Origin of the sequence: Ulvibacter litoralis (assembly GCF_900102055.1) — a bacterium.
Classification (GTDB): Bacteria; Bacteroidota; Bacteroidia; order Flavobacteriales; family Flavobacteriaceae; genus Ulvibacter; species Ulvibacter litoralis.
In genome coordinates, this window is record NZ_FNBA01000003.1 from 57,672 (window position 1) to 519,044 (window position 461,373).

A 461,373-nucleotide genomic window follows, 5' to 3' on the forward strand; every position below is an offset into this window, starting at 1 on the left:
ACTGAAAATGGACAGATTAGAAAACAGATTATTAAAGACTAAATAGGTTTTTAATTAAATGGTAACAATCCCTCTTTCGATGACTTCGGAAGGGGGATTTTTCTTTGGAACGTGTTTCGTTAATTGAAGCGTATTTCTTTCCGAAGAAAATTCTGTTACTATCAATACAAAAGGATGCACTTTAGGAATGTGTTTTATGACAATTGCTACAAATGAAGGCGTGCAGAGAGGGTGTAGGTAGGTGAATCAGTAAGGCTTAGATTGTTATAATAACAAAGGCTCGTTCAAATCAAATTGAACGAGCCTTTGTGTTTTACATTTATTAAAAAATGTAATGCTTTTACTTTTTCATAGTTCCCGGAGGATACTGCGTTAAAATCTCTTGAACAATCTCACGAATACGTTCTTCTTTCTTTTCAATATTGCTGCTTGTAATTAAACTAGCGGTGCCAACACCTTGCCAAACCAATTCGTTCGTTTTAGCGTCAATTAAATCTACATACAATGAACCTTCAGTAGAGCGAGATACATTGCTGTAACTACCTCCGTAATACCAAGGATTCCATCCCCAGCCATAGCCAAAGTTATTGTTGTACACATCAACACGTTCTTTTTCTTTCGTGAAAATACTTACCAATAAGGTCGGATTATCAGACTTTATCATTCCTTTAGAAGTAAGTCCAGATTCGATGGCGCGTAAAATTCGTTTTTTGTCTAAATCTGAAATTTTCGCTTTGTCAATTCCGGGCTTGTAAAAAGCAAACGAATTGTAATTATTGAAATTAGCTTCTTTGTCATAATCTGAAGCTACTCGAACGGTAGCACACGATGTAAATACAAAAAGCAGTAGTAAGGGTAAAAACTTGATAGCTTTCATAGCGTTGTTTTTTTTAATTGAATAACTCTTCATCAACAAAATTAGGAAGTGTTACTTGCAAATTAGGATTCATTTCCATGGCTCTTTTAATTGCAAAAACAGCTTCTTCATTACGTGCCCAACTTCGCCTTGCAATTCCGTTATTCACATCCCAGAAAAGCATTGATTCTAAGCGCCTTTGTGCGTTTTTACTACCATCAAGAACCATACCAAAGCCCCCGTTTATAACTTCTCCCCAGCCTACGCCACCACCATTATGGATGCTTACCCAGGTAGCGCCTCTAAAGCTATCGCCTATCACATTATGAATGGCCATATCTGCTGTAAAGCGGCTTCCGTCGTAGATATTCGACGTTTCTCGGTACGGTGAATCGGTTCCAGAAACATCGTGATGATCGCGTCCTAGAATTACCATTTCAATCTCACCTGCTTCAATCGCTTTATTAAATGCGGAAGCTATTTTCATACGTCCTTCAGCATCTGCATATAAAATACGTGCTTGCGACCCTACCACCAGTTTGTTCTCTTGCGCGCCTTGAATCCATTTAATATTATCGGCCATTTGTTGCTGAATTTCTTTCGGAGAGTTTTTCATAATCTCTTCCAAAACAGCACAGGCAATTGCATCTGTTTTCGCTAAGTCTTCTGGTTTTCCTGAAGCACATACCCATCGAAAAGGTCCGAAGCCATAATCGAAGCACATAGGTCCCATAATATCTTGTACATAAGAAGGATATTTGAAATCTATTCCATTTTCAGCCATAATATCGGCGCCAGCACGTGAAGCTTCTAGTAAGAACGCATTTCCGTAGTCGAAAAAGTAGGTCCCTTTTGCCGTGTGTGCATTAATGGCATCGGCATGTTTCCGAAGTGTTTTTTGAATTTCTTTTTTAAAATTGTCAGGATCATTTGCCATCATTTCATTGGCTTCCTCGTAGGTCATTCCAACCGGATAATAACCACCTGCCCACGGGTTGTGGAGTGACGTCTGATCACTTCCAAGGTCAATATGAATGTTCTCTTTGTCAAAATGTTCCCAGACATCTACAATATTACCGTCATAGGCAATCGATACGGTTTCTTTGTTGGCTACAGCTTCAGAAACACGTTTCGACAATAAGCGCAAGTCTGAAATAACTTCATCTACCCAGCCTTGACTGTGACGTGTTTGCGTCGCTTTTAGATTTACTTCGGCACAGACAGTAACACAGCCTGCAATATTTCCTGCTTTGGGCTGTGCGCCGCTCATACCCCCTAATCCAGAGGTTACAAATAAACCTCCTTTGGGCGATTTTTTAATTTTACGGAAACCATTTAGAACGGTGATTGTAGTTCCGTGTACAATTCCTTGCGGACCGATATACATATAACTTCCAGCGGTCATTTGTCCGTATTGCGTAACGCCTAAAGCATTAAATTTTTCCCAATCGTCGGGTTGCGAATAATTCGGAATCATCATTCCGTTAGTAACAACCACGCGGGGTGCATCTTGATGCGATGGAAATAACCCTAACGGATGTCCTGAATACATTACCAATGTTTGCTCGTCGGTCATTTGTGATAAATACTGCATCACCAAGCGATATTGGGCCCAGTTTTGAAATACAGCACCATTTCCGCCATACGTAATGAGCTCGTGCGGGTGTTGTGCAACGGCATGATCTAGATTGTTCTGAATCATTAACATTAACGCCTTTGCTTGTTCACAAGCTCCAGGATATTCGTTAATAGGACGTGCGTAAATTTTATAATCTGGACGGAAACGATACATATAAATACGTCCGTACGTGTCTAATTCTTCTTTAAATTCTGGAAGCAATGTTGCGTGGTGTTTGGGTTTAAAATACCGCAACGCATTTTGCAAGGCAAGTTTTGTTTCTACGTCCGAAAGTATTTTTTTTCGTTTTGGAGCGTGGTTAATGCTGGGGTCGTATTGTTTTAATTCGGGTAGTTGTGCCGGAATTCCTTGTTTTATTTCTTCTTTAAAAGTCATACTACATGTTATGATTAGTTAAGAGTGCTTGTTTTAATTGTTCTGACTGTTGGTTTTTTTGTTAAAACCATACGGACAATGGCGGCAGCCGCTTTCACAACAGTAGCCACGTTTTAAATGGTATTGTTCTGTAAAGCACTTGTAGCCTTCAGGAGTAAGGTAAAAGTCACCTTCTTCGAGTTCAATTTTTTTCTTAAAAAACGTCATAACACAAAAATACCAAATTGATTTTAGGGAAGATACAATTTTAGTAAAATACCTTGCTTCTTTATTTCTGAAAGTGAGCGTGTCGATTGTTGTTTCGTTTTTAGTATATTCCGAAGATGTTTGTAATTGTAAATCGTTTTTTGCTTCGGAAAGGTTTTTGGGGAATTGCACTTTGGCCTTTCATTATTGTGAAGGAGAAGCACCTGAAAGAAAACCCCGTGTTTCTGAATCACGAAAGAATTCATTTGCGGCAGCAAGCAGAACTATTCGTGTTGTTTTTTTATCTCTGGTATGTAACAGAATTTGTAGTACGGTACTTTCAGCATAAAAATAAAAATGCTGCCTATCGAAGCATTAGCTTTGAAATTGAAGCCTATACGCATGAGAAAGACCTTGATTATTTAAAAAACAGGTCCTTTTGGAGCTTTTTGAAGTATTTGTAAAATATCAACTTCATCTTATTAACAAAAAAAAGACCCTTGGAACAATCCAAAGGTCTTCTTCAAAAATTGGTTAGTTGGGTTATTCTTTAATTACTTGTTTTGTAAGCAATCCGTTAGAGGTTTGAAGTTGAATAAAATAAACAGCCGCATTTAAACCTGTAAGGTCTAATGTTCTAAATTCATTTCCTTTTTTACCTTCAACATCTTCTTCAGTATCATAGCTCTTTTCGAACAAGATTCTTCCTTGTATGTCAATCACTGTTGCTTTCTGAATGGTACTTTCTGGTGACTGAATTGTTATGGTTCCTTGTGTTGGATTAGGGAAGATACGTAAGCTATCTTCTAACGATTCAGAGTTTCCTGCAACAGCACCTTCAAAACGCAATGTGAAACGGTTGTGGTATGTTTCTCTGTCTGAAGTAAATTCGTAATTACCTTCACTTAGGTTTGTGACAGTATTTTCTAAATGATCTTCAAGGTAAACGGTTACATTTTCTATGTTCTCACCTTCAATATTGCTTATTGAAATAACATAGGGTAACTCACCTCCATCTTGTTCAACAAGTGTTGAGAATCCCATAGGAATGCTCATAGTAGGATCAAAACTGCTCGTTGTTTGAATTCCTAATTCTTCAGAACCATCTTGTAAGTGAGAGTACAATGAAACAATGGTCGCTAATCTTTTACTGTCGTATCCTGGATCTAGTGTTTCCGAAGCGCTTTCAGTAAAACCAATGAGAGCGGTACTTCCTTTGTGGTAAGTTCCTTCTCGAACCGTTAACCAAATACGGTCAATTGCTACAGGTCTATGAAATGTTGTGTTTCCTGTTTTTGAACGTAATGAATTATCGAATGTTACAGTTCCTAAGGCATTGGCTTTAATTCCAAATCCTTGTCCGCTAGCAATTACTCCAGTAGGAGTAGTCGATACTCCATTGTCATTTGCAGCAGGAACTCCTCCGCCAAGATTAAACATGGAGATGTCTTCCATGCTATAATTATTATAGTATGGACCAGGAATGGTGTTGTTAGGAGTCGTTAAATGTTCCCAAAAGTACACTTCATCAATAATTGAGTTGCTATTAATTAGTTCTGTAGCGTCAATTGCTGAAGCGTATGGATTAGCGATGATGTTTGGACTTGCATTTTTGGTTCCGTTATATCCAGCAGCATAGGTAATAATACCATTGTTTAGGGTTCCGTTAGAGTATGTGTAGTTGTAAGTTCCTCCTTGTGTGTATGATGGGCGAATTAAATAACCTTCTCCAGGGTTGATTGCTCCTGTGTAATTTCTCCAGTCGTAATCGCTATCGCCATTATCTGAGAAGTTTTCAGCGCCTGGCATAGCAGCTGCCACGGCAGGGTTTGGCGTGAAATTATCGGTATTGTGCCAAAGTACTTGATACGAAGGAACACCTGTATTTACATCTGTGAAAATTGTGTTGGTATCTCCAGACATTGGGCTTCCCATCATCATGAAATCTCTTTCGTTTAGTGTAGGCGTTGTAATATTTACATTAATAGATCCATTGTTAGTCACTAGTGCAGCATTGTCTTCTTGAACTACACTACCTGTGTGTGCAACTACTAGGTCTCCATTAACAGTAATATCTCGAGTTACATTTAAGTAGTCGTTTGCTTCAATAGTTAGTGTTTTTCCAGCTTCTACTTCACACATACATGCATCTATACTTGACGCTCCAACAGATGAAGTGTTATAGTTTTCAGCTATTTTCGCGAATGATCCTTTTCCTGGCGCTCCATTGGTCCAAGCGATTCCAGTATACGAAGTTTCTTCAGCAGCAACGGTTACCACTGTAACACAGCTAGCTTTATTTCCGTAGTCATCTTCCACTGTAAGAGTAATATTATGAGTTGTTCCCACATCGGCACAAGTAAAAGTTGTTTGACCTTCGATGGTTTTCTTTACAATTCCGAAGTTATCGGTAGAGTTTCCGCCGTCAATATCTTCCGCAGTAATTGTTACAGAACCTGTGTTTTTATCAAGTGTTGCTGTGTAAGGTTGGCAAACAGCTACAGGATCTTCGTTGTCAAATAGGGGATCTTTTACGATTACAAGACCTTCGTCTAAATCGCTAATAATAATGTTTCCACTTTTAAAGAAAGGATATACGTTCCAAGCTCCGTGAAAGTCAGCACTATTGGAAGCTGGGTGTGTGTCGAAAGAATCAAGTTCTTCTAAAAAAGGAGTGCTTTCGTAAAGACCGTCTACTTTTAAAATACGCATTCCTGCATTGTAGTTGGCCACATAAAAACGGTTTCCAACAACATATCCGTTGTGGTCTATTGCTAAGGTTGGTCCAGAGTGTTCTAAGTGAACTATTGGGTTGTCAAGGTCGTTTAAGTCCAATACAATTGTTCGTGTGTTGTCAACTGCAGGCGACATAGCTTCGTCTTCTTCGTCTCCTAAAATGAAAAAGCGTTGGTCTTCTGTAAACCATCCTTGGTGGGTGTATTTTTGATAGTCGTACGTAATATTAGAAATAAGAACAGGATTGTTTTTGTCTGTAACATCAATAACATGAACTTTGTTACTTCCGCTAAAGGCACCAATTAATAGTTCTTTTCCTTGATAATCTGGGTCTGGACCGTTGTATATTACGACTTGTGCGTCATGGCAATACCCTAATGAAGAAGGGAGATTTCCAGCAACTGTAGGGTTTGTTGGGTTTGTGTTAAGATCAAGAATACGAGGGGCTCCACTATTTCTATTTGAGCCAAGAATGTAAAGATAACCTGTGTCTTCGTTTATTATTATATTATGTGCATATGAAATACCCGAATAGCGGCCGTCTCTTGTAAATGTAACAGGTGGATTGGTTACATTTCTTAACTTTGTTAAGTCGAATATTTGTACTCCGTGGCTTCCATTGTCGTCACTAACGATATAGGCATAATTGTTATACACTTTTACATCACGCCACCAACTAGTATTCGTATGTGACATTAAGTGTCCTAGGAAAAGAGGGTTGTTTGGGTCTGAAATGTCTACAAAAGCCGTACGGTCGTTCATACCAATAATAGCATATTCCTTTTGGGTAGAAGGGTCGGTCCATCCCCAAGAATCTTGGGCTTCGGCAGGATCGTTACTTCCGTAAGACTGTCCGCCCATATTCGCAATAGTAAGTTGTGATTGAAGCGTTAGGCCATTGCAAGGAAAACCACCAGCAGTTCCTCCCGAACACGGCGTTTGAGCGTGTAGTAAGAATGCAGGGATTAATAATAATGTGAGTAGTACTTTGTTCATAGTTACGGGGTTTAATGGATTCGTTTTTTAATTCGTTTTTTATTCTTGAAAAGTGAATTCGACAGAACAGGGAATGTCGTGACCTACGTGTCCCATTCCTTCACCAGAATCTCCATTGTTTAAAAAGCCTTCGCCAGTAATAATACTAAGGCTAAGTGTAAAGTTGTAAGGGGTTCCGGCAGTTAAATATTTATGATATGTCACGGTAGAATAGTGCATGTCTTTAGTGTCTTTAATGTCTGGGTTTTCTAATTCATTATAAGTTGAGTAGGAGTGGGTGTAAATCCATCCTTCTGTGTAATCATAGGCGTATCCACCTGGGTTAGGGTCAATATTGACACCTAGTCCAGAAAGTGAAAAGTAAAAACTTCCTTCTGCGGTAGATAGAGAGATTTCATTTCCAGAATAGAAATTAGTCATTTCACCAGCACCATAATTTGTGTTCACTTTAATACTATATATTCCAGAATATTTAGGAATAAACGTTTTATTTACAAGACCATCGATGAAATCTTCTTCAGATTCATCATTATTTGTGTCAACTCTTAGGCATCCAGAGTCTTGTTCAAATTTAGCATAATCTTTCATTAAAAACTGAGGGTTCCATTGAGAACCATCCCAAGCATAAATTCCTGGAACGACATCATTAGCTCCGTTATGAGAGAGGTTTGTATTGTATACGACTGTTCCTTTTACGATTGGTCCTCCGCTAGGATTTACAACGGGGGCTTGTACATTTTTTGCTGTTAGTGGCACTCTAGGAAAGATTAGGCCAAAATCATTGGTTCTCAAATCTAATGCTCCTTCTGGTGTTACCGTTCCAATTCCTATTTGAGCATAATACACTTGTATTGAAAACAAGCTTACTATACAAGCGATTCCTATGTGCTTTTTATTGAATAATTTCATTGCTTTTGTTTAATACAGTTAGTATTTATTCTCCAACGTAGGTGATTTCAACACTACATTTTACATCTTGGTTTTGAGTGACATACCCTCTTCCGTCTCCAGAAGGTAAAAGACTATAATCTCCATTGCCTTCAAAACCAGGAGCGTTTTCCTGATTAAAAGTTAGGCTAAAATTGTATGTTGAAGTAAGACTTAAGTCCTCTTCAAAAGAATATGTTGCTTGTCTGTAGGCATTGGTGTAAACTCGTTGAGGTCTACTGTTACCGCCCTTAAATAATTTATCATCATTATTTCCTGAATACGAACTAAGGTTGAATGAATGTGTCGTTCCGTTAAAAGTAAAGTCAAATTCACCTCTTTCGAGCCCATAATTTACCTTTTGATCTGATGGAGAATTCGGAGTGTCTATTTTTCCACCACCATAGTGTACAACGATTTCAATTTTATACCGACCATTAAATGAAGGTCTAAAAGGATAATTAGTACTTGTGTCAAAACCTATCGTTTGATTCCCTGCGACAGGATTTAATAAGTTACTTGACCCAGTACGAACATTTGAATCTTGAATGTAAATTTTCGCATCATTTTTGTCAAATTGAGGTACCCATTTAGCTCCAGTCCAAACATAAATTCCAGGATACACACTATTTGTGCCTAAGCTTGTTGTAGCAGTATTGTATACGGTTGTTCCTGCTACAATAGCAGGGGCACTAGGGTTAGTGACAATTTGAGCGGTTAAGCTTGTAAGGGAAACTGTTGGGTAAACAACCCCGTAGGTAGTACTTGTAATATCTAACACTCCGTTAGGTGCAGAAGTCCCAATTCCTATTTGGCTATATGTTGTTATTGAAACAAACGATAAAAGCAAAAAAGAAATAATATTGTTGTAAGTGTATTTCATTTTAGTAGGTTTTATTATTCGTTTAAATATGTTATTTCTATAGAGCAAGGTATGTCAAATCCTACGTGACCATCTCCACCATCAAATTGACCATCGTAATTATTATCGTTTCCTTCATTAATAAATTCTGGAGCGTCATCTTGGTCAAATGCCAAGCTTAAATTTGGAGAAGAGCCTGCTCTTAGATAGACGTACGTAACAAGTTTAAATTGTTTCCAAATACCGAAGTAATTTGTAGCGTCTTTATAAGCGGTAGAATAAGAATTTGCTGGGATATAGTAGTTGGTCCCATTAAAAGTAAGTCTAAATGTTCCTGTTTGTAAAGCGATATTGAGCTCTCCATTAGAACGACTCCCAGAAGAACCTCCGCTAGTTTTTGGGTTCTTTGCGTCACCGCCTCCGTAATTAACTAGGGTTTCAATTTTATAATATCCAGAGTATTTAGCATTAAAAGTGGATGATGTTAAAGGGATGTTTCTGTAGCCTTCATTAGACTCCATTCGCATGTTCATAATCGTTTGCTCGAAATGACTTGATTGTTTTTTAACAAATTGGGGTGTCCATTTAGTGCCATCCCATACGTAGATTCCTTCTGAAACATCGTTGGTGCCAGTCGAAGTTGTGTTAGTATTGTAAATTACGGTTCCGGTAGGAATGGTTCCTCCTTGTGGGTTAGCCACAGGGGCCATTGTATTTGAGGCTGTAAGAGGTATTCTCGGTAGTACAACTCCTTGCGTGGTACTAGTTATGTCTAGTATCCCATTGGGGGTCGTTGTGTTAATGCCTATCTGAGCATTTGCAGGGGTGCAATAAGCTAAAATAGTGCAAATGAGAAAGTACTTTACATAAGTAAAATAAGTAAGCATAAGCAGGGGTTATTATGATTTGGAATTTCAATAGTACCACTAAATTCGACTAAACACTAATAAATTCGATTAAAAGCATAAAAATTTAACAGTTTTCATAACAATAGATTGCTAAAATTATTTTGTTATTTTGACTTTTTTACTTAAAAAATGGATTTACAGCTAAGTAATTGCAATATTATTGTCGATAATTTAATTATTTTGTAATATTATTAAGAATAATGTAAAATTAACGTATTGTGTTTTTTGAGTTCATTATTTTTAAATAATTGACACATAGTATTCTATCTCAATACTCTTTTGTGTGTTATGTAGTTGTTATGCTAAAGTTCTATTATTTTTGAAAACCTAATTAGCACTATTTCTCTAAAAAAATGATTTATAAAATTCCCTTTTTTCAACATCAAGTTGATTCTGAATGTCAGCAAGTTGCTGTTTTAAATAGTAATAATGTTTCAGTTTCGATACTGCGGGAAGATAAAATTCATCCTTTTGTTTCCGGGAATAAATACCGTAAGCTTTTTTATAATATTAAAAAGGCTGAAAAAAAGGAAGTTAAAACGCTACTTACTTTTGGAGGCGCCTATTCAAATCACATCGCTGCTGTTGCTGCGGCAGGAAAGGTTTGTGGTTTCCATACTATTGGTGTTATTCGGGGAGAAGAGCTTGCAAATTTGCCAAAGAATGAAACATTAGCTTTTGCTGAAGCGAATGGGATGCAGTTACACTATGTGTCAAGAGAGGAATATCGGTTGAAGGAAGGTGAGTTGTATTTAGAGAAATTGAAAAATCGCTTCGGAAACCTATACATAATACCTGAAGGTGGAACAAATACACTGGCTGTTAAAGGGTGTGAGACCATACTGTCTGAAGCAACCAAAATGTATGACTATATCTGTGTTTCAGTGGGAACCGGAGGTACTATTTCTGGACTTATCAATGCCTCTGAAGCGCATCAAACGGTGTTAGGGTTTTCAGCATTAAAAGGAACCTTTCAGAAGGAAATAATACAAAAATACACGTCGAAAAATAACTATAACCTTATAGATGACTATTGTTTTGGAGGCTATGCTAAAATAGATTCAGAATTAATTCGTTTTATTAATACGTTTAAAGAAGATACCCAAATTCCATTAGATCCTATCTATACAGGAAAAATGATGTTTGGCGTTTTCGATCTCTTAAAAAAAGGATATTTCAAAGAAAATAGCCGTATTTTAGCAGTCCATACAGGAGGACTGCAAGGGATTGCGGGAATGAATCAATTGTTAAAGAAAAAGAACTTACCACAAATTAGTGTATCGTATGCAGATTAAAATTATTGGATGTCTTGTTATTTTAGTATTGGCATTTACAGGTTGTAAAGCCAAAAAAAATGTTTCTACGACTAAGAAAAGGACAAAAACAGAACGTGTAGTAAAAACTAAAAAACCAAAAACAACGACACCCACAACAACAGATGCGCCAACTGTGATTGTGAAACCGAGTAAAACAGCTTCATACGCCGAAGTAGTCACAGCTTACATTGATAGTTATAGTACCATTGCCAAAGAAGAAATGCTTCAGTATGGAATTCCGGCGAGTATTACATTAGCGCAAGGTATTTTGGAAAGTGGTGCAGGAAGAGGTGAACTTACTGGAAAAGCAAACAATCACTTCGGAATTAAATGCCACAAAGGATGGGAAGGTGAGCGTGTGTATCACGATGATGATGAAAGTCAAGAATGTTTCAGAAAATATAAAGACCCAAAATATTCTTTCAGAGATCACTCTTTATTCTTAACCCAACGAAGTCGTTATCAAGATTTATTCAAATTAAGAAAAGACGATTACAAAGGATGGGCAAGAGGCTTACGAAAAGCAGGATATGCTACAGATCCTAAGTATCCTGAAAAATTAATAAGTATTGTGGAACGCTACGATTTAACAAAATACGATAGCGATGTATTAGGAACTACCGTAAATCCAGTTCGCCCAGACGACACCAAAATAGCAACCTATAAGGTGCGAAAAGGAGATACGCTTTATAATATTTCTAGACGGTATAACATGTCTGTTGAAACTTTAAAAGAATATAACGGATTACAATCTAACGAAATTTCTATCGGACAAGAATTGTACCTACATCCCGTTAAAAATTAAGAATACACTATGATTTATAAAAGAAGTAGCGCTTTGTTTGCCGAAGCGCAAAAAGTGATTCCAGGCGGAGTAAACTCTCCTGTAAGAGCCTTTAAAGCCGTTGGAGGGGATCCTATTTTTGTTGAAAAAGCAAAGGGAGCTTACCTCTACGATGTTGATGGAAACAAATTAATTGATTATATCAATTCTTGGGGGCCTATGATTTTAGGGCATGCACACAAACCAGTGGTGGATGCTGTTATTGAAAAAGCACAGAAAGGAACTTCCTTCGGAATGCCTACACAAATTGAAACGGAAATTGCTGCTTTGGCGGTTTCAATGGTTCCAAATATAGATAAAATACGTTTTGTAAATAGCGGAACGGAAGCCTGTATGAGTGCCGTGCGATTGGCGCGAGGATATACAGGGAAAGATAAAATTATCAAATTTGCAGGCTGCTATCACGGCCATAGTGATTCCTTTTTAATTCAGGCAGGAAGTGGCGCTGTTACGTTCGGAACACCAAACAGTCCTGGAGTTACCAAAGGAACAGCAAAAGATACGTTGCTTGCACGTTACAATGACATTGAAAATGTAGCTGCGCTTATTGCTGAAAATAAAAATGAAATTGCCTGTATTATTATAGAGCCTGTAGCGGGAAATATGGGATGTATTCCTCCTGCGGAAGGGTTTTTAGAAGCACTTCGGAAACTTTGCGATGCCCACAACATACTTCTTATTTTTGATGAGGTCATGACGGGTTTCAGACTCGCAAAAGGAGGCGCTCAAGAATTGTTTAATGTCGCGGCAGATATTGTAACCTTCGGAAAAGTTATTGGAGGTGGTTTGCCTGTAGGTGCTTTTGCAGCACGTTCAGAAATTATGAATCACCTAGCACCATTAGGTCCTGTATACCAGGCAGGAACCTTAAGTGGGAATCCATTGGCAATGGCGGCTGGATTAGCAATGCTTAAAGAATTGAATGAGAATCCAGGGATTTTTGAATCATTAGCAGCGAAAACGGAATACCTTCATAAAGGTATGGATGCTGTCTTTTCTGAAACGGAGATACCTTATACGATCAATCGTGTAGGATCAATGATTTCAATTCATTTTTCTGAAACCTCAGTAACAGATTTTGATACTGCTGCACTAGCAAATAATGATTCTTTTAAAACATTTTTCCACGGATTATTAGAAGAGGGCGTTTACATTGCGCCAAGTGCTTTTGAAACCTGGTTTTTATGTGAGTCTCTCACCTATGACGATTTGGACGCGACAATTGAAGCGTGTCGGAAAGTGTCTAAAAATATGTAATAAAAAAAACCTCCTTTGTGAAAACAAAGGAGGTTTTTAAGTTTAAAAAGACTTTATAGGTCTTTAGTTTTGCAAAGTGACAAGCCACTTTTTATACTGCTCTGCAGTTAATGTTTTTTTCATTACCGAATCAAGAGAAGCATCTACTTTTTTCTTATTAGCAACAACTGCAGGGTCTGAAATGTCTTGACCTACCACTAATTTTTTGTAGTTTATTTCCTTAGAAACAAGCGCTCTAAATACTGTACGCTGTTGGTCACCATCCAAACCTAGTTTATCTACTAGTAATTCAGTGTGCTTTTTAGCGATAACTTCTGGTCTATCTTCATTTTGCGATAAGCTTTGTGCAACAGCAGAATTTGCTCCTAATACCATAACAAAAGCGAAAGCAATAACTTTTATAAAATTTTTCATTTTTTCTAATTTTAATTATAAGGTTACTAAAGTAACTATTTTAGTATCAAATAACCAAAAACTAAGCCAAAAACAAATGAAACATTTTTAATTACAGTAGATTATCTTTTTTTACGATCGCTATTTCGTTTTCTATTCTTCTGTTTATGGGCTTTTTCCCACTTTTCGTATTGTGCTTCCGTTAAGATAGATTTCATTTCTCTTTTATTTGCGATTTGTTCATCCAATCTTTTCGTTTTCATTTCAAAGCGTTCTGTATCTGAAAGTTCTTTGCGCTCTTTTCTATCTTTTCTGTTTTCAGCGTGTTCTTTTCGCTTTGTTGCTTTTGCAAGTTCAAGTTTGTGAACTGCGGCTTGTTGTTGTGCAGTAAGGTCAAGATGTAAAGTTAATTTCTTTGTAGAGAGTTCGGCCATTTGTTCTGGAGTTAGATCAGACATTTTAGTTCTCATTTCTTTACGATCTCCATCGCTATCTTTACGATCTTTCTTGTGTGACTGTGCAAACGCTGATACGCTGCAAACCAATAATAGGGCAATTACTAAATTTTTCATGTTCATTATTTTTAAATGTTATACATCTTTGACGAACAAAACGCAGTTTGGTTTAATGGAAAGTTGTCTTTTCTGAAAACTTTAAGAAAAAAAAGAGCGACCATCGGTCGCTCTTTTTAAAAGATTGTAGTTCGTGAAGAACTTATTTCTTTACAATTTTGAAAGTTTTTGAAGCTCCTTCAATTGTTATGTTTGCAATGTAAACACCAGCGTTTAATGAAGAAATATTTACAACTTCATTAGTGTTGCTTAATTTTTGAGAAACAACTTGTTGTCCAAGTACATTGTATAAGTTTACTTGATCCATAGCTCTGTTAGCTGAAAGAGTTAATTGATCGCTTGTAGTAAAATGTTTGAAACCATCAAAGTTTACATCATTTACACCTAAAACAGAAGTGATTTTAAAATCATCTACTTGAAAGCCAAATTGGTCAGCTCCAGTGTGGTTGATAGCGATGTAAACATCTTGTCCTGAATAAGCATCAAGATTCACTGTAAATTCTTCCCAAGTAATTGGTTGAGGAACTAAATCAGATTCTAAGAAAGTAAAACTACCTGTAGCTGTGTCGGTTGTTGAGATAGCAATGCTAAAAGTTTCTTGATTGTAAGTATTGTCTGCTGCTTTAGCCCAAAAAGATAAAGTATTATCCGAAGAACCAAGAGTGATTTGAGGAGAAATTAACCAATCGTTATTTGCATTAGTTGTTCCATCTGGTACTGCAGCAAAAGAAGTCATAGCTCTTGTTCCACTATAAGCAGCCCAATCAGAATCAGCAGAAGGATCTAATGGTGGATCAGTTGCTAAAGAATTAAATACAATAAAAGAACCAGTGTATCCAGAGTTGTCAAAAGTAACACCAGTAAATCCGTATGTAGGTAATCCATCAAGATCGGTTAAAGTCCAATCTCCAACGTTTTCAATGATGAAATCATCATAAGATTCAAAATCGTCTTCAAAAATTGTTGTTTGTGCATTTACTGCAACTGCTGCAAATAAGGCAGCAAATAAAGTAATTTTTTTCATAGCTTTTTTTTAAATTATGATGCTAAAGTATCTAAACTAATACGTACACTCCAATGAAATTTTAAGTTTTAACAGTTGCTAAACTGTTAAAAAAATGTTATTATTTATGGGAGGTTTTCTTATTAAAAGTAGGTCTTTAGGCTATGTGCTTAACACTGTATTGGTTACTGCTAAGGTTGAAGCAAAAGGTATTTTATAAGATAATTAGATAAATATTGGTGCTAAAGTATAATAACCAAGGGAAGAAGCATTATTTTGAAATAATTAGCAGATAAAAAAACAAAAGAGACTGTCTTAATAGGCAGCCTCTTTTTAAATTATAATAAAATAAGGGTTTCTTATTTCTTTACAATTTTAAACGTTTTTGAAGCACCTTCAATAGAAACGTTTGCAATGTAAACACCAGGGTTTAATGAAGAGATAGATACAACTTCATTCGTGTTGTTTAATTTTTGAGAAACCACTTGTTGTCCCAATACATTATATAAGCTTACTTGGCTCATAGTTGTGTTAGCTGTAAGGTTTAACTCGTTGTTAGTAACATAGTAGTCAAAGTTGTTAAAAGATGGGTCAGCAACAGCTAAAATACCATCTACTAATACATCATCAATAAGTACTGAGTTTTCATCTTCAGAATCGTAATGTCTAAATGTTAAGTAAACTAGCTGTCCTTCATAAGCAGAAATGTCAATTGTTACTGTAGCAGCAGAAGCAGAACCGTCAGCTTGATTACAAGGTGCATCGTCACTAACCAACTTAGTGATAACAGGGGTTTCAAGTGCAATATCTGCTGGGTTGTTAGACGTTGTTAAATAAATAGAATATTTATCTGCAATGTCTATTCCGTTTATTTGGTACGAGCCAACAGTATAGGTTAAAGATGTTCCTGTAGCATGTGTTAAATCAAGGGGGTTTTTAGTGGTTAAATAGTTATCTGGGGTAAGTGAATTACCCTCCCAAGAGTCAGAGTCAACAGCGTTGGTTTGAATTGGATGGTTGGGAACACCGCCTGGAGATGTCGAAAAAGCAAGCATGTCCATAATTTCCCAATAGGCACCATCTCCATCAATGTCATTAGAAATCCATTGGTCAAGTGTTGTTGCATTCGGGGTTTCTGTGTTAAAGTCGTCACTAAAAATGATTTGGGCATTCACTGTAACGATTGAAAATAAGGCAATAAATAAGGTAGTTTTTTTCACAATGTTTTTTTTAAATTATTATTAAGCTAAGGTATTTAAACATTGTGCGTAATCTTTAATTTAATCCACATATTTAACTATTTTTGAACAGCTATATGAAGATTGTTTCTAAAATAAAACTACCGATTGAAAAAGAAATGGAGCTTTTCGAAAAAAAGTTCACACATTCTATGTCTTCAAAAGTCTCGTTGCTAAACCGCATTACTCATTATGTAGTAAATAGAAAAGGGAAGCAAATGCGTCCTATGTTTGTGTTTCTTATCGCAAAAATGAGTCATAACGGAGAAGTAAACGAACGAACCTATCGCGGTGCTTCTGTTATCGAATTGATTCATACGGCAACCTTAGTACACGACGATGTGGTAGATGATAGCAATCGCCGTCGCGGTTTTTTCTCAATAAACGCCCTTTGGAAAAACAAAATTGCGGTATTAGTTGGAGATTATTTATTGTCGAAGGGACTATTGCTTTCTATCGATAACGACGATTTTGATTTGCTGAAAATTATTTCAGTAGCCGTTCGTGAGATGAGTGAAGGGGAATTGCTGCAAATTGAAAAAGCCAGAAAGCTCGATATCACCGAAGAGGTGTATTTCGAAATTATTCGTCAGAAAACAGCGACCTTAATTGCTGCTTGTTGTGCTATGGGTGCCAAATCTGTAAATGCTTCCGAAGAAAAAGTAGAAAATATGCGGAAGTTTGGAGAGCTCATCGGTATTGCTTTTCAAATAAAAGACGACCTCTTCGATTATGGTGACGAACAAATAGGAAAACCTACAGGAATAGATATTAAGGAGCAAAAAATGACACTTCCTCTTATTTATGCACTTAATAATGCTTCAGCAAAAGATAAAAAATGGCTCATCAATTCGGTGAAAAACCATAATAAAGACACCAAAAGAGTCAAAGAAGTCATTCAGTTTGTAAAAAATAACGGCGGACTCGAATATGCTACCGCTAAAATGAAATCCTATCAACAAAATGCGCTACAGCTTCTAGAAGACTACCCTTCTTCAGAATATAAAGACTCCTTAGAGTTAATGGTGAGTTACGTAATAGACCGAAAAAAGTAGCTAAATTACCTACAATTAAAATTATTTTGTTGCGTCAGGCAACCTTTTTTAAACAATCTCCGTCTTTATATATAGAACGGTAAACGCGAAGCATATTTTGAAGCTAATTTCATTACATAAAAACTATACGTCTCTTATTGCGAAAGCAGGAAAGGGGAATAGAAAAGCGCAACAAGAATTGTTCGAGCTGTTTTCGCCAAAAATGTTAAGCGTTTGTAGGCAATACGTTAAAAATAATGATGTTGCCGAAGAAGTGATGCTTACAGGATTCTTGAAGGTGTTTACCTATTTAAAAAGTTACAAAGGAGAAGGGAGTTTTGAAGGTTGGATTCGACGTATTATGGTAAATGAATCGATTACCCAACTTCGGAAAGACAAGAAATTGTTTTTTAAAGACGAAACTGAAATTGAAAATTCGATTGCACACGTTACCTACATTGAGAGCAAATTTGAAGTGGAAGAAATTCAGAAAATGATAGATACTTTGCCTGATGGTTATAAAACAGTTTTTGTGCTCTATGCGGTTGAAGGGTATAAACACAGTGAAATCGCAGAATTGCTTCAAATAAGTGAAAGCACTTCAAAATCGCAACTATTTAAAGCTCGAAAAGTATTACAGGCGATGGTTACAAAACAAAATAATAGGAATTATGGGACACATTAAACTTGAAGAGGAGATTCGGGAGAAGCTAGAGGGACGTGAAATACAACCTTCGGAAGGGGCTTGGGGGAAATTAAGTGCCCAATTAGAGGCTCCTGCAAAAACCTCGAGTACTAGAAAATATTGGCTCGCTATTGCGGCGACCTTCGTAGGGATTTTGGTTATAGTTTCGGCAGTGAGAACTATTTCTACTTCGGCTTCGGAAGAAATTACTACTGAGATAGTAACCGTAGATACTTCAGAAGAAACTCCAATAAAAACACCGTTGAAAACTCAAAAAGAAACACAAATTTTACAACAAGACTTACAAAAAGAAGTTGCTTCTGAAGCAGTTTCCGAAGAGAAGAAAACAACGAATACAGTAGAAGTTTCTCCAAAAGTTTTTCAGAAGAAAGAAAGCATCGCAGTTGAAAAAGTAGTAAAGCAGAATCCTTCTGAAGCGCCTATTAAAGCAAAACCGTCTAAAGTAAATAATCCGATGGAAGCAGTGGCTGTAAATCAGTTGAATTCAGAAACGAAAATTATAAACGATAACATACAAAAAGTAGTTGCTCAAGTTACGCAACTGCAAAACGAAAATACGGTTGTTACTGCCGAGGAAATCGACGCGCTCCTGATCAACGCGCAACGTGAAATCCGAACGCAGCAAATTCTAAGTTCCAGTAAAATTGATGCAGCCTCTTTGCTGGATGATGTAGAATTGGAGCTGGAACATAGCTTTAGAGATAAAGTTTATGATGCGCTGGGCGAAGGGTTTCATAAAATTCGAACGGCAGTAATTGAACGTAATAATTAAAGAGTCATCAATCAATCCGCCACGAGTGGATAAAACACGAACATTATGAGAATTTTTACGTATTGCATCGCATTTACAATGTGGGTGCTCGCATTTGCCAGTGGCTATGCTCAGGAAACACAAGAAGAAAATTATGAAATTTCTATTCTGAAAAGCAAGAAAGAGGATGTTATCAACGCAGAAAAAGAAGCGTTAAAAAAAGAAGTCTTAGTGATTAACGAAGCGCTTGACAAAGGGGCGCTTACCGCTTCAGAAGCTGAAGAAAAGAAAAAACTAGCGGCTGAAAAACACGCTTTAAATATTGAAAATAAAATTGCTATTATCGACAATCATATTGCGTTGTTAGAGCGTAATGGAGAGTTAGATCTCAATACTGAAAATGGTAAGATTTCTATCGGAATCGGAGATTTGGACAACGATGGAGATTTTATCTTAGGCGTAAAAATCAATGATGGTAAGCAAAAAGAAAGAACCTATGATAAGCGTACTTTTTCAGATATTGTCGTTGCTTTCGGATTAAACAATGCCATTGGCGATGGGCAATCTCTTGACGATTCGCCTTATAAAATTGGAGGGAGTCGATTTGCAGAATTAGGTATTTCGTGGAATACCCGCGTATTTAAAGAAAGTAATTGGCTGCGATTAAAATACGGAGTTTCATTTCAGTTTAATGGGCTAAAACCTGAAGACAATCGGTATTTTGTAGATGAAGGCGCGGTTACAGGGCTTCAAGAGTATGCGTTAGATCTTGATAAGTCTAAGTTTAGAATGGACAATCTTGTAGTACCTGTGTTTTTTGAGTTTGGACCTTCAAAAAAGAGAGAGTACGATGATTATTTCAGATACGATACGAGTGCTAGTTTCAAAATAGGTGTGGGTGGATATGCTGGAGTTAATTTAGGGACACGACAAAAACTTAAATTTTCTGAAGATGGAGAAAAAATCAAACAGAAACTGAAAGCTAGTTACAATACCAATAATTTTATTTATGGATTGGGCGCGTATATTGGGTATGGAGATACATCTCTGTATGTGAAATACGATCTTAATACCATTTTTAAAGACAATCCTGTTGATGAGCATAATGTTTCGCTCGGATTGCGATTTGATATGGATTAATTTTTTCTAAAAGCGCGTGTTTTCTTGAATGCTAGTATTCGAGAAAGCACGCGCTTCAGTTTTACTTTTTTCTTGATTTTAACCCTATATTTGTGTTTCATTTCAATGTAAAGAAACACCTTGATTCACAGAACCACCATAGACAATGTATTTGAAGCTGCTCGCGTAGAGGAGGTAATCGGTGATTTTGTACAACTTAAAAAATCGGGAAGTAATTTTAAGGGGTTGAGTCCCTTTACTGATGAGCGTTCGCCAAGTTTTATGGTGTCGCCCGTAAAACAAATTTGGAAAGATTTCTCGAGTGGAAAAGGTGGAAATGTCGTAGCCTTTTTAATGGAACACGAACACTTTACGTATCCGGAAGCGATAAAATACCTCGCTAGAAAGTACGGAATTGAAATTGAAGAAACCGAACAAACTAGTGAGCAAAAGGAGCAAGCCGACGAGCGAGAGAGTTTGTATTTGGTGAGTGAATTTGCGAAAACATATTTCCACAATACTTTACTTAAAACCGAGCCTGGAAAAGCCATCGGTCTTTCCTACTTTAAAGAGCGAGGCTTTACCGATGAGACCATTCAGAAATTTGAGCTTGGGTATTCTCCAGATCAATGGGATGCCTTTACAAGTCATGCTATACAAAAAGGATACAAACTAGAGTTTCTAGAAAAAACAGGGCTTAGTATTGTAAAAGAAGAGAAACAATTTGACCGTTTTAAAGGGCGTGTCATGTTTCCTATTTTAAGTATGAGTGGCCGTACCTTAGGGTTTGGAGGTCGAATCTTGACCAGTGATAAGAAAGCTGCGAAGTATTTAAACTCGCCCGAAAGTGATATTTACCATAAAAGTAAAGTGCTGTATGGTATTTATTTGGCGAAACAAAGCATTGCCAAAGAGGATAATTGTTATTTAGTTGAAGGATATACCGATGTGATTCAGTTTCACCAGCGTGGAATTCACAATGTGGTGTCTTCATCTGGAACGGCTTTAACGGCAGATCAAATACGCCTTGTAAATAGATTAACGAAGAACATTACCGTTCTTTTCGATGGAGATGCGGCAGGATTACGTGCATCGCTTCGTGGCGTAGATCTTATTCTGGAGCAAGGAATGAACGTAAAGATTTGTACGTTCCCAGAAGGCGAAGATCCCGATAGTTTTGCGAGAAGCAACTCGCTAGAAGAACTGACTAGCTACTTAGAAGAGAAATCGCAAGATTTTATAAGTTTTAAAGCTTCTTTATTGGCTTCGGAAGCTAAAAACGATCCGATTAAAAAGGCAGATACCATACGAGATATGGTAGTGAGCATTAGTAAAATTCCAGATGTAATTAAACGAGAAGTTTACATCAAGGAATGTTCGCGTATCATGGATATTTCTGAAGAAGTGTTATTCAACACACTTGCGCAATTACTTCAGAAAGACGCTAAGAATACCAAAAAGAATGATGGTCAGCAGCCACAACAAAAAGCATTTGATATTGTTCCTTCGGAAAAGAAAGAAACAAAGAAGGTTGATGCGTTGTATGAATTAGAACGGAAAATTATCGAATTGTTGTTGTTGTATGGAAATGTAGAAGAAGAATTTGAAGACCTTATTCTTGAAACCAATGAAAAAGGAGAGATTGCTTTTAAACCTGAAATTGTAAAAGCAAAAGTGTTTGAAAAAGTATTTCTCGATTTGCAAGAGGACGAGATTGAATTTGCCAATGAAGGATTTAAGGTGTTGTATTTTGAAATTATCAATAAATTGAATCAAGAACAAGAATTTCAGATAGATACTTTTGTAAATGAGTTAGAAAGTGATAAAGCTTCAGCAATCACCGACATATTAATGGACGAAGAACGCTATGTGCTTCATAAATGGGTGGAGCAAGAAATATACGTAAAACAAAAAGAGCACACGATTGCGCAGGTGGTAAGTGAAACTATTTTAAATTTAAGACGTTTCTTAGTGTCTCAAAAAATTAATGAGCTTTCCGAAGAAATGAAAACACAAGAATCGGACAAGCGAGAAAATGGCCTACAAGATATTATGGACTATATAACGCTTAAAAAAGTACTTTCAGAAAAATTAAATAGGGTTTTATAGCCTATCCAAATTGGAACATTCTAGATTGGTGAATTAAATCTGCTAAGTTGTCAACTTTAAGTTTTTTAAGCAATCTAGTTTTGTAGGTGCTTACGGTCTTCTCGTTGATATTTAAAGCATTTGCAATGTCTTTATTTCTCTTCCCGCTAGAAAGTAAGTTTAAAACTTCAACCTCTCTAGATGATAGTTTTTTATAACGGCTAATTGCACTCGTTTCTCCCACATTTCTACTTGTGAACGTAGATGTAAGTTCTTCGTTTAAGAAAATACCTCCTTTAGCAATTTGTTTTAATGCTTTTAAAAATAACTTCGTTGAAGCTGTTTTAGGAACATATCCTGCAGCTCCAGATTTAATAGAACGAAGCGCGTAAATCTCTTCTGGATGTGTAGAATAGATTAGGACACGCATTTCAGGAAACTCAGTTTTGATACTTCTTAAGGCATTGATACCATTTATGTCTGGCATGTCAATTTCCATAATCAAGATATCTGGCGTAGTTTCTCGTAAATTTTTATATAATTCACTTCCATTGTTTGCCTTACCTATAATAGAAAAATTCTTACTCTTTTTCAGTAAGCAAGCAATTCCTTTTCGGGTAATTGGATGGTGATCTGCAATAAAAATAGACTTCATTCTTTCGGGTTTTTTCTTATAGAAAATCACTTAAATCAACATTTGACCTAAGTGCTGGATATTTGTAATATTTATACTACAAATCAAAACTAAAAAAAAGATTATAGTAATGAATTTCTTTTCGTTTAACTTCAAGAAAACTCGTTGAAAACCCTTTAATCCCTTAAATGGTTGGGGATTTCGCACACAGGTATTGGAATCATCTTATGTTGGTTGGCTTTATTAAGTCTAGTGAAGATTTCAAAGACCACCTTTTCTCGTCCTACAAAATCTGACAAAACCTTTTTGTTTTCTTGCATTTTCATGGCCCATTCAAGTTCATCGTAGCTTGCGCCAATTTGATCTTCATCGGTACGACTGTCGCCAAAAAGTCCGTCGGTAGGTGCCGCTTTTTGAATAGAATTTGGAACATTAAGCGTTTTTGCAAGCGCGTAAACCTCACTTTTCATTAAATCGGCAATCGGACTTACATCCACACCGCCATCCCCGTATTTTGTATAAAAACCAACACCAAAGTCTTCCACTTTGTTTCCTGTTCCTGCCACAAGGTATTTGTGTAATCCAGCAAAATAGTATAAAGTCGTCATCCTTAAACGAGCTCTTGTGTTGGCAAGTGAAAGGTCTAGAAAAGTAGAGTCGTCTACCTTTGGAGTTTGTGTTTTAAATGATTCAAAAACGGGAGTTAAGTCTGTACGAAGTGAACTTACATTTGGAAATTGTTCTTTAAGCTTGGCTATATGCTCTTCGGCACGCGTTACTTGACTTTGCGCTTGATGTATGGGCATTTCTACACAAAGTGTAGGGAAGCCTGTCTTTGCGCAAAGCGTTGAGGTGACAGCAGAGTCAATTCCGCCACTAATTCCTACAATGAAACCATTCATTTTTGCATTTGTAGCGTATTCCTTTAGCCAAGTTACGATATGATCTATTACTTTTTCGGTGTGCATTTTATGAGCTTTTATAGGATTATAATAATACCTTTGCCAAACAAAAGTAAGAAAAGTAAAATTTAAAAAAGCATCAAACGTTAAACTCTCATACGACTACTTCTATGAAATATCTTTTAATTATATGTGTTGGTTTTTTGATGGTGAATTGTAATTCAAAAAGCAAGGTAGAAAAAGAAATTGAAGCGATTCCTATGACGGTCAATATTTTACGATTTGACAAAGAATTTGCTGTTGCCAAACCTTCAGATTTACCAAAACTGAAAGCGAAGTATCCTCTTTTTTTTCCGAAGCAATTCAACGATAGCATTTGGGAGCAAAAATTGAATGATACACTTCAGCATCAACTTGAAGAAGCGGTTGCTTTGCAGTTTCCTTCCGAAGAAAAACTGGAAGATGTGTTGCATCCTCTTTTTCAGCATATTTCGTATTATTTTCCTAAATTTAAATCGCCTACAGTTGTTACTTCAACTTCTGATGTGGACTATAATAATAAAGTAATTCTAGCAGATACCTTATTGGTTGTGGCATTGGATACTTATTTAGGGAGTGAACATGAGTTTTATGGAGGAATAAAAAAATATATTGCTCAAAATTTGAAAGAATCACAATTGGGTCCCGACATAGCTACTCAGTACGCACAGCAATTAATTGCAAAACCTAGACAGCGATCGCTTATAGCAAATATGGTGTATTTTGGAAAAGAATTATACTTAAAAGACCTTTGGTTGCCTGAAACTAGCGATGCTGATAAAATTGGTTATACGGAAGCGCAGTTAGAATGGGCTCAAGCAAATGAAACCGATATGTGGCGATACTTTGTTGAACGAGAGTTGTTGTATAGTACGAGTGCAAAATTGCCAATACAGTTTATAAATCCTGCGCCTTTTTCTAAATTTTATTTAGAAATAGACAATGAATCTCCAGGGATGATTGGGCGTTATTTAGGTTGGCAAATTGTGCGATCATATATGAAAAACAACGATGTTTCTTTAGAGCAATTGTTAACAATGCGAGCTGAAGAATTATTTGAAAAATCAAAATACAAACCTGCAAAATAATGGCAAAACAACATACTTCTGAAATTAAAATAAATGTCACTTTAGACGAGAATAAAATACCTGAAAAACTAAATTGGTCTGCTGAGGATGGTGGTATAAAAAATCAAGATTCTAAGGCAGTTATGTTATCTGTTTGGGATCATAAAACCCAAGAAGCATTGCGAATTGATTTGTGGACAAAAGAAATGCCTCTTGACGAAATGAAGGTGTTTTTTCATCAAACTTTAAGTGCAATGGCAGATACCTTTCAGCGAGCTACTAATGATGAGAAAATGGCGGCTACCATGCGTGATTTTTGTGATTATTTTTCTGAAAAATTAGAATTAAAAGGAAAATAGATTTTGAAATTACTGTTTGTGTATAATGCCAATGCTGGCAAGCTAAATGGAATGTTAGATAGTCTGCATAAAATTGTGAGTCCGAGCACCTATGCTTGCAATTTATGTGCAATAACCTACGGTGTTTTTTCTGAAGATGAAGTTTGGAAAAAATTTAGAGAGGATTCAGAGATGCCGATGGAGTTTTTACACAAAGATGAATTTTTGAAGCAATATCATTTGAAGAACCCTTCTCAGTATCAACTTCCATTAATTCTTACAGAAGAAAACGGAGATTTAGAGGTTCTCGTTTCTTCTGAAGCAATGAATAAATTAAAAATGGCTTCAGAATTAATTCAGAAACTAAAAGAAGTAACTGTTTAAGACGATAAGTTCATCTGTTCGTTAATACTTCCAATATACCCTAACAATTCGTCACGTCCAACGCTACTGCTCGAAGAGGTGATAAAGTACTGAGGGGTTTCTACCCAAGTTTCAAGCATTTTTTGAAGGTATGCATCCACATTTTTTTGTAGTGCGTTGGGTTTTAGTTTGTCTGCCTTTGTAAATACCATGCAAAACGGAACTTCATGTTCGCCCATCCATTCCATAAATTCTAAATCGATAGGTTGTGGTTCTAAGCGACAATCTATCAAAACAAAGGCTAAAACCATTTGTTCTCTTTTTTCAAAATACTTGGTGATGAACTTTTGAAATACCTTTTTAGCACTTTTTGAAACGCGAGCATATCCATACCCAGGTAAATCGACTAAATACCAGTTTTTGTTAATTAAAAAGTGGTTTATAAGCTGGGTTTTTCCCGGTCTTCCACTGGTTTTTGCTAAGCTTTTTCGTTGCATTAGCATATTGATAAGAGACGATTTTCCTACATTAGAACGTCCAATAAAGGCGTATTCTGGCAGTCTATCTTTAGGGCATTTTGCAACATCACTGTTGCTCATTACAAATTCTGCCGATTTAATTAACATAGGTTTTGTTTAAAAATTACGCTCTTGTAGCCAAGCGAATAAGAGTTCATTAAACTCATCTGGGTGTTCCATCATTGCTGCGTGCCCACACTTATCAATCCAATATAAATCTGAATCTGGGAGAAGCTTATTAAAATCTACAGCTACGTCTGGCGGAGTTACATTATCGTTTTTACCCCAAATTATACACGTAGGAGTATTCATAGAAGGCAAGTCTTTTGCCATATTGTGTCGAATGGCACTTTTGGCAATGGCAAGCGTTCGAATCAATTTGTTTCGATCGTTAACGGTGTCGTATACGTCGTCTACAATTTCCTTAGTTGCAATTTTTGGGTCGTAAAAAACATTTTCGGCTTTTTTACGAATGTAATCGCGATCTCCTCTTTTTGGGTAGCTTTCACCCATGGCGCTTTCGTAAAGTCCAGAACTTCCTGTAATTACAAGTGCTTTTATTTTTTCAGGATACATTTTCGTGCAAAGCAATCCGATGTGTCCTCCTAATGAATTTCCTAAAAGAATAACCTCTTTGAAGCCCATATGGTCAATAAAATCTGACGCATATTTAGCAAAATTCTTGACGTTAGTTTTCAGTAAAGACATCTTGTAAATAGGCAATTCTGGGATAATAACTTTATAGCCTTTTTCTGGGAAATATTGAGTAACGCCGTCAAAGTTGCTTAAGCCACCCATAAGCCCATGAAGGATAATTATTGGGGTTCCTTCTCCTATTTCAAGATATGAAAATTCACCCTCCTGCTTTAGTTTGTTTGTCATTCTGGTTGCTACAATTAACAAAAGCAAAAGTAATCAATTTTTAATGAAACAAACTTTTTATAATGTGATTCGATGGTAAGAGTGTGATTTCTATTTTTTTAGAGCGAAAATCATAGGGTGGTAAAACTTATCAACAAAGTGGTAAAATGTGGTAAAATGTGGTAAAAGTTATATATATTTGAAGTTGTTATTTGCAAATAGTGAACTGCTTAATGCTCAATTTAATAGGTACATACGAATGTAAAGCTGACGTCAAAGGAAGGGTTATGGTACCTTCTCCTTTGAAGAAACAGCTTACGCCAGTTATGACTGAAGGCTTCGTGATAAAACGCGCAGTTTTCCAGCCATGTTTGGAAATGTATCCAATGGAGGAGTGGAATGCATTAATGCAAAAAATGGGGAAACTCAATCGTTTTAACCGCAAGAATAATGATTTTATTCGTCGTTTTACGGCAGGAGTTAAAACAGTTGAGTTGGATGCTACAGGGCGATTGTTGATACCAAAAGACTTGCTGTCTTTTGCGGGAATTACAAAAGAAATTGTAATCTCTTCGGCAATTAACATTGTAGAAATTTGGGATAAAGAAAAGTATGAACAGGCTATTAACGATTCGGCTAATGATTTTGCAGATTTAGCGGAAGAAGTGATGGGAGATGTAAGTGATGATGCAAATGGAATATCATAATCCAGTTTTATTACATGAAACGGTAGACGGCTTAAACATTACTCCAGATGGAGTTTATGTGGATGTTACGTTTGGCGGTGGTGGTCACTCAAGAGAAATTTTGAGTAGGCTTGGGCCTAATGGAAAGTTGATTGCCTTCGACCAGGATACAGATGCGCTGGAAAATGCAATTGATGATCCGCGCTTTTTGTTGATTAATGAAAATTTTAGATTTCTAAAGCGTTTTTTGCGCTTTCATAATGTTACTGAAGTTGACGGAATTCTAGGTGATTTTGGTGTTTCTTCTCATCAGTTTGATGTGGCAGAACGTGGTTTTTCAACTCGTTTTGAAGCAGATTTAGACATGCGAATGAATCAAAACACAAGTTTTTCGGCTTACGAAGTGGTGAATAACTATTCGGAAGGAGAATTGAAACGAGTGTTTTCAGAATATGGTGAATTGAGAGGTTCTGCTGGAATGGCGCGATTGTTAGTGGAGTCCCGAAAAGACGGGCCTATTAAGTCTAGCGAGCAACTAAAAACAGCGTTGCGACGGTTTTTGCCACAGCACAAAGAAAATAAATTACTGGCTCAAATATACCAAGCAATCCGAATTGAAGTCAATCAAGAGTTGGATGCGTTAAAGGAGTTTTTAACTCAAACGCTTGAGGTGTTGAAACCCGATGGGCGCCTGAGTTTGATTTCTTACCATTCGCTAGAAGATCGATTGGTGAAGCGTTTCATGCGAAATGGGATGTTTGAGGGAGAGCCAGAGAAGGATGTCTTCGGAAGGGTGGAAGTTCCATTAAAGCCCGTGGGGAAGTTTATCATTCCTTCAGAAAAAGAAATTAAAGAAAATAACAGAGCGCGAAGTGCAAAACTTCGAATTGCAAGAAAATTATAGCAAGCAGTTGCTGTTTGTTGGAAACTGAGAATTCAATGATGCAGAATTTTTACGATATCGTTAAAGGAAAGTTTTTGGTGAATGATGACGCTTTAAAAAATTGGCGGTTTATCATTTTCCTATCCTTGTTGGCTTTGGTCATGATTGCAAGTTCGCATGCGGCCGATAAAAAAGTACATCAAATTTCAAAATTGAGCAATGATGTAAAGGAGTTGAAAAGTGAATATGTAGATGTTCGAATGCGATTGATGCAATCTCGAATGGAAAGTAAAGTAATAAAAGCGATGGCGAGTAGGGGAATTGTTCCTTCCGAAACGCCTCCGCAGAAAATAAAAATTATAACAAAAGAGTAACGGGTGGCCATAGAAGAAAAAAACATATCGCACCGCTTGTATATTATCGCTGGAGGTATGTTTCTCTTTGCGCTTCTAATTGCTATTAAATTGATTGATATTCAATTTATAGATGGCGATAAGTATCGTGAGTTGGCGCATAAAAACACTACCAAAAATTTTGTTATCAATGCAAATCGAGGTAACGTCTATGCAGACGATGGAAGCTTATTGGCTACGTCGGTTCCTAAATATGACATTCGATTTGATGCCGTTACGGTTTCTTCAGAACGATTTAAAGAAAATTTAGTGCCGCTCTCAAAGGCGATGAGTAAGATGTTTGGAAAGCCAGCTTCTTATTATCAAAATGTTTTCAGAAAAGCAAGGGCGAATAAAAACAGGTATTTACTAGTGGCTAAAAATTTAGGCTACTCAGATTATATTAAGGTAAAGAGTATGCCTCTTTTTAAATTGGGACCTTATAAAGGTGGGATTATTGTAGAGCAAAGAACTGTTAGAGAGCATCCTATTGGAAAAATTGCAGAACGTATGGTAGGGAGTGAAAGTACTCAGAAGCCTGGGTATTATGCAGTAGGATTGGAGGGCGCCTTTAATGAATATTTACATGGAAAAGATGGTAAAAGACTGAAACAGAAAATTGCGAAAGGACAGTGGAAGCCTGTATATGACGATAATGAAGTGGAGCCACAAGATGGGTATGATGTAATTTCAACCATCAATATAAACATTCAGGATATTGCACATCACGCTTTGCTAAAACAGTTAGAGTATTACGAAGCTGAACACGGTTCTGTGATAGTAATGGATGTGAAAACGGGCGAAATCAAAGCGGTTTCAAATTTAGGACGTACCAAAGATGGTTCGTATTATGAGAAATTAAATTACGCAATTGGCGAGTCGCATGAACCGGGATCTACCTTTAAGGTGATGGCGATGTTGGCAGCCATGGAAGATAAAGTGATAGATACTTCAACCGTAGTAGACACTAGAACGGGGTCTAAGTCTTTCTACGGAAAAACAATCAATGATTCGCATCGTGGTGGCTACGGAAAAATTTCCGCAGCGAGAGCAATGGAGGTTTCTTCAAATATTGGACTGGCTACAATTATTGATGAAGCCTATTCAAAAAATCCTGAAAAATTTATCAATCGTTTAAAAGAATGGAAGTTAGACCAACCTATCGGAATTCCTATTAAGGGAGAAGGAAAACCTATGATTCCAGAACCGGGGCATAGTAAATGGAGTCGAAATGCGCTTCCGTCTTTGGCGTATGGGTATAATTTACGTTTAACCCCTTTGCAAACCTTGACTTTTTACAATGCGATTGCGAATGATGGAGTCATGGTGAAGCCACAGTTTGTTAGAGAGATTCGTGCGTGGAACCGTAAAATTGATGTGTTTGAAACGGAAGTAACTAATAAAAGAATTGCTTCGGAAAAGTCTATAAAAGAAATGCAGGAAATACTGAAAAACGTTGTGAAACGCGGAACAGGAAGGTCGTTGTATTCTGAAAACTTTTCAATGGCAGGAAAAACGGGAACAGCACAAACCGAATATTGGATGAAGGATTGGAAAAACAACCGACGTTATGTGTCTTCATTTGCGGGGTATTTTCCAGCTGAAAATGCAAAATATTCATGCATTGTGATTATTCACAAGCCAAGCATTCGAAAAGGGTTTTATGGTGCCGATGTTTCAGGACCTGTTTTTAAACGAATTGCACAAAAGATATTTACAGACTCACCATTAATCGCTGAAATCGCAGATGTAGATTCTGAAGATGCAGCGATAAAAAAAGACTTTGAGGGGTATTATAAAAAAGCTCAGAAAAAATACCAACAACTTCCAAATGTTATCGGAATGGCAGGAATGGACGCTGTTTCTTTATTGGAGAATTTAGGATTAAAAGTAAAGATTGTAGGAAGTGGCACCGTTTCTAGTCAGTCTATTAAATCGGGTGCCAAAATAGAAGAAGGAAAACAAATTGTATTAAGCTTATCGTGATTTTAGTTAGAGACATATTATATAAAGTAACCCTCGAAAAAGTCGTGGGGAATACTGCTGTTGCAATTCGTGACCTTCATTTCGATTCTCGACAAGTTGGATTAGACGATGTGTTTATTGCAATACGCGGTACACAATCTGACGGCCATGAGTATATCAAAACAGCTTGTGATAAAGGCGCAATTGCAATTATATGTGAGGAGATTCCGAAGGATGTAATAAACGGAATTACCTATGTTCAGGTTTCAGATTCGCAACAAGCATTGGCTATCATGGCTGCTAATTACTACGGAAACCCTTCCGAAGATATAAAATTAGTAGGGGTTACTGGAACCAACGGGAAAACGACAATTTCTTCTTTGTTGTACAATCTATTTACGGAAGCTGGTTATGAAGTAGGATTGCTTTCTACGGTTAAAATTATGGTGGGAGCTAAGCAATACAAAGCGACGCATACCACACCAGATTCATTGACCATTAATAAATATTTGAGCGAAATGGTTGCGGCGGGAGTCGAATTTTGCTTCATGGAAGTGAGTTCGCACGGAATTCATCAAAAACGCACTGAAGGACTTCATTTTACGGGAGGAATATTTACCAATCTATCGCACGATCATTTAGATTATCACAAAGATTTTAAAGAGTATCGCGATGTAAAAAAGACCTTTTTTGATCAGTTGCCAAAAACGGCTTTCGCTATTGTAAATAGTGATGATAAGAATGGTGAAGTAATGCTTCAGAATACAAAGGCAAAAACATATACCTACGCACTTAAATCGCATGCCGATTATAAAGCACAGATTTTAGAAAATCAATTTACAGGGTTGCTTCTGAAAATTAACAACCATGAACTTTGGGTGCGACTCATTGGGAATTTTAATGCTTATAATTTACTTGCAATTTATGCGACAGCAGATTTGCTAGGATTGGATACTATCGAGGTGCTTCAGTTAATGAGCACGCTGGAAAGTGTAGATGGTCGTTTTCAGTACCTTATTTCAAAAGAAAAAATTACGGCGATTGTAGATTATGCGCACACGCCAGATGCCTTGAAAAACGTCTTGGAAACCATAAACAGCATACGCACAGGAAACGAAAGCTTAATCACCGTAGTAGGTTGTGGTGGCGATAGAGACAAAACGAAGCGTCCAAAAATGGCGAGCATTGCAGCTTCGTTAAGTACCAAAGTGATTTTTACGAGTGACAATCCACGAAGTGAAGATCCTGATACAATTATTGAAGAAATGGAAGCGGGAGTTCCTGCCGAACATTATAAAAAAACACTTTCAATCACAGATCGAAAACAAGCGATTAAAACTGCCTGCCAAATGGCAAATGCGGAAGATATAATTCTCATTGCGGGTAAAGGCCATGAAACCTACCAAGAAATTAAAGGAGAGCGTTTCGATTTTGATGATTTTAAAACTGTAAGTGAATTATTAACAGCCCTAAATAAGTAACTATGTTGTACTATTTGTTTAACTATTTAGAGAGAGAATATCAATTCCCAGGGGCGAGCCTCTTCGAATTTATAACCTTCCGAGCTTCCTTGGCGGTGATACTTTCATTGTTTATTGCGACGGTATATGGTAAAAAAATAATCAGCTACTTACAGCGAAAACAAGTAGGTGAAACTGTTCGTGATTTAGGATTGCAAGGGCAAAGCGAAAAAGCAGGAACACCAACAATGGGTGGGATTATCATAATTCTAGCCACGATTATTCCTGTATTGTTATTTGCTAAGTTGGAAAATATTTATGTCATTTTATTGCTAGTAACCACTGTTTGGATGGGGATTATTGGTTTTATAGACGATTACATTAAAAAGTTTAGAAAGAACAAAGAAGGATTAGCGGGCCGCTATAAAGTAGTTGGTCAAGTAGGATTAGGAATTATCGTAGGAGCTACCATGTTTCTTCATCCAGATATTACTGTAAAACGTGAAAAAGTAAATCCTGTAAATGGAACCGAGCTCGTCACTAAGAACTCAGCAAGAGAGTTTTATCCAGCTGAAAAGACATTGCTTACAACCATTCCTTTCGTTAAAGAAAATGAGTTTAACTACGAAAAACTAGTTACGTGGATTGGGGAAGATTATAAAAGCTACGCGTGGTTGGTTTTTATTCCTATCGTGATTTTTATTATTACTGCCGTTTCAAACGGAGCGAACCTCACCGATGGTATAGATGGTTTGGCAGCAGGTACTTCAGCAATTATAGCGATTACACTTGCCATTTTTGCATGGGTTTCTGGAAACGTTGTTTTTTCAGATTACTTAAATATTATGTACATCCCAAATACGGGAGAGATGACCATTTTTATCATGGCGTTTGTAGGAGCGCTGATTGGTTTTCTGTGGTACAATACCTATCCAGCCCAAGTTTTTATGGGGGATACCGGAAGTTTAACCATTGGCGGAATCATAGCTGTAATTGCTATTGCGATTCGGAAAGAATGGCTGATTCCTATTCTCTGCGGAATTTTCTTAATGGAGAATCTTTCTGTAGTGTTACAAGTGGGGTGGTTTAAATACACGAAGAAGAAATTTGGTGAAGGACGACGAATTTTCAGAATGTCACCCTTACATCACCACTATCAAATAAAAGGGTTTCACGAAAGTAAAATTGTAACACGCTTTTGGATTGTCGGAATATTTCTAGCAATCATCACCATCGTTACACTGAAAATTAGATAGTAAAATTGGATGCTATGAAAAATCGTTTGGTGGTTTTAGGAGGAGGAGAAAGTGGCGTCGGAACTGCCATTTTAGGGAAGAATAAAGGGTTTGAAGTTTTTGTGTCCGACTTCGGAAAAATAAAAGACACGTATAAACAAGTTCTTATACATCATGAGATTGAATGGGAAGAAGGCGGTCATACAGAGGCTAAAATTCTTTCAGCAACCACAGTAATGAAGAGTCCAGGGATTCCTGAAACGGCTCCCATAGTGAAAAAGCTAAAGGAGGCAGGTGTTCGTGTTATTTCTGAAATAGAATTCGCTTCAGCGTATACCGAAGCTACTATTGTTGGAATTACTGGAAGTAATGGTAAAACAACCACTGCAACGTTAACCTACGAATTGCTAAAACAAGGCGGTTTGTCTGTTGCTTTAGGGGGTAACATCGGAAAAAGCTTCGCAGAACAGGTTTCTGAAAGTACCCTAGAAGCGCAAGAAACAGGTGAAGAGAAATACAAAAACTTCGTATTGGAGTTGAGTAGTTTTCAGTTAGATGGTATTGAGACTTTTGCGCCACACATTGCTTTGTTGCTAAACCTGAGTCCAGATCATTTAGATAGATACGATTATAAGTACGAAAATTATATCGCATCAAAATTTAGAATTGCAATGAATCAGACTGAAGATGATTATTTCATCTACGATGCAGACGATGTAGAAATTGCAAAATGGCTTGAAAAGAATCCCGTGAAATCTCACAAATTGCCTTTTTCAGTAACAAAAGAATTGAAAGAGGGTGCTTATATAAAAAACAACGAAATAATAATAACAATACAAAATACAAATCTCGCTATGCCAATCGCATCACTAGGAATTAAAGGACAACACAATCAGAAAAACGCAATGGCAGCTTCAACAGTTGCACATTTATTAAAAATACGTAAAGCTACTATTCGCGAATGTTTAGAAAGCTTTCAAGGAGTGGAGCACCGCTTAGAGAAAGTGCTTAAAATTAACAATGTTGTGTATATAAACGATTCAAAAGCAACCAATGTAAATGCTACTTTTTATGCATTAGACAGTATGGAAACTCCTACTGTTTGGATTGTAGGAGGTGTAGATAAAGGCAATAATTATAGTGAGTTATTGGCTTTGGTAAACGAAAAGGTGAAGGCAATCGTCTGTTTGGGTGTTGACAATCAGAAAATTTTGAATGCCTTTGGAAATATTGTCGATAAAATGGTTGAAACACAATCTATGGAGCAGGCAATAAAAGCAGCGTATCGATTGGCAGAACGCGGCGATACTGTATTGTTGTCTCCAGCGTGTGCAAGTTTCGATTTGTTTGAAAACTACGAGGATAGAGGAAGACAATTTAAAGAAGCGGTACGTCATTTATAAAAAATAGAATACTAGCAAAACGTGAAAAACATATTTCAATACATACAAGGAGATAAAGCTATTTGGGCCGTGGTTGCCCTTTTGGCGTTGTTTTCTTTTTTACCTGTATATAGTGCAAGTAGCAATCTTGCATACTTATATGGGGATGGAAGTACGTTAAAATTTTTGCTGAAACATTTAGCACATCTATTGTTGGGGTTTGCTATTTTGTATGGAGTTCATAAAATACCGTACCATTATTTTAGAGGGCTCTCAATCATTGCCTTGCCTGTAATCATTGTATTGTTGTTAATTACGATTACAGAAGGAACCACTATTGATGGTGCCAATGCAAGTCGCTGGATTCGTGTGCCTTTCGTGGGTGTGACCTTTCAAACATCAACGTTGGCAGCTGTAGTGCTTATGACGTATGTAGCGCGGTATCTTTCACGAATAAAAGACAAAGAAATCACTTTTAAAGAGACTTTGGTTCCCTTATGGTTACCTGTTTTTGTCATACTCGCGTTAATTCTACCTGCTAACTTTTCAACAACAGCAATCATTTTTGCAATGGTGATTGTGCTTGTTTTTGTGGGAGGATATCCTTTGAAGTATTTAGGAATCATTTTAGGAGCAGGATTGTTGTGTTTAACGCTCTTTGTTTTGACAGCAAAAGCATTTCCAGGAGTTTTTCCGAATAGAGTAGATACATGGATAAGCAGAATTGAAAGCTTTGCAGATAATGAAGATACGGAAGCAGATTATCAAATTGAAAAAGCAAAAATAGCCATCGCATCAGGTGGTGTAACAGGATTAGGGCCAGGAAAGAGTATTCAGAAAAACTTTTTACCACAATCATCTTCCGATTTTATATACGCCATTATTGTGGAAGAATTCGGATTGGTAGGCGCGTTCTTTTTACTGTTTATGTATTTGTTATTGCTGTTTAGATTGGTGGTTGTAGCGCATAAATCAACCTCCATGTTTGGTAAACTATTAGTCATTGGAGTAGGATTGCCTATCGTATTTCAGGCATTGATAAATATGGCGGTTGCGGTGGAATTGTTTCCAGTTACGGGGCAAACATTGCCATTAATAAGTAGTGGAGGTACGTCTATTTGGATGACCTGCCTTGCTATTGGAATGATTTTAAGTGTCAGTGCTAAAAGAGAAGTTGTAATACAAGAAGAGGAAGAACAAAACCCATTAGATATTTTAAGTGAAGCCCTATAAATTCATCATATCAGGAGGAGGAACCGGAGGTCATATATACCCGGCGGTTGCGATTGCAAACGAATTAAAATCGCGGTATCCAAATGCCGAATTTTTATTTGTGGGTGCAAAAGACCGTATGGAAATGGAAAAAGTGCCTCAAGCGGGATACGCTATCGAAGGACTTTGGATTTCAGGATTGCAACGTAGTTTGAGTTTTAAAAATATGCTGTTTCCGTTGAAACTTATTTCTAGCTTGTTGCGTTCTCGTAGCATCATTAAAAAGTTTAAACCCAACGCTGCTGTGGGTACAGGAGGGTATGCAAGTGCCCCTTTGTTACGTGTTGCTTCTAATAAGGGGATTCCGTGTGTGATTCAAGAGCAAAATAGTCACGCCGGAATTACTAACAAATGGCTGGCGAATAAAGCACAGAAAATTTGTGTAGCCTACGAGGGAATGGAAAAATTCTTCCCTTCGGAAAAAATTAAACTAACGGGAAATCCCGTTCGACAAGATTTATTGGAGGTAGCTTCAAAAAGAGAAGAAGCACTTTCCTTTTTTAATTTGAAGGCATCAAAAAAAACAATCGTAGTGCTTGGCGGAAGCTTAGGTGCTCGAAAAATAAATGAATTGGTACATCGTTCGCTTCCTTTTTTTGCTGAAAATAACGTACAGGTTATATGGCAATGCGGAAGCTTTTATGAGAACGACTATAAAGACAAGGGCAACGAGTCTGTTCAAGTGCATACGTTTTTAAACAGAATGGATTTGGTATATGCGGCAGCAGATGTAATCATTTCTCGAGCAGGAGCTTTATCGGTGTCAGAATTATGTTTGGTAGGGAAACCCGTTATTTTTATTCCGTCGCCAAATGTTTCTGAAGACCATCAAACTAAAAATGCTTTGGCAATTTCTGAAAAGAATGCTGCGGTATTGGTAAAAGAAAGTGAACTAGAAACTCGTTTTGAAGAAGCTTTGTCTGAAATTTTACGTTCAGAACAAGTGCAACGTGAACTTTCAGAAAATATAAAAAAATTAGCAAAACCTAACGCAACGAAGGAGATTGTAAACGAAATTGAAAAGTTGCTTGTAAATCATAAGAAATCAGAATAGTGAAGGATGTAAATAACATACAAACTTTTTACTTTGTCGGTATTGGTGGCATCGGGATGAGTGCATTGGCACGCTATTTTAAGCGTATGGGGAAAACGGTCTTTGGATATGATAAAACACCAAGTACCTTGACAACAACGCTTATTTCTGAAGGAATTTCGATAGGATTTATCGATGCGGTTTCTGAAATACCGACAATACTCAATCCTGAAAATTCGTTAATAGTGTATACGCCTGCTATTCCGAAGCAAAACAAGATATTACAACATTTCCAATCTGTAGGGTTCGAATTGATAAAACGAGCCGCTTTATTGGGAGAAATTACAAAAAACACTTTGTGTCTAGCAGTCGCAGGAACACACGGAAAAACAACGACTTCGGCAATTTTAGGACATTTATTAGCTGAATGTGATATGCCAGTGACGGCATTTTTAGGAGGTATTGTAGAAAATTATAATTCAAATTTTATTTACAAAGGACACGAAATTACAGTAGTTGAAGCCGATGAGTTTGATCGTTCTTTTATGCAATTACGTCCAGATATTGCGTGCGTAACCTCTATGGATGCCGACCATTTAGATATTTATGGTGATGCTTCTGCTATTGAAGATGCCTTTCAGGATTTTACGGCATTACTTCCGAAGAAGGATAACTTATTATTCAAAAAAGGGCTTCCATTACAGGGAAATACAGTGGGGATATTGGAGTCTGCCGACTTTGAAGCTCAACATATTCGTATTGAAAACGGAAGTTATATTTTCGACTTAAAAACACCTACGGTAACTCTAAAAGAGTTGCAGTTTAATTTGCCCGGACACCATAACCTATTCAATGCTATAACGGCTTTGGGTATGGCAATTTTAGCAGGTTCCCCAACCGATTGCTTGCCCAAAGCTTTATTGAGTTTTAAAGGTGTTCAGCGCAGATTTTCATATAAGATAAAACGAGATGATTTGGTGCTTATCGACGATTATGCACATCATCCAACCGAAATAAATGCGTTGTATCAAGCGGTTTCTGAAATGTATCCAAACGATGAGAAGTTAATTGTTTTTCAGCCGCATTTGTTTAGTAGAACACGGGATTTTGCAGAAGATTTTGCAAAAAGTTTGGCGCAATTTGATCAAGTAGTGTTGCTAGATATTTATCCAGCAAGAGAAGAACCTATAGCAGGAATCACGGCAGAATGGCTATTAGAAATGATTGCTTCGGAAAATAAACAAATAGTAACAAAAGAAGCGTTATCAACACTAATGAAAGCGTCGTCTTGTAAAATTCAACTTTTAGTAGGTGCTGGAGATATTGGAGCCGAAGTACAAACAATAACAAATACATTGACAAATGAAGCGTAGTTTAGGAGTCATAAAATATATAGCCCTAGCTGTCTTGATGGTGTTTCTTTTTAGTTTCACTAACAAACGGAATGCGCAACGAAATATCACCAAATTAGATGTTTCTTTTATCGATGAAAACAATCCTTTTATCACCTTAGAAACGGTTAATAAATTGTTGATACAAAGTCAAGAGAAGGTTACGAGTATCAATAAAGAAACTTTAGTTTTGAATGAAATAGAGCAACGCCTTCTAGATAACCCTATGATTCGTGATGCTCAAGTGTTTATGTCGATAGATGGTGTGTTGGGAGCGAAGATTGAGCAGCGTACTCCTATTGCAAGAGTGGTAGGGTCGCCAGATTTTTATTTGGATACCGATGGAAAAAAGATGCCTTTGTCGTCTGTGTATACAACAAGGGTGCCTCTTATTATGGGAAATTCAAAAATGGATGTTGATAAAGTAACAGAATTGCTTTTAAAAATTAACGATGATCCATTTATGAAAAGTAGTGTTGTAGGCCTTCGTGCGCAAAACAATGGGGAGATCGTATTAGAATTACGAAAAGATAGTTTTAAAGTGCTTTTTGGAAAAGTTGAAGCCATAGAAAAAAAGTTTCAAAATTTTAAAGCATTTTATAAAAAGGCAAAACAAGACAATACGTTACAAACATATGGTCTTGTTAATTTGAAGTTTAATAGTCAGGTAGTGGCCACAAAACGTTAAGGGCAATGGAAAACGAAAACATAGCTGTAGGATTAGATATTGGAACCACCAAGATTGTCGCAATGATTGGTAAAACAAACGAGTACGGCAAAATGGAGGTTTTGGGTATTGGAAAATCTAAAAGTTTAGGGGTTCATAGAGGTGTGGTAAATAATATTACGCAAACGATACAATCTATTCAGCAAGCAGTTCAAGATGCGGAAACTTCTTCAGGAATGAAGATCCACGATGTGGTTGTTGGTATAGCAGGGCAACATATTAGAAGCCTTCAGCACAGCGATTACATTACTAGAGCCAATAGTGATGAAGTTATTGATGAAAGTGATATCGATCGTTTGTGTAATCAAGTACATAAATTAGTAATGTTACCGGGAGAGGAAATTCTTCATGTGTTGCCGCAAGATTTTAAAGTTGACGGTCAAGCAGAGGTTAAAGAGCCTATCGGAATGTACGGTGCACGATTAGAAGCTAATTTTCACGTTGTAGTTGGACAAGTGTCATCTATTCGGAATGTAGGTAGGTGTATTAAAAGTGCTGGGTTAGAACTTTCTGGAATCACATTAGAACCGTTGGCTTCTGCCCAAGCGGTTTTGAGTCAGGAAGAAAAAGAAGCTGGTGTAGCTTTGATTGATATAGGTGGAGGAACTTCTGACCTTGCCATTTTTAAAGATGGGATTATACGACATACTGCTGTCATTCCATTTGGAGGAAATGTAATTACAGAAGATATTAAAGAAGGATGTTCTATCATCGAGAAGCAAGCAGAATTATTGAAAATCAAATTTGGTTCTGCATGGCCTGGTGAAAATAAAGACAATGAAATAGTTTCGATTCCTGGATTACGAGGGAGAGAGCCTAAGGAAATTACGTTAAAAAATCTTTCAAAAATAATTCACGCGAGAGTGGTAGAAATTATTGAACAGATTTATTTAGAGATAAAAAATTACGGTCACGAAGAGCAAAAAAAGAAATTAATTGCTGGGATTGTTTTAACTGGAGGTGGCGCACAATTGCAACATTTAAAGCAATTGGTAGAGTACATTACTGGAATGGATACACGTATAGGGTATCCTAACGAACATTTAGCAGGCGATAGTGATAGCGAGACGACAAGTCCGTTGTATGCCACCGCTGTTGGTTTGGTGTTGAATAGCCTTCAGAATAAAGAAAAAGAGAAAACATCGGCACGTAAGTCGGTATTGCACGAAGAAGAAATTAATGCAGAGACTGTTTCTGAAGTAGCAGAAGAGGAAGAGGATCTAGTGGAAGAGAAACCAAAAGAAACAAGACGGTTTTTCGATAAATGGGCAGAAAAGTTTAAAGAGTTTTTAGACAACGCCGAATAATAAAAAAAAGGAAATTCGGTTGTTTGGTTTGCAAAGCTTCCGAAGTATAAAATATTATATTAAACATTGTTCCTGTAAAAAAGAACAACAGTAATCTCACAAAAAAAGTAGTATATGAGCAGCAACAAAGAATTTGATAACATCTCGTTTGATCTGCCAAAGAACCAATCTAACGTAATTAAGGTCATTGGTGTAGGTGGTGGTGGTAGTAATGCTATTAACCACATGTTTAGCCAAGGAATTAAAGGTGTAGATTTCGTTATTTGCAACACCGATGCACAAGCTTTAGAAAATAGTCCGGTGCCTATTAAAATTCAGTTAGGAGTTTCTCTTACTGAAGGGTTGGGAGCTGGAGCAAATCCTAAAGTAGGAGAAGAATCTGCCGTGGAAAGTTATGAAGAGCTTAAGTCTATGCTTACCTCTAATACCAAGATGATTTTTATCACTGCTGGTATGGGTGGTGGTACAGGTACTGGTGCGGCTCCAATTATTGCACAAATGGCGAAAGAGATGGACATCCTTACCGTAGGTATTGTTACCATTCCTTTTCAGTTTGAAGGTAAAATGCGGAACGAACAAGCGCATATTGGAGTTGATAATCTTCGTAGAAACGTTGATTCATTAATCGTTATCAATAATAATAAGTTACGTGAAGTGTACGGAAATCTTGGTTTTAAAGCTGGATTTTCTAAAGCCGATGAAGTATTAGCCACGGCTGCTCGTGGTATTGCAGAGGTAATTACACATCACTATACACAGAATATTGACTTGCGCGATGCTAAAACGGTATTGGCAAATAGTGGGACTGCTATTATGGGAAGTTCTAGTGCTAGTGGAGCAAACAGAGCACAAGAAGCCATTTCGAAATCGTTAGATTCACCTTTATTGAATGACAATAAAATTAAAGGCGCTAAAAATGTATTGCTTTTAATTGTATCTGGAAATGAAGAAATTACCATTGATGAGATTGGTGCTATTAGTGATTACATTCAAAATGAAGCAGGTCATAGTGCGAACATTATTATGGGGGTTGGTGAAGACGAATCTCTAGAAGGAGCTATTGCTATTACAGTAATTGCAACAGGTTTTAATGTAGAGCAACAAGACGAGATTGTAAATACAGAAACAAAAAAGATTATTCACACACTCGAAGAAGAGCAACGTGCTGAGCAAAATTTAATGCCTAAGTTTGAGGCAGCTCCAACTACTTCGGAAAAAATTGTAGAAACGGCTCCAGAGCCTCCAGTAATTAAGCATACTCTTTTTGAAGATGAAGAAGAGAATCCTACTATGGAACTTCCTTTTGAAGGCTTTGTTGAAACATCTGCATTGATAAAGAATATGGACATTCAATACGAAGAGATTGATGTGCATAGATTGGCTGAATTTGAACAGTTATTAATTAATGAGATTGATGTTCATGATTATGAGGTTGTTTCTCCTAAAAAAGAAGTTTCAGAAGAGGTTAACGAACAAGATTTTGTGATTTCTGAAGTAAATAAAAGTTTTGAAAGTAAGTCTACTTCAAATGAAACAAAGGCTTCTGATGATCAAATGTTAATGTTCGATCTTCCTGTGCATGCTTCTACTGAAAAGGTTACAGAACAACATTTTGAAGAAGAACCAACGGTTTCACGTGTTGAAGATATTGAGGTAAATGACCATATTGAAGTAGTTCCTGTTACTGAATTAAGCCCAGAAGGAGTGAAACGATATAGTTTAGATGATTACCAACAAGTAGAAGATTCGTTAACCAGTGCTAAGCCTTCTAAAATAGAGAAAGCAGCAGAAGAGGAAATTGTATTTGAAACAAAAACAGTTGCTCCTGTTGAAACTCAAGAAGAGGTTGATGAAGAGGAAGACCCTTTCAATACGCCTATTTCTAAAATCCTTAGTGATCGTACAGAAGAGCGTAAAAAGAAAATGAAAGAGTTTAATTATAAGTTTAGAAACAGTGCTTCTAAAATAGATGATATTGAAAAGCAGCCTGCTTATAAACGAATGGGAATTGAACTTGATGCTCCTAAGAGTAGTGATAGTAGTATTTCTCGTACTTCTGTTCATACAGATGATGACGATATAGATTTACGTACTAATAATTCTTTTTTACATGATAATGTAGACTAGTTTTATACGTACAGTATAATTAAGCCTCGAATGTTTCTTATAAGCATTCGAGGCTTTTGTTTAGAAGAGTTTGCTGTTCAAGAATCTCCTTTTAATACGTATCTTTACGTTTCATTAAATAAGTAATTATGAGTTTACAAAAGCAAGTTATGGATGCAATGAAAGTTGCAATGAAAGCAAAAGACACACAGTCGCTAGAAGCACTAAGAGCTGTTAAATCTGCTCTTTTATTGGCGCAGACTGAAACAGGCTCAAAAGAAGAGATTAGTGAAGCAGAAGAGCTTAAAATATTGCAAAAGCAAGTTAAACAACGAAAAGATAGTGCAGCTATTTATGTAGAGCAAGGTAGAGAAGATTTAGCGGCTCCAGAATTAGTTCAGGCAGAAGTTATCGCTCAATTTTTACCAAAACAGCTTACTGAAGAGGAAGTTGCCAAGGTCGTTGATTCGGTTATTGCAAAAACAGGTGCTGCCTCGATGAAAGATATGGGAAAAGTGATGGGAATGGTTAATAGTCAATTGGCTGGTAAGGCAGATGGAAAAACAATTTCAACTGTTGTAAAAGCACGCCTTTCATAGTTATAATTAAATTTATTCAGTTATTTTTGCTGAATAAATGGCCGCGTGGCGCAACTGAATAGCGCATCAGATTTCGGCTCTGAGGGTTGGGGGTTTGAATCCCTTCGCGGTCACAAAAACCTGTAACAATAGTTACGGGTTTTTTTGTATTCCTATTTCAGTGTTTAGTTTTACTATAAAAGAAAAACCCTTTCAATAAAATTGAAAGGGTTTTTTTAAGTTCACAAGGAACTTTGATATTCATTAAAATTTATTCTTAGAAAAGATCATAGAATAATTTAGTTTCAGCAGTGTCACCACCAATAGCGGCAGCAGCAGCGTTGTAACTAGTTTCGTTGATTGTTTGCTCAACAGTAGGGTAAGTGTAACGAGCTGGGTACCCAGATAATGGGTCAGCTGGTACATTCATTACTGGGTAGTCAAGTCTTCTAATAGAAGTCCAAGATTCCATTCCTCTGTTAAATAAAGCAATCCATCTTTGAGTACCGATAACTTCTTTCCAAGCTGGAGAAGAAGAACTAGCAGCAATTGCACTGTCATAATCAACAGAAGCTTGCGCTAAGTAATCAGTTGCTTCAGTAGTAGAACCACCCCAGTAAGTGATAGACTCAGTGATACCAGCAGTATAGTAATCTTTAGCAGTTCCACCTACAGAGTATCCTCTTGCAGCAGCTTCAGCTAATAAAAACTGAACTTCAGCATAATCCATTAACATACCTGGTAATGTTGGGTCTTTAAATTGATCAGAATGTTGAGAGTGATTTGCAAAAGCAGAAATCGCTCCAACTTGTCCTCCAACATAGTCACCAGCAACATCAGTTAAGAAAAGTGGTCTTCTTGGGTCTTCAAGTTCATTAAGAATGTCTGTAAATGTTACAGCAGCAACGAAATCATTTCTTCCGCTTAATACTAAATCAACATGTAATGGGTTAGCGTTTGGATCAGTAGAAGAGTAAGCATATCCTGCATTGTCTGCATTGCTAGTCATAACTCCGCTTAAGAAAGCATTTTCAACTGTACTTTGAGCTAATCCTGGATCTACATCAGATAATGTAATACCCATTCTTAATTTCAAAGAGTTTGCAAATTTTTTCCATTTTGCAGTATCACCATTATAAATGTTTTCAACACTAGAATCAAAACTACCTAAACCAGTGTTTAATTGGTCGATAGCAGCGCTCAAACGAACGATAAGATCCTTGTAAATAGTAGCAGCATCATCGTAAGCAGGTGCTAAATTCTCTGGGTCAAGAGCTTCAGTGTAAGGCACATCTCCAAAAGTTTCTACTAAGTTACTGTAAGTGTATACAGTTAAGATTTCAATGATCGCTTGCTTATTAGGCTTTTGAGCATTAAGTTCTGGTGTAGAATACGTAGTAGCTTCAATTACTTTAGAAGCTTCGTCAAGATCCTTTAACACATCTTTGTACATAGCACTCCAATGGTTTTGAGGAATCGGACGTGTAACTTGATCGTAGTTACTTTCATCCGTATAAGTAGTCTCTTGTAAATATTGAGCCCACAGTTTCGTGTTGTTTTGGTTCACGTTAAGTGATACCATTTGGTCCACTAGATTCTTTTCAGCTGAAATAAAAAGACTTTCACCGCTAACAGCAGAAGGATCTTTTATGTTTGCATTCAGGCTATCCAAGGTATCTGAACATGATACGGCGATAAAAACCGTAAGGACTATTAAAATTATTTTTTTCATATCTTATTTTTTAAAATTGGGCTTTAATGTTAAAACCATAATCTTGAGTTGTTGGAAGTGATCCAGTTGAATAACCTTGTAGGTTACCAGAAGATAATCCAGACTCAGGATCTGCGTGTGGCAATTCTTTGCTGATGATCCAAAGGTTGTTTCCTGTAACTGTAAAAGTAAGTCCAGTCATAAAAGTGTTAGAAAGGAATTTACTTGGTAAGTTGTATTGTAAAGAAACTTCTCTCAATTTCACATAACTAGCATCGTAAACAAATGCTGCGTTTGGATTACTTGCGTATCCAAATGGGCTAAATCCACTTGCACTAAGTCTTGTAGTGTTTGTAGATCCATCAGGATTTACACCTTCATTGATGAAACCACCACCGTCAGCAAGAGTATTTCTTACAGGGTTACCAAGGTCGTTAATGAATGACGTTTCAGCATATACACCGGTAGCTTGACCGTAGTATTGGTCTAAAGAGAAAATGCTTCCTCCTTGTTGAATGTCAATTAAGAACCCAAGAGATAAGTTTTTGTAAGTAAAGTTATTTGAAATACCCATTAACCAATCAGGGTTTGTATCTCCAATGATGTTGTTCGATGTTCCTGTAGCGATGTATTTACCACTATCTGGATCAACAACTTTTTGTCCATTAAGGTATGTGTAATCTGTACCGTAAATTACTCCGTAAGGTTGACCAACTTGAGCGTTGATTGTAACCCCACCTTGGAATGAACCTAATTGTAATGTTTCAATACCCTCTTCTAAAGAAAGAACTTCGTTTTTGTTTTGTGTCCAGTTAGCATTTAACCTCCAAGTGAAGTTATCATTTTTCACAGGAATCACGAAAGCAGAAAGTTCAATACCAGTGTTTTCAATTTCACCAGCGTTAAGAATTTTACTAGAAGAACCAGTTGCAGTAGTAACAGGTACTCTTACAATTTGGTCAATAGAGTTAGTTTTGTAGTAAGCTGCATCAAAACCTGCACGGCTATTAGCAAACTTCATTTCCAAACCTAATTCAAAACTCTTAGTTCTCTCTGATCTTAAGTTAGGATTCTTTGCAGAGTTTGCTACAGAAGTTCCTTGATCAGCGTTAATAACGTATGTGTCGTATAAGTAATCAAATGGTGCGTCGTTACCAACTTCTGCATAGTTTGCTCTCAATTTACCGAAAGAAATAGCATCAACATTTAATAATTTACTAAACACAAAACTAGAAGATACAGAAGGATAGAAGTAATCGTTATCATCTGCTGGTAAAGTAGACGATTGATCTTGTCTAGCAGTTACATCAACGAATAAAGTACTAGCGTATCCAAAAGAAGCACTTGCGTAAATACCATCTACACCAATTTTTTCAGCTCTTTCAGTTGGATTAGGAACTGGACCTGCTGAGTTTTGGATAGAATATAAACCAGGAACTACTAATCCACCAGCTGTAGATACAGCAATAGATTGGTACTCTTGTCTTCTAATGTTTGTACCTAAAATACCAGAAAGATTGATTTTATCTGAAAGATCTTTGTTGAAATTCAACATAAAATCGTAGTTAGTTTCTGTATTAGTAATGTTTCTTCTTAAGTAACCAGAACCAACATTTCCACGAGTTACACCAAACGGAGTAGCTACAGAACCTACAGCTCTTCTTTCTTCTTGAAGTTCACTATATGTATCAGTTGCAACTCTAGCAGTAGCGTTTACCCAATCAGCAAATTCATAGTTTAAAGAGAAATGACCAATGAAACGATTTCTTGAATCATTTTGGTAGTTTTCATAACGTGTCCAGTAAGGGTTATCCCAGTAAATAGGAGCAGAACCTGCTGCACTAGTTGCTGGATTCCAAGTTACGTTTCTTCTTGTGTTGAAATAAGCACTTTTTTGGTCTTCGATGTCTGTAGCGACATTCCACCATTGCTTAAAGTTACTAATAACGTTATCACCGTATCCTGTTGAGTTACGACCTAAACCATCAGTTTTAATGTAGTTAGCTAAACCTGTAGCAGTTAATTTGTCTGTTACATTGATAACTCCACTTAAGCTAAAGTTGTGCTTGTTGATTTCACTATTAGGCATTAAACCTGATTGGTCTAATTTAGTATAAGATAATCTGAAAGATCCTTCTTCAAAACCTTTATCAAAAGAGATAGAGTTTGTGATAGTTACAGGAGTTTCAAAGAAACTTAAAGGACCATTTTCTGCAGCAACATATGGTGTTCTTGTTCTGTAGTTAGCAAGATCTGGATCGAATGAGTCCCATTGGTATACCATAAGACTTGGGTCGAAAGCAGGACCGTAAGAAGCATCATCACCATAGTTTGCAACTTGGTCAATAATACCGTCTCCGTTAATATCTTCTTCAGTCCAGTAGTTACCGTAACCACCACCGTAGTCACTTTGGTAATCAGCGAAAGTGCTTTTGTCTACAAAACCAACATTAACTCCAGTACTAAGAGTTATTCCCATTCCTGAAGATCTTTTACCTTTTTTAGTTGTAATCATAATAACTCCATTGGCAGCTCTAGAACCGTATAGTGCAGATGCAGCAGCACCTTTCAATACGTTAATAGACTCAATGTCGTCAGGATTAATATCTGATGCAGCATTACCGTAGTCATAATACCCACCTGATGCTTGGCTTTGACCAGCACTGTTAGTGTTTGTATTATTAATTGGCACACCATCAATAACAAAAAGAGCTTGGTTACTACCTGTTAGGGAAGTATTACCTCTAATTACAGCATTAGTAGAACCACCAAAGTTGTTGTTTCTTCTAATCTGTAATCCCGCTACTTTACCAGATAAGGCGTTGGTAACGTTACCACTCTTGTTTGTCGTGATTTCTTCACTTTTCAATTCTTGTGTAGAATACCCTAAAGATTGTTTCTCTCTAGAAATACCTAGTGCTGTTACTACAACTTCATTTAATGACTCTCCTTCTTGAAGAGTAACATTAATGTTGCTGTTTGTTCCAACAATTGTTTCATTTTCAGTATAGCCAACGTAGCTAAATACTAAAGTTTGTCCTTCCGATGCTTGTAAGGCATAATTACCATCAAAATCGGTTTGAGTTCCTTGTGAGGTTCCTTTGATAATAATGTTAACCCCAAGTAATGGTACTCCAGATCCATCTGTTACAGTACCTGTTATCTGCTTTTCTTGGGCAAAACTTGCTTGCGCCAAAAACACAGAAAACAAAACTAGCATTAGTTTAAATTTTTGTCTCATATATTGTTTTTTTGTTAAGATTCACAAAGATATTGATTTCTTTGATGTTTTTGTGGTAATTTTTAATTTATATTAACTTAACATTAAGAGCTAAATATTATTGCATACTTTTTTTAAATTAAAAAATTTTCCCCTTTTTTTTTATTTGGTTAAAAATGAAGGGTATGCAAGTTTATTTTAGTGTGTCTGTTCATCTAAATTATTTCATAAAAGTAAAAAATAGTACTTTTGAATACTTAAATTTTAACATTATATGAAACAAATTCTAGGGATTGGATCCCGTATAAACCATTCAGAATTCGGAAAAGGAGTCGTTACAAATGTTACATCTACGATGTATTGGGTCACTTTTATAGATAGCGGACTTGAAACGATTGCCATAGATGCTGATTTTGAGGTTATTGAGGCTTCAGATGATGATGTGGATACAATCAGTTTTTACGAAGTAGAGAAAAGTCTTAAGAGTATCTTGAAGAAATGGAGTGATGTAACAGAAATAGTTCCGTTAGCCGATAAATGGAGGGGAGGCTCAATGATTCTGAAGCCTAAAGATGTTAATCTATCGGACAAAGAGATACCTATTGATACCTTTTTTCATAAAATTGTTATGCTTCGAGACCGATTGCGTGTTATGGAGCAAAAAATTAATGCAAGTAAAGTCTTAGAAGAACAAGATAAAATTGATTTACAGCAATATATTACCAGATGCTACGGAAGTCTAACGACTTTCAATATATTATTTAAAAACAACTCGCATAATTTCAAAGGGGAGGGATCTAAATAAATTAAAAACGTATAGGTAGTTTTCAAATAAAGCGTATCTTAATTTCTTGAAATTTAAACTCAATTCTTATGGAAGAAATCCAGCAACCACAACATAATCTGTTTATTAGCGATCTTGAATCAGACAGAAAAGTAGCTTTTTATAAAAAAACATACACGCATTTAGCGTTGGCAGTACTACTTTTTGTTTTGGTAGAAACCATATTTTTTCAAATTCCACCGCTTTTAGAGTTTGCACTTTCCTTAACTCAAGGATGGACATGGCTTCTTATGTTAGGTGGTTTTATGTTGGTGACAAGTTACGCTGAGAAAATGGCACTCACGAGCCATGATAAAAACAAGCAGTATTTAGCGCTTTTACTATATGTTATAGCGGAAGCATTTATATTTATTCCGCTAATTTTTATGGCCATGATGGTTGCCGATGAAGGTGGCTTTAATATTCTAAATCAAGCTGCTATACTAACACTTTCTTTGTTCTCTGGACTTTCAGCAATTGTATTGCTCACGAAAAGAGATTTCTCTTTTATGAAATCAATCCTTGCTATCGGTTTTTTTGTAGCGCTCGGACTTATAATCGCGGGAACTTTATTTGGATTTAACTTAGGACTTTGGTTTAGCGTAGGAATGATTTTATTAGCTTCTGGATCTATATTATACCAAACATCTAACATGGTTCATAAGTACAGTGAAGACCAATATGTAGCGGCTTCTTTAGGATTGTTTGCTTCCTTGATGCTTCTTTTTTGGTACATATTGAGTATCTTAAATAGAAATTAATATCAAATAACGTACATACTAAAACAGCTTGTAAATCGTTTGTTTGCAGTAGTGTAGCGGTTGTGTAAAATAATCGCTATCTTTCTAATCCCAAATCGATATGATGCTACTGTTACCTCCCGATGAAGACATTGCTTGGATGGCTCCTTATGCCTATGCAGTAGTTCTTTTAGGCTTCTTTTTTATTCTCTTTAGGCTTTTTGAAAGCTGGTATGCTAGTACTTACAATAAACCTTTGTTTCGTCATTATTTGGTGTACCGTAAACTTTCAGAAACGCAACGAACTATTTTAGAACAAGATTTCTCCTTTTATAAAAAACTTTCAGAAAAACACAAGAAACAATTTTGTCACAGAGTGGCTCGATTCATTGCCGATAAAGAGTTTGTGGGCAGAGAAGGAGTTGTGGTAACCGAAAAGATGAAGGTGCTCATTGCAGCTACAGGTTGTATGCTTAGCTTCGGAAGAAAAAATTACGAGTATTCTTTAATCGAGTTTATTTTAATTTATCCAAAAGAGTTCTATAGTGCCGTAAATGCTGCTTATCATAAAGGGGAGTTTAACCCTCGCGAACGCGCTTTGGTATTATCATGGGCAGATTTTGAAACTGGATACAAAATTTCGGACGATAATTTAAATCTTGGTATTCATGAGTTCATGCATGCAATGCAGCTTGAAGCTAGACAGAGTAAGGATATTGATGCGGTACGTTTTGGAAAACAATTCCAGAATATATTGACGCAATTAACCAATCAAGACTTAAAAGATAAGTTAGACGAAACGCGGTATTTTAGAGCGTATGCATTTACGAATCAATACGAATTTATGGCGGTATTAGCCGAATATTTTATAGAGTCTCCATCCGATTTTAAAACCCATTTTCCTAAGCTTTATAACTATACTCAGAAATTGCTCAATTTTACCTTTGCGGGATATTAAAATTGAAAAAGGGGAAGTCTTTCACTATTTTATTGCTTCTAATTTTTAATAAATTTAATCCAACGTTGTCCGTTGTTGTGAAGGATTTGTAGAAAATAAATGCCGTTGTCTAAAGATGAAACATCCAATTTATTCAAGTCTTTGTCAGTAACAAACATCTTTTTGCCTTCCATGCTGTACACTGAAACCGAATTGATTTCATTGTTTTGAGATACAATTTGAATACTTTCTGAAGCTGGGTTAGGGGAGATAGTTACCCGTGTTAATTCATTGTTTTGAACAGATAATAGATAAGGTCTGCTCCAATACACAGCTCTATTTCCAAACGCATCGTATATTGTAAGGTTTAGACTGTCGTCACTGTTATAGCTAATATCATAGCTAAATTCTCTTGCCTGTCCGTTGCCTAAATAAAATGAACCTAAATAGACATTTTCTAAGTCACAAAGGCTTTCACAACTTCCCAAGGTAACATGTGGATCTAAAGCCGTAAATGTCGTGTTTGGGATATCGTAGGTTACGTCGCTAAAGAAATAATTCAATGTTAAAATCGCAGAAACTTCATTTTCTTCGAATTGTAAATGTGGCGAGAAGAAGGGTACTCCACCTGGAGGGGAACCAACCATTTCATAGGTTACATCGTCAAATACTACGTATTGAAGATACCAATTATTGTTTAAAAGTTCTGGGTCTTGGGCATTACCTTGTAAGGAGTATAGCCCAAAAACCATCAAGAGGAAGATGATATTTTTCATGATACTGCTTTTTCATAGGTTGGAACTACAAGATACTAATAAATTCGCAAATAGCATTTAATCTACTGAAAACCTGTAAGTTGATTGGTTTAATTTTGTAGTTTCGACAGGATGTTATTCGCAATCATTTCTGCGTGAATTCTAGAGTTTTCTATAAACCATTTATGTGTTTCTGTTCCGCCGCAAATGACACCCGCAAGATATAGCGAAGGGATGTTAGTTTCCATTGTTTCTGGATTGTAAGTCGGAATCTTTTTCTCTTCTGAAAGGGTAACGCCCATCGACTTTAAAAAAGTAAAATCTGGACGATATCCGGTTAGGGCTACCACAAAATCATTTTCTAACATCTGAGTCCCTTCTGAAGTTTCAATCGTTACATTTTCTTCAGTAATTTTAGAAATAGAAGCATTAAAAATGGCTTTAATACTGCCTTCTTCAATTCTGTTTTCAATGTCAGGTTTTACCCAGTATTTTACACGATCGCCAATAGTAGCGCCGCGAACCACCATCGTTACATCGCCTCCCTTTCGGTAAATTTCTAAGGCTGCATCTACTGCCGAATTACTAGCGCCTACAACAATTACTTTCTGAAGTATAAACGGGTGCGCTTCTTTGTAATAATGAAATACCTTCGGAAGGTTTTCACCAGGGACATCTAAAAGCGCAGGGATATCATAAAATCCGGTACTCACAATGACGTGGGCAGCGGTATAGTTGTTTTTTTCTGAAACTATCGTGAATTGATCACCTTCTTTAGTTACTGAAACTACTTTTTCGTAGGTGTTGATCTGAAGCTTGTTCGAAGTAGCAACACGTCTGTAGTATTCCAACGCTTCATTACGAGTTGGCTTCGGATTGTTGCTTATAAAAGGAATGTTGTCAAGTTCTAATTTTTCCGAAGTAGAAAAAAAAGTCATGTTCAAAGGATAGTTAAAAAGGGAATTGGTTAAGGTGCCTTTTTCTAACACGACATAATCAAGTCCCTTTTTTTTACATTCTAAAGCACAGGCAATACCAATAGGTCCTGCGCCAATAATGATAACATCTTTGGTTTTTTGCATTCGTTTATTTCACTAGTTCCTTAAGTCCTTTAACGGTTTCTGTCGGATTTTCAGAACCAAAAACATAACTTCCAGCAACCAGTACATCGGCACCAGCGTCCACCAATTGTTTTGCATTTTTATTCGTTACACCACCATCTATTTCAATACGTGTTGAAGCACCTTTAGCTTTAATCATTGCTTTTAGTTGTGCGACTTTGTTGTATGTGTTTTCTATATAACTCTGACCGCCAAAACCTGGGTTTACGCTCATAAGGCATACCAAATCGATGTCTTGAATTGTGTCTTCCAACAAGGATACGTTAGTGTGTGGATTAAGCGCAACACCTGCTTGCATTCCTTCTGCTTTAATGGCTTGAAGTGTTCGATGTAGGTGTGGACAAGCCTCATAATGAACTGTAAGTACATTGCTCCCTAATTCGGCAAATGTTTTGATATAGCGGTCCGGATCTACAATCATTAAATGTACATCTAAGGGTTTTTTAGCGTGTTTCGCAATGGCTTTTATGACAGGCATTCCGAAGGAAATATTAGGGACAAAAACGCCGTCCATCACGTCAATGTGAAACCAGTCGGCATCACTATTATTTATCATTTCGATGTCGCGTTGAAGGTTTGCGAAATCGGCGGCTAAGACGGAAGGGGCAATTAAAGTGTTACTCATGGAGCGTATACAAAAGGGTTAATTAATCTTGTTATTTTATTAGAAAATGATGTTTTCTCTTTAAAAAAATCGAGGTACTTCTTAATGGAAATTAAATCTTCTTTAGATTTTACGACATTAAAAGTGGAACTATAATTTGCAAAAATAGGGAATTCTATGTCGTGATGAATCAAAGTTTCGATATTATCATGTCTAGTGTCTTCACTAATAATATCGAATAAGCTCTCTACATGTTTTTTTTCGCCTTCAAGAACTTGAAAGAAATTTCCAAACCCAAATAGAAGGATGCCTGTAACATTCTCTCTGCGGTTGTTTATTTGAGTAGCTTCAAATATTTGATTTACATCTTCGTCGGTATATCCTTCGACTAACTTACTAACATAGCATATGGTGTGGTTCATAGTACCGAAAATTTAATTCAAGATACAAAAAATGTTAAAAAATCGGGCCGAGTTCTTAGCGGTTTATTCATTTAGATAAAAAATAGAGAACCGCTCGGTAGCATTAGTCCGAAACACTATAAAATGATAAACCTCCGGTAATCAGCCGGAGGTCATTCATCAATCAAAAAACGAACAGTATGAGAATCTTGCCGAAGCAAGAGAATACTGTTTGTTGCTGTTATTGGGATTATCCCAAATATGTCATTAGTATTTTACTTCTAGAGGTGTGTTTTAATCTACGAATCGCTTTTTCTTTGATTTGACGCACACGCTCTCTGGTTAAATCAAAAGTTTCGCCAATTTCTTCAAGTGTCATCGGGTGTTGGTCGCCCAATCCAAAGTACAAACGAACAACGTCTGCTTCACGAGGAGTTAGCGTTTCTAACGCTCGTTCAATTTCAGTTCGTAATGATTCGTGCAATAAGGAACGGTCTGGATTTGGAGACTCTCCACTGCGCAATACATCGTATAGGTTTGAATCTTCTCCTTCAACCAAAGGAGCATCCATCGAGACGTGACGTCCAGAGTTTTTCATAGACTCTTTTACATCACTAATCGTCATGTCTAATTCTTTCGCAATCTCTTCAGCAGAAGGTGGACGTTCATTTGCTTGCTCTAAAAAGGCATACATCTTGTTAATTTTGTTGATGCTACCAATTTTATTTAAGGGCAAACGTACAATACGCGATTGTTCTGCCAATGCTTGTAAAATGGACTGACGAATCCACCAAACAGCATACGATATAAATTTAAAACCACGCGTTTCATCAAAACGTTGTGCAGCTTTAATAAGTCCTAGATTTCCTTCGTTAATTAAATCGGGTAATGTTAATCCTTGATTTTGGTATTGTTTAGATACCGAAACCACGAAACGTAAGTTCGCTTTGGTTAATTTTTCCAAAGCAACATGGTCACCCGCTTTTATACGTTGCGCCAATTCTACCTCTTCGTCTGCGGTAATTAAGTCAACTTTTCCAATTTCTTGAAGGTACTTGTCTAAGGAAGCAGTTTCTCTATTTGTAACCTGCTTGGTGATTTTAAGTTGTCTCATGTAAAATTTGAGTGTTAAGTTGTGTTGCGTATGTAGTTATACGGATTGAGACACGTAAATGTTACAAAAAGGATTACTTTTTTTTATAAATTTTAAATTGAATCGGTTTTTTTTATGGGAGGTGAATTGGGTTTTGGAATTGTTTGTATTGTATCTATCTGATTTACAGTATTTAATATGCTGTCTATCGTTTTTTTGTTGTTTGTGGTTATGGTTTCGTTTGTTTCACTGTTGTAGTAGTGGTAATTTTTAGTAATGGTGTAATTCTCATCGAACGTGCTTTCCTTTTTCTTAGAAGCTCCTTTTTTAGATGTTTTTTTATCTGAAACTGATTCTTCAGTAATTTTAGGAGGCGTATTATTTTGTGTTGCTTTTTCTTCGGAAGAAGCTGCGACAGTGTTTTCTGTTTCTTCTGAAGGTTCTCTGGTGTTAGCTACAGAAATTTTCAATTGTTTTTCTGAAGTTTTTTCTGAAACCCTATTCGCTTCAGAAATAGGAAGCGTTTCTTTAAAAGTTTCATTCTTTTTTAGAGTATTGTTTTCAGTTGTAGTCGTTTCCGAAGTGCTATCATTCCGAAGAGGAGAAGAACTTTCCATAGTATTGATTCCAAGTAGCACAACGAGTAAAAGCGCAATGCCTCCGCCTGTGAGCCAAAAAAGAAAAAAGCGTCTTTTCTTTTTTTCTTCGGCTTCTAGGGTTGCATTAATTTTATCCCAAAGTCCTTCATTAGGTGCAATGTCTATACTTTTTAACTTCTTCTCAAAAAGCGATCCTATGTCTTCTCTATCTTTCATTGTTTGGCTCTTTTAAATTCATAGTTTGCGTAATCGCTGTGATTTTCTCTCGCAAGATGTGCTTTGCTCGATGGTAATTCGATTTTGAAGTATTTTCTGAAATATTCAATAAATCAGCAACTTCTTTGTGTGAGTATCCATCTAGTTGATACAAATTGAACACCAACCGATATTGGTCTGGCAGTTCTTGAATACAGGTTAAAAGGGTGTCTAACGGAATTTCTAATAAATCACTTGTTATCGTAGTGTCTTCCAATATGTCGTCTTTTAGCTCGGTAGGCACATGTTTGTTTGCTTTGTATGCATCAATAGCTTTGTAAATGGTAATTCGCTTCATCCAGCCTTCAAAAGAACCTTTGCCTTTGTAGGTTTTTATTTTTTGAAAAATTGTGACAAACGCGTCGTGTAAATTGTCTTCCGCATCGGCTTCGTTTCGACAATACTTTAAAGAAGTAAAATACAAGACGTCTTTGTACTTCCGAAACAGCTCATTTTGGGCTGTTCGGTTGTTTTTAATGCATTGTTTTATGAGTTCTTCTGTCTTCAAATAATAAGGTGTCGATTCTTAGAATGATCTAATGGGTCTTACTCTATTACCACTTACTTTAGAAGAAGTGATTTTTCGAGTGTCTTCAAAAACGGGAGTAATGCTAAAATCCCAAACGTAGCTATTTAAATAGCAGGGAGGTCCACCCATTGCAGAGCATCCATTAAATCCTTCGGTAGAACTTGAATATACCCAATATTCTTCATTTGCAAAACCGCCTATTGCATCTTTATGCTCATACACAAGCCCAAGTTCATCTATAGAAGGTAGAAACCAATCGTCATAGCCATTCTGAACTAAATCAGCACATAATTTTGCGGCATATACGTCTTCATCACAATAGTTTACAATGGCTTGAGTGTTTGCTTCGCCTGTTCCAATTGTATGGTCTTGGGCTATGGGTGCTTGGTTTGCGGTACAGCCCCATTCTGCTACTTCTAAATCATTTTGAAGGGCGATTAATCCGTGTTCTCCAGAGTCGTCCAGATAGAATATGATTCCCCCTTGGTATGCTTGGCCAATTTCTAATGCTACGGTTTCTTCTGAAGTATCATCATTGCTACTACAGGCAGCAACGACTAGGAACAGTATTGCTAATTGGCTGAAAAATGTGTATTGATATTTTTTCATAATTTGTTTTGATTAGTGGTCGTTAAAAGTTCGCTTAATGAGTTGAATATAATTTTTAGTTTGGAATGTTCAATGGGTTTTATGGTTGTTTTAGTGGTACTTAATTACAAGAAATAGCTTCTATGGTTATTTCTGAAACAAATAAAGTTTCTTCATTTTCTAAATATACGATTCGTGAGTACAGTAGTTGTGGATTTTCGGCATTAGTGTACGCTGTCCCTGAAACTTCATTTACCCCTAACAGCGCGTCACTTTCAGTTTCATAGAAGGTTACTTGCAAGGGAGAAACTAAATCGTGCGTATTGGGAATATAGCTACAAACTGTATAGTTGTTTAAATTAAATATCGCTTGGCCTGGGGTAGCTTCTTCTTCGCATACTTCGTAAATTCCTAATTCACAATTGATAGTGCAATCTTTCCGAAGAAGCGCCTCTTGATTTGTATTGTAAGTAAGTTGAATGTTGGTTGGTGTAACGTAGCTTAGTTCCCAGTCAAAATTCCAAGCATCACTAATTGCTTCGTTCTCTAAAAAGTGAATATTTAAATGAAGCGCATTGCCAATGTAAAAAGTTGTCCAGGTTCCGAAGTAAATTTCATTCTCTAAATGAAGCTGTGCAATGGCATTGTCATTTATTTGAAATGTTGCTCCTTGAAACACTTCAGAAATGCCTGTAACGCTTTCTACATTCCATAGGCAACTTTTTAGAAGGAAGTTACAGTTTCCTTGGTATTGATCTTTTACGCAAGCCTCAATAGCTTCTGCAAGCTCTTCATTGTTGTTGATTTCAAGAAGCTCTCCAGAAAATAAGGTGCCAGATATGGGATAACTTAAGCTGATGAAATGGTCTTCTGGAAGGTTTCTTAAAAAGGTACTGAATTGTACATTGTCTCTCATTGTTAGCACGTCGACATATTCTTCATTTTCATCAAAAACAAATAGCGGAAAAGGATAGTTAAACTCTATACAATCTATGGGTTCTGGTGCGTCAGGATCTGTAGCTCGACTCATAAGTTTGAAAAGGTCTTCGTTTACAATGTCGTAATTTACTACCATTGGATTTATTGGTTCATTTACACATGAAGTTAGTGTCACGAGGCATAGTAGAAACAGATAAATACTTTTTTTGAACATACCTTTTTTGTTTTGTGGTCTATTCTATAGTCTTTGAAAACAAAAAAAGTTGCGTGATGTTTCAGAAAAAAAAGAAAGTCTAAAATAAGTGATGAAACTATTTGTGTTTCAGTTCAATTAAAATAAGGTTGACTTCTAGAAGTGCTTTTGTGTAAAGGCTATTGAAGGTGTTAAAGTGTTTTTTTGCTTCTGCCAAACCTTCTCTTTTTATAATGTTGGTTTCAATTTGTTGCAGATGGTGCCCGTGTAAGGTCATTCCCAAATTCATGAAGCTAGCCTTCATTTTGTGAGCTAATGAACTCGCACGTGAGTAAAATTCACGATCAATACAGTTTCTAAGACTTTTATAGTCTTCAGGAGTTATTTTAATGAAAACCTCAAGAAGAGAGATAATGAATTCTTCATCATTATCGAAGGTGGTCATTAACTGATTTATATCGACGCTATCTCCTTTCTCGTTTGTTGCAACAGGAACAGTATTGTTTATATTAGGTTCTTGCTCTTCATCAGAAACAAGCCAATAAAGTACTTCTTTTATAGCATCTTCGTTCAGCGGTTTGGTGAGGTAGAAGTCGATTCCAGCTTTAATGGCTTCTTTTCTAGCTTCTGGGAACACATCGGCAGAGCAGGCAACAATAGGTACTTTTTTAATGGCGTCTTTATTTGATTTACGGATGCTTTTAATGGCATCAATACCATTCATAATTGGCATGTGCATGTCCATAAGAATAAGATCGTAATCGCTAGTAGGATCTTCAAATTTATCAATTGCTTCTTTTCCGTTTTCAGCAATTTCAACAACCACTTTCATATTACCCAGTAGCTGTTTGATGTAAAATTGATTCATTTTACTGTCTTCAGCAACCAATAACTTAAGCCCTTCTAGTTTTTTGTCTTTACGAACATAGTTTGAAACAGAATCGGTTATTTTTTCTAGTTTACTTTTCTTAAAAGGTAATGTAAAACCAAAAACGGATCCTTCATTTAAAACACTAGTGGCCTTGAAGCTCCCATTTTGCAGGTGAATTAACTCTTTAGTAATAGCCAATCCCAAGCCTGTTCCAGTCATTTTTGAGTTTTCCTCATTTTCTACTTGGTAAAAACTATCAAATATTTTTTCGAGATTAGCACTGTCAATTCCGACCCCGGTATCTTCAACTTTAAAATTGAGTACTATTTCTTCCTCCGTATTTGCGGTAATTGCTACAGAGATTGTTATTTTTCCTTTCTGTGTAAATTTTACAGCATTCCCAATAAGGTTACTAAGTATTTGGTTTAATCTGTATTGATCTCCTATAACAACATTGGGTATTTGAGCATCTAAATTCGCTTCTAAATCTATTCCTTTTTCTTGTGCTTTTATTTTAAAACCATCGGCAAGACTTCTTACCACTTTTCGAACATTAAAATCGATGGCTTGTATGGTGAGTTTTCCAGCTTCAATTTTTGAGAAATCTAAAATATCATTCACAATGGATAATAGATTTTTGGCTGAAAAATCGATTCCTTCAATGTTTTTGCGTAAGACTTCCTCATCGTTGAAATCTGCCTTTTTTATGATTTCTGAAAGGCCTAAGATTACATTAAGAGGCGTTCTAATTTCATGACTCATGTTAGACAAGAAGGTAGATTTTGCATTGGCTGTTCGTTCTGCATTAATCTTTGCTTCGCGTATGGTTTTTAGGGTGTCTTTTTTATGAGTAATGTTTTTAAGAAAGATACTGTACGTGTCTATTTCAGTATAGTTATTTGTAATGGCGATACCAAAATCATCTGTGGTTCCATCTTTTTTTAGGTATTCTATTTCGGTTCTTGTACCTATTAATTTACATGGAATGGAAACATTTGTTTTTTTGATATCAGCTTTTAATAAGGATGATATATCTTCGGGAAGGTATTCGTATACTGTTTTATTTTTTACCTCTTTAGCTGTTGTTTCTAAAAGATTAAGCGCATTTCGATTAAAGTCTAAAATCTCACCTTCAGAATTAAACAGAAGATAACCATCTAAGATATTTTCTAATATATCACTTTTCTGAATTTTTGGAGGCTCCTCTTTAGTCTCACAGTTATTAGAAATTAAGTCCTGCGTTGTTTGGTTTGTAGTAAGCGTTTCTGTTTCTGTTGGGGCAGCAGGTAGCATGTCTTTAAGAATAGAGACAGCTTTGATATTTTCGTAAAAAGTACAGTATTCTGTATATGAAGCATTAAAAATAGCAGTGACGCAGCTTACATCTTCAATGGCTAATAGCTCAGTGTGAAACTCTTTAAGGTTGTCTTTAATTTTACGTAAACTATTAATTCGTTCCACAAGAGATAAATCAGAAATAGGAAAATGATTGTATTCTAAAGCGTCAAGCCATCGAGTAGCAAGTCTTTTTGTAGTTTCCTTTTGCGTAAATCTTTTGGCTACGTATTTTAAAAAATAACGCGAAATAGCAACTTCTTGATTTTTGTCAAAAATGTAAAGCGGGATAAAACCATCTGTTTTTGTAAGCTCTGAAAATTCTGATTGCACAAGTGTTCTCAGTTTGACTTCAGTTGTAATGTATTGAGGGTCTTTTCGAATTAAATATCGTTCTATCTCTAAGTATAGCTGTGCTAGTTGTAACTCTGCGATAAAACCTTCGTCTGAAAAAGTGTAATTTGAAAGTTTCTCGTCAAGCTGTCTAAGTTGATTGTTAGACGTGCCAAGCCCTATGACAAAGTTTAATAAAGCATGTTTCCTTTTTGGAGTAGGAGCTTCTTCTAGGCCATTCTCATCTTTCGTAAAAAAACGATTAATAAGTGTTTTCATTTATTGAGGGCTAATCTTATCATGAAGGAAATTTCCTTCAATGAGCCAAAATACAATTTTTTTTGTAATTAATAAAAAAACCTCCTGTTAAAGGAGGTTTTTTTGCATTATTTAAAGGGAGAGAATATTAGTCTCTCTTTCTATCACGATTGCGATTGTCTCTACCTCGGTTATCTCTACCTCGGTCTTTGTTATCGTCTCTTGGTGGTCTTGCTACATAACCTTCTGGTTTTGGTAAAATAGCCTTTCTAGATACTTTCTCTTTGCGAGTTCTAGGGTCTACACCAAAGTACTTCACATCAAAAACGTCACCCATATTAACAACGTCTGAGACATTTTCAGTACGTTCCCAAGCTAGTTCTGAAACGTGTAATAATACTTCGTTTCCTGGCGCATCCATATACTCAACAACAGCACCAAAATCTAACATCTTGATTACTTTTACTTCGTAAACGCTACCAACTTCAGGCTTAAATAATAAAGAGTCTATTTTTGCCATAACAGCATCAATACCTTTTTTACCTACTCCTAAAATTTCTACAATACCTTCTTCAGTCACTGGATCTTCGTTAATAACGATAGTAGTCTCAGTTTCTTTTTGCATTTCTTGGATTACTTTTCCTCCAGGTCCAATTAAAGCACCAATGAATTCGTTAGGAATACGTCTCGTCACCATAGTAGGTGCGTGTTCTTTCACATCTGCATTTGGAGTAGCAATAGTGTCAGTTAATTTACCTAAGATGTGTAAACGACCGTTACGAGCTTGTTTTAGTGCATTTACTAAAATTTCGTAAGACAATCCTTTTACTTTGATGTCCATTTGGCAAGCGGTAATCCCTTCAGAAGTACCTGTTACTTTAAAGTCCATATCACCTAAGTGGTCTTCATCTCCTAAGATATCAGATAATACAGCGTACTTTCCAGATTCAGCATCAGAAATTAATCCCATTGCAATACCAGAAACTGGACGTATCATTTGTACACCTGCATCCATTAAGGCCATAGTACCAGCACAAACAGTTGCCATAGAAGATGAACCATTCGATTCTAATACTTCAGATACAACACGTACTGTATAAGGGCAATCTGCTGGGATCATTCCTTTTAAACCACGTTGTGCTAAGTTTCCGTGACCAACCTCTCTACGAGAAGTTCCTCTTAACGGTCTTGCTTCACCTGTACAAAAAGGAGGGAAGTTATAGTGTAAATAGAAATTCTCCTCACCTTCGTAAGATGGCATATCTATTTTGTTTGCGTCTCTAGAAGTTCCTAAAGTAACGGTTGCTAACGCTTGCGTTTCTCCACGTGTAAATACAGATGAACCGTGTGTTGATGGTAAGTAGTCAACCTCACACCAAATTGGTCTAATTTCGTCTGTCTTACGACCATCTAAACGTAAACCTTCATCTAATGTTAGGTTTCTAATGGCAGCTTTTTCAGCTTTGCTATAATATTTAGAGATTAGGTCACCAAAATCTGCTAATTCTTCTTCAGAGAAAGTTGCTTTGATGTCTTCTTTAATTTCTGCGAATGCAGCACTTCTTTCATGTTTAGCAGAACCTGCTTTAGCGATAGCATATACTTTATCGTATGCCATGTCATGAATTTTTTGAGCTAAATCTGCATCTTCTCTTTCTGGAGTGTACTCACGTGTTTCTTTTTTACCAAAAGCTTCTGCTAATTTTACTTGAGCAGCACATTGTACTTTAATAGCTTCGTGTGCAAATTTAATTGCATCTGCCATTTCTTCTTCAGAAATTTCATCCATTTCACCTTCAACCATCATTACGGAATCAGCTGAAGCTCCAATCATCATATCGATGTCAGATTCTGCTAATTGTGCTCTAGTTGGGTTAATTACAAATTCACCATTTACACGTGCTACTCTTGCTTCAGAGATAGGACATTCAAAAGGGAAATCTGATAATTGGATTGCTGCCGATGCAGCTAAACCTGCCATTGCATCTGGCATTACATTTTCGTCATGAGACATTAACTGAATCATTACTTGTGTTTCGGCATGGTAGTCTTTAGGGAATAAAGGACGTAAAACACGGTCTACAAGACGCATTGTTAATACTTCACCATCACTTGGTCTTGCTTCTCTTTTGAAGAAACCACCTGGATAACGACCTGCTGAAGCAAATTTTTCACGGTAGTCAACGGTTAATGGAAGGAAATCTACATCGCTTTGTTTGTAGTTTGAAACTACCGTACATAACAACATACATTTTCCTGATTGTACAACAACAGACCCGTGGGCTTGTTTTGCTAATTTTCCAGTTTCAATAGAGATTTCTCTACCGTCACCAAGGTCAATGACCTCTTTAAATACTTTAGGTATCATTTGTTTTTCATTTGTGTCCGCAAGATATTGCTCAGACAATTAATAATGGTCATCGTTCAATCATTTTGGTCGAACGCGGTTGTGTTGTTGTGTGTTGTAGTTGACCAATGAAAAACTTGGGTAGCTTTTCTATGTGTTTCAGAATAATAACAATTCTGAAAAAAAATATACTAAAAAAAAAGGGGCACAAAAGCGCCCCATCTATATAATTACTTACGTAATCCTAATTCTTTTACAATCGCTCTGTATCTTAAAACGTCTTTCTTCATTAGGTAATCTAATAAAGATCTACGCTTTCCTACTAGCTTTACTAAAGAACGCTCTGTGTTGTAGTCCTTGTGATTTGCCTTAAGGTGTTTTGTTAAGTGCTCGATACGATACGTAAATAAAGCAATTTGTCCTTCTGCAGTACCGGTGTCAGTTGCTGATTTCCCGTGTTTTGCAAAAATTTTTGCTTTTTCTTCTGGTGCTAAATACATTCCAATATTATTTAAATGATTTTTATGTATTGACTACCTCTTTGGTAATCAAGCTGCAAAATTACAAAATCAAATCTATATAAGATGTATTAGTATTAAATAATTTTCAATAAAATATACGGTATCTTAAATCGTGTCGTTTATGTAACTATATAAACCTAAACAATTTAAAGAGTTATGAAACGTATTCTGAGAAATTTTTTAATGCTTTTTTTCGCAACTGCCTTGCTGCTTTTTATCAGTTGTGATACTAAAGATGACGAATCTACTACAGCTAATTTTTCTTCGGAAAATTCTGAAAGAGCTGTTCAAGTAGACGGTATTGCTGAAGGTTCTTATGCTATTCTCGAAAGGGGATATGTAGAAAATGAACAAGGACCAACTCCTAAAACAATGTCTTCCTTGTTTCCCGATTGTACCACTGTTGAAATTGTACTTACTGGTGATGGCGGAACTATTGTAATTGATTTTGGGGATGAGTGTGAGCTTAATAATGGGGCTGTGGTTTCAGGGAAAATTTCAATGATTTTTGGAGCTTTTGTGAATGGAACGAGAACGATATCGTACACATTCGATAATTATACCTATAATGGAAATGGTGTAGAAGGGGGAGGAGAAATTTTGCGGGAAATAGCGAATCAAAATGGAAACCCACAATCTACCGTAAATGAGTCTATCGTAGTTTCTTTCCCTTCTGTAAATATAACAGCCTCTAGAACTGGAATGCGTGTTGTTGAATGGACTGAGGGCTTCTTTAACGGGAATTGGTTCGACAATGTTTTCGAAATTACAGGAAACTGGCAAACTACTTTTAGCAATGGTTTTAGCCGAAGCGGAGAAGTTACGCAAGCATTGATTCGAGAGTTATCCTGCCAATATATAGTAAGTGGTCGGTTAGTGGTTACTCAAAATAATGAGTCTGGTGAATTTGATTGGGGTGATGGTACTTGCGACAATCAAGCAACATTTACATATAATGGTGAAGTGTATCCTATTACACTTTAATAATAGAAGCTATGAAAAAAAAAGTCCGCTTAGTAGCGGACTTTTTTAATTATGCAGTTTTTTCAACTACTGGTCTTGGTCTATTTAGAATTAAATCAATGTATAGACTGATGTTCTTTTTTAAATCTCTACGATGCGTGATGAAATCTAGGAAACCGTGTTCTAATAAAAACTCTGCTGTTTGAAATCCTTCAGGCAGTTCTTTTCCTGTCGTGTCTCTTACAACACGAGGACCAGCAAATCCTATTAAAGCTCCAGGTTCACTAATATTAATGTCTCCTAGCATAGCAAACGATGCTGTAGTACCTCCTGTTGTTGGGTCTGTACAAAGAGAAATATACGGAATACCAGCATCTGCTAATTGTGCAAGTTTTGCACTTGTTTTAGCAAGTTGCATAAGTGAAAGAGCTGCTTCTTGCATTCTTGCACCCCCACTTTTTGAGATGATTAATAACGGTATTTTCTTTTTTAACGAATAATCTGCAGCGCGTGCTATTTTTTCTCCAACAACACTTCCCATAGAACCGCCAATAAAGGCAAAATCCATACAAGCTATTACTAAATCTTTTCCCATCGATTTTCCAACACCTGTACGAACAGCATCTTTCAATCCGGTTTTTTCCATTGCGGCTTTTAAACGATCTGGGTATTTTTTAGTGTCCTCAAATTTTAGAGGATCTTTGGAGGTTAGATTTTTATCTAATTCTTTAAATTTATTGTCGTCAAAAAGTATTTTGAAGTATTCTTTACTTCCAATACGAACGTGATATCCATCTTCTGGACTCACATAGAAGTTTTTTTCAAGTTGTTCCGAATCTACTACTTTTCCGGTAGGAGATTTGTACCAAAGACCTTTAGGGACATCTTTTTTATCTTCTGTAGGTGTTTGAATTCCTTTTTTTGTTCTTTTAAACCAAGCCATATCTTCCGAGGTTAAGGGATTTTTAATTTGCATAAATATAAAATCCGATTATAATGTGTGTACGTTGTTTAAGTCTGAAAAAGCCTTTTCTAAACGTGTTTTAAATGTTAATTCGCCTTCGCGTAACCATTTTCTTGGGTCGTAATATTTTTTGTTAGGAAGATCGCTTCCGTCAGGATTTCCTATTTGTGTTTTTACGTATTCTAGGTTTTGTACCATATAATCGCGAACACCTTCAGTGTACGCAAATTGTAGGTCGGTGTCAATGTTCATTTTAATAACACCATATCCAATCGCTTCTCTAATTTCTTCTAGTGTAGATCCGCTTCCGCCGTGAAACACAAAATCGATAGGATTGTTACCTGTATTGTATTTTTTCTGAACATACTCTTGCGAATTTTTCAGAATAACGGGTGTTAATTTTACATTCCCAGGTTTGTACACTCCGTGAACGTTTCCGAAGGCAGCAGCAATGGTAAACTGATCACTAACTTTCGATAGTTCTTCGTAGGCATACGCTACCTCTTCAGGTTGTGTGTATAGTTTAGACGAATCTACGTCGGTATTATCTACACCGTCTTCTTCACCACCAGTAATCCCTAATTCAATCTCAAGTGTCATCCCGATTTTGCTCATACGTTCTAGGTATTTTTTGCAAATTTCGATGTTTTCTTCAATAGGCTCTTCGGAAAGATCTATCATATGAGAACTGTATAGTGGTTTTCCAGTTTCTTTGTAGTGTAATTCACCAGCGTCTAATAATCCGTCTATCCAAGGAAGTAATTTTTTCGCACAATGATCTGTGTGTAATATTACTGTAGCGCCATATACTTCGGCCAATTGGTGCACGTGTTTAGCGCCTGCAATTCCGCCAGCAATGGCAGCTTTTTCATTTTCATTTGAAAGTCCTTTCCCAGCATTAAAAAGGCATCCTCCATTTGAAAATTGAATAACTACGGGAGCATTTAAAGCAGCAGCAGTTTCCATCACTGTATTTACTGTGCTAGATCCAGTTACATTAACAGCAGGCATTGCAAAGCCTTTGTCTTTTGCGTATTGATGTATTTCTTGAATTTCTTTGCCTGAGGCTACGCCGGGCTTAATGGAATGACTCATATTGTATAAAATTAAGCGAACCGTTTTAAAGCGGTGTCACATAGGTTTTTAGTGTGTCTCTTTTTTTTGGTACATAAAACTAGTGCAAAAATAGCAAATTTATACGGTTTAAAACGGATAGTTAATCCCTATGTTATAGACAGCATTGCCAAAATTGTACTCTTTAAACCAACGTTCTCCTTCTGTAAGTGCTGGATTGTAGGTTTTAAAACCAACATCAAATCTAAATACAAAAAAACCAAAGTCATATCTAATCCCAAGTCCTGATGCAATTGCAATTTCAGAAAGGTCACTGAAGCTTGTAAAACGAGAGCTTTCATCGGTAATGTTATCGGCTACATTCCAAATGTTACCAGCGTCCACAAAAAAGGCACCTTTAAAATCGCCTAAAATTGTATAGCGGTATTCGGCATTTAATGCAATTTTAAGATTCGCTTCGTTAAAATCCTGGATGCTTCCGCTGCTTCCTGGTCCTAAATCGTAGGCACGCCACCCTCTATTGTCATTGGCTCCTCCTGCGAAATAACTTCGCGTAAAAGGAATACTAGTACTGTTTCCGTAGGGAATAGCAACACCCGCAAAGGTTCGAACAGCAAAAACACTATTGCTGTTTATTTCCCAGTGCTTAATATAGTTTCCTTCAAGTTTTATGTATTGTGAGAAAACAATACCAAGGGTTTCGTAATTTCCGTTGTCATTTTTAGTAAGTCCAGCCAAATTTGCTATGCCAGATAAAATATTACCTGCACCTTCAATTTTCCATTGAAGTCTTGAAAAACTATTGTCTAAAATGCCTTCACGAGTGTCTCTTGTCCACGTAAAATTGGTAGCGAAAATTAGGTTGTCTTCAGTAAGTCTTTCCTCACGTTCTTTAATACTACTAACATCATCAATTTCATCGGTATCTAAGCTTAGCGGGTTGCTGTCGTCTAAAGCTTCAGTAATAAAAAGGGATGTTTCGTCAGGAATTTCAAGGACTTGTGTGTCTTCATTTTGAAATGTATAGTCGTTTGCAACTGCAATTTCGTTCAAGCGATCAAACGAGCTTACATACACATTAAAGTAGTTTGCCGTGTTTAAATTTCGAACATACTGAATGTTTAATAAGTCTAATTTATTGGTTCTTATTTTTGAAGGTTTCCATTGGTAACTAAAGATGGCGTTAAAATTTTGCCGGTCTAATCCAATATTATTTTGGGCATTTATTCCTAAGCTAATACTAGTAGAAGGCGACATGTATTTAGGAATGATCTTATTTGTGTTTACGGGAAACACAATTCTAGGAAACGACAGTTTGATGTCTCCTCCAACATCCGAAATATTGAAAAAACGTTCACTGTCATTGGCATCTTTTGAAGAACCAATGCTTCCTCGTCCTGAAATTTCTAATATTTCAGCCCTTCGGAATACATTTCGTAAAATTACAGAAGCACTAAAACCGACACCAATTTGTTGAATAATCGAAGTGTACGTGTCAAAGTCGGTTTCTAAGGTTGCTTTTTTTCTTGGACTCAACAACACGGTAGAAATTAATCCTGTTCCGGTACTGTCTCTGGGGTCTTCCTGATAATTAATGTTTGGGTATTTAAAAATACGTAAATCACTTATCTGATTATAAGTAAGTGTTCTATCGATGTCTCTAAAAATTTGTCCTGGTGTGATAGAAACAGCATCTGTAATTGCTTTAGGCTTAAAGCGCAATTTATCGTAACTGAATAAGGTGTATCCGTTATAAGTCGCCGAATCGGAAAACTTCCGGTCTTTATTGGCAAAGGAATAATCGGTAATAATTCGAACTTCGTTTATTTTGTGAATTTTGAAAGGTTCCGTTCGAGTAGAATCTCCTACCGTAATTTTCCTGTCCGGAATTAAATAGGTAATGTTTGCTTTATGCCCCGTATTGATGGTGTCTGCTTCAAAACCGATATAATCTTGGTCAAAATGATACAGTCCAGAGTTTCGAAATTGAATGGTTAAGCGATCACGTTCGTTGTTAAAGTCTGCTGCCGCATATTGCTTTCCTTCAATAACAAATGATTTGTCTTTGGTGTCTTGAAACAATGAATCGACAACTTTTGAGCTTATTTTTTCCTGAATAGAATCTAAATAATATGGTTTGAAACGTTGTATGTTGTAGGTGATGGTGGCTCTTTTCTTTTTGGTGGAATCAATTTTAACTCCATAGCTTCCTTTGGTGTTAAACCAACCTCGTTTCGAGTACCATTGCTTTATTCGCTCTAACGATTTTTTTGCTTTACTGTCGTCAATAACAACAGGTGCATCCCCAGATTTTTCAAGCCATTTATTTAAACCTACGTAACTGTTTCCTATTTGATCTACCTGCTTTTTAGATAAAAAACGAACCAAACGTTCTTCTCTTTTTGGTTTTTTGTACAACCATTTGGTGAATGTAGAATCGGGTTGTGGATCGGCAAGATTATAAATGTGAAGCCCCATTGGAACATTAACCAAAGGGATTTTAGGATTCGGTTTTTGGATTAACTGACTAAAAACGCCAGCATCGTTAATTTCTTCTTCGTCAACAACAATGGTGTTATCGGTAAGTAGAAATTTGTCGTCAGGAACGCGCTTTACTGCATTACAAGAGATGAGCAAGGCGATTAATCCTAAAATTAATGATATTTTTGTGAAGGTTTGGGTCAAGCGTCTCTATTTATTCAAGGTGATCTAGTTTAGTCAGACCGAAGTCCAAAGCAATCCTTTTAAAAAATGGTTGTATTAACTCAATTCAAAAATACTATAATTTGGTTAGCAAAAGTCAAATAAAACTAATAACAAGTTTACAACAAAAAAAGTATCGGGATAAAGAAGAACTTTTTATTGCTGAAGGACCTAAAATTATTTCAGAATTACGTGCTTCAGGGTTAAAAATACACAGTTTGTTTTCTACGGAACGTTACGAGGATTTGTCAGATCGTTTTTATGAGGTAACTGCAAATGAACTTCAAAAAATAAGTGCTTTAAAAAGGGCGAATACTGCTCTTGCGCTTTTTGAAATTCCGAGGCATAAAACCATTCCTTCCGAAGGAATTATTGTGGCCTTAGATGCTATTCGAGATCCAGGAAACTTAGGAACCATTATCCGTCTTTGCGATTGGTTTGGAGTGCGACAATTGGTATGTTCGGTAGATACTGCAGATTGTTACAATCCGAAAGTGGTGCAAGCAACAATGGGTTCTATTGCGCGTGTAGAAGTACAGTATCTTGACCTTTCAGAATACATTCAAAATACAGATCTTCCTGTCTTTGGAGGTGTTTTAGATGGCGAAAATGTATATGCTTCAACCTTGCCTAAAAATGCAATTGTGGTTGTAGGAAACGAAGGCAATGGAATTTCAGAAGAAATAATGAAACAGCTTACTCATAAAATTACCATTCCGCAGTTTGGCGCTACACAACAAACAGAAAGTTTAAACGTGGCGACGGCGACGGCTATTTTATTGAGCGAATTTAATCGTTCTACTGAAACGTAAAGTTTATAAAAACTCCTCTAGTAGACATTTTATCGATGTTGCTAGTCCACGGACTGTTTGGGTCGTTGTCAGGGATTAACTCATCGCTGGTAGCAAAAACACCACGAATGGATGGTGAAAACTTGAAGTAGTATAAATAGAAATCAATACCAACTCCTAACTCGTAATAACTCGTGTTGCTTGTGGTTCTGAATTCTCCTTGTTTGTTGTCGTCAGGATTTTTTTCGTTACTCGAAAGGTTTAACGACGTACCAATACCTCCAATAATAAACGGTTTTATATTGTTAAGGCGTTTGGTAGATACTTTTACCAATAACGGAATGTGAATATAGGTGGATTTTACTTCGCGTAAAATATCTCTTTCATCTTCAAAACCCGGAAAGAAAAGGTTTCGCTGTGTAAAAGATAAACCAGGTTCCAGTCGAAGGTTGATGTATTTGTTAATACGCATGTCACCAATAAGTCCTACGTTAAATCCTGTTTGACCTTCCACGGTAATATCTGTAGCTTCATTGCCTCTTTCTTCAATATAATCGAAGTTGAAATCGTAATTATTAAAACCAAGATAATATCCCCAAGTCAAAAATCGATTGTCGAACGTTTCTAAGTTAGACAGTCGTTCTTTGCTAAACAATTGAGCTTGCGCAGTTTGCGTTAGAAATAAAATGGCAATTATAAAAAAGAGTTTCTTCATAGTTATTTTGTAGCAGAATAGATGGTTGCTACACCAAACGTTTGTGGTTTATTTTCCACTTCTTTAAACCCGTTTTTTCTTAAAATATTGTTGAGTTTTTCTCCATGTGGAAAAATAGAGGCACTCTCACTTAAATAACGGTAGGCAACTTTGTCTTTTGAAAATATCTTTCCAATAAGGGGTAAAAATAATTTGGTGTAAAGTCCGTACCCTTGTTTAAAAGGAGTCTTGGTAGGAACCGAAGTTTCTAATATTACAAATATTCCGTTTGGTTTTAGTACTCTTTTTATTTCTGAAAGTCCTTTGTCTAGATTTTCAAAATTTCGAATACCGAAAGAAACGGTAATAGCATCAAAGGAGTTGTCTTCAAATGGTAGTGCTTCAGAATCTCCTTGAGTAAATTCAATTTTTTCTGAAAGGGGTGTTCCTAACACTTTTTTTCTAGCCACTGATAACATTCCGTCAGAAAGATCTAATCCAACAATTTTTGAAGCATTGGTGTCAGTAGCAAATTTTATAGCAAGGTCTCCCGTGCCTGTAGCGATATCTAGTACAGATTCAGGATTTTTTTCGGCAACCATTTTTATCACCTTCTTGCGCCACTTTACGTCGGTGCCAAGAGAGATAACACGGTTCAAGCCGTCGTAATTGCCCGATATAGTATCGAACATTTGCTCTACCTGCTTCTTTTTATTGAGCGAGGAGTCTTTGTAAGGGGTTACTTTTTTTTCCATAAAATAGCGGATGCAAAGCTACATATTTTTTATTACTCGAAGGAACAATGATTTAAAATAGATAACAGGTAGGATGTCTATTAAATTATATACCTTTGCCCCACATTTTTCGTACAAATTTTATGAAAATTATAATTGCTGGTGCCGGCGAAGTAGGATTTCATCTTGCTAAGCTCCTTTCATTTGAGTCTCAAAATATCACGCTCATCGATACAAGTAGAGAATCTCTTGCGTATGCAGATTCTCATTTAGACATTCGTGTAGTTCGTGGAGATGCTACCTCTATATCTGTTTTAAAAGACTCGCAAGTAGATAAAACAGACCTTTTAATTGCTGTTACCTCTAGTGAGACAACAAATATTACGGCTTGTGTTCTCGGAAAACAATTAGGGGCAAAGCGAACCATTGCGCGTATTTCAAACACAGAGTTTATTGATCGGAAAGATGAGGTTGGGTTTACCAAGTTTGGAATCGACGAATTAATTTCTCCAGAGTCTTTGGCAGCCACTGAGATAGAACTACTTTTAAATCAGAGTGCCTTTAATGACACCTATCAGTTTGAAAATGGTGCCTTGACAATGGTCGGTTTGGTATTGTCTAGAACGGCAATGTTTGTAGGAAAGTCGGTTCGTGAATTTGCAGGGTGTTTTCCTAATCTAAAATGTGTGCCTATTGCCATCCAGCGATATGGAACGCAAAACACAGTAATTCCTAGGGGAGATACGCAGTTTAAAGAAGGGGATCAAGTATATTTTACAACCACTCCAAGTGGGGTAGATGAAATTTATAAACTTTCGGGAAGGATTCATGAAGACATTCGAAAAGTAATGATTCTTGGCGGAAGTAAAATTGGGTATAAAACAGCAACCGATTTATGCAAAGCAAAATTTAAAGTAAAACTTATCGAAAAAGATAAGGATAAGGCTTTTGAAGTGGCCGACGATATTCCACATTGTTTGGTGATTAATGGAGATGGTAGAAATGTTGAATTGCTTCAAGAAGAGTCTATAGAAGATATGGATGCGTTTATTTCAGTAACTGGTAATAGCGAAACCAATATTATGTCTTGTTTGGTTGCTAAATCTAAAGGTGTCCGTAAAACTATTGCTTTGGTTGAGAATATGGACTATTATCAATTATCACATTCTATCGGTATAGATACGCTTATCAATAAAAAGCTACTAGCCGCAAACAATATATTTAGATACGTTCGAAGAGGTGAGGTTGTTGCAATGACCAAACTGAATAATATGAACGCCGAACTATTAGAGTTTAATGTATCGGCGACATCATACGTAAAAAATAAAGCTATTAAAAAAATTGATTTTCCGCGTTCTGCCATCATTGGTGGGGTTATTAGAAATGGCGAAGGGCTTATTGCACTTGGCGATTTTGTGATAGAAGAAGGAGATCATATCGTAGTTTGTTGTCTTCCTCAATCTATTAGTAGGGTTGAAAAACTATTCATTTAATGGGTACTTTTACCAAGGTTAACTATAAAATTATTCTTCACTTAATGGGACTTCTGTTAATGGTGAATGGAGGGTTTATCCTTCTTTCAACCATTGTAAGTCTTGTGTATAAAGATGGAGTTGCCTTGCAAATGTTTGAAGCGGGTATGGTCGGTGTTTTTATTGGCGGATTTATCATGCTGATTACAAAGAATCACCGAAAGGAAATTCAGAAAAAAGAAGGGTACTTAATTGTAACGTTTGGTTGGATTTTCATGTCACTGATTGGGACCTTACCTTATATGTTTACAGGAGCGATTCCCGATTTTACCAATGCCTTTTTTGAAACAATGAGTGGTTATACAACCACAGGGGCAAGCATCTTAAGTGATATAGAGGCGGTCCCAAAAGGAGTTCTTTTCTGGCGAAGTGTTACGCATTGGATAGGAGGTATGGGGATAATCGTTCTCGCTATTGCCATCTTGCCCTTATTGGGAATTGGTGGGATGCAATTGTTTGCTGCGGAAGCACCAGGCCCTGGCGGAGATAAATTACACCCTAGAATTACAGATACCGCAAAACGACTTTGGCTTATCTATGTGGGGTACACCATAGCTGAAACCATATTGCTTAAAGTAGCAGGGATGAGTTTCTTTGATGCGATTAACCATTCGTTAAGTACGTTGAGTACAGGAGGATTTTCGACCAAGAATGCAAGTGTAGCCTATTGGAATGATCGTCCCATAATTCAATACATCATTATCTTTTTCATGTTTTTGGCAGGGACTAATTTTGTACTTAGTTACTTCGCCTTCAAGCGTAAGTTTGCAAAAATTTTGAGAGATGAAGAGCTTGTAACTTACACGCTAATGATCGTCGCTTTTACTATTATTGCATCGTTACTTATCTATTTTCAAGCAGATATTTCTATTTCTAGTATTTCACATCCTATGGTTTGGGGACGTTTTGAAAGTTCTGTGCGGCACGCACTCTTTCAAGTGTTAACGGTTGTTACAACAACTGGTTTTGTGAGTGCAGACTATACCACATGGACGCCCTTTTTAACAATTTTCTTCTTCGGATTGATGTTTTTAGGAGGTTCGGCAGGATCTACCGCAGGTGGAATTAAAGTGATGCGTCATTTGATTATGATAAAAAACGGAATTTTAGAGTTTAGACGTACTTTACATCCGCATGCGATTCTTCCAGTTCGCTATAATATGAAAGCAGTTCCGCAGCCTATTGTTTTCAATATCTTGGGATTCTTTATTTTGTACATGCTTTCTTTTATTATCGGAACCCTTGTGTTTTCGTGGTTAGGACTTGATTTTAGTACTGCTCTTGGTGGTGCGGCGTCAACCCTTGGGAATGTAGGTCCAGCATTGGGTGATCTTGGACCAGTAGATAATTACGGTAATTTACCTGCAGCCGCAAAATGGTGGTCTTCTTTCTTAATGCTTATTGGGCGTTTGGAATTATTCACAGTACTGATTATCCTAACTCCGTTCTTCTGGAGAAGTAGGTAGTCGTTTAGTGAACTTTAATCTTAGCAGCTAAATCTTTCGCTTTTTGTGTCACTTCGGAAATGTTGCCTTCGGAAAGTGAATCGTAGGCAACAACGACTCCCATTCTACGATAAGGGCGTGTCGTTGGCTTACCGAAAATCCTAAAGTCCGTTTTTGAAGCTTCAGAAACAGCCTCAAGTCCGCTATACGAAACAGTGTCCGATTCTTTTGAAGCTAATACCACGGCGCTAGCCCCCATTCGTTCTAAAGTGATTTCAGAAATAGGTAATCCGATCACAGCACGAACGTGTAGTTCAAATTGATTAAAATTTTGAGTATTGGCTAACGTCACCATTCCTGTGTCGTGTGGTCTTGGAGAGAGTTCAGAAAAATAAACACCATCATCCGCGACAAAGAATTCCACTCCCCAGATACCAGCACCTGTAAGCGCATTGGTTACTTTTGCGGCCATTTGTTGTGCTTCCTGTAAAACGGCGTCTTTCATGGTTGCTGGTTGCCAGCTTTCTTGATAATCGCCACGTTCTTGTCGGTGTCCAATAGGAGCACAGAACAAGGTGTTTCCATTTCGTTGTGTAAGGGTGAGAAGGGTAATTTCGTAGTTAAAGTTTACAAAAGCTTCTACAATAACTTCAGCGACATCGCCACGAGAACCCTCTTGTGAATACGTCCACGCTTTGTCTATATCAGCTTCCGTTTTAATAGTACTTTGTCCCTTTCCGCTAGACGACATTAAAGGTTTTACCACACAGGGCATTCCAATTTCTGCCACTGCTTTGTGTAAAGAAGCAGCTGAAGTAGCATAGCGATACTGGGCTGTTTTAAGTCCAAGATCTTTGGCTGCTAAATCACGAATTGCCTTTCGGTTCATCGTAAAGTTAGCGGCTTTGGCTGAAGGGATTACTGTATAGCCTTGTTTTTCGTATTCGTAAAAACGTTCGGTGCGAATGGCTTCAATTTCTGGGACAATGTAATCTGGGTTGTGCTTTGCGACAATGGTATCGAGTGCCTCTCCATCAAGCATATTAATTACTTCAGAAAGGTGTGCTACTTGCATTGCGGGTGCATTAGGATAGCTGTCTACTGCAATTACGGTTTGTCCAATACGTTGTGCTGCGATGACGAATTCTTTTCCTAATTCACCACTGCCTAACAATAAAATTTTAGTCATTTTTTCAGAATTTATGCGGTAAGTGCTTTTTTAATTCTACGCATCGCTTCTTTAATGTTTTCTTCGGAAGCTGCATAGGAAATTCGAATACAGTTTGGATCACCAAAAGCTTCACCAGTAACGGTGGCTACGTTTGCTTCTTCTAAGAGATACAATGAAAAGTCGGATGCCGTATTAATGTGTTTGCCTCGAAGTGTTTTTCCGAAGTAATAAGAAATATCTGGGAATACATAAAAAGCACCTTCTGGTTCATTGGTTTTAAATCCAGGAATGTCAGAAAGAAGTTTTAAAATCATACCGCGTCGCTCTTTGAAAGCGTCCACCATGTATTTTATCTTACTTGGTGGGTTTTCAAGCGCAGTTATGGTAGCGCGTTGAGCAATACAATTAGTACCACTCGTAATTTGCCCTTGCATCTTGTTGCATGCACGAGCGATCCATTCTGGACCTCCAATGTAACCGACACGCCAACCCGTCATAGAAAAGGCTTTAGAAACCCCGTTTACCACGACTGTTTGGTCGTACATATCGTCGAACTCAGCAATAGAGGCATGATTGCCTGTAAAGTTAATGTGCTCATATATTTCGTCGCTAATTACGATAATGTTTGGGTGTTTTACCAAAACATCTGCAATCGCACGAAGTTCTTTTTTACTATAAACGGAACCACTTGGGTTGCAAGGAGAGCTGTAAATAATAAGTTTTGTATTAGGAGTAATTGCCTCTTCTAATGATTCTGGAGTAATTTTAAAATCATTATCAATAGAGGTTTTAATTTCTTTAGGAACACCTCCAGCTAGTTTGCTAATATCTGCATAGCTTACCCAATACGGAGCAGGAAGTAATACCTCGTCACCTTCATTTAATAAAACCATAGCAAGGTTTGCTAATGATTGTTTTGCACCAGTAGAAACCACAATCTGACTAGGTGTATAGGTTAAGTTGTTATCGCGCTTAAATTTCGTGATAATCGCTTGCTTTAAGTCACCGTATCCATCCACAGGAGTGTACGAGTGGAAGTCGTCTTTTATGGCTTGAATTGCCGATTCTTTAATGAATTCGGGAATTGTAAAGTCTGGCTCGCCAAGGCTTAGTCCTATAATATCTTTTCCTTCTTCTTTTAGCTCACGTGCTTTTGCAGCCATTGCTAAAGTGGCAGAGGTCGCCATTTCATTAACTCGGTTAGAAAGTCTTGAATTCATAATGTACTAGGCAGGTAATTTGGCTGGGTTCATACCCATTTGTTTTAAGTGTTTGAAATGTGCGATAATTGCCTTTCGAGTGGTTTTGTACTCGTTGTAAGGAAGGTTAAATTCCGCGGCTGTTTCCTTTACAATTTTTGAAATTTTTGTGTAGTGAACATGGCTGATATTTGGAAAAATATGGTGTTCTACTTGGTGGTTTAAACCTCCAGTGAACCAGTTCATAATTCTGTTTTTAGTTGAAAAATTTACCGTTGTAAACAACTGGTGAATAGCCCACGTATTTTTCATTGTTCCAGATGCATCTGGAATTGGCATATCTGCTTCTTCCACAACGTGTGCAAGTTGAAATACGATGCTTAAAATTAATCCTGCAACATAATGCATAATGAAAAATCCTAGTAAAATTTTCCACCAAACAATGTTGAAGAAAAGCAATGGAATAACAATCCAAATAGAGAAGTAGATTATTTTAGTAATAATTAAAATACTCCATTGCGTAGATGGCTTCGGAAACTCTCCGAAGGATAACTTTCTTTTTAAGTATCTATACGTTTGTTGGAAATCGGTAGTAAGGGCCCAGTTAAAAGTTAAAAGACCGTATAAGAATACACCGTAGTAATGTTGAAATCTATGAAATCTGTTCCATTCTGCATGTTTTGAAAAACGCAGTACTCTACCAGCTTCTAAATCTTCATCATGCCCATGAATGTTGGTGTATGTGTGGTGTAATACATTGTGTTGTACTTTCCAGTTATAGGCATTTCCTGCAAGAATATAAATACTGCTTCCAAGAACTTTGTTGATCCATTTTTTTGAAGAGTATGCACCATGATTGGCATCATGCATCACATTCATTCCAATACCGGCCATGCCGACACCCATGATAATGGTAAATAGTAATTGTGCCCAGCCTGGGAAATCTAACGTTAATAATAAAAAATAAGGGGTAAGGTAGATTGAAAACATAATCACCGTTTTTAGGTGTAGTTTCCAGTTTCCATTGCGAGATATATTGTTTTCTTTAAAGTACCCATTAACTCGCTTGTTTAATGTTCTGAAAAACTTTGCAGAGTCTACTCTAGAGAAGGTAACTTGAGGATTTTTCACGATCTATATTGTTTAATAAAATTTTCCATTTAACGGAAAATACAAAAATACGTATCTATTGTTTAAATTACTTGATAGATATCATAAAATTATGAAAGAAGGCTTATTTTTGCAACTGAAACATAGATATGGAACTACTTTTACATTATTTTCCGCATCTTTCTGATACACAGAAAGATCAATTTACACAGCTGGCCGAATTATACAAAGATTGGAATCTTAAAATTAATGTGGTTTCTCGTAAAGACATCGACGAACTTTACCTAAGGCATGTACTTCATTCTTTAGGAATAGCAAAAGTGCAATCATTTTTACCAGGTTCAAGAGTTTTGGATGTAGGGACTGGTGGTGGTTTTCCTGGAATTCCTCTTGCTATTTTATTTCCTGAAACACAATTTCATTTGGTAGATAGTATTGGTAAAAAGATAAAGGTAGTTGAAGAGGTTTCTACAGGCTTAGGACTTCAAAATATAAAAGTTACCAATGCTCGTGTAGAAACAGTGACCGATCAATACGATTTTATAGTAAGCAGGGCAGTTGCTCAAATGGAGACTTTTGTGCATTGGGTGAAAGGTCGTATAGCAAAAGAAAGTAAGCACGAACTTAAAAATGGGATATTATATCTAAAAGGAGGAGACTTAAGTGAAGAGCTGGCTAAATATAAAACAGCAAAAATATATCCGTTAGCAGATTATTTTAAAGAAGACTTTTATGAAACGAAAAGTGTGGTTCACCTTCCTATGAAGTATAAGTCGGTTTAATTAATTTAAAAATTATAAAATAAAAAGCTCCTTTCTAATTAAAGAAAGGAGCTTTTTATGTAAATCAAATTTCAATCAATAGTCTTAATTTTTAACAAATTTACTAGTCATAACAGCATCTCCATTTGTAATTTTTACAAAGTAAGTTCCTGTGATAAGTTGAGAAACTTCAACTTGTTCTTCCATAGAGATATTAGACTTAGTGTATAATACTTGTCCTAAAAGGTTGTAAACTTCAATAGAAGCATTTTCAGCATTTCTAATGTTTAATACAGTGCTAGCTGGATTAGGATAGATGCTTACGCTTTCAAATTCATTAGATCCAACACTTAATACACCATTTGTAGAAAAGTTTGTCGATTCACCTGAACCGTAGGTTCCACTTGTAACGTAAATAATTGTTCCGTCTGAATCTGTTAAGTTTACAGCACCACCACCATCACCATAAGTGTCTATTAAGTTAAACACATAGCAATCTTCTGGTAATGTAAAGTTTTCTGTAATTGTTAGGTTGTTTCCATAAGGTCCTCCACTATAGATAGTTGCGCCTGAAGCGTCCATTACATTCCATCGAACTTCACTTCCATATCCGTCTGTAGACAATGTCATTGTAACAGTTGAAGTAGATTCTAACGCTATATCAAAATCGTAAGAAGCATCGTTATTTGTATTGTTGTCGTCATTAGGAACAGTTACAACTACAGTATTTGTTGATTGTAGTGGGAATGTAACCTCGTTTAACTCAACTGTTTCACTTTGTAAAGACATTATGTTACCTGTCCAAGATAGTGTTTGAGAAGCACCACCGTTAACAGAATATTCAATATCTAATGATGTAATTGGGTCTTGTCCTAAATTTTGAATGTTAACACTTGGAGTAATAGTACCTGAACAGTTTTCAGCTATATCTTCAATGAATCTAACATTTACATCGTTAGCAGTCGTAATACCACTATAAGTTGGATATGCGCCACTACCACTAGCTATATTTTGTTGTGTTTCTGTAATAAATGCAACTACTTCAAGATCGGCTAACTCAACAGGAACTCCATTGTAGTCAGATGGGATTGGATAAGTAAAAGTTTCATCAACAAAGGTACTTGCTGTTGTAGTCGCTATTTCTTGCCCCCATTGTCCTGTAATCATTTCTACAAGTCTATGCATGTGATTGTAGTCATTTCCTGCATTTCCTCCAGTTTGAGGCCCTTTTGTGTTGTTTTGAAGCAGTGCAACGTTTAATAAGTTTGTTCCTTCAGGGCTATTTCCTGTATAGTACCCTTCAACATGAATTGTAATTTCATTTGTTTGAACGTCAATATCCGCTTCAACACCAACATTTACATATGATGATTCTGCTAATATTTGTCCTGCTGCAGTTCCCCATTGACCTCTACTCATTGCTGTAGTACCTGCTGCACCTTGTTCTAGTCCAGGGAAATTAAGACGGTTTACGGTTCCTGCGGGATATCCAATTAATCCTGTTTGGTTTACAATTGCTGTTCCGTATGGAGTTCTGAAGTCAGGTTCGCCACCACTTGGAGCAGCATAGCCACCTACGTGGATGTTTACTAAAAACACCTCTCCTGGATTGTTATCTTGAAGTGCTTGTGCTATGGCATGCCCCTCTGGACAATACACACAATGTATTCCGGTAAACTCTTCAAGGATTACTTTTTTGTTCTCTGGAGAAGTCGATACAATTGTTTGCGCAAAAAGGCTTCCTCCAAGAAGACCTAGCACAAAAAGTGGAGTTAATTTTTTCATCATTTCTTGTTGATTTTTTGTTGGTAAATGGTTTGGTTTAAAACAAATATAAGTTTTTTTTTGAATAAAGTTACAGGGTGGTAAACAAAATTAAAACGATTGTAAAACCCTAGTAATCCTATAGATATAAAAAAAATGACCCCAAAAACACAAGCTGTAACTCATGTTTTTTGGGGTCATTTTTAATAGGTTGTAATTTATTATTTTGACACAATAAATTTACTTGTTTTAACTTCGTTTCCGTCAGTTATTTTTACAAAATAAGTACCCGTGTTGTAGTTTGAAACTTGTACTTGTTCGTTTAATGAGATGTTCGTTTTAGAATAAAGCTCTTGACCTAACATGTTGTAAATATTTATTGATGCATTTTCAGCATTTTGAATATTTAAGATTGTACTAGCAGGGTTAGGGTAGATGGCAACATTTTGCAATGCATTATCAGATACTCCAAGTGCTCCAGAGTTACCAAAGTTTCCGATAATTTGCGCTCCAAAAGATCCGTCGGTTTCAAAGAAAGTTATTCCTGTTTCGTCAGTAAATGTAGCTGTAGTTCCACCATTACCAGAAGAATCTAATAATGTAAATACATAATAACAGTTTTCTCCAAGGTTGAAAGTTCTTTGAATAGTTTCGTTATTGTCATATGGTCCACCACCAGAAATTGGGCTTCCAGAAGCCGTTTTTAATGTCCAAGTACATTCACTTCCAAAGTCGTCTGTGTTAATAACTAAAGTTACTGCACCTGCGCTTCCTCCAATACTTTCAAATTCTTCTTGTCCAGAGTTGTTTGTGTTGTCATCATCATTAGGCATTGAGATATACACAGTGTCTGTTGCTTCTGAAATGTATGAGATACCGTCTAATTGAAATGTTTCACTATGTAAAGAAGGTAAGTTTCCTGTCCAAGTGTATATTTCTGTTGGTCCAGAGTTTACTGAGTATTCAATGTCTATAGAAGTTAATGTGTCTGCTCCTAAATTTTGAATAGTAATAGTTGGTTCAACGACATCGAAACAGTTGAAGTTAATTTCTTCAATAGCAGTTAAGCTTGCATCGTTAGCAGTCGTGATTCCAGAATAAGTTGGGTAAGCTCCACTACCACTTGCTATAGTTTGGTGTGTTTCAGTAATAAAAGCAACAACTTCTAAGTCTACGATATCAACAGGGATTCCATTGTAATCTGCAGGAATTGGATATGTGTAAGTTTCGTCAACAAAAGTACCTGTTGTAGTGGTAGGGATTTCAATTCCCCATTGTCCTGTTACCATTTCAACAAGTCTGTGCATGTGTACGTAGTTGTTACCAGCGTTACCACCTGTTTGAGGTCCTTCTGTATTATTTTGAAGTAAAGCAACATTTAGTAAGTTTGTTCCTTCTGGGCTGTTTCCAGTATAATAACCTTCTACGTGAACAGTTAATTCGTTAGTTGTGATATCAATATTAGCTTCAACTCCTACATTTACATAAGATGATTCTGCTAAAACTTGATTGGCAGCTTGTGTCCATTGACCTCTACTCATTGCAGTTGTTCCTGCAGCACCTTGCTCTAAGCCAGGGAAGTTAAGTCTGTTTACAGAACCAGCAGGGTATCCAACTAGTCCAGTTTGATTCACAATAGCTGTTCCGTAAGGTGTTCTAAAATCAGGGTCGCTTCCAGTTGGTGCTGCATAGCCTCCTACGTGCACATTTATTAAATATACTTCGTTTGGATTCGCGTCCTGTATCGCTTGTGCGATGGCATGTCCTTGAGGGCAATATACACAGTAAATCCCTGTGAATTCTTCAAGTATTACTTTCTTGTTTTCAGGTGATGTCGATACAATTGTTTGTCCGTAGGAAACAAATGAAAGTACAGAAAAAGCTAAAAACGTTGTTAATTTTTTAATCATAATTCTAGTGTTTAGGTTCTTATTCAGAATTTTTTCTAAACAAATATACCTTTTTTTGAATAAAAATATGGGTAGAAGTTAAAAAAGAGAGGTTCTTTCATTTCCTACTAATCCCATAGAATTTTCGAATCCTTTATCGTTTCTAGGTAAATTGAAAAATGGGTTAATTGAAAAAAAAATAATACTAATGTATTAATGTTGTTTAGCTTAGGTTTTGTATTTTTGAGAATTACTCATTATAAAAAAAATATTATTATGAAAAGAAAATTACTTTTTTTGAGCGCATTTATAGTAGCGTTTAGTATGAATGCTCAATATACAGTTGAGGATCATGACGGAAATCCAATAGTTGATGGTGATGTAGTGTCTTTTGGTAGTGTTGTGCCAGCTGAAGCGACATATGAATTTTATGTAAACAATACTTCTACTACAGACGCTATTCGTATGAAGATTGAATTTGTGAACGCAATTAATGCAGATGGTTCTCAAATGGAACTTTGTTTTGGACTTTGCTACACAGGAATTACAATAGGACAATCGTACCCTCCAAATGCTGATTTCGTAGAAATAGCGCCAGGTGCACAAACATTAGCTGGAAACCACATGTTAAACGTAGATCCAGGAAATGGAACTGAGATATTAGATTATATCTTTAGATTCTATCAAATAAATACTAATGGTGATGAAATAGGTGAGGACTTAACAATGACTTATCGTTACGATCCATTATTATCTGTAAACGATGCTTCTTTAAATGTTAACGTAATGGCTACTTCTATTTCTGAAAAGTTAGTTGTTTCTGTTGAAGAAGCTTTAGATCTTCAAATTTATGACCTACAAGGTAGAGTAGTAGTAAGTCAAAATTTAAGTGTTGGGACACAAGAAATCAACGTTTCTGATTTAACATCTCAAATGTATTTAGCACATTTCAAAAATAACAATGGAGTGTCGCAAGTAGTAAAAATTATGGTGAACTAAGTTAGCCTTATATTTTTCTAAAAAAAGTCTTCAGAAGATATCTGAAGACTTTTTTTATGCCCTTAATTCATCATTTTGTTTTAGCTACTTTTAGTAGCTCTTGAGTAAAAGAGTTTGTTGTCTTTCGGTGCTTTCAGAAGCAATAAATGAAGGTGGTCTTAGCGCTTGTATGGTTGTTGTTTAACAACAGAATAAACAGAATATGTAGGTTGGTGTAGGGGTAAAAAAAAGACCGCTTGAGAAGCGATCTTTTTAAGAATATGTAATTTGGTTAGGTTTAGAATGTCACAGTAAGGTTTGCGCTTAGCCCAGTGTTTTCTGGAACAAAACGACATACACCTCCAATACAAATTAGTCCTCCGCGTTGACGACCATAATTTAATCCTAAACGAGTTCTTCCTTTCGAGTAGTTTCCACCAACATTATAGTAGTGAATTTTTCCTTCTCCTTCATAATTGTACGTATCGGCAACATAAACTCCAAGTCTAGAGCTAAAGTTGTATTCAAGAACACCAGCGGCCCAATTTTTACGGTCTTTGTTGCTCCATAAGTGTTGTAGTACCATACGTACCGATCTTCCTTTGGTAAAGCTGTAAGTTCCTTCAGCAACTCCAATTTGAGCTGTGATGTCTTCAACTCCAATAAGTCCTTGGCCTAAAACTCCTTTGTCGATAATTACATCTTGGAAGGTGAAAACAGAGTTAAATCGTTTGCTCCAACGTTTCTTGATTTCAGCACTCCAGTCTCTATAAAGACGAGGTCCTTTTCCTATAAACTTAGCTTCGTACCATTTATTATTCACATCGTATTCAGCTTCTAGTCCATTCCAGTACGAGAAGTTAAAGGCTATTTTTGTTCCGTATTTCCCTCCAAGTAAGGTCTTTTTTGGGATAGAGTAAAAAACATCTATTTGTGTTCCAACTTCCCCAGATTGTTGATTAGCATCATTAATGATTAATCTTGGCTGTGCATTATACACATAGATATTCGTTAACAAATAATCTTGTTGTTTGGTAAGTGCAGGAACATAATTTACAACTTGTTGGTTGTAGGTATTTCCTTCTGCCAAACGATCACTATAGAAGCTAAAGTTCTCTAAACGTCTAAACAAAGCGTTTATTCCAAGTCCTTTTTGTGAGTATCCAGCATTTACAAGCATTGCTGTTCCATCGTAAAGTTTGTTAGAAGATAATCTTCCTTCATTGGCGATGGCGTCTGGTCCTTTAGAAATGGCTTCAATTCCACCATAAAAACGTCCAGAGATAATGTCTACTCTTCCTCCGATAGCATTTACCGTTTTAGGAATTGTATCGTTGGTGCCTCTATCTTGATAGCGGCCTACATAACTAGCTCCTACTTTAATATCAACCTTATCAATATCTAAAGCATTGCTTAAGTTTACGTTTGCGTCAATCCCTTGAATGGTTCCTTCAGAAACTTCAAATCCGTTGCGTTGTTGACCAAATATTCCAGTAAGATCTAGGTATTCAGTTGGGTTGAATTTAACTCGAACCCCTTTAAGTGCATTGTTAATACCTAATTGTCTGTCTTCCCATGATCTTAATATAAGTCCGCTACCAAATTGTTCGTAAAAGAAACCTCCTGTGATATCAAGATTGTCCGTTTTAAAATTTAAATAGTATGTAGCGATTCCATTATTACCGTCATAAGCAGGAGCGTATCCCAATAAAGCTGCGGGTAAATAGGATTCGTATTGAACACCTGCGGTAAACTTTCCTAGGCTATAGTTAAGTTGAAAGTAGTTGTTCCCTCTAAATTGTTCTTCTGGAGTTTCAAAATTAATACCATCATCAGGCATAAGCCATTGAGAATTTGATTCAAATCCTCCAAAAAAGCTTCCGTTGTCTTGTGCGAGTAGTAGCCCGCTACATAAAATAGCGAAACTTAAAATTATTTTTTTCATTCAAAAAGGGTTGGTTGGTTATTGGAAATTAGTTTGAATACTCTTTCACTTTTTCAAATAGTTCCAGTTCAGCACCTGGGCTATATCCAGAATGTCTGTATACAATTTTGTTATTCTTTACTAAAATGGTTAAAGGAACTGTAGAGGCGCCAAGAGCACGCTTTAAGTCGTTGTTTGGGTCTAAAAGAATCTCATATTCCCAGCCTTTACCACTTGTTAATGGTTTTACACGTGAAGCTGTTCTACTGTCATCAACAGAGACTGCAATTAGCTCAACATTTGTTTCTTCTTTCCAATCATCCCAAACTTCATTAATGGCATCAAGTTCTTTAATACAAGGAACACACCATGTAGCCCACAATGATACAATTACAACATTGTCACTAGCTGCTGCTTTTTGCATTGTTACTGTATTACCTTCTAAAGTAGTAAGATCTACATTAGGAAGTTCGTTTTGTGCAAATGTGTTGACTGTTAAGAGTAAACATAGAAGAAATACAATTTTTTTCATTTTGAAAAGTTTAGATTAAACAACAATAATAGGTAATAAAATTCATAAAATAAATATATGTCGCTAGATTTCAATTTCTTTTCTCCTATCGAAATAGTATGGTAAAAAACTAGTATTATTGCATATATTATCCTAATATTCATGTTATGAAAACAAAAAAGATGCCAAAATTACTATTCGCTTTATCTTTCATTTTATTGCTTTCTTGTAGTAAAAAAGAGGAGAACACTCCAATCATTAATATTGCGAGTTTGACATTGTCTACAGATTCGCCAGATGATATTTTAGTGATCGGTGAAGCAATTAATTTTACAGTGACGGGAGATGATGGGGTTGAGTATAATGATGTGGCTACCTTTTATGTAGATCTAGCTCCAATTAGCGGCACTTCTCATGCATTTACTACGGAAGGATCTCACGATGTGTATGCTTCTTATGGAGGTGTAAATAGTAATACCGTTACATTTAATGTTGTGAATGGAACAGAGAGCACTTTTATTGTTGAAGAAGAAAAAGTACTAAGAGAGCAAGAAAATTCATTTACACTTATTGATGTTGAAGGAAATGATGTTTCTACAACGGCAAGTTTCTTTGTGAATGGAACAGCAATTTCTAATAATGTTTTTAGTTCTTCTACCACAGGAATTTTTGAAGTATATGCAACATACGATTTGGCAGGTACTACGGTAACTACGGAAACAAAGTCTTTTGAAGTATACATTCCGAAGCGTAAAGTAGTTTTAGAAGATTATACAGGTACTTGGTGTGGTTATTGCCCTGCTGTTGCTGCTGCTATTGAAGATGTACATGAAGTTACAAATGATATTGCGATAGTTGCTATCCACGAAACCTCTTTTAGTTATCCAGATCCAATGCATTTTGATCAAGTTCAGGATTTAAAAGATGCTTTTGGTGTTGATGGATTGCCAGCAGCAAGAATAAATAGAACAGCTACTTGGTTAGAGCCTTATGCAACGGGTGAAGTAACAAGTATGGCTGGACAAGATACTGATACTGCAATTGCAATTAGCTCTCAAGTTGAAGGTCAAAACCTATCGGTTGAGGTGAAAATAATTTCAGAGCAAGGAATTCCTTCAGGTAAAAAATTAGTAGTTTACTTATTAGAAAGTGGAATAATTCACGATCAAGTTAATTACTACAACACTGTGCCTGGAAGTCCGTTTTATGGATTAGGAAATCCAATCCCAGATTTCGTACATAACGAAACTTTGCGTTTGTCATTGTCTTCTTCAATTTTTGGAGATAGTGTTTCAGAAACAGCAGCGTTAACTGAGTATTCTAAATCGCTTAGTGTTGCAATTCCTTCAGACTATGTGGTTGCTAATTTAAGTTTGGTAGCTATGTTAGTGAATGATGATAACAGTGCTATTAACGCACAGTTTGCACATGTTAATGAAGCTAAAAATTACGAGTAATAGGTATTTTATTATTTCATAAAACAAAAAACCCGAAACAATTAAGTTTCGGGTTTTTTTATTTTTACTTCGGAAAGGATTATCCTAAGAAAGGATATCTGTAATCCGTAGGCGTAACAAAAGTTTCTTTAATCATACGTGGAGAAATCCAACGGTATAAGTTAAGCTTACTTCCTGCCTTATCATTTGTTCCACTCGCACGAGCACCACCAAATGGTTGTTGTCCTACAACAGCACCTGTTGGCTTGTCGTTTACGTAGAAGTTTCCAGCTGCGTTTTGAAGTGCTTTAATAGCAACTTCTAATGCGTAACGGTCTTCACTAAATACAGCTCCTGTTAAGGCATATTCGCTAGTTCCGTCTACCAATTGCAATGTTTCTTCCCATTTACTGTCGTCAAACACATAGATGGTTACAACTGGGCCAAATAGCTCCGTACTCATGGTTTTATATTTCGGGTCTTCTGTAACAATCACAGTAGGCTCAATAAAATATCCTACGCTCTTATCGTAATTTCCACCAGCAATAATTTCAGCATTCGTGTCTTTTTTAGCAGCATCAATGTAAGAAGCAAGCTTGTCGAAAGAACCTTCATGAATCACAGCAGTAATAAAATTACTCATGTCTTCTGGCGATCCCATTTTCAAACTGTCAATATCTTTAATTAACTGCGCTTTTACATCACTCCAAATGCTTTTGGAAATATAGCAACGACTAGCAGCGCTACATTTCTGACCTTGAAATTCGAAAGCACCTCTTACAATTCCTGTAGCTACTTGTATTGGATTTGCAGTTTTGTGTGCAACAATAAAGTCTTTTCCTCCAGTTTCACCAACAATGCGTGGGTACGTTTTGTAATTGTGAATGTTGGTTCCAATTTTTTGCCAGATATCTTTAAATACATGTGTAGAACCTGTAAAGTGAACACCACTAAAATCAGGACTCGCTAATACTGTATCGGTAATCATCACAGGATCACCCATTACCATATTAATAACACCTGCAGGAACACCAGCTTCTTTAAAAATGTCTAAAATTATTTTAGCAGAATATACTTGGCTATCACTTGGCTTCCAAACAACAACGTTCCCCATTAAAGCGGCACTTGCAGGTAAGTTAGCTGCAATTGCTGTAAAGTTAAACGGCGTAATTGCATAGATAAATCCTTCTAACGGACGGTATTCTAATCTGTTCCAAGCACCAGAGGTTGAAGCAGGTTGCTCTTTATAGATTTCAGTCATGTACTGAACATTAAATCGCAAGAAGTCAATGAGCTCACAAGCAGCATCAATTTCAGCTTGATAAATACTTTTAGATTGTCCCAGCATTGTAGCTGCGTTAATCTTTGCTCTGTACGGTCCAGCAATTAGTTCTGCTGCACGAAGAAAAATACCTGCACGTTGCTCCCATGGCATTTCAGCCCATTTGGTGCGTGCTTCTAATGCAGTGTCAATTGCTTCAGTAATGTGTTTCTTTTCAGCTTTATGATAAGTTCCTAAAATATGTTTGTGATCGTGAGGAGGCGACATAGTTCCAGTGTCACCTGTCGTTACGTTTTTTCCATTAATATACAATGGTACATCAATAGTGCTGTTATACATTTCAGTATAGGTTGCAGAAACAGTTGCGCGTTCTGGAGAGCCTGGAGCATAGTCTTTAACAGGTTCGTTAACGGCAATCGGTACTTCAAAAAATCCTTTTCCCATGAGTTTGTTTTTTATTTAAATTTCTAATTAATCAAACACCAAATAAAAGATTAGGTGTTTGCGAGTGCAAAGGTACAAATTTAGAAGGAGCTAATCGTGTTAACTAATTAACAATACAGCGAAGGCTCTCTTCGGAAAAAGAATTGGTTTATTTCAACTTTTATAAAATGGTTTTGTAAGTTTCCAACTTCAAAAGAGACGTAAATAATTATGTGTACGGTAACATTTATCCCCACTTCAAATACAAGTTTTGTGTTAACTTCAAGTCGAGACGAAGCTCCCAATAGAAAAACGATTACACCTGAACTGTATTCTGTAAATGGTGCTAACTTGCTTTTTCCTAAAGATGCCGTTGCGGGCGGAACTTGGATTGGAGTTAGTAGTAAAAAACGACTGATTTGCCTGCTGAATGGTGGATTTACTGCGCATGAGCGCGCTGAAAGTTATAGAATGAGTCGTGGGATTATTGTGACCGATTTATTGACCTCGGAAGATTTTGTAACGACGGTTCATGATTACGATTTTACAGGGATAGAACCATTTACCATTGTGTGTGCCGATTGGAACGAGAAGCTTCAGTTGTTCGAGTTGGTGTGGGATGGAAGTACCGTTCATTTTGCTGAAAAACCATTGAAACCTTATATCTGGTCTTCTTCTTTATTATATTCCGAAGCAATGAAAGAAAAGCGAATTTCTTGGTTTTCAGACTTGCTTAAACATAATTCAACCCCTTCTGAAGCGGATATGCTACAGTTTCATAAAACAGCTGGCGATGGTAATTTAGCGTCAAATGTGATTATGGATCGCGGCTTTGTGAAGACAAAGAGTATTACTCAATTTTCAAAAGCAAAAGAAAAATCAATGCGGTATGAAGATTTAGAAACGGGTATGGTTACAGAATCGATTTTATAATTGCAAAGGGAACGCTTCAGAAAAATATTAATTCATTGCGGTAGGCTCGCTAAGTCGAAATGAAGGAATGACCACTTTGAATTTTTTGGTGGTATTAAAGTTTACCATGTTGTAATAGCCTTTCATCGCTCCAAACGGTGAAACCAGTAGGCAACCGCTTGAATAAGTATGCTTTTGTCCAGGTAAAATCACAGGTTTTTTTCCAATAACACCTTCGCCTTCTACGTATTCTTTGTTGTTTAAAGCGTCGCTAATTTCCCAATATCGAGAAAGAAGCTGAACGGTGTCTTTACTTCGGTTTTCAATAGTTACAGTGTAGCCAAAAGCATATTGCATTTTATAGTTTTTATAAAATGTGCCTTCAAAAGTAGTGGCTACGGAAATCATTATTCCCTGTGTAATTTGTTGAACCATATTAATAAATAGCAGCTGTTATCGATAAAAAGAGCACGACCGAAATGGCGGCAGAAATCCCAAAAACAACATTTAAAAATACAAATTTTAATAGAGTAAGCAAGCGATTCTGTTTGTAAAAATTACGGAGTGCTTTGTAAAAATAAAAGGGTGATAGAAAAAGAAAAAGGATTCCGACGAGCAATTCGCTTCCTAAAAGTAAATCCGGAATTAAAAACAACAGCATGGCTAGGAATATAAAGCTGAAAATATGAAAGATGAAAATCATATGTTCAATGTACGTGTGCTTCTTTTTAGAGTAAATGAGCCAAAAGAAGAACGCGAAAAAAGGTGTAAAGAAGAACAAGAAAAACGGAATTTTCTGAAGCAAATAATTCACAAAACTTGAGGGGTTCTCTACAATGCGATCAAACGATTCATTTTTGTCGTATAGCCATCGATTGAAAAAAGTGTTTTCTTGGTTCATTTTATGCAATGCTTCCCGACTGTTTTTAATGTGATGTGTTTCGTAAAAGGTATGGTAATTTTTAGCCTTTTTAAAAAAACTACTATTGTTAGAAAGCGAGTCTAGTAAGAGTTCAGAAAGAACGGCGACTTCATTTGTTTTCTTTTTTTCTTCTGAAATAGAATCTGTAGCGAGACTTTGGGTTGCTTTTACTGAAGCTTCAGAAGTAATAGAATCTTTAGGCAGCGTTGTATTTTCTTCCGAAGAAATATTGGTAGAAATAAAATCTTTTTCGTTTTCAGAAAATGTACCGATGAGTCCTTGAAGAATAAAATAGATAATAGATACACTTAAGAAAAACCGGAACGGGTTTGCGTACTTTAAACGTTGTCCGTCAACATAGTTTCGGGTAATCCTTCCGGGTTTAAATAGTAAGTCGGTAACGGTGTATCGCAAACGCGAATCGTAACTCACGATGCTAATAATGAACTCTTCAATAAAATCCTTGATAGATAGTTGTTTGGTACTGTTTAATTGTGAGCAATACGGACAATATACATCGCTTAGATCGAGAGGATGCTTGCAATTAAGACATTCATCTCCTCGGTAGTTGAGTGCCTTTCGATTTCTAAAAGGTTTTATGCGTTGGTCTCTCATGGTTTTGGGTAGTTAAGACCCTAAAAAGCTACATTACTTTTTGTTAGTTGTTGTTTATGTTGGTGGAGTTTGCAGCACCCATACCGATAATGCGATCGTAGCGAGCTCCAAGATCTCGATAGTACACCAATACGGTGTAATCGTTTTCTGTTTCCCAGAAATTACCATCAACAGCGCCTTCTTCAATGGTGCCGTCACGATCTACTAGTACATATTTATAGTTGTAAAATCCTTGCTTAAAAAGACGTGTGTTTCTATAAGAGTCGCTGTTGGCGTCGTATTCCATATAGGTTGTGCCGTCTATTGTCCAGTTATTGAAGTTTCCGTAGATGTGTAATTCTTTGTCTCCAATGTCTTCATAATACATTAGATTAAAATGCATTCGTACATATTCGGCTTCAATGTTTACGTTTTCAACATCAATATTTCGAACAACAAAATTACCGTTAATATCGGGGTTGTAGGTGTAGGGTCTGTCTTTTCTAGCTGCGTTGGTGTATAAGAAGTTTTCATAAACATCGCTAACTTCAACTCTTCGTATTCCGTTTGAAGCAGATCGAACGTCTTTATTGTCGAAAAAGAGGAATTCATTTCCACCCCAAAAAGCCGCTTCTTGGTCGTACCTATAAATAAGCTGTGTGCCAATAGTGTATTGCGGTTTTAGGTTTGTAATGGCTTTTTTTAAGTTGCTATTTTGAAGTACAACTGTATGTATATTTTGTTTGGGATTTGTAATAAGTAGGTTGGGAGAGTCTATTGTAAACTGAACCACTTGTTTTTCATGAATGTATTTAATGTCGCGAGATCGTTTTATTTCGACGGCAACTGCGGCAATGTTTTCAATCACCATAAACTTTCTAGAAAAGATAAGGTCGTTAGAATCGTTATAGATGCTTAAAAGGTAATTTCCACTTTTCTTAATAGATCTTGTTTCCCTATTTGGGATTGTAAGTTCGTAATGTGAAAATATTTGAAGTGTGTTGTACGAGTTTTCGTAGGTTTCGATACGAACTTCATCAAAACCGTCTAAATATTCTCCTTTTGAGAAATCGCTAGGCGTCCAGTCAAAGTCGTAATGTGTAATTTTATAGTAATAATCCTCTTCGTTTCCATTAATATCATCAAAAGAAAGCATTAAACGATCGCCTAATGAAATAATTGGAAGTTCACTCTGTGCTGTTGTTCCTACAAACTGAATTGTTTTAATATTTTGAGGTTCAATCTTCTCTTCTACTTGTGCGTTTGCTGAAAATAGTAGGCAAACACTAAAAAAAGCGCAAATAAGCAGTCTAGTCATAAATTGGTTTTTTGAATGATAAATATAAACAAATTTTATGCCTTAGTTTAGTGTAAATCACATTTGAAACGAATAAGTAAGAAAATTATAATTAATTATTATGTGAAGCTACTTTTAATTTATAAATTTGCACTCCCGAAATCTATTCGGAATTAAAAGAGAACTTAATGCAAGTATCCTATGTCTAAAGACATTAAGATTAAAAAAGGTCTTACAATTAGATTAAACGGCGAAGCAGCTAAAACTCTTTCTAGTGCACCGCGTTCAAGAACCTTCGCTATAAGACCCTCAAATTTCCATTTAATTACCCCTAAAATGGTAGTTAAGGAAGGAGCCAAACTAGCAGCGGGTGACACCATCTTTTATTCAAAAGATAATGAAGAAATAAAATTTGTTTCTCCAGTAAGTGGAACCTTAACAGCCATTGAAAGAGGTGCAAAACGTGTAATCACCAGAATAGTTATTGAGGGAGACGCTCAAGATTCGTACAAGGATTTTGGAAGTTTTAACCCAGAAACTATGAAGCCAGAAGCTATAAAAAGCTTGTTGCTTTCTGCTGGTTGTTGGCCGTTTATAAAGCAACGTCCGTACGATGTGATTGCAAATCCAGAAGTAGCTCCAAAAGCGATTTTTGTATCTGCATACGCAAGTGCTCCGTTGGCAGCCGACTATGATTTCACTTTAGAAGGGAAAGAAAAGTTTTTGCAAGCAGCAGTGACTGCTTTAAGTAAACTTACCCCTGGAGTTGTACATGTATCAGTAGCTAAAAGCGGATCGTCACCTTTAAAAGGGTTAAATGACGTGAATTTGCATACGGTATCTGGACCGCATCCTTCTGGGAATGTAGGAACGCAAATAGCAAAAATTAATCCTGTTAATAAGGGAGAAGTGGTTTGGACAGTAACGCCTCAAGATTTGGTGATTATTGGAGAGCTATTGCTTACAGGAAAGTTTAATGCTGAAAGAACTGTCGCTTTGGTAGGATCTTCAGTTAAAACACCAAAGTATTACAAAACAATTATTGGAGCTGAGGTTTCAACATTTATCTACGATGCTGGATTAAATGAAGAAAATGTTCGTGTAATTAATGGTGATGTGCTTTCAGGAAATGCAATTTCACCAAAAGGAAATTTAGGATATTACAACACAACAGTTTCTGTGATTCCTGAAGGAAATGATTATGAATTCATGGGTTGGAACAAACCTGTTTTCGATAAAATATCTACTTCAAGAGCTTTAACTTTTTCATGGCTCTTTCCGAAGAAAAAATTCGACTTAACAACCAATACTAACGGAGAGCATAGAGCATTTGTGGTAACTGGGAATTATGAAGAAGTTTTTCCATTGGACATCTATCCATTACAAATTTTAAAAGCATGTTTGGTGGAAGATTTAGATGCAATGGAAGCTTTAGGGATGTACGAAGTTGCTCCTGAAGATTTTTCGTTGACAGAATTTATTTGTGTGTCTAAACAACCACATCAAGAGATTATTAGAAAAGGTCTTGATTTAATGTATAAAGAAATAGGATAACGCTATGGGATTGAAACAAAATTTACATAAGCTAAAAGAAAAATACAAAGGGACAAAAATGGCACCTGCGTTTAACGCAATCCATACCTTTTTGTATATGCCAAATGAAACAACACATTCTGGTAGTCACGTGCGTTCTGCAGACGATTTAAAACGTACGATGAACACCGTAATTATGGCGTTGATTCCTTGTTTAATCTTCGGAATGTTTAATGCTGGATATCAGCATTATTTAGCGTTGGGAGATATTCAAGCTGCCAATGGAGATTTCTTTAGTGCAAATTTCTGGAATTGGAACAACTTAACTGTTGGTCTTTGGAAAGTATTGCCGTTGGTATTAATTTCTTACGGAGTTGGACTTGCAGTCGAATTTGTATTCGCTGTGATTAAAGGGCACGAAGTAGAAGAAGGATACTTGGTGACAGGAATGTTAGTGCCATTAATTGTACCAATTGATATCCCTCTTTGGATGTTGGTTATTGCAGTAATCTTTGGTGTTGTTATTGGAAAAGAAGTTTTTGGAGGTACAGGAATGAATATTTTAAATCCTGCATTAACCATTAGAGCATTTTTGTTCTTTGCTTATCCAACATGGATGAGTGGAGATAAAGTATGGGTACACGGTGCAGTTGCAAGTACTGGACAACCGGATGCAATTTCAGGAGAAACAATTTTAGGGAGTTTAGCCCAAGGAAATCCAGCAGGATACGATTGGTTAGATATGTTTTACGGTTTTATACCAGGCTCGGTCGGGGAGACCTCTACACTTTTAATTTTACTAGGAGGGTTGTTCTTAATCTTCACAAAAATTGGAAGTTGGAGAATTATGCTTTCAGCTGTTGTTGGAGCGTTGGTAATGGGCTTCATCTTTAACGGCGTTGTAGATGCAGGTTGGATTAGTGAAACTTCTAAGTTTTATGGTTTAATGAGTACTGAATTCTGGCAACATCTTCTAATAGGTGGTTTAGCATTTGGTATTGTGTACATGGCTACAGACCCTGTTACAGCTTCTCAAACGAATAAAGGAAAATGGTTTTACGGATTTCTAATTGGATTTATTTCGGTATTAATTCGAGTATTTAATCCAGCATATCCAGAAGGAGTTATGTTAGCGATTCTGTTAATGAATGTATTTGCACCAACCATAGATCACTATGTGTTACAAGGCAATATCAAAAGAAGAATGAAACGTTTAAAAGTTAAAACAGCGTAATCATGGCAAAGAATACAGATAAAAATAGTTATACCATCATATTCGCCATTATCATGGTGTTGGTAGTAGGCTCATTACTAGCTGGAGTAGCTCAAGGATTAAAAAGTAAAATTGACTTGAATGAGCGTTTCGAAAAGCAACAGAACATTTTGTATGCAATGGGTGTGAACCAAAATGAAGGTGAAGGAGATGTTGTTTTTGTTTCTACCGATAAAGTTGAAGCTGATTTTAACACCTACATCAAAAAGCAATTGGTTATTCAAGGAGATCAGGTAACTGAAGATAAAGATGCCTACTTAATCGACTTGAAACAAGAAGAAACCAAAGCAAAAGATCCTAACTATCAAAGACGTTTGCCTTTGTTTGTTGGAGAGAAAGATGGTGAAACTACCTATGTCATTCCAATGCGAGGTAAAGGACTTTGGGATGCAATTTGGGGCTTCGTAGCTATCGATAAAAATTACACCGTGCAAGGTGTGTTTTTTGACCACAAAGGAGAAACACCAGGTTTAGGAGGAGAAATTAAACAACGTTATTTCATGGATGATTTCACTGGAGAGCAAATTATGAGTAATGATGTGTTTAAAGGTATTGAAGTAGCTAAAGGAAATAACGATCCGTTAAATACAATAAAAGACGATAATGAAGTAGATGCAATTGCAGGAGCAACCATTACAGGAAATGGAATTACTGCAATGATTAAGAAAGATCTTAGAATGTATTTACCGTACTTAGAAACATTAAAAAAATAAATCATGGGATTACTATCAAAAAAAGACAGTAAGTTAATTTTAGACCCATTAGCGGATAACAACCCTATTACTATTCAAGTATTAGGAATTTGTTCGGCATTGGCAATTACAGCACAGCTAAAAGCTTCCATTGTAATGGCAGTTTCTGTAATATTTGTATTAGCAATTGGGAACGTGGTTATCTCATTAATGCGAAATATTATTCCATCAAAAATTAGAATTATCGTACAGCTAATTGTAGTTGCTACCTTGGTAATTATCGTAGATCAAGTGTTAAAGGCATTTGCATACGAACTCAGTAAAGAGCTTTCTGTGTTTATTGGGTTGATTATTACCAACTGTATTATTATGGGACGTTTTGAAGCTTTTGCTTTAGGAAACGGTCCTTGGAGATCGTTCTTAGATGGAATTGGAAATGCAGCTGGATACGGTTTAATTCTTGTTATAGTAGGTTTCTTTAGAGAGCTTTTAGGTTCAGGAACTTTATTAGGGATTAAAGTACTTGGAGATCCAATTGCAAAAACAGGATTGTATTCTATCGGATACGAAAACAACGGGTTTATGTTGTTGTCACCAATGGCATTGATTATTGTTGGACTTATTATTTGGGTACAGCGTTCAAGAAATAAAGCGTTAATAGAAGAAAATTAAAAAATAGTGTTGTGTCCTTGGTTTGCTAAGGATTACTATAAAAATAAAACAGTATGTTAGAACACGTAGAATTATTTTTTAAATCGATCTTTATAGATAACATGGTATTTGCAACCTTCTTAGGAATGTGTTCGTACCTTGCTGTATCTAAAAAAGTATCTACTGCAGTGGGGCTTGGAGCCGCTGTAATATTTGTACTTGCAGTAACCGTTCCGATGAACTGGTTGTTGGATCAATACATCTTACGAGATGGCGCTTTGGCTTGGTTAGGACCTGAATATGCTGAATACGACCTTAGTTTCCTTTCCTTTATTTTATTTATTGCAACCATTGCAACAATGGTGCAATTGGTAGAAATCATTGTAGAGAAATTTTCACCGTCATTGTATAACTCCTTAGGAATCTTTTTACCGCTTATTGCTGTAAACTGTGCGATATTAGGAGGATCATTATTTATGCAGTCTAGAGATATTGAAACGTTAGGATTGGCATTAAATTATGGTATTAGTTCAGGGATTGGATGGTTTTTAGCCATTTTAGCAATTGCTGCTATTCGTGAAAAAATTAGATATAGTAACGTTCCAGCTCCATTACGTGGGTTAGGAATTACTTTTATCATTACTGGATTAATGGCAATTGGGTTTATGAGTTTTGGTGGAATGTTGACAGGAGGAGATGAAGCAGAACCAACTTCAGAAGTAAAAACGGCTCAAACTGAACCAGCTTCAGAAGTAGAAGAAATAACTAAAGAAAATACAGCATCAATTGAGGCTGTTCAAGTTTCAGAAATAACACAACAATAGTATGTTTTTAGCAGTAAGCACAATAGGAGTTATCGTTGCAACTGTCGTAGCCTTTTTGGTGTTGACCTTGCTTTTGGTAGCATTATTACTTTTTACCAAACAAAAATTATCTCCTTCAGGACCGGTAAAAATTACCATTAATGATGAGAAGGTAATCGAAGTAGCTTCCGGTGGAACATTACTTTCTACCTTAGGAGCAGAGAAAATTTTCTTACCATCAGCTTGTGGTGGTGGTGGAACTTGTATTCAATGTGAATGTCACGTACTTTCGGGTGGTGGTGAAGCATTGCCTACAGAGACGCCTCACTTCAGTAGAAAAGAATTAAAAGAAGGGGCTCGTCTTTCTTGTCAAGTAAAAGTAAAACAGGATATGAACATTCATATTCCTGAAGAAGTCTTCGGAATTAAAAAATGGGATGCAACAGTAGTGCGTAACTATAACGTAGCTTCATTTATTAAAGAATTTGTAGTAGAAATTCCTGAAGATATGAACTACAAAGCAGGTGGGTATATTCAAATTGAAATTCCTGAATGTGAAGTAAGATTCGAGAATATGGATATTACGGCACACCCTGAAGAACACGAACGACCAGACAAATTTCAAGACGAATGGGACAAATTTAAACTTTGGCCTTTAGTTATGAAAAACACTGAAACAGTAGAGCGTGCTTATTCAATGGCCTCGTATCCAGCTGAAGGACGTGAAATTATGTTGAATGTTCGTATTGCAACACCTCCATTTGACCGCGCCAAAGGTGGCTGGATGGATGTAAATCCAGGGATTGCATCTTCCTATATTTTTGATCGTAAACCAGGAGATAAAGTGGTAATTTCAGGACCTTACGGTGAATTCTTTATCAATCCATCTGAAGCAGAAATGCTATATGTAGGTGGAGGGGCTGGAATGGCGCCAATGCGTTCTCACTTATATCACTTATTCAAAACCTTAAAAACAGGACGTACTGTTACATATTGGTATGGTGGACGTTCTAAAAGAGAGTTGTTCTATTTAGATCACTTTCAACAATTAGAAAAAGAGTTTCCAAACTTTAAGTTTTACTTAGCATTGTCTGAACCTATGGAAGAAGACAATTGGAAAGTGAAAAAAGATATTCATAGTGAAGGTGATGGTTTTGTTGGGTTTATTCACCAAGTGGTAATCGACAACTATTTAAATTTACATGAATCTCCAGAAGATATTGAATTGTATTTCTGTGGTCCTCCATTAATGAACCAAGCAGTACAAAAAATGGGAGAAGATTTTGGAATTCCAGACGAGAACATTCGTTTTGACGATTTCGGAGGATAAACTAAACTCCATTCATATAATAAGAAGCCCGTTTCATTTTTTGAAATGGGTTTTTTCTTTTTTAAAAGTCTTTGGTTTGGTTTTATTTCTTCTTTGTATTAAAATATCTGTTCTACACGTTGCTAATTTCTAATTAAAATGAGTAGCTATTACAACTACTCATTTACTACTCAAATTCACTCAAAGCGCTAACTTTCTCTGTGAGAGGGTTGTTTTTGCAGATTAAAAGTTAATTTTGACCTAGTTTTAATTTAACCTAAGAACTATTCACAAATTAAATGATGCGCAATGAATCTTAAATTTACCCCTTCAAAAAGACCAATATCATATTTGGTTTACATTTCGATTTTTTCAGCAGTATTACTTTCGCTCTTATTCTTTTTCAATAAGAATAATTCAGAAACAGCAGAACAAGTTTCAGAAACTAAAGAAATTTCAGAACGATATTCAGACTATTTACAACATCATCCTTATGTAGCTAGAATGAAAATGAACAAAACGGAACGACGTGCAAATGGACTTCCTCCAAATAAATTTTACGAACAAGAATATTTACTAACAAGTGACCCTGCACTTTTAAGACCTACTCCAGAAAAAGTTTTTGAGCTTCAAGAGGTATTAAAGAATAATCCTCAAATGAGAGCGCCTGGGGCAGGAATAAATAATTGGGAAGAAAGAGGTCCAAACAATGTAGGAGGACGTACACGTGCCTTAATATTTGCTCCTGGAAGCACCACAAAGGTAATTGCTGGTGGTGTGAGTGGAGGTCTTTGGATTAATGAAGATATTACCAATGCATATTCAGATTGGCAACAAGTTACAGGTGTGCCTGCTAATATGGCGGTTTCAGCTATTACAGTAGATCCACAAAATACGAACATTATGTACATAGGTACTGGTGAAGTATATACTGCAGGTAATGTAAATGGAAATGGAGTCTATAAATCTACAGATGGAGGGTATAATTGGACACATATATATGGTCAAAATACGGGACCAGTTGAAGATCGTGTTACCTATATTCAAGACATCATTGCTTGGGTAAACCCAGTAACTAGTTCTACCGAGATATTATTTGGAGCAGATGCTAGTTTTTATAAAGAACAATTAGGAAACGATGTTTTCTTAGGATCAAATACAATTGGAATCTATAAATCTACCGATGGTACTAACTTTAGCAGATTAACAGGGGCGACTTTTGAAAGTTCTCCTGGTACTTATTATGCGCCTAACACATTTGATGTAAATTCAAATGGTACAAAAGTGTGGATGGGAACTAAACAAGGTGGTTCTACATACGAAGGTGGAGGTGTTGTTTTTTCTTATGATGGAACAAATTGGACGAACGTAGTAAATTTAAACACGGATGGTCGTGTAGAGATTGTTTGCTCTAAACAAAATCCAAATAAAATTTACATGCTTTGTGAAGACCAAGTAAGTGCAACACAAAAGGTGCAAATTTTTAGAACTACAGATGCATTTGCAACAGCTCCTACAGCAATGCCATTGCCAGTAGATATTGAGCCAGGTTTACCTGCAAACGATTTTACAAGAGGACAAAGTTTTTATGATTTACAAATTGGAGTAGACCCTAATAATGATGCCACTTTATTTGTGGGAGGTATTGATATTTTTAAATCTACAAACTCTGGAGCTGCTTGGACTCAAAAAGTACATTGGTACGGATTAAATGATTTACCTAATGTGCATTCAGATCATCATAGTATTGCTTTTAGCGGTTCAAATAGAATTGTATTTGGAAACGATGGAGGTATTTATTTTTCAGACGATGGAGGAGATACCTATGGTGTGCGTAATAAAGGGTATAACGTAACTCAATATTACAAAGCGGATATCAATCAGGATGTTTCAAAATTAAAATTAATAGCAGGAGCACAGGATAACGGTGTTAACTTTATTGATAATGCTCAATCTGGAATTAATTCATCAGTAACAATCTCTGGCGGAGATGGAGGGTGGAGCTTTATCGATAAAGATTCACAGTATATTATTACGTCTTATACCAATACTCAATATTATGTACACGATATTAATGGTGTAAAGAAAAATGATTTTGAAGGAAATTCAGGTGCTGAAGGAAGTTTTATCAACGAATGTGGATTGGATAGTGATACTAACTATTTTTATGCAAATTCAAGTACCGCTGCTCCTTTCGGAATTCATAGATGGAAGATAGACCCAGTAGCTTTTACAGCAACCTCAAAAACATTATTAACAAATGGGTTGATTACAGGACAACCTTCATTTTTTGTTGCTTCTCCTTTTACAAGTGATAGAATGTTTATAGGAACGGCTATGGGGGATATTATCAGATTAGATAATGCAAGTACTGCATCACCTACATGGACTAGTAAGTCTATTTCTGGAATGGTAGGTGCTGTTTCTGATATTCGTTACGGTCAGACAGAAAATGATATCATGGTTACGTTCCATAACTATGGAGTTGTAAGCATTTGGGCAACGACAGATGGAGGTGATAACTGGGTGAATAAAGAAGGTGATTTGCCTAATATGCCCGTAAAAACAATTCTTCAAAATCCATTGCGTTTGGACGAAGTAATTATCGGAACTGAACTAGGAGTATGGTCAACATCAAACTGGAGTAGTAGCTCACCAAACTGGGTGCAATCTCAAAATGGAATGAGTAACGTAAAAGTGATGAACTTCGAAATGAGAGCTGCAGATTATACAATTGTTGCTTCCACTCACGGTAGAGGAATGTTTACAGGAGTTTTTGAACCTGAGCATACATTTTGTGCTTCTAATGGGACAACAGCTTCTCATATCGGACTTACAAACGTTACGCTGCACACGATTAATAATTCTGATATCACGAAAAATAGTGGGTATGAAGATTTTTCATCAATCATTACAGAAGTTAGACAAGGAAGTAGTTATGATCTTTCTGTAAAATTAAATTCAGATGGTGCAAATACTGTGCATGTAAAAGCTTGGATTGACTGGAATAACAACAGTGATTTTACCGATCCAGGAGAAGAGTATGACCTTGGGACAGCGACAAATGTAGCCAACGGAACTACTACATTATCTCCTCTTTCAATTCCTGTTTCTGCAACGGCTTCCTTCGGAATAAAAAGAATGAGAGTTTCAGCCAAACAAGGAAGTGCTGCTACCTCTTGTGAAACTAACTTTGATGGTGAAGTAGAAGATTATTCTATTCGAGTGATTTCTCCAATTATATATTGCCCAGCTGGAGGAACAGATAACGGAGGCGATCATATTGCCAATGTAACATTAGGTACAATAAACAATACCTCTAGTGATGATGCAGGTGGGTATGGTGATTACACAACTGTAACTCCAACTACGTTAACCAGCGGAAGTTCACAAACTCTTTCAATTACCAAAGGTGGTGGTTCAGACGATGGTGTAGGGGCTTGGATAGATTATAACGGAGATGGTGATTTTAACGATGCGAATGAAGCGATCGGATTTAGTGCACATTCTTCTACTCCTACCATAACAATTCCTTTTACAGTACCTGCTAATATAACAAGTATTAATACAAGGATGCGTATTGCAGTACAATACCAAAATTCAGCTCCATTGCCATGTGGTTCTGATCTTTATAGAGAAGTTGAAGATTACACGGTTACTTTAGTAGCTGGTGCTTCACCTTGTACAGGAATTACTAAAACATGGAACGGATTATGGGCTCCTGCTGGAGCGCCAAACCCAACAGATACAGTGATTATTTCATCAAATTATGATGCTGGACTTAATGGAAACATAGAAGCTTGTTCACTTACTATTACTTCGGGGGCAACTGTAACGGTAGCTTCAGGAAAATTTATACGAGTACAAGGAGACATTACAGTTAATGCGGGTACAAGTTTATTAGTGCAACATGAAGGAAGTTTGGTTCAAGTAAACGATGCAGCTTCGGTGACAAATAATGGAACAATTAGCATTCAAAAAACAACACCAACACTTGCTGAGAAAAAGTTCATGATCATGGGAAGTCCTATGACTGCAGAAACTAGAGAAGATGTGTACAATGCAGCGTATATAGTGAGACATCACAACACCGCTAACTTTGTTCCAAATCCTGATGTTACTGCCGCTTTTCCGGCTGCTGAAAACTTTGCAGACGATAACGGTAATAACTGGTTAACGCATACAGGAACTATAAACCCAGCTGAAGGATATATGGTATTTCCACAACCAAATACTACAGGAAGTGGAAGTTATACACATAATTATACTTTAGGAACCTTAAATACAGGAACAATTACAGCGCCATTAGCGTATCATACCGATCAGAATTCAAGTCCGAATATGTTAGCAAATCCATACGCTTCAGCAATAGACGCGAATGCATTTTATGCAAATCCAGCCAATGCAGCAATCAATGTGTTGTATTTCTGGGAACATATTACGCCACTTTCTGTAAGTTATCCTGGTTACAATGCAGCCAACTTTAGCATGGGAGATATTTCATTATACAGTAAAGCAATGGGAGGTGTTCAAGCTGGAAACGGAGGAACAACACCAACGGGTATTATAGCATCTGGACAAGGATTTGCAGTAAAAGCAGCTTCGGCAGGAATTACGGCAACATTTAACAATGCAATGCGCGTTACTGGACCAAATGATACGTATAGAAGACCTCTTACTTCGGAAAGAGATCGTTTGTGGATTAATGTGTACAACGACAGTTATGGCTTAGGAAGTACTACTTTAATTGGTTTTTCTGAAAACACAACAAATGCTTTTGAAGCTGACGCAGATATCAAGCGTTTGGCAACACCGGTATCATTGTATTCTGAATTAGGAACAGGAGAAGAACTTGCTATTAATGCGTTAGGTTCTTTTGAAATTGAAGCTTCAGTAGGATTGAGTTTCTCCACACAAGTAAAGGAGTCTCAAAACTACCGTATTTCACTTCAAGATTTAGATGGAATTAACATAGACACGGCGACTGTTTTCTTAATCGATAATTTACTAGGCACTGTGACCAACTTAAGTGAAGGCGATTACAGCTTCCAAAGTGAAGAAGGGACTTATAGCGAGCGTTTCAAAGTAGTATTTGAAAATAGCGTTTTAGGGACAAACGATGTAGCTTTACATTCAATTTCAGTATATCCAAATCCAGTTCAAAATGTAGTGAACATTGTGTCACCAAAAGCGAAAGTTACTTCAGCTACGGTGCATGATATTCGAGGCAGAAAAGTTTCCGAAGTAAATTTCAGAAATCGAACTAACTACCAAATAGACCTATCTAAATTAGAGTCTGCTGTTTATTTCGTAACAATAGTTACCGAAAGCGGAACACTTACAAAACGTGTTATCAAGCAATAAATAGCTAAAAATTGAAAGGCCGTTTAAAACACTAAACGGCCTTTTATTCTTAAAAATTACAGTGATATTATTCTTTCAACAATGCCTTTTTTAATCTAAAGGGTGCTATCGCTGTGTCTTTACCTCAATGAATGAGAAGCTCCTGAACAGATAGTTTGCATTTGGAGCCTAACGATTAATACAAGTTTATAAACAAACCTAAAATGAGAAAAATATTATTTTTTGTATGTAGCATTGCTCTATTTGCAGTATGTACTACATCGTGTAAAGAAGACAAAGTTGTTCATGAAAAAGCCGAACGACCACTTCTGCATTTAGAACAAGCTAAAATCGACCGAAGAAATAATGGAGAGGTGAATCCCGATAAAACAGCACCTTGGACTCCAGAACAGGCGGCTCGACACCAGTTAATTTTAGCCAAGCTTGTGGAGACTTCAGAAAACTTTTCGAATGGTCGATCTAATACAGCGACCTATGCAGATGGAGCTCTTGCAGGGAAGTGGGTGAATAGAGGGCCTAAAAATATGCCAGGTGCTTTTAAATTTGCCGAAATGTTAGATGGCACTGATATCATCTACGGTGTAACTCATAATCACTATGTAGGGGAATACAATTCTACCTCTCATATTTACAAAGGTACCGTGTACAATCCTACCACAGGTGTTGGAGGGGACGACTTTCAAGTACTTACAGCAAACTGGCCAAACAGATACGATAACCTCTTTGCTTTTACGCTTAATGCAGGTGTACGATTGGTTGCTCATATTGAAAGTGGACCAATCTATTATTCAGATGACGAAGGAAGTACTTGGACGGTTGCTACAGGCTTGCCAGCGGCTTTGACTAGCGCTGCAATTAACAGGCAGGACAATAATGCTATTTATGTAACAGACGATACTTCAGTGTATGTTTCAACAGATCAAGGGGTGAGTTTTACTTTGTTTCAGAATTTTGGAAGTTCTGCTCATTCTTCTTTATACACACCTAGGTATGCAATTCAGCCAAACGCAAGTACAATGTATTTAGCACGAAATGGATCTTTTTACTCCCTTACGACTGCTCAATCTCAGTTTGTTTTAAAAGGAAGTTATACAACATCACACAATAATGGGAAATTCAGTGTAGCGGGAGATTCTAGAAAACTATACGTGACAGTAGATAATAACTATTGGGTTTCGGTAGATGAAGGTGTCACTTGGACTCAGAAAACCCCTCATGGAAATTATTACGGAGATACATCAGGAACCATGGATGCTGGAAAATTTTTAGCAGTGAGCCCAGTAGACGAAGATATTGTGATTGCAGGATATGCCCATCCAGTAGTTTCGACAACAGGGTTGAATACCGTATATACCGATCATGCAGGTTGGGGGAATTACCAAAATGGTACAGAATTACCACAACAAGATTATTACAATCGCATCCGATTTAACTATCACCCAGATTTTCAAGCTTCACACTTTTTCTACAATAGCAGTGGTACTTTATTATCGGTACGCTGTACAGATGGAGGGATATATGTTTCTTATAAAGAATGGTTTGATTTCCCAGCAGCAGGTGCAGGATATAATAATTCTGGATATGCCAATGCGCATTTTATTAATGTTACTTTATTAAATACAATTACGCCTTTAGTATATAGAAATGACCTGTTTACAGGTAAAAATGATCCAAATCATATCAATTCTGGAACTCAAGATCAAGGATCGCAAAGCATTATTCCTGGAACAACGGGCGATGTTTTAGACTTTTATCAGTCGATTGGGGGTGACGGACAAAGTATCGATAGTCAGGATGGAGAAAATGCATGGAGATGGAGTCGTAAAGGAGATATGGCATGGTCGCCTGTAAAAGTATATACTGCAGGTGGTGGATTTAGATCAATAGGAGAAATTAATGGTGATTTCAATAGTAGCGCATCGGTAAATTTTAGTCAAAACACAGCCTTAGGTTGGGTTCAGACGTATATAGATCATAAAGATCCTGATAAAAATATATGGTTATTAGCTAAAGATTTAAATCGTGCAAAATGGGATGGAACTAACTTTACAGCGCATACTGTAAGTAAAGGAACAAATCAAGTTTCGGCACTAGCACAAGGAACTGTAAATGGAGACAAACTTTTTATGTTACAAGACGGAAAAGTGTTTGCTTCTAGTGATAGAGGAGATACATTTGATGCAGGAACAACCACTCCTTTTAGTAAAACGACAGCAGATCAAAACATAGGAAGCGGTGTTGTACTTCCGGGCAATGACAATTGGATTTTATTTTCTGGGCCTAGTGAAAATAATGTAGGTTCAATCTTATCTAAAGATGGAGGACTGACTTGGAATGATGTTACTGGAATTTTCCCGGCAGGGAATGATGCGCAAACGGGAGGGATGATTGTTACTCCTGATGCTAAATATGTGTTCGCAGGAACAGATATTGGTCCGTATGTGTTTGACGTTTCAAAAGAAAAATGGTTCTCTATAGCTGAAGGTATCGGATTTATTAACATTACCGATGTAGATTATATCGCATCTATTAATACTGTCCGATTTGCAAGTTGGGGATCTGGTGTGATTGATTTTAATATTGAAGAAATTGTTGGCGGTTGTACAGATACTCCAATTGCACAAAATACGTATACATTGTATTCTGTCGATAGTCAGCAAGGAAGTGACCCTGGTGCGAATGCCTTCGACGGAGATATAAATACTATCTGGCACACACAATATTCTCCTACAACAGATAGCTATCCGCATAGTATTGTTATTGATTTAGGAAGTTCAAAAAATGTTTCGAATATCAAATGCATGCCTAGACAATCAAGTCCCAATGGACGAATTGCTAATTATGAAATATACGTAAACGACGATCCTCTTAACTTTGGAGCTGCAGTAGCTTCAGGCACTTGGACAAATACTACAGACGAGAAAACGGTAAGTTTCACTCCTAAAGAAGGTAGATATGTTCAACTAAAAGCACTATCTGAAGTAAATGGAAATGCATGGGCTTCGATGGCAGAAATTAATATTTCAGAATGTGTTGGCGAATGTTCTGGAGGAACAACCACATACATTAGTGGTGCATGGAGCCATGGAGCGCCCGATGCAACAAAAACTGTAATTATTGCTGAGAATTATAGCACTGCATTGGGAGATATCAATGCCTGTGAGCTTCAAGTAGATCCTATGGCTACCTTAACAATAACAGATGGTAAATTTGTGAAAGTTGAAAAAGACATCGCAGTAAAAGGAAACTTACTTATTCAACATCAAGGTAGTTTGGTGCAGGTAGACGATACTGCATTGGTTACTAAGGACGGAACAATTACTATTGAAAAAACAACACCAACCCTTGCAGAGAAAAAGTTTATGATCATGGGAAGCCCTATGACTGCGGAAACAAGGGAAGGGGTGTACAGTGCTTCGTACATAGTGAGACATCACAATACAACGAACTTTGTTCCGAATCCTGCTGTTGCTTCGGCTTTTCCATCTGCTGAAAATTTTGCAGATGATAACGGTAATAACTGGTTAATACATACAGGCATTGTAACTCCTGCGGAAGGTTATATGGTGTTTCCACAACCGAACTCAACAGGAAGCGGAAGTTTTACACACTCGTATACGCAAGGAACCTTAAATAATGGAGTTGTCATTGTTCCATTAAAATATCATACCGATCAGAATTCAAGTCCGAACATGTTGGCAAATCCATACGCTTCTGCAATCGATGCGAATGCGTTTTATGCAAATCCAGCAAATGCGGCAATCGATGTATTGTATTTCTGGGAACACATCACCCCACTTTCAGTGAGTTATCCAGGTTATAATGCCGCCAACTTCAGCATGGGAGATATCTCTATGTATAGTGAGGCTATGGGAGGAATTCCAGCCGGAAACGGAGGAACTGCACCAACAGGAATTATTTCTTCTGGACAAGGATTTGCAGTGAAAGCAGCTTCCGCAGGAATTAATGCAACGTTTAACAATGCAATGCGTGTAACAGGACCAAATGATACGTATAGAAGACCTGCTTCGGAAAGAGATCGTTTGTGGATTAATGTATACAACGACACCTACGGACTAGGAAGTACCACCTTAATTGGTTTTTCTGAAACGACAACCGATACTTTTGAAGCAAACGCTGACATCAAACGTTTGGCGACACCAGTTTCGTTGTATTCTGAATTAGCAACTGGAGAAGAACTTGCTATTAATGCGCTTGGTTCTTTCGAAATTGAAGATGCTGTAGCGCTTAGTTTTTCTACGCAAGTAAAGGAATCTCAAAACTACCGTATTTCACTTCAAGATGTAGAGGGTGTAAATATAGAATCGGCAACGGTTTTATTAATCGATAATTTACTAGGAACTGTCACCAACTTAAATGAAGGAGATTACAGTTTCCAAAGTGAAGAAGGAACTTATAGCGAGCGTTTCAAAGTAGTATTCGAAAATCGAATATTAGCAACAAACAATCTTGCGTTGAATTCAGTTTCAGTATATCCAAACCCTGCTAAAAACAACTTGTACATTGTTTCATCAGAAGCATTAATTATAAATGCAGTGGTGTACGATTTACAAGGAAGACAAGTGCAATATGCTAAAAGTTCAAACATGACAAACATTCAAATAGATCTTTCTTCATTAAATAGTGCCGTGTATTTTGTAAAAATTACAACAAACGCTGGTGTAATTACCAGACGAGTGATGAAAGATTAAATAGCCCCCTTTTAATCAATAAAACCGCATTTAAGTAAAATTGAATGCGGTTTTTTTATGTGCCAAATTCAATCTCATGTATCTTTGCAATTCGTATGAATGAAGAACTTACAAAACAAGAGCTACACAATCTGGCAATGAATATTGTTGGAAAAGACCTCGAGGCACAAGGATATGAGTTTTTAGGAGTAAATTCTAAACTCAAAAGAGATCCGCAATTTGTGGCCTTAAAAAATAAAAACCTTCACTTTGTCATAGTAAGAGCAGTAGCCTATCCAGACGATGCCAATGCATATGATCCTGTTTTTATGCAAACCATTAAAACACATGCCGAAAAGTTTGAAGCTAAAACTTTTTATGCAGGCGTTGGTTTAGGAAGTGGTACAGATTATGCAAAACCTGTTATTAAAAATGAAGATTATACCATGGTGTATAATGGTTTACAAGAAATTTTATGAGAGCACTTAGTTTTTTAGCAATACTACTAGCATTTTTTTCCTGTACAGAAGAGAATCCCCAAGCAAAACTTTTGCAAGGAAATGCATTTGGAACAACGTACTCCATACAGTTCTATGCTTCGGAAAATTTTAATGCTGAAAGAGGCATCGATTCTGTAATTCACGCAGTAAACAAATCGGTAAGTACGTACATACCTAATAGTGATATTTCAAAAATTAATAATGGCGATACTTCAGTTGTAGTAGATGAAATTTTTAAAGAAGTTTTTGCGATTTCTGAAGAAGTACATAAAAATTCTCACGGCTATTTTGACCCTACAATAGGCGTGCTTCGGAATGCCTATGGCTTTGGAGATGTAAAACCCTTAGAAACAATCGATGCACATGTGTTAGACTCTTTAATGGACTATGTTGGGTTTTCAAAAGTGTCTATTTCAGAAGATGGGAAGGTCGTAAAATTACATCCGCAAGTGTATTTCGATTTTAACGCCGTGGCTAAGGGCTACGGAATCGATTGTATTGGGCGCTACTTAGAAACACAAGGTGTCACGAACTACTTAATCGAATTGGGAGGAGAAATACTTTCTAAAGGAGAAAATACAGCAAAACAAAAACCTTGGGTAGTCGGTATCGAAGCTGTAGATTCAAATCTTGAAAATAGAAGCTACCAAGCAACCATTACGATTCAGAATAAAGGAATGGCTTCCTCTGGGAATTACCGAAAGTTCCGAGTAGATTCTCTAACAGGAAAAAAATACGTACATACTTTAAATCCGCTTACAGGTTCTGCAGAGCAAAGTGATGTAACAAGTGCTACGGTAATTGCAAAAACATGTGGTGAGGCCGACGCATATGCGACTACTTTAATGGCACTCGGACTCGAAAAATCTGTGGCGATGCTGAAAGATTTACCCCAAGTTGACGCGTATATCACCTATAATGACGGTTCGAATAAAGAACAGGTGTTTATGACGGAAGGGTTTAAGAGGTTAATGAACTAACTTCTTGCAAACGGGTAGTAGTTCTCCTTTCGCAAGGCAGAATTTCTCTATTTCTTCGTTGCTTAATGTTTTGGTGTAATCGAGGGCTTCAACTTTAAAACCTATTTCTGCTAACTTTTCAAAGTAATCCATACCATATACGCGTACATGGTCGTATTGGCCAAAAATAGCAGCACGTTCTTTAGGATCGGTAATGGAGTCGTCTTCAAAAGTGGTTTTTCGATCCGCTTCGTAGGGTACTTGCAATATCGCTGTTCCTCCAGGAGCTAACACCCGAAAAAGCTCTTGCATGGCTTTTGTGTCGTCTGGGATGTGTTCTAGCACGTGATTGCAAATAATGAAATCGTAACTATTGTCTTTAAAAGGGAGGTTGCAAATATCCGCTTTCACATCGGCAATAGGTGAGTTGAGGTCGGTAGTCGTGTAGGTCAAGTTTTTCATCTTTCTGAACCGCTTATAAAACGCTTGTTCAGGTGCAAAATGAAGCACTCTTAAGTTTTCTGAAAAGAAGTTGGTTTCATTTTTTAAATACAACCAAAACAAACGATGTCGCTCTAACGACAAAGTACTTGGCGAAAGGACATTCTCTCTCACTTTTTCGTATCCGTAGGGTAAAAACTTCCGAAACGAGTTTCCGTCAATAGGATCCGTGTATTTGGTGCCTCTTAAAAAGAAAGCCACAAAGGGTCTTACAACATAACTCAGTCGAATGAGAAGGGTTCGCGGTATTAAATTCAGAAAAAACTTAAATACTTTTTGCATTCAGGAGGGGTTAAAGCACAAGCGCTTTTTCTCTAAATTCGTCTTCTTCATCACTTTCAATCCCTAAAGCATCGTAGATATATGCAAAAGTAGATAGCAATTCAGGTTTTCCGTTCACAATAGCAACGTCGTGTTCAAAATGTGCACTCGCTTTTCTATCGGCAGTTAGAATTGTCCAACCGTCTTTAAGTTGTTCAATGCGGCGTGTTCCTAGGTTGATCATTGGCTCAATTGCAACCGTCATTCCTTCAACAAATTTCTTGCCTCTTCCACGTCTTCCGTAGTTTGGCATTTCAGGATCTTCATGCATCGTTTTTCCTAATCCGTGACCTACAAGTTCACGAACGACACCATACCCTTCAGATTCGCAATAATTTTGAATGGCATATCCAACATCACCCACACGTTTTCCAACACGAAACTCTCGAATACCAACGTATAAAGACTCTTTCGTAACTTTTAAAAGCTTTTCTATTTCTGGTGCCACTTCACCTACAGCAAAGGTATATGCGTGATCTCCATAATAGCCATTTTTTATAGATCCACAGTCAATAGAAATAATATCTCCTTCTTGTAATGGAGTGTTATTAGGAATACCGTGAACTACTTGCGCATTAGGACTCATGCAAAGTGAATTAGGGAAGTCGTACAATCCTAAAAATCCAGGTACTGCACCTTGTGCTCTAATGTGTTCTTCGGCTAATTTGTCTAATTGTAAAGTGGTTACGCCCGGTTTTACTTCGGAAGCAAGCATTCCAAGAGTTTTGGATACTACTAAAGCGGCTTCGCGCATTAACTCTATTTCTTCTCTTGTTTTGACTATAATCATACGTTGTTAAAAAGAGAACCAGCTCTTCTTTTGTTTTTTAATTATTGTTTCTGGTGGTTTTTGTTCACCAAGAAGTTGCAAATGGATTTCGCCCCAACTTACCAATCCTCCAATATTTCTATCGTCTATAAATAAATCAGCGTTTATTTTACGACTGTATTCAGGGTCGTATTCTTCTTCAGGAAAACTTTTATTTACCGCATAGAAAGTGATTCCGTTTTCTTTGCAAAATTGCACTGCTTCTTCTAAAGCTCTTCCTTTTCTATAGGTCCAAAGAATTAATCGATGGCCATTTTCTTGTAGCTTCAGTAAAGTTTCAAAAGCAAAAAGCTTGGGTTTGCCAATTTTAGGATATTCATCATCCACAATTGTCCCGTCAAAATCTACTGCTATGGTGCGTTTTTCAGTAATCATTTAAAGAATAAAAACGCAAAATTACGAAGAAATATACCGTTTCTAAAGTTTTTAGATTAATAGTAAGGGTTTTAAACGTTCTACAGGGTGCTTATATTACTTTAAATAAGTGAATTTCGATCCATTTCAGCAGGTTTTTCAACCCCCATAAGATGTAAAATAGTGGGAGCAATGTCTCCTAGTATCCCATTCGAAACTTTTTTGATTTCTGGATCTACAACAATCAAAGGCACTGGATTGGTAGTGTGCGCTGTGTTTGGCGATCCGTCAGGATTTTGCATGGTTTCACTATTTCCGTGATCTGCTATGATTAAAGTAGTGTATCCGTTCTCGAGAGCGGCTTCAACAATGCTTTTTGCGCAAGAATCAACGGTTTCGCAGGCTTTAATGGCAGCAGACAATACACCTGTATGGCCTACCATGTCTGGATTCGCGAAATTAAGACAAATAAAATCAGCCGATTTTGAGTTAATCTCAGGAATAATTTTGTCTCGTATATCGTACGCACTCATTTCAGGTTTCAAGTCGTAGGTCGCTACTTTTGGAGAAGGACAAAGCAATCTTTTTTCACCTTCAAAAGGAGTTTCTCTTCCGCCATTGAAAAAGAACGTAACATGCGGGTATTTTTCAGTTTCGGCGATTCTAATTTGTGTTTTATGATTGTGTTCTAACACTTCGCCTAAAGTATTGGTAATATTTTCTTTGTTGTAAACGACATGAATCCCTTTGTAAGAATCGTTGTAATTTGTGAGCGTTACAAAATAAAGAGGAATCGTTTTCATTCCGAAGTCAGGATAGTCTTTCTGCGTTATTACTTCGGTAAGTTGTCTTCCTCGATCGGTACGGAAGTTGAAGAAAATTACGACATCATCTTCAGCAATCGTAGCAATGGGTTCATTATTTTCAGTAATAACGATAGGTTCAATAAACTCATCATAGACTCCATTCGCATAACTTTCTTCGATGCTCTTTACAGCATCTACCGAGTTACTTCCCTTTCCGAAGACCAACAAATCGTACACTTTTTTAACACGTTCCCATCGTTTGTCACGATCCATCGCAAAATAACGTCCCACAACAGAAGCTACTTTTCCTGTGGTTTTTGCCATGTGCTCTTGTAAAGCAGCAATATGTCCAGCACCCGATTTTGGATCTACATCACGACCATCGGTAAAGGCGTGTACAAATACATTTTCCAAGCCTTCGTTGTGTGCTGCGGTAAGGAGTCCTTTTAAATGATTGATGTGCGAATGTACACCACCATCAGAAACCAAACCTAAGAAGTGAATCTTTTTATTGTGGGCTTTGGCATGCGCAAATGCTTTTTCTAAAACTGGTTCGGTGTGTAACGTATTATTTTGAACGGCCAGATTAATTTTAGCTAAATCTTGATATACAATTCGGCCCGCACCAAGGTTCATATGTCCTACTTCGCTATTTCCCATTTGTCCTTCTGGAAGACCAACATTCATGCCGTGGGTAAGCAACTGTGCGTTTGGATATTTAGTGTATAAAGAATCTATAAAAGGCGTGTTTGCCTGAGCAACGGCTGAAACGGAAGGGTCTTGGGTAACTCCCCAGCCATCTAAAATTAATAAAAGGACTTTCTTGTTCATTACACAAAGGTACTAACTCTGCTCTTGAAATTTAAATTTATGGTGTTATTGTCTCGTTAAGAATATGGTTTATCCTCCATATTTTACAATAGAAGCTTCAATATTTTCAATACGATTGTCGGGATCTGGATGTGTGCTTTGAAATTCGGGAACATTACTAGGACCCGCAGCGGCTTTTAAAATTTCCATTACGCCTATCATTTCTCGTGGATTGTACCCAGATTTTATCATAAAACGAACGCCTAAATCGTCGCTTTCAAGTTCGTCGCCACGACCGTTTCCAAGCAATACATTTTGACCAATTCCAGAAACCAATCCGCCAGCATCTGCACCTACAGAAGCACCTTGAGAAACCGTTTGCCAAAACTCAGTATTTGCGATTCGCTCGGCAGAGTGACGTCCTAAAACATGTCCAATTTCGTGCCCTAAAACCCCTGCTAACTGATCTTCATTTTCAAGTTTAGAAAACAATGCGTAGGTAATAAATATTTGTCCGCCAGGTAAGGCAAACGCATTAATTGTATTTGGATCTGCCAATAAATGGAACTCGTATTGGTACGGAGTGTCTCTCGCAGCACTGCTCGAAACCAATTTATTTCCCACCATATCTACATAGGCTTGCATTTTTTGATCTGGATATAAGCCCCCATATTCTTGTGCCATTTGCGGCGCACTTTGTAGTCCGATAGCAATTTCTTCTTCAGGACTCAGCGAGATGACTTGTTCTTTTCCAGTATATGGATTCTCTACAGTATTGGCGCATTTTTTAAAAAAGGCAAATGCTACAATAGCAAGACCAATTAAGATTCTGATTTTCCAGCTACTTCTCATACTGAATGTATTACGGTTAGGAACTAAAGTTACTAAAGTAATTTGGGATTTATGTCTAAAATATTCTCGTCGCGGTATTTTTTGATAAATGCTTCGGAAAAATATTCGTTGCCTAGAACATTTTCTTCTTTTAAGATAGAAGGAATGTCTAGTTTTTTATACTCCTGAAGCATAGGAACTGAAACAGGCGCGTAACTAAAATGCCAAGGCTCATATTTAAACCCTTTGCGATTGGCGTTGTCTGTATAAACTTCGTAAAACCCAAAAGAATTGGCGTGTATGTTGAGCCAGTCTTTAAGCTTGCAAAAAGGACCTTCGCCGTGAAATAATTCAGGTTGTAACACGCTTTTAGGTCTTGGTGATGCATTGGCATCAATAATATCGATGTCGGTACCCCAATGATGGCGAGACGTTCCTGGAATGGTAGAATATTCAATGATTTTCTGAATGGCTTCCGTAGGCGATAATCCCTGATTAGTAAAACGTTTGTACTTGCCTTCAAAAATTTCTTTTTGCCGTTGAAAGCTACGGTACGCAGAAACGACTTCAATGTTGATGTTCTCTTTTGAAGCAGCACGTTTCATTTTCTGAAAAGCTTCAGAAGTGTCTCTGTGCATTTTTGAAGTATAGGTATTTCCAATAATATCGGAATTTCCTTTGCCAATAAGCTGGTTTCTTGTAAAACTTTGTTGCAAGGCTGCAAAAGTTAATTGCGGAATGCAACTCATTCCGAAGGCCGTTAAACTGCTAATTTTTATGAATTTATTTCTATTCATTTTATATCTTGTAATGCTTTAAAATTACTATTATTTTGACAGAATCTACTATTACTTTTCGCATTATCCCACCTGAAGCAATTTTATGTATTGTTCCCTTTTTACAAAAATTGGGAGCGTATTCCGTTTCCGAAGAACTTTTAAACGAGCGCGTGTTAGAAATGGCACAGCAAAACCATGAGTGCATCGGTATTTACGAAGGAAACACTCATATTGGTATCTGCGGAATGTGGTTTCAGACACGACATTACGCTGGAAAAAGTATGGAAGTAGATCACGTGTTTATTGAAGACACTTACCGAAACAAAGGAATCGGTAACTTACTTATGGAACATGTTTATACCTATGCGCGATCTAAAGATTGTAAATGGGTCGAGCTAAATGCGTATGTCTATAATTTTCCGTCGCACAAATTTTACTACAATCAAGGATTTGTAGCAAAAGGCTATCATTTTGTAAAGACGCTTTAAAAGTGACTTAGCGAAGTGCCAGTTTGGATTTCGTACGGGTCTTCGTCTTGTTCAAAAACACGTGCCGATGGAATACCTCTTAACGTAATGTCGTCTCCTTTTACTTCTAACCAGCTTCCTTCTCGAAGTCCGATTATAGGGGCTGAATTTTGTGTGTGATATTCTTTAATTCGGGTTTCTCGTGTTTCGCCCATGTGTTTAATGCCTGGAATAGGGTCTAAATAATGCGGATTTATATTAAATGGAATCGCACCCAATGTTTTAAACGAAGGAGGATACACTATAGGCATGTCGTTTGTGGTCTGCATGGTCAGTCCGCAAATATTACTTCCAGCGCTGGTTCCTAAGTATGGAAGTCCTTTGTAAATAGCTTCTCGAAGCGGTTGCATAATTCTATTTGAATACAATTGCGATACCAAAACAAAGGTGTTTCCACCGCCTGTAAAAACACCTTTTGCGTGTTGTATGGCCTCCACAGGATTTTCGAACGTATGAATGCCTCTTACTTTTTTGTTTATTTTTTTAAATACTTCGGAAGTTTTTTCGGTGTAGTGATCGTGGGATATTCCGCCAGGGCGTGCGTAGGGAATAAAAATAATTTCGTCAGTTTCTGCGAATAAATCAGACACGGTTTCTAAAAGATAATCAAGGTAAGTTCCGCCATAAATGGTCGAGGTACTAGCAACAATAAGATTTTTCATCGAGCATATAGTTTAAAGTGTAAATTTAACAATTGTACTAGTATTTGTTGTGATTTCTCTAAGAAAACAAAGTGTATATTTATAGAATGGGAAAAAAACTACTACTAACCTTATTAATTTGCCTTCCACTTAGCCTTCTTTCGCAAGAAATTGAACGTGTTAAAATTACAGGAAAAATAAAAGCAGCTTTGGCCGAAGATGTTGAAGGAGTTTCAATTTATAATGTTTCCTCTCAAAAGGGAATCATTACCGACGAACAAGGGAATTTTGAAATTGAAGTAGCAGAAAACGACCGACTTTCCATAACTGCCTTACAGTTTAGCACCTTTACAATTGTAGTGGACAAGAGTGTTATCGAAGATAAAAAAATAGGTATTTACCTAAACCCCGTTGTAAATCAGTTGGAAGAAGTTATTGTACGGCAGTATGATTTGTCGGGCGATATTGTAGTTGATGTAAGCAAAATTAAAACGGCAAATGTGGTTCCCGATATGGATTTATCATTCGAGACACTTGAGTTTGATTACGAGTTTACAATTGATAAATTTAGTTCTATTAAAGGAAATAACGCCCACGATGCTTTTCATAACGGACAAGAACAATACGGTGGGGATTTAATAGGGTTGGTTGGAGATATAATTTTAAAGGCGTTTCTTCCGAAGCGAAAAAATAAAAAAACGGTAAGCGCTCAATTCAACGATGCTGTTTTTAGTGCGTTAATGCCTATTGAAAAAAGCAGAGGAACTATTATTACTTCTGAAAGAGAGGCTATAACAGCAGGTTTACGAGATCGTTTTACAAATAAGTATATTTCTGAAACATTTGGTATTGCTGAAGATAACGTAAACGATTTCCTCCTTTATGTAGAAGAGCATGGGATGCAAAAGGAATTGTTGTTTGAAGGGAACGAAATTGAATTACTAGAATTTTTATTCCAAAAAAGTGAAGCTTATAAAAAGCAAGGTGAATAGGTTTTTAATAGGGGCTTTGTGTAGCCTTTTTGGATGTTTTTCAACGCTCTTAGCACAAGAGTTAGAACTTCAGGGAACCGTAACAAATACAAAAGATGTTGAAGGAATTCATATCCTTAACACAACCTCTCGGTACAATGCAATTACCAATCAAGAAGGAGCTTTTTCTATTTATGCAAACAAGCAGGATACCTTGTTTTTTTCTTCGGTAAGTTACCATCCAACAAAAGTAGTGGTCACGGACGAAATTATTGAAACAGGAACATTAACAGTTACGCTCAAAGAATTGATTAATGAATTGGATGAGGTCTTCTTAGGGCCTAATTTATCGGGAAATATCGAGACCGATTTAAAAAATATTAAAACCAAAAAATTACTAAACTTTGACGATGTGGGCATTCCAGGATTTAAAGGTAAACCCGAAGAGAAAATCGTGCCTGTAGTTCCGTATTTGGGACTCGCTACCGCGGTAGATTTGGAAGCGATGTACAAGCATTTGAGCGGTTATTATAAAAAACTACGACTGAAACGTAAATGGGAAGATCAAAATGCAACGGTCGCAAACATTATTCATCAATACGGTTTGGCTTTTTTTAGAGAAGCGTATGCTATTCCAGAAAATAGAGTGTATGATTTTTTACTTTATTGCATTGATACCTCTGAATTAGTAAACGACTATAAAAATGAAAATTTTGCGGGAGTTTTAGATGTCTTCAAAACAAAAAGTAAAGTGTATGTATCGCGATTAACTCAAACAGAATAGTATTTTTGTAACAACAACCTCAAAAAAGCGACTTACATTACTTATAATTCAAAACCCAGTATGAAATTTATCAAATTAGCCTTTTTACCCTTGCTTTTTTTAGTAATTACGGGTGCTACGGCACATAAATTCTATGTGAGTATTACAAAAATTGAATATGTTGCTGAAAAGGAGTCGATTCAGATTATTACGCAGCTGTTTGTAGATGATATCGAACAAACCCTTCGGAAGCGTTACAGAAAAGATGTTTCTTTAGGAACCAAAAAAGAAACTGAAGCAGACGCAAAATTGTTAAAAGAGTATATTCTTCAGAAATTAACAATTAAAGTCAATGGAAAACCTGTCGTCTTACATTATCTAGGAAAAGAATATGAAAACGATTTGGTGAAATCGTATATCGAAATTACTGGAATTAAGGAGTTTAAAGAAATAGAAGTTGAGAATAAAGTATTAATGGATGTTTTTGAAGAACAACAAAATATTATTCATTTGAAGTCAAAAGACCATCGAAGAAGCTTAATTCTAGACAGTGATAATCCTAAAGGATTGTTAAATTTTGATTAAATAAATAAGAAAGCCTTAATAAAAACTATTTTTAACCTTCAATTAATTATAAATCCCAACAAACATTATGAAATTAATTAAATGTCTGTCTTTAGTTGCCTTGTTTCTTTTTGCAGGAACAGTGTCTGCTCAGGATGAAACGACTCCAGCCCGTAAACCTGGACACAAAAATGAAAACCGTTTCAAACAAATGTATGAAGAGTTTTCTACTCCTAACACATACCGTTCTGCAAGTGGTGCTCCAGGACCAGATTATTACCAACAGCAAGCAGATTATGTAATGGATATTGTGTTGGATGATAAAAACACAAAATTAAGTGGGTACGAAACAATTACCTATACCAATAACTCACCTGACGAATTAGAATATCTATGGGTTCAGTTAGATCAAAACGTACGATCTAAAGATTCAAAAACTCCTTTAATTGAGGGTAGTGGTGCCGCTCCAGCGGATATGGCATCAAGTTTTGTGGGAACCTACATGGGAAGCCCTTTTGATGGTGGTTTCAATATTGAAATGGTGAAAGATTCGAAAGGTGGAAATTTACCCTACACGATTAATCAAACAATGATGCGTGTTGAAATGCCTAAAAACTTAAAGCCAGGCGAAAAATTTGTATTTTCTATTAAATGGTGGTACAATGTTAATAATCACGTTATAAACCGTGCTCGTAGTGGGTACGAAAAGTTTGACGACGGTAATAATGGGTATGTAATTGCTCAGTTTTATCCAAGAATGGCGGTGTATAATGATGTAGAAGGATGGCAAAATAGTCAGTTTTGGGGACGTGATGAGTTTGCTTTACCCTTCGGAAGCTTTGAAGTAAACATTACAGTTCCTTCAGACCATATATTAGACGGTACAGGAGAGCTTCAGAATAGAAAAGAAGTATTTAGTAAAGAAATGATGAATAGATACAATGAGGCTAAAAAATCGTACGATAAGCCTGTAATAATTGTATCTCAAGAAGAAGCGGAAGCAGCTTCTAAAGGATTTGAAAATTCAACAAAAACATGGAAATTAAAAGCAGACTTCGTTCGTGATTTTGCTTTTGCTTCATCAAGACGATTTATTTGGGATATGATGGCTGTTAAAATTGGAGGAAAAGATGTGATGGCAGTTTCTATGTATCCGCCAGAAGGAAATCCACTTTGGGAAGACTATTCAACAAAAGCAGTGGCGAGTACGCTTAAATCATTCTCTAGAATGACATTTGATTATCCTTACAGTAAAGCAATTTCAGTACACTCTAAAAATCAAGGGATGGAATATCCAATGATTTGCTGGAACTACGGAAGACCAGATAAAGATGGAAATTATAGCGATCGTGTAAAATACGGAATGATAAGTGTAATTATTCACGAAGTAGGACACAACTTCTTCCCTATGATTGTAAATAGTGACGAGCGTCAATGGACGTGGATGGATGAAGGGTTAAATACCTTTACACAATATGTAGCAGAGCAAGATTTTGGAAGATGGTATCCTGATGCTATTGCTCCTAACAAAGCATACCCGTCTCGAAGAGGACCTGCAAATAAAATTATAGATTACATGGCAGGCGATCAAGACCAAATGGCGCCTATTATGACCAAAGGTTTAAATACCTATAATTTTGGAGCGAATGCATATTCTAAGCCAGCCACAGGATTAAATATTTTACGCGAAACAATTATGGGGCGCGAATTATTCGACTACGCATTTAAAACCTACGCACAACGTTGGATGTTTAAACACCCAACTCCAGAAGACTTTTTCAGAACGATGGAAGATGCTTCAGCAGTAGATTTAGATTGGTTTTGGAGAGCTTGGTTTTACACAACAGATTATACTGATATTGGTGTAAAAGAAGTAAATAAGTACTATGTAACCTCAAAAATGAACAAAGAAGTTCGTGAAATGATGGAAGCAAGAGGAATGAAAGAAAGCGATTTGCCACCATTGGTGTATATGGTTTCTGAAGATAGCGAAGACTTTGAAGAAAGCATGCGTTCTTCATCTTTAAGTGATGTTACGACATTACAAGAATACATTATGGATAATATTCCAGCAGATGAAAGAGCAAACTTGAAAAACCCGAAGTATTTCTACGAAGTAGTTTTCGAAAAGCCAGGAGGAATTCCAATGCCTATTATTGCTGAATATACCTACAGTGATGGTACTTCAAAAAGAGTTACCTATCCTGCTGAAATTTGGAGAAAAAATGATGTTTCTGTAGGAAAAGTAATTGCTTCGGAAAAGGAAATTACTAAAATCATGGTAGATCCAGATGAAGAAACTGCAGATATTGATACTTCAAATAATAGCTGGCCAAGAACAAAGCAAGTGGGCGAATTCGACCAGTTTAAAAATAATATGAAAGGACAATAAACCGTTCTAAAATACCTTAAAAAAACCCTGTTCAGTAGAGCAGGGTTTTTTGGTTTAAAAGGAATGCTAAAAAATATACAACACATGTACAATTACTCACAACACATAAGTATATTTGCAATATGATTTCGCAAGTTATATTCTTATTTATTAGTGGTGCAGAAATTGGATTTATCCTTTTTATTGTGCTCTTGGTTTTTGGCGCCGATAAAGTGCCCGAGATTGCTCGTGGTTTAGGAAAAGGAATGCGTCAAATTAAAGATGCTACCGACGAAATTAAAGGTGAAATTACCAAAAGTGCCAAAAAAAATGAGATCGATTTAGATTTCACCAAAGACATTCGAAAAGAGATTGAAGGTATTAAAGACGGTATTAAAGAAGATATAGATGAGGTTACAGGACCTATAAAAAGAAAAGAATAATGCTAGAAACCCTTAAAGCCTGGGATCGTGAATTGTTTATTTTTCTGAATAACCTAGGAATCGAAAAATATGATGGTTTTTGGGTTTTTGTAACTCAAATTGAAAGCTGGATTCCTTTATTTTTACTCTTCATTTTTTTAGCATTTTATTATTACGGTGGAAAAAAGGGAGCTATAGTATTTCTCTTTACCTTACTTACCTTCGGACTTACATTGTTTTTAACAGATACTACAAAAGAGTTTGTGGCACGTTTGCGGCCTAACAATGTTGAAGCGCTTTCAACCCTAATACGCACCCTTCAGAAACCAACAACTTACAGTTTTTTCTCTGGACACGCATCGTCTAGTTTTGCCGTAACTACATTTGTAGTGTTGGCATTGCGTGATTTCAATAAATGGATTTATTGGGCATATTTATGGCCCCTAATTTTTGTGTTAAGCCGAATTTATGTGGGGGTACATTACCCTAGCGATATTTTTATAGGAGCTTTAGTAGGAACATCGATTGCTTTTGTAGGGCATTGGGCGTGTAAAAAAACGCTTCAAAAACTATAAAAATATTTCCTATCTTGAACGTACAAACCAAAACGTTCATACCATGAAAAAACTTTCACTCGGCATTCTTGCCATCATTCTCATTTCGGTAACTAGTTGTACACGAGATGTATTAGAAAATCCTTCCGAAGAAACAGCAAATAGAGCAGCTCACGTTTCACAAGAATTATTAAGCATAGAAAAGATCAATGCCATTATCGAAAAGGAACTCACAGAGAACGGTTCCTTTAGTTGGGCTACAGTTACAGATCAAGTGCTTTGGAGTGCAACAGTACATGGATCCAACATTCTTACTATTGGCTACGGAAACCAAGGCGAAAGTTTTCGGACTTCGGAAAATCAACGATTAAAGAATACGAAAAATGAAATTTTAGCGGTTGTTGCAACGTCTGAAGGTACAGGGTTTAGCGATGGCTTAATTGAAGACGATGCCATTTTGAATGTTATCGACGTTCAAGTAGCTTCAATACAGACGATTTCTGAACTTCGGAAACGAAACGATATCCGATACTTAGAGCCTAATGGGTATAGCTTTTTTGAAGCCTCTGGAACCTATCCGCAAAATTTTTCTTCCAGCGGATGTAGTAAAAGTGGTGAGACCTTAAATAACAACGATTATAGAACAGTAGCTCCAAATGCTTTGGTAAGTTGGACGTTCGATCAACACAATATACCTGACGCTTGGGCACATAGTACAGGTGCGGGAGTTACAGTTGGACTAATAGATACAGGTGTTTCTCAAAGTCAGCCGTTTTTAGGAAGTAACTTTAACGATGGCTATAGTAGCGGACGTACCATTAGCAAATACGGGACATTCATAGATTCTGTTTGGCCATGGTCTAACAATTATGATGGACCACATGACAAATGTGGACATGGAACTTCTATGGGGTCTACCATTGCTTCCCCACGGAATAATAATTACATGCCTGTTGGTGTAGCATATAATTGTAATTTAGTTTCGTATCGCGCTACCGAAGACGTCGTTTTAAACGATTATCACGAACGAAAAGGAGTGAAGAATGCCTTAGTAGCACTTGGAAACAGAAGTGATGTAAAAATCATTTCTATGTCGGTAGGGTATCCTTGGTCTATTGGTAATGTAGCCGATGGTGTTCGGTATGCATATAGCCGTGGGAAGTTGATTTTTGCAGCCGGAGGGACTTCTTTAGAGCTTACCAATTGGTATCCTGTAATTTTTCCAGCGAGCATGAATGAGGCTGTTGCCGTAACAGGAATAACAGACGATGGTACCTATCAACAATGTGATGTATGCCATGACGGAAGTGAAATTGAATTCACCGTTGTTATGCAGCGAGATGCAAACAGTAATCGCACGGGTACGGTATTAGGTTTTTACAATGGAGATAAAAAATATGTTGGAGGTTCTTCAGTAGCAACTGCAACCACTGCGGGAATAGCAGCTTTGGTATGGTCGAAACATTTAGGATGGTCGCGCAGTCAAGTATTGAATAAAATGAGACAAAGTGCCGAATTTTATCCTTACAAGAATAGTACGAAAGGATATGGGAACATTGATGCCTTACAAGCCGTTCAGTAATAATACATAAAAATAAAAATAAAAAGAAAAGGTTCAGAGAATGACATCTGAACCTTTCTTGTACACACAAAAGTGTACCATGAAAAAAAACTTTTTATTTAATGGTTTCCATAGACTACAAACGTAAAGGCACTATCTCTAGCAACTCCTGCGACTGTTTGAATACGGATTTTAAATGAGTTTGGACCTGTAGGTTCATACCCTGCAATTTCAGGAGTTCCAAATCCAGTCGTAAATGGAGTTACTAATACAACACAGTTGGATCCATTTGTTTCGTGATCTAACACAATATCGTATTCACCTGTCGCAGGATTCGAAAAAGAGGCAATTCCGTAGCCTGTTTGAATGTCGTCAAAGCCTAAGGCAACACTCCCAAATGCAATTGGCATCGAATTTCCGTACACCGTATTTAGCTGTGGAGCAGTTGTAGTTGTGTTAATCAAAGTACGACCATCACCCTGAACTTGAAAAGCAACAGCCCCTCCATTACGAGCTTCAATAAACTGTGCATCTTCCGAGCTACCTGCAGGCATTTCTAAATTAACGATATCATTTGCAGCACCAACGACATTAGTTGCTCTAATGTCCATGATTTCTCCAACAACTGTATTGTCACCGCTAATAGTTACGACATCGGCATTAGATGCTCCGTCACCAATAATAGCTTCCGCAGGCATTGAGTCTGCAGATTTTGCATACGGAACACTTACAAATTCAGTAGTTCCTACTGAAGTCCCATTTAAGGAAACTTCTAAAAAGTGTGCATTGGCTCCCCAGTTTACAGAAAGTGCACTTACAGCTCCTATTTGTGTAGAAAACACACCATTAGCATCTGTGGTTAGGTTTTGCGTTTCAGTAAAAACAGAAGGGCCTCCCGCAGTACCTTCATGAATGTTAAATCCAATGGTTACAGCAGCATTAATTAGTAAGTTCCCACCTGCATCTCTAGCAACTGCTTGGTAGTTTATTAAGTTTGCAGCTGTTAAACGATTGGCGATAGCTCCAGAGTTTGAGCTTTCATCTGCTATTAGTTTTTGACTGTTTTCAGATTGTCTGGCATCTAATAAACGGTTTGTTTCGTAATTAGAATTACTTATAACGCCTTCAGTTCCTTGGGCAAATAAAGTTGAGATTGAGAAAAGTAAGGTGATAATTGCTATATATGTGTGTGTAGTTTTCATAATGTTTTATTTTTTAATTATTTTGAATGTTTTCGATTTAACGGTAGCACTTTGTACTATGGTAAGTAAGTAGATGCCTTGATTGTAATTGTAGAAGTTGATAGTTTCGCTGTTGACATTATTTTCAACTTTCTTCTGAAGGATAACCTTTCCATTCATATCGTGTATTACAATTTCGAAATCTCGTGCTACCATATCTTTAAAGTTTATGGTTAGATAGTCTGTTACTGGGTTGGGGTACACAGTTGTGGTTACTTCAAAAGTGAAGTCGTCATTGCTAAGAACAATTTCTTCGATAGCTCCTAACCAAAATCCTTGGCCTAATTTTTCTCCATTTGAAATGGCACCAATGATAGGTTCTCCTATTGTAAAACTAAGTGTGTTTGAAGCTCCGTTAATCGTATTTCCAGAGGTTGATACTACAGCTTGGCTCAAGCTTTGCGCCTGACTTACTGTTAGAGTAAAAAGCATAAAGAGTAGTATATAAATTGTTTTTTTCATAATTCAGTTTTTAAAAGTTACTTGTTGTGTTTGTTAATGTTTTCATAGGCTTTAATTTCAATTCGTTAAATTATCTGAAGCAAAATTGCTGTAGTTTGTTGTTTCTTGCAAGAGTTAAATAACTGTTTATCAGAATTGTATTCCTGTTTTTAGTGAAGTTTATACACTAAGAGAAAAGAGATTAAGAAACCCTTTAAATAAGGGGGTTTTTCCTGATGCTTTAAAGTGGTTTACTCCTTATATTTTTGGTTATAAGTATGTAATTTGCTAGTGCTTATGTAGGTAATACTCAGTAATCATAAATCACTGAGTATCTTACTGATATTATTTCTAACTTTATGGAAACCTTAAAAATCAAACCATTATGAAAACAGTAGTTAAATCGGTATCAACATTTCTTATTGTAGCGTCGCTATGCATATGTTTTATTTCATGTGATACAAAAACGCAGTTACATGACGCTACACCGCCACAGCAAACAATTACCTATGAGCAAGCAAATGCATTAGAAGAAGATTATATAGAAACACGGTATAAGTTATTGAAAGACACCTTAAAAATTGAAGACACTAGAGATTTTTGGTTCTCCATAGATACATTGAAAAAATACATTGCTTATGTAGAACACGAAGCAGGGGAAAAAGGACTTTCAGGTTTAGGTGTTCGCGTCTATTATGGTTCGTACCCTAAAAAAAGTAACTATCCTAATGCAGGATACTCAACTGTTTTTATAGTACCAACTGCAAGGGATGCCGCTTCTCCGATTAAAAGTGGTTTCGCGCCTATTAAAGCAGAGGATAGTAATATTGAAGGATTGTTGCCATTAAATTATGGCGGAGGTGGAATTCCACCAAATAATTATTAATGGGAACAAAAAGCATGAACGCTACTTTTTTGCCTTATTCTATTCCAATTATTGAGCTTATTGCAGTAATTTTTGCGACAGTTCACTTTAAAAAATATGCTGCGTCTAACGAACGCTATTTTTTATATTTTTTATGGTTTACTTTTTTAATTGATGTAACAGGAACAATTTTAAATCATTTTTCAATTGATAATAAGCTAGTATATGAAGTATTTACCATAGGTAGTTTTTTATTCTATTTTTATTGGTTTAATACTATTTTAAAGAATAAGACTTTTAAAAGGATTGCAAAATTTTCAGCAATCATGTTTTTAGGTGTAACTCTAATAGCGTATATTCTACCCTCTTATGGAGGGCAAGGATATGCATTTGTAACAGGTGCTATCTGTATTTTGCTATTAACATTTTTGCATCTATTTCAGCTATTGAGAGGGGATGAAATATTGGTTGTAAAGTATAAATTGAGTTTTTGGATTACCACCGCATTGTTGTTATTTTATGTAGGGATTATACCTCTCATTTTACTTTCACAATATTTAAATGTAGAAGGTGCAAGTAGAACAGTTATCTTTATAAGCCTTAACATTATATTATACGGCTGTTATATTATTGGCTTTATATGGACGAAAAAGAAGTACAATCGTTTTTAATTATTTTTTCAGTCATTGCTTTTGCTTTAGCACTAACACTTATTCTTCTTTTTATTTTTTTTCAGAAGAGGAAAAATAAATTATTAGGAGAACAGCAAGAAGCAGAGAATAGATTTAGAGAAGAAATAATAGAAACTCAAATTGAAATTAAAGAGGATACCTTACGGAATGTAAGTTGGGAATTGCACGATAACATTGGGCAATTACTCACCCTCTCTAAAATTCAAATGCAAAACGCAAAAGACAATCCTGAAGCGATTGATGAAGCGATCGAAACCTTGGGAGAAAGCTTAAACGAATTGCGAAGTTTGTCGAAGTTGATTAACCCAGATACTCTTACAAACTTAACTCTCGTAGAGGCCTTGCATCTCGAAATTGAACGATTTAATAGATTGAGATACCTTGAAACCTCTTTAGAGTGTTCGGCAAGTTACTTTGCAATTGACAGTAAAATAGAAATTATTATTTTTAGAATGTTACAAGAGTTTTTTACCAATACTATTAAGCATTCTAAAGCTTCAAAATTGTCAGTTTATGTAAATTATACAGGAAAAACATTAACGATAAAAGCAGAAGATAATGGGGTTGGTTTTGATGTTTCTAAAATGGAAAGCTTTCAAGGCATCGGACTCAGTAATATGAAAAATAGAGCAAAATTGATTCACGCAGACATTCAAATTAATTCAATAGAAGGCAGCGGAACCCAACTTTTGTTCACGTATAAAATTTAAAATCATGGAATATTCAGTAGTGGTGGTAGACGATCATATATTGCTTTCGCAAGCAATAGGAGGTCTTGTTGAGGCATTTGATCAATTTAAGGTTATGTATTTGTGCAAGAACGGGCAAGAGTTGATAGATGCTCTCCAAAACCCTAAAAACATTCCAGATATTGTTCTAATGGATGTGAATATGCCTATTTTAAACGGTATTGAAACTACCGCACATTTAAAAGATCATTTCCCAGAAGTAAAAGTACTAGCTCTTTCTATCGAAGAAGACGATGCTACTATCTTAAAAATGCTTCGCGCAGGGGCCAAAGGCTACTTAATGAAGGACGTTAAAAAAGCAGAACTTCAAGAAGCACTTCTCGAAGTGGTTGAAAACGGATATTACCACACCAATACTGTTGCTAAAATATTGGTAAACTCGCTGCGGCATAAGGAAAGCAGTGTATTGTCCCTAAAAGAACGTGAAATTGAATTCATTCAACATGCCTGTACCGAAAAAACCTATCGTGAAATTGCCGATATCATGTGTTTGAGTCCAAAAACAATTGAGGGTTATAGAGATGTTTTATTCGAAAAATTAAATCTTCGGAATCGCACCGGACTCGTAATTTATGCTATCAAAAATAAAATATTCACGCCCTAATTACAGCTTCCTAGAAACGGTAAGTCCGTCGCGAATTGGTAACAATACGGTCTCCAATTGCGGATGTTCGTTTAAAAATTTGTTGTACACTAAAAGCGCTTGGGTGTCAATATCGTTTTTAGCAACGGGTTCTACTACCTTACCACTCCAAAGTACATTATCGCTTAAAATTACGGCTCCTGATGGTAACTTCGGAAGGAGTAATTCTATGTATTTTGGATAGTTGCTTTTATCGGCATCTATAAATACTAAATCGAAAGTTTCTGAAAGCTCCGGAATAATTTCTGAAGCATCACCTACGTGTTGTATAATTTGTTTTCCGTAGGGAGAAGCGTCAAAATACTTACGCTGAAAATCGTACAACTCTTCATTAATATCAATCGTATGCAATGTGCCGTCTTTCTGAAGCCCTTCTGCCAAGCACAATGCCGAATACCCCGTATAGGTTCCTATTTCTAAAATGTTTTTCGGGTGTATTAATTTTGAAAGCATGCTCAAAACCCTTCCTTGAAAATGCCCGCTAAGCATTCTAGGCTGCATTACTTTTTGCCAGGTTTCTCTGTTCAGTTGTTGTAATAATTCCGGTTCTGGTTGTGAATGCGCCACAACATACGCGTCTAATTTTTCAGAAATAAAATCCATTGCACTACAAATTTAATGTACGCCTTCCATCATTTTTTTAATGATTGGCGAAATAACTATGGCAAAGATACCTACAATTACACTGATTACCCCAAAACTTGCATACACAGATACGTACGAAAATAATTGCTGAAAGGCTTCACTTTTACCACTGGCAATTTCGGGAGTTAATCCCGTTATCGCTGTCACAATAGAACCGAAAAAACCTTCAGAAAAAATAGTCGGCTCTCCATTTGAAACAGCCGTTAGTTTCGCGATTTTACCTGCGAAAAAGTGACCGTAAAAGTTCGCCGAAAACCAAACACCCATAATAAAAGAAACGTATTTTATAGGAGAGAGCTCCGTCATTTTAGACAATCCAATAGGAGATAAAAATAATTCTCCTAAGGTGAGCACCATGTATCCAATTACCAAATAGCTCATTGCAGTTCTGGCGGTTTCGTCTACACTATGTGCCGAGAGTGCAAAAACAATGAATCCTAATCCTAAAAATAAAAGTCCTAAGCCAAATTTGATAGCTGAGTTCGGATTGCTCTTTCGTTTGCTTAAAAACGTCCATAACATCGAAAACGGGATGGCAAATAAGATGATAAAACCTGCATTAATACTGTTGGTTCCTGCCGCGTCCATGCCTACAAGATTCACATTTCGGTCGGCAAACAACGTTAACGAACTACCCGCTTGTTCAAAAATAGCGGCAAATAAAGTGTAGAGTATCGTAAAATAGACTGCTACTAACAAACGCTTTTTCTCTTTTACTGAAACAGATTTAATAATATAGATGAGGTACGCCACTAAAAAGGCAGAAACAATCCATACCAAGTAATGTTCAAATTCGTTATAGCGAACAATCAATGCAAAAATAGGAACCGCTAAAAAAGCACCTATAATGGTGAGTGTTCCTTTGGCAAGTCCAAACTTCTTACTTTCATATAACTTCACATTTGGTACAAGGCCTTTGTCACCAAATACCGATGTTTTTAAACCTCTATGGAATACAAACAATCCTAGCAACATTCCGAAGCCAGCCAATACAAAACCATAATGCCATCCATAGGTAATGGCAAACCAAGCACAGGCTAGGGGGGCGATCGCGGCTCCAAGGTTTATTCCGAGGTAAAAAATAGTAAATCCAGAATCACGTCGTGCATCTCCTTGTGCATATAAATCGCCCACAAATGAAGAAATATTAGGCTTAAAAAAGCCATTTCCAACAATAATCAGCGCCAACGACCCATAAAAGAACACGGGCTGCTCTATGGTGAGAAAGAAGTGTCCTAACGACATTAAAATTCCTCCCAGAATGATTGCCTTCCGGAAGCCTAATAATTTATCGGCTAAAATTCCACCAATCATCGGCGTCACATATACCAACGACATATAGGCTGCATAGACACCAAACGCCATGTCGTCGTCAAACAATAAATGTTTGGTCATGTACAGTACCAATAAGGCACGCATTCCGTAGAAAGAAAAACGCTCCCATAACTCGGCGAAAAATAAATATAAGAGTCCTTTTGGGTGTCCAAACAGTTCTTTAGAAGATGCTTCAGGTAGTGTTGCGCTCATGGGTATTTTGTTTTTTGAGCAATATAATTGGAAGCTGCTGCGAAAGAAACGCCTGTATTAAATTATACTAAAAAATAAGGAATTGTAACTAATTGTAACCCTAGCTTAGATCTGCTGTAAACTCTTTGTATTCCTTGTTCTCGGTACTTTCTGAAAATTCCTCCAGCAATGTTTTGTCTATGGAAATATTAGCAGGGATAATTCGCAAACGGTAGCGACTTTCTCCAATAAAAGTAAATAAATCACGACGTTCCAGCTTCTGATTGGCGTCCAGCTGAAGAATGTCATTGATGTTTTCGATGATACGCGTGAGGTACGTTTGGTTTTTAATCTCTCCGCCCGCATTCACCAAAATACTTTGCGAATCACCTTCCCCGTATTTACGTCGAATCGTAAGTTTCAACAGGTTTTTGTATTGCGTGGTTTTAGAGCCAAAATCGATAGTCTGATCAAAAATTCCTTTGGTCGGAATGTTCAGTTTTAGCAAACTCCAATCTAAAAATGAAATTGACATTTCATTCGGTTTAGGCATACTCGCCAGTCGAATCACCCAGGTAGTTGCCAGTACCAGAAAAATAGAAATCAACGATGTTTTGGCGCAAATTTTAATAAAGTTATTGGTGAAATCGCTTCCGAAGTCTAAAAAAACCTCCGAAAGTTGCGATATAAAAGTAAGTACAATCACTACAATTGAAAGCGCTCCTACAATTTTAAGCCCTCGGTACGCAAAAGTTCGATAGAAGGAAACCCCTAATAAGTAACACAGAAAACCTGACAGAATTAAATCAGGAATGTTGCTAATTTTAACCCCTTGAACAATATTGTTTTCCTTCAAGACCATTGGAAGCAAAAACGTTACGACCGAAACCCCAACAATAACAGCGATGATCTTTTGAATGTTTTTCTCCTTGTTGTAAATAAATTGTGGTGCGTAGTAAAAGTAGAACAGCGCCAATAGCATAAACATATTATTCACAATCGAGAATAAGTTCACGCCCAATTGATACCCTTGAGTGTCGAAAAAAGAAAATGCATTTCCAGCGTAACTCCAACATCCTGCTAACACCCAAATAAAAACGGCAAAGCTGAGGTATAGCAATCCTTTGTCAACTCGTTTTTGAGTGTCGTCTTCTTCTAAAAGTTGCTTAAATCGGCTTCTAATATTATACCAAATAGCGATGAGTAACACCGCTCCAATAAAGGAAATAAAGATGTGCGATAGAATATAAAATCGAGCAACGTCGGTCATAATTAACCTAGAATTCGTTTCACAAGTTTGTCTTTGGCAGCCTGATCATCACCGCACAACCATTGTATTACGTTGTCGTCCCAAATAGCATCGCATTCGGTTTCCGTTAAAATTTTTCGCTCTTTGGCCAAGTCTAAAATCTTTCCAGGATACGACGATTGCATTTCACTTTCCATTTCCCCTAACGGATACGGATCGTCCAGTCCCATTACCACTTGTTTAGAGCCTTGATTTTCCACTACTAATTTTAAAGATCCCGTATCGTGTACCAAGGTGTCGAAAAAGATGTTTTTATGTCCAACTGCCTTTCTAGGGTGTGTTTTTCCTTCAAATAAATCGGGGCGACCATCAAACCCTTGAATACGTCTTCCTAAATTCATTTGCGCCAATTGTCCACCGTGTGCAAAACAAGTTCGCATGTTTGGGTATTTATCGGCGTAGCCATTCAGTGTTAAAAAATGATAGGCATCTGCACATTGCGCTAGCATCCAAATAAGGTGAAAACGCCATGCAGTATTCTGTAATTTTATAAATTTTTCACCATCGTATGGATGTATTTCTACCGCCAAATTGTATTTACTCGCCAATTCAAAAATAGGCTCGTTTTCTTCATCAAAAATACAACGCCAGGTTCCAATCGTGTCCATGTAATGCGTTGGCAAACACAATAATTGCATCCCTAATTCTTCCACGCAACGTTCCATTTCCCACAAAGCACCTCGAACAAAACCAGGATGTACTACAAACCCACAGGTAAATTTAGACGGATGCTCTCGTTGCACTTTTGCATTAAAATCGTTCTGAAAACGCAGCGCTTGCTTCATTTCTTCCACGCGCAGACCATTTCCATAAAGCTGCGATAAATTAAGCACTACCGCATGATCAATTTTGTAGCGCTCCATCCACGCCAATTTTTCATCCAAAAAGAAACTCGAATCCGTCACCGGTCGGCTCCAATCTTTTTGAAGCATAAACTTTCGATCCTTATCTACCCAAAAAATACCTTTGTCTTTCATAAATTGAGGAATCTCCTCTGGATACGGAAGCAAATGTGAATGTCCATTAATGCGTAGTTTTCGTCTCATAGTTTTAATTTAAACTCGGTTCTTTTACTGTGTTTTAATATTTTTTGGGCGTTCCCCATTGTGAAAAACAATCGGGCGGGCTTTCCGTTGTATCTTTTTGTAGTACTGCTGGCACTACAAAAAGGATGTCACTGCAATCCCTAACGCATTCTCATCTAGCTAAAGTTACAACAATAACGCTTATAATGATTTTGTACGTCCACCATCTACCGGAAGATTAATTCCGTTAATGTAACTAGCCGATTCGCTGGCTAAAAAAGCAACGGCGTATGCAATCTCTTCAGGTTCTGCAAAGCGTTTGGCAGGAGCGACACTCTTCATCATTTTTTCAGCATCTTCAAACGAACCATTTATCTTTTTAGCAACATTGTGTAAAATATCTGTAAGGCGCTCGGTAGCGGTTGCTCCAGGCAATACGTTGTTTACAGTAATTCCAAACGGACCTACTTCCGTAGCCAATGTTTTACTCCAATTTGCCACGGCACCACGAATGGTATTGCTTACGCCCAACCCTTCAATAGGTTGCTTTACCGACGTAGAGATAATATTAATAATACGACCAAAGCCTGCTTCTTTCATTCCAGGAATGACAGCCTGTGCCAATATGTGATTGCATTTTAAATGCTGTGTAAAAGCGGCTTCAAACTCATCCAAGCCAGCCGTTAATACAGGACCTGCTTTCGGACCTCCAGTATTATTTATTAAAATATGAAAGGTTTTGTCTTGAGTCGCTTTGGCAAGTTGTTCTTGTAACACCTTCGGATTGCTAAAGTCTACAACCAAATAGTCGTGTTGCTGCCCTTCCGAAGTTGGCAATTCCGTTAGTACTGCTTTAAGTTTTTCTTCATTTCTAGCGACCAATGTGATTGTGGCTCCCATAGAAGCTAATTCTAGTGCTGACGCTTTTCCAATTCCTGCGCTACTTCCGCAGACCAATGCATTTCTATTTTGTAAATCTAACTTCATGTTTATGTCAGGTCGAGCGCAGTCGAGACCTATATTTAATATTAACAACCCCTCGACTGCGCTCGGGGAGACATTTTAAGTATACTTTATACACACGTTTTTCGGTTCTGTAAAAAAACGCAAGGCATCAAATCCGCCTTCACGTCCTACACCGCTATCTTTCATCCCACCAAAGGGCGTTCGTAAGTCACGATTTAGCCATGTGTTTACCCATACGATACCTGCTTCTAATTGTTTGCTTAAACGCATGGTACGGTCTAAGTGCGTCGTCCAAAGCGTTGCCGAAAGGCCATACTTTACACTGTTTGCCATTCGCAAAGCTTCTTCCTCTGTTTCAAAAGGCATGATGGTAACCACAGGTCCGAAAATTTCTTCCTGATTTACACGACATTGATCGTCGTAAACCTCAATGATCGTAGGTTCTAAGTAATAACCATTTTCCAATCCTTTTACGGTTACAGGATTCCCTCCGTATAAAATTGTTCCACCTTCTTCTTGTGCAATTTTAATATACGATTGTACTTTTTCGAGGTGTGGTTTAGAAACCAATGCTCCTAAATTCGTGTCCGCATCAAAAGGATCTCCCACTTTTAAAGCGGCAATCTTCGCGATGAAATCTTTTTTGAATTTCTCGTAGATTGGTTTTTCAACAAAAATTCGGCTTCCGCAGAGACAAATCTGCCCTTGATTGGCAAATGACGATTTTACAGTTACGTTTAGCATGGTCTCATAATCACAATCTGCAAAAATGAGATTTGGGTTTTTCCCGCCCAATTCTAACGATAATTTTTTAAACATGGGTGCTGCCGTTCTAGCAATGTGCTCGCCTGTTTTAGTACCCCCTGTAAATGAAATCGCCTTAATGTTTGGATGCTCTACAATCGCTTGCCCTGCTGAAGGACCCGTTCCGTGAACAATATTTAAAACACCTTTAGGCAATCCTGCTTCCGTACAAATTTCACCTAATAAAAAAGCGGTCAAAGGAGTTACTTCACTCGGTTTTGCAACAACGGTATTTCCTGCGGCGATGGCAGGTGCTATTTTCCATGTAAAAAGATACAAGGGTAAATTCCAAGGAGAAATACAACCCACGACACCAAGAGGTTGGCGTAAGGTAAAATTCATGGTTTGCAACCCAATACTTTCGTGTGCTTCGCTTGAAAATTGTGTGATAGCGTTTCCGAAGAATCGAAAATTACTAGAGGCACGCGGAATATCTACGGTTAACGCTAAATTTAATGGCTTTCCATTATCCTTTGCTTCCGCTTTGGCTAAATCGACCATCTTTTCTTCAATGAGATCGGCAATTTTCAATAAAATCCGACTTCGTTCCTCAATGGTGGTGTTTGACCAAATTGGGAAAGCTTCTTTCGCCGCTTCATAGGCGTTTGCAATATCTGTCGCATCCGAATTGGCAATTTGCGAATAAACTTCTCCATTACTCGGATTGTAATTGTCAAGCCATTTTCCGGAGTGAGGTTCGCAGTACGCGCCGTTTATGTAATTTAAGATTTTCTGCATCTTACAAAGGTTTATAAGCCATTGCCTTAATTTCTACCACCAAATTTGGATGTGGCAATTGGTGCACAGCAACCGTAGTTCTGGTTGGGCCTGTCTCTTTGTCGAAATATTCTGCATAGACTGCATTATACCCCGCAAAGTCATTCATATTCACCAAAAAAGAGGTTACATCTACCACGTCTGCCATCGTAGCACCTTCCAATGCTAGGTAGTCTTTTATATTTTCTAATACAGCTCTTGTTTGCTCACGAACATCAAGATGCATGGCGCCCATTTCGTCAATTTGATGTACGCCAGCAAACGTATTGTCGGGGAGTCGGGAACTAGTTCCAGATATAAAAATAAAATCACCAACACGTTTTACGTGCGGATAGGCTCCTCTTGGCGTTGCTTTTCCTTCTACGAGTCTGCTTTTAACGGTCATATCTTTATTATTTTAAGTTTCTTACCACGGCATCGTCGTGTAAAATCTCTTTGGTTTCTTTTTTTACGAGTTCTAGTTTTTCGCGTAACGTCATCGTGTCTTTTAACGTGCCATCGTCAATTAAATTAAGAATGGCTTTGTCTTGTGCGCGCCCTTTTTTCATAGCTTCATCGTACGATATTGCTTCGTTAAAGGTAACTAATGAGTATTTTGAATAGTATTCTTTTGGAAACTCAGCTTCAAATGCAGTTTCCAGTTTTCTTTTTTGCTGAAACAATTCGCTAGCCGTATGCTCCTTCATTTCATGGAAATTATCAACCGCTAAATCGGCAATTGCATTGGTATCGGCTATTCGGTTCTTTTCGTATTCGTGAAATACTTTGGTCCAATCTCCTTCATGTTTGTCTAAAATAGCATCAAAAACCACTACGTCTTCAAAAGAAGCATTCATTCCTTGACCGTAAAAAGGGACAATGGCATGTGCAGCATCTCCTAAGAGCAGGGTTTTTCCGTAGCAATTCCAAGGAGAACATTTTATGGTTCCTAAAGGGCCTGTCGGATTTTGGAAAAATTCTTCTGCAAGATTCGGCATTAACGCAACCGCATCTGGAAACTCTTTGGTGAAATACTCCAACACCATTTCGGGAGTGGTTAAATTATCGAAACAGTAATCGCTATTTGAGTAAGGTAAAAAGAGGGTTACTGTAAAACTACCGTCCAAATTAGGAAGTGCAATTAACATATCTTCCCCACGAGGCCAAATATGCAAGGCACCTTTGTCTGTTCGGTAGCCGCCTTCTTTGGTCGCCGGGATTTCAAGTTCTTTATAACCGTGTGTTAACCACTGTTGCGAAAAGCTAAAGAGAAATTTGCGGTGGTTAAACATACTTTTTCGAACGGCAGAACCCGCTCCATCCGTTCCTAAAAGGATGTCGCCACTAAAGGATGTTTCAGCTCCCGTTTCATAGTTTTTAAACGTAGCCGACGCATTTTCTAAGTCAACAGTTTTACAACCGTGATTAAAAACGAGCGTAACATTTGGCATTTTTTCCGCAGCATCTAACAACAACATATTCAATCCTGGACGCGAAATAGAGTTGATGTATTCGTTATTTCGTCCGCTGTACTTGCTTAAAAAAGTATTTCCTTGCTTGTCGTGAATCATTCGACCGTACATGGGAATGCACAATTTTTTGGCTTCTTCTTCAACACCAGCAAGACGCAATCCTTGCAATCCACGATTTGAAAGTGCCAAGTTGATAGAACGACCTGCATCTTGTTCTGTTTTACGTAAATCTGGGCGTTTCTCTACCAACGTAACTTTGTAGCCTCGTTGTGCCATGCGTAACGTAAGAAGGCTTCCGCAAAGGCCAGCGCCAACAATGAGTATGTGTTCTTGTTTTGTCATTTGTTTAGTTAAGTACTTTTTTAAGTCGTTGTGTAAAGTGATAAACGTCTTCAAAACTATTGTAAAGAGGAGTAGGGGCGATTCGAATAACATCGGGCTCGCGCCAATCGCTAATGACACCTGCTTCTGTAAGTTCTGTATGTAAGTTTTTATCGGCACTTTTTACTTGTATCGATAATTGACAGCCCCTTTCTTCCGGATTTCTAGGGGTGATGATATTGATTCTATCGTCCTTTAAATCGTCTACAAGGAATTCTAAAAAGTTGGTTAGCTGCACTGATTTTTTTCGAAGATTGTCAAATCCAGCAGCAGCAAACGTATCTAAAGAGGCTCTAATTGCCGTCATTGATAAGATTGGAGGGTTGCTCAATTGCCAACCTTCCGCTCCTGGTAAAGCATCAAATTCGTGACGCATATTAAAGCGCGTTGTCTTGTTGTGTCCCCACCAGCCTACAAAACGTTTTAAATCGTTGTTGTTCGCATGACGTTCGTGCACGAAGCAGCCACCCAAACTTCCAGGGCCACTGTTTATATATTTGTACGTACACCAAACGGCAAAATCGGGACCGTTTTCGTGTAAATTAGGTTGTATGTTTCCAGCACCGTGGGCAAGATCAAACCCAACTTTACAGCCGTGTTTGTGTCCTAAATCGGTGATTTTCTTTATAGGAAACGATTGTCCTGTATAATAATTTGTGCTTCCAATGAGTACCAAAGCGACTTCATCTCCGTGTTCTTTGAGCAGGGTTTCGTAATCTTCAAAACGGCATAATTCTTCTCCTTCGCGAGGTTTCCAAAGAATTAATCCGTCTTTTGGGTCGATATTATGAAATTTTAACTGACTTTCAACCGCGTATTTATCACTTGGAAAGGCATCGCTTTCCACAATAATTTTATAGCGTGTTTTGGTCGGTTGGTAAAACGTAACCATCATTAAATGAAGGTTGGTGGTAAGGGTATTCATCACCACCACTTCGGAAGGCTTTGCGCCTACAATCGTAGCCATGGTTTTAGTAAGATACTCGTGGTAAGGCAACCAAGCGTGTTCAGCTTCAGTATGACCTTCAACACCATAAGCAGCCCAATCGTCTAACACTTCTTGAATATATTCTGAAGTTATTTTTGGTTGTAATCCTAATGAGTTTCCGCAGAGGTAAATCAAGTCTTCTCCGGAAGAATCTTTAGGGATGTGAAATTTATTTCTGAAAGATGCTAATGAGTCTGAAGCATCTTGCTTTTTAGCGAATTCTAAACTGTTTTCGAACATTCGTTTTCTCTTAATTTTCGGCTTCTAACAAAAATAAGAATTATAAATTGGGATTAGTGGTATCTTTGAAAAAAAGCATAATGAGAAGAATCTTACTTTTCGTTTTACTATCTATTGTCACTACTCCCTTGATTTCACAGTCGGTCGCGCGACAATGGAATGAAGAGGTGCTACACGGAATTCGGAATGATTTTGCACGACCTACCGTTCACGCGCGAAATTTGTTTCATAGTTCGGTAGCGATGTATGATGCTTGGACTGTATTTGATAAAAATGCAGATTCCTTCTTTTTAGGAAAAACGGTAGGCGTATTTCATTGTGATTTTGATGGATTTGAGGCTTCCGAATCTGTTTCCGAAGCTCGACAAAAAGCAATTAGTTATGCCGTGTATCGCTTTATGCGTCATCGGTTTGCAACCTCTCCAGGACAAGAAGAAATTTTTCAATCTATTGAAGCATTGATGCAAGATTTCGGATACGACACTTCTTTTACAAGCACCGATTATCATACGGGAAACGCCGCCGCATTAGGGAATTATATTGCAGCACAGTTGATTGCTTTTGGGCTGCAAGATGGGGCTAATGAAGCGTTAGGATATGAAAATCAACACTACGAGCCTTTAAATGCGCCTCTGAATGTGGATATTTCTGGAAACTTAACAATGACACATCCCAATCATTGGCAGCCGTTGAAGGTAGAAAATTATGTAGATCAGAGTGGAAATACCATTCCAGGAGGTCAGCCTCCGTTTTTAGGACCCGAATGGGGGAGTGTGACTCCTTTTTCGTTTCAGGAAGATCAAAAGACCGTTTTTTCAACTCCTGATTTTGACTATATCGTTTACAATGACCCAGGACCCCCTTCGTATTTGCAAGAAGGTTTAGGAATTGAAGATGCCTACAAATGGGGTTTTTCATTGGTGGCTGCTTGGAGTTCGCATTTAGATCCGACCGATGAAGTGCTCATCGATATTTCTCCTGCAAGTATGGGGAATCTTGATATAAGTACCTTTCCAGAAACGTTTGAAGAATACACTGCGTTTTACGATTATGTGAATGGAACAGACCCTAGTTCGGGGCGTGCTTTAAATCCTAAAACACAACAACCGTACGAACCTCAAATGGTGCTACGTGGGGATTATACGCGCGTACTTGCCGAGTTTTGGGCAGACGGACCCGACAGTGAAACACCTCCAGGACATTGGTTTACTCTTTTAAATTATGTGAGCGACCAACCCGATTTGGTAAAACGTTTCAAGGGGGAAGGACGGGTGTTGTCCGACTTAGAATGGGATGTTAAAAGTTATTTTATTTTAGGTGGAACCATGCACGATGCTGCAATTAGTGCCTGGGGAATTAAAGGGTATTACGATTACGTTCGGCCGATTAGTGCCATACGTTACATGGCAGATAAGGGACAATCTTCAGATCCAAATCAACTGAGTTATAATCCGCACGGTTTGCCATTAACACCTGGATTGATTGAAGTAATTGAAGAAGGAGATCCAATGGCAGGTGCTTTTAATGAAAATATTGGAAAAATTAAACTGTACGGTTGGCGGGGTCCTGGTGTTATTGCAAATCCATCGACAGATGTGGCAGGCGTAGGTTGGATTTTCGCAAACGAATGGTTTCCGTACCAACGACCGTCGTTTGTAACACCTCCTTTTGCGGGCTATGTGTCTGGACATTCTACGTATTCAAGGGCTGCTGCTGAAGTATTAACGCAGTTAACAGGCGATCCTTTTTTTCCTGGAGGCATGGGGACTTTTGAGGCGCCTGCCGATTCATTTTTAAAGTTTGAAAAAGGACCTTCTATGCCAATTCAATTGCAGTGGGCAACGTATAGAGATGCCAGCGACCAGACGAGTCTGTCTCGAATTTGGGGTGGAATTCACCCGCCAATCGATGATATTCCTGGGCGTTTTTTAGGAGAAAAAATTGGAAAAGAAGCCTTTGCTTTTGCGGAAGCCTATTTTACAAAAAAGAGTGCGCAGCAAGGTGTGTTGTTTCCAAATCCTGTAGGCGATGAGGTCGTGTTATTGTATGAGACAACAGCCCCGATTCAGTTGGAAGTGTATGATGTGTTGGGCAGAAAAGTACTTTCAGAAGCAGCTGTTTTTGATGCAGAAAATACCTGTACAGTAAATACTTCAATGTTAAACCAAGGACTCTATTTTATGCGATTGCTTTCAGACCGAAAAACGGTAGTTGTGTGTAAATTTTTAAAGAAATAAAACCTACTTCACTTTAATGTTGGTAAAATACAGTTTGAAATTACCTGTCTCGTCCTTGTGCATTTTCGCGATGTTTAGACCGTTGAAGCCTTCGTAATCTTCCCACGTAGTTGTCATAGATGGAACGCTGTCATTTCCTTTGCGATACACCCATTCTTTGATAACGAAATCTTTTCCGAAGTAAAAATCATACGCATCACCAGGCGTGTAACCACCATCGTTTCCATAAACAATTGTGAGTTGATTTAACGTGTCTTTAGAGATAGGAGCAATTACATTTTCTTTTTCTGAAGTTTGAATTCCGTTGTCCCAAACCAAATTATAAGGAGCCAATAACCAATATTTATCATTTATGAAAGATGCATCTGTTTTTTGAGCAATGGTATCCATAATAGCTCGGTTATAACTAATGGTGTCTTGTGCAGATTTCATCGTTACAGCGTCAGTTTTAGGATTCCAAGTCCAAGAACGCTCAAAATGGTTTCCGTTGCGGTCTACATTGAAAGTAAATTGTATTTCTGAAACATTTTTCCAGTTTTCAAATCCGTTTTTGTAAGCGATAGTTTCTGCAGTAGTACGATTTGAATTCACTTCTAATTGTGAAGAGGAGTCTTCTGAGTTCTTTTCTTCGGAAGATTTTGAAACTTCTTTACATGCTGTGGCAAATATGATTAAACTAAATAGCAGTATGGCTTTTTTCATGGTGTCAGAATTTGATTGTGTAAAAATACATAAAGAATCATTGAAGTGGGTGTTTTGCAGGCCACGAAAAAACGTCCGTCTACATATTTGTAAACGGACGTTTTGTGGGATTATACAAAGTTAGGTATTAATCTACTGCATCTTCTACATCATCGGCAACCTCTTCAATTTGGTCACCTACTGTTTTTTTCTCTCTACAACTTGTAAAGCTTGTTGCAAATAATCCTGCTGCGAATAATATTAAAATTACTTTTTTCATAGTTTTTGTTTTTTTAAAGTTAGTGTTTACGGCCTTCTACCAGTTGCTAAACGGTATAGAATTCCAATTACTGCTAATACTAATAAAATGTGTATTAAACTACCTACAGCTTCTCCGAAGCCAAAGTAACCTACAAGCCATCCTATTATTAATAGTACTACGATTAACCAGACAATGTCTTTCATGATTTGTTGATTTTTTGTGATTAGTAATGACAATATAGCAACGATTAGCTTTGATTTTTAAGAATTTAACCAAGTTTAACGAGAAATGTTAATTCGATATTAAATCTCTTATTCTACTTATTTTTATATTTTTACTGAAAATACTACCATGGATTTAAAAGAAGCTTTTGATACTAACCGGAATACTTGGAATCAAAAAGTAGCGGTACACGCTGAAAGTGATTTTTATAATATGAAAGCATTTAAGGAAGGTCAAACTTCTTTAAACAGGTATGAGATTGAAGCGCTAGGAGATCTATCTGGTGAGTCGTTACTGCACTTGCAGTGTCATTTTGGACAAGATACCTTAAGTTTTAGTAGAATGGGCGCAAAATGCACGGGAGTGGATCTTTCTGATAAAGCCGTTGCTTTGGCAGAACAGCTCAATACAGAGTTGGCATTAGATGCCCGTTTCGTGTGTTGTAATGTATTAGATACGTCGAAGCATATTTCTGAAACTTTTGATGTGGTATTTACAAGTTACGGTACCATTGGTTGGTTACCCGATTTACGACCTTGGGCACAAATGATTTCTGAAAGATTGAAGGTAGGAGGAATATTTTACATAGTAGAGTTTCATCCCATCGCTTGGATGTTTGACTATACTGTATCTCCACCTGAAATGAAATATGGGTATCATCAAAAAGAAGCAATCTATGAAGAATATGAAGGAACGTATGGCGATACTAATTCGAAAATGACAAGTAAAGAGTACGGTTGGAATCACAGCTTGAGCGAAATAATAAGTTCCTTGCTTGAAGCGGGATTGGAAATAACCAATTTTAAAGAGCACGATGCTTCTCCATACGACATTTTTCCTGACTTGGTGAAAAATGATGAAGGCTTCTTTGAGATGAAGACCAAACGCTACCCTTTATTATTTGAAATAAAAGCTGTAAAAAAATAAACCTCGCAATACAATTATTTTGCGAGGCATATTCTATGTTTTTTTTGATGATTTAATGTGCTCCATCTTTTTTTAATAATTCTGGAAACTTTGCTTTAAAACGATTCAGTCTAGGAACCGACACATTCTGAATGTATGGGTTTTCAGGGTGTAAGCGTTCGTAATTTTGGTGATAGGCTTCTGCTACCCAGAATTTTTCAAAAGGCAATACTTGCGCAGCTACTTTTCCTTTTCCAACCTCTTTTTCTAAAGTCTTAATTTTAGCGTCGATACTCTTTTTCTGCGCATCATTCTGATAGAATATAATGGAACGGTATTGCGACCCGAGATCACCACCTTGTCCATTTACTTGTGTTATATTCTGAGAGCCAAAATACACGTCTACCAACTGACTAAAACTAACTTCTTTTGGGTTGTAAATAATTTCTACAGCTTCGGCGTGGCCGGTGCGTCCCGTATTGCTAGACTCGTAGGTTGGGTTTTTAGTGTGACCCCCACTGTATCCTGAAATAGACTCTTGAACGCCCTGAACACTTTCGAACACTGCTTCAACACACCAAAAACAACCGCTTGCAAAATAAGCGCGATCTAGTCCGTTCTCACTTGGAACCTGAATTGGAGTTATTTCCTTTTGTGCAATTGCTTCTGCTTCTTTATTTTTTTTATGTGAAGGTTGACAAGCCGCTTGGATTCCAAAAAGAATAAGGGCTGTAACAATAATTGTATGTTTTTTCATAAAAATACTTTTGGTAGGTAGTCGTGTTGTGGGTTGTAAACTTTCAGAATAGCGCAAAAAAAAACCTTCATAAAAATGAAGGCTTTGTAATATATTGGGATGGGTTCTATTTAAGCTTTGCAAAAATACCTTCCATTTTTTCGCGTTCTTCAGTAGCCAATTCTGGATCTACTAAGATACGTCCACTGTGCTCATCTGTAATAATTTTTTTACGAGAAGCAATTTCCATTTGTACTTGTGGTGGAATTGTAAAGAAAGAACCTCCAGAAGCGCCACGCTCTACAGGAACTACTGCTAAACCATTCTTTACGTTAGTACGAATACGTTTGTAAGCGTTTATTAAACGGTCTTCAATTTTCTTTTCGAAGCTTTGAGACTCTTTAATTAAAGATTGCTCTTCTTTTTCTGTTTCAGAAAGGATTTCATCTAACTCACCTTGTTTGTGTTTTAAATGTTCCTCACGAGCTTTTACGCGTGCTTTTGTTTCATCAATTACTTGATTTTTTTGCTCGATTTGCGCTTTAAATTCTTTGATGTGCTTTTCAGCCAACTGAATTTCTAACTCTTGAAATTCAACTTCTTTACTTAAAGAGTTGTATTCTCTGTTATTTCGAACGTTATCTTGCTGCGTAGTATATTTCTTAATTAAGGTTTTAGATTCCTCAATTTGATTTTTCTTCGCTTTGATATCGTCTTCGATAAGCTCAAGATCATTTTTCAATTTTGTAAGACGAGTGTTCATTCCCGCTACTTCATCTTCTAAATCTTCAACTTCTAAAGGAAGTTCTCCGCGAACGTTTCTAATTTCGTCGATTCGAGAGTCGATTAATTGAAGATCATATAATGCTCTTAATTTCTCTTCTACAGTAATTTCTGTCTTTGCTGCCATAATTTAAGAATAGCTAATAGGATTGGTGTTTGTTTGTGATAAAACGATTGCAAAATTAGTGATTTTTTTGTTAAGGAAAGAATGTAAAAGCTCTTTTGTGTATTGTTCGCTTTCATAATGTCCAATATCTGCTAAAAGGATGGTGTTTTCAGCCTTAAAAAAATCATGATATTTTAAGTCGGAAGTCACAAAAGCATCAGCGCCAGCGTGTTTAGCAGCTTCAATGGCAAAACTTCCGCTTCCGCCCAGTACGGCTACTTTTTTTATGGGTTTCGAACTTATTTTAGAATGACGTACACATTCAGTATTCATTGTTTGCTTCAGATGTAGAATAAACTCAGAAGCGGTTTTTTCCGAAGAAAATTCGCCTATCATTCCCATTCCAATATGCTGATCGTTGTTTTCTAACGTTGTAATTTCATGGGCAACTTCCTCGTATGGATGTTCGCTAAATAAAGCGGAAAGCACCTTAGATTCAAGGTGTTTTGAGTACGTAACCGAAATTTGTGTTTCTTCTTCAAAATGAAGTTCGCCCTTTTTTCCAATGACAGGATTTGCTTGGTCGTTGGCTTTAAAACTCCCTATTCCGTTGGTGGTAAAACTACAATTACTGTAATTTCCAATGCCTCCAGCACCCGCAGCAAATAAAGCTTCTCGTACCTTTTCTGCGTCTTTTATAGGAGCAAACGTGATAAGTTTTTTGATGGTGCCTTTCTGCGGAATTAGAATTTTTTTGTTTTCTAAGTGTAGCTTTTCGCAAATCATTGCATTCACACCTTGAAAAGAATTATCTAACGCAGTATGAATCGCATAAATAGCAATATTATGCTGTATGGCTTTAACGACAACACGTTCTACGTAGGTTTCATTTGTAATCTTTTTTAAACCAGAAAAAATAATGGGATGAAAGCTTACAATGAGATTGCATTTATTTTCAATCGCTTCATCGACCACACTTTCTAGCGTGTCTAGTGTGACCAGAACACCTGTGATAGTAGTGTCTTTATTTCCAACTAAGAGCCCTGTATTGTCAAAACCTTCGGCGTAGCGATTTGGTGCAAGCTCTTCTAAAACGTGAATTACATCTTTAACCTTCATTGTTTTTATTTTACGGTAAAGATAAAAAAGTTACTTTCGTTAAATGAATTTGCTACGGAAAATACTGTTTCCTTTTTCACTGATTTACGGTGTAATTACTGCCGTCCGAAATTATTTTTACGATAAAGGTTGGTGGGAGAGCAGGACGTATGACACTCCTATTATTTGCGTCGGAAACCTTTCTACTGGCGGTACAGGGAAGTCTCCCATGATTGAATTTTTAATCGATTTTCTTCGGAAAGATTTTCGAATAGCTGTATTAAGTAGGGGATACAAGCGAAAAACTACTGGATTTCGTGAAGTTTTGGTAACAAGTACTGCTGAAGAAGTAGGAGATGAGCCGCTTCAGTTTAAGCAGAATTTTTCAGACACTACCATTGCAGTGTGTGCAGACCGACGTACAGGAATTGAGCAATTGGAAGCTAAAGCAGATGTGATATTGCTAGACGATGCCTTTCAGCACCGAAAAGTTAAAGCATCAACCTATATATTACTAACACCTTTTAACGACTTGTATAGTAACGACTACGTATTGCCAATGGGAAATTTGCGTGAGTTTAGAAGCGGAGCGCAGAGGGCAGATATTGTTTTGGTGACCAAATGTCCAGAAGGTGTTTCGTATGCAAAAATGCAGGAAATAGAAAAATCGTTACAGCTTACAACTAATCAGAAAGTGTATTTTTCAAAAATAGGCTATGATGATTTTATTTTTGGTCCTTCGGAAACCCTTCCGTTACAGTACCTTCAGAATAAAAAATTCACATTGGTAACTGGAATTGCAAATCCGAAGCCATTGATTCATTTTTTGAAGCGAAATGAGTTTCAGTTTACGCATGATAAATTTCCTGACCACCATCATTTCTCTGCTTCGGAAATAGCCAAATTGAAGAAGAATGAGATTATTCTCACCACCGAAAAAGATTATATGCGACTACAACCTAAATTGGGGAAGTTTGCCATCTACTATCTTCCTATCAAAACAATTATATTGAGAGAGCAGGAAGAATTTTTGAAAAAAACAATACTAGAAAAGATAGATGAAGCTCGTTTTAGTTAGAGTCTCCAGGTTCTAATTTAAAGTGAATTACCTTATAGATTTTCTCAAAAAACTCTTCAGGTTTAAAAGGCTTCGGAATGATTTCATTAAAGCCTGCTTGGTAGAAATCGTCTAAGTTTTCATCGATAGTAACAGCAGTTAGTGCAATAATTGGAAGCGTTGTGTCGAAAGCGCGTATTTTTTGAGTGGCTTCTATTCCGCTAATTCCAGGCATGTGGATGTCCATCAATACAACATCGTATTTATTGTTTTTAACCAGTTTGACTGCCTCCATACCGTTGTCGGCTACCATACAAACCATCTTATTTTTCTCTAAGATTTTTTTGGTAATCATCTGGTTGATTTTATTGTCTTCTACAACCAGTACTTTTTTGTTAACAAGCGATTCTAAATCTACTTCCAGTCCTCGATCTGCAGCAGTATCTACTTCAACACTATTGTCGGAAACAAGGAAGTTGATATTAAACCAAAATTTAGATCCTTTCCCTAAATCACTTTCAAGCTGAATTTTACTATTCATCAACTCTAAGAGGTTTTTAACAATGGAAAGCCCTAATCCAGTTCCGCCAAACTTTCTGTTGATTTGCAGTGAGCCTTGGGAGAATGTTTCAAATATACTTTTTTGCTTTTTCTTAGAAATACCAACCCCATTGTCTTCCACTTCAAAATGAAGCATTACTTTGTTTTTGCTTAGGTCTAATTTTTTAACCCGAACATATACATCACCATTTTGGGTAAATTTTACAGAGTTACCTATTAAGTTGATGAGAATTTGTGATAGTTTTAATGGGTCTCCAACAAGTCTGTCAGGCACGCTATCATCAAATTCTAAATGTAGTTTTGTTTTCTTGTCATCGGCCGATTTCTTTAAAGCAATTAACACGTCATTGATACGCTTTTTAAGATTAAAAGTAGTTTTTTCTACTTCTACCTTGTTGGCTTCTAGTTTGTTTAAATCTAGGATGTTATTGATTAGAGATAAAAGGTATTCTCCTGAAAACTTCAACGAATTTAAATGCTCTTTTTGGTACTCTTTAGGATTTTCCTCCATTAATAAATGGGTTAGTCCTGTTACTGCGTATAATGGAGTACGAAGCTCGTGTGTAATCGTTGAAAGAAATTGTGCTTTCGCTAGTGAAGCTTTTTCGGCTTTTTCTTTTGCGAGCTGTAATTCGTTGTTTTTGTCTTGCAACAACTCGTTCGCCTTGGCTCTTAAATTATTGTTTTTGTAAAGCGATAGCGTTAGAAGGGATAGTATAACAATTAAAGCAATGCTTAATCCATTCGTCATTTTACCGAAGTTAAGCGATTTCTTCTTTTTGTCTAAATCGTTTTTTTGTTCTTCAATGATTTGATTTAAATCTCCTAAATTGGACTCGATGTCTAATGCTCTTGAACTAGTTTTTATATACTCTTTAAAGATGGAATCTTTTTTAGTTGTATATATTATTAGGTTTTCTTGTGCTTCTTTTAAATTGTTGTCTTTTTTGGCGATTTGGTATGCTGTATTATAACTTTCAATTTTTAAGGAAGCATAGGAGTTTGTGTCTATAATTGCAAGCGCTTTTTTATAAGCTTGTTTTGCCAATACAATGTTTTGGTAGCCAACTTCATTTTCTAGTTGCAAAAGAGCGTCTGCTTTGTTAAGTTGCGCATATGCTTCTTGGTACGTTAAATGGAAGTTGTCGTAAAGCGGAATTCCAGCATCAAAATAGTTTACAGCCCTTTTTGGATTTCCTCTTTTTAACTCAAGAACTCCAAGACCAATTAAAACATTCGATTGGGTTTGCTCATCATTCAGTTGTGTAAATAATTCATCGGCGTCATTAAAATAACCTTCCGCTTGGTTAAATCTTCCTGTTTGCGTTAAAATGAGCCCTTGCATGGTATATGCTTTGGCAAGACTCAATTTGTCGTCGTTTTTTTGAAATAGTGTGATCGCCTTTATGTTCTCCGAATCTGCTTTTTCGTAATTTTTTACGGCATAGTACAGAAAAACAAAGGTTTGCAATACCCCACCCTTTAATTGATTGTTGTTGATATTTGAAACAAGAAAGTTTGCTTCGGTTAAGTTGTCAATTGCTTTATCGAAGTTTTGAGTTGCAATATTTAGTTTGGCTTCTTGACAATGTCTAATAACACTTGCAATACTATCTTGATTAGTTTGCATGCCAAAGGCCACTCTTGATAGTAAGAAAAATATCAAAAATGGGGCTAATATTTTGTATGTAAAACCAACTTTACTCAAACAGGGTGTGTAGTTAAGCGATAAATATAGTTATTTCCTCGATATCTTGGCGATTAAATCAACTATTCTCGATGAATACCCTCTTTCATTATCATACCAACCAATAATTTTAACCATTTTGCCTATCACTGAAGTCATTTCAGCATCAAAAATACACGAATGGGTGTTTCCAATAATGTCAACAGAGACAATTGGGTCTTCCGTATATTGTAATATTCCTTTTAAACTCCCTTCGGAAGCTTTCTTAAATGCTTCATTTATAGTGGCTATCGACACTTCTTTTTTTACATTGAAGGTGATATCGGTTAAAGAGCCATTCGGAACTGGAACCCGAATTCCACAACCTCCAATAGCATCTGCTAAATCAGGAAATATTTTAGTTAACGCTTTTGCAGCTCCAGTAGTGGTGGGTACAATAGATTGTCCAGCAGCACGCGCACGACGTAAATCTCTATGCGGTTGATCGTGTAGGCTTTGGTCGGTTGTGTACGAATGTATGGTTGTAATGTACGCTTGCTCAATACCACAAAGTTCATTAATTACTTGTAGCATAGGTGCGGCATTATTAGTTGTACACGAAGCATTAGAAATAATAGTATCACTATCGTCTAAAATGGAATCGTTTACTCCTAAAACAACTGTCTTTATATCATCTTCAAGAGGAGGGACAGATAAAATCACTTTTTGAACACCTAGTTTCAGGTGTTTTTCTAATGCTTCTCTTGTTTTAAATTTTCCAGTGGCTTCTACTACAATATCTACATCTTTCCACGGAATTGCTTCTATGTTTTTTTCCGAAGAAAAAGCTATTTTTTTACCCGCGACAATTAGTTCATTTTCAGTATACGAAATGTCTTCGTGTAAAACTCCGTGAATGCTATCGTACTTTAGTAAATGACTTAGTGTTTTCGCATCGGCAAGATCATTAACGGCAATAACTTCAATGGTGGGATGATGCAAAAGAATTCTAAACAGGTTTCTGCCAATACGTCCAAAACCGTTAATTCCAATTTTTACTTTTGAAGCCATTTTAGTAACCTATGTTAAATGTTTTTGTGCTTTGTATGACGAACGAACTAAGGCACCACTCTCTACATGACGGAAGCCCATTTCTAGGCCAATAGTTTCGTATTTTTTAAACTGCTCTGGAGTGATAAACTCTTTTACTGGTAAATGTCTTTTAGAAGGTTGTAAGTATTGTCCAATCGTAACAATATCAAGGCCTACAGAGCGCAAGTCTTCGAGTGTTTGAATTACTTCCTCTTCTTTTTCGCCCAACCCTAACATAATTCCACTTTTGGTACGATTAATTCCTTGCGCTTTTAAGTATCGCAACACTTCCAAACTTCGCTCGTATTTTGCTTGAATACGAACCTCTCTTGTTAATCGTTTTACGGTTTCCATATTGTGCGAAACCACTTCAGGTTTTACAGCAATAATACGGTCAATATTACGAGTCTCTCCTTGAAAATCGGGAATTAAAGTCTCTAAGGTTGTTTCGGGGTTCATTCTGCGAATCGCCTTTACGGTTTCGGCCCACATAATTGAACCCATATCTTTAATATCGTCGCGATCTACTGAGGTGATCACGGCGTGTTTAATATTCATGATTTTAATAGAACGCGCTACTTTTTCAGGTTCGTCCCAATCTACGCTTTCTGGGCGTCCAGTTTTTACACCGCAAAAACCACAAGAACGGGTGCAAGTATTTCCTAAAATCATGAAAGTTGCAGTCCCTTCTCCCCAGCATTCACCCATGTTTGGGCAACTTCCTGATGTGCAAATAGTGTGCAAGTTATACTTATCTACTAAGCCTCTTAACTCGGTGTATTTTTTACCCGTAGGAAGCTTAACGCGTAACCATTTTGGTTTTGGTGTGCGTTTCTGAATGTCTATAGTTTCTGTGCTCATATTGTTTTACAAAGGTACAACTAAAATGATTTTAATTTCAAGCAGAACGGTTCAAATAAACCAATTGATTTGTATTCGAATTCTAGATTTTGTGCGGTTTGTTTTTTCTGAAAGGTAAGGTTGTAAATTACACTTTGCGGTGTTGTGTAATGATTTCGGCCAATAATTTACGGGCTCTTAGCAGTCTAACTTTAACGTTGTTAAGAGGTTCGTTGAGCGATTCTGAAATTTCATTATAGCTCATCTCGTTAAAATATCGAAGATTGATTACTTCTTGGTAGTGGGGTTTAAGTCGTTTTATGAATAGTAAAAGCTCTGCAAGATTTTGTTCTGTAATCAGAATATCTTCTGGTGTAGGAGAGTCGTCCACAATTTTCTGAACGTGTTCATCACCTACATCGGCGGTCTGAAGGTACACCGCTGCATTTTTCTTTCGAGATTTATCAATTTGAATATTTTTAGAAATGGTGATAAGCCATGTTCCGAAGGTGTAATTCTCGTCAAAAGTATTGATCTTGTCAAAGGCTTTCGAAAAAGTTTCGATGGTAATATCTTCTGCTTCGTATTCGTTTTTAACGCGTTTTAATTGGAAACCAAAGACTTCATTCCAAAAATGATCCAGTAAAAATTTAAAGGCACCTTGTTTTCCGGCTTTTGCTTTTTGTATTTGGGTAAGAAGTTCGCTCTTTTTTAATTCCACTTAGTTTGTTTTGAAACGCTATTAGAAATAAAGATACTCATTTGAATGAAGACTAAAAATAAATCTAAAAACGGAAGAAAAGGAATCAAGTTATTCTCTTTAAGTTTTGAAGCGGCTTTTCCTATGGTAATCCATTGCACTAAAAAACGGAAGCTAATAAGTATTGCTGGAATTTTCCAATCTAGAAACACAAAGCTTGCTGCAGCAACGATCCAAAATAATAGGTTTAAGAAATAGTAAGTTCCGAGTAAAAATTTATGAGTGGGTTTGTACAGTTTTGCAGTAGAAACGTGTCTTTTTTTCTGAATAAACCATGATTTCCAAGTTTTCTTCGGAAGGGAATACGTAAATGCATTTTCTGAATAACAAAGCGCTGTGTTTTTTGAAGTTGCTGCTTCATTTACAAATAAATCGTCGTCGCCTGAAGGTATTTTAATGTGCGACATAAACCCGTTGTTCGCGTAGTATAAATTACTAGTGTACGCGAGATTTCTGCCCACGCCCATATAAGGCATTCCTACTTTGGCGTACGAAAAATATTGTACTGCAGTAAGAAGCGTTTCATACCGAATAAGACTGTTTAATAAGCCAGGAGCTTTTTCGTAGGCACCATATCCTAATACAAGTTCTTTTTCTTCAGTAAATGAACCTGCCATTAGAGCGAGCCAATTGTTGCTTGCGGGTTTGCAGTCTGCGTCTGTAAACAACATGCGTTTGTTTTTAGCACGTTTAATTCCTAACGTAAGTGCGTATTTTTTGTTTCCCCAAAAAGCTTCATTGTTTTTCACATTTACAATTTGAATGCAATCGTTTTCAGCAGCAAATTGCTCCATGATTTCTAAGGTATCGTCTGAAGAAGCATCGTTAATTAAAATAATTTCAAAATTTGGATACGCTTGTGCCAACCACAAAGGGATGTTGTTTTTAAGGTTCTCAGCTTCATTCTTCGCGCAAACAATCAGTGAAATCGCATGATTTTCCGAAGAAATAGGATCCAAAGTTTTGGAAAAAGAAAATTTAGAGAATACTAAGAAATAAACACAGTTTAAAAAAACAACAATGCCTAGCACGTAAAGTAGCACCATAAAATTAAATTAAAGGTTACGGGGATGTAGGTTTGTAGGCCGTTTTAAAACGGCACAACAGACAGAAGGAGGTTGGTTATGCTTTGTGAGTGTCTTCGGTACAATTTTCAAATTGATCCGGAGTTTTTCCGCAGAAACCACAAGCTTCATTGTCCTTATTTAGAAAAGGACTCTGACTGGCACAAGTACCCGCAAATTTACCGTCTTTTTTACCCCATATTTTGATAGCAATACCAGCTACAGCAAGTAATAATAATGCAAAAGTGATAACTAAAATTTTCATACGCTTAATTTGAGCTACAAAAATACAATCTTTCTTGGTGTTGTGAAGGTATTTTGGTTATTTTTAGCCTAAATTATTAAGATTTTAACTATGAAATTGATCTATCGTACTCTCTTCCTTTTAGGACTTACAATTGTTACGTTCTCGTGTAAAAATGAAGTTAAAAATACTTCTGTGGAAGCTGAAACAATTGTGGCTAAAAAGAATGAATCTACTTCTCAAAAGAAAAAAGATCTTTCTGAAGAAGATAAGAATCAAGTAAACAGTGTATTGATGAAGGCAATGGTTACGCCAGAGTTAAAGTCTTTTGTAAGCTTAATGGTGAGTGCCGGAGTTACGGATATGTTAGCAAAAAATAAAGGACCCTTTACTATTTTTGCTCCGTCGAACGATGCACTAAAAGCAATGGGAGATGAGGCAATGAAGAGTCTCTTAAATCCAGAAAATAAAGAAACTCTAGCAGCGTTTGTGAATGCTCATATTATAAAAGCAGATTTAAAATCTACTAATTTGGTGCAGGAAATTAAAAGCGCTAAAGGAAATTATGCACTAACAACACTTTCTGGAGAAACGATTACTGCTTCAAGAGAAGGGACTAAAATTGTACTTTCTAGTGCAGCTGGTAAAAAAGCAACTCTAGGTAAAAGTGATATTGTTGGTGGTAATGGAGTGTTGCACGTACTAGATAACGTGTTATCTTCTAAATAACATTCACTTCGGGTTCAATATAAATCCCGAATTTTTCTTTTACTTTTTTCTGAATCAATAAAGCAAGTTCCCAAATTTCGGAGCCTGTTGCGTTTCCGTAGTTTACTAGAACGAGTGCTTGATTTTTATGAACACCTGCTTCTCCAAACTGCTTTCCTTTAAATCCAGCTTGTTCAATAAGCCAGCCTGCCGGAATTTTAAATTCGGTAGGTGATACCTCGTAAAAAGGAGCTTCAGGATTTTGTATTCTGAATTTATTAAACACCTCGTTATTGACCACAGGATTTTTGAAAAAACTTCCGCTATTTCCTAATTTTTTTGGGTCAGGTAACTTCGATTGGCGAATGGAAATAACTGCTTCAGAAATATCTTTGATAGAAGGGTTTTCTATGTTTTTTTCTGAAAGCTCTTGCTGAATAGCCCCGTAAGAAGTTTTGTAAGCGTGATTCTGTTTTGTCAGATTGAAAACAACGCTTGTAATAATATATTTTCCTTTTGCCTCGTTTTTGAAAATAGAGTTTCGATATCCAAAATTACATTCAGCTTTACTGAAGCTTAGCTCCAATTGGTCTTCAATAGAAACTGCAGTGCAACGAACAAATGAATCTTTCAACTCAACACCGTATGCGCCAATATTCTGAATGGGTGCCGTTCCGACGTTACCAGGGATAAGCGACAGGTTTTCGAGTCCGCCATATCCCTTGTCAATACATGAAGTTACAAATTCATGCCAGTTTTCACCCGCCATAGCTTCGAGTTGAATGGTATCTTCATCCTCGCTAATTACGGTTGTTCCTTTCAGATTTAGATGAATTACCAACGCATCAATATCTTGTGTTAACAACATATTACTTCCGCCGCCTAAGATGAATCGATTAGGATATTCTTTATTGGCTAGAATTTCTTTTAATTCTGAAACGGATGAAATAGAAACGTAGTGTTTCGCTTTACAGTCAATTCCGAAGCTGTTCAGATTTTTAAGGGACTTGTTGGTTTCAATCAGCATTAGTCTTTGTATTCTTGTAATGCGATTCTTAGTATTTCAACGGCTTTGATAAGACTCTCTTTGTTTAATACGTAAGCGATTCGTATCTGATTTAATCCAACGCCAGGGCTAGAATAGAAACCTCCAGCAGGCGCTACCATAATCGTTTCGCCATTTACGTCAAACTCTTCTAATAGCCATTGCGCAAAAGCATCACTATTTTTTACAGGCAATTCTGCGATGCAATAAAAAGCACCTTTAGGAACTCCAACTTTCAGCCCTGGAATTGCTTGAAGGTTTTCTACCAATGTGTTTCTTCGTTCTTGGTATTCTTCAATCACTTCGTCAAAATAACTTTGTGGTGTAGAAAGTGCAGCTTCACTAGCAATTTGAGCAAAGGTAGGAGGGCTTAACCTAGCTTGTGCAAACTTTAAAGCTGTTTTAATTACTTGCTTGTTTTTAGAAACCAAACAACCAATACGTGCGCCACACATGCTGTATCTTTTAGAGACAGAGTCAATAATAATAGCGTGCTCTTCCAAGCCTTCAGTCTCAAGGATAGAAAAGTGTTTTAGGCCATCGTATGTAAATTCTCTATATACTTCATCTGCAATTAGAAAGAGGTCGTGTTTCTTTACAATGGCAGCAAGTTTTTCAATTTCTTCTTTTGAATATAAATACCCTGTTGGATTTCCAGGGTTGCAAATTAGAATTGCTTTGGTTTTAGGAGTAATAAGTTTTTCAAATTCTGAAATAGGAGGCAACGCGAAATTGTCTTCAATTTTAGAAATAACAGGAACGATATTTACATCTGAAGCTGTAGCAAAACCATTGTAATTTGCATAAAATGGCTCTGGAATGATAATTTCATCTCCAGCATCTGCAATACTTCCCATGGCAAACAACAAAGCTTCACTACCGCCGGTAGTTACTATAATTTCATTTGCTTCTACAGGGATGTTGTTGTTTTGGTAATACGTTGCAATTTTCTCACGGTATTCTTGCGAGCCTTCAGAACGTGTGTACGCTAAAATTTCTAGCGAATGATTGGCAACAGCATCCATTGCTAGTACTGGCGACTTAATATCTGGCTGTCCAATATTTAAATGATAGACAGTCTTTTTCGCTTTATAGGCCTTTTCTGCAAAAGGAACTAATTTACGAATTGGCGATTCAGGCATGTGTTGCCCCTTTACTGAAATGCTCGGCATAGGATGTATATTTAATGGAGGCAAAGTTGCAAAATATATTTAATAAATCAATACCTCTTTTCGCCTCTTTCCGTAATTTTTTACTATCTTAAGTAAGTTGAAAGCAATCTATAAAATATCGTTATTATATATTTTTACGGCAATTTTTTTTTGTTGTACTGCTACTTCTTTTTCACAGGAAGGACTTGTATTGCCCACAGGAACTCATAAAGATAAAATCTCCTTTGAACTTGTTAATAATTTAGTAATTATTCCTGTAGAAGTGAACGGGGTGCCTCTTTCTTTTTTGTTAGATACAGGTGTAGATGCCACTATTTTATTCGGAATTACAGAGTCGGATACTTTATTAATCAATAAAGCAACTCCAGTCAAAATGCGCGGCTTGGGTGCAGGCGAAGGTGTATTGGCTTTTAAAAGTGCGGGTAATAAAATAAAAGTGGGTGAGGCTAGTGATGATGATCATTCTGTGTATTTAATATTTGATACCTCTTTAAACTTTTCTACTCGAATGGGAGTTCCCATTCACGGAATTCTGGGCTATGAGTTTTTTAAAAATTTTATAGTAAAAACAGATTATGTTTCCAAAAAGGTAACTTTTTATAATCCCAAAAACTATTCTAGAAAAAAATGCAATGGTTGTGAAGTTCTCAATTTAGTCTTTTATAACAACAAACCCTATGCAGAAATATCGATGGCAGATTATAATAATGTAAAGCAGTCTATAACTCTTCTGGTAGATTCTGGTTCAAGTGATGCTTTGTGGTTATTTGATGAACCTGAATCATTTTCTAGTACAAATGAATCTTATTTTAAAGATTATCTAGGATTGGGCTTTAGTGGGAATATCTTCGGAAAGCGATCAAAACTAAACGAAGTTTGGGTGGGAAGTCATCATTTAGAAGATGTGAAAGTTGCTTTTCCAGACAAACAAGCCATAGAGGGAATCAACTTTTTTAAAGATCGAGACGGAAGCATAGGTGGGGATATTCTAAAGCGGTTTACTGTTTGGGTAGATTATGAAGCCAAAACCATGACCTTACGTAAAAACAGAAATTTTAACGAGCCTTTTTATTATAATATGGCTGGATTAACAATTGAACACGATGGTTTGGATGTAGTGACAGAACGTGCCACCTGGCAAAAGTTAACGTTTGAAAACTCAAGAGAGGTAGGGGCTAATACACCAATTAAAATTGTAACAGATGCAAGTGTTTATACTCAAATTATTTTAGTGCCTCGTTATATTGTAGTTGAAGTTAGAGAAGGGTCTCCTGCTGCTTTGTCAGGAATTGTAGCTGGAGATGAAATTGTTCAAGTAAACGGGATGGCTGTTTACAAAACAAAACTTTATGAACTAAATACCCTCTTTTCTTCTAAAGTAGGGAAGAAAATAAAACTTTTAATTCGGAGAAATAATCAATTGTTGAAGGTGAAGTTTGCGCTAGAAAAGGTATTATAATAAAAAAAGTCTGGTTTTAAACGAATGTAAAACCAGACTTGAATACTGTAATGAGTATATTATTACTCTGTTTTTTCTAGAACACTTTTACCTTCAGGTAAAATTTCTCCTTTAATTTTTAAGGCTTTAATTGGTTCGTCTGCATTAGAATACACAGTGATTGTTTTTCTAATGGGACCCACGCGGTTGGTGTCGTATTTTACCTGAATTGTACTCGTCGCGCCAGCAGCAACAGGGCCGTCTGGTTTTTTTGGAACAGTACAGCCGCAACTCGATTTTACGTCAGAAATAATTAATGGTTGATCTCCTGTATTTGTAAATTCAAATACACGAATTCCATCACTTCCTTTTGCGATTTCGCCATAATCGACAGTTTCAGTTTTAAAACTAATTTTTGCTTGTGCATTAGCAGCAAAACTTACTAGTGTCACTAATGCGATAAGTGCTAATTTTTTCATGGTTTCAATTTTTTTGATAATTGCTAATTTAGGTAACTTTACTTCTATCTGCAAAATAAGTTATTCACTTTTATAATCCTGTAGATATACCTACTTTTGCCGATTATAGTTCAAAAATTAGACCAAAAATGGCTTTAGAGGCAAAATATAGTTCGAAAAACGTTGAGGATAAGTGGTATAGCTACTGGTTAGAGCATAATTATTTTCATTCAGAAGTGGATGAAAGGACTCCTTATACCATTGTGATTCCGCCACCTAACGTAACGGGAGTATTGCATATGGGACACATGCTTAATAATACGCTTCAAGATGTATTAATTCGTCGTGCTCGTTTAAAAGGATTCAACGCCTGCTGGGTACCTGGTACCGATCACGCCTCTATTGCGACCGAAGCTAAGGTAGTTGCGAAACTTAAAGCTGACGGAATAGATAAAGCTACGTTGTCGCGCGAAGATTTCTTAGAGCACGCGTGGGAATGGACACACAAGCACGGAGGGATTATTCTAGAGCAGCTTAAGAAATTAGGTGCTTCTTGCGATTGGGAACGAACGAAGTTCACCATGGATGACGATATGTCTGCTTCTGTTATTAAGGTTTTTGTTGATTTGTATGAAAAAGGAAATATTTACCGCGGGTATCGTATGGTAAATTGGGATCCTGAAGCAAAAACAACACTTTCAGATGAAGAAGTGATCTATGAAGAAAAACAAGGAAATCTATATTATTTAGAATATAAAATTGAAGGTAGTGACGATGTATTGACCATTGCTACTACACGTCCTGAAACTATTTTAGGAGATTCAGCTATTTGTATCAATCCGAACGATGAGCGCTTTCAGCATTTAAAAGGGAAAAAAGCTATTGTGCCTATTTGCAATAGAGTGATTCCAATTATAGAAGACGAATATGTAGATATTGAATTTGGTACAGGGTGCTTAAAAGTAACGCCTGCACACGATGAAAATGATAAGGCCTTAGGTGAAAAGCACAATTTAGAAGTCATCGATATTTTAAATGACGACGCTTCTTTAAATAGCTTCGGAATGCATTACCAAGGGAAAGATCGTTTTGTAGTTCGTAAAGAGATTGTAAAAGAGCTTCAAGGTATGGGGGTGGTTTCTAAAATTGAAACGCACATGCATAAAGTAGGAACCAGTGAGCGTACGGGTGCAGTTATTGAGCCTAAATTAAGCGATCAATGGTTTTTGAAGATGAAAGAATTGGCGCAACCTGCTTTGGATGCTGTCTTAGAAAAAGATGTAAAATTAGTTCCTGAAAAATTCATAAACACCTACCGCCATTGGATGGAAAATGTACGTGATTGGAATATTTCACGTCAGTTATGGTGGGGACAACAAATTCCGGCCTACTTCTATGGTGATGGGAAAGAAGATTTTGTCGTTGCTGAAACCTTAGACGCTGCGGTTGTGAAAGCACAAGAAAAAACAGGGAATAAAGCCCTTACAGCTTCAGATTTAAAACAAGACCCAGATGCATTAGATACTTGGTTTTCTTCTTGGTTATGGCCTATAAGTGTGTTTAACGGGATTTTAGAGCCCGATAATGATGAGGTTAATTATTACTACCCAACCAACGATTTGGTAACGGCTCCAGAGATTTTATTCTTTTGGGTGGCGCGTATGATTATTGCTGGGTATGAATACAGAGGTGAAAAACCATTTACCAATGTATATCTAACAGGGATTGTTCGTGATAAGCAACGTCGTAAGATGAGCAAATCCTTAGGGAATTCTCCCGATCCAATTGATTTAATAGGTCAGTACGGTGCCGATGGGGTGCGTGTTGGGATGTTATTAAGCTCACCGGCAGGAAACGATTTAATGTTTGAAGAAGACTTGTGTAAGCAGGGTAGTGGTTTTGTAAATAAAATATGGAATGCCTACCGTTTAATTGATGGTTGGGAAGTTTCCGCAGAAAAAGAAGAAACTGAAACAGCTGCAATCGCTATAAAATGGTACAAGAGTAAGTTTCAGAAAACATTGGTGGAACTTGAAGATCACTACGGAAAGTACCGTATTAGTGATGCGCTAATGGCTACGTATAAATTAATTTGGGACGATTTCTGTTCGTGGTTCTTAGAAATGGTAAAACCTGGATATCAGGAACCAATTTCAGAAAAAACCTTCAAACAGATTATTGCTATTTTAGAAGATAACTTAAAAGTGTTACATCCTTTTGTTCCTTTTATTTCTGAAGAAATTTGGCAACATATTACTGATAGAACTCCTGAAGAAGCTCTTATTATAGCAAAATGGCCTGCTTCAGAAGCATACGATACACAGCTTATTTCTGATTTTGAATTTGCTTCGGAAGTGATTTCTGGAATACGAACCATTCGTAAAGAGAAAAACATTTCATTTAAAGATGAAATATCACTTTCGGTATTAAATAACGACAATGCACCGACGTCTTTTGATGCTGTAATTGCGAAACTCGGAAACATTTCAGAAATAAATTACATTACGGAAGCTTTAGAAGGAGCTTTGACATTTAGAGTAAAATCGAATGAGTATTTTGTGCCTATCTCTGGAACTATTAATGTAGAAGAGGAAATTGAAAAACTTTCCGCAGAATTAAAATACACGGAAGGTTTCCTAAAGAGTGTTCAAGGAAAACTTAAAAACGAACGTTTTGTAAATAGTGCACCAGAAAAGGTGGTGGCTATTGAGCGTCAGAAAGAAGCTGATGCATTGTCTAAAATAGAGATGATAAAAACGAGTTTGGCAAGTTTAAAATAACAGAAACAAAGGCCTGTTATTTTCTATACAGGAAATAATGGGTCACCGTTTCAATGTATAATTCTTTAGCTTCATCAGAGCTTAAATTTCGCGTTTGGAAGAGTGCGTTGGTTTTAAAAGCACTAATTAAAGGATTGCTGCTGCTAGGTTGGTCTTGTGAGTTTGTAGCCTTTTTATAATACGAATACAGCCGAAGTAGCAAATCTGCAGGAAAAGGCTCCGTGTGATCATTAATGCTCTTTACGGCATTTAAAAAGGCAGTATTTAGTTCTTCAGAATTCATTATTTTTCAGCAAGTACGGTGATTCCTCCTTTTACAACTTGATTCAATTTTACGTTAACTTTTGTGTCCAAAGGTAAGAATACATCTACCCTAGAACCAAATTTAATAAATCCACTATCATCAGCTTGATTTACTTCTTGTCCTTCTTCGGCATAATTTACAATTCGTTTTGCCAAAGCACCTGCAATTTGACGGTGTAATACATCTCCAAAAATAGGCGACTTTACAACAACAGTAGTTCGTTCATTTTCTTCAGAAGATTTAGGATGCCATGCCACTAAGAATTTACCGGGATGGTATTTGCTAAATACAACTTTTCCACCTACTGGATATCGAGTTACGTGTACGTTTATGGGCGACATAAACACAGAAACTTGAAGTCTTTTTTCGTTAAAATATTCCTTTTCAAAAACTTCTTCTATCACAACTACCTTTCCGTCAACTGGCGATAGTACTTGGTTTTCATTGAGTAAGAAGTTTCTTTTTGGATTTCTGAAAAACTGTAGCACAAGAAATAATAGCAGTATAAAAACACCGATAAGCGTATTTTTTAAAATTACATTATCAATAAAATGATTGAGTAGTAATGCTGCTGTAATACAGATAGCAAGCGTTGCTATGATAATAGTATTTCCTTCTTTATGAAACATAATTTATTATTTCTAAAAATGCATAAATAAACGGACTTGCATATATAATACTGTCCAATCTGTCGTACAAACCACCATGTCCTGGCATAAGTTTTCCACTGTCTTTTACACCTGCTTGTCGTTTAAACTTAGATTGTATTAAGTCTCCAATAGTACCAAAAACAGAGCTAATTAAAGCAAGTATGATCCAAATGTAAAAATCGTAATCGCTTAGGTATTTAAATATAAAAAAACTAGCGATAACCGCGCCTACTAAACCTCCAAAAAAGCCTTCAATGGTTTTTTTAGGGGAGATACGTTCTAGTAATTTATGTTTTCCGAAACTTTTACCAATAATATACGCAAAGGTGTCGTTTGCCCAAATAAGGATAAAGATACCGATTACAATGCTTGGGGTGAACTCTCCTTTTTGCATTGGGATGAGCGTAAGAAATACAAAGCCGCTAATAATGTAAAAAATTACAGCGACGTATTTCTTCTTTTCAAACATGGGTATTTTGCTAACCCAGAGTAAATCATTAAAAAGAAATAGGTTTACAAAACACGATAGTATGAGTAATAAGTTAACTGCATTTATTTCGAAAATGGAGTAACTTAAAAAGTAAAGAGATAGTGCTAGTAAAAAATAGGCAAGGTAACTTGTAAGATGAACCAATTTTAAAAACTCACGCAAGGTGATGATAGCAAGTGCAAAAAAAAGACCCATGAACCATTCGCGCGAGGTGAACATAGAAAAGATAACTATAGAAATGTATAAAACACCCGATATAGTTCGCACGATAACTTCCTTCATATTATAGGTCTTCCAATAGCAGCAAATATAGGTTTTTTGTGCTACTTCCGTAACTCATAAAGTCCTTTTCTTTTTCAGGCTCAAAGTCTTGAATAGTAGTAATATTACTTGGAATATAATTAGTACTTTGGTTTTTTATGTTTCGAAGTCCTTCACTAATCGATTCTACTAATTGACTCGTAGTGGCAAAAACAACAAAGTTGGAAGGGAGTTCTTTTAGCTTTTTCTCTTTTATCTGATTTGATGAAAGTAATATAGCGCCATTGTTAGCAACTAATGCTTCACAGGGTAATAGAAAAAAAGTAGCGTCGGGTTTTTCAATAAAGTTTAAATTGAAGCCGTCAAACCTAGCGGTAAGTAATTCATTTAAACAGAACACATCCCGTTCGTACCAATCATTTTCTAAAAGTATATTGTCGAAAGCTTCCAAAACCTCTGTCATGTTTTCACAATACAGAAATTTACCTCCATTTTTATTGAAGTTATAGGTGAATTTTTCATCTATAGGAAGCTTCTCTTCTGGGTAATATTTACCATGTTCAGAATCCTTAGCCTTTTTGGCTTTTTCATCTGACTTGTATTTAGGGTTTAGAAGTCTTTTAAATAGACTCATTTAGTCGTATTGAAGAGTTTTATAATTAGGCTTATTCAAAGATATAAAATCTCTACTGAAGTTTTGTTATCATAAAACTAAAGTTTCGGCAAATAATCAAAAAGGATTACTTACGAAGTAGTCGCCGTTTCTGTTTCTTCTTCATCTTTTTGAAAAGGTCTGTTTCCGAATATCTTCTGAAGATTGTCTTTAAAAATCACTTCTTTCTCTAACAATACATTGGCTAATTCTGTAAGCTTGTCTTTATGAAGCTCTAACAGGTCGATAGCACGTTGGTATTGTGTTTCGATAAGATTTGAAATTTCTTTATCAATCATTTCAGCAGTTTTCTCGCTATATGGTTTTGAGAATCCATATTCATTCTGACCACTAGAATCGTAATACGTTAAGTTTCCAATGCTATCATTTAAACCATAAATGGTTACCATAGCTCTTGCTTGTTTCGTCACTTTTTCAAGATCGCTTAATGCGCCTGTCGAAATTTCATTGAAAATTACTTTCTCAGCAGCACGACCACCTAAAGCAGCACACATTTCATCAAGCATTTGATTTGGACGTACAATTAAACGCTCTTCAGGAAGATACCAAGCAGCTCCTAACGACTGTCCACGAGGAACGATAGTTACTTTTACCAACGGAGCAGCATGTTCTAGCATCCAGCTAACAGTTGCATGTCCAGCCTCGTGATAAGCAATTGCTTTCTTCTCGTCTGGAGTAATGATTTTATTTTTCTTTTCTAAACCACCAACGATTCTATCTACTGCATCAAGGAAGTCTTGCTTTGCAACAAATTTATGTTCATTTCTAGCAGCAATAAGTGCAGCTTCATTACATACATTGGCGATATCAGCTCCAGAGAAACCAGGAGTTTGTTTTGCGAAAAAGTCTAAATCTAACGATTCGTCTGTTTTGATAGGACGTAAGTGTACTTCAAAAATTTCTTTACGTTCTCTTACATCTGGTAAGTCCACGTAAATTTGTCTGTCAAAACGACCTGCACGCATTAATGCTTTGTCTAATACATCGGCGCGGTTGGTTGCAGCAATAACAATAACGTTAGAGTTTGTTCCAAAACCATCCATTTCAGTTAATAACTGGTTTAGGGTGTTTTCGCGTTCGTCATTCGATCCAGAGAAATTATTTTTACCACGAGCACGTCCAATAGCATCAATTTCATCAATGAATATAATTGCTGGTGCTTTCTCTTTAGCTTGCTTAAATAAGTCTCTAACTCTTGAAGCTCCTACTCCTACAAACATTTCTACGAAATCTGATCCAGATAACGAGTAGAAAGGCACTTTAGCTTCACCAGCTACAGCTCTCGCTAGTAACGTTTTTCCTGTACCTGGAGGCCCTACTAATAAAGCTCCTTTAGGTATTTTTCCTCCTAAAGAGGTGTATTTATCGGGTGTTTTTAAGAAGTCTACTATTTCTTGTACCTCTTCTTTAGCACCTTCAAGACCTGCTACATCTTTAAATGATGTTTTAACGTCTGTCTTTTCGTCAAAAAGTTTTGCTTTAGATTTTCCAATATTGAAAATCTGTCCGCCAGCACCGCCGCCACCGCCAGATGACATACGACGCATAATAAAAATCCAAATACCAATAATAATTACAAACGGTAATAGGCTAATTAGAATTTCGCCCCAAACATTAGATTCTGTATTCCAAACAACTTGAGTGCTAAGGTTGTTTTGTTGTTTTATGGTTGCAATACTGTTTTCGAAATTTTGAAGATCACCAAACTCAAACTGATAATTTGGTTCGCTGGCTCCAGCGTCTAGAATACTATTTTTCTTCTTATTCGCATGTACAGCTTTCTCCTTAGCTTCCTTTGTAAGATATACTTTGGCTACTTTTTTGTTTACAACTTCAACTTTTTCAACATCGCCATCTCTTAAGAATTGCTCAAACTCAGCTTGTGTTGTTTTCGCAGGTTGTGCCCAGCTACCGCTTCCAAAAAATTGGATACCTATAAATACTAAAAGAATTGCACCATATATCCAATATGCATTAAATTTAGGTTTTTTAATCTCGGGCTTTTTGTCTTTTTTATCGTCTGCCATGTGGCTATTTTATTTTTTTAATAAGTAGTTTCTATTTTAACTGTTTTCGCGTCACCCCATAATCCTTCTATGTCATAAAACTCGCGAATATGTTTTTGAAATACATGCACCACTACGTGTACATAATCAATCAATATCCACTCAGCATTATCACTACCTTCAATGTGCCAAGGTTTTTCTTTGAGCGCTTTGCTTACAGTTTTTTGAACTGAATTTACAATTGCATTCACTTGTGTGTTTGAAGTACCATTGCAGATAATAAAATAGTCACATACGGTGTTTTCTATTTCTCTAAGGTCAAGAATATCAATGTCTTGTCCTTTTACTTCTTCAATACCTTTTACTATTTGAGTAATAAGTTGGTCGGTTCCTTTTTCTTTCTTCGACATTAAAAATTTTTATTTGTGCAAAGTTATTACTTTTTTGTTTCTTTAAACACTTTGCCAACATAATAGTAATACATTCTTTTTCTCCGTGAAGATAATCAAACTTAATGCCATTGACTCCACAAATACCTACCTAAAAGACTTAAGTAGGAATGTAACGGTACAAGACGGTACCATTGTAACAGCAGAAGCACAGACGCAAGGTAGGGGGCAAATGGGCTCAAAATGGCAATCTAAAACAGGGCGAAGCCTTACGTTTAGTGTGTTTAAGCGATTTCACGGGCTGCCAATAACTCAGCAACCTATGATTGCTTTTGCAGTGGCATTAGCACTGCAGAAGGCGCTTCAAAAGCTGCAAATTCCAATGGTTTCTATTAAATGGCCTAACGACATAATGTCATATCAGAAAAAAATATGCGGCATTTTAATTGAAAATCAGTTGGAGGGTTCTAAAGTTATAGCTTCCGTAGTCGGAATTGGCTTAAATGTGAATGAAACTGAATTTATTCAATTACCACAAGCCACTTCAATGCGATTGGCTTCAGGAATACAATTTAATTTGGATGAAGTACTGGTTCTTGTTTCTGAAGAAGTTTTTAGGCAATTACAGGCTTTAGATGAAGGAAATTCAGAAGTACTAAAACAAACCTATGAAGCGTCATTATTCCGAAGAAATAAGGTGACTGCTTTTGAAAGTAAAGATGGAGTGCAATTTAATGGAATTATAAAAGGAGTTGCCGATACTGGGGAACTCCTTTTAGAAATTGAAGACGAATCGCTTCAAAAATATGAGGTGAAACAATTGAAAATGCTCTTTTAAAGCTTTCCTAGGTTTTCTGAAAGTGTTTCTATAAATTTTGAAATAGGTCCTTTAATCATCATAGCCATCATGCTGTTAAACTCTCCCGAGAATAACAATTCAGCTTCCGAAGAAGTTTCGTCTATGGCTTGAATGTTACTAGTTAGTGTAAAGGGGATTTTATCACTAATTGCACCAAGAACAACTTTTTCTGGCGCTTGAACTTCTTTTACTTCTAATGCGATTTCTGGCATTCCTTTTAATGCAAATACAAAAGCGTCGTCTCTGATAACTTCAAACTTGCTAATATTCTCTGGCATTAATTGTTCAAAATTCTTAACGTCACTTAAAAAATCACAAAGTGCCGAAGCAGATTTTTGAACGGTTACTTTTTTACTATTTAGTTCCATAGGAAAGATTTGTTTTTTTATATGACTATTTAAACAACAATTGTGCCTAGTTATTTGTGTCTGGATTCCAGTTCGCAGGATCTGTTTTCCATTGGGATAATAACAAAGCTTCTTCAGCCGAAATGTAATTTGTGTTTTCTGCTTGCACTAACAAGTTAGAATAATCACTTAATGTGTTTAACTGAACGTCGTGCTTTTTAAAATTTTCTTCAGCAATATCAAAACCATAGGTAAAAATGGCTACCATTCCTTTAACGTTTACATTCGCTTCTCGAAGGGCATCCACGGCTAACAAACTGCTTTTTCCAGTGCTGATAAGATCTTCTACCACCACGACATTTTGATTCGCTTCAATATAACCTTCAATTTTATTTTGACGTCCGTGCTTTTTCGCTTCCGGACGAATGTAACAGAAAGGTAGGTTCAAATAATCGGCAACAAGAGCACCAATACCAATGGCTCCCGTAGCAACTCCTGCAATAGCATCTGGCTTTCCGTAGAGCGTTTCAATTTGCTTTGAAAGCTGCTCGCGTAAGAAATTACGAATCGGCGGATATGACAGTGTTATACGGTTGTCGCAATAAATTGGCGATTTCCAACCAGAAGCCCATGTAAAAGGTTTTTGTGGTTGTAATTTAATTGCATTAATTTGCAGAAGTAATTCGGCAGTTTTGTGTGCCGTTTCTTTGTTTAATATCATACTGCAAATGTATAAAGTTTTTGTCAAAGAAATTCCTATCATTCTCTCAACAGAGAAAAAAATTGGTAGTAAATATACCTCTATCCCATTGAAGGAGGTAAAATTTAAAAAATTGATAGAGAAAATTAACAACGGCGAGCTGCTGTATGTTAACATCTATCATAAGAACGAAGAGAAGTTAGAACAATTTCTTCGGAAGAAACTTCCTGTGGTTGAAGCAGGCGGCGGAATGGTATACAACAACAAAAAAGAAATTCTTTTTATCCGTAGAAACTCAAAATGGGACCTTCCGAAAGGAAAGGTTGAAGAAGGGGAAAGCTATGAAGATGCCGCAGTTCGTGAAACGATGGAGGAAACAGGTGTTAAAAATCTGGAAGTCCGCCGTTTTATAAAAAAAACCTATCATATTTTTCAACGAAACGAAAAGTTTAAACTGAAAATCACGTATTGGTACGAAATGTACAGCGATTACGATGGTGTTTTAATTCCAGAAGAAAAGGAAGGTATCAAAAAGGTAAAGTGGAAGAATTTCGAAAAATCCCAAAAAGCACTTCAAGACTCCTACGAGAACATAAAACTTCTTTTTCCGAAAGAATATTTACTCACGCACCCGAACGATCGGATATCGTAAATGCGCTTTTTCGTAATTAGGCGATTGTTTGTGGATCCAATCTAGTTGTGCATACCAATTTCCTGCAAAATTAGGGTCTGTCGCCTTTTTAGTTTCAAACTGCGCTTTAATTTCTGGGTTATTTGTCAAAAATATGTCGGCTTGGTCTTCCCAAACATACGGAGAGAAGCCTTCTTTTTGCTGTAAAATTGGATCGAAAAAGTTCCAGTTAAAAAAGGAATCTACGGCTGAAGGTTCTAAGGTTTCTAGAATATATCGAATTCCTTCCTGTTGGGTATCCACAATGTAATCACCCTTTCGAACCGCTGTTTTTTCTGAAAGTGTCGTTGTTGTGGTTTTGTAATGCAAGTAATGACCTTCGTAAGGACTATTTCTAGTTTCATAACTTTTTATAGCATAGACTTCAGTTTCTATAATAGTGTCTTTTTTTAATTTGGTGAACTCTATGTCATTCAGCTTTAAAAGGTCGATTACGTTCCAATATCCCTGCGGAATTATATATGCTTTTGGGATTGTAATGCTGTCTGAAGCTTTAAAATAGTTGTAGTATGTAAGCTCTTTGGTAAAAGGTTTGTTTCGATCGTATTTTAGTCTGTTAGTACCTGTAATGGTGCTCGGTATTTGTTCGCCTTCGTATCCTTTAAATTTTAGCGTGCTCGTTTTAGAACTGTCAACTTTCCAAGCAATAGGGTAGTAGTTGTTTGTTTTGTAGTTTAAAGGAGCGTTTTTCCGAAGTTCAGTAACCAATTCAGCATCTTTATCGGCAATATTGATGAAGCTTTTCATGAGTTCGTAGGTTCCTTCTACGCGTTGTTTGTAGGGTTTCAGCATGTGCGTTTCCACCATCATTCCAACCGTGTTAAATAATGTAGTGTATCCTGTAGAATAACGAGGCGAGTCCATGAACTGAGAAAAACCACCTTCAGGTGTTCTGTTAAATACATTTACATAGGGTGTGATGTCCCATTTTTTAAGTTGTAATGAGTCTTCAAGTTGTGGCATTAAGGACGTGTGAACGTAATTTCCTAATGGTCCGCCAAGTTTGTTGTGCTGTGTAAATAAATGGGTTAATGCATATTGATAATCAGCACCATTACTTACGTGATTATCAATAAAAAAAGCGGGTTTTATACTTCTGAAAAGTTCTTTAAAAGCACGCGCATTTTTAGTGTCGGCTTTAATAAAATCTCTGTTAAGGTCGTAATTACGGGCGTTTCCGCGAAAACCGTATTCTTTCGGGCCATTTTGATTGGTACGCGTGGTGCTATTTCTATTTAAGGCGCCACCAATATTATATACTGGAATGACTGCGATAATTGTGTTTTCGGGAGCGCTTAGTTTTCCTGTAGCAAAATCTCTTAACAGCATCATGGAGGCATCAATCCCGTCACTTTCGCCAGGGTGGATTCCGTTATTGATTAGAAAGATATTTTTTTTATTTTCTTCGGAAAATTCCGATTCAAAACTGCGATTTGGGTTAAACGTAACTAAATGAAGCGGTTCTCCACTATCTGTTTTGTCCATCGTGTAGATTGAAATAGACGTATATGCTTCAGAAAGATGCGTGTAATATTCAATAACTTCAGCATACGTTGCCGTTTCTGTTCCTTCTGAAATTTCAAAAGAGGTTGTGAAGTTAAATGTAGTTTCTTTTTTTTCCGAAGAACAAGAAAAAAGAATCAGGATTGAAAGTGAAAAGAATACGTTTTTCATGCTGTAAATTTTAACAAATATAAGGGATTGTATTTGATAATTATTAAAGCGCTGTCAATGAGGCATTGGTGATTAAGGCTGCAAAAATTTTTCTTTATTCTAAATTTTAACACTTCAAAATCGTGGATGCAATTCGCTGTTTATTAGTGTTTTAATAATGAGGGTGAGGTGTTAAGTTGAAAATGATATTTTTTATAGGCTTTTTTATAATTTCATTTTAATATATTCGCTACTCATTTTAAAAAAATAGTTATGAAAAAAATTACTTTATTAGTAGCTGCATTAGCAGTTACTGCGTTTGTGAATGCACAAACTACAATGTCACATTCAACAGATCAAACTGATATTACAGGAAGTGTAGCATGTGCTGATAACACATCTGGAATTTCAACAGATAATAGTTTTTGGAGATCTTATACTCCTGCAGATTTTGGAGTGACTGATGAAATGGCTGTTACTCAAGTAGAATTTGCAGTAGGTTCTTCAGATTTTGCTGTTGCACCTTATGCAGTAACAGTGAATCTTTATTCTTCTGATGCTACTTTTCCAGCTGGAAACTTTACATTATTAGCTACACAACAGGTTCCTGTTTTAGAATCTGATGCTGGTACTATTTTAACTGCAACGTTAGATACTCCTTTTAACATTGATTCAACTTCTGAAGTTATTGTTGAGGTAGCTGATGTTGATGAAACAGTTAACTTCCGTATTGGTCAAAACACTTTAGGTGAAACTGCTCCTTCTTATTTAACATCTGTAGGTTGTGCTATTACTGAGCCAACTACTACTGAAACAATCGGATTCCCTGATGATTTCATTATTAATGTAGTACTTGATACTGCTCTTGGTTTAGATAACAACAGCCTTGCTGGAGTTTCTATCTACCCAAACCCTGCTTCTGATGTATTAAACGTATCTGTTCCTTCAACTGTTGAAGTAACAAGTGCTGTTTTATATGATGTATTAGGAAAAGACACTGGTGTAAGTTTAGTAAACGGAGCTATGAATACTGCAAACCTTGCAAGAGGAGTTTATATTTTAAGTATCAACACTACTGCTGGTTCACTTACTGAAAAAGTTGTAAAAAACTAAGTAGTATTTAAAACTAATATTACTAGAAAAGCCTCACGAAAGTGGGGCTTTTTTTTTGTGTATTAACTACTGTGAATTGGTTGGAAAAAGAATTGTAATTTTTAGAATAAAATGGATTTTTTTATTTTTTTTGGTACGACATGATAATTAGTTACTTGTGGTTTATTATCTTTATTTGATATTAATCTTTAAATAACTAACATAATGAAAAAAATTACGGTAATCTTTTTATTCGCATTTGGTACTACATTTGCGCAACAAGCAGAAAGTTTTAGTGAGGTTCTTAGTAATTCTTCTACAACAGTTCAAACGACTTCTAATCAGGAAGCTGTTGTTATTAGCGGCGGTGATGGAGCTGAAAGTATAATTGATACCTATACAACTCTTAATGGATTTAGTGATGCAGTAGGAGATAATTGTTCAGATACGACATTAACATCAGAAGATTTTGCAGGAGGTCCTAGTGGAATCACAGAATGTGGAATTGTAATAAGTAATGCAGGTGATGGATGTTATGCTGCTGGAGAATTAGAACTTGGCTTTGATGTGATGGCTTCTAATAGTACGAATGTAATTAGTATTCCTGGAGGAGCTATTGGTAATGTTGATCCGCTTGTGGGAGCTAATACTTTTACAGAATATACTATTATTAATTTTGCACCAGATGTATATGCTGTTGGAATGGATCTTTGGGAAAACAGTGATCCATCGGTTGATATCAGAGTGTTTGGAACTGGAGGTGCTTTAATAGATGTTTTAACTATAGCTGTACCAGTTGGAGTACAAACATTTTTTGGTGTAATTGCTGATGAGCCAATCACAAAAATGGAAATAGAAGGTATTAATGGAAGTGGAGAGCTTTTTGGAAACTTCTTATTTGGTGCGGACTGTGGAGTAGCGGGTGTGAATGATACTTTGTTATCTCAAGTGTCAGTGTATCCTAACCCAGCTTCAGATGTATTAAACGTAAGAGTTCCTGCTACAGTAGAGGTGAAAAATGCTGTTTTATACGATGTATTAGGAAAAGATACGGGTGCTAGATTAGTAAATGGTTCTTTAGATATAGCTGACCTTGCAAGAGGAGTTTATATTTTAAATATCAACACTACTGCTGGTTCACTTACTGAAAAAGTTGTAAAAAACTAAATAGTATTTAATACTATTAGTAGTAAAAGCCTCACGAAAGTGAGGCTTTTTTTATGCGGTATAGGCTGGTGTGTTGCTAGAAAGAACAAAGATTAGTTCTAGCTATTGTACAAAAAAAGCGTCAATTACAAGGTGTAATTGACGCTTTTCATATTCTAAATAGAATGGTTTAAATTATCCGTTCATGGATATTAAAAACTCTTCGTTGTTTCTTGTATTCTTGATGCGGTCATTGATAAATTCCATCGCCTCTACAGGATTCATATCGGCTAAGTATTTGCGAAGTACCCACATACGCTGAATTGTAGTTTCGTCAAGTAATAAGTCGTCTCTACGTGTGCTTGAAGAGGTAAGGTCGATAGCAGGGAAGATTCTTCTGTTAGATATTTTACGATCCAACTGAAGCTCCATATTACCAGTTCCTTTAAATTCTTCAAAAATAACTTCGTCCATTTTAGATCCAGTTTCAGTAAGAGCCGTAGCAATTATAGTTAAAGACCCACCATTTTCAATATTACGAGCCGCTCCAAAGAAACGTTTTGGTTTGTGTAATGCATTTGCATCCACACCACCACTTAATATTTTACCACTTGCAGGTTGTACGGTATTGTAAGCACGTGCTAAACGAGTAATAGAGTCTAAAAGAATAACTACATCGTGACCACATTCTACCAAACGCTTTGCTTTGTCAATTACTAAATTGGCAACGCGTACGTGTTCAGTAGCTTCTTTGTCAAATGTTGACGCGACTACTTCACCTTGTACATTACGCTGCATGTCGGTAACCTCTTCAGGACGTTCGTCAATTAATAAAATAATTTGGTATACTTCAGGATGATTTGCTGCAATTGCATTTGCAATATCCTTAAGCAACATCGTTTTACCTGTTTTAGGTTGCGAAACGATCATACCACGTTGTCCTTTTCCGATAGGTGCAAATAAATCTAAAATACGTGTCGAAATAGTACTTTGTCTGTCTGCTAAATTGAATTTTTCCTGAGGGAATAAAGGAGTTAAGTGCTCAAATGAAACACGATCACGAACCACATTTGGGTTCAAACCGTTTATTTTACTCACTTTAATAAGAGGGAAGTATTTTTCACCTTCTTTAGGAGGGCGAACTTCCCCTAATACAGTATCTCCTGTTTTTAGTCCGAACAAACGAATTTGCGATTGTGATACATAGATATCATCAGGAGACGATAAGTAATTGTAGTCACTAGAGCGTAAAAATCCATAACCATCTTGCATGATGTCTAGAACACCTTCGCTTTCAATAATCCCATCAAACTCAAAATCCGGTTCTCTATAACGATTACGAGAATCTTTATTTCCGTTATTTCTATTGTCTTTATGGTTGTTGCTTTGCTTATTATGATCTCGGTCTCTTTGTTGTTTTTGACGTGGCTCCTTAGAAGAGTTGTTATTGTCTCTTTTGTTAGGTTGCCTTTTATTGTCTTGTTCTTTTTGAGGTGCTGCAGGTTTAGCATCTTCTGTTTTAGAAACAGTATCAGATGTCGTTGCAGTTGTTTTTTCTTCCTCTTTTTTTGGAGCTCTTGGCTTTGGTGTATTTTTTTGACGGTTGTCTGTACGTGGCTCACGTTTGCGCACTTCGCGTGGTTGTGGCTTTTTGTGAGTACTTTCGGTTGCGTCTTTAGGAGCAGTTGTTTCTTGTTTTTCTTTTGGCGTAGCTGCCTTTTCAGCTGGTTTTGCTGCAACAGGCTCTGCTTTAGCTTCTGGAACAATAGCTTTTACGGCTTTAGGATTGGTTGCCTGGTAATCTAGAATTTGATATACAAGGTCTAGTTTTTTTAGGGACTTAAATTTTGGGACATTTAAGGTTTTAGCTAATTCCTGAAGTTCGGGAAGCTTTTTTAATTTTAATTCTGAAATTTCAAACATTTAAAATACTATAAGTTAATGGATATACTGTTTCCCGTTGGGAGATGTATCGTTCTGAAAATTAATTGAAGACTAAGTAACCTTGATTGAAGTGGTTACGAATTGTTACTGCAATTATACAACAATAAATTATATTCTTCATTTATATTTTTAAAAAGAAACTGTATTTTTGCTTTTAATTAACAACATTGTCAATGTTACAACGCATACAAACTATATACCTTATTATCTCTGCGCTAGTCATGGGATCGCTTTATGTGTGGTTTCCTTTAGTTCAAGATGCAGCTGGCGTAGTTATTATAGATCGAAGTGAACCATTAGTTTTTGGACTGATTTTTATTTCTATTGTTTTGATAATTATATCAATTCTAAGTTTTAAAAAACGACAATTACAATTTGTATTAAATCGTTTAAACATCATATCAAACTTTGTATTACTGGGAGTTTTCGTTTATAGGTCGCTAACATTATCCGGAGAAACTTTGGTTTCTGAGAAGGGTATTGGGGTGCTACTTCCTATCATTTCTATCGTTTTTTTAGTGTTGGCCAATAAGGCTATTAAAAAGGACGAGGATCTCGTAAAATCTGTTGACCGTTTACGCTAAACCGATCTTAGTATATTAGTGCGAACCCCTTTAGGATGCCACCTAAAGGGGTTTATTGTTTTAATTAACAGTTTGTAGCGAGTAGTTTTAGGACGCTTCACATGTTGAGAAAAGAATGGAGTATTTATTTTTGTGCAACAAATAAATTAAATTTTTCACAAGTCACAAGTCACAAGTCACAAGTCACAAGTCACAAGTCACAAGTCACCGCTTAAACTCTATCACTTCTAAATTCTGAATGTTTTTCCCATCTATTTCAAAACGAAGCATGGTTCGTACTTGATGAAACCCATGTGTGCCTATAGCACCTGGATTCATATGAAGAATCCCTCTTTTTTTATCATTCATTACTTTTAAGATGTGCGAATGACCCGATATAAAGATGCGCGGCGGATTGCTATAAATTTCCTCTCTAATGGCGGGACTGTACCTTCCTGGATAACCGCCAATGTGTGTAATGAGCACTTCTACATCTTCACAATAAAATCGATTGTTCAACGGAAATTCAACTCTTGCCTTTGCATCATCAATATTTCCATATACAGCGCGAAGCGGTTTTAGGGCCTTCAAAGTATCGGTCACTTTTAAATCGCCAATATCGCCAGCATGCCAAACTTCGTCGGCTTGTTTTACATACGAAATCACTTTGTCGTCTATATAACTATGGGTGTCACTAAGAAGGAGTATTTTTTTCAAAAGAATAGGGTATTAAGCGACAAAGTTACATCAATAATCTCTTAGAATTTTTGGTTCTACTCACTTTCCGAAGGACTCTGAATAATACTTTTAAAAAGGATGACGGACGATGAGTATTTTGTAAATTTGAACTTTACAAAAAAGATTTGCGATACTTTATTGAAATTAGCTACAAGGGAACCCATTATTTTGGGTGGCAAAGACAACCGGATGCAATTAGTGTTCAGGAGGTTTTAGAGCAGGCCTTATCTACATTGCTTCGGAAAGAAGTTAAGGTTATGGGAGCTGGGCGTACCGATGCAGGTGTGCATGCAAAGCAGTTGTATGCCCATTTCGATTTTGATACCATTGAAGATTCTTCAGCGTTGGTATTTCGGCTTAATTCGTTTCTTCCGAAGGATGTTTCAGTAAAAACTATTTTTCAAGTAGCTGAAGATGCACACGCACGCTTTCATGCTTGTGAAAGAGAATACGAATATATTGTGACGCTCGGGAAAGACCCTTTTTCTGAAGGATTTAGTCATCAACTACATCACAAACCCGATGTAGCTTTAATGAATACAGCCGCCGCTTTGTTATTAGAGTATAAAGATTTTCAATGCTTTTCACGTTCCAATACAGATGTAAAAACTTATTTTTGTATTGTAAAAACAGCATATTGGAGGTTGGAGGATAACCAGTTAATTTTCACTATTGCTGCCGATCGTTTTTTACGAAATATGGTCCGTGCCATTGTAGGTACTTTATTAGATGTTGGTTTTCAAAAAACAACATTGGATGAATTTAGAACCATTATAGAAGGTAAAAACAGAGTGAATGCGGGCGCTTCGGCACCTGCGAAAGGACTCTTTTTAACCAAAGTGTTATACCCAGAAGAAATATTTAAAGTTTAAACAGATACCCAACTACGCGGTAATACTATGGCAGATTCAGGCAATGCATTCGATTTTAAATTATTTAAACGGTTATTAGCGTTCACAAACCCGTACCGTCTTATTTTCTTTTTAGTAGCATTCACTGCTGTGGCAATGTCGGTGCTTTCGGTGTTGCGTCCGTATATTTTACAGAAAGCCATAGACGAGTCTATTGTGCCTAAAGATTATGAGAATTTCATGTTCTTCTTAGGGATTATGCTCGGAACACTCTTGTTGGAGGTAATTTTTCAATTTGTATTTGTTTTTTATACCACGTGGCTCGGACAAAATGTAATCAATGATTTACGAGTAAAGCTTTTTAAACTCATGACGGGTTTTAAAATGCAGTATTACGATAAAAGTGCGGTGGGGCGTTTAACGACGAGAGCTGTAAACGATATTGAAACCATTTCGAGTATTTTTAGTGAAGGCTTATTCATGATTATAAGTGATTTACTGAAAATGGGGGTGATTGCAGGGTTTATGCTAACACAAAGCTGGCGATTGTCTCTGATTGTTTTCGCAATTCTACCTGTTATTTTATATGCAACGCGTGTGTTTCAAAGAGCGATGAAAGTGGCTTTTGAAGATGTACGGAATCAGGTGGCGAATTTAAACTCTTTTGTGCAAGAGCGTATTACAGGGATGAAAATTGTACAGGTTTTTGTGCGTGAAGACACCGAATACAAGCAGTTTAAAGAGATTAACGAAAAACATAAAAAAGCGTGGATTAAAACGGTGTGGTACAACTCTATTTTCTTTCCTATTGCTGAAATGTCTTCGTCGGTTGCCATTGGTTTGTTAGTTTGGTATGGTGGTTTAAACGCAGCACAAGGCGGTGTTGTTTCGCTGGGTATGATTGTCGCTTTTATTGAATTATCTCAAATGCTCTTTAGACCCTTACGTCAAATTGCCGATAAGTTCAACACTTTGCAAATGGGAATGGTTGCTGCCAACCGTGTGTTTGCAATTTTAGACACCAAATCTCATATTGCAGATGAAGGGACAAAGGTTTTAAAAGAAACAGAAGGGCATATTGAGTTTCAAAAAGTCCGTTTCGGCTATATTGAAGATGAAGAAGTGATTAAAGATATTTCGTTTTCAGTACAACCAGGAGAAACCATTGCAATTGTAGGGGCTACAGGCGCAGGGAAATCGACCATTATTAATTTATTGAATCGTTTTTACGAAATAAATAGTGGTACCATTTTGATTGACGGAGTTTCAATTAAAGAATATACTTTAGCATCATTGCGAAGTCATATAGCGGTGGTATTGCAAGATGTATTTTTATTTGCAGACACCATTCTGAACAACATTACGTTAAATGATCCATCAATTTCTGAAGCAAAAGTAATTGAAGCAGCAAAAGAAATTGGAGTGCATAAGTTTATTGAAAGCTTGCCAGGGGCATATCATTATAACGTGAAAGAACGCGGTACGATGTTGTCTTCAGGACAGCGTCAATTAATTGCTTTTTTACGAGCCTATGTTAGCAAACCAAGCATTCTTGTCTTAGATGAAGCAACCTCTTCTGTCGATACCTATTCCGAAGAAATGATTCAGATGGCTACCGATAAAATTACCAAAGGAAGAACCTCCATTGTGATTGCGCATCGTTTGGCTACTATCAAAAAAGCCGATAAGATTTTAGTAATGGATGCTGGTAAAATAGTAGAATCTGGAACTCACAAAGAACTTCTTAAAAGAGAAGATGGGTATTACCGAAACCTTTACGAAGTGCAGTTTGCAACCGAAACAGCAGTCTAGCTCAGTTTAACTAGGTTGCAGTGATCCCGTTAAAAACATATAAATTCCGATGCAAATAATAATCGCAAGATAGAATAAGAGCATAATCGGAATAAATAAAAGCGTTTTCAAAATTGTTTTTATAATACTAAGGCTGTATAATCTTTTCAGTACAAAGGAATAATACAAAATGATAGCGGGCACGGAGACAATCGCAATGATGGCGAATAGCCCTTTAAAAGGAATGGTTAGAAAGTAAATAAGTGTCATCACAATGGTTCCATGTGAGTACGCATACATGTTAATTAATAAGTGTTCTGCAAAGTTGTATTTTTTGTTTTTTAAGAAAACGATTCGAGAAATGAGTGCTAAAAGAGGAATTGAGGCAAAAGAAATTAATGTTTGGTATTCTATCGTCGCTTGTAGTACGTTTTCAGAAACATCAGGGTCATTAGGGTTCTGTTTTGCCATCAAGCTTCCTAAACTTTCTAATGAAGCTGGGAAAAAATTACTAAATACAAACCAAAAGAAGGAAGAAAGCGTAACGGCAATGGTAAAATAACCAAATGCGTTAATATATTTTTTTCGAGTGCCGTCAATGTAGCTTCCAATGACAACTTCAGGTTTGCTAAAAAGACCTAAAAAAGTACGAATGGGTTTGCTTGAATCAATGCTTAAAAAGCCTTCATACACTTCCGAAGCGATATAGCCTAGGGTGATTCTATTTGTAATAACTTTTGCGCCGCAATTACTGCAAAACTTGTCGTTTGAGGAAAGTGGAAATTCACAGTTTTTACAGTTCATGCTTCTATTAGCTTAAATCTTTTGTAATTACTTTTGTTAACTCTTCAAGTGTTTCATACAACACAAAATCTCCGTCTTTTAAGTATGAAATTTGTCCGTTTTCTTCAGAAACCACCAAGCAAACGGCATCGGTTTTTTCAGTGATTCCAACGGCAGCTCTGTGTCGAAGTCCGAAACGCAACGGAATTTTACGATCGTTAGAAACAGGCAAGATAACCCGTGTTGCTGTAATTTTACTGTCTTCAATAATCATGGCACCATCGTGCAGCGGACTGTTTTTAAAGAAGATGCTTTCAATAATAGGTTGGTTGACTTCAGCGTTCATTTCGTCTCCACTATTTTTCACAAAATCGAGACTGTTGTTGCGCTTCAAAACAATAAGTGCTCCTGTGTGGGATGCCGACATTTTTTTACACGCTTCCATAAGTGCTTTAATGTTGGTGGACGATTTTGTTTCTTCGGAAAGGAATTTAAAACGATTGAAAAAGCGACGTCTGGCATTAAAATTTGTAGAACCTAGCATCAATAAAAAACGACGAATTTCTTGCTGAAAGACAACAATTAAGGCAAACATTCCAACTCCTAAGAAGCCTCCTAGAATTTTACTTAAAAGCTCCATTTCTAGAATTTCGGTCAATCTCCAAATTCCGTAGATAATCACAATTCCAACAAAAATATTGATGGCTACCGTCCCTTTCACCAATTTGTACACATAATACAAAAGCAAAGCGACAAGCACGATATCAACAATGTCTATAATTCGTATGTCTAGAAATTCCAAAAGAGTGTGGGTTTTTGTAAAAGTACTTTAAAATTATTGAAAATAGTAAGATCCTTATTTGAGGTTTTGCGTTAATTTGATGCATTCGACCGCTTCAGAAACATCGTGTACACGAAGTATGTTAGCACCCTTAGATACAGCAATCGTATGTAAAACGGTGCTTCCGTTTAAGGCGTTGTCTGGAGTAGTTTCTAAGGTTTTGTAAATCATAGACTTTCTCGATACACCGACCAAACAAGGGACTTCAAGTTGTTTAAAAAGATCTAAATGCTTCAGTAGTTCAAAATTTTGATCTTTAGTTTTTGCAAACCCGAAGCCTGGATCTATAAGTATATCGTTTATTCCTGCAGCTCTGGCTTCTGCAATTTTTTCAGAAAAAAAGAAGATGACTTCTTTCGTAATAGTTTCATAATCGGTTAATGCAGCCATTGTTTGTGGTGTTCCGCGCATGTGCATCATACAATAAGGAACGTTGAGTTTGGCTACTTCGGAAATCATTGTTGGGTCTATTGTGCCTGCCGAGATATCGTTTACTAGCGCAGCTCCAGCTTCCACAGCTTGTTTTGCTACTTCACTTCTGAAGGTGTCGATAGAAATAAGTGCCTCTGGAAATTCGTTTAAAATGGCTTCGATAGCAGGAAGTACGCGTTGTAATTCTTCCGCTTCAGAAACCTCTTCGGCGTTGGGACGCGAGCTGTAACCGCCAATGTCTAAAAAGGTGGCGCCTTCGTCTAACATGGTTTTTGCTTGTGCTACAATTTCTCTCGAAGCAGTTGTTTTTCCGCCGTCGTAAAAGGAATCTGGGGTTACATTGATAATGCCCATTACTTTTGGATAGGACAGGTCTATTAACGTACCTTTACAATTAAGTGTTCGCAATTTTTTAATTTAATTTATTTAAGCGAAATTTACGCAAAATCTTACACATTATTATGGCAGATACTTCAAAACAATACAGCGCGGTAATTGAAACCTGTAGAGCGTTGTTTGTCAATAAAATGAAAGACTATGGAAGCGCTTGGAGAATCTTACGTCTGCCTTCATTAACCGATCAAATTTTTATAAAAGCACAGCGTATTCGCGGTTTACAACAAAATGCAGAGCGCAAAGTAGATGAAGGAGAAAGTGCCGAGTTTATTGGGATTATTAATTATTCTATCATGGCCTTGATTCAGCTAGAGCTTGGTGTGGTAGAGCAACCCGATTTAGGTATTGAGGAAGCAACCCGTCTGTTTGATGAAAAAGTGGCTGTGACCAAACAATTAATGCTCGATAAAAATCACGATTACGGAGAAGCTTGGCGCGATATGCGGGTGAGTTCGTTAACAGATTTGATTCTTCAGAAATTGTTACGTGTAAAACAAATTGAAGACAATCAAGGAAAAACGTTAGTTTCCGAAGGAATAGATGCCAATTATCAAGACATGATTAATTACTCAGTATTTGCGCTAATTTTATTAGAGCAAGAAGCATAAAAATAAAAAAACGCTATTTAAAAGAACTACTATGAAGCTACTCGTTGCCATTTCAAGATTTCTCGTCGGAGCCTTATTTATTATCAGCGGATTAATAAAATTAAATGATCCCGTTGGTTTTTCGTTTAAACTGAAAGACTACTTTGCTCCCGAAGTTTTAAATTTAGAGTTTTTGGTGCCATACGCATTGGTAATCGCAATTTTTGTGGTGATTTTTGAAGTACTTTTAGGAGTGATGGTACTGATTGGCTATGCTAAAAAGTTCACGGTTTGGAGTTTATTGTTAATGATTGTGTTTTTTACGTTCCTAACCTTTTACTCAGCGTATTTCAACAAAGTAACCGACTGTGGATGCTTCGGAGATGCGATCAAACTAACCCCTTGGGAGTCGTTTACCAAAGATATTATACTGTTGGTATTCATCCTTATTTTATTCTTCGGAAGGAAATACATTCAGCCTATATTTTCAAAGAACATCAATAGCATTGTCGTATTTGCATCATTTGTAGTTTGTTTGGCAATTACCTATCATGTATTACAGCACTTGCCAATTATCGATTTTAGACCCTACAAAATTGGAAACAATATCACGGAAGGTATGACGGTTCCTGAAGATGCTCCAAAACCTATTTTTGAGTACGATTGGAAGTTTACTATAGATGGCGCTGAAAAAGTGATAACAACCAATGGAGATTATCCAAAAGTAGATGGTGAGTTTGTAAGTGTTGATACACGAGAAATTCAGGCGGGATACGAAGCGCCAATTCACGATTTCACGATGGAACGTGAAGATAAAGATTATACAGCCGAGTTTTTAGCAGAAGAAAATCTTATTGTTGTGATTGCGTATAATTATAGTATGACCGAAAAAGAAGGGTATGCTAATGTTCGTAAAGTAACCAATGAAGCCATTAAAAAAGGATATAAAGTAATTGGGTTGTCAGCTTCTTCGCAGGCGATTATGGAAGACTTGTCGGAAGCATACAAACTTAATTTCAAGTTTTACTTTTGCGACGAAACTACTTTGAAAACTATTGTTCGAAGCAATCCAGGAATTCTAGAATTGCAAGAAGGAACCATCATGCAAAAATTACATTGGAATGATGCATTGCAATTACAATTAAACACCTTAGAAAATGCAAAACCAAACTTAGATTTTGATGTAAAACGTCGTTTGGATAGTATCGCAGTATTAGATCAAAAATACCGAAGATTAATGCAAGCAAGTTCTCCAGAAGCTCTAAAAGAATTAGGAGAGTCTATGGGATTAAGCAAAGAGGAATACACAGGCGATCTAATGCAAATGCAAAAAGCGGTAGATGGTTCTAACATGGCATTTGTTGAAGATTATTTTAAAACCAAAGGCTATCCTGGGAAATCGGTAGTAGGTGAGGAGTCAAGTTTGGCTGCGTGGTATGTACTACAGCACAATCCTGATAAAATAGAAACGTACTTGCCATTGATTAAAAAAGCTGCGGAAGCGGGAGAAATTTCAAAACGTTCGGCAGCAATGATGGAAGATCGTTACTTAATGAACGAAGGGAAGCCACAAATTTATGGTACACAAGGAATGACTTTCGATGATGAAAGAGGATCGTTTATTTGGCCTATTGAAAATCCGGAAACTGTAAACGAACGTCGTGCGGCTGTAGGATATGACGAAACAATTGAAACTTATGCGAAAACATTGTTTGGAGAAGATTTTGAATACAAAGTAGTATCCATAGATGATGTAAAACAATAACGGGTGACAGGCTACATACTTCAGAAAATAGGTTATGCGTTGCTTACTTTGGTTGGAGTAGTTACTGTTATTTTTTTCCTGTTTACAATTCTTCCAGGAGATCCTGCGCGGATGATGCTGGGACAAAATGAAAGTGCCGAACAAATTGCTGTTGTAAAAAAGAAGTACGGATTCGACAAGCCTGTTGGAGTTCAGTACCTACAGTATATGAATGATTTGTCGCCACTTTCTTTTCACAGTACAAATCCTGATGATTATACGTTTCTTTCCGAAGAAAAATACAGCGCAACGCAACTTTTTACAGTCGGAAACACTACCGTAGCCTTGAAATTTCCGTATTTACGAGAATCGTTTCAGAAGAATGGAAAAAAAGTAAGCTCGGTAATAGCTGAAACATTACCCAATACAGTAGTGTTAGCAGTTTCGGCAATTTGTATCGCGATCTTTTTAGGAATCCTCTTAGGAATTGTCTCCGTACTCTTTAAAGACGGTTGGATCGACAAGTTGATACAACTCGTGAGCACCTTCGGAATGAGTGTGCCTTCTTTTTTTAGTGCCATTTTATTTGCGTGGCTGTTCGGTTTTGTGTGGCATACATACACAGGACTAAATATGACAGGTAGCTTGTACGAGGTAGACGATTTTGGGGAAGGACGTTACATACAATGGAAAAATATTATTCTGCCGGCTGTAGTTCTAGGGATACGTCCCTTAGCAGTTGTGAGTCAGTTAATGCGAAATTCATTGTTAGAAGTTTTAAACCAAGATTACATCAGAACGGCAAAAGCGAAAGGCTTGTCTTTTTTTACAATCATTTGGAAACACGCTTTGAAAAATTCCTTAAATCCTGTGGTTACGGCTATTTCAGGATGGTTTGCTTCCATGTTGGCAGGAGCTGTTTTTGTTGAATACATTTTTGGATGGAATGGTTTAGGGAAAGAAATTGTAGATGCTCTAAATACCTTAGACTTACCTATTATTATGGGCGCGGTGCTTGTGATAGCTTCCTTATTTATTATCATTAATATTTTAGTAGATGTTATTTACGGTTGGCTCGATCCTAAAATTAGAGCTTAAGTAATATTTAACAGCTATTTTTTAAATAACTCAATACCTTTGCAAGATGAAATTAATCCTAACTATTTGTATTGTATTTATAAGTCTTTCAGTGCAAGCGCAAGAAGAAGTTGCTTTTCAGAAAGAAGCTTTAGAAGATACTTTTTTAAGTCTTGAAGGCGATTCAGTTTCCTTTGGAGATATCTTAGAAAAACACGTTGGTAAAACCATTTTAATAGACGTTTGGGCTTCTTGGTGCAAAGATTGTATTCAAGGGATGCCTATTGTGAAAGCCTTGCAAATTCAACATAGTGATGTGGTTTTCTTGTTTCTTTCGATGGATAAAAATGTGCCAAGTTGGAAAAAAGGAATTGAAAAATACGATGTAACAGGCGAGAACTATTTTGTGAAATCTGGATGGAAAGGTCCTTTTGGAAGTTCGATCAAGTTAGATTGGATTCCGAGATATATGGTAGTGAGTCCGGAAGGCGATATTCGTTTGTATAAAGCGATAAAAGCCAACGACAAAAATATTACAAAAGCATTAAAACAATAAACCACCCTTTAACAATTAGTATATGAGAAAGCAAATCGTAGCTGGAAATTGGAAAATGAATAATGATCTTTCAGAAACAGAAACTCTTTTAAACGACCTGAAAAAACAAGTGATTCCGGAAAATGTTTCGGTACTTGTCGCACCGACGTTTACAAACTTGTATGCTGCTTTTAATTCGGTAATAGATCATCCTATCGAAGTGGTGGCGCAAAACATGCATCAAGCAAAAAACGGAGCCTATACTGGCGAAGTTTCGGCACAAATGCTTCAAAGTGTTGGTGTGAAGACAGTGATTCTAGGACATAGTGAACGTCGTGCTTATTTTCATGAAACCAATGCATTGTTGGCTGAAAAAGTAACGGCTGCGTTGGAAAACGAGATGACAGCTATTTTCTGTTTTGGAGAAGAGTTGGAAGACCGAAAGTCGGGAAATCATTTTGAATTGGTAGCTTCTCAATTAAAAGAAGGATTGTTTCACATTGCTGAAGCCGATTGGAAACAGATTGTGTTAGCGTACGAGCCTGTATGGGCGATTGGAACAGGCGAAACTGCCAGTCCGGAGCAAGCACAAGAGATGCACGCATTTGTACGTAAAACAATTGCGGAAGCCTATTCAGAGTCAGTAGCAACTAATGTTTCTATTTTATACGGAGGGAGTGTAAAACCTGCCAATGCTTCAGAAATATTTGGAAAGCCAGATGTTGATGGCGGATTAATTGGTGGCGCTGCATTAAACGCTGAAAGCTTCATGGGAATTGTAAATGCATTCGAAACGAAGTAAAACATTCAGCATAAAAAAACATAGAAAGTACTTAAAATAGCATATGTCACAAATATATATAGGATACGAATTTACAGTAACACCCCTTCAGCCAGGAACCGAAATTTTGATTGCTGAATTGGGATACGCAGGCTTTGAAAGTTTTGTTGAAACAGAAGAAGGTGTAACGGCGTACATTCAGAAAGACGAATGGAACGAAGCTATTTTAGAAGAGATACAAATTCTTTCTTCGGAAGAGTTTGCAATTACGCACACTTTTTCAGAAATAGAACAAGTAAATTGGAACGCGGAGTGGGAGAAAAATTTTGATTCTATTGAAGTAGACGGAACTTGTATTGTAAGAGCGCCTTTTCATCCAGAATCCGACGTGAAATACGAGATTGTTATAGAGCCTAAAATGTCGTTTGGAACAGGACATCATGAAACCACTTTTATGATGATTCAACATGTATTAGAAAACGATTTTGAAGGAAAAACTGTATTGGATATGGGCTGCGGAACGGCAGTGTTGGCTATTTTGGCTGAAATGCGAGGTGCTTCAAAACTAGATGCTATCGATATTGATCCGTGGTGTTTCGAAAATTCGGAGGAAAACGTAGCGCGTAATAATTGTAAAAATATTACTGTCGGTCTAGGGGATGCTGCTTTACTGAAAGGAAACCAGTACGATATTGTAATAGCAAATATTAACCGTAACATTCTATTAAACGATATGGCGATGTATAGAAGCTGCTTAACAGAAGGCGGATCGTTGTATTTAAGTGGTTTTTATAAAGAAGACTTGCCAATCATTACCGATTGTTGCAATAAGTTGGGATTCACTTTCGTTGATAATAAAGAAAAGAATAACTGGATTGCGGCAAAATTTGTAATTTAGTAAAAGTGTTTAAAAAATTCTTTTTATTATGAGTTTTAAAGAGAAAATACAAGAAGAAGGTTCGGTTGCCGAATTAGAAAGCAATCAAAACGAAATAGTACTTTATAATGATGAGGTTAATACCTTCGATCATGTAATTAATGTACTTATGTATGCCTGTGAGCATACACCCGAACAAGCAGAGCAATGCTCTATTATTGTGCATTACAAAGGAAAATGTACGGTTAAAACAGGTGCTTACGACGAGTTAGAACCAAGGTGTTCAATGTTATTAGACGCAGGTTTAAGTGCAGAAATACACTAAATAGTATAAAATTTTATTCTGAGATTGTAGAAGAAGTGTTGATAGTCTATTTAAAAACTTCGAAGCGCTCAGTTTGACAAAAGGCTTACCAAATTTGGTAAGCCTTTTGTTTTTTAATACATCGTATTTGGGTTTTTGGAGTGCTTAGGGATTTGTTGAATGGAATCCCAATGTTCGCAAATTTTACCGTTTTCATCAAATCTAAAAAAGTCCATCGTGATGTATTGGTCATCATCTGGCCATATTTGATGCGTGTGTAATGCGACCAAATCGCCTTCAGCTATGCAACGTACAAATTTAATAGATTTTTGAGGATATTCGGCTTGCATCCTTTCGAAGTATGAAATAAAACCTTGTATGCCGTTTTCAACATCCGGATTGTGCTGGATGTATTCTTGTCCAACATATAACTGAACCGCTTTTTCTGGGTTTCCTTCGTAAGCCATTTTGTAAAAAGCAATGGCATTTTCTTTGTTTTGATCTAAAGACATGGGTTTTTTGAATTATAACTATGGAAAGTTAAAAGTATAAAATTTCAAGCTATACTTGAGTTAATACGTCTCTTTAGTAATTCTTGAATAAAAAAATAGAATAATGTTTTTTTATTACTAAACGATTGGTTAGTTTTGTACTGTATTAAGTAACATGGCACGGAAAAAACAATATAAAGAAGATGAGGTTATAGACAAAGCAATGCATTTGTTTTGGCGGAATGGGTATGAAAATACTTCTATGCAAATGCTTGAGAAAGAAATGGGAATTAATAAGTTTTCTATTTATTCAAGTTTTGGAAGTAAGCATGGTGTTTTTTTGGAAAGCCTAAAATGCTATAAAAAGAACATTAAAAGCATTTTCGATACATTCAAAAATGGGACAGAAGGGGTGGCAGATATTAAAAAGTTCTTTTATGATTCTGTAGCGATTACGTTTCAAGGAAAAAATCAAAAAGGGTGTTTGGTAACTAATACCTACAATGAATTTTCAGAAAGTGATGATCAATTAATAAAGGAACAAATGGGTTCTTTTATGGACAATCTTAAAGAGTTAATTATCGAAAAATTAAAAATGGATCCTTCAAAAGATGAAGATACCATATTAAAACAGGCTAATTTTTTATTACTAGCTAAGCATGGCCTAGCAGCGGCATCTAGAGTAAACAGTCAGAAAGAAATTGAAGATTACATAGAAATGACCTTCCAAAACATCTAATCCTTTTTTTTACAAAATAACTAAACGATTGTTTAGTTTAGAACAACAATTATAAATATTTAAAAATTCAGAAATTATGACAACATTAAAAGTTCACAACATAGAAACTGCACCAGAAGGTAGCAAAGCACTATTAGAAAACTCTCAAAAAGCCTATGGGATGATTCCAGGTTTACACGGTGTACTAGCGGGAGCTCCAAAAATTTTAGAAGCCTATCAAACACTACACGAGTTGTTTACACAAACTTCTTTTAATGAAGAGGAATTAACGGTAGTGTGGCAAACCATTAATGTAGAACATGCTTGTCATTACTGTGTTCCTGCACATACAGGAATCGCAAAAATGATGAAAGTAGATGATGCCATTACTGAAGCTTTACGAAATGAAACTCCTCTGGAAGATTCAAAATTAGAAGCGTTACGTACTATGACATTAACGATTGTTCGTAATCGTGGAAATGTTGCACAAGAAGATTTAGATGCTTTCTATGCGGCGGGTTATGGTGAACAACAAGTATTAGAAATCATTTTGGGATTGTCTCAAAAAGTAATTAGTAATTATACAAATCACATCGCACATACGCCTGTAGATGCTGCATTTGAAAAATTTGCGTGGAAAAATAGCGTTGTAACTCCCCAATAATACAGGTTACTAGCTGTAGGCCTTCCGTTAGAGGACGGAAGGCTTTAATTAAATAAAAAAACAAATGATTAAACTAACAGTATTGTATCCGAATAATGCGGATGTAAAGTTTGATAAAGAATACTATACAAAGCAACACAGTCAGTTGCTTTCAGAGCTTTTAGGTGATGCAATCGTAGCGTCTGACGTTAACTTTGGACTAACGGGTGCCACACCATATATAGCGGCTCCTTATGTTGTAATTGCGAACCTAACATTTGCGTCATTAGATTCCTTTGAGAAATCTTTTGGAGCAAATGCAGCAGCTATTTTAGCAGATCTTCCAAATTTCACAAATGCACAGCCATTAGTTCAGATTAGCGAAGTAGTATAACTTCTTTCAGAAGTAGATTTAATGAAAAGGTAATTAGAACACCGAAATGTAGTTTTGTAAATTTGGAAAATTATAGTTTTTCTGTGTTCATTCAGAATTAAAAAAAAAGAACAAGTAACTAAGATGGAAGCAACAAAAAATAAAGGGGAATTAGACGCATTGTTAGACGTAAAGCGCAAAGAAGGAATTGCAAAATATTCCGAAGAAAAAAATCAAATTTATACAGAGGGTATTGCTGCAGTAGCAACTTCTGGAATCCTTGATAAGGCTATTAATGTAGGCGATAAAGCACCAAATTTTAATTTAAAAAATGCGTTAAATGAATCTGTTTCATTGTACAATGAATTAGAAAAAGGCCCTGTAGTTTTAACATGGTACCGAGGAGGATGGTGTCCGTATTGTAATATAACATTGCAGTATTTGCAACAAAAATTACCAGCGTTTAAAAAAGCAGGAGCAACCCTAATCGCATTAACACCTGAGTTGCCTGATAATTCTTTAAGTACTTCGGAAAAAAATAAGTTAGAGTTTACTGTTTTAAGTGATGTCGGGAATACCGTTGGAAAAGAATACGGTGTTGTGTTCAAACTAACAAACGAGGTAGCGTCTATTTATGAAGCTGCGTTTGGTTTGAATGAAAAAAATGGTGATGAAAGCAATGAATTACCCTTAGCGGCCACCTATGTCATTGATGTAAACGGAATTATTCAGTATGCATTTTTAGATGCAGATTATAGAGAAAGAGCAGAATTGACTGAAATTATCGCGGCATTAAAAAAACGGAAATAAAATACTATTCATATTTAAATAAAAAAGGAACATGGAATTAAAAAATAAAAAAGCCATCGTTACAGGTGGAAGCAGAGGGTTGGGAAAAGCCACAGCCATAGCATTTGCCAAACTAGGGATCGATGTCGCTATTACGGGTAGAAATGAAGCTAATTTAACTGAAACAGTTTCAGAGCTTAAGGCATTAGGGGTAAATGCGTTTTATGAAGTATTTGACGTTGGAAATTACGATGAGGTTAAAACTGGGATTAAAAATATAATTTCAAATTTAGGGACGGTAGATATTTTAGTAAACAATGCAGGTATTGCTGCATTTGGAACGTTAAATGAAATGGACCCTACTGTATGGGAAAATATCATTAAAACCAACGTTCTAGGAATGTATTATGTAACTAAAGAAGTACTTCCATATTTAATAGATAAGAACGAAGGAGATATCATCAATATTTCTTCTACCGCTGGTTTAAATGGAAATGCAAGTACTTCTGCGTATTCTGCTTCCAAATTTGCCGTTATCGGTTTGTCACAATCCTTAATGAAAGAGGTTCGTAAAAACAACATTAGAGTCAATACGTTGACGCCAAGTACAATCGCTACAGATATGTCGTTAGAATTAGGAATTACAGATGGGAATACAGAATCGGTATTACAACCAGAAGATTTTGCGCAATTAATAGTTGCAGGGTTGCAATTGCCAAGACGCGCAATGATGGCTAGCGGATCATTATGGTCTACGAATCCTTAATAACGTTTCATCATACCTTCAGATATAAAAACACTTTCTAATGGAAACTAAAATCAGACCCAAAGTATTATTTTTCGACGTCAACGAGACATTGCTAGACCTTATTCAAATGAAAAAGCAAGTTGGAGAAACTTTAGGCGGAAATGAAGACTTGCTGCCCTTATGGTTTACAACAATGTTACACTATTCCTTAGTGGTTTCGGCAAGTGGTCGCTATGAGTCTTTCGGACATATTGGTGCTGCAGCTTTACAAATGGTGGCAGCGAATCACGATATTGAAATTTCCGAAGAAAAAGCGCGAAGTGTTATTTTATCTGGTTTGCGAGGATTGCCGGCACATCCAGAAGTTAAAGATGCATTGACACAGTTAAAAGAAGCGGGATATACTTTGGTATCTTTCACAAACTCATCGAACGAAGGGGTTACAAAACAATTTGAAAGTGCTGGTTTAACGCATTTTTTCGACGAAAGATTAAGCATTGAAGATGCGGGTAAATTTAAACCCTTTACCGATTCCTATGCTTGGGCAGCAAATAAATTAAATGTAAAGCCCGAAGAGTGTATGTTGATAGCAGCCCATGGTTGGGATGTTGCCGGAGCACTTTGGGCAGGATGGAGAGCTGCTTTTGTAAGAAGACCTGGACAACAAACATTTCCGTTAGCACCAAAAACTGAAATAGAAGCATCCGACTTGAATAAAATAGCAGCAATTCTTGTTGCTTATTCATAAGTATGCAAAACCAATAAATTATGAACAAGATGAAAGAGAAATTAAAAATAGATATAGTTTCAGATGTAGTGTGTCCTTGGTGTACCATTGGATACAAACGTTTGGAAAAAGCAATAACAGAACTTGGTATTGAAGACCAAGTAGAAATAGAATGGCAACCGTTTGAGTTAAATCCAAACATGCCTGCGGAAGGTCAAAATGTACAGGAACATATTGCTGAAAAATACGGTTCTACCTTAGAACAACAAAAAGCTTCGCAACAACACATGACGGAAGCTGGAGCAGAATTAGGCTTCACGTTCGATTATTTTGATGAAATGCGAATGGCAAACACCTTTGATGCGCATGTACTCTTAGAATATGCGAAAGACTTCGGAAAACAAACCGAATTAAAAATGCGTTTAACAGCTTCTTTCTTTAGTGAACGAAAAGATGTTTCTAAAAGAGACGTTTTAAAACAAGCTTTATTAGATGTTGGTTTAAATGCAGAAGAAGCATTAGCAAAACTTGACGATGAGGAAGCGCGTAACGAAGTGAGAACTAAAGAAGGGTATTGGCAACAATTAGGAGTAAGTTCTGTGCCAACAATAGTGTTTAACAGAAAAAGCGCTGTAACAGGAGCCCAGCCGGTCGATGTGTTTAAACAAGTGCTCTCTGAATTAGTACAAGAATAAGGATAAAAGCCTCGAAGTAATATTGAGACTTGTATTGTTCTAAAAAAAGAAAACCACGCTCTTATAAAAAGCGTGGTTTTTTGTATTTCGTGACCTCGACAGGATTCAAACCTGTAACCTCTTGAGCCGTAATCAAGTGCGCTATTCAGTTGCGCCACGAGGCCGATTGTATGCTCCAAAACAAAAGAAACAGAAGTCGCAATTGTTTCGGGGTGCAAATATATTTCTTTTTACGGTTATAGCGCAATACTTTCTTAATTTTTTTTCATGGCTTCGGAAAGTTCCCTTTATTTAAGGATGTGTCTGCATTTTTAACATTATAAATGTAATGAGGGAGCAAGTTGTTTCTTATATTTTCAGTAATTTAAGGCATCCTTTTAAACCAACTCCTATGAAGTCATCAGAACGATTAGAACAGGCGATTAAAAAACTGTATGTTGCTTTTCATAACGATACATTGCATCCCGAATGTTGTAAAAGCTGTGCGGTAGGAAATATATGTGATACTTCAGAAAGCTGGAAATATCTAACAGACACGCACGGTTCTTTGGAGTTGAACTATATAGGAACTGTACACCAACGTTTTGGACGGAAAATGAATGGATACGCACCCAAAGAACTATTGCAAATTGAAGCCGTTTTCTTAGAAGGTTGTGGTTACAGTGTCCCTTTGATTCGAAATTCAAAACGACCTGAAAATCCTACCGACAAGGAAGTGTTGTTTAACGGACTCTCTGCTACGGTCGCTTTTTTGTGTCAATTAGATGGTATTTCAAACGTGATGGACTATTCCAAGCTATTTGAATTTGAAAATAACAAACCCAAACATGAATTAACGTTTGCCTAAAATGTGCAAACACTCCTAAAAACAAACAATGATCCAACTACAAGACTATATTAGAGATATTAAAGATTTTCCAAAGCCAGGCGTCTTATTTAAAGACATTACGCCGCTATTGGCAAATAGTGAAGCTTCAGCACTTTGCTTAGAAGGTCTGTTAAGTTTGGTAGAAGACCAAAAAATAGACAAGGTAGTTGGGATAGAATCTAGAGGTTTTTTCTTCGGAACACTATTAGCACAAAAGTTAAATGCTGGATTTGTACCCATTCGTAAATCTGGGAAACTTCCGTACTCAACCATCAAAGAACCCTATTCGTTAGAGTATGGAATTGATGTACTGGAAATGCATGACGATGCTATTAAAAAAGGGGACCGAGTATTGTTACACGACGATGTGCTTGCTACTGGCGGAACCGCAAAAGCGGCATGTAAACTCATTGAGCAACTCGGCGGAATTGTAGTGCAGTGTAATTTTATTATGGAAATCGAATTTTTAAAAGGAGCTCAAAAACTAGATCAATACGAACTGAGACCGTTAATAAGCTACTAGTCCAAGGCGTTTTTAGTTACCCAAAGCTTATAGCCAAACAACGCCATTTGAAACTTGGAGGCATTGGCAAGATCCAACCTCTGTTTCGTAAAACTAGGAAGCACCTTCTTATTAATTTTCGCCAACATTTTAAAAAACTTCTTTTTCATCTTATAAAAATACAATTTAAAAATAGAAGCTGTGTAAAATCAACAGATTGCACAGCTCTTTTTTTAATCTATATTATTGATCTCTTGTTGATAACAGTGTCGCATTTTCATCTGCACCAACAACAATTGTAGTAATAGGCGCATCGCTTTTTGCATACGTCGAAGAAGCCACCGAGCCATTATTATTGTCAATTTTCAGTTTTATTTTGGTGATTTCGTTAGCGTCATTTCTTCTAATGCCACTATAGGAAAACGAAATTCCAGCAGCTTTAAACTCGCTTTTAAACGCTTTTAGCTCCGCTTCTGTAGTAGTTTTTGTAATTTGCTTTGTGTTTTTTGGCGCAGCAGTAACGCTACTTCTAGCTGTTCTAGTGTGCAAATTAGATCGGTCTTGACGTGCCGATTGCCTTCTTGAAATACTAGTATCGAGTTGCGAAAATCGATGGGTAAGACTGTCTGTTCTATGGTTTGCGTTGTTTTGTAATCGTTTACGTAGTTCGTTCGATCTCGCTTCAAATTTTTCACGTCGTTTATTAGATGCTTCAATCATTTCTTCACGACGTTTCTCCATTTCTTCGCGCCTTTGTTCCATTTTTTGGCGCATCTTTTCACTTTTCTCTTCTCGTTCTTCGCTCGTAACGGTGATTTGTTGTGTGTTTGAAGTGCTAGAGTTTCCGATAGATCGTACCGAAAGGCGAGTGCCTTCAGATGCGATAATAATGGTGTTTATAGGATCGTCGCTGCTTACACCATACTTTCCAGAGTTTCCATTGGCATCTTTGTAGGTAATTGTGATAGCAATAATCTCTTGTTTGCTATTGTACGAAACATTCGAGTAGCTAAAGGTAAATCCTTTGCTTTTCAACTCTTTTTGTAAGGCGTCAAGTTCTTCTTTGGTTGAATTTTTGGAGATCTGAAACACAATTTCTTGGAACGATGTTGCAGTCGAACTAACTGTTTTTGCATCGGAAACTCCTTCAGAAAGGGGGGCGGTTTCTTTTGTTGAAGGGGTGTTTTCTTCTAAATGTTCTTCGGAAGCATTTACATCTTCCTTTTCAATATTAGATTCAGTTACGGCTGCTTCCGAAGGAGAAAAAGAAGGAGAGCTTTTGGGTACTTCTGAAGCTGAAGTAGTTGTGTTTTCGGTGTATGTAACCACTTCTTTCACGTTAAAACTCCATAAAAAGAGCGCTAAAAAAGGTAGAATAATACTTAGTTTCCAAGTATTGTTTCGATGTGATTTTCTTTTGTTTAACATAATGATTCGTTTTTTAATAAATGATTGATGAAAATTTGTGGCAAGTCCCGTAATTGTTGAGGCTGATGAGGCCTTTACGAGTGCCAATTGGTATTGTTTTAATGCGTTTGTTTGTGCTACAGTTGCTTGATCTGCGATGAATTCTAGATTTTCTTCCATACTTTTTTTGTACCGCCATGCCAACGGATTAAACCATAGGAACACAAGAAGCAAGTTGGCAAGTAGGGTGTCTATCGAATGTTTTTGAAGGGCATGAACTTCTTCGTGTTTCAAAATCATTTCGAGGTCTTCTTTTGTATGCAAATTTGGATTGTACACAATGTAATTGAAGAACGAGAAAGGAGGTGTTTCGAAAGAAGTTTCAATGTAAGAGTAGCCGTTCTGCTTGGTAATAGACTGTCCGTGTAAAAATGAAACCAGTGAAACAAACTGTTTTAAAAACCGAAGTAAAAATAACGATGCACCCATCAAATAAAGGGTGAAGGCAAGCTGCTCCCACGAAAACAAAATGGCTTCTTCGGGAGTATGTACCAGCGTTGGCAAAGATTCCGCAGAAAAAACAGGTAGTTGTGAAGGAAGTTCACGATAGATGGTTTTAGTAATCTCAATAAAAGGAACTGCGATGGCGGCTAGAATTCCGACCCACAAAAAATGCCTTTTTAAAGTAAAAAAAGTTTCTCTTTTAAGTGCAAACTGATATACACCATAAAATAGTGCGATGATAAGAGAAGCTTTGCCTAAGTAGAGTAGTGTGTCCATTATTCTGGATTTTCGATGAGCGCTAAAATTTCACGTAGTTCGGTAGCGCTAATTTTTTCTTCTTTGGCAAAAAAGGAAACCATGTTTTTGTAATCTCCATTAAAATAGCGTTTGGTGGCCATGTTCATAAAGCGTTTGGCGTATGCATCTTTAGTGATAATGGGAAAGTATTGGTGTGTTTTCCCGTACGCAATGTGCGATACAAACCCTTTTTCTTCCAGATTTCTAACAATAGTAGAAACCGTATTGTAATGATTGTCGTTTGCCAATGCTGCTACAATTTCTTTTACAAATGCTTTTTCTAACGACCAAAGCGCTTGCATTACTTCTTCTTCTTTATTGGTTAATTGTTCCATCTTTCAAACGTATAACTATTTTTACAGTTTTACAACTATTTTTGTAGTTATATAACTTGTTTTTTAGTTTTGTATTGTTTTCAACAGTAAAATTTTACAAAACCTTTCTTTCGTAAATGGGTTTTCAATTAAGTATATTTGTGTTCTAAAATTAATTTTATGAGTTTACTTTTTATCTTTTTGGGATTAGCGTTATTGGTAGTAGGAGGTGAGTTTTTAGTTCGCGCTTCGGTAGCATTATCATTTCGATTTAATATTTCCAAAATGGTGATTGGTTTAACAGTAGTCTCTTTTGCGACTTCGGCTCCAGAATTATTGGTGAGTATTCAAGCTGCGATGGAAGGATTCAGCGATATTTCTTTAGGAAATGTAATAGGATCTAATATTGCCAATATTGGGTTGGTGTTAGGGATTACTGCGATTATTTCTCCATTAGCAATCGATAAGGATTTTTACAAATTTAATTGGCCCGTAATGATGTTGCTATCGGTAGGGCTCTATTTTATATTAAAAACCGGAGGGGTCATTACCCGCATGGAAGGTGTCGGACTACTTGTAATTTTAGTAATTTACTTATACCTATTAATTAACCGTGCAAAAAAGGCACGTGTAACAGAAGCCGTAGATGAAAGTGTTGATGATAGTTTGGCAACAGTTTCTGGTTTTAAAATTAGTATTTGGTTGTTAATTGGCGCTGTTACTTTGTATTTTGGAAGTGAGTTATTGGTAGATGGCGCTGTAGAATTAGCAGTTACTATGGGGGTAAGTGAACGCGTTATCGCGGTAACCATGATTGCTGTTGGTACTAGTGTACCCGAATTGGCAGCCTCTGTCATTGCCGCATTGAAAAAGGAAAAAGCACTTTCGTTAGGGAATTTAATAGGATCGAATATATTTAATATCGCTTCCGTACTAGGAATTACAGCGATTATCCAACCTATTTTTGTGAAAAGCCCCGAGGTATTAACCAGCGATATTTTTTGGATGCTTGGTTTTGCCGCGATTTTAATTCCGATGGCATTCTTGCCTAAACGCTTCGAAATTGGTCGTGTAAAAGGGATTATTATTGTTGCTGCTTACGGAGTCTTTATTAGTTTGGCGTTGTTAAGCTAGTCTGTTTCATTTTAAAAAATTAATGGTGTCTTTTTTTTTTCTTCGGAAAGCCACGTGTGCCTATTTCTGTTTACACTAATGCAGTAGCTTCAGAAGTAATACGATGTGCTATTTTTTGAGGCGTATCTTTCTGAAGCATCTCGTTAATATTGTATAGGTGTTACCGTTGAAGTCTAACTATATCCTTTTCCGAAGTAAAAAAGCAATACAAAACAATTTCACAAAAAGCTTTGGGTGTGTCGATGGATAGGCGTCTTTAAAAATAGGGGTGTTCTCGACAAAAGCCACTTTTTTTGATAAGTTATCGTTAAAAAATAGGGGGTGTTATTAAAAATAATTTACTTTTGCACTGTTTAACTTACAAAACACTTAAAAAGTACACTATGTCCACATTAAGATTTTATGCGATTCAAGAAACATTAAACCGTAAAACAGTTCATGTAGAAGAGCCAGAACGTCGTTCTACTATTTTCGGTCAAAACGTTTTTAATGAAGGTTCAATGCGCCAATACCTAACAAAAGACTCTTATCAGAGTGTGATGAGCGCGGTTGAAAAAGGAACTAAAATTGAGCGCCACATAGCAGATCATATCTCTACAGGTATGAAAGAATGGGCGATTTCTAAAGGAGCAACGCATTACACACACTGGTTTCAACCTTTAACGGGAGCAACTGCAGAAAAGCACGATGCTTTTTTTGAAACAATGAGTGATGGTCATGCCATCGAAAAATTTGGTGGTGGACAATTAGTACAGCAAGAGCCAGATGCTTCAAGTTTTCCAAACGGAGGAATTCGTAATACTTTTGAAGCAAGAGGATATACTGCTTGGGATCCAACATCTCCAGCGTTTATTTACGGAACGACACTTTGTATTCCAACAGTTTTTGTTTCCTATACAGGAGAAGCATTAGATTATAAAACACCATTACTTCGTGCCTTGCAATCGGTTGATAGTGCAGCTACAGATGTGGCGAAGTATTTTGATAAAAATGTAACAAAAGTAGTTGCAACATTAGGTTGGGAGCAAGAGTACTTCTTAATTGATAGTGCTTTGGCAGCCTCTCGCCCAGATATTAGTTTGGCAGGAAGAACCTTATTAGGACATTCTTCTGCGAAAGGACAACAATTAGACGATCACTATTTTGGTTCTATTCCAGCACGTGCACTTAATTACATGCGTGATTTAGAAACGGAATGTATGTTATTGGGAATTCCAGTAAAAACGCGTCATAACGAAGTAGCGCCAAATCAATTTGAATTAGCGCCTATTTTTGAAGAAACGAATCTTGCTGTAGATCACAACTCCTTATTAATGGATGTGATGCATAAAGTAGCAGAGCGCCATAGTTTTAAAGTATTATTCCACGAGAAGCCATTTGCAGGTGTAAACGGTAGCGGAAAACACAACAACTGGTCATTAGCGACAAACACAGGGGTTAATTTATTAGGACCTGGAAGTACTCCAATGAAGAATCTTCAGTTTTTAACGTTCTTTATCAATACGATAAAAGCAGTTAATGAGCATGAAGAGTTATTGCGTGCTACCATTGCAAGTGCAAGTAACGACCACCGTTTAGGGGCTAACGAAGCACCTCCGGCAATTATTTCAGCATTTATTGGGTCACAATTAACAGCTGTTTTAGATGAGCTTGAAAAAGTAACCAACGGGAAGTTATCTCCACAAGAGAAAACAGACCTTAAATTAAATGTAGTTGGTAAGATTCCAGAAATTTTACTAGACAATACAGACCGTAACCGTACGTCTCCTTTTGCTTTTACTGGAAACAAATTCGAGTTTAGAGCCGTAGGTTCTACAGCAAACTGTGCAAATCCGATGACTGTATTAAACGCCATTGTTGCAAAACAGTTAATCGACTTTAAAGCGAAAGTAGATGCTTTGATCAAGGATAAGAAGATGAAGAAGGACGACGCTATTTTTAATGTGCTTAGAGAGTATATTAAAGATTCTAAGCGTATTCGTTTTGAAGGTGATGGGTATGGTGAAGCATGGGAGAAAGAAGCTAAAAAGCGCGGATTGAGTAATAATAAAACCACTCCAATTGCTTTAAAAGCGAAAGTTTCTAAAAAGACCGTTGAATTATTTGAAGGTCTTGGTATTATGAGTAAGATAGAAATTGAAGCTCGTTACGAAATTGAATTGGAAGAGTATGCAAAGCGTATTCAGATTGAAGGACGTATCTTAGGTGATATCGCTAGAAACCACGTAATTCCAACAGCTATTAAGTATCAGAACATTTTAATTAAAAATGTAAAAGGTCTTAAAGAGATCTACGGAAAAGACTTTAAAAACTTTTCGGGAGAGCAATTGCGATTGATTGAGGACATTAGCGGTCATATTTCAAAAATTAACTCAGGCATTACCGATATGATTGAAGCTCGTAAAAAAGCAAATAAAATTGAGGATACTGAAAAGTTAGCAATTGCCTATTGTGATGATGTAAAACCTTTCTTTGAAGAGATTCGTTACCATTGTGATAAATTAGAATTGTTAGTAGATGATGAGCTTTGGCCATTAACTAAGTACCGTGAATTGTTATTTACAAAATAAACGGATACCTATATATAATCACAAATCGCCTAGTGTAAGCTAGGCGATTTTTTTTGTTTTAACCTGATTTGTCGCTCTGTAAGACAAGTGCTTTATTTGTTGATTTAAATCGTAACACATTGTTTTTTAAATAAATAAGTGTTAATACGTATTTGTAATATAAAAAATTAAGCTTATATTTGATAGTAACATAAATGAAGTCCCAACTTCTACTCCAATCTCTATTCCCTTTAGAGATACTTATTTTACTTATCCCCTAGCTATTTAAATTTGATCAAGTTTTAACGAATTTAAATTACTCTTATGAAACATCTTTTTTTATGTGCTTGTACTTTTTTGTTTTCCGCGCTTAGTTTTTCACAAAGCTCAGGAGGGGAGAATGTTAGTAATTCAACACAAACTGGCACTAATAATGCCACGGTAAATCAAACTGCTTTGGGAACCTATGTAAACTTTAGTGACTTACTTCAAACAGGGACTAACCTTGCAACTGTAAATCAATACGGGGCAAATTCTTCATTAATCACACAAACAGGCTCAAATTGGTCTACTGTTAATCAGAATGGAGGTGATGGACATTGGACTGGATTTGATATTACACAGACTTCTGATATAGTACAAAATGGAGTTTTAAATAGAGCCTTTATAGAACAATTGGGTGATGGACAAAGTTCAATTGTTTCTCAAGATAATGATATAGGTGATACAAAGGGTAGTAAAGCAGATATTAAACAGTATGGATTAAATAATACATCCGATGTAGTTCAAATAGATGATGCTAACTATGCATTGGTTGTTCAGGATGGTGATCATAATGTTTCAGATACAGATCAACAAACTTATGACGTTGCTGTTCCGGTACATGCCTCTTTGTTTTTACAAGGAAACTTAGTAAATCAAACAGGGTCGTATAACTTCTCTAAAGTAGAACAATATGGAGACAACCAACGATCTGATGTGACACAAGAAGCATTAGGTGGAGGTGTAGCTGCAGATCCCTATACGAATGAAGCTAATGTACTTCAAAATGGAGAGATGAATTGGTCTATTATTAATCAGAGTGATACTGTAGGAGTAGATGCTAATAATTCTGCAAGTGTTACAGAGACCAATTTGGTAGGTGGTCCTGGAAATTTGAGTACAGTAAATCAATTTGGAGCAAATTCAATAAATGTAAACCAAACAAATTTTTAATTACTTTCTTCTAAACTATGGTTTTAAAGTGCAAAATCAAATCGATTTTACACTTTTTTTATAGAACTAAATTTTCAATAAATTTTGTCTTTGAAATTAATTGGGTTTCAATAATGTATTGATTTGCAAATAGTTAATATTAATTTTGATTGTTTTTGATTATTTGTTAAACAAAACTGCTAAAATTATTTTTTCTTTTTAACATAAAATTAACATTTAGCAATAATTGTTAAAATGAGTATTTCAACCCTTAATATTTTTCCTACAACAGGAATTAAGCATTTTTAAATGAGGAATTTTCCTACAAATATTTAAAAAATCACACTAGTACGTGTTAGTACGTATATATAAATCTTGTATAATTATCTATTTTTGATTCAGATTACTAAATGAATAATAGCAGTTAGTAATTCATAACCGTCCCAGGTTCTACTTTATATTATTTTAATTGCGATATATATAACCGTTATAAAGCTTTTAAAAAACTTACTTCCCTATATTTTGTAAATGGTGTGAACATTTATAACCAATTTATTAATACATATTTAATTTAAAAAAAACAAAATTATGAAGAAAGTAATGTTAAGTGCATCAGCATTTTTATTCGTAGCAGCTACTATGGTTGCTCAAAATGTTAGTGAAGTTGATCAATCTGGAGCAAATACTGGTAATGTAACACAGTCTAGTTGGGGAGCATTAGTAAACTACAGTGATTTAGATCAGGTAGGAACTAACCTTGCAGATATTGAGCAAGCAGGATTAAATAGTTCAACAGTAAATCAAACTGGAAATAACACAGCAGATATTGACCAAGTAGGTGGTGATGGATTTTTTGGACCAGGAGGAGCAAACAACTCAGTAGCGAACCAAACGGGTAATTTGAATATGGCTGTTGTTGATCAATTGGGTGACGCTAACGTTTCTACTTTGGATCAAACAAATGGTGCTGCAGATTTAAAAGGTAACAGTGCTGCTGTAGATCAAGATGGATTAGCAAATAATTCTGATATAGATCAAACTAACGACGCTAACTTTGCAAGAATTACTCAAAGTGGTAATGGAAACGTTTCTGTTTCAAGCCAAACGTCAGATAACTTAGCTGCACCTGTTCATCCAACGGGATACCTTCAAGGTAACATCGTAGGACAAACAGGATCATTAAACTACGCTGGTGTTACTCAAAATGGAGATAACCAACGTTCAGATATCGTTCAAGATGCAATTGCAGGAGGACCTGCTGCAGATCCTTACACGAATGAGGCGTATGTTTTACAAACAGGTGAAATGAATCAGTCTACTATCCTACAAATGGACGGGATAACTATGTCTGCTAATAACACTGCTAATGTAACACAAGAGAACATCGTTGCTGGACCTGGTAATGTAAGTACAGTTTCTCAAAATGGTGCAAATACTGTAACCGTTAATCAAACAAACTTTTAATATAAACCCTCTATTTAACCATAGGGTGTTTTAGCTTTTAAAAAGCACCAATCCTAATATTTTTGGTGCTTTTTGTTTTTCTAGATTTGAATAAGTTTAATGAAAATGTTCAATTAATCTAGAGACTTCTTATGCAGTTTTTTCACTGCTACTATGGAATAGGATTCAATGTTAACCAATATTAATTTAAACTTATTAATTATGAAAAAAGTAATATTTACTGCAGCAGCATTTGCAATGACAATAGTTGGATATGCTCAAAACGTATCTGATGTAGATCAATCGGGGTCTAATAATGCAGATGTAAATCAAACTTCAACTGGAATTTATGTTAATGCAAGTGATGTAGATCAAGATGGAGCTTCAAATGATGCACAAGTAAACCAAATTGGGAACAATAGTTCTACAGTTGATCAAGTGGGTACTATGAATATGGCTGACATTAACCAAGTAGGTGGTAATGGTGGTAGTGTAACGTATCAAAATACAAACACTTCATTAGCAATCCAAAATGGTACAGGTAACGTTATTGATGTAGATCAAGTTGCTGCTTCAGGAAATCCAGCTAGTGGAAATACTTCAGAAATAAATCAAAACAATGCTGTTACAAATGGAGATGGTAACTATGCAAAAGTGTTACAAGGAGCTTTTGCTAATGAGTCGTATGCAAACCAAACGGGTGACGATAACTCTGTAGATATTGACCAAGCTGGTGCAGCAAACGTAAGTTATAGTGATCAAACATCAGACGGTGCTGTAGGTTCTACAGTAGGTGCTGGTTATGCACAGGAATCTGTAGTATTACAAAGAGGTAGAAGAAACTTTTCTGATGTAGATCAGATGGGAGATATTAACTCTTCAGATATAGATCAATCTTCTACAGCTGCTTGGGGTTTAGCAGGTCCTAAAAGTAACGAAGCTATGATTTCTCAAAATGGATATTACAACACATCTACTTTAGTTCAAGCTGATTTATTTGGTGCTGATGGTAACAACACAATGACTGTCATGCAAACAAATGCTTCAATTACCGGTCCAGGAAACGTAAGTACTGGTAACCAAATGGGAGGTAACACTGCAACAGTTACGCAAACTAATTTATAATATCAAAACCTACTATAAAACTTATAGTGTGATTTGATGTTTTTAAGCACCATTTTTAAAATTTGGTGCTTTTTTTAGACATAATTTTTTTGACACCCCAATTTTTAGGTTTGTTTCTAAAGAGGTGAAATTCATTGCTTTTATGAAATATACTTTAGAGTTTCTTAATGTAATATGCTTTTTGCTATATCATTTAGAAACTGGCTTTTAACAAAATATAAATTTAAATATATCTAAATATGAAAAAGGTAATTTTCACAGCAGTCGCTTTAACAATGACAATAGTAGGATCTGCTCAAAACGTATCTGAGGTTGATCAATCAGGAACTAACAATGCTGATGTAAACCAAACTTCAACAGGAATGTTTGTAAACATGAGTGATGTAGATCAAAATGGAGCTTCAAATGATGCGCAAGTAAATCAAGTTGGTAACAACAACTCTATCGTTAATCAAATGGGAACCTCAAATATGGCTGATATTAACCAAGTAGGTGGGAATGGTACTAGTATTTATGGGAATACTAACTATTCAACAGCAAACCAAAATGGTGTAGGGAATGTAATAGATGTAGATCAAATCTCCACAGGACATCCTGCAAGTGCAGATGTTTCTATAGTAAACCAAGATAATGCTGCAAGTGCTGGTGATGGAAACTACGCAAGAATTTTGCAAGGAGGTTGGAATAACCAATCGCTTGCAAATCAAAATAACGATGATAACTCTGTATTTATTGACCAAACAGGAGGACATAATCAAAGTATCTCTAACCAAACTTCAGATGGTGGTATTGCTTCTGTTGGAGCTGGATTTGAGCAAGAGTCTACAGTAAAACAAAGAGGTAGATGGAATCTTAGTGATGTAGCTCAAGATGGTTCGAATAATGATTCTTCTGTAGATCAAAGCACTACGGCGAGTTGGGGTACTGCTGGACCAATAAGCAATGTAGCTATGATCGATCAAAATGGATATTCTAATTCATCTATGTTAGTTCAAGGAGATTCATTAGCTGGAGCCGACGGAAACAATACAATGACAGTTATGCAAACAAATGTTTCTATCACTGGTCCAGGTAACGTAAGTATGGGTAATCAAATGGGAGGTAATACAGCAAATGTAACTCAAACAAATCTTTAATTTAAATTCTACCAACTCTGTACGTGTATAGAGTTGGTAAATTTTTACAACCAATTTTAAATTTATCTATTATGAAAAAAGTGATTTTAAGCGCAATAGCGTTAACAATTGGAGCGGTTAGTTTTGCTCAAGTTGGAAATTCAGGAACAGTGACTCAAACAGGGAATAACAATGCTGGAGTTGTTACTCAAACGGGTGACGAAAATACAGCTACCATTACTTCTGAAGGAAACAATTTTAAAAATAATATTTCCAAATATGGAGTATGGAGAACTGCTGGTGCATCAGGGACAATGATGGCACATGGTATCACTCAAGAAGGGAATAAAAACCAAGGAACTATTACACAAGCTGGTTATGTAGGTGTAACTAGTGGTTCTGGTAGTGCTGGTATTGGTCAAGATGGTAACGAAAATAAAGCAACGATCACTCAGAGTGAGTTTTTAGTTCATGGTTGGAGTGGTTCAAATGCTGCGTTTGTTGACCAAATAGGTAACGAGAATGAAAGTTTACAAAACCAAACGGGTCGTGCTGGTAATAGTTACTTCAGACAAGCAGGTAATGAAAACTATGCAGAATCTCAACAAAATAGTCAGTCTACTGCTAAATTAGAGCAAGAAGGTAATAACAACTACTCTCTTCAGACGCAAGGGGTAGGGAATCTTCAAAAATCAGATACGTACCAACTAGGTGATGATAACCGAGCTACAAGTGACCAAAGTGGAGGGATGAGCAATTTATCTACAATCTTACAAGATGGTAATACAAATATAGCAGGAGTTACACAGTTTGGTGTTACTAACACAGGTACTATTACTCAAACGGGTGATAATAATGAAGGTATGATTACATCGAATGGAACGAACCACTTAGGTGGAATTGTTCAATCTGGTGCAATGAATGAAGCTGTTATTACTCAAAATCAATAAAATTTTTAGCTTAAACAAAGGGGAGAAAACTCCCCTTTGTTTTTATTTCTTTATTTAATACGTACTCTATAGTAATATAGCGTATTTAAACTTTTATAACAAAAAATTATTTATAATGAAAAAAATACTTTTAAGCGCAATAGCGTTAACAATTGGAACAGTTGGTTTTGCTCAAGTTGGAAATATTGGAACTGTGACTCAAACAGGAAATGACAATGCTGGAATTGTAACTCAAACGGGTGATGACAATACAGCGGCCATAACTTCTGATGGTAACAGATTTAAGAATAATATTACTAAATGGGGTAGCTGGAGAACTGCTGGTGCATCAGGTACGATGATGGCAGAAGGTGTGACTCAAGTTGGTAATGGTAACGAAGGAACAATTACACAAGCTGGTTATGTTGGTGTAACTGGTGGTTCTGGTAGTGCAGGTATTGGACAGTTAGGAAATGATAACAAAGCAACGATTACTCAGAGTGAATTTTTGGTTCATGGCTGGAGTGGTTCAAATGCTGCGTTTGTAGATCAAGTAGGTAATGAGAATGAGAGTTTACAAAACCAAACGGGTCGTGCTGGTTCAAGTTATTTCAGACAAGCTGGAGATAATAACTATGGTGAATCTCAACAAGCTAGTCAGTCTAGAACTAAATTGGAACAACAAGGTAATAGAAACCGCTCTGTTCAAACTCAAGGTGTAGGAAATCTTCAAACATCAGATACATATCAAAATGGTGATGATAACATTGCTACAAGTAACCAAAGTGGTGGTCTCTACAATGGATCTGTAATCTTACAAGATGGTGATTGGAATACTGCAGGAGTAACACAAATGGGAGTTTCAAATACAGGTACTATTACTCAAACTGGTAATGATAATTTTGGAACAATTTCATCAATTGGAAATAACCATGTAGGTGCAATAACTCAAACGGGTGCTATGAATGAAGCCGTTATTACTCAAAATCAATAATATTTTTTCTAAGATTGAAAACTGAATATTATTTTTTATCATAAAAAAAGGGGGGCTTTCTCCCCTTTTTTCACTTTTATGTCGTTTTGAACTATCGAGCGCATTTTTAAAATATATAATTTAAATATAAGTTGTTTTTCATAAAGTACGTGTATGTACGTATTTTAGAATTTATAAAAAAGATATACATTTGTTTCGTATTAATGTAACGTTTAATACTAACCGTCCCAGGTTCTACTTTTTTCTAAATTTTTATGCTCAGTTCTTGAGCATTAATTTAATATAGATTCTCTTACACCTATTTTTTAATTTGCTATGAATTTTTAGGATTCAACTATTAATTATTACCATCTATTATGAAGAAAATAATTTTAAGTATTTCTGCCTTATTACTTCTAGGAAGTGTTTATGCGCAAAGCGGGGCTGCTACTTCTAACTTAAGTGAAGTAGATCAGTCGGGGGCAAATTTTAATACTACTGTGGATCAAATAAGTTTTGGAACTTTAGTTAATTACAGTGACTTAAATCAAAGTGGTACAAATAGTGCCGATATTGATCAAGTCGGTGCCAACGATTCATACGTAACCCAGACAGGAGCAAATTTTGCACGTGTAAACCAAGATGGAGGAGATGGATTTCATACGGGAAGTGCTAGTTATCAAATTTCCCAAGTTAATCAAACTGGGCAAAATGATGCAAGAGTGCGACAAATTGGAGATGGTAATCAATCTAATGTGAATCAGACCAATGCACCTGGCGAAATAATTAATAAAGCACGTGTTAGACAAGGGCTTAATAATAATGACAGTTCTGATAACTTGGCTACTATAAATCAATTAAGTAGTAACAATTTCTCACGAATAGATCAGGATGGTGATAATAACGTTGCAAGTTCAGATCAAGATTCTACAGGAAGTACTTCAACAACTGGAAACGGATATTATCAATTGTCAAGAGTTTGGCAAACGGGTGATTTAAATTTTGCTGATATTGATCAAACAGGAAGTGATAATATTTCTCGAATTACCCAAGATGCAGATGCGCCAGGAACTTCAGGAGATCCTTATACGAATGAAGCTTATGTTATACAAAATGGAGAGCATAATACTTCTAATATAACGCAAAGTGATTTATTTGGGGGAGATGCAAATAATAAAGCTACTGTGACACAAACAAATCTTGTGGGTGGATCAGGAAATAGAAGTAACATAACTCAAACGGGATCAAATACCGTTGTTGTGACACAAACAAATATGTAATTATATAAAGATTTTTCAATACATAATTACCCATAAAAAAAGCGCCCATCTTAATTGATGGGTGTTTTTTTTATGGGTTAATTTTTTAACTATTTAATAGTTGTTCTTTGTTCTATCGTATTTACAGAGTGTAGTTTTAAATAATCTAATTCATTGAGGTTTAAGAAGGTGGATATTTATGTTGTTGACAAAATTTTAACTTTTATGAAAATGCACGTTTATGGTGTTTTAATCCTTAATTTATGGGGAATAACCTGTTAATAATACAAAGTTGAAAGCTTTTTCTTTCAAAATAAACTTTTAATTGTGGTCTACGTGTATATACGTATTTTACAAACGAATAAATTAAAATACATTTGATTCATTATCAAAATAGTATCATTTTTTTTTTGATAATAGCCGTCCCAGGTTCAGCTTCATAGAATTAAAAACGCTCCATACCAAAGTGTTTTTTTTGAACTTGTTAGAATAAAGATTTCCTCATTTTGCTATCAGTACAAAGAATTCAGTTTTAACCAAATATAAATTTATTCATTATGAAGAAAGTAATTTTAGGAGTTGCGACGTTATTATTAGTTGGAGGAGTTTATGCTCAAAGTGGAGCCAACACAGCGAACTTAAGTGAAGTTGATCAATCAGGAGCAAACATCAATAACACTGTAGACCAAATAAGTTTTTCCGCTTTAGTAAACTACAGTGATTTGAACCAAAGTGGCGCGAACTATGCGGATATTGACCAAATAGGAGCGAACGACTCTTATGTAACTCAAACAGGGTCGAATATAGCGAATGTTCATCAAGAGGGGGGTGGTGGTATTCACACTGGAACTGCTAACTATCAAGTTTCACATATTAACCAAACGGGACAAAATTCAGCGTATGTTATTCAATGGGGTGATGGTAATGATTCTGATATAGACCAAGTTAATGCGCCAGGAGAACTACCAAATTATGCTGAAGTAAATCAAGGAACTTTTAATCATGATAGTTCAGATAACATGTCTACTATAAATCAGTTAAGTAATTTTAATTATGTACGACACTTTCAAGATGGTGATAATAATGTCGCTGATACGAATCAAGATTCTACAGGAGGATCTTCAGGTACAATTTATGGATTTTACCAAGTGGCTTTGACTCAGCAAGGAGGAGATTTAAACTGGGCAGATGTTAATCAAACAGGTAATGATAATATTTCATCTGTTTACCAATTTGCATATGGACCAGGGACAATGGGAGATCCTTATACAAACGAAGCAACTATTGTACAAGATGGTGAGCATAACTTATCTAATTTACATCAAGAAGATTTATTTTCTGGAGATGCTAACAACACTGCAATGGTTACACAAACAAATCTTGTAAGTGGACCAGGTAACACAAGTGATAAAAATCAAGTAGGAGCAAATACTGTTGTTGTAACACAAACAAATCTATAGAAATCAATTAATTATTTAATTATTGTTTTATAAAAAGCATCAAGCATTAGGTTTGATGTTTTATTTTTATAAATAAATGATATCAACTTCAACTGACTTTTTATTAATCTATCGGAATTATAGGATATAAACATAACCATTTGATAATATGAATGTTAATGCTTGTTGGTGTTTTAAGGCAAAAACTAATTTTAACAAAAAATTAACATTTAATAACAGGGCTTGTAAGTTGCATTTTAACGTTAATTTAACAAGTTATACCCTTTGCTGGTAAACTGACTTATAGGTTTTTTCCTACAAATTCAATTTTTGAATGTTTACTACGTGTAAGTACGTATTTTACAATTGGTTAAAAAGAAATATATTTGTCTAAGTATCAAGGTGATGTTAGATTATTTTGAGAATAACCGTCCCAGGTTCTACATACTGTTTAGATTGTGAAAACTCATTCCCTAGTAGTGATTTAATCTAAATACACTTAATGTCCTCCCCTTTGCTATTATTAATAGGAATCAAATTTTAACCAAATATTAATTTAAATTTATCTATTATGAAAAAAGTAATTTTAGGCGTTGCAACGCTATTATTTGTCGGAGGTGTTTATGCTCAAAGTGGAGCAAATACAGCAAACTTAAGTGATGTTAATCAATCTGGATCTAATACAGGTACAGTAGATCAAACAAGTTTTTCAACCTTAGTAAACTACAGTGATTTGAACCAAAGTGGGGCAAACGATGCTGATGTAGATCAATTAGGAGCTAATGACTCTTTTATTAATCAAACAGGAGCTAACCAGGCGGTTGTCTATCAAGATGGTGGTGATGGTGCTTGGACTGGAACAGCTGGGTATCAAATTTCACATATTGATCAAATTGGAACCAACTATGCTGATGTAATTCAATGGGGTGATGGTAATGAGTCTGATGTAAATCAAACAAATGCTCCTGGAGAAATTACAAATTATGCTTTTGTGAGACAAGGAACATTTAATAACGATAGCTCAGACAACATGGCTACAGTTGATCAATTAAGTAATTTTAACTATTCGCAAGTATTTCAAGATGGTGATAATAACGTTGCTAGTTCAGATCAAGATTCTTCAGGGAGTACTTCTGGTAGTATTTATGGTTACTACCAAGTGTCTTCTATACAACAAGTAGGAGATTTGAACTTCTCAGATGTTGATCAAACAGGAAGTAATAACGTATCTTTCGCTGTGCAAACTGCAGATGCTCCAGGACCATTAGGAGATCCTTACACTAACGAAGCGTATATTACGCAAGATGGAGAGCATAACTCATCTGATTTAACTCAAACAGATTTATTTGGTGGAGATGCTAATAACATCGCTACTGTAACACAAACAAATCTTGTAGCTGGACCAGGTAACATTAGTAACAAAGTACAACAAGGTGCAAACTCTGTTGTTGTTACACAAACAAATTTATAATAATTAATACGTCACTTTTTTAGTGAATGCTATTTATTTATAGTAATTTTATGGGTGCTAACCAACATTTTTGGATAGCACCCTTTTTAAACTAATAGATCATGAATTATAAAATAATACCTTATTTGTTTTTGTTTTTCTGTGTGTCGTTTGGGTTTGCTCAAACAACTACTGAAATTGATGATTTAAAAGGAACTGGACAGCTTGATCAGTATACAAAAATGATGAGTCAAGTCGATGCTAGGCCAGTTGTGGCTCCTGGAAATAGTGTGTTTGTGGAGCAAATTGGCACAAATAAAGCCATCATATCTGTAACTTCATCACAATCTAAAGTTGAAGTTTTTCAGAAAGGAAACAACAACGCTGTCGATTTAAATTATAACACATCTGAAATAAGCTCATTAGTAATTCAAGAAGGAGATAATAATGTTGCTACAGATTATGTGCATAATTCACAAGAACCCTCTAATACTGTAATTACTCAGTATGGCGATAATTTGAATGTTCAGAAGTTTGGAAGTAATTCTATTACAAACGGACTTCAGATTAATATGACGGGTGTTAATAAAACAATTATTGTAAATAGTTTTTAATTTTTCAAGTTTTGAAAATTTCTTCAACAAGAACTATTTTAATGCTTTTTCTTTTTATTCCTTTTTTAGGATACAGCCAATACAATGCTGATGTTTCAGCAGAAATTCTAGTTACTGAAAACACTGAATTTACAGAATTAAGAGCAAAAGCGTCCAATGCTACAGAAGTGAATCAAGATTTACGTTTTGTTTTTTCTATATTTCGTAAAGAAAATGAAGCAGCAGAACAAACTACAACCAAAAAGGAGGGTAATTTTTCATTAGACTCTTTCAAGAGTGAAATCCTTTCAGAAGTAACCATTAATAAAATAGATACTGCTCAAGTTATTGTCTTGTTTTTGGTGTACAATAGCGAAGAGAAATTACTTGGGAAAGCAAGGTGGTCGCAAAATGAAGCAGAAAAACAAGAGCCTATTGTAGTTGAAAAAGAAGTATTTAAAGAAGTTACATACGATGCCGCAATCCTACGAGGCATTGTAACTGAAGATACCAGAACAAAACCTGGAAGAGATTTTTACAGGTATTTTTACAACGATTACGATGATAGTCAGATTAACGCTGAGGAAACTGTATCTGTAAAAGAATTTTTAGCTTTAGGAAGAAACACTAGAATTGAAGTTAGAATTGGGAGCACATTAGTGAGCCAGTTTTATTTGAGGCCTAAAGACGATTACTTAAGAAATATGTCGAAAGTAACCCTAAGTAATATTGCAAGATATATTCAAAATCAGAAAAATATGAGTCAACAAATTGAGCGATATTAACTGTTTGTGAGTGTTATCCTATTAAATTTTAAGTAAATTTGTGTATATTTAACTACTAATCAATTAACTATTAATCGTGAAAAAGTTACTCTTTTTATTTGCAGTACTTTCCCCTTTATATCTTTTTTCTCAGCAACTGGTCTACAAGCCTGTAAATCCGTCATTTGGAGGAGAAACATTCAATTATCAATGGATGTTAAGCTCTGCCACAGCGCAAAATGGATTTACAGATCCTTCTATTGAAGAGGGGGTAGACAATACTACGTTGAGTAGTTTTACAGATAATTTAAACAGACAATTATTAAATAAAATTTCTCAAGAGTTGTTTACGCAACAATTTTCTGGAGATGATTTACAGCCAGGTTCCTTTACTTTTGGATCGTTAGAAGTTGAAATTTCTCAAGGACTTGAAGGTTTAATAATCAATATTCTCGATACTACTTCAGGAGAACAAACACAAATTATCGTACCAAATTAATAAATAAATAATGAAAATAGTATTTAAAATTTGTGCGCTTATTATGGTGTTTTTAATAACAGGTTGTGGTTCCTATTTTAACCAACCTGTAGGAAAACAAGAAGCTAGACTTGGAGAGCTTACTTCGCAAACATCAAGTATTAGAAATCTGCCTGAGCCAGAAAAAAAGGTTGTTGTTGGGGTTTATAACTTTAAAGACCAAACGGGCCAATACAAGCCTGTTACAAATGGAAGTACCTTTAGTACTGCCGTAACACAGGGTGCAACTACAATTTTAGTGAAAGCGCTTGAAGATTCTAAATGGTTTAGGCCTATAGAAAGAGAGAATCTTTCAAATTTGTTACAAGAACGAAAAATTATTAGTGCCACTAGAAGTGAATATAGTGAAGACCCGACTAGGGTTCAAAAATTGACACCATTATTGTTTGCGGGTATTATTTTAGAAGGTGGGATTGTTTCGTACGATTCGAACATATTAACCGGTGGGGCAGGGGCACGGTATTTTGGTGTTGGAGGTTCTACACAATATAGACAAGATAGAATTACAGTTTATTTAAGAGCTGTTTCTACTTCTACGGGAGAAGTTTTAAAAACGGTGTATGTTTCAAAAACAATACTCTCGCAAGGGGTTGATGCTGGGTTATTCAGGTATGTAAATTTTCAACGTTTATTAGAAGTTGAAACTGGATATACTAAAAATGAACCTGCAGAAATTGCCGTAAAAGAGGCAATTGAAAAAGCAGTTGAAAGTCTGATATATGAAGGTATAAAAGATAGACTTTGGGCAGCTGCTGGAGGCGTAGAAGAGAATGAAGCTATTACAGAGTTATATTTAAAAGATAAAGAAGAAGAAGAAGCTGTTGGTTTGTACGATAGAAACTTTAGAAAAGGGGTAAAGCACAGTATTAAAGCAGCTGTTGGGAGTGCAATTATAGATGGTGATTTAGCGACAAGAGAGCCTGATTTTTCTGCTGCAATTGGATATAGATATCATCTTACCAATTCTTTTCGAATAGGTGTAGATGAAAAAATATTTAGACTGTTTTCTGCTCCAGATAATAAGTATTGGTATATGGCTACTGACTTTAATCTTGAATATAGAATTTTGGCAAATGATAAGTTATCTCCTTATTTATATGGAGGAGCAGGGCTTATTTATTTTGTAGATAATTCTCCGTTTAAATATCTACAGAAAGGAGACTCTTTTGGTAAAATTCAATACGGTGTTGGATTGGAATATCAGGGAGCAGATCGTTTTTCTTTCTTTTTACAAGGTGATTTTAATTATTCTTTTTCAGATAAAATTGACAATATTGTTAATGGAAAAAGAGATGATCATTATTATAATATATCCTTAGGAGTTAATTACAACCTTGGATTTTAATACAGCGTATTATGAAACTTAATAAATTATATATATATAGTCTTGGATTGTTACTTCTTGTTTTCGCTTCTTGTAGTGAAGATCGTATTGATGGATTTCAGACAGGAAGTATTAAAGGAATAGTTGTTGCTTCAGGAAGTAATGAAGTGTTGCAAGATGTTAAAATATCGACGCAGCCAGCGACAAGTACCGTTTTTACAGATTCTCAGGGAATGTTTACTCTAGATAATGTGCCAGAAGGTACTTATTCTGTGCAAGCAGACAAGGAGGATTATTTGTCAGGTTTTGAAGCTGCAAATGTACTTGCAAACGGAGCCGTTGAAGTTATATTTGAATTGAATTTATCAAACAGTTCTAATACCCCTCCGTCGACACCGCTTCTGATAGCACCTGAAAATAATTCTGAAGATTTAGCTTTAGAAGTGGAATTTGAATGGGAGGCAACAGACAATGATGATACAGATACTTTAGAGTATACATTAATACTTTATAATGATAGCAACTCTGATGTATTGGAGTTTACGGGGATTGAAGAAAATACCTTTACAGTAGAAGATGGCTTAAATTTTGGAACCAAATATTTTTGGCAGATTTCAGTTGTAGATGGTGTTAATCCACCTGTTTTAAGTGAGTTGTTTAGTTTTAAAACAACGACATCGCCAGAGTTGGATTATTTGTTTGTTCGGAAAGTTGGCGATAATAATGTAATTTATTCGGGAGATAATTTAGGAAACGAATTTGCATTAACTTCTAGCGGAACTAATAGTTGGAGACCTAGAAGGAATACGGAAACAGGTAAAATTGCTTTTTTGAGAAGCGTTGGTGGAGCAGTTCATTTATTTACCATGAATGAAGATGGTTCAGGTCAATTTCAAGTGACAAATTCTGAACCTGTTAATGGGTTTAATTTTGACGAAGTAGATTTCGCGTGGTCGCCTTCTGGAGATAGATTTTTATATCCTTCATTCGAAAAATTATATATCATTAATGCAGATGGAAGTGGGAAAGCAAAGTTTTATGAAACTTCAAATGGTAATTTTATAACTGAGGTTGATTGGAGTAGGTTTAACGACATAATCGCAATAAAAACAAATAATCTTTATGGGTATAATGTAGAGATTTATACAATTGATATTTCAGGTAATCTTCTATATACAGCGCTTACAGGACAACCAGGTGGTGCAGGAGGATTGGATTTAAATGTAGATGGAAGCAAACTGTTGTACTATTATGATGAATCTGGAAGTCAGTTGCCAGAGTATTATTTGCAAAAAGCTAGATTGTATATTTATGATAATAATGATCCAACAAATCCGAGAGATTTAGATACAGGAGTTGAAGTTGGATTTAATAATATAGATCCTAGGTTTTCACCAAATGAGAATGAGGTGATATACACGCAAGTAGGTGTAGGTATAGGCTCGACTAAAAATATATACTTCCATAATTTTGAAGTACTGGAGTCAAATTTTGAGCTTCTTTTTCAGAATGCTTCTATGGCAGATTGGGAAAATTAATTATTTGATTTTGTTATATAATGGAAAGCTCACTTTGGTGGGCTTTTTTTAATGCTTACTTTTGCTAAATAATAGCTATTTCGATGAGTCAAGAAGTTTCAAAACGATACGCACTGCGTGGTGTTTCAGCCGGTAAAGAAGATGTGCATAATGCAATTAAAAATGTAGATAAAGGATTATTCCCAAAGGCATTTTGTAAAATTGTTCCAGATTATCTTACAGGAGATGAAGAGTATTGCTTGATAATGCATGCAGATGGAGCAGGAACAAAATCTTCATTGGCGTATATGTATTGGAAAGAAACGGGTGATATTTCCGTTTGGAAAGGCATTGCGCAAGATGCGCTAATCATGAATGTAGATGACTTGTTGTGTGTAGGAGCAGTAGATAATATTATATTGTCTTCAACTATTGGGCGTAACAAAAATGTGATTCCTGGTGAAGTAATTTCAGCAATTATTAATGGTACCGAAGAGTTGTTGAAAGATCTAAATGAATTTGGAGTTTCCATTCATTCAACTGGAGGTGAGACTGCAGATGTTGGTGATTTAGTGCGAACCATTATTGTTGATTCTACAGTTACTGCTCGTATAAAACGCGCAGATGTTATTGATAATGCGAATATAAAACCTGGCGATGTTATTGTTGGATTGGCTTCTTTTGGACAAGCCACCTACGAAACTGAATATAACGGAGGTATGGGGAGTAATGGATTAACTTCTGCGCGTCACGATGTTTTTGATGTGTATTTGGCTTCAAAATATCCTGAGAGTTTTGATCAATCTGTTCCAAAAGATTTAGTCTATTCTGGAAGAAAAAAACTTACTGATGTTATTTCGGATAGCCCTATTAACGCAGGGAAATTGGTGTTGTCTCCAACACGAACCTATGCGCCTATTATAAAGAAAATCCTTTCAAAATACAATAATAAAGACATTCATGGGATGGTTCATTGTAGTGGCGGTGCTCAAACCAAAGTGCTGCACTTTGTAGATCAATTACATATCATTAAAGATAACCTTTTCCCAGTGCCTCCATTGTTTAAGTTAATTCAGGAGGAAAGTAAAACAGATTGGAAAGAAATGTATCAAGTGTTTAATATGGGGCACCGTATGGAGCTATATGTTTCCGAAGAAATAGCCAATGATATTATTGAAATTTCGAAGAAGTTTAATGTAGATGCGCAAATAATTGGACGCGTGGAAGCTTCGGAATCAAAACAATTAACAATTACTTCAGAGTATGGGGAATTTATCTATTAGATCTTTTTTTGTTTAATAGGAATATTCCTATCTTATGTAAAAGTATAAATACATATTGAAGGTTCGTTTGATACAAAAAGAATACAAAAGAGTTTTGGCAATTGTTGCTTTAATCTTGCTTGCTTTTAGTATTGGAGTACATCACGAAGAAAATTATTTTTTATACCGCATGCTTCGAGCGGTTTGTTGCTTTGTCTTTCTTGGGTTTCTTCTGTATTTTAAAAAGAGAAAAGAGAATCCTCTGTTAGTTTTATTTCTTCTATTTTATGGATTATCAAGCTTCATTGTAGTTTGGTATGAAAAAAATACATTGGCAATTATATCTCTAATCTTTAATTTAATTGCCGTTTTAATACTAATTCGCGCAATTTTCCCGAAAGTGAGTTTTAAGAAAATGAATTCATATTTTATAAGCTTGCTAACGGTTTTAGTTCTTTTCAATGGGTATTTGTTGTATGAGTTTGTTTACATGACAAAAGATTATACGTTTAGTAGTGCTCACTATGCATTAATACTTGTAGGCTCTATGAGTTTACTGGTATTATGTTTTTTAGCCCTACTTTATAATTTTTTACATAGTACAAAAGCATCTCTTATATTTGCGCTTTTCGTATTTGCAATTCTTTTTGCTGAAATATTTAGAGCTATTGGTTATTATGATTTTGCATATGGCAATGCGGCGGTTTATATCTCTAGGTTTTTATTGCTTACCAGTCTTTATTTATTAGTAAACTACTGTATGATAGAGAAGGTTGAAAGTGAAAAATTGAGTCAACGTATATTTTAATTATTCTATTTTTTCTTTCTATAAAATCAATAGATTTCATTTTAGTTTTCTTTCCTTCAGTTATAGTTATTTATCGTAAATTTGCTACGATTATAAAATTTTTATGTTAGAAAAGCTTCAAATAGTAAAACAACGATTCGATGAGGTAAGTGACCTTATTATCCAGCCAGATATAATAACAGACCAGAAACGGTATGTTCAGCTTAATAAAGAGTATAAAGATCTTCGCACTTTAATGGATAAGCGGGGAGAATATTTAGAACTTACAAATAATATATCCGAATCTGAAGAAATTATTTCTGACGGAAGTGATGCTGAAATGGTTGAAATGGCCAAAATGCAGTTAGAGGAAGCGAAAGCTAGAATCCCGCAACTTGAAGAGGAAATAAAATTTTTATTAGTTCCTAAAGATCCAGAAGATGCTAAGAATGCAGTGATGGAGATTCGTGCAGGAACAGGTGGAGATGAGGCAAGTATTTTTGCAGGTGATTTGTATAGAATGTACACAAAGTATTGTGAAAGTAAAGGGTGGAAAACCAGTGTTGTAGATTTTAGTGAAGGTACGAGTGGAGGTTTTAAAGAAATTCAATTTGAAATAGAAGGTGATGATGTTTACGGAACGCTTCGTTTTGAAGCAGGGGTTCACCGTGTGCAACGTGTACCACAAACCGAAACACAAGGACGCGTACATACTAGTGCTGCAACAGTGATGGTTTTTCCTGAAGCGGAAGAATTTGACGTTGAAATTAATCCGAAAGATGTGCGTATAGACTTTTTCTGTTCATCAGGACCAGGTGGGCAATCTGTAAACACAACTTATTCTGCAGTTCGATTAACACACGTTCCTACAGGATTGGTTGCGCAATGTCAAGACCAGAAATCACAACATAAAAACAAAGAGAAAGCATTTAAGGTGTTACGTTCTCGTTTGTATGATATGGAGTTAGCCAAAAAACAAGCCGAGGATGCGCTTAAGCGTGGTTCTATGGTAACTAGTGGTGACCGTAGTGCTAAGATTAGAACGTATAATTATCCGCAAGGACGTGTTACGGAACACCGTATTGGGCTAACATTATACGATTTAAGTAATATTATTGATGGCGATATTCAGAAAATCATTGATGAGCTTCAGTTGGTGAGTAATACTGAAAAGTTAAAAGAATCTGGAGAGACGTTTTAATTAGGAGCTATGACAACCAGCGATCTTGTACAACAAATTCAGAATAAAAAATCATTTTTATGCATCGGCTTAGATGTGGATATAGACAAGATTCCAAAACATTTATTAGACGAAGAAGACCCTATCTTTGCGTTTAATAAGTCTATTATAGATGCGACACATCATCTTGCAGTTGCTTATAAGCCGAATACTGCTTTTTATGAAGCCTACGGATTAAAAGGTTGGAAGGCGCTTGAAAAAACCATACAATACTTAAATACAAATCATCCCGATATTTTTACCATAGCCGATGCAAAACGCGGTGACATAGGCAATACATCTACCATGTATGCAAAAGCATTTTTCGAGGACTTGGGCTTTGATTCTGTTACGGTTGCTCCTTATATGGGTAAAGACTCTGTAGAGCCTTTTTTGGCTTTTACAGATAAGCATACAATACTTTTAGCACTTACCTCTAATAAGGGAGCATTCGACTTTCAAACCAAAATGGTGGAGGGTACAGAGGTGTATAAAACAGTACTAGAAACTTCAAAAACGTGGGTTAATAGTAAAAATCTAATGTATGTTGTTGGTGCTACTAAAGCTAAATTTTTGGCAGATATTCGAAAGATTGTTCCAGATAGTTTTTTACTAGTTCCTGGTGTAGGAGCGCAAGGTGGGAGTTTATCAGAAGTTTGTAACTACGGAATGACAAAAGATATTGGATTGTTAATTAATTCTTCTCGCGGAATAATATACGCTTCTTCAGAAACTAATTTTGCGGAAGCTGCTGCAGCGGAAGCAGTCAAACTTCAACAACAAATGGAGGCTATTTTAAATGCTCGTTAAGGACCAATTAAATAGAGCTGTTGATCTTCCTGAAATTCCTAAAAGAATTGTATCTCTCGTCCCTTCTCAGACAGAATTATTAGTTGATCTTGGCCTAGCTTCAAAGTTAGTGGGGGTGACTAAATTTTGTGTACATCCTCATAATTTGCGAAAAGAGAGCACTGTTGTTGGGGGTACTAAAAAAGTAGATTTTGATAAAATCCGAAAACTTCAGCCCGACATTATTATTTGTAACAAAGAGGAGAATACCGAAGAAATTGTAGCTTTTTGTTCGGGTATTGCGCCGGTATGGGTGAGTGATATTTTTACTTTAGACGATGCGTTAATGATGATTTCTCAATTAGGTGAAATTTTTAATGTTTCTGAAAAAGCTTCCGAAGTTTGTGTTACTATATCTAAAGAAGCGGCTTTGTTTTCAGTATATATGAAGGATAAGCCCGTTAAAAAAGTGGCATATCTTATTTGGAAGAATCCTTATATGATTGCTGGAAAAAATACGTTTATCAATGCAATGTTAGCGCAAAATAAATTTGAGAATATTCTTTCCGATGCAAACACAAGGTATCCAGAAGTGTCACTTTCAGAATTAAGAAAAGTAGATTTGGTGTTACTGTCTTCAGAGCCGTATCCTTTTAAGAAAAAGCATATTAAAGAAATTAAAAAAGCACTTCAAAAAGAAGTGCTTTTAATAGATGGTGAGTATTTTAGTTGGTATGGTTCAAGATTGCAAAATGCTTTTACTTATTTTAAAAGTTTGCATTAATCTTGAAGCGCAAATACTTGTTGTAAGAGCGTTGTAGTTCTAGATGATAAGTTTGTTCTTATTTGTTGTTCTTCTACGCCTATCATCTTATAAACCCCTTTTAAAGCTTCTGTAGTAACATAGTCAGTTAGGTCTGGATTAACTTTTTGTACAAAAGGAATTGTATTGTATTTGGTAATAATATTTGTCCAAACTTGATCTGCTCCAACCTTTGAAAAAGAGTTTTTAATTACGGGGTTAAATTTCGAGTATAGAACTGTGTTGGTTTTTCCTTCTAAGTAGCTAGTTGCTGCTGTGTTATTTCCTAATAAGATGTTTTTTGCATCCGCAAATGTAATTTGTTTTACTGCGTCTACAAAAATTGGGGTTGCTTCACCTACAGCATCTTCTGCCGCTCTATTTAAGACCTTTAATCCTTCGTCTGCAAGACTTCCAAGTCCAATGTCTCTAAGTGTCTTATCTACCTTTTGAAGTTCTGCGGGCAGCAAAATTTTAACCATTGAGTTTCCGTAAAAACCATTTTCTTGGGTAAGTTTACTTACTTGTTTGTCAATACCTAGATCTAATGCTTGGCGTAATCCAGCCGCAATGTCTAGGGTTCCGGTTCCTGTTTGTCCATTAGGTAAAGTGTTTACAACTTGTTGCAGCTCAGCACAAGAGACGCTCATAAAGCATAGGCAGATTAACGCAATTTTTTTATAAAACATAGTGTGGTAATTTTAATGTAAAGGTAAAAAAAAGACCCTTCATTTTGAAGGGTCTTTATAGTTTATAAGTTTAAAAATAAGAAGTCTTATTTAATAACTTTGATAGTTTTAGAAGCATCTCCGATAGTTACTTGTACTAAGTAAGCACCAGAAGAAAGAGCGCTCATGTCAACTTTTGGAGAAATAGCAGCTGGTTGTGATTGAGCTACAACTTTACCAAGAACGTCATAAATAGTTACTGCGTCAACAGCTACTTTAGAGCTAATGTTAAGTACATCTTTTACTGGGTTAGGGTAAACACTAAATGAATCAGCGTCAAAATCACTAACACCACCTTCAGCAGAAAGAGTTACATCATCTAAGTAGTACTCATTGTTTGCGTCGATAGCGAAAAAGTCGATACCACCAGCAGTAACATCAGCATCAAATGGTTGAGGAGCTAAAGTAGTTCCATCAACAGTCATTGTCCATTGTAGGTCAAGTAAGTTGAATTCAATACTAATTTCAAACCAAGTATTTTCTGGGTAATTCCACTCGTAAAGAGCAGTTGGGTCATCTACGTTACCGTATGCACCACCTAAACCAGGAGCTCCAGCAGCAGATTGTGTGTTGTTGAAAACTAAGTTTGGAGAGTTAAATACTCCACCACCACCACCACCAGCTCCGCCGGTTGCGCTTGTTTCACCTTGTAAGTTAAAGTATCCAGTTTTTCCAGTTGGAATAAACATAGAGAAAGTACTAGTCCAAGTACCTGTTGTTTTGTTTCCGAAAAGTAACATTACATCTTGTGGTCCTTCACCAGCACCAACATATCCAGATTGGAATCCAGATTGAGCTTCGATATCTACAACAGTAAGATCTTCTCCTGTGTTTGGATTACCAGACCAAGTGTCCCAATGATCAGATTGAGATCCCATTTCACCTAGGTTGTATGATTCCATATCATCATTAAACTGAGCGTTTGCTGATACAGAAAATGCCATTACAGTAATAGCTAATAAGTAAATTTTTTTCATAATGTTGAAATTTTTAATTGTTATAATAATGACTTGCAATATACAAAAAAAAAACAAAATAATACCATTAGGGTCTGTTTTTTTTCAGACTGATAATACGATAAACAATAGGACAAGTTATTAGCTTTTATGTAAATTTGCAGCTTCAAAAGCTATATCTTTTAACAATGCAACAAGAAACACCGTATATACCTAAAAATAAAGTAAGAATTGTAACTGCAGCTTCTCTGTTCGATGGACATGATGCCGCTATTAACATTATGCGCCGTATCATACAGTCTACGGGTGTGGAAGTGATACATTTAGGACATGACCGGAGTGTAGAGGAAGTGGTGAATACAGCCATACAAGAAGATGCAAATGCTATTGCTATGACTTCCTATCAAGGAGGGCATAATGAGTACTTTAAGTATATGTATGATTTGCTAAAAGAAAAGGGAGCAGAGCATATCAAAATCTTTGGTGGCGGTGGCGGTGTCATTTTACCTTCTGAAATTGAAGAATTGATGGCTTATGGGATTACCCGTATTTATTCGCCAGACGATGGAAGATCTTTAGGATTACAAGGAATGATTAATGATTTAGTCAAGACCTCCGATTATCCAATTGGAGATGCCTTACATGGAGAAGTTGATAAACTTTCAGAAAAAGAACCAGGTGCAATTGCTCGTGTTATTTCTGCTGCTGAAAATTTTCCTGAAATTGCGAAAGATGCGCTTCAAAAAATTCATGAAAAAAATAAATCTATTTCAACACCAGTCCTTGGAATTACAGGAACAGGTGGATCGGGTAAGTCGTCATTAGTCGATGAGTTGGTACGTCGTTTTTTAATAGATTTTCCTAAAAAAACTATTGGTTTAATTTCGGTCGATCCTTCCAAACGGAAAACAGGAGGAGCATTGCTTGGAGATCGAATTAGAATGAACGCGATTAACTCACCACGTGTATATATGCGTAGTTTGGCTACAAGACAGAGTAATCTAGCTTTGTCTAAGTATGTGGCTGAAGCAATTCAGGTGTTAAAAGCAGCGGAGTACGATTTAATTATTTTAGAAACATCGGGTATTGGACAAAGTGATACCGAAATTTTAGAGCACAGTGATGTCTCGTTATATGTAATGACTCCAGAATTTGGAGCAGCCACACAGTTGGAAAAAATTGACATGCTCGATTTTGCTGATTTAGTAGCGATTAATAAATTCGATAAAAGAGGTTCGTTAGATGCGTTGCGGGATGTTAAAAAACAATACGTGCGTAACCATCAATTGTGGGAAACTCCGCAAGAAGAGCTGCCTGTGTATGGAACCATTGCTTCTCAGTTTAATGATCCTGGGATGAACAAACTGTACAAAGCGGTCATGGATGAAATTGTTTCTAAAACAGCTTCAGACTTGGTGAGTAATTATGCAATTTCAGATGAAATGTCTGAAAAGATTTTTGTGATTCCTCCAGCACGGACACGTTACCTTTCAGAAATATCTGAAAACAATAGAGGGTATGACAAAAGAGCTGATATACAAGCTGAAGTTGCTCAAAAATTATACGGAATATTCAAAACCATTGAGTCTGTTTCAGGAGCGATACCTACATTAGATAAAGCAGGAATCGTAAGTGAAGCTATACCTACTTCCGAAGAAAATAAAGACCTTATTAAATTACTTTTAGCTGAGTTTGATAGAGTGAAACTGAATCTTAATCCGTACAACTGGGAAGTAATTACAGGTTGGGACGAAAAAGTAGCAAAATATAAAAATCCTGTTTATACCTTTAAAGTTCGTGGCAAGGAAATCAATATAAATACGCATACCGAATCACTTTCGCATTCACAAATTCCGAAGGTTGCTTTGCCTAAGTACAAAGCGTGGGGTGATATATTGCGTTGGACGCTTCAGGAAAATGTTCCCGGGGAGTTTCCGTATACTTCAGGGTTGTATCCATTTAAAAGAACAGGTGAAGACCCTGCACGTATGTTTGCTGGGGAAGGTGGCCCAGAACGTACCAACCGTCGTTTTCATTATGTGAGTATGGGAATGCCTGCAAAACGACTTTCAACAGCGTTTGATAGTGTGACATTATATGGAAATGATCCAGATCTTCGTCCCGACATCTACGGAAAGATAGGGAATGCAGGAGTTTCTATTTGCTGTTTAGACGATGCAAAGAAGTTGTATTCTGGTTTTGATTTAAGCCACGCAATGACTTCAGTAAGTATGACGATTAATGGACCCGCACCTATGTTATTAGGGTTCTTTATGAACGCGGCTATCGATCAGAATTGTGAAAAATACATCAAGGAAAACGGTCTTGAAGACGAAGTAGAGGCTAAAATAGCCAAACTATTTAAAGATAAAGGGATTGACAGACCGGCATATCAAGGTGAAATGCCTGAGAGTAATAATGGTTTAGGTTTAATGCTGTTAGGCGTTACTGGAGATCAAGTGTTGCCACAAGATGTGTATAATAAGATTAAGGTTGAGACCTTAATGCAAGTTCGTGGAACGGTTCAGGCAGATATTTTAAAAGAAGATCAAGCACAAAATACCTGTATTTTCTCTACGGAATTCGCGTTGCGATTGATGGGAGATGTACAGGAATATTTTATAGAAAAGCAGGTTCGTAATTTTTATTCGGTTTCAATTAGTGGATACCATATTGCTGAAGCGGGTGCGAATCCAATTACGCAGTTAGCGTTTACACTTTCTAACGGATTTACGTATGTGGAGTATTACTTAAGTCGTGGAATGGATATCAACGATTTTGGTCCTAATTTATCGTTTTTCTTTAGCAATGGAGTAGATCCAGAATATTCTGTATTTGGTCGTGTGGCTCGTAAAATATGGGCGAAAGCATTGAAAGAGAAATACGGAGCGAATCCAAGAGCGCAAATGTTGAAATATCACATTCAAACTTCAGGACGTTCGTTGCATGCCCAAGAAATTGACTTTAATGATATTCGTACAACGTTACAGGCCTTGTATGCAATTTACGATAACTGTAATTCGTTACACACGAATGCGTATGATGAAGCAATTACTACGCCTACTGAGGAAAGTGTGCGTCGTGCGATGGCAATTCAGTTAATTATCAATAAAGAACTAGGATTGGCGAAAAATGAAAATCCGATTCAAGGATCATTTATTATTGAAGAACTTACCGATTTGGTAGAAGAAGCTGTTTTAAAAGAGTTTGATAGTATTACAGAACGTGGCGGTGTGTTAGGTGCTATGGAAACCATGTACCAACGCAGCAAGATACAAGAAGAGAGTTTGTATTACGAAACATTGAAGCATAACGGTGAATTTCCAATTATTGGAGTGAATACTTTTTTAAGCAGTAAAGGATCTCCAACGGTATTGCCTGCGGAAGTAATTCGTGCTACGGAAGAAGAGAAAATGTATCAAATTAATATGTTGAAGAACCTTCAAGAAGGAAATAGTTCTTTCACGGAAGCTGCTATTCAAAAGATTCAGCATGCTGCCATTCATAATGAAAACATATTTGAGCAACTTATGGAAGCAACAAAAGTGTGTTCATTGGGTCAAATTACATCGGCCTTGTTTGAAGTAGGAGGTCAGTATCGCAGAAATATGTAATTATGTATTGCTTCGGAAAGTTGTAAGACGAAGTAGTTTCAGAAGTAATAAAGAGGGGCTTTTAAATACTAAAAGCCTCTCTTTGTGGTTTTTGTAGTTAATGTTTGTGTTAAAGTAGTAGCGCGAAAACAATAATAACGACAAAATTTTGTATATTTGTGACAAATGTCGTGATTATGAGAAGTCTGAAAATTCAAAACTTGGTAAAAGAGCCCAAAGCATTCTATGGGTTGCAAAATAAATACGATCGAATTGTTAGTGTGTTAGGAGGAAGTGTTAATGTAGGGCACGCAATTAACAACGATATAGATCTAATCGAAATAACACGTAAAGGCTTGCCTAAGTCTGTAGTGGCAACCATTGGTAGTATTTTGGGTATTTCTATGGAGCGAATGAGTAATCTTATTCATGTGTCGCACAGAACTATTCAGCGTAAGCATGACGATGAGCTTCTTAATGTGTACAGTACAGAGCAAATTCTAGAAATAGCCGAAGTTATATCAAGAGGGATAGAGGTGTTAGGTTCTATTGAAGCGTTTACAGCTTGGTTGCACAAAGATCTTAGAGCTTTAAACTATGGCAAACCTCTCGATTTTTTAGATACCAGTTTCGGTACAAATCTTATTAAAGATATTCTAGGTAGAATAGAACACGGTGTTTATTAATGGCTGCTATTTTGAAGGTATATCGATTGGCTAAAAATAATTTCATTAATGATTTAACGGGTGAAGGTGCTCGTTTGTATGGTGGTCGATGGAACAAGAGAGGAGATGCGTTGTTGTATTTTTCTGAACACTTGTCATTATGCGTGCTAGAGCTTCTAACGCGTATCGACTATGATTTAATTACAAAAGAGTATTCGTATATAGAAGCTGAAGTTCCATTAGGATTAATTGAGTCGCTTACAAAACCTGAAAAAGTGGTTAAAGGGTGGCGTGACAATCCGCCCGTATCACGCACACAAGATTACGGTTCTACTTGGATAAATTCTAAGAGTAGTTTGGGACTAAGTGTTCCTTCTGCTGTATTACCTAAAGAGTTAAATATTTTAATTAATCCGTTACACAAGTCGTTTTCAAAAATAAAAGTATCAAAATCTTTTCCTTTAGATTTAGATGCTCGTGTATTGAATTCAAAATAAGTTTAGAGGGTTAACATCCAGTTACGGTGTAGTTTTCTAAATTTTTTCAATTCTTTTCGTAGAATTGGCAGAAAATCTTTTCCATTGCTGTGACTGTGCTCTAGGCGTTCACAATTTTTATACAATGAATTTGTAAGACGGATAACTGAAGCCGCATATTTATGTTTTTCTTCAGCAAAGGGTTGGCTCTCCGCTTTTAAAATCTGTGGTGCTAGCGAAACAGATTGTTGTACAATATCTCCAGTAAAATAAATACTAGGATCGTCTTTTCCATTTTTGTGTAATGGCGCAAGATCGTGCACTAAGTACGAAGAAATGCTCCTTGAGAGCATGAAAATCTCAAGTGCCTTCTTGTATAGCGGCGATTGCGGAAAATTGTTAGGTAGGGCAGGCATCATTTGTATTCTTATTCTTGTTTCAAAGCATCCCAAATTTAACAACAAGACTTGATAATAAACTATCGATTTTAAAGTAAAATTGTATATTTACTTTAAATAATATGTTTTATTTTATTAATTCATTAAAATGAAAATAGATTCACTTAACTGGAATATTTTAAATTGTCTACAAGAAAATGCACGTATGTCGAATGCGGAAATTGGGAGAAGAGTAGGTATTAGTTCTCCAGCTGTAAACGAGCGTATTAAAAAAATGGAGGATGCTGGAATTGTGAATGGATATAAAACGGTAGTCTCTCCTTTTGAAACAGGATATCAGCTAAAAGCGATTATTACATTACGTGCTTTTATGGGGAAATTAAAACCTTTTTTAGAGAAAGTGAAAACGTATGATGAGGTTCTCGATTGTTATCGAATAACGGGGAATGAAAATATTGTGATGGTAGTTGTTTTAAAAAACCAAAAACATTTAGAATCCTTTATCGATCAGTTAATTTCTTACGGAGAAACCAAAACTCAAATCGTGTTATCGCATGTGGTAGCCAACAAAGCGATTAAACGAATTTTCTAACAACCTTTTACGATGTAAATATTCAGTTGTAGTACACATATTATTTTCTTCGGAAGCAGCTTTAGAGCTAAAAATACTTCCGAAGAAAAAGAAATACCACACATTTTCTTACGAATTAAGTGGTTGAAAATTTTGGAGAATTTTTCAGCAATCGATACAACCATAAGGTCAATACTGACACGGCTATTAAAAACAAAAAGATATACAGCCAAGTTTTGTCGAAGGAGAAGTATTCGACCATATTCATTCCAGCATTATGTCCAAAAATGTGTGAAAAAGAAAAGCTCATACTATACAAACCCATATAGCTTCCTTTTCTTCCTTTGGGTGCCATTTCTAGCGCCAATGCATTAGAAAAAGGAGAACCAATCATTTCGCCTAAAGTCATCAAAATCATAGCAATTACTAAAACGCCACTCCAAGAAGTAATATTAAGAACAATAAAACTTAGGGCAAGTAATAGAACGCCCCAAAAGGTAGCGATTGATTTAGAGATTTGTTTCTTTTCAAGCCATGTAACGAGCGGCATTTCAAAGATGACAATAAGGGCTCCGTTTAAGAAAAACAACCACCCAATGAGATCCTCTGTTAAAAAATGCACCTTTTCATAATATAGAGGCATGACACTAAAATATTGAACAAACATAATCCCGTTTGCTACCATTATGATGAAAAACAACATAAAGAATCCATTTCGATAGGGTGAAACACCTTCTTTAATTTTCACTACTTCTGAAACATCTTCTTTCGATTTTTTAGGTTTCAATAATAAGAATAAGCTTATTGAAGCGACAATGCACGTAAGTCCGTCAATCCAAAATAAGGAAGCATAGCTAATTGAAGCAATTATAATTCCGCCAATAAGTGGCCCAATTGAAAAGCCTAAGTTAATGGCCAATCGAATTAATGTTATGCTTCGTGTTACATTTCCTGGTTTGCTGTACGCATCTGCTGCTACGAAAATAGCAGGACGATAGGCGTCTGCAATAAATATTAAAGAGAATATCGCAGCACAGAATCCGTAAAAAGTATTAATATACTGAAGTAGTACAAAGCCAATCCCACTCAGAAATAAACTGGCAACAATTACTTTGTAAAAGCCAATGCTATCGGTAAGCTTTCCCCCAAGCCAAGTGCCTGCAAGAGAGCCTAGTCCAAAGGAGGTCATAATCCAACCTACTTGTGGTAACGTAAATCCTTTTGCATTTACTAAATAGAGCGATAGAAAAGGAATTACCATCGCACCTGCTCGATTTATAAAAGTAACTAACGATAGGAACCATATTTCTATAGAGAGCCCTCGAAAGTTGTTTATGTAGTTAGTGTATATTTTTTTCATGGTTGGTTAGTTAGGTATAAAAATAAAACGTCCGGCGATTAGGCCGGACGTTTTTATATTGAAATAATTTATTCAGTTATAACAAATACAAACAACTCCGGCCTCTAATTGAGGTTACAGAATACTTTCTATTGATATATTGAATACGAATCATTTATCTTCTTGGTTTATAGCAAATGTAGCAAAAAAAGTAATTAGCCGATAAAAAAATAAAAAATGTGTTAATCTAGAACTCTTTTTAAGGCTTGTGAGAGTTTATAAGCTCCTTTTACATAGGCTTTACCCACTCGTTTAAAACTAGGCCAGTTAGACAAATCATAGCTTTTGTTATTAATTCCCATCGCTCTTTTAATTGTTGTGTTAAATAATACTGTTGTTGGTGTTGCGGTTTCATAAAAAGAAACATCCATAGAAACTTTAGCGGGTACTTTTCCAATAACAACATTGTATCCAAAATACATCCAAACAGTGTTTATTTTCATGGTATACTTGGCGGAGGGATTGTTACTGCTAAACGTGGGATGATTTTTATAGTTAGCTGTTCTTTCATTAAGGGTTTCAATAAAAAGTCTGGGCCAGGCTTCTTTTTTAGATGTTTGATAGGTGCTTACCCATTGCGCAGCAACTGTTTCATCTTTCCGTTCTGAAACTTTGTCGAATTGTTGTTTTAAGAAGGCTTCTTCGGTAATTGGGTCTTCGTAAAATTCGGTACCTTCAAAAGAGAAGACAACGTTTACGTTTTCTTCCGAAGCCAGAAAAGCAAGTGCTTTTTTATCTATATCAATGTGTTGGGCGATGCTTATTTTCGAAATGAATGCAAGCAAAAGTAGGAGTAAAATAGTTTTTGTAGGCATTGTTATTTTTTTACAACCCTCTTTAAGGCTTTGGCTAAATTAGGAGCAACTCTTTCGTATACATTTCGCATGCTTGCAAGCGACGGTCTAGGCCATTCTTTATTTCTGTACCGACTATCGTTGTAAAGTCCTTCTCTTTTTTTAAGCTTCGATAGGGAAAGGTAGTTTTCAGCATCGGATGTTTTATAAAAGTAAATGTCCATAGATGCTTTTGCGGGTCTTTTTACAATTCCGGCATCGTATCCAAAATTCATCCAATGTGTATGCACCACAACAGTGTACTTGGTTGTGGTATCATTTAAAACAAAAGCTGGAGCATTTCTTAGTTTTCCAAGATCGCTATTCAATTTAGAAATAAATGTTTCTGGCCAACTTTGTTTCTTCGCTTTTTTATAATCAGCAACCCATTTTTCAGCCATTTCAAGATCTCCATATTTCGTGACTTTTTCATGAATGTGCTGTAAGAATTCAGCCTCAGGTAGGTGTTTTCCGTTGAATGATAGTTCGTTGTACGAAAAAATTACGTTAATTCTTTCTTCGGAAGCTAAGCCAGCGAGGGCTCTTTTGTCGATACCTATGTGTTGCGCAACCGCATATTGAAAGGCAAGTAGTAATGTAAAAGAAATGAGGTATTTCCAACTGAAAGTCATTGGTGAGGTTTTTTCAAAAATAGAAATAAAACTGAAGTATCAAATACTTTAGTAATTTTACTTTAAATTGTACTTCTATGAAATATGTATTATTCCTTTCGGTTTTTTTTATTTGTTTGTCATGTGGAACTGCTAAAAAAAGATTTTTAAAAGAGTCTGTAGCGCATCAAGCTTCAGAAAACAAGGATTTTTTAAATTCTGAATCGACCATTTTAACTGCGGAAGACTTTAAATCTTTTAAGGGCTTGGAGTTTTATCCTATAGACCTTGCGTATTGTATTGAAGCTGATTTTGTACGAACGCCAGATGAAGTGCCTTTTTTAATGCGTACTACTACCGATAGATTGCCAGAGTATGTAAAATATGGAGAAGCACATTTTACGCTTCAAGGAAAACAACTAAAGTTAAATTTATTTCAAAGTACTGCTCCGTATGATGAGCCTGGTTATGAAGATTATCTCTTTTTGCCTTTTACCGATTTAACAAGTGGGGATGGGTCGTATGGTGGTGGTCGATTTTTAGATGCTAGAATTCCGAAGGGAGATAAAATTATATTAAACTTTAATAAAGCGTACAATCCGTATTGTGCGTATAATTCTAGGTATTCGTGTCCTATTCCTCCAAAAGAAAATGATTTGTTAGTTCGTATTGAAGCGGGTGTAAAAGATTTTGGAGACCATCATTAGGCAAAACGCGTAAGCCAAATCCCTAAAAATACAGCTGCAAAGCCAACGACAAAGCTTCCGCAAGTATAAAGCGCAAAGGTCATGAAATCTCCTGATTTTAAAAATACATGATTTTCATACGCAAAGGTTGAAAACGTTGTAAAACCGCCACAAAAACCGGTCGCTAAGAATAAGACTGTATTTTGGGAGAGCGTATTTTGTTTTAAGGCCAATCCGAGAATAATACCAATAAGTAAGCTTCCTAAAATATTAGCAGCAAAGGTGCCATAAGGGATTCCAGTTTCAGAACTATTTAAATATCGTCCTATCCAGTAACGTAATGTACTACCTAATCCGCCGCCTAAAAAAACGAGTACTAATTGCTTCATAATACTTAATTGGGAGCTCCTTCAGTTACAATGGGCATGTAAATTTCGGTCACCCAATCGGCCGGATTTGGTACAAGACCAGGGTCGGTACTATATACTTCAAACATTTTAGCCGTAGGATGTGCAATCAAATTGTTGGTTGCCATGTACTCCTTCGCTTTAGCATACGCTTGTGGTAGGTTGTCGTAGTTTCCTTTTAAAGTGGTTTTTAGGGCAGTTACAGGTTCCATAGCGCCACATAAAACAGGGCTTCCTTGGGGTGTAATTATTTTTTCTGCGACAGGAATACAAGCAGAGAATATCACCGTTCCGTTTGCTTCGTCTATCTGATTGTAAATGGTAAAAGGCATTCCGGCCATTGTAAGATTGTTTTCTTCCATATACCCAGAAATTTGCCCGAGCATGGATCCCATTTTCTCCCCAACTTCATTGAGTTTTGAGGCTGTAGTATTGAACATATAATAGCCGCCATTATAAGTCGTAATTCCATCCACATTAACAGTGAACTTTTTCATTTCTTCAGTAACTACTGCTTCCAAATTGGTTAATCCTTCTTGAAACATTTTTGAGATGCCAGTTTCCATATCATCTTTTTGAAAAGCCATAAATACTTTTTCCATAAAAGATTGTTCTCCTTTCATTCCCCAAGTGACTTTGGTTATTCCTGGAGTTTCAGAAGTATCAAACCTCCAATAAACATCACTTTTAGAATCTCCAATAGGAGTGTTGAATGTGATTTTTTGATCAATTTCTTTATTTGGAATTACCTTAACGGTCTCCATAGCTCCTTTTCCAACCTGCATATGATCACTACTCCATGAGTAAGCAGCGCCTTCACCTTCCGTTTTTTCGGCATAGGTAACTTTGGTGTTTGGGTCTAATTTTGCCCAAGGACCCCATTCTTGCCAGTTTTTATAATCTTTTACATTGTTGTAAACTACTTCGGCAGGAGCATTTATCATTTTGCTTTCTGCAACATCAAAGCTTCCGTCTTTAGTGCCAAAATATATAGCGCCACCTATTACTACAATAAGAATAAGGAATAAAAGATATTTTAAAATTTTCATGCGGGTAGGGAAATTTGGATTATTTGTGTTAAAGATACTTAATTTTTATATGCAATAGGAAATTTCAGAGTCGGTTTGTAGTAAAGATGGTTCCTTCAGACTATTTTTTAGAATTGAAGCGGTGAACTTTCAGAAGTGAAAAAAGCAGCTTTAATTTTGTTACATTTGTTGAAAACTTAAACTATATAAAATGAAGAATACTTTTTTTATAGCAGCCGCTATGAGTACTGTTTTGTTTTTCTCTTGTAAAGAAGTACAAAAGGACACGCCTGAAGCAGAAGTTGCTGAGGTTAAAACAGACGATTTTGATTATCAAGTAGAGCAATTTGCAGATATTAAAATATTGCGTTACCAAATTCCAGGATGGGAGAATTTAACGCTGAAGGAACAAAAATTAGTGTACTATCTTACCCAAGCTGGATTGGCGGGACGTGATATTATGTGGGATCAAAACTATCGCCATAACCTTACAATTAGAAAGGCATTAGAAAATGTGTACACTACGTATAAAGGGGATAAAACTTCTGAAGACTGGAAGAATTTTGAAATCTATTTGAAGCGTTTGTGGTTTTCTAACGGAATTCACCATCATTACTCAAATGATAAAATGAAACCAGATTTTTCTTCAGACTACTTAAATGGAATTTTAGCGGAAACAAATACAACCTTAGAAGGGGAAGCGTTCGACGTTTTGTTTAACGATAAAGATGCTAAAAAAGTAAATCAAGCAAAAGGTGTGGACAACGTTGCACAGTCTGCCGTTAATTTTTACGGTCCGAATGTAACCAATGCAGATGTTCAGAAATTTTATGGAGCTAAAAAATCTCCAAATCCAGATAAGCCTTTGTCATATGGTTTAAACTCTCAATTGGTAAAAGAGAATGGCGTTTTAAAAGAGCGTGTGTATAAATCTGGAGGATTATACGGAGCAGCTATCGATAAGATTGTAGAATGGTTAGAAAAAGCACACGGAGTAGCCGAAAACCAAGCGCAAGCAGATGCTTTGGCTTTATTAATTAAATATTACAAAACGGGAGATTTACAAACTTGGGACGATTATAACGTTGCTTGGACTGCTGCTACGGAAGGTAATATAGATTACATCAACAGTTTTATTGAAGTTTACAATGATCCATTAGGGTACAGAGGTTCGTATGAGTCTATTATCCAAATTAAGGATTTTGACATGTCTGAAAAAATGGCGGTATTGTCTGAAAATGCACAATGGTTTGAAGATAATTCACCATTAATGGAAGCGCATAAAAAGAAAAATGTAGTAGGTGTTACTTACAAGGTTGTGAGTGTAGCTGGAGAAGCAGGAGATGCATCACCAAGTACTCCAATTGGAGTTAATTTACCAAATGCAAACTGGATTCGTGCTGCCGTAGGTAGTAAATCAGTATCATTAGGAAATATTATCAATGCGTATAACAATGCAGGAAATTCTGGTCGTTTAAAAGAATTTGTAAATGACGAAGAAGAATATGCATTAGAAGAAGCATACGGTCAAGTAGGAGATAAATTACACACAGCATTACACGAAGTAATTGGTCACGCTTCTGGGCAATTAAATCCTGGAGTTGGTGAAACAAAAGAAACGCTTAAAAATTATGCATCTACTTTAGAAGAAGGGCGAGCAGATTTAGTAGGTCTTTACTACTTGTACAATCCAAAATTACAAGAACTTGGTTTGGTTGATGACTGGAAAAAAGTGGGAATGGCTGCGTACGACGGATATATTCGTAACGGTTTAATGGCTCAATTAATTCGTTTGAATTTAGGAGATGATGTAGAAGAAGCACACATGCGTAACCGTCAATGGGTTTCTGCTTGGGCGTATGAAAAAGGAAAAGCAGACAATGTAATTGAAAAGATTACACGTGATGGTAAAACGTATTACAATATTAACGACTATGAGAAACTACACGGTTTGTTTGGTGAGTTATTGCGTGAAACGCAACGTATAAAATCTGAAGGAGATTATGCAGCTGTTGAAGCATTAGTTGAAGGATACGGTGTAAAAGTAGACCAAAAATTACATGCTGAAATTTTAGAGCGTAACAAGCAATTTACATCGGCACCTTACAGTGGTTTTGTAAACCCTGTGTTAGTTCCTGAAATGGATGAAAATGGTGAGATAGTAACTGTTAAAGTAACACAGCCAGATTCATTTGAAGGGCAAATGTTAGACTATTCTAAAGGGTACAGTAATTTACCTGCAGTGAACTAGTTTTAAGAAACTACCTAAAATTAAAAACCTCCTTGATGCTAATTCGAGGAGGTTTTTTTATAAAACAAAAAAATTGGTTAGTTGTGTAATTCTGATTTTGTGTAAAAATACTTTTATGTTAAAACTAATACCATCCCTAGTATTGGGTATTTATCTGCAAAATTGAAAGTACTCACAAAGTGATTCGTCAATTTCTTCGGAAGAAAACCCGTTCGATTTTAATTCTTCAATTACGATAAAATAATCTTTAGAACGTTCTTCTTCTTGAAACTGATTTAGATAATCGAAGGAGTTAAATTTTACGCGATTAAAATCGGGGTATTTTTCATAGGCAATTCCCCATGCATACGATTCTCCTTTTACCAATAAGGAGTTGTTTTGGTACAGAGTAATGCTCGTTCCTTCCGTCTTTATCTTTACCATGGTATTATTTCGCTTGTTTTTCAGAAAAAAATAAGTGTATGTTTCTTCTGTGTTTTCATTCCAAACAAAATTAATTTCGTTAGCAGCAATGGCAGTGCTGTCTAAAGGAGTAATGAGGAAATCCATAATACCTTCACGATATACATTTCCTGTATGGTTTTTCGTTCTATTTTTATCGTTTATTTGCTTCCAAACATAGGAGAAATACTTTTTTGAAAGTCCTTCTTTATCTTCGTCTTTCTGATATTCTTTTACTTCGGAAACGGTGTACTTTTTAGCTTGATCTAGTTGGTACATGAGTCCTTTCGTGTCTAATAGAATGACAGTGTCCTTAGCCTTTAAGATTAAGTTCCCTTCCGAAAAAACGGCCCCTTTTTTAATTGGTTTTGTTGTGTTTTTTATGGCTAATACAGGAGCTCCTTTTGTTTTAAAAACCGCATATTCTTGTGCGCTTAACTGATTAGAAGTAGCAACAAGAAGTACAAATATTACTGAAAGAAATAGCTTTTCCATTTGTATTTTTTATTAAAATAGTTTGCAATGATTTTATATAATCCAATTAAATCGACACTTACTACCACGATACTAATTATCACTTCTGGTTTGAATAAAATATGGTGTTTGTACAACCATAATGAAAACCAAAGAAGGAGTACTGTAAAGAGTAGCTGTGTTAGTTTTTTACTCAACGTATAACTTGCTGGGTTTTTGGTGCTAGAAACCATGAAAATTGCCAGGAAGAAAAATGTTAGCACAGAAGAAATAAGCAATACAAGCCAAAAGGGAGTAGTGGCAATAAACTCTTCATGCAATAACATATTAATAATATTTGCATGCACTAAAACACCAAACATATCGGGAGCGCTCTTACCTACTAGTCCTTTGTTTAAAGGAGTGAAAAATTTGTCTTCTATGTCGTAGTCACTTCCATGCGGCGTACCCAAATAGCCTAACAATACAATCTTATCTTTCAGAAAAGGAATGCGTTCTTGCTCCATGCATTCATCGTACGAAAATGTAAAAAAATCATCCTGCGTTCCTTGGTAGCTAATAGGGGTTGCCTTTTTAAGTCTTTGTTCTAATCTCTTGTTGTAATTAGAGTCGTTTTTAAAGGCTTTTGCGACTAGCGTGGAGAAAGAGTATTCTTTGGTGTTGTTTATCGTTTTAATGCCTTCAAACGTTCTAATTACATTGTTTTTACGGTCAAAGTTGAGGTTCGAATAGCCTAATTCATTTTTATTCTGGTTAAAGATAGGAGCATTATACACCCAATGGTCTGTAATAAACGCTTTGGAAAGGATGACGTTGTCTTCAGAAAAACTTTCAACCAAAAGCGAATCGATAAACGGTTCTCTTTCTTCAGCAAATATAATATCGAGTCCGATTACCTTAGGTTCTTGTTGTTTTATATGCTGAAGGAGTTCGTAAATTTCAAGTCTGTCACGTTGTTCTATATTAACAATGACAATGTCTTTTAGCGGCTCCTTTTTCTCCATTCTTTCTGAATAATACAAGTCTAGAAAAGAAAAATCTTTGAAGGCTCCCGTAAACGGATTGAAAATGGATAAGTTGAGAATAAGATTTGAAACACCCCATAGAAACACTAAGGACAACAAAAGACAAAGAAACGCATCTCTAAAAAGAAGTTTGGTTTTACTCATCTGAAGGTGTGTTTACTTTGGTCGATTTAGACAAGGCTGAAGCCACAATTCCCGCTGGAACCGTAACAATACCTAAGCCAATGATAAGAAGGAAAAAAGTGAAAATTTTCCCTCCTAGTGTTATTGGATATACATCTCCATATCCTACCGTTGTTAGGGTTGAGATAGCCCACCATAAACTATGAAATATGGAAGAAAATTTATCAGGTTGCGCTTCATTTTCAAAAAAGTAAATGCCCACTGCCGATAAATACAGAAGGATGAGTGTGACTAATAAAAATAGAATAATCTCTTCTTTGGCCTCTTTCGCAGCATCTTTAAAATGATTGAGTGCTTTGTTGTAACGCATCAATTTGAAGATTCTAAAAATTCGAAATACTCGAAATACGCGAATAGATCGTAAGTCTATACCCAAAGTGATGTAAAACGGAAGTATGGCTAGAAGGTCTATAATTCCGTAGAAACTAAAAATATAATGTAGTTTTTTAGGAGCGTAATACAGACGAAGTAGGTATTCTATAGAGAAAATAACAATGCAAAATACTTCAAAATAGCGCAATGCTTTTCTAACATCAGGACTTAAATCTGGAAGTGTTTCAATCGAAAAACTGACCAAAGAAAGAATAATAAGTATTTGGATAAAAAGAGCAAATTGCCTTCCTATCTTCGTATCAAGATTGGTTATCATGTTTTTTAAGTTGTGCATTATTGGGGTTGTTTAGCACTACTGTTTTACCATTTTCCTAAGCGAGTGAGGTAATTGATAGAATCTGCATGTCCTTGTCTGGCTGCTTTTTTCCACCAATCGTACGCTAGGTTTTTGTTTTTTGAAACACCTTTTCCTTTGTATAACATCCAACCTACTTTAAATTGAGAATGCGCATCTCCTTTTACAGCAGCTTCCATGTATAGCGAATAAGAATCGGCGTACATATCATTGTTAAAGTACGAATCGGCTTTGACTATTTTCTTGGCAAGACTTTCAGAGTCGCTCTCAATCACTTCTTTTTTAACGACAGGCGTTGGTTTATTAGCATTCTTTTTTTCAATGTCGTTTAATTTTGAAAGTTCTGCGGTGGCTTCAGAAAGATTGTTTTCCTCTGCTTTTGTTAACCAGAAACGAGCGTTGTCAAGGTTTTTTACAACTCCAGTTCCATTCCTATACATAAGTCCTAATGCGTATTGTGCTTTCGCATTATTAGATTGTGCAGCTTTAATAAATAATTCGGCAGCCTTTGAAGCATTTGCCGTTGTTCCTTTTCCTTCAAATACTAAATACCCTAATAAATACTGTGCTTCTGTATTGTTGTTGTTCGCTAACGGAGAAAGTAGATCTACCGCTTTTGTGTACTCCTGATTTTGAATGTGTAATTCACTTTGTGTTATTGCTTCGGAAGGTGTTAAACCCGCTACTTCATTTTCGATTTTCTCGAATTCACTCGTTGCGATGATTTCAATAATATCACGCTTTTTGTTTTCATCTGTAGATCGCGTTAAAAACTGATTTCCTAAACTAATGGCATTGTCGTATTCTTTGTTTTTGTAATACACTTTACTCAGGTTGTACACTACAAGAGGGTTTGCGAAGAAAGCAGTACTTTTAGAAGGTGATTCAGCATACAACGTGCTAATTTGCTTGATACGGTTAGATTTGTCTAATCCTTCAATGCTGAGGTAGTTAATGTACGAATCCATTGCTTTTTCTTCGTTCTCCATTCCGTAGTAACAAATAGCTTCAAAATAACGAATGTCTTCTGTGTAGCCCTTGTAGTACTTCGGACCTCTTGCTAAACGCAATTGCTTTAATGTTTTTTGATAATCTTCCTTAGTTAAATTACTGCTAGACGAAAGTTTTTCGTCAATTTTAGAAACCAATATTTTAGCAATTTCACTTACTTCTTTGTCTTTTACCTGAATGGTAAGTTGTTTGTTCGAAATTGACTTCCAACCTGCTTCTGCTTGTGCAGCTCTATCCGCTCTTGCAGGATGTGATGACGTAGCATTTGTGCCCATTTCATTAGTTACGGCTAATGTTTCTTCTAGAGTGGCGCCAAGATTTGCTAGAGCTCTTCCAGCAAAATAATCTGCTTCCAATTCAAATTTATGATTACTAGTACCATTGTTCAAACTATGACCGTTTAGATGGTGTCCAATTTCATGCGCTAATACAAATTGTCCAGACCAATCGTTAGACGTATCATCTACAATACTTTTCAACCATTCGGCATCATAAATAATGTATCTAATTTCGTCTCCGTTTCTATTCGGAAGCATTTTTGCAATCGCATTGCTTATGTTAGAACACTGCTTTAATTGAAATCCACCGTTAGAAACTCCAGCAGTTTGTACAATTTGATTTACAATATTTTCTACTTCTTTTGGCGTATCCATGAAGGCTGCTCCAGAGTACACCGATTTACAAATCTCATCTACTTCTTCTTCATCTTCTGCCAGGACTACATCTTGGAAATTTTGTGCAATAAGTATTGGGCTTGTTATGAAAAAGGCGAAAAACCAAATAAGCGCTAATTTTTTCATGGTGTTTTGTTTAATTAGTTAGTTGAAGTTTTAAAAAGGCAGCTAATTCTTCCGAAGCATTTACAACCTCTTGACCACTTCTATTTATAAAACCTATTTTGTAATTTTTTTTGTCGAATAATACTGATAAATCACATGTTTCAGCACAGAATTCAAATAGGGTAGTAGGATTAAAAGATGCTTTTGAGTTACCAGCAACAGGATAATTTTTGCTTTCTGAAACCATTTTTACAAAATCTGAAACGTGTGTTGTTTGAAGCGAATCTACTTTTGTTAATTTTCTACCGTATTCGTTCGTATGCGTATCAATAAGTAAGCTGTCAACACGATAAATGTTGACAGCTTTGGTATTTTGAATATGATTCCATTTATCGGAACCAATAACTTCTTTTAATTGTATGGTTGCTACAATTTTGGGTTCCACGTCCTTTTTAGTATCCTCCTTTTCGGGTTCGTCTTTTACAACATCTTGCGAGCTGTAGGTCATCGTGTCTTGGCTTTTACAACCATAAACCGTTAGGATGAGAAATAAGAAGAGCGTGCACTTTTTCATTAGCTTCTTTTTATGTCTAACACCATCATTGCTAAAGAACCTTCTTTAAACTTTGAGGTGAACTTCATTTGGTCGGGTTGAAGCGTGATAACATCTTTGTCAATTAATTTATCATTAAAAATAACATAGAGTTTATCAAGTAACTCACCTTCCAAAGTATTCATTTGAGTGTTGATGCTTTCCGTGTCTAATTCTTCCAAAGAGAAAACTATGATGGTATAATCAGATTTTACATCACTGTTTAATCTGAAAAAGTACTTTTCACCTGGAACGACAAGTTCCGATTCTGTATTGTCGAAGTACGGACTTACATTTTCTTCGTGCGGAAAAAGAACACCATTATCGCCTGCTGAATCTGCATAAAAAACATACATGTAAGAAGGCTGATCAACTTTGGCGTAAATTCTATATTTTGTTTCTTTTGGGTATGCCTGAAGCGTACGATAGTCACCAATAGTCTTTTCGTCTGTCTCATCTTCTTTTACGACATCTTGCCATCCTAAAACCGATTTTTTGAATTTGGTGTCACCTTTTGCAACTTGCATAGGTGCCCCGCCTTTTAATTCTAATCTAAGTTCTCCAGCAAGTGTTTGGTAAACCTCTTCAATAGGCTTCACTTTAGGAATCATCTCTAGGGCATAACGCGTGTAGGTAACAAAATCTTCGTACTTGATCCAGAAGTATCCTGCATTTCCCCAATCGGTTCCCCAAGAGTTTACAATTTCGAAAGCACCACCATATTTTTCATCGTCAAATCCAACCACTGTTAATGCGTGTCCGCCGCCTGTTCCTTGACCGTCTGGGATGTATAAGTTTTTAGTTACGTGTAAAGATTTTTCGACCATGAAACCAATAATTACTGGGTTTCCTTTGTGAATTGCTCTTTTAACGTTTTCAATGCGTTCTAAGCTTGTTTCGGCTCCTGTAATCACACGATTGTAACGTTCTATAACGTTTTGTTTTGCCTTCTCTTTAACGGCTGAAGGGATGTTGTCGTCGCAGAATTGTGCTTCGGTGTAATCTTTAAAATAAGGAGAGCCATCGTTTGCTAATGAGTTCAGTGCTCTGTCTAAAGTTGCTCCTCTTTGGCAATTTACTCTGTTCTCTTCGCTAGCTGCATTGAGGTAAGTGAATATTGGCGAAAAAGCAATGTCATTTATATCCTCTTGATTTGTTAACCCTAGTTGTTTTGCTTCCAAAATGGTGCGTCCATAGTAGGCACTTGCCCAGCCAGAGCAAGTTCCGTAGCCACCTTGACTTCTTACTACTGGAACGTATTGTTTAATTGATGCACTTGAAATATCGGCAAGGTCATCGAAAAAAGATACGTTCTTAGGCTTTGATGGTATTTCGGCGTATGCCTCATCATCAAAATCTAGTCCAGTTGCAAATTCAGATTGTGCAATTAGTAGAGGACTAAAAAATAAGATAACAAATAAAGAGGTTATAAATGTTTTCATAAAAGTTGTGTCTTGGTTATTGTCTTTCTGCTAAACCGTCTTCGTCATTAAAAAGCGTAGCACTCAAGTCTGAAGTACCTTCAATGTTTGGCACAAAAATATCTTGGTATCCTAGAATACCATCAAAAGTGATTCGACCAGAAAATACAGTTGCATTTGTTCCGGTAGCGCCGCTTCCTTTTACAATTACAGAAAAATTACCAGCAGCATCTCCAGATATTAATCCAGATCCGCTTTCTTCAGAACTAACATTACCTTCAAGGTCAATTTGTCTTCCGTAGTAATTAATTGTTAACGTTTCATTGTTTTGGTTTGAAAATGTAATGAACCAAGGAGTATAGTTACAACCAATATTCGCATTAGGATTGGTTGAGTTTACAGCGCAATAAGGATTTGCACTAAAGGTTCCTTCTAAGTTTACAGGTTCAGATCCAGGATTGATGTTTAGTCCTAAATCGCTCATTACATTGTACACTGGAGATGTAAGAAACTCTTCAATGTCTGCGCTAGATCCTGTAAAACCTAGGTCTCCACTTAAGTCTAAAAATGATACTTCAGATTCGGCACAAGACGAAATGCTTAGTGCTGTAAAAGCGATCATTACTATGTATATAAATTTTTTCATTTGTCTAATTTTAGATGTTGATTTATTTAATTTTAAAAGATGCTATAACGTAATGAAAGGTTGAATTGCGCAATAAACTCGTAGTTTATTTTAGCTTCATCAACTTGATCTTCAACACCTAATAATTTTTCAGCATTAAATACAGCAGGAACGGTTTGTACATCTGCTCCTAAAAAGAAGTTATTTGCAAAACGCCATGTAGCTCTAAACCCTCCTGAAACGTAAGCGGAACTACCAAGTGTTTTATCTTCTACTGTTTCTTGAAAGGATAAGGCTCCAATTCCTATTAATGGTGAAATTTCAAAATTAGTCTCTGCTCTATCTCCTAATGGAATATCGTATTTTAAAGCTATAAAAGCATCATTTGCACGTAAATCCTGATCACCACTGATAATTGCATAATACGCAATGGTACCAAACCCAAAACCTGATGCATTAAAATCTGCATTCAATGCAACTCCTAAACCAGTACCAAATAACTTTTCGTTGTTATTTTCTAATGTAGTAGTAGTAGCACCTTGCGTAAACTCAATGTTTGATATGTTTAAAGGAATAGGCATGAATAAAATTCCTATCGATTCTTCTTTAAATGTTTTAATTCTATCGTCGACAGCCATCCAAGTTGGGTTCTCTTCTATTTGCTCACCAGGGGAACTAGCAGCAGTAAGAAATTCTTGTGCCATTATATTCGATGTTGCTAGCAACAAGGCGATTATAATTAGTGTTGAGATTTTTTTCATAAAGATTAGTGTTGGGTTAAATTTTCAGTCTGGTTTAAATTGTTTTTTTATGTTAACAAACTTACTTTATATAGATATCGTAAAAAATACCCATTGTAGGGGATTTTTTACAAGCTTTAATCGTTTGGTTGTAAGTATGTTTCGAGGAATAAGATGTGAATTTCATCAAAGAGAGTGGTTACTTATTTAGGCAAAAACTTTGTGTTGTATATATTGAAAAGATAATTTCTGTAGTTGCCCAGCTCCTTTGATGTTTAGTTTTTTAATGATGTTTTTTCGATGGGTACTTACAGTAGATTTGCTAATATTTAATTCGATAGCGATATCGTTGGAGTCGAGTCCCATTCCAATAAGTGTAAAGACTTCGTTTTCTCTTTTGCTTAATTTTAGGAGATTTCCTTCTTTACTTTTAGTAAGAAACACTAAATAAATAACTTTTTCAACAAGGGCTTTGTTAGAAGAAATATGCTTTACAGCGTTAAATACATCTATTGTTTCCTCAAGACTTAGCGTTTTTGATTTTTTCTCAGCTTGATTTACAATCTGAACAATCTTTTGCAATACATCCATAGGGTCAAATATATCTGACCTAGGAGTGTTCTGAAATACCCATTGTAGGGGATTTTTTGAATGATTGCTTTTTTTAAATTTTTAAGAATGAGTTACTGTTTTACGTAACTTTTTATAAGTAGAAGAAGGCCAATGAAAACGACAAAGCCAATTAGGATCCAAAAACTTCCTTTGTAGTATTTTTTATGTAAGTTTTTATCTTTCCGATAGGTGAAAATCATTACAATAACGAAAGCAACAACGAAAAAAATCGCAAAAATTAATTGGTTAGGACTGAACATGCTTACGTAGTTTTATGAGCCACAAAAATAATATTAAATGCTTATATATTCAGTATTGATTTAATATTATTTATTTTCGAAATGTAAATTTAAAGAGAAATATTAATTAGTAAGTAAATAAGAATATGAAAAACAAAATAGCTGCCGTTCAGGAATTTCATGATGCGTTCGGATTAGGAAGTAAAAATAGTCCTGAAGCTGATTTAGGAATTAAGAAAAACTTGTTGCGCTATGAGTTAATGCGAGAAGAAAATGAAGAGTATCTAGAAGCTGCAAATGCAAATGATTTGGTGGAAGTTGCAGATGCATTAGGGGATATGCTTTATATTTTATGTGGTACGATTATAGAACACGGAATGCAGCATAAAATTGAGGAAGTATTTAATGAAATACAGCGTAGTAACATGAGCAAATTAGGTGCAGATGGAAAACCTATCTATCGCGAAGATGGAAAGGTGTTAAAAGGGCCTAATTACTTTAAGCCGAACATCAAAGAAATACTTGAAAAGTAATAAATAGGGTTGGAGATCGAATTAGACTTCGTATCTCCAACCAAATGGATCTTCACTAATATTGTACTGAATATCGGTTAATTCTTTTTTAAACTTAGTTGAATATCCACCAGCAGTTGGAGGTAATTCATAAGTAACGTCTTTGTAATTAAATGTGCTTACTGGACTAATAACAGCAGCTGTCCCCGCACCAAAAATTTCTTTTAAAGTTCCGTTTTTGGAAGCTTCAACAATTTCTGAAACTAAAATAGGTCTTTCTTCCACAGGAATATTGTCTTTCTTAGCCAATGCAATCACACTTTTACGTGTAATACCATCTAAAATTCGATCACTTGTAGGAGCGGTGTAAAGGGTGTCATTTATTCTGAAAAACACATTCATAGTACCTGCTTCTTCTAAGTACTTATGCTCATTCGCATCGGTCCAAATAACTTGTTGAAATCCTTTTTCTCTCGCAAGATTGGTTGGGTAAAATTGAGCACCATAATTTCCGGCAGCTTTTGCAGCACCAACACCACCATTGGCAGAACGGCTGTACTCTTCAGCAACCACAACTTTCACATCGCCTGTGTAATATGCATTCACTGGCGATAATAAGATCATAAATTTATACTGGTCTGAAGGAGATGCCGAAACACCTTCTTGCGTTGCCATTACAAAAGGTCTAATGTATAATGAATTTCCATTTCCAGGTTTTACCCAATCTCTATCAAGGTCGATTAATTTGTGTAAGGCTTCAAAAAAGATATCTTTCGGAAACTCAGGAATTGCCATACGTTTCGCCGATTTATTGATACGCGCATGATTTTGGTCGGGTCTAAAAAGAAAAACCTTTCCGTTGGCGTCTTTATAAGCCTTCATACCTTCAAAAACCGCTTGTCCATAATGAAATACTTTGGCAGCAGGTGATATTGTTAATGGACCATAAGGTCGAATGGTTGGGTGTACCCATTCGCCATTTATATAATCACACTCAAACATGTGGTCCGAAAAGTCTTTTCCAAACGTAAGATTGTCAAAATCTACTTCGTTTATTCTGGATTTTTCTATCTTTTGAACGCTTATTTTATCTGATGTAGTAAAATTCATGGAATGAGGTTATTTTAAAAAACAAAAATAGCGAATTTTTTAGCGACAAAAAATTTAAAAAAACCTTAAAATTGCAGTATATTATATTTTATTAATTTCTGAAAACCTTCAAAATGAAAAAAATACTTTTAGTGCTCGTAGTAGCAATGATGGCTGTTAGCTGTAATAATACTGTAAAAAAAGAAGCTTCCGAAGAAAAAATGGAGACCTCTAAAATTGAATATAAATCCTTTGGAGATGTAATTACAGACGAAAATGTAGTTTCTAAAGAGGCTATGCAAGAAAAATATGCTTCTTTAAAACCTGGAGATACTGTAGCTGTAAAGTTTAAAACGGAAGTAAAATCAGTTTGTCAAAGCAAAGGATGCTGGATGCGAATGGATCTTGGGGAAGAGGAAGCCATGGTAAAATTTAAAGACTATGCGTTCTTTATGCCGAAAGATATTGCAGGACAAGAAGTGATCGTAGATGGTGTCGCTTTTGTTGAAGAAATGAGTGTAGATGAGCAGCGTCATTATGCTGAAGATGCTGGGAAAACACCAGAAGAAGTGGCTGCAATTACAGCACCGAAAAGAACACTGTCGTTTATGTCGAACGGGGTTCTTATTCCTGTTGAAGACAAACAATAAATTTTGAAACGCGAATTTCTTACTACTGGCGACGGATCGGTAACCATTCATTTGCCAGAGTGGGATGAGCAATACCATTCTAAGCACGGCGCAATCGCTGAGGCAATTCACGTGTTTATTAAAACGGGATTACATCATTATATAAGTCTGTTTCCGCAAAAGCCAATTTCAATTTTAGAGATTGGCTTCGGAACAGGATTGAATGCCTTTTTAACACTCCAGGAAGCCGTATCACAAAACCTTCAGATAAGTTATACAGGTGTGGAGGCATACCCAATTCAAGCTTCAGAAATACCGCAATTAAATTACGCGGGTTTACTTGCTGCTTCGGAAACTGATTTCTTGACCTTACACACTTCTCCTTGGGAAGAAGCTTCAGAAGTAAATTCTAACTTCAAGCTTACAAAACGAAAACAATTTTTTTCAGAAATAAAAGAAAGCGAGACTTACGATCTTATTTACTTTGATGCGTTTGGTGCGCGAGTACAACCTGAACTTTGGACGGAAGCGATATTTGAGAAGATGTACAAGGCCTTACTTCCGGATGGTGTTTTAGTAACTTATGCAGCAAAAGGTAGTGTGCGAAGGGCTATGCAAGCTGTCGGATTTGAGGTAGAACGTTTGCCTGGGCCTCCTGGAAAACGTGAAATGTTACGAGCGACTAAAACCTAGCAATAGCATTCATAATATTGCGTTAAGAGGCATCGTGATTTCTATTAAAACTCGTAACTTTATATAAAAAGGAAATGAAAGTTTTAATTACAGGAGCCACAGGTCTTATAGGTAGTGCCTTAGTGAAACTATGTCATAGCGAAGGAGTTGTAGTACACTATTTTACGACAAGAAAAGAAAAAATTGAAAACCGCGATACTTATAAAGGGTTTTATTGGAATCCTGCAAAGAATGAAATCGATGCTAGAGCGTTTGAGGGTGTTACTGCTATTGTAAATTTGGCAGGAGCAACAGTTTCTAAACGATGGACATCGCGTTATAAAAAAGAAATTTTAAGCAGTAGAACTGAGCCTGCAAAATTAATCTACGACACGCTTAAAAATACCGAGCATACTATTACTCATTTTATTTCAGCTAGTGGGATAAGTATTTATCCTGCATCCGAGACACGACTTTATACTGAAGAAAGCAGTGAAGAGGATACGTCTTTTTTAGCGACAGTAGTAAAGGCTTGGGAGGCGTCTGCAAATCAATTTAGAGATTTAGGAATGGATGTGGCTGTGGTGCGCACAGGTATGGTGTTGGCGAAAGATGCAGGAGCATTGCCAAAATTAGTCAAAACGATTAAAATGGGGTTTGGAGCTTGTCTTGGAAATGGACAGCAATGGCAATCTTGGATACATATAGATGACATTGCTCGCATTTATTTTTTTATGTTAATTAACGAACTTGAAGGTGTCTATAATGCGGTAGCGCCAAGTCCGGTTACCAATCAGAAAATGACAAAATTATTGGCCAAAAAATTGGATGCGCCTTTGTGGCTGCCAAATGTTCCGGCTTTTGCATTAAAGTTATTGTTAGGAGAAATGGCTGTGTTAGCGCTAGAAGGTCAATTGGTAAACTCTAAAAAGATAGAGGCAAGTGGTTTCTTTTTTACATATTCAAGTATTGATGCCGCTTTAAAAGATTTGTTATAAAAAAAGGGGTGAACTTAAAAAAGTTCACCCCTTACTTTCTTGTTGTTGCAAAATATTACTTGGTCGCGTGTAATTCTACAGTTAACTCAATATCGTCGTTGATAAACTTATCTCCTAAGTCACCAAAAATACTTTTAGAGCCATAGTTAACGCCCCATTTCGTTCTGTCAATAGTGAAGGTCTCACTTTTTAACAACATCGTGTCACCTGGAAACGATACCGTTGCTGGAAATTCGATAGCATTGGTTTTGTCTTTAATGGTAAGATTTCCTTTTACGGTTACTGTACCATTTTCCCCTTCAATACCTGTAAGTTCGAATGTAGCGTTTGGATATTCTCCAACATTAAAGAAATCTCCTTCTTTACCTTCAACAGTTCCTTTTAAATGCGCTTCAAGATTGTTTTTCATATCGCCGTCTAAATCTTCAGAAACGATAGAGTTCATGTCGATAACAAAATTACCCGCTTGTACATTTTTGTCAGCAACTGCTAATTCTCCAGAGCTAATTTTAATAAAACCATTGTGAGATCCTGTTGGTTTTTCACCTTTCCATGAGATTTTTGAAGTAGCAGTGTCTACAGTGTATTTTGTAGCCATGTCTGTCGCTTCGGCAGCTTCTTCAATAGGAGTTGATGCATCTTCTTTTTTCGCGTCTTTACAAGACACAGCTCCAAGTGTTACAAAAGCAACAAGAGCGATATTTAAAATTGATTTTTTCATAATTTATTTACGTTTAGGTTTCTGAGTGCAAATGTAATTAGCTTGTTACTAATTTACTCTTAAACATTTATTAAAATAATACAGTGACATTTTGACATTTTATAAGAAATGGCAGTACTTTTGCAACCTTCAGAAAAAACAAAATAGTACACATTAATGAGCAAAAAAGATAAAAACCCAGAGGTGGTTGTTGACGAAGAAGTGCAAGGAAACGCACAGAATAATTCCGAAGCGCAAACTGAGAACGTAGATGTTGTTGCGCAGTTACAATCTGAATTAGGAACCGAAAAGGATCGTTATTTACGCCTTTTTGCAGAGTTTGAAAACTATAAAAAACGCACAAGTAAAGAGCGTATTGAGTTGTTTAAAACGGCAAGTCAGGACGTAATGGTTTCTGTGCTACCTGTGTTAGACGATTTTGATAGAGCGTTAAAAGAGCTTGAGAAAAACAGCGATGAAGGCTTATTTGTTGGTGTAGAACTAATTAATAACAAGCTTAAAGAAGTGCTTAGAGTAAAAGGCTTAACGGCTGTAGATACGAAGCAAGGAGATGTTTTTGATGCTGAAATTCACGAAGCAGTAACACAAGTCCCTGCTCCGTCAGACGATTTAAAAGGAAAGATTATCGATGTGTTAGAAAGAGGATACACATTAGGAGATAAAGTAATACGTTACCCAAAAGTTGTTATAGGTCAATAATATGAAGCAAGATTATTACGAAATATTAGGGCTTTCGAAAGGAGCAACAGCTACAGAGATTAAAAAAGCCTACAGAAAAAAGGCGATTGAATATCACCCTGACAAAAACCCAGGAGACGAAAAAGCGGAAGATCGCTTTAAGCAAGCTGCAGAAGCTTACGAGGTATTAAGTGACGAGAACAAGAAAGCAAGATACGATCAATACGGTCATCAAGCCTTTGAAGGCGGTGGCGGTTTCGGTGGCGGCGGCATGAATATGGACGACATTTTTAGTCAGTTCGGAGATATTTTTGGCGGCGGTGGCGGCGGTTTTGGCGGCTTTAGTGGTTTTGGTGGCGGCGGAGGTCGTAGAATGGTAAAAGGAAGTAATCTTCGTATTCGAGTTAAGTTAACACTCGAGGAGATTGCAAATGGCGTAGAGAAAAAGATCAAAGTTAAGCGTAAAAAAGTTGCACAAGGAACTACGTACTCTTCCTGCGGAACATGTAACGGAAGCGGACAAGTAACGCGTATTCAAAATACAATTCTTGGACGTATGCAAACTTCGGCGACGTGTAGTACATGTGGCGGAAGCGGACAGATTGTAGATAAAAAACCTGCCAACGCAGATGCGCATGGTATGTTGTCGACTGAGGAAACGGTATCTATTAAGATTCCTGCAGGTGTAGTAGATGGAATGCAATTGAAAGTTACAGGAAAAGGAAACGATGCACCAGGAGACGGTATTCCAGGAGATTTATTAGTCGCTATTGAAGAGTTGCCACATGGAGCATTACAACGTGAGGGCGATAATTTACATTACGATTTGTACATTAGTTTTTCTGAAGCTGCCTTAGGCGCATCTAGAGAAATCGATACGGTTACTGGAAAAGTTAGAATAAAGATAGAGGCTGGAACCCAAAGTGGAAAGATTTTACGTCTTAGAAGTAAAGGAATTCCGAGTATAAATGGATACGGAACGGGAGATTTGTTGGTACATATTAACGTATGGACACCAAAGACCTTGTCGAAAGAGCAAAAAGAATTTTTTGAAAAAATGGGCGCGGATGAGCATTTTCAGCCGAAACCAGAGAAAGAAGATAAGTCATTTTTTGAAAAAGTGAAAGATATGTTTTCTTAAATAAACGTTAATAAAATTATTTTACTTATATTTGAGTATCACTACTTTTTAGTGGTGATAATTTTTCTTTTTCATAGCAATTTTTTTCCCACCCTTCAATTAGTTTTGAGGGTGGGTTTTATGTTTTATGACCTTTTTCTTCTGAAACTTTAGTGTTAAAATTAAATACTTCTTACTGTAACAAAAGGGGTTTAAGCGCTACAAATAGTTTTAAAATACTCTTAATTTAGAGAGTCCTTCTTTAACAAATCAATATATTTACAATTCTTATTATTTACTATGGAAAAACTTTTAGTGGCGAACAATGTTTCCAAATCGTTTGGTGACTATAAAGCGTTAAACGATGTATCAATTGAGGTGCCCAAAGGAAGTATATTTGGATTGTTAGGGCCTAACGGTGCAGGAAAAACAACATTCATCCGAATTATCAATCAAATCACAATGCCCGATTCTGGGAGTGTTTTTTTAGACGGACAACCATTGCAACCTAACGATGTGCAGCATATTGGCTATTTGCCGGAAGAAAGAGGCTTGTATAAATCGATGAAAGTAGGAGAGCAAGCTTTGTACTTGGCACAGTTAAAAGGATTGTCTAAGCAACAAGCAAAAGAACGCCTAAAGTATTGGTTTGACCGGCTAGAGATTGGCGGTTGGTGGGATAAAAAAATCCAAGAGCTTTCGAAAGGAATGGCGCAAAAAATTCAGTTTGTCGTGACGGTGTTACACCAGCCTAAATTGTTAATTTTTGATGAGCCTTTTAGTGGTTTCGATCCAATAAACGCAAACTTAATCAAAGACGAAATTTTAAAACTTCGTGACGATGGGGCTACGGTAATTTTCTCGACCCATAGAATGGAATCTGTTGAAGAAATGTGCGACCATATTGCGCTTATTCATAAATCGAATAAAATTTTAGACGGAAAGCTTATCGATATTAAAAGAGCGTACAAGTCGAATACCTTTGAGGTAGGTTTAATTGCTTCAGAAGCAACCATGGTAGATGCCGCAATTAAAGAGCGTTTCGACGTGTCTCCAGCGACATTTAAAACCATTAATGACGAATTGAAATATCGTATTAAATTGCCAGAAAACACATCGGCTAACGACCTGGTGAGCTATTTAACGTCAAAAGGACAGCTAAATCATTTTGTAGAAGTGATTCCTTCAGCAAACGATATATTTATTGAAACTATTCAAAATAACTAAGGAAAACGTATGAATCATCTTTCCCTCATTATCAAAAGAGAGTACATCAACAAGGTGCGTAATAAATCATTTATTATCATGACCTTCTTGAGTCCCGTTTTAATGGTTGGTATCTTTTCATTGGTAGCCTATCTTTCGCAGTTAAACAATGATAGTATTCGTACCATTTCAGTATTAGACGAAAGTGGTCTGTTTGTAGATCAGTTTCAGAACAAAGAGCATGTAAAATATAACATTCTTACCAACGTAGAACTTTCCGAAGCAAAAAAAATAAGTGAAGAAGCAGAATACTATGGATTGCTTTATATTCCGAAGGTTGAAAGCTTAGATGAACTTTCAAAATCGGTGACTTTTTATTCTGAAGACTCCGCGTCACTTCAAGTAATGGAAAGTGTTGAAGATGCTATTGAAGGAAAAGCAAATGCCTTAAAACTGAAGGATGCCGGAATTGATGCAGAACGAATTAAGGAATTAAGAATCCGAATAAACGCAAAACAAGAAACATTTCAAGGAAAAGAGACCTCTAAAATTGGCTCTATTCTAAAGCTTGGTTTTGGAGGTGCTGCGGGTTATTTGTTGTTTATGTTTATCATTATTTACGGTAATATGATCATGCGTAGCGTAATTGAAGAGAAAACAAGTCGTATTATTGAAGTGATAATATCTTCGGTTAAGCCTATAAAACTGTTGTTGGGTAAAATTATTGGAACCTCATTGGCTGGTATTACGCAGTTTTTAGCTTGGGTAATTTTATTAGGGATATTTAGTTTTGTGTTAACCTCCATCTTTAATGTAGATCCGACGACTGTGCAATCGCCGCAGCAGGAAATGTTGAATCAAAGTGTTGAGGGTGGAACTCAAGAAATTGTACGGAATTTAATTATAGAAATTAACAACTTACCGATTGCAAACTTGGTGATTATGTTCCTATTTTTCTTTATTGGAGGGTATTTATTGTACGCTTCGTTGTATGCTTCTATTGGAGCTGCAGTAGATAGTGAAACAGATACACAGCAATTTATGTTGCCAATTTTAATGCCGTTAATCTTGTCTATTTATGTAGGTTTTTTTACAGTTATCGAGAATCCGCACGGAACCGTATCGCAAGTATTTTCGTATATACCTTTTACATCGCCAGTAGTAATGCTAATGCGAATCCCATTTGGTGTCCCAATATGGCAACAAATTCTTTCGTTAGTAATATTATTTGCTACATTTATAGGAACCGTTTGGTTTGCAGCAAAAATATACCGAGTGGGTATATTAATGTATGGCAAAAAAGCTAGTTATAAAGAGATCTTTAAATGGCTTAAATACTAAGACAGAAATGCAAGAAGATGTTACAGATAAGATTACACACGTTGTAAAAGATGATATTTGGGGAGCTATTAAAGACTTTCTCAATTTAGGGTTTCATTATGGAGAAGGTGATAAACGAATAGCAATCACCGTAGGATTGCTATTGTTGGTAGTTTTGTCGTTCATTATTGCAGGATTTTTGTTAAAATGGATTCGTGTTCTTTTTACCCGCAACATGGATACGACTGATAAAAATAAGTTTGTAAGTGTCTTTAAGTTTATAAAGTACATTACCTATATCGTTGTTGTATTTATCGTACTGAGTTTAGCGGGGATTAATGTAACTCCTTTTTTAGCGGCGTCGGCGGCCTTATTAGTAGGTTTAGGATTAGCATTACAGGAACTTTTTCAAGATATTATTGGTGGGATTTTTATTATTTTGGACAAGTCACTTTTAGTGGGTGACATTGTTGAAATAAATGGAAAAGTAGGAAGGGTGATTGAAATAAAACTGCGAACTACTAGAGCGATTACACGTGATGACAAGATTGTCATTATTCCGAACCATAAATTTATTACGGAAGTAATATTTAACTATACTCAAAATCATAAAATAACAAGGGAAAACGTTAATGTAGGTGTCGCCTACGGAAGTGATACGACATTAGTGAAAGAGTTGTTGCTGCAAAGTGTTGATAATCAAAAGGGGGTGTTGAAAAATCCAAAGCCATTCGTTATTTTTGAAGACTTTGGAGATTCGTCTCTAAACTTCGGAATCTATTTTTTTATTAATAATAGTTTTATCGATCCTGGTATTAAAAGTGATATTAGATTTAAGATTGATGCGTTATTTAGAGAAAACAACATTAGTATTCCTTTCCCGCAGCGCGATGTACATTTATTTCAAGCAACTCATAAACCATAAGCCTATTTTGAAAAACCCTCAAATCGTCGCGATTAAAAAACACCTAGCTTTAGTAGTCTGCTGCTTTGCAGTCTTCGTTTCGTATGCGCAAACTTCAGATTTAGCACGTATTGAGTATACTTACATTCCGCAAACAAATTCGGATAACTCGATTAATAGGTTTCGTGCTTTTATAAATTTCCCTATTGAATTAGGATGGGATGGCCATTATCTAATACCGGGTGTTGAGTATCGAAATTTTGATTTAGATATTAAGGATCCTGTTCCTTTTGATATTAATGAACTTGGAAAGTTTCAGTTGTTTCGAGCTTCAGTAGGGTACACCTTTAAGTTAAAGAACAATTGGCGTTTTGGAGCTAAAGTAGGAGCTGAGGTTGCTTCAAATTTTTCAGAAAATAAAATTTTAAATGGCGATGTGAATTTTACAGGAGCTATTTTAATGATAAAAGATAAAACAGGTGATGGGTTTGAAAAACCAAGCAGGCTGCTTATCGGTTTAAACTATTCGACCAATGCAGGAAGACCATTTCCACTTCCTATTCTAAATTACTACAAAGAGTTTCATCCTAAGTGGTCTTATTCAGTAGGGTCTCCAAAAACAAATCTAAAGTATTCAGTAAACGATAAGAATATTTTGCAGGCTTTTATTTCCCTAGACGGTTTTTACTCAAATATTCAAAATGATAGAGAAGTGTTTGAGGCTGATGGAACGGCACGACCTGCGTCTAACATTTCGATGACTTCTGTTTTGGGAGGGCTGGGATATGAGTATGCGTTTACAAAGCATTTAAGATATTATGGGTATGTTGGACATACATTTTATCACGAAATAAGATTGCGTGATTCGGATCGGAATACCTTGTACCGTTTGAATGACGAAAATACTTTTTATATTAGAACAGGAATTAAATTTAAATTTTAAGGGGCATGTCAAAAATATTAATTATTGAAGATGAAGCAGCGATTCGTAGAGTGTTGGTTAAGATTCTTTCTGAAGAAAACGATTCATACGAAGTAACTGAAGCTGAAGATGGCCTTGCAGGAATAGAACTTATAAAGAAAGAAGATTACGACTTGGTATTGTGTGATATTAAAATGCCTAAAATGGACGGTGTTGAGGTATTGGAGGCTGCAAAAAAACTAAAGCCTGAAATAACAATGGTGATGATTTCTGGTCATGGCGATTTAGATACCGCTGTGAATACAATGCGACTAGGCGCTTTCGATTATATTTCGAAACCACCAGATTTAAATAGATTGCTGAATACGGTTCGAATTGCACTAGATAGAAAAGAACTGGTAGTAGAGAATACCTTACTTAAAAAGAAAGTGAGTAAAAACTACCAAATGATTGGTGATTCTGAAGCGATTTCTCAAATTAAAGATATGATCGAGAAAGTAGCGCCAACCGAAGCTCGTGTGTTTATTACAGGACCTAACGGAACTGGAAAAGAACTAGTAGCACACTGGATTCATCAAAAAAGTGATCGGTCTAAAGGACCTATGATTGAGGTGAATTGTGCGGCAATTCCGAGTGAGCTGATTGAGAGTGAATTGTTTGGGCATGTAAAAGGTGCTTTTACATCGGCAGTAAAAGATAGAGCGGGTAAATTTGAAGCAGCAAACGGAGGGACTATTTTTCTAGATGAAATTGGAGATATGAGCTTGCCTGCGCAAGCTAAGGTGCTTCGAGCGCTTCAGGAGAACAAAGTGCAGCGCGTAGGAAGCGATAAAGATATTAAGGTAAACGTACGAGTTGTTGCGGCAACCAATAAAGATTTAAAGAAAGAAATAGCGGAAGGAAACTTCAGAGAAGATTTATACCATCGTTTGGCGGTCATCCTTATTAAGGTGCCAGCATTAAACGATAGACGAGAAGATATTCCGTTGTTGATTAACTATTTTACAAAAAAGATAGCGGAAGAGCATGGAACGGCTCAGAAAACATTTTCAGAAAAAGCAGTAAAGCTTTTGCAAGAATACGATTGGACTGGAAATATTAGAGAGCTTCGCAATGTAATAGAACGATTGATTATCTTAGGCGGTGCTACCGTTAGTGAGGAGGATGTAAAGTCGTTTGCTAGTAAATAAGATTCATATGAAAAAGATCACCATAGACGATTATAAAGTTTCAGAAGGATTTCAAATTTCAGAAGCGGCAACCTACGTAGATTTGGATGCTTCCGAAGATAAAATAGAAGATGAGTTGGAAGATACTCGTGAAAAATTGGGCGAACTTCAAGATACCCTTTATGCGCATGGTAAGTATGCGGTTTTAATTTGCTTGCAGGGAATGGATGCTGCTGGGAAAGATAGTTTGATTCGAGAAGTGTTTAAAGATTTTAATGCTCGAGGTGTTGTAGTGCATAGTTTTAAAGTGCCTACCGATTTGGAAAAAAAACACGATTACCTGTGGCGTCATTATATTGCTTTGCCAGCAAGAGGGAAATTCGGAGTTTTTAACAGAACTCATTACGAAAATGTATTGGTAACGCGTGTGCACCCTAATTATATCTTGGGTGAAAATCTTCCACATGTAAATTCTGTGGACGATATTGATGAGGAGTTTTGGGACAAGCGATTTGAACAGATTAATGCGTTTGAAAAAACAATTGCCGCAAATGGAACTATTATTTTTAAGTTCTTCTTGAACATGTCTAAAGATGAGCAGAAGCACAGGCAGCTGAGACGACTTAATAAACCAAACAAGAATTGGAAGTTTTCTCCAGGCGATCTTGATGAGCGCGAACTTTGGGATAACTATATGGAATGTTATCAAGATGCGATTGCTAGGACTTCAAAAAAGCACGCACCTTGGTATGCGATTCCGTCAGACGATAAGCCAACCGCTAGATTACTAGTGGCAACTATTTTGTTAGAAGAGCTTCAGAAATATAAAGATATTAAAGAACCAGAGCTAGATCCTGAAGTGAAAGCACAGATTGAAGATTATAAAAAAAGGCTTGCCGCCGACTAGTTTTTCTTCGGAAAGAATCTACTAATTTTAACACCTATATATAATGTATAAAATTTACGTATTACTAATTGCCCTTTTTATTACTTCGGAAGGTTTTTCGCAAACCAATCATGAGAGGGATTCTTTAACCATACGTAGTATTTACGACATGGCTTTGCTGAATGGAAAAAGTTACGATTGGTTGGATTATCTATCGAATGAAATTGGAGGAAGATTGTCGGGAACACTTAATGCTGAAAAAGCGGTAAAGTACACCCAGGCCGAATTGGAAAAATTAGGATTGGATAAAGTTTGGTTGCAACCTGTAATGGTTCCAAAATGGACACGTGGTTTCCCTGAGTATGCATATATCGAAACAGGGCCTGGAAAAACATTTATTACAGATGTTTGTGCTTTGGGCGGTTCGGTAGCAACACCCGACTTAGGAATTAAAGCCGGCGTGATTGAAGTTCAAGGAGTGGAAGACTTAGCAAAATACGGAAAAGAGCAGATAGAGGGAAAGATAGTATTTTTCAATCGCCCGATGCAAGCAGATTTAATTAATACATTTCAAGCGTATGGTGGTTGTGTAGATCAGCGTTATGCAGGAGCAATGGAGGCTGCAAAATATGGTGCGGTTGGTATTATAGTGCGATCTATGAATCTTCGTCAAGATGATTTACCTCATACAGGAACGATGAGTTATGGAGATACGCCGGTAAATCAGCGAATCCCAGCATGTGCTATCAGTACTAATGGAGCAGACTTATTGAGTAATACTTTAAAGTTGTTGCCTACGCTACAATTCTATTTTAAACAAAATTGTAAAGTGTATCCAGATGTACAGTCCTATAATGTAATTGGAGAAATTACAGGAACTACCTATCCAGATAAGTATATGGTTGTTGGAGGACATCTAGATTCATGGGATTTAGGAGATGGTTCGCATGATGATGGTGCGGGCTGTGTGCAATCTATGGAAGTGCTTCGTTTGTTTAAAGAAATAAACTACAAACCAAAACATAGTATTCGTGTAGTATTGTTTATGAATGAAGAAAATGGATTGCGTGGCGGAAAGAAGTATGCGGAAGAAGCCAGGCAAAAAAAGGAGAAACATGTATTTGCTTTAGAAAGTGATTCGGGAGGGTTTTCACCTCGTGGATTTTCTTTCGACATAGATGATGCAAATTTTGCGCAAGTGAAAAGTTGGGAATCTTTATTTAAGCCTTATTTAATTCATTATTTTGAAAAAGGCGGAAGTGGTGCTGATATTGGTCCTTTGAAAGAGTCGGGGATGGTATTGGCGGGACTTCGACCAGACTCACAGCGCTATTTTGATTACCATCATGCCGCCAATGACACTTTCGATGCTGTTAATAAAAGAGAATTAGAGCTTGGTGGCGCAACCATGGCGAGTTTAGTGTATCTATTTGATACATATGGAATGGCGAATGGAATTCCATCTGTGAAAAAATAAATTTATATTTTAATTAGAAGGTAACGCACTGATATACTTAAATTTAGGAGGATTTTGAGTGCAAGTTTTATTTTTTTATTTATTTTTAAGTGTTCTTAATAGTGTGTATAGCGCTTTTTTGGTCTGATTTTCAGTACTTAATTAAATAAATGTTAATTAAAATAAAATTAACTGTTATTTAAAATTACTTTATAAGTGCAATTTTTTTAGTATATTTCGCCCTTTAATAAAGGCTTGTAGTGTTGTGATAGTTATAAGGCAATTACGAATTTCTTAAATTATTATGAATTTTCTTCAAGTCTTTGCAATGTTTAATTTAATTGATTAATAATTAAAAATTTTTTTATGAAAAAAAGTTACTATTTATGGTTAGTGCTTATATTTTTTAATATGACCGCGGTGCTAGCACAGGAAAAAACAGTAACAGGTACTGTTACAGACGATACCGGTCTGCCTTTACCTGGGGCTAACATTATAATTAAGCAGACAAATACTGGTACACAATCAGATTTTGATGGTAATTATACAATTTCAGTGGCTGTAGGTCAAACATTGTCCTTTAGCTATGTTGGTTTTCAAAACCAAGAAGTGAAAGTTGGAGCAGCAGATAAGATAGATATTTCTTTAAAGCCTGGAGCACTTCTTGAAGAAGTTGTTGTAACAGGATACTCTACTAGAAATAAAACAGTACAGTCTTCAGCAGTAGTTTCTATTTCAGCTTCAGAAATTTCTGAACTTGCACCAACAACAAGTGTTGATAACCTTTTACAAGGTAAAGCAGCAGGGGTTCAAGTAACAGCAGCAAATGGTAAGCCAGGTCAAGGGGCCTTTGTACGTATTCGTGGTACAGGTTCATTAACTGCAGGTGGAGCATCTCCTTTATATATAGTTGATGGAGCTCCAATTCGTGAAGAAGAGCTTGGAAATATCGCAACTAGTGATATTGAAACTATTGATATTTTGAAAGATGCGTCAATGACAGCTAGATATGGTTCTCGTGGAGCAAATGGTGTTGTAGTTATTACTACTAAAAGAGGAAAGCGTAACAATGATGCTAAAGTAAGCTTTAGCTCAAGATACGGTGTAACTTCTAGAGTAGATTTAAACTACACAATGATGGATGCTCAACAAAAACTACAATATGAAACGGAAATGTATGCATTAGGAGTTGGTGGAGCAGCAGCTTTACCAGGGGTAACAACTTTACCTGGATCTCCTGAGCGTCAACGTTTGTTAGACAACTCACTAGATTGGGAAGAATTAGTTCTTAAAGATGGGTATGTTCAAAACAATAGTGTTTCTATTTCTGGTGGTGCAGAAAAAATGGATTACTTTTTCTCTGTAGGACATGATAAGAACACTGGTATTATTGACAAAATTGATGGTTTCGAAAGATTGAATGCAAGGTTAAACCTTAACTTTGACGCTAAAGATTGGTTAACTGTTGGTGTAAATGTTGGTTTTGCTAGATCTACTAGTGATGAGCCACGTGATAGAAACAACTCACAAAACCCATTCCGTCACATGTTGGATGTAAATCCTTATGAAACTGAATATATTTTAGATGAAGATAATAATGTTGTGTTAGATGCGAATGGAAGTCCTGTGTATAACACTACAACTACTGGATACCCAGTTAGACGTGCATTGGAGACAGAACCAGCTTTTGACGTTGAAAACATTACTTTAGCGAATGTTGAAGCAATAATAAAATTATCTAAAAATTTCTCATACACTTTCGGTATGGCTGTTAATCACTTAAACAGACACACTGAGTCTTATTCTAAGCCAGGTGGAGTTTTAGATGATTTAATTGGTAATGCTGATTTTCCAGGTAGAAAAACAGATTCTAATACACAACGTTTAGATATGACTGCTAGTAACAGATTAACCTATAATCTTTCTACAGATAGTCACAACCTTAATGTATTAGGTTTATTTGAATACAACTTTAATGAAATTAACTTTCTTTATGCTGTAAGTAGAGGTTTTAGTACTCCTTTATTAACTACACAAAGTAATGCTGGTTTCGTAGATCCTGCAACTACTACTACTAGAAGTAGATTAACATTAGTATCGTACGGTGCATTTGCTGATTACGATTTCAAAGAAAGATATTTAGCTTCTGCTTCTATTCGTCGTGATGGTTCTTCTACGTTTGGAGATGATGTAAAATACGGAACTTTTTATAGTGGGAGTATAGGATGGAATGTTGCAAAAGAAAACTTTTTCAATGTAGACTCTATAGATGATTTAAAGCTTAGAGCTTCTTACGGAACAGTAGGGAATAGATCTGGTATTGGAAGATACGAGTCTCAAGGTTTAGTTGAGTTTAATCCTTATCCTGGAGGTTTAGGTACAGTGCCTTCAAACTTTGAAAACCCAGAATTACAATGGGAAACTACTAAAACTTCAAACTTTGGTGTAGAGTTAAGTATGTTCAACAGAAGATTGAGTTTTGTAGCAGATTATTTTGTTCGTAATACAACAGACTTATTATTTGCAATTCCAAAAGCTGATGAATCTGGAGTTGATTCTGTAACAGGAAACGATTCTGAAATTAAAAATGCTGGACTTGAAATCGCTTTACAAGCGGATATCGTAAGAAACGATAACTTAAAGTGGACTGTAGGAGGAAATATTCTTTTCTTAACAGAATCTGAAATTGTAACGTTACCTGATGGACTTCCAGTAGATGCACCAAACACCTTTAATATTCGTTGGGAAGAAGGTGCAAAAATTAATGAGCACTATTTAATTCCTTACGCTGGGGTTGATCCTAATACAGGAAGACCTTTATTTTATGGTGCTGATGGAGGTGTTTATACAGCAGATCAAATGCCAGAAGGTGAAAACAGACAATTACAAGGAAAATCTACAATTGCTGATAAAGAAGGTGGTTTCTTTAATAACATAGTGTATAAAGGATTTGGATTACGTACTGATTTTGTATTCAAGTATGGTAACTGGATTAACAACTATGTAAAAAGTAATTTAGTTTCAGATGGTTTAGCTGTTGATGCTAACCAAGCTGTTGAGGCATTTAACTACTGGAAAGAGCCAGGAGATACAGATGTTCAACCTAGTCCAATTTATAGAAATGATGCAGGTGAATTAGCTTCTGAAAGTGATCGTTTCCTTGAAAGAGGGGATTACATTAGAATGAGAAATGCAACTCTTTCATATAGCTTCCAAAAGAAAACTCTTGAAAAGTCTCCATTTAGTAACTTAAGAGTTTATATTCAAGGACAAAATTTATTAACATTCACTAAGTTCTTTGGTGATCCTGAGGTTGGATTATCTTCTGGAGAAACAATTTCTTTTGCTGATTCTGTTGCTCCTGGAGAAGCGACATTATATAGTTATCCAAATACCAAATCTATTCAGGTTGGTGTGGATGTGAGTTTCTAATAATAAAAAATAAAAGTAAAATGAAAAAATTAATATATAAAATTGCAATGTTTGTCGTTGTCGCAACTACTTTAGTTTCTTGTGATAAGCAACTGGATCAGTTGGCATTTGATGGACTTGCTACAGACAACGCTTTCGTTACAGTTTCCGATTTTGAAAATGGTATTCGTGGTGTTTATTTAGGACTATGTTATGTAGAGCGTGATCTTATTACTTCAACTGGATACTATGGAGCAAGTGATGCTGGATCTTTATTAAGTGCTCCAGATGTGATGACTGATAATGTTACTATGGCTATATCAGGTCGTACAACTAAATCTAACTTACATAATTGGCTTTTATCTCCTAGTCAAGGAAATATGAGTGGTTTTTATACTGATGCATATGCTCTTATCTATCGTGCAAATCTTCTTTTAGATTATGCTGAAGGTTTTGAAGGTGAAAATAAAGAGAATGTTGTAGCAGAAGCGAAAGCGTTACGCGCAATGGCTCATTTTGATTTGGTTAAAACCTATGGAAAGATCCCTACACAATCAGCAGATGCTAATGGAAGTCTAGGTGTTGCTTATGTAACAGAAGCAAATCCTAATATTCTACCTGCAAGAGAAACTGTTGGTGCTGTTTATGAGAAAATTCTTATTGATTTAATCGATGCTGAAGCGTCAATTAATACGAACAATGGTCCTGGTAGATTAAGTAAAAGCGCTGTAAACCTTTTATTATCTAGAGTGTATTTATACATGGGTCAATGGCAAAATGCTGTTGATGCTGCTAATAAAGTAACTGAAGCTGTAGCGCCTCGTGATGCTATGGTAGGAATTTGGGATGATACTAATTCAGATGGATTAGTTTTTACAATTCCTAATACTGCAGATGCATTGAATCAAGGTATTGGTGTAACATGGAGTCAAGGTCCTTTAAATGGAACTTTCCTTCCTGAATATGCTGCATCTTTTGAGTTATTTAATTTATACGCAGATGACGATATCAGAAAAGAAGCTTACCTTACTTTAGGTGTAGATTCTAATAATAAAGAATACAATGCTATCAGAAAATTACTTGGTAAAGCAGGTCAAACAAATGGAGTTGTAGATTATAAAATCTTTAGAGCTGCAGAAGCACAATTAAACAAAGCAGAAGCTTTATTTAACTTAGGTAGTGAAGGTCCTGCAAGAGCTGCTTTAGATGTTGTTAGATCTAAAAGATATATTACTCCTCCAAGTGGAGAAACAGGTACTGCTTTACGTGATGCAATTCGTTTAGAAAGACGTTTAGAATTTGCTTTCGAATACCAACGTTTCTTTGATCTTAAAAGATGGAATCTTCCAGTTGAAAGAACCAATGCTGGTGATGAGTCTGATGGAAGCGGAGTTCCTTCTGATCAATTAACGCTACCTGCAGGTAGTAATAAATGGCAGTTGCCAATTGATCAAGGTATTATTGATACAAATGAAAATATCGTTCAGAACCCAGGTTACTAATCCTAAAAAAAATACTGAGATGAAAAATATAAAAATATTATTTACTGTTTTGATCCTTGCGGTTGTAGCTGTCTCTTGTGATAGATATGATGATGCACCATCAGAATTTAGCCCAATTATTGGATTTACTACAGGTGAGTCTATTATAACAATTCGTGTGGGTGACAATACTGGTACTTCTACTGTTAATTTGTTTGTGACTGATGTATCTGATTCAGATAGAACTTTTACATTATCTGTAGTTCCTGAAGGAACTGAATTAACAAACGCTAGTTATAGTTTTGAACCTTCTGTTGTTATTCCAGCAGGAGAAAGACAAACAACTTTTACATTTACTGCAATCGATGTTGATTTAACTGATGAAACTAAAACTGTTGTAGTTGGTGTTGACCCAGTTCCAGGATTGACAATTGGACAAAAAATGAATTTCGAGTTGAAAACTAGAAATTAATTTTAAATCTATATAGTTTAAAAAGACCGTTCGAAAGAACGGTCTTTTTTTTTACCACCAAACGACAAAAAAACGTTCTATCGTATTCTGCCTCTTTTTGTAAACTAAAGGAGATTTATTTTGGTCTAACTGTAGTTTTATTTCATTTTGAATTTCTGAAAATGATACCCATTCAGTTGTGTTTTGTGAAGCGATTAGCCATTCTTTTTTCTTCGGAATAGCATACAAAGCTGTTTCACTTTCAGAACTAAATTCATGAAAACGAATCCAATAACCTATTATACAATCACTGTATTCTTTTGGAAAAGATTCTTTTTGTAGGTGCTTCGGAATAAAAAGAAATGCTTTTAAACATACCTGTTGAACTATTGAATCTGTTTCAATTCCTAGTGTGGCTAGCTTTTTTTTAGTCTCTGACTTAAATAACAACGGAAACTGCTTTTCCTTTAATTTTCCCAATTTATCAGATAAAGTATCTTTTCTGTTTGGACCTATCCAATGCGATTCTTCATTTGTGTCATAAGAAACATCATGCACGTAAAACTTGCATGCTAACTCTATATGAAGTATTTGTTTGTTGTTAATGCTATATACCAAGTAATCTAACTCACCTAAAGTTTCAGATGTTCCTTGTATTTGAATGTTTGCAGTGAGTATTTTGTAATTCTCTGTGCTTTTTAAATAGGTTTCAAAACAAAACTCTGCTTGTTTACCTACCATTGCATTCGTTGGGTATTCAATATCTTCAGAGATTGATACATTGTTTTTTACACAAGTAAAACTTGAATACGGATACACTTCCGAAGAAAGAACTAATTCCGGAGTGTTTATAAAATTTAAAATAGTGTCTTTTGCGTTGATAGCTTATTTTTTTACAACACTTTCATAGCGCTCTATCCACTGTTCCGCAGTCATTTTTGAAGCTAACTCACCTAATAATTCAAAAGGGATTTTCTTCATATTTTTAAATCGAATACAACTTTTTCCCATGTCTAATTTTCCCGAAACATATTTTGGATATTCCGTAGTAAACCATTCCAGCAAGTTTGGATCACTGTAAATACCCATATGATAAAATCCAATATGATTCTTTTGAGAGGCAATGTTTATAAAGGGGAGTGGAAGCTTTGGATCGCAATGATAGCCGTCAGGATATTTTGAGTGCGGTACGACATAGCCTAGCATGCCGTAGTTCATGGTTTCTTCAAAGCCTTCAGGCAGATTCGAAAGTATGGTATCGCGAAGTTTTGTAATTACTTCTTTACGATCGTCAGGAAGTTCATGTATATACTCTGTTGGCGTGGTTGCTTTCGATTGCATGTGATTCTAAATTTTCATTAAATATAAGAAAACTTTATGCGTATATACAGATAGGTATTTTTTACCTTTGCGGCTTAATTTTTAAGATGTCAATTTCTAATTATACCAACGAGTTTAAAACCAATCTTTCGTTAGCAACCCCTGTTATAATGGGAATGCTAGGGCATACTTTAGTGGCGTTGGTTGATAATATTATGGTAGGTCAATTAGGGACCGCCGAACTTGCAGCAGTATCGTTAGGAAATAGTTTTATGTTTATTGCAATGTCGTTGGGAATTGGTTTTTCTACGGCGATAACACCTTTAGTTGCTGAAGCGGATAGTGAAGGTAATTTCGATGCAGGAAAGTCATCTTTTAAACACGGATTGTTTTTATGTACGGTCTTAGGAATTGCACTCTTCCTTATGGTCATGTTTGCGAAACCTCTCATGTACGCCATGAAACAACCCATAGAGGTGGTCGATTTGGCAATGCCGTATTTAAATCTTGTGGCTGCATCGTTAATTCCTTTAATCGTATTTCAAGCTTTTAAACAATTTAGCGACGGAATGTCCATGACGCGTTATCCAATGTATGCTACCATTGTGGCAAACTTGATAAATGTGTTGCTTAACTATATGTTTATCTTCGGAAAGTTTGGCGCTCCCGAATTAGGCATTGTAGGTGCTGCAATAGGAACGTTAGTCTCTCGTGTTATTTTAGTCGCATATCTGTGGTTTATGCTTGCACGTCATAAAAAGTCGAAAGCATACGTATTGCAGATTAAGTTTTTTACGCTTTCAAAAGCAATGCTTAAAAAGTTAATCGGACTCGGTTTTCCATCCGCAATGCAAATGTTTTTTGAAGTAGCTGTTTTTACGGCGGCTATATGGCTTTCTGGAATTTTAGGCAAGAATCACCAAGCTGCGAATCAAATAGCCTTAAACCTCTCGTCAATGACCTTTATGGTGGCGATGGGACTAAGTGTTGTGGCGATGATTCGAGTTGGAAACCAAAAAGGATTGCGAAGTTTTAAAGAGTTACGACGCATCGCCTTTTCAATACTATTACTCACGACCTTATTAGCGAGTGTATTTGCACTGATGTTCGTGTTATTTAATACGGTGCTTCCAAAAATGTATCTAGATCTAGACGATGTGGTGAACTTTGTAGATAATTCGGAAGTAATCTCAATCACTTCAAAATTAATGCTAATAGCGGCAGTATTTCAGATTTCGGATGCCATTCAAGTGGTTGCTTTAGGGGCGCTTCGCGGAATGCAGGATGTGAAAATACCTATGTTTATTACCTTTGTAGCGTATTGGTTGATTGGATTCCCTGTTTCTTTTTACCTAAGTATGTACACTTCTCTTGAAAGTGAAGGTATTTGGTACGGGTTGCTTGCAGGACTTACTGCTTCGGCAGTGATGCTTTTCATTAGATTTAATTACCTTTCCAAAAAAATGATTCGTGAGAAAGAATCAAAATTAATAACTACTTAAAAACGAACTTATGGATTTTCCTAAATATTTACTAGGGGATAACAGTGATTATCCAACCGCCATTTTTATTATTCATACTGAATTTCCTCGTTTTATTATCAACCTTGAAGACGACGAAGTAGAGTGGTTGGAAGATTTTGATGTACACGACCAAAAAGAATTGGAAACGGAAACGGAAAATTATATCAAAGAAGCTACCGAATTTTACGATCGCGAAATAGCGCTTTACGAAGATGATTGAAGAACTATTAAAATATGATACCGACCTTTTTTTATTTCTGAATACCCTTGGAAATGAATCTTGGGACGAATTTTGGCGAATCGTAACTGAAAAGTGGTCGTCCATTCCTCTGTATATTTTTTTACTGTATCTAGTTTTTAAGAAACTAGGCGCAAAAGGAACACTTATCGTTATGGTTTGTGCGGCGATATTAGTACTAGCAACCGATCAATTGGCAAATTTATTCAAGTATAATATCATGCGCCCTAGGCCGTGTCGTGTCGAAAGTTTACAGGGTGTTATGCGTTTTGTAGCCGATGGTTGTGGCCGATTTGGATATTTTTCGGCACACGCAGCAAGCTCGATGGGAGTGGCTGTGTTTTTAGGTTTATTACTGAAAGACAAATATAAGTACTTGCCTTTTTTACTTTTATTTTGGTCTGTAATGCTAGGGTATAGCCGAATTTACTTAGGTGTTCATTACCCGTTAGATGTAATTACAGGAATGTTTTTTGGCGGATGGATTGGTTTTGGGGTCTACAAACTTCAAACGTGGGCAAACCAGAAATACAATGCCCAAATCTAATTGAAGTAATTTTCTTCAGAAAACTACAATCGTTTTACCAAATATAAATCTCGGTACAAACGCGTCTTGTGCGAGCGATTCTCTTTCCCTTGTGGATTCATATCGTAGCGCGTCACTTTCTCCACTGAATAGTCTTTAAACGTAGTTTTAAAGCGTTCTGTTTCTTCTTCGCCAACAAGAATTCCAAAAGCATTTTCAGAAGGAATATTAATTTTTCCATCTACAGCAAGCACTTCAATAGTGTCGCCATAGTCCCAAATAAGTTCTGGGGTGAAATACGTAAACTCGTAAGCTTTTAAATTAGTTTCTGCTTCCCAATTGTTTAAAAGGGAAAGTGGTTTGTATTCCGGATTTACTGTGATTGCGTTTACTAAAGGCAATCCGAGGGTGGTTACTGCTGCTATAAAAGCAATTGTTAAATAGAAAACAGGACGTATGTTTCTTCGGAAAAGATTCCGAAGCATTAAAAATCCAATACCAAATAAAGCAACCGACAGTAAAACGAACCAAGCCCAGCTTCCGGCAAGTGTATCTTTCAGAAAAATATAGCCTGCAATTGGAAATGCCAATCCGATAGTTGCAATAAGTCCGAAATTAAAATACACAGGAATGGTTTCTCTCTTATCTTTTAATTCAGCAAACTTTAAAATGAGGTACTCGATATAAAATCCGCAGTTTAAAGCCAACGGAATTAATACAGGAAGCAAGTATCTTGATTTTTTTTCAGGTATAATCGATAGTAAAACAACCGATGTCATGGTCCATAAAAAGGTAAATAAATACGCTTTTTTATCAGAAACACGATTTTTGAGATAGGGATAGAGCAAGCTTATAAAGGCAGGGATAGTCCAAACGCCACTTTGAATAAAGAAGCTCCAGTAATAATAAAACGGACGTACATTATATCCAGTCCAATTCGATGTTTCTCTTTGGGTAATCTCCGCAACCGTTTCGGCGTCGAATGTGTAGGTGTACCAATGCCACCAACCCGATAAACACAATCCAACCACCAAAAACACAAGCAATGGAAGGATTCTCGACTTCATGTTCTTGAACTTGTAAACGATTCCGAAGGAAATTAAAAAAGGAAGCAATAATGCGTAAAAGGAAACGGGACCTTTACTCATAAATGAAAATCCAAAAAAGAAAGCCGCAGCAATCGCTACTGCATACTTTTTGTGTTCTTGCGTAAAAAATAAGTACAACAAGTAGATGCAAACCATCATAAACCCGTGAGTAAAAATGTCCCATTGGCCATCTCTACCAGACGCAACGATGTAAAAAGAGGTGACAAGAACTAAAGAGCTTACAAGCGCATACGATCTGTTTTGCGTGAGTTTTTCTGAAAGTTTATACGAAAACAGAACTAGGATTAATGCTACTATCGCAGCTGGAAGTCGTAAAGCTGCAACGCTTTTAATGCCAAAAATTGCTCCTGAAAGTGCCGTAAGCCAAGTAGGTAATGGCGGTTTTTGATAGCGTGCTTCTCCGTTAAGGGTTGTAAATAGCCAATTTCCATCATTTAGCATTTCTCGTGCTGTTGTGAAATTTCGAGCCTCCATAATGTTTACTGGAAGTGCGTCAAGATTCATAAAGAAAATAGCGACACAGGTAAGTACTAAAAGGAGTAAGTAATTGTTTTTAAGTGTTTGCATCTACTTGTTTTTTCCAGATAAAAATATTTCGAACATAGATAATAAGACCTGCAACATGTCCTACAAATAACACAGGATCTTTTCTAAAAATAGCATACGTTAGAATAAGTGAAGCTCCTAAAACACTCAAACGCCAAAATCCGACAGGCAATTGCGAAGTTTTTGTCTTTTCAGAATACATCCATTGGTAAATAAATCGAAAGGTAAACAGCAATTGCGAAACTATACCAAGTAATAACAACCAAAAAGGGATGGCGTCATTCTGAAACAGTTTTTGCAAATCGTATTCTCCATTATTATAGGCGTAAACAACAATGAGTATTGGAAATAGAAACAGGAACCATTGTAAAACCTTGGGTGCTTTTTTCCATTCGCCTTGTAATTGTAAGTTCCGAATGTAAATGTAATAAGTAAGTGCTTGTCCTAGCATGATCGCAAAATCGTCGCGTAAATGGCCGTACACAAACAATAAAAATGAAGCGAGTAAACTTAATTTCCAAAATAGGGAAGGAGTGACTACTCGTTTGCTTTTTTCAGATAATATCCATTGCACGATAAGCCTCCCAGAAAAAAGAAGTTGTGCTAAAAATCCGATGCCAAATACAAGCCAGTTGCTCATCCTTTGTCTTTAATCTCGTAGTTGATGTATTTTTTCTTCATCCAAAGGTAGGCAAAGCAATCCATCAAAGGACCAATTAGGCGATTCCACACACCAAACTTGGCAGTTCCCGCGATTCTAGGAAAGTGTTGCACCGGAATTTGAATTATTTTTCCATTCTGAAGCAAAATCATCGCAGGTAAAAAACGATGTAATCCTTTAAACATTGGAATACGTTTGGCATATTCCGTTTTAATAACCTTTAACGGGCAACCTGTATCGTCCATTCCGTCGTGCGTAAAAGCTCTCCGAATTCCGTTAGCAATGGTAGACGACATATTTTTTACAAACGAATCTTTTCTGTTCGCACGAACGCCAGTCACCAAATCGTAGGCGCCAATGTGTTGTAAAAGCAGATTAAAATCTTCAGGCGCTGTTTGCAAATCGGAATCGATATAACCTACTAATTCAGTTTCAGTATGATCGAAACCAGCTTTAATAGCCGCACTTAAACCGCGATTTTCACTGAAATTTATAAAATGAAACATCTCATTGCGTTGGCAAATTTGTGCTATAAGTTCCTGACTTCTATCCTTAGAGCCATCATTTACAAAAAGAATCGCTGTTTTTTTAGTAGCAATTTTCGTGAAAGCGAGGAGCTCTTTTTCAACCCTTTCTAGGTTGTCTTCTTCATTATATACGGGAACAATTATGGTAAATTCGTACATTTTGTATTGGCTAATTATTTATGCAAAAGTATTTCTTTTTTCAACAATCTTCCGATTTTAAAACAGAACCATAAAAAAGATAGTATTTTTGAGTTCAAAATGTTATAAATATTGAAAGTACTTGTCACAGGAGCCGCAGGGTTTATAGGATCTCATACTTCGGAAAGATTAGCAGAAATGGGACACGAAGTTGTCGCGATTGATAATTTTTCTGATTACTACGATGTTTCTTTAAAACAGTTAAACGCTGAAGCATTAGCGAAAAAAGGAATTGCAATACAAGAAATTGACTTGCGGTTAGATACCCTAACCACTGTTTTAACGGAAGGTGTTCAGGCTATATTCCATTTTGCTGCACAACCAGGAATTTCTGCAAGTAGCACCTTCGATGATTATCTTTCAAACAATTTTTTAGCAACACAACGACTACTAGACACTATAGAGTTGTTAGAGAATAAACCCTTTTTTGTTAACATAGCGACCTCTTCCATTTATGGATTGGAAGCAACATTAACCGAAGACCAAGCACCCCTTCCAGCTTCTTGGTATGGTGTTACTAAATTAGCGGCAGAGCAATTGGTGTTGGCATACTCTCGTAGAAATTTACTACAAAGCTGTTCCCTTCGGTTGTATTCTGTATACGGACCAAGAGAACGCCCAGACAAATTATACACACGTTTAATAGACTGCGGACTTAACGATAAACCTTTTCCATTGTATGAAGGAAGCGCCGAACATTTAAGAAGCTTCACCTATGTGCAAGACATTGTAGATGGTATTGTAAGTGTACTTGGCAATGAATCGGTTTGCAATGGTGAAATTTTTAATCTTGGAACTGAAGAAGAAAACACTACAGCAACGGGTATTGCTATTGTAGAAGAAATTCTTCAGAAAAAAATAAAAATAAAGATGAATCCTGCACGTCCAGGCGATCAATCGCGCACTAAAGCGAATATTGACAAAGCGAGAAGGTTGCTGAACTATAATCCTTCAACAGGACTAAAGCAAGGACTTGAAGCGCAAGTGGAGTGGTTTGAAAGTAATTTTTAATGAAGATTATGCAGTTATAAGGTGTAATTTGGATTAAAGTTCTATTTTTAACAGGTTAAATTCTTCTTTTTTGAGGTATTGTTAATTTAGACCACCACCACCTTTATGCTAATACCACGATTGTTTCCATCCCGTTTTAGACTATTGGGGTACTTCATTTCTATATTTTTAGTCTTATCGAGTTTGGTTCGGATAGCACTATTAATTTGGAGTTTTTCTAATGTAGATACGTCTCTTTTTAAATTAGGGAATACCTTACTTATTGGTTTCTTATACGATATTGGTACCGTTTCTTTTTTTGCACTTCCTTATGGTTTATATCTTTTGCTTTTTCCGAAGAAATGGGTGGGTTCTGTTGTAGATAAAGGTGTTACTTATTTCGCCTATACCTTGGGCTTGATTATTTTTATGTTTTCTTTTTTAGCTGAATTTACCTTTTGGGAAGAGTTTCAAAGACGCTTCAATTTTATCGCTGTAGATTATTTGGTGTATACGTACGAGGTGGTATCAAACATTAATGAATCGTACCCAATTCCTTTACTTGTCGGTATAATCTTGGTTTTCGTTATTGCACTTATAGTTCTTACCAAGCGAAAGGGGATTTTTAAAACGACTTTTACGAGTACAAATACCTTCAGACAAAAACTAGTGCCTTTTGTAGTCATTGTTGTAATTGCGGCCATCTTCGGACTCTTTGTTAAAAATGAATCTGCAGAGTTTTCAGAAAACAGATACAACAACGAATTAGCGAAAACGGGGATTTATTCTTTTTTTGCTGCCTTTCAGAATAACGAATTATCCTATACCGACTTTTACAAAACGCTTCCAGTTTCCGAAGCATTTAGCAAATTACAATCTCAATTTGTTGCCAATGGGGACCAATTAAAGTTCCCTAATAAAAATTCAATTTACAGAACGATTACGGCAAAAGATACAGTGCCAGCTCAAAAACCGAATGTTATTTTTATTTGTATTGAAAGTTTGAGTGCCGAATTTTTAAAAACGTTAGGCGGAGAAGATTTTACACCACATTTGGACGCATTGGCAGAAGAGAGTTTGTTTTTTACAAATGTATTTGCTACAGGTACCCGTACGGTTCGAGGTATGGAGGCAATTACGTTGTCTATTCCTCCCACACCCGGACGAAGTATTGTAAAACGGAAAAACAATCAAGAACTTTTTACCATAGGACAGGTTTTTAAAGAACAAGGATATAGTCGAAATTTCTTTTATGGCGGTGATGGTTATTTTGACAATATGAATACGTTTTTCGGCGGAAATGGTTTCGATATTATAGATAGAGGGCGTGGTTTTTTATTAGATGCGAGCGTAAAAACTAAGCGTACTAATATTGAAGATGATGAAGTTACTTTTGAAAATGCGTGGGGTGTTGCAGATGTAGATATTTATAGCAAAGTGATCAAGGAAGCTGATAAAGCCCATGAAACGGGAACCCCTTTTTTCGATTTTGTAATGACGACTTCCAATCATAGACCGTTTACATTTCCGGATGGAAAGATTGATGTTCCGTCAGGAACCATTCGTGAAGGGGGTGTAAAATATACCGATTATGCGATTCATGAGTTTTTAGAAAAGGCAAAAAAGAAGCCTTGGTTTAAAAATACAGTCTTTGTGATTATGTCAGATCATTGTGCTTCAAGTGCGGGCCGACAAGAATTAGACGTCAAAAATTATCATATTCCGGCGTTTATTTATAATGTTCAGGGAGTGCCATCTCAAAAGATAGATAAGTTGGCATCGCAGATAGATGTGTTTCCTACCCTGTTTTCGTTGTTGAATTGGACGTACGATTCTAATTTATTCGGAAGAGATATTCTAACAATGAAACCTTCCGAAGAACGCGCTTTTATTGGAAATTATAGAAAGTTAGGACTTCTGAAAGATGATAAAGTAATGGTATTAGGCGTGCAGAAAAAAGCAAATTTCTATTCTTGGGAGCGTGCTACAAACGAGTTAATGCCTTTGCCTGAAGACGCTTCTTTTCTGAAAGAGACGATTTCCTATTACCAAGTAGCAGATTATTTATTTTCGAATGGCGGACTCCAATTAAAAACGGTGGTACTTGATAACTAACATTCATTTTATCGTAAACCCAGTAGCGGGCTGTGGCAAAAATAGTTTGTCGGAAGACTTTCTGAATGGGTATTTTGAAGCTGAAAACTTTCAAGTAGTTGTAAAAGAATCAGCATACGCTAAAAATGCCATCCAATTAGCAAAACAATCTGTAGCCGAAAAAGCCGATATTATTGTGGCTTGTGGCGGTGACGGTACGATTAATGAAGTGGCTTCAAGTTGTGTCCATACAGAAGTTGTATTGGGTATTATTCCGATGGGGTCTGGAAATGGATTGGCTTCAAATTTGAAGATTCCGAGAGATATTTCGAAGGCATTAGCAATCATAAAAGCGAAAGCGTTTATCGAAATAGATACAGGAATGATTAATAATGAGTTATTTTTTAGCAACACAGGAATCGGTTTTGACGCTTTTGTGATATCCAATTTTGAAAAAAAACCAACACGTAAATTATTTGGATACGTCCGTTCTGTAATTACTTCGTTACGAAAATATAAATGTGAAGAAGACATAGAGATTTCTTACCTCAGCACAACAAGAACCGTTTGTCCCTTTTTATTGTTTGTTTCCAACTCTAATGAAATGGGTTATAAAATGAGTTTAACGCCAAAAGCATCTTTGCAAGATGGTTTGTTAGATGTTCTTATTGTGCCAAAATTATCGTTTTTTAGAATGATGATTTTTGCGTTTCTTTTCTTTTTAAAAAAGCACCATTGGCTAAAAGGTGTAGAAGAAATTTGTACTCCTTCCATAGCGATGAAAAATGTAAAGGGTGCAAATTTTATGATACAGAAAGATGGTGAAGCAGTGGTATTAAAAGAAAATACCATTGAAATTAAATTACTGCATAAGGCATTGAAGGTAATAATTGCTTAATCATTATTGGTAAAGTTTATGAAAAGCAATTTTTCAGTGGTATTATTTATTCAAGTTTAGTAATAATTGAGCGGCTTCAAAAGGGCTCGTCTCATTAGAGTTAATCAGTTTCAGTTGTTTTTCAAGCTCTTTTTTAACGATTTCATTTTCATAAAAGTCAGATTTTAAGCGACTTTCTATGGTTTGTAGCAACCAAAATTTATTTTGTTCTTTTCTTTTCTTCGGAAAGTAATCGTTTTCAGTAGTTTCAGAAATATAAGAAGTAATTAATTCCCACACATCTTCTATTCCTTCATTTTTCAAGGCGCTACACGTAAGTGTTTTAGGGCTCCAGCCACTTTCCTTTGGAGGATATAGGTGCAAGGCTCTGTTAAATTCTGTTTTGGCAAACTTCGCTGCTTTTTTGTTCTCTCCGTCGGCTTTGTTAATGACAATCGCATCTGCCATTTCCATAATTCCGCGTTTAATTCCTTGAAGCTCATCGCCAGCACCAGCTAGTTTTAGCAATAAAAAGAAATCGGTCATGGAGTGAACAGCGGTTTCACTTTGACCAACACCCACCGTTTCAATAATAATAGTGTCAAATCCGGCGGCTTCACATAAAATAATTGTTTCACGGGTTTTGCGAGCTACTCCTCCTAACGAATCGCCACTTGCCGAGGGTCTAATAAAGGCATTTGGCTCTTTTACCAGATCTTCCATTCGGGTTTTATCACCTAGAATACTTCCTCTGCTTAAAGAACTACTTGGGTCTACCGCCAAAATGGCTACTTTTTTATTTTTAGAGATAAGGAGTTTTCCAAATTCTTCAATAAAGGTGCTTTTTCCAACGCCGGGAACTCCTGTAATTCCAATTCGGATGGATTTATTGGCGTGTGGCAAACAAGCTTCAATAATTTTTTTTGCCTGTTCTTGGTGTTTTGGAGCCGTACTTTCAATGATTGTGATGGCACGACTTAAGGCTGTTTTATCTTTCGCTAATAAAGCGTCTGTAAGCTGTTGTGTGGAGGGTGATTTTCTACGGCTTTTTTTAACAAAAGAAGCCACTTTTTTACTTAAAGTCTCAGGTTTTGAGACCCCTTCTTTTTCCTCTAAAGCACTTGTATTTTTGTTCTCTTGTATCACGTAGTGAATTTATGACAATTTTATGAATATAGTTTTTAATAACCCAGTTTTCGGTGGTATATTGGATTAATATAACTTAAAAAACAAACAAAATGAAAACTTTGTATGAAGCAACTTCAACAGTTGTAGGTGGAAGAAACGGTCACGCATCTACTGAAGATGGTACCTTAGATTTAAATCTTTCTGTTCCAAAATCAATGGGAGGCGACGGTAGCGAAGGAACAAATCCGGAACAACTGTTTGGATGCGCCTATGCTGCTTGCTTTGGTGGTGCCGTTCAAGTTATTGCTAAAAAGAAAAGAATCGAGTTGTCTGACGACTTTAGTGTAACAGCAACAATAGGTTTCTGTGAAGACGAAGACGGAGCTTTTTTAGAAGCAACGTTAGATTGTTATTTGCCAGGAGTAGATGTGAAAACGGGAGAAGATATTCTTAATAAAGCACATGAGATTTGTCCTTTCTCAAAAGCAACTCGCGATAACATTACTGTAACGCTTAATTTACTTCTAGACGAGTAAATAGTAATAACATAAATATATATCAAAAGCGCTTTTTTAAAGGCGCTTTTTTTATTGTACCAATTTCTCTACCTCTGTAATGTACTGAGTAATTTTAGTACGTTGACGCTCTAACATTGTTAAGATAGAGTCGGGAAGATCTTTACGCTCTAGTAATTCGTCGTAGCGTTTTACATTGTTTTTGTCTCTAGACAAACATTGTGCGATGGCAACTGAAAAGGCTACAGGTTGCGGATCAGTTTTGGAATGATCTAGATTTACTTTTTCCACATCTTCCTTTAAAGGCTCAATATCTCTAGAATGAAGTTCGTTAGAAATGTCGTGACTCATTCTATTTCGTTCCACAGACATATAATTAAGAAAACGTTTCATTTCAGTTTTCTTAGCTTCTAAGGCCGCATTATAATAAAGCTTCTCCGCTTCAAAGCTGGCAACCAGTAATCGGTTTAGTTTTTCGAAATCGTGATACTTTTTCATAGTTGTTGAAAATACAGGTCAAAATTAATGCAAATCTGAGAAACTTAAATTTCTTTTGTCGAATTTTATTAAAAATTTCGACCTTTTTGAAACACTCGTTCTTTTCTGTCGTCTTTTAATCGAACAGCAACCAAAAAAACCATCTATAGTGTCTAATTCTTTACTTGTAGAACAATGCAAAGATAACAATCCGAAGGCGCAATTACAGCTTTATAAGCAGTATTGTGACGGAATGTTTATAGTAGCACAGCGATATTTAAAAAATACCGCCGCTGCCGAAGACGCTATGCAAGAGGCGTTTATTAAAGCATTTCGGAAAATAAACCAATACAAAGGGGACGTCACCTTTGGTGCTTGGTTGAAACGAATTGTAATTAATACGTGCCTCGACACAATAAAAGCTAAGAAAATTGATGCCGTAACCATGAATGAAGAAACAATGCATATTGCCGACGATGAAAGCGATTGGATTGTAGAAGACGAAACAACAGCTGAAGAAGTTATGGCAGCCATCGACAAACTTCCAGAAAATTATAGGGTCGTAGTTAGACTCTTTTTAATGGAAGGATACGACCATCAAGAAATTTCGGAGATAGTTTCTATTTCTGAAAATGCTTCGAGAACATTATTACATCGGGGGAAAGCACAATTAAAAGAATCATTAAAACATTTGCGTTATGGGACAGGATATTAGAAAAATGATGAAAGAGCACATTCCTACAGATGCTCCAAAATTATCGGAAGGACACGAAGCTCGCTTTGAAGCACTATTGGCAACATCCTTCCCAGAAAAGAAGAAAAACAATGCTTCTTTCTTTTGGCTGAAAATTGCTGCCGTAGGAATTGTATTGCTTAGTTTGGGATACTTCGGAATGCAACAACTTTCATCTAACGACGACATTCTAGATACGACCATTGTTGACGCAACTAAAACACCGGAGAAAAATCCAGAACAGTTTACATTGGGTGATATTTCTCCAGATCTTAAAAAGGTAGAAGAGTTCTACCTCACAGGGATTAACGTACAGATAGCTTCTTTAAAGATAGATGATGAAAATAAAGAACTAATGGATGGATATATGGTTCGTATCAACGAGCTAGACAAAGAATACGCATTACTTAATGATGAAATGAATAAAGTAGGGCCTTCCGAAGCAACGGTAACTGCTCTTATTGATAATTTGAAACTACGTTTGGAATTGCTGTTCAAACTAAAAAACAAATTAAAAGAACTTAAAGAAATTGAAAATGAAACATATACTAGTATTCAATCATAAATTAACAGTTGTCTTTGCACTGCTGTTTTCAGCAATCCTATTTGCTCAAGATAGTTATAAAGAGAGTTTTTCTGTAAGTAAAGACGCTGTCGTTACCGTAAATGTATCGTATGCCGATGTGGTTTTTGAAACATGGAATAAAAACACAGTTGAAGTTGAGGCCTTTATCGAAGGAGTAAATCTTTCAGAAAAAGAAAAGAAAGACATCTTCAATAATTGGAATTTAGACGTATTAGGAAACAGTAAAAAAGTGATGATTACTTCTAAATCTGGCGATGTTTGGGATGGATTAGAATCTTCTACCTCTATTGAAAGTCGTGCGTTGGAAGGATTAAAAGGGTTGGAAGCATTAAAGGATATGCCAATCTTAAAAGAACTTAAAAATATGGATTGGAATGTAACGATTCCAGATGTTCCAGATTATGAAAAGTTCCCTAATTGGCCATTTACCAAAGAACGTCCAAAGGTTACTTCTGATGCAGGAACGATAAATTTCAACTTTAACGATCACAATGGTTATACATTTAATAGATCCGTATATGAAAAAAATAAGGAAGCCTATGTCGCAAAGCTGAATAAAAAGTACAATAAGAATGTAAGCGTTCGTGAAACGGATGCTTGGCTGAGAGATGTTGATTCTTGGGCAGAAGGTTTTGAAAAAGTAATGGAGAATTGGGGCGAAAAATTTGGAAAAGAGTTTGAAGTTAAATTTGGTCCCGAGTTTGAAAAACAAATGGAAGAATGGGGTGAAAACTTCGGAAAGTCGATGGAGTCTTGGGGAGAAAACTTTGGGAAATCGATGGAAGCTTGGGGAGAAAATTTTGGAAAAGAAATGGAGAAATGGGCAGAGCAATTTGATGAGGAAGGCAATAACTACTCGAAAGAAGTAATTACTGACGCGCATGGAAATAAAACCATTAGTATTCAAACGTCTAAGAGTTCAAGTCGTAAAAAGAGTAAAGCCAAGAAGAAAATCATAATTAGAATGCCAAAAGGAACCAAGACCGATATAAATATTCGTCATGGGGAAGTAAAAATGGCCGATGTCTATAATATTAATGCAACGCTTAATTATGCGCCATTTGTGGCTAATAGTATTGATGGGGGAGAATCCCTCATCAATGCTTCTTATGGCCCTGTTTCAGTGAATAACTGGGTAAACGGAGTGTTGAAAGTAAATTATGTGGAGGATTGTAAATTGAATACTGTGCGTGACATTAATTTACAAGCAAACTCGAGTAATGTCATTGTAAATACATTGGAAAAGACCGGTATTTTGGTAGGTTCCTTCGGAAACTTATTTATAGGGAAAGTAGCTCCCGATTTTAGTACGGTAGATATTTCGTTAGAGAATACAGATGCAACGTTAAGCATTCCTAATACAGCGTTTTCTTTCTATTTTAATGGTAAAAAATCCCCGTTTTCGGCACCTGCTTCTTTAGAAATAGATAAAAATGTAAGTGGCGGTCGTGTATTGCTTAATGGGTTTTATAAAGCCAGCAACTCACTAAAGAAATTCAATATCAATGCTAGCTATAGTAACGTAACTCTTCAAAATTAGAAAAGTCACCTTGAGCGCAAACTCAAGATGACTTTTCAACTAAAAACAGCTGTCTTTAAGCGTCGCTGTTCAATTTTTTTGTAAAATAAAACCCTGCAAAAAGTCCAATTCCTGCCATTAAAAAGATTGTTCCTGGAAACGCAATTTCTTCATCTACATGGAGTACTTCACTTAAAATTGCTGCGATAAAAATTCCAAGTCCGATTCCGATAAGTAGTAATGCCAAGTTAATTACAATAACCTTCCACATCGGTGTTGCTTTTCGATCCTTTCCGTAGAAAATAGAAGCATCTGCTCCTTTCTCAATAAGCGCAAGTCGCTCTCTGTTTCTTGCCGTAATAAATAAATAAAATATTCCGAAGATAAGTCCGAAAATGACTGGTACTACAATGACTTCTGATCCCATACTGTTTAATTTTAAAGTTGATTAATGATTGATTAATGAATGTTTGCTAGTAGGACGAAGGATGTAAAGGTTCGGTTACAAATTCTATTCATTATTTTTTCTTAATGTTTTTTGTAACCATTATTGTACTCGCATCGTCTTATGTCTAAATGAACACAACCAACGACCAAGAATACATACAGCAAACGCTGCAGGGAGACGTGCAGTCTTTTGGGTTTTTGGTAGAAAAATATCAAGACTTTGTGTTTACCATTGCCTATCGCGTAGTGAAAACAAGAGAAGAAGCTGAAGAAGTAGCACAAGATAGTTTTGTAAAAGCGTTTCAGTCGTTAGCGAGTTATCGTGGCGACGCAAAGTTTTCCAGTTGGTTGTACAGTATTGTATATCGAAAGGCATTAGATTCACTTCGGAAAAACAAAAAGTATCAAGCTTCAGAATTGATAGAAGATATAACGGAAGGAGATGCGCTTAGTGTGGACAACGCGCTGCATTATTTAGAAGCTGAAGAACGAAAGAAGGTCATTCAAGAATGTATTTTAAAACTTTCAGAAGAAGAAGCCGTTATTGTAACATTGTATTATTTTGAAGATCAATCGGTGCGAGAGATTGCCGTAGTTACAGCACTTTCCGAAGAAAATATAAAAGTTAAGCTATACAGAAGCAGGAAAAAATTATTTACTTTACTGAAGCATTTTATACTGCCAGAAACATCAAATTTTAATGGAAGAGCAATTTAAAAATATAGATGATATCGCTAAAAAGTTAGTGCAAGAAGCTGGTTTGCATCAGCCTTCAGCACATTTCATGGAGTCGGTTATGAAATCTGTAACACCGAAAACAGCGATACAACCATATAAGCCTCTACTTTCAAAAAGGGCTTGGGTTTTCATTGTTTTGGGTTTTGTGAGCATGATGTTTGCGTTATACATCGTGCCGGCTACAGATTTTTCGTTGCTGAAAGAATTTAGTGTTGCAGAATATGTGTCGTTTAAGAATCCTTTTTCCGAAGTAAAAATGAATAAAACGACTGTTTATGGTATTGTGTTTTTAAGTTTGTTTATGCTGCAAATTCCTTTTTTAAAACACTTTCTTGAAAAAAATAGGTAAAATAGAATTATTCTCTTTTCATAAATGTAGCTACAATGGCAGCCGTAGCAATACCTCCAAGGAGGGTTCCGATGGCAACTTGCATGATGTAATTTGTAATGTTAAAATACTCGTTAGCAGCTTCTATGGTCATTAGTTTAGACGTTACAGAATAGTCGATAACATTGATGAAGTATTTAGGCGTAATGTAATTATGTGTAATGTATTGTCCTAGTGGAGAGAGCGCTGCAATAAAAACACTTAATACAACACCGCTATAAAAGGCCTGTTTCCACGTAATTTTTTTATGGTAATAGCGTCTTCTTTTTTCCCGAATGGCTAAAACAAACATAAAAATTGCAATAGGTAGAAAAAGGAGTGTTGTCCAATAGTGGTTTGCAATTTTTTCGTCATGCCATCCCAATGTTTTTTCTAATAACATCCAAGCAAGCGTCATGATTGTAAAAATTATAGCCCATTTAAATTCGATAGCAATTTTTTTCATAGGTATTCATTTGATGCGTATCGAAGATAACAAAAAAAGCAACCCCTGAAAAGAAATGATTCAAGGGTTGCCGAAAATAAACCTATTAACTATTTTCTTACTTTTTGATAATTTTTACGGTCTTTGAAGATTCGTATCCTTCGATGCGCGCAATATAAATTCCGTTGGCTAATTCAGAGATATTTAACTCTCCTTTTGTACTCGTAATTGCTTTTTGAGCTACTATTTGTCCTGTAACAGTGTAGATGGTTATGCTTTTTAAAGGAGTGGTTCCTGAAAAATGCAAAACATCATTTACTGGATTTGGATAATAAGAAAAAGTATCTTCAATAGTAGGTTCATCCACACCTAAAATAGTAGGTTCTAATCTCAATAAAAACCCAACTCTATTATTGTTACTGTCTAGTCCGCTTCCTACAATTGCAGTTCCATCTGCAGAGATGTCTAAAGGTAACGCCAAGGTTACTCCTTGAGTGTCAATTCCTAATGTTGCAGCATATTCATTTAACTCTACAACTCCAGTAGCTTCAGTCCAGATAAAACCAACTCCAAAAATAGCTGGCAAACTACCAGGCTTGTAATACCCTACAGCAATACTTCCGTCTTCACTTAATCCAGTGGTTGCTCCTCTGTATCCTTGTATTGGTGATGGACCTAAGGATTCAATTTCAGTATCTTCGTTCCATCTCCAGGCTTGATGGTTATTGGCAAAGTTTCCAATACCTCCAACCCAAACACCGTCATTCGAAACAGTTTGTGCTTCTCCTGCTTTGTCGCCATTCGGGAAATCGATTAAATGTTGCACTCCGTTAATCCAAACAGCTCCTTGACGGAAACCTGTAGCAGTATCTTGCCATCCTGCAATTACAGTTCCATCAACGTTGGTTGCATTTGCTCTACTAAAAGCTTGCGGTACTGTAGAGCCTAAATCTACAACGCCAGTAGCTTCAGTCCAAGCAACAGCATGTGCGCCACCAGGACCACCTGCCTCAGTATATCCTAATCCAACAACGGTTGTAGCATCACCAGAAATAGCATAGGTTGAACTAGCTTCTACACCATCATCTCCACCTATTCCTCCAAGAGAAGTCCAAGTTTGAGTTGAGATTTCGTAAGTACTCATTTCAACCAAGCCTGATACAGTGTTTAAGTATCCAGCCGAAACTGTGTTTCCATCATCAGAAATTCCTGTTTGGCCACCAATACCATTCCCAGGAGGAACACCACCAATAACTTCAAAGTTTCCATTTCCATTCCAAATAAAATGCTCGGTATTATAACCAGCTGCAGCGGTTCCATTATAGTTTACGCTAGTTACATAACCTGTAGTTGGGATAATGATTAATTCTCCACCTGAGGGTACTGTGTTCACACTTACACCTAGGTCAAATAGAAGTAATCCGCCTGCATCTGTTCCAGTCGTTCCTAAAGCATGAACTCCAACGTAATATTCTCCCGAAGTTGTAGGTGTGAATACTTCAGAGGCAGTGTATGCTTGAGATTCAAGGTCATTTCCATCATTGTTTCCAGGGAAATCACCTTGTTGTAAGATGTCGTTATAGCTTCCTAAAACTGTTTGTGTTGCTGTAGCGTTTGGTTCATCTGTGATAATTAAGTCAAAGTTTTCTGAAGCAACAGCATTTCCAAGATTTAATGAATTATAAGCAACTTCGATGATATACTCAACTCCAGCAATTAATTGTATTTTTTTAGAAAAGGCATAATCGTCTTTTTGTGTGGTTGATACATTTGCTGGCGCCATGATAAGAATTGGATCGTTGGTGCCATCTCCAGAAATATCAGTCGTGTTATTGTACGCCCAAACTGGATTCTGATTGTCTGCATCTTCATATTCCCAGCATGCTGGTGAACCATTACTAAAATCTTCATAGTAAGGAGTTACTGCTGCTTCGGTACAATCTTGTGCTGTAGGTTCTGTATTAACACCCACATCAAATAATAAAAATGCACCACCAATTGCCGTAGAACCAGTTGCATGAATTCCAACATAGTAATCGCCAGTTGTAGTAGGAGTAAACCCTTCTTCAGCTAGATATGCCATAGCTTCTAAATCATTTCCGTTACTTTGTCCAGGAAACTGACCTTGTTGTGTAATACCCTGGTATGTGTTTAGTAATTCTTTAAAAGACGCGTTAGAACTTTGCGCGTCGGTTACCCACATTTCAAAATCTTCAAAAGAAGTTGAAGAACCTAAATCTACTACATTGTAATGAGAAGAAACATAATACGTAGTTCCTGCTTCCATGTGCACCTTTTGTGAAAAAGCCCAATCATTTTTTAAAGGATCCTGAGTACCAGGAGCAATAATTTGATAAATAGGATCTCCAATTCCATCGCCGTCTATATCGGTTCCTGTGTTATACATCCAAACAGGTAGTGTATTGTCGGTATCTTCTTTTAACCAGCATTCTGGATCTCCATTACTGAAATCTTCGTAATATGGTACTGTAGCAGCAACAGAACATGGAGGAACTATCGATTCTTCAACAGAAAGATTGAACAAGAAGAATCCGCCACCGTCAGTTCCGTTAGAACCTAGAGCGTGAATTGCCACATAATACCCACCTGAGGTAGTTGGTGTAAAAGTTTCTGAAGCAGTATAAGCTTGTGTTTTAATGTCATTTCCATCATTTTGTCCAGGGAAGGTTCCTTGCTGAATGAAATCAGTATAAGTTCCAATAATTTCATTATAAGAAGCTGTGGAACTTGGAGCATCTGTTATAACAAGTTCGAAATTTTCTGAAGCGGTTACGTTTCCTAAGTTGAAAGCATTATAAGCTACTTCAATGCTGTATTCTGTACCCGCATCCATTTGGATTTTACGAGTGAACGCCCAATCGTTTTTTTCTTCTGTTGAAACGTTTGGTGGTATCATAAGTACTACAGGGTCATTTGTTCCATCACCAGTAATATCAACACTGTCATTGTACGTCCATACTGGGTTTGTTCCATCAGTATTTTCGTATTCCCAACATACCGGAGTTCCATTGCTGAAGTCTTCAGAATAAGGAACAGTTACTGCTATCGTACAATCAACAGGAGTTTCTTCTACACTTGCGCTAAATAAGAAAAATCCGCCACCGTCAGTTCCGTTAGAACCTAGAGCGTGAATTGCCACATAATACTCACCTGAGGTAGTTGGTGTAAAAGTTTCTGAAGCAGTATAAGCTTGTGTTTTAATGTCATTTCCATCATTTTGTCCAGGGAAGGTTCCTTGCTGAATGAAATCAGTATAAGTTCCAATAATTTCATTATAAGAAGCTGTGGAACTTGGAGCATCTGTTATAACAAGTTCGAAATTTTCTGAAGCGGTTACGTTTCCTAAGTTGAAAGCATTATAAGCTACTTCAATGCTGTATTCTGTACCCGCATCCATTTGGATTTTACGAGTGAACGCCCAATCGTTTTTTTCTTCTGTTGAAACGTTTGGTGGTATCATAAGTACTACAGGGTCATTTGTTCCATCACCAGTAATATCAACACTGTCATTGTAGGTCCATACTGGGTTTGTTCCATCAGTATTTTCGTATTCCCAACATGCCGGAGCTCCATTGCTGAAGTCTTCAAAATAGGGTAGGGTTGCAGGTATGGTACAATCCTGAGCGAAAATTGCTGAGGTGGTAAGTACGCATACAAGTAAGAGTATTTTTTTCATCACATTTAATTTTGATTATGTGACGAATGTATAGAAATATGTAAGCGATCTTGGTTAATGAACGGTTAACGGAAGAAATTTTATGCGTTATTTTGGATTTTTCCGAAGAAATAACTGTCAGGTAACTAAGGAGTTATAAGCAATAAAGCTCCTTGATTAAATCAAAGAGCTTTATTAAAAACACTATTAACTATGTAATAAAATAAAAATTATTCTTTTATAATTTTAAAGGTTTCTGAAGCAGTATCCGTTTCTGTTTTAATAAAATAGATCCCATTTGCAAAAGAAGATAAGTCAAGTGTACTAGAAGTACTATTAACAGACATCGTTGAAACAGTAGCTCCAGTTATCGAGTAAATTTGAATCGTGTTGATTACATTTTTAGAAGCTATTTGTAAATTATCAGTTACTGGATTTGGATAAATTACAGTGCTTGATGCTTCAAAAGAAGTAGTTCCTAATAAGGGTTCACACGTAATTTCTAATTGAAAGTTCCCTGCAGAATTACTATCGTATCCTTCCACCATAATGGTGTAAGTAGAAGTTCCGTCACTTTCAAATGACAATTCTGGTTGATTCTCGCAAGAACTATCGTTAAATGCAATTTGATTTGTGAGTGTACAGTCTGTAAATACTCTAACTGTTGTAGGGAAAGTAGTTTCATCGCCACAAGCATTTAAAGTGATTGTTTCAGCTTGACCGCTTCCAGTATATGAGTAAAATACATCAGGTGAATTATTACCTCCTGAGTTTGTTCCGAAAATAGTTGAGTTTGTAACTATATCTCCACAAGCTAGTTCAGTAGCGTCTTCACAAGCATCATTTAACGGCACGGTAGGTAATTGTAATCTAAAGGTAAATAAGTCTCCCCAAGGTCCAATCGTTGCATCAAATCCCCATCCTGTGATGAACTCTCCATTTGGAGAAATTGAGTTAGGCGCATAGATTTGTCCTGCTCCCATATCATATCCAAGTACTTCTGTAATGAAATCGTGGAAATTTTGTAATCCTCCAGATGGTGTCCAGATAAAAGGAATGTTTGGATCCCATGGTCCTATTTGGAAATAACCAATAACGATTGTACCGTCATGATTTATACCTGTAACACTTCCGGCAGCACCAGGAGAAAGCGTTCCTAACGATTGGTATCCGCCTGCTTCAGTCCAAATCCAAGGTTCGTTATCATTTGCGAAATCTCCACGACCTCCAATAACAGTTCCATCTGCAGAGATGGCGCTACATTCTCCTAATTGGTTCATTTGGTCTGTAGGGTCTCCATTTGGGTCTACTAATAAATATTCATTAGGAAGGAAGTCGCCATTAGCATCTTTTCTCCATACTGCCGATTTCCATGGGCCGTTAAAATCTTGCCATCCAACAATAATGCTTCCATCATGGCTTACAGCTTCCGCTCTTGTGCTTCTATTGTCATTAGGGTATAATGTTCCTAAATCAATAATTCCGTCGGTATCAGTCCAAGCAACAGCGTGTGCGCCTAATCCTGAAGTACCTGGAGCGGGTTCTGCCCAAGAGTTTCCGATTACCATTGTTCCGTCTCCAGAAATATTATATCCACCACTTAGTGAATTATCTACAGGAAAGTCAAGACTTCCAAGAGCTGTCCAAGTATTGGTTGTAGTATCGTATCTCGACATGATTGCATAATCATTCGTCGAAGATGTTTTACGAAACATAACTCCTTGAGAACCGATAATGTATCCAGTTCCATTAGGAGTGAAAAAGATATCGTATAAAGCTTCATTAAGTGTTGAGGTAGCAATATTGTTTATTGGCCAAGTGTCACCACCATCTTCAGAAGCAAAAATAAGCTCAGGAGTACCTATTAAAGTAACATTATTTGCATCTAACCAAGCTACATCACGCCATAATGCTCCTTCAATAACTTCAGTTCCAACCCAAGTAGCCCCACCATCGGTAGTTTTGTAAACATCATTTTCAGCTGTAGCAATTCCAGTCATTGAATCGTAAAATTCAATTCCAAGTAATAATCCGCCGCCAGAGAAAACTGAGGTCCATGTTAAACCATTATCTGTAGATTTTTGAATATCACCTCCATTTGTTACTAAGAAATAAGTATCGTCACTTACGTGTGTAAGTTTATAAGGAACGCCAACCAAACCAGATCCAGTGGTCCAAGTGTCACCACCATCTGAGGTAGTGTATACAGCTACCCCTGTATTTGTTTGTGCGGTAACCACCCCATTAGAAGCATCTTTAAATACAATGCTTGTATAAAAATATACATCTGCGCCAGGTGTTTGTTCTGTCCAAGTATTCCCACCATCGGTGGTTTTTGCAAAATATTGACTCCATCCACCTACATAACCTGTAGATAACGTTGGGAAACTCATTGCTTCAATTCCTTGACCTACTCCTGTCCATAGTTGATTCCAAGTATCACCACCATCATAGGTTGCAATTACAATTCCGTCACCATTATAAGTAAGAGATTCTCCAGCCGCATATCCTTGAGAGTTCTGTCCTTCTGGGAAATCGATTCCTCTAAAGATATAGTTGAAACCTGTATTTAATTTTTCCCATTCAGTAGGTGTTGTTACCGTTACGCTAGAAGCTCCAGAAAGCATGGTGCCGTCTCCAGAGAAGATTGCTTTACCGCCAATTCCTTGTCCGGGAGCTAATCCTCCAATTTGTTCAAAGGTATTCGCTTCAGGATTCCAAAGTGAATAAGGCCCTGCTTGTGCTTCGTATCCAGAAATAACTCCCTGATTTGAAACTCCTGTCGTTTCAAAGAAAGTATCTTTTGTAATATACTGAGCAAAAGAAGTACTTGTAATTACTACACAAGCCAGTAAGGTTAATAAGATTGTTTTTTTCATCATTTTTTTTGATTAAGGTTAATGTTTTCTGACGTTGTAAATGTGATTGCTAGCTAGCCTACTTTTAACAGTAATTTGATTACTATTTTTATAGAATATGGCGCAACTGTTTTTCGCAAATTTTCAACACAGGTATTTTTTAATGTTAGTGCAATGTAGAAAAGCCTATACATTATTAATAATGCTAGTCTTTACGAATTCACGAATTTTGAAAGGATGGAAAAGGGGTTTAAGTGCTTTATTTAAGCGCTTTAGAGTGTTTTTGTAGTTTTGACTTTAAAAAGTCTACTTCTTGAATTTTTCAAGGTTTTTTAATGCCTTTTTATAGTTTTTTCTACTTTTAATAATTCTATTTGAAAGAAATAATAGAGAGAATACTATTAAAATTAATAGGACAATTTGCAGTTTTTGAAGTTCCTTTTTTTTCTGATTTATTTGAAGTTTTGTCTCTTCTAAAAGGCTTGTTATGGAACTATTAATTGTGCTTCTTTCTTTTTTTCTAATTTGCTTCTGGGTTTTTGAATATTTCCCAAAGTAAAGTTGATATTGTGCCTGATTGTTAATCGCGAGATAATTGTCACTTAAGTTTTTATAAATTCCTTGATCAAGTACTAAATCACCCACGCTGTCGGAAACTTTTAACGCCTCATTAAGTTCGTTAATTGCTTGATTGTAATTTCCTTCAATAGTATATACTTCACTAAGACCTTTTTTTGCAAAGGCATATAAGCTATTCGCATTAATTACTTTAGCGTATTTAATAGACTTGTTAAAATTTACTCTTGCCGAATCTATTTGTGAAACTTGTAATTCACAATTACCCTTGTTGTAATTGAGAATACTTAAGTTCGCATTCATTGTTTTTTTTACTTTCAATGCTTTTTTGAACTCGCTAATGGACTTGTTGAAATAATTAAGCGCAATATCGCAACTCATTTGTTCTCGATATATAAATCCTCTAATAGCATAATTTGTTCCTAGAATTGAGGCGATTGAATCTTTATGTGTTACTTTTTCAGCCCATTTTAGTGCCTCGTCCAAGTTTTCGATTGCCTTATCGTAAATAAGTAGTTGTTGGTGTTGCATCCCAATATTATTCAACACACTTATTTTCACCTTTGGATCATCGATTTCATCAAAAAATTCTCTGGTCTTTAAGGAATATTCTAACGACTTTTCATACTCTCTTTTTGATAGATAACCATTCGAGATTAGCATCAATGCATTGATCTTAGTTTTTGCAATGGAGGCTTCGTTAAATATTTGTTCTCCCATTTTAATCGCAGACATAGGATCTTCATAAACCTTTAGATGTGCAACATTAATCAGGCTATCTAGCTTGGTTTGTGCTGAAATGTTCTGATTTATTAGAAAAAACAAAGTGCAAAAAGACACTTGTTTCAAAAAAGAAACAAGTGAAACAGACGATATGTAGTTTGCTATTGTCATGCTAATTCACTTCTTTTTTTTAGAAAATCCATAAAAGCAGTTGGCGATATTCCAGTAACCGATTTAAAAACAGTCGTAAAGCTACTGTGTGAAGAAAACCCACATTCCGAAGCAAGATAACTCACCTTATAATTGAAATATACAGGATTGTCTTTAATCTTTTCTATGATGTAATTAATACGAAGCTCATTCACATAGCTATTGAAATTTTTCCCCTTATGTCTGTTTATTACATCCGACAAGTATTTCGTATTGGTATCCATTTGCGACGCTAATAAGGCGATAGACATATCAGAATTTGTGAATTTTTTTCCCGCTTCAAACTTCTCCAATTTTTGAAGCAATACCTGTTCTGTCTCCTCTGGAACCAACGCACTTTTCTCTAAAACCTTTTTAGGCTTAGTTGCCTTAGCATCCTTCTTCGCAGGGGAGATGTATTTCCAGATTGCCGTATATTCTTTTGCTTTAGACTTGTATTGATAATTTAAAAATAGTCCGAGGGTTAAGATTAAAAGTAAAAAAGCACCCAATGCATAAAGTTTATGATATTCACTTTCAATAATTTCTTCGGAAAGACCCTGCTGCTGATTATTAATCGTACTATAAACAGCATTTACAGCTAAACGTTCTTCAGTGTCAACCTGCAGCTCGGTTAGATAATTCTTTTGCTTAAAGTGATAGAAGTTTTCGGTGTCTTCCATCGCTAAATAATTTATAGCTAGACCGTCGAGGCTATTGTTTTCATAGTACGTATTTGGTAATTTTTTTGAAAGGTTTAGCGCTTCCTGGTATACCTCTATAGCATTTGGATAGTCATTTTTTAAAAAATAGAGTTTTCCTAAATGGTCTAATGCCTTTAATTTCTGAAAATCATTGTACTTCGTCGTTCGAATATCTTCTATGGTTGGTTCGAGGTAATAATTAGCAGAATCTATTTTAGAGACCTGCATGAATGATTCTACTAGCGAAAGGCTGGCGTCGTTTACAGCTGTGGTATCTCGACTTTTTAAAAATTGAAACCGTGCTTTTTGAAGGTAATCAATGGTTTTAGAAGTATGACCGAGATCAAAATTTATAAATGCTTTGTCTTGATTTAGTTTTCCTTCTAACCATGTTGAAAGTACTGGATCTTCGATGTTTTTCCGAAGTACAATTACTTCTGAAAGATAGCTGTCGGCAACAGTATCTAGTCCTAACATACGAAGCATTTGAATCGCAAATAAATTTGCTTTCAATTGTATTTCAATAGCACCCGAATTATCGGCCAGTTCTTTCGCCGACAAGGCCTCTTTAACAGCTTTTGAAAAGTTACCTCGCACGTAGAAGCTTTGCGCTAAAAGCAGTGATGCTTCTGTGCGTTCAGATTTGTCTTCAGATTTATTTAGAATATAATCTGCTATCTTTTCAGTTTGCTCAGGTTGGGAGAATAAAACACCTTTAGCTTCTTGGAGTAAATCTTTTGTAGCATTGTGTTCTTGTGTGTAAGCAGTATTACAGACAAGAATTAGCAGCCAGAAAGAGAGTAAAAGACGCATGGTTTTCTTATTAAAAATAACAGACTTTTTATTTTGTATGAATCTATTATTTTTTTTCAGATTAGTATCTCAAATTTACAGTTTTCAATGCGAATCATACGGTGTTTAGTATAAAAAAGAATAGAGCCTTGTTTTATGAAAAAACAAGGCTCCGTTTTAGTAATATATTCTAAAAGTTAACTCATTAGTACCCAATCTCCTTTGTCTAATAAAGGAATGGCTTGTTTAAATTTTAGTTCTTTTGTTTCACCGCTCATTACATGTTTGATAGTAACTTTATCATTACGTCCAATTTTTGGTTGTTCGCGAACAATTGTTTCTGTTACTTGTTGGTGTTGCGGTTGTGTGTTTCCTGCAGCACGACTTTCAGCAGCACGTTCGTCTAAGTTCTGAATTTCATCTTTCTGCTCGCTTAAATTTTCTTTAGGTCTTACAGCACGAGCTTCTTGAATTGTTTGTTGCGTTTCTTGTGGAAGTTCTCCTTTAAACAAGAATGAAAGTACATCTTTATTTACTTTTTCGATCATTCCTTTAAACAATTCAAAGGCCTCAAATTTGTAAATTAACAACGGATCTTTTTGTTCGTGAACCGCTAATTGTACCGATTGCTTCAACTCATCCATTTTACGTAAATGTGTTTTCCAAGAGTCGTCGATAATGGCAAGAGTAATATTTTTCTCAAAATCTTTTACCAATTGCTTTCCTTGCGTTTCGTACGCTTTTTCAAGATCTGTAGCTACATTCAATGTTTTTACACCATCTGTAAACGGAACTAAAATACGTTTGTATTGGTCTTTTTGTGTTTCGTATACATTTTTAATCACAGGGAATGCTAAGTCTGCATTGCGCTCCATTTTTTCTTGGTAATGAGTGTAAGCTGCTTTGTAGATTGTTCCTGCGATTTTCTGCGCATCCATCTTTTCGAATTCAGCTTCAGAAATAGGCGAACTCATAGAGAAGTAACGAATCAATTCAAACTCGAAGTTTTTATAATCCTGTGCTCCTTTGTTTGTTTCAGCAATAATTTCCGAAGTATCATAAATCATATTGGCAACATCGACACGTAGACGCTCTCCAAACAATGCGTTGTAACGACGTTTATACACTACTTCACGTTGTGCATTCATTACATCATCATACTCTAATAAACGCTTACGAATACCAAAGTTATTCTCTTCTACTTTTTTCTGTGCACGTTCAATAGATTTTGAAATCATAGAATGTTGAATTACTTCTCCTTCTTGAAGTCCCATTCTATCCATCATTTTGGCAATACGGTCGCTTCCGAAGAGACGCATTAAATTGTCCTCTAAAGAAACGTAGAATTGTGAACTACCTGGATCTCCTTGACGACCACTACGACCACGTAACTGTCTGTCTACACGACGCGAATCGTGACGTTCGGTACCTACAATTGCAAGTCCGCCAGCCGCTTTTACCTCATCCGACAACTTAATGTCCGTACCACGACCTGCCATGTTGGTGGCAATGGTAACAATACCAGCGTTACCAGCTTCCGCAACAATGTCGGCTTCTTTTTTGTGCATTTTCGCATTCAAGACGTTATGCTGAATGTTACGAATACTCAACATACGACTTAATAATTCTGAAATTTCAACCGAAGTAGTACCAATCAATACAGGTCTTCCTGCTTTTGAAAGATCAACAACCTCGTCGATAACAGCGTTGTATTTTTCGCGTTTTGTTTTGTAAATTTTATCTTCTCTATCGTGACGTGCAATAGGTCGGTTGGTAGGAATTTCTACCACATCTAATTTATAAATTTCCCAAAGTTCACCCGCTTCCGTTACTGCAGTACCCGTCATCCCAGAAAGCTTGTTGTACATTCTGAAATAATTTTGAAGTGTTACTGTTGCAAAGGTTTGCGTAGCTGCTTCAATTTTTACATTTTCTTTGGCTTCAATTGCTTGGTGTAAACCATCGCTATAACGACGACCGTCCATGATACGTCCTGTTTGCTCATCTACAATCATTACTTTGTTGTCCATTACAACATATTGCGTATCCTTCTCAAATAACGAGTAAGCTTTCAGCAATTGATTCATGGTGTGAATGCGTTCACTTTTAACACCAAACTCACGGAAAAGCACTTCTTTTAGTTCTGCTTCTTCTTCGGAAGACAATCCTTTGGCTTCAATTTTTGCGATTTCAAGACCAATTTCTGGCATTACAAAGAAATCTGGATCGTCTGCTCCTGAAAGGTAATTAACCCCTTTGTCGGTCAGTTCAATCTGATTGTTTTTTTCGTCAATTACATAGTATAATTCGGCATCAACCTTTGGCATTTCGCGGTTGTTGTCGGACATATAATGATTTTCGGTTTTTTGAAGGATTTGTTTCACACCTTCTTCCGATAAAAATTTAATTAAGGCTTTGTTTTTAGGAATCCCTCGGAAAACACGTAACAATTGGAACCCACCTTCTTTAACATCTCCTTCTTTGATTAGCTTTTTGGCTTCTGCAAGAACTCCTGTTAGGTATTTTTTCTGAACATCTACAATGTCAGCAATTTTTGGTTTCAATTCGTTAAACTCGTGACGATCTCCTTGTGGTACAGGACCAGAAATAATTAAAGGTGTACGGGCATCATCAATTAATACAGAATCGACCTCATCTACAATTGCGTAGTGGTGTGGGCGTTGTACCAAATCGTTTGGTGAGTGCGACATATTATCTCTTAAGTAATCAAAACCAAACTCATTATTGGTTCCGTACGTAATGTCTGCGTTGTATGCTTTTCTACGTGCATCAGAATTCGGTTTGTGGTAATCGATACAATCGATACTAATTCCGTGAAATTGGAACAAAGGTGCCATCCAAGCACTATCACGTTTTGCTAAGTAATCGTTTACGGTTACTAAGTGTACTCCGTTTCCAGCCAATGCATTTAAGTACATAGGTAGGGTAGCTACTAAAGTTTTTCCTTCCCCAGTATGCATCTCGGCAACTTTACCTTGGTGTAATGCAACACCACCAACTAATTGTACGTCGTAGTGGACCATGTCCCAGGTTACTTCTTTACCAGCAGCATCCCAAGAGTTTTTCCAGATTGCTTTATCGCCTTCTAGCGTAACGTATGCTTTTTCTGCTGAAATTTCGCGGTCAAAAGCATTTGCGGTTACGGTAAGTGTTTTGTTGTTTTTAAAGCGTTTTGCGGTTTCTTTTACAACGGCAAAGGCTTCAGGAAGGATTCTAGCTAATGTTTCTTTTTCAACTTCGTAGCGATCTACTTTAAGCTTGTCAATTTCATTATAGATATCTTCTTTCTTGTCGATATCTTCCATTACGTCTGCTTCTTTCTGAAGCTGATCAATTTTCTGTTGAATCTCTTTTTGGTCTTCTTTTATCGTATTTCGAAACCATGTAGATTTAGCCCTTAATTCGTCTAATGAAAGCTTTTCTAGGGCACTTTCGTGCTTTTTAATTTCATCAACTAGTGGCTGTAATTCGCCGATGTCTTTTTTGGACTTATCTCCTACAAAAACTTTTAATACATTATCTAAAAATCCCATTGTGTAAATTTTATTAATAAGACGTTATGGTAAGCGTCTTTTTTATGTTGATCGGTTGCATAGCAACGATGTTTCTTTAATTAACTGTTGTACAAAAAAACTGCAAAAAAACAAGATTGCCAAGAGGTTCTTAGCTTTTAACGATTAGAAAGTTGCGAACAACTATCTTGATTTTGAGCACAAAAAAAGTCTCACGTATAATGAGACTTTTTTGTTTTATTTTATTAAGTAACGTTTTTCAAAACGTTAGTATTCATCTTCATTCCAGAGATAATCTTCATCTGTTGGATAATCAGGCCAAATCTCCTCAATCGAATCATACGAGTCACCTTCGTCTTCAATTGCTTGAAGATTTTCCACTACTTCTAATGGGGCACCAGTTCTAATCGCGTAATCGATTAATTCGTCTTTTGTTGCCGGCCAAGGGGCATCACTTAAATAGGATGCTAATTCTAAAGTCCAGTACATAGCACTTATGGTTTTTAATTTGTGCAAAAATAATTTTTTTGATTAAAAAGTCAAGGAAAATCGCAATTATTTCTACTTTATTTTCAAGAACGTATTTAACTAGCTGATTTTCAATAAATTAAAAACAAGGGTTATAATTTCTTTGGAATCCATTTAATTTCTTCAGCTTGTAGGAGGTAAGTCAATTTCCGTGCCAGCACAAATAGGTAGTCAGATAATCTATTTAGGTACATTAATACACGCTCATCGGTTGGTTCTTCTTCGTGTAAAAGTGTTGCTAAACGCTCGGCGCGACGGCATACACAGCGTGCTATGTGACAATATGACACGGTAGTGTGTCCGCCGGGTAATACGAAGTTAGTCATAGGTGGCAGGCTGTCGTTCATCACGTCCATTTCGGTTTCTAACAAGGCGATATCTTCGTCTTCTATCTTCGGAATGTTTAAGCGTTCTTTTCCACTTTTCAAGACCATTTTTTCAGGATCGGTAGCCAAAATAGCACCTAAAGTAAATAGTTTGTCTTGAATATGAATGAGAATTTCTTTAGAACGTGCATCTATTTCTTGATCTCTAATAAGACCAATGTGTGAGTTTAGCTCATCGACGGTTCCATAACTTTCAATGCGGATATGATGTTTCGGGACCCGCGTGCCTCCAAAAAGTGCTGTGGTTCCTTTGTCACCTGTTTTGGTGTATATTTTCATTATTTATCTTTCTTCTTTTCGTAATAACTACTTCGGAAATTTCGCTTTCGGCGTTGCCGATTTTTACTTGAGTTCGCTTTGTTCCAAAAGTACAGAAGCGCCAGAAGGGCTATTCCGCCAATACTAAGCACTATAGGATTTGAGAGACTAATTTCCATAGCGTGAAGATACTATTGAAAAAAGCAAATTCCAAATGGCTCGTTTCAATTTTGAAATCTATTTATTTTATCTTGGTATCGCTTTCAATAATACCATCGCGAAGTCTTATTACACGGTGTGCTTGTTCGGCAACTTCCTCTTCGTGTGTTACAATAATTACGGTGTTTCCTTGCTTGTGAATTTCACTAAAAAGCGCCATAATCTCTAACGACGTTTTAGAGTCGAGGTTTCCGGTTGGCTCATCGGCTAGAATGATAGAGGGTTTGTTTACCAACGCTCTACCCACCGCAACACGCTGTCTTTGTCCTCCCGAAAGTTGATTGGGCTTGTGGTCCATACGATCTGCTAAGCCTACGTCGGTAAGTACTTCTTCGGCTCTTTTATTTCGGTCTTTTTTTGAAACTCCAGCATATACCATAGGCAAGGCTACATTTTCCAGCGCAGTAGTTCGTGGTAGTAAATTAAACGTTTGAAACACAAAACCAATTTCCTTATTCCTAATTTCAGCAAGATCGTCATCGGTCATGTTACTCACGTCCTTTCCGTTGAGTAAGTAGGTTCCGGAAGTTGGCGTATCTAAACACCCTAAAAGATTCATTAAGGTAGATTTTCCAGATCCTGAAGGTCCCATTAAAGCCACGTATTCGCCACGTTCTATTTTTAGGTCAATCCCTTTAAGCACTTTTACAATTTCGTTTCCTAATACGAAATCTCTTCTGATGTCTTTAATGTCTATTACTAAGCTCATAGGTCCCTTTTTTCCCAAATGTGAGATTGATTTTGGTTGCGTTTAATTAGTAGTATGACGCAAAGCTACAATAGTTGTTACAATCTTATGGTAAAATGTTCTTTTTGCTGTTCTTTTCTGAAAAATACGAATCCCCAATGAAAAGTATCGATACTGACCGTTACTTCTGAATGATTTCGTATTTCCTCCCAAGCTTCCGTCATTGCAGGGCTCCAATAAATATCGTCGAAGATAAAAACAGTATCGTTTGTTTTGTGCTTCAGAAGGATTTTAAAATACTGGAGGGTTTTTTCTTTGTTGTGGTTTCCATCGATATACACAAGATGATATACTTCGGAAGCATTTTCAGCAAAGAAGCGTTCAAAAGTTTTGGTTTGAAGCTGAATATTATTCAATGAAAATGCGTCAAAAGTGTTTTGTGCTACGGTTGAAGTCGTTGGACAGCCTTCAACCGTGGTAACGACTGAAGAAGGAGTTGCTTTTGCGAGTGCTGCTGTTGCGAGTCCGACCGAAGTTCCTAATTCCAAAATAGTTTCCGCAGAAAAATAACGAACCAATCTAAAAAGCAACCGCTGCCTTTTAGAGGTGATTCCGGCATTTTTTACGATTTCAGAAACCTTCCGAAGGTTCGATTTAAATACTCTAGAGCCTTCGCCAAAATCTGTAATTTCAATCGATTCGTTGCTTTGAAAGAGTTTTTTTCTAAAATCTTTCAGAAATAAATATTCAGGATATTTCGTAGAATCGTAAAAGCACTTTGTAGCCAAATCGTACACAAAAGGAGAGTGTACCCCGTGCTGATTTGAGGATCGTAACCAAAATTTAAAATACGATTTTAGTTGGTAATACATTTTGTTGTTGAAAACGAATTAAGATTCAAGTTTTTCCATTAGTTCAAAATAGCGTTCCGTTTTGGTGTTTATTTTGTCTATTATTTTTTGAAGCTTTATAGATTGTTTGTCAATTTCATCGCCATCCCAATTTTCAGTGGCAAATTTATTTTGAAGCGTTTCGCGTTCTTTTTCAAGTTTCGCGATTTCTTTTTCAATTTTGCTGTATTCTTTTTGTTCGTTATAGCTAAGTTTTACTTTATCGTTGTTTGCTTTCCAATCGTTTTTAGGTTTCGCTTCTTCAAGTGCTTTTTCTTTCGGAGTGCTGTCCTCGTACGTTCTAAAATCTGAATAGTTTCCTGGAAAATCCTCCACTTCGCCGTCGCCTCTAAAAACAAATAAATGGTCTACGATTTTATCCATAAAGTACCTGTCGTGAGACACCACAAGCAAACAGCCTGGGAAATCCATTAAGAAACTCTCAAGAACATTTAGCGTAACAATATCAAGGTCGTTGGTAGGCTCATCGAGGATTAAAAAGTTGGGGTTTTTAATAAGAACAGTGCATAAATAGAGTCTTTTGCGTTCTCCACCACTTAGTTTCTCTACAAAGTCGTATTGTCTTTTTCTGTCAAAAAGGAAGCGCTCTAATAACTGCGCTGCCGAAATTTGTTTTCCTTTTTTCAGCGGAATATAATCACCAAACTCTCGAATTACGTCGATTACTTTCTGGCCTTCTTTAATGTTAATTCCCTTTTGGGTGTAGTATCCAAATTTTACTGTATCTCCAATAACCACCTTGCCTCCATCGGGTTTCATATTACCTGTTAGGATATTTAGAAATGTAGATTTTCCTGTTCCGTTTTTTCCGATAATTCCGATACGCTCCCCTTGGATGAAGTTGTATTCAAATTTGTTGAATAAGTCTTTGTCGCCAAACGACTTTGAAATTTTATGTAGTTCTACCACTTTGCTACCTAGACGTTCCATGTTGAGTTCTAATTGAACTTCATGATCGTTTCTACGTTGGTGGGCTTTGTTTTTTATGTCTTGAAAATCGTCTATACGCGATTTGCTTTTTGTGGTTCGCGCTTTAGGTTGGCGACGCATCCATTCAAGCTCTTTTTTGTAAAGCTGTTTTGCTTTGCCTGTTTCGGTGGTTTGGGTTTCAATACGAGCTTCCCTTTTTTCAAGGTAGTAGCTGTAGTTTCCTTTATAGCTGTATAGGTTACCTTCGTCAAGCTCTACAATTTCATTACAAACACGTTCTAAGAAATAACGGTCGTGCGTCACCATGAAAAGTGTGAAATTTTCTTTTGCGAAAAGTGCTTCTAACCATTCGATCATTTCTAGATCCAAGTGATTGGTAGGCTCATCCATTACTAATAAATCGGGTTGGGTGAGGAGTGCGTTGGCTAAGGCAAGACGTTTTTTTTGTCCACCACTTAAGTTTGCTACTTTTTGAGAAAGGTCGTCAAGTTTCAGTTTGGATAAAATTTGTTTATAGCGTGTTTCAAAATCCCAAGCATTATGAGCATCCATTTGGTCAAAAGCATTTTGGTAGGCTTCAGAGTCGTTAGGGTTTTCAATGGCTTTTTCGTAGTTTTCTATAACTTTCAGAATAGGATTGTCTGCTAGAAAAATTGTTTCTTCAATCGTTTGCTTAGGGTCTAAGTTGGGTTCTTGCGATAAAAAAGCGACTTTTAAGCCTTTTCGATAGACAATATTTCCGGTATCTGGGTTGTCTAATCCAGAGAGCATGTTGAGCATGGATGTTTTTCCGGTTCCATTTTTAGCAACGAAGCCAATCTTTTGTCCGGCATTGATTCCGAAGGAAATATTTTGAAATAAAATACGTTCTCCAAATGATTTTGATATGTTTTCTACTGAAAGATAATTCACAATATATTTTTTTGCAAAATAAAGAGAAAATAACCACTTAAAATGAAATATGTTTTATTATTAGTTAGGTTGCGTTATATTTGCTTATTAACAACCCCTTGTTATCTATGAAATCTACGTATTTATTAGTTTTTTTGCTTGTATTGGTGTGTTTTTCTTCTTGTATTTCTACAGAACAACTTACGTATTTACAAGAAAAAGAAAATAGTGTAGATAGTATCATTCCTATTCGAAAATTACAAGAACCTTATCGTTTACAGATAAACGATCTTTTGAGTATTCGGGTAAAAGCTTTAGATCAAGAAACCGTTGGAATTTTTAATCCAATTAGTGATGGCAATTTAAATGCCACAGGGGAAGAAAAATTATATAATGATGGATTTGTAGTAAATTCTCATGGGGAAATTCGAATTCCTAGTTTGGGAAACTTACAAGTTTTAGGCTATACAGTAGAAGAAGTTCGAGAAGAAATTGAAAAACGATTGTTGGCAGATTATTTTAAAGAAGAAGCGAATGTGTTTGTAACGGTTAAGTTGGCTGGGATTCGTTATACTATTAACGGGGAGATTAGTTCGCCAGGTTCAAACATTATTTATAGGGATCAGTTGTCTATTATGGAGGCTATTGCAAATAGTGGAGACATTACCTTAACAGGAGATCGTACTAATGTTGTGATTATTCGTCAATATCCACTTGGACAAAAAGTGCATCATATTGATTTAACATCTATTGATGCTATGAAATCTCCCTACTACAATGTTCAGCCAAATGACTTAATACTCATTAATCCATTACCACAAAAATCAATAGGAACAGGAACAACAGGTTTGCAATCTTTTACTACTATTTTGTCTGTGGTAACTGCACTAACAACAACTGTTTTATTATTTATAAGCCTTAAGTAAATGAGTGAAGAATTTGAAATAAACGAAGTTCACACCACCTTTGATTTTAAAGGCTTTCTATTTAAATTATTGCGTTTTTGGCCTTTATTTTTAGTGTCATTTGTTATCGCTTTTGGGGTTGCACGTTATATCAATGTGAGGAAGTTGCCTGTTTATCAAATGGGAAATATGATCTCCATTAAAGACGATCAGAATCCTTTTTTTACGAGTAATACGAGTTTGACCTTCAATTGGGGAGGAACTACAGATAAGGTAAATACAGCCATTATAACACTGCGATCTCGTTCGCACAATGAGCATGTCGTAGAACGATTACAATATTATTTGGAATATAAAAAGCAGGGAGAATATCAAATTGTAGATGCTTATAAACAAACTCCTTTTTTTGTAAAAGTAGATACTTCTAAAGCTCAAATTTTAAACAAACAATTTACGGTTGTTTTTAAGGATTCGGTTACATTTAACTTGAAGACCACGTTTCTTGATGGAGCGGCAACACTTCAGAATTATAATACAAAAGAAAAATCTAGTCGTTATTTTGAAGCAGCAAATTTTGATAAAGACTATAAGTTTGGTGATAAGATAACGTTACCTTTTTTTAGTGGAACATTTGTTCCTAACCCTGAGTTAGCTGTGTCGCCCGGAGCCACTTATTATTTTAATTTTAGGGAGTTTGATGGCGTTGTAAAACGATTTAATGGAATAAATGTAAGTCCAGAATCTAAAGGGTCGTCGGTAATCCGATTACGTTTAACAGGGTATAATAAAGCAAAGTTGGTAGATTATTTAAATACTTCTGTAGCTGTATTGAGTGAGAACATGTTAGAGCGTAAAAACTTGTTCGCTACCAAGACCATTGCTTTTATCGATAGTAGTTTAACAAAAAAATCGGTAGAAGTAATTAATGCAGAAGATGAATTAAATGCTTTTAAGAATAAAAATGCAATTTTTGATTTAGATCTTGAAGGACTTGACTTGAACGGAAAGCTAAACGATTTAGATTTGCGAAAAGAAGGAGTAGGTCAAGAACTAAACTATTACACCGTATTAGAAACATACTTGTTAGGAAGATCTGATTATAGAAATGTGCCAGCGCCATCTGTAGCTGGGATTTCAGAAAATAGTATCTCTGCTTCAGTCTCTAAGATTGTAGTTCTAGCTGAAGAGCGAAATAGGTTGCAATATTCTTATAAAGAGGGCGCTCCTGTTTTTGCAGACATCGATCGTAAAATTGACGCCGTTAAAAATGTTTTACTAGAAAACATAAAATCTTCCAAGCAGCTTAAAAGCCAAGAGTTAGCATCGATTAAAAGAGATATTTCTAAATACGAAGGGCAGATTAAAAAATTACCAAAAGAGCAACAAGAATTATTGAAAATTGAAAGAAGGTACAATTTAAGTCAAGGTTCATACAATTTGTTTTTATCCAAACGAAGTGAGGCAGGGCTAGTTAAGGCGGCCAATGTGAGTGATGTGCTTATTATAGATTCGGCTAAAGATACAGGTGGTGGGCAAGTTGGACCAAACACACGACTCAACAATGTGATGGCTACTATGTTTGGTTTTTTAGTTCCTTTTCTTTTTGTCTTTTTAATAGTATTTTTTGACACTAAAATTCATACAATAAAAGACATACAAAGACTTTCTAGGATACCAATTTTAGGGGCTATAGGGAAGAGTCCTGTAGATGGTAATTTAGCTGTTCTTGATAAGTCAAAATCGGCTATTGCGGAATCATTTAGGGCGATACGCTCCAGCCTGCAATTTATTTATAAAAAACAAGGAGTTGAAGGTGCGAAAACGGTATTGATAACATCTTCTGTAAGTGGAGAGGGGAAGACATTCTGTTCTATTAATATAGCATCTGTTTTTGCATTAAGTGAAAAGAAAACAATTTTAGTAGGATTGGACCTTAGGAAGCCTAAAATTTTCGGAGATTTTAATTTAGATAATTCTATTGGAGTTGTAAATTATTTAATTGGAGATAAAGATTTAAACAATGTTATTCAAAAAACTCAAGTAGCGCATTTGGATATCATTTCTTCAGGTCCCATTCCTCCAAATCCTTCAGAATTATTAATGGGGGAACGAATGGAAGAACTTATAGGTCAATTGAAAACTAAGTACGATTATATCATTTTAGATTCACCACCATTAGGTTTAGTTGCAGATTCATTAGAATTAATGAAGTTTGCTGATGCAACTATTTATATGGTTCGACAAAACTATACTCGAAGAGGAATGTTTTCTTTAATTAACGAGAAATATAAAAAAGGCGAAGTTACTAACTTAAGTTTCTTGTTAAACTTTTTTGAAGAAAAAGGGAAATACGGCTACGGCTATGGTTACGGTTATGGGGGCTATGGTTATGGTGCTTATGGAAACGGCTACCATGAAACTGAACAGAAGTTATCTTTTCTAGGTAAAATTAAGAAGCTGTTTGGGCGCAAGTAGTGATTGGCTAATGAATTGAAATAACTGAGTATTGATTAACAGGTAGCTGTAATTAGCGACCAGTATTTTGATAGTAATGTTGCTGTTTGTTATAAAAGCTTTAATTTTGCCGTTTAATGAGGATTGGTTATGCTCAATTGAAGCGATTTATTGTGTTTAAGGTAATTCCAAAAAAAGAAGAAATTTTTTATTTTCTTCAATCTAAGTATTAGAATAATGAAAAAAAATCCCACGATTGCAATTATTGGTTTAGGATATGTAGGCTTGCCTTTAGCGGTAGCATTTGCAGAAAAATACCACGTAATAGGTTTTGATATTAACGATCAGCGTATTGCAGAACTCAACAGAGGTGAAGATCATACATTAGAAGTTTCTAGTGAACATTTAAAATCTGTTTTAACAGTTTTAGAGAATAAAGGGTTAACTATCACTAAAGATATAGCTCTTTTAGCTAAAGCTACTGTTTATATTGTTACAGTTCCAACCCCTACTAATAAGTACAATCAACCCGTTTTAATTCCGCTTGAAAAAGCAAGTGAAACGGTTGGAAATGTTCTTAAAAAAGGAGATGTTGTTGTATACGAATCTACTGTATATCCTGGGGTAACAGAAGATATTTGCGTTCCTATTCTTGAAAACGTTTCAGGAATGGTATTTAATACAGACTTTTATGCAGGGTATTCGCCAGAACGAATAAATCCGGGAGATAAAGAACATACCGTAACAAAAATATTAAAAGTTACTTCTGGTTCTACTCCAGAAATAGCAAAATATGTTGATGATTTATATGCATCAATTATAACAGCTGGAACTCACATGGCACCTACAATTAAGGTTGCTGAAGCAGCAAAGGTGATTGAAAATTCGCAACGTGATATTAATATTGCTTTTGTAAACGAATTATCTAAGATTTTTAGATTGTTAGATATTAATACGCAAGACGTTCTTGAAGCTGCAGGGACGAAGTGGAACTTCTTAAAGTTTTCACCAGGATTGGTAGGAGGACATTGTATTGGGGTTGATCCTTATTATTTAGCTCAAAAAGCAATAGAAGAAGGGTATAATCCAGAAATTATACTAGCAGGACGTCGAATGAATGATGCGATGGGAAGTTATGTAGCTCATGAGACTATAAAACTAATGATTCAGAAGGATGCGAAAGTAAAGAACGGAAATGTTCTTGTATTGGGTATTACCTTCAAAGAAAACTGTCCAGATATTCGTAATAGTAAAGTGATAGATGTAATTTCTGAACTTCGGAAATTTAATCTTAATGTAGATGTATACGATCCATGGGCAAATGTTTCCGAAGTAGAGAAAGAATTTGATATTTCCTTACTTTCTGAAACAAAACAATTAAAAGATAATTACGATGCTATTATATTAACGGTAGCACATAAAGAATTTAATACTTTCGAAATCGAAAAGTTTACTGCTGAAAAATCAGTAGTATTTGATGTAAAATCTTTCTTTCCAAAAGAAAAAACAGACGGCAGACTATAATGTTTAAAACACCCTATCATACCCACGACCTTTCAGAATACAGTTTTCTAGTAACAGGAGGAGCAGGTTTCATTGGTTCAAACTTAACAACCTATTTATTAAAATACGGAGCTAAAAAAGTTAGAGTCCTGGATAACTTAGCAACAGGATCTATTGCTAATTTTTCAGAATTTAAAGACCATCCTGCGTTCGAATTTCTCGAAGGAGATATTAGAGATGTAGCAACCTGTGCAAAAGCAATGGAAGGTATTGATTATGTATCACATCAAGCGGCTTTAGGTTCAGTGCCAAGGTCTATTAATGATCCAGCAACGTCTAATGAAGTAAATGTATCTGGATTTCTAAATATGTTAATCGCACAAAAGGATAGCCCAAGTGTAAAGCGTTTGGTGTATGCGGCATCAAGTTCTACCTATGGAGATAGTCCTTCATTGCCTAAAGTTGAAGATAAAATAGGGAAACCCTTGTCTCCATATGCAGTAACAAAATTGGTTAATGAATTGTATGCAGATGTGTTTCACAAAACATACGGTACAGAAACGATTGGATTGCGGTATTTTAATGTTTTTGGACCTAAGCAAAGTCCAACTGGGGCCTACGCAGCAGTAATTCCATTATTTATGCAGGCTTTGGTTGATAATCAAGCACCAACAATGAATGGAGATGGTGAGCAGACACGTGATTTTACGTATGTAGAAAATGCAGTGCAAGCAAATGTAAGAGCTCTATTTGCACCTAAAGAGGCAGTAAATGAAGTCTTTAATATTGCCTTCGGAAAACGCATTAGTTTAAATACACTTTGGAGTAGTTTACGAGAGATTTCAGGTAAAAATATTGAGCCTAATTATGGGCCAAATCGTAGAGGAGATGTTCGCGATTCATTGGCAAATATTGATAAAGCTAAAGAGTTGATGGGGTACAATCCCTTGTTTTCTGTGCAAGATGGGATGAAAATTACGTGGGAAAAATTTAAAGGATAATGAATAGTGATGATAAATGGCTTTATGAAATTTCTTCTAAACATAAATTAATAAATTTTAATTTTAAGGAAATATGGAGGTATCGCGATTTGATACTTCTTTTTGTAAAGCGCGACATTACTACTGTCTACAAACAAACTATTTTAGGACCACTTTGGTATTTAATCCAGCCTCTATTTACATCGGTAATATTTACCTTGGTATTTAATAATTTGGGGAGTATTTCGACAGGGAATATACCTCCGTTTTTGTTTAATTTGGCAGGTATAACTGCTTGGAATTATTTTACTGCTTGCCTTAATGGTACATCAAATACTTTTAGAGGAAACGCTGGAATTTTTGGAAAAGTCTATTTTCCAAGGGTTATTACACCTATTTCCGTTACCATTTCTAACCTCTTCAAGTTTGGGATTCAATTAATCATATTTGGAGTGTTTTACCTTTATTATGTGTTTAGCGGGGCTGACCTTGGTGTGACTTCTAATTTATTTCTTTTCCCAGTGTATGTAATAATGATTGCTTTGTTAGGGTTGGGGATAGGAATGACTGTGTCTGCAATGACTACCAAGTATAGAGATTTAACGGTTTTGGTTGGTTTTGCAACAACATTGTTAATGTATATTTCTGCGGTGCCTTATCCTTTAAGTGAAGCTAGAAAAAAACTACCCGAATGGGTAGCAGATATAGTTGCTTATAATCCAGTAACACAGATAATAGAAGGATTTAGATATATGCTCTTAAATACAGGAACCTTTAGTTGGTTAGGGTTCTTTTATACACTTTTTATATGTGTCTCACTTTTTTTAATTGGGTTAATTATATTTAACAGAACTGAAAAAACGTTTATAGATACTGTTTAAGAATAGGTCCTTAGAATCGAAAATTATTTAAAAAAGAAGTAAATGTCTGTTATTTTAATAGCTGAAAACATAAGCAAACAATACCGTCTGGGATTGGTAGGTACAGGTACGCTTGCACACGATTTAAATAGGTTTTGGCATCGCATTCGAGGTAAAGAAGATCCATATTTGAAGGTTGGAGCTTTAAATGTTAGAAATGCCAAGGCTAGTAGTGATTATGTATGGGCCTTACAAGATATTAACTTTGAAGTGCAAAAAGGAGAGGTTCTTGGAATTATTGGTAGAAACGGTGCTGGTAAATCTACTTTACTTAAAATACTCTCTCGTGTTACAAGTCCTACAACAGGGGTTATTAAAACAAAAGGTCGTATTGCATCTTTGTTGGAAGTAGGAACAGGATTTCATTCTGAACTTACAGGGCGAGAGAATATTTATTTAAATGGAGCAATTCTTGGAATGACAAAATCTGAAATTTCATCTAAAATTGATGAAATTGTTGCTTTTTCAGGTTGTGAAATGTATATCGATACCCCTGTAAAACGATATAGTAGTGGGATGACCGTGCGTCTAGCCTTTGCAGTGGCGGCTCACTTAGAGCCAGATATTCTTATTATAGATGAGGTATTAGCTGTAGGTGATGTCGAATTTCAAAAAAAAGCTATAGGCAAAGTAAAAGAAATTAGTAAAGGAGAGGGACGAACTGTTTTGTTTGTTAGTCATGATATGAATGCAATTTCTTTATTAACAGATCGTGTTCTGGTTTTAAAAAATGGAAAAGTCTCTTTTGAAGGAGAAACTGATTTAGCAATAAAAGAATACTTAAAGGGTGAATCTGAAGAACCTAATTATCATTTTGATGAGCAAATTGATTCACCAAAGATAAGGGAGATTTATATTGACACAAGTCTACCTAATAATATTCATGAGTTTGGTAAAAAACTAAAAATTAATTTTAAAGTTGAATTGCCATTTGGGGTTGATAATCTAGCTTTGTCCTTTCAGGTTATAGATGAGATTCAAGCTCCTATTACACATTTGTGGCAAATAGATTCTCAATTTAATGTGAAACGTGAAAAAGGGGTGTATCTTTTTAGCTGTATCGTTGAAAAAAGTCGTTTATATATAGGTAATTATTCGTTACGGGTTTATCTTTCAGATTCAAAAAATAAAGAGAGGTTTGATTTTATAGATTCAGCTTGTAATTTTAAAATTGAAATGATTAAAAATAAGAGGGACGATTACAATTGGGAACCAGGTTCGTGTAAGTACATTGAAGATTCTAAATGGGTTATAGAAAAGATATAATATGAAAGCTAGACTAAAGAGATTTATTTTAAAAAGATTTAAATTAGCTCAAAATAAGGTGATTGTAGCCTCTAATTCGCAAACTGATTTTACATCCTTTGAAAATGATGTTATAAGTAAAACATCTAGTTTTACTATGACGGGGTCTGAACGTATAGTTTCATTAATTAGGGCTATCGATTATATAAGCGAGAATAAAATAAATGGGGCTATTGTAGAGTGCGGAGTTTGGAAAGGCGGGAGTATTATGGCTGCTGTTTTAGCTTTAAAAAATCAAAATTCAATTAAGGATATCTATTTATACGATACATTTGAAGGAATGACCGAACCTCAGGATGTAGATTTGTCTTTTAATGGAAACTTTGCAAAAGATATTTATAAAGATAAGGAAGGAGATTGGTGTTATTCATCTTTAGATGAAGTCCGGTCTAATATAGAAACTTTAAATTATCCTAAAGAAAAGATTCAGTATATAAAAGGAAAAGTAGAAGATACAATTCCAAATAATGATACACCTAAAGATATAGCCCTTTTGCGATTAGATACTGACTGGTATGAATCTACTAAGCATGAGATGGAACACTTATTTCCTAGGTTAGTAAAGGGAGGAATTATTATTATAGATGATTACGGACATTGGGAAGGTTGTAAAAAAGCAGTTGATGAATATTTAGAGAAAAATAATATTACTCTGTTTTTGAGTAGGGTAGATTATACCTGTAGAATTGGAGTCAAGATGTAAATTATCAAGAAATGTAACTTAATTTTTGTTGCGAAGCTCTGTGTAAAATTTAGTGAAATAGCAATACCTGTAAATTAGATGAAAGAAGTAATATATAGCCCTTTGGTCCCTAGCTCAGTAAATGTAAAGTTTATTGAAACTTTTGAGTCGGATAAAATTATTTCGAATTATCAAAAAATAGGAATAGATGTTGAACGATTTTTTGATGAAAAAGGAGTCAGTCTTTATGAGTGTTTAGAAACAAGTTATAGGTTTTATTATCCTTATTCGACGATAGGGGATGCTGCTTTTTATGAAGATTTAAGTGCAAAACGGCAAAATTATTATTCAAATCGCTGGGAGCATGGAGTCACTTTAAAATATTTAGACACAACAGATTCAGTACTAGAAATAGGCTCTGGTTTTGGAGCGTTTTTAGATCGACTTAAAGCTAGAGATATCAAATCAAAAGGATTAGAGCTTAATCCTTTGGCTGTTAAGGAATGTGTGAAGAAAGGGCTGAATGTTACAGAAAAATTAGTCCAGCAAGAGGCTAAAGAAGCCATAAATAAATACTCAGTAGTTTGTTGTTTCCAAGTATTAGAGCATATTACAGGTGTTAATGATTTTATTGCAGCTTCAGTTTCGTTATTAGATAAAAAAGGAAGAATGATTATTGGCGTGCCAAATAATAATCCTTACCTCTTTATTAATGATAAATTTCATACATTAAACCTACCTCCGCATCATGCTGGATTGTGGAATGGAAAATCTTTAAAGTCATTGGAAAGAGTTTTTCCTCTTAAACTTATTTCTTTAGAGTTTGAGCCATTAAAAGTATCGTATTCAGATTTTTTAACCTTCCACTTAAATAATGCTAATTGTCTTGTTAGAACAGTATTAAAACTAAGTAATAAATTAGCTCCTAATATTTTGAAAAAGATTCTTTGTAAATTTATAAAAGGGCGAAATGTGTTGGCGGTATTTGAAAAAGTAAGTTAATGAAAGGGTTTACAGATATTCAAATTCAAATTAATAACTTAGATCGATATTCAATTCGAAGGGCTATTCTATTAGCGCTTAATTCAATTCTTCCACAATTAAAAGGGGAATTACTAGATATAGGGTGTGGTAAAATGCCTTATAGAAAATATATTTTAGAGAATTCTGAGGTTGGGAATTATATTGGTTTAGATATTGAAAGTGCCCTTGTTTATGATAATGATACTAAACCCGACTTTACTTGGAATGGAATAACAATGCCTTTTGAAAATTCAAGTTTTGATTGTGCTTTTGGTACAGAAGTTTTAGAACATTGTCCAGAACCCGAAATTGTTTTAAAAGAGGTGTATCGTGTATTGAAGCCAGGGGGAGTTTTCTTTTTTACAGTTCCTTTTTTGTGGAACTTACATGAAGTGCCTCATGATGAGTACCGATATACTCCGTTTTCGTTACAGCGGCATTTAAGTAATTCAGGCTTTTCAGAAATAAACATTAAAGCTACCGGCGGTTGGCACGCTTCAATGGCACAAATGCTTGGTCTTTGGGTTCGTAGAAGTTCAATGCCCTCTAATAAAAGAAAAATTCTTTCAAATGTATTAATGCCAATAATTAAATATCTTATAAAAATTGACAGACCTTCTGAAGTAGTTTTTAAAGAAGGACAAATGATAACTGGTTTATACGGATTGGTAAAGAAATGATAAATAAAAAGCTAAACATAGCCCTTTTTTCGCCAAATGAAAACCCATATTCCGAAACGTTTATACAGGCACACAAAAACTATTTAGATGGTAATGTTTTTTATTATTTTGGAACAGGTATAGGAATACGTTTAGAGAAACATAAAGCAATGATGGGTTATTATACTAATCTTTTGCTTAAAATTTATGCTAAGATCACGAAGAAGTCTTCATCATATATTTGGAAGAAAAGAATATTACATAGCCTTAAGTTCAATAATATAGATGTTGTTTTAGTTGAGTATGGAACACATGCTCATCATTTAAGGGAGGTTTTAAGACGTTCAGGATTGCCGGTGGTTGTTCATTTTCATGGTTATGATGCTAGTGTTAGATCGGTTTTAAGTGATTGTGGTAATTATAAGGAAGTTTTTCAGCTTTCTCAAAAGGTAATTGCTGTTTCATATGTTATGAAAGATAAGTTGTTATCTATCGGCTGTCCATCAAAAAAAATAGTAGTTAACCGTTGTGGCCCTCAGCCGGAATTTGAAGAAGTTATCCCTTTGTTTTCAAAGAAACAATTTTTGTCTGTAGGGCGTTTTACCGATAAAAAAGCTCCTTATTATACAATATTGGCTTTCAAAGATGTTTTAAGAGAATATCCCAATGCTCAATTATTATTAGCTGGTGATGGAGCATTATTTAATAGTTGCTTAAACCTAATTAAATATTATGGTATAGAAAACAATATAAAGATGTTGGGTGTTATAAAGCCTGAAGAGTTTAGAGATTTATTAAAAGAATCTATAGCCTTAGTGCAGCATTCAATAACGTCATTAAGCGGAGATATGGAAGGAACTCCTGTTGCGGTTTTAGAAGCAAGTATTGCAGGATTGCCGGTTATTTCAACTATTCATGCTGGAATTCCTGAAGTAATTATTCATGGTGAGACGGGTTTATTATCTAAAGAACATGATGTTGACACAATGACTTCTCATATGAAACTAATTTTGAGCGATGTTGAGTCTGCTAAAAAACTTGGAGCCGCAGGGAAATTAAATGTTTCTGAACATTTCAATTTAAAGAAACACATTAATTTATTACAGTTGACATTAGAAAACGCAAAGAAATAATGTATTAGGCCAATTGGAAAGTTTATATTAGAATTATTACTTTTAAGAAATGATAAAGACCCCGTTAGTATCAATAATAATTCCTAGCTTTAATAGGGAAGCTCTTATTGGTAGGACTATTGATTCTATTTTAGATCAAACCTATTCTAACTGGGAATGTATAATTGTGGATGATGGCTCTACAGATAACACTAAATCCATATTAAAAGAATACTGTAAAAAGGATTCCCGAATTCAATATTTTGATCGTCCAAACATAAAACCCAAAGGAGCAAATTCTTGTAGAAATTTTGGTTTTGAGAAGAGTAAAGGAAGCTATTTACAATGGTTAGATAGTGATGATTTATTGAGTAGTAATAAGCTAGAATTACAGATAAATGATTTGTTAGAAGAAGATACTAGAACAATTGCGACCTGTGGTTGGAATTTTTTTGAAGATCGTATCGAAAAATTAGATAATACTAAGCAATTTCCAGTATACAATTCATTCGACAACATTCCAAAATTTTTGGATGCCTTAGCATTATCGGGAGGCTTTTTACCGAATCATTCCTACTTAATACACAGAAGTATTATTCACTTATCTGGAAATTGGTTGGAAAACTTATTGATTAATCAAGATGGTGAGTTTTTTTCGAGAATATTTATTAATATGAATAAAGTTGTCTATAATAAGAACTGTGCTGTATATTATAGAAGAAATCGAGAACATAATGTAAGTAATATTGAAAGCAAGCAAAAAGTGCTTCATGCAATTTACAGCTGGAATTTAATTGAAAACAATTTCAAGATACGATTTGGTGAACCTACGAGACTTGTGTTAATTTCAAAGAAATATATTTATATTCGTCTAAAAGATACTTATCCTGAACTCATAGAAGAATACGAAACTTTTTTTAAAAATTGTCTACCAATTAAAGTGAGTTTTATACAAAAAGCATTTTTTAAAATTAAAAGATTTTTAAAATAATGATAGAACCACTTATATCTATAGTTTTACCAGTATATAATGGTGGGCGTTATTTAAAACAATCTATAGAAAGTTGTTTGTCCCAAACTTATAAAAACATTGAATTAATAATAGTAGATGATTGTTCAACTGATAACAGTTTGGAGATAGCAAACGAATTTGCAATAAGAGATAATCGGGTTAAGGTACATAGGAATAAGGTAAATAGTAAGTTGCCAGCATCTTTAAATATTGGGCATTTTATCGCTAAAGGTGACTTTATTACTTGGACATCTGACGATAATTATTATCAGAAGGATGCTCTGAAAGGAATGTATAATAAATTAAATAAAAACAATGCAGATATTGTATATGCAGATTATTTAATTATAGATGAAGAAGGAGTGCTTCGGAATAGTGCTAAGCTTAAGCCCCTAGAATACTTAATGTTTTATGGAGTGATTGGAGCATGTTTTTTATATAGAAAACAAGTATATGAAAGGAATAATGGATATAACGAGAATTTTTTTTTAGTTGAAGACTATGATTTTTTTCTAAGAGCGCTTAGACATAGTGTTTATACCAAAATTGACCATCCCGGATACTATTATTATAGGTATCACCCTAATAGTTTAACTGTAAAAATGAAGTCTGATGAGGTTTTAAAGGCTAAGTTCATTTTAAATTTAAAAAAGCTTTATTCTAATTTTTTTAATGACACACAATTAAAAAATAAAGATATTCTTATTTCTTTTTTAGTAAATAGATTCTTGCATGGACCGCACATGGATATTCTTCCATTAGAATCTAATTCATTGTTGAGTGATTTAACCTCTGGTTGTGCCTCATTAAAAAACTTTTCCACCGAAAGGTTAAATAGAATAGTAATTTCTGATTCGGTCGATACAATTTTTAAGAACAAAAAATTTCAAAATATTAAAAGTCTATATTACCTTCATACTAAGGGAAAACACATTATCCTTAGATTAACTGTGTCAAGATATCTTGCGTTAATAAAAAAATGTACAATTGGTTAAAATAAACGATAACATTTATCTTTAAAGACATTGAAAACAATTTTATTTAAACTAAATCAGTTTCCTAATTTATCTGAAACCTTTATCTTGGCTCAGATAATTTTAGCTATTGAGAGTGGGTTTAAAGTTAAAATTATTGTTTCACAATTATTAGATATTGAAGGGAGTAGATTAGAAGAGTTGATATACAAATATAGTATATGTAATTTGATAGTAATTGAAGATTTTAGAATACCAAAGTCACGTGTTTTTCGTTTAATCTCTGCTGTTTATCTGTTTTTTTTAAATCTAAAATATTTAAAAAAACTTATACTGTATTACAAAGAACAGGAAACAATTAATCTATCTAGTGTTCATCAATTTCATTTCTATTGCAAGTTTAAAGAGTACGATATAGTACATGTTCAGTATGGGACTAATACTTGGCCTATGGATGTTTTAAAAAAAATAGGGCTTTTAAGGTCGAAATTAATTGTGTCATTTCATGGTCACGATGCTTTCTTTCCAATAAATGGACATATTCCTAATAACGGCTATTATGACAAACTATTTAATTACGGGGATTTAGTTATCGCGAATACAGCTTATTTAGCGAATGAGTTATTAAAATTAGGTTGTCCACATCATAAAATCCAAATAATACCAGTAGGAGTAGATACTAGTTTTTTTGTTAAAGGAGAAACAACTAAAACTCCTCAAGTCATATTCAATTTGATTTCAGTCGGTAGATTGGAAAAAGTAAAGGGGCACGAGTACGCTATTCAAGTAGCTGAGTTATTAAATAAGAAGGGCTGTGAAATTAGCTTGAGAATAATAGGAGAAGGTAGTGAAAGAGGTAAATTAGAAAAAATAATTCTTTCAAAGAATTTAGAGGGAGTTATAAAACTTGTTGGTAAAAAAAGTCCACTTGAAGTTAGAGATATGCTTAGAAGTAGTGATGTGTTTATTTTTACCTCTGTAGCGACTAAGTTTAATAGAAGAGAAACACAAGGTTTAGCAACTATTGAGGCTCAGGCATGTGGTTTGCCTGTAGTGGTATTTGACTCTGGTGGAGTAAAATATACACTTAAGGATAATGTGACGGGATATATTGTTCCAGAATATGATGTAAATTTAATGAGCGAAAGGGTGGAGCAATTATTAAATAATCCAGAGCTGACAAAAAAAATGGGAATAGCTGCGATTTCATTTGTTGAGGAGGAATTTTCTCAAAATCAAATCAAGGCAAAATGGACTAAGGTATATGAAATTAACAGTTAAAAGGTAAATGGATAAAATTTCTATAATTATTCCATGTTTTAATGACGCAAAGTACGTTGAGCAATCAGTGCAATCTGCACTTGACCAGACTTATAGTAATAAAGAAGTAATTATTGTTGACGATGGGTCAAATTCTGAAACTAAAAAAGTTTTAAAAAACATTGAATCAAAGGTAACAAAACTTATAACTCAAGATAATCAAGGACAAAGTACTGCTAGAAATGTTGGTATTAAATCTGCTAAAGGAAATTACATTTTAGTGTTGGATAGTGATGATTTTTTTGAGCCTTCATTTTGCGAAAAAGCGATTGGTATGTTTTTGAAAAATAAAGATATTAAGATAGTTAGTTGTTATGCTAACTTACTTTTTGAGAATGGTTCAAACAAATTATATAAACCTAAAGGAGGCACAATAAACGAATTTTTATATGCTAATAATTCTTTAGGAACAGCCATGTTTAAGAAAGAAGATTGGAGCCTTAGTGGAGGTTATGATGTAGAAATGCGAAATGGATTCGAAGATTGGGAGTTTTTTATTAGACTACTTAAAAATGGTGGAGAAGCAATTATTTTAAAAGATGCATTATACACGTATAGAAAGCGAAATGATTCCACAACTAATAAGGCGAATAAGGTTAAGTATAAAATATTAAGTTACATCTACAACAAGCACAGTGAGTTATATAAAAATGATTATAAAAGATTTGTGAAGCATTTGTTGTTGTTGTTAGAAAAAGAAGAAAAAGAAAAAATTAAAAATTTAAACCGTATTGAATTTAAGTTGGGTTTTAGCTTATTGCGCCCAGTGCGATTTATTAAACGTATTTTATTTTGACATTAAAAGAGAATAAGGTTTCAATTATAATGGCAACCTACAATAGAGCTCACTTTATTGTAGAAACCTTAGCGGCTATCCAAAAACAAACACATATAAATTGGGAGTGCCTTATCATTGATGATGGAGGAACTGATAATACATTAGAGGTGATTTCGCCTATTTTAGAGGTTGATCCTCGCTTTTCTTTTCTGAAGCGTCCCAATAGTTACGGAAAAGGATTGCCTGGTTGTCGTAACTACGGAATTGATACCGCTACGGGTGATTATATTATCTTTTTTGATGATGATGATATTCCGCATCCTCAGAATTTAGAAATCTGTCTAAATGAATTAAAAGACAGTTCTTTCAAATTTTGCAGGTATCTAAGAGCTGTTTTTTTTGGAGAATTTGATTATAAATTTGATTCTAAAAATTCGTTCGGAAAGGTGACATTTACTCATAATGATCTGTCAAAAATGATAGATCATACTATTTCTTTTAACTCTTGTGCCGTACTGTGGTCTAAAAGCTGTTTTGAAAAAAATAGATTCAATGAGACCCTTATGTATGCTGAAGAATGGGAGTGCTATTCTAGAATCCTTTCTGAAAAAATAAAAGGTGTCTGCATCGAAAAAACTCTTTTTTATGGAAGGAAACACGCCAATTCGAATACAGGAGAATTCTGGAAGAAAAACCCAGTAAGACAGAATTCAAAAAAAGAAGCGATACGATTAATTATGGAGAATTTAAGAGCTAAAAACTTATTGACCTCATATTTGTTTACTTATCTTTCGGGCTTAGCTATTTCGTTTCGAGATAGAAGATTAATAGATGATATTATTAAAAGAGTAGGACTTTCTTTGCGTCAAAAAATAATACTACATATAAAATATACAGTATATCCAATATGGGTTGCTTACAAACGATTATTGAAAACGAAGAAGCCAAAGAATGTAATTTAAAAGAAAATGAACATTAAGCCAAAAATACTGGTTGTGATTGAATCCTTAGATGTCAATGACAGTAGTGGAACAAAAGGGCGTGTTGCATTGCTTCAAAGTTTCGTAAAATCGGGTTATGAGGTAATTGCTTTACATTATACGCAAAGAGATGTTAAGATAACTGACATCGAATGTATAAAAGTTACAGAACGTAGAGACACTATTCTTTTCATTTTAAGTAGAATTCAACGCCTTTTATACAGATGGTTCAAAATTGATGTCGGATCTTGGGTAGATAGTAAGTTTGGTTTCTCTTTTGGGTTCTTTAATGATGCCAATAGTTTGAAGAGGGCGGTAACAAAATATAACCCGACAGACTTTGATATGATTTGGACTTTGAGCAAAGGAAATAGTTATAGGTCTCATAAAACGTTATTGTTATCGCCAAAATGGCATTCAAAATGGTACGCCTATGTTCATGATCCCTATCCGCAGCAATTGTATCCGAGACCTTATAATTATGTACCTTATGGTTTTAGAAAAAAAAGAAATTTCTTTCGGGAAATAACACTTAAAGCAAAGTACATTGTATTTCCTAGTCAGTTATTAAAAGATTGGATGTTGAGTTATTATGTAGAAATAGCACGTAAAAGTTTAATAATTCCGCATCAACTTTCAGGTCAAAATGTGAGTGGAAATACTTTGCCAGATTATTTCGATTCCAATAAATTTAATGTGCTTCATGCAGGTAACCTTCTCGATTTAAGAGATCCTAAACCAGTTGTAGAGGCATTCGAATTATTTTTGAAGCAAAGTCCTTCTGCAAAGAAAAATGCAGCATTATTTTTTTTAGGTAAAAAGTCAATATTCTCTAATTACCTTAAAATAAAAGCAGAGAAAATTCCTCAAATTTATGCTTCCCAAGATTATGTTCCATTTGAACAAGTATTCTCTATGCAACAAAATACTTCGGTAAATATTATACTAGAAGCCACATCAGAAATAAGTCCTTTTCTTCCAGGTAAGTTTGCGCATTGTGTCGAAGCGGATGTTCCAATTTTACTTATCGGACCCCATTATAGTGAGTGTAAAAGATTATTTGGGTCAGAGTATCCATATAGTTTTGAGTTTGATGATATTAATAAAATTGCAAATGCATTTCACAAAATGTATGACCAATGGATGGAGAATAAAGAATCTTTAAAATTAAATCGCCCCGATTTACAGCAATACTTGTCGGCTAAATATTTAAAAGAAGTACTTGAAGAGTCAACTCAAAATCAATCCAGTTAATGAAAATTTTAATTGTTTCAATGCGATCTATTCATACTATTCGTTGGGTTTCTCAACTAGAAAATAGTGGGCATGAAGTGCATTGGTTCGATATTTTAAATGGTGGTTATATTAGTGAATGGGCATGGGTGACGCAACACACTAATTGGCGCTATAAGTTTGGGGATTTTAAAGGACGCTTTTTTCTAAAAAAGCACCTTCCTAAATTACATCTCCTATTTGAAAATAATGTTGAAAAGGAGTTTGAAAAGTTAGTTAATCAAATTAAGCCAGATGCAGTTCATAGCTTTGCATTACATATAGCAGCATATCCAATACTTAGTGTAATGAATAAATATCCAAGCATTAATTGGATCTATTCATCTTGGGGTAGTGATTTGTTTTTTCATAAAGAGTTTTCAGATTTAAGGGAAAAGATTACAAAGGTTTTGCCGCACATTGATTTTTATTTTTCCGATTGTAAACGAGATTGTGAGATTGTGAGGTTTTTGGGGTTCAACGGTACATTTCTAGGAGTATTTCCTGGAGGTGGTGGTTACGATTTAAAACAAATAGATACTTATGTCAAACCTTATAAGAATAGAGATGTACTGTTAATCAAAGGGTATCAAAGGAAATTAGGTAGGTGTATTCAAGTCTTGGAGGCTCTGAAAATGTTAAAGGGAGAACTTAAAGAATGTAGAATAATAGTGTTTGGTGCGCATCAAGAGGTAATAGATTATATTCATAAGAATGATTTTGATACTTGGGGTAATTTCACTTATCATAAAAATTTAGCGCATGAGCAATTATTGAAACTTATGGGGCAGGCAAAAATTTATATAGGGAATAACATATCTGACGGGATGCCTAATACGCTTTTAGAAGCAATTTGTGCAGGTGCATACCCTATTCAGTCTAATCCGGGAGGAGCAACTGCAGAAATAATTAATACTGATAATGGAGCGCTTATTAATGATAGTGAAAATGTAGAACACATTTTTCAGGTGTTGAAAAGTGTGCTTGAAAAAGAAAATTTGGTAAAAGGCTCTATGAAAAACCTTACATCTGTGCGAACTAAATTGGAGTATGAGAAAGTGAAATCCGAAGTGCTTTTGGCATATAATAAAATTGAAAATAAAAGATAGATGATCATATTTCCACCAAGAGTATCTATTGAAGATCAAACATGCTATTTAAAAGCAGATTTTTCTATTAATGATACTATTCAAACACTTTGGTATTCTTTCCCAATTGAATATAAAGATTATCTAGTTACTGAAAATTGTGATGCTTTTGTAATAGGGTTGCTACATCATGCGTTACGACTAGGTGAAGATATACATGTAGAAGGAAATATGTCTTCCAGACTGTTTTATACCTTAAATAACTATCTTATTCCAGCTTTTGTATTATCTGATAGTCGGAATAAAAGCTTAAAAGTAATAGCTGAAACATTAAACGATGAAAATTTAAATATTAAAGGAAGCTGTGGTACGGGTATTTCTTGTGGAGTAGATTCTTTAGCTACTTTAGCAACTCATACAGGTGTAGATACTTCTTATGACGTGACGTATTTAGTTTATTTAAATGCAGGTTCTCATGGTGATTTTGGAGGGGAGATTGCCCAACGAACTTTTGAAAAGAGACAAAAAAATATTACTGATTTTTCTAAAAAGATAAATCTACCTCTTCTTAAAATTGATTCTAATATAAGTGAAATATTAAAATTAAATTTTCAATTAACTCACACCTTAAGGCAAGTTTCTTGTATTCTTACTTTACAAAAACTATTTAAATCGTATTATTATTCCGCAGCAAAACGATTCGATTTTTTTGAAATGAATGAAATTGTAGGGTCTTGGGATACTCTGATTTTAAGTATGGTTGCGACAGAATCGATGCGTTTTTATCCATCCACTTCAAGGTATAATCGTATTGAGAAAACAAGCCTCGTTGCCGAATTTGAACTATCACATCACCATTTAGATATTTGCACAGATGCAATGGCAACTAATGCTGAAATAAATTGCTCAAAATGTGAAAAATGTATGAGAACACAACTTACCTTAGATTTACTTGGTAAATTAGAGCTTTATGAGAGTGTTTTTAATTTAGACGCTTATTTTGAACGAAAAAAAGCCTTCATTATTAGTGTGATAAATAACACCAAAACAGATCCTTTTAACAGAGAAATTTATTCCTTATTAGTTGAAAATGGGCATTCAAAAAAAAAGTACCTTTTTGCTAGTCTGTTGTTTCAAGTTGAAAGTAAATTTAAAAAATGCAAAAAAAGTATTAAGCGAATCATTGGAAGGTCATAAATAATACTTTAAACAAACCATAAATATAAACACCACTAAATGCTCACCCTAATTTACCCATATCGCAATCGAGAAGTAGAGCGGATTCAAAAAAGCTTAAACTCTCTAAAAAACCAAACAGTGACTACGTTTACCGTTCGGTTTGTCGATTATGGGTCTGAGCCCGAAACAGCTCAAAAGGTAAAGGCGTTGATAAATGAGTTTGATTTTGCGGAGTATTCTTATTACCCAACACACTTTCAACCGTGGAATAAGTGCAAGGCGCTAAATAGTGTGATTAAAAATTTAGACTCCGGATTTTGTTTTGTTGCCGATGTGGATATGATATTTCATTCTGAATTTGTTGAAAGAGCGATTTCACTTCAGAAACCAGCTACAGCAACTTTTTTTAAAGTTGGTTTTTTAACGGAAGCTGAAACGAAAACAAGCAAGCCCTTTAGTGAATATACAGTAAGTTTTACTAGTTCTGAAGAAGCTACAGGATTAACAATGTTTCCTGTTGAAGCATTGCAAAAAATAAGAGGGTTTGATGAGTTTTATCATTTTTGGGGCGCCGAAGATACCGACATGCACGTTCGTCTTCAGAACAAGGGTTATAATGTTAATTTTTACGATGCTGAGGTGTTAATGTTGCATCAATGGCATCAAAGTTACCGAAGCAAAGAAACTTCAGAAGTAACAAAAAACCTTCAAATAAGCGATATAGTTTCTATAAATCACCAGCATTTGCATTATGCTATATCTCATAAAAAAACAATTGTAAATTCTGAAACTTGGGGCGAACCTCTTTCCGAAGTTGCTTTTGAAAAACTTCAGAAGGAAACAAAAAATCCAATTCTAATTTCTAATTCTAAAGCAGCAATACTACATTTTTTGTATTGTGAGCTTTCCGAAGTAACCGAAAAACCAATGTGCTTTCATATCAAAGCAGATCCGTTTCAGAAGTCCTTAAAATACAAAGCAAAAACAGTATTGGGCAAAAAAGTGCCTTCGTATCTTACATTAAAAGAGGTAAACGATATGTTGTTACTTCATATCATAAGTTTTTATAGAAACTACGAGTACACCTATCAAGTGTTTGAGGCAGAAAACACTTTGCAACTTACCATTGCAAAAACAGAGAATTCAATAAACAAACAGGACTAATTATAGTAAACACGGTATGAAGCAAAAAACAATCCGACTTTTCTGGTGGAACGAAATACAGCTAATGGGTAAATCCAAAGAGAATTATGGGGATCTACTCGGAAAGTATTTGGTCGAGAAAATATCGGGAAGTTCTGTTGTTTGGACGCATCCTAAAAAACGAAGTTTTAAAAATTTATTTTCACCCATTTATGTGACCATCGGAAGTATTTTAGCACAGGTTACTACCAATTGTGTGGTGTGGGGAAGTGGCGTTATTTCGAAAGATTCGCAAGTTAAAAAAGCCACCTTTCTAGCAGTTCGCGGTCCGAAAACACGCGAAGTACTTCAAAATTTAGGATATTCAGTTCCTGAAGTGTATGGCGATCCTGCTTTGTTGCTTCCAAAGTATTACCATCCAAAAGTTGATAAAAAATACGCGATTGGAATAATTCCGCATTACAAAGATTTTGAGCTAGCCACCCAACTATATGCTTCTCATAAAAATGTACTCGTTATAGATTTAATGACCAATGATATTGAAGCGACAACCGATTCAATTTTACAATGTGAACGCATTGTTTCATCTTCTTTGCATGGCGTTATTGTGTCGCATGCGTATCAAATTCCGGCGGTTTGGGTTCCATTTTCGGACTCCCTATTTGGCGACGGAATCAAATATCAAGATTATTTTGAATCAGTAGGCTTGGAGAGTTATGCTCCGAAAGTGTCTAATACGGCCTTGTCTGAAGCTGAAATAGCTGCGTTGTTTACAACCTATCCAACACTACCGGATGCTTTAAAAATAAAAGAATTACAAGACGGTTTACTTAAGGTTTCTCCTTTCTAAACTTGCTTTAAAACAGTACATTTGAATATAAAACCCAATTAATTGATTACAACAATAGCCGAAATAGGTCAAGCACACAACGGAAGCTTAGAACTACTGCACAAATATATCGACGCGGTGGCTTCAACAGGGGTTAATGCTATTAAGTTTCAAACCCACATCGCAAATGCCGAAAGTAGCATTCACGAACCTTTTCGTGTCAAGTTTTCGGACGATAAAACACGTTTTGATTATTGGAAGCGCATGGAGTTTACACAAGCCGAATGGATTGAAATTGGAGCACATACCAAACGCGTAGGGCTTCAATTTATGAGCAGTCCTTTTAGCAATGCAGCAGTCGATATTTTAGAGAAAGCGGGTGTTGAACAATACAAAGTAGGTAGTGGTGAGGTTAATAATTTTTTATTGCTGAAGAAAATAATAGATACTAAAAAAACTATCATTATTTCTAGCGGAATGAGTTCGTACGATGAATTAGACCGTACTGTTGCTTTTCTGAAGGAGCACAACGCTCACTTTTCAATTTTGCAATGTACTACAAGCTATCCAACCCAGCCTGAAAACTTCGGATTGAACGTTCTTGCTGAATTAAAAGAACGTTATGATGTTCCTGTAGGGTTTTCAGACCATTCAGCAAAAGTATCAACAGGGATTGCAGCGGTCGCATTAGGTGCTCAAATAATAGAATTTCATGTGGTTTTAGACCGAAATCAATTTGGACCCGATGTTACTTCTTCCTTAACCATAGAGGAAACAAAACAGTTAGTTGAAGGTGTTTCTGCTATTTCAGAAGCGTTGCAGCATCCTGTAAATAAAAAAGATAATTCCGCCTTTTCAGAATTAAAACAAATTTTTGAAAAGTCATTAGCGGTAAACAAAACCCTTAAAAAAGGACATATTCTTAGCTTTGACGATTTAGAGGCCAAAAAACCAAAAGGGTATGGTATTGATGCCATTCACTTCGAGAAAATTATAGGACAACCAATCATAAAAGATCTGAATCAGTGGGATTTTTTAACTGAAGACGCAATTAACGAGTATGAGTGAAAAACGTAAAATATGTGTTGTAATTACCGCAAGACCTTCTTACAGTAGGGTGAAAACGGCATTACAAGCGATTAAAGATCATCCCGATTTAGAATTACAATTAGTGGTTGCTGGGTCGGCATTATTAGACCGTTACGGAAACGCTGTAAATTTTATCGAAAAAGATGGTTTTACGATTAACGAGAAGGTTTTTATGGTTTTGGAGGGCGAAAATAAAACGGCAATGGCTAAAACCACCGGACTTGGTGTCATGGAACTTGCCAACGTGTTTTATAATTTAGAGCCAGATGCAGTGCTTACCATTGCTGATCGTTTCGAAACCATTGCGACTTCTATTGCTGCGGCCTATCAAAACATACCTTTGGTGCATTTGCAAGGGGGTGAAGTAACTGGAAACATTGACGAAAAAGTACGTCACGCCAATACCAAATTGGCCGATATTCATTTTGTTACTTCGGAAGATGCTAAAAATCGTGTGGTTAAAATGGGCGAAGATGAAGCCTATGTGTACAATACAGGTTGCCCTTCTATCGATATTGCTGCGGAAGTTTTAAAAGCACCTGCTTTAGATTTTGATCCTATTGAAAAATATGGTGGTGTTGGTGGAAAATTATCTTCTACTGAAGGCTATATTGTGGTAATGCAGCATCCTGTAACCACTGAATATAGTGAAGCCAAGCAAGATGTTTTAAAAACCCTAAAAGTAGTAGACGACTTGGGGATTCCTGCCTATTGGTTTTGGCCCAATGTAGATTCTGGAGCCGATGGAACTTCCAACGGAATCCGTTCGTATCGTGAAAATAACAATCCGAAAAACATTCATTTCTTTAAAAATATGGAGCCTTTCGATTTTTTGAAGCTACTTGTAAATAGCAAATGTTTGGTCGGAAATAGTAGTGTTGGAATACGAGAATGTTCCTTTTTAGGAGTGCCTGTGGTAAATATTGGAACCCGACAAAATAGACGCTTACGAGGTGAAAATATTATTGATGTGCTGTATGAAGAAGATGCGATTAAAGCGGCAATTGAATCGCAACTCGAACATCCAAAAAACACAAAAAGCACCATCTACGGAAATGGAAATAGTGGTAAAAAAATTGCAAATATTCTCGCAACCATCGAACTGCGTTTTCATAAAACCATTACTTATTAATGAAAATTTTAGGACTCATACCAGCACGTGGCGGGAGTAAGGGAATACCGAATAAGAACCGTAAAGAGCTTCATGGTAAGCCCTTGTTACAATACACGATTGAAGCGGCTTTAGGGGCTACACAATTAGATCGGGTTATTTTTTCTTCGGAAGACGCTACGCTGATGCAACTTGCAAAATCATTGGGAGTCGACGTTCCTTTTGAGCGTCCGATGCACCTTTCTGAAGATTCCTCAAGTTCGCTAGGAGTTGTGCAACATGCGCTTAAAACCTTGGCAGAAGCGGGCAAAGAGTATGATGCAGTTTGTTTGCTTCAAGTGACAAATCCATTCAGAACGGCGCAATTTATTGATACAGCGGTTTCAAAATTTAAAAGCTCTCATGCAGATTCCTTACTTTCAGTATTACAAGTGCCTCACGAATTTAATCCACATTGGACCTTTGAAGTTTCAGAAAAAGGAACCCTTCAATTAGCCACTGGCGAATCTGAAATTATTAAAAGACGACAAGAACTTCCGCCAGCGTATTATCGCGACGGATCAATTTATATCACCAAAAGCAACGTAATTTTAGAAGATAATTCGCTCTACGGAAATTTAATTAGTTACATTGAATCTAACCCAGAATACCACGTAAATATTGATACGATGGACGATTGGGAGAAAGCGGTTGTAATAGCTCAAAAACTTAAATAGAAATGTGTGGAATTGCGGGGATTATAGGTGAGAGTGCTTCAGAAAAGACTTTAAATACAATGCTTGCTAGGCAAAAGCATCGTGGTCCCGACAATACAGGGAAGTGTATTGAAATCGATGCGGTATTAGGGCATAACCGACTTTCAATCATTGATTTGTCGGCAGAAGCGAATCAGCCCTTTTATTCAATAGACAAACAATATATTTTAGTTTTTAATGGAGAAATATATAATTATCTCGAACTGAAAAAAGAACTAGAACCCAATTATAAATTTACGACCACATCAGATACAGAAGTCTTACTTGCGGCTTATTTACAATGGGGTAGCGAATGTTTGTCAAAATGCAACGGGATGTTTTCTTTTGCAATTTGGGATACAGTAGAGAAAAAGCTATTTGGAGCGAGAGATCGTTTTGGAGTAAAGCCTTTTTACTATTCGATTCAAGATTCTTCATTTTACTTTGCTTCAGAAATAAAAACACTTTTTTCCGCAGCCATTCCTAAAAAAGCTAATGAAAAGGTTTGGGCTAGTTATTTTGCCTTCGGAAGTTATGGTATGCCTAATGAAACTTTTTGGGAAGGAATTGAACAACTACCTGGCGGACACTTTTTTGAGTTTAAAGAAGGTGAGCTTACAATTAAGAAATGGTATGTTTTTGAAGAAGAGGTTAAAAAACATAAAGTTGACAGAAGCTTTGAAGAAGTACAAGCAGTTTATAAAGACTTATTAGCCGATAGTATTAAATTACGTTTTAGAGCCGATGTTCCTATTGGATTTAATGTTAGTGGTGGTTTAGATAGCTCTACTTTACTTGCAATGGTTGCTGAAACTGAAAATGGCGAAAATATTAATGCCTACACATTTTATACTGGAGATGAAAATTATGATGAATTACCTTGGGTAGAAGGGTTAATTGAAAACACGAAGAATCCACTTCATAAAATAAAACTCAACGTTGCTGATGTTAAGTCATTAAGTGAATCAATGTCAAGTTTTCAAGATGAGCCTTATGGAGGTGTGCCAACGGTTGCTTACGGAGAAATATTTAAGCAAGCGCGAAAAGATGGTGTTTTGGTATTGCTGGATGGGCAAGGAATGGATGAGCAATGGGCAGGGTACGATTATTATGTAAAAAAGAATGATAGTGTAATTCAAGGAGTGAAAAAATCTCCTTTTAGAAAAGATGTTTTAGAGTCTGACTTTTTAAATAAAGCTGTAAAACCAATATATCCAACACCTTTTGATGATGCTGTGTTAAATTTGCAATACAGGGATTTGTTTTATACTAAAATTCCGAGAGCATTACGATTTAATGATCGTGTTTCTATGGCTTCGAGTACGGAGCTTCGAGAACCTTTTTTAGATTATCGTTTGGTCGAGTTAGCTTTTGCGCAACCTTTAAAATATAAAATTAAAAATAACGAACAGAAGTATTTGTTACGATGTTTAGTATCCGAATTATTAAGTGATTCTATTAGATTTGCACCGAAACGACCACTTCAAACCCCCCAAAGAGAATGGTTGGGTGACGATTTGAAGGATTGGGTTCAACAAGAAATTAATAGTTTGTCAAAGAACAAATGGTTTAATACTGAAAAACTTCAAAATGAATTAAAAGCCTATTTTGAAGGTGATAGGGATAGTAGTTTCCATATTTGGCAATGGATTAATACTAGTCTATTATATAAAGGATAAGGTTTAATAAGAAGTTTTTTTGTGTGCTAATTACAAGTAAGTTGTATGAATAAAAAGGTTTTAGTATTAATGCCCGACGGAGTAAGTCTCCGTAATTTTGCATATACTTCATTTTACAAATTGGGAATTGAAAAAGATTTCGATATTGTTTTCTGGAATGCAACTCCTTTTAATTTACAAGAAATAGGCTATAATGAGATTAAAATTGAAAACCCAAAACCGCGTCCAATAACTGATCTTTTAAAATCAGCTAGAATACAAATAGAACTTAAATTATATTCAAAAAGGGATAAAGATTCAGTTTATCAATCATACATATTTCCACTTTCTTTTAAATCATTAAAAGCTACAGCCAAAAGTTTATTCATAAAATGGTATACAAAACGGTATGCTTCAGAAAGTGGGTTAGAAAAAATTCGTCATAGAATTATTGCTTCAGAACGAAAGTCTGAGTATTACAAGAATTGTTTGGAAGTCCTTAAAAAAGAGAAACCAGATTTTGTGTTCTGTACGAGTCAAAGGTCTGTTATTGCCATTGCACCATTAGCAGCAGCACAAGAATTAAAGATTCCTACTGCTTCATTTATTTTTTCTTGGGACAATTTGCCAAAAGCGACTACAGTGGTTACTACCGATTATTATTTTGTATGGAGTGAACACATGAAAAGAGAGTTGTTACATTACCAAAAGTATGTGAGTTCTGAGCAGGTTTTGATTACAGGAACACCTCAATTTGAAAATCATTTTACAGACGAATTACTTGAGACCAAGGATACTTTTTTTACGAAGCATAGATTAAATCTCACTAGAGAATATATTTGCTTTAGTGGTGATGATGTAACTACTTCGCAAACCGATCAATTGTATCTACGTGATGTAGCGAAAGCAGTAAGAAAACTGAATAAAGACGGGCATAACATGGGGGTTATTTTTCGACGTTGTCCCGTAGATTTTTCAGATCGTTACGATGAAGTTATAGAAACCTATAATGATGTTATAGTTCCTATTGCGCCAGCTTGGGAGAAAATGGGAGAAATGTGGAATACCATTTTACCAACCAAAGCAGATTTGAAATTGCAAACAAATATTATTGCGCATTCCGTCGCAGTTGTAAATTTAGGATCGTCTATGGTTTTCGATTATGCAGCACATAAAAAACCGTGTGCATTTATAAATTATAATTATTTAAATAGTTCACAACAACCTGAAAAGGGGGTGTATGTATATAATTTTGTACATTTTAGGTCAATGCCAGCCAGAGAGGCTGTTGTTTGGTTTTCAGATCCCGAAACAATAGCAGAAGATTTATTAGCCATGTTGAAAGCTCCTGCTAAAACAGTGATTGAAGCAAAAAAATGGTTTGAGGTTATTAATTTACATCCGCCGCAAGAGGCTTCAAAAAGAATCTGGAACACCATTATAGAATTAATTTAAAAAGGGTATCCCTTTAATAACTAGCACATGAATATCGCGTTTTTAACACAAGAGTATCCACATCCTAGAGTACAACGTGCTGCTGGAATAGGAACTAGTATTAAAAACCTAGCCGAAAGTTTAGTTGCGAATAAAATTGGAGTTTCACTTTTTATTTACGACCAAAAAGAAGATGCTGTTTTTGAAGAAAACGGAATTACATTCCACCTCATTAAAAAGATTCAGTATAAATTTTTAGGATGGTATTTGTACCGAAAACACATTGCTCGCTACATCAATAATACACATGCTGTACATACTATAGATGTCTTAGAAGCGGCTGATTGGACAGGAATAACAGCTTTTATGAAGCTGAAAATGCCTCTGGTAATTCGATTGCACGGAACCGATGCTTATTTCTGTAACTTAGAAGGACGTCCTCAAAAGAAGAAGAATTTCTGGTTCGAATCTAAAGCCTTAAAAAGTGCAGAGGCGGTTATTTCTGTGAGTACTTTTACTGCGGAAAAAACTAAAGAAATATTCCAGCTTTCTACATCAATAATAACATTGTATAATGGAATTGATGTTGAAAAATTTAAACCATTGCAACTTCCGAAGCAACCCAATTCAATTCTCTACTTCGGAAGCATTATTCGAAAAAAAGGCGTATTAGATTTGGCGAAAGCTTTTCAATTGCTTCAAGTTAAAAATCCTGATGCAAGTCTAACGTTGATTGGGGCAAATGTGGTAGATGTTTTTGAAAAGAAACCTACTCTAGAACTTTTTTACAAGTGTTTAGATGATAGTGCTAAAAAGCGTGTAACTCATTTAGCGCACATGCCTTATGAAGAGGTCGTGCAGCAAATAGCCAAAGCAGAAGTATTGGTACTGCCAAGTAGGGCAGAAGCTTTTCCAATGACGTGGTTGGAAGCAATGGCAATGGAAAAAGCGATGGTTACCTCCAATATTGGTTGGGCCAACGAACTTATGATTGATAATGAAACAGGACTTATGATAGATCCCGATAATCATCAAGGTTTAGCAGATGCGATGGGAGAATTGCTTTCAAATCCAGAAAAAGCAGAACGGTTTGGTAAAAACGCAAGAAAACGAATTGTTTCAAATTTTTCTTCGGAAATTATCGTGAAACAGAATATTGACTACTATACGCAATTTGTGAAATGATTATAGTTGTACACCAACATACAAAAGTGGTTAGAGTTGTTGATGAAAAAGGCAACACTATAGAATTGAATTTTAATGGTAGTATAGGGGAAATATTGTTTACGCTTGCTGAAACCTATACAGATCAATTACTTGTTTGGTGTAATGAGGCTTATTTTGAAAAGTTAGTGGTTGAAGCTATTCCTGAAATTTTTCAGCATTCATTACAAATGGCATCTTATTCCGTAGCTCAAAAAAGTTTTTTGCCTGGACAGATTGGATATGTTGAAGATTCACCATTTTTACAAGTTAAATACAATGTTACCTATCCAACTTGGTGTATGAGTAGCGATGTTGGAGGAATGCATTCATCCGTTTTAAATACAATTAATAGTTCCCGTTTCAACGCTACTGATTTCGATTATTTCTTAAATTCTATTGCAAAGATTTGTCAGCAAAAAGGGTTGTTGTGTTATTCAGAACCAAGATTTTTATCTGGAAAAACAGAAACTTCAGAAGTGAAAAAGGCTTCCAAAACAATATTTTTTAAGTTTGTACATCAGCATTATAAAACACGTTGGATGTTTTTAGCATTGGCAAATATTCTGTTGTTTGAAAAAAAAATACCATTGTTTTCATTCCTTCGCGGATTTTTCAGTAAAAAAATAACTTCCGAAACAATAGATTTTAAAACGATTCTTCTTGCGCCCAAAGAACGTAAAACGATTTCTAAAACTATTGATGTGATTATCCCAACCATGGGAAGGAAACTTTTTTTGTATGATGTGCTAAAAGATTTATCTAAACAAACTATTGTGCCCTCCAAAGTAATCATCGTGGAGCAAAATCCAGAAGAAGCATCGCAAACTGAACTTGATTATTTAAAAAATGAAACGTGGCCTTTTACTATCATTCATAAGTTTATTCATCAAACGGGTGCTTGTAATGCGCGAAATATAGCGATACAAGAAACTACTGCGTCTTGGGTTTTTATGGCAGATGATGACATTCGGTTTTCGAATACTGTATTGGAAGAAGCTCTTCAATTTTTAGAAACATATCAATGCAGTGCTGTTACTTTAAGTTGTTTGCAGAAAAATGAAAAACCCAGACAGAACTTTGTTTCGCAATGGCGTACTTTTGGTTCGGGCTGTAGTATTGTCTCTCTTAGTTTTGTAACAGAAACCATGTATAATTTATCGTTTGAACATGGATATGGCGAAGATATGGACTACGGAATGCAACTTCGAAATAAAGGCTGTGATGTGCTATACAATCCGAGCGTTAATTTAACACATTTAAAAGCACCTGTAGGTGGATTTCGAAAGCCCATTGAGAAGCCTTGGCAAGTTGCCAATGAAATTCCGAAACCGTCACCAACAATTATGTTATTTCGAAGAAAACATACTACCGAAAGACAATTGAAAGGTTATAAGCTGTTGTTTTTTATTAGATATTACAGAAAACAGAACACCAAGAACCCGATAGCGTATTTTAAAAAAATGCAGTCTTATTGGAATACAAGCATTCATTGGTCTAAAAAGTTAGATAGTTTATGAAATTTGCATTAATAGTCTGCACGTATCAGCGTCCAAAAGCGTTGGTGACATTATTAGAATCTGTGGCGCTTCAGGAAAAATATCCTGATGAGGTAATTATTGTTGATGGTTCTACAAACGATAAAACGACTGCGATTTTAGAAGAGAGTATCTTTAAAAATCTTCACTATTTTAAAGTTTCTGAAAAAGATAGAGGACTTACAAAACAACGCAACTACGGAATTACTAAAGTTTCCGAAGCTATAGAAATTGTATGTTTTTTAGACGACGATATTGTGCTAACTCCGTCTTATTTTAAAACTTTATTAAGCACATACGCCCTATATCCTGAAGCAATAGGCGTTGGTGGATATATTATTAATGAAACCCCTTGGCGCCCTTTAGAAGAAAATGAAACACCAAATATTTCGCAATTTTCATGGGATAACTGGGTGCGTAGCGACGGTTCACGATTTGTACTTCGGAAAAAACTAGGACTCGATGCAGATGTACCGCCAGGGTATATGCCTAATTTTTCACACGGAAGAAGTGTTGGGTTTTTGCCACCTTCAGGAAAAACGTACCAAGTAGAACAATTAATGGGCGGTGTGGCATCGTACCCCAAACGTGTTCTCGATAGTCAGAAGTTTTCAGAATACTTTGAAGGGTATGGCTTGTATGAAGATGCCGATTATACCTTACGGCTTTCAAAGAAAGGAGCTTTGTATTTAAATACGGCAGCACAATTGTACCATTACCATGAAGCGTCGGGACGTCCTAATCAATATTTATATGGTAAAATGGTGGTTCGGAATGGTTGGTATGTGTGGCGTGTAAAACATCCCTATCCGTCACTTAAAGCGCGTTTAAAGTGGAATGCTACGTCGTTTGTATTAACTTTGATTCGTTATGGAAATGTTATTACTACTTCAAAAAGAAAAGAAGCATTTACAGAAGCACTAGGGAGAACAGCGGGTTGGTTTTCACTTTTTTTAAACAAACCCAATATTCAAGAAGATTAATTTTGTTGCTGCTAATCTATGGATTCATTTTTTAGTAGGTATAAATATAGTAGTTTAGCAGTCTAGTAACAGTACCCAAAACCTATAAACCAATGTTCGGGTTTTCACTTGATTTAAAAAAATATAAAAAGTATTCTGGTAAAAGCAGCATCGTTTTGTTTTTCACACAACAAGGACTTTGGGCGCTATTTGTATATCGTTTTTATAATGCTGTTTACACAGGGAAATTACCTAAAATTATAAAATCTTTAATTTTACTTTTTGGTGTGTTGCATCAAAAGTGGATTGAAATTGTAACAGGTATTTCGATTCCGTATTCGGCAAGCATTGGTCATTCTTTTTACATCGGTCATTTCGGAAATATAATTATTAACTCAAAAAGTGTTATTGGATCTAATTGCAACATTTCACAAGGAGTTACTATTGGGGTGAGTGGTCGAGGAGAGAAACGAGGTGTACCTGTGATTGGGGATAATGTGTATATGGGCGCCAACGCAACTATTGCCGGTTCGATTGCTGTGGGTAATGGAGCGGTAATAGGAGCAAATTCGTTAGTGATTTCTAATGTGGCGGCAGGAACAACAGTAGTGGGTGTGCCTGCAGAGCAAGTGAGTTCAAACGATTCAAACGACTATATTTAGTGAAATTCTTGGTAGTTACATTAGCGCCCACTCTTAAACAAGAAGATTCGTATGCTTCGTATGCGCCTTACGTTCGAGAAATGGATTTGTGGTTTTCTAAAGTTTCTGAAGTTACTATTGTATCGCCAACCCAATATTCAAAAAAACTATTAACGACTTCTTTTCTACGGAAAGATATACGAGTTCGTAGTATTTCGGAGCTTACATTTGGCACTTTTAAAGGAGCACTACGTTCTTTATTTTCTATTCCGATGACGTTAGTTGTACTATTTCAAGAAATGAAAAAAGCCGATCACATTCATTTAAGATGTCCAGGGAATATAGGGTTGCTGGGTTGCTTGGTTCAAATCCTGTTTCCGAAGAAAAAGAAAACGGCAAAATATGCAGGAAATTGGAATCCAGCCTCAAAACAACCATTAAGTTATCGCTTTCAGAAGTGGATCTTATCAAACACATTTCTGACTAAAAACATGCAAGTTTTAGTGTATGGCGAATGGCCCAACCAAACTAAAAACATTAAATCTTTTTTTACAGCAACCTATCCAGCAAGTAAAATAGAACCACCTAGAGAACGGAATTTTACAGCTCCGTTTCGATTTATTTTTGTAGGGAGTTTGTCATCAGGAAAACGACCATTATATGCAATTCAAATAGTGCAAAGCCTTATTGAAAAAGGTGTTGAGTGTCGTTTAGATTTTTACGGGGATGGTGATGAACGTAATGCAATAGAAATTTATATTGAAAAACATGCGTTGCACCATGTCGTAGTTTTACATGGAAATGTAACTTCGGAAAGTGTAGAAGAAGCCTACAAACAAGCAGATTTTATGGTATTGCCTTCAAAATCTGAAGGGTGGCCTAAAGTGGTTGCTGAAGCGATGTTTTGGGGAGCTATTCCATTGGTGCCAAAAATTTCTTGCGTACCTTGGATGTTAGATAGAGGTAATAGAGGTTTTTTATTGGATGTTGATATAGATAAAGATATTAGCAATATAGTACCTTTGTTGAAGGATTCCAATTCGTTATTAAGTCTTAGTAGAAAAGCGAAAAAGTGGTCTCAAAACTATACATTAGATTTTTTTGAAACGGAGATTTCTAAATTACTACAAAAATGAAGGTTCTTCAATTAATTGATTCTTTAAATGCAGGTGGGGCTGAAAGAATGGCCGTTGAGTATGCAAACGAATTAGTGATGCATATTGATGAATCTTTTTTATGTGCTACTCGAGAAGAAGGATTGTTAAAAGAAACAATACAATCAGAGGTTTCATACTTATTCCTTGAAAAGCGAAGAAAAGTCGACTTTACTGCTATTAGAAGAATATTACGGTTTGTTTCAGATAATGGAATAACTGTTATACATGCACATTCTAGCAGTTTTTTTTTAGCTACTATTGTGAAAATTTTTAAGCCCAAAACGATTTTGATTTGGCACGATCATTATGGTGAAAATGAGATGCTAAAGGCACGTAAGTATAAAGTGTTAAAATTTTGTTCATACTATTTTGATGGAGTGATTTCGGTGAATGAAAAGTTAAAACAATGGGCTATTCAGAATCTGAAGTGTAAAAAAGTAGTTTTTTTAAATAATTTTGCATCAAAAAATGATACTACAAGAGCGACGGTAAGCCTTAAAGGTCCTGAAGACTTTCGAATTGTATGTTTAGCAAATATAAGAGTTCAGAAAGACCATTTAAATCTCTTAGCAGCTTTTAAATTGGTGCAGGAAAAACATAAAGAAGTGTCATTGCATTTGCTGGGTGAAATTCATAAAGATGCATATTATACTAGTCTTGTTTCTTTTATTGAAGAAAATAATTTGAACCACGTTTATTTTTATGATTCTCAAAACGGTGTTTTAGATTTATTAAAAATTTGTGATCTTGGAGTATTAGCGTCAAAATCTGAAGGACTTCCTGTAGCGTTATTAGAATATGGCATGGCAAATTTACCTGCTGTGTGTACAGATGTTGGGCAATGTAAAGAAGTGTTGAACGATTTTGGTTTATTAGTGCCAAATAATAATGCAACTGCTTTATTTGAGGCTATTTTAAATTATATTGAAGACCCAGAAAAAAGAAATAAAGATGCATTAAATTTTTCAAAACATATTTGTAAATTTTACACTTTTGAAGGGGTTTTAGATCAATTAATTGAACTATATAAAGGAAATAAACAATAAGTGTCAAAAAAAATTAAATATACGCAGTTAGTCGCTATTCATATTGCATTGGGTATAGGAATATATGTGATCCCTGGATTTGCAAAGTTAATTTTACCTGTCATTATTTTGTTTTTTTTAGTTTTATTATTAAGTGGTAATAATAAAAATGATGAGGCGCTTATGGCAGCGGCTTATATTATGGGCTACGAGGTATTATCTCGAATGACAGGTACGTCAATTTCTTACGAATTTGCCAAATATGCCGTAATAGGATTTCTTTTTATAGGAATGTTTTATAGAGGGTTTCATCGGAAATCCTGGCCTTATATATTTTTCATTTTTTTGTTAATCCCAGGAATTGTTCTTTCTGCAATCAATTTGAATTATGGAAGTAATGTAGGTAATGCTATTGGCTTTAATCTGAGTGGACCCGTTTGTTTAGCGATTAGTGCCTTGTATTGTTATGATCGAAAGATGTCTTTTCAGAAGTTTCAGACTATATTAATGTGTATTTTCTTGCCATTAATTACTATGGTGACATACTTATATTTTTATACTCCCGACTTACGAGAATCATTACGCGGTACAGGCTCTAACTTTGATGCTTCTGGAGGTTTTGGGCCTAATCAAGTAGCTACTATTTTAGGATTGGCAATTTTTATACTATTTACAAGGTTATTAACGGTAAACAACAAACTAGTTAATCTTATTGATTTAGGATTGTTAGGTATGATGACCTACAGAGCAATTGTGACTTTCTCCCGTGGAGGTGTTATTACTGCTATTATTTGTATTCTTTTCTTTTTATTTTATTATTATCGGAAGATAGATGCTTCTAAAAAAGCAAAATTAATTCCTAGGCTTTTAATTGTTGTTGGAGTTTTGGCTGTTACTTGGGGGGTGAGTGTTTTTTATACTTCTGGTTTAATTGTAAATCGATATTCTAATGAAGATGCAGCAGGGCAATTAAAAGAAGATATAACTACTGGGAGAGAAATTCTTATTGAAACGGAATTGAACGCTTTTTATGAAAACCCCATTTTGGGAATTGGTGTAGGAAAAGCTAAAGAATACCGAGAAGCGCAAACAGGTATAAACTTACCTACACATAATGAAACGAGTAGAATGTTATCTGAACATGGGGTTTTTGGTATTGCGGGCCTTTTAGTACTTCTATTTGCACCTTTGGCTTTTAGACGAAATGTGAAAACTAATTTCTTTTTTTATTCTTTTCTTGCATTTTGGTTTTTAACGATTAACCACTCTTCCATGCGAATTGCAGCACCTGCATTTATCTATGGATTAGCACTGATTAATATTGTTGATTTTAGAAAAATGAAAAAATAATAATGAAAATAATAAAAAAGATTTTTTTAGTGTTAGTTGCAGTATTCTTACTGGTGTTTTCCTATTTTGTTTATTTGTACCTAACAAAACAAAGTATTCCAATCTTTGCTCGTAAAACAACAGGTGCTTACTATTCTTCAGGTATAATTATAACAGAAGACCCTTTCGAGTTAAATCTTAATAATGTGAAGCTTTTAGATCGGAAAAAGGCTGGACTAACAGATAAACTACTGATAGCAGATCCATTTTTAATAAATAAGGACTCTGTCTTTTATTTCTTTTTTGAAATTATGGGACGTACAGGAGCCGATATTGGTGTTGCTAAAGTGACTAAAGATAATGATTTAGAGTATCTAGGGGTTGCAATAGATGAGCCAAAGCATTTGTCATACCCTATGATTTTTGAAGAAGAAGGTAAAATGTATATGATTCCTGAATCGAAAGGGCTTAACGGGGTTCGGTTGTATGAAGCGACTAATTTTCCGATGAGTTGGTCCTTGAAAAAAGAAATTATACCGAATGTGAAATTGGCAGATCCGACGATTATTAAAAGAGATGATACGTGGTATTTATTTGCTGAAAAAAATCAAGAACTACATTTGTTTTTTGCTGATTCATTAACGGGGTCTTGGACGGAACACCCAATGTCACCCGTTAAAAAAGGGAATTATACAAGACCTGCAGGTCGAATTTTTGAATACAATACTAAAACAATTCGCTTTGGACAAGATGCTTATGGAAGTTATGGAAGGCAAGTATATGGTTTTTATATTGACGAACTCACTAGAAACACTTATCAAGAGTCTCCCATTGAAAATAATCCTGTAGTTGGCGCAAATGGAGATGGTTGGACAAAAAATGGAATGCATCATATCGATATTCATCCTTTAAATGATGATTCATTTATTATTTCTTTAGACGGTAATGGTTTCGGAAAAGAAGAAATCGTTTTGGATTTTTAATCAATAATTTGAATAACTTTATCCTATATATTGGCAATAAATTAGCTTCCAAAGGGAGGACGGCAACCACTATTGATACGCTTAGTAAACTCTTAACACAAGAAGGGATTACCGTTTATACAGCTTCTTCATGTAGTAATAAACTACTTCGATTTTTGGACATGCTAATTGCAACAATTCGCTATTCCTCAAAAGTTTCAGTTGTGTTTATTGATACCTACAGCACTCAAAATTTTTATTACGCAGTGGCTGTTTCAAAAGTGTGTCGACTTTTAAGGCTACCGTATGTTCCTATTTTACACGGTGGAAATCTACCTAGCCGGTTAGAGACACATTCGAAACTTTCAGAAAAACTATTTAGAAATGCTAAAGTGAATATTTCTCCATCTCATTACTTATTAGAGATTTTTAAGGCAAAAGGATTTCAAAATGTACAGTATATTCCTAATTCTATTCCGTTGGACGACTATCCTTTTTTTCTTCGGAAAGAGTTGCAACCACGATTACTATGGGTACGTTCATTTGCAGAATTGTACAATCCAATGTTGGCGGTTGAGGTAGTTAAAAAGCTTCATGAAAAAGGAATAAGGGCAACCTTGACAATGGTGGGGCCAGACAAAGACGGCTCCCTTGAAAAATGCGCATTAGAAGCTGAAAAATATAATTTACCTATCAAGTTTACGGGGAAAATAGAACGATTGGAGTGGATTTCCCTTTCTAAAGCACACGATATTTTTATAAATACAACTAATTTTGATAATACTCCTGTGAGCCTAATTGAAGCATCTGCATTAGGTTTGCCCATCATTTCTACCAATGTTGGCGGAATCCCATATCTTATAGAAGACTATAAAACGGGTGTTTTAGTGCCTCCTAATAATGCTGAAGTTTTTGTAAATGCAATTACTGATTTATTGTCTAATAGTGAGTTAGCTAAAAATCTAATCCAAAATGGTCGAGAAAAAGCAACTAACTTTAATTGGCAAGTAGTTAAGCAGGATTGGCTATCGCTTATAAACTAATAAATACGTACTTTTATCGAGTCAAACACAATGTATGGATAACAATTCTAGTATTCATTTCGATATTTCTGAACGGAAGGTACTCTTACGTATTTTTGACATCGCAAGTGTCCTTGGTCTTCTATATTTAGTAGGGCAAATTTTTAATTTTGATTACTTTAAAATTAATTCTGAGCACTGGATGTGGTCCATTGTATTGGCATTATATCTTACCGTTTTTGGGACTATTTTCGAGTTATACAACCTTCAAAAAGCAAGTAAATTTGAAATTGTTGTACAAAATATAATCCTTACATCATCGGTAACAGTATTAATCTATTTGTTAACACCCTTTTTTACACCAACCCTTCCTGTAAATCGTTTACAAATTGTCTATTTCTATATTTCAGTAAATATTGCCCTGTTTATATGGCGGTACGCATACATCGTTTTAATTTCCGCTCCTCGCTTTTTTAAAAGAGTTTTGCTTATTGGTAATGCTTCAGACATAGATGCTATTGTGAATTCCCTTCAAAAGTCGGATCCTAATTATAAAGTGGTAGGATTTGTCAATACAAGTTCAGAAAAATACATTCCGAAGCATTTTAAAGATTTTGAAGAGTTTTCAGTAAAAGGAATTGAAAAAATAGTTCATAAAAATTCTATTTCAGAAATTGTTGTTGCAACACCACAATCAAGTGGAATGACGGTCTCTTTGTACAATAAATTGATTTCAATGTTGGAGAGTGGCGTTGCAATTCGAGAATATACACAAGTGTACGAAGAGATTACGCATCGAGTACCTGTGCAGCACGTAGATAAAGATTTTTACCGTTATTTTCCATTCAGTCGAAGCAATCAAAACAAGCTCTATCTCTTTTTTCATCGTATTTTAGACTTGCTTTTTTCTGCCATCGGATTGGTGTTTGGACTCGTTTTGTTTCCCATTATTTTAGTGGGTAATTTATTTGCGAATAGAGGTCCGTTGTTTTACTCGCAAATCCGAGTGGGCCGAAATGGAAAGCACTTTAAGATTTATAAACTACGAAGTATGGTAACCGATGCCGAGAAGCACGGCGCACAGTTTGCATCGGCAGGCGATACTAGAGTGACAAAATTTGGACGCTTTCTTCGGAAGTCTCGCTTTGATGAAATTCCACAATTCATAAACGTAATAAAAGGGGATATGAGTGTGATAGGACCACGACCAGAACGTCCTATCTTTGTTAAAAATCTTTCTGAAGCCATTCCGTTTTATGAAATTAGACACCTTGTAAAACCAGGCGTAACAGGTTGGGCGCAAGTAAACGCTAAATATGGAGCTTCTGAAGAAGATGCCTTAGAAAAGCTACAATACGATTTGTATTATATTAAGCATAGAAGCCTATTTCTAGACATTAGTATTGTTATAAAAACATTGAGTACAATTATTTTCTACAGAGGGCAGTAGATTATTCTGTATTACTTCGTTTCTTCCACAGGTTTAAAGTCTGTAAACCGAATTAAAAATACATATCGGACCACTAAAGCTATGAACAATGGAAGGAGTCCGATGGCAAATTCTTGCACCCCAGTAATCCAATGTATGGTAAGCAACGCAAAAAGTAAAACGAGTAAGAAAAGATACTTTTTAAGCCAAAACTTAGGTTGCTTTTTTGCAATAGCACCCATAAATAATAGCGAGAGCGGAAAAGCCCATAATAAGTTATAGTTGTTAGCTGTTGCGGTGTGATCGGTACCAAACCAAAGAAGGAGTAGTAAAATCCCCACCAAGCCCGTAAATCCAAAAAGAACGGCGTCTAAGTAGCGACTGCGCGTTTTGTTTTTATAATCTTTAAACGTGATAAATAGAATGCCCAACGCTAACAGTCCGAAAATAAAGAATGGACTCGTGAAAAAATGAATTGTATCCTCTCCACGGTTGGCTTCAAATAATACAGTTGTATCTTTTACCAAAGCTATTTTGGTGCCGTTTTTATTAATTTCGGCGTTTTCAGCTCCCTTAAACACATAGTCTGGTAAAAACTGGTATTGGATAGGAGTAGCCTTCTTATCGACCACAGCGCCAATGGCAATGTCCATTCCTAAGCTGCCCCAAGTGTTGGCTTTTACATTTTTCTGAATAAGTTGTCTAAACGTATATTCTTCAATAATATGCTCTTGATTGAATACTAATTTATTGCCTAATACTTCTTGTAATACATCTCTAATTTTAGTCGCGCAATTGTCGTAAAAGAAATCGTATTTGTATTTTTTATTTTCTGTTTTAGCATTGTTCAATAAAAAGTCGAACATGGCTTGTTTTTCAGCAATAGATAGGTCTAAAGTTTGTTCTTTCACCCATCTATTTTGTCGTTTGTAGCTTTCTAAAAAGGAAGTGAAATCACGAAGTCCTAACTCATATAAAAGTTTTCCTTGTGCAAATTTGGTGTAGAAATTCGGCGTATTAAAATCGTATACACCATAATTAAAAACGATATCTGTATTGCTGTTTTCATCTTTGATTCTGAAAGCGCTATGTCCAAATTTATCATACAATTGATCACCAGGGCCAATGGTTAAAATGCTTACTTCGGAAGTTTCAGAAAGGGGAATAAATTGTGCGTTTGCTGAAAATGCAATGCTAAGAACGAAAAGGAAAAGGAGTTTTTTAATCACGAGTACAAGGAATCAGTTTCAGAAATAAAAGTAATGAATATCTGAGGGAACTTTTTGTTTTTAACGGAAAACATTCCAGTCTAGTTTCACCGAAAATACATTCGAATACAAGGCTGCACTTTGATCGCCAATATCGGTAAGCGCATAATCTACATAAATACCTTTGTATTTAAAACCAACTCCAATATTAGGTTGAAATCCTACCGAATCGCTCCCATCTAATTGGGTTACATTCTGGAAATTCCCAACACCACCTCGAACAAAAATCATGTCGATATACCCAAATTCTAATCCTAACGCGGGTGTGATACTGGTTGAGGAAGAGGAAATAATATCGTTTGTTTCAGCAAATCGGAAGTTTAAATCTACTTCGGTTCGTAGTGAGTAATCAAAATGAAATAAGAAGTTTTTAGACATTCCTAGTTGTAACTTCGGAATGGTAATCTCGGTCGATTCTGGTAGTTCTTGGTTTTGTCCCTCGACAGCTCCTTGAATAGTTGCAAACTCATCTTCGTCAATAGCCCATGCATTAAAAGTGGTGGTGATATCACGAACCATAACTCCAAACTGCCAATCGTTTTTGGTTTTAAACTGAATTCCGGCATCCAATCCAAACCCCCACGAGGAAGCAAAATCACCAATTACACGACGAATAATTTTTGCGTTCACACCATAATTTAAACCGTCTAACGGAAGCTTACGTGCATACGAAAATGTAAAACCATAATCTGCCGTTGAAAACAAACTAATACGATTGTAATCGATGTTTCCTTGGTCGTCAATCAGTTGCGTAGTATTTAAAATATCATCGACTCCAAAACGGATAATCGAGAATCCTACCGCACTTTTCTCATCCAAAGGCATGGCGAAAGCACCGTAATCGTAGCTTGCGATGTTTGCAAAATAAGAAGCATGCATTAAGGAAATCTGCTTGTCTTCAAGATTCACCAATCCTGCAGGATTCCAATAGCCTGAATTTACATCGGCAGTGCTAGCAACAACAGCGTTAGACATACCAAAGGCTCTTGCATCCACCCCAATGTTCATAAATTCGTTAGAATACTTACGAACCGATTGTGAAGAAGCCACGAAGGAGGCTAATAAGAATATAAAAAGGAGGTTTTTCTTCAAGCTTTTATTTTTAAGCAAATATCTTACTAATTTGTAAAATATTAAACTATAATTTTGTGTACATATTGTGTTTTCATTGCGTTAGACGTAAATACTTTCCTATTTTTACAAGATTGAACTTTTATATATGATAAAACAGGTACCTAATATAATAACCTCGCTCAATTTACTGTGTGGTTGTGTGGCTATTCTCTTTGCTGTTTCTGGCGATTTAATCACGGCGTCTCTATTTGTTATCTTCGGAATATTTTTCGATTTCTTTGATGGGTTAGCAGCGCGATTATTAAAAGCGCATAGCGATGTTGGCTTGCAGTTAGACTCGTTGGCAGATATGGTTACGAGTGGTGTAGCGCCTGCCATTGTTCTGGTGCAATTGTTACACGAATCGTTGTTTGGAGGACCTATCGTTCTTACCGAAATCTTCTCATCGGAAGGGTGGAACATAGGAATGTCTCATTATTTCCCTTTTATCGGATTGCTTGTGGCAGTAGCTTCGGCATATCGTTTGGCTAAATTTAATGTAGATACACGACAGACGTCTAGTTTTATTGGGTTGCCAACGCCAGCAAACACCATTTTGATTTTAAGTTTGCCACTTATTTTACATTTTCAATATTCTGAAGGATTGGCAGCTATCATTTTAAACAAATGGTTTTTAATAGGTTTTACGCTCTTGAGTTGTATTTTATTGAATGCTGAAATTCCTCTTTTTGCATTGAAATTTAAAACGTGGGATTTTAAAAGCAATGCGCTTCGGTATGTGTTTTTGCTATTAAGTGTTGTGTTGATTGTAATCTTCCACTTTTTAGCAATTCCGTTAATTATTTTGAGTTACATTTTACTGTCTCTTTTTTGGAAAGATTGATGATTTTAAGTAACTTGTTTACAGCTAATTAAACTAAATTTTATGAATACCGTTAAGCTTATCTGTATCCTTTTACTTTCTTTTTCCTGTTTTTCACAGGACGCATGGCAGCCCTTAAGTGATTTTCCAACTGAAACTAGAATTAAAACTTCTTTTGCTGTCAGTGATGGAGCTATTGTTTTAACCTCTATTGATGGTTCTGCTGTAATTAATGTGTATGCGTACGATGTTAGTTCTGATAGCTGGGAACAAAAAGCAGATTTTCCATACCTACTTGGAAATGGATTTACTTCATTTACATTAAATGATGAAGGCTATGTAATGTGTGATGATGAGCCTAATTTTAGTGTTTTTATTTGGAAATACAACGCATTAGCAGATACTTGGGAGCCAAAAACAGGCACTTCATATTCCGATTTTGGTTTTGGAGGTTTTTATGGAGCTACATTCGCAATTAACAATTTAGGATACTTACTCGTTTCTGGGCATTCTTCAGAGCATTTTAAGGCGTATGATCCAATTTCTGACTCATGGACCGTTAAGGCTTCTTATCCGAGTTATAATGATGGATATCAATCAGGTTTCAGTATAGGAGACAAAGGCTATTTTGCCTACAATAATGATAATTTTAGTTATTATAATGAATTTTGGGAATACGATCCGACTTCAGATGGTTGGACAAGAAAAGCGGATGTTCCTATGGATTTTTTCTCACCCGACGCAAGTTTTTCGATTGGGGATTATGGATATGTAGGGATGTACCCAATGTATCAGGGGCAATTTTACAGGTATTCGCCAACACAAGATATTTGGGAGTCTATTGAAAATTGTGGATACGGAGGAACCAATAATTTTAGTTTTTCTATTGGAGATTTTGGGTATGTAGGGTCAGGAGTATTTCAAGATCCTTCTACTGGAAACACTGTGTTTTCAAGAGAAGTGTGGAAGTTAGATCCAGATCTGTTATCCGTTTCTGAAAATGAATTAGACACGGTGTTTGTAACTCCAAATCCAGCAAAAGACATTATTTCAGTGTCCGGAATTAATGAAAATGTAGGATATGAGATTTATAGCTTGAATGGTGTGCTGATTTCAAAAGGGCAGACCATGAATAAAACCATAAATACATCTTATTTATCTGTAGGTGTTTATATTTTGAAGTTTACTTTTGAAAAAAGCAGTAATTATTTAAAACTAGTGAAAAACTAAAACTCTAACTTCTTTTTACGAAGTTCGAAGTTTTGACCTAAATATACTTTCCGAACCATTTCGTCGGCGGCCAATTCTTCAGGTTTACCGTGTTTCAAGATGCTTCCTTCAAACATTAAGTAGGTGCGGTCGGTAATTGCCAAGGTTTCTTGTACGTTATGATCGGTAATTAGAATCCCAATATTTTTGTTCTTTAACTGCGCCACAATTCGCTGAATGTCTTCAACCGCCACAGGATCTACTCCTGCAAACGGTTCGTCTAGCAAAATGAAATGAGGGTCGGTAGCCAAAGCACGTGCAATTTCGGTACGTCGTCGTTCTCCTCCACTTAATAAATCACCACGGTTTTTACGAATGTGCCCCAATCCGAACTCTTCAATAAGCGATTCCATTTTTTTTACTTGCTCTTTTTTTGAAAGCTTGGTAAGTTGTAAAACGCTTAAAATATTGTCTTCAACGCTTAGTTTTCTAAAAACAGATGCTTCTTGCGCCAAATATCCAATTCCGTTTTGTGCACGCTTGTACATCGGATATTTGGTAATATCGGTACCTTCTAAGTGAATGGAACCGCCGTTGGGCTTGATTAGCCCTACAATCATATAAAATGAAGTGGTTTTTCCAGCCCCGTTCGGACCTAATAGTCCGACAATTTCACCCTGATTTACTTCCACGCTAATGCCTTTAACCACTTTTCGGCCTTTATAGGATTTAATAAGATTTTCGGCTTTTAATTTCATGTAGCGTGTGCTTGGGTTATTTAAACGGCAAAAGTACTATATAATTATGTAATTAGGATTTGCTGTTTTCTTCTAAGGCTTCCCAATATTCAAAAGCTCTTCGTAAATGAGGGATTACAATGGTTCCACCAATTAATAAAGAAACAGACATTCCTTCCACAACTTCTTCTTTGGTTAGTCCAAGTCTATGGCATTCTTCTAGGTGATAACGCACACAGTCGTCACATCGTAAAACGAGTGAATTACCAAGACCTAGCAATTCTTTTGTTTTTTTCGACAACGCGCCTTCCATAAAAGCATTGGTGTCAAGGTTAAAAATACGCTTAAGGATTTTGTTGTTGTCCTCTAGCATTTTATCGTTCATTTTAGAGCGATAGGCGTTAAACTCTTCTACTATATTAGTTGCCATGTGCTTTTGCTTTTCTTTTTTGTTTTCTGATAACCCATGCTGAAATAAATATGCTGATCTCGTATAAAATAATGACGGGTACAGAAACGATAATCTGACTTGCGATATCGGGTGGTGTGATTACTGCGGAAATAATTAAAACGATAACCAATGCAAATTTTCGGTACTTCCGAAGGTATTGCGGTGTTACCAAGCCTATTTTTGTTAAGAAATAAATTAATATTGGGAGTTCGAAAATAAGTCCGCTGGCAATAACTGAAGCTCTTACCAAGCCAATGTAACTACTTAAATCGAAATCGTTGAAAACTTGATCACTTACGCGATAGCTTCCTAAAAAGTTGATAGATAATGGAGTTACAACGTAGTATCCAAATAATACACCAATAAAGAATAAAAGGGATGCTACAATAATAAAACCACGACTTGTACTGCGTTCGTTGTCTCGCAATCCAGGACTTATAAATTTCCAGAATTCATATAAAATATACGGGAAGGCAATTATAAAACCAGCCATGATGGAAGTCCAAATATGAGCCGAAAACTGTCCTGCCATCGTTCTACTCTGAATTCTAAACTGCGATTCGGTAAAGCAGAAACTGTCTTCTAATCCGATGGTATTAGCGACTTTACAAAGTAATTTGTAAGTTGGAAAGTCCGGACTTTTTGGTCCGAAAATTAATACGTCGAAAATAAAATCTTTTGCAATAAAAGCAATGGTAGCAATTACCACAACAGCTACTGTAGATCGAATTAAATGCCAACGTAAATCCTCTAAATGATCTAAAAATGACATTTCCTTTTCAGGACTCTTATTTTGTAACTTTTTTGCCATTAAATAATACCTTCCTTCGTCAGGTTATGAATGTGTACTACACCACAATATTCACCATCTTTTTCGGCAAGAATTTGTGTAATGCCAAAGGTATCCATTATTTCCATAGCTTCAACCGCCATTGCGTCGTTGTTGATTTTTTTAGGATTTTTGGTCATAATGTCTTTTGCAGTCAAGCCTTTAAATGTATCTACTTTGGTCAACATTCTACGTAAATCACCATCGGTAATAATTCCAATAATTTCATTGTTTTCAACTACAGCAGTAACACCTAGCATCTTTTCAGAAATTTCAACAATTACTTGTTTTACATCGGTGTCTGGATGTACTTGAGGCTTTTCATTTAAAGAAGTAAGATTGCTTACTCTCAAGTATAATTTTTTACCCAAAGAACCTCCTGGGTGGAATTTCGCAAAATCCTTACTAGAAAAGCCGTGAAGGTCTAATAACGACATGGCTAAAGCATCTCCAATCACTAACTGTGCAGTTGTACTGGTTGTAGGTGCTAGGTTGTTAGGACACGCTTCTTTTTCAACATAAGCGTGTAAAACGTAATCTGCTTGTGTGCCTAAAAATGACTCTTTATTAGATGTAATGGCAATTAATTTATTGCCAATTGCCTTTATAAGAGGAACTAATACTTTTATTTCAGGTGTGTTTCCACTTTTTGAAATGCATATCACAGTATCATTTTCTTGTATGGTTCCAAGATCGCCATGAATGGCATCTGCGGCGTGCATAAAAATAGCAGGAGTTCCTGTAGAATTTAAGGTTGCTACAATTTTAGTAGCAATATTGGCACTTTTCCCAATTCCAGTTATAATAACTCTGCCTTTTGAATGATAAATATAGTCTACAGCATCGGCAAATTCTTCGTCCACTAAATTGGCTAAATTGAGGATAGCTTTACCTTCAGTTTCAATAGCTTGTTTTGCGATAGATATAATTCGGAGTTTTTTCTTCAAAATTTTACGCTTTTGTTTGTTTGTAACTGTTTCAGAAATTAGTATATTTAGATTGAAAACAAAATTTAAGTTCGTTTTACAACAATATACATGTATAAGATGCAGTTATTTTATAATGGTTGCAAAATTACAATTGTTCCTGTGTTAAAACAATTAATTTTGAAGTCCAAATTAGAATTATGTTTAAAAGAAATTTAAAGTCGTGAGTGAAGTAGATATTTATGCAGCACTCAAAAAATATTTTGGATTCACAAAATTCAAAGGCCTACAAGAAGGAGTGATAAAAAGCGTCCTATCTGGGCGTGATACGTTTGTTATAATGCCAACAGGTGGAGGAAAATCATTGTGCTATCAATTACCGGCATTAATGGAAAATGGAACCGCTATTGTTGTATCCCCGTTAATTGCTTTAATGAAAAACCAAGTAGATGCTATTAGAGCGTTGTCGTCTGAAGATGGCATTGCGCATGTACTTAACTCGTCATTAAATAAAACTGAAATTCGAAATGTAAAAAGCGATATTGAAAATGGAATCACAAAATTACTATATGTGGCGCCAGAATCGCTTACCAAAGATGAATATGTAGAATTTTTACAAGCCCAAACTATTTCTTTCTTAGCGATAGATGAAGCGCATTGTATTAGTGAGTGGGGACATGATTTTAGACCCGAATACCGAAATTTAAAGTCAATTATAGAACGGATTGGTGATAATATTCCAATCATAGGGCTTACAGCAACCGCTACGCCCAAGGTGCAAGAGGATATTCTTAAAAACCTTTCCATCCAAAACGCCAATACATTCAAGGCATCCTTTAATCGTCCTAATTTATATTACGAGATTAGACCTAAAACTAAAAATGTAGATGGTGATATTACTCGATTTGTAAAACAACATCAAGGAAAAAGCGGAATTGTATATTGTTTGAGTAGAAAACGTGTTGAAGAATTGGCACAGATACTACAAGTAAACGGTATTAAAGCAGTTCCATATCATGCAGGATTAGATGCTAAAACAAGAGTGAAGCACCAGGACATGTTTTTGATGGAAGATACCGATGTGGTGGTCGCAACTATTGCTTTTGGTATGGGAATCGATAAACCAGATGTTCGTTTTGTAATTCATAACGACATTCCTAAAAGTATCGAAAGCTACTATCAAGAAACGGGTAGAGCAGGTAGAGATGGTGGTGAAGGCCATTGTTTAGCCTATTACTCGTATAAAGATATTGAGAAGCTCGAAAAGTTTATGAGTGGTAAACCTGTTGCCGAACAGGAAATAGGACACGCATTATTGCAAGAAGTTGTTGCTTTTTGTGAAACTTCCATGTCTCGGCGTAAATTCATTCTTCATTATTTTGGGGAAGAATTTGACAATGAAACAGGCGAAGGTGGCGATATGGATGATAATATGCGTCATCCCAAAAAGAAACATGAAGCCAAAAATGAAGTGGTTAAACTTCTAAAAGTGGTAGATAATACCAACGAACAATACAAATCGAAAGAGGTTGTCAATGTTTTGGTTGGGAAAGTAAATGCAATGATTAAGTCGCATCGTACCGATACACAAGATTTCTTCGGAAGCGGATCCGATCAAGAAGCTGCGTTTTGGATGGCATTACTTCGTCAAGTATTGGTGGAAGGATACCTTCGGAAAGATATAGAAACCTATGGTGTCGTGAAATTAACAGAAGCTGGAAAAGAATATCTGAAAAAGCCAGTTTCATTTATGATGACTGAAGACCATTCGTTTAAAGAAGCAAACGATGATAGTATTGTGGTGGTTCAAAAAGGAGCCGCTATTGCAGACGAAAATCTTTTTAAATTATTAAAAGCAGAGCGTAAAAAAGTAGCCGATAAACTTAATCTGCCACCATTTGTTATTTTTCAAGATCCCTCTTTAGAGGATATGGCGTTAAAATATCCTGTAAACCTTGACGAACTTTCTAATGTTCATGGAGTAGGAGATGGAAAAGCCAAAAAATACGGAAAAACATTTATCGCGTTAATTAAAAATTACGTTGAAGAAAATGATATTCTACGTCCAGACGATTTTGTTATTAAATCTACAGGGAGTAATAGTGCTTTAAAGCTATATATTATCCAAAATGTGGACAGAAAACTCCCGTTAACCGATATTGCTGCTTCCAAAGGACTGGAAATGAGTGATTTTATTAAGGAAATGGAAGCCATCGTATACAGTGGAACCAAATTAAATATTAGCTATTGGGTAGATGATATTTTAGATGAAGACCAACAAGAAGAAATCCATGAGTACTTTTTAGAAGCCGAAAGCGATAAAATTGAAATAGCAATGGAAGAGTTTGATGGGGAATACGATCTAGAAGAACTTCGTTTGTACCGTATCAAATTTATAAGTGAAGTAGCAAATTAAGAAGCTATCGTTTCATCGTAAAATGCCCACGGTAAAAATCACCAGTTGTAAAATAAACTTTAAACCAATAATCGGATGAAGGTAAGGGATTGCCATTGTATGTGCCGTCCCAATCTGGAGTAGTTTCAGTACTTCGGAAAAGTAATTTTCCAAATCGGTCAAATAGTTCGACATATGTTATTTGTACGTCTGTTTCATCAATTCCTTTTACATTCCAAACATCGTGATATCCATCATTATTGGGTGTAAAATACTTCGGAAAGTCAAGTACATAGATTCGCGCACTTGTAATACCACAACCATTTCGGTCTCGCACATACACTACATGGACACCACCACGGACATTTTCAAAAATAGGACTTTCTTGAAAAGGACCAAAAGGGGTGTGTAGTGCGTATTCATAATCGCCAGCGCCACTAGCCATTATAACAATGTTTTGATTTCCATAGGGACCTACAACATCGTATGTAATTTCGGCAGTTTCCGAAGCAATAACAGAAATAGAATTTGTAGCACTACATTCGTGTAATAAACCGCGAATCCGAACGGTGTTTGTTACAGTTACGGTGTACGTTCCACCTGAATCAACATCGATGGTTGCTGTCCTTTCTCCCGTTGACCATACATACGAATAATTGTTTGTAGTGTCAATAACTCCAGAATCGATAGTGATTGTTTCTGGAGAGAGGTGGGTGCAATAGCTAAAACTGCGCTCTTCAAATTGAGGTGTTGAAATAACTGAAAGATAGATTTGTGTTATGCCTTCGCAACCTCTAGCGCCAGAAACGCGACCGTAAATAATTTCAAAATTTTCAATATTTATTACTTCGGAAGGCAACGCGTTTGTGTTTTCTATGGCGTCGTTATAGTTTCGAAAATACGCCACGGTGATGTCAGTGCCGAGGTCAGCTTCAATTTGAGAAGTGGCTTCTGCTAAATTGAATTCAGCTACCTCAAAATTATCTAACATCGAGCAGTTTACCAACTCGTAGGGCGGAATGACATTTGTGGTAGTTCTAAGACTTAAAGGCGCAATTCCAGTACAATTATACGATGATAGTACCTTCGAATAAACGGTTTCGTTTACAATGGTATTCGTATATGCGTTTGGATTTGTAATTCTATTAATGTCATTTTGAGCTTCAACATAGGAAGGATAAAAACCAAGTACTTGAAGGGTGTTATCTCCATCTATAATTTGAGGAGTTGCATCAAAAAGATTAAAAGTGGCGATTCCGGTGTCGGAAGGTTCGCATTGATATAAAATAGCGCCCTGTGCTGGAACAGGAGGTGCATATTCAATGGTAACTTCGTCGGTTGCAATACAACCAGATCCAAAATCGAGTACCACTTTATAAAAACCGTCTCCAGTAATTGTAAGTTGTGGCGAGTTTTCTCCAGTTAATAAAACATCATTTTTATACCAAGTATAGCTATTGGGTGGTGTTCCGGGAGGTGTTGCGTCTAGTGTGTACACCTCTCCTGCGCACAATGGGTTGCTTGAAGTTATGGTTCTGTCAGGTCCTAAACTTGCGGAAATTGTAAAACTTTCAGCTTCTAAAAAAACAACCGAGTCATAACGATAGTTGGCTTCATCGGCAATGACTAGTTTGATGTGATAAGTTTGATTGGGAACCACCGCAGTTTCCGCAGTAAGAATTTTGGTCTGCCCATTAAAATTAATAGGGACGTTCGCACCGTTCCAACTTTCAAAATACTGTTCGTTTATGGGAGCACAAGCCCCAGGAATCCCCGAGTGTACTGTCGTAACAAGCACAGGAGTGTTCGTTCCAGGAACCAAGGCAATATTGGTGTATGTTCCGCCAACGGGTTTGATTAAAAAAGCGAAAGCATCTGAATAAATACAGGTGTTAGGTGAGTTTTGTTGGTATTCTTCGGAAGCAAATAAGTACCGAAACTGTATGAAGTCTGCATTGGGAACAAAGTCGAATTCGATGCTAGTTGCATTGGTAGAGTTTGAGATATTGAGTGCTTGTTCTAAATCGGCATCTCCTCCCCAACCAGGCGCGTCATCATCACTTAAATTTGTATTGGGACCAGGAACATGATTAATTTGTCCGGTGCTTAAAATAAGACCTCTTTCTAGCGGAAAAGAACTTCCGTTTGCGTCAAAATAGCCAAAACTCTTGGCTCCGTTTGAAAAATTACCGCCGACAGTATTGGTAACTTGGATGTTTTGAATACAACTATTGTTAATTAAAACATCTTCAATGAGTTGTTGTGGAGAATACCCTGCGCCATCAACACTTATGTTTTGAGCATATAAGGTCGCTGTAAAGCAAATAATACATATCGTTATTAGCGATACTCTCATAAGGGGATCGTCATTTAAATAGCGTGCAAAATTATAGAAATCAATTTTATTACGCCCTTCTTTTCGTGTTTTAACTATTGAGAACTATTTATAATTTCTATAACATAACTAGTCTGAAAAAAATCTACAATAGTTGTACCTTTGCAAAATTAAATAGATACGCTTTAGTTAAAGCGTTTTAACTTCAAAAATAGAAATAATGCAAGACGGTATTTACGCAAAAATAACTACTGAAAAAGGAGAGATTTTAGGAAAGTTAACCTACAAAGAAACACCGGGTACGGTTGGTAACTTTGTGGCTTTAGCAGAAGGGAATCTTGAAAATAAAGCGAAACCACAAGGAACTCCATATTACGATGGGTTAAAATTTCACCGTGTGCTTCAAGATTTCATGATTCAAGGAGGAGATCCTGCTGGAACTGGTGCTGGTGGTCCAGGATACAAGTTTGATGATGAGTTTCATCCAGAATTAAAGCATGACAAGCCAGGTATTTTTTCGATGGCAAATGCAGGGCCTGGAACTAATGGAAGTCAGTTTTTTATCACACACGTTCCTACAGATTGGTTGGATAATAAGCATACTGTTTTTGGTGAAGTAGTTGAAGGGCAAGATGTAGTAGATAGTGTTGCACAAGGAGATACCATGTTATCTGTTGAAATTATTCGCGTTGGAGATGATGCTAAAAACTGGAATGCTGTTGAAGCTTTCAGACAATTTACAGGATCTAGAGCAGAGCGTGAAGCTGCTGCAAGAAAGAAACAAGAAGAAGCTATGGCAGATTTAGTGCAAGGTTTCGATAAAACTGATAGCGGTTTGTATTACAAGCACATTCAAAAAGGAGATGGGGCTTCACCTGAAAAGGGACAAACAGTAGCGGTACACTACAAAGGAATGTTAGCTGATGGTACTGAATTTGATTCTTCATACAAACGCGGAAATCCAATTGAATTTGCTGTGGGTGTTGGTCAAGTGATTGAAGGCTGGGACGAAGGAATTTTATTATTGAAAACTGGCGATAAAGCTCGTTTTGTAATTCCTTCAAATTTGGCATACGGAGAAGCTGGTGCTGGTGGAGTAATTCCTCCAAATGCTACTTTGATATTTGACGTAGAATTAATGAATGTAAAAGGATAAGTTCTTTTTTAAGCGAAAGAAAAATCGTTCATTTAAAAAATAAAAACGCTTCAGGAAACTGAGGCGTTTTGTATTTTTACGAAATGGATATAGAGAAACTAAGGTACCCAATTGGGAAGTTTGAAAGCCCTTCAAACATTACTGCTGAAATTTTAACTGCTTGGATTTCAATATTAGAGCACTTCCCAAATCGATTGGTTTCTTTGGTTGAGAATCTTTCCGAAGCGCAATTAAATACTCCGTATCGCCCCGATGGTTGGACGGTAAAACAAGTAGTGCATCACGTGTACGATAGTCATCATAATAGTTACATCCGATTCAAATGGGCATTAACAGAAGCTACGCCTTTAATAAAAGTGTATCAAGAAGCAGATTGGGCTAAAGGAAGAGATTATGCGGCACCAATTCAACTATCGCTGCAAGCAATTACATCTTTACATGCGAAACTAGTGTATTTGTTAAAGGGAATGACACCTGACGATTTTTTGAAGGAGTTTGTGCATCCAGAGAAAGAGCAAAAAGTTTCTTTAGCACAAAATACTGGAATGTACGCATGGCATAGCAATCATCATTATGCACATATCGAAAATTTACTAAAACGAGAAGGCTGGAAATAAGCTATTGTTTCCACTTAATATTACAGCCAATACTTGGTTTTTGGTCTTTGCGCTGCGCATTATTGTTTAAAATATTATCCAAAGCTTCTCGCAAATCTCTTCCATTAACTGGAATTCCATTACCAGGACGTGAATTGTCTAACTGACCACGATACACCAATTTTAAATCGGCATCGAATAAATAAAAGTCGGGCGTACAAGCAGCATCGTAAGCTTTAGCCACTTCTTGAGTTTCATCGTATAAATAAGGAAATGAATAATCTTCCTTTCGAGCCGTATCCCACATTTCTTTGGGACCGTCTTGAGGATATTTTTCTACATCATTACTGCTAATGGCTACAAATCCAAAACCAGGAACGCGGTAATCGTTCGAGATACGAACAATTTCTTCATTTACGTGCTTCACAAAAGGACAGTGATTGCAAATAAACATAACAACAGTTCCTTTGTCTCCTTTAATTTGAGTTAAAGACACTGGATTATTGGTAACCGTGTCGATTAATGTAAAATCTGGAGCCTTTGTGCCTAAAGGTAGCATATTGGATGGGGTGAGGGACATAATTTGCTTTAAAAGTATTAGTAGTACGAATATTTATAAAGTTACAACATCACAAAGAATTTATAAAGTTTTGTCCAAGTCTTTATAGTCTTGTAACTTTAGTAAAAACAAACTATTATGAAAAATGCATATTCGTCACTTTCAGTAGCGATTGAAGCGTTGCAGAAAGAAGGCTACACCGAAGATTTTAATTTAGTAGATGAAGGTGTGGAAGCTAAAGCCATTAAAAAAATGTGGAAAGCACATGAGCTTGAAGTGGTAAAATTTTTTAGATTTGAAGGGTTAACCGATCCTGGAGATAATACCATTTTATATGTTATTGAAACTCTAAGTGGGCACAAAGGTTTGCTAGTAGACGTCTACGGCGCCGAATCTGGAAATATTTCTGCCGAAATGATCAAAAAATTAACCATTCATCATGACACATGATTTAAGTTGGAGCGATTTTGAAAAAGTAGAAATGCGCATAGGTACTATCTTAGAAGTAAACGATTTTCCTAAAGCTCGTAACCCTTCTTATCAATTGCATATTGACTTCGGAAAAGACTTAGGCGTTAAGAAAACTTCTGCTCAAATTACCACCAAGTACACCAAAGAAGAATTGATTGGTCGGCAAATAATGGCAGTCGTAAACTTTCCAAAGAAACAAATCGCTAATTTTATGAGCGAATGTTTGGTGTTAGGCGCTGTTGAAGGAAAAGATGTAACATTACTACATCCAAGCAGTACAGTTGAAAATGGCCTGCGAATCATGTGATTTCTAGTATAGCATCTCTTTTCTTACATTTAAAATCTAAAACTCTTTTATGTATAAAATACTAATTATTGTTGTGCTTGGAATATGTAGTTTCTCCTGTAAAAATGAAATTAAAAAAGAGGTTGTTTCTTCGGAAGTTTCAGTGAAAAAATATCCTGAGATTGAAGCATTGCAATGGTTGGTAGGCGATTGGTCGAATACAGAAACTGAACGGAAATCCTACGAGCGTTGGAAGCAGAAAAACGATAGTACTCTTACTTCTTTCAGCTATACGATGGTTGCTAACGATACTGTTTTTGCTGAACGTCTAATCCTTCAGCAGAACCCGAAAGGAGTGTTTTTAACGGTGCAGGTTCCAGATCAAAATGAAGCGGAAGCGGTGACATTCCAGCAAATTTCTACTCCTGAAGGTGTGTTCAGATTTGGAAATGAAGCACATGACTTTCCGAAGTACATTACCTATACAAATCCTGTAAACGATTCCATTCACGCTTGGATTGAAGGTGAAATAGAAGGAGAGAATCAAAAAATTGACTTCTTTTTTAAACGAGACAATTAAATATCATTGTCCAAAATATCGGTTACTACGTGGTAACGAGGATCATCGATTGCTTCTTCAATAACTTTTTCGAATTCTGGGTTCCACTTTAGCAATAGTGTTTTACAGTCTGGGCTTAAATGAACAAGCTTAATTTCTTTGTTTAGCTCCATGTATTTATTGGCTAAATTACGAATAGCTTCTACCCCAGAGTGATCACTAATTTTAGATTCCATAAAGTCAATTTCAACTTTGTCAGGATCGTTTTTCGCGTCAAATTTTGAATTGAAGTTTTGTACAGAACCAAAAAACAAAGGCCCCCAGATACTGTATACCTTCGTACCGTCATCTTTAATAGATTTACGGGCTCTAATCATAGTTGCGTTTTTCCAAGCAAATACTAATGCCGACATGATCACCCCAGAAATTACAGCAATGGCTAAATCTTGCCAAACGGTAATTGCAGAAACGGCAATCAATACAAATGCATCAGCCAACGGAATTTTATGTAATATTCTAAAACTACTCCACGCAAAGGTTCCAATTACAACCATAAACATTACTCCAACCAAAGCTGCGATTGGGATTTGTTCAATTAACGGTGCACCAAATAAAACGAAGCAAAGCAATGCGATTGCAGCAGTAGCTCCCGATAATCTTCCACGTCCGCCAGAGTTTACATTGATAATAGATTGTCCAATCATAGCGCAACCGCCCATACCGCCAAACAGGCCGTTAAGGATATTGGCACCCCCTTGTGCGACACACTCTCTGTTTCCGCTTCCACGGGTTTCAGTCATTTCGTCAATGAGGTTTAATGTCATTAATGATTCAATTAATCCTACAGCAGCCAAAATGAATGCAGTTGGTAAAATTAACTCCCAGAAATGTCCTTTTAAAGTATAGAATAAAGTGAATATTTGATCTTGAAATGTTGGTAAACCTCCTTGTAAACCTTCACCACCACCGTCTTTAATGAACGATCCAACGGTACTAACGTCTAATCCTCCAAAAATAGTGACACAAGCAACGATAACAATTGCGATTAAAGCAGCAGGAACCTTTTTGGTTAGTTTTGGAAGTCCGAACATAATTCCCATCGTAAGAGCTACAAGACCTAGCATGGTCCAAAGTGTTGTACCTGTCATAAATTGACTGGTTCCATCCACGTTTTCTTTGAAAAGTCCTAATTGTGATAAGAAGATTACAATTGCCAATCCGTTTACAAATCCCATCATTACTGGATGTGGTATCAAACGAACAAATTTTCCAAGTTTAAAAACTCCAGCTAATATTTGGATGGCTCCCACAAATAATAAAGTGATAAACAACCATTGCAATCCTAGATTTTCAACAGGGGTAGCAAGAGCATCACCTACTTCGTTTCCCTTCTGAATTAAATGAATCATTACAACGGCCATTGCGCCGGTTGCACCAGAAATCATTCCGGGTCTTCCTCCAAAAAGAGCGGTTACAATCCCCATCATGAAGGCTCCGTACAATCCAACCAATGGATCTATGCCAGCCACAAAGGCAAATGCAACGGCTTCAGGAACCAAGGCAAGAGCAACAGTTAATCCCGAAAGGATATCATTTTTAGGGTTTTGCGTAAAGTTTTTAATGGTTTTTTGTAACAACATGGGGTTGGGTTTAAAAAAGGCGCAAAGATAGTTAAATAGAAAAGGAGAGGTTGAATTATTGTTTATTTTTTTTGATCTCCAATTTCTTTAAACAAACGCCAAGATTTTAGTTTTAAAATAGTTGTTGCACATAGTACTCCAGAAAGCATTGCTCCAGATACACCCACAAGTGTAATATCTTGTCCGACTAATTTAAGTCCTTTAATTTTAGTTTTTGGTCTTAAGAAGGGAAGTGTAAAACGTTCGGGAGTATGCGCCAATCCATAAATCTCTCCCTTTTTATAGTTTGAAAAGTGTTTTGTGGAAAGAGGTGTCGATACTTCTGTCACTTCAATATTTCCTTCTATTTGCGGAAACAAACTGTATAGACGGTTAAGCATAGTGTCTTTAAAATCGGATTTCATTTTTTTGTAGGCTTCGTCACGATTTCGCCACGGCTGATTCTCATAGTCAGAAAACCAGTCGTATTTTCCAACAGAAATAGCCTGAATTGTAGCCGTTCCAGGGTTTTTGGTTTCCCACTCTGAATCTTTTGCTGAAGGAAACGAAATATACGCAAAGTTAGTAGGTGCTTCAGAACATGTCGCATTCTCAATTAATTGGTCGGTATTTTCATTCGCATAATACCAAACATTGTGCTTCGGAAGGTTTAATTCAACACTCGATTTTGAAAGTCCGACATACAGACAAATATGTCCCGTAGAAGGTTGTACGTGTTTTAAATTGAAGCCACAGTGTTGTTTTGCCTTTTCAGATAATAATTGATTAAATGTATTTGAAACACCAACATTACTAATTACACTCGAACAGTTTATAAGGGTATCGTCCACCCGAATTCCGGTGACAGTATTGTTTTTGGTGATAATTTCTTGCACATTGGCATTGATAAAAACCTTGCTTCCTAATGCGTTTAAAACGTCAATAGTTTTAAGGCAGATTTGATCGGCGCCCCCTTTAGGGTAATAACCACCTTCCATAAAATGCCCAATAACCATCGCGTGGGCTGCAAAACTGCTAAATTTTGGAGATAATCCGTAATTTCCGCATTGTCCACACAGTACTGCGATAAGAAGTTTGTTGTCGGTGAGACTGCTAAGTATTTCCCAAGTTGTTTTTTGAGAATAACGGGCGTATCGTTTTTTAATAAGTTGTCCTAAGGATTTACTCAACCAAGGTTCAAAAACTTTTTCAAAAAAGAATAAGGTTCCGCGTTTGTTGGCTTTTTCAATAAGAGAGAGATATTTCAAAATAGCCTTTTCTTCTTCAGGAAAATATTCTATAAACTGTTTTATAAAATTTTCCTTCCCAGCTTTAAATTCAAATCGTTTGTTTCCGACGTAAACGACATCATAAATGGAACCCATCGATTCCCATTCTAGTTTGCTTTCAGTAATAAAATTGAACATTCCGAGTAACGATTCGTCTTTCTTCATGTTGCCGACATAATGCACGCCTACATCCCATTGAAACCCTTTTTTTCGCTTAAAACTGTGTGTAAATCCGCCGGGAACATAATGACGTTCCAAAACAGCAACCTTTTTTCCCGCTTTTGAGAGCCACGTTGCAGCAGTTAATCCGCCCATTCCTGAGCCAATTACAATATGGTCAAATACCGAGAAATCGATATCAAGAGAAAACCGTTCGTAGTGTTTTTCAGTCATTCATTAGTATAAGCTGCTTAAAAGGTTTCCTCGGTGCTTGGTTACATGATGTCTCCAAAAAATATGGCATTCATTAATAATTTATTGGTACCATACCAAAAGGCTCTAAAGTTGGTGTTGTCTGTAAAATAAAGAATTTCTCCTCTTCCTAAATTGCTCTTTTTAAAAGGAACCGTATTCTTTAATTGCGCTAAATTTTTGTTAGAGATATAACCAGCTAGCAATGGATTTTCGGTGTATTGAATCGGGTTATTGTAGCTATTTTCGTCGGGTGTAACAAACAATGTAGTGTTTCTGAATACAGGTAAATGATTGCTTGTATATCCAAAAGTAATAGGATGCGAACGGTCTAGTCTTGTGTTGAAAATAGCACCGCCAATTCGTTGTGCACCCGAAAAGTTAGAACGTTGTTCAAAACTGATGTTTTTTGCAGTGTCTTTGTCTTTTGTAAATTCTAACGGCATTAATCCGTTGTTTTTTAGCCAGCGACCCGCATTTTTGTAGGCAATTAAAGTACCGCCATTTTGAGTCCATTCCTTTAGTTTTTCGGTGTCTGCCTTACCTAAAGGGTTGCCCCAAGTACTCGGAACAATAATATCGGTATATCTGCTTAAATCGACACGACTAAGATTTTTTAAATCTAATTTGGTGAGGAGCATGTCGTATCGCTGGTCAAAAACATGCCAAATTTCTCCTGCATCATAACTGTTAATACCTTCGCCAACAAGCATGGCAACACTTGGTCTATTCAAGGCTTCAAAATCTCTGCTTCCTAGATCGATCCCTTTGTTGAGACCTGTGTTTACTGCCGTAATGGTAACGTTCGATTTTTTACTTACTTCGGAAAGGAAGGTGTGTAATTGAGCTGCTGAAAGGTTCTGATTTTGTACGGGAATCAGTATAGTGCCGTAGTCGTATGTTTTGTTAGCTGTTGAAAAAGGAGTCATTCCTACTTTTGCTCTAAGCCCTTTCTGAAGGATTTCGTTCAAAGCTTTTGGAGCGTAGTAATCCTGCCATTCTAACAAATAAGCATAATTGGATAGGGCAGAAGTTGCTGGCTTTTTAGGCTGTAAATCGGTCACTTTTGCGCCAATTTTGTTTGTGGAAGCAGTTTCGGTATACGGCAAATTAAATGCCAGTGGAAATGTCCAAGCGCTAATATCGTAGAATAAGCTGTCTCTGAATTTCGTTCGTTTTTCGAACATCGCTTCAATCAGTTTGTAGTGTTTTTGTTGCTTCGGAATGATATAGCTGTGTCCTTTTTTGAAAGTGGTTCCATTTTCTGAAACATCGGAAGCTAATTCGTGAAATGTAATTTGATGGCGTTGTAATATTTCAGCCAAATGATACACTTTTGAAGCATCTTTTTCATCTCCAAAAATGATGGCTCCTTTTCCTGATGCTTCTTTGCGAGTATCGGCAAAAAACTGTCGTTGGTACTTCAACAATTTGGTTCGCATGGCAACGGCAGCTTCTAAAGTAGATAATGCAGTTGTAAATTGATTTCGAATGGTAAATGGAAATGTAATAATTCCGTTGTCACTTTCTTGTGCGTGTCCGCGAGAAGAAGCTTGTTCAAACAAAATACCAATGCTTCCGTTCGCATCTGGAAAAGTAGATCCCTTTCCGTAGTAAAAATCGTCGTAATCTTCTTCTGAATAATACAAACTCCCTATTTTATCTAAGGCCTTTGCATGAAAAGTTCCAATCTCTGCGGTTAACTCTTGGTTTTTTAAAGGTGTTAACGGATGCGTACGTGACGGAATCCCAGGTTGGAAAAAGAAACTCGAATTGGTTCCCATTTCATGATGGTCGGTCAAAATATTAGGATACCATTTATGAAAACTTTCAATTCGTGCGCGACTTTCAGGCAATTGCACCGGAAGCCAATCACGGTTCATATCAAACCAATAATGATTGGTACGTCCGCCAGGCCAAACCTCGTCAAACTCACGATCGTTGGGGTCTGGGTTTGTATTTTTGCTTTTATTGGTGTTTGCCCAATACGCGAACCGTTGGAGTCCGTCAGGGTTAAAACATGGGTCAAATAATAAGACCGTATTGTTTAATAATTCGTCGATTTTAGGGCCTTGCGCTGCCGCTAGATAATACGCAACGGCCAACGCAGCATTGGAGCCGCTAGGTTCGTTTCCATGAATGGAGAAGCCTTGGTATACCACGACTGGCATGTTGTTGGTAGAAAGTGCGCTGCTTGTGTTTTCGGTTAATGCAAGGTGGTTTTTTCGAATGCTTTCTAAGTTATTGTGATTTTTAGGAGCTGTGATGGTAAGGAGTAACAACGGTCTGCCTTCAAAAGTAACGCCTCTATTTTCTAGGGTAATTCTGTCACTTGCGTTGGCAAGCGTTTGCATATAAGTTACGAGTTTGTCGTGCGTAACATGCCATTCGCCAACTTCGAAACCAAGACTGCTTTTTGGGGTTGGAATGTTTGGGTTGTAAGTGACATCCTGCGGAAGGTAATAGTTTAAATCTACAGTGTTTTCTTGCGAAAAAACTGTGAAGCTACAGATAAAGAATAGAAGGTAAAGTTGCTTTCTCATGAACCAATTTTTGGGTAAAGGTTTAAAGATAGCCATAAAAAAAACCGCTCCCAAATATCTTTGAGAACGGTTTTGCTAATAGTATAATGGTTGGTTATAGCTATTAAATATCGTCGAAACTTACGTCTGTAAAGCTAGAAGCAGAAGGCTCTTCGGTTGTTGCTTCCACTTCAGTTGGAACCATTTCAGATTCTCTTTTGAAGTCTTTTTGGTGACGTTCGCTAATTACCTCGTCTCCTTTTTCATCAATTACATATTGAATCATTTCATTTAAGTTATCTTGAAACTCAGAGAAATCTTCTTTGTAAAGGTAAATTTTGTGTTTTTTGTAATGAAAAGAACCATCGTCGTTCGTAAACTTTTTACTTTCAGTAATGGTTAAATAATAATCTCCAGCTTTTGTAGATCGTACATCAAAAAAATAGGTGCGTCTTCCTGCACGCATTACTTTAGAAAAAATTTCTTCTTGCTCCATCGAATACTGCTCACTCATAATTTTAGTTTGTAATTAACGTTCTGCCAAAAATCTAAAAAAAAACCAAATAAGCCAACTTAAACTTACATTTCTTTTTCTAAAAGTTGTTTCGCGTACAATTCTTTGTAATAACCTTCTTTGCTTAAAAGGTCAGTATGAGTGCCTTGTTGGATGATTTCCCCTTCTTCAAGTACGATGATTTTATCGGCATTTTTGGCGGAAGAAATACGATGACTCACAATAATTGTAGTCTTATTTTTGCTTATTTTTTGTAGGTTTTGTAGGATTTCTTCTTCAGTTTCGGTGTCTACTGCGGAAAGGCAATCGTCGAATAATAATATTTGTGGGTCTTTAATGATAGCGCGTGCAATAGAAACACGTTGCTTTTGCCCACCACTAAGTGTAATTCCGCGCTCACCCAACACGGTGCCGTAGCCTTTGGAAAAGCCTTTAATGTTTTTATGAACAGACGCCATTTTAGCCGCAGCAATGACCTCTTCGTCTGAAGCATTTTCTTTTCCAAACTTAATGTTGTTTTTAATAGAATCGCTAAAAAGAAACGCATCTTGAGGCACATACCCAATGCTGCTACGAACATCGTTTAGGTTTAATTGTCTAATGTTGGTGTTGTCAATTTGTAACTGACTTTCATCCACATCGTACAATCGGCTTATAAGTTCTAAAATGGTCGATTTTCCAGAACCCGTATTTCCAACAATGGCTAAAGTTTCGCCAGGATTAACAGAAAAAGAAACGTTTTTCAATGCTGTAATATTAGTATCTGGATATGTAAAGGTTAGGTTTTTAAAATCAATCTTTCCTTGTATTGGAGTGGCTTCAGTAACAAGATTTTGGATGCTAGGTTCTTCTTTTAAAAACTCATTAATTCGTTTCTGTGAAGCTTCAGCCTGTTGCACCATTGACGTAACCCAACCTACAATAGCTACGGGCCAAGTAAGCATATTTACATAGATTAAAAATTCGACAATGGTTCCGAAGTCAATTTTACCATCTATAAATTGATTCCCTCCAATATAAATAACGAGTAGGTTACTGACACCTATTAATAACATCATTAATGGAAAGAACAACGCTTGAACTTTGGCTAAATCTATGTTTTTTTCTTTGCTTGTTCTGGCAAGGTCTGTAAAATCTGAATTGGTGCGCGATTCAATTCCGTAAGCTTTAATAACTGCAATTCCACTAAAGCTCTCTTGAGTGTACGAGGTAAGTTTAGAAAGGTATTGCTGTACAATGGTGCTTCGCTTGTGAATAATTACACTTAATTTATAAACCGCTACTGATAGGATAGGAAGTGGTGCAATGGCGTATAGTGTTAAAATTGGAGCCGTATAAAACATATAGCTAACTACCACAATAAACAATGTGATGGTTGTGGTACTGTACATGATGGCGGGGCCCGCATACATTCTTACTTTATTAACATCTTCACTAATACGGTTCATTAAATCTCCTGTTCTATTTTGCTTGTAAAAGCTTAGTGAAAGGCGTTCGTACTGTTGAAAAATTTCATTTTTTAAGTCAAACTCAATATGTCGTGATACTACGATAATGGCTTGTCGCATTAAAAAAGTGAAAAAAGCAGCTAAAAGAGTGGTTCCTAATATGATAAGAATGTTGATTAACAATTCGTATTCTACGATGGCTAAATCAGTAATTTCGCCATTAATGTATTTTTCGACTACATTTACCGAGTCTCCCACAAATTTAGGAGTCAATAAACTGAATATTCTAGCAATAATTGTGATGACTAATCCGAAGATAAGACGACCTTTGTACTTTAGAAAATAGCGATTTAGATGCTGAAGCTCTTTCATGTAAGCTGTATAATTTATTAACAAATTCGTATTTTAATACTATTTGTTTTGTTGAATTGTTGGTTTACTGTTATTTTTGCACGTCCATTTTACGGATACCTAAAAATTTAAATAGTATGGTGACTGAAATACTTACCCCAAGTGAACTTAAAAAAGTGGCCCCAGTTTTTGGGCAAATGTCTTTTGATAACCACGAGCAAATTGTTTTTTGCAACGACAAAGATACAGGATTAAAAGCAATAATTGGTATACATAATACAGTCTTAGGACCTGCTTTAGGTGGTACCAGAATGTGGCAATATGCTAGCGAATGGGATGCGTTAAATGATGTACTTCGTTTGTCTAGAGGGATGACTTTCAAGTCTGCCGTTACAGGTTTAAACCTAGGTGGGGGAAAAGCCGTGATTATTGGTGATGCAAAAACACAGAAAACTCCAGAGTTAATGTTGCGTTTTGGTGAGTTTGTGCATTCACTTGGCGGAAAATACATTACTGCGGAAGATGTAGGGATGGCAACAAGCGATATGGATTTAGTGAGAACTGTAACTCCTTATGTTACGGGTATTTCTGAAGACAAAGGTGGTGCAGGAAACCCTTCTCCAATTACAGCATATGGTGTTTTTATGGGAATGAAAGCAGCAGCTAAGTATACTTACGGAAGCGATGTTTTAGAAGATAAAGTAGTTTACGTACAAGGAATTGGAAACGTTGGTGAAGCGTTGGTAGAAAATCTTACCAATGAAGGAGCTAAAGTATTTATCTCAGACATTAACCAAGATCGTTTGGAAGAAGTTCGTGATAAGTACAGTGCTACTATTTACACCGGTTCGAACCTATATGCTGAGCAAATGGATATTTATGCTCCGTGTGCTTTAGGAGCGACGGTAAATGATGATACTATTAACCAATTAAAAGCTAAAATTATTGCTGGAGCAGCAAACAATCAATTAGCAGACGAGAATAAACACGGACAGATTCTTCGTGAAAAAGGAATTGTTTACGCACCAGATTTCTTAATAAACGCTGGTGGTATTATTAATGTTTATGCAGAATTAGAGAACTACGGACGTCAAGAGATTATCCGTAAAACTGAAAACATTTATAATACGACATTAGAAATTTTAAACAATGCTGAAACGAACGGTGTTACAACACATCAAGCCGCTTTCGATGTAGCTCAATCAAGAATTGACGCTAGAAAGAAAGAAAAATAGTTTTCAATTTTTTTAAGTTATATATTTGCAGCGCGTAAGGAAGTTTCTTGCGCGCTAATTTTTTCTACATTTGTGTAGATTTTTTCATCAAGAGATTAAAATTTCAAAAAAAAGTTCTTTAAACATATGCTTACAAGGAGACATATTCGAGTAAAAGTAGTTCAATCCATTTATGCTTATAATCAAACAGAGCATCCAGATTTAGGTAAGCAAGAAAAATTTCTTTTCTATAGTATTGAGCAAATGCTCGATTTATATTTACTAACCCTTCAGTTGTTAGTAGAAATGAGAGATCATGCTGAAAATTTTTTGGTGGTATCTCAAAAAAAACACCTAGCAACAGCGCTAGAAAAAAATCCAAGTAAAACATTTATCGATAATAAAGTGCTTCGTTTAATCGGGTCTAATTCGGTTTTTATGGACACCATAGATAAGAAAGGACTTAATTATTGGGCGCAAGATGCTGAGTATGTAGCAATTTTGTTTAATAAGTTGAAAGAGCAAGATTGGTATAATGAATATCTTTTAAAAACGGATACTACTTACAAAGAAGATCAAGCTTTTGTGGTAAAAATGTTTAAAGATGTGATTGCTCCTAACGATAAGTTTTACGAGTACCTAGAAGACAAACGCCTTACTTGGATTGACGATTTTCCAATTGTAAACACCGCAATTGTTAAAATGCTTTCAAAACTTTCAGAAAAAAATGTAGCTACAGTTTTAATTCCAGAGTTGTATAAGGATATTGAAGATAGAGATTTTGCGTTGCAATTACTTCGGAAAGTAATTCTTAATGATGAAAAATTATCGTCAGAGATTGATGGTAAAACACCTAATTGGGACAAAGAACGTATTGCAGAAATCGATATGATTATATTGAAATTAGGGATTGCTGAATTTTTATACTTCCCTTCTATACCCGTTCGTGCAACGATTAACGAGTATCTTGAAATATCTAAAGAGTACTCAACCCCTAAGAGTAGTATCTTCATTAACGGTATTTTAGATAAATTGGTAAAAGAATTTGAGAGCGCCAAGAAGCTAAATAAAATTGGAAGAGGACTTAAATAAAAGCAAAAAAATAAGTAAATTTGCTATTCTTAAAAATTTAAAAATTAATAGACTATGAAAAAATCAATTTTAGTACTTGCCGTACTTTCAGTATTTGCTTTCACTTCTTGTAAAGAAAACGCAGCAGATAAAGTAAGTGAAGAAAATGTAGCAGCAGCAGCAGATCGTGATGCTAAAGCAGGAGAGCTTCCAGTAATGACTTTCGCAGAAAGTGAATATGACTTTGGTGAAATCGAAGGTGGGACAAATGTAGAGCACGTATTTAAATTTACAAATACAGGAAAAGCTCCTTTAGTAATTGTTGATGCAAAAGGTAGCTGTGGATGTACAGTTCCTTCATACTCTAAAGAGCCAGTTGCACCAGGTGAAGAAGGAGAATTATTAGTTAAATTTAACGGAAGTGGAAAAAACCAAGTAAGTAAAACAGTAACTGTTACTGCTAATACTGCAAAAGGAAAAGAAACTTTAGTAATCAAAGCTTTCGTAAACGCGAAAGAAGGAGCATCTCCAGCTGGAGGAGCAATCCAAACTAAATAATTTATAGAAACTATTAAATTATGATGGAGCAAATTCAAGGTTTTTTACCTATTATTCTTCTTTTTTTAGTGATGTATTTATTTTTAATACGTCCACAAATGAAAAAGCAAAAACAGGAAAAAAACTTTTCTGCCGAAATTAAAGTAGGAGATAAAGTGGTTACGAAAAGTGGTATGCACGGAAAAATCCTTAACTTAAATGACGACGGTACTTGTATTATTGAATCTGGAGCAGGAAAAATGAAATTTGAGCGTTCAGCTCTTTCAATGGAGTTGAGTACTAAATTAAATGCTCCCGCTAAAAAAGAGTAGTTTTTAAATACGATACTAAAAAAAACCTTCAGTGATTACTGAAGGTTTTTTTATGCACTATATCTAAATGTGTAGTTACTTTTTCTTTCCAACCAATTGCGCAATATTTACAATCACTTCAATGGCTTTTAGCATGCTTTCTACAGGAACGTATTCAAATCTTCCGTGGAAGTTATGACCACCAGCAAAGATGTTTGGACAAGGAAGTCCCATAAAGCTTAATTGAGAACCGTCTGTTCCACCACGAATAGGTTTGATAAGCGGAATAATGTTTGCCATCTTCATCGCTTCTTCAGCAATATCAACAATGTGCATTACTGGTTCTACCTTTTCGCGCATATTGAAGTATTGATCTTTAATTTCGACTGAAATGAGTTCTTTTTCGTATTGCTCGTTCAGTTCTTCCGCCAATTTTTGAATCATCTCTTTACGAGCTTCAAAATGACCTCTGTCGTGATCGCGAATGATGTATTGTAATTTTGTTCCGTCAACTTCTCCATTTATACTGTATAAGTGGAAAAACCCTTGACGGTCTTCTGTATGCTCTGGAGTTTCCATTCTAGGTAAGGAGTTGATAAAGTCGGTAGCAATGTACATGCTGTTTATCATTTTTCCTTTTGCGTAACCTGGATGTACAATTTTTCCTTTAATAGTTACTACGGCTCCTGCTGCATTAAAGTTTTCATATTCCAATTCGCCTATCTGACTTCCATCCATAGTGTATGCCCAGTCAGCACCAAATTTATCAACATCAAACTTATGTGCACCACGACCAATTTCTTCATCGGGAGTGAAACCAACTTTTATTGTACCGTGTTTTAGCTCAGGATGATTTACAAGGTATTCCATCGCGGAAATAATTTCAGCAATACCTGCTTTATCATCTGCTCCTAATAGCGTAGTTCCGTCGGTGGTGATTAAAGTCTGACCTTTGTACAACAATAAGTCGTCAAAGTCGTCTGGTGAAAGAATAATGTTTTCAGCTTCATTTAAAACAATATCTTTTCCATCGTAATTCTCAATAATTTGAGGTTTTACATTGGCTCCTGTAAAATCTGGTGTTGTATCAAAGTGAGATATAAAACCAATTACAGGTGTTTCGTAATCTACATTACTAGGTAGTGTAGCCATAATGTAAGCGTTCTCGTCAATGGTAACATCTTGCAGTCCAATTTGCTTCAATTCTTCAACCAAAGCATTGGCTAAATCCCATTGTTTCGCACTACTTGGAGTTGTGTTGCTTTCAGGATCGCTTTCGGTGTCTACAGTAACGTAGCTAACAAAACGGTTTATGAGGTGTTGTTTTTCAATCATTGTTTTTCATTTAAAGTACAAATTAACACATAATCAAAATAACTAATACATACTTTAATACTATTTTTGCATCAGAACTTTCAACTCATGTACAAAGCTATTATTCGTCCTATCTTCTTTTTAATAGATCCAGAGAAGATTCATTATTTCACGTTTTCACTGTTACGTTTTCTGAACAAAGTTGGTTTTGGCGGACTTTTCCGAAGCCTTTATCAAGTTAAAAATCCGAAGTTAGAACGTCGATTATTCGGACTTACATTTCCAAATCCTGTCGGACTAGCTGCAGGATTTGATAAAGATGCGAAATTGTATAAAGAGTTATCTAATCTTGGATTTGGTTTTATTGAAATTGGAACCGTAACACCAAAACCGCAAGCGGGTAATCCGAAAAAACGCTTGTTTCGTTTGCAAGACGACAGTGCATTGGTCAATCGAATGGGGTTTAATAACGGCGGAGTAGAAGAGGCTGTAGAGCGATTAAAACGAAACACAACAAGCAAGCACGTACTTATAGGTGGAAATATTGGGAAGAACAAAGTAACACCAAACGAAGAGGCTGTAAACGATTATGTGATTTGTTTTGAAGCGTTGTTCGATCATGTAGATTATTTTGTGGTCAACGTAAGTTCTCCCAATACACCCAATTTAAGAGCACTTCAGGATAAGGAGCCTTTGACTCGATTGTTACAAACACTTCAGACGAATAACAATGCAAGAGCGAAGCGCAAACCGATTTTACTTAAAATTGCGCCAGATTTAACCAACGAACAATTGTTGGATATTATCGAGATAGTTTCAGAAACTAAAATTGATGGTGTAATAGCAACAAATACAACCATCTCTAGAGACGGATTGGTTTCAGAAAATAAAAAGGAAATGGGGGGGATGAGCGGAAAACCACTTGGGAAAAGAGCAACGGAAGTAATCCGATTTCTTTCAGAAAAGAGCAATAAAGCATTTCCAATTATAGGAGTTGGCGGAATTCACACGCCAGAAGACGCCTTAGAAAAAATAGAAGCAGGCGCGAGTTTGGTGCAGCTGTACACAGGGTTTATATACGAAGGTCCTGCGTTAATTAAAAATATAAACAAGGCGATTTTAAAGGCGTAACATGATAGAAAATGTACTTTCCTTTTCGCTTGCAACCTTGGCATTGGCTTTTTCGCCGGGTCCCGATAATATATATGTACTAACGCAATCGTTGGTCAACGGAACCAAAAGCGGTATCGCAACAACGGCAGGATTAATAAGCGGTTGTATTGTACATACTACATTATTGGCGTTTGGTGTTTCGGCAATTATCACTGCTTCGGAAAGTATTTTCTACGGAATTAAAGTCTTTGGGGCTTTATATTTACTATATCTGGCATACAGTGTGTATAAAAGTGATGCGTCGGTAACGTTCTCTGAAGATGCGCCTAAAAAGTCGAATTGGGAACTGTTTAAAATAGGGGTTTTCATGAACTTAGTGAACCCTAAAATTATGATTTTCTTTCTAGCATTTTTTCCTGCATTTCTTTGGAGCCCTTCCGAAAATACCGTTTCACAATTTTATATACTCGGTATTGTGTTTATGGTAGTATCTTTTATCGTGTTTTCAACAATTGCATTACTCGCTGGAAGTATCAAGCAGTTTTTAATGAAAAGCAAAACAGTTGGTCCAGTTTTAAAATGGTTACAGATTGTTGTGTTTATTGGTATCGCGGTGTTTATTCTACTTCCGTAATGGTTGCTTGAAAGTGTAAGCATTTGTGTGTTTCCGAAGTAAAAAGAAATGTTTTTGGACTAAGTTTTTTCACTGAAACTAATTTTGCCTGCGATGGAATTTATATCTTTGAGTTAATGCAAAAAGTAAAAATCATAGAATGTCCTCGAGACGCCATGCAAGGAATAAAAGATTGGATTCCAACCGCGGAGAAAGTACAATACATCCAATCCTTATTGCGCTGTGGTTTCGATACCATAGATTTTGGAAGCTTTGTCTCTCCAAAGGCAATTCCGCAAATGCAAGATACTGCCGAGGTCTTGTCGAAACTAGATTTGTCGACAACCGAAAGTAAACTGCTTTCTATTGTGGCAAATGTTCGTGGTGCCGAAGCTGCCGTGATACATCCTGAAATTCAATATTTAGGCTATCCTTTTTCTATTTCTGAAAACTTTCAGATGCGGAATACCCATAAAACCATTGCACAATCTTTAGAGGTATTGCAAGAGATTTTAAATCTTGCCAATGCGAATAATAAAGAAGTTGTTGCATACCTTTCAATGGGCTTTGGTAATCCATACGGAGATCCGTGGAATGTTGAAATTGTTGGGAAATGGACCGAAAAGCTTTCAGATATGGGGGTGAAGATTATATCATTAAGTGATACCGTTGGATCTTCAACGCCAGACATTATCACCTATTTATTCTCTGAATTAATTCCGAAGTATCCACACATAGAATTTGGAGCACATTTACATACAACCCCAACATCTTGGCACGAAAAAGTAGATGCTGCGTACAAAGCTGGATGCAGACGTTTTGATGGTGCGATTCAAGGATTTGGTGGCTGCCCAATGGCAAAAGACGACCTGACTGGAAATATGCCTACCGAGAAAATGTTAAGTTATTTTACTGCAGAAAAAGTGGATACAAATATAAGTCCGATGTCTTTTGAAAGTTCACATAACGAAGCATCAAAAATATTTAACCAATACCATTAAGATGAAAAAATTAGTTATTCTTTCCATTTTTAGCACCTTTTTATTGATTGGATGTAAATCGAGTCAGTCTATTTCTGAAACTAAACAAGCGGGCGATGTTACATTTAAGTTTGTTCAAGTGAACGATGTATATGAAATTGCACCGCTAAGTGGTGGGCAATACGGCGGAATGGCAAGAGTAGCGCATGTACGAGATTCTATTTCAAAAGTAAATCCGAATACGTATTTGTTTATGGCGGGCGATTTTTTAAATCCGTCGTTGCTAGGAACGGTAAAGGTGGATGGGGAACGTTTGCAAGGAAAGCAAATGATTGAGGTGATGAACGCAATGAATTTTGACTTAGTGACTTTTGGAAACCACGAATTTGATATTTCTGAAGATGCGCTTCAAAAACGTTTGAATGAGTCTACGTTTCCTTGGACTTCGGCCAATGTCTCTCATGTAACAAAAGCAGGGGTTGCACCTTTTAAGCTTCAGCGTGATATTGGGAATATTCCTGTAAAGGATACACATATCATTACCGTTGTAGATGAAAGTGGCGCTCGAATTAAAGTTGGATTTTTCAGTGTAACGCTTCCTTCAAATCCACAAGATTTTGTGAAGTATGGCGATGTTTTTGCAGAAGCAGAAAGAGCTTACAAATCGCTTGAAAATAAAGTAGATGTTATCATTGGTTTAACGCATGTTACGATTGAAGAAGATGTTGAGTTGGCGAAACGATTGCCAAAACTACAGCTTATCATGGGGGGGCATGAACACAATAATATGTTGATTCCTGCTGGAAATGGAGTGGTTGCAAAAGCAGATGCCAATGCGAAAACCGTGTACATACACACATTGACGTTTAATACGCAGACGAAGAAATTGAGTGTGGATTCGAAGCTATTTCCAATTGACGATAAAATTGCTTCAGAGCCTAAAGTAGCTGCGATTGTAACTAGATGGAACAATGTATTAGAACGTAAAATAAAAGAAGTGATTTCAGATCCTCAAGAAGTTCTCATGGTAGCAAAACCACCTTTAGATGGTACAGATAGCGCAAGCAGAGGGATACAGACTAATTTGGGAGATATAATAACGGAGGCGATGGCCAATTCCTTCAACGAAAAAGTAGACGGTGCTTTGGTTAATGGAGGGTCTATTCGTATTGATGATATGTTGGATGGTGAAGTTACGAGTATTGATATATTTAGAGTTTTGCCATTCGGCGGAAATGTACTTCGCGTAGAAATGACAGGAAGTTTACTGAATGAAGTTTTAAACTACGGAAAGTCAAAAGGAGGTACAGGTGCTTATTTACAGCGTTACAATATTAAAGAAAGTGACATTGCAGGCTGGATGATTGGTGGTAAGGCGTTGAAGATTAATCAAAATTACACCATAGCCATTAGCGATTTTTTAATGAAGGGGTATGATATTCCGTTTTTAACTCCAGAAAACAAAGGAGTTATTAAAGTGCATGATCCGCTTCCAAGCGAACCAGCTTCAGACATCCGAAAGGCAATCATTTCGTTTCTAAAAGCATCAAAACAATAGTCTATGAAAAATGTTGTAAAGTATATTCTAATTATTGCGTTAGCAACTTTGGTGATTATTCAGTTTATTCGACCTGATAAAAACAGTGAAGGGTACGATTCTATCGCAGCGTTTGAAAAGGAGACTAAGCCTTCCGCAGAAGTTTCAGAAATATTAAAACAAAATTGTTACGATTGTCATAGCAATCAGACAACCTACCCTTGGTATGCTGAAATTGCTCCGTTTTCATATTGGTTGGCAGATCATATAAAGCATGGAAAGGGGCATTTTAATGCTTCTGCTTGGGAAACGTACTCTGTGAAGAAGAAAGATCATAAACTAGAAGAATTTATCGAAATGGTAGAAGAGGACGAAATGCCGTTACCATCGTACACTTGGATTCATGGTAATTTAAATGAAAACGATAAGAAATTACTGCTACAGTGGGTTTCACTCGCAAAATTGCAATATTCCGACGAACTTAAAATGAATGCTAAGTAGTTGTATCTTGGTTCTTTTATAAGGTCTTAGTAAGTTTATTTAAAATAGTTCTAAATAAACTTGTAGGAGCCGATTTCAGATTTTATTTTTGTGCCTTAATTAATAGACTATTTTACATGGTCTGTATTACTAAGTAATGAGAAAAATAATATTCTGTTTTGTAGTATTGCTTTCAAGCATTACAATTGCTCAAACAGCCCAAGATTCAATTTCTTCAGATCCCAATCAACAAATTAATGGTGTGCAACGATTGCTTTCGGGTAATTTTGGAAAAGCCGTTACTTTAGGGTCGTATGCAGAGTTAACCTATACACAAGCCGAAAGTGAAAACGCCGAATTAGACATTCCGAGATTGGTGGTTTTAGTAGGGTATAAATTTGATGAGAGAACACAGTTTGTAGCCGAGATTGAATTTGAACATATTAAAGAACTTGCTGTAGAGCAAGCGTTTGTAAATTATGCTTTAACAGATAATGTAAATCTTAGGGGTGGTTTAATGTTAATACCGATGGGGATTATTAACGAATATCATGAACCTACTACATTTAATGGTACGCTGCGTCCAGGGTTAGATACTCAAATTATTCCTTCTACATGGAGAGAGTTGGGAGTAGGAGTAAGTGGTCGTTTTCCAAATATTTCATTAGGATACCAAGCTTATGTTTTTAATGGGTTGAAATCGGTTACTGCCGATGGTTCAAATATAGAAGGCTTGTTGTTAGGAGATAATGGGATTCGAAACGGACGTCAAAGTGCGGCAAAATCGACCTTAAATACACCAACATTTTCAGCGAAATTAGATTATTACGGACTGCCAGGAATTCGTTTAGGATTATCTGGATACTACGGAAACAGTCAGGCAGAAGATGAAATTGAAGAAATAGACGGTGCAACTATCGGAATTACGATGGTAGCTTTAGATGCGCGTTATGCTTTTAGAAGATTTACAGCAAGAGGAGAATTTGTGTATGGTTCGCTTGCCGATACCAATCAGTACAACATTTTAACAGGAGAAGATCTTGGTAGTGCCATGATGGGTTTTTATGTGGAAGGTGCTTATAATTTATTGCCATTAAGAGCAAAACAACGTTTGTTTGCCTTTGCGCGCTATGAAAAATATGATACGCATGCTGCTACAGAGGGTGATTTATTGCGAAACGATGTTTATAATCGTCAAGATATTACAACAGGGTTGAGCTATCATATTGCCAATGGTGTTGTGCTAAAAGGGGATTATCAATTTCGAACTAACGCGGTTGATGGTGGAAATGTGAGAGATCAATTAAACTTCGGAATTGGAGCTTGGTTCTAAGTATTTGAAGAAATTAGAATAATTAATAAAATATTGAATGTTTAAAAAGTTATTTTCTTTAGTGGCTGTAGTACTGCTTTGTACTGCTTTTTCAATTCCAGATAAGGTGGTGAAAAAAGCAGACAAAGAGATTACTAAGTTTTTTGAAATTGAACATTTTGAGAAACAAACGATATCAGTTTCTAAAGCAATCAATACTGCTACAGTTTCAGAGTTTGGTGCTGAAAATTTGTTTAAAATAGTGAAAGAGGGCACTTTGTTAGGCTATGGATACATTGGAAATGCGGCAAGTAAAACCGCAACTTTCGATTATTTGGTGTTGTTTGACACCGATTTTATTATTACCAAAACCAAAGTGTTGGTGTATCGAGAAGAATATGGTGGCGAGATAAGTAGTAAACGTTGGCTTCGTCAATTTGAAGGGGCTTCTCCTGCTTCAGATGAATTACAATACAATCAAGATATTATTCCAATAAGCGGTGCTACTATTTCAGTACAATCTATGACAAGAGCTGTAAACAATCTGTTGAAGAGCATTGCTGTTCTTCAGAAAAAATCTGTAATCTAATGCAGCTAGATGGTTTAATACATACCTTTCCGAAGCACGTAAAAATGTTTATTGCTGCGTTTGTGGTGGTGTTAAGTATAGGCTATATAACGGGTTTGTTATTTGTTGGAGAAACAGATAGTACCACTCCGAATGGCATTGAAGAAAATTACAGAGGAAATGAAGCCGATGAAGCTGCGACTGTGATGAAATTTGAAAAGGGGGAGCGAGAAATGCTAACCATTTTGCATACCCACATTCTTTCTATTTCATTTATTTTCTTTCTGTTAGGAGGACTGGTGAGTATTACATCGCTTCCTAAAAAGTTGAAGTCTTTTTTAATGATAGAGCCTTTCTTCTCCATTCTTCTCACCTTCGGAGGTATTTATTTTATGTGGAAAGGAATCTCTTGGATGAAGTATGTGGTCATGATTTCGGGTATGGTAATGACTACTGTTTACATACTTAGCGCAGGTTTGGTTTTATTTCAGCTTCTAAAGCGTAAATAATACAACTTATTGTAGTATATTTGCACGCAATTAAATAGTAACCATTTCTGGTAACTTCACATCTTAAATTTAATTGCGATGACTGCACACGAAAACAAAATTCTAGGAGAAGGCCTTACTTACGACGACGTATTATTAGTGCCTGCTTTTTCAGAAGTTTTACCACGAGAGGTTTCTATTAAAACCCAATTCTCAAGAAATATTACATTAAATGTACCTATTGTTTCCGCAGCAATGGATACTGTTACTGAAAGCGCTATGGCTATTGCGATGGCTCGCGAAGGAGGTATTGGTGTATTGCATAAAAACATGTCTATTGAGGCACAAGCGGCTGAGGTTCGTAAAGTAAAGCGTGCAGAAAGCGGTATGATTATCGATCCTGTTACCTTACCGAAAACTGCTACCGTAGGCGATGCTCAAAAAACAATGCGTGAATATGGTATTGGCGGAATTCCGATTACAGATGCGGAAGGGAAACTAATAGGTATCGTTACCAATCGTGATCTTCGTTTTGAGAAAAACTTTGAGCGTAACTTAAGCGAAGTTATGACTTCGGAAAACTTGGTTACTGTGGAGCAAGGAACGTCGCTGAAACAAGCAGAGATTATTCTTCAGAAAAATAAAATTGAAAAGTTACCAGTTGTTGCAGACGATGGAAAACTGTTAGGATTGATAACTTTTCGTGATATCACAAAATTAACTTTAAAGCCTACGGCGAATAAGGATTCCTACGGAAGACTTCGCGTTGCAGCAGCATTAGGAGTAACACCAGATGCTGTAGAGCGTGCTGAAGCATTAGTGCAAGCGCAAGTAGATGCTGTTATTATTGATACTGCTCACGGACATACAAAAGGAGTGGTAATGGTTTTGAAAGAAGTGAAAGCTAAATTTCCAGACCTAGACGTTGTTGTAGGGAATATTGCAACCGCCGAAGCAGCCAGGTATTTGGTTGAAGCTGGTGCAGATGCTGTGAAAGTTGGAATTGGGCCAGGTTCTATTTGTACAACACGTGTTGTAGCGGGAGTTGGTTTTCCTCAATTCTCAGCAGTTCTTGAAGTTGCTGCGGCTATTAAAGGAAGTGGTGTTCCGGTGATTGCAGATGGCGGAATTCGTTATACTGGAGATATTCCAAAAGCAATTGCAGCTGGAGCAGACAGTGTGATGTTAGGATCGTTACTTGCCGGAACAAAAGAGTCGCCAGGAGAAACTATTATCTACGAAGGGCGTAAATTTAAATCGTATCGCGGAATGGGTTCTGTAGAAGCCATGAAACAAGGTTCTAAAGACCGCTATTTTCAAGATGTTGAAGATGATATTAAGAAACTAGTTCCAGAAGGTATTGTAGGGCGCGTAAACTATAAAGGTGAATTGGTAGAAAGCATGACACAGTTTATCGGTGGGCTTCGTGCCGGAATGGGATACTGTGGCGCTAAAGATATTAATACTTTAAAAGAAACAGGACGCTTTGTAAAAATCACTGCTTCTGGTATCAATGAAAGTCATCCACACGATGTTACCATAACGAAAGAAGCACCAAACTATTCAAGATAGTTGGTGCTTCTTTAGCATTTTTTTTAAGAGTAAAAGAATTAGTTTTCTTCTTTTACTTCAATTCCTAAGTCTTTTAGAATTTTAATGGTAATATCTAGCGTTGGGTCTATATAAACAATCGAGTTGTCTATTTGAAAAACTTGGGTGAAGTTTTCAGCTTTAGATATTTTTTCTAAACTCTCACCAATCTTCGAATATAATGGACGTAATAGTTCGTCACGCTTAATATTAATTAATTGGTTTCCGTTTTGTTGAAATTTATTTAAATCAGTTTCAGCAGTCACTAATTCTTGTTGTTTTTGTTTCTTTTGATCTTCTGATAGGCTTGCTTCGCTTGCTTTGTAAGTTTCAATTAATGCTTTGTAGGCGTCTACTTTTTTGTTTAAATCTACATCCAGACCTTTTCCATAAGTTTCAATTTCAGCTTGAACGCTTGATAATTCAGGCATTTTAGAAAGGATATAATCAATATCTACAGTTCCTACTTTCGATTGAGCGAAACTAGTGATGCTAAGAAAAAGAAATAAAAGTTTAAAAGTTTTCATAATGTACGTAAGTTAAATTTGGCGCAATAATAGGGTAAATTTAATTTTTAAAGAAGCAAATTGTCAATATGTTAACGTATTAGCGCTTAAAAAAGATAAAATCTGTAGCGATTGGGGAAACTCCCAATGTTTTTAATTCGGAAATTATTTGACCTCTATGGTAAGTGCTGTGGTTAATGATATGGTATAAAATATCAGCAGCTTTGTTGGTGTATTTAGTGCCTTTCGAGTCGATGTATTCAATTTCTTTTTCGAGGTCTGTTTCTGAAAGTATGGCAAGACTGTTACTTTGATGTTCACGGTTTTGGGATTGTAATTCTGAAATTTGATACAAATCCCAAACACCTATGCTGTGTTTTTGTTGAAGGATGCGGTTGTTCCAGATAGCATGAGCGTTAAAAGTATGACTTAATAAGGTCTGAATTCTTTCGGTATACGCTTTTGGATTCGCTTCAATTAGTAGAATGACTGCTTTGTTGCTAGCGTAATTGTATTCGAATTTGTCTTTAAAAAACGATTTCATTTTTCGGTATATAATTGGCCGCGATTGGGTTTTAAGCTTTCTCGTAGCGTATTCATGTGTTTTTTTTCTACAATAAGGTAAGCAATATGATGGACTTCGGTAATTTTTTCAAATCCGCAGAGGGTATGTTGAAGTGCTTCGGCGATTGCGAATTCGCTTAAATGTTTTGCATGATGTTCGGCAATTGGTGCAGCATTAGGGCCTCTAAAATCCCATATAAGTTTTACTCTTTCAGTCATTTGTGATTGTTTATGTTAAATTTTTTACTTCGGAAAAGAATGAGTTTCAGAAAAACTTAATCGGAAATAAATTAGAAATGCAATTTACAAATTGATCGGTAATTTATGGGCTTCTAAGGTACTAGATTACTGCAAAATTCGTTAGGAAAAGATACTTGTGGAACACCTGCTTTTTGTTATTTTTGCTCCACTTCAGTTTTATTAATTTATTTTCAAAAAAAAAATGAAAAAATATTTTGGCTTTATAGTATTATTTTTTGCTTTAAGCATGTCTTACGCACAAAATAAGAAAGATGTATTGTTAACTATTGATGATAAACCTGTTTATATTTCAGAGTTTAAAAGAGTGTTTAATAAAAATTTAGACTTAGTAAAAGACGAAAATCAAAAGAGTGTTGATGGATATTTAGATCTTTTTATAGATTACAAATTGAAAGTTGCTGAGGCTTATAATGAAGGCTTAGATAAAGAAAAAAGATATGTAGTTGAGTTTGATAAATACCAAAGTCAATTAGCACGAGGGTATATTTTCGAGGATAAGCTAACAAAAGAATTAGCAGAAGAGGCCTACGAAAGAAGTTTGGAAGAGATTAATGCAAACCATATTTTAATTTTAGCAACCTATGACGATACGCCACAAGACACATTAAAGGCGTACAACAAAATTAAAAAGATTTACGATAGAGCAAAAGCAGGCGAAGACTTTGAAACTTTGGCTAAAGAGAATTCTGAAGAGCCAAATGCAAGTAAGTCTGCTGGAAGTTTAGGATATTTTTCTGCATTCTCAATGGTGTATCCATTTGAAACAATGGCATACAATACAAAAGTAGGAGAGGTTTCAGAAATTGTTAGAACTCAGTTCGGGTATCACATTATCAAAGTAAACGACAGACGTGAAAGAGCTACTCCTATCGTGGTTTCGCATTTGATGATTGCCGATAATGGAAATGATAGAACCTTCGATCCAGAAGAGCGAATTAATGAAATTAAAGCATTGCTAGCACAAGGTGAATCGTTTGAGAGTTTGGCTAAACAGTATTCTGATGATAAGAATTCGGCAAAGCATGGCGGTCAGTTAAACGCATTTAGAAAAGGACAATTACGTGCTCCAAAATTTGAAGATGCAGCGTATAAACTTAAAAATGTTGGGGATATTTCAGAGCCTATTAAATCTAAATTTGGTTGGCATTTAATTCGTTTGGATGAAATAAAAACTACACCAACTTTTGAGGAAGAAGAAGAGTCTTTGTTGAAACAAGTAAAAAGCGGAATTCGTTCAAAAATTGTTAGTTCGGCAATAGGAGCGAAAATTAAAGATAAATACGATTTTAAAGTTGTAAACGATTACATTCCATTTTTTGATACTTATGTTGACGATGCAGTACTAAAAAGAAGATGGAGATATGATACGATTCCTGCTTCTGAAGATAAAGTGATTTTTACGATTGAATCGAAAGAGGTAACGTTTAACGATTTTGCAGCATATATTAATAACCGTCAACGTTCTCCTACATCTTTCAAAACAAAAATGAATGTATTGACAAGCTTCTACGACGAGTTTGAAACAGAGGAACTAAAAGATTTCTACAAAGAAAACCTTGAATTCGAAAACGAAGAGTATGCGGCTACTTTAAATGAATACAGAAACGGGCTTTTAATTTTTGATGTAATGAACAGAAATATTTGGGAGAAAGCCAAAAAAGACACTGTTGGGTTAGAAAATTACTACGAAGGTCACAAACAAAATTATATTTGGAATGAGCGTGTGCAAGCTACCCTTATCTCAACATCGAGTTCGGATGTTGCAACGCAAGTACAAGCATTGTTAAAAGACGGCAAAACTTCCGAAGAAATTAAAAAAGCGGTAAACACAAATGATACTGTAAATGTTATTATTTCTGAAGGTGATTTTGAAAAAGGACAAAGAGAACTTCCTGCCGATTTTGAATTTACAGAAGGTGTTTCTAAAGTGTACAACCATAATGAAGGTTTTGTTGTTGTAGATGTAAAAAAGGTGCTACCGGAAGGGATTAAATCGCTTAATATGATTAAAGGAAAAGTAATGAGCGATTATCAAACCTTCTTAGAGAAGAAGTGGATGGATTCATTACGTGCTAAATACAATGTGGAAATTCATAAAAAAGCACTAAAACGACTTAAAAAGGAACTAGATTCTTAATGCATAGAGTACTCTTTATTTTTTTTAGCAGTGTCCTATTTGTTTCTTGCAATTATTTTGAGCAAGGAACAGATAAAGTGCCTGTGGCTAGAGTTAATGATAGTTATTTGTATAAAGAAGATTTATTAGACTTAGTTTCTGAAGGAACTTCAAAAGAAGATAGCACCCTTATTATTGGGAATTACATTAACCGTTGGGCTACCCAGCAATTGCTAATTTCGCAAGCCAAAATTAACCTTCCGCAGGAAAAGCAAAATGGCTACGAAAAGCTTGTATTGCAGTATAAGGATGATTTGTTTACAGAAGCTTATAAAAGTATTATTGTTGCGAAGCAATTGGATAGTGTTATTCTAGATACGACACTAAAGAGCTTCTACGAGGCCAATAAGGAAAACTTTAAGCTTAACGATGCCTTGGTGAAAATAAGGTATCTTTTTTTAGATAAAAACTTTACCAATCTAAACCAAATAAAAGAGAAGTTTTTGCGCTTTAATACTAAAGACAAAAAAGAATTAAGTGACCTTGCTTTACAGTTTAAATCGGCAAACTTAAATGATTCGGTTTGGGTTGAAAAAGAGACATTGTTTAAAGTGTTGCCAATAGTGCAATCAAATAGCAATCAAGTGTTAAAAAAATCTAATTTTACGCAATTACAAGATTCAATAGGAGTATATTTGGTGAAAATTGAGGATCTGTTAAATCCTAAAGATATAGCGCCACTTTCTTATATAAAACCTACGATAGAACAAATTATATTGAACAAAAGAAAGCTTGAGCTAACAAAAAAACTTGAAAAAGATATTACAAAAGATGCGATTAAAAATAATGACTTTGAAATTTACAACCCCCAATAGCCTTCTTTTAGCACTAATTCTTTTCTGCATACAAACAATTGTTTTAGGACAAGAAGTTGTCGTTGTAGATAGTACCGGAGTAGTGAAAGAGAACACCATGATAACAGAAGTTTCGGCTGCTGTTAAAGGTAATGATACCACACTTCCATTTAAACGATATAAAGCTGAAGGAGTTTCTGCAGTAATTGGGGAGTATGTAATTTTAGATAGTGACATCGATAAGAGTTATGTCGAATTACAAAGTACAGGAGTTTCTATTGAAGATATTACTCGTTGTGAGTTAATGGGAAAATTGATGGAGGATAAGCTGTATTTGCACCAAGCAAAGCAGGATAGTATTATGATTTCCGATGCTGAGGTAAATCCACAAGTAGATCAACTTATTCAATATATGGTAAGTGAAATTGGAAGTGAAGATAAAGTAGTTAAGTACTATCGTAAGGAGACTATGGCAGAACTTCGTAAAGATCTTTTTCAAGCAAAAAAAGACATTGAACTGGCAAATAGAATGCAAGCAAAGGTTGTTGAAAATGTAGAAGTAACTCCTGAAGAAGTACGAACATTTTTCTATTCTATACCCGAAGACGAACGCCCATTTTTTAGTGCAGAGGTAGAGGTCGCTCAAATTGTTATAGAGCCTAGTATTACCGAAGAAGCAAAAGAAAACGTAATTGAGCGCCTTAATCAAATGCGAGAAGATGTTCTGGAAAATGGCTCTAGCTTTGCAACTAAAGCAGTATTGTATTCTAAAGATCCAGGTTCTGCTTCTAGAGGAGGTTTGTATCCAGGAATCAAGCGTAACGGTCCGATGGCTAAAGAGTTTAAGGATCAAGCATTCTCTTTGTTGGAAGGGGAAATTAGCGAGCCTTTCGAAACCGATTTTGGATTTCATATATTGACAGTAGATAAAATTAGAGGTCAAGAAGTAGATGTACGTCACGTATTATTATTCCCTGAAGTGTCTCAAGATGTTATTGATAAAGCAGCAGCTAAAATGGACTCTATTAAAGGTTTAATTACTTCTGGTGAGCTTACATTTGCTGAAGCTGCAAGACGTTTTTCAGACGAAAAAGAGACACGTAATAACGGGGGGCAATTAATCAATCCTACAACCTTTGATACTCGTTTCGATTTAACTAAGATGGATCCAACATTAAGTGCTCAAGTATATAATTTAAAAGAAGGAGAAGTTTCAAAGGTTTATACAGATAGAGACAGAACGGGACGTAGTAAATTTAAAATACTTACCATTACAAAACGTGACGAAGAACATCCTGCAGATTACGTAAAAGACTACGAAAAGATACAAGAGTTAGCATTGAAGCAAAAGAAAATTAAAGCCATCGAAACTTGGCAAAAAGAAAAAATTGATGAAACTTACGTAAATGTTAATGAGGATTATCAATCTTGTGAGTTTATCGGCAATTGGTTAAAAAAATAAATCTGTAAAAGTGTATGTCAGACGTAGCAGCGGTCAAACAATTAGTTTCAAAATACGATGCCCTTAGGCAAGAAATTAAAAAGGTAATAGTAGGACAAGATGAAGTAGTAGAACAAGTTCTATTGTCTGTCTTTTCTGGAGGTCACGCCCTACTAATAGGAGTGCCTGGACTTGCTAAAACGTTGTTGGTAAATACTGTTGCAGAAGCGTTAGGGCTTAAATTTAAGCGTATTCAGTTTACGCCAGATTTAATGCCTAGTGATATTTTAGGATCTGAAATATTAGACAAAAACAGAGAGTTTAAATTTATTAAAGGCCCTATTTTTTCTAATATCATTTTGGCCGATGAGATTAATCGTACACCTCCAAAAACACAGGCGGCTTTATTAGAAGCAATGCAAGAACGCGCAGTAACGGTTGCAGGAAATCATTATAAATTAGACTTACCTTACTTTGTATTAGCAACACAAAACCCAATTGAACAAGAAGGAACGTATCCATTACCAGAAGCTCAATTAGACCGTTTCATGTTTGCTATAAATCTAGAATACCCAACTTTTTCGGAAGAGGTAGAAGTAGTAAAAAACACAACAGCAGGAGTAACAGCTTCTGTAAATGCTTTGTTTACTGCTCAAGAAATTATAGATTATCAGCAATTGATAAGAAGAATACCAGTAGCAGATAATGTTATTGAGTACGCTGTTACCTTAGTTGGAAAAACAAGACCTAAAAGTCAGGCAGCTCCAGAAATAGTGAAAAACTATATTGATTGGGGGGCAGGGCCTAGAGCTTCACAGAATTTAATATTAGCTGCAAAAACAAATGCGGTGCTTCACGGAAAGTTTTCTCCAGATATAGAAGATGTTCAAAAATCAGCAATCGGTATCTTAAGGCATCGTATGATTAAAAATTACAAAGCTGAGGCAGAAGGATTGTCGATTGAAGAAATTATTCAAAGTTTATTTTAAGATACTTCGTTTTTCTTCGGAAATATTTTCATTTTCATAAAATTGAGATTAATAATAAAGAAGCTTCAAAAGCTGATAAATTTATATATCCTCATTTTTAGACATTCAAAATTATTAAATCATCACTTTTTTGATTTAAAAACCTCTATTTTTTGAATTATTCGCAACAATTAAGAGTGTTTCTTAATTATTTTTAAATTATTTTAAAATTTTGTACTTTTGCGATACGATACCTTGTCCTTATGGATTAGGTGTCAATACTACAACAAACAACAAAAAGCATTACTATGGCATTCGATATCGATATGATAAAAAAGGTGTACGCGCAAATGGCAGAGCGTGTAGACAAAGCACGTGAAATTGTGGGTAAACCCTTAACTCTTTCAGAAAAAATATTATACAATCACCTTTGGGATGGAGTTCCTTCAAAGGCATTCTCAAGAGGAAAAGATTACGTAGACTTTGCACCGGATAGAATTGCTTGTCAAGATGCAACTGCTCAAATGGCTTTATTGCAATTTATGCAAGCAGGAAAAGATAAAGTTGCAGTGCCTACAACAGTGCATTGTGATCACTTAATTCAAGCAAAGCAAGGAGCAACACAAGATTTAAAACGCGCAAACGAAACAAGTAATGAGGTGTTCGACTTCTTAGAGTCTGTTTCAGATAAATACGGAATTGGTTTTTGGAAACCTGGAGCTGGAATTATTCACCAAGTAGTTTTAGAAAACTATGCATTCCCTGGAGGAATGATGATTGGTACCGATTCGCATACTGTAAATGCAGGTGGATTAGGAATGGTGGCTATTGGAGTTGGTGGAGCAGATGCTGTAGATGTGATGGCTGGAATGCCTTGGGAACTAAAATTCCCAAAATTAATAGGTGTTAAATTAACAGGAGAATTAAATGGATGGACAGCTTCTAAAGATGTTATCTTAAAAGTAGCCGGAATCCTTACTGTAAAAGGTGGAACTGGTGCTATAGTAGAGTACTTCGGACCAGGAGCTAAAAATTTATCTTGTACTGGTAAAGGTACAATCTGTAATATGGGGGCTGAAATTGGAGCAACCACTTCAACATTTGGCTATGACGATTCTATGGAGCGTTTCTTACGTGCTACGGAAAGAGCAGACATTGCAGATGAAGCTAACAAGATTAGAGCGTATTTAACAGGTGATGATGAGGTATATGCAAATCCTGAGCAATACTTCGATGAAGTAATTGAAATCGACTTAAACACATTACGTCCACACCTTAATGGGCCTTTTACTCCAGATTTAGCAACTCCAGTTGGTCAACTTGGTGAAAAAGCGAAAACGAATGGATGGCCTTTAAAAGTGGATTGGGGATTAATTGGTTCTTGTACTAACTCATCATACGAAGATTTATCACGAGCAGCTTCTATTGCACAACAAGCAATCGATAAAAAATTAAAACCTAAAAGTGACTTCGGAATCAATCCCGGATCTGAGCAAATTAGATTTACTGCAGAGCGTGACGGATTACTTTCAGTATTTGAAAACCTAGGAGCAACAATTTTCACAAATGCTTGTGGACCTTGTATTGGTCAATGGGATAGAAGTGATAGAAAAGGAGAAGAAAAGAATACAATTGTACACTCGTTTAATAGAAACTTCTCAAAACGTGCTGATGGAAATCCAAATACGCATGCCTTTGTGGGTTCACCAGAAATGGTAGCTGCTATTGCAATTTCAGGGCGTTTGGACTTTGATCCAATGAACGATACGTTACTGAATGAAGATGGACAGGAAGTGAAATTGGACATTCCTGTAGGTCTTGAGTTACCTCCAAAAGGATTTGATGTAGAAGATGCTGGGTATCTAGAACCTGTAGCAGATGGAAGTGGAATTGTAGTAAAAGTAAGTCCTTCTTCAGAAAGATTACAATTGCTAGAGCCGTTTGTGCCAATTCAGGATAGTGAGCTTATGGGAGTTAAATTATTAATCAAAGCTTTTGGTAAATGTACTACCGACCATATCTCAATGGCAGGACCATGGTTACGTTATAGAGGGCATTTAGATAATATCTCTAACAACACATTAATTGGAGCGGTTAATGCTTTTAATAAGAAAACGAATTTTGTAAAAAGCCAGTTAGATGGTGAATATGGAGGTGTGCCAGACGTACAACGTACCTATAAAGCACAAGGAATTAAAACAATCGTTGTGGGAGATCACAATTATGGTGAAGGTTCTTCTCGTGAGCATGCTGCAATGCAACCTAGATTTTTAGGTGTAGCTGCGGTGTTGGTGAAGTCATTTGCACGTATCCACGAAACAAACCTTAAAAAACAAGGGATGTTAGGATTAACGTTTGCAACGGAATCTGATTATGATAAAATTCAAGAAGATGATACGTTTAACTTCATCGATATTGCTGACTTTGCACCAAATAAACCATTAACAATTGAAGTTGTTCATGCAGATGGTAGTAAAGACACAATTATTGCAAATCATACCTATAACCAACCACAAATTGATTGGTACCGTGAAGGATCTGCTTTAAACTTGATTAAAAAGCAAAATGCATAACTCTTTAAGTATATAACAAAAAAAAGGCTCCGTTTAGGAGCCTTTTTTTATAGCTATTATTTAGCGTATTTGGTGTATTGTAAAATAACTTTCATCCTTGTTAGCATACATTGAAATGCTTTCTAAGCTACTAATGATATTAAAGGAGATTGTTTCATTTGCATTTAGTTTTACCAACGATTGCGTACTCCGAATAGGAGGAGAGATACCTACATTCGCATAACTGTTTTTAGAAATAATCGATCCGTTTTTTAATATCATGATTCCAACTTCTTGAGAAACAGCAATAGTACTGCGTGTTTTTATTTGAGCAAATACATGGTAAATACCATCTTGTTTGGCAGTAAAAGTAGCTGTATTTGTATCAAATTCATCATTCATGTCAAATTCCATATCATTATAAGGAACTTTGACAACACCATCAATAACTGGAATGGAAACATTTGTGCTCGATTCTATATGGCCTTTAATAGAGGTGACTAAAGAACTTTCAATTATTTTTTTTGAAGAAATTCTACTTACATTTCCATTTCTAGAAATTACTAATATTGAGTCTTTAGCAATGGCAACATTCGTTTCTTCAGAAAATTCTCTAATACGTAACGTTCCATTTATATCTAATGCAGCGGTAGGTTCTGTAGTTCCAATACCGACTTGTGCAAGGGAGGAAAAACTCAAAAAAAAGATTACTATAGCTTTTAAGTACATAAGGGGGGCTTATTGTATTTGTCTAATAGTGAGGTATATGCAAATATACCTTTTTTTGATTAATAACACGACAAAAGGTGTATTATTATCGATTAAGTGTTTGTACTATCGCTATTATCGTATTTGCTGAATCGTGAAAAAACAATCTTTTTCACTATTTAGTAAGTCTACAGAGATTAAATCTGTTGTTATCTCAAACGTCACAGTATCATTTTCTGATAGCTGTAATAAGGTTTGTACATTTCTCATAGGAGAGGTAACGTTTACACCTAATAGTTCAATATTGGCATAGCTATTTTCGGCTACAACTGTTCCATTTTTAGTAATAGATAAACCAAAATTTGTCGCAACCGAAATACCAGAACTTGCTTTAATTTGTGCGTAGATATCATAAATACCATCTTGTTTGGCTGTGTAAGTATAAGTAGTCGCATTGTATTCATTATTGGTGTCGAATGCTACATTATCGAAAGGAATGGTCGCTGTGTTCGATAAGATTGATAAAGAAATGGTTGGACTTCCAGTTGTAAAATTTGCTTTAGCTGTAGTTTTAAGTGTAGATTCTAAAACCTTTTTTGAAGAGATTCTGTTGACAAGACCATTTCTTGATATTACAAGTATAGAGTCTTTTGCTATTTCTGGTTCCATTTCCTCAGAAATTCCTCTAATACGTAGATTTCCATTAATATCTAATGAAGCGGTTGGTTCTGTTGTTCCAATTCCAACTTGCGCCATAGTAGTTGCACAAGTAAATGCTAATAGTAAAAGTAATTTGATCTTCATAGTAGTAAATTTTTAAGATAATTATTTCTTTAGTACTATGTAAAAGTATAATTTAATCGTTTAAGAGCATATTTTATCGATAAATAACATATTTGTGTCGTTGAATGGTATGTTTTTGTTAATGAATAGTTTTTGGTTTTTAGGTTGTATTAAAAATAATAGGTTTGTTTGTTGGTTTTGAGGAATGTAGATTAGCTCAAAAGAATATTTTACTACTCCTATATATTAAGTGTAATTTTCAGGGAATTATGAGTAACCCCTGCTCACTGTAAGTCTAGATTTTAGTATAGTAGGAGCAGTTATTGTTTTGAAGATTGAATTTAATAAACGGTGTCTTTCTTTTCTGAAAGTGCTTTCTGATATTTAATTTTTAAAGACCAACGACCTTACTTCTTCGTTCCATAATGACATTGTCTCGCCAAACATTGTTTAATTTCCCAACCTTTTCGCGATAACCAATTTCACGAAATCCGCATTTTTTATGTAATTGTATACTTGCTACATTTTCGCGCATGATGCCACATTGTAAGGTCCAAATGCCTTCAGATTCACTAATTTCAATTAGCTTCTTTAGAAGTTTTGTGCCAGTGCCTTTGCCTTGTGCATTTGGTGAAACATACACGCTAACTTCAGCAACGCCTTTATAAACAAGTCTGTCAGAAACTTTAGCGAGCGATGCCCAACCTAATACAATTTCATCTTTATGAATAATGATACGACCAAATGGTAAGTATTTTTGATCCCAGGCTTCAAATGAAGGCACGTTGACTTCGAAAGTTGCATTTTCAGTTTTAATTCCCGACCTATATATATCGGAAACTTGCTTGTAATTGTCTTTGTTTATTTCTGAAAATTTCATTTATAAAACTTAGCAACAACCGCTATTTGGATCGCAAGAATTTGCTGGTTGTAAGTCTGAAAAACTTAATTTTTGCTTTTCTGAAGGTATGCCACACTTGTCTTTAGCCAAACAGTCTGTTTGTTTCGAAGTTAGTAAGAAGTTGGTTCCGTCAAAATCCAATCCGAACTTTCCAATTGTGTCTGCTTGGTATTCTACTTCAATTTCTAAGTCTCCAATTTCTAATATTTTTTCAGAAAGCTCAATAATTTTTAACAACTTTTCAGGATGTAATCTATGGTCATAATCATTTGCATTCCATAATTGAAAGTTAGCTACTTCTTCGTTCCGAACTGTTCCGCCACAATCAATAAAGTGTTTGGTAATTTTTCCAACTTCGGTCACATGAAAGTGATTAGGAACCAATTCTCCATTTGGTAATTGAAATGCAATTTTATCTAAATTATTTAATTCGTTTTTAATTTCTGAAAGTCTCATAATTATATTTGTTTATTGCGATTGTACGATCGATTAGTTAAATTCTTTTAACAGCAATCGGTCTTTGAAATGTCTTGATTTAAAAACTGAAACATTACCTCTTTCATTGCAGTCCAATTTTCAGGATGTATGCAATAGCAAACACTTGTTCCTTCAATGGTTCCTTTAATAAGTCCGAGGTTCTTTAACTCTTTTAAATGTTGAGAGATGGTAGGTTGTGCGAGTCCTATTTCGTTTACTAAATCGCCGCAGACGCAGGCATTAATTTTAAATAAGTGTTGCAAAATTGCTACTCTAGCTGGGTGTCCAAACACTTTTGCAAAAAGAGCAATCTTGTTTTGTTCATCTGTAAACATTTCAGTTTTGGCTAATCCCATTTTCTCTATATTAATTCATTGCAATATTACGATTAATAAAGATAGTGTCAAAATGTTTTCGTAGAAATTTCAATTTAGCGCGCGCAGAATAGCTTGTTTACTTCTTTTAAATTAGTATGTTCATTGCATAAGTAAAAATACTTCAGCTGCCAATCTTGTGTTTTTTTTGCTTGCTTACTTGTTACCTTGTCCCAAATAGGATATACTCTAAAGCCTCTCTTGCCTTGTTTTGTTTCCGAAGAGATAATTCCTTTTTTTATAAGTATCGATTTTGGAAATACAAACTGACCAAATTGATTATTGAAACATGCTGTTATTACATAAAAATCAATTTCATCTGTTTCCTGAAGCGGTTCGGTTATTCCATTGCTATTCCTTTTCCAGTAAGTAACAAATTGCCCTATTTTTTTAGGAGTAACTTTAGCGTTTCGATAGCGTATTTTACGTCCGTTTAATTCAAAACGAGAGGCAGCATACTCTTGACTTTCGGACTCAATACTGTAATTTGATATTTCGAAGTTACACCTATCATACACTTCGGCACGTATTTTATTGAAATTACTATCCATGAATGTTATTATCAAGAAATGCGAAAAAAATAGCTGATTTAAACTCTAAGTGAGCCTCTAAAGGCTCTCCCTGCATAGTACGATTGTGCGCCATTGTGATATATAAAGACTCTTCCAAACCTGAAATCGCCGAAAATAGCACCTCCTAACGACCTTATACTGTCGGGTGTTTTTAGCCAACTAGATGTTTTAGCGTCAAAAGTTCCTAGTTTTTGAAGTGCTTTGTATTCTTGTTCGTCTAACAATTCAATTCCCATACTATTAGCCATGTCGATCACATTGTTCTTTGGTTTGTTCGCTTTTCTTGAGGCTAATGCCTCTTGGTCGTAACAAAGGCTTCTGCGACCTTTCGGACTTTCAGCAGCGCAATCGTAAAAAATATATTCGTCTGTTTTGGCGTCATAACCTACGACATTTGGTTCACCTTCAGTTTTTTCCATTTCATACAACGACCAAAGTTTTTCACTATTTGCCTGAAGTTTTACAAGCACTTTAGGCCATTCAAGCCCTTTATGTCGATTTGGGTTTTGGTCAAAACGAGATTTAAGCGTTTCTAAAAAAGGCTCCTGTTGTTCTGGTAACAATTCTTTTTTTGTTGCCATGGCGGTGTCGTTTTAGGTATAAAAAGTTTTAGCGGTAAAGTAATGTCTTATTTTTTAAAATCATCTTTACTCAAATTGTTATTGAACTTAATGTCTGACCAATTTACCTGTATCCATGGTTCTTCGGAAACATCTGCGTTCCAATTGGATTTTTTATAAAGTCTCTTAGTAGGAAGTAACATTCCATCCACTTCTTCGTACTGAAGTGTCATTAATCTTGGCGTATCTAGAACACCAAAATCGGCTACAGTAAATAGAAACTGATCAACTAAAGAGGTTTCTTTATTTATGTATAGTTGGTAAATATCTGTAGGTTTATTTTCAACAGATTGAAAACTTACTTTAACAACATCATACGCTACGTTATTAATTGTTTCCTCTTTTAAATATTCATAATTCACGCTTGGATCTGATAGTTTTTGAAACATGGTAAACCAATAAAAGTTAGTTGGTCTATTAAAGGCTACTTTTTTCAATCTTGTTGTGTCATTTAGAACCGTACCATTGTGTTTTAGCCAGTATTCACTACCGTCATATCCTTGTTCAATATGCCCTTCTAAATCGGCAAAAGTTCGTTCGTGTTTTTGATACGATCCGTACGAAAGTTCACCATCAAAAAGGTACTTTTCGGTTGAAATATCAGCCTTGCCATCGGGTGTTTGGTAATGATACGTGTAAACAACATCTTTATGTTCACGGAGTGTGTTATAATCACCTACTTTTTGCATCATAGTGTACACAAGTTCTTGACCTTTGTTCTGAAATGTAGGAGTTGCGGTTTCTACTGTTTCGGTAATTTCGTTTGACTTTGATTGATTCTTGTCGTTGCAAGATAAAAGGACAGTACTTAAGATAATGGCTGTTAAAAGGGATAATTTCATTTAGAATAATTTAATGTTTGTAAGCGTTTTTTGAAGTGCGTAGCTGTGTTACTTAATGCGGATTGCTTGTGTAATAAAAGAAAGACCTTGTTTTCCCATTGTAGAACTCATTAGTCCTTCAAATAAAGGTTCGGCGACATCTTTTGGGGTGTACCATTCAAATATAAAGTTACCTCCAGTGCCTCCCGAAGTGTCTTTTTCGTCTATAATTATTTCAGCAGTTTCCATAGGCGCTAAGTAAATAGGGCTTTTAATATATTCTCGAATAGATTCTCCATGTGTGTCATAGTGATTCGCTTTTGAAACATATATTGTATCTGAGTCGCTCGTATTTCTTAAACTTACCATTACGGTTAAATTATGTGTTCTTTTTTCTGAAAGACTGTAAATCTGTGAGTATATTGAAAGGTATGATTTACCAACTTCAAGGCTGTCTTTTTTAGGGATCTCTACGCTTCTTTTGGACCAGTTTTCGGTATGTATTTCACTACTTTTTTCTGGTTCAACACAACTTATTACACTCGTAATAAGAAGTAATAGTGCTACTATTTGCTTCATACGTTATCGGTTTTTTTGAATTATTCTGAAATAAAACGCTGTACTATATTCTTTTTCTTCAAAAAAGAAACAATTAAATGTTCTTTGCTTTTGAAGGTTTAACGGCTACATTGTTCTTAGTAGCTAAGGTACTATATTTTTTAACCAATAATAAATGAGAATGGTAAGAATGGAAACTTGTTTGAAGCTATTTTTATACTAATATCTCTTACTTATTTATAAGTAGTTCGTTGTCTGTATTTACTTTTTGGCATCGGAAATGAGTTTGTTTTTTGTAGTGATATAAAGCAAATTTGTAAATTCTTGAGCACCTTTGTTGTTTAAATGACCACAATTAAAAAATAGAGTGTCATTAAAACCTTTAGAGTAATTAATTAAACCAGGTATTTTTAAAGTTAGTTTTTCAAAATAATTTAAATTATTAGTGCTACTGCAATACGGAGAAGTATATAGTAATAATTGTATTTCATTTTTTTTACAAATCTCAATGAATTCGTTTAAAACACTATTTTCTTGCTTTATCGTTATCGGTAAATTGTGTCCTCTAAGAGGCGTTCTGTTTCCGAATTTTGGAGCAAATCCATTACTTGGAGCAATTCTAGGTTTTTTATTTATGAGCGATAAGAAGAACTCTCGAAAACCTATTTTGGGATCATTAATAGCATATCTATAAAAAGGAATATAGGTTAGTTTATTGAAGTTATTGAAATATTTTTTGACATGATTTTTTACAATAGGGTTACTAATAAAAGGCATCGCTTCAGAGATAACGATATTGGAGGGGTTTTCGCTTTCAAAATTAGTGTCAATCTGCAGGTAAATAGTTTTGACAGTGTTTTTAGCTATAAGAAGTTTCAATTGTAAAAGATTGTCATTTAATCCCGCACCTTCAACGCCTAAATTGATTGTTTTTTTGTTAGAAAGATTCTCAAATAGCTCGGTGTCAATGTGGTTTGCAACTCTAGAGGAACCTAAGAAAACAACATCAAAATTTTCATTCTCTGTCTCTATAATGTACTGCAGTTTGTTTCTTGGAGTTGCATTAATATATACTTGGGTGTATAAAAAATCACAGCAGTAGAGTAATGCCAAGGTTAGAGCAACAAGAGAAAATAAATAGGTGAGAAATTGTTTCATTATAATTAAAATTGAAAATAAATGAAATCAGTTACATTCGAATATACTCCTAATAAAATAATACTTACTAATGTCGCTATAATTTTTAAATGTATCCATTTACCAAAAAACGGATGTTCTTTCTCTCTAGCACTCCATTCTACTATTATAAAGCCTATTATTAATATCATTAATTCTGGAGCATACCTTTCTGTAGATAGATATTGAAAACCGCTTTTAAAATTAAAAGCGAATAGTTTTTGAATGTAATCGAATGCGATGGCAACAGAATCTGCTCTAAAAAATATCCAGCCTATAAGTACTAAAAAGAATGTAAGCAACATTGAATATAACTCTCGAAAACTTGGAATCATTTTTCCTTGAGAAACAATATTTAGATTTTTTCGATTTCGATTTGTTAACGACAATGGGATAAAGTACAAAGCATGTAAACCTCCCCAAACAATAAAGGTCCAATTTGCACCATGCCAAAATCCACTAACAAGAAAAATGATAAAGATATTTCTTAGGTTTATTAGTTTTGAAACCTTACTACCGCCAAGAGGGATGTATAGGTAGTCTCTAAACCAAGTAGATAAAGAGATGTGCCATTTTCTCCAAAACTCGGCAATGTCTCTTGAGAAATAAGGAAAGTTAAAATTTCTCATTAAATGGACTCCAAAAAGCTTAGAGGTTCCAATCGCAATGTCTGAATACCCACTAAAATCTCCATAAATTTGAAAAGCAAAATAAACGGCACCTAACAGCAACGTTAGGGAATTCATTTGTTCGTAATTTGAGAAAATTTCATTTACATATACTGCACAAGAATCTGCGATCACAATTTTTTTAAATAGCCCCCAGAGTATAAGGTATAGCCCATCTTTTGCTTCAGAAGGATTGAAAACTCTTTTCGAAGTAATTTGAGGTAGTAAGTTTGTCGCTCTTTCAATAGGGCCTGCCACTAATTGTGGAAAGAAACTTACAAATGCTGAAAAGGCGACAAAATCTTTCGTGGGTGTAAGTTTTCCTTTGTATACATCAATTGTATAACTTAGTGTTTGAAAGGTATAAAAGCTAATCCCGACAGGCAAAATAATGTTTAAAGAACTGGAATTAATGTCTCTTCCGAAGAAAGAAAAGGCTGTTGTAAAATTATCTAAGAAGAAATTGTAATATTTAAAAAAGCCTAGAAGACCAAGATTGACAAGAATACTAATCCATATTAAAACGAGACGCTTATTTTTCTCTTTTTCTTTTGAAAGTGCAATTCCTACAGTATAATCTACAAGGGTGCTGAATAAAATTAAAAATAAAAAACGCCAATCCCACCAGCCATAAAATAAATAGCTTGCTGCGACTAATAATAAATTCTGAAGCTTTAGACTTTTATTTGTAACAAACCAATAGAGTAAAAATACTATAGGTAAAAACAGCGCAAAGTCAATAGAGTTAAAAAGCATTCTATAGTAGCTATATTTTTCAACATGAAGCGCGACGCTTGTTTTTTTGAAATGTCTGCGGCTTAAAGAAGCAGTTTGCTTCAACTGTTAGTTAAGGTGACGAAAGTAATAAATTTTAACTTCAAAAGAATTATTAGTCATTATATATACTCGTTTCTTCGGAAAGATTTCTTTTCCATATGTATAACCATAAACAAAATACATTCCCATTTTTCAGTAAGAGACCATTTAATCTTTTTGTGTTAATTGATAAGTTAACCTGATTCACTGAAAACTTAGTGGGTTTCATTTAGTATTCAAATTTGATAGTAATAATACTAGCATATTTGCATTTTAAATTTAAATGAATACCGTCTTATGAAACAAAATACTATGCAGATTAAAAAGACCTACACATTACTTCTTGCTGTGGTAATGAGTCTTATTTTAAGTGAAAAATCTTTTTCTCAAGATTTATATGATATAACTACAATCCAAACCATTGAAATTGTTTTTGCTCAATCTAATTGGGATGAACTTTTAGACATTCAAATGGCAGGAGATAATGAGTATACTGAAGCCGAGTCTGTTACTATTAACGGTGAATTGTTTGAACAAGTAGGAGTGAAGTACAAAGGGAACAGCTCTTACGACCCAAACTCTAACAAAAACCCTTTTCATATAGAACTTGATACTTATGTTGATCAAGATTATCAAGGCTACAAAGATATTAAGTTGGCAAATGTGTATTTTGATCCATCGTTTGTACGTGAAACAGTATCGTACAACATCGCTGGGCAATATATGGATGCGCCCCAAGCGAACTATGCAAATGTGTATGTAAATGGAGACTTAATGGGATTGTATACCAATACTGAAGCTATTACTAAAAGATTTGTAGACAATCGATTTGGTTCAAAAATAAATGCTTTTTTTAGTTGTAGTCCTCCAGATGGAGCCGGTCCAGGTTCTAACAATTTTCCTAATCTTCAGTATTTAGGAACGAATAGTAGCAGTTATGATGATGCGTATGAAATTAAATCTGATGGAACTGACGACTGGAACGACTTAATAGAATTGACTAATATTTTAAACAACGATATTACAAATATTGAATCTGTATTAGATGTTGATAGAGCTCTTTGGATGCTTGCTTTTGATAATGTTTTGGTGAATTTAGATAGTTATATAGGACAGTTTAAACAAAATTATTATTTATATGAAACTGATTCGGGTGTTTTCAACTCTATAGTTTGGGATTTAAATATGTCCTTCGGAACCTTCGGAATGACGGGTGACGGACCTCCATTAAATTCTACAGCTCAAAAAGCGCAAGTAAGCCATTTGTTGCATTTAAATTCAACAGACTTTCCGTTAGTGTCAAAATTATTAGCAGTGCCAACCTACAAAAAAATGTACTTAGCACATTATAAAACCATTCTAACAGAAAATATAACCAATTCGAATTATTTAACATTGGCGAACGATTATCAAGCAATTATAGATGTTGCCGTACAAGCAGATACAAATAAGTTTTACTCTTATGCACAATTTTTAGGAAACATCACTACAGATTATAACCTTGGTCAGAACACCGCTTCCGGACTAACAAACTTAATGGAGGCTCGTGGAACTTACTTGTCTGGGTTGTCCGATTTTACGGCAGTGCAGCCTAGCATTTCAAACGTACTTCCTTCAAGCACCAATCCTAATGTAGGCGATGTCGTAACGTTTACTTCTTCAGTAACTAATACAAATACCGATGCTGTGTTTTTAGGGTATAGAACCAATCAATATGCGCCATTTTTAAAAGTTCAAATGTATGATGACGGAGCTCATAATGACGGAGTGGCTGGAGATGATGTGTATGGAGTGGATGTTACTTTAACAAACGATTATACACAGTACTATGTATATGCAGAGAATAATACCATAGGGTCTTTTTCTCCAGCGAGAGCTCAACACGAGTTTTACACGCTTAATGCAGCGTATGTGCCATTAGAAATCGGTGCTTTAGTAATAAATGAATTGATGGCCGATAACGATTCAACCGTAGCTGATCCTGATGGAGAGTATGATGATTGGATAGAATTGTATAATAACAGTACAGAAACAGTAAGCTTAGATGGCTTGTATTTGTCTGACGATGCGACCGATTTATTAAAATGGGAGTTTCCTGATGGACTTTCTTTAGCTCCTGATAGTTATTTAATAGTTTGGTGTGATGAAGATTTAGATCAAGATGGTTTGCATGCTGATTTAAAATTATCTTCTGGAGGAGAAAGTGCTATTTTATCCTATGCAGACGGTACAATCATAGAGGATATTACTTTTGGAGAACAACAAACGGACATGAGTTATTCTAGAATACCTAACGGTACAGGAGATTTTGTAATAAAAGAACCAACTTTTGAGATTGATAACGAAACTGTGTTAGCTATCGATTCTTTCGATGCGGAACTCTCGTTAACATATTATCCAAACCCAACAACAAACCTTCTTAATATCGAAAATGCAACAAATGCCATTACATCGGTAAAGGTAAACTCAATGGTTGGACAGCTATTATTTAATCAAGATTATGATAGTACTTCTTTAGTCCAAGTAGATTTTTCAAGCTTTAGCAACGGAACTTATTTTGTAATAATTAATGAAGGTACTGTTTTAAAAATCGTGAAAAACTAAATATTAGGTTGTATTTTTTTATTGAATTATTGTTTTTTTTGAAAAAGCTTCACGGTCATTCGTGGAGCTTTTTGTTTTATAAGAATTTTGAAGTACTACAGGGCTAATTCTCTAATTTAAAATTTGATGATTGTAAGTATATTTAGATAGAGTGGCTTTACGATAAACTTTGTTTTATGTCCTCTAAAATTTCAGAAACAAGTATCAAGTCAAGTGAAAAGTATCTATAAAATAATTTTAATGATTCCTATATCTAGTTTGAAAATTGTCAGGATGCATTATAAAACTAGAATATTTTTCATAATATTTAGTTAAAATGTTATATATTTAAAAACACACTTGAAAAATGAGTCTGCGACAAGACCAGCGATTTGTTTAGGTGAATATTCACAGATTATAATAGATTAATTGCTTTTATTATTTGTTACATAATTTAATTAATCTATAACACAGACCTACCCATTTTAATTTTGAAATATAATTCTAAATGATTAAACATAGCCCCCATTTCTTCGAAGCCATTTCGAGTTTAAAGAAAACTTTATTCACTAAAAGATATTAGTAAATAGTGTTTCATGGGAAAATCTACAAAATCTTTTAGGAATAGGTATCTACCTTTTATAGTCACATTACTATTTATAATGGTTGCTGTATTGCTTGTGATACAGCGAAGTATTTCTTTTCAAAAACAAGATGCTTTTTTAATAAATAAATCAGGGAAGCAACGAACTTTAAGTCAGAGTATCGCCAAAATCGTGTTTTCACTCGATAATGAGTTGGATGAAACTGCAAAATTAAATTCATTAAGAAAAATTACGGACGATTTTGAGAACACCCATAACTTTCTTGTAGCCAATAATTCTGAAGTCACAAATAGTAAGAATATAGATTCTTTGCTTAGCATTAGTGAAACATATTTAAAAAAGATAATAGCTTCTTCTAGGAATATTAGTAATAATCCTAATTCTGAAAACTTCAAAAATGATTTAAAAACGATAGCTGAGGTAGAGCCCGCTTTTTTAGCTGCCACAGATGATTTAGTAAATGCATATCAAAAACAGTTAGAGATAAAACTCCAGAATCTAAATCTTACCATTTATTTATTAGCCATCTTATCGGTGTTATTATTAATAGGAGAGTACTTTTTTATTATTGCTCCGAGTTTTAGACAACTCATTAAAAGAAATAGAGAATTAACGAAGGTAAATGAAGATTTATCTATTTCTGAAAATAAATTAAGCCTTTCTCAAATGGCTTTAAATAGAGCCCATACTGAGTTGAAATCCATATTGAATACCGAGATTGTCGCAATAGTTTCTACGGATAATAAAGGGATTATCAATCATTTTAATTCTGGTGCAGAGCTTTTAATAGGGTACTCTGCTTCAGAAATGATTGGAAAAAAAGAACCAGAGATTTTTCACATAGAAGAAGAATTGGATAAGTTTAGAGTAGATATTGCCGAGCGCTATGGTCTAGATGCTGAAGGTTTTGATCCTTATTTAGAGTTAGCAAAAAGAGGAGAGTATGACACGCGTGAATGGACGTTTCGAAGAAAAGATGGCTCTACCTTCCCTGTTCAACTTACATTAGCCGCAGTTAAAAATGAAGAAGGTGAAAAATTAGGTTTTCTTGGTGTTTCGTTTGATATCACCGAAAGAAAAAAAGCAAAAGATGAATTATTAAAGAAAAATCAATTATTAAATTTTGCTGAAGAAATCACCTTAATGGGCCATTGGCAATGGGATACGGTTGTCGATAAAGTGCAGTGGTCTAATAATTTGTATAATATCTTCGAGCTTGACAGCGAAACGATTGACTTAAATTTTAATACATATTTTGAGTATGTTCACGAAGACGACAAAGATCTTGTTACTGAATATTTTGAAAATGCCATAAATGGTAAAGGGTTTACAAATTTTACTCATCGTATTTCTACTAACGGAAAAATTAAAACAATTCAGCTTTTAGGAGAAGTCATCACCAACGATAAGGGTAATGTTATAGAACTGATTGGTACTTGTCAGGATATAACGCAACAGCGAATGGCAGAAAATAAATTTAAGGGGTTATTAGAGTCTGCTCCCGATGCCATGATAATTATTAATGAAAAAGGGAAAATTCAACTAATCAACAAACAGGCCGAACAGTTGTTTGGGTATTCTGCTTCAGAATTAGTAGAAGAATCTGTTGAAATCCTAATACCGAAACGATTTATATTAGACTATGAGCTTTATAGAGATAATCATTTTGGAAGTCTTAATGTTCGAGAAGCAGGAATAGAGAAGGAATTGTTCGCAAAGAATAAGGAAGGAAAAGAAATTCCAATTCAAATGAGTATGAGTCCTCTTCAAACGGAAGAAGGGTTATTAGTTTCTGCGGCGATACGTGATATTACTGTGCAAAAACAAGCAGAAAATGAACTGTTACGAAAAAATCAGCTATTAAATCTTTCTGAAAAGATAACGTTAACAGGTAATTGGCATTCAAATATTGCTGAAAACACAGTAAAATGGTCCACTAATTTTTATCACATCTTAGGAGTTTCAGAAGATACAGAGGTAACATTTGGTACTTATCTTGAGTTTGTCCACCCAGAAGATAAGGAACGAGTGCATTTACATTACCAAGAAACTCATAAAAGTAAAAATTTTACAGATTTAATACACCGTCTCAAATTATTAGATGGAACTGTAAAAATAGTAAAACTTCGAGCTGAGATTAATGTCGATACATTTGGTAATGTTACTGATGTAATAGGAACCTGTCAAGATATTACTCAACAACAGATGGCTGCGGATAAATTTAGAGGTCTGTTAGAGTCTGCTCCAGATGCAATGGTTATTGTAAATGAAAGAGGGAAAATTCAATTAATAAATAAACAAGCCGAAAAGTTGTTTGGTTATTCTGCAATAGAATTGCTAGATAAGTCTGTAGAGGTACTTATTCCTGAGCGATTTGCTAATGGTCATGGCGTATATAGAGATCACTTTTTTGCAAACCCTAAAGTCAGAGGAATGGGAGTTGGAAAAGATTTATATGGAAAACATAAAGACGGAAAAGAAATTCCTATTCAAATAAGTTTGAGTCCTATTGAAACCGAAGAGGGATTACTAGTCTCGGCAGCAATACGCGATATTACATTACAGAAAATAGCAGAGAATGAATTGTTGCAAAAAAACCAACTATTAAGTTTTGCCGAAAGGATTGCTATGATGGGGAATTGGAAATGGAATCTTATAACCAACGAATTAACTTGGTCTACAAATCTCTATGATATTTTTGAAGTGGAGGAAAGTACAGATGTAATGTTTGATACCTATTTTAACTTTATTCACGAAGAGGATAGAGAAATGGTAAGTGAAAGTATACAAGAATCATTGAATGGTCTTTTGTTTAATAAGGTAGTACACCGCATCAAGTTACATAGTGGAATCATAAAAACAATACAACTCTTAGCGGTAGTGAGCCCTGATAGTAATGGGCAAATAACTGAAATTATTGGTACCTGTCAGGATATTACCGACCAGCGATTGGCGGAAACTGAATTGCTTCGAAAAAATAAACTATTAACTTTTGCCGAAGAGATCACTATGATGGGGAACTGGCAATGGGATCTTGTAACCAATGGAGTGAAGTGGTCTGCAAATTTATATCGAATTTTTGGTGTTGATAAAGATACAGATCTAACGTACACTACCTATTTTAATTTTGTTCACCCAGACGATAAGGATTTTGTAGCTAAACACGTAGAAAAATCATTGGAAGCTAAAAAGTTTGAAGATTTATTGCACCGCATCAAATTAGAGGATGGTACGGTAAAAACAATCCAACTTTTAGCAGAGATTATCACAAATGATAAAGGAGAGCTCATTGAAATAATTGGTACGTGTCAAGATGTTACACAGCAGAAAATGGCAGAAAACAAATTTAGAGGACTGCTAGAGTCTGCCCCCGACGCCATGGTAATTGTAAATGGTAAAGGACATATACAGCTTATTAACAAACAAGCAGAAAAGTTATTTGGATATACTGTTGAAGAATTATTCGGGAAACCTGTAGAAACTTTAATACCTGAACGATTTACTGGGAATCGAAAGCATAAAGGTCACAGAGATAGTTTCTTCGCTACTCCAAAGGTTCAGGCCTATGGCGTTGGAGATGGAAAAGAACTGTTTGGAATTAATAAAGAAGGAAAAGAAATTCCAATACAAATAAGTCTGAGTCCGCTAGAAACAGAAGAAGGATTACTCGTTTCTGCGGCAATACGTGATATTACCGAGCAAAAACTAGCTCAAAATAAGATACTCCAAGCTAAAGAGAACTTAGAAGTCTTAACCAAACATCTTACAGATCAAAATATACAGTTGGAAGATTTTGCACACATAACCTCACATAATTTACGATCACCAGTAAGTAATTTAAATGCCCTTTTACATTTGTATGATATTGCTGAAAGTGAAGAGGAAAGAAAAATATTGTTTGAAAAGTTTGAAATTGTAATTGAACACCTTACGTCAACATTAAATACATTAATTGAAGCTTTAAAAACGAAAAAAGAAGGAAATAAATCAATTGAATTAATTGATTTTGAGGAGGTATTGGATAAAACAAAAGAAATTATTTCAGGTCAAATCATTAATACGAATTCAAAAATAATCAGTGATTTTTCCAAAATCCCAAAAATTAAATACCATAAAACTTATTTGGAAAGTATTTTTCTTAACTTAGTAACGAATGCTATTAAATACAAATCCCCAGATCGAGATCCAGAACTATTTATAGAAACGGAGACTAGTAACGGAAAAATTAAAATTACCTTTCGCGATAACGGATTGGGTATAGACTTAGAAAAACATGGACATAAATTATTTGGATTGAACAAAACATTTCATAGACACCCAGAAGCAAAAGGAGTAGGATTGTATTTAACCAAAATACAAGTTGAATCTATGGGAGGTTCTATTTATGCAACCAGCGAAGTAAATAAAGGCTCTGTTTTTACCATAATTTTTTAATAAAACGCAAATGAATAATCAGTACAATATCTGTGTAATTGATGATGATAATATCTATCAATACACGATTTCAAAAACAATAAAAGCGTATAATCTAGCCAAAGATATTTTAGTTTTTTCTGACGGTGAAGAGGCCTTAGATTTTTTTATACGTAATCTTGATCACAGTGAAAACCTTCCAGATATTGTTCTGTTAGATATTAACATGCCTATCATGGATGGGTTTCAATTCATGGAAGAGTATATCAAAATAAAGCCTAAAGTGGGTAAAAAGATCCTTATTTATATGGTGTCGTCTTCAGTAGATTCAAAAGACATTGAAAGAGCCAAAAGAATCTCGGGAGTTTCCGATTACATCATTAAGCCTATAAAACCAGGAGAACTTATTTTAATAATAAATTCTTTTCAAAATGACATGAACGAACTGTAATTTCTACCGGTACTTATTTCTTGAAATGAAGCCTTAATTCTTTTTGCGCCTATTGATACATGCCAAAAAGTTCTTCTAGTTTTTTTGTCCGATACTCAAAAATTTCTTCCAATTTAGGAAGCACTAGTATCGGATGAACCAACTGACCTAAAATACCCATCGGGACTTTATAGTCTATAATGTCTTCCATCTCTACACCTCCTTCAATTTCTTTAATAAAATGTTTGTGATGCCAAAGCGCATAAGGTCCAAAACGTTGCTCGTCTACAAAATATTCACCTTCTCGAACATGTGTGATTTCTGTAACCCACGTAGTCTTAATACCTAACACAGGAGTGACAATGTACTGTATAATTTGTCCTGCATACATAGGCCTATCGGCACCAGACACAATGTTAAATCCCATATAACTTGGTGTGATCACTTTAAGATTTTTAGGATCCGATAAAAAATTCCACGCTTGGGTTTTAGTAATCGGTAAGTTTTGTTTTTTATGCAATCGGTAAATTTTCATAGGTATGTGACTAATTGTTTAATAAAATATAGGCGTTAAGCGAGGTTGCAATTATAAGCCAAACCATATATGGCAATAGTAAATAACTTAAATTCTGTAGTTGTTGTTTGTAGTTAAAGAAGAAGTAAAAGACGACCACAGTTAAGGCAATAATGGTAACGAGCCCCAAAAAGACCAAGTGTTGATTGAAAAAAACATAATTCCAAATCACATTTAAAAAGACTTGAAGTATGAACAATCCTTTCAATTTTGGAGTCGTTACTTTCCGAAATAAATAAACCAAGTAGATGGAAAAACAAATCATGATCAATGTCCAAGCAACGCCAAATGCCCAGCCTGGTGGTGTCCAAGGAGCTTGATTTAAACTTGTGTACCAATCAGATAATGGACTATTCCCCATTAGCCAACTTCCAAGCGCTAAGCCTCCAAAATTGATAATTAAAAAAAGAACTAAAGGTTTTAATAGCTTCATTTTAATAAATTTAAAATTTGTAGTTGTTTCATCTCGTTATTCTTTCTGAAAATAAATTTTTAAATACGTTTTTTTCCGAAGTAACAATACATAATTACATATGTACTTCCTAAGATAGGTAATTATTCGAGGATGTTTTACGGTAAATTAACTTTATTCGTTGGAGTCTCATTTCTGAAACTTAAGTATTAGATTTAATGTGTAGGTTTGTTTTACTATATAATTAGGTGTGTATAAATACCATTTGTAAACGAATAGCTTTTGTATGAAGGATGCGAACAAAGAAACGAAACGAAGTAAGAAACCTTGGCCAACCAAAAAGGCTATGGAGCAGGTGTATGCAATGAAACTTTGGGGCGATAATAATTCCAATTTTTATTCTGGTGAAGGTTCGCATCATCCCGACATCGTTACGCCATATATTGAAACAGTACGAGCTTTTTTAACTTCATTTGAGAATCCTTTGGTAGTGTGCGATCTAGGCTGTGGCGACTTCAATATTGGAAAGGAATTGCTGCGTCACACAAAGAAGTATATCGCCATAGACATTGTAACAGACCTTATTAAACATAACAAAGAAACGTTTAAAGCAAATAATTTAGAGTTTCATTGTTTAGATATTGCGGTAGATCAATTGCCTGCTGCCGATTGTGCCGTATTGCGACAAGTATTGCAACATTTGTCCAATGCTGAAATTCAAAACATACTAGATAAGTTAGCTGCTTTTAAATATGTCATTGTAACCGAGCACATTCCTGAAGGTGATTTTATTCCAAACAAAGAAATCATTTCCGGACAAGGAATACGACTAAAAAAACAAAGTGGAGTACAGCTTACCGCACCTCCATTTCATTTAAAAGTAAAAGAAGAGAGACAACTAATAGCACTTTCTTTACCGAGTTTTAAAGGAATGATTGTAACGACATTGTATCGAATGTTTTAAAATAAGTTGAGGTTAAAAGACTTTATTGAAGGGACTTTGCTACAGTTTTTATGAAATATTTCCTTCGGAAGTAGCCACAAAAGGATCATGGGTAATACCCTCATTAATATCCTTATATTATTTGTTTCTGAAGGTTTTCCGAAGTGAAAAATATTACGATTTAGTACTGATAGGTTTTGTCAAAGCTTTAATCATTCCTGTGAAGATTAGTCCATGAAAAGGAAGTACTAGATACCAGTACAGTCTACCTGCCAATCCTAAAGGTCTAAAGGTCGCCGTTTGAACTAACTTGTTTTCAACCATCCTGAATTCAAGCCAGGCTTCTCCAGGTAATTTCATTTCAGCAAAAAGGAGTAAACGCCCCTCATTTTTATCGGCGTACAATACCCTCCAAAAATCGAGCGCATCTCCAGCATTTAAAGAATCTTCAGACGTTCGTCCTCTTCTTAATCCGACGCCGGCAACCAGTTTGTCTATAAAACCTCTAAAGCGCCATAAAATGTTACCGTAATACCAACCGTTTTCGCCTCCAATACTCCAAATTTTGTGAATACAATCCTCTCTATTCGGAACCGCGCGTTCTCGCACGTCTCGAAAACAACCAAACGTTGGGACTTCAATAAACTCAGAAATATTAAAACTGGAATCACTGCTTACAAAGGCGTCTTTCCAGCTAGAAACTACTTCATTTCGTTCAATTTTACTGAAAGCTCTCTCTAACGCTTTTTGATAACTAATCGGATTTACGTCAACAATTTTGTTGATGTCATTATTTCGGCAGATGACTTCTATTTTCATACTATTAACAAGCGCAACAGCCAGTTTGTACGAGGTTGAGGTTACGAAATACAACCAATACGAAGAAAGTTTTGGTGTCATCACCGGAACAATATAAATAGATCGTTTTAGGTTTCTAATACGGCCTAATTCTAAAAGCATCTCCTTGTATGATAGGATATCAGGTCCTCCAATATCAAAATCTTTATTAAAGGTATCTTTATTAAAAATTGTTTTAGAAAGAAAACTGATAACATCCGATATTCCTATGGGCTGACATCTCGTATTTAGCCATTTCGGAGTAATCATAATGGGGAGTTTTTCAACCAAATCTCGCATGATTTCAAAAGAAGCACTTCCCGAACCAATAATGATTCCGGCTCTAAGTGTTGTGAAATTATAGGTTCCTTTGCCAAGCTCTATTTCAACATTTTTTCTTGATGTTAAGTGTTTCGATAAGGCCGATTCATTTATGATTCCACTCAAATACACCACATGCTGCACGTTGGTTTTAGCGAGTGCATTTCTAAAATTAATAGCAGATTCTTGCTCAAGCTTTTCATAATCTGAAGAAGCCGCCATAGAGTGTACTAAGTAATAAGCACCCTCAATATCCTTTGGTATTACGTCTAACGAGGCCTTGTCGAGTAAATCAAACTCAATAATCGTAATTCTTGATTTTAAAGATTCAGGAGGCGCAAATCTGTTGCGATCTCGCACGCCACAAATGACCTCATGTCCATTGTCGATTAAAACAGGAAGAAGTCGTTTCCCAATATATCCAGAAGCACCTGTGAGTAGTATTTTCATAGCATTTTTTCAAAACCTAAGATAGGCAATTATTTAATCAATAGAGACGAATACAACAGCTACTGTGTTGCAAATACTATTTATTTATGAATGTATTTTTTTCTGAATTGCATCGGAGTTAGGGTTGTTTTTGCCTTGAATAGTTTTGAAAAATAGGAGTAATCAGAAAAATCTAGCTTGTTCGCAATGGTTGTTAAAGAATCATCCGAATGCACAATCAATCTCTTTGCCTCTAAAATGATGCGTTCAGAAATAAGGTCAGACGTCGTTTTGTTTATGGTTCCTTTTACAACCCTATTGAGATGTTTAGTGGTAATATGTAGCTGGTTCGCATAAAACTTAGGGAACTTCTCAACCTGAAAGTGCTTGTTAATTAATACTTCAAGCTTTTCAAATAACATTAAATAGTTGGATGAAAAATGTTCTTCTACTTCAATGTTTGTGGTGTATTCTCTCGTTAGGTTTATGTAGATGATATTCAAGAGGCTCACCATTTTTAACGTTCTAAATGTGTTGTCTTGAACATACTCTTCATAAATATCGTGAAATTGAGCACTCAAAGTATGTGTTTTGGTTTGAGATACTTCTAAAACGGGGGAATTCAGAAAAGAAGAGAAAAACGGAAACGAATTCAATTTGTGTTCTAGAAAATATAGCTCGTAAAACTCTTGAGAATGGAACAGGATATACCCTTCAGGAGGAGTGTCAAATGTCCAAAAGTGAGTTTGTCCAGGTCTTAAAAAGAAAACCTTTCCAGGACTTATTTTATAAGAGTTGAAATCAACTTCATGCGTGCCACTACCTTCTGTAAATACCACACACAAGTAAAAATTATGTTTGTGAGGCCTATTTATTAAAGACTTGTTTAATGCAATATGATTGGAAAATGTGTTTACATAGAACTCGTTTACAGGTTCAGACTCTTGAAATTGCTTTATTTTTAGGATTGGGATCTTCATGTAAAATGTCCTAAAAGTACAAAAACTAGCGTTAAAACTATAAGATTAATCATTCTGGGCACCACTAACTTTGTTGTATCCTTAAATAGTAATGGTATGAGTAGTATTGTAGATGTGCTAAAATGTAAATGTCCTAATTGTAGTAAAGGCGATATGTTTACTACGAGTGGAAATATTTTTCTGTTTAAAATCCCAAAAATGAATACACGCTGTACAGAGTGTGATTACAAATTTGAAATCGAAACAGGTTTCTTTATCGGTGCCATGTTTGTTAGTTATGCGCTCGCAGCCGCCGAGATGATCACAAGTCTAGTAGTCTTTTGGTACTTTATAAGTTTGTCTCCACTAACGGTGTTTTTAATTATAGGAGTCGTGGCAATACTCTCCAGTACCTTAAATTTTAGGCTCTCAAGATCAATTTGGGTGTATCTATTCTATCAGAAACAAATTCAGTAGTATGTATTGAGTTTATTAATTACACATAGACTACTTGTTTTTGCTTTTCCAGTCTTCGTAGCACTGGTCTAAAAATGCCATACCTTCTTTCTTGTACTCATCTGTAAAGATGGTAAAATGATCACCTGGGTAATATTCAAATACGATACTAGCGTCTAGTTTTTTCATTTCTTCCTCTAATAATTGAACAGCATGGTGTAAATGAAAGTTATCGCTTGTGCCAATTGAAATTCTAATTTTATTAGAAAGATCGTCCTTCAGGGTGCTCCAATTTTCTCGCAATAGAATAGATAGATCATATCGTTTCCATAGCGGAAGCGCATCCTTGTTTATATCGCCAGAGGGGATATTTGTCAATCTAACTCTTTCACCATTTTTGTCATACCCTCCAAAAACAGCATCGAAAGAGCGTAATTGAGAACCTCTGTAAATGACGTTTTCGGTTCTGTAAAAATCTTTCGCACTTATTACTGGGAATCTACCAGCGATGGTAACATCGGCCAATAAGGTGCCCGATTCATCGTAAAACATATTTGTAGCTTCGTAAATATTTTTGTTTTGGTAATTTCTAAAATCTACCTGATCTGGCGAACTAGACCAAGCACCTGCAAATGTTTTTGGATACTTTACCTGTAGCCAAAGACTTGTCCATCCTCCGCTACTATGACCGTGCAATAAAAAGGCGCTATTGGTTCTATATGTTTCATTTAAAGCAGGAATCAATTCTTTAACAAGTGCATCACCCCAAGGGCCATTCACATCACTATTGGCATAGGTAGAGTGCCCTTCAAAACAGTTTCCATCCAAATACACCACAATACTAGGTTCTCCGCCTACTTCCTCTAAAAAGGTGCTATAACCAGAATGTAATTTATAATTTGCACCAAATCCAAAGATGGAAAAGATCACAGGATACTTTTTGTCAGGTTGCTCGTAGTATTCTTTCGGTAATTTTACCGCAGCATTTACAAACATATCCTTTTTATGAAACGCACTTAGCAGTTTCGATTTTATACTAATATCTTTTAAAAATTTGGTTTCCTTAAGTTCTATAGGTTCAATAACTTTCGTTGCTTTAATTGCAAAGGTTTTGTCAAAATCTTTGGTCAAATCAACGCGAATCGGTTCAGAATAAAGATTCCCTGTGCTTTTTCCAATGGTAGCATCTCCAAGATTCAAATCAAATACGGCCTGTACATAATAGGTTCCTCGTTCAATATTTGACAATTCAACTGGATATGAAATAGAAGTATCGTTAAAAGTTACAGTCTCGTTTGCCTTTACATTATTTACAGTCACTCTATAAAGGGGTGTCAATTCTAGTCCGACAAATATGTTCTTTGGAGCCTTGTTTTCCTTTGAAAGGTAGAGAATAACATTTCCCGAAAAATCTTCTTTAAGCAAGTCGGAAGCATAACTAACTTCAAAAACTTGCGCATTCGAATGGAATCCGAAAACTAAAAATAGAATGCTAAAAAGGAATGATTTTTTCATAGAAATGATTTTTTAAATTTAACAGCAAGAATGAATTGTGACACTAGACTTGATGTGTTGAATTTACAAATTTTATTTCAGTTCCAGTTGCATTTTGCCACAAGCGCTTCCGAAGAGCGGAAGAACCACTTTTTAACCACATAAAAATGCACCACATTCATAAAAATCTACTCCAAAAATACGATTCGCAAATGCAATCTTTCCGAAGTAATAAACGCAAATCATTGAATGCTCCTCATCGTTTAAAAAATGTATTTTCCTGTTTTACTAGCGATTAGTTCCATATTATCCGCAAGTGCACTATTTATAGAGTATCTTTGCCGCAGTAGTATGCATCTTTTGCAATCCTCATCACTTCGCACGATTTCAGCTAATTACTAAGCGTATATTTTTTTAGTAGGGCGTGACCACAGGGGTCGGGCTTTCCGTTTCAATTCCTCGCACCTCCTTTGTCGGGCTGCGGGATTTACACTGCTATCCCTCACGCAACTTTTTACAGACAGAATAGTAAAACATTAAATTTCAATTAAGAAAGAAAGCAATGAATTCAGAGCTCCAAGTAATTAAACCAGAACCAATTAAAGTTGGCGCAAAAGAAGTAACATTGTTTCAAGATGGTACCGATGTTAAGAGTACCATTAAAACCTTAGAAGCGGGTAACTTTGTAGTAATAGAAGGGTTTTATAGCGACGGATTGCTACTTCTTAAAGAATTGAAAAATCATCTTCGAAAAAAATTACCGAACACTTCTTTTAAAGAACAACGCGAATATCGCTCTGTATATCGCACCCTTTCAAACCTTATTCTAATAGAAGTCGTAGCTCATAATCTAACAGTTAAAAAAGCACCGTCTATTGGTTGGTTGGAAAAATTATACACAGAAACTAGTGATTTCTATTTGTCGTTTCCTCAAATTCAAGGCTTAAATAGTTCTTGGCAATGGCATAAAAAAGGAATTTCAATTCCAGTATTGCGAAATAAAATGCACCCGTATTATGGGACTTATTTCCCAACGCGTTTTGATCATTTAATCCTTTTCGATAACTGGCTAAAGCGCTACAACGGATCGAAAAAAACGGCGATCGATGTCGGAATTGGAAGTGGAGTACTTTCGTTTCTAATGATAAAACATGGTTTTCAGAAAGTTTTTGGTACCGATGCAAATCCCAATGCCATTATCGGACTCTCAGATTTTATGGGAGAAACAAAGCTGTCTAGAAAAATAGAATTAGATTTTGGACATCTTTTTGGCGTTTGGGAAAAGCAAACAGAATTAATTGTTTTTAATCCGCCGTGGTTTCCAGAATCGCATGCGCCAGATAGTAACGACGAAGCTATTTACTACAATGATACGTTATTCCCAGACTTCTTTTCCGAAGCGAAAAAAAGACTATTACCAGACGGGAAGCTCGTAATTATTTTTTCTAATTTGGCACAAATCTCAAAGGCAACAAAAGCCCATCCCATCGAGAAGGAACTTGCTGAAGGAGGAAGGTTTCAATTGGAAATATGTTACACGAAAACAGTGAAAGCTGCTTCAGAAAAAACGAAAAGAGACCAAAACTGGCGTTCTTCCGAAGAAGTAGAACTTTGGGTGCTGACCCATTAATCACATTTTGAAAACCTATAGCGTCGAATCCTAGGAGTTTACGAAGCATTTCAATTGAGCCTTGTGATGTATAAAAGAGTGATATTTCAATCAATTTCTTTGTAGAGAACTCTATCTTTGCAGCATGCAATCTAAACTGCTTTTAGTTACGCCACCGTTTACTCAGTTAAACACAGCTTATCCGGCAACCGCTTATCTCAAGGGGTTTTTGGAGGCGCATGAGGTGTCTGTTTCTCATTGCGATTTAAGTATCGAACTTTTTACAGCAATTTTTAAAAGTGACTTTCTGCGTTCCATTTTTCAGGAAGCAGACGACTTAGGGAACGATGAATATGCTGAGGTTCGCAAGATGAAAGAGCAATACATTTCTAGGGTGGATGTGGTGATTGGTTTTCTTCAAAAGCAAGACATTGAAACCGCAAAAAAGATTCTTGAAACGGGGTTTTTACCCTTAGGGCATAGATTGCTAAAAGTGAATACTGAAATTAAATGGGAAGACGGTGAAATTGGCGTTATCGATAAAGCGAAACATTTCGGAACTCTTTTTATTGAAGAAATAGGAGATTTTATCCAGGCCAATGTGGATGAATTTTTTGCATTTACAAAATACGCCGAACAAATTGCGACGTCAGCAAGTAGTTTTGATCAATTAGATGAGTTATTGAGCTATCAGCCTACACTTATCGAAGATGAAATGATGAACATTTTAGAAGCACAACTTATAGAAAACGCTCCTAACTTGGTTTGTTTTACCATTCCATTTCCAGGGAATTTATTTTCAGCCCTACGCTGTGCTCAATTTATTAAACAATTTTTTCCAGACATTCGTGTTGCTTTTGGAGGCGGTTATTGTAATACCGAACTACGCTCTCTAGAAGATCCTAGGGTTTTTGAGTTTATCGATTTTATATCCTTAGATGATGGGGAAGGGCCGTTGCTGAAAATGGTAGATTACATCGAAGGGAAAGTAGCCATAAATGAACTGGAACGAACCTTCGTACTAGAAAATAACAAAGTAGTTTACAAGAATAAACTTCCGAATACCATCTACCATCATAGAGACTTACCGGCACCCGATTATTCAGGTTTGCCGTTCGATAAATACGTGTCTTTTCTAGATGTTGTAAATCCGATGCACCGAATGTGGACCGATGCTAGATGGAATAAATTAACGATTTCTCATGGTTGTTACTGGAAGCAATGTTCGTTTTGCGATGTGAACTTAGATTATATAGGCAATTACCAAAATACAACTGCAGAGGCGTTGGTCGCCAAAATTGAAAAAATAGTAGCAGACACAGGAATTACAGGGTTTCATTTTGTGGATGAAGCTGCGCCTCCCAAAATGTTAAGGGCATTATCGAATAAATTGATAGAAAAAAATATCACTATTACGTGGTGGACCAACATTCGATTCGAAAAAACATTCGATTTTGAATTGTGTCAATTAATGGCGAAATCGGGTTGTATCGCTGTAACAGGTGGGTTAGAAGTCGCTTCAGACCGATTGCTCGCTAAGATGAAAAAGGGAGTGGACATTGCACAAGTCACAAGAGTAACGCATAATTTTTCTCAAAATAATATCATGGTGCATGCGTACCTTATGTATGGATTTCCGACTCAAACGGAGCAAGAAACCATCGACTCACTCGAAGTTGTGCGACAATTGTTTGAAAGAAACTGTATTCAATCTGCTTTTTGGCATCAGTTCACCACAACTGTTCATAGTCCGATAGGTAAAAACCCAGAAGCGTTTGGAATAAAAATAACAGGGCCCGTTTTTAAAGGATTTGCCCAAAATGATTTATACCACAAAGATCCTCAAGGCGCCAACCATCCAAAATATACGAAAGGATTAAATCTAGCCTTGCATAATTATTTAAACAAGGCTGGATTTGACGAAGAGTTGCAAAACTGGTTTGATTTTCCAGTTCTTCCAACGCTTCATTCTGAAGGATTAATCGAAAGTTTTTTGTCTAATGAGGGAATCTCTAAAGCCATCTAAAACCGACTTTTTACATTACTTTTTCGGCTAAATATTTCTGAACTTCATACACGTCAATACTTTTATTGAACTTTTTACTCACCGAAGGAATATTTTCGCTCGAGATCCAAATTTTTAGTTCAGCATCTAAATCGAAAGTCCCAGAAGTTTCTAATGAAAATCTAGAAATGCTTTTATACGGCATAGATTTATATTCAATTTTACTTCCTGTAAGACCTTGAACATCTATGAGGATTAACCGTTTGTTTGTGAACATGAACGTGTCACGTAATAATTTAAATCCTAATTCGATTGTTTCATTGTCAAGTAAAAGGCGTCCGTATTTTTCATTAAGTTTTTCAGACGATACTTCACTTGCGTTTCCTAACAATTTATTCAGTAATCCCATAGTCGTTTTTTTAGTTTAAGTTCTGTTTAAATACTCAACGAGTTAAAATAGTTTTTCACTTGAGAAATGTGTTTCTCTTTAGCTTCAGCAGATAACCAACTTGCTTCAAAAGCATTCATAGCCATTTGTTGTAACTGATTTTTATCTAAATCTAAAGCTTTGGCTGTTTGGTAATAATTTTCATTCATATAACCTCCAAAATACGCAGGATCGTCTGAATGAATGGTCGCTAAAATTCCTTTTTCAAGCATTTTTGCCACCGGATGGTCTTCCATTTTCTGAATCACTTTGAGTTCTAAATTACTCAGCGGACACAAGGTTAATGGAATGTTTTCATCCAGTAATCGTTGCACCAACGCATCATCTTCCAAACATCGGTTTCCGTGGTCTAATCGAACCACCTTTAAGAGATCGAGTGCTTCCCAAATATAATCGGAAGGACCTTCCTCACCAGCATGCGCTACTAATTTGTAACCATGATCTGCAGAAGCTTTAAATACGTTGATAAACTTACTCGGCGGGTTTCCTAGTTCAGAAGAGTCTAATCCAACACCATCAATCCAATGTTTGAAGGGGAGAGAAGCTTCAAGGGTTTCAAATGCCGCCTCTTCGCTTAAATGTCGAAGGTATGACATGATGAGCTTGTAGGACATATTTAGTTTTTCCTCAGCATTCTCAAGCGCTTTGTGGATCCCATTAATAACCACTTCAAAAGGAACTCCTCTATCGGTATGCGTTTGCGGATCGAAAAAGATTTCTACATGCACCACATTTTCACTGTGAACTTTTTGCAAATATGCCCACGTTAAATCATAAAAATCTTGTTCGTGGAGGAGTACTTGCGCACCAATGTAATAGATGTCTAAAAACTCCTGAAGATTATTAAATTTATACGCCTTCTTCAACGATTCGATAGAGTCATAGTCCAAGGCTATAGCATTCCTATTGGCTATTTCGAACATGAGTTCAGGTTCAAAACTTCCTTCAATATGTAAATGAAGTTCTGCTTTAGGGATGCCCTTGATAATTTTTTTCAGAATAGATGATTCCATAGAATGTAAAATTTGGGGATGATGAATGAAGGAGGCTAACTTAAAGGTAAAGCCTTGCTATTAGCAATTTGTTTCAGAAATGCTTCGTTACTGCAAAATAGTTAAATATAGGTAAAACGCAAAAGACAAAAGTAATGTAGTTTCAAGAGTTATAAGTGGGTTTCAAGAAAACGACTAGCCATTATTGCTAAGGCTAAGCGCTATCGGGATATACTGTTGTGTCCTTCGTTTTTAGAGTTTCATAAACTTCATCAAAAACATTAGGTCTGTCGGCAAGAACAATCAAAATATCTTTTGCTTCAATTTTTGTCAACCCATTCGGAATGATATAGCTCTCATTTCTTCTTATCATGGCTATAATTGCATTCTTTGGAAAGCCTAATTCCACAATTTTCTTATCTACAGCAAAGCAGTTAGCGGTGATTAAAACTTCCTTCATTTCTGCTTTGGGGTTTTCAGCCATTAGCAAATCAGTAGCGGTTTGTTTTTTAGCTTTTTCGGGCAAACCTACATGCAACCATTTGGCGACTACAGAAAGTGTAGTACCTTGAATTAATATAGACGTAACTGAAATAAAAAATACAATATTGAAAATCATATTCGCTTTGTCAATTCCTGCCAAAAGGGGATAGGTAGCAAACACAATAGGCACAGCGCCGCGCAATCCAACCCAAGAAATGTAAAACCTCCTTCTCAGTTTCATTTTAAAAAACATAAGACTGAGAAATACACCAATAGGTCTCGCAATAAGTATTAGAAAAATAGAAATAAGCAATCCTATTCCCATGTATGGAATAATTTGAGACGGAAAAACAAGAAGGCCTAGGGTAAGGAATAGCACAATTTGCATCAACCAAGCCAATCCATCAAACATTTTTAAAATGGTCTTTTTGTGAATTAAATCTTGGTTTCCTAAGTAAACCGCACAGATGTAAATGGCAAGAAACCCGTTTCCACCTAAAAAATCGGTAGCAGAAAATGTAATAAACATCAATGCAATTACGAGCACAGGATAGAGCCCTTCAAAGTCAAGTTTTATTTTGTTTATAATGTATCTACTAAGCAATCCAAAGGCAAACCCTAAGATTCCACCCAAAATCATTTGTTGTAAAAACAAGGGAATGATAGATAAAAAACTTTTGTCCTGATTAATTACTAGGGTTAGAAAAGCAATCGTCAACACATACGCCATCGGGTCGTTACTTCCACTTTCTAACTCTAATGTAGGTCTTAGATTTGTTTTTAAAGCCAAACTTTTAGAACGCAAAATTGAAAATACGGCAGCGGCATCTGTAGACGATACGATGGATCCTAACAACAGACTTTCATAAATGGTAAAATCGGTAATGAGCCAAACAAAAGTCCCCAGCGAAACAGCGGTCAATAAAACTCCTAATGTTGAGAGGGCAATTCCTTCCCAAAGAATTGGTTTTACACCTTTCCAGCTGGTATCCAATCCCCCAGAAAACAAAATGAAATTCAATGAAACAATACCAATAAATTGTGCAAGCTTCGGATCGTCAAAGCGAATGCCTCCAATTCCGTCAGAACCTGCTAACATTCCAATTCCTAAAAAGAGTAATAAGGTTGGAACGCCAAATTTATAAGAAGTCTTACCTGCGAAAATACTTACTAGAAGTAATAAAGAGCCGACTAATAGTATGTTTTCGATGGTTAAATTCATTCTTCGTTTTCAAATTTTTAACCCCCTAAAGGTACAGTTTCAAAATTAAAAATGAAGATAAAAGTTGAAGGTTGATTGTTAAAAAAATAACTAAATCGCCTTCTTATTCAATGTTTCGAAATTATGAGTATTTTGGAGTTTGATTCTAAGAAGACTTTTTTTTTAAGATAGTAAAGACTTTTACGACTAAGAATTTATCTAACTAATTTTTACCTATGGCAGTTCAAGATATTATAAACTATTCGTATAAAGATATTTTTTCGTTGCGTGTTGTTCAATTTGAAAAAGCCTGTGTTTTTAATAAGCCAGAACAGGTGAGTAACTATAGCATCTACTGGATTAAAAAAGGAAAAGGAGTCTATAATATAGACTTTGAAAGCTATGAGTTTCAAGATAACGTTCTATTCTTTTTATCTCCTGGACAAGTGTTCTCAGTAGATTCCGAAGAAATAGAAGAAGCCTATCACTTAAGTTTTGTTCGAGATTTTTATTGCATTCAAACCCATGATAAAGAAGTTGCCTGCAATGGTATTCTTTTCAATAATATTTATGAAACCCCTTTTGTAAAGCCCTGTGAAAGAGATACACAAAAAATAGAATTCATTCTAGAGAGTTTAATAGAAGAGTTTAAAACTGAAGAAGCGGCGCAGTATGATATGCTTCAGGCGTATTTAAAACAATTTATTATTCACTCCGTTAGAGTGAAAAAAGAGAATCATATAATTAAAGAAGACACCGAAACCAAACTCTTCAAAGACTTTAGCGTATTGGTAGAACAAAACTTCAAAACGCTTCATTCGGTAACAGACTACGCCGCTAGATTGGGAATGTCGCCAAAATCGTTGACCAAACATTTCAGTAAAATAGGCACACAAACCCCTAGTAATTTTATCAAAAACCGAATCATTCTCGAAGCCAAACGTCAACTTATCTACACAGACGAAGCGGTAAAACAAATTGCATACGACCTCGGATTTAACGACTCGGCCTATTTTAGCCGATTTTTCACCAAAGCAACATCAAAATCTCCCTTACAGTTTAGAAAAGAACACTAGTTCTCCATTTTTTAATAATGAGTTGGGCGTGCCCCTAGGGTCAGGCTTTCCGTTGTATCTTTTTTTGCCCTATATGCCAGCAAAAAAAGGATGCCACTTCAATCCTTCACGCAAAAATCAACATTTCAAAAGCTTAAAAACCCTATAAAATGGGCAAGTCCAAGCATTAGGAACTTTTGTCCATTTTTAAAGGCTTCTTCTCGTCGCATCTTTGCACTGTAATTAATTAGTACTAGTAAAAACAACCCATATGAAAGCAACAGAAAACAATCAATGTCCAAATTGTTGGGGCTACCAAGTGTACGACGAGCAGAAGCCAGAACAACAAGTATGCGAATGCAAATAATAAAATAAGTAAAACAAAAAATAAAAACCAAAACTCCTTTCCATAGGAATTAAAAACAAAAATCATGAGTACAAGAATCGAAACATTAAATCCAGAAACAACCACAGGAAAATCGAAAGAGTTATTTAACGCAGTACAAAGCAAACTAGGATTCATTCCAAATTTGATAAAAGTATTCGGAAATTCTCCAGCGACTTTACAAACCTATTTAAGCTTAGGAGAGTTAACAGCAAGTGGAAACTTCAATAATAAATTTAGAGAGCAATTGGCATTGTCTATTGCAGAAGAAAACGAATGTAATTACTGTTTGTCGGCACACACTGCTATTGGTAAAATGAATGGCTTAACCGAAGAACAAACAGAATTAAGTCGTCAAGGAATTGCAGCAGATGAAAAAACACAAGCAGGACTACAGTTTGCGCAAGCAGTCACAAAAAACAGAGGTCAAGTTTCTTCAGAAGCCATTGAAGCAGTAAAAGAAGCAGGTTATAACGATGGCGATATTCTAGAAATCGTATTAAACGTAGTTTCTAACACACTTACAAACTACGTAAATCACATCGCAGAAACAGAAGTAGATTTTCCAAGTGTTGAAGCTGGAAAGTTTTCAGTAGCGGCAAACTAATTAGATAGAACAAGTAACTTAAAAACACAAAACAATGAAAAATTTAATAGCAGGATTATTTTTAGTAATATTCACATTTGTTGCACATGCGCAAGATGCAGCAACAAACAATGTACAAATAATTTCTTTAGAGCAAACGTTGGGTGAGTTTACACAAAAAACGTTGACAGTTAAAGAAGGAACATACATATTCGAAGTTTCAAATAACAATGCAGCACCAGAGGTTGGGTTGGTATTAATCGAAGCAGGAAAAGATGGTACAAATCCAGAAAATCATATTGCAGATGCGTATGTGTCTCAAATGGTAACACATGGTAAAACAGAATCTTCAAAACAAGTAGCTCTTACAAAAGGAACGTATCAATATTTCTGTCCTTTTAACAAAACTCCTCAATATACTTTAGTTGTTGAGTAGTACATAGTTGAAGTTTATTAGTTGGAAAAGCGAACCGTGAGGTTCGCTTTTTTTGTTTAACTCCTGCGAAATACTTTTTATTTAAACTTTCTTCTGTGCGCTATTATTTCCTCTCTTGTTATTGGAGTTTCTTTCACTAAATAATAAATTAGTTTTTTGTATACATAAAGCGTTTTTATGAATTGAAAATTTTCATCAAAGATGTCGTAATAGTCATAATCGTTATAACTATTTTGATATTCAAAAAGGTAATACTTTTCTCCTTTTTGAAAGTTTTTTTCAATTACATCTCTGCTCTCCTGAAACGTTTTATCAGTGTAAATTGATGAAGAGGTTATTTTTGTAAAACCTTCCATTTCAATGGTCGTTAAATTTGCTAATTCGCCATTTGGCTTCACTTCACCTATATGATTAGGGTTATGACGGGGGGCGTTTTCCTGATTAATGATTCTATGTTCTTGTAAATCGTATACAGCAAAATCATCTTTTTCATGATCCGAGATAGCTAGTTCATAAATTAAAAACCTATTATTTAGTACGTGAATCGGTTTCATTAATTTGGTGTAAAAGACAGGATTAACTCCATATCTCTCGTAGATTTCTACTAAGGCATCGTAAACTTCTTCCACAATATCGAGTTCTTCACTTGTTTCAGCGTACTTAAATGAGTTCTGGGTAAAATAGTTATCTCCGAAGACGCTAGCGCTTAAACTCACAGTAATTTCAGGTAAAGATTTGCCTTTTGTCGTATCTTTAATCTGAGGCAATTCGCCCCAGCCATCATTTTTAGTGTAGGCTGTCGTTCTTTGCACCTTGGCTAGTTCAGCTTCCAATTTTTCTTGCGGACTCACCTCTTTCTTTTTATAACGGTCATAAGTTTTAATGATGTCGATCATTTCTAATTCTGGCCATTCTAGGGTTTCTATTTCGGCATTGATTGCTATTTTTTCAATTTGCTTCCATATATCTTTAATTTTCTTAATACGCTTCTTTTTCGTTTCACGTGGAAGGTCTTTAAAGTTTTCTTCAGAAATATTTAAATGTATTTTAGGACCTGTAGGATCATCATACGACCAGTTAAAAAATTCATTCCATGTAGGAGGGCTTCCTGCTATTGTTGGACTTCTCATTAAACCTTCTCGCGCTATTAATAAATCGTCATCTTTAACAATATAGTTGAAATAGACTTGAACAGGAGTAACAGCTTCCTCGATAGAAACTAAGCCTACACTAGAACCTGTTACCGCAGTACCATCCCCAGCAATTCCAGCAATTTTCACTGAAAATTTTGTGGGACGTATGTCTAAGAAGCGCTTTTTTAAATCTGGATATTCTTCAAGTTGATTTAAAGTAATACTTCTTGGGGTATTTTCTATTATAACTTCATAACTCGAATTTCTAGCCCATTGCACCCCATACACTTCCATAGGTTCACCATAATAATCCCATACATTTATAGAAAGCGTATATTCTTTTAAGAAGCCATTTTTATCTGCGGCATCTATGGTTCCTCTATTCATAACGCCTGAAACCTTTAAATCACCCTTAAAGTGACCATTTGCATCTTTTTCTAATAGAACTTGGTTAAACCAATCAGCTTGCGCGTTTGTAAGGAAAGAAAAAAGGATAAGAGAAATTAAGGTGAATTTAATTTTCATTTTATAAGAATAAGTTAATAACAATTCAATAGTTCACAGAAGTAAGTTGCTAAATCATACATTTTTAAATCGATACTTATTGAGAATATTTGATGTTGAGAGAAGGCAATTCTTTTCTAAGCTTTTTGAGATCTTTCTCAACCTTTTTATGTGAATAGGGTCTGTACTTTTCACCTCCAACATAGATTTCCTTAAGATTTTTTAAACTTCTTAATTCTGTAGGTAAATCTTCGATTTTGGTGCCGTGCAAATTTAATACAGTTAGTTTTTTTAGGGCTCCTATTGATTTAGGAAGTTCTGTAAGAGAACTATATTGAAATTCTAATATTTCTAAGTTTTGTAATTCAGCTATTCGTTCAGATAATGCGAAACCCTCAGGAGGTCTTATGTTGTTTAATCCTAGGCCCTTTAAGTTTGTAAGGTTTAGGATCCCTTTGGGAATCTCATAGGATACATGGTCTATGTATAATTCTGTAAGCTTTGTAAGGTTGCCTAGATAGGGAATATCATCAGCATGATGATTTTGTTGCAACAATAATCTTTGAAGGTTTGTAAATTTTGATATGGATTTAGGATACTCATTTAGCTTTTTATTATTTTTAATATAAAGCAATCGCATAGAAGTATTTTTTCCAAGGCTTTCAGGTATTTTTGTAATTGAAGTGCCAGTTATTGCTACAATATCTAAATTGCCATTTTCAAAGATAATAGACGGAATTGAATGAATTTTAGTTCCCGAAATATTTAAATACGTAAGATTTAAATGATATTGTAGCGATTCAAAATCATCTCCCATCTTCTCTTCGGCACTGTTGTACTTCAATATCATATAATTCTCCTCATCCCAATACTTTAAGTATTTTTCTACATCATCAAATTGAGTTTTATAACGCTCTATCAAAAGGTAGTCCTCAAATTTTTGTTTTGTTGGAGATTTGAGAATTTCCGCTAAAACATCTATTGCTTCTTGTTCGTAATTTTGTTGTAAAATAAAGTAACGTGCTTCTCGTTCATTTTCTAAGCGTTCGAGAGTTTTAATTTTAGTGCCATTCCTTTTTTCGTATTTGGAAGTATCGTATAATGATACAGAGGCTTGGTCCTGATTTTTTTCAAACACATTTTGAATCTCGGTAAGCTTTAAATCTAGCTGCTCTCCTGTGTTTCTATAGACTTCAAATGATTCTGAATTTAGAACTTCCTCTGGAAGCATCAGTTTCAAGGTTTCAAATGATATTTTAGATTTTGTGTATTCTTCAGTATTAAAATAGGACAAAAAGAGCAATCCTTCTATTTTCGGATTAGAATGCCCTAAACGTTTCTTTACACTTTCTGACTTTTCAATGGCTTCGGAATAGTTTCCTGTTCTAAAATAACCTTCAGCTTTCGCAAATTCCTCTTTGGGTGTTTGCGCATATAAACTAACATTGATAAGGAGAAAGGGGATAATTTTAAGTAGGTACTTCGTAACGTTTTTTGGCATAGTAGATTTGTTCAGCGTTTTTTGAAAACCATAAAAAACTAAAATACTATTTTTATTTTAGTTTCAAAAAGTAGGGGAGGTCTTACAGGGATGGTTTTCTGTACGTTAAACGTGTATCAATTCAAATAGTACGGACTCTATATTTCATATAGCGGAAGTGATGAAATATTCGTTTTTTAGTACAAGTTGTTGTTAATCAGTGTAAGTAGCTGCTATTAGTTAGGCGTGTTGGAAGCTAGAATCAAAGCGTAGTCAATGAGACTACGCTAAATTTTAGCATTTTGAAGGGGTTTAAATTTTTTCAATAAATTTTAAAAACACTTCTTTATGACGCTCAAGATCTAGATTTGGAGATAGCGATGCTCTAATAATATAATCTTTATCTCCTTCTTTAGTGGTTCCTTGCGTCGAGGTCGCTGGAATGGTCCAGTAGCACCCAGACAACTGTCCGTAACTCACACAGTATTTACTTTCGTTTGGAATTTTTGTAATCATTAAATTGATCAACTTCAAATTCAAAGCTCTTTTATAGGCTTCTTTTTCTTCATCTGTGTTTCCTTTAGTAGGAAGATCTAATGAAAATACAGAAGGAGTAAATCCTTGTGCGGCTAATTCTTCAGAAACAAAATTAATTTTAGCTTCAGGCAGCGTCTCATGGATAAAGTTTACAAATTCACGCGTATTGGTGTAAGCATCTTTAATACGTTGATTCATGGACGGCAATTGCTTCCCTAGTATTTCATATTGAAGCGCAGTCGCCTCGTTGTCGCAAAGGGTTAAATGCGTCTCTATTTTTTGCATCAACGCTTTTGTTTTTTTATTCCCTACACAATACCCAGCAGTACATTGTCCGCCACTTGGAAATTTCGATCCACTAGCGAATGAGATGGTTCGAACCGTTGAAAGAATATCTTCCTCTCCTAAAAAATGAACATTCGGACAAAATGTTTGATCTAAAATAAAAACAGGGTCAATAGCAATTTCTCCATTTGCCGTTTTACGTTCCTGACTTAAAACTTCTTTTAATCTTTGAAGATCTGGAACTTCAACTCTTGGGTTTGTTGGGATTTCAGCAATGATATACGGGATGGCATCTTCAGTAGCAATTTTAGCTAAAACGACATCAATACTCTGGTTCATGTCGTTTCCGCCATCAACAGGTAGATCTACGATTTCAACATTGTCTAGACAAGCAGCAACACGTCTCGCTTGGTCATTAGTACCACCATAACAATTTGGAGGGACAATAATTTTAATCGCTTTTCCTTTATGATTTTCTATGGCATCGTCAATTAACCCCATTAAAATCGCATACTGAATGGATAGTCCGCTAGAGGCAACTAACGGTTTTAAAGAGGTGTTTGTAATCTCGTTAATTGATTGTAAAACCGCCGTTTTATTTGCTTCATTACTACTTGCTTTGACTTCGATAGGAGCGTTTGCAACAAGTGCTTTTAGAGCCACAAGCGCGTTGGCAGGTGTCATTGCAATCGTCTCTCTTCTTCGCACATGCTGAATGTCTGAAACATAGGTTTCATTTTGTGCTCCATTTACTAATAAAACACTTCCTAAGTGAGAATGAAGGTTAATATAAAAGTCAATATTGGCGTTGAGGTCGTAGGTAGTAATTTCATTTTGTTCTGAAATGAAAATAGTACTTCCATCAAACGTTGAAGAATTCTCCGCATTGTCAACTTTTTTCAACTCAAAATTATAACCGTAAACTCGCTTTATTTTTTCAGCATCAAAAGAGGTTGGTAATTCACCAGAATAAAGGATTTGAGTTTTTTTAGCAGCAAATAAATTTTTTCTTAGAATTGCCAAAACAGGAACCGTCTTTGAAGAAAAACTGATTACATTTTCTGGTTTTAGATTATTTAAGTGCGCAATTCCCCACTCTAACACACACGATAATGGGTGTCCTAATCGAATGTAATCGTATGCTGTGGGTAATTGATATAGTGCTTCTGAATCAGAATTATTGGTATTGTATAAGGTTTCAAACTGATCTAAAAATTGAGTTTTAGCCAATTTTTCATCATAAATATCTAATCGATGCGTCGTTGTGCTCAACCAACCTGTTGGCATATTTTCTAATACATCTTTAATATAATTTCGCATTTTAGTCTCTTTCATAATTTTCACCTTTGAATGGGTTCGCAATTTACGTTAATTAGATTTCTTTTTGAAGTGTTACAAGTCGTTTTGTTGTAGTAATCCTAACGAATTAGTAAGCTAATTATACGTTGTGACGAAGCATTCAAAATGAAGTGATGCTATTATTTAATGTTCTTAGTAGATCGAATTGCTTGAAGCCGCTTGAGATTGGGTTAAGTATGTATTTTATTTCTGAAAGGTAGGAGGCTGCTACTTTGTGGGTTGCATTTATTTAATTCGTTGATACATCTGAACCTTGTCAATATAGTCCTCGTTTTCCTTGAAGAAGTCTTTTATAATACCACTAACCTCAAAGCCCATATTTTTATATAGATTGTATCCTAATTCATTCGAAGCATACACAGCGAGCCAAACAATTTCAATTTTCGATTTATTTTTAGCCCAATCGACAGCGGCTGTAATCAGAATTTTACCGAGGCCTTGATTTCTCCAATCCTTTTGAATGCCCATTCCGAGCATTGCTGTATGATTTATTTTTGACCTTTTGCTTCCTGTTAGATCAATATTCCCAATTAGTTCATCTTCAAATTCAGCAATTAAAACAATACTGTTCGTGCTATTTTGATATTCTTCAATCAAATGCGATTCTTTTTTTAAATTATTTGGGTATTCTTCCAAAGTCAAAGGAAGTGTCGTTGTATTTTCTATATAGCCTCTTTTCAAACTAAGAATGGCTTGGGCATCTGCTACTAAAGGACTTCTAACAGTAATCTGCTTTCCTGATTTTACGGTATAAAATGTTTTTTCAAATTTCAATAGCAGTATTTTTTCTGAAAACTAAGATAGTTAATAATTAAAAAGGAGTAGTACGTTCGTTCGGTTAATAAAAGTCGCAATTATGTCGAATAGGCATTGTAATGTTTTTACTTTTGCACGGAATTATAGGAAACAAGAAGATGTTAGATTATGTAGTGATTGGTGGAGCGCAAGCAGGATTGTCTATAGCGTACCATTTAAAAATAATGAATAAAAAGTTCTTAGTTATTGATGGTGAAAAAGAAATAGGCGCTTCATGGTTGAATCGATGGGACTCTTTAAAATTGTTTACGCCTACTGAGTACAATCATTTACCAGGGTTACAGTTTGATGCTCCCAAAAAACATTATCCAACAAAACTTGAAGTCGCCAACTATTTTAAATCCTATGTAGAAAAATTTGAAATTCCGGTGCAACTCAATACATTAGTTACTTCCGTGCGTAAAACAGAAAAATGTTTTTATATAGCGTATGAGGGTGGTGAAATGGAAGCGAAAAATGTAATTGTAGCTACTGGGCCATTCCATATTCCTTACACGCCTCCTTGTCATACAAAGATTTCAGAAAGTATCGTTCAGATGCATAGTAACTATTACAAAGGGGTGTATCAGTTGCAAGAAGGAGATGCGTTGGTCGTTGGAGGAGGAGATTCTGGATATCAAATTCTGAATGAAATTTCTAAAGATGGCGCTAGAACGGTTTACTTTTCTGGCGATACGACGGTGAAGTCGCTCCCTCAAACTTTTTTAGGGAAAACACTGTGGTGGTGGTTTACAATGATCGGCTTCTTAAGTTACAGTAAGTATAGTTGGATAGGGAAGAAGCTCAATTCGGTAACTCAACCTGTGATTGGTACTGATGTTAAGGAAATTCTTTCTAGGAAGAATGTGATTACTGTGGGAAGGACAAAAGATGCAATCAATACTGAAGTCATTTTTCAGAATAAAAAAGTTTCAACAATTAAAAACATTGTTTGGGCAACAGGATATCGTCCCAATTTTAAATGGATTGAAGGGTTAGAGTTAGATACAGATGGGTACCCAAAAAACTTTAGAGGAGTCAGTAATATTGAAGGCCTGTATTTTATCGGGCTCCCTTGGATGTACACTCGCGGATCTGCAACTTTAGGAGGCGTTTCAAAAGACGCTAGTTATCTAGCTGAAATAATGAGAGCCGAAAACTAAAAGTTATATTGTAATCTTTCAGAAAAAATAGGGTTTCCTAGTTTCCTTGATAAAGGCGTTGCTTTTAATGTAAATGCAAAGTATAGCAGGGAATGTTTCTCAGAATTACTAATTCCGTAGTGTCTTATTCATTTACAAAGTCAAGTATTGATTGCCTTTCTCGATTGATGGTTAATTTAGTGACATCAGGACGTGAATAGTGACCTACTGGATCAAAATTTTGACATTCTTCTAGGACTCTATTGAAATCTAGTGTTTCTATAATGAGCCCTTCCTTATTGATAACGGGAGCTACCATCCATTCTCCATCAGGGCCTGCAATACACGAACCGCCATTCGCTAAAATGGGAGGCGCATTTTCTAATATTTTTGCTAAATGAGGGGTTTCTTTAGGGAAATCGTCTTTAGTCATTAAACTGGAAACGGATATGACATACGATCTTGATTCTTTAGCGATAAATTTTGTGATGTCTTTTGTGTTATGTTCGCCTCCTGGCCAAACTGCGATATGAAGATTCTCTCCTAAACCATAAAGTGCAGTTCTCGCCAAAGGCATCCAGTTTTCCCAACAGTTTAATCCGCCGACAGTAAAATCTTTCAACGGATGCACTTGCAGTCCGTTGCCATCTCCCGGAGCCCAAGTCAAACGCTCTTCATAAGTGGGTTGTAGTTTTCGATGTACTGACTTTATCTCACCCAATTGGTTGATGTAAACCAAGGAACAGTAAATGCTATGTCCACCGCGATTTTGTGCTCTTTCAATGATGCCTAAATAAATAGCAATATTGTATTCCTTCGCTAGTTTACATACTTCGTCTAATTCTCCTTTCTCAATTTGAATTGAATTCCTAACATAATGCGCATGTAATTCTTTCTGAATGGTCGAGTTCCATTCAGAACCATTGGTTAACGACACCCAAAAAGGATAACCGGGTAGTAAGCCTTCCCCAAAAATGATCAATTCACAGTTTTGTTTCCCCGCATTTTTGATAGAAGTTATAATTTTTGCTAGTGTTTTTTCTTTGTTCAACCATACGGGTGAAATTTGAGCTAGTGCTACCTTTAAAGTATTCATTGCTTTTTATCGTATTGAATTCTATTTTTATAATAGTTTATGCTGAAAATTATAATCATTTGTGTTTTACAATTTTTGAAGTTCAGTAAAACGAATGTAAAATCATTATCAAAAACTAAGATAACTAAATATTTGATGGACGCTGCTGAAAGCTCTAAACTTTAAACGAAGCGACGAATCTGGTATGAATAATTGTACTTGCTACGTGTCTTTTCTTTTTAGACACTTCCCTCTGGGTTCGTCACCTTCATGGAGTACAATTTCTGAATGTAGAAACGCTGCAGCTTTAGCCGATTCTTTTACTTTTGAAGCACTACGTTCTAACATTTCCGCTTCAAATTTGGCTAGTACACTCTTTCTAATTCCAACCTTTTTCCATTCAGAGAAAGGATTGCATCCCTTTGTAATTTCTCTAGCAAGTGCTAGCGCATCCAATAATGCTTGATTTGCTCCTTGTCCTTTAAAGGGACTCATTGGGTGAGCAGCATCACCAATAAGTGTTACGTTCTCACCTTTCGCTAATAATTCTGACTCGAGTAATTCTCGGTCATAAACGGGATAACCAGAAATATGAGTTTCTGGAGTTGCTGTTAAAATTTGTGGAATAGGATCATGCCATTGCGTTCTACGACATGCTTCTTCCTTAAGTGCTTTTACTCCTTTATTACTAAGTGCTATGGCTTCTTTTTCGGGCATTGGGAAACTTAGTTGCCACATTATAGCGTCTGCTGTATAGGGCATCATATAGATTCGCTCATTTCCATTGGCTGTTTGAAATACCGTGGCCGAATCTAACAACGAACTGTCAACACCCTCGAGACTTTCCAAAGAACAAATACCCAGAATTACAATACAATCTAAGTAGCGTAAAGGGGTAACATCCTCTCCAAGTAACAATCGTCGTATCGAACTACGAATACCATCGGCGCCAACCACAAGATCAGCCTGTGCTGTTTTTTTAGCTCCATGTACTTGAAAACTCAGTACCACACCTGCTTCTTTAGATTCCGTAAAGTCTACTAATTGGTGGTCCCATTGTACAACATCATGACCGCCTAATTGCTCTAACAAAGTTAAACGCAAAGACTGTCGTGCGATATGTATGTTTGAGCGTTTTGGTGTTTTTGGTGAATCTGACTGCATCCACTTTCGCATTCCCCATTCTCCAATCACCTTTCCATCTGTAGTATGTACTAAATGTCTGGTTGAAATGACTCCTTCTTTTAAAGAAAGAATGCCAAATGCTTCTATTGCTTTACTAGCTTGTTGTAAGGTGAGTCCATAGCCTTGAGATCGGGCATCGAAGGATTTATCTCGTTCATAAAGGGTAAAAGGGATGCTACGATGTAAACACGCCACAGCAAGTGCAACGCCACCAATACCACCTCCAATAATAGCAACGTGAGGGTAGTTTTCTGTGTCAGGTATGGGGTGGTTTTCAGAAGAAATTAATCCAGATCCAGAGCAGTTTGCACATGAATCTAAGTGGCGTTTAGGACGTACTGGAGCAGTACCCTCTCCATTCGTATTTTCAAATTGAGCTACTGCAGCCTGATAACGTAGGCGAACCTTCTTCCGCAGGCGTCGGCTTTTTTTTCCGCGTCCCTGACATTCAGTACACATAGTCCAATGGGTCGCATCATTTACCTCCTTTATCACTTTTTCGTTCATTTAAGCTACACCTTAACTTGTCGCTAAGAGGAAGATTTCCTCGATACAAGTACTGCTATACGATTTGAGGCTGTAAAATTACTATTATTTATTTTAGTCTCAATTTCGGAAAAATGGTAATAACGGCCTATTGTTATCGGCTGTTATTGTTTTAAAAACTGAACCAAAGGATTTATAAAATCATTGAATCTTTCAATATGAGGTAAGTGTCCTGTGTTTTTCAATTCAACTAATTGCGAATTTGGAATTTCTTTTTGTGTTCGTTTTCCTAGTTGGTCATATAGCCCCATCGTTTTTCTAATGTCATCGGACACAAGAGGCTTTCCTAGAGCTGTTCTATCTCTCGTTCCAATTATTAATAATGTAGGAACAGTTATGTTTTTAAATTCATAAACTACCGGTTGTGTAAATATCATATCGTAGGTAAGTGCTGCATTCCAAGCGATGGTTTTGTAATCAGAATTTAATGTCCAACCCGCTAATAGGTTTACCCATTGGTCGTATTCTGATTTCCATTGGTTGTCATAGTAATTTACCAATTGGTATTTTTTGATGCCTTCGTAGTTCTTCTTCAGTTCATTTTTATACCACCATTCTACAGGTTTGTATGGAACTTTTAGTTTCCAATCTTCCAATCCAATTGGGTTCTCTAAAATTAATTTTTCCGTAGTTTTAGGATACATTAGTGCAAAGCGTGTAGCTAACATTCCGCCCATAGAATGCCCTAAGATTGCTGTTTTTTTAATTTGTAATGTATCGAGGAGTGTTTTTGTGTTTTGTGCAAGTTGTTGAAATGTGTAGTGAAAATGTTGAGGTTTTGATGATTTTCCAAAGCCAACTTGATCTGGAACTATGACACGAAACCCTTCTTTATTTAACGCTTCAATTGTCGTTTTCCAATAGGCCCCGTTGAAGTTCTTCCCGTGAATTAAAACAATGTTTTTTCCATTATAATTGTCAGGCTTTATATCCATATAAGCCATTTGTAGATTTTGCTCTTGTATGGTTAGTTCTAAAGTTTCAACAGTAAAAGGGTATTCATAATTTGATAATTCTACGTCTAACCATTGTAAATTATCATTTTGTGCGTGGTTCAATTGTGAAAAGAGGATGACGATTAGCAATCCTAGGAGATTCTTTTTCATTTCTTAAATTTCTAATGTTTAATAATAGCTTTTCTTAGTTGAAAGGTAGCCGGGACTAGATTAAACTACAAATACAATCGAGTTCAATTTTATCAGCAGCAAATATAAAACAATGTACTTTGCAATTCCTTTTTCAAAGGGCTTGGTAGTACTAAAGTATTCCCAATTAACATTGCGTTATACGATCTAAATTGAATACTCAATTAAAAAAAAATTATACTAATACCTCCTTTTTTTAGATTCTAAGAAGGTTAAATCAGAAAGCAGAATCGTTAGATAGTTGCAAATATCTTATATTTAGTTTCAGAAAAAATAATGATTCGTATGCGTTGTATCTTGTTTGATGCTTTTAAGGTTACTTTATATTTAGCTTCAGTAGAATTACTGAAACAAAACGTATCTAGGTGGAACAAGTCCGTTTAGTCGTATGTAGACAAGCATTTGCCCTCTATGATGTGTAATATGATCAGCTAGTAATAAGAAAATTTGTCGTTTAGATCTATTCAGACCAAAATAGTCTAACTCATCATCTAATTGAGTTGTATCAAATTCTTTTATTAAGTGTATAGCTTCATTAAATGTTTTGTCAATGGTGGCAATCATTTCTTCTTTAGACTTATTCGCAACTTTATAAATGGTGTCAGTTTTCCATTCTCGAGATTCTCGCCCTCCTAATAATGATTCGCTATGCCAGTCAATAGCATATCCAATATGCATTAAGTTTTCGGCAAAGGTAAAAGATTCTGGTGTTGCTTTAAAATTATATTTTTCCTCTGGCATCATTTCAGCCACAAGGATTAAATATTTTTTTGAATTCTCTAACCGTTCCAAGTAATCTTCAATAAAAACATCCTGTTGTGCAAGCAGCGGTGATGCAACTAAACTAAATAGCATAAGGGTTGTTAAAATGAGTATCTGCTTCATCGTATTTAATTTTTTTAGTTGTTTTCGATAATGAAAGAATACGGATCAAATAAACTCCCGTCAACCTTTAGAAAGTCTCCGCTTAGAGATTTTTTCTTAATGGTTAAAGTTACAATTCCTGGAATAGCATCGGTTACACAGGTGCCATCTGCCAAATAATGTCTGACTTCTCCATCTGCATTTGGGTCGCAAGCATCGGGATATTTCTTTAGATCTAAACCAGTGGTTTTACCCGCAACACCCACATGTGCTTGAATTAATCCATCCGACTTTTTATACATTTTATTGTCTTGGTTTCCAACGCAATTTGGATTCGCTCCCGATGGGGAAGTGGTTAGAGCTATAGAAGAACAGTCCGTTTCATTAATTTTAAGGGGCTTTGTTCTCCAAATATTGTGCGAACTTGCAGTCAGCAATACGTTTACATTGTATTTTGAAGCTAGATCAATCATCTCTTGACTATTAACGAACGATTGGTTTTTACCCATATCAATCCAAGGAAGATGATTAATATGAATAATCCAATATCCTTTTTTTTGTGCGTCTGCATAGACTGCTTCGACCCATTTATAATTCTCACTTCCTTCAGCATATTGAAGGTTTAAATATCTCTGCATTTCAGTAGGTTCCATCTCACTTTCTTGAAATGCAACAGAGGTAGCAACAATCCTTACTTTGGTCTCTCCTTTAACAATATCATTAAACCAGAGATACGGGTATTTGCCCTCATAATCGTGTCCGGATAGCTTTCCAGTGGGTGGGCGAACTGCTTTCTTTCCGCTAGGAAAATTGAGTGTTTTAGCATAGGTCATTACATCTCCATCTTGACTTTTGCTGTCATGATCTCCAGCTACAAAAAGCATGGGAGTATTGCCAACAATTTTGTTTGCTTTGGAAGCCCAATTCTTTGCATTTTGAATATTGTAATCAAAATCATTATCAATACCGTCATACGATAAATCTCCAAGCATTAATATTAAGTCGTGAGAAGCTCCTTTTTTGAGGCTTAATTCTGTGGCTCCGTTTAGTCCCCATTTGTCATCCCAATCTCCTCCAACGGCAATTGTTATGACTTCTGATGATTCGATGTTATTTAAACTTGAAGTGCTTGTTATTATTGTTGAACAAGAAAAAAGTGTGCTTACAATAATGAGGAAAGAGACAATTAGAATACTATTTTTCATAATAATTATTTATAGACTTTGAAGCTAACCGGACACGCTAAATCGGAATTGGTTTTGTTTAAAATGAACCTCTTAATAGTATCGTTATTTGCTGTAATGATACTTCCTGGATTGTAATTATTTTGAGCGCTCAAATATTATTTTGAAGAGGCAAGCAGTATAAATACTCCAATTAATTTTTTAGTCATACAATCAAATTTGTTGTGTTACTTAATTTAGGCCAACTTTTTCAAATAATCACCAAAGGTTCGTATGCTAATTTTTCATTGAACGCGACATTTTTTATAGTGGGGACACTTTTAAAGGTTCTTTTTAATTCTGAAAATTCAGAATTTACTGAGAATCATATAAGTAACTTGTTACGTTTTTTTGAAAAAACCAATTTAGTTAATAATTTCTTGCGAGCATAATTCTACTAGGTGAGAAGCTCTATTTATAAAATTTAAAATCGATTGGATGATAAATTATTTTTCAATTGTATTTGTAATTTTATCAATATTTAAGCTATTAGCCATCGCATTAAAAATCTCGTAATAAGCACTTTTATTTTTATACAATTTTTCATGAGTGCCTTGCTCAACCACCTTGCCTTTTCCCATTACAATTACATTTTCAGCATCGATTATTTGAGAAATACTATGAGAAATAATAATTACTGTACGTCCTTTTTTTATAGCATCTAAGCTTTTTTTAATTTTTTCTGTGGCGACAGCATCTAAACTTGCGGCAGGTTCATCTAAAAAAATAATGGGTGGGTTTTTTAAAAATAATCGTGCAATTGAAACACGCTGTTGCTGCCCTCCTGAAAGTAAGGTTGCTTTTGAATTATAGCCTTCTGGTAATTCAATAATTTGTTCGTGTATATACGCTTGTTTTGCCGCATCAACAACTTCCTCATGAGTGGCATCAACTTTTCCATAAAGAATATTTTCTTCAATACTTCCATTAAAAATATGATTTTTTTGAAGTACAAGGCCAATATTATCTCTTAACCATTGGGTATTATATTCTTGCAAATCGACACCATCTAAAAATATTTTTCCAGAAGAAGGAGCATAAAATTTATCTAATAAGTTTATCACAGTACTTTTTCCTGCACCACTTAACCCCACCAAGGCATTGATGGTATTGGGTTTAATAACCATCGATACATCAAAGAGTGCTTTAGTACCATTAGGGTATGCAAAATCTATATTTTTAATTTCAAAAACCCCACTAATTTTTTCAGGAATATAAGAACCTCCAATTTCTGTTTCTTCGTGAGCATCCATAATTTCGAAAAAAGATTCAGAATAGATCATTGCATCATTTACTTCATCATATATTCTGTGTAACTGACGAATAGGAGCCGAAACATTGTTGAAAAGTAAAATATGAAACATAATGGCACCTATCGTCATACTACCATTCAGAACAAAATAGGCTGTTAAAATAATGATGATTACGACTCCAAATTGTTCTACAAATGTCTTTACTCCATCAAATAAAAAACTTAATTGTCGTGTTTTAAGTTGGTTTTCAGTCATTTCTAACTGAATGGTCTCATGCTTTTTGCTTTCTAAATTTTCTCTAGTAAAAGATTTTATAACGGTTATAGAATTGATTAAACTAATAATTCCATTATTTCTTGATTCCCTAAAGCCTCTCATTTTTCTTCTGAAACCTTTTAGTTTAGTAGCTTGCAAACTACTTATGTAAAAGAAAATAGGTAGAATGGCAAGACTTACAAAGCCTATATAAACATTAGCTTTAAACATTAGGAATAAAGCTATAAAGGCGTTGAAGAATAAGGGTAATATGTCTATGAAAAAGTTTTTAACTAATTGGGTAAGACTGGTAACTCCTAAATCTATTCTTGTCTGTAACTTTCCGCTTTCATTGGCAGGAGAGCTGTAGAAAGCCATCCTGTAGGTTAATATTTTCTCCACTATATTTTGAGCAAAATCTCTTGAGATGTATATTTTCATTTTCTCACCATAAAACTTTTGTCCAAATTGTACTAAAGCATAAACTCCTTCTTTCAATAAAAGAATGACACTTATGGTTGTTAATAATGACAGACCATCTTTTACGGTTTTATTCGCTTCACTTAACACCGTTAATTCGTCCACAGCATAGCGTAATACTAAGGCGTTAACTTGTGCTAAAAACGAACCAATTACGGTAAGCAGTAAAGTAGCAATTACTAAATGCTTGTAAGGTTTTATATAGACAAATAATTTTTTAAAAAGCGCTAGGAGAGAAAGTTTGGAAGAATCTTTCATTTACATTGTATTTAGCTTAATCATTAAATAATGGCTAGTTAGTGTTACCATGCTTGTGTTTGGTGTAGCACATAGTTATTATCAGCTACAAATTTAAATTTTACCTTTTAGTCCAAAAAAAATAAGGAGGTTTGTAAGAGCTGGAGAGGTAAATTTACACCAAATTTTATTTGAACCAATTTAGTTAATTATTTTTTGTGAGCATAATTCTAGTAGTGAAGAAGCCATAGTATTTACGGGTTGTTTTGTGTTGTGATAGAGGTCTAATACGCTGTAACTTAAATGTCAATTTGACGTTTTTTTAAGTGAAAAAATGACATTTATTCTGAAAAATTGACGGAATAAGCAGTGATTTTAAGAATGTTTTTACATAAAAATGTTGATTATTCATTTTGGCAATTTATTTGTTCTATTGAATCTGGAATCAATGAAGGTTTCAAATTTGAAATAATGTTTAATTTAAAATTTTGTAATTATGAGCAATTTAGTTAGTGTTCCTAAAAACGGAAGTTTAGCGAACAATAATTCAAATCAAAACTTCCCAACCTTGTCTAATTGGTTTGATGATCTTTTTAATAGAGATCTTCCATCAGTATTTACCTCAAGTTTTAATACTGGATTTACATTACCTAAAGTCAATATTAAAGAAACTGCCGATTCATTTATGGTAGAAATGGCAGTGCCAGGTCTGAAAAAATCAGATTTTCATATTGACATTGACAATCAAGTATTATCAATTTCTACAGAGACAAAGGTAGAAAACGAGCAAAAAGAAGAAAATTATACTCGTAGAGAGTTTGGTTATTCCTCGTTCAAAAGAAGCTTTACTATGCCAGAGAGTGTAGATGATGAAAAAATTAATGCTACTTACAATGAAGGCATTCTAAATATTCTTTTGCCCAAAAAAGAAGAGGCCAAACAAAAACCTCCTAGAAGCATAGAAATTCAATAACTGAGCCACTAAATTTTTAGGTTAAAGTGTTTAGAAGGGACCGAGTCTGCTAATTCGGCCCCTTCTAAACCACTAATATTGTTTAATCTTTAAAATTTAATGATATGACTAGAAAATTTAAATCTGGAGATTGGGTAAAAGTTAGAGGAAAACTTACCGCTCCAAAAATGCAAGTTCTCAAGTATGTCCAAAAAAAAGATTCAATATTTGGTTTGGTTGACTATGACAATTATTTGGAATGTGTTTGGTATACGAATGGTGAACGAAAAACAGCCGTATTCCACGAAAATAAACTGACTAGAACCATTGAAACTGGTGGTTTGTTTAAAACAGTTGTAGAAAGACCTAAATTCAATTTAACTTAAAATGAAGAAAGATGAAGAAATTTGTTTTAATATGTTTGTTTGGTTTGTTAAGTGTTAGTTGTACTTCACAAAACAATGAGACTAATAAAACCATAACAAAAGAAAGTGAGAAAAGTACAATTGAGCAACCCAAAGGTTCTTGGAAAGTTGATAAAGAGTTTGATGAAAACGGAAATTTAATCAGGTATGATAGTATTTATTCATGGTCGTCAAGTGGCAGAATAGATGATTTTTCAAATGTAGATAAGGATAGTTTGTTGCAATCCTTCAAGTCAAAATTCTTTACTAATTTTTCAGACTTCGAAGATCAAGGGTTTGAGACTATTTTTTCTAAAGATTCACTTTTCAGTAACCACTTTTTTAATGACAATTTTTTTGGAAGTGATTTTGGTAAAGATTATATGGATATTGATAAGATAACCCAACAATTGGTTGAGCGACAGAAAAAGTTTTTAGAAAAATATCGGTCAGAATTTATCAAACCCGAAGACGAAAACTAAATAGTTTTCGTCTTTTTTCTTCTTCTAGTTTTAGGTTGTAAATAGTTTTTAAAACTCGGATTCTAGCCCTAAGTTTATTGCAGTTAATTTAATATCAGATAAGTTACGCTCAACTACCCCAAAAAAGTATCTTAAATTTAAAGTAGGTTTTTATTTAATTCATAATTAACCCCAATTGCTATTCCGAAATCAAGAGTGGTGTTTTCATGGTTGGCAGTAGTATTAAAATTGGGGTCGTTAGTTGGCGATTCGAGTATTTTCCCCGTTTGTTTTATAATCAATCCAATTTGTAGTCCAGTTTCAAAGGACACTCTCTTAGCGACGTACTATTTTGCTAGAATGAGAACTAAGATTGTCGTTTTAGTGGTTGTTCGTTTGTCAAGAGGAATGATTATTAGCAATTGTTTTATTTACTTTCAACTAAACTAAAGCGCCATTTGCACCAATTACTTGTCCTGAAATCCATTTAGAATCATCACTCGCTAAAAATAAAACTACTCTAGCAATATCAATAGGTTCTGCCAATCTATTAAAAGCATTCATGGCACTTAATTTATCAATAGTTTCTTGTGATTTTCCGTTTAAGAATAATTCTGTAGCTGTAGCACCTGGAGCAATTGCATTCACGGAAATTCCTCTTCCTATTTCTTTAGAGAATACTTTAGTTATTTGCTCTACAGCAGCTTTTGTAGCCGAGTATAAAGCATATTTAGGAAACATTAGTTTTGCCGTGCTTGAAGAAAAGTTGATAATAATTCCATTGTCTGCCAGTTTGCTATCAGCTTCTTGAAGGGTATTAAAAATACCTCTAACATTTATATCAAAAAGTTTAGTAAATTCTTCTTGTGTATTATCTTTTAAAAATTTATTATACATAATTCCGGCATTATTTATCAATACATCTACCTTTCCAAACGCTTCAATGGTTTTATCAAATAGATTGGTAACTTGACTTTTCTGACTTACATCTGCCTGAATGGCCAAAGCGGTGCCGCCATTTTTAGTTATGCGATTTACAGTTTCATTTGCTTCGTTTTCACTATTAGAATGATTCACAATTACTTTTGCACCATTTTTAGCTAAAAGAATAGCAACTTCCTTTCCTATTCCTTTAGAAGATCCAGTTACGATTATGACTTTGTTTTTAACTTTCATACTGTTTTTCTTTTTTAATAAAATTTCTACTGTCTTTCTTTACTATTCATAAATTCATAAAAACATTTTATCTGGTATGTTTTTTATGAAAAAACTAAGCTTTTAATTGATTTAGATATACTGATAAACCAGAAATATATTGATCAAGAATACTGTCATTGTCATATAATTTTCTAATTCCTCTAATTCCTTCAAAAGCACTAATTAAATAAACTGCTACGGCTTCACTAGGAATTTCTTTTTTTATATCGTTTTGATTCTTGCCTATTTCAATAAGAATGACAAGTGCTTTTTTCCATTTTTCAATAATATTTTTTAAGGCTAATTGATAACTGCTTTCATAATTGCCAATTTCATTGATAAATTTATTCATTGGACATCCATGCTGCTTCTCATAAAAAGGGAAGGACTTAATTCTGTTCAGAAAAGTGTTTTCTAAAATTTCTATGGCATTTCCAGGTCCTTTTAAAGGTACAATCATGCCATCATAAACACGTTTTTTAATCTTCAATTCAATGACTTCTAATCCAAGTTGGTGCTTGCTTTTGTAATGATGATAGAATGCGCCTTTGCTCATTTTAGCAGCTTTCATTACTTCATTGATACTTGTAGACTTAAAACCTTTTTCATAAAACAGTTTAAATGCTTCATGAATAATGTGCTGCTTGGTGATTTCAGATTTTAATTCTTGCTCCATACGGTAAATATACATAAAAAAGTACAGTCGGTATGTTTTTTTAAAAAATAGATGCTGATTAATATTCGTTGTGTTTGGCGCCTTTAAGGTTTATTTAGTTCCAAGTATTTGGAGCTACGTGAGCATTAGAAATGTAAGTTTTGTGTTTTTTTCTGAACCCCAAAACTTACATTCAATTTATGTTTAGTTTCAAAAAAGTAATGATTATAATGTGGTTTTAGCGACTGCTATTTCTGCCTTTATTTGTTCTAGTCCTCTTGATTAGTTTTACAATTTCAAACCAAATTACTGAAATGAAACCAACTCCAATAGAACTTAGTAATTGGAAAAAAGTCAATGTTTCAAATTCAAAAAAGGTGGTTAATGGTTTTACATAAAGTATAAGGCCTACCATAGCGATGGTAGTAAAAATGATAAATAAAATCATGTTATTTTTATACTTTAAAGTTGTTGCAATAGAATAATAAAACGAACGGTTTATTAAAGTCAGAAAAATGTTTGCGGTTATTAAGGCCGTAAAAGTCATTGTCCTTGTTAGAGCTTCATCGTATCCACTACTAACTGAAAACTGGTAAATAGATAACGTTCCAATCGTTATTACTAACCCTTGTAAAATACTGATGGATAATTCTTTCCAATTAAAAAAAGTAGTTGTCAATGCTTTAGGTTTCTGCGACATCGTATTCTTTTCCATGGGTTCGTTTTCATAAATAATAGAACATGTGGGACCCATTATTATTTCTAAAAAAATAATGTGAATAGGTGAAAAAATGTTGGGATAAATCCACCCTAAAGCAAGAGGGATAAATACCGTAAGGATGATAGGGATGTGTATAGAAATAATGTATTGGATAGCTTTTTTTAGGTTAGCATATATCTTTCTACCCATGGCTATTGCATCGACCATTTTTGATAAGTCATCTTCTAATAAAATTAATGATGCTGCTTGTTTGGCTATTTCTGTTCCTTTTTTGCCCATTGCAATACCAATATGTGCTGCTTTCAATGCTGGGCCATCATTTACACCGTCGCCTGTCATTGCTACGATTTGATTGTTAGACTTTAAGGCGTTAATGATTTTTAATTTCGCTTCAGGAAACATACGGGTAAAAATGGTAGTGTTCATTACACAAGTTTTTAACTCGTCATCATTCAATTTCATCAATTCTTCACCGGTAATATTATTTTCATAATCCCTAAATCCAATTTGTTTTGCAATGGCTTCCGTAGTGGGAGCATTATCGCCTGTTATTATTTTAACAGCAATGCCAGCAGTATAAAAATCTTCTAATACTTTATGAAAGTTCTTTTTAGGAGGGTCGTAAAAAGCAACAATACCTTTAAAATGAAATGACAACTCTTGTTGTTTCGCAGGATAATTATTACCTGTAAAGTTTGATACACCTACTCCTAAAACTCTATAACCATCATTTGCAATGATTTGAATGGCTTCATTTATTTGTTGTTTTTCGATTTCTGTAAGATTTGAAACATGCATCAAAGCTTCGGGAGCACCTTTAGCGGCTATAATTCGGTTGCCGTTATTGTTTTTAAATACATGTGTCATCATAGGTGGTTTACCTCCTAATGGATATTCATGTATGAGTTTGTAGTTAGGTCGTTCATCCTTTTCTGAAACATCTTTATACGCTTGGTGCAATGCAACTTCCATTGGGTCAAAAGGGATAGGCTCACTTGCCCACATTGCCAATTCTACAAGCTGTTTTTCATCGTCGGTTAATTGGTCGCTGGATTGAGATATTTTGTTTGAGGATAACAAATAGAGTTTTGCTAAGCTCATTTTATTTTCAGTAATGGTTCCCGTTTTGTCGGTGCAAATAACTGTTGCGCTCCCTAATGTTTCAACCGTTTTCATTTGCTTGACTACGATCCCCATTTTCATTAAACGCCAAGCTCCCAAAGCCATAAAAGTTGTAAAAGCGACTGGAATTTCTTCGGGTAAAATACTCATTGCTAGAGTGAGCGACTGTAACAAGCTGTTTAATAGATTTTGAGAATGCCAATAATTAATGGCCCAAACAAATACAAAAGTAATAGTACCTGCGATTGCCATTTTCTTTACAAAATTTGCAATTTGTATTTCTAATGGTGTTTTTTCTTCAGTGATACTTTCTAGGCTCGTTCCAATTTTACCTAATTTTGTTTGGTTGCCAATGGCAGTAATCGTAGCAATAGCCAAACCACTCTCAACAGTTGTCCCACTATAAATAAAATGATCTTCTTTTGTTGTATCCTTAAAAACAGCAAACGACTCGCCTGTAAGTATAGATTCGTTTACCGAAAAATCATTGGAATGAATGATGCTTCCATCTGCAGTAATAAATGTACCTTCTTCAACGATTAAGCTATCGCCGACTACTAAATCGCTACTGTTAATTTCGATAGTTTCCCCATTGCGAATAACTTTACAATGTGGTTGAGAAAAATCTTTTAGTTTTTCAAGTGCGTTTTTACTTCTTGAATCTTGGTATAATGAAATAGAGGTGATAAACAAAATAGCAGCAACCAAGAAAACCCCGTTGCCTATATCACCACTAATAAAATAGATAGAACCTGCAACCAACAATAAAATAGTCATGGGTTCTTTGATAATACCTTTTACAGTGTCTAAAAAACCGTTTTCTTTTTTGTAATCTAAAGTGTTTTGTCCAAACTTTTTTCTCGCAAGCGCTACCTGTTCGTTTGTTAATCCTGATATATTAAAATTATTAGAAGGCATTGGCAATGGTAGATTTAATTACTTACGGTTCGTTTGGGTTGTAGCCAACGAGTATGTATATTTTAGGCTGCGCGTGGTAAATACACGTTTTTAGCACCGGATATTAGAAGTATTCCTTTCCGTTAGTATCGATATAGCCTTTTTGACCATTTTCTAATTCAAAAGAAGCTAGATTGAAAACAAAGTTATTTAACGTCTTATATTTTATTTTGGTAATGTTAAGGTATCCCCACAAACCATTTTTTTTGATTTTTAGCTTAAAAGGGTTATCGTAATCAATTTCTTCATAAAATTCAGTTTTGTTGCTGGTTTTTATTCCAAATTTTTTGTTTTTACTTTCAATAATTAAAGTTTCGGGGAAGTAGAAGTTATCATCATATTCAATGCTCTTTTTACCATTTAAAAAGCAAATATCATTAATGTTTTTTTTAGAGATGGAATCTATTATTTCTGTCAGTATTGTTTCACGACTATCGATAGGATCTATTGTTTTCTTTATTAAATAGTAATCTTTTTTGTCCATAATTTCTACTGAATAATGATCGACTGTTCCGCAGTAAAATAGTTGTCTTTTTTCAGGATAAGAGACAGTTTCTAGTTTATCATTTAGATAAAATATTTCATTTTCATTGTTTAGAACCTGTAAAGAACTTTCTGCATGTCCAACATATTTTAATTCATCAAACATTACTTTTCCGTTATTGAGTATTTGAAAAGTGTTATTTTTAGTGTTTTCCATAATTTGAAAGTTATGGAAGTTGAGGTGTAGTCTTTCTTGGGTATAGCCTTTAAAGCTAAAGAGAATAACTAAAAGAAAGTATGTAAATTTATTCGTCATTTTTTTCTTCTTTTTTCACATTAATGTTAGGTACCCGAACAATTTCAAAAGTGGCAGAAGCTAGTTGTACTTTTCCGTTTGTCTTTTGAATTTCTTTTCCAATTAACTCATTCAATATGTTCTTTGTGTACCTTCTTTTTTTATAGTCTACGATATAACGAAGGTTAAATTGTATCCAATTATCAGTCATGGTTATTGCTAAAGTAGGATCGACTTGAGCATTTTCAATATAGTATTTGTTTACAACTTGACTCCATTCTGAAATAGATTGTGACACATATTCAGATAATGTTTCCGAAGCAATTTTTACAATAATAGTTTTAGCTAATTCTATATCAGAACCATATCGAATTGGAAGATTAAATTCATCCCAAACAAACGGGAAATCTTTTGAATAGTTATATACAGGCCCTTTAAAAACAAAGGCATTGCTTAGCTTTACAATTCTTCCACTATAATTATCACTGGAAACCCATTCGCCAATTTCCATCATGGTTGTGTATACGCTATCGATGTCAATTACATCTCCTTTTATATTGTTGATTTCTATCCTATCACCAGGTTTGTAGACACCAACGAAAAAGATATAGAAAGAGCCAGCAACACTTAGAATTAACTCTTGTAGTGTTATTGTAATACCTGCTGTAAGGAATCCAATTGCCAATGCAAAGTCCTTGATGCTACCCGTAAAAAATGATATTGTAACTATTATGAGCAGTAGGTACCCGAAAATTTCAACTGCTTTTTGAGATTTATATCTTATACCTGTATCGGGTAGTTTTTTTCGTAAAAGCCGTCTCAGAATTACGATTGTAAGTAATATAAATGTAGCCCAAATTAAATATTTAATAATATTGGTAGAAACAGGATGTTCATTCATCCATATACTTATATTTTCAAATATTTCCATCGATTTTTAAATATTACTTGTTTTGTGAGATTCAGTAAGATCAGTGTAATTTAATTTACTTAATACTAAGATAGTTAATTAATTCCACCCATTCTTTTCTATTAAATTGAATCATTCTCTTATCACTTTTCCATCTTGAAGCTCAATAATTCGCCCAGTTTTTTCAGCGAAATCTAAATCATGAGTTACCACCAATAGTGTTTTATTATAGACCTCTGTAAGCTCTTTAAATATATTGAAAACAATATCAGCGTTTTTAGTGTCTAAGTTTCCGGTAGGTTCATCGCACATAATAATTAGAGGATCATTAATCATAGACCTAGCTATAGCAACACGTTGTTTTTCACCACCCGACAACTGGTTTGCCATTTTTTTAGCTAACTTTTCAATGCCTAAATCTTTTAATAATTCATAAGCATTATGTTCTAATTCTTCCTCGCTCAGTTTGTTTAGTTTGAAACCTGGTAGCATTACATTTTTTAAGGCAGTAAATTCATTGAGCAAATAATGGAATTGGAATACAAAACCAATTTTTTCATTTCTTATAGCAGCAAGTTCCTTTTCTGATTTTTTGCGAACACTAATTCCATCCAACAAAAGCTCCCCTGTAAAATCTGTGTCCATGGTTGACAGAATATAAAGTAAGGTTGACTTTCCACTCCCAGATCGACCAATGATGGAAGCATAATCACCACTATTTAAGCGAAAGGAAACATCTTTTAAAACATCAATTTTCACTGGATCATAGAATGATTTGTAGATAGAGCGTGCTTCAAGTATCGTTTTTTTCTCCATTTACTTTCCTCTTATAATTTCTACTGGGTCAACTTTACTAGCTTTTCTAGCTGGCATCCATCCTGCTAAAAAGGTAGTGAGCATTGCGAAAATTATGGCAACCGCATAGTACTGTAGTCCATAATCGATAGGATAGGTCTCTACGGCGGGTAGGGAAGGGGCGCTAAAAGGGATTGCGTCAATACCTAACGACATTAAAAAACCAATTATTACACCTCCAACAGCACCTGCAACACCAATGCTCAAAGATATCGAGATGAATATTTTTTTTACATCACTTCCTGCAAATCCGGTGGCTTTTAGAATCGCTATCGTATCCATTTTTTCATAAATAAGCATGTTGAGTATGTTGTAAATTCCGAAACCTGAAACAATTAATAAGGTGATTCCAACAGCGTATGAAATGATGGAACGTACACCACTTCCTGTTTCAAATTGGGCGTTGGCCGTTTGAATATCTTCAGCGTCGAGTCTAAAAAGCGATTCATATTCAGCAGCTAATTTAGGAGCCATGTTTAAGTCTTTCAGCTTTATTTGAATATCACTTATATAATTACTACTCACTCCGAGTAATTTCCGGGTAGTTTCCAAGCTCGCGAAGCTTTGTACTTTGTCTATTTCTGATATACCGGATTCATAAAAACCGATTACTTTCAAGGAAAACTGTTCTCCTTCAGTAGAAGTAACAGTTATGATATCACCTAATTCAGCATTGATAACGTCGGCAACTCCTTGCCCAAGGATGATACTGTTTGAAACAATGTCTAGTTCTTGATAATTTCCTTCAATAATGTAATCGCCAAATGCAAAAAGCTTCGCCTCCTGATCTACTTCGATTCCGTTGATGATTCCGTTCAGGTCAATATTTCCGAGGTTGTAAAAAACTTGAGCCGATATTTTTGAAGCTACACCTGCGACACGGTCATCTGTTTCCAGCTTATTAATTATTTGCTGAGCGTTGTAAATTTCTTTCCGTGTATTTACAGGTTTTACGGAACTTATAAAATGATGGTAATCTTTAAATTCTTTGCTTAGGTCAATAGGTTGAATTTTAGAAGGCTTAATATCATTGTATAAGCGAATATGTGGTGTTCTATTTAAAACGATACCATCCAGTAACTGATTCAATCCTTCCATGAAGCCCAGAAGTGTCACAAAAAGCGCAATACTAAACGTAACCCCAATAGCGGCTACAAGGGTTTGTTTCCATCTAGCAAGCATTAGTGCTATCGCAATTTCAGTAAGATGCTTTATTTTCATTTTTGTGGTAATTCGATTAAAGTCGTTGTGTCGATACCACTTTTGATTTCTACAAGGTCATAATCCATTAGACCAACTTCTACTTTTTGAAGTGTGCCTCCTTCTAATATCACGGTTGAATCATTTAACAAATAATTTCTAGGGATGGTTAAGGTATCTTGTTTCGTGTTAATTACAATATTTGCTTCTACCGTTAAATTGGGGTAGAGCTCATTCGGATTTTTAATAAAGATAGCCTCTGCTTGAAAGGAGCGCGTTCTACTGTTCATCATAGGGTAAATGGTTGTGATTTTTCCCTCAAAAACTTGAGATTGATAGCTATCCATTCGTATAATTACTCGCTGCCCTTTTTTTACTTTTACAATATCAAACTCGTCAATACTTAATTCTATAATGAACTCTTCTGTCCCAATAATAACAGCTGGCTCTTGCGTATTAATTGATTCCCCTTTTTCTTTGTTAATCTTGTAGATTACACCATCTATCTCACTTCTAATAATAAAATCATCTTCCATTAGTTTAGCGATTTCTAGATTGTTTTTACTTTGATCTGAAGCTAATTTAAGTTGTCGCTCAAGATCTTGATAGTTCGATTTCGATCTAGATAATTCCACTTTTGAGTTTTGATAACTCAATTCTTTTTGTTCAAATTCTACCTTGCTTCCAATATTTTGGCTCCATAGATTTTTTTGCCTTTGGTATTGTATAGAATCATTTATTAGATTTTTTTTAGCCAATTCAATCGCATTCTTTGCGTCAAGGAGTTTATTGAAATTTTTCTTGTAATCAGCAGAAGCAGAGGCGAGACGAGCATTTTCCGTAGATAACTTTAAATTGCTATTGTCCAATTGAAAAATAGGATCCCCTTTTTTAACAATTGCTCCTTCTTCTACAAATACTTTTTTTATAGTACCACTTGTCTTCCCAAAAACTTCATATTGGTTATTACTTTTAATAAATCCTGACGCATACACACTTTCAGTAATGTTTTTAATTTCTGGTGTAATCGATACACTTTTGTTAGCACACGATGTTATCACTACGGAAATTAATATTGAAAAGAGAAAAAGTGCTTTATTGTTCATGTGACTTAGCGTTTATTTTCATGCAATTAGATTTACAGTATTTGATATATTCGGTATGATTACATCTGGTAAGATTCAGCAAGACAAGCGCAACGTAATTTTCATAAGACTGAATTATCTGATTCACAATTGAATATTTTCTAAAAGTTCAGAAGTAAGAAAAAGAAAACATACGTGGTATAGCATATATTTTATTCCATTAGTTTCTTCAAATGTCTTTCTACTATTTATCTGTTATAACAAATGTAAAGGGGGGAAACATTCTTATCAATGATAATTATCAACTTTAGGAAGTTAGTTCAGTTGTATCTCAAACCTGTTACAAGAGTGAGTTGTACCATTATTTCGCCTAATATGGTGGGTAATTGGCAACAGTGCGAGCTTTATTCTTAAACTAGTCTCGAAGTTATTCAGGACTGCGCAGCCTCAACACTTCACGTAGAAAGGCGAGTGAGTTTGCTTTTAGGTAGGTTTTATGTAGTTCTGTAATGAATGAGCAATGCCTTAACTGAGAAGGTTCTTAGTGCTATTAATCCATTACAAAGTTAAATCCTGCTGTAATAATACTTGAACTAAATGATGTGTCCCTATCGTACTGGTAAAACTTTAAATCAATAGTTTTTAAACCAAGCTTCCAGATATGTGCTTTTGCAAAAATATCGGTGTACGAGATTCCGAAGCCAAATTGGTTTGCAGTATATTCAGAAAGGTCATAATCAGAGGTGTAAAATTCATCGGTAGTTAAAGCGCCTTCATAAGGTCTAAAATAATCGGCAGCTGTTTGATTATAAAATCTATACGATGGATATAAAGTAAATTTGCCGGTAATTTTAATGGGCACTTCAATACTAGCCGTATTCGAATTAATGCCCCAATCATCATAATAATAACGATAGAATGTTCTTACTGAAAGTATTTCATTCACATACCAATTTAATCGTCCTCCAACAGCTACTTTTAATCTTGAATCTGGCAAACGTTCAATAGCATCTGCTAGTTGAAAATTATCAATAAATGAATCTGCTACATCTCCAAAATATACTCTTTGAAATGGTGTAGATAATAAACCTTGCTGTTGTACAAAATCTAGTGCTAATGAACCCTGTAGGTTCTTGTGAAGAATTTGTGAGAACCCCAAACCTAAAGAATAAGAATTACGTCCTTCATCTTGAAATTCGTTAAATCTAGGAGTATAATTTGTGTTACCTGTAATCGTGTTTTGCGTAAATAAACTATTATTTAATCCATTACCATTTTCTCCAAACGGTCTTAATTCGGAAGGGTAAATAGAATTCCAGGTATCGATGTATACATTTGTATTTACACTTAACTCCGTATTCTTTTCATTAAATAATTTAGTGTAGCTGCCTCCCACACCGACTGAAAAATAATCGTATTCTGATGAGATAGCTATTTTGGCAGACCAAATATCATTTCTGTCATCTGAGCTATGGCTATAACTTCCTGTTAAGTTCGCCCAAGTGTCACTACTAGAAGCACCAGAAGACGCTTGAAACGGATCTGCGGGGCTATCATCATCAAAAGGATCTACATTACTTGATGAAGCTGAGGTATAAGCGGAAACTCCTGCATCAATAGTTAATACATCATCGTCATTTAATGGAATTGAAACCACAAATGTTCCTGTAATGTCTGTTAGTTCTTCAGTACCAATTCCGCCACTTACAGCAGCATTATCTCCATCTTGAGCATAGTAACTTGTTAGAAAATCTACTTCAGTAGTTTCTAATACACGTTTTTTATAAACTTTGGTAGTGTCTTGTGCTGTTTGTGCAAATGAATTAGCAAAAGCAAATACACATACTATTAAAATTATTTTTTTCAATTTTATTGTTTTATTAGTTACAGCCGCAGCCTCCTCCAGTTTTCCCTCCATTTGCTCCTACAGCTGCTTCGCGATAGGAATGCATAGTGGTCACATTTCGGTCACATTTTTTATCTGATAATGCCATGTCAGGGTCATTTATAGTTACTTTTTCGTATTCTTTAACCACAACACAACTGCTAAAACAAGTTATTATTAATGTAGTATATATAAACTTTTGAATCATAATTTGTTTATTTCTATGTTCTTTGATTTCAAAATATTTCCTGTATCATCGATGATGATGCATTCTATTTTCGGTAATTGATTAATGCGATCTAAACCAGCTTCTTTTCCCATAACAAATACGGAAGTTGCAAGGGCGTCTGCCAATTCTGCTTTTGGAGCAAATACTGTTACACTTATAATTCCAGTAGAGGGATATCCTGTTCGTGGATCAATGATATGTGTGTACCGTTTGCCGTTAAAATTCACATACTTTTCGTAATTTCCAGAAGTTACTACCGCTCCATTCGTGATTGGCAGCAAGGCAAAAACTTTATTCTTATCCATTGGATTGGTAATTGCGACTTTCCAATCATCATTATTGGGTTGTTTTCCCCAAGTATTCATATCGCCAGAAGCGTTAATAATTCCAGACGGTACCCCTTCAGAAATAAGTAATGTTTTAGCTTTATCGGCAGCGTAGCCTTTTCCAATAGCACCAAAGCCAATTTTCATTCCTTTTAATTTCAGAAATACAGTTCTATTTTTTTTGTCTAGAACAATGTTTTGATACCCCACTTTTTCTACGGAAGTAGTTATTTCTTCTTCGGAAGGCATTACGGTCATACTACCATCAAACTTCCAAATTCTATCCATAGAAGCATAGCTAATATCGAAGGCGCCATCGGTCAATTTTGAAATCCCTATAGCTCTTTCAATTAATTCAATTAATTCTATATCCACTTTAACAGGCTTAACTCCTGCATTGCGATTAATTTCTGATGTTTGAGAATTATCATCCCAAGATGAAATTAAGGTTTCAATTCTTGAAATCTCGGCTACTGCTTTGTCAATGTGTTTGTTAGCTTGTATAGAGTCGTTTGCTACAACAGTAATGTCAAACCGACTTCCCATTAGTTTGAGCGTTCTCTTATAAGATTGTTGTGCTGTACAATCTATTAATGAGAATATTAGTAATAAAGTGATTAGATGTTTCAAATTACTTTGTAAAAGCGTTTAATTCTTTTATATAATTTTCTGGAGTTGTTTTTTTGTAACTATTTTCTCCTAATACTTTGCCATTAGCATCAAGTACTACAACAAATGGGAAATACCCTTGTTTATTGTATTTTTCGGCTAATAATGCGTTCGCTTTTGTTTGTGCTTCAGACAATGCATTTTTTTTTCTTCTAGGGAAATCAGCTTTCAGCATAACATAATTTTCCGCTGCATACTTTTTAAAAGTGTCTGTACTCCAAATCTCTCGGTCTAGTTTAATACAAGGTGCACACCAATCTGAACCTTGGAACACCAATATAATGGGCTTATTTTCCTTAGCGGCCATTTCTTTAGCAGTAAAAATATCTGTTTGCCATTCCTGAGCAACTGTTGTACTCATGCTTAGAATCATTACTGTTAGCGCCACAATTATTCTTTTCATATTATTCTTTTGCTTTTAATTAAATATATAGTCGACAATTAGAGCAATACCTATCAACGGTTGTATTATATAATTGTTTTATATTATGAGATTAAATAAATACCCTGATATGATGATACAAAGTGTTACCACAGCAAAAAAGATGGCAATTAATTTTAAGGTCATTACTTTTTTTAAGAGCATTGCTTCAGGTAACGACAAACCAACAACTCCCATCATGAAGGCGATTGCAGTTCCCAACGGAATTCCCTTGGCAACCAATACCTGAACTACAGGAAGTATGCCTGATGCGTTGGAGTACATTGGTACAGCCAAAATTGTTGCGATAGGAACAGCAAAAAGGTTGTCTTTGTCCATATATTTTTCAAAAAATCCCTCAGGAATATATCCGTGCATTAATCCACCTATTGCAATTCCAACAATTACATAAGGGATGATGCCTTTAAGGATTTTAATGACTTCAGCCCAGATAATTGGTAAGCGTTGTTTAAAGGTTTGATTTTCTGCTTGAAATATGTCTTGATCTCTTTGAGCATTTTCTAAAACTTCTTTAGCCCAAGGTGTTAGAAATCCTTCCAGTTTTAATTTTTGAAGGATAACTCCTGAAATTGTTCCTAATAAAATACCACTAATCACATAAATAAGGGTTGTTTTAATTCCAAACAAGCCAACAAAAAGTCCGATAGCCACTTCATTCACCAGGGGAGATGTAATTAAAAATGAAAACGTGACACCTAAAGGGATTCCACCTCTCACAAAACCAATAAACAAAGGAACTGAAGAACAAGAACAGAAAGGTGTTACTACCCCAAAAAGACTTGCCATTAAGTATTCCAATCCGTATAGTTTATTTCTTGATAGATAGTTTTTAACCTTGTCTATTGGGAAATAACTATTCACGATTCCCATAAAAAAGATGACAACAAAGAGTAGGATTAGAATCTTTGTAGTGTCATAAATAAAGAAATTTAATGCTTCTGCTAAATGTTGTCCTTTGCTTAAATCCAGAACATCATAGACGAACCAATCTGCTATATTCTGTATCCAATCAAACATTTTCTATTACACTAATAATTCTTAATAGGGATGAAACCTTGATATGATAATTCATAGTTGAGTTGAATTAGTTTAGAAGAGTCAATACTTCATCTTTTGAAGGCACTCTACCTTTTATTGTAATCACTTCATCTATTACCAAGGCTGGTGTGGACATAACGTTGTATTTCATAATCTCCATTATATCCTCAACTTTTTCAATAGTTGCGTCTATGTTATTTGCTGAAACTACATCCTTAACAACACCTGTCATTGATTGGCACTTTGGGCAACCTGTTCCTAAAATTTTAATTACTTTGGTCATAACTAGTATATTTGTTTATCGCCAATAGACGATTAGATTAGAAAAAAATATCAGTCAAAAAACTGTTGAAATAACGTTTTCGCAATTTTCCAGTTTTCTTGATTTATACAATACTTTATTTTTGGTGGTTTTAGTTCGCCTTGAATTAAACCTGCATTTTTTAATTCTTTTAAATGTTGTGAAACTGTTGATTGAGAAATTGGCAATACGTCAACCAAATCTCCAGTAAAACAACACGATTGATTCTCAAGATGCTTTAAAATGGCAATACGAGTCGGGTGGCCTAGCGCTTTAGCAAATTTTGCCAATGCCTCTGTATCTTCCTTATATTCTATTTGTTCTAAACTTCTTTTCATTTTTATTATCGTAAATGTACGATGGGTATTTGGAGTGAAATGTGACATTTATCACATTTTAAATATTTTTATAGGTGTGGATAAACAGTTGTTTTATCTTTTGTATTGACTTATACAATGGAATAGGCAATTTTATTCGTTACTTTTTATTAGTTCCAATTTTTTAATCATGTCAATGGCATTCTTGCTTTTTGGGTCTAATTCAAGTGATTTTTTATAATTAGATAGAGAGCGGTTGTATTGTTTAGTAAGGAAGTAACCTTCCCCTAAGCTATCATACGCCTTAGAAGAATCAGGGAATTCAGAAACCAATAATTCAAAAACTTGTATGGCTTCTTTAGTTTTATTGATTTCTAGAAATTCATACCCCAAATTGTTTAACAAAGAACCATCATCAAAATTATACGCTTTGCCGTGGTATTTTTTTAGCTGTTGGTATTTTTCTACCCAATTATCAGGTGTTTCATATATGTACTTCTTAATCAGGTAAGAAGCATTTTTTGTAGGATAATTTAAAAGGTCTGTGATGAGTAATGAAGCCATTGTATTAATTAAATCACCAGCGCTATCACCATTATAATTAAAAGAAACAGTAAAACCACTATTCATATTTGGCAATAAAATCAACCAATTTACACTTCCTCCTGTTCCACCGTTAAGTAACATAAGGTCATCGCCATCTACCATCCAAAAATATCCGTATTCGTCATCTTCATTTTCATCGTAAAATAGAGGCTTTCTCATTTCTTCGACTACAGGATTGTCCTTTTCTAGAAGAAATTTAATATACTTTAACATATCTGGAACTGTAGATTTTAATCCGCCACCAGCACCGGTTAATGGTGTTTGTAGTGGTTGTACCTTTTGATTGTTATTGGTATATCCATTTAAGACATGCTTTTTATCTTCATTTGCAACGTGCATTGAAGTATGATTCATTTGAGCTTTTTCAAGTATAAATTCTTCTAGAAGTTCTGTATAGGGTTTTTGGTACACCTTTTCCAAAATCATGGCTAATAATTCTGGCGCTACAAAACCTGAATAGTCATATTTTTTCCCTGGAATAACTTCTAGTTTGAAATCTTTTAAGTCCCTAATGAAGTCTGTTTCATTGTACTCGGTAATTGCTTTTCGTTCACTTTCAGTCACATCGATCGAAAACATATTTGACAAAACTTTAGAAAAGTGCGTTCTTTTCATTCCACTTGTGTGGGTCAGAATATCTTTAATAAGGATAGAACGATTGTCGAATTCTAGATTAGAATAAGAACCATCCAAGTATTTTCTAATATCATCATCTAAACTTAATTTTCCCTCTAATACTGCTTGTGCTGTTATGTAGGCAGTGAATGTTTTTGTTACAGATGCTAATTCAAAAATTGAGTTGTCATTTGCTTTGTTGCCTATTCCTTTATCAATTTCGCCATAATACTTTGTATATGTAGTATCATCCTTATAAACTCCAATTGAAATAGAATTGATTTCAGGATTATCCAAAATCAACTTTGCAGTATTATCCATTGAATATTCAATAGGATCCACTGTCTTTTCAGTAGAAATAATAGAATTTGTTTTGCAACTAAATGCTAGAATCACAAAAATTGGGATTAATAGAAGTTTATTCATAGAGTGGTTTTCAAGGCAGATGCAGAGGGATTACATAATAATTATTATGGTTTGTTCATTGTAATACCAACGACAGAAAGTTTAGATTTCTCTTTTAAGTTTCAAATTATACAGAGTTATTTGAGACTCAGTAAGGCAACAGAGTTCGAATATTATAAGAAACCAAGATATTGAAATATTTACAATGAATATATTTCCAGTAACCTCAAGAACAATGATTAGTATGCGTTAGTGGGGGGAGTTTTTTGTTTTTTTCAGACCGTTTAATGCGAAACAACTTTCAGCCCAACAATTGATATGATTAATGTTGAAATAAAAAATAGTCGCCAGAATGTTGCAGGTTCTTTAAAAATTAAGATTCCAATCAGAACTGTTCCAACAGCACCAATACCGGTCCAGACCGCATATGCTGTACCAATTGGTAGTTGTTGAGTTGCTTTTAAAAGAAGTCCCATACTGACTCCTAAACAAACTACAAATCCTATGTACCAATATGTTGATTCAATGCCTGCTGCTTCTTTAGCTTTTCCAAGACATGCGGCGAAGGCTACTTCAAAAAGCCCCGCAATTATTAATAGTATCCAATTCATTCGTTCTTTATTTCGAAAATGCATTCAAAACTTCCATAGCCTTGTCGGTGTTCTTTTTATCGACAAAAATATGGTCGTGATAATACGCTGCAACAACATTGCAACTAATTCCGTTTTTAGATAACGCATTAGAAAAAGCCGCTGTTAATCCTACTGCTTCTAAGGAAGAATGGACCGTAAGTGTAATCCAGGAAGCCACAAATGAATAGTCTAAATCTAGTTGGTCTGCGATTTCTTTTTCAGCAATAATAGTAATGCTTTCTTCTTCTTTAAAAGTCATAATGATTTGGCTCAAATTGAGTTGCTCCAAATTTTTTGTTTTACAAAATACAAATTCACCTAAATTGAGTTTTGGTTTCATTGACTTTAAAAGAACTTCTAAATTTTTTTCTCCAGTCATTTATTGAACGCTTTTGTTGAGTTTTTGCAGTTCTATTAAGGTCGCTTTTCCAACACTATGAGCCGATTGTGGATTTTGACCTGTTACTAATCTTTGGTCAGTAACAACGTGTTCTGTAAAAGGATCTGATTTTTCAAAAATAGCGCCTCGCTCTTTTAATGTATCTTCTAGTAAAAAAGGAACTACATTTTCTAATTTTACTTTTATTTCTTCTTCATTGGTAAATGCATTTACTTTTTTACCAGCTACGAGATAGGATCCGTCACTTAATTTAATATTTACAAGCCCAGCAGGTCCGTGGCATACTGCGCTTACAACACCATTGTTCTCATAAATCTGTTTTGCTATTTCTGCTAATTCTGTAGTATCTGCAAAATCCCACATGGCTCCGTGACCTCCAGCATAGTGGATGGCTACATAGTCTTTTGGATTTACTTCATTCGGTTTTTTTGTGTTTTCAATTTTGTTGCGATACAAGTCGTTATCCCAAAATTTCTTATTGATAGAATCATTCATGTTAAATGCATCTACAGGTGCTTTTCCTCCTTTCGGACTTACAAAATCTATTTCGTAACCAGCAGTATGCAATACATCCCAAGGGTGAGAAACTTCTCCGAGGTAGTAACCCGTTTTCTCTCCTGTATCTCCTTTTTCACTATGGCTTGTAACTACAAATAATATTTTTTTTAACTGATTACTTTCTGTAGTTACTGTGTTTATTTTAGGTTTTTCAGAGTTGTTCTTATTGTTACAACTTATAAGAAGAGTTGTAAATAAGAAAAGAAAAAATATGGTTTTAATTTTTGTCGTAGTTGACATATCTAATGTATTTTAAAATTGGTTTTAGATTATTCTTTATTAGAAGATGCTTTTAATATCTCTAATAAATACTATTCGTATAGCGCAAAATTCTTAAACATTTTGAAGAAACTATTTAACAAATGATAAAAAAGAAATTTATTTTAATTTCGCTCTAATCCTGCTTAGGCTAACTTGTGTAATTCCTAAATACGATGCTATGTGAGATAATTGTACGCGTTGAATGATGCTAGGATAGTTTTTGAGAAGTGCTAAATATCTTTCGGTTGCGGTATTAAATTGTAATGAGATAAGTCGTTCTTCCGATTTGATGAGTTCTAATTCTGAAAATTTACGACCCCAATTTGCAATTTGAATGTCTTCTAAAAATAGTTTTTGAAGCTTTTCAGTTTTTAATTCATAGAGTTCGCAATCTTCTAATAACTCTACATCTTCATATCCTTTTTGATTATTTACATAATTCTGCATGGAAACAATGGGGTCACCTTCTTTACCAAACCAAAAAGTAATTTGATTATCTTCTGAATACGCATATGCTCTTGCTATTCCTTTTTTGATAAAATAAATTCTCGTTTCAATTTTATTCGCTTTAAACAAAGTATGTCCTTTTGGAAGCTTAGTTTGAAGTATCGATTTTTTTATTAAGTCCTTTGATGTACTTGTCAGGGGATATATCGTATCAATAATTTCGTCTATTTCCATTCAATTGTTTATTATTCAGTTTAATTAAGATATTCTTTTTCGGTAATTGAATGGCAAAATTAAATTTCTCTTATCTATTTAATCCACCCTTTTTTAACTGCATTTTTACTGTAGAAATACAGAAATGTTGCTATGGCAATAACTGCTATAGGAATAATAATAGAAAATAATGCTGAGGTTTTTTTTATATCGATAATAAATAGCCAATAGAATTCTATAAAGAGTAGCGTAATTAATGAGACACCAAAAAATTTAATCGCGATTTTTTGTCTAATAAAAAGCATAAAAATACCTATAATTTCAGAAAACAAAGCAATCATATATACAATGATATACCAAAAAGGAAGCGACAGCATTTTCTCAAATTCTTCCGTGGTCAAATTTTGCTGTAAAAATTCTATTTCAAATGAACTGAAGTAAATTTCAATTATACTCCAAAAAAGAGCAGAAAATGCCACAATCCAAAAAGAATTTGGAGGTTTAATATCTAGATTCATAATACTAAGATTAATTTGATATATCCTAAAGATAAGTAACTTAACGCTAATTTTAGTGAAATAACGACCTGGTTTGATAGGTTTTATATAAAAACCACAAGTCTTTTATTAATTTTTGAATTAGCTCTGTTTTATTTCTTATGAATCGCGTTCTTAAATCATCATATTGTGGCGAATAATAACCGCTGTGTATGTTCGTACTTGTTATCTGAAAATGTCTTCTTCAACTTTAAAACTTTTAAATTCTAAAGGATTGTTACTGTGATTTAGAATAAACATTGTTTGTTGTTATTTTTTTTCGTTTTGATCCTTTATGAAGGTTTCCATGCAAACCTTATATTCTGTTTTTTCTAATCTATCTTTTATATCTGTAAAAGTGATGGTGTCTACAATACAGCCAAAATGTGGATTAGGAACTTTTATGTCATCTGCTTTTCCACAATAACTAAGTTCAGGGATAGTATCAGAAATAAGAAGGCTTATAGAATAACAGGGAGTCAAATCCTACATTTAAAAGTGGTTACGAAGAATTAAATAGGTTTACAAAAATTATTAAATCAGCGGATGGTTTTAAGGGTAACTAAGAGTGATTTGCAGCGCAGTATCGTTGAGATTTGTTGCATCTTTACTTGTACTCTACGAATACAGTATCATTCCTTACATCATATACTACAGTTTCATTCGTTGAAAATCCATTGCTATAATATCCACTATCGATTATATCAAAAATGCTGTCATTTTTAGTAATTTCTAAGATATAACTTCCATCAATTCTATGATTATTCATCGAATAAAATCGCTCCGTTTTTTGGTTAGGTCTAATATCGCTTATTAATAAAAGTGCGGCTTTTTCCGAAGTATAAAAATTTATATCCTTTAATGTTTGACTTGAATTATTAACAATAATAACCTCAATGCCATTTTTTCGTAGCTCGGTACAAGAAACAAAGCTTGCTATTGTTGTTATTATCAGCATTTTAGTGTAATACTGAAATAGATTGCCTTTTCTCTGTTTCATTTTTGTTTCTGGTAAAATTAATAGTTCTAGATTCTTATTTCTCCTTTTGTTATTACAAATATTATAACGCTTTTTATAGCTTTTTTGAAGCCGAAACTCAAAATTAAATTAATTCTTTTGGATATCACAATACACATAAATATCATATAAAATGTTAAAAGGATATTTATCATACAATTGTAAAAACATCGACATGAGGACTATATATTAGATAAAATGTTTATTTTTGTCGGAATTACTTTTAGTATTCAAATATTTTAGGTTTTAATTTTAGACTTAGTATAGATGAATGTGACATTAAATAGCCCCAAATGAAACCCAACAAAAGCCTCTTTTTGACGCTCTTCACATCTCTTTTTCTCGCAGAAATAAAGAACTGTAAGATTTTTAATAAATCTAGTAATAATCAGAGATTATTCGATGATGGTTCTCATTGTCTATTTTTTCCAATGCATAATTTATAAATTTAGTAACTTGATAAAAGTCACGATGTAATAACAAGAAATTCATTTAATTTGCCCGAATTTTTGAATTTAAAGTCAGAACTGATACCTACTTAATGTTTAACTTAAAGTTACTCCAAAATATAATCTTCCTAGCTAAGCAATTAGCTATTATCTGCATTTTTGTAGGTCTGGGTAATTCAGTTTATGCTCAAAAAATTTCTGTTCCAGAAAATATTCAGGCGGCACTATTAACCAAGGTTTTAAAATACAATCCTCAAATTCCTCAAAATAGACCAATTAAAATGTTAGTTGTTTACGATGCTAATTCTTTAGTAGATAAAGATGACTTTATTAAAGGACTTGGAGGTTCTATGGTTGTTAAAGCAATAACTCCTAAAGATTTAGAGCAAAACATTTCTGCTTTTGATGTTGTGTATTTCATGGAAGGCATCAAGGGATATTCTAAAATATGTAGGGCAAATAAAATTCTATCTGTAACTGCATCAACTAGGCTTGTAGAGGAAGGTGATATTTCACTCGGATTTGGAATTGAAAATAGTAAACCCAAGATATTGGTGAATTTAACAGCGTTAGATATGGAAGGTCAATCATTTTCTTCAGATATATTGAGGATTGGAAAAATTTTTAAATAAAGCAGTTATGAATTTTAAGGGAAAAACACTTTTATTCATTATGATCATAACATCTTTGTTATGCTTTAAAACTTTTGCACAAAAAGACAAAATTTATAATGAAATGACTCTTGAAGAGTTGTTGGATATTGATGTAGTTGTAACTGCTTCTAAACATCCTGAAGATTTATTTGAAACACCTTTATCTACCACTATTATTAGTAAGGAAGAAATAAGTAACTCTGGTGTCACCAGTATTCCTGAAGCCCTACGTTTGTCTCAAGGGTTAATTGTTAGAGAAATTACACCAGGTAATTATGATATTCATATTAGAGGGTATGATGATATTACAAAAAATGTGTATTTAACATTGTCTTATAATACGACCATATTGGTTATGATTGATAACCGAATTGTATATAGTTATTTTAGTGGTGGAACATTTTGGGAAACATTACCTGTCGACTTAAATGATGTTGAAAGGATTGAAGTTGTTAGAGGTCCTGCATCTGCATTATATGGTCCAAATGCTGTTACAGGAGTAATTAATATTATCACTTCTCATGCAAATAAAAAAGGAAAAAACATTACTGTTAATGGTCAATTGGGAACTAATAAAGCTAAAAATGCTAGTGTAAATATTGGATATAATTGGGATGATAAAACAAAGTTATCTTTCTCAGGTAATTTTTCGGAACGCTATCGTTTTGATAGTGAATATTATGATTTTATAAGAAAAGATTATGTAGGGGTAGATAGTTTAACCCTGTTTGTAACACCTGTAAAGGATATAAGCGCGAATGAGCCATGGATGTTTAATGACTATCAAAAGGAACTTGATGCTTATTACGATGAAGATCTTAGCCTAAGAAGAGCTGGAGGTAATATCTTTTTTACACATAATTATGGAGTAAATTCTAATATAGACATTGCCTTAGGAGCTCAAAAGTCTCAAAGTCAAAGAACAGGATTTTTAAATATAGCGACACCCTTATCTCAAACAGAATCGGAAAGCTATTATTTAAATGCAAAAATAAAGCATGATAACGTAAGCGGACAGTTTACTGTTAATTCTGGAAAAGATGAAAATAATTATAAATTCAATTCTTATAAGTTTACTAATATTGAAGGTAATTTAGAGTATTTTAAAGAGTTTAAAACAATTAGTATTAGACCCGGAATTAACTATAAATATTTATCATATAATAGCCCATTTACTTATAATGAAAGCTTTAGTTTTAATGAGCTTAAATATCAATTTAAGGATGAGTCAAGAGAAACTTTTTCTTATTCAGCATTCATGCTTACCGAATGGAAGCCAACTGCAAAACTTAGAGTGATAGGTGCTGCTCGATTAGATAAATTTGGGTTTAATAAACACTATTTCATGAATTATGAAGTAGCTTCAACGTACCGTATTAATAAAAATAATTTAGTACGCGCGGTACACTCTAAAGCTTCAAAGTCACCTTTCTTTTTCGATACCTATTTAAACAGTAGTATTACCACAAATTATGATCATATAGTTGATGGTGCGCCAGGTCCTATAACAGTGCCTGTAACTTTACATGTTAAAGGACAAAAAGATTTAAAATATCCCACTATCACAAGTAGTGAAATAGGGTGGAGAACTAAAATAACGAATAGTTTAAGTTTAGATCTTGAGATGTTTTATTCGCAAGTGGATAATTTTGTAAATCCAAATGTATACCACGATTATACAACGGTGCAAGAGGTTGATGATCTTGGAAATCCAGGAACTGTATTGTCTATAAGAGCTGATGGTACTGTTAAATTTGAAAATTATAATTTAAATGCTAGTCAATATGGTTTAGGCTTTACGTTAGATTATGATTTTAGTGATGAATTTAAAGCTAAGGTGTTTGGTAATTACCAAAAAACGAATATATCTGGCAGAAAAAATATTGATGTTGAATTAACAAATATTCAATTTGATTTTAGTCCTACAGGAGATATTTTAACAACTACATTAAGTAATACAACAAATCCTACACAATGGAGTGAAGATGCAACACCATCGTTTTTTGGAGGCTTTACTTTAAACTATAAGCCTAATAATAAATGGAGTTTTAATACTGATGGCTATATATACTCACAACATGAATTTGCAAATTATAATTATTATCAAATAAGTGATATAGAAAATCTTGAAAAGGATAAATCGCAAATGGATATAAAAACCAACTTGGTTTTAAATGCAAAAACTTCTTATCAATTAAATAAACATGCTTTAATAAATATTACTGCAAAAAATATACTAGGAGAACACCGAGAATATGGTTTTGCCGATAATATAGGATCTATTGTATTATTAGGCCTTCAATGGAAATATTAATATTAAATAAATATAATTTTAATCCCCAAATCTTATGAAAAACAAATACTTTTTAATAACAATCTTTAGCTTAATACTTGGTGTAACTTCTTGCAGTAAAGACGATTCGCAATCGGCCTCCGAAATGTTAAGTTCTAAAACATGGGTGATAGAAAGTAAAATGCTTTCACCTAGCATAATTTATGCAGGAGTAGAGATTACAGATATAACGTTGTTTGAAACTGATGAAACAAAAGACTATGCTTTTACATTTAATTCAGACGGTACATTACTTGTAAGAAACGCTTCAAACAACCTTATTTTAGATTCCACTTGGGCTTTTAATTCAGATGAAACTGAATTAATCTTTGGAGAAACATTAATTTATGCTATTCCATTGGTTGGTGATATAGGATACTCTTCAATAGCAATAAAGTCAATTACAAGCTCCGAAATTGTAGGTTCTGTTACCATGCCTTTTGAAGGTACAATTTACACGGTAACGATGACTTTTAAATAGTCGGGATTTTTACGTAAATCAGTAAAATTATGTTGTTTAAAAACCTATCTATAAAAGTTAAGATGATACTTGTGATTCAGCTCGTATCATTGTCTTCTCTTGTAATAGGTTTAGCGTATGTCATCTTTAGCAATATTGCTAATTTTAAAGAGGACATGAAGAATAACACCATCATTAATGCTAATTTAATTGGGGAGTATTGTGCTGTTTCACTTGACTTCGATGTTTCAGAAAATGCCGTAGAAACTCTTGAAAAACTAAAAAACATACCTTCTGTAGATGTTGGAATTGTCTACAATAATGAAAATGAAATATTTGCAGATTATTATGAAAATGGAGAGAAAGTTTTAATTTCAAATACCAATAATTCTGATTCTTGGGAGAAATTTGATGCAAATTATTTAAACGTTTACAGACCTATTTATATTGAAAACAAAAAAGTAGGTTCCATTTATTTGAGAGTTTCTACTGAAGTATTATCATTAAAAATCAGAAACTATTTAATAACTATGTTGTTGCTCTTAGTTGGCCTTCTTGTGGTCAATTATATACTTGCTGTTTGGTTACAAAAAATAGTATCAGAACCTATAATACATTTAACAAAAGCAACTAAAGAAATTTCAGAAAAAGGGAATTATCAATTGCGAGTTGAAAAGCAAGGAGATGACGAAATAGGTGTGTTAGTTGATGAATATAATAAAATGCTTCTACAAATTTATGAACGTGAAGAGTCGCTAAAGCAACGAACAACTGAATTAACTGAGACATTAGGTAATTTAAAACAAACACAACAAAAACTTGTTAATTCAGAAAAACTGGCTGCACTTGGTCAAGTAATTGCAGGCGTTGCGCATGAAATAAATACGCCTCTTGGAGCTATTCGTTCTTCAATTGGAAATATTAAAAACACTTTAAATTTTGTATTAAACGAGTATCCTATATTCATTAATCAATTGCCGAAAAAACTGAGGGACGAATTTTTATCACTCATGGAAGACTCTTTCAAAAACAGACATATGTTAACCTCCAAAGAGGAACGAGTTTTCAAAAAAAAGATAGCAGAAATATTTGAAAACCATGATATAAAAAATGCCTATTCCTTTGCAGATACTTTTGTAGATATGATGGTTGTTGAAAATGTTGAAAAATACTTGGATCTTTTACAAAATGAAGATGCCGATAAAATTTTAGAAATCGCATATAAAATTACTGGTCTACAACGAAGCACAGAAAATATAGAGTTTGCTGCTGAAAGAGCGTCAAAGGTTGTTTTTGCTTTAAAAAATTCATCCCGAATTAATAACAGTGATGAGCAAATGTTAGCAGATATAACTGAAGGTATTGAAAACATTTTAACGCTGTATAACAATCAAATTAAGCAAGGTATTGAAGTCTCTAAAAGTTATGAGAAAGTACCAAAAATTCTTTGTTATTATGACGAACTAAATCAGGTATGGACTAATATACTTCACAACGCCATTTATGCCATGGAGTTAAATGGTAAGTTGGATATTAAAGTTTATAAAGAAAAAGATTGGGTAGTTGTTTCAATTACTGACAGTGGAAAAGGTATTCCAAAAGATGAAATAAATCGAATATTTGATCCTTTCTTTAGCACCAAACCCACTGGAGAAGGAACCGGAATAGGATTGGATATTTCAAAACGAATTATAGAAAAGCATAAAGGGAAAATTGAAGTAGAAAGTAAGCCCGGTAAAACAACTTTTAATGTTTATCTGCCTATAATGAATAGAAAGGAAGAATCAACAAAATAATAAGAACAATACTATGGAGAAAACAGTAATCTTATGTGTCGATGATGAGAAAATCATATTAAATAGTATTAAAGCGCAATTAAAGGGAAATTATGGTAATTCATTTTTATATGAAACGGCAGAGAGTGCTGTTGAGGCCCTTGAGATTATTGATGAGATAATGATGGATCTTACAGTAAGATTGATAATTATAAGCGATTGGTTGATGCCTGGTATTAAAGGAGATGAGTTTTTGATTAAAGTTCATAATAAATATCCAAAAACATTAAAAATAATGTTAACAGGCCAAGCCGACTCTAATTCGATTGAAAAAAGTAAAAAAGAAGCTAGTTTATATAAATGTATTCGAAAACCATGGATTCAATCTGAATTATTTTCTTGTATAGATTCCGGGAATACTACTAATTAAAAACAGGAAGAATGAAAACGGGCGTAATTTTTTGTGTCGATGATGAAAAAATAGTTCTAAATAGCTTAAAAACTGAACTAAAAAATGCTTTCGGTAATAAGTATATTATTGAAACAGCAGAATCAGGGGTTGAAGCATTAGAGGCTATTCATAATTTACTAGACTTAAATTATGAAATTCAAGTTGTGATAGCAGATTATGCGATGCCAGTCATGAAAGGGGATGAGTTTCTAACAAAAATTCATGAACAATCACCTCATGCATTAAATATATTACTAACAGGTCAAGCTACGGTTGAAGGGGTCGCAAATTCAATAAATTATGCGGGTTTATATCGATACATCTCCAAACCTTGGCATACTGATGACCTTGTTTTAACAGTTAAACAGGCTCTTAAAAGTTACCAACAGGATAATCAGCTTAAAATTCAAAATGAAGAATTAATAGAACTAAGTACATCCTTAGAGCAAAAAGTTAAGTTACGTACACGAGAATTAAACAATAAAAATAAATTGCTTTTAGAAAAGCAACTTGAAATTACGACTCAAAATAAAGAACTTGAAAAATATAGAAATAACCTTGAAAATCTAGTTAAAGAGCGAACTTTAGAACTATCAGAAGCTAAAGATAAGGCTGAAGAAAGTGACCGACTAAAATCTGAGTTTTTAGCAACCATGTCTCATGAGTTAAGAACACCACTTAACGCTATTATAGGACTCTCTGATTTAATAGAAGGAGATTCATCTATGGAAGAAATTCTAGAGTATGTGCAAATTATAAATAAAAGTGGAGACCATTTATTAAAACTTATTAATGATCTTTTTAAAATATCTTCTATTGAATCTGGTAAAGAAAAGGTGATTATGAAAGATGTTGATTTGACTAATTTTCTGGATGAAATTCACAAATCAATGGAAATCTATCAAAAAGACCTAGGGAAACAACATTTAGGATTTAATTTAACTGTTCCGGAAGAGTATAAGAAATTAATAATATACACGGATGAGCTTAAACTAAAACATATTATAGTAAATCTCTTGAAAAATGCAGTTAAATTTTCAGAAACAGGTACTATAAATTATGGGTTTAAGATTTGTGAAAAAGAAGATAAAACGCGAATTACTTTTTTTGTTTCTGACAATGGAATTGGTATCGACAAAAGTCACCAAGATTTAATCTTTAATGGATTTACTCAAGTTAACGGTTCATTTAATAGGCTCCATGAAGGTGTTGGTATAGGACTTACCATTGCAAAGAAGCTAGTTAGTCTTTTAGATGGTATTATTTGGGTAGATTCAACACTAGGTGAAGGTAGTACCTTCTTTTTCTCTTTACCTCTTAAAAATATAACGAGAGATATCTTTATTGGTAGCTATAAAGATGATGATAGAACGCTAAAAAAGATTCAAAATTAATTATTTGTTTTCCTGTAAATGGTTTTTACAATTCATATTCTAGTCCTAAATTGATAACTGCTGATTTAACTTCTAGTACGCTATGCTCAATTGTACTAAAGTAATATCTTAAGTTTAAAGTTAACTCCTCATTCAATTCATATCCTGCACCAACTACTAAACCGAAATCAAAAGTGTTGTTTTCAAAATCCATGGTAGCATTAAATTCAGGGTCGTCAGTTGGTGATTTAATCACTTTTTCCTTTTGTTTTAAAATGAGTCCCATTTGTGGTCCAGTTTCAAAGTAAATTCCATCTGCTAAGTAATATTGTGCTACTAATGGAACTGAGATTGTTGTTTCTGTAATTTTAGTTTTAAAATCGCCAACTTTAGCAATTTCATAAGGACTTTCTCTAATTGTAACCTCTTTAATCAGAAAATTAGAACCTTGAAGTGCAAACAGTAATTCTGTGTGTATTTTAAATTTTTCATTTATATTAATAGCAGCAAATCCACCCGCGTAAAACCCCATCTTGAATTGATACTTAGCTAAGTAAAGTGATCCAGAATATTTAGAGAAATTTAAACCAGCTTTAGCTCCAAATTCAGTTTGAGCTATTGTTTTTGAACTAAATAATATTATGAAAATTCCAATTAGTAAGGCGGTTTTTCTCATTTCTTTTAGTTGTTTTTAAAAATGTTTGCAGCGGGTTTGTTCAACAATAATTTTATTTTTTACTATGCGTGGGGTAGCAGCGACGTATTCTTTATGTTATTCTAAATTCTTCTTCAAAAAAACTTAAGGAAGCTTAAAAAAAGGCATGCATTAGGTTCTTTTTCAATACTCAATATCGTTAAATATTTGTAAGGATTCCGATGTTATTACCACAAGTGTTATGATTGTGCTAT

Annotated in this window: 429 protein-coding genes and 2 tRNA genes (1 of these 431 cut by a window edge); 225 read left to right on the forward strand and 206 right to left on the reverse strand. The window is 35.6% G+C overall.

Features of this window, described 5'->3' with window-relative positions; all coding sequences use genetic code 11:
- Positions 1-42 carry the 3' portion of an HYR domain-containing protein gene (locus BLQ00_RS10305; protein WP_093144050.1) on the forward strand. It extends 4,416 nt beyond the left edge of the window, so the window shows 42 of its 4,458 coding nt (coding positions 4,417-4,458); its start codon lies off the left edge, out of view; the stop codon is at positions 40-42.
- A 12-nt stretch (positions 43-54) separates the two neighbouring features.
- Here the strand turns inward: BLQ00_RS10305 and BLQ00_RS17860 are convergent, their stop codons facing one another.
- The 8 genes from BLQ00_RS17860 to BLQ00_RS10340 all read right to left on the reverse strand — a co-directional run bounded on the left by BLQ00_RS17860 (position 55) and on the right by BLQ00_RS10340 (position 9,464).
- Positions 55-180, reverse strand: a complete 126-nt coding sequence (locus BLQ00_RS17860; RefSeq protein ID WP_280512708.1) for a hypothetical protein — start codon at positions 178-180, stop codon at positions 55-57.
- Between the two features lie 160 nt (positions 181-340).
- Positions 341-877, reverse strand: a complete 537-nt coding sequence (locus BLQ00_RS10310) for a DUF4136 domain-containing protein (protein WP_093144657.1) — start codon at positions 875-877, stop codon at positions 341-343.
- Positions 878-890: 13 nt separating this feature from the next.
- Positions 891-2,870: a urocanate hydratase gene (locus BLQ00_RS10315; protein ID WP_093144052.1), complete on the reverse strand. Its 1,980-nt coding sequence runs from the start codon at positions 2,868-2,870 to the stop codon at positions 891-893.
- Between the two features lie 33 nt (positions 2,871-2,903).
- On the reverse strand, positions 2,904-3,077 hold the full coding sequence (locus BLQ00_RS17585; RefSeq protein ID WP_175445445.1) for a C1orf53 family protein: 174 nt from the start codon (positions 3,075-3,077) through the stop codon (positions 2,904-2,906).
- 522 nt (positions 3,078-3,599) lie between these two features.
- A complete protein-coding gene (locus tag BLQ00_RS10325; protein WP_093144055.1) occupies positions 3,600-6,788 on the reverse strand; it encodes a choice-of-anchor B family protein in 3,189 nt (1,062 codons plus the stop codon).
- A 39-nt stretch (positions 6,789-6,827) separates the two neighbouring features.
- A complete protein-coding gene (locus BLQ00_RS10330) occupies positions 6,828-7,697 on the reverse strand; it encodes a hypothetical protein (RefSeq protein ID WP_093144056.1) in 870 nt (289 codons plus the stop codon).
- Between the two features lie 25 nt (positions 7,698-7,722).
- On the reverse strand, positions 7,723-8,598 hold the full coding sequence (locus tag BLQ00_RS10335; RefSeq protein ID WP_093144058.1) for a hypothetical protein: 876 nt from the start codon (positions 8,596-8,598) through the stop codon (positions 7,723-7,725).
- 14 nt (positions 8,599-8,612) lie between these two features.
- Complete coding sequence (locus BLQ00_RS10340; protein ID WP_139149388.1) at positions 8,613-9,464, reverse strand: hypothetical protein; 852 nt, start codon at positions 9,462-9,464, stop codon at positions 8,613-8,615.
- 374 nt (positions 9,465-9,838) lie between these two features.
- Between BLQ00_RS10340 and BLQ00_RS10345 the strand changes: the two genes are divergently transcribed.
- From BLQ00_RS10345 to hemL, 3 genes are read left to right on the forward strand one after another with little or no spacing between them, the layout of a single operon-like run.
- Complete coding sequence (locus tag BLQ00_RS10345) at positions 9,839-10,780, forward strand: 1-aminocyclopropane-1-carboxylate deaminase/D-cysteine desulfhydrase (RefSeq protein ID WP_093144061.1); 942 nt, start codon at positions 9,839-9,841, stop codon at positions 10,778-10,780.
- The gene (locus BLQ00_RS10350; protein WP_093144062.1) at positions 10,770-11,606 is read left to right on the forward strand and encodes a glucosaminidase domain-containing protein; all 837 of its coding nucleotides are present in this window, start codon (positions 10,770-10,772) and stop codon (positions 11,604-11,606) included. The genes BLQ00_RS10345 and BLQ00_RS10350 overlap by 11 nt, the downstream gene beginning before the upstream one ends.
- Before the next feature lie 9 nt (positions 11,607-11,615).
- Positions 11,616-12,902, forward strand: coding sequence for a glutamate-1-semialdehyde 2,1-aminomutase (hemL, locus tag BLQ00_RS10355; RefSeq protein ID WP_093144064.1), 1,287 nt, complete (start codon positions 11,616-11,618; stop codon positions 12,900-12,902).
- Positions 12,903-12,965: 63 nt separating this feature from the next.
- Here the strand turns inward: hemL and BLQ00_RS10360 are convergent, their stop codons facing one another.
- From BLQ00_RS10360 to BLQ00_RS10375, 4 genes are all read right to left on the reverse strand, one after another.
- Positions 12,966-13,316 (reverse strand): hypothetical protein, encoded by a 351-nt coding sequence (locus BLQ00_RS10360; protein ID WP_093144065.1) that lies wholly within the window; start codon positions 13,314-13,316, stop codon positions 12,966-12,968.
- 101 nt (positions 13,317-13,417) lie between these two features.
- Positions 13,418-13,867 (reverse strand): hypothetical protein, encoded by a 450-nt coding sequence (locus tag BLQ00_RS10365; RefSeq protein WP_139149389.1) that lies wholly within the window; start codon positions 13,865-13,867, stop codon positions 13,418-13,420.
- Between the two features lie 142 nt (positions 13,868-14,009).
- Entirely contained in the window at positions 14,010-14,891 is an 882-nt protein-coding gene (locus BLQ00_RS10370) for a T9SS-dependent choice-of-anchor J family protein (RefSeq protein WP_093144069.1), read from the reverse strand.
- 338 nt (positions 14,892-15,229) lie between these two features.
- A complete protein-coding gene (locus BLQ00_RS10375) occupies positions 15,230-16,090 on the reverse strand; it encodes a T9SS-dependent choice-of-anchor J family protein (protein ID WP_093144070.1) in 861 nt (286 codons plus the stop codon).
- Between the two features lie 95 nt (positions 16,091-16,185).
- Here BLQ00_RS10375 and BLQ00_RS10380 point away from each other — a divergent pair, with 95 nt between their 5' ends.
- The 5 genes from BLQ00_RS10380 (at position 16,186) to dnaG (ending at position 21,827) form a co-directional block, all read left to right on the forward strand.
- On the forward strand, positions 16,186-17,163 hold the full coding sequence (locus BLQ00_RS10380) for a polyprenyl synthetase family protein (protein WP_093144072.1): 978 nt from the start codon (positions 16,186-16,188) through the stop codon (positions 17,161-17,163).
- Positions 17,164-17,260: 97 nt separating this feature from the next.
- The gene (locus tag BLQ00_RS10385; protein ID WP_093144073.1) at positions 17,261-17,827 is read left to right on the forward strand and encodes an RNA polymerase sigma factor; all 567 of its coding nucleotides are present in this window, start codon (positions 17,261-17,263) and stop codon (positions 17,825-17,827) included.
- Positions 17,814-18,620, forward strand: coding sequence for a hypothetical protein (locus tag BLQ00_RS10390; protein ID WP_093144075.1), 807 nt, complete (start codon positions 17,814-17,816; stop codon positions 18,618-18,620). Before BLQ00_RS10385 ends, BLQ00_RS10390 begins: the two co-directional genes overlap by 14 nt.
- A gap of 45 nt (positions 18,621-18,665) precedes the next feature.
- Positions 18,666-19,739: a hypothetical protein gene (locus BLQ00_RS10395; protein ID WP_093144076.1), complete on the forward strand. Its 1,074-nt coding sequence runs from the start codon at positions 18,666-18,668 to the stop codon at positions 19,737-19,739.
- Between the two features lie 120 nt (positions 19,740-19,859).
- The gene (gene dnaG, locus BLQ00_RS10400; RefSeq protein ID WP_093144078.1) at positions 19,860-21,827 is read left to right on the forward strand and encodes a DNA primase; all 1,968 of its coding nucleotides are present in this window, start codon (positions 19,860-19,862) and stop codon (positions 21,825-21,827) included.
- A 1-nt stretch (position 21,828) separates the two neighbouring features.
- On the opposite strand, the gene BLQ00_RS10405 is transcribed toward dnaG, so the two are convergent.
- Both BLQ00_RS10405 and nadE read right to left on the reverse strand, forming a co-directional pair.
- Positions 21,829-22,461: a response regulator gene (locus BLQ00_RS10405; protein WP_093144079.1), complete on the reverse strand. Its 633-nt coding sequence runs from the start codon at positions 22,459-22,461 to the stop codon at positions 21,829-21,831.
- Positions 22,462-22,616: 155 nt separating this feature from the next.
- A complete protein-coding gene (nadE, locus tag BLQ00_RS10410) occupies positions 22,617-23,408 on the reverse strand; it encodes an NAD(+) synthase (protein ID WP_093144081.1) in 792 nt (263 codons plus the stop codon).
- A 104-nt stretch (positions 23,409-23,512) separates the two neighbouring features.
- Between nadE and gldB the strand changes: the two genes are divergently transcribed.
- The 3 genes from gldB to BLQ00_RS10425 are packed head-to-tail and all read left to right on the forward strand — an operon-like array spanning position 23,513 to position 25,170.
- Positions 23,513-24,469 carry a gliding motility lipoprotein GldB gene (gldB, locus tag BLQ00_RS10415; protein ID WP_093144083.1) on the forward strand — a complete coding sequence of 319 codons (957 nt, stop codon included), beginning with the start codon at positions 23,513-23,515 and terminating at the stop codon, positions 24,467-24,469.
- The gene (gldC, locus tag BLQ00_RS10420) at positions 24,469-24,807 is read left to right on the forward strand and encodes a gliding motility protein GldC (protein WP_093144085.1); all 339 of its coding nucleotides are present in this window, start codon (positions 24,469-24,471) and stop codon (positions 24,805-24,807) included. The genes gldB and gldC overlap by 1 nt, the downstream gene beginning before the upstream one ends.
- 3 nt (positions 24,808-24,810) lie before the next feature.
- Positions 24,811-25,170 carry a GTPase gene (locus BLQ00_RS10425; protein ID WP_229792626.1) on the forward strand — a complete coding sequence of 120 codons (360 nt, stop codon included), beginning with the start codon at positions 24,811-24,813 and terminating at the stop codon, positions 25,168-25,170.
- Here the strand turns inward: BLQ00_RS10425 and yihA are convergent.
- Positions 25,167-25,775, reverse strand: coding sequence for a ribosome biogenesis GTP-binding protein YihA/YsxC (gene yihA, locus BLQ00_RS10430; protein ID WP_093144088.1), 609 nt, complete (start codon positions 25,773-25,775; stop codon positions 25,167-25,169). The genes BLQ00_RS10425 and yihA overlap by 4 nt on opposite strands.
- A 9-nt stretch (positions 25,776-25,784) precedes the next feature.
- Positions 25,785-26,549 (reverse strand): alpha/beta fold hydrolase, encoded by a 765-nt coding sequence (locus BLQ00_RS10435; RefSeq protein ID WP_093144090.1) that lies wholly within the window; start codon positions 26,547-26,549, stop codon positions 25,785-25,787.
- 212 nt (positions 26,550-26,761) lie between these two features.
- Between BLQ00_RS10435 and mraZ the strand changes: the two genes are divergently transcribed.
- The 15 genes from mraZ to BLQ00_RS10510 all read left to right on the forward strand — a co-directional run bounded on the left by mraZ (position 26,762) and on the right by BLQ00_RS10510 (position 43,079).
- Positions 26,762-27,235, forward strand: a complete 474-nt coding sequence (mraZ, locus tag BLQ00_RS10440) for a division/cell wall cluster transcriptional repressor MraZ (RefSeq protein WP_093144091.1) — start codon at positions 26,762-26,764, stop codon at positions 27,233-27,235.
- Complete coding sequence (gene rsmH, locus BLQ00_RS10445; protein WP_093144658.1) at positions 27,222-28,118, forward strand: 16S rRNA (cytosine(1402)-N(4))-methyltransferase RsmH; 897 nt, start codon at positions 27,222-27,224, stop codon at positions 28,116-28,118. Before mraZ ends, rsmH begins: the two co-directional genes overlap by 14 nt.
- Before the next feature lie 35 nt (positions 28,119-28,153).
- Positions 28,154-28,471 carry an FtsL-like putative cell division protein gene (locus BLQ00_RS10450; RefSeq protein WP_093144093.1) on the forward strand — a complete coding sequence of 106 codons (318 nt, stop codon included), beginning with the start codon at positions 28,154-28,156 and terminating at the stop codon, positions 28,469-28,471.
- Positions 28,472-28,474: 3 nt separating this feature from the next.
- Positions 28,475-30,475 carry a penicillin-binding protein gene (locus BLQ00_RS10455; RefSeq protein WP_093144094.1) on the forward strand — a complete coding sequence of 667 codons (2,001 nt, stop codon included), beginning with the start codon at positions 28,475-28,477 and terminating at the stop codon, positions 30,473-30,475.
- Positions 30,472-31,935, forward strand: a complete 1,464-nt coding sequence (locus BLQ00_RS10460) for a UDP-N-acetylmuramoyl-L-alanyl-D-glutamate--2,6-diaminopimelate ligase (RefSeq protein WP_093144096.1) — start codon at positions 30,472-30,474, stop codon at positions 31,933-31,935. The genes BLQ00_RS10455 and BLQ00_RS10460 overlap by 4 nt, the downstream gene beginning before the upstream one ends.
- 2 nt (positions 31,936-31,937) lie before the next feature.
- Positions 31,938-33,170, forward strand: a complete 1,233-nt coding sequence (mraY, locus tag BLQ00_RS10465) for a phospho-N-acetylmuramoyl-pentapeptide-transferase (RefSeq protein WP_093144098.1) — start codon at positions 31,938-31,940, stop codon at positions 33,168-33,170.
- A 14-nt stretch (positions 33,171-33,184) separates the two neighbouring features.
- The gene (gene murD / locus BLQ00_RS10470) at positions 33,185-34,552 is read left to right on the forward strand and encodes a UDP-N-acetylmuramoyl-L-alanine--D-glutamate ligase (protein ID WP_093144099.1); all 1,368 of its coding nucleotides are present in this window, start codon (positions 33,185-33,187) and stop codon (positions 34,550-34,552) included.
- A 21-nt stretch (positions 34,553-34,573) separates the two neighbouring features.
- Positions 34,574-35,764, forward strand: coding sequence for an FtsW/RodA/SpoVE family cell cycle protein (locus BLQ00_RS10475; protein WP_093144101.1), 1,191 nt, complete (start codon positions 34,574-34,576; stop codon positions 35,762-35,764).
- Positions 35,751-36,857, forward strand: coding sequence for an undecaprenyldiphospho-muramoylpentapeptide beta-N-acetylglucosaminyltransferase (gene murG / locus BLQ00_RS10480; RefSeq protein WP_093144103.1), 1,107 nt, complete (start codon positions 35,751-35,753; stop codon positions 36,855-36,857). Before BLQ00_RS10475 ends, murG begins: the two co-directional genes overlap by 14 nt.
- Positions 36,857-38,209, forward strand: coding sequence for a UDP-N-acetylmuramate--L-alanine ligase (gene murC / locus BLQ00_RS10485; protein ID WP_093144104.1), 1,353 nt, complete (start codon positions 36,857-36,859; stop codon positions 38,207-38,209). Before murG ends, murC begins: the two co-directional genes overlap by 1 nt.
- Positions 38,199-38,915: a cell division protein FtsQ/DivIB gene (locus BLQ00_RS10490; protein WP_139149390.1), complete on the forward strand. Its 717-nt coding sequence runs from the start codon at positions 38,199-38,201 to the stop codon at positions 38,913-38,915. Before murC ends, BLQ00_RS10490 begins: the two co-directional genes overlap by 11 nt.
- A gap of 5 nt (positions 38,916-38,920) precedes the next feature.
- Positions 38,921-40,261: a cell division protein FtsA gene (gene ftsA / locus BLQ00_RS10495; RefSeq protein ID WP_093144107.1), complete on the forward strand. Its 1,341-nt coding sequence runs from the start codon at positions 38,921-38,923 to the stop codon at positions 40,259-40,261.
- A 114-nt stretch (positions 40,262-40,375) separates the two neighbouring features.
- Positions 40,376-42,388: a cell division protein FtsZ gene (ftsZ, locus tag BLQ00_RS10500; RefSeq protein WP_093144109.1), complete on the forward strand. Its 2,013-nt coding sequence runs from the start codon at positions 40,376-40,378 to the stop codon at positions 42,386-42,388.
- 128 nt (positions 42,389-42,516) lie between these two features.
- On the forward strand, positions 42,517-42,966 hold the full coding sequence (locus BLQ00_RS10505) for a GatB/YqeY domain-containing protein (RefSeq protein ID WP_093144110.1): 450 nt from the start codon (positions 42,517-42,519) through the stop codon (positions 42,964-42,966).
- Positions 42,967-43,005: 39 nt separating this feature from the next.
- Positions 43,006-43,079, forward strand: a tRNA-Arg gene (locus BLQ00_RS10510).
- Between the two features lie 143 nt (positions 43,080-43,222).
- Here BLQ00_RS10510 and BLQ00_RS10515 read toward each other — a convergent pair.
- Both BLQ00_RS10515 and BLQ00_RS10520 read right to left on the reverse strand, forming a co-directional pair.
- Positions 43,223-44,677, reverse strand: coding sequence for a SusD/RagB family nutrient-binding outer membrane lipoprotein (locus BLQ00_RS10515; protein ID WP_093144112.1), 1,455 nt, complete (start codon positions 44,675-44,677; stop codon positions 43,223-43,225).
- Positions 44,678-44,687: 10 nt separating this feature from the next.
- Complete coding sequence (locus tag BLQ00_RS10520; RefSeq protein WP_093144113.1) at positions 44,688-47,897, reverse strand: SusC/RagA family TonB-linked outer membrane protein; 3,210 nt, start codon at positions 47,895-47,897, stop codon at positions 44,688-44,690.
- A gap of 253 nt (positions 47,898-48,150) precedes the next feature.
- Between BLQ00_RS10520 and BLQ00_RS10525 the strand changes: the two genes are divergently transcribed.
- The 3 genes from BLQ00_RS10525 to BLQ00_RS10535 all read left to right on the forward strand — a co-directional run bounded on the left by BLQ00_RS10525 (position 48,151) and on the right by BLQ00_RS10535 (position 50,397).
- Positions 48,151-48,681 carry a hypothetical protein gene (locus BLQ00_RS10525; protein WP_093144115.1) on the forward strand — a complete coding sequence of 177 codons (531 nt, stop codon included), beginning with the start codon at positions 48,151-48,153 and terminating at the stop codon, positions 48,679-48,681.
- Positions 48,682-48,749: 68 nt separating this feature from the next.
- Complete coding sequence (locus BLQ00_RS10530) at positions 48,750-49,460, forward strand: Bax inhibitor-1/YccA family protein (RefSeq protein ID WP_093144116.1); 711 nt, start codon at positions 48,750-48,752, stop codon at positions 49,458-49,460.
- A 100-nt stretch (positions 49,461-49,560) separates the two neighbouring features.
- Positions 49,561-50,397 (forward strand): zinc-dependent peptidase, encoded by an 837-nt coding sequence (locus BLQ00_RS10535; protein WP_093144118.1) that lies wholly within the window; start codon positions 49,561-49,563, stop codon positions 50,395-50,397.
- 38 nt (positions 50,398-50,435) lie between these two features.
- On the opposite strand, the gene BLQ00_RS10540 is transcribed toward BLQ00_RS10535, so the two are convergent.
- From BLQ00_RS10540 to rpsO, 12 genes are all read right to left on the reverse strand, one after another.
- The gene (locus BLQ00_RS10540; RefSeq protein ID WP_093144120.1) at positions 50,436-51,152 is read right to left on the reverse strand and encodes a T9SS type A sorting domain-containing protein; all 717 of its coding nucleotides are present in this window, start codon (positions 51,150-51,152) and stop codon (positions 50,436-50,438) included.
- 89 nt (positions 51,153-51,241) lie between these two features.
- Positions 51,242-52,213 (reverse strand): YpdA family putative bacillithiol disulfide reductase, encoded by a 972-nt coding sequence (locus tag BLQ00_RS10545; protein ID WP_093144122.1) that lies wholly within the window; start codon positions 52,211-52,213, stop codon positions 51,242-51,244.
- 4 nt (positions 52,214-52,217) lie between these two features.
- Positions 52,218-52,877, reverse strand: coding sequence for a ribulose-phosphate 3-epimerase (rpe, locus tag BLQ00_RS10550; RefSeq protein ID WP_093144123.1), 660 nt, complete (start codon positions 52,875-52,877; stop codon positions 52,218-52,220).
- The gene (locus tag BLQ00_RS10555; RefSeq protein WP_093144125.1) at positions 52,874-53,278 is read right to left on the reverse strand and encodes a BLUF domain-containing protein; all 405 of its coding nucleotides are present in this window, start codon (positions 53,276-53,278) and stop codon (positions 52,874-52,876) included. The genes rpe and BLQ00_RS10555 overlap by 4 nt, the downstream gene beginning before the upstream one ends.
- Positions 53,279-53,507: 229 nt before the next feature.
- A complete protein-coding gene (locus BLQ00_RS10560; protein ID WP_093144126.1) occupies positions 53,508-54,371 on the reverse strand; it encodes a sigma-70 family RNA polymerase sigma factor in 864 nt (287 codons plus the stop codon).
- A 92-nt stretch (positions 54,372-54,463) separates the two neighbouring features.
- Positions 54,464-55,165, reverse strand: a complete 702-nt coding sequence (locus tag BLQ00_RS10565) for a hypothetical protein (protein WP_093144128.1) — start codon at positions 55,163-55,165, stop codon at positions 54,464-54,466.
- Positions 55,155-55,712, reverse strand: coding sequence for an RNA polymerase sigma factor (locus BLQ00_RS10570; RefSeq protein WP_093144129.1), 558 nt, complete (start codon positions 55,710-55,712; stop codon positions 55,155-55,157). The genes BLQ00_RS10565 and BLQ00_RS10570 overlap by 11 nt, the downstream gene beginning before the upstream one ends.
- Positions 55,713-55,730: 18 nt before the next feature.
- Positions 55,731-56,342, reverse strand: coding sequence for an Lcl C-terminal domain-containing protein (locus BLQ00_RS10575; RefSeq protein WP_093144131.1), 612 nt, complete (start codon positions 56,340-56,342; stop codon positions 55,731-55,733).
- A gap of 100 nt (positions 56,343-56,442) precedes the next feature.
- Positions 56,443-57,351: a hypothetical protein gene (locus tag BLQ00_RS10580; RefSeq protein WP_217629429.1), complete on the reverse strand. Its 909-nt coding sequence runs from the start codon at positions 57,349-57,351 to the stop codon at positions 56,443-56,445.
- 220 nt (positions 57,352-57,571) lie between these two features.
- On the reverse strand, positions 57,572-60,271 hold the full coding sequence (locus BLQ00_RS10585; protein ID WP_093144134.1) for an ATP-binding protein: 2,700 nt from the start codon (positions 60,269-60,271) through the stop codon (positions 57,572-57,574).
- 127 nt (positions 60,272-60,398) lie between these two features.
- Entirely contained in the window at positions 60,399-62,618 is a 2,220-nt protein-coding gene (locus tag BLQ00_RS10590) for a polyribonucleotide nucleotidyltransferase (protein ID WP_093144135.1), read from the reverse strand.
- 209 nt (positions 62,619-62,827) lie between these two features.
- Complete coding sequence (gene rpsO / locus BLQ00_RS10595) at positions 62,828-63,097, reverse strand: 30S ribosomal protein S15 (protein ID WP_093144137.1); 270 nt, start codon at positions 63,095-63,097, stop codon at positions 62,828-62,830.
- Positions 63,098-63,301: 204 nt separating this feature from the next.
- Here rpsO and BLQ00_RS10600 point away from each other — a divergent pair, with 204 nt between their 5' ends.
- Positions 63,302-64,102: a hypothetical protein gene (locus BLQ00_RS10600; protein WP_139149392.1), complete on the forward strand. Its 801-nt coding sequence runs from the start codon at positions 63,302-63,304 to the stop codon at positions 64,100-64,102.
- A gap of 49 nt (positions 64,103-64,151) precedes the next feature.
- Here BLQ00_RS10600 and accD read toward each other — a convergent pair whose 3' ends face one another.
- The 3 genes from accD to tamL form a co-directional block, all read right to left on the reverse strand.
- On the reverse strand, positions 64,152-65,024 hold the full coding sequence (accD, locus tag BLQ00_RS10605) for an acetyl-CoA carboxylase, carboxyltransferase subunit beta (protein ID WP_093144659.1): 873 nt from the start codon (positions 65,022-65,024) through the stop codon (positions 64,152-64,154).
- A 48-nt stretch (positions 65,025-65,072) separates the two neighbouring features.
- On the reverse strand, positions 65,073-66,140 hold the full coding sequence (gene fbaA / locus BLQ00_RS10610) for a class II fructose-bisphosphate aldolase (protein ID WP_093144140.1): 1,068 nt from the start codon (positions 66,138-66,140) through the stop codon (positions 65,073-65,075).
- 108 nt (positions 66,141-66,248) lie between these two features.
- Entirely contained in the window at positions 66,249-68,804 is a 2,556-nt protein-coding gene (tamL, locus tag BLQ00_RS10615) for a translocation and assembly module lipoprotein TamL (RefSeq protein ID WP_093144141.1), read from the reverse strand.
- Positions 68,805-68,905: 101 nt separating this feature from the next.
- Here tamL and BLQ00_RS10620 point away from each other — a divergent pair, with 101 nt between their 5' ends.
- Positions 68,906-69,634: a TrmH family RNA methyltransferase gene (locus BLQ00_RS10620; RefSeq protein ID WP_093144143.1), complete on the forward strand. Its 729-nt coding sequence runs from the start codon at positions 68,906-68,908 to the stop codon at positions 69,632-69,634.
- Here BLQ00_RS10620 and porT read toward each other — a convergent pair.
- Positions 69,621-70,328 (reverse strand): type IX secretion/gliding motility protein PorT/SprT, encoded by a 708-nt coding sequence (gene porT, locus BLQ00_RS10625; protein ID WP_093144144.1) that lies wholly within the window; start codon positions 70,326-70,328, stop codon positions 69,621-69,623. The two genes, BLQ00_RS10620 and porT, sit on opposite strands and share 14 nt — an antisense overlap.
- 2 nt (positions 70,329-70,330) lie before the next feature.
- Complete coding sequence (gene ubiE / locus BLQ00_RS10630) at positions 70,331-71,062, reverse strand: bifunctional demethylmenaquinone methyltransferase/2-methoxy-6-polyprenyl-1,4-benzoquinol methylase UbiE (RefSeq protein ID WP_093144146.1); 732 nt, start codon at positions 71,060-71,062, stop codon at positions 70,331-70,333.
- A 122-nt stretch (positions 71,063-71,184) separates the two neighbouring features.
- On the opposite strand from ubiE, the gene trkA reads away from it, so the two are divergent.
- Both trkA and BLQ00_RS10640 read left to right on the forward strand, forming a co-directional pair.
- Positions 71,185-72,534: a Trk system potassium transporter TrkA gene (gene trkA, locus BLQ00_RS10635; protein ID WP_093144147.1), complete on the forward strand. Its 1,350-nt coding sequence runs from the start codon at positions 71,185-71,187 to the stop codon at positions 72,532-72,534.
- Entirely contained in the window at positions 72,534-74,039 is a 1,506-nt protein-coding gene (locus BLQ00_RS10640; RefSeq protein WP_093144149.1) for a TrkH family potassium uptake protein, read from the forward strand. Before trkA ends, BLQ00_RS10640 begins: the two co-directional genes overlap by 1 nt.
- A gap of 4 nt (positions 74,040-74,043) precedes the next feature.
- Here the strand turns inward: BLQ00_RS10640 and purT are convergent, their stop codons facing one another.
- The 3 genes from purT to BLQ00_RS10655 are packed head-to-tail and all read right to left on the reverse strand — an operon-like array spanning position 74,044 to position 77,519.
- Positions 74,044-75,207: a formate-dependent phosphoribosylglycinamide formyltransferase gene (purT, locus tag BLQ00_RS10645; RefSeq protein ID WP_093144150.1), complete on the reverse strand. Its 1,164-nt coding sequence runs from the start codon at positions 75,205-75,207 to the stop codon at positions 74,044-74,046.
- Positions 75,208-75,218: 11 nt separating this feature from the next.
- A complete protein-coding gene (locus BLQ00_RS10650) occupies positions 75,219-76,409 on the reverse strand; it encodes a pyridoxal phosphate-dependent aminotransferase (RefSeq protein ID WP_093144152.1) in 1,191 nt (396 codons plus the stop codon).
- A 6-nt stretch (positions 76,410-76,415) separates the two neighbouring features.
- The gene (locus BLQ00_RS10655) at positions 76,416-77,519 is read right to left on the reverse strand and encodes a fatty acid desaturase family protein (RefSeq protein ID WP_093144154.1); all 1,104 of its coding nucleotides are present in this window, start codon (positions 77,517-77,519) and stop codon (positions 76,416-76,418) included.
- Between the two features lie 128 nt (positions 77,520-77,647).
- On the opposite strand from BLQ00_RS10655, the gene rsmG reads away from it, so the two are divergent.
- The gene (rsmG, locus tag BLQ00_RS10660) at positions 77,648-78,280 is read left to right on the forward strand and encodes a 16S rRNA (guanine(527)-N(7))-methyltransferase RsmG (RefSeq protein WP_093144155.1); all 633 of its coding nucleotides are present in this window, start codon (positions 77,648-77,650) and stop codon (positions 78,278-78,280) included.
- Positions 78,281-78,364: 84 nt separating this feature from the next.
- Here rsmG and BLQ00_RS10665 read toward each other — a convergent pair whose 3' ends face one another.
- Both BLQ00_RS10665 and BLQ00_RS10670 read right to left on the reverse strand, forming a co-directional pair.
- The gene (locus tag BLQ00_RS10665) at positions 78,365-80,047 is read right to left on the reverse strand and encodes a T9SS type A sorting domain-containing protein (protein ID WP_093144157.1); all 1,683 of its coding nucleotides are present in this window, start codon (positions 80,045-80,047) and stop codon (positions 78,365-78,367) included.
- Between the two features lie 197 nt (positions 80,048-80,244).
- Positions 80,245-81,933 carry a T9SS type A sorting domain-containing protein gene (locus BLQ00_RS10670; protein ID WP_093144158.1) on the reverse strand — a complete coding sequence of 563 codons (1,689 nt, stop codon included), beginning with the start codon at positions 81,931-81,933 and terminating at the stop codon, positions 80,245-80,247.
- A gap of 255 nt (positions 81,934-82,188) precedes the next feature.
- On the opposite strand from BLQ00_RS10670, the gene BLQ00_RS10675 reads away from it, so the two are divergent.
- The gene (locus tag BLQ00_RS10675) at positions 82,189-82,911 is read left to right on the forward strand and encodes a T9SS type A sorting domain-containing protein (protein ID WP_175445438.1); all 723 of its coding nucleotides are present in this window, start codon (positions 82,189-82,191) and stop codon (positions 82,909-82,911) included.
- 277 nt (positions 82,912-83,188) lie between these two features.
- Here the strand turns inward: BLQ00_RS10675 and BLQ00_RS10680 are convergent, their stop codons facing one another.
- Both BLQ00_RS10680 and BLQ00_RS10685 read right to left on the reverse strand, forming a co-directional pair.
- Positions 83,189-84,835: a DUF6029 family protein gene (locus BLQ00_RS10680; RefSeq protein ID WP_093144162.1), complete on the reverse strand. Its 1,647-nt coding sequence runs from the start codon at positions 84,833-84,835 to the stop codon at positions 83,189-83,191.
- A gap of 28 nt (positions 84,836-84,863) precedes the next feature.
- Positions 84,864-85,346 (reverse strand): TlpA family protein disulfide reductase, encoded by a 483-nt coding sequence (locus BLQ00_RS10685; RefSeq protein ID WP_093144163.1) that lies wholly within the window; start codon positions 85,344-85,346, stop codon positions 84,864-84,866.
- A 146-nt stretch (positions 85,347-85,492) separates the two neighbouring features.
- Between BLQ00_RS10685 and BLQ00_RS10690 the strand changes: the two genes are divergently transcribed.
- Positions 85,493-86,782 (forward strand): Omp28-related outer membrane protein, encoded by a 1,290-nt coding sequence (locus BLQ00_RS10690; RefSeq protein WP_093144165.1) that lies wholly within the window; start codon positions 85,493-85,495, stop codon positions 86,780-86,782.
- 79 nt (positions 86,783-86,861) lie between these two features.
- Here the strand turns inward: BLQ00_RS10690 and pruA are convergent, their stop codons facing one another.
- Positions 86,862-88,487 (reverse strand): L-glutamate gamma-semialdehyde dehydrogenase, encoded by a 1,626-nt coding sequence (pruA, locus tag BLQ00_RS10695; RefSeq protein ID WP_093144167.1) that lies wholly within the window; start codon positions 88,485-88,487, stop codon positions 86,862-86,864.
- Positions 88,488-88,697: 210 nt separating this feature from the next.
- On the opposite strand from pruA, the gene BLQ00_RS10700 reads away from it, so the two are divergent.
- The gene (locus BLQ00_RS10700; protein WP_093144169.1) at positions 88,698-89,399 is read left to right on the forward strand and encodes an NRDE family protein; all 702 of its coding nucleotides are present in this window, start codon (positions 88,698-88,700) and stop codon (positions 89,397-89,399) included.
- 27 nt (positions 89,400-89,426) lie between these two features.
- Here BLQ00_RS10700 and apaG read toward each other — a convergent pair whose 3' ends face one another.
- Genes apaG through BLQ00_RS10715 form a run of 3 tightly spaced genes read right to left on the reverse strand, consistent with a single transcriptional unit; the run spans position 89,427 to position 92,212 of the window.
- A complete protein-coding gene (apaG, locus tag BLQ00_RS10705) occupies positions 89,427-89,813 on the reverse strand; it encodes a Co2+/Mg2+ efflux protein ApaG (protein WP_093144171.1) in 387 nt (128 codons plus the stop codon).
- A gap of 1 nt (position 89,814) precedes the next feature.
- Positions 89,815-90,915, reverse strand: a complete 1,101-nt coding sequence (locus tag BLQ00_RS10710) for a DUF3667 domain-containing protein (RefSeq protein WP_093144172.1) — start codon at positions 90,913-90,915, stop codon at positions 89,815-89,817.
- A 43-nt stretch (positions 90,916-90,958) separates the two neighbouring features.
- Positions 90,959-92,212, reverse strand: coding sequence for a type IX secretion system plug protein (locus tag BLQ00_RS10715; protein ID WP_093144174.1), 1,254 nt, complete (start codon positions 92,210-92,212; stop codon positions 90,959-90,961).
- A gap of 180 nt (positions 92,213-92,392) precedes the next feature.
- On the opposite strand from BLQ00_RS10715, the gene BLQ00_RS10720 reads away from it, so the two are divergent.
- From BLQ00_RS10720 to BLQ00_RS10765, 10 genes are all read left to right on the forward strand, one after another.
- Positions 92,393-93,745 (forward strand): Na(+)-translocating NADH-quinone reductase subunit A, encoded by a 1,353-nt coding sequence (locus BLQ00_RS10720; protein ID WP_093144176.1) that lies wholly within the window; start codon positions 92,393-92,395, stop codon positions 93,743-93,745.
- Between the two features lie 4 nt (positions 93,746-93,749).
- Positions 93,750-94,958, forward strand: coding sequence for an NADH:ubiquinone reductase (Na(+)-transporting) subunit B (locus BLQ00_RS10725; protein ID WP_093144177.1), 1,209 nt, complete (start codon positions 93,750-93,752; stop codon positions 94,956-94,958).
- 2 nt (positions 94,959-94,960) lie between these two features.
- Entirely contained in the window at positions 94,961-95,710 is a 750-nt protein-coding gene (locus BLQ00_RS10730; RefSeq protein ID WP_093144179.1) for a Na(+)-translocating NADH-quinone reductase subunit C, read from the forward strand.
- Positions 95,711-95,713: 3 nt separating this feature from the next.
- Complete coding sequence (locus BLQ00_RS10735; RefSeq protein WP_093144180.1) at positions 95,714-96,361, forward strand: NADH:ubiquinone reductase (Na(+)-transporting) subunit D; 648 nt, start codon at positions 95,714-95,716, stop codon at positions 96,359-96,361.
- Between the two features lie 53 nt (positions 96,362-96,414).
- On the forward strand, positions 96,415-97,164 hold the full coding sequence (gene nqrE, locus BLQ00_RS10740; RefSeq protein WP_093144182.1) for an NADH:ubiquinone reductase (Na(+)-transporting) subunit E: 750 nt from the start codon (positions 96,415-96,417) through the stop codon (positions 97,162-97,164).
- Between the two features lies 1 nt (position 97,165).
- Positions 97,166-98,473 (forward strand): NADH:ubiquinone reductase (Na(+)-transporting) subunit F, encoded by a 1,308-nt coding sequence (gene nqrF / locus BLQ00_RS10745; protein WP_093144183.1) that lies wholly within the window; start codon positions 97,166-97,168, stop codon positions 98,471-98,473.
- A gap of 288 nt (positions 98,474-98,761) precedes the next feature.
- Complete coding sequence (locus tag BLQ00_RS10750; RefSeq protein ID WP_093144185.1) at positions 98,762-103,816, forward strand: GEVED domain-containing protein; 5,055 nt, start codon at positions 98,762-98,764, stop codon at positions 103,814-103,816.
- Positions 103,817-104,019: 203 nt separating this feature from the next.
- Positions 104,020-108,528, forward strand: coding sequence for a discoidin domain-containing protein (locus tag BLQ00_RS10755; RefSeq protein WP_093144186.1), 4,509 nt, complete (start codon positions 104,020-104,022; stop codon positions 108,526-108,528).
- A 95-nt stretch (positions 108,529-108,623) separates the two neighbouring features.
- On the forward strand, positions 108,624-108,986 hold the full coding sequence (locus BLQ00_RS10760; RefSeq protein ID WP_093144188.1) for a Na(+)-translocating NADH-quinone reductase subunit F: 363 nt from the start codon (positions 108,624-108,626) through the stop codon (positions 108,984-108,986).
- On the forward strand, positions 108,983-109,987 hold the full coding sequence (locus BLQ00_RS10765) for an FAD:protein FMN transferase (protein WP_093144190.1): 1,005 nt from the start codon (positions 108,983-108,985) through the stop codon (positions 109,985-109,987). The genes BLQ00_RS10760 and BLQ00_RS10765 overlap by 4 nt, the downstream gene beginning before the upstream one ends.
- On the opposite strand, the gene BLQ00_RS10770 is transcribed toward BLQ00_RS10765, so the two are convergent.
- The 6 genes from BLQ00_RS10770 to BLQ00_RS10795 form a co-directional block, all read right to left on the reverse strand.
- The gene (locus tag BLQ00_RS10770; RefSeq protein ID WP_093144192.1) at positions 109,976-110,749 is read right to left on the reverse strand and encodes a class I SAM-dependent methyltransferase; all 774 of its coding nucleotides are present in this window, start codon (positions 110,747-110,749) and stop codon (positions 109,976-109,978) included. The two genes, BLQ00_RS10765 and BLQ00_RS10770, sit on opposite strands and share 12 nt — an antisense overlap.
- Before the next feature lie 10 nt (positions 110,750-110,759).
- Entirely contained in the window at positions 110,760-111,578 is an 819-nt protein-coding gene (map, locus tag BLQ00_RS10775; protein WP_093144193.1) for a type I methionyl aminopeptidase, read from the reverse strand.
- 6 nt (positions 111,579-111,584) lie between these two features.
- Positions 111,585-111,992: a BT0820 family HAD-type phosphatase gene (locus BLQ00_RS10780; RefSeq protein ID WP_093144195.1), complete on the reverse strand. Its 408-nt coding sequence runs from the start codon at positions 111,990-111,992 to the stop codon at positions 111,585-111,587.
- 101 nt (positions 111,993-112,093) lie between these two features.
- On the reverse strand, positions 112,094-113,608 hold the full coding sequence (gene gpmI, locus BLQ00_RS10785) for a 2,3-bisphosphoglycerate-independent phosphoglycerate mutase (RefSeq protein ID WP_093144196.1): 1,515 nt from the start codon (positions 113,606-113,608) through the stop codon (positions 112,094-112,096).
- A gap of 69 nt (positions 113,609-113,677) precedes the next feature.
- Entirely contained in the window at positions 113,678-114,439 is a 762-nt protein-coding gene (locus BLQ00_RS10790) for a M48 family metalloprotease (RefSeq protein WP_093144198.1), read from the reverse strand.
- Positions 114,440-114,471: 32 nt separating this feature from the next.
- Positions 114,472-115,215, reverse strand: a complete 744-nt coding sequence (locus tag BLQ00_RS10795) for a M15 family metallopeptidase (protein WP_093144199.1) — start codon at positions 115,213-115,215, stop codon at positions 114,472-114,474.
- Between the two features lie 35 nt (positions 115,216-115,250).
- Between BLQ00_RS10795 and BLQ00_RS10800 the strand changes: the two genes are divergently transcribed.
- A complete protein-coding gene (locus BLQ00_RS10800) occupies positions 115,251-115,685 on the forward strand; it encodes a GNAT family N-acetyltransferase (protein WP_229792625.1) in 435 nt (144 codons plus the stop codon).
- Here BLQ00_RS10800 and pepE read toward each other — a convergent pair.
- Complete coding sequence (gene pepE / locus BLQ00_RS10805; RefSeq protein ID WP_093144203.1) at positions 115,682-116,386, reverse strand: dipeptidase PepE; 705 nt, start codon at positions 116,384-116,386, stop codon at positions 115,682-115,684. The two genes, BLQ00_RS10800 and pepE, sit on opposite strands and share 4 nt — an antisense overlap.
- 86 nt (positions 116,387-116,472) lie before the next feature.
- Here pepE and BLQ00_RS10810 point away from each other — a divergent pair, with 86 nt between their 5' ends.
- The 7 genes from BLQ00_RS10810 (at position 116,473) to BLQ00_RS10840 (ending at position 123,592) form a co-directional block, all read left to right on the forward strand.
- The gene (locus BLQ00_RS10810; RefSeq protein WP_093144205.1) at positions 116,473-117,357 is read left to right on the forward strand and encodes a carboxypeptidase-like regulatory domain-containing protein; all 885 of its coding nucleotides are present in this window, start codon (positions 116,473-116,475) and stop codon (positions 117,355-117,357) included.
- Positions 117,329-118,120 carry a carboxypeptidase-like regulatory domain-containing protein gene (locus BLQ00_RS10815; RefSeq protein ID WP_139149393.1) on the forward strand — a complete coding sequence of 264 codons (792 nt, stop codon included), beginning with the start codon at positions 117,329-117,331 and terminating at the stop codon, positions 118,118-118,120. Before BLQ00_RS10810 ends, BLQ00_RS10815 begins: the two co-directional genes overlap by 29 nt.
- A gap of 60 nt (positions 118,121-118,180) precedes the next feature.
- Positions 118,181-118,684 carry a DUF6702 family protein gene (locus tag BLQ00_RS10820; protein ID WP_093144209.1) on the forward strand — a complete coding sequence of 168 codons (504 nt, stop codon included), beginning with the start codon at positions 118,181-118,183 and terminating at the stop codon, positions 118,682-118,684.
- 67 nt (positions 118,685-118,751) lie between these two features.
- Positions 118,752-121,055, forward strand: coding sequence for a M1 family metallopeptidase (locus BLQ00_RS10825; RefSeq protein WP_093144211.1), 2,304 nt, complete (start codon positions 118,752-118,754; stop codon positions 121,053-121,055).
- Between the two features lie 122 nt (positions 121,056-121,177).
- Positions 121,178-121,477: a Sec-independent protein translocase subunit TatA/TatB gene (locus BLQ00_RS10830; protein WP_093144213.1), complete on the forward strand. Its 300-nt coding sequence runs from the start codon at positions 121,178-121,180 to the stop codon at positions 121,475-121,477.
- On the forward strand, positions 121,477-122,031 hold the full coding sequence (locus BLQ00_RS10835; RefSeq protein WP_093144215.1) for a phosphatase PAP2 family protein: 555 nt from the start codon (positions 121,477-121,479) through the stop codon (positions 122,029-122,031). The genes BLQ00_RS10830 and BLQ00_RS10835 overlap by 1 nt, the downstream gene beginning before the upstream one ends.
- Positions 122,032-122,074: 43 nt before the next feature.
- Positions 122,075-123,592 carry a S8 family peptidase gene (locus BLQ00_RS10840; protein WP_093144217.1) on the forward strand — a complete coding sequence of 506 codons (1,518 nt, stop codon included), beginning with the start codon at positions 122,075-122,077 and terminating at the stop codon, positions 123,590-123,592.
- A 98-nt stretch (positions 123,593-123,690) separates the two neighbouring features.
- Here the strand turns inward: BLQ00_RS10840 and BLQ00_RS10845 are convergent, their stop codons facing one another.
- Both BLQ00_RS10845 and BLQ00_RS10850 read right to left on the reverse strand, forming a co-directional pair.
- Complete coding sequence (locus BLQ00_RS10845) at positions 123,691-124,773, reverse strand: hypothetical protein (RefSeq protein ID WP_093144219.1); 1,083 nt, start codon at positions 124,771-124,773, stop codon at positions 123,691-123,693.
- A 6-nt stretch (positions 124,774-124,779) separates the two neighbouring features.
- Positions 124,780-125,274 carry a T9SS type A sorting domain-containing protein gene (locus tag BLQ00_RS10850; protein ID WP_093144221.1) on the reverse strand — a complete coding sequence of 165 codons (495 nt, stop codon included), beginning with the start codon at positions 125,272-125,274 and terminating at the stop codon, positions 124,780-124,782.
- 364 nt (positions 125,275-125,638) lie between these two features.
- Between BLQ00_RS10850 and BLQ00_RS10855 the strand changes: the two genes are divergently transcribed.
- From BLQ00_RS10855 to BLQ00_RS10870, 4 genes are read left to right on the forward strand one after another with little or no spacing between them, the layout of a single operon-like run.
- Positions 125,639-126,139, forward strand: a complete 501-nt coding sequence (locus BLQ00_RS10855; RefSeq protein ID WP_093144223.1) for a hypothetical protein — start codon at positions 125,639-125,641, stop codon at positions 126,137-126,139.
- On the forward strand, positions 126,139-126,789 hold the full coding sequence (locus tag BLQ00_RS10860) for a hypothetical protein (protein WP_093144224.1): 651 nt from the start codon (positions 126,139-126,141) through the stop codon (positions 126,787-126,789). The genes BLQ00_RS10855 and BLQ00_RS10860 overlap by 1 nt, the downstream gene beginning before the upstream one ends.
- Complete coding sequence (locus BLQ00_RS10865) at positions 126,759-127,520, forward strand: sensor histidine kinase (protein WP_093144225.1); 762 nt, start codon at positions 126,759-126,761, stop codon at positions 127,518-127,520. Before BLQ00_RS10860 ends, BLQ00_RS10865 begins: the two co-directional genes overlap by 31 nt.
- A 1-nt stretch (position 127,521) precedes the next feature.
- Entirely contained in the window at positions 127,522-128,163 is a 642-nt protein-coding gene (locus BLQ00_RS10870) for a response regulator transcription factor (protein ID WP_373287755.1), read from the forward strand.
- Here BLQ00_RS10870 and BLQ00_RS10875 read toward each other — a convergent pair whose 3' ends face one another.
- The 9 genes from BLQ00_RS10875 to kynU all read right to left on the reverse strand — a co-directional run bounded on the left by BLQ00_RS10875 (position 128,164) and on the right by kynU (position 138,294).
- A complete protein-coding gene (locus BLQ00_RS10875; protein WP_093144228.1) occupies positions 128,164-128,805 on the reverse strand; it encodes an O-methyltransferase in 642 nt (213 codons plus the stop codon). It abuts the gene before it with no gap.
- Between the two features lie 12 nt (positions 128,806-128,817).
- Positions 128,818-130,374, reverse strand: coding sequence for a peptide MFS transporter (locus BLQ00_RS10880; RefSeq protein ID WP_093144230.1), 1,557 nt, complete (start codon positions 130,372-130,374; stop codon positions 128,818-128,820).
- Positions 130,375-130,474: 100 nt separating this feature from the next.
- Positions 130,475-131,623 carry a hypothetical protein gene (locus BLQ00_RS10885; RefSeq protein WP_093144231.1) on the reverse strand — a complete coding sequence of 383 codons (1,149 nt, stop codon included), beginning with the start codon at positions 131,621-131,623 and terminating at the stop codon, positions 130,475-130,477.
- Between the two features lie 2 nt (positions 131,624-131,625).
- On the reverse strand, positions 131,626-132,708 hold the full coding sequence (locus BLQ00_RS10890; protein WP_093144233.1) for an amidohydrolase family protein: 1,083 nt from the start codon (positions 132,706-132,708) through the stop codon (positions 131,626-131,628).
- A gap of 180 nt (positions 132,709-132,888) precedes the next feature.
- Positions 132,889-133,674 (reverse strand): SDR family oxidoreductase, encoded by a 786-nt coding sequence (locus BLQ00_RS10895; protein ID WP_093144234.1) that lies wholly within the window; start codon positions 133,672-133,674, stop codon positions 132,889-132,891.
- Positions 133,675-133,749: 75 nt separating this feature from the next.
- On the reverse strand, positions 133,750-135,195 hold the full coding sequence (locus tag BLQ00_RS10900; RefSeq protein ID WP_093144236.1) for an aldehyde dehydrogenase: 1,446 nt from the start codon (positions 135,193-135,195) through the stop codon (positions 133,750-133,752).
- 1 nt (position 135,196) lies between these two features.
- Positions 135,197-135,619, reverse strand: a complete 423-nt coding sequence (locus BLQ00_RS10905; protein WP_093144237.1) for a RidA family protein — start codon at positions 135,617-135,619, stop codon at positions 135,197-135,199.
- A gap of 7 nt (positions 135,620-135,626) precedes the next feature.
- The gene (locus BLQ00_RS10910; RefSeq protein ID WP_093144239.1) at positions 135,627-137,120 is read right to left on the reverse strand and encodes an FAD-dependent oxidoreductase; all 1,494 of its coding nucleotides are present in this window, start codon (positions 137,118-137,120) and stop codon (positions 135,627-135,629) included.
- Positions 137,032-138,294, reverse strand: coding sequence for a kynureninase (gene kynU / locus BLQ00_RS10915; protein ID WP_093144240.1), 1,263 nt, complete (start codon positions 138,292-138,294; stop codon positions 137,032-137,034). The genes BLQ00_RS10910 and kynU overlap by 89 nt, the downstream gene beginning before the upstream one ends.
- An 80-nt stretch (positions 138,295-138,374) precedes the next feature.
- On the opposite strand from kynU, the gene BLQ00_RS10920 reads away from it, so the two are divergent.
- Entirely contained in the window at positions 138,375-140,531 is a 2,157-nt protein-coding gene (locus BLQ00_RS10920; RefSeq protein WP_093144242.1) for a DUF6851 domain-containing protein, read from the forward strand.
- A gap of 3 nt (positions 140,532-140,534) precedes the next feature.
- On the opposite strand, the gene BLQ00_RS10925 is transcribed toward BLQ00_RS10920, so the two are convergent.
- From BLQ00_RS10925 to BLQ00_RS10930, 3 genes are all read right to left on the reverse strand, one after another.
- Positions 140,535-141,233, reverse strand: coding sequence for a hypothetical protein (locus BLQ00_RS10925; protein ID WP_093144243.1), 699 nt, complete (start codon positions 141,231-141,233; stop codon positions 140,535-140,537).
- A 127-nt stretch (positions 141,234-141,360) separates the two neighbouring features.
- A complete protein-coding gene (locus BLQ00_RS17865; RefSeq protein ID WP_262891367.1) occupies positions 141,361-141,492 on the reverse strand; it encodes a hypothetical protein in 132 nt (43 codons plus the stop codon).
- A gap of 26 nt (positions 141,493-141,518) precedes the next feature.
- Positions 141,519-141,677 carry a lmo0937 family membrane protein gene (locus tag BLQ00_RS10930; protein ID WP_139149396.1) on the reverse strand — a complete coding sequence of 53 codons (159 nt, stop codon included), beginning with the start codon at positions 141,675-141,677 and terminating at the stop codon, positions 141,519-141,521.
- Between the two features lie 148 nt (positions 141,678-141,825).
- Between BLQ00_RS10930 and BLQ00_RS10935 the strand changes: the two genes are divergently transcribed.
- Complete coding sequence (locus BLQ00_RS10935) at positions 141,826-142,623, forward strand: class I SAM-dependent methyltransferase (protein ID WP_093144246.1); 798 nt, start codon at positions 141,826-141,828, stop codon at positions 142,621-142,623.
- A 52-nt stretch (positions 142,624-142,675) separates the two neighbouring features.
- On the opposite strand, the gene msrA is transcribed toward BLQ00_RS10935, so the two are convergent.
- The 3 genes from msrA to BLQ00_RS10950 form a co-directional block, all read right to left on the reverse strand.
- Positions 142,676-143,359 (reverse strand): peptide-methionine (S)-S-oxide reductase MsrA, encoded by a 684-nt coding sequence (gene msrA / locus BLQ00_RS10940; protein ID WP_093144248.1) that lies wholly within the window; start codon positions 143,357-143,359, stop codon positions 142,676-142,678.
- A 106-nt stretch (positions 143,360-143,465) separates the two neighbouring features.
- Complete coding sequence (locus BLQ00_RS10945; RefSeq protein ID WP_093144249.1) at positions 143,466-144,248, reverse strand: zinc ribbon domain-containing protein; 783 nt, start codon at positions 144,246-144,248, stop codon at positions 143,466-143,468.
- A gap of 3 nt (positions 144,249-144,251) precedes the next feature.
- Entirely contained in the window at positions 144,252-145,346 is a 1,095-nt protein-coding gene (locus BLQ00_RS10950) for a Nif3-like dinuclear metal center hexameric protein (protein WP_093144251.1), read from the reverse strand.
- Positions 145,347-145,389: 43 nt separating this feature from the next.
- Here BLQ00_RS10950 and lpxK point away from each other — a divergent pair, with 43 nt between their 5' ends.
- Positions 145,390-146,403: a tetraacyldisaccharide 4'-kinase gene (gene lpxK / locus BLQ00_RS10955; protein ID WP_093144252.1), complete on the forward strand. Its 1,014-nt coding sequence runs from the start codon at positions 145,390-145,392 to the stop codon at positions 146,401-146,403.
- Here the strand turns inward: lpxK and BLQ00_RS10960 are convergent.
- The 6 genes from BLQ00_RS10960 to BLQ00_RS10985 form a co-directional block, all read right to left on the reverse strand.
- On the reverse strand, positions 146,396-148,573 hold the full coding sequence (locus BLQ00_RS10960) for a tetratricopeptide repeat-containing hybrid sensor histidine kinase/response regulator (protein WP_093144254.1): 2,178 nt from the start codon (positions 148,571-148,573) through the stop codon (positions 146,396-146,398). The two genes, lpxK and BLQ00_RS10960, sit on opposite strands and share 8 nt — an antisense overlap.
- Positions 148,574-148,681: 108 nt before the next feature.
- Positions 148,682-149,680, reverse strand: coding sequence for a type I glyceraldehyde-3-phosphate dehydrogenase (gap, locus tag BLQ00_RS10965; protein ID WP_093144255.1), 999 nt, complete (start codon positions 149,678-149,680; stop codon positions 148,682-148,684).
- 9 nt (positions 149,681-149,689) lie between these two features.
- Complete coding sequence (gene lipA / locus BLQ00_RS10970) at positions 149,690-150,562, reverse strand: lipoyl synthase (RefSeq protein ID WP_093144257.1); 873 nt, start codon at positions 150,560-150,562, stop codon at positions 149,690-149,692.
- 127 nt (positions 150,563-150,689) lie between these two features.
- Positions 150,690-151,262: an RNA polymerase sigma factor gene (locus BLQ00_RS10975; RefSeq protein WP_093144258.1), complete on the reverse strand. Its 573-nt coding sequence runs from the start codon at positions 151,260-151,262 to the stop codon at positions 150,690-150,692.
- Entirely contained in the window at positions 151,253-152,260 is a 1,008-nt protein-coding gene (locus BLQ00_RS10980) for a glycosyltransferase (RefSeq protein WP_308425280.1), read from the reverse strand. The genes BLQ00_RS10975 and BLQ00_RS10980 overlap by 10 nt, the downstream gene beginning before the upstream one ends.
- Positions 152,261-152,423: 163 nt before the next feature.
- Positions 152,424-152,630 (reverse strand): membrane or secreted protein, encoded by a 207-nt coding sequence (locus BLQ00_RS10985; RefSeq protein ID WP_093144261.1) that lies wholly within the window; start codon positions 152,628-152,630, stop codon positions 152,424-152,426.
- A 90-nt stretch (positions 152,631-152,720) separates the two neighbouring features.
- Between BLQ00_RS10985 and BLQ00_RS10990 the strand changes: the two genes are divergently transcribed.
- The gene (locus BLQ00_RS10990) at positions 152,721-153,338 is read left to right on the forward strand and encodes a fasciclin domain-containing protein (RefSeq protein ID WP_093144263.1); all 618 of its coding nucleotides are present in this window, start codon (positions 152,721-152,723) and stop codon (positions 153,336-153,338) included.
- On the opposite strand, the gene murB is transcribed toward BLQ00_RS10990, so the two are convergent.
- Both murB and BLQ00_RS11000 read right to left on the reverse strand, forming a co-directional pair.
- Positions 153,331-154,344 carry a UDP-N-acetylmuramate dehydrogenase gene (murB, locus tag BLQ00_RS10995; protein ID WP_093144264.1) on the reverse strand — a complete coding sequence of 338 codons (1,014 nt, stop codon included), beginning with the start codon at positions 154,342-154,344 and terminating at the stop codon, positions 153,331-153,333. The genes BLQ00_RS10990 and murB overlap by 8 nt on opposite strands.
- Complete coding sequence (locus BLQ00_RS11000; RefSeq protein ID WP_093144266.1) at positions 154,344-155,534, reverse strand: pyridoxal phosphate-dependent aminotransferase; 1,191 nt, start codon at positions 155,532-155,534, stop codon at positions 154,344-154,346. Before BLQ00_RS11000 ends, murB begins: the two co-directional genes overlap by 1 nt.
- 97 nt (positions 155,535-155,631) lie before the next feature.
- Between BLQ00_RS11000 and BLQ00_RS11005 the strand changes: the two genes are divergently transcribed.
- The gene (locus BLQ00_RS11005) at positions 155,632-156,993 is read left to right on the forward strand and encodes a retropepsin-like aspartic protease (protein ID WP_093144267.1); all 1,362 of its coding nucleotides are present in this window, start codon (positions 155,632-155,634) and stop codon (positions 156,991-156,993) included.
- A gap of 62 nt (positions 156,994-157,055) precedes the next feature.
- Here BLQ00_RS11005 and BLQ00_RS11010 read toward each other — a convergent pair whose 3' ends face one another.
- Positions 157,056-157,451 (reverse strand): DUF1573 domain-containing protein, encoded by a 396-nt coding sequence (locus BLQ00_RS11010; protein WP_093144660.1) that lies wholly within the window; start codon positions 157,449-157,451, stop codon positions 157,056-157,058.
- A gap of 128 nt (positions 157,452-157,579) precedes the next feature.
- Here BLQ00_RS11010 and BLQ00_RS11015 point away from each other — a divergent pair, with 128 nt between their 5' ends.
- On the forward strand, positions 157,580-160,210 hold the full coding sequence (locus tag BLQ00_RS11015; protein ID WP_093144269.1) for a valine--tRNA ligase: 2,631 nt from the start codon (positions 157,580-157,582) through the stop codon (positions 160,208-160,210).
- A 16-nt stretch (positions 160,211-160,226) separates the two neighbouring features.
- Here the strand turns inward: BLQ00_RS11015 and BLQ00_RS11020 are convergent, their stop codons facing one another.
- The 6 genes from BLQ00_RS11020 to rsfS all read right to left on the reverse strand — a co-directional run bounded on the left by BLQ00_RS11020 (position 160,227) and on the right by rsfS (position 165,004).
- Entirely contained in the window at positions 160,227-160,493 is a 267-nt protein-coding gene (locus BLQ00_RS11020; protein ID WP_093144270.1) for an acyl-CoA-binding protein, read from the reverse strand.
- A complete protein-coding gene (locus BLQ00_RS11025; protein ID WP_093144272.1) occupies positions 160,493-161,143 on the reverse strand; it encodes a phosphatidylserine decarboxylase family protein in 651 nt (216 codons plus the stop codon). The genes BLQ00_RS11020 and BLQ00_RS11025 overlap by 1 nt, the downstream gene beginning before the upstream one ends.
- A complete protein-coding gene (locus BLQ00_RS11030; RefSeq protein ID WP_093144274.1) occupies positions 161,133-161,936 on the reverse strand; it encodes a phosphatidate cytidylyltransferase in 804 nt (267 codons plus the stop codon). The genes BLQ00_RS11025 and BLQ00_RS11030 overlap by 11 nt, the downstream gene beginning before the upstream one ends.
- A 1-nt stretch (position 161,937) precedes the next feature.
- Entirely contained in the window at positions 161,938-162,549 is a 612-nt protein-coding gene (locus tag BLQ00_RS11035) for an LUD domain-containing protein (protein ID WP_093144275.1), read from the reverse strand.
- A gap of 110 nt (positions 162,550-162,659) precedes the next feature.
- Positions 162,660-164,615: an ATP-dependent zinc metalloprotease FtsH gene (gene ftsH / locus BLQ00_RS11040; RefSeq protein WP_093144276.1), complete on the reverse strand. Its 1,956-nt coding sequence runs from the start codon at positions 164,613-164,615 to the stop codon at positions 162,660-162,662.
- A gap of 17 nt (positions 164,616-164,632) precedes the next feature.
- Entirely contained in the window at positions 164,633-165,004 is a 372-nt protein-coding gene (gene rsfS / locus BLQ00_RS11045) for a ribosome silencing factor (RefSeq protein ID WP_093144277.1), read from the reverse strand.
- A gap of 85 nt (positions 165,005-165,089) precedes the next feature.
- On the opposite strand from rsfS, the gene BLQ00_RS11050 reads away from it, so the two are divergent.
- The gene (locus BLQ00_RS11050) at positions 165,090-165,821 is read left to right on the forward strand and encodes a biotin--[acetyl-CoA-carboxylase] ligase (RefSeq protein ID WP_093144279.1); all 732 of its coding nucleotides are present in this window, start codon (positions 165,090-165,092) and stop codon (positions 165,819-165,821) included.
- On the opposite strand, the gene BLQ00_RS11055 is transcribed toward BLQ00_RS11050, so the two are convergent.
- Together BLQ00_RS11055 and pyrE are read right to left on the reverse strand one after the other, a co-directional pair.
- On the reverse strand, positions 165,818-166,210 hold the full coding sequence (locus tag BLQ00_RS11055; protein WP_093144280.1) for an orotate phosphoribosyltransferase: 393 nt from the start codon (positions 166,208-166,210) through the stop codon (positions 165,818-165,820). The genes BLQ00_RS11050 and BLQ00_RS11055 overlap by 4 nt on opposite strands.
- Positions 166,211-166,256: 46 nt before the next feature.
- Positions 166,257-166,910 (reverse strand): orotate phosphoribosyltransferase, encoded by a 654-nt coding sequence (pyrE, locus tag BLQ00_RS11060; protein WP_093144282.1) that lies wholly within the window; start codon positions 166,908-166,910, stop codon positions 166,257-166,259.
- A gap of 7 nt (positions 166,911-166,917) precedes the next feature.
- Between pyrE and BLQ00_RS11065 the strand changes: the two genes are divergently transcribed.
- A complete protein-coding gene (locus tag BLQ00_RS11065) occupies positions 166,918-167,541 on the forward strand; it encodes an NUDIX hydrolase (RefSeq protein ID WP_093144283.1) in 624 nt (207 codons plus the stop codon).
- Here BLQ00_RS11065 and BLQ00_RS11070 read toward each other — a convergent pair.
- Entirely contained in the window at positions 167,509-169,254 is a 1,746-nt protein-coding gene (locus BLQ00_RS11070; protein WP_093144285.1) for a M14 family metallopeptidase, read from the reverse strand. The genes BLQ00_RS11065 and BLQ00_RS11070 overlap by 33 nt on opposite strands.
- A 252-nt stretch (positions 169,255-169,506) precedes the next feature.
- Between BLQ00_RS11070 and BLQ00_RS11075 the strand changes: the two genes are divergently transcribed.
- Both BLQ00_RS11075 and BLQ00_RS11080 read left to right on the forward strand, forming a co-directional pair.
- Positions 169,507-170,346 carry a T9SS type A sorting domain-containing protein gene (locus tag BLQ00_RS11075; RefSeq protein WP_093144286.1) on the forward strand — a complete coding sequence of 280 codons (840 nt, stop codon included), beginning with the start codon at positions 169,507-169,509 and terminating at the stop codon, positions 170,344-170,346.
- Positions 170,347-170,550: 204 nt separating this feature from the next.
- Complete coding sequence (locus BLQ00_RS11080; protein ID WP_093144288.1) at positions 170,551-171,492, forward strand: T9SS type A sorting domain-containing protein; 942 nt, start codon at positions 170,551-170,553, stop codon at positions 171,490-171,492.
- A gap of 174 nt (positions 171,493-171,666) precedes the next feature.
- Here the strand turns inward: BLQ00_RS11080 and rho are convergent, their stop codons facing one another.
- On the reverse strand, positions 171,667-173,394 hold the full coding sequence (rho, locus tag BLQ00_RS11085) for a transcription termination factor Rho (protein ID WP_093144289.1): 1,728 nt from the start codon (positions 173,392-173,394) through the stop codon (positions 171,667-171,669).
- Between the two features lie 194 nt (positions 173,395-173,588).
- Here rho and BLQ00_RS11090 point away from each other — a divergent pair, with 194 nt between their 5' ends.
- Positions 173,589-173,999 (forward strand): DUF4293 family protein, encoded by a 411-nt coding sequence (locus BLQ00_RS11090; RefSeq protein ID WP_093144291.1) that lies wholly within the window; start codon positions 173,589-173,591, stop codon positions 173,997-173,999.
- Between the two features lie 204 nt (positions 174,000-174,203).
- Here the strand turns inward: BLQ00_RS11090 and BLQ00_RS11095 are convergent, their stop codons facing one another.
- Entirely contained in the window at positions 174,204-174,695 is a 492-nt protein-coding gene (locus BLQ00_RS11095; RefSeq protein ID WP_093144292.1) for a metallophosphoesterase family protein, read from the reverse strand.
- A 146-nt stretch (positions 174,696-174,841) separates the two neighbouring features.
- Here BLQ00_RS11095 and truA point away from each other — a divergent pair, with 146 nt between their 5' ends.
- Positions 174,842-175,588, forward strand: coding sequence for a tRNA pseudouridine(38-40) synthase TruA (gene truA / locus BLQ00_RS11100; RefSeq protein WP_093144294.1), 747 nt, complete (start codon positions 174,842-174,844; stop codon positions 175,586-175,588).
- A 27-nt stretch (positions 175,589-175,615) separates the two neighbouring features.
- The gene (locus BLQ00_RS11105; protein ID WP_093144296.1) at positions 175,616-177,379 is read left to right on the forward strand and encodes an ABC transporter ATP-binding protein; all 1,764 of its coding nucleotides are present in this window, start codon (positions 175,616-175,618) and stop codon (positions 177,377-177,379) included.
- 6 nt (positions 177,380-177,385) lie between these two features.
- Here BLQ00_RS11105 and BLQ00_RS11110 read toward each other — a convergent pair whose 3' ends face one another.
- The 3 genes from BLQ00_RS11110 to folP are packed head-to-tail and all read right to left on the reverse strand — an operon-like array spanning position 177,386 to position 179,768.
- A complete protein-coding gene (locus tag BLQ00_RS11110) occupies positions 177,386-178,162 on the reverse strand; it encodes a DUF3667 domain-containing protein (RefSeq protein ID WP_093144297.1) in 777 nt (258 codons plus the stop codon).
- A gap of 7 nt (positions 178,163-178,169) precedes the next feature.
- The gene (cdaA, locus tag BLQ00_RS11115) at positions 178,170-178,943 is read right to left on the reverse strand and encodes a diadenylate cyclase CdaA (RefSeq protein WP_093144299.1); all 774 of its coding nucleotides are present in this window, start codon (positions 178,941-178,943) and stop codon (positions 178,170-178,172) included.
- Positions 178,944-178,997: 54 nt separating this feature from the next.
- Positions 178,998-179,768: a dihydropteroate synthase gene (gene folP / locus BLQ00_RS11120; protein ID WP_093144661.1), complete on the reverse strand. Its 771-nt coding sequence runs from the start codon at positions 179,766-179,768 to the stop codon at positions 178,998-179,000.
- Positions 179,769-179,875: 107 nt separating this feature from the next.
- On the opposite strand from folP, the gene BLQ00_RS11125 reads away from it, so the two are divergent.
- From BLQ00_RS11125 to BLQ00_RS11155, 7 genes are read left to right on the forward strand one after another with little or no spacing between them, the layout of a single operon-like run.
- Positions 179,876-180,418 carry a DUF1599 domain-containing protein gene (locus BLQ00_RS11125; RefSeq protein ID WP_093144300.1) on the forward strand — a complete coding sequence of 181 codons (543 nt, stop codon included), beginning with the start codon at positions 179,876-179,878 and terminating at the stop codon, positions 180,416-180,418.
- A 31-nt stretch (positions 180,419-180,449) separates the two neighbouring features.
- The gene (locus BLQ00_RS11130; protein WP_093144302.1) at positions 180,450-182,162 is read left to right on the forward strand and encodes a BT_3928 family protein; all 1,713 of its coding nucleotides are present in this window, start codon (positions 180,450-180,452) and stop codon (positions 182,160-182,162) included.
- Between the two features lie 3 nt (positions 182,163-182,165).
- Positions 182,166-183,239: an ABC transporter permease gene (locus BLQ00_RS11135; RefSeq protein WP_093144303.1), complete on the forward strand. Its 1,074-nt coding sequence runs from the start codon at positions 182,166-182,168 to the stop codon at positions 183,237-183,239.
- 46 nt (positions 183,240-183,285) lie between these two features.
- Positions 183,286-183,774, forward strand: coding sequence for a TlpA family protein disulfide reductase (locus tag BLQ00_RS11140; protein ID WP_093144305.1), 489 nt, complete (start codon positions 183,286-183,288; stop codon positions 183,772-183,774).
- A 22-nt stretch (positions 183,775-183,796) separates the two neighbouring features.
- Positions 183,797-184,555 (forward strand): triose-phosphate isomerase, encoded by a 759-nt coding sequence (tpiA, locus tag BLQ00_RS11145; protein WP_093144307.1) that lies wholly within the window; start codon positions 183,797-183,799, stop codon positions 184,553-184,555.
- Between the two features lie 43 nt (positions 184,556-184,598).
- Entirely contained in the window at positions 184,599-185,432 is an 834-nt protein-coding gene (prmA, locus tag BLQ00_RS11150) for a 50S ribosomal protein L11 methyltransferase (RefSeq protein WP_093144308.1), read from the forward strand.
- Positions 185,433-185,460: 28 nt separating this feature from the next.
- On the forward strand, positions 185,461-185,736 hold the full coding sequence (locus tag BLQ00_RS11155; RefSeq protein ID WP_093144310.1) for an ATP-dependent Clp protease adaptor ClpS: 276 nt from the start codon (positions 185,461-185,463) through the stop codon (positions 185,734-185,736).
- Between the two features lie 113 nt (positions 185,737-185,849).
- Here BLQ00_RS11155 and BLQ00_RS11160 read toward each other — a convergent pair whose 3' ends face one another.
- Positions 185,850-186,227, reverse strand: a complete 378-nt coding sequence (locus tag BLQ00_RS11160; RefSeq protein ID WP_093144311.1) for a nuclear transport factor 2 family protein — start codon at positions 186,225-186,227, stop codon at positions 185,850-185,852.
- A 154-nt stretch (positions 186,228-186,381) separates the two neighbouring features.
- Between BLQ00_RS11160 and BLQ00_RS11165 the strand changes: the two genes are divergently transcribed.
- The 7 genes from BLQ00_RS11165 (at position 186,382) to BLQ00_RS11195 (ending at position 190,899) form a co-directional block, all read left to right on the forward strand.
- Positions 186,382-186,945: a TetR/AcrR family transcriptional regulator gene (locus tag BLQ00_RS11165; RefSeq protein WP_093144313.1), complete on the forward strand. Its 564-nt coding sequence runs from the start codon at positions 186,382-186,384 to the stop codon at positions 186,943-186,945.
- A gap of 76 nt (positions 186,946-187,021) precedes the next feature.
- Entirely contained in the window at positions 187,022-187,588 is a 567-nt protein-coding gene (locus BLQ00_RS11170) for a carboxymuconolactone decarboxylase family protein (protein WP_093144315.1), read from the forward strand.
- Positions 187,589-187,652: 64 nt separating this feature from the next.
- Positions 187,653-187,961, forward strand: a complete 309-nt coding sequence (locus tag BLQ00_RS11175) for an EthD family reductase (RefSeq protein WP_093144317.1) — start codon at positions 187,653-187,655, stop codon at positions 187,959-187,961.
- Between the two features lie 123 nt (positions 187,962-188,084).
- A complete protein-coding gene (locus tag BLQ00_RS11180) occupies positions 188,085-188,750 on the forward strand; it encodes a peroxiredoxin-like family protein (protein WP_093144319.1) in 666 nt (221 codons plus the stop codon).
- Positions 188,751-188,781: 31 nt separating this feature from the next.
- Complete coding sequence (locus BLQ00_RS11185; RefSeq protein WP_093144321.1) at positions 188,782-189,495, forward strand: 3-ketoacyl-ACP reductase; 714 nt, start codon at positions 188,782-188,784, stop codon at positions 189,493-189,495.
- Positions 189,496-189,535: 40 nt separating this feature from the next.
- Entirely contained in the window at positions 189,536-190,225 is a 690-nt protein-coding gene (locus tag BLQ00_RS11190) for a haloacid dehalogenase type II (RefSeq protein WP_093144323.1), read from the forward strand.
- Between the two features lie 29 nt (positions 190,226-190,254).
- Entirely contained in the window at positions 190,255-190,899 is a 645-nt protein-coding gene (locus BLQ00_RS11195) for a DsbA family oxidoreductase (RefSeq protein ID WP_093144662.1), read from the forward strand.
- A gap of 90 nt (positions 190,900-190,989) precedes the next feature.
- On the opposite strand, the gene BLQ00_RS11200 is transcribed toward BLQ00_RS11195, so the two are convergent.
- Positions 190,990-191,063 (reverse strand) — tRNA-Arg (locus tag BLQ00_RS11200).
- Positions 191,064-191,290: 227 nt separating this feature from the next.
- Here BLQ00_RS11200 and BLQ00_RS11205 point away from each other — a divergent pair.
- Complete coding sequence (locus tag BLQ00_RS11205) at positions 191,291-191,746, forward strand: Na(+)-translocating NADH-quinone reductase subunit F (RefSeq protein ID WP_093144325.1); 456 nt, start codon at positions 191,291-191,293, stop codon at positions 191,744-191,746.
- A gap of 31 nt (positions 191,747-191,777) precedes the next feature.
- Positions 191,778-192,290, forward strand: coding sequence for an adenine phosphoribosyltransferase (locus BLQ00_RS11210; RefSeq protein WP_175445446.1), 513 nt, complete (start codon positions 191,778-191,780; stop codon positions 192,288-192,290).
- Here BLQ00_RS11210 and BLQ00_RS11215 read toward each other — a convergent pair.
- From BLQ00_RS11215 to BLQ00_RS11225, 3 genes are all read right to left on the reverse strand, one after another.
- A complete protein-coding gene (locus tag BLQ00_RS11215) occupies positions 192,287-192,439 on the reverse strand; it encodes an SsrA-binding protein (protein ID WP_093144329.1) in 153 nt (50 codons plus the stop codon). The genes BLQ00_RS11210 and BLQ00_RS11215 overlap by 4 nt on opposite strands.
- Positions 192,440-192,512: 73 nt before the next feature.
- On the reverse strand, positions 192,513-194,456 hold the full coding sequence (locus tag BLQ00_RS11220; RefSeq protein WP_093144331.1) for a M56 family metallopeptidase: 1,944 nt from the start codon (positions 194,454-194,456) through the stop codon (positions 192,513-192,515).
- Positions 194,456-194,812, reverse strand: coding sequence for a BlaI/MecI/CopY family transcriptional regulator (locus tag BLQ00_RS11225; protein ID WP_093144332.1), 357 nt, complete (start codon positions 194,810-194,812; stop codon positions 194,456-194,458). The genes BLQ00_RS11220 and BLQ00_RS11225 overlap by 1 nt, the downstream gene beginning before the upstream one ends.
- A 159-nt stretch (positions 194,813-194,971) precedes the next feature.
- Here BLQ00_RS11225 and BLQ00_RS11230 point away from each other — a divergent pair, with 159 nt between their 5' ends.
- The 21 genes from BLQ00_RS11230 to BLQ00_RS11330 all read left to right on the forward strand — a co-directional run bounded on the left by BLQ00_RS11230 (position 194,972) and on the right by BLQ00_RS11330 (position 218,978).
- The gene (locus BLQ00_RS11230) at positions 194,972-195,925 is read left to right on the forward strand and encodes a calcium/sodium antiporter (protein WP_093144334.1); all 954 of its coding nucleotides are present in this window, start codon (positions 194,972-194,974) and stop codon (positions 195,923-195,925) included.
- 383 nt (positions 195,926-196,308) lie between these two features.
- The gene (locus BLQ00_RS11235; RefSeq protein ID WP_093144336.1) at positions 196,309-198,495 is read left to right on the forward strand and encodes a glutamine synthetase III family protein; all 2,187 of its coding nucleotides are present in this window, start codon (positions 196,309-196,311) and stop codon (positions 198,493-198,495) included.
- A gap of 303 nt (positions 198,496-198,798) precedes the next feature.
- Positions 198,799-199,689 (forward strand): hypothetical protein, encoded by an 891-nt coding sequence (locus BLQ00_RS11240; protein ID WP_093144337.1) that lies wholly within the window; start codon positions 198,799-198,801, stop codon positions 199,687-199,689.
- Positions 199,690-200,256: 567 nt separating this feature from the next.
- On the forward strand, positions 200,257-201,132 hold the full coding sequence (locus BLQ00_RS11245) for a hypothetical protein (protein ID WP_093144339.1): 876 nt from the start codon (positions 200,257-200,259) through the stop codon (positions 201,130-201,132).
- 201 nt (positions 201,133-201,333) lie between these two features.
- The gene (locus BLQ00_RS11250) at positions 201,334-202,236 is read left to right on the forward strand and encodes a hypothetical protein (protein WP_175445439.1); all 903 of its coding nucleotides are present in this window, start codon (positions 201,334-201,336) and stop codon (positions 202,234-202,236) included.
- Between the two features lie 239 nt (positions 202,237-202,475).
- The gene (locus BLQ00_RS11255) at positions 202,476-203,372 is read left to right on the forward strand and encodes a hypothetical protein (protein WP_093144343.1); all 897 of its coding nucleotides are present in this window, start codon (positions 202,476-202,478) and stop codon (positions 203,370-203,372) included.
- Between the two features lie 71 nt (positions 203,373-203,443).
- Positions 203,444-204,301: a hypothetical protein gene (locus BLQ00_RS11260; protein WP_093144345.1), complete on the forward strand. Its 858-nt coding sequence runs from the start codon at positions 203,444-203,446 to the stop codon at positions 204,299-204,301.
- 115 nt (positions 204,302-204,416) lie between these two features.
- Positions 204,417-205,274 (forward strand): hypothetical protein, encoded by an 858-nt coding sequence (locus tag BLQ00_RS11265; RefSeq protein WP_093144347.1) that lies wholly within the window; start codon positions 204,417-204,419, stop codon positions 205,272-205,274.
- A 356-nt stretch (positions 205,275-205,630) separates the two neighbouring features.
- Complete coding sequence (locus BLQ00_RS11270; RefSeq protein WP_093144349.1) at positions 205,631-206,533, forward strand: hypothetical protein; 903 nt, start codon at positions 205,631-205,633, stop codon at positions 206,531-206,533.
- Between the two features lie 536 nt (positions 206,534-207,069).
- Positions 207,070-207,972 carry a hypothetical protein gene (locus tag BLQ00_RS11275; RefSeq protein ID WP_093144351.1) on the forward strand — a complete coding sequence of 301 codons (903 nt, stop codon included), beginning with the start codon at positions 207,070-207,072 and terminating at the stop codon, positions 207,970-207,972.
- 550 nt (positions 207,973-208,522) lie between these two features.
- Positions 208,523-209,422, forward strand: a complete 900-nt coding sequence (locus tag BLQ00_RS11280) for a hypothetical protein (RefSeq protein ID WP_093144352.1) — start codon at positions 208,523-208,525, stop codon at positions 209,420-209,422.
- Positions 209,423-209,523: 101 nt separating this feature from the next.
- Positions 209,524-210,015 carry a hypothetical protein gene (locus BLQ00_RS11285; RefSeq protein WP_093144354.1) on the forward strand — a complete coding sequence of 164 codons (492 nt, stop codon included), beginning with the start codon at positions 209,524-209,526 and terminating at the stop codon, positions 210,013-210,015.
- 41 nt (positions 210,016-210,056) lie between these two features.
- On the forward strand, positions 210,057-210,779 hold the full coding sequence (locus BLQ00_RS11290; RefSeq protein ID WP_093144356.1) for a CsgE family curli-type amyloid fiber assembly protein: 723 nt from the start codon (positions 210,057-210,059) through the stop codon (positions 210,777-210,779).
- Between the two features lie 76 nt (positions 210,780-210,855).
- Positions 210,856-211,257: a curli production assembly/transport component CsgF gene (locus BLQ00_RS11295; protein WP_093144358.1), complete on the forward strand. Its 402-nt coding sequence runs from the start codon at positions 210,856-210,858 to the stop codon at positions 211,255-211,257.
- A 10-nt stretch (positions 211,258-211,267) separates the two neighbouring features.
- On the forward strand, positions 211,268-212,641 hold the full coding sequence (locus tag BLQ00_RS11300; RefSeq protein ID WP_093144359.1) for a CsgG/HfaB family protein: 1,374 nt from the start codon (positions 211,268-211,270) through the stop codon (positions 212,639-212,641).
- A gap of 11 nt (positions 212,642-212,652) precedes the next feature.
- Positions 212,653-214,158, forward strand: a complete 1,506-nt coding sequence (locus BLQ00_RS11305) for a carboxypeptidase regulatory-like domain-containing protein (protein WP_093144361.1) — start codon at positions 212,653-212,655, stop codon at positions 214,156-214,158.
- Positions 214,159-214,241: 83 nt separating this feature from the next.
- Entirely contained in the window at positions 214,242-215,420 is a 1,179-nt protein-coding gene (locus BLQ00_RS11310; RefSeq protein WP_093144363.1) for an AIR synthase related protein, read from the forward strand.
- Between the two features lie 67 nt (positions 215,421-215,487).
- Complete coding sequence (locus tag BLQ00_RS11315) at positions 215,488-216,207, forward strand: hypothetical protein (RefSeq protein WP_139149397.1); 720 nt, start codon at positions 215,488-215,490, stop codon at positions 216,205-216,207.
- A gap of 103 nt (positions 216,208-216,310) precedes the next feature.
- Complete coding sequence (gene prfA, locus BLQ00_RS11320; RefSeq protein WP_093144368.1) at positions 216,311-217,387, forward strand: peptide chain release factor 1; 1,077 nt, start codon at positions 216,311-216,313, stop codon at positions 217,385-217,387.
- A 9-nt stretch (positions 217,388-217,396) separates the two neighbouring features.
- On the forward strand, positions 217,397-218,215 hold the full coding sequence (gene pyrF, locus BLQ00_RS11325) for an orotidine-5'-phosphate decarboxylase (protein ID WP_093144370.1): 819 nt from the start codon (positions 217,397-217,399) through the stop codon (positions 218,213-218,215).
- Positions 218,205-218,978, forward strand: a complete 774-nt coding sequence (locus tag BLQ00_RS11330) for an ABC transporter substrate-binding protein (RefSeq protein WP_093144372.1) — start codon at positions 218,205-218,207, stop codon at positions 218,976-218,978. Before pyrF ends, BLQ00_RS11330 begins: the two co-directional genes overlap by 11 nt.
- On the opposite strand, the gene BLQ00_RS11335 is transcribed toward BLQ00_RS11330, so the two are convergent.
- The gene (locus BLQ00_RS11335) at positions 218,975-219,685 is read right to left on the reverse strand and encodes a DUF4197 domain-containing protein (RefSeq protein ID WP_093144374.1); all 711 of its coding nucleotides are present in this window, start codon (positions 219,683-219,685) and stop codon (positions 218,975-218,977) included. The genes BLQ00_RS11330 and BLQ00_RS11335 overlap by 4 nt on opposite strands.
- Before the next feature lie 86 nt (positions 219,686-219,771).
- Positions 219,772-220,701: a T9SS type A sorting domain-containing protein gene (locus tag BLQ00_RS11340; RefSeq protein WP_139149398.1), complete on the reverse strand. Its 930-nt coding sequence runs from the start codon at positions 220,699-220,701 to the stop codon at positions 219,772-219,774.
- A 167-nt stretch (positions 220,702-220,868) separates the two neighbouring features.
- Between BLQ00_RS11340 and BLQ00_RS11345 the strand changes: the two genes are divergently transcribed.
- The 3 genes from BLQ00_RS11345 to BLQ00_RS11355 all read left to right on the forward strand — a co-directional run bounded on the left by BLQ00_RS11345 (position 220,869) and on the right by BLQ00_RS11355 (position 225,435).
- Positions 220,869-224,294, forward strand: coding sequence for a methylmalonyl-CoA mutase family protein (locus tag BLQ00_RS11345; RefSeq protein WP_093144378.1), 3,426 nt, complete (start codon positions 220,869-220,871; stop codon positions 224,292-224,294).
- A 176-nt stretch (positions 224,295-224,470) separates the two neighbouring features.
- The gene (gene parS, locus BLQ00_RS11350; RefSeq protein WP_093144379.1) at positions 224,471-224,959 is read left to right on the forward strand and encodes a type II RES/Xre toxin-antitoxin system antitoxin; all 489 of its coding nucleotides are present in this window, start codon (positions 224,471-224,473) and stop codon (positions 224,957-224,959) included.
- Complete coding sequence (locus BLQ00_RS11355; RefSeq protein WP_093144381.1) at positions 224,959-225,435, forward strand: RES family NAD+ phosphorylase; 477 nt, start codon at positions 224,959-224,961, stop codon at positions 225,433-225,435. Before parS ends, BLQ00_RS11355 begins: the two co-directional genes overlap by 1 nt.
- 2 nt (positions 225,436-225,437) lie before the next feature.
- Here BLQ00_RS11355 and BLQ00_RS11360 read toward each other — a convergent pair whose 3' ends face one another.
- On the reverse strand, positions 225,438-225,833 hold the full coding sequence (locus BLQ00_RS11360) for a hypothetical protein (RefSeq protein ID WP_093144382.1): 396 nt from the start codon (positions 225,831-225,833) through the stop codon (positions 225,438-225,440).
- A 127-nt stretch (positions 225,834-225,960) separates the two neighbouring features.
- Between BLQ00_RS11360 and BLQ00_RS11365 the strand changes: the two genes are divergently transcribed.
- On the forward strand, positions 225,961-226,404 hold the full coding sequence (locus BLQ00_RS11365) for an Lrp/AsnC family transcriptional regulator (RefSeq protein ID WP_093144384.1): 444 nt from the start codon (positions 225,961-225,963) through the stop codon (positions 226,402-226,404).
- A 115-nt stretch (positions 226,405-226,519) separates the two neighbouring features.
- On the opposite strand, the gene BLQ00_RS11370 is transcribed toward BLQ00_RS11365, so the two are convergent.
- From BLQ00_RS11370 to BLQ00_RS11380, 3 genes are all read right to left on the reverse strand, one after another.
- Positions 226,520-227,743, reverse strand: coding sequence for an MFS transporter (locus BLQ00_RS11370; protein WP_093144385.1), 1,224 nt, complete (start codon positions 227,741-227,743; stop codon positions 226,520-226,522).
- Between the two features lie 221 nt (positions 227,744-227,964).
- Positions 227,965-228,597 carry a hypothetical protein gene (locus BLQ00_RS11375; protein WP_093144387.1) on the reverse strand — a complete coding sequence of 211 codons (633 nt, stop codon included), beginning with the start codon at positions 228,595-228,597 and terminating at the stop codon, positions 227,965-227,967.
- Positions 228,598-228,599: 2 nt separating this feature from the next.
- Complete coding sequence (locus BLQ00_RS11380) at positions 228,600-229,247, reverse strand: hypothetical protein (RefSeq protein ID WP_093144388.1); 648 nt, start codon at positions 229,245-229,247, stop codon at positions 228,600-228,602.
- Between the two features lie 77 nt (positions 229,248-229,324).
- Between BLQ00_RS11380 and BLQ00_RS11385 the strand changes: the two genes are divergently transcribed.
- Entirely contained in the window at positions 229,325-229,933 is a 609-nt protein-coding gene (locus BLQ00_RS11385; RefSeq protein ID WP_093144390.1) for a DUF1684 domain-containing protein, read from the forward strand.
- Here BLQ00_RS11385 and crcB read toward each other — a convergent pair.
- Positions 229,930-230,301 (reverse strand): fluoride efflux transporter CrcB, encoded by a 372-nt coding sequence (gene crcB, locus BLQ00_RS11390; RefSeq protein ID WP_093144391.1) that lies wholly within the window; start codon positions 230,299-230,301, stop codon positions 229,930-229,932. The genes BLQ00_RS11385 and crcB overlap by 4 nt on opposite strands.
- 5 nt (positions 230,302-230,306) lie before the next feature.
- Positions 230,307-231,368: an SRPBCC family protein gene (locus tag BLQ00_RS11395; protein ID WP_093144392.1), complete on the reverse strand. Its 1,062-nt coding sequence runs from the start codon at positions 231,366-231,368 to the stop codon at positions 230,307-230,309.
- A gap of 190 nt (positions 231,369-231,558) precedes the next feature.
- Between BLQ00_RS11395 and BLQ00_RS11400 the strand changes: the two genes are divergently transcribed.
- The gene (locus BLQ00_RS11400; protein WP_093144393.1) at positions 231,559-233,598 is read left to right on the forward strand and encodes a dipeptidyl-peptidase 3 family protein; all 2,040 of its coding nucleotides are present in this window, start codon (positions 231,559-231,561) and stop codon (positions 233,596-233,598) included.
- Positions 233,599-233,748: 150 nt separating this feature from the next.
- Here BLQ00_RS11400 and BLQ00_RS11405 read toward each other — a convergent pair whose 3' ends face one another.
- The 9 genes from BLQ00_RS11405 to BLQ00_RS11445 form a co-directional block, all read right to left on the reverse strand.
- Positions 233,749-234,534, reverse strand: coding sequence for a hypothetical protein (locus BLQ00_RS11405; protein WP_093144395.1), 786 nt, complete (start codon positions 234,532-234,534; stop codon positions 233,749-233,751).
- A complete protein-coding gene (locus BLQ00_RS11410; protein WP_093144396.1) occupies positions 234,510-235,682 on the reverse strand; it encodes a CHASE2 domain-containing protein in 1,173 nt (390 codons plus the stop codon). Before BLQ00_RS11410 ends, BLQ00_RS11405 begins: the two co-directional genes overlap by 25 nt.
- Positions 235,675-236,370, reverse strand: coding sequence for an ion transporter (locus tag BLQ00_RS11415; protein WP_093144663.1), 696 nt, complete (start codon positions 236,368-236,370; stop codon positions 235,675-235,677). Before BLQ00_RS11415 ends, BLQ00_RS11410 begins: the two co-directional genes overlap by 8 nt.
- Before the next feature lie 44 nt (positions 236,371-236,414).
- The gene (locus tag BLQ00_RS11420) at positions 236,415-238,220 is read right to left on the reverse strand and encodes a sel1 repeat family protein (RefSeq protein ID WP_093144398.1); all 1,806 of its coding nucleotides are present in this window, start codon (positions 238,218-238,220) and stop codon (positions 236,415-236,417) included.
- 10 nt (positions 238,221-238,230) lie between these two features.
- Entirely contained in the window at positions 238,231-238,773 is a 543-nt protein-coding gene (locus BLQ00_RS11425) for a hypothetical protein (protein WP_139149399.1), read from the reverse strand.
- A complete protein-coding gene (locus tag BLQ00_RS11430) occupies positions 238,773-240,233 on the reverse strand; it encodes a C1 family peptidase (RefSeq protein ID WP_093144401.1) in 1,461 nt (486 codons plus the stop codon). The genes BLQ00_RS11425 and BLQ00_RS11430 overlap by 1 nt, the downstream gene beginning before the upstream one ends.
- A gap of 16 nt (positions 240,234-240,249) precedes the next feature.
- Positions 240,250-240,858, reverse strand: coding sequence for a hypothetical protein (locus BLQ00_RS11435; protein ID WP_139149400.1), 609 nt, complete (start codon positions 240,856-240,858; stop codon positions 240,250-240,252).
- Positions 240,859-240,890: 32 nt separating this feature from the next.
- Entirely contained in the window at positions 240,891-241,598 is a 708-nt protein-coding gene (locus tag BLQ00_RS11440; RefSeq protein WP_139149401.1) for a hypothetical protein, read from the reverse strand.
- Between the two features lie 186 nt (positions 241,599-241,784).
- The gene (locus tag BLQ00_RS11445; RefSeq protein WP_093144405.1) at positions 241,785-242,168 is read right to left on the reverse strand and encodes a helix-turn-helix transcriptional regulator; all 384 of its coding nucleotides are present in this window, start codon (positions 242,166-242,168) and stop codon (positions 241,785-241,787) included.
- Positions 242,169-242,574: 406 nt separating this feature from the next.
- Between BLQ00_RS11445 and BLQ00_RS11455 the strand changes: the two genes are divergently transcribed.
- Complete coding sequence (locus tag BLQ00_RS11455; protein ID WP_093144408.1) at positions 242,575-242,961, forward strand: pyrophosphohydrolase domain-containing protein; 387 nt, start codon at positions 242,575-242,577, stop codon at positions 242,959-242,961.
- A gap of 21 nt (positions 242,962-242,982) precedes the next feature.
- Here the strand turns inward: BLQ00_RS11455 and BLQ00_RS11460 are convergent, their stop codons facing one another.
- Entirely contained in the window at positions 242,983-244,050 is a 1,068-nt protein-coding gene (locus tag BLQ00_RS11460) for a branched-chain amino acid aminotransferase (protein WP_093144409.1), read from the reverse strand.
- Positions 244,051-244,163: 113 nt separating this feature from the next.
- On the opposite strand from BLQ00_RS11460, the gene BLQ00_RS11465 reads away from it, so the two are divergent.
- The 3 genes from BLQ00_RS11465 (at position 244,164) to BLQ00_RS11475 (ending at position 246,328) form a co-directional block, all read left to right on the forward strand.
- Positions 244,164-244,679, forward strand: coding sequence for a DUF4920 domain-containing protein (locus tag BLQ00_RS11465; RefSeq protein ID WP_093144410.1), 516 nt, complete (start codon positions 244,164-244,166; stop codon positions 244,677-244,679).
- A 3-nt stretch (positions 244,680-244,682) separates the two neighbouring features.
- Positions 244,683-245,351 carry a tRNA (5-methylaminomethyl-2-thiouridine)(34)-methyltransferase MnmC2 gene (gene mnmC2, locus BLQ00_RS11470; protein ID WP_093144411.1) on the forward strand — a complete coding sequence of 223 codons (669 nt, stop codon included), beginning with the start codon at positions 244,683-244,685 and terminating at the stop codon, positions 245,349-245,351.
- A gap of 74 nt (positions 245,352-245,425) precedes the next feature.
- Positions 245,426-246,328: a TIGR01777 family oxidoreductase gene (locus BLQ00_RS11475; protein ID WP_093144413.1), complete on the forward strand. Its 903-nt coding sequence runs from the start codon at positions 245,426-245,428 to the stop codon at positions 246,326-246,328.
- Positions 246,329-246,383: 55 nt separating this feature from the next.
- Here the strand turns inward: BLQ00_RS11475 and BLQ00_RS11480 are convergent, their stop codons facing one another.
- Complete coding sequence (locus BLQ00_RS11480; protein ID WP_093144414.1) at positions 246,384-247,049, reverse strand: YceI family protein; 666 nt, start codon at positions 247,047-247,049, stop codon at positions 246,384-246,386.
- Positions 247,050-247,205: 156 nt separating this feature from the next.
- Here BLQ00_RS11480 and BLQ00_RS11485 point away from each other — a divergent pair, with 156 nt between their 5' ends.
- The 12 genes from BLQ00_RS11485 to BLQ00_RS11540 all read left to right on the forward strand — a co-directional run bounded on the left by BLQ00_RS11485 (position 247,206) and on the right by BLQ00_RS11540 (position 262,074).
- On the forward strand, positions 247,206-247,748 hold the full coding sequence (locus BLQ00_RS11485) for a nucleotide exchange factor GrpE (protein ID WP_093144415.1): 543 nt from the start codon (positions 247,206-247,208) through the stop codon (positions 247,746-247,748).
- Position 247,749: 1 nt separating this feature from the next.
- Positions 247,750-248,868, forward strand: coding sequence for a molecular chaperone DnaJ (gene dnaJ / locus BLQ00_RS11490; RefSeq protein ID WP_093144417.1), 1,119 nt, complete (start codon positions 247,750-247,752; stop codon positions 248,866-248,868).
- 279 nt (positions 248,869-249,147) lie between these two features.
- A complete protein-coding gene (locus BLQ00_RS11495) occupies positions 249,148-250,074 on the forward strand; it encodes an ABC transporter ATP-binding protein (protein WP_093144418.1) in 927 nt (308 codons plus the stop codon).
- A 9-nt stretch (positions 250,075-250,083) separates the two neighbouring features.
- Positions 250,084-251,394 (forward strand): ABC transporter permease, encoded by a 1,311-nt coding sequence (locus BLQ00_RS11500; RefSeq protein ID WP_093144419.1) that lies wholly within the window; start codon positions 250,084-250,086, stop codon positions 251,392-251,394.
- Between the two features lie 7 nt (positions 251,395-251,401).
- Positions 251,402-252,298, forward strand: a complete 897-nt coding sequence (locus tag BLQ00_RS11505) for a mechanosensitive ion channel family protein (RefSeq protein ID WP_093144420.1) — start codon at positions 251,402-251,404, stop codon at positions 252,296-252,298.
- Between the two features lie 7 nt (positions 252,299-252,305).
- Complete coding sequence (locus tag BLQ00_RS11510; RefSeq protein ID WP_229792624.1) at positions 252,306-253,220, forward strand: DUF6268 family outer membrane beta-barrel protein; 915 nt, start codon at positions 252,306-252,308, stop codon at positions 253,218-253,220.
- Between the two features lie 5 nt (positions 253,221-253,225).
- Positions 253,226-254,389: a sigma-54-dependent transcriptional regulator gene (locus BLQ00_RS11515; RefSeq protein WP_093144421.1), complete on the forward strand. Its 1,164-nt coding sequence runs from the start codon at positions 253,226-253,228 to the stop codon at positions 254,387-254,389.
- A gap of 7 nt (positions 254,390-254,396) precedes the next feature.
- On the forward strand, positions 254,397-255,275 hold the full coding sequence (locus BLQ00_RS11520) for a PPK2 family polyphosphate kinase (protein WP_093144423.1): 879 nt from the start codon (positions 254,397-254,399) through the stop codon (positions 255,273-255,275).
- 43 nt (positions 255,276-255,318) lie between these two features.
- Entirely contained in the window at positions 255,319-256,731 is a 1,413-nt protein-coding gene (locus BLQ00_RS11525) for a M20/M25/M40 family metallo-hydrolase (protein WP_093144424.1), read from the forward strand.
- A 345-nt stretch (positions 256,732-257,076) separates the two neighbouring features.
- A complete protein-coding gene (locus BLQ00_RS11530; RefSeq protein WP_093144425.1) occupies positions 257,077-260,142 on the forward strand; it encodes a SusC/RagA family TonB-linked outer membrane protein in 3,066 nt (1,021 codons plus the stop codon).
- Positions 260,143-260,162: 20 nt separating this feature from the next.
- On the forward strand, positions 260,163-261,623 hold the full coding sequence (locus BLQ00_RS11535) for a RagB/SusD family nutrient uptake outer membrane protein (protein ID WP_093144427.1): 1,461 nt from the start codon (positions 260,163-260,165) through the stop codon (positions 261,621-261,623).
- A 19-nt stretch (positions 261,624-261,642) separates the two neighbouring features.
- On the forward strand, positions 261,643-262,074 hold the full coding sequence (locus tag BLQ00_RS11540) for a hypothetical protein (RefSeq protein WP_139149402.1): 432 nt from the start codon (positions 261,643-261,645) through the stop codon (positions 262,072-262,074).
- A gap of 51 nt (positions 262,075-262,125) precedes the next feature.
- Here the strand turns inward: BLQ00_RS11540 and BLQ00_RS11545 are convergent, their stop codons facing one another.
- Both BLQ00_RS11545 and BLQ00_RS11550 read right to left on the reverse strand, forming a co-directional pair.
- Positions 262,126-262,872, reverse strand: coding sequence for a DUF1853 family protein (locus tag BLQ00_RS11545; protein WP_093144431.1), 747 nt, complete (start codon positions 262,870-262,872; stop codon positions 262,126-262,128).
- Between the two features lie 66 nt (positions 262,873-262,938).
- Complete coding sequence (locus BLQ00_RS11550) at positions 262,939-263,394, reverse strand: DUF1801 domain-containing protein (RefSeq protein WP_093144433.1); 456 nt, start codon at positions 263,392-263,394, stop codon at positions 262,939-262,941.
- An 86-nt stretch (positions 263,395-263,480) separates the two neighbouring features.
- On the opposite strand from BLQ00_RS11550, the gene BLQ00_RS11555 reads away from it, so the two are divergent.
- From BLQ00_RS11555 to BLQ00_RS11565, 3 genes are read left to right on the forward strand one after another with little or no spacing between them, the layout of a single operon-like run.
- Complete coding sequence (locus BLQ00_RS11555; RefSeq protein WP_093144435.1) at positions 263,481-264,875, forward strand: MATE family efflux transporter; 1,395 nt, start codon at positions 263,481-263,483, stop codon at positions 264,873-264,875.
- A 10-nt stretch (positions 264,876-264,885) separates the two neighbouring features.
- Positions 264,886-265,116, forward strand: coding sequence for a hypothetical protein (locus BLQ00_RS11560; protein WP_093144436.1), 231 nt, complete (start codon positions 264,886-264,888; stop codon positions 265,114-265,116).
- Positions 265,109-265,681, forward strand: coding sequence for a phosphatase PAP2 family protein (locus tag BLQ00_RS11565; RefSeq protein ID WP_093144438.1), 573 nt, complete (start codon positions 265,109-265,111; stop codon positions 265,679-265,681). The genes BLQ00_RS11560 and BLQ00_RS11565 overlap by 8 nt, the downstream gene beginning before the upstream one ends.
- Positions 265,682-265,704: 23 nt before the next feature.
- Here BLQ00_RS11565 and BLQ00_RS11570 read toward each other — a convergent pair whose 3' ends face one another.
- From BLQ00_RS11570 to BLQ00_RS11580, 3 genes are read right to left on the reverse strand one after another with little or no spacing between them, the layout of a single operon-like run.
- The gene (locus tag BLQ00_RS11570; RefSeq protein WP_093144440.1) at positions 265,705-267,336 is read right to left on the reverse strand and encodes an ArnT family glycosyltransferase; all 1,632 of its coding nucleotides are present in this window, start codon (positions 267,334-267,336) and stop codon (positions 265,705-265,707) included.
- Complete coding sequence (locus BLQ00_RS11575; RefSeq protein ID WP_093144442.1) at positions 267,323-267,955, reverse strand: lipid-A-disaccharide synthase N-terminal domain-containing protein; 633 nt, start codon at positions 267,953-267,955, stop codon at positions 267,323-267,325. Before BLQ00_RS11575 ends, BLQ00_RS11570 begins: the two co-directional genes overlap by 14 nt.
- The gene (locus BLQ00_RS11580; protein WP_093144444.1) at positions 267,952-268,662 is read right to left on the reverse strand and encodes a glycosyltransferase family 2 protein; all 711 of its coding nucleotides are present in this window, start codon (positions 268,660-268,662) and stop codon (positions 267,952-267,954) included. The genes BLQ00_RS11575 and BLQ00_RS11580 overlap by 4 nt, the downstream gene beginning before the upstream one ends.
- 111 nt (positions 268,663-268,773) lie before the next feature.
- Here BLQ00_RS11580 and BLQ00_RS11585 point away from each other — a divergent pair, with 111 nt between their 5' ends.
- From BLQ00_RS11585 to BLQ00_RS11595, 3 genes are all read left to right on the forward strand, one after another.
- Entirely contained in the window at positions 268,774-269,712 is a 939-nt protein-coding gene (locus BLQ00_RS11585; RefSeq protein WP_093144446.1) for an NAD-dependent epimerase/dehydratase family protein, read from the forward strand.
- Positions 269,713-269,817: 105 nt separating this feature from the next.
- A complete protein-coding gene (locus BLQ00_RS11590) occupies positions 269,818-271,806 on the forward strand; it encodes an LTA synthase family protein (protein ID WP_093144448.1) in 1,989 nt (662 codons plus the stop codon).
- Positions 271,796-272,683 (forward strand): diacylglycerol/lipid kinase family protein, encoded by an 888-nt coding sequence (locus tag BLQ00_RS11595; protein WP_093144450.1) that lies wholly within the window; start codon positions 271,796-271,798, stop codon positions 272,681-272,683. The genes BLQ00_RS11590 and BLQ00_RS11595 overlap by 11 nt, the downstream gene beginning before the upstream one ends.
- A gap of 42 nt (positions 272,684-272,725) precedes the next feature.
- Here BLQ00_RS11595 and meaB read toward each other — a convergent pair whose 3' ends face one another.
- Positions 272,726-273,808: a methylmalonyl Co-A mutase-associated GTPase MeaB gene (meaB, locus tag BLQ00_RS11600; RefSeq protein WP_093144452.1), complete on the reverse strand. Its 1,083-nt coding sequence runs from the start codon at positions 273,806-273,808 to the stop codon at positions 272,726-272,728.
- 92 nt (positions 273,809-273,900) lie between these two features.
- On the opposite strand from meaB, the gene BLQ00_RS11605 reads away from it, so the two are divergent.
- On the forward strand, positions 273,901-274,326 hold the full coding sequence (locus BLQ00_RS11605) for an organic hydroperoxide resistance protein (RefSeq protein WP_093144454.1): 426 nt from the start codon (positions 273,901-273,903) through the stop codon (positions 274,324-274,326).
- Between the two features lie 51 nt (positions 274,327-274,377).
- On the opposite strand, the gene BLQ00_RS11610 is transcribed toward BLQ00_RS11605, so the two are convergent.
- Complete coding sequence (locus BLQ00_RS11610) at positions 274,378-274,803, reverse strand: hypothetical protein (RefSeq protein WP_093144456.1); 426 nt, start codon at positions 274,801-274,803, stop codon at positions 274,378-274,380.
- A gap of 148 nt (positions 274,804-274,951) precedes the next feature.
- On the opposite strand from BLQ00_RS11610, the gene BLQ00_RS11615 reads away from it, so the two are divergent.
- The 3 genes from BLQ00_RS11615 to BLQ00_RS11625 are packed head-to-tail and all read left to right on the forward strand — an operon-like array spanning position 274,952 to position 277,641.
- Positions 274,952-275,497, forward strand: a complete 546-nt coding sequence (locus BLQ00_RS11615) for an RNA polymerase sigma factor (RefSeq protein WP_093144458.1) — start codon at positions 274,952-274,954, stop codon at positions 275,495-275,497.
- Positions 275,481-276,080 (forward strand): hypothetical protein, encoded by a 600-nt coding sequence (locus tag BLQ00_RS11620; protein ID WP_093144460.1) that lies wholly within the window; start codon positions 275,481-275,483, stop codon positions 276,078-276,080. The genes BLQ00_RS11615 and BLQ00_RS11620 overlap by 17 nt, the downstream gene beginning before the upstream one ends.
- The gene (locus tag BLQ00_RS11625; protein WP_093144461.1) at positions 276,052-277,641 is read left to right on the forward strand and encodes a hypothetical protein; all 1,590 of its coding nucleotides are present in this window, start codon (positions 276,052-276,054) and stop codon (positions 277,639-277,641) included. Before BLQ00_RS11620 ends, BLQ00_RS11625 begins: the two co-directional genes overlap by 29 nt.
- Before the next feature lie 55 nt (positions 277,642-277,696).
- On the opposite strand, the gene BLQ00_RS11630 is transcribed toward BLQ00_RS11625, so the two are convergent.
- Positions 277,697-278,047, reverse strand: a complete 351-nt coding sequence (locus tag BLQ00_RS11630) for a DUF6249 domain-containing protein (protein ID WP_093144463.1) — start codon at positions 278,045-278,047, stop codon at positions 277,697-277,699.
- Between the two features lie 149 nt (positions 278,048-278,196).
- On the opposite strand from BLQ00_RS11630, the gene BLQ00_RS11635 reads away from it, so the two are divergent.
- Positions 278,197-278,784, forward strand: a complete 588-nt coding sequence (locus BLQ00_RS11635) for an RNA polymerase sigma factor (RefSeq protein ID WP_093144465.1) — start codon at positions 278,197-278,199, stop codon at positions 278,782-278,784.
- Positions 278,768-279,154, forward strand: coding sequence for a hypothetical protein (locus BLQ00_RS11640; protein WP_093144467.1), 387 nt, complete (start codon positions 278,768-278,770; stop codon positions 279,152-279,154). The genes BLQ00_RS11635 and BLQ00_RS11640 overlap by 17 nt, the downstream gene beginning before the upstream one ends.
- 7 nt (positions 279,155-279,161) lie before the next feature.
- Here the strand turns inward: BLQ00_RS11640 and BLQ00_RS11645 are convergent, their stop codons facing one another.
- The 11 genes from BLQ00_RS11645 to BLQ00_RS11695 form a co-directional block, all read right to left on the reverse strand.
- On the reverse strand, positions 279,162-279,638 hold the full coding sequence (locus tag BLQ00_RS11645; RefSeq protein WP_093144469.1) for a DUF4199 domain-containing protein: 477 nt from the start codon (positions 279,636-279,638) through the stop codon (positions 279,162-279,164).
- Between the two features lie 97 nt (positions 279,639-279,735).
- Positions 279,736-283,314 carry a T9SS type A sorting domain-containing protein gene (locus tag BLQ00_RS11650; RefSeq protein WP_093144471.1) on the reverse strand — a complete coding sequence of 1,193 codons (3,579 nt, stop codon included), beginning with the start codon at positions 283,312-283,314 and terminating at the stop codon, positions 279,736-279,738.
- 209 nt (positions 283,315-283,523) lie between these two features.
- Positions 283,524-286,175: a YCF48-related protein gene (locus BLQ00_RS11655; RefSeq protein WP_093144473.1), complete on the reverse strand. Its 2,652-nt coding sequence runs from the start codon at positions 286,173-286,175 to the stop codon at positions 283,524-283,526.
- A 282-nt stretch (positions 286,176-286,457) separates the two neighbouring features.
- On the reverse strand, positions 286,458-287,621 hold the full coding sequence (locus tag BLQ00_RS11660; RefSeq protein ID WP_093144475.1) for a tetratricopeptide repeat protein: 1,164 nt from the start codon (positions 287,619-287,621) through the stop codon (positions 286,458-286,460).
- Positions 287,618-289,156, reverse strand: coding sequence for a helix-turn-helix domain-containing protein (locus BLQ00_RS11665; RefSeq protein WP_093144477.1), 1,539 nt, complete (start codon positions 289,154-289,156; stop codon positions 287,618-287,620). The genes BLQ00_RS11660 and BLQ00_RS11665 overlap by 4 nt, the downstream gene beginning before the upstream one ends.
- 176 nt (positions 289,157-289,332) lie before the next feature.
- Positions 289,333-292,689, reverse strand: a complete 3,357-nt coding sequence (gene secA / locus BLQ00_RS11670; RefSeq protein ID WP_093144478.1) for a preprotein translocase subunit SecA — start codon at positions 292,687-292,689, stop codon at positions 289,333-289,335.
- A gap of 246 nt (positions 292,690-292,935) precedes the next feature.
- Positions 292,936-293,157 carry a DUF2795 domain-containing protein gene (locus tag BLQ00_RS11675; protein WP_008272287.1) on the reverse strand — a complete coding sequence of 74 codons (222 nt, stop codon included), beginning with the start codon at positions 293,155-293,157 and terminating at the stop codon, positions 292,936-292,938.
- Between the two features lie 131 nt (positions 293,158-293,288).
- Complete coding sequence (locus BLQ00_RS11680) at positions 293,289-293,861, reverse strand: cob(I)yrinic acid a,c-diamide adenosyltransferase (protein ID WP_093144479.1); 573 nt, start codon at positions 293,859-293,861, stop codon at positions 293,289-293,291.
- A gap of 220 nt (positions 293,862-294,081) precedes the next feature.
- Positions 294,082-294,768, reverse strand: coding sequence for an ABC transporter ATP-binding protein (locus BLQ00_RS11685; RefSeq protein ID WP_093144480.1), 687 nt, complete (start codon positions 294,766-294,768; stop codon positions 294,082-294,084).
- A 77-nt stretch (positions 294,769-294,845) separates the two neighbouring features.
- Entirely contained in the window at positions 294,846-295,619 is a 774-nt protein-coding gene (locus BLQ00_RS11690) for an O-methyltransferase (RefSeq protein ID WP_093144481.1), read from the reverse strand.
- A gap of 18 nt (positions 295,620-295,637) precedes the next feature.
- A complete protein-coding gene (locus tag BLQ00_RS11695) occupies positions 295,638-297,500 on the reverse strand; it encodes an ABC-F family ATP-binding cassette domain-containing protein (RefSeq protein WP_093144482.1) in 1,863 nt (620 codons plus the stop codon).
- Positions 297,501-297,607: 107 nt separating this feature from the next.
- On the opposite strand from BLQ00_RS11695, the gene BLQ00_RS11700 reads away from it, so the two are divergent.
- The 35 genes from BLQ00_RS11700 (at position 297,608) to BLQ00_RS11870 (ending at position 336,912) form a co-directional block, all read left to right on the forward strand.
- Entirely contained in the window at positions 297,608-298,405 is a 798-nt protein-coding gene (locus BLQ00_RS11700) for a polysaccharide biosynthesis/export family protein (protein WP_093144483.1), read from the forward strand.
- Positions 298,406-300,859 carry an exopolysaccharide transport family protein gene (locus tag BLQ00_RS11705; protein WP_093144484.1) on the forward strand — a complete coding sequence of 818 codons (2,454 nt, stop codon included), beginning with the start codon at positions 298,406-298,408 and terminating at the stop codon, positions 300,857-300,859.
- A 216-nt stretch (positions 300,860-301,075) separates the two neighbouring features.
- On the forward strand, positions 301,076-302,362 hold the full coding sequence (locus BLQ00_RS11710) for a nucleotide sugar dehydrogenase (RefSeq protein ID WP_093144485.1): 1,287 nt from the start codon (positions 301,076-301,078) through the stop codon (positions 302,360-302,362).
- Entirely contained in the window at positions 302,362-303,342 is a 981-nt protein-coding gene (locus tag BLQ00_RS11715) for an SDR family oxidoreductase (RefSeq protein ID WP_093144486.1), read from the forward strand. The genes BLQ00_RS11710 and BLQ00_RS11715 overlap by 1 nt, the downstream gene beginning before the upstream one ends.
- Positions 303,342-304,202: an ABC transporter permease gene (locus tag BLQ00_RS11720; RefSeq protein WP_093144487.1), complete on the forward strand. Its 861-nt coding sequence runs from the start codon at positions 303,342-303,344 to the stop codon at positions 304,200-304,202. The genes BLQ00_RS11715 and BLQ00_RS11720 overlap by 1 nt, the downstream gene beginning before the upstream one ends.
- 42 nt (positions 304,203-304,244) lie before the next feature.
- Entirely contained in the window at positions 304,245-305,507 is a 1,263-nt protein-coding gene (locus tag BLQ00_RS11725) for an ABC transporter ATP-binding protein (RefSeq protein WP_093144488.1), read from the forward strand.
- Between the two features lies 1 nt (position 305,508).
- Complete coding sequence (locus BLQ00_RS11730) at positions 305,509-306,249, forward strand: TylF/MycF/NovP-related O-methyltransferase (RefSeq protein WP_093144489.1); 741 nt, start codon at positions 305,509-305,511, stop codon at positions 306,247-306,249.
- 78 nt (positions 306,250-306,327) lie between these two features.
- The gene (locus BLQ00_RS11735) at positions 306,328-307,230 is read left to right on the forward strand and encodes a class I SAM-dependent methyltransferase (RefSeq protein ID WP_093144490.1); all 903 of its coding nucleotides are present in this window, start codon (positions 306,328-306,330) and stop codon (positions 307,228-307,230) included.
- The gene (locus BLQ00_RS11740; RefSeq protein ID WP_093144491.1) at positions 307,230-307,931 is read left to right on the forward strand and encodes a class I SAM-dependent methyltransferase; all 702 of its coding nucleotides are present in this window, start codon (positions 307,230-307,232) and stop codon (positions 307,929-307,931) included. The genes BLQ00_RS11735 and BLQ00_RS11740 overlap by 1 nt, the downstream gene beginning before the upstream one ends.
- Positions 307,928-309,043 carry a glycosyltransferase gene (locus tag BLQ00_RS11745; RefSeq protein ID WP_093144492.1) on the forward strand — a complete coding sequence of 372 codons (1,116 nt, stop codon included), beginning with the start codon at positions 307,928-307,930 and terminating at the stop codon, positions 309,041-309,043. Before BLQ00_RS11740 ends, BLQ00_RS11745 begins: the two co-directional genes overlap by 4 nt.
- A gap of 49 nt (positions 309,044-309,092) precedes the next feature.
- Complete coding sequence (locus BLQ00_RS11750) at positions 309,093-310,013, forward strand: glycosyltransferase family 2 protein (protein ID WP_093144493.1); 921 nt, start codon at positions 309,093-309,095, stop codon at positions 310,011-310,013.
- Entirely contained in the window at positions 310,013-311,029 is a 1,017-nt protein-coding gene (locus BLQ00_RS11755) for a glycosyltransferase family 2 protein (protein ID WP_093144494.1), read from the forward strand. Before BLQ00_RS11750 ends, BLQ00_RS11755 begins: the two co-directional genes overlap by 1 nt.
- 30 nt (positions 311,030-311,059) lie before the next feature.
- On the forward strand, positions 311,060-312,289 hold the full coding sequence (locus tag BLQ00_RS11760; protein ID WP_093144495.1) for a glycosyltransferase: 1,230 nt from the start codon (positions 311,060-311,062) through the stop codon (positions 312,287-312,289).
- A gap of 7 nt (positions 312,290-312,296) precedes the next feature.
- Positions 312,297-313,124 carry a glycosyltransferase family A protein gene (locus BLQ00_RS11765; protein ID WP_093144496.1) on the forward strand — a complete coding sequence of 276 codons (828 nt, stop codon included), beginning with the start codon at positions 312,297-312,299 and terminating at the stop codon, positions 313,122-313,124.
- Entirely contained in the window at positions 313,121-314,068 is a 948-nt protein-coding gene (locus BLQ00_RS11770; protein ID WP_139149403.1) for a glycosyltransferase family 2 protein, read from the forward strand. The genes BLQ00_RS11765 and BLQ00_RS11770 overlap by 4 nt, the downstream gene beginning before the upstream one ends.
- A gap of 33 nt (positions 314,069-314,101) precedes the next feature.
- Complete coding sequence (locus tag BLQ00_RS11775; protein ID WP_139149404.1) at positions 314,102-315,340, forward strand: glycosyltransferase family protein; 1,239 nt, start codon at positions 314,102-314,104, stop codon at positions 315,338-315,340.
- Positions 315,340-316,467 (forward strand): glycosyltransferase family 4 protein, encoded by a 1,128-nt coding sequence (locus BLQ00_RS11780; protein WP_093144499.1) that lies wholly within the window; start codon positions 315,340-315,342, stop codon positions 316,465-316,467. The genes BLQ00_RS11775 and BLQ00_RS11780 overlap by 1 nt, the downstream gene beginning before the upstream one ends.
- Positions 316,468-317,643, forward strand: a complete 1,176-nt coding sequence (locus BLQ00_RS11785) for a hypothetical protein (RefSeq protein WP_093144500.1) — start codon at positions 316,468-316,470, stop codon at positions 317,641-317,643.
- A 39-nt stretch (positions 317,644-317,682) separates the two neighbouring features.
- Positions 317,683-318,789, forward strand: coding sequence for a glycosyltransferase family 2 protein (locus BLQ00_RS11790; protein ID WP_093144501.1), 1,107 nt, complete (start codon positions 317,683-317,685; stop codon positions 318,787-318,789).
- A gap of 16 nt (positions 318,790-318,805) precedes the next feature.
- Positions 318,806-319,618 (forward strand): polysaccharide pyruvyl transferase family protein, encoded by an 813-nt coding sequence (locus BLQ00_RS11795; RefSeq protein ID WP_175445440.1) that lies wholly within the window; start codon positions 318,806-318,808, stop codon positions 319,616-319,618.
- A 45-nt stretch (positions 319,619-319,663) separates the two neighbouring features.
- Positions 319,664-320,665, forward strand: coding sequence for an N-acetylneuraminate synthase family protein (locus BLQ00_RS11800; RefSeq protein ID WP_175445448.1), 1,002 nt, complete (start codon positions 319,664-319,666; stop codon positions 320,663-320,665).
- The gene (gene neuC / locus BLQ00_RS11805) at positions 320,658-321,818 is read left to right on the forward strand and encodes a UDP-N-acetylglucosamine 2-epimerase (RefSeq protein ID WP_093144504.1); all 1,161 of its coding nucleotides are present in this window, start codon (positions 320,658-320,660) and stop codon (positions 321,816-321,818) included. The genes BLQ00_RS11800 and neuC overlap by 8 nt, the downstream gene beginning before the upstream one ends.
- Positions 321,818-322,513 carry an acylneuraminate cytidylyltransferase family protein gene (locus tag BLQ00_RS11810; protein WP_093144505.1) on the forward strand — a complete coding sequence of 232 codons (696 nt, stop codon included), beginning with the start codon at positions 321,818-321,820 and terminating at the stop codon, positions 322,511-322,513. Before neuC ends, BLQ00_RS11810 begins: the two co-directional genes overlap by 1 nt.
- 2 nt (positions 322,514-322,515) lie before the next feature.
- Complete coding sequence (gene asnB / locus BLQ00_RS11815; protein ID WP_093144506.1) at positions 322,516-324,210, forward strand: asparagine synthase (glutamine-hydrolyzing); 1,695 nt, start codon at positions 322,516-322,518, stop codon at positions 324,208-324,210.
- Positions 324,211-324,255: 45 nt separating this feature from the next.
- A complete protein-coding gene (locus BLQ00_RS11820; RefSeq protein ID WP_093144507.1) occupies positions 324,256-325,644 on the forward strand; it encodes a UDP-glycosyltransferase in 1,389 nt (462 codons plus the stop codon).
- A gap of 27 nt (positions 325,645-325,671) precedes the next feature.
- Positions 325,672-326,808: a glycosyltransferase family 4 protein gene (locus BLQ00_RS11825; RefSeq protein WP_093144508.1), complete on the forward strand. Its 1,137-nt coding sequence runs from the start codon at positions 325,672-325,674 to the stop codon at positions 326,806-326,808.
- Complete coding sequence (locus tag BLQ00_RS11830) at positions 326,805-328,346, forward strand: glycosyltransferase family 2 protein (RefSeq protein ID WP_093144509.1); 1,542 nt, start codon at positions 326,805-326,807, stop codon at positions 328,344-328,346. Before BLQ00_RS11825 ends, BLQ00_RS11830 begins: the two co-directional genes overlap by 4 nt.
- Positions 328,343-329,347, forward strand: coding sequence for a glycosyltransferase family 2 protein (locus BLQ00_RS11835; protein WP_093144510.1), 1,005 nt, complete (start codon positions 328,343-328,345; stop codon positions 329,345-329,347). Before BLQ00_RS11830 ends, BLQ00_RS11835 begins: the two co-directional genes overlap by 4 nt.
- A 92-nt stretch (positions 329,348-329,439) precedes the next feature.
- Positions 329,440-329,988 (forward strand): serine O-acetyltransferase, encoded by a 549-nt coding sequence (locus BLQ00_RS11840; RefSeq protein ID WP_093144511.1) that lies wholly within the window; start codon positions 329,440-329,442, stop codon positions 329,986-329,988.
- Complete coding sequence (locus BLQ00_RS11845; protein WP_093144512.1) at positions 329,988-331,103, forward strand: glycosyltransferase family 4 protein; 1,116 nt, start codon at positions 329,988-329,990, stop codon at positions 331,101-331,103. The genes BLQ00_RS11840 and BLQ00_RS11845 overlap by 1 nt, the downstream gene beginning before the upstream one ends.
- Entirely contained in the window at positions 331,100-332,170 is a 1,071-nt protein-coding gene (locus BLQ00_RS11850; protein ID WP_093144513.1) for a glycosyltransferase family 4 protein, read from the forward strand. Before BLQ00_RS11845 ends, BLQ00_RS11850 begins: the two co-directional genes overlap by 4 nt.
- Positions 332,171-333,499: an O-antigen ligase family protein gene (locus BLQ00_RS11855; protein WP_175445441.1), complete on the forward strand. Its 1,329-nt coding sequence runs from the start codon at positions 332,171-332,173 to the stop codon at positions 333,497-333,499.
- Positions 333,500-333,501: 2 nt separating this feature from the next.
- Entirely contained in the window at positions 333,502-334,461 is a 960-nt protein-coding gene (locus BLQ00_RS11860; protein WP_093144514.1) for a glucosamine inositolphosphorylceramide transferase family protein, read from the forward strand.
- Positions 334,462-334,469: 8 nt separating this feature from the next.
- A complete protein-coding gene (locus tag BLQ00_RS11865; RefSeq protein WP_093144515.1) occupies positions 334,470-335,483 on the forward strand; it encodes a glycosyltransferase family 4 protein in 1,014 nt (337 codons plus the stop codon).
- Positions 335,484-335,517: 34 nt separating this feature from the next.
- Positions 335,518-336,912, forward strand: a complete 1,395-nt coding sequence (locus tag BLQ00_RS11870) for a sugar transferase (RefSeq protein ID WP_093144516.1) — start codon at positions 335,518-335,520, stop codon at positions 336,910-336,912.
- 11 nt (positions 336,913-336,923) lie between these two features.
- Here BLQ00_RS11870 and BLQ00_RS11875 read toward each other — a convergent pair whose 3' ends face one another.
- A complete protein-coding gene (locus BLQ00_RS11875) occupies positions 336,924-338,120 on the reverse strand; it encodes a lipoprotein N-acyltransferase Lnb domain-containing protein (protein ID WP_229792642.1) in 1,197 nt (398 codons plus the stop codon).
- Positions 338,121-338,180: 60 nt separating this feature from the next.
- On the reverse strand, positions 338,181-339,251 hold the full coding sequence (locus tag BLQ00_RS11880) for a putative type IX sorting system protein PorV2 (protein WP_093144667.1): 1,071 nt from the start codon (positions 339,249-339,251) through the stop codon (positions 338,181-338,183).
- Between the two features lie 127 nt (positions 339,252-339,378).
- Between BLQ00_RS11880 and BLQ00_RS11885 the strand changes: the two genes are divergently transcribed.
- A complete protein-coding gene (locus tag BLQ00_RS11885; RefSeq protein WP_093144517.1) occupies positions 339,379-340,116 on the forward strand; it encodes a CDP-alcohol phosphatidyltransferase family protein in 738 nt (245 codons plus the stop codon).
- 42 nt (positions 340,117-340,158) lie between these two features.
- Positions 340,159-341,325: a T9SS type A sorting domain-containing protein gene (locus tag BLQ00_RS11890; RefSeq protein ID WP_093144518.1), complete on the forward strand. Its 1,167-nt coding sequence runs from the start codon at positions 340,159-340,161 to the stop codon at positions 341,323-341,325.
- On the opposite strand, the gene lptB is transcribed toward BLQ00_RS11890, so the two are convergent.
- The 4 genes from lptB to BLQ00_RS11910 are packed head-to-tail and all read right to left on the reverse strand — an operon-like array spanning position 341,322 to position 344,268.
- The gene (lptB, locus tag BLQ00_RS11895) at positions 341,322-342,062 is read right to left on the reverse strand and encodes an LPS export ABC transporter ATP-binding protein (protein ID WP_093144519.1); all 741 of its coding nucleotides are present in this window, start codon (positions 342,060-342,062) and stop codon (positions 341,322-341,324) included. The genes BLQ00_RS11890 and lptB overlap by 4 nt on opposite strands.
- A gap of 52 nt (positions 342,063-342,114) precedes the next feature.
- The gene (locus tag BLQ00_RS11900) at positions 342,115-342,471 is read right to left on the reverse strand and encodes a carboxymuconolactone decarboxylase family protein (RefSeq protein ID WP_093144520.1); all 357 of its coding nucleotides are present in this window, start codon (positions 342,469-342,471) and stop codon (positions 342,115-342,117) included.
- On the reverse strand, positions 342,461-343,303 hold the full coding sequence (tatC, locus tag BLQ00_RS11905) for a twin-arginine translocase subunit TatC (protein ID WP_093144521.1): 843 nt from the start codon (positions 343,301-343,303) through the stop codon (positions 342,461-342,463). The genes BLQ00_RS11900 and tatC overlap by 11 nt, the downstream gene beginning before the upstream one ends.
- A complete protein-coding gene (locus BLQ00_RS11910) occupies positions 343,303-344,268 on the reverse strand; it encodes a KpsF/GutQ family sugar-phosphate isomerase (protein WP_093144522.1) in 966 nt (321 codons plus the stop codon). Before BLQ00_RS11910 ends, tatC begins: the two co-directional genes overlap by 1 nt.
- 202 nt (positions 344,269-344,470) lie before the next feature.
- Here BLQ00_RS11910 and recQ point away from each other — a divergent pair, with 202 nt between their 5' ends.
- Positions 344,471-346,663: a DNA helicase RecQ gene (gene recQ, locus BLQ00_RS11915; protein ID WP_093144523.1), complete on the forward strand. Its 2,193-nt coding sequence runs from the start codon at positions 344,471-344,473 to the stop codon at positions 346,661-346,663.
- Positions 346,664-346,667: 4 nt separating this feature from the next.
- On the opposite strand, the gene BLQ00_RS11920 is transcribed toward recQ, so the two are convergent.
- Entirely contained in the window at positions 346,668-348,998 is a 2,331-nt protein-coding gene (locus tag BLQ00_RS11920) for a T9SS type B sorting domain-containing protein (RefSeq protein WP_093144524.1), read from the reverse strand.
- 199 nt (positions 348,999-349,197) lie between these two features.
- On the opposite strand from BLQ00_RS11920, the gene BLQ00_RS11925 reads away from it, so the two are divergent.
- Complete coding sequence (locus BLQ00_RS11925; RefSeq protein WP_093144525.1) at positions 349,198-350,133, forward strand: peptidylprolyl isomerase; 936 nt, start codon at positions 349,198-349,200, stop codon at positions 350,131-350,133.
- Positions 350,134-350,216: 83 nt separating this feature from the next.
- Entirely contained in the window at positions 350,217-350,750 is a 534-nt protein-coding gene (locus BLQ00_RS11930; RefSeq protein ID WP_093144526.1) for a YfiT family bacillithiol transferase, read from the forward strand.
- Between the two features lies 1 nt (position 350,751).
- On the opposite strand, the gene BLQ00_RS11935 is transcribed toward BLQ00_RS11930, so the two are convergent.
- Positions 350,752-351,309 carry a thioredoxin family protein gene (locus tag BLQ00_RS11935; RefSeq protein ID WP_093144527.1) on the reverse strand — a complete coding sequence of 186 codons (558 nt, stop codon included), beginning with the start codon at positions 351,307-351,309 and terminating at the stop codon, positions 350,752-350,754.
- Positions 351,310-351,426: 117 nt separating this feature from the next.
- Between BLQ00_RS11935 and BLQ00_RS11940 the strand changes: the two genes are divergently transcribed.
- Genes BLQ00_RS11940 through BLQ00_RS11950 form a run of 3 tightly spaced genes read left to right on the forward strand, consistent with a single transcriptional unit; the run spans position 351,427 to position 352,625 of the window.
- A complete protein-coding gene (locus BLQ00_RS11940) occupies positions 351,427-351,738 on the forward strand; it encodes a phosphoribosylpyrophosphate synthetase (RefSeq protein ID WP_093144528.1) in 312 nt (103 codons plus the stop codon).
- On the forward strand, positions 351,728-352,066 hold the full coding sequence (locus tag BLQ00_RS11945) for a tRNA-binding protein (protein WP_093144529.1): 339 nt from the start codon (positions 351,728-351,730) through the stop codon (positions 352,064-352,066). The genes BLQ00_RS11940 and BLQ00_RS11945 overlap by 11 nt, the downstream gene beginning before the upstream one ends.
- Positions 352,067-352,115: 49 nt before the next feature.
- Complete coding sequence (locus BLQ00_RS11950) at positions 352,116-352,625, forward strand: DUF6265 family protein (RefSeq protein WP_093144530.1); 510 nt, start codon at positions 352,116-352,118, stop codon at positions 352,623-352,625.
- On the opposite strand, the gene BLQ00_RS11955 is transcribed toward BLQ00_RS11950, so the two are convergent.
- The 5 genes from BLQ00_RS11955 to BLQ00_RS11975 form a co-directional block, all read right to left on the reverse strand.
- Positions 352,622-354,244: a SulP family inorganic anion transporter gene (locus tag BLQ00_RS11955; protein WP_093144531.1), complete on the reverse strand. Its 1,623-nt coding sequence runs from the start codon at positions 354,242-354,244 to the stop codon at positions 352,622-352,624. The genes BLQ00_RS11950 and BLQ00_RS11955 overlap by 4 nt on opposite strands.
- 62 nt (positions 354,245-354,306) lie before the next feature.
- A complete protein-coding gene (locus BLQ00_RS11960) occupies positions 354,307-355,905 on the reverse strand; it encodes a phytoene desaturase family protein (protein ID WP_093144532.1) in 1,599 nt (532 codons plus the stop codon).
- A gap of 41 nt (positions 355,906-355,946) precedes the next feature.
- Positions 355,947-358,466, reverse strand: a complete 2,520-nt coding sequence (locus BLQ00_RS11965) for a M14 family metallopeptidase (RefSeq protein WP_093144668.1) — start codon at positions 358,464-358,466, stop codon at positions 355,947-355,949.
- 103 nt (positions 358,467-358,569) lie between these two features.
- On the reverse strand, positions 358,570-358,959 hold the full coding sequence (locus BLQ00_RS11970; RefSeq protein WP_093144533.1) for a PUR family DNA/RNA-binding protein: 390 nt from the start codon (positions 358,957-358,959) through the stop codon (positions 358,570-358,572).
- Between the two features lie 65 nt (positions 358,960-359,024).
- A complete protein-coding gene (locus BLQ00_RS11975; protein ID WP_093144534.1) occupies positions 359,025-360,779 on the reverse strand; it encodes an ABC transporter ATP-binding protein in 1,755 nt (584 codons plus the stop codon).
- 116 nt (positions 360,780-360,895) lie between these two features.
- Between BLQ00_RS11975 and BLQ00_RS11980 the strand changes: the two genes are divergently transcribed.
- The 4 genes from BLQ00_RS11980 to yajC all read left to right on the forward strand — a co-directional run bounded on the left by BLQ00_RS11980 (position 360,896) and on the right by yajC (position 363,912).
- Positions 360,896-361,993 (forward strand): Glu/Leu/Phe/Val family dehydrogenase, encoded by a 1,098-nt coding sequence (locus tag BLQ00_RS11980; protein WP_093144535.1) that lies wholly within the window; start codon positions 360,896-360,898, stop codon positions 361,991-361,993.
- Between the two features lie 126 nt (positions 361,994-362,119).
- On the forward strand, positions 362,120-363,064 hold the full coding sequence (gene nusB, locus BLQ00_RS11985; RefSeq protein WP_093144536.1) for a transcription antitermination factor NusB: 945 nt from the start codon (positions 362,120-362,122) through the stop codon (positions 363,062-363,064).
- Positions 363,065-363,118: 54 nt separating this feature from the next.
- Positions 363,119-363,601, forward strand: coding sequence for a DUF1573 domain-containing protein (locus tag BLQ00_RS11990; RefSeq protein WP_093144537.1), 483 nt, complete (start codon positions 363,119-363,121; stop codon positions 363,599-363,601).
- Positions 363,602-363,624: 23 nt separating this feature from the next.
- Positions 363,625-363,912 carry a preprotein translocase subunit YajC gene (yajC, locus tag BLQ00_RS11995; protein WP_093144538.1) on the forward strand — a complete coding sequence of 96 codons (288 nt, stop codon included), beginning with the start codon at positions 363,625-363,627 and terminating at the stop codon, positions 363,910-363,912.
- 75 nt (positions 363,913-363,987) lie between these two features.
- Here yajC and pepT read toward each other — a convergent pair whose 3' ends face one another.
- Positions 363,988-365,226, reverse strand: a complete 1,239-nt coding sequence (gene pepT / locus BLQ00_RS12000; RefSeq protein ID WP_093144539.1) for a peptidase T — start codon at positions 365,224-365,226, stop codon at positions 363,988-363,990.
- A gap of 87 nt (positions 365,227-365,313) precedes the next feature.
- Here pepT and BLQ00_RS12005 point away from each other — a divergent pair, with 87 nt between their 5' ends.
- The 9 genes from BLQ00_RS12005 to guaB all read left to right on the forward strand — a co-directional run bounded on the left by BLQ00_RS12005 (position 365,314) and on the right by guaB (position 373,868).
- Positions 365,314-366,336: a quinone-dependent dihydroorotate dehydrogenase gene (locus BLQ00_RS12005; RefSeq protein ID WP_093144540.1), complete on the forward strand. Its 1,023-nt coding sequence runs from the start codon at positions 365,314-365,316 to the stop codon at positions 366,334-366,336.
- Between the two features lies 1 nt (position 366,337).
- Positions 366,338-366,952 carry a LysE family translocator gene (locus BLQ00_RS12010; RefSeq protein WP_093144541.1) on the forward strand — a complete coding sequence of 205 codons (615 nt, stop codon included), beginning with the start codon at positions 366,338-366,340 and terminating at the stop codon, positions 366,950-366,952.
- 116 nt (positions 366,953-367,068) lie between these two features.
- Positions 367,069-367,932 (forward strand): hydroxymethylglutaryl-CoA lyase, encoded by an 864-nt coding sequence (locus BLQ00_RS12015; RefSeq protein ID WP_093144669.1) that lies wholly within the window; start codon positions 367,069-367,071, stop codon positions 367,930-367,932.
- 1 nt (position 367,933) lies between these two features.
- Positions 367,934-369,469, forward strand: coding sequence for a bifunctional metallophosphatase/5'-nucleotidase (locus BLQ00_RS12020; RefSeq protein WP_093144542.1), 1,536 nt, complete (start codon positions 367,934-367,936; stop codon positions 369,467-369,469).
- 3 nt (positions 369,470-369,472) lie between these two features.
- Positions 369,473-369,949, forward strand: coding sequence for a heme-binding domain-containing protein (locus BLQ00_RS12025; RefSeq protein WP_093144543.1), 477 nt, complete (start codon positions 369,473-369,475; stop codon positions 369,947-369,949).
- Between the two features lie 136 nt (positions 369,950-370,085).
- Positions 370,086-371,261, forward strand: a complete 1,176-nt coding sequence (locus tag BLQ00_RS12030) for a hypothetical protein (protein ID WP_093144544.1) — start codon at positions 370,086-370,088, stop codon at positions 371,259-371,261.
- A 37-nt stretch (positions 371,262-371,298) separates the two neighbouring features.
- The gene (locus BLQ00_RS12035) at positions 371,299-371,829 is read left to right on the forward strand and encodes an FMN-binding protein (RefSeq protein ID WP_093144545.1); all 531 of its coding nucleotides are present in this window, start codon (positions 371,299-371,301) and stop codon (positions 371,827-371,829) included.
- The gene (locus BLQ00_RS12040; protein WP_093144546.1) at positions 371,829-372,317 is read left to right on the forward strand and encodes a hypothetical protein; all 489 of its coding nucleotides are present in this window, start codon (positions 371,829-371,831) and stop codon (positions 372,315-372,317) included. The genes BLQ00_RS12035 and BLQ00_RS12040 overlap by 1 nt, the downstream gene beginning before the upstream one ends.
- Positions 372,318-372,395: 78 nt before the next feature.
- On the forward strand, positions 372,396-373,868 hold the full coding sequence (gene guaB, locus BLQ00_RS12045; RefSeq protein WP_093144547.1) for an IMP dehydrogenase: 1,473 nt from the start codon (positions 372,396-372,398) through the stop codon (positions 373,866-373,868).
- 38 nt (positions 373,869-373,906) lie between these two features.
- Here the strand turns inward: guaB and BLQ00_RS12050 are convergent, their stop codons facing one another.
- The 3 genes from BLQ00_RS12050 to BLQ00_RS12060 form a co-directional block, all read right to left on the reverse strand.
- Positions 373,907-374,413, reverse strand: coding sequence for an OmpH/Skp family outer membrane protein (locus tag BLQ00_RS12050; RefSeq protein WP_093144548.1), 507 nt, complete (start codon positions 374,411-374,413; stop codon positions 373,907-373,909).
- A 79-nt stretch (positions 374,414-374,492) separates the two neighbouring features.
- Positions 374,493-374,936: a DinB family protein gene (locus BLQ00_RS12055; RefSeq protein WP_093144549.1), complete on the reverse strand. Its 444-nt coding sequence runs from the start codon at positions 374,934-374,936 to the stop codon at positions 374,493-374,495.
- Complete coding sequence (locus BLQ00_RS12060) at positions 374,933-375,175, reverse strand: hypothetical protein (RefSeq protein WP_093144550.1); 243 nt, start codon at positions 375,173-375,175, stop codon at positions 374,933-374,935. The genes BLQ00_RS12055 and BLQ00_RS12060 overlap by 4 nt, the downstream gene beginning before the upstream one ends.
- A gap of 223 nt (positions 375,176-375,398) precedes the next feature.
- Here BLQ00_RS12060 and BLQ00_RS12065 point away from each other — a divergent pair, with 223 nt between their 5' ends.
- From BLQ00_RS12065 to BLQ00_RS12085, 5 genes are all read left to right on the forward strand, one after another.
- Positions 375,399-377,354 carry a peptidylprolyl isomerase gene (locus BLQ00_RS12065; RefSeq protein WP_093144551.1) on the forward strand — a complete coding sequence of 652 codons (1,956 nt, stop codon included), beginning with the start codon at positions 375,399-375,401 and terminating at the stop codon, positions 377,352-377,354.
- Positions 377,354-378,208: a peptidylprolyl isomerase gene (locus BLQ00_RS12070; protein ID WP_093144552.1), complete on the forward strand. Its 855-nt coding sequence runs from the start codon at positions 377,354-377,356 to the stop codon at positions 378,206-378,208. The genes BLQ00_RS12065 and BLQ00_RS12070 overlap by 1 nt, the downstream gene beginning before the upstream one ends.
- Positions 378,180-379,649, forward strand: coding sequence for a peptidylprolyl isomerase (locus BLQ00_RS12075; protein WP_229792641.1), 1,470 nt, complete (start codon positions 378,180-378,182; stop codon positions 379,647-379,649). Before BLQ00_RS12070 ends, BLQ00_RS12075 begins: the two co-directional genes overlap by 29 nt.
- A gap of 14 nt (positions 379,650-379,663) precedes the next feature.
- Entirely contained in the window at positions 379,664-380,617 is a 954-nt protein-coding gene (locus tag BLQ00_RS12080; protein WP_093144554.1) for an AAA family ATPase, read from the forward strand.
- A 287-nt stretch (positions 380,618-380,904) separates the two neighbouring features.
- A complete protein-coding gene (locus BLQ00_RS12085) occupies positions 380,905-383,169 on the forward strand; it encodes an aconitate hydratase (protein WP_093144670.1) in 2,265 nt (754 codons plus the stop codon).
- Between the two features lie 60 nt (positions 383,170-383,229).
- Here the strand turns inward: BLQ00_RS12085 and BLQ00_RS12090 are convergent, their stop codons facing one another.
- From BLQ00_RS12090 to BLQ00_RS12140, 11 genes are all read right to left on the reverse strand, one after another.
- Positions 383,230-383,847 carry a hypothetical protein gene (locus tag BLQ00_RS12090; protein WP_139149406.1) on the reverse strand — a complete coding sequence of 206 codons (618 nt, stop codon included), beginning with the start codon at positions 383,845-383,847 and terminating at the stop codon, positions 383,230-383,232.
- 144 nt (positions 383,848-383,991) lie between these two features.
- Complete coding sequence (locus BLQ00_RS12095; protein WP_093144556.1) at positions 383,992-384,660, reverse strand: C1q-like domain-containing protein; 669 nt, start codon at positions 384,658-384,660, stop codon at positions 383,992-383,994.
- A 370-nt stretch (positions 384,661-385,030) separates the two neighbouring features.
- On the reverse strand, positions 385,031-385,519 hold the full coding sequence (locus BLQ00_RS12100) for a GNAT family N-acetyltransferase (RefSeq protein WP_093144557.1): 489 nt from the start codon (positions 385,517-385,519) through the stop codon (positions 385,031-385,033).
- A 9-nt stretch (positions 385,520-385,528) separates the two neighbouring features.
- Complete coding sequence (locus tag BLQ00_RS12105; RefSeq protein ID WP_093144558.1) at positions 385,529-385,996, reverse strand: DUF6428 family protein; 468 nt, start codon at positions 385,994-385,996, stop codon at positions 385,529-385,531.
- A 47-nt stretch (positions 385,997-386,043) separates the two neighbouring features.
- Positions 386,044-386,373: an ArsR/SmtB family transcription factor gene (locus BLQ00_RS12110; protein WP_093144559.1), complete on the reverse strand. Its 330-nt coding sequence runs from the start codon at positions 386,371-386,373 to the stop codon at positions 386,044-386,046.
- 74 nt (positions 386,374-386,447) lie between these two features.
- Positions 386,448-386,942, reverse strand: coding sequence for a MepB family protein (locus BLQ00_RS12115; RefSeq protein WP_093144560.1), 495 nt, complete (start codon positions 386,940-386,942; stop codon positions 386,448-386,450).
- Positions 386,943-386,980: 38 nt separating this feature from the next.
- A complete protein-coding gene (locus tag BLQ00_RS12120) occupies positions 386,981-387,544 on the reverse strand; it encodes a DUF4256 domain-containing protein (RefSeq protein WP_093144561.1) in 564 nt (187 codons plus the stop codon).
- A gap of 47 nt (positions 387,545-387,591) precedes the next feature.
- The gene (locus BLQ00_RS12125; protein ID WP_093144562.1) at positions 387,592-388,425 is read right to left on the reverse strand and encodes a hypothetical protein; all 834 of its coding nucleotides are present in this window, start codon (positions 388,423-388,425) and stop codon (positions 387,592-387,594) included.
- A gap of 48 nt (positions 388,426-388,473) precedes the next feature.
- Positions 388,474-388,983: a DUF3124 domain-containing protein gene (locus BLQ00_RS12130; protein ID WP_093144563.1), complete on the reverse strand. Its 510-nt coding sequence runs from the start codon at positions 388,981-388,983 to the stop codon at positions 388,474-388,476.
- Between the two features lie 240 nt (positions 388,984-389,223).
- A complete protein-coding gene (locus tag BLQ00_RS12135; protein ID WP_093144564.1) occupies positions 389,224-390,120 on the reverse strand; it encodes a hypothetical protein in 897 nt (298 codons plus the stop codon).
- A 5-nt stretch (positions 390,121-390,125) separates the two neighbouring features.
- The gene (locus BLQ00_RS12140; protein WP_093144565.1) at positions 390,126-391,562 is read right to left on the reverse strand and encodes an MBOAT family O-acyltransferase; all 1,437 of its coding nucleotides are present in this window, start codon (positions 391,560-391,562) and stop codon (positions 390,126-390,128) included.
- Positions 391,563-391,919: 357 nt separating this feature from the next.
- Between BLQ00_RS12140 and BLQ00_RS12145 the strand changes: the two genes are divergently transcribed.
- The 3 genes from BLQ00_RS12145 (at position 391,920) to BLQ00_RS12155 (ending at position 399,674) form a co-directional block, all read left to right on the forward strand.
- On the forward strand, positions 391,920-394,226 hold the full coding sequence (locus BLQ00_RS12145) for a CotH kinase family protein (protein ID WP_217629430.1): 2,307 nt from the start codon (positions 391,920-391,922) through the stop codon (positions 394,224-394,226).
- A 575-nt stretch (positions 394,227-394,801) separates the two neighbouring features.
- Positions 394,802-399,244, forward strand: coding sequence for a PAS domain S-box protein (locus BLQ00_RS12150; RefSeq protein WP_093144566.1), 4,443 nt, complete (start codon positions 394,802-394,804; stop codon positions 399,242-399,244).
- 10 nt (positions 399,245-399,254) lie between these two features.
- Positions 399,255-399,674 (forward strand): response regulator, encoded by a 420-nt coding sequence (locus BLQ00_RS12155; RefSeq protein WP_093144567.1) that lies wholly within the window; start codon positions 399,255-399,257, stop codon positions 399,672-399,674.
- A 49-nt stretch (positions 399,675-399,723) separates the two neighbouring features.
- Here BLQ00_RS12155 and BLQ00_RS12160 read toward each other — a convergent pair whose 3' ends face one another.
- Positions 399,724-400,188: an SRPBCC family protein gene (locus BLQ00_RS12160; protein ID WP_093144568.1), complete on the reverse strand. Its 465-nt coding sequence runs from the start codon at positions 400,186-400,188 to the stop codon at positions 399,724-399,726.
- Between the two features lie 10 nt (positions 400,189-400,198).
- Positions 400,199-400,660, reverse strand: a complete 462-nt coding sequence (locus BLQ00_RS12165; protein ID WP_093144569.1) for a TspO/MBR family protein — start codon at positions 400,658-400,660, stop codon at positions 400,199-400,201.
- Between the two features lie 265 nt (positions 400,661-400,925).
- Here BLQ00_RS12165 and BLQ00_RS12170 point away from each other — a divergent pair, with 265 nt between their 5' ends.
- Positions 400,926-401,603, forward strand: coding sequence for a class I SAM-dependent methyltransferase (locus BLQ00_RS12170; RefSeq protein WP_093144570.1), 678 nt, complete (start codon positions 400,926-400,928; stop codon positions 401,601-401,603).
- A 153-nt stretch (positions 401,604-401,756) separates the two neighbouring features.
- On the opposite strand, the gene BLQ00_RS12175 is transcribed toward BLQ00_RS12170, so the two are convergent.
- A complete protein-coding gene (locus tag BLQ00_RS12175) occupies positions 401,757-403,190 on the reverse strand; it encodes an SDR family oxidoreductase (protein ID WP_093144571.1) in 1,434 nt (477 codons plus the stop codon).
- A gap of 80 nt (positions 403,191-403,270) precedes the next feature.
- Positions 403,271-404,149, reverse strand: coding sequence for a helix-turn-helix domain-containing protein (locus BLQ00_RS12180; protein ID WP_093144572.1), 879 nt, complete (start codon positions 404,147-404,149; stop codon positions 403,271-403,273).
- A 96-nt stretch (positions 404,150-404,245) separates the two neighbouring features.
- Between BLQ00_RS12180 and BLQ00_RS12185 the strand changes: the two genes are divergently transcribed.
- The gene (locus tag BLQ00_RS12185) at positions 404,246-404,605 is read left to right on the forward strand and encodes a DUF983 domain-containing protein (RefSeq protein ID WP_093144573.1); all 360 of its coding nucleotides are present in this window, start codon (positions 404,246-404,248) and stop codon (positions 404,603-404,605) included.
- A gap of 30 nt (positions 404,606-404,635) precedes the next feature.
- On the opposite strand, the gene BLQ00_RS12190 is transcribed toward BLQ00_RS12185, so the two are convergent.
- On the reverse strand, positions 404,636-406,099 hold the full coding sequence (locus BLQ00_RS12190; RefSeq protein ID WP_093144574.1) for an alpha/beta hydrolase-fold protein: 1,464 nt from the start codon (positions 406,097-406,099) through the stop codon (positions 404,636-404,638).
- A 541-nt stretch (positions 406,100-406,640) separates the two neighbouring features.
- Between BLQ00_RS12190 and BLQ00_RS12195 the strand changes: the two genes are divergently transcribed.
- Complete coding sequence (locus BLQ00_RS12195) at positions 406,641-407,708, forward strand: methyltransferase (protein WP_093144575.1); 1,068 nt, start codon at positions 406,641-406,643, stop codon at positions 407,706-407,708.
- A 124-nt stretch (positions 407,709-407,832) separates the two neighbouring features.
- Positions 407,833-409,713: a B12-binding domain-containing radical SAM protein gene (locus BLQ00_RS12200; RefSeq protein WP_093144576.1), complete on the forward strand. Its 1,881-nt coding sequence runs from the start codon at positions 407,833-407,835 to the stop codon at positions 409,711-409,713.
- A gap of 10 nt (positions 409,714-409,723) precedes the next feature.
- Here BLQ00_RS12200 and BLQ00_RS12205 read toward each other — a convergent pair whose 3' ends face one another.
- The 3 genes from BLQ00_RS12205 to BLQ00_RS12215 all read right to left on the reverse strand — a co-directional run bounded on the left by BLQ00_RS12205 (position 409,724) and on the right by BLQ00_RS12215 (position 412,837).
- The gene (locus BLQ00_RS12205; protein ID WP_093144577.1) at positions 409,724-410,101 is read right to left on the reverse strand and encodes a PH domain-containing protein; all 378 of its coding nucleotides are present in this window, start codon (positions 410,099-410,101) and stop codon (positions 409,724-409,726) included.
- 26 nt (positions 410,102-410,127) lie between these two features.
- Positions 410,128-411,153, reverse strand: a complete 1,026-nt coding sequence (locus BLQ00_RS12210) for an adenosine deaminase (protein WP_093144578.1) — start codon at positions 411,151-411,153, stop codon at positions 410,128-410,130.
- Positions 411,154-411,346: 193 nt separating this feature from the next.
- Positions 411,347-412,837 carry a potassium/proton antiporter gene (locus tag BLQ00_RS12215; protein ID WP_093144579.1) on the reverse strand — a complete coding sequence of 497 codons (1,491 nt, stop codon included), beginning with the start codon at positions 412,835-412,837 and terminating at the stop codon, positions 411,347-411,349.
- A 215-nt stretch (positions 412,838-413,052) separates the two neighbouring features.
- Here BLQ00_RS12215 and BLQ00_RS12220 point away from each other — a divergent pair, with 215 nt between their 5' ends.
- The 3 genes from BLQ00_RS12220 to BLQ00_RS12235 all read left to right on the forward strand — a co-directional run bounded on the left by BLQ00_RS12220 (position 413,053) and on the right by BLQ00_RS12235 (position 415,278).
- Positions 413,053-413,892: a helix-turn-helix domain-containing protein gene (locus tag BLQ00_RS12220; protein ID WP_093144580.1), complete on the forward strand. Its 840-nt coding sequence runs from the start codon at positions 413,053-413,055 to the stop codon at positions 413,890-413,892.
- Positions 413,893-414,302: 410 nt separating this feature from the next.
- A complete protein-coding gene (locus BLQ00_RS12230; RefSeq protein ID WP_093144582.1) occupies positions 414,303-414,863 on the forward strand; it encodes a carboxymuconolactone decarboxylase family protein in 561 nt (186 codons plus the stop codon).
- A 34-nt stretch (positions 414,864-414,897) separates the two neighbouring features.
- On the forward strand, positions 414,898-415,278 hold the full coding sequence (locus BLQ00_RS12235; protein WP_093144583.1) for a cupredoxin domain-containing protein: 381 nt from the start codon (positions 414,898-414,900) through the stop codon (positions 415,276-415,278).
- Positions 415,279-415,355: 77 nt separating this feature from the next.
- On the opposite strand, the gene BLQ00_RS12240 is transcribed toward BLQ00_RS12235, so the two are convergent.
- From BLQ00_RS12240 to BLQ00_RS12255, 4 genes are all read right to left on the reverse strand, one after another.
- Complete coding sequence (locus tag BLQ00_RS12240; protein ID WP_093144584.1) at positions 415,356-416,936, reverse strand: hypothetical protein; 1,581 nt, start codon at positions 416,934-416,936, stop codon at positions 415,356-415,358.
- Positions 416,937-417,012: 76 nt separating this feature from the next.
- Positions 417,013-418,416, reverse strand: coding sequence for a leucine-rich repeat domain-containing protein (locus tag BLQ00_RS12245; protein WP_093144585.1), 1,404 nt, complete (start codon positions 418,414-418,416; stop codon positions 417,013-417,015).
- Positions 418,417-418,707: 291 nt separating this feature from the next.
- Positions 418,708-420,552 carry a PLP-dependent aminotransferase family protein gene (locus BLQ00_RS12250; RefSeq protein WP_093144586.1) on the reverse strand — a complete coding sequence of 615 codons (1,845 nt, stop codon included), beginning with the start codon at positions 420,550-420,552 and terminating at the stop codon, positions 418,708-418,710.
- 249 nt (positions 420,553-420,801) lie between these two features.
- Positions 420,802-421,350 carry a GNAT family N-acetyltransferase gene (locus BLQ00_RS12255; protein WP_175445442.1) on the reverse strand — a complete coding sequence of 183 codons (549 nt, stop codon included), beginning with the start codon at positions 421,348-421,350 and terminating at the stop codon, positions 420,802-420,804.
- A 140-nt stretch (positions 421,351-421,490) separates the two neighbouring features.
- Between BLQ00_RS12255 and BLQ00_RS12260 the strand changes: the two genes are divergently transcribed.
- Entirely contained in the window at positions 421,491-422,534 is a 1,044-nt protein-coding gene (locus BLQ00_RS12260; protein ID WP_093144588.1) for a flavin-containing monooxygenase, read from the forward strand.
- Between the two features lie 124 nt (positions 422,535-422,658).
- Here BLQ00_RS12260 and BLQ00_RS12265 read toward each other — a convergent pair whose 3' ends face one another.
- The 6 genes from BLQ00_RS12265 to BLQ00_RS12295 all read right to left on the reverse strand — a co-directional run bounded on the left by BLQ00_RS12265 (position 422,659) and on the right by BLQ00_RS12295 (position 430,797).
- On the reverse strand, positions 422,659-423,609 hold the full coding sequence (locus tag BLQ00_RS12265; protein ID WP_093144589.1) for a carbon-nitrogen hydrolase family protein: 951 nt from the start codon (positions 423,607-423,609) through the stop codon (positions 422,659-422,661).
- A gap of 201 nt (positions 423,610-423,810) precedes the next feature.
- Entirely contained in the window at positions 423,811-425,280 is a 1,470-nt protein-coding gene (locus tag BLQ00_RS12270; RefSeq protein ID WP_093144590.1) for an FAD-dependent oxidoreductase, read from the reverse strand.
- 143 nt (positions 425,281-425,423) lie between these two features.
- Positions 425,424-426,425, reverse strand: a complete 1,002-nt coding sequence (locus BLQ00_RS12275) for an alpha/beta fold hydrolase (protein WP_093144591.1) — start codon at positions 426,423-426,425, stop codon at positions 425,424-425,426.
- A gap of 381 nt (positions 426,426-426,806) precedes the next feature.
- Positions 426,807-427,349, reverse strand: a complete 543-nt coding sequence (locus BLQ00_RS12280) for a DinB family protein (RefSeq protein WP_093144592.1) — start codon at positions 427,347-427,349, stop codon at positions 426,807-426,809.
- A 14-nt stretch (positions 427,350-427,363) separates the two neighbouring features.
- On the reverse strand, positions 427,364-428,533 hold the full coding sequence (locus BLQ00_RS12285; RefSeq protein WP_093144593.1) for a metallophosphoesterase: 1,170 nt from the start codon (positions 428,531-428,533) through the stop codon (positions 427,364-427,366).
- A gap of 464 nt (positions 428,534-428,997) precedes the next feature.
- The gene (locus tag BLQ00_RS12295; RefSeq protein WP_093144595.1) at positions 428,998-430,797 is read right to left on the reverse strand and encodes an ABC transporter ATP-binding protein; all 1,800 of its coding nucleotides are present in this window, start codon (positions 430,795-430,797) and stop codon (positions 428,998-429,000) included.
- 475 nt (positions 430,798-431,272) lie between these two features.
- On the opposite strand from BLQ00_RS12295, the gene BLQ00_RS12300 reads away from it, so the two are divergent.
- The 3 genes from BLQ00_RS12300 to BLQ00_RS12310 all read left to right on the forward strand — a co-directional run bounded on the left by BLQ00_RS12300 (position 431,273) and on the right by BLQ00_RS12310 (position 432,614).
- On the forward strand, positions 431,273-431,749 hold the full coding sequence (locus tag BLQ00_RS12300) for an Hsp20/alpha crystallin family protein (protein ID WP_093144596.1): 477 nt from the start codon (positions 431,273-431,275) through the stop codon (positions 431,747-431,749).
- 104 nt (positions 431,750-431,853) lie between these two features.
- Positions 431,854-432,114 carry a hypothetical protein gene (locus BLQ00_RS12305; RefSeq protein ID WP_093144597.1) on the forward strand — a complete coding sequence of 87 codons (261 nt, stop codon included), beginning with the start codon at positions 431,854-431,856 and terminating at the stop codon, positions 432,112-432,114.
- An 11-nt stretch (positions 432,115-432,125) separates the two neighbouring features.
- Positions 432,126-432,614 carry a hypothetical protein gene (locus BLQ00_RS12310; protein WP_093144598.1) on the forward strand — a complete coding sequence of 163 codons (489 nt, stop codon included), beginning with the start codon at positions 432,126-432,128 and terminating at the stop codon, positions 432,612-432,614.
- Positions 432,615-432,751: 137 nt separating this feature from the next.
- Here the strand turns inward: BLQ00_RS12310 and BLQ00_RS17590 are convergent, their stop codons facing one another.
- The 23 genes from BLQ00_RS17590 to BLQ00_RS12425 all read right to left on the reverse strand — a co-directional run bounded on the left by BLQ00_RS17590 (position 432,752) and on the right by BLQ00_RS12425 (position 452,953).
- Positions 432,752-432,925, reverse strand: coding sequence for a hypothetical protein (locus tag BLQ00_RS17590; RefSeq protein WP_175445443.1), 174 nt, complete (start codon positions 432,923-432,925; stop codon positions 432,752-432,754).
- A 109-nt stretch (positions 432,926-433,034) separates the two neighbouring features.
- Entirely contained in the window at positions 433,035-433,769 is a 735-nt protein-coding gene (locus tag BLQ00_RS12315) for an SDR family oxidoreductase (RefSeq protein ID WP_093144599.1), read from the reverse strand.
- 94 nt (positions 433,770-433,863) lie between these two features.
- Positions 433,864-434,466: a TetR/AcrR family transcriptional regulator gene (locus BLQ00_RS12320; RefSeq protein WP_093144600.1), complete on the reverse strand. Its 603-nt coding sequence runs from the start codon at positions 434,464-434,466 to the stop codon at positions 433,864-433,866.
- A 217-nt stretch (positions 434,467-434,683) separates the two neighbouring features.
- The gene (locus tag BLQ00_RS12325; protein WP_093144601.1) at positions 434,684-437,206 is read right to left on the reverse strand and encodes a cation-translocating P-type ATPase; all 2,523 of its coding nucleotides are present in this window, start codon (positions 437,204-437,206) and stop codon (positions 434,684-434,686) included.
- Between the two features lie 103 nt (positions 437,207-437,309).
- Entirely contained in the window at positions 437,310-437,945 is a 636-nt protein-coding gene (locus BLQ00_RS12330) for a hypothetical protein (protein ID WP_139149407.1), read from the reverse strand.
- Between the two features lie 88 nt (positions 437,946-438,033).
- A complete protein-coding gene (locus BLQ00_RS12335) occupies positions 438,034-438,954 on the reverse strand; it encodes a mechanosensitive ion channel family protein (RefSeq protein WP_093144603.1) in 921 nt (306 codons plus the stop codon).
- Between the two features lie 111 nt (positions 438,955-439,065).
- Positions 439,066-439,749, reverse strand: a complete 684-nt coding sequence (locus BLQ00_RS12340; RefSeq protein ID WP_093144604.1) for an ABC transporter ATP-binding protein — start codon at positions 439,747-439,749, stop codon at positions 439,066-439,068.
- Entirely contained in the window at positions 439,750-441,009 is a 1,260-nt protein-coding gene (locus BLQ00_RS12345) for an ABC transporter permease (RefSeq protein WP_093144605.1), read from the reverse strand.
- The gene (locus BLQ00_RS12350; RefSeq protein WP_093144606.1) at positions 441,006-442,094 is read right to left on the reverse strand and encodes an efflux RND transporter periplasmic adaptor subunit; all 1,089 of its coding nucleotides are present in this window, start codon (positions 442,092-442,094) and stop codon (positions 441,006-441,008) included. Before BLQ00_RS12350 ends, BLQ00_RS12345 begins: the two co-directional genes overlap by 4 nt.
- Positions 442,095-442,623: 529 nt before the next feature.
- A complete protein-coding gene (locus tag BLQ00_RS12355; RefSeq protein ID WP_229792639.1) occupies positions 442,624-443,940 on the reverse strand; it encodes a DUF3570 domain-containing protein in 1,317 nt (438 codons plus the stop codon).
- Positions 443,941-443,953: 13 nt separating this feature from the next.
- The gene (locus BLQ00_RS12360; protein WP_093144608.1) at positions 443,954-444,166 is read right to left on the reverse strand and encodes a DUF4266 domain-containing protein; all 213 of its coding nucleotides are present in this window, start codon (positions 444,164-444,166) and stop codon (positions 443,954-443,956) included.
- Positions 444,163-445,059: an FAD:protein FMN transferase gene (locus BLQ00_RS12365; RefSeq protein ID WP_229792638.1), complete on the reverse strand. Its 897-nt coding sequence runs from the start codon at positions 445,057-445,059 to the stop codon at positions 444,163-444,165. Before BLQ00_RS12365 ends, BLQ00_RS12360 begins: the two co-directional genes overlap by 4 nt.
- 85 nt (positions 445,060-445,144) lie before the next feature.
- Entirely contained in the window at positions 445,145-445,585 is a 441-nt protein-coding gene (locus tag BLQ00_RS12370; protein ID WP_093144610.1) for a thioredoxin family protein, read from the reverse strand.
- A gap of 78 nt (positions 445,586-445,663) precedes the next feature.
- Complete coding sequence (locus BLQ00_RS12375; RefSeq protein WP_093144611.1) at positions 445,664-446,641, reverse strand: permease; 978 nt, start codon at positions 446,639-446,641, stop codon at positions 445,664-445,666.
- A gap of 67 nt (positions 446,642-446,708) precedes the next feature.
- Positions 446,709-446,945, reverse strand: coding sequence for a thioredoxin family protein (locus BLQ00_RS12380; RefSeq protein WP_093144612.1), 237 nt, complete (start codon positions 446,943-446,945; stop codon positions 446,709-446,711).
- Positions 446,946-446,995: 50 nt separating this feature from the next.
- Positions 446,996-447,301 (reverse strand): ArsR/SmtB family transcription factor, encoded by a 306-nt coding sequence (locus tag BLQ00_RS12385; RefSeq protein WP_093144613.1) that lies wholly within the window; start codon positions 447,299-447,301, stop codon positions 446,996-446,998.
- Positions 447,302-447,433: 132 nt separating this feature from the next.
- Complete coding sequence (locus tag BLQ00_RS12390) at positions 447,434-448,927, reverse strand: serine hydrolase domain-containing protein (RefSeq protein ID WP_093144614.1); 1,494 nt, start codon at positions 448,925-448,927, stop codon at positions 447,434-447,436.
- Between the two features lie 263 nt (positions 448,928-449,190).
- Positions 449,191-449,517 carry a DMT family transporter gene (locus tag BLQ00_RS12395; RefSeq protein ID WP_093144615.1) on the reverse strand — a complete coding sequence of 109 codons (327 nt, stop codon included), beginning with the start codon at positions 449,515-449,517 and terminating at the stop codon, positions 449,191-449,193.
- A gap of 7 nt (positions 449,518-449,524) precedes the next feature.
- Positions 449,525-449,917: an ACT domain-containing protein gene (locus BLQ00_RS12400; protein WP_093144616.1), complete on the reverse strand. Its 393-nt coding sequence runs from the start codon at positions 449,915-449,917 to the stop codon at positions 449,525-449,527.
- Positions 449,918-450,736, reverse strand: coding sequence for a type 1 glutamine amidotransferase domain-containing protein (locus BLQ00_RS12405; RefSeq protein ID WP_093144617.1), 819 nt, complete (start codon positions 450,734-450,736; stop codon positions 449,918-449,920).
- 138 nt (positions 450,737-450,874) lie between these two features.
- Complete coding sequence (locus BLQ00_RS12410) at positions 450,875-451,438, reverse strand: Crp/Fnr family transcriptional regulator (RefSeq protein ID WP_093144618.1); 564 nt, start codon at positions 451,436-451,438, stop codon at positions 450,875-450,877.
- A 74-nt stretch (positions 451,439-451,512) separates the two neighbouring features.
- Positions 451,513-451,935: a hypothetical protein gene (locus BLQ00_RS12415; RefSeq protein WP_093144619.1), complete on the reverse strand. Its 423-nt coding sequence runs from the start codon at positions 451,933-451,935 to the stop codon at positions 451,513-451,515.
- 625 nt (positions 451,936-452,560) lie between these two features.
- Positions 452,561-452,953 carry a hypothetical protein gene (locus BLQ00_RS12425; protein ID WP_093144621.1) on the reverse strand — a complete coding sequence of 131 codons (393 nt, stop codon included), beginning with the start codon at positions 452,951-452,953 and terminating at the stop codon, positions 452,561-452,563.
- Between the two features lie 559 nt (positions 452,954-453,512).
- On the opposite strand from BLQ00_RS12425, the gene BLQ00_RS12430 reads away from it, so the two are divergent.
- From BLQ00_RS12430 to BLQ00_RS12455, 6 genes are all read left to right on the forward strand, one after another.
- The gene (locus BLQ00_RS12430; protein ID WP_093144622.1) at positions 453,513-454,052 is read left to right on the forward strand and encodes a YfiR/HmsC family protein; all 540 of its coding nucleotides are present in this window, start codon (positions 453,513-453,515) and stop codon (positions 454,050-454,052) included.
- Positions 454,033-456,387: a TonB-dependent receptor plug domain-containing protein gene (locus tag BLQ00_RS12435; RefSeq protein WP_093144623.1), complete on the forward strand. Its 2,355-nt coding sequence runs from the start codon at positions 454,033-454,035 to the stop codon at positions 456,385-456,387. Before BLQ00_RS12430 ends, BLQ00_RS12435 begins: the two co-directional genes overlap by 20 nt.
- Before the next feature lie 34 nt (positions 456,388-456,421).
- The gene (locus BLQ00_RS12440; protein WP_093144624.1) at positions 456,422-456,886 is read left to right on the forward strand and encodes a hypothetical protein; all 465 of its coding nucleotides are present in this window, start codon (positions 456,422-456,424) and stop codon (positions 456,884-456,886) included.
- Between the two features lie 155 nt (positions 456,887-457,041).
- Positions 457,042-458,661 carry a sensor histidine kinase gene (locus tag BLQ00_RS12445; protein ID WP_189342875.1) on the forward strand — a complete coding sequence of 540 codons (1,620 nt, stop codon included), beginning with the start codon at positions 457,042-457,044 and terminating at the stop codon, positions 458,659-458,661.
- A 13-nt stretch (positions 458,662-458,674) separates the two neighbouring features.
- Complete coding sequence (locus tag BLQ00_RS12450; protein ID WP_093144626.1) at positions 458,675-459,070, forward strand: response regulator; 396 nt, start codon at positions 458,675-458,677, stop codon at positions 459,068-459,070.
- 11 nt (positions 459,071-459,081) lie between these two features.
- Positions 459,082-460,485, forward strand: coding sequence for a hybrid sensor histidine kinase/response regulator (locus BLQ00_RS12455; protein WP_093144627.1), 1,404 nt, complete (start codon positions 459,082-459,084; stop codon positions 460,483-460,485).
- 25 nt (positions 460,486-460,510) lie between these two features.
- Here the strand turns inward: BLQ00_RS12455 and BLQ00_RS12460 are convergent, their stop codons facing one another.
- Complete coding sequence (locus BLQ00_RS12460; protein WP_093144628.1) at positions 460,511-461,140, reverse strand: porin family protein; 630 nt, start codon at positions 461,138-461,140, stop codon at positions 460,511-460,513.
- Positions 461,141-461,373: the final 233 nt, after the last annotated feature.

Excerpts from the sequence above, each read along its gene's own strand:
- BLQ00_RS10325 (WP_093144055.1), bottom strand. The coding sequence starts at position 6,788 with ATGAACAAAGTACTACTCACATTATTATTAATCCCTGCATTCTTACTA.
- BLQ00_RS12380 (WP_093144612.1), bottom strand. The coding sequence starts at position 446,945 with ATGACCAAAGTAATTAAAATTTTAGGAACAGGTTGCCCAAAGTGCCAA.
- BLQ00_RS10405 (WP_093144079.1), bottom strand. The coding sequence starts at position 22,461 with ATGAAGTCTATTTTTATTGCAGATCACCATCCAATTACCCGAAAAGGA.
- BLQ00_RS11725 (WP_093144488.1), top strand. The coding sequence starts at position 304,245 with ATGTCTGTTATTTTAATAGCTGAAAACATAAGCAAACAATACCGTCTG.
- prmA (WP_093144308.1), top strand. The coding sequence starts at position 184,599 with ATGTCACAAATATATATAGGATACGAATTTACAGTAACACCCCTTCAG.
- BLQ00_RS11305 (WP_093144361.1), top strand. The coding sequence starts at position 212,653 with ATGAAACTTAATAAATTATATATATATAGTCTTGGATTGTTACTTCTT.
- tpiA (WP_093144307.1), top strand. The coding sequence starts at position 183,797 with ATGAGAAAGCAAATCGTAGCTGGAAATTGGAAAATGAATAATGATCTT.
- BLQ00_RS10770 (WP_093144192.1), bottom strand. The coding sequence starts at position 110,749 with ATGCAAAAAGTATTTAAGTTTTTTCTGAATTTAATACCGCGAACCCTT.
- BLQ00_RS11825 (WP_093144508.1), top strand. The coding sequence starts at position 325,672 with ATGAATATCGCGTTTTTAACACAAGAGTATCCACATCCTAGAGTACAA.
- BLQ00_RS11950 (WP_093144530.1), top strand. The coding sequence starts at position 352,116 with ATGTATAAAATACTAATTATTGTTGTGCTTGGAATATGTAGTTTCTCC.
- BLQ00_RS10680 (WP_093144162.1), bottom strand. The coding sequence starts at position 84,835 with ATGAAAAAAATAATTTTAAGTTTCGCTATTTTATGTAGCGGGCTACTA.
- BLQ00_RS11455 (WP_093144408.1), top strand. The coding sequence starts at position 242,575 with ATGAAAAACAAAATAGCTGCCGTTCAGGAATTTCATGATGCGTTCGGA.
- BLQ00_RS11375 (WP_093144387.1), bottom strand. The coding sequence starts at position 228,597 with ATGCCTACAAAAACTATTTTACTCCTACTTTTGCTTGCATTCATTTCG.
- BLQ00_RS12305 (WP_093144597.1), top strand. The coding sequence starts at position 431,854 with ATGACTAGAAAATTTAAATCTGGAGATTGGGTAAAAGTTAGAGGAAAA.
- BLQ00_RS12295 (WP_093144595.1), bottom strand. The coding sequence starts at position 430,797 with ATGAAAGATTCTTCCAAACTTTCTCTCCTAGCGCTTTTTAAAAAATTA.
- BLQ00_RS11645 (WP_093144469.1), bottom strand. The coding sequence starts at position 279,638 with ATGAAAAAAATTGCTATCGAATTTAAATGGGCTATAATTTTTACAATC.
- BLQ00_RS11105 (WP_093144296.1), top strand. The coding sequence starts at position 175,616 with ATGGCAGATTCAGGCAATGCATTCGATTTTAAATTATTTAAACGGTTA.
- BLQ00_RS12220 (WP_093144580.1), top strand. The coding sequence starts at position 413,053 with ATGGCAGTTCAAGATATTATAAACTATTCGTATAAAGATATTTTTTCG.
- porT (WP_093144144.1), bottom strand. The coding sequence starts at position 70,328 with ATGAAGAAACTCTTTTTTATAATTGCCATTTTATTTCTAACGCAAACT.
- BLQ00_RS10895 (WP_093144234.1), bottom strand. The coding sequence starts at position 133,674 with ATGAAGTTAGATTTACAAAATAGAAATGCATTGGTCTGCGGAAGTAGC.
- prfA (WP_093144368.1), top strand. The coding sequence starts at position 216,311 with ATGTTAGAAAAGCTTCAAATAGTAAAACAACGATTCGATGAGGTAAGT.
- BLQ00_RS10600 (WP_139149392.1), top strand. The coding sequence starts at position 63,302 with ATGCTTTTTTTCGCAACTGCCTTGCTGCTTTTTATCAGTTGTGATACT.
- lptB (WP_093144519.1), bottom strand. The coding sequence starts at position 342,062 with ATGAAATTAAAAGCCGAAAATCTTATTAAATCCTATAAAGGCCGAAAA.
- BLQ00_RS12445 (WP_189342875.1), top strand. The coding sequence starts at position 457,042 with ATGAAGAATAACACCATCATTAATGCTAATTTAATTGGGGAGTATTGT.
- folP (WP_093144661.1), bottom strand. The coding sequence starts at position 179,768 with ATGGGCATTATCAATGTAACCCCAGATTCCTTTTACGACGGCGGAAAA.
- BLQ00_RS12415 (WP_093144619.1), bottom strand. The coding sequence starts at position 451,935 with ATGAATCTAGATATTAAACCTCCAAATTCTTTTTGGATTGTGGCATTT.
- BLQ00_RS11565 (WP_093144438.1), top strand. The coding sequence starts at position 265,109 with ATGATTGAAGAACTATTAAAATATGATACCGACCTTTTTTTATTTCTG.
- BLQ00_RS11935 (WP_093144527.1), bottom strand. The coding sequence starts at position 351,309 with ATGTCCCTCACCCCATCCAATATGCTACCTTTAGGCACAAAGGCTCCA.
- BLQ00_RS10910 (WP_093144239.1), bottom strand. The coding sequence starts at position 137,120 with ATGTTATTCGAATCGCCCCTACTCCTCTTTACAATAGTTTTGAAGACG.
- BLQ00_RS11870 (WP_093144516.1), top strand. The coding sequence starts at position 335,518 with ATGGATAACAATTCTAGTATTCATTTCGATATTTCTGAACGGAAGGTA.
- BLQ00_RS10395 (WP_093144076.1), top strand. The coding sequence starts at position 18,666 with ATGAGAATTTTTACGTATTGCATCGCATTTACAATGTGGGTGCTCGCA.
- gap (WP_093144255.1), bottom strand. The coding sequence starts at position 149,680 with ATGGCTTCAAAAGTAAAAATTGGAATTAACGGTTTTGGACGTATTGGC.
- BLQ00_RS11610 (WP_093144456.1), bottom strand. The coding sequence starts at position 274,803 with ATGAAAAAGTATCACGATTTCGAAAAACTAAACCGATTACTGGTTGCC.
- BLQ00_RS10935 (WP_093144246.1), top strand. The coding sequence starts at position 141,826 with ATGGATTTAAAAGAAGCTTTTGATACTAACCGGAATACTTGGAATCAA.
- BLQ00_RS10905 (WP_093144237.1), bottom strand. The coding sequence starts at position 135,619 with ATGACCGTTAAAAGCAGACTCGTAGAAGGAAAAGCAACGCCAAGAGGA.
- BLQ00_RS12125 (WP_093144562.1), bottom strand. The coding sequence starts at position 388,425 with ATGAAATTATCCCTTTTAACAGCCATTATCTTAAGTACTGTCCTTTTA.
- BLQ00_RS11000 (WP_093144266.1), bottom strand. The coding sequence starts at position 155,534 with ATGCCGAGCATTTCAGTAAAGGGGCAACACATGCCTGAATCGCCAATT.
- BLQ00_RS12215 (WP_093144579.1), bottom strand. The coding sequence starts at position 412,837 with ATGAATTTAACCATCGAAAACATACTATTAGTCGGCTCTTTATTACTT.
- BLQ00_RS10945 (WP_093144249.1), bottom strand. The coding sequence starts at position 144,248 with ATGGCAGCAAAGACAGAAATTACTGTAGAAGAGAAATTAAGAGCATTA.
- BLQ00_RS11395 (WP_093144392.1), bottom strand. The coding sequence starts at position 231,368 with ATGAAAATTTTAAAATATCTTTTATTCCTTATTCTTATTGTAGTAATA.
- BLQ00_RS11720 (WP_093144487.1), top strand. The coding sequence starts at position 303,342 with ATGAATAGTGATGATAAATGGCTTTATGAAATTTCTTCTAAACATAAA.
- BLQ00_RS12315 (WP_093144599.1), bottom strand. The coding sequence starts at position 433,769 with ATGAAAGTTAAAAACAAAGTCATAATCGTAACTGGATCTTCTAAAGGA.
- BLQ00_RS11340 (WP_139149398.1), bottom strand. The coding sequence starts at position 220,701 with ATGAAAAAAATTTACTTATTAGCTATTACTGTAATGGCATTTTCTGTA.
- BLQ00_RS10545 (WP_093144122.1), bottom strand. The coding sequence starts at position 52,213 with ATGCAAAAAACCAAAGATGTTATCATTATTGGCGCAGGACCTATTGGT.
- BLQ00_RS10950 (WP_093144251.1), bottom strand. The coding sequence starts at position 145,346 with ATGAAGGTTAAAGATGTAATTCACGTTTTAGAAGAGCTTGCACCAAAT.
- BLQ00_RS10760 (WP_093144188.1), top strand. The coding sequence starts at position 108,624 with ATGAATGAAGAACTTACAAAACAAGAGCTACACAATCTGGCAATGAAT.
- BLQ00_RS11710 (WP_093144485.1), top strand. The coding sequence starts at position 301,076 with ATGAAAAAAAATCCCACGATTGCAATTATTGGTTTAGGATATGTAGGC.
- BLQ00_RS11155 (WP_093144310.1), top strand. The coding sequence starts at position 185,461 with ATGAGTTTTAAAGAGAAAATACAAGAAGAAGGTTCGGTTGCCGAATTA.
- BLQ00_RS12030 (WP_093144544.1), top strand. The coding sequence starts at position 370,086 with ATGAGAAAAATAATATTCTGTTTTGTAGTATTGCTTTCAAGCATTACA.
- BLQ00_RS10555 (WP_093144125.1), bottom strand. The coding sequence starts at position 53,278 with ATGAACCACACCATATGCTATGTTAGTAAGTTAGTCGAAGGATATACC.
- BLQ00_RS11275 (WP_093144351.1), top strand. The coding sequence starts at position 207,070 with ATGAAGAAAGTAATTTTAGGAGTTGCGACGTTATTATTAGTTGGAGGA.
- BLQ00_RS11225 (WP_093144332.1), bottom strand. The coding sequence starts at position 194,812 with ATGGAACAATTAACCAATAAAGAAGAAGAAGTAATGCAAGCGCTTTGG.
- BLQ00_RS10310 (WP_093144657.1), bottom strand. The coding sequence starts at position 877 with ATGAAAGCTATCAAGTTTTTACCCTTACTACTGCTTTTTGTATTTACA.
- nqrE (WP_093144182.1), top strand. The coding sequence starts at position 96,415 with ATGTTAGAACACGTAGAATTATTTTTTAAATCGATCTTTATAGATAAC.
- BLQ00_RS11415 (WP_093144663.1), bottom strand. The coding sequence starts at position 236,370 with ATGATAACCAATCTTGATACGAAGATAGGAAGGCAATTTGCTCTTTTT.
- BLQ00_RS12205 (WP_093144577.1), bottom strand. The coding sequence starts at position 410,101 with ATGGGATTACTGAATAAATTGTTAGGAAACGCAAGTGAAGTATCGTCT.
- fbaA (WP_093144140.1), bottom strand. The coding sequence starts at position 66,140 with ATGAGTCATTCCATTAAGCCCGGCGTAGCCTCAGGCAAAGAAATTCAA.
- dnaJ (WP_093144417.1), top strand. The coding sequence starts at position 247,750 with ATGAAGCAAGATTATTACGAAATATTAGGGCTTTCGAAAGGAGCAACA.
- BLQ00_RS10700 (WP_093144169.1), top strand. The coding sequence starts at position 88,698 with ATGTGTACGGTAACATTTATCCCCACTTCAAATACAAGTTTTGTGTTA.
- ftsA (WP_093144107.1), top strand. The coding sequence starts at position 38,921 with ATGGAAAACGAAAACATAGCTGTAGGATTAGATATTGGAACCACCAAG.
- BLQ00_RS12275 (WP_093144591.1), bottom strand. The coding sequence starts at position 426,425 with ATGAAAAAGAATCTCCTAGGATTGCTAATCGTCATCCTCTTTTCACAA.
- BLQ00_RS11680 (WP_093144479.1), bottom strand. The coding sequence starts at position 293,861 with ATGAAAATATACACCAAAACAGGTGACAAAGGAACCACAGCACTTTTT.
- BLQ00_RS10850 (WP_093144221.1), bottom strand. The coding sequence starts at position 125,274 with ATGAAAAAAACAATTTATATACTACTCTTTATGCTTTTTACTCTAACA.
- BLQ00_RS12360 (WP_093144608.1), bottom strand. The coding sequence starts at position 444,166 with ATGATTCAAAAGTTTATATATACTACATTAATAATAACTTGTTTTAGC.
- BLQ00_RS10505 (WP_093144110.1), top strand. The coding sequence starts at position 42,517 with ATGAGTTTACAAAAGCAAGTTATGGATGCAATGAAAGTTGCAATGAAA.
- BLQ00_RS11180 (WP_093144319.1), top strand. The coding sequence starts at position 188,085 with ATGGAAGCAACAAAAAATAAAGGGGAATTAGACGCATTGTTAGACGTA.
- BLQ00_RS11980 (WP_093144535.1), top strand. The coding sequence starts at position 360,896 with ATGGTGACTGAAATACTTACCCCAAGTGAACTTAAAAAAGTGGCCCCA.
- BLQ00_RS11285 (WP_093144354.1), top strand. The coding sequence starts at position 209,524 with ATGAATTATAAAATAATACCTTATTTGTTTTTGTTTTTCTGTGTGTCG.
- ubiE (WP_093144146.1), bottom strand. The coding sequence starts at position 71,062 with ATGGAAAAAAAAGTAACCCCTTACAAAGACTCCTCGCTCAATAAAAAG.
- BLQ00_RS11030 (WP_093144274.1), bottom strand. The coding sequence starts at position 161,936 with ATGAAGGAAGTTATCGTGCGAACTATATCGGGTGTTTTATACATTTCT.
- BLQ00_RS10345 (WP_093144061.1), top strand. The coding sequence starts at position 9,839 with ATGATTTATAAAATTCCCTTTTTTCAACATCAAGTTGATTCTGAATGT.
- BLQ00_RS10650 (WP_093144152.1), bottom strand. The coding sequence starts at position 76,409 with ATGAATTCAAGACTTTCTAACCGAGTTAATGAAATGGCGACCTCTGCC.
- BLQ00_RS12460 (WP_093144628.1), bottom strand. The coding sequence starts at position 461,140 with ATGAGAAAAACCGCCTTACTAATTGGAATTTTCATAATATTATTTAGT.
- BLQ00_RS10835 (WP_093144215.1), top strand. The coding sequence starts at position 121,477 with ATGCTAGAAACCCTTAAAGCCTGGGATCGTGAATTGTTTATTTTTCTG.
- BLQ00_RS11535 (WP_093144427.1), top strand. The coding sequence starts at position 260,163 with ATGAAAAAATTAATATATAAAATTGCAATGTTTGTCGTTGTCGCAACT.
- BLQ00_RS10725 (WP_093144177.1), top strand. The coding sequence starts at position 93,750 with ATGGGATTGAAACAAAATTTACATAAGCTAAAAGAAAAATACAAAGGG.
- BLQ00_RS11590 (WP_093144448.1), top strand. The coding sequence starts at position 269,818 with ATGCTAATACCACGATTGTTTCCATCCCGTTTTAGACTATTGGGGTAC.
- BLQ00_RS11705 (WP_093144484.1), top strand. The coding sequence starts at position 298,406 with ATGAGTGAAGAATTTGAAATAAACGAAGTTCACACCACCTTTGATTTT.
- BLQ00_RS12265 (WP_093144589.1), bottom strand. The coding sequence starts at position 423,609 with ATGAATACTTTAAAGGTAGCACTAGCTCAAATTTCACCCGTATGGTTG.
- BLQ00_RS10735 (WP_093144180.1), top strand. The coding sequence starts at position 95,714 with ATGGGATTACTATCAAAAAAAGACAGTAAGTTAATTTTAGACCCATTA.
- BLQ00_RS11820 (WP_093144507.1), top strand. The coding sequence starts at position 324,256 with ATGAATAAAAAGGTTTTAGTATTAATGCCCGACGGAGTAAGTCTCCGT.
- BLQ00_RS10885 (WP_093144231.1), bottom strand. The coding sequence starts at position 131,623 with ATGACCGACGTTGCTCGATTTTATATTCTATCGCACATCTTTATTTCC.
- rsfS (WP_093144277.1), bottom strand. The coding sequence starts at position 165,004 with ATGTCGAAGAAAGAAAAAGGAACCGACCAACTTATTACTCAAATAGTA.
- BLQ00_RS11015 (WP_093144269.1), top strand. The coding sequence starts at position 157,580 with ATGGCTTTAGAGGCAAAATATAGTTCGAAAAACGTTGAGGATAAGTGG.
- BLQ00_RS11420 (WP_093144398.1), bottom strand. The coding sequence starts at position 238,220 with ATGAAAAAATTAGCGCTTATTTGGTTTTTCGCCTTTTTCATAACAAGC.
- kynU (WP_093144240.1), bottom strand. The coding sequence starts at position 138,294 with ATGTTCGAAAACAGTTTAGAATTCGCTAAAAAGCAAGATGCTTCAGAC.
- BLQ00_RS11970 (WP_093144533.1), bottom strand. The coding sequence starts at position 358,959 with ATGAGTGAGCAGTATTCGATGGAGCAAGAAGAAATTTTTTCTAAAGTA.
- nqrF (WP_093144183.1), top strand. The coding sequence starts at position 97,166 with ATGTTTTTAGCAGTAAGCACAATAGGAGTTATCGTTGCAACTGTCGTA.
- BLQ00_RS12005 (WP_093144540.1), top strand. The coding sequence starts at position 365,314 with ATGTACAAAGCTATTATTCGTCCTATCTTCTTTTTAATAGATCCAGAG.
- BLQ00_RS12345 (WP_093144605.1), bottom strand. The coding sequence starts at position 441,009 with ATGAAAATAAAGCATCTTACTGAAATTGCGATAGCACTAATGCTTGCT.
- BLQ00_RS12385 (WP_093144613.1), bottom strand. The coding sequence starts at position 447,301 with ATGAAAAGAAGTTTAGAACAAATAGAATATAAGGAAGATACAGAGGCA.
- yajC (WP_093144538.1), top strand. The coding sequence starts at position 363,625 with ATGGAGCAAATTCAAGGTTTTTTACCTATTATTCTTCTTTTTTTAGTG.
- BLQ00_RS11425 (WP_139149399.1), bottom strand. The coding sequence starts at position 238,773 with ATGAAAAAGTGCACGCTCTTCTTATTTCTCATCCTAACGGTTTATGGT.
- BLQ00_RS11440 (WP_139149401.1), bottom strand. The coding sequence starts at position 241,598 with ATGAAAAAAATCTCAACACTAATTATAATCGCCTTGTTGCTAGCAACA.
- BLQ00_RS11265 (WP_093144347.1), top strand. The coding sequence starts at position 204,417 with ATGAAAAAAATACTTTTAAGCGCAATAGCGTTAACAATTGGAACAGTT.
- BLQ00_RS10670 (WP_093144158.1), bottom strand. The coding sequence starts at position 81,933 with ATGATTAAAAAATTAACAACGTTTTTAGCTTTTTCTGTACTTTCATTT.
- BLQ00_RS10960 (WP_093144254.1), bottom strand. The coding sequence starts at position 148,573 with ATGCAAACTAATCAAGATAGTATTGCAAGTGTTATTAGACATTGTCAA.
- BLQ00_RS11360 (WP_093144382.1), bottom strand. The coding sequence starts at position 225,833 with ATGATGCCTGCCCTACCTAACAATTTTCCGCAATCGCCGCTATACAAG.
- BLQ00_RS12145 (WP_217629430.1), top strand. The coding sequence starts at position 391,920 with ATGAAACAAAATACTATGCAGATTAAAAAGACCTACACATTACTTCTT.
- BLQ00_RS11075 (WP_093144286.1), top strand. The coding sequence starts at position 169,507 with ATGAAAAAAATTACTTTATTAGTAGCTGCATTAGCAGTTACTGCGTTT.
- BLQ00_RS11840 (WP_093144511.1), top strand. The coding sequence starts at position 329,440 with ATGTTCGGGTTTTCACTTGATTTAAAAAAATATAAAAAGTATTCTGGT.
- BLQ00_RS11365 (WP_093144384.1), top strand. The coding sequence starts at position 225,961 with ATGAAAATAGATTCACTTAACTGGAATATTTTAAATTGTCTACAAGAA.
- BLQ00_RS12450 (WP_093144626.1), top strand. The coding sequence starts at position 458,675 with ATGGAGAAAACAGTAATCTTATGTGTCGATGATGAGAAAATCATATTA.
- BLQ00_RS10520 (WP_093144113.1), bottom strand. The coding sequence starts at position 47,897 with ATGAGACAAAAATTTAAACTAATGCTAGTTTTGTTTTCTGTGTTTTTG.
- BLQ00_RS11480 (WP_093144414.1), bottom strand. The coding sequence starts at position 247,049 with ATGAAAAAATCAATTTTAAATATCGCTCTTGTTGCTTTTGTAACACTT.
- BLQ00_RS10840 (WP_093144217.1), top strand. The coding sequence starts at position 122,075 with ATGAAAAAACTTTCACTCGGCATTCTTGCCATCATTCTCATTTCGGTA.
- BLQ00_RS12190 (WP_093144574.1), bottom strand. The coding sequence starts at position 406,099 with ATGAAAAAATCATTCCTTTTTAGCATTCTATTTTTAGTTTTCGGATTC.
- BLQ00_RS11485 (WP_093144415.1), top strand. The coding sequence starts at position 247,206 with ATGAGCAAAAAAGATAAAAACCCAGAGGTGGTTGTTGACGAAGAAGTG.
- BLQ00_RS12370 (WP_093144610.1), bottom strand. The coding sequence starts at position 445,585 with ATGAAAAGAATAATTGTGGCGCTAACAGTAATGATTCTAAGCATGAGT.
- BLQ00_RS10925 (WP_093144243.1), bottom strand. The coding sequence starts at position 141,233 with ATGAAAAAAGCCATACTGCTATTTAGTTTAATCATATTTGCCACAGCA.
- BLQ00_RS11900 (WP_093144520.1), bottom strand. The coding sequence starts at position 342,471 with ATGGCAACTAATATAGTAGAAGAGTTTAACGCCTATCGCTCTAAAATG.
- BLQ00_RS10755 (WP_093144186.1), top strand. The coding sequence starts at position 104,020 with ATGAGAAAAATATTATTTTTTGTATGTAGCATTGCTCTATTTGCAGTA.
- BLQ00_RS11830 (WP_093144509.1), top strand. The coding sequence starts at position 326,805 with ATGATTATAGTTGTACACCAACATACAAAAGTGGTTAGAGTTGTTGAT.
- BLQ00_RS12075 (WP_229792641.1), top strand. The coding sequence starts at position 378,180 with ATGACTTTGAAATTTACAACCCCCAATAGCCTTCTTTTAGCACTAATT.
- BLQ00_RS10335 (WP_093144058.1), bottom strand. The coding sequence starts at position 8,598 with ATGAAATACACTTACAACAATATTATTTCTTTTTTGCTTTTATCGTTT.
- BLQ00_RS11460 (WP_093144409.1), bottom strand. The coding sequence starts at position 244,050 with ATGAATTTTACTACATCAGATAAAATAAGCGTTCAAAAGATAGAAAAA.
- BLQ00_RS10930 (WP_139149396.1), bottom strand. The coding sequence starts at position 141,677 with ATGAAAGACATTGTCTGGTTAATCGTAGTACTATTAATAATAGGATGG.
- BLQ00_RS12010 (WP_093144541.1), top strand. The coding sequence starts at position 366,338 with ATGATAGAAAATGTACTTTCCTTTTCGCTTGCAACCTTGGCATTGGCT.
- BLQ00_RS12245 (WP_093144585.1), bottom strand. The coding sequence starts at position 418,416 with ATGCCAAAAAACGTTACGAAGTACCTACTTAAAATTATCCCCTTTCTC.
- BLQ00_RS12340 (WP_093144604.1), bottom strand. The coding sequence starts at position 439,749 with ATGGAGAAAAAAACGATACTTGAAGCACGCTCTATCTACAAATCATTC.
- BLQ00_RS11035 (WP_093144275.1), bottom strand. The coding sequence starts at position 162,549 with ATGAGTCTATTTAAAAGACTTCTAAACCCTAAATACAAGTCAGATGAA.
- BLQ00_RS11025 (WP_093144272.1), bottom strand. The coding sequence starts at position 161,143 with ATGTTTCATAAAGAAGGAAATACTATTATCATAGCAACGCTTGCTATC.
- BLQ00_RS11540 (WP_139149402.1), top strand. The coding sequence starts at position 261,643 with ATGAAAAATATAAAAATATTATTTACTGTTTTGATCCTTGCGGTTGTA.
- BLQ00_RS12170 (WP_093144570.1), top strand. The coding sequence starts at position 400,926 with ATGAAGGATGCGAACAAAGAAACGAAACGAAGTAAGAAACCTTGGCCA.
- BLQ00_RS11405 (WP_093144395.1), bottom strand. The coding sequence starts at position 234,534 with ATGGAAAAGCTATTTCTTTCAGTAATATTTGTACTTCTTGTTGCTACT.
- BLQ00_RS10435 (WP_093144090.1), bottom strand. The coding sequence starts at position 26,549 with ATGACAAACAAACTAAAGCAGGAGGGTGAATTTTCATATCTTGAAATA.
- BLQ00_RS11860 (WP_093144514.1), top strand. The coding sequence starts at position 333,502 with ATGAAAATAATAAAAAAGATTTTTTTAGTGTTAGTTGCAGTATTCTTA.
- apaG (WP_093144171.1), bottom strand. The coding sequence starts at position 89,813 with ATGGTTCAACAAATTACACAGGGAATAATGATTTCCGTAGCCACTACT.
- BLQ00_RS17585 (WP_175445445.1), bottom strand. The coding sequence starts at position 3,077 with ATGACGTTTTTTAAGAAAAAAATTGAACTCGAAGAAGGTGACTTTTAC.
- BLQ00_RS11215 (WP_093144329.1), bottom strand. The coding sequence starts at position 192,439 with ATGAAAAAGAAGTTTTTTAAAATGTTGGCGAAAATTAATAAGAAGGTG.
- BLQ00_RS12070 (WP_093144552.1), top strand. The coding sequence starts at position 377,354 with ATGCATAGAGTACTCTTTATTTTTTTTAGCAGTGTCCTATTTGTTTCT.
- BLQ00_RS11220 (WP_093144331.1), bottom strand. The coding sequence starts at position 194,456 with ATGGACACACTACTCTACTTAGGCAAAGCTTCTCTTATCATCGCACTA.
- BLQ00_RS11130 (WP_093144302.1), top strand. The coding sequence starts at position 180,450 with ATGAAGCTACTCGTTGCCATTTCAAGATTTCTCGTCGGAGCCTTATTT.
- BLQ00_RS12150 (WP_093144566.1), top strand. The coding sequence starts at position 394,802 with ATGGGAAAATCTACAAAATCTTTTAGGAATAGGTATCTACCTTTTATA.
- BLQ00_RS12135 (WP_093144564.1), bottom strand. The coding sequence starts at position 390,120 with ATGAAACAATTTCTCACCTATTTATTTTCTCTTGTTGCTCTAACCTTG.
- BLQ00_RS11990 (WP_093144537.1), top strand. The coding sequence starts at position 363,119 with ATGAAAAAATCAATTTTAGTACTTGCCGTACTTTCAGTATTTGCTTTC.
- BLQ00_RS12260 (WP_093144588.1), top strand. The coding sequence starts at position 421,491 with ATGTTAGATTATGTAGTGATTGGTGGAGCGCAAGCAGGATTGTCTATA.
- nadE (WP_093144081.1), bottom strand. The coding sequence starts at position 23,408 with ATGCACACCGAAAAAGTAATAGATCATATCGTAACTTGGCTAAAGGAA.
- BLQ00_RS11605 (WP_093144454.1), top strand. The coding sequence starts at position 273,901 with ATGAAAACTTTGTATGAAGCAACTTCAACAGTTGTAGGTGGAAGAAAC.
- BLQ00_RS10525 (WP_093144115.1), top strand. The coding sequence starts at position 48,151 with ATGAAACAAATTCTAGGGATTGGATCCCGTATAAACCATTCAGAATTC.
- BLQ00_RS12210 (WP_093144578.1), bottom strand. The coding sequence starts at position 411,153 with ATGGAATCATCTATTCTGAAAAAAATTATCAAGGGCATCCCTAAAGCA.
- BLQ00_RS12115 (WP_093144560.1), bottom strand. The coding sequence starts at position 386,942 with ATGGATAGTAATTTCAATAAAATACGTGCCGAAGTGTATGATAGGTGT.
- purT (WP_093144150.1), bottom strand. The coding sequence starts at position 75,207 with ATGACTAAAATTTTATTGTTAGGCAGTGGTGAATTAGGAAAAGAATTC.
- BLQ00_RS11270 (WP_093144349.1), top strand. The coding sequence starts at position 205,631 with ATGAAGAAAATAATTTTAAGTATTTCTGCCTTATTACTTCTAGGAAGT.
- mraZ (WP_093144091.1), top strand. The coding sequence starts at position 26,762 with ATGCTCAATTTAATAGGTACATACGAATGTAAAGCTGACGTCAAAGGA.
- guaB (WP_093144547.1), top strand. The coding sequence starts at position 372,396 with ATGACTGCACACGAAAACAAAATTCTAGGAGAAGGCCTTACTTACGAC.
- BLQ00_RS11175 (WP_093144317.1), top strand. The coding sequence starts at position 187,653 with ATGATTAAACTAACAGTATTGTATCCGAATAATGCGGATGTAAAGTTT.
- BLQ00_RS11445 (WP_093144405.1), bottom strand. The coding sequence starts at position 242,168 with ATGGATGTATTGCAAAAGATTGTTCAGATTGTAAATCAAGCTGAGAAA.
- BLQ00_RS11730 (WP_093144489.1), top strand. The coding sequence starts at position 305,509 with ATGAAAGCTAGACTAAAGAGATTTATTTTAAAAAGATTTAAATTAGCT.
- BLQ00_RS10450 (WP_093144093.1), top strand. The coding sequence starts at position 28,154 with ATGATGCAGAATTTTTACGATATCGTTAAAGGAAAGTTTTTGGTGAAT.
- BLQ00_RS11660 (WP_093144475.1), bottom strand. The coding sequence starts at position 287,621 with ATGACAATAGCAAACTACATATCGTCTGTTTCACTTGTTTCTTTTTTG.
- BLQ00_RS11715 (WP_093144486.1), top strand. The coding sequence starts at position 302,362 with ATGTTTAAAACACCCTATCATACCCACGACCTTTCAGAATACAGTTTT.
- BLQ00_RS10365 (WP_139149389.1), bottom strand. The coding sequence starts at position 13,867 with ATGAAAAATTTAGTAATTGCCCTATTATTGGTTTGCAGCGTATCAGCG.
- BLQ00_RS12085 (WP_093144670.1), top strand. The coding sequence starts at position 380,905 with ATGGCATTCGATATCGATATGATAAAAAAGGTGTACGCGCAAATGGCA.
- BLQ00_RS12110 (WP_093144559.1), bottom strand. The coding sequence starts at position 386,373 with ATGGGATTAGCCAAAACTGAAATGTTTACAGATGAACAAAACAAGATT.
- BLQ00_RS11975 (WP_093144534.1), bottom strand. The coding sequence starts at position 360,779 with ATGAAAGAGCTTCAGCATCTAAATCGCTATTTTCTAAAGTACAAAGGT.
- BLQ00_RS11255 (WP_093144343.1), top strand. The coding sequence starts at position 202,476 with ATGAAAAAGGTAATTTTCACAGCAGTCGCTTTAACAATGACAATAGTA.
- BLQ00_RS10845 (WP_093144219.1), bottom strand. The coding sequence starts at position 124,773 with ATGAAAACTACACACACATATATAGCAATTATCACCTTACTTTTCTCA.
- BLQ00_RS10575 (WP_093144131.1), bottom strand. The coding sequence starts at position 56,342 with ATGAAAAAATATCAATACACATTTTTCAGCCAATTAGCAATACTGTTC.
- BLQ00_RS11795 (WP_175445440.1), top strand. The coding sequence starts at position 318,806 with ATGAAGCAAAAAACAATCCGACTTTTCTGGTGGAACGAAATACAGCTA.
- BLQ00_RS12095 (WP_093144556.1), bottom strand. The coding sequence starts at position 384,660 with ATGAAGATCAAATTACTTTTACTATTAGCATTTACTTGTGCAACTACT.
- BLQ00_RS11355 (WP_093144381.1), top strand. The coding sequence starts at position 224,959 with ATGGCTGCTATTTTGAAGGTATATCGATTGGCTAAAAATAATTTCATT.
- BLQ00_RS10765 (WP_093144190.1), top strand. The coding sequence starts at position 108,983 with ATGAGAGCACTTAGTTTTTTAGCAATACTACTAGCATTTTTTTCCTGT.
- BLQ00_RS11090 (WP_093144291.1), top strand. The coding sequence starts at position 173,589 with ATGTTACAACGCATACAAACTATATACCTTATTATCTCTGCGCTAGTC.
- BLQ00_RS10720 (WP_093144176.1), top strand. The coding sequence starts at position 92,393 with ATGTCTAAAGACATTAAGATTAAAAAAGGTCTTACAATTAGATTAAAC.
- BLQ00_RS10990 (WP_093144263.1), top strand. The coding sequence starts at position 152,721 with ATGAAATTGATCTATCGTACTCTCTTCCTTTTAGGACTTACAATTGTT.
- BLQ00_RS11755 (WP_093144494.1), top strand. The coding sequence starts at position 310,013 with ATGATAGAACCACTTATATCTATAGTTTTACCAGTATATAATGGTGGG.
- gldB (WP_093144083.1), top strand. The coding sequence starts at position 23,513 with ATGAAATATCTTTTAATTATATGTGTTGGTTTTTTGATGGTGAATTGT.
- parS (WP_093144379.1), top strand. The coding sequence starts at position 224,471 with ATGAGAAGTCTGAAAATTCAAAACTTGGTAAAAGAGCCCAAAGCATTC.
- BLQ00_RS12020 (WP_093144542.1), top strand. The coding sequence starts at position 367,934 with ATGAAAAAATTAGTTATTCTTTCCATTTTTAGCACCTTTTTATTGATT.
- BLQ00_RS10675 (WP_175445438.1), top strand. The coding sequence starts at position 82,189 with ATGAAAAGAAAATTACTTTTTTTGAGCGCATTTATAGTAGCGTTTAGT.
- BLQ00_RS12285 (WP_093144593.1), bottom strand. The coding sequence starts at position 428,533 with ATGAAAAATAGTATTCTAATTGTCTCTTTCCTCATTATTGTAAGCACA.
- BLQ00_RS11080 (WP_093144288.1), top strand. The coding sequence starts at position 170,551 with ATGAAAAAAATTACGGTAATCTTTTTATTCGCATTTGGTACTACATTT.
- BLQ00_RS11550 (WP_093144433.1), bottom strand. The coding sequence starts at position 263,394 with ATGCAATCGAAAGCAACCACGCCAACAGAGTATATACATGAACTTCCT.
- gpmI (WP_093144196.1), bottom strand. The coding sequence starts at position 113,608 with ATGAACAAGAAAGTCCTTTTATTAATTTTAGATGGCTGGGGAGTTACC.
- rpe (WP_093144123.1), bottom strand. The coding sequence starts at position 52,877 with ATGAGTAACACTTTAATTGCCCCTTCCGTCTTAGCCGCCGATTTCGCA.
- rsmH (WP_093144658.1), top strand. The coding sequence starts at position 27,222 with ATGGAATATCATAATCCAGTTTTATTACATGAAACGGTAGACGGCTTA.
- BLQ00_RS12025 (WP_093144543.1), top strand. The coding sequence starts at position 369,473 with ATGAAAAATGTTGTAAAGTATATTCTAATTATTGCGTTAGCAACTTTG.
- BLQ00_RS11515 (WP_093144421.1), top strand. The coding sequence starts at position 253,226 with ATGTCAAAAATATTAATTATTGAAGATGAAGCAGCGATTCGTAGAGTG.
- BLQ00_RS11280 (WP_093144352.1), top strand. The coding sequence starts at position 208,523 with ATGAAAAAAGTAATTTTAGGCGTTGCAACGCTATTATTTGTCGGAGGT.
- BLQ00_RS11160 (WP_093144311.1), bottom strand. The coding sequence starts at position 186,227 with ATGTCTTTAGATCAAAACAAAGAAAATGCCATTGCTTTTTACAAAATG.
- BLQ00_RS10865 (WP_093144225.1), top strand. The coding sequence starts at position 126,759 with ATGGACGAAAAAGAAGTACAATCGTTTTTAATTATTTTTTCAGTCATT.
- BLQ00_RS12300 (WP_093144596.1), top strand. The coding sequence starts at position 431,273 with ATGAGCAATTTAGTTAGTGTTCCTAAAAACGGAAGTTTAGCGAACAAT.
- BLQ00_RS11630 (WP_093144463.1), bottom strand. The coding sequence starts at position 278,047 with ATGGGATCAGAAGTCATTGTAGTACCAGTCATTTTCGGACTTATCTTC.
- BLQ00_RS12395 (WP_093144615.1), bottom strand. The coding sequence starts at position 449,517 with ATGAATTGGATACTATTAATAATTGCGGGGCTTTTTGAAGTAGCCTTC.
- BLQ00_RS12175 (WP_093144571.1), bottom strand. The coding sequence starts at position 403,190 with ATGAAAATACTACTCACAGGTGCTTCTGGATATATTGGGAAACGACTT.
- BLQ00_RS12120 (WP_093144561.1), bottom strand. The coding sequence starts at position 387,544 with ATGGCAACAAAAAAAGAATTGTTACCAGAACAACAGGAGCCTTTTTTA.
- BLQ00_RS12100 (WP_093144557.1), bottom strand. The coding sequence starts at position 385,519 with ATGAAATTTTCAGAAATAAACAAAGACAATTACAAGCAAGTTTCCGAT.
- BLQ00_RS11735 (WP_093144490.1), top strand. The coding sequence starts at position 306,328 with ATGAAAGAAGTAATATATAGCCCTTTGGTCCCTAGCTCAGTAAATGTA.
- BLQ00_RS11185 (WP_093144321.1), top strand. The coding sequence starts at position 188,782 with ATGGAATTAAAAAATAAAAAAGCCATCGTTACAGGTGGAAGCAGAGGG.
- BLQ00_RS11505 (WP_093144420.1), top strand. The coding sequence starts at position 251,402 with ATGCAAGAAGATGTTACAGATAAGATTACACACGTTGTAAAAGATGAT.
- pepE (WP_093144203.1), bottom strand. The coding sequence starts at position 116,386 with ATGAAAAATCTTATTGTTGCTAGTACCTCGACCATTTATGGCGGAACT.
- BLQ00_RS10825 (WP_093144211.1), top strand. The coding sequence starts at position 118,752 with ATGAAATTAATTAAATGTCTGTCTTTAGTTGCCTTGTTTCTTTTTGCA.
- BLQ00_RS11525 (WP_093144424.1), top strand. The coding sequence starts at position 255,319 with ATGTATAAAATTTACGTATTACTAATTGCCCTTTTTATTACTTCGGAA.
- BLQ00_RS10665 (WP_093144157.1), bottom strand. The coding sequence starts at position 80,047 with ATGATGAAAAAATTAACTCCACTTTTTGTGCTAGGTCTTCTTGGAGGA.
- BLQ00_RS11625 (WP_093144461.1), top strand. The coding sequence starts at position 276,052 with ATGAAACATATACTAGTATTCAATCATAAATTAACAGTTGTCTTTGCA.
- BLQ00_RS10535 (WP_093144118.1), top strand. The coding sequence starts at position 49,561 with ATGATGCTACTGTTACCTCCCGATGAAGACATTGCTTGGATGGCTCCT.
- BLQ00_RS12365 (WP_229792638.1), bottom strand. The coding sequence starts at position 445,059 with ATGGGAAGTCGGTTTGACATTACTGTTGTAGCAAACGACTCTATACAA.
- BLQ00_RS11410 (WP_093144396.1), bottom strand. The coding sequence starts at position 235,682 with ATGAGTAAAACCAAACTTCTTTTTAGAGATGCGTTTCTTTGTCTTTTG.
- BLQ00_RS11965 (WP_093144668.1), bottom strand. The coding sequence starts at position 358,466 with ATGAGAAAGCAACTTTACCTTCTATTCTTTATCTGTAGCTTCACAGTT.
- BLQ00_RS10490 (WP_139149390.1), top strand. The coding sequence starts at position 38,199 with ATGAAGCGTAGTTTAGGAGTCATAAAATATATAGCCCTAGCTGTCTTG.
- BLQ00_RS10900 (WP_093144236.1), bottom strand. The coding sequence starts at position 135,195 with ATGCAGAAAATCTTAAATTACATAAACGGCGCGTACTGCGAACCTCAC.
- BLQ00_RS10530 (WP_093144116.1), top strand. The coding sequence starts at position 48,750 with ATGGAAGAAATCCAGCAACCACAACATAATCTGTTTATTAGCGATCTT.
- BLQ00_RS11885 (WP_093144517.1), top strand. The coding sequence starts at position 339,379 with ATGATAAAACAGGTACCTAATATAATAACCTCGCTCAATTTACTGTGT.
- gldC (WP_093144085.1), top strand. The coding sequence starts at position 24,469 with ATGGCAAAACAACATACTTCTGAAATTAAAATAAATGTCACTTTAGAC.
- BLQ00_RS12180 (WP_093144572.1), bottom strand. The coding sequence starts at position 404,149 with ATGAAGATCCCAATCCTAAAAATAAAGCAATTTCAAGAGTCTGAACCT.
- BLQ00_RS12015 (WP_093144669.1), top strand. The coding sequence starts at position 367,069 with ATGCAAAAAGTAAAAATCATAGAATGTCCTCGAGACGCCATGCAAGGA.
- BLQ00_RS11665 (WP_093144477.1), bottom strand. The coding sequence starts at position 289,156 with ATGCGTCTTTTACTCTCTTTCTGGCTGCTAATTCTTGTCTGTAATACT.
- BLQ00_RS12230 (WP_093144582.1), top strand. The coding sequence starts at position 414,303 with ATGAGTACAAGAATCGAAACATTAAATCCAGAAACAACCACAGGAAAA.
- BLQ00_RS12250 (WP_093144586.1), bottom strand. The coding sequence starts at position 420,552 with ATGAAAGAGACTAAAATGCGAAATTATATTAAAGATGTATTAGAAAAT.
- BLQ00_RS10515 (WP_093144112.1), bottom strand. The coding sequence starts at position 44,677 with ATGAAAAAAATAATTTTAATAGTCCTTACGGTTTTTATCGCCGTATCA.
- BLQ00_RS12400 (WP_093144616.1), bottom strand. The coding sequence starts at position 449,917 with ATGACTGGAGAAAAAAATTTAGAAGTTCTTTTAAAGTCAATGAAACCA.
- BLQ00_RS11165 (WP_093144313.1), top strand. The coding sequence starts at position 186,382 with ATGGCACGGAAAAAACAATATAAAGAAGATGAGGTTATAGACAAAGCA.
- BLQ00_RS10390 (WP_093144075.1), top strand. The coding sequence starts at position 17,814 with ATGGGACACATTAAACTTGAAGAGGAGATTCGGGAGAAGCTAGAGGGA.
- BLQ00_RS12325 (WP_093144601.1), bottom strand. The coding sequence starts at position 437,206 with ATGCCTTCTAATAATTTTAATATATCAGGATTAACAAACGAACAGGTA.
- BLQ00_RS11465 (WP_093144410.1), top strand. The coding sequence starts at position 244,164 with ATGAAAAAAATACTTTTAGTGCTCGTAGTAGCAATGATGGCTGTTAGC.
- BLQ00_RS11955 (WP_093144531.1), bottom strand. The coding sequence starts at position 354,244 with ATGTTGTTACAAAAAACCATTAAAAACTTTACGCAAAACCCTAAAAAT.
- BLQ00_RS12165 (WP_093144569.1), bottom strand. The coding sequence starts at position 400,660 with ATGAAGCTATTAAAACCTTTAGTTCTTTTTTTAATTATCAATTTTGGA.
- BLQ00_RS12200 (WP_093144576.1), top strand. The coding sequence starts at position 407,833 with ATGCAATCTAAACTGCTTTTAGTTACGCCACCGTTTACTCAGTTAAAC.
- BLQ00_RS10540 (WP_093144120.1), bottom strand. The coding sequence starts at position 51,152 with ATGAAAAATATCATCTTCCTCTTGATGGTTTTTGGGCTATACTCCTTA.
- BLQ00_RS11475 (WP_093144413.1), top strand. The coding sequence starts at position 245,426 with ATGAAAGTTTTAATTACAGGAGCCACAGGTCTTATAGGTAGTGCCTTA.
- BLQ00_RS12195 (WP_093144575.1), top strand. The coding sequence starts at position 406,641 with ATGAATTCAGAGCTCCAAGTAATTAAACCAGAACCAATTAAAGTTGGC.
- BLQ00_RS11310 (WP_093144363.1), top strand. The coding sequence starts at position 214,242 with ATGAGTCAAGAAGTTTCAAAACGATACGCACTGCGTGGTGTTTCAGCC.
- secA (WP_093144478.1), bottom strand. The coding sequence starts at position 292,689 with ATGGGATTTTTAGATAATGTATTAAAAGTTTTTGTAGGAGATAAGTCC.
- BLQ00_RS11810 (WP_093144505.1), top strand. The coding sequence starts at position 321,818 with ATGAAAATTTTAGGACTCATACCAGCACGTGGCGGGAGTAAGGGAATA.
- BLQ00_RS12050 (WP_093144548.1), bottom strand. The coding sequence starts at position 374,413 with ATGAAAACTTTTAAACTTTTATTTCTTTTTCTTAGCATCACTAGTTTC.
- BLQ00_RS10590 (WP_093144135.1), bottom strand. The coding sequence starts at position 62,618 with ATGATACCTAAAGTATTTAAAGAGGTCATTGACCTTGGTGACGGTAGA.
- BLQ00_RS11335 (WP_093144374.1), bottom strand. The coding sequence starts at position 219,685 with ATGTTTTATAAAAAAATTGCGTTAATCTGCCTATGCTTTATGAGCGTC.
- yihA (WP_093144088.1), bottom strand. The coding sequence starts at position 25,775 with ATGTTAATTAAATCGGCAGAATTTGTAATGAGCAACAGTGATGTTGCA.
- BLQ00_RS10360 (WP_093144065.1), bottom strand. The coding sequence starts at position 13,316 with ATGAAAAATTTTATAAAAGTTATTGCTTTCGCTTTTGTTATGGTATTA.
- BLQ00_RS10890 (WP_093144233.1), bottom strand. The coding sequence starts at position 132,708 with ATGAGACGAAAACTACGCATTAATGGACATTCACATTTGCTTCCGTAT.
- BLQ00_RS12390 (WP_093144614.1), bottom strand. The coding sequence starts at position 448,927 with ATGAATAAACTTCTATTAATCCCAATTTTTGTGATTCTAGCATTTAGT.
- BLQ00_RS11385 (WP_093144390.1), top strand. The coding sequence starts at position 229,325 with ATGAAATATGTATTATTCCTTTCGGTTTTTTTTATTTGTTTGTCATGT.
- BLQ00_RS10875 (WP_093144228.1), bottom strand. The coding sequence starts at position 128,805 with ATGGATTTTATTTCTGAAAAATTAGACGCGTATGTTGTGGCGCATTCA.
- BLQ00_RS11945 (WP_093144529.1), top strand. The coding sequence starts at position 351,728 with ATGACACATGATTTAAGTTGGAGCGATTTTGAAAAAGTAGAAATGCGC.
- BLQ00_RS11675 (WP_008272287.1), bottom strand. The coding sequence starts at position 293,157 with ATGTACTGGACTTTAGAATTAGCATCCTATTTAAGTGATGCCCCTTGG.
- BLQ00_RS12430 (WP_093144622.1), top strand. The coding sequence starts at position 453,513 with ATGTTTAACTTAAAGTTACTCCAAAATATAATCTTCCTAGCTAAGCAA.
- BLQ00_RS12240 (WP_093144584.1), bottom strand. The coding sequence starts at position 416,936 with ATGAAAATTAAATTCACCTTAATTTCTCTTATCCTTTTTTCTTTCCTT.
- BLQ00_RS11205 (WP_093144325.1), top strand. The coding sequence starts at position 191,291 with ATGAAGTCATCAGAACGATTAGAACAGGCGATTAAAAAACTGTATGTT.
- BLQ00_RS10580 (WP_217629429.1), bottom strand. The coding sequence starts at position 57,351 with ATGAGTCGAGCTACAGATCCTGACGCACCAGAACCCATAGATTGTATA.
- pyrF (WP_093144370.1), top strand. The coding sequence starts at position 217,397 with ATGACAACCAGCGATCTTGTACAACAAATTCAGAATAAAAAATCATTT.
- murB (WP_093144264.1), bottom strand. The coding sequence starts at position 154,344 with ATGCTGATTGAAACCAACAAGTCCCTTAAAAATCTGAACAGCTTCGGA.
- BLQ00_RS11195 (WP_093144662.1), top strand. The coding sequence starts at position 190,255 with ATGAAAGAGAAATTAAAAATAGATATAGTTTCAGATGTAGTGTGTCCT.
- BLQ00_RS11930 (WP_093144526.1), top strand. The coding sequence starts at position 350,217 with ATGGATATAGAGAAACTAAGGTACCCAATTGGGAAGTTTGAAAGCCCT.
- hemL (WP_093144064.1), top strand. The coding sequence starts at position 11,616 with ATGATTTATAAAAGAAGTAGCGCTTTGTTTGCCGAAGCGCAAAAAGTG.
- BLQ00_RS11290 (WP_093144356.1), top strand. The coding sequence starts at position 210,057 with ATGCTTTTTCTTTTTATTCCTTTTTTAGGATACAGCCAATACAATGCT.
- BLQ00_RS10715 (WP_093144174.1), bottom strand. The coding sequence starts at position 92,212 with ATGACTAGACTGCTTATTTGCGCTTTTTTTAGTGTTTGCCTACTATTT.
- BLQ00_RS10985 (WP_093144261.1), bottom strand. The coding sequence starts at position 152,630 with ATGAAAATTTTAGTTATCACTTTTGCATTATTATTACTTGCTGTAGCT.
- BLQ00_RS11330 (WP_093144372.1), top strand. The coding sequence starts at position 218,205 with ATGCTCGTTAAGGACCAATTAAATAGAGCTGTTGATCTTCCTGAAATT.
- BLQ00_RS10830 (WP_093144213.1), top strand. The coding sequence starts at position 121,178 with ATGATTTCGCAAGTTATATTCTTATTTATTAGTGGTGCAGAAATTGGA.
- BLQ00_RS12280 (WP_093144592.1), bottom strand. The coding sequence starts at position 427,349 with ATGAAGCAGATACTCATTTTAACAACCCTTATGCTATTTAGTTTAGTT.
- tatC (WP_093144521.1), bottom strand. The coding sequence starts at position 343,303 with ATGGCAAAAAAGTTACAAAATAAGAGTCCTGAAAAGGAAATGTCATTT.
- BLQ00_RS10820 (WP_093144209.1), top strand. The coding sequence starts at position 118,181 with ATGAAATTTATCAAATTAGCCTTTTTACCCTTGCTTTTTTTAGTAATT.
- BLQ00_RS12310 (WP_093144598.1), top strand. The coding sequence starts at position 432,126 with ATGAAGAAATTTGTTTTAATATGTTTGTTTGGTTTGTTAAGTGTTAGT.
- asnB (WP_093144506.1), top strand. The coding sequence starts at position 322,516 with ATGTGTGGAATTGCGGGGATTATAGGTGAGAGTGCTTCAGAAAAGACT.
- BLQ00_RS12320 (WP_093144600.1), bottom strand. The coding sequence starts at position 434,466 with ATGGAGCAAGAATTAAAATCTGAAATCACCAAGCAGCACATTATTCAT.
- BLQ00_RS11765 (WP_093144496.1), top strand. The coding sequence starts at position 312,297 with ATGGATAAAATTTCTATAATTATTCCATGTTTTAATGACGCAAAGTAC.
- BLQ00_RS10795 (WP_093144199.1), bottom strand. The coding sequence starts at position 115,215 with ATGAATAGAAATAAATTCATAAAAATTAGCAGTTTAACGGCCTTCGGA.
- BLQ00_RS11560 (WP_093144436.1), top strand. The coding sequence starts at position 264,886 with ATGGATTTTCCTAAATATTTACTAGGGGATAACAGTGATTATCCAACC.
- BLQ00_RS11920 (WP_093144524.1), bottom strand. The coding sequence starts at position 348,998 with ATGAGAGTATCGCTAATAACGATATGTATTATTTGCTTTACAGCGACC.
- BLQ00_RS11780 (WP_093144499.1), top strand. The coding sequence starts at position 315,340 with ATGAAAATTTTAATTGTTTCAATGCGATCTATTCATACTATTCGTTGG.
- lipA (WP_093144257.1), bottom strand. The coding sequence starts at position 150,562 with ATGAGCACAGAAACTATAGACATTCAGAAACGCACACCAAAACCAAAA.
- BLQ00_RS10315 (WP_093144052.1), bottom strand. The coding sequence starts at position 2,870 with ATGACTTTTAAAGAAGAAATAAAACAAGGAATTCCGGCACAACTACCC.
- BLQ00_RS10690 (WP_093144165.1), top strand. The coding sequence starts at position 85,493 with ATGAAAACAAAAAAGATGCCAAAATTACTATTCGCTTTATCTTTCATT.
- BLQ00_RS11010 (WP_093144660.1), bottom strand. The coding sequence starts at position 157,451 with ATGAAAAAATTAGCACTTATCGCATTAGTGACACTAGTAAGTTTTGCT.
- BLQ00_RS12130 (WP_093144563.1), bottom strand. The coding sequence starts at position 388,983 with ATGAAGCAAATAGTAGCACTATTACTTCTTATTACGAGTGTAATAAGT.
- BLQ00_RS10340 (WP_139149388.1), bottom strand. The coding sequence starts at position 9,464 with ATGCTTACTTATTTTACTTATGTAAAGTACTTTCTCATTTGCACTATT.
- BLQ00_RS11345 (WP_093144378.1), top strand. The coding sequence starts at position 220,869 with ATGCAACAAGAAACACCGTATATACCTAAAAATAAAGTAAGAATTGTA.
- BLQ00_RS12080 (WP_093144554.1), top strand. The coding sequence starts at position 379,664 with ATGTCAGACGTAGCAGCGGTCAAACAATTAGTTTCAAAATACGATGCC.
- BLQ00_RS11065 (WP_093144283.1), top strand. The coding sequence starts at position 166,918 with ATGTATAAAGTTTTTGTCAAAGAAATTCCTATCATTCTCTCAACAGAG.
- BLQ00_RS11940 (WP_093144528.1), top strand. The coding sequence starts at position 351,427 with ATGAAAAATGCATATTCGTCACTTTCAGTAGCGATTGAAGCGTTGCAG.
- BLQ00_RS10780 (WP_093144195.1), bottom strand. The coding sequence starts at position 111,992 with ATGATTACTGAAAAACGCACCATAGCAGTAGATTTTGACGGGACAATT.
- BLQ00_RS11300 (WP_093144359.1), top strand. The coding sequence starts at position 211,268 with ATGAAAATAGTATTTAAAATTTGTGCGCTTATTATGGTGTTTTTAATA.
- BLQ00_RS12185 (WP_093144573.1), top strand. The coding sequence starts at position 404,246 with ATGAGTAGTATTGTAGATGTGCTAAAATGTAAATGTCCTAATTGTAGT.
- nusB (WP_093144536.1), top strand. The coding sequence starts at position 362,120 with ATGCTTACAAGGAGACATATTCGAGTAAAAGTAGTTCAATCCATTTAT.
- BLQ00_RS12060 (WP_093144550.1), bottom strand. The coding sequence starts at position 375,175 with ATGACTGAAAGAGTAAAACTTATATGGGATTTTAGAGGCCCTAATGCT.
- rpsO (WP_093144137.1), bottom strand. The coding sequence starts at position 63,097 with ATGTATTTAGCACCAGAAGAAAAAGCAAAAATTTTTGCAAAACACGGG.
- rho (WP_093144289.1), bottom strand. The coding sequence starts at position 173,394 with ATGTTTGAAATTTCAGAATTAAAATTAAAAAAGCTTCCCGAACTTCAG.
- BLQ00_RS10350 (WP_093144062.1), top strand. The coding sequence starts at position 10,770 with ATGCAGATTAAAATTATTGGATGTCTTGTTATTTTAGTATTGGCATTT.
- pyrE (WP_093144282.1), bottom strand. The coding sequence starts at position 166,910 with ATGATATTAAACAAAGAAACGGCACACAAAACTGCCGAATTACTTCTG.
- BLQ00_RS12455 (WP_093144627.1), top strand. The coding sequence starts at position 459,082 with ATGAAAACGGGCGTAATTTTTTGTGTCGATGATGAAAAAATAGTTCTA.
- BLQ00_RS10585 (WP_093144134.1), bottom strand. The coding sequence starts at position 60,271 with ATGAAAACACTTATTAATCGTTTTTTTACGAAAGATGAGAATGGCCTA.
- BLQ00_RS11190 (WP_093144323.1), top strand. The coding sequence starts at position 189,536 with ATGGAAACTAAAATCAGACCCAAAGTATTATTTTTCGACGTCAACGAG.
- BLQ00_RS11055 (WP_093144280.1), bottom strand. The coding sequence starts at position 166,210 with ATGGAACTAAATAGTAAAAAAGTAACCGTTCAAAAATCTGCTTCGGCA.
- BLQ00_RS12035 (WP_093144545.1), top strand. The coding sequence starts at position 371,299 with ATGTTTAAAAAGTTATTTTCTTTAGTGGCTGTAGTACTGCTTTGTACT.
- pepT (WP_093144539.1), bottom strand. The coding sequence starts at position 365,226 with ATGATTGAAAAACAACACCTCATAAACCGTTTTGTTAGCTACGTTACT.
- BLQ00_RS11640 (WP_093144467.1), top strand. The coding sequence starts at position 278,768 with ATGGAAGAGCAATTTAAAAATATAGATGATATCGCTAAAAAGTTAGTG.
- BLQ00_RS11240 (WP_093144337.1), top strand. The coding sequence starts at position 198,799 with ATGAAACATCTTTTTTTATGTGCTTGTACTTTTTTGTTTTCCGCGCTT.
- BLQ00_RS11620 (WP_093144460.1), top strand. The coding sequence starts at position 275,481 with ATGGGACAGGATATTAGAAAAATGATGAAAGAGCACATTCCTACAGAT.
- BLQ00_RS11530 (WP_093144425.1), top strand. The coding sequence starts at position 257,077 with ATGAAAAAAAGTTACTATTTATGGTTAGTGCTTATATTTTTTAATATG.
- BLQ00_RS11690 (WP_093144481.1), bottom strand. The coding sequence starts at position 295,619 with ATGTATTACCAACTAAAATCGTATTTTAAATTTTGGTTACGATCCTCA.
- BLQ00_RS10640 (WP_093144149.1), top strand. The coding sequence starts at position 72,534 with ATGGGTACTTTTACCAAGGTTAACTATAAAATTATTCTTCACTTAATG.
- BLQ00_RS10730 (WP_093144179.1), top strand. The coding sequence starts at position 94,961 with ATGGCAAAGAATACAGATAAAAATAGTTATACCATCATATTCGCCATT.
- BLQ00_RS11745 (WP_093144492.1), top strand. The coding sequence starts at position 307,928 with ATGATAAATAAAAAGCTAAACATAGCCCTTTTTTCGCCAAATGAAAAC.
- BLQ00_RS11125 (WP_093144300.1), top strand. The coding sequence starts at position 179,876 with ATGGCAGATACTTCAAAACAATACAGCGCGGTAATTGAAACCTGTAGA.
- crcB (WP_093144391.1), bottom strand. The coding sequence starts at position 230,301 with ATGAAGCAATTAGTACTCGTTTTTTTAGGCGGCGGATTAGGTAGTACA.
- BLQ00_RS11835 (WP_093144510.1), top strand. The coding sequence starts at position 328,343 with ATGAAATTTGCATTAATAGTCTGCACGTATCAGCGTCCAAAAGCGTTG.
- BLQ00_RS11500 (WP_093144419.1), top strand. The coding sequence starts at position 250,084 with ATGAATCATCTTTCCCTCATTATCAAAAGAGAGTACATCAACAAGGTG.
- BLQ00_RS11650 (WP_093144471.1), bottom strand. The coding sequence starts at position 283,314 with ATGAAAAAAATACTCTTACTTGTATGCGTACTTACCACCTCAGCAATT.
- BLQ00_RS11700 (WP_093144483.1), top strand. The coding sequence starts at position 297,608 with ATGAAATCTACGTATTTATTAGTTTTTTTGCTTGTATTGGTGTGTTTT.
- BLQ00_RS10565 (WP_093144128.1), bottom strand. The coding sequence starts at position 55,165 with ATGAAAGATAGAGAAGACATAGGATCGCTTTTTGAGAAGAAGTTAAAA.
- BLQ00_RS11235 (WP_093144336.1), top strand. The coding sequence starts at position 196,309 with ATGTCCACATTAAGATTTTATGCGATTCAAGAAACATTAAACCGTAAA.
- BLQ00_RS12055 (WP_093144549.1), bottom strand. The coding sequence starts at position 374,936 with ATGAAATCGTTTTTTAAAGACAAATTCGAATACAATTACGCTAGCAAC.
- BLQ00_RS11260 (WP_093144345.1), top strand. The coding sequence starts at position 203,444 with ATGAAAAAAGTGATTTTAAGCGCAATAGCGTTAACAATTGGAGCGGTT.
- BLQ00_RS11740 (WP_093144491.1), top strand. The coding sequence starts at position 307,230 with ATGAAAGGGTTTACAGATATTCAAATTCAAATTAATAACTTAGATCGA.
- murD (WP_093144099.1), top strand. The coding sequence starts at position 33,185 with ATGAAAAATCGTTTGGTGGTTTTAGGAGGAGGAGAAAGTGGCGTCGGA.
- map (WP_093144193.1), bottom strand. The coding sequence starts at position 111,578 with ATGATTATAGTCAAAACAAGAGAAGAAATAGAGTTAATGCGCGAAGCC.
- rsmG (WP_093144155.1), top strand. The coding sequence starts at position 77,648 with ATGGAACTACTTTTACATTATTTTCCGCATCTTTCTGATACACAGAAA.
- BLQ00_RS10860 (WP_093144224.1), top strand. The coding sequence starts at position 126,139 with ATGGGAACAAAAAGCATGAACGCTACTTTTTTGCCTTATTCTATTCCA.
- BLQ00_RS10560 (WP_093144126.1), bottom strand. The coding sequence starts at position 54,371 with ATGAGACAACTTAAAATCACCAAGCAGGTTACAAATAGAGAAACTGCT.
- ftsZ (WP_093144109.1), top strand. The coding sequence starts at position 40,376 with ATGAGCAGCAACAAAGAATTTGATAACATCTCGTTTGATCTGCCAAAG.
- BLQ00_RS11570 (WP_093144440.1), bottom strand. The coding sequence starts at position 267,336 with ATGCAAACACTTAAAAACAATTACTTACTCCTTTTAGTACTTACCTGT.
- BLQ00_RS11635 (WP_093144465.1), top strand. The coding sequence starts at position 278,197 with ATGAACACAACCAACGACCAAGAATACATACAGCAAACGCTGCAGGGA.
- BLQ00_RS11230 (WP_093144334.1), top strand. The coding sequence starts at position 194,972 with ATGAGTTTACTTTTTATCTTTTTGGGATTAGCGTTATTGGTAGTAGGA.
- BLQ00_RS10810 (WP_093144205.1), top strand. The coding sequence starts at position 116,473 with ATGGGAAAAAAACTACTACTAACCTTATTAATTTGCCTTCCACTTAGC.
- BLQ00_RS10380 (WP_093144072.1), top strand. The coding sequence starts at position 16,186 with ATGAAGATTGTTTCTAAAATAAAACTACCGATTGAAAAAGAAATGGAG.
- BLQ00_RS12155 (WP_093144567.1), top strand. The coding sequence starts at position 399,255 with ATGAATAATCAGTACAATATCTGTGTAATTGATGATGATAATATCTAT.
- BLQ00_RS11925 (WP_093144525.1), top strand. The coding sequence starts at position 349,198 with ATGCAAGACGGTATTTACGCAAAAATAACTACTGAAAAAGGAGAGATT.
- trkA (WP_093144147.1), top strand. The coding sequence starts at position 71,185 with ATGAAAATTATAATTGCTGGTGCCGGCGAAGTAGGATTTCATCTTGCT.
- BLQ00_RS11495 (WP_093144418.1), top strand. The coding sequence starts at position 249,148 with ATGGAAAAACTTTTAGTGGCGAACAATGTTTCCAAATCGTTTGGTGAC.
- BLQ00_RS12425 (WP_093144621.1), bottom strand. The coding sequence starts at position 452,953 with ATGAAACAGAGAAAAGGCAATCTATTTCAGTATTACACTAAAATGCTG.
- mraY (WP_093144098.1), top strand. The coding sequence starts at position 31,938 with ATGTTGTACTATTTGTTTAACTATTTAGAGAGAGAATATCAATTCCCA.
- BLQ00_RS12140 (WP_093144565.1), bottom strand. The coding sequence starts at position 391,562 with ATGCTTTTTAACTCTATTGACTTTGCGCTGTTTTTACCTATAGTATTT.
- BLQ00_RS10750 (WP_093144185.1), top strand. The coding sequence starts at position 98,762 with ATGAATCTTAAATTTACCCCTTCAAAAAGACCAATATCATATTTGGTT.
- BLQ00_RS11250 (WP_175445439.1), top strand. The coding sequence starts at position 201,334 with ATGAAAAAAGTAATATTTACTGCAGCAGCATTTGCAATGACAATAGTT.
- BLQ00_RS10880 (WP_093144230.1), bottom strand. The coding sequence starts at position 130,374 with ATGAGCGCAACACTACCTGAAGCATCTTCTAAAGAACTGTTTGGACAC.
- BLQ00_RS11520 (WP_093144423.1), top strand. The coding sequence starts at position 254,397 with ATGAAAAAGATCACCATAGACGATTATAAAGTTTCAGAAGGATTTCAA.
- msrA (WP_093144248.1), bottom strand. The coding sequence starts at position 143,359 with ATGAAAAAACATACAATTATTGTTACAGCCCTTATTCTTTTTGGAATC.
- BLQ00_RS11430 (WP_093144401.1), bottom strand. The coding sequence starts at position 240,233 with ATGAAAACATTTATAACCTCTTTATTTGTTATCTTATTTTTTAGTCCT.
- BLQ00_RS12065 (WP_093144551.1), top strand. The coding sequence starts at position 375,399 with ATGAAAAAATATTTTGGCTTTATAGTATTATTTTTTGCTTTAAGCATG.
- BLQ00_RS10330 (WP_093144056.1), bottom strand. The coding sequence starts at position 7,697 with ATGAAATTATTCAATAAAAAGCACATAGGAATCGCTTGTATAGTAAGC.
- BLQ00_RS11435 (WP_139149400.1), bottom strand. The coding sequence starts at position 240,858 with ATGAAAAAATTTATATACATAGTAATGATCGCTTTTACAGCACTAAGC.
- BLQ00_RS11850 (WP_093144513.1), top strand. The coding sequence starts at position 331,100 with ATGAAGGTTCTTCAATTAATTGATTCTTTAAATGCAGGTGGGGCTGAA.
- BLQ00_RS11400 (WP_093144393.1), top strand. The coding sequence starts at position 231,559 with ATGAAGAATACTTTTTTTATAGCAGCCGCTATGAGTACTGTTTTGTTT.
- BLQ00_RS11245 (WP_093144339.1), top strand. The coding sequence starts at position 200,257 with ATGAAGAAAGTAATGTTAAGTGCATCAGCATTTTTATTCGTAGCAGCT.
- BLQ00_RS12410 (WP_093144618.1), bottom strand. The coding sequence starts at position 451,438 with ATGGAAATAGACGAAATTATTGATACGATATATCCCCTGACAAGTACA.
- BLQ00_RS12160 (WP_093144568.1), bottom strand. The coding sequence starts at position 400,188 with ATGAAAATTTACCGATTGCATAAAAAACAAAACTTACCGATTACTAAA.
- BLQ00_RS12270 (WP_093144590.1), bottom strand. The coding sequence starts at position 425,280 with ATGAACGAAAAAGTGATAAAGGAGGTAAATGATGCGACCCATTGGACT.
- BLQ00_RS10790 (WP_093144198.1), bottom strand. The coding sequence starts at position 114,439 with ATGAGAAGTAGCTGGAAAATCAGAATCTTAATTGGTCTTGCTATTGTA.
- BLQ00_RS11960 (WP_093144532.1), bottom strand. The coding sequence starts at position 355,905 with ATGACTGAAAAACACTACGAACGGTTTTCTCTTGATATCGATTTCTCG.
- BLQ00_RS12330 (WP_139149407.1), bottom strand. The coding sequence starts at position 437,945 with ATGGAAAACACTAAAAATAACACTTTTCAAATACTCAATAACGGAAAA.
- BLQ00_RS11685 (WP_093144480.1), bottom strand. The coding sequence starts at position 294,768 with ATGAGCTTAGTAATAGACATTAAAGACATCAGAAGAGATTTCGTATTA.
- BLQ00_RS10920 (WP_093144242.1), top strand. The coding sequence starts at position 138,375 with ATGAGAAGAATCTTACTTTTCGTTTTACTATCTATTGTCACTACTCCC.
- BLQ00_RS12375 (WP_093144611.1), bottom strand. The coding sequence starts at position 446,641 with ATGTTTGATTGGATACAGAATATAGCAGATTGGTTCGTCTATGATGTT.
- lpxK (WP_093144252.1), top strand. The coding sequence starts at position 145,390 with ATGAATTTGCTACGGAAAATACTGTTTCCTTTTTCACTGATTTACGGT.
- BLQ00_RS11170 (WP_093144315.1), top strand. The coding sequence starts at position 187,022 with ATGACAACATTAAAAGTTCACAACATAGAAACTGCACCAGAAGGTAGC.
- BLQ00_RS11110 (WP_093144297.1), bottom strand. The coding sequence starts at position 178,162 with ATGAACTGTAAAAACTGTGAATTTCCACTTTCCTCAAACGACAAGTTT.
- neuC (WP_093144504.1), top strand. The coding sequence starts at position 320,658 with ATGAGTGAAAAACGTAAAATATGTGTTGTAATTACCGCAAGACCTTCT.
- BLQ00_RS12105 (WP_093144558.1), bottom strand. The coding sequence starts at position 385,996 with ATGAGACTTTCAGAAATTAAAAACGAATTAAATAATTTAGATAAAATT.
- BLQ00_RS12335 (WP_093144603.1), bottom strand. The coding sequence starts at position 438,954 with ATGGAAATATTTGAAAATATAAGTATATGGATGAATGAACATCCTGTT.
- BLQ00_RS11070 (WP_093144285.1), bottom strand. The coding sequence starts at position 169,254 with ATGAAAAACGTATTCTTTTCACTTTCAATCCTGATTCTTTTTTCTTGT.
- BLQ00_RS10710 (WP_093144172.1), bottom strand. The coding sequence starts at position 90,915 with ATGAGAGACCAACGCATAAAACCTTTTAGAAATCGAAAGGCACTCAAC.
- BLQ00_RS12405 (WP_093144617.1), bottom strand. The coding sequence starts at position 450,736 with ATGTCAACTACGACAAAAATTAAAACCATATTTTTTCTTTTCTTATTT.
- BLQ00_RS11750 (WP_093144493.1), top strand. The coding sequence starts at position 309,093 with ATGATAAAGACCCCGTTAGTATCAATAATAATTCCTAGCTTTAATAGG.
- BLQ00_RS11575 (WP_093144442.1), bottom strand. The coding sequence starts at position 267,955 with ATGAGCAACTGGCTTGTATTTGGCATCGGATTTTTAGCACAACTTCTT.
- BLQ00_RS11555 (WP_093144435.1), top strand. The coding sequence starts at position 263,481 with ATGTCAATTTCTAATTATACCAACGAGTTTAAAACCAATCTTTCGTTA.
- BLQ00_RS11890 (WP_093144518.1), top strand. The coding sequence starts at position 340,159 with ATGAATACCGTTAAGCTTATCTGTATCCTTTTACTTTCTTTTTCCTGT.
- BLQ00_RS11140 (WP_093144305.1), top strand. The coding sequence starts at position 183,286 with ATGAAATTAATCCTAACTATTTGTATTGTATTTATAAGTCTTTCAGTG.
- BLQ00_RS11580 (WP_093144444.1), bottom strand. The coding sequence starts at position 268,662 with ATGTACGAATTTACCATAATTGTTCCCGTATATAATGAAGAAGACAAC.
- pruA (WP_093144167.1), bottom strand. The coding sequence starts at position 88,487 with ATGGGAAAAGGATTTTTTGAAGTACCGATTGCCGTTAACGAACCTGTT.
- BLQ00_RS12440 (WP_093144624.1), top strand. The coding sequence starts at position 456,422 with ATGAAAAACAAATACTTTTTAATAACAATCTTTAGCTTAATACTTGGT.
- BLQ00_RS11785 (WP_093144500.1), top strand. The coding sequence starts at position 316,468 with ATGATCATATTTCCACCAAGAGTATCTATTGAAGATCAAACATGCTAT.
- BLQ00_RS10370 (WP_093144069.1), bottom strand. The coding sequence starts at position 14,891 with ATGAAAAAAATTACTTTATTTGCTGCCTTATTTGCAGCAGTTGCAGTA.
- BLQ00_RS12350 (WP_093144606.1), bottom strand. The coding sequence starts at position 442,094 with ATGAACAATAAAGCACTTTTTCTCTTTTCAATATTAATTTCCGTAGTG.
- BLQ00_RS11790 (WP_093144501.1), top strand. The coding sequence starts at position 317,683 with ATGCTCACCCTAATTTACCCATATCGCAATCGAGAAGTAGAGCGGATT.
- BLQ00_RS12235 (WP_093144583.1), top strand. The coding sequence starts at position 414,898 with ATGAAAAATTTAATAGCAGGATTATTTTTAGTAATATTCACATTTGTT.
- BLQ00_RS11020 (WP_093144270.1), bottom strand. The coding sequence starts at position 160,493 with ATGAATTCTGAAGAACTAAATACTGCCTTTTTAAATGCCGTAAAGAGC.
- accD (WP_093144659.1), bottom strand. The coding sequence starts at position 65,024 with ATGGCTTGGTTTAAAAGAACAAAAAAAGGAATTCAAACACCTACAGAA.
- BLQ00_RS11655 (WP_093144473.1), bottom strand. The coding sequence starts at position 286,175 with ATGATGAAAAAAACAATCTTATTAACCTTACTGGCTTGTGTAGTAATT.
- BLQ00_RS10685 (WP_093144163.1), bottom strand. The coding sequence starts at position 85,346 with ATGAAAAAAATTGTATTTCTTCTATGTTTACTCTTAACAGTCAACACA.
- BLQ00_RS10855 (WP_093144223.1), top strand. The coding sequence starts at position 125,639 with ATGAAAACAGTAGTTAAATCGGTATCAACATTTCTTATTGTAGCGTCG.
- BLQ00_RS12040 (WP_093144546.1), top strand. The coding sequence starts at position 371,829 with ATGCAGCTAGATGGTTTAATACATACCTTTCCGAAGCACGTAAAAATG.
- ftsH (WP_093144276.1), bottom strand. The coding sequence starts at position 164,615 with ATGGCAGACGATAAAAAAGACAAAAAGCCCGAGATTAAAAAACCTAAA.
- BLQ00_RS17865 (WP_262891367.1), bottom strand. The coding sequence starts at position 141,492 with ATGAAAAAAGTAATTTTAATATTATTCGCAGCAGGATTATTTGCAACA.
- BLQ00_RS11380 (WP_093144388.1), bottom strand. The coding sequence starts at position 229,247 with ATGACTTTCAGTTGGAAATACCTCATTTCTTTTACATTACTACTTGCC.
- BLQ00_RS11370 (WP_093144385.1), bottom strand. The coding sequence starts at position 227,743 with ATGAAAAAAATATACACTAACTACATAAACAACTTTCGAGGGCTCTCT.